This window comes from Campylobacter concisus, from assembly GCF_003048835.2.
GTDB classification, from domain to species: domain Bacteria; phylum Campylobacterota; class Campylobacteria; order Campylobacterales; family Campylobacteraceae; genus Campylobacter_A; species Campylobacter_A concisus_D.
Map to the genome: position 1 here is coordinate 55412 of NZ_CP060705.1, position 461373 is coordinate 516784.

Here is a 461373-nt window from a genome sequence, read left to right on the forward strand (position 1 = left end):
TTGTAAAGTGTATTAAACATCATGCCCACGCCAGCTGGCAGCGAGAGCGAGATGATTAGTTTATTTAGTGGGTCTTTTAGTAGGTCCAAGCTGTCTTCTTACTAAATTATATATGAGCTAAGTTCTATCAAATTTCTGCCGTAAATATATAAACTCTTCATTGCTCCAAGCGCTCCGTTTCGCCTAGCGACGCCAAGCTCTGGCTTCACACCTTTTGAAAGTAGCTCCAATCGCACCTCCTCTATGTCATTTTTAGCTAAAAACATATATCAGCGCTACCCTTTGTTGGATGCTTTGCCGCAGGTAAAAACTCGCCCTTAAACCTATGTAAATTTATCTTTTTTGAGCCAAAATTTAGGCTAATGTGACCGTCTTTCTGAGCTAGTCGCATGCCTAAAATGTCGCAGTAAAATTTAAGCGCCTCTTTAACGTCACTTACCACTATCACGATGTGATCTAAATTTTTTATCTGCATTTTGGCTCACACTTTTTATTTTTGCTCTCTTAAAGCCCTTTTTCTAGCGTAGATATTTAGGCATTCAACCGCTAGTGAGAAGCCCATAGCAAAGTAGATGTAGCCTTTTGGCACATGCACGCCAAAGCCATCAAGCACGAGCGCAAAGCCAACTAGCACCAAAAATGCTAGTGCGAGCATTTTTATCGTTGGGTTGTTATCGACAAATTCTGAGATCGCCTTTGAGGCAAACATCATCACACCAACTGCGATGATGACGGCAAGTATCATGATATCGATGTGCTGAGCCATACCAACTGCGGTGATAACGCTATCAAGCGAAAAGACTATGTCTAAAATGCCTATTTCTAGGATAGTCGCAAAAAATCCTGGATGAGACTTGCTCTCGTGAGCCTCTTCATGCTTGCCAGTGGCGTTTGCGTGGATCTCCATTGATGATTTTACTATCAAAAATAGACCGCCTATTATGAGCACTAGATCGCGCCCTGTGATGCTAAGCTCGCCTATGCTAAAGAGCGGCTTTGTAAGCTTCATGATCCAAAATAGTGAAAGTAGCAGGATGATCCTAGTGATCATCGCAAAGCCAAGCCCTAAAATGCGGCCTTTGCCCCTTTGCTCTGGTGGCAGTTTGCCTACTAAAATAGCGATAAATATGATGTTATCTATGCCTAAGACTATCTCCAAGCCAGTTAGCGTAAGTAGCGATATCCACGCCTCTGGCGAACTCAACCATTCAAACATTTACTTCCTTTGTTAAAATTTTTATTATGCTTTGGGGCAAAATTTCATGCTCTATGGCGTGAATTTTAGCCTCCCACTCATCTAAACTCATGCCATCCTCACGCTCAAACGCCCTTTGCGCGATCAGTTTGCCCCCATCAAGCTCCTCGCTCACATAATGCACGCTCACACCGCCTATCATCATATCGCTCTCAAAGCTCTCCTTTATCGCATGCGCGCCCTTAAAAAGCGGTAAGATAGAAGGATGTAAATTTATAGCTTTTACTTGCGTCGTAAAAACTGGCGTTAGTATCCGCATAAAGCCTGCAAGCACCGTTATATCAGCCCCGCTTTTTAAAATTTGCTCCACCAAAGCTGCGTCAAATTCCTCACGTTTGTCAAATTTAGCACTTTCTATTATCGTCGTCTCAAGACCAAATTTCTTAGCACGCTCTATGCCAAATGCACCTGGCTTGTTACAGATACAAAGGCAAACTTCGATCTTTACGCCGTTAAAAATTTGATTATGAACTTTTTTAAGTATCGCTTCTAAATTTGAGCCACTGCCGCTAAAAAGCACGGCTATCTTTTTCGTAAGCATTTTACTCCTTTGATGATGTCTGTTGGCTCTAGCGCGTAGCTGTTTTTGCCAAAATTTCTAAGGCTAAGTGCATGAGCTAAAGTGGCCGAGATAGCAGCACCAAGAGGCTCGTAGTTTTGAGCTAAAAGTGCTAGCACAAGACCGCTTAGCACGTCACCACTACCGCCTTTTGCAAGCGTGTTTTTGCCATAAGGCATGACGTAAATTTGCCCCTCTTTGGCGATTATAGTGTTTGCCCCTTTTAACACGAGCACGGCGCTAAATTTCTCACTCCAAGCCTTAGCGTAAGCGTATCTGTTTTCTTGCAAGGTTTGCACATCTATATCGGCTATTTTGCAAATTTTTAAAAGCGAGCAAAACTCCTTTGGATGAGGTGTCAAGACGCAGTTTTCATCTAGCAGCTCAAGCACTTTTGGGCTGTAAAAGATATCAGCGTCAAGCACAAGCTTTTTGCCTTTTAAATTTTGCACCTCAAGCTCTTCTACGCCCTTTTTGCCAAGCCCCATGCCAAGGGCTCCAGCGTTCATTTTCTCACTTATCTTGCTAGCTTGCATGATGTGCGTTGGTAAATTTAAACCTTGCTCGCCTATCACACTAACTAGCCCAGCCCCAAAGGCAAATGCCGCCTTTGCGCAAAGCTTGCTAGCTCCCACGTGCTCGCCAGATATAATAAATGCATGGCCAAAGTCGCCCTTATTTACGCACTGATTTTTTCTATTTGGAAGTATAAGGTCGCATTTTTCAAGCAAGTGATAGTCGCTTTCGCACTCGTAGTTTTGCGAGCTTATGCCAAGAGTGGCGAGCTTTATCTTACCAACGTAGTCTTTTGCTGCGTCGCTATAAAGAGCTAGCTTTCTAGCTCCCATCGTGATAGTAGCGTCTGCTTTTACGCAAGCGCCAAGCACCTTGCCCTCGCTACTTAGCCCACTTGGCACGTCACAAGCGATGATATAAGCAGGGCTAGTGTTTATTTTTGAGATGAGACCAGTTAAATTTTGATCCAAAACTCTATTTAGTCCTGAGCCAAAAAGCCCGTCTATGACGCATTTTACGCTATTTAAGCTATTTTCTACCTCTTTGCTCTCACGCACACCAGCAAATTTAGCTCGCTCGAGCTGTTTGGCGGCTAGTGGCTTTAAATTTTTACTAGCTAGGATAAATTCACACTCAAACTCGCCCTCTAGCATCCTTAAAGCGCAAAGCACGTCAGCGCCGTTGTTCCCGCCACCACAAACGCCAAACACCCTCTCGCCTTTTTTAAATTTCTTACGGATAAAATTTGCTATGGCTGCGGCTGCATTTTCCATTAAAAGCTCTTCGCTAAGGCCAAATTTCTCGCTCGCTCGCTCGTCCAAAACTCTCGTGTCTAAATATAAATTTTTCATTTTATGCCCTAAAACTAAGCGCCTCTAAGATGTGGGGCTTTAAAATTTGCTCACTCTCATCAAGATCGGCGATGCTTCTAGCCACTCTAAGCGTCCTTTTTATGGCCCTTTGTGAGAGGTTGTACTTTGTGGCGGCCTTTTGTAAAATCTCACTTGCCTCGGCGTTTAACGTGCAAAATTTAGCCACCTGCGCGTCACTAAGCTTGCCATTTAGCTCCGTTTGATCACGCTTTTTTTGAAATATAAAGGCTTTTAAAACCATTTCGCTCATCTGCTTTGAGCTTAAATTTGACCTGTCATCTGGCGAGCTCTCGTCCATGGCGACTTTTAAGTCTATGCGGTCAAGCACTGGGGCTGAAATTTTGGCTTTGTAGTTTTTTATCTCATTTTCACTGCATTTGCAGTTTAGGTTGCGGGAGAATAAATTTCCACAAGGGCATGGATTTTGCGCGGCTACGAAGATAAATTTAGTCTCATAAGTCACTTTTGAATTTACCCTTGCGATGTGGATTTGATTATCTTCAAGTGGCTCTCTGAGGCTTTCGATCACCTGTTTAGGAAAGTGTGGGAACTCATCAAAAAATAGCACTCCGCCATTTGCAAGTGCGATCTCGCCGATCTTTGCGACGTTTGAGCCTCCGCCAAAGATCGAGCTTTTTGTCGAGGTGTGATGTGGCGAGCGAAAGGCTCTGGTGCTTGTAAATTCGCTATCTTGCAGGTTTAGTGAGCGGTAGGCGGCGGACTTTAGCACCTCTTCTAGGCTTTGTGGCGCCATGATATAGACGAGGCGTTTTGCGCACATGCTCTTACCGCTGCCTGGGCTGCCTTCAAATAAGATATTGTGCATGCCAACGGCTGCGATGACACAGGCTCTTTTGGCTCTTTCTTGACCCAAAACGTCCTTAAAATCAAGCTCGTAATTTAAATTTGGAACATATCTTTTGCCGCCAACTTCTATCACATTTGAAAATAGCTCGTGCGTGGCGCTAAAGTGCGTGCTTTTAGCAAATTCTGCGTCGCTAAAAAACTTTATCGCCTCCTCTAATGTGCTAACGCCATAAACCTCTAAATTTGGGATCATCGAGGCTTTGGGCGCTATCTCTTTTGGCACTAAAATTTTTGCCTTTTGCACCTGCGTGCTTAAAAAAAGTAGGATAGAGAACAAATTTGCCGTGCTTTTTACGCTCCCGTCTAATCCAAGCTCGCCAAAAACAAAAATTTTCTCCAAGCTTTTTGCCTTTTGAAGAGCGATGAGAAGGGCGATACTTAGGTCAAAATGCGAGCCACTTTTTGGCAGGTCTGAGGGGGATAAATTTATGGTTATTTTCTGAGCTGGAAAGGCAAAGTCAAGCGCTAAAAGTGCCGCCTTTACACGCTCTGTGCTCTCTTTGATGCTGGTGCTTGCAAGACCCACGATACTAAAGCCAGGAAGCCCACGAGAAAAGATCGACTCAACATCAATGATCTTTAGTCCGTCGCCGTATGTAGCACATTTTAAGGACTTCATGATGTCTTTTCTTTTTTTTGCTTTTTGTATTCCTTGTCGAATTTTTTGCGTTTGTTAAAGCCTATTTTTTCTATAAAAAGATGTCCGTCTAAGTGGTCATTTTCATGCTGGATAGCTATCGCTAGTAGCCCGTCAGTTTTTAAGGTCTGCTCTTTGCCAAAGCGGTCTTGAAATTTGATGCTAACGACCTCACTTCGCTTAACGTCCTCGTAGTAGCCAGGCACGCTAAGGCAGCCCTCTTGATAGACGCACTCGCCCTCACGTAGCTCAAATTTTGGGTTTATGATCTCGATTAAATTTTCTTTATCTTGCACGCCCTCTTCGTTGGCTAAATTTATGATGAAAATTCTCTTTGCAACGCCTATTTGTATAGCTGCAAGACCGATGCCTTCTTTTGCGATCATCGTCTCATACATATCATCAAGAAGTTTATGAAGCTTCTCATCGAAGACCTCAACCTCTTTTGAAATTTCATAAAGTTTTTTATTTGGATAGGATAAAACTTCTAGGATCAAACTAATTCTCTGCTTTCTCGTCTAAAAATAGTGGCTCATTTAGGTCTTGGTTGGTCTCTAACTTGTCAAGTGCGTGAGATAGCAACTCTTCGGTGCTCTTTGTCTTTGAGATCATGCTTGAGACGATCTGCACATCTAGTTTGCACTCTTCGTTGTCGATCTTCCATGGCATAGATGAGAGCATGTTTAAAATTCTAGCGCACGCTTGCTTTGTGCCGTTTTCGTCAGTGTATTTCATCACCATAGCAAAGCAGCCATCGCCGTAGTGTGCGACTATATCGCTTCTACGTGACGTTCTTAAAAGAAGCTGTGACATACTTTTAAACATATTGTTTCGCTCTTTTAAATTCTTAACTCGGTTTGCAAATTTATCTTTTATCTTGACTAGCAAAAATGAGGCATTATAGCCATAGCGTCTAACAGACTCTATCTCGCTGCTTATGGTAGCTACTAGAAATTTCTTGTTATAGACCTCGTAGGTCGTATCGTAGATCGACTGCTCTTCGATCGCCTTAAACATCTTGCCAACCTCTTCATAGCTCATCTTGATGACGTCAAGGTGCTTATCCATGAGGTCGTTTAGCTTGATGAGGTCTTGGTTAAAGGCGCTTAAAACATTTTGGAGCGCAAGGACATTTGTGTTGTTTTTAAGTCCATCCATACGCTTTTGCACTAAGCCTCTCATAACGCCTAAATTTTTATAGATGAGCACGACTGCTTGAAGCATACTTTTTATCTGTATAAAGCCTTGTTTTACCTCTTTTTCGATAGAGATGTTGCCGTTTGTCGGCACTGAGCTTTCAGAATTTGCCACTATGATATCGCCGATCTCTTTTCTAAACTCATCTGACTGCCCATCAAGCATCTTTTCAAAGTAGATAGAGTAGTTTGTCGGCGTAGATGGGACGTTGTCGTCGCTTAGCTCGTGCAAAACGTCCTCTGAAAATTTATAGATATTTACCTTTTCTTTTTTGACAGCTGGCTTTGCTTCAGCTGCTTTTTTCTTTGGATCTGGTGCATTATCTATCTTTATCACTTTTGGCCTTATTTAAAACTTTTCTCCAAAATTTTATCGACAAGTCCGTATTCTTTTGCTTCGGCTGAGCTCATAAAAAAGTCGCGCTCAGTATCTTTTACTATCTTGCTTAGCTTTTGACCTGTATTTTTTGCCAAAATTCCATTTAAAATTTCTTTCAAACGTAAAATTTCACGTGCTTGTATCTCGATATCAGTCGCTTGTCCTCTAGCACCGCCAAGTGGTTGGTGTATCATGATACGAGAATTTGGCAGTGCATATCTCTTGCCAGGTGCGCCACAGCTTAGCAAAAACGCGCCCATGCTAGCAGCCTGACCGATGCAGATCGTGCAAACATCTGGCTTTATGTAGTTCATCGTGTCATAGATACTAAAGCCACTTGTTATCACGCCGCCTGGTGAGTTTATATAAAGGTAGATATCTTTATCTGGATCTTCAGCCTCTAAAAATAACAGCTGAGCGACGATAGAAGCGGCCATGCCGTCCTCTATCTCGCCACTTAGCATAACGATCCTATCTTTTAAAAGACGAGAATATATATCATAGCTTCGCTCACCTCTGCTAGTTCTTTCAACTACGACAGGAACGTAATAGCTCATTACTCAGCCTTCTCTTTTTTGCTTGCTTTTTTCTCGTCTTTTTCTTTGTTGAAAAGCTCGCTAAATAGCTTCTCTTCGATCATCGACATCTTTATAGCTGGAAGCATGCCTTGGTTGCGGTACATCTCAAGGTGCGCTTTTGGATCTTGTCCGCTTCTATACGCCTCAAAATAGATCGCTTGAACAACCTCTTGATCGCTCACTTTCACGCCTCTTACGCGAGCTAGCTCATCGATGATGAAAGTTAGGCGAACGCTATTTTCAGCGTCTTTTCTATACTCGTCACGTTTTTTAGCTAGAGCGTCTTTGTCTTCTCTAAATTTCTTCATATCGTCTGGAGTAAATGAGTTCCATGCGTTTCTAAACTGCATATCGATCTCTTGCTCGACGATATTTTTTGGCACATCAAATTTAAATTTCTCAACCGCAGCTTCAGCAAATTTTGGTTTTAGCTCTTCGTTTATAAGTTTATAAATTTTCTCTTGGCGAATTTGCTCTTTTATGCGCTCTTCAAGTAGCTCTTCAGTTGGTTTTTCTTCGTTTGGAAGGATAGTTTTTAGCATCTCTTCATCTAGCTTCTCAGGGATCTTTCTCTCTTGAATTTCGTGAAGTTTGACTTTAAAAACAGCGTCTTTACCAGCTAAATGTGCAGCGCCGTAGTTTTCTGGGAATTTAACCTCGATATCTTTTTCGCCGCCAGCTTTTATACCTACCATGCCATCTTCAAAGCCTGGGATGAATTGATTTGAGCCGATCTCAAGCACGTAGTTTTCAGCCTTACCACCTTCAAATGCAACGCCATCAACAAAGCCCTCAAAGTCAAATTTGGCAAAATCACCAACTTTTAGGCCTCTTTTGCCATCTACTTTTTCAAGCGGAGCTATCATTTTTAAAAGCTCAGTTTTCTTCTCATCGATATCTTTTTTCAAAACGCGTGGGTTTGAAAACTCTGGTATCAAGCTCTCATAACCGCTCACATCGACGCTTGGCTTAAATGAAACTGTTAGCTCAACATCGATCTTGTCATCTTTTTTGTCAAATTTTGAAACGATAGGCTCGCCGATAAGGTCGTCATTTTTCTTGCCTGCTTTTTTGATAGCCTCTTCGACTACATCTCTTAAGACATCTTGCTCAGCGTCGTTTGTTAGCTCTTTCTCGTAGCGTTTTAGCACGACAGCGACTGGCACATGGCCTTGTCTAAAACCATCTACTTTCATAGTTTTTGCTGCTTTTTTTGCTAGTTTTTCTACGCTAGACTTTATAGCATCTGCACTTATAGTTGTGCTAGCTAGGGTATTTACGCTATCTAGAGCTTTTGTTTTGATTTCCATCGAATTCCTTTATGAATACAAATTTTTAGCCCAAAATATAGCAGAATTTTCCTTATTTCATTGTAAATTTGTAAATTTTTATAGATATAAAAGGCGTTTTAACGTAGAATTTGGCGATAAAATTATGGAGAAAATTTATGCAAGAGAGTTTTGAAAATTCAGTTAAAAATATGCTAACTATCATCGGTGAAGATCCAAACAGAGAGGGGCTTATTAAAACCCCAGAGCGCGTTTATAAAGCTTTTAAATTTCTAACTAGCGGATACGATCAAGACCCAAAAGAAGTTCTTGGTGACGCTCTTTTTACTAGCTCAAATAACGAGATGGTTTTAATGCGAAACATCGAGTTTTACAGCCTTTGCGAGCACCATTTGCTGCCTATCATCGGCCGCGTGCATGTGGCGTACATCCCAAATGGCAAGGTCGTTGGCCTTAGTAAAATTCCACGCATGGTAAATATCTACGCCAGACGCTTGCAAATTCAAGAGCAGATGACCGAGCAGATCGCAAAGGCACTTGAGGACGTTATCGCTCCAAAAGGCGTTGGAGTAGTCGTCGAGGCAAGGCATATGTGCGTTGAGATGAGGGGCGTGGAGAAGATAAACTCGACTACCACGACCTCTGCGCTTAGGGGCTGCTTTATCAAAAATGCAGACACAAGGCGGGAGTTTTTCTCGCTTATAAATTCGCCTAGGGAAACGCATTTTTGAGTTTAGAGCGCATAAATTCAAGGCTTAAAGAGGGCGTGAAGCTCTCAAACACCTTCGGCGTCATCACAAAGATCACAGCTACTACTATCGAGATCACCGGACTTCGACCAAGTATCGGCGACATCGTGCGCATAGTGGCAAAAGACAAGAGTAAAAACGGCCTTGGCATGGTCACGCAGATAAAGACAGATGGCGCTTATATCAGCCCATTTGGCTTTGTCGAGGGTTTTAGGATAGGCGACTTTGTCTATGAGAGCGATCAGGGCATGAGCATACCGGTGGGGCCAAATTTACTAGGCCGCGTTGTCGATCCATTTATGAAGCCCATTGATGGCAAAGGGGCGATTGACACGACTGAATATATGCCGATCATGAGAGCGCCCATAGATGCGATGAAAAGAGGGCTTATAAACGAGCCTTTTAGTGTTGGCATAAAGACGATAGATGGGCTGCTTACTTGTGGCAAGGGGCAAAAGCTAGGAATTTTCGCAGGATCTGGCGTGGGCAAATCAACCCTCATGGGCATGATCGTAAAAAATACGCTAGCCCCCATAAAAGTAGTCGCGCTAATAGGCGAGCGTGGCCGTGAGGTGCCTGAATTTATCGAAAAAAACCTAGGCGGCGACCTAGAGGGCACGGTCATCATCGTAGCGACAAGTGATGATAGCTCGCTCATGCGAAAGTACGGCGCATTTTGTGCGATGAGCGTGGCTGAATACTTCAAACAGCAGGGCAACGACGTGCTTTTCATCATGGATAGCGTCACTCGTTTTGCGATGGCGCAGCGTGAGATCGGCCTTGCGCTTGGCGAGCCACCGACCTCAAAGGGCTATCCGCCAAGCTCGCTCACACTCTTGCCACAGCTAATGGAGCGTGCGGGCAAAGAGGAGGGCAAGGGCAGTATCACGGCGTTTTTCACCGTGCTAGTCGAGGGCGATGATATGAGCGATCCGATAGCCGACCAAAGCCGCTCTATCCTAGACGGCCATATCGTGCTAAGCCGCGAGCTAACGGACTTTGGCATCTACCCACCTATCAATATCCAAAACTCGGCCTCGCGTGTCATGGGCGACGTGATAGGCAAAGAGCACAAGCTAAATGCGATGAAATTTAAGCGCCTTTACTCGCTTTTAAAAGAAAATGAAGTTTTGCTTCGTATCGGCGCATATCAAAAGGGCAGCGACAAGGAGCTTGACCTTGCTATCTCGAAGAAAGAATTTATGGAGAGCTTCTTAAAACAAAGCTCTGAAGAAGCCTTTGCGCTTGAAGAGGTCGAAGAGCTGCTTGATAAGATCAATCAGTAAATTTCTCTATAAATTTCACTACTAAAATTTCATAGCCTTTTAAATTTATTATTAAAAAGATCGATAAATTTGCTTTTTTGGTGCGAAAAGTGATGTTGCAAAAGTCGCGGAAGCGTGTTTGAAATTTACTGGGTTTTTTGCGGCTAAATTTTATGAAGTGGGCGACTTTTGTGTTAGGAAAAATGATAAAACGTTATAAAAAAGCAGTCACGCCCACGCTTCAAACGGCGGATAAAATTTGAAATTTTTGGCTTTTTTGTTAAAAATGCTTGTTTGTAAAATATGGTATTAAATTTGAAATAGGCGAGTGAGCTAAATTTGCAATGGCATTTATCTTACTTGTAGCTTTTGCAAATTTGCATAGACAAAACAAAATTTAATGCAAAAGCATAGGTAGCTAGGGGCGACAAAACGTGTAACCAAAGCTCATTTGCTTTACTTGTCTGAAAAAGCCACGGAGCGGATAAATTTCAAAATTTTGCGGTTTTTGGATAAAAGCTACCATTTTGCAAAGGCTGAGGTCGTAAATTTGAGGCAAGCGAGCTAGTTAAATTTATGCAAAAAGCCTATGGGCGAGTGTCTATCCTATCGTAGCTTTTGCCAAAAATTAATTGTAAAAAATTCACGTTTAGTTTAGCAAGTACCGATACTTTAGGCTTTGCATCGTGACGCAAAGCATATATTTAAAAAAGCGTAAGAGAAAAATCTCTCTTTTTATATTTGCCAAAGATCGAATTTGCTTTACGTTTTCTGTAGCTTTTGGTGGCAGGCTTCTTGTAAATTTAATAGACAAAAGCAAATTTGATATCCGCACTTTGGTGTTTGCAAAAGCTTTCAACATATTTTAGGAAAAGCCCAAGAATAAGCCTATTTTTTCATCGCCAAAGCTTAAATTTAGCTCGCGTTTTGCGTGATTTTAGCGGTAAAACTCGTCTAAATTTTATTGGGTAAAGCAAATTTATTATCAAACCAGCGGTTTTGTGTAGCGCAAAGTCAAATTTAGACAAAACAATCAAATTAAGAGAAAAAGCTAATAGCCAAATCCCATCTTTTTATCTTCGCCAAAGCTTGAGTTTAGCTCGCGCTCTATCGTAGTTTTGAAGTCCTCAAAGGTAAAAATCCCATCATCTTTTATCGCAACTTTTAAGGCGGTATTTTTTAGAGCAAGGACGATCTGTGCGCCACTTAAGTTAAACTCAGCCAGCCTTTCTACGCTAAAGCCATCTTCAAAGCTCGCATTTTCAGGCAAAATTTTACGCCAAATGGCAAGTCTGCCGTTAAAATCAGGCTTTTTAAACTCGATTTTGTAGTCAAACCTTCTAGAAAACGCCACATCAAGGCTTTGTAAGAAATTTGTAGTAGCTATGAGCACGCCCTCAAAGCGCTCGATCTGCTCTAAAAAGATATTTTGCATTTGATTATGCATCTTTTCAGCGCCGCTTGAGCTCTCTACTCTTGTGCTTAAAAACTGATCGGCTTCGTTTAGTAAAAGCACCGGCTCGCTGCCACTTTTTTTGCAAATTTCTTTGTAAGTGTCAAAAATTTTCCTTACATTTTGCTCGCTCTCACCGACATATTTGCTTAAAATTTTTGAGCAGTCAAAGCTTAGAATTTGCTTCTTTAGGCTCTTTGCAAGCCCAACGGCGCTCATGGTTTTACCAGTGCCAGGCTCGCCGTAAAAGATGATCTTAGCGTCTATATTTTTTCTAGTTTTTATGCCCCAGCTGCTAAGTCTAGCTAGCACTTTTTTATCGACTTGCTTTAGTATCGTGCTTAAAAGCTGCTTCGTCTTTTCATTTAGCACGACATCTTCTAGGCTCGTTACCGGCTCTATTAGCTCAAAAATTTCTTGCTCTTTTACTAGACTTTCGATCTTGATTTTCTTGCTGTTTTTGTCATTTTTTGGGTGCATTATGCTTTGCAAAATTTCTTCGTTTATAAAAAAGCTCTTGCTTACGTTGCCATAAGCGTTTAAAACCTCGTCGTAGTCGATAAGCGCGCCCTCTATGAGCCTTGAGCCGTCCTCTAAGAGAGTGCGATTTTTGATACGTTCAAGCTCGTCCTTGCTTATTAGCCCAACTAGCGTGTTTAGATCGCGACCATTTTCAAAATCGCCCGCGTACTCCTCTTTTAAAAGAGCTAAAAAAATGATCTGCTCTTTTTCATCAAGCGAATTTTCTTTAAAAATTTGCTCTATTTTTAGGCTGATCTTGCTTAGTTTTACACGCTCGTTTATGCGCTTTGTGAGCTCAGAAATTTGCTCATTTATCCGCTTTTTAGCGTCATTTGAGCCACCTTCAAATATCGCAGCTTTTGAGTAAAGCTCTATCTTTAAAAACTGATCTTTTAAATACTCCAAATGATCTTCATACGGCGAAAGCTCTGGTAAATTTATATCAGCGTTGCCATCTTCTAGAATTTTTAAAAATGTGCTTGAGAGTGAAATTTCAGAGTGAAGTAGCGAGAGTAGCCCTTGGTTTGAGCTTTTTTGTGCGTTCTCTGGCATTTTAAAGAGGCTGTAGTTTTGCACTATCCAGCCACTATCTAGCAAATTTTTTATAAATTTAAGGTATAAAAGCTGTTTTTCATTTTGCGTGCCAAAAACAGCTCCAAGCAGCTCATAAACGCTCATGCTAGCCGTTCCTTGCACGTAGGCTTTGCTTAGATATTTTAAAATTTCTCCCTCTTCATCCTCACACTTTATAAGCTCGTAAATTTTACTTTTTTTGAGGTCTTGGTTTAGAAAATCAAGCAAATACTTCACTAAATTTTATCCTTTATCTGCTCTTTTAGCACACGCTTTAGCACCTTGCCAGTGGCATTTCTAGGCAGCTCCTCGGCAAAATAAATGCTTTTTGGAATTTTGAAATTTGCTAAATTTTTCTTTAGATGCTCTTTAACCGTCTTTTCATCAAGATCCATGCCATCTTTTACCTGTATGAAAGCCACGACCTCTTCGTCTGCATGCACATCTTTTACGCCAATTACTGCTGCAGCCTCGACGGCTTCAAGCTTATAGATCACCTCTTCGATCTCGCGTGGATAGATGTTTATGCCCTTTGATATGATGAGGTCTTTTTTGCGATCGACGATGTAGATAAAGCCCTCTTCATCAATCTTGCCAAGGTCCCCAGTCTTTAGCCAGCCATTTATGATGGTCTCATCTGTCACGCCTGGCATGCCGTAGTAGCCTTGCATGACGCAGTCGCCTTTTACGATGATCTCGCCTATCTGCCCAACTGGTAGCTCCATCATCTCATCATCTACGATCTTGATCTCATAGCCATTTAGCGCAGGTCCGACGCTTAAAAGCTTTTGCTTGTCAAATAAATTTGCCGCTACGACTGGCGAGCATTCGCTAAGGCCATATCCTTCAACTAGCGTTGCACGTGGGAATTTCACTCTAAAATCATCGATCGTTTGCTTAGCAAGCGGAGCAGCGCCACTTACAAATAGCCTTATGCGGTTAAACCATCTAAAATACCAAGGAATTTTTGCCTTGCCGATGGCTGTATATATGGCTGGGATACCCAAAAATACAGTAACTCTTTTAAGTAGCGTCTGCTTTAGCACATTTGAAAATGGAAAGACCGATCTTACAAGCACCATCGAAGCACCTGCATATATCGGTAAAAGCACCATAGCTGTGAGCGTGAAGCTATGAAACATCGGCAAAAATACGATAAATCTATCGCTTTTTTTAACCTTGAAACGCTCATGAGCGCCGATGACGTTTGAGAAGATATTTTTATAGCTTATCATAGCACCCTTTGGCTTGCCTGTGGTGCCTGAGGTGTAGATGATATGCATGAGATCGTCTATTTTAGGGTATTTCGTGATGCTTAGAGTGTATTTGTGATTTAGCGCTTCGCTGAAATTTACATTTTTTACAACGCCGCTATTTTCATAGCCCTTGCTCATATCCTCTTTTGAAATTTGTGGTGTAGAAGAGAGATAAGCGCTCTCGCCATACTCCTCATCAACGCTTATATAGTCGTCTTTTGAGGCGCTTTGAAGTTTTTTAGGCGTTTGACCGATCCAGATGATCTTTCTTAAAATTTCAAGCTCGCTAAGTGCGATTAGCTCCTTTGCAAGCGAGCTAGATGCAAAGAGCACCCTTGCGCCGCAGTCATTTAAGATATACTCAAACTCATTTGTTTTTAAAAAGGTATTCATCGGCACCGCAACCGCACCGATAGCCGTGATAGCAAGGTATGAGATGATAAATTCTTTCGAATTTGCCACCGCCATAGCCACTTTGTCGCCAAAATTTACTCCGCAAAGCTGCAAGTAAGCTGCCACTTTATCGACGTTTTGCTTTATTTCATGGTATCTTAGCTTCTCTTTTTCATCAAAGATCGCTATCTGGTTTGGACTCTGCTTTGCTACTTTGGTCAAAATTTCATAAAAATTATTATAAGAGTATTGCATTTTTAGCCCTAGAAAGAGTATTTAAATGTCATTGCAGCTATCTAAACGCTACTTGCGTCAAATTCGCCAGACATCGAGCCAGTGCCGTTGCCAGTACCATTTTTTATACCTGTCGCACGCTTTTTGTCTCGGTGCTGATAGAGATAGCCTAGCCCTAGCTCTAAATTCGGCGTAAATTTATAGTTTGCTCCAAACGAATATGCCTGAGAGGTGGTGTTTGGAAGCTCTAAGCCAGTATGCTCGCTGCTAGTGATATCCTCATCGTATGAAAAGCCAGCCATTAGCCTAAGTTTTTCATTTACGTCGTAAGCAAGTCCTATCCTATATGTGTTTGTATCCTTTGCGTTTTTAACGACCGGATCGTCCATAAATGCCTTAAAGTATCTACCTAGAATAGGGTGTGAATGAGCTGCCGTCTTATCATCATATTCAAAGTCATAATCTTTAAATTTAGACCAGTAAGTCCTCTCGAAAGCTAGCAAAAGGGTAAAATCACTAAATTTATATCCAGTTGCAAGCACTAGCTGTGCAGGTAGAGGGATCTTGACACTAGTTTTGCCATGATAGCTTATAGGTGCGAGCTGCCCGTTAAAATCAGCATCAGCGCTACCTTTAAGCTCTAAATTTACCTTCGAGCGGTAAGTAACCGCAAAGCTTAGATCCTCGATAGGTCTATATGTAAGAGCGACGTTGTAGCCGTAGTTTATGCCATCACCTTGTATCTCTCTGTAGCCAAAACGTCCAAAATCACTTGCTATCTTGCCCTTGCTATAAACGCCTCTAGCGCCCAAAGCAATGGCAAGTTTGTCATTTATGCGGTAAGCCACGGTTGGATTTAGCTCGACAACTTGTAGTTTGAACCTCTTGCCAGTAAAAGCAGTCTCTGGATCCTCCCACGAGATGCCAACAGCAGCGGGCACAGCAAGGGCTAGCCCAAATCTCCAGTTTTCATAAATTTCTGGCGTTACAAAGCTAAATGTGCCAGCAAGAGAGTCAAATTTCTCTGAGCTGTAGCTCTTGCCACCATCGCTTTTAAAGTCGATGGAATTTATATGAAACCAACCAAGCGTGCTTTCAAAATGGTGAAGCCCGTCTAAAAACATCATATTTGCAGGGTTAAAATAAGCCGCGTCAGCCCCAAAACTAAAGGCTACGTTACTAGCAGCAAGCCCTAAAGAGTCAGCACTTTGCTCAGGGACCTTGTAACCCCCAGCATTTAATAATGAACACGTCGCAACAATGCTTAAAAGCACTCTTTTCATAGCTTTTCCTTTTCTAGGTTTCTTAAAATTTTGATCTCATCTTCCCAAATACTCTCATCAATCGTCTCTAAAATCAAGGGAATTTCGCCTATTTTATCATCATTTATTATATTTTCAAAAGCGCCAAGCCCAAGCTCACCCTTGCCAAGGCTCTCGTGCCTATCTTTTTTTGAGCCAAGACCAAATTTAGCGTCATTTAGGTGCATGCCAGATAGAAATTTATAGCCGATGATCGCGTCAAATTCGCCCATCGTCTTAGCGTAAGCCTCTTTGCTTCTTAGATCGTACCCAGCGGCAAATGCGTGGCAAGTGTCGATGCAAACGCCAACTCTGCTCTCATCATCCACACGCTCGATCAGATACGCCAGCTGCGCAAAGTCAAAGCCTAAATTTGAGCCTTGTGCGGCTGTGTTTTCGATGACAAGCTTTACGCCGCTTGTTCGTTTTAGCGCTTCGTTTATGCATCTAGCGATGTTATCTAGGCACTCATTTTGGCTTATTTGCTTTAGGTGTGAGCCTGGGTGGAAATTTAAAAGCTTTAGTCCAAGCTTGCTAGCTCGCTCTATCTCATCGATAAAGGCTTCAAGGGATTTAGTCCTTGCCTCTTTTTCTGGATGGCCTAAATTTATGAGGTAGCTTGCGTGTGGCAAGACGTGATCGGCGCTTATGCCAGAGGCCTTTAAATTTGCTTTAAACTGCTCTATTTCGCTACTACTTAGCTCTTTTGCACTCCATTGGCGCTGATTTTTTGTAAAAAGCGCAAAGGCATTTGCTCCTATTTTTGCAGCGTTTATCGGTGCGTTAAAGACGCCTCCAGCCGCACTTACGTGAGCCCCAATGTATCTCATTTTAACTCTTTTATTATCACTTTTATTTTATTTTTGCTGTCGATAAATTTGACGTAGTTATCGCAAACTTCGTATTTTATAAAATAAGAACTTAGATCTTGTCTAAAGCCGCACTCTGTGGTGCTTAGATCCTTGCCGTCATAAATTTTTTGCCTTTGCAAAATCTCTTCAAAAAGGCTTTCATAATGCGGCGCTAGAAAAAATTTCTCGTTAAATTCAGTCTTTTTAAAACAAGCGCCATTTACGCAAATTTTGTCCTTTATATTGATATTTGCGGTATTTACGCCAGAGCTATAAATTTGCAAATTTAGATCATTTTTATAAGTGTGAAAAAATCCAACATCATTTATCTTTATCATCGGGGAAAATAAAGTGACCTGAAAGGCTTGTGAGCTTTGCGGTGTTTTAGTCGCAACACAGCCTGAAAAAATGAGAGCAGATAATAAAACAAGTGAAAATTTCTTCAACGATTTGTCCTTTTATGTAAATTTAAGTTAAAAAGTAATATAATCCCAACTTCATAACCGACCGTGGCCCATTCGTCTAGCGGTTAGGACATCGCCCTTTCACGGCGGTAACACGAGTTCGAGTCTCGTATGGGTCACCACTTCTAAAAGACAAAATCTTATCCACATAAGCTTTAAAATCTAGTTAATCCAAATTTTCAGCTTTTTTAAAGACAAATTCTTAAATTTAATTGTTGTAAAAAAGATCAAATTTCACGTCTAGCAAAATTTAAAAAAGAGGTTTTGTGCGAGTATAAAAGTAAAAAGCAGTTAAATTTAGCCTTTTAATAGGCTTTAAAGTAACTGCAAAATTTACATCTGATGTGGCTTGCCTAGCAAAAATCCCTGCGCATACGAAATTCCAAATTTCTTTATGTACTCTAAAATTTCTTCGTTGCTCACAAACTCAGCCACGATCTTATAGCCTTGTCTTCTAGCAAAGCTCACGATAGTCTCAACCAAAACTCTTGCGTTTTCATCAGTTGGTAGCTTTTTGATGATCGAGCCATCTATCTTGATGTTATCTATATCAAGCTCTAAAATTCGGTAGTAGTTAGAGTAGCCAGAGCCAAAGTCATCGATTGAGATTTTACATCCATATTTTTTAGCTCTTTTTATAAATTCATTTGCCATGGCGTAGTCGCTAAGCTCTTCGCTCTCTAGCATCTCAAAGCAAACTCTACTTGGATCTGGGCAACTCTCTAGCTTTTCATCTAAAATTTCTCTTACACTAGGGTCAGTTAGGTCAGAGCTTGAGAGGTTGATGGAAAATGTATAGTCTGGATATTTTTTCACTAGATCAAAGGCTAGAGCGATCACCTTTTTTGTTATCTGAAGATAGAGTTGCGTTTTCATCGCGATCTCTAAGAACTCGCCTGGGTAGCGGATCTTGCCGTTTTGATCGACTATACGCACCAAAACCTCGTAGTATTTTGCCTCTGTCTCATTTTCTTGCACGTTAAAAATTCCCTGACACTCAACTATCACCTTATCGTTTTCTAGGGCGTACTCGATGAGTTCGGTTATGAGTTGGTTTTTATAGTATCTCATCTCGATCGCGTCGTTTTCGAGATAGTAGTAGATCTCGTTGCCGCTATCACTTGCTTGTTGATTAGCTAGGATTGACTGCATTAGACGATTTGTTTGCGGTGTGTCATTTGATAAAGATACGCCAAGAGTTATCTTGATACCAGGTAGGTTTTCAAATTTACCATCTATCTCGATGTTCATCCTGCTAAAGTTAAAATACTCTTTTATAAAGCCGATATCTCTAACGATGTCATCGCCTTGATACCAGATGTAAAACGCATCATCTTGAAATCTAAACAGCTCAGCATTTATAGAGTAGGTATCAACACAGAGTTTTAGTGTATTTGCCACCGCTTTTAACATAGCGTCAATAACCTTTGTCTGGTAGAAAAATCTTAGCATCTTGTAGTTTTTGATGCTTATGCTGATCACAATTCCATCTTTTTTCGCCTCTATCATCTCAGTTAGGGCAAAGTAGTTGCCAAAACCAGTTAGCTTGTCGATTGAGGATTGAATTTTTATCTGCTCATTTTTTTGAGTTAGCTCTTTAAGCATGCTAAGCTCTTTTGTCCTATCAAGCTTTATAGCCATATAGCCCTCTAGCTTGTCCTCAAAGAAAAATGGCGCAAAACGCACCTTTTCATAGAGCAGTTTGCCACTTTTTGTTCTGCTTATCAGCTCGTCGCTTTCCCAAGAAGTATGCTTATTTATGGCATTTCTTATCTCAGCGTAAAAGCTCTCTGGGTGCATATTTGATTTTAAAATTTTAGGGCTTTTTCCGACAACATCTTTTAGTTTATATCCACTTTTTGCTTCAAAGGTTTTATTTACATATAAAATTTTATTGTTATTGTCGCAAAAGACTATCGAGCTGTGTCCCGCATCCACTGTCGTTTTTAGTAGTTTTATCTGTTTTAACTGCTTGGTTAGCACCCTTGCTTGATAAAAAGTTAAAGCGCAAAATAACACAAAGCTGATAAAACAAAGCACTTGCATTATTACTATATTTCGTATCATTATGCTGTAAGAGGCTAGGGTGTCATCTCTAAATTTTCTTAGTGTTTCCCCAAGTTTTAGATCAACAGAGTCTTGAGCTACGGCACTTAGGTTTTTTGCAAATTCAAGCGCGTAAGTTGCCTTATTTAGCACCAAGATCGCTTTTGTGTCGTTTTTGTAGGTATCTTTATACTTTTCTATCTGCTCTTTTGTTTGATTTAGCGTTTCAGGGCTGATTAGGGCTGAGCTTTTTATCGCGTGAAATATCACATTAAGCGCATCTAGCTTCTTCTCTGATGCTATTTCAAACTCGCCTGATAAGATATAAGCAGCCATTGATGAGCTAGCGTAGTTTGACCTATCTACAAGCCTTTGTTTTTTTAAAAAGTCGTCGTTTATGACCTTTAAAGTTTTGGCATTTTTCTCTTGGTAAAAGACATGTATGATCTCGTTTAGCTCATCAAGTCTGGTTAAATTTTGATCAAAACTTTTTAAATTTTTATTTACATCGTCGTAGTTTAGACGAAGTACGTTATTTTCTAAGCTAAAGCTTAGCTCGTTATCTAGCAAGATAAGGCTTAAGATCGTATCGTTAAATTTACTAACAGCAGTAACTGCTCTATTTGCCATATAGATGTAAGCCGAGCTAAAGAAAAAGACGATCGCTAGGACGATTAAGATGATATTTGCTTGTCTTTTATTCATTTAGTATCCTAGGTCTGCGTCCATTTAGTGTTAGCAAAAATTTATAAATTTGCTCCAGCTCTTCGCTACTTAGTGTGTGGATCAGCTGATGATAGCTCACAAAGCCTATGACCTCTTTTAGATCGCTCATTTCGCCACTGCTTAGATATGGAGCCGTTCTTGCTACATTTCTAAGCGAAGGCACACGCATAAGGCGCCTGCTCTCACTAGCATCCTTTAAGCCCACGTTTTGCATCAAATTTCCGCCTAAATTTCTACCATTGTGGCAAGCCACACAGCCTACTTTATTAAAGAGCTCAAAGCCTTTTTTTGCCTCAGCGTTTATGGAGTCGTCATTGCCAGCTAGATACTCATCAAATGGCGAATCTATGCTTAAAATAGCCTTTTCAAATTCTGCCAAAGCACCTACTATATTTTCATAGTTTATGCCATCACTATATGCATCATTAAATAAAATCCCATACTCGCCTATGCTTTTTACCTTTTTTACTATCTCATCTTTGTTTGAATTTAGCTCATTTCTAGAATTTATCGACTCTTTTACCTGATCTTTTAAGCTTCTTACCCTGCCATCAGTAAAAAATAGAAAATTTAAAGCCGAATTTAGCACGCTAGGTGGGTTTATAACGCCTTTTTGGCTGGTGTAAGATGAGTTTGTACCACTTAAATTCCAGTATAAGTTGTGGCAAGTTTCGCATGAGTAGTTTTCAGTGGTGCTTAGCCTTTTGTCAAAAAAGAGCTTCTTACCGATGTAGGCTTGTTTTTCGTTATATTTTGATGAAAGCACTGGCTCAAATGATGAATTTGCGCTCAAAATGCAAAAAGATACTACCATCCAAAATAAAACTTTTTTCATAAAATCTCCATATTCTTGAGCGTCATTATAGCGGAATTATTTTTCATAACTACCAAATCGGCTAAATTGTAAAAAATTTAGTTTTTATTTGCATTTTGAAAAAAATGTTGTATAATCCGCCAAATTTTTAATTTCAAGGAGGAAACCATGAAAAAAGGTTTTACAATGATCGAGTTGATCTTCGTGATCGTGATTTTAGGCATATTAGCCACAGTCGCTATACCAAAACTAGCTGCAACAAGGGATGATGCAGAGATAGCTAAAACTGCTACAAACATATCAACTTTACTAAGTGATATCGGTACATATTATACTTCGCAAGGTAAATTTGCTGATGATATCAGCACAATGACAAACGTACCATTAGAAGTTGATGGAACTAATAAAAAAATTGGTCAGATGACAGTTGCTAGTAAAAAATGTATAAAATTTACTTTAGCTGGGCCTGTAACAGACGCTGGTGATACCAAAGGAAAACCTGCTGTTATAAAAGTCGAGGATGGAGCGGATAGTGCCGCTGGTCTTTGCCCTAAGGTACTAAGCAGTAGTGCTGTTACAAAAATAAAAACTAGTAAATTTAAATTTGTAAATGCTTCTGGCGTTGAGAAAGAAAGTGCGGCAGGTGAGTATCCAGTTAGCGGTCTTAGCGTAGCTTTCTAATTTTTCAAACTCAAACTTCTTGGCAAGGAAATTCCTTGCCATCTCTCTTTAAATTTCACTTAAAAATTTATTTTTCATTTATAAAAAATCTAGCTATAATCTCAAAACTTCAAATTTCAAGGATGAAGTGATGAAAAAAGCTTTTACAATGATCGAACTAATCTTTGTAATAGTCATCATAGTTATATTAGCTGTAGTTGTCGTCACCAAAATAAGCGCTACAAGAGATGACGCAAAACTGACAAAAGTTATGTCAGAGATAAGAGTCGCCATACAAGATATAAATACCTACTACATATCAGAAGGCAAACTAGCTCTTGATACTACAAACAATAAAGTTAAATTTAAAGAGATGACAAATGCTGGGGTTGTGGATAGCTCTGGCGATCTTGGCTTTTTTGCCAAAAACGAAAGGTGCATTTCATTAAAATTCTTTGCTGCAGACCAAAGCTGCTTAGGAGTAGATATCAGCGAGCAAGGCCTATGCAAAAAGCTTTGGGAAGCTCCAGAATTTAAGCGCTTTAGCCAGACCATGATAAAGCCAGCACAAGGAGCATTGCCAGCTCATATCATCTTTAGCGCTGTTCGCATCGTTTTTTAGCTAAATTTTTTATCAAAAGCTTTAAAGTCTGAAATTTACACTTAATTCTTGAAATTTTATAAAAATAAAGTCCAAAACTAATTTTTTCTTGACAACAATAACATTTTTAGATAGAATGCGACTTTTTAATGAGGTAGTGGCATAAACTTACAAACACGACTCAGGCGGGGTGTAGCGCAGTCTGGTTAGCGCATCTGGTTTGGGACCAGAGGGCCGAAGGTTCGAATCCTTTCACCCCGACCATGTTAAATGGTGAGTGTAGCTCAGTCGGTTAGAGCATCAGATTGTGGTCCTGAGGGTCGTGGGTTCGATTCCCATCACTCACCCCATTTTGGGCGCTCGTAGCTCAATTGGATAGAGCGACAGACTTCGGATCTGTAGGTTATGGGTTCGACTCCTATCGGGCGCGCCACTTGAAAGACTTTATGCGCTCATAGCTCAGCTGGATAGAGCAACGGCCTTCTAAGCCGTAGGCCTCAGGTTCGAATCCTGATGGGCGTACCACTTATTATTGTTGTGCGGATGTGGTGAAATTGGCAGACACGCCAGACTTAGGATCTGGTGCCCCACGGCGTGGAGGTTCAAGTCCTCTCATCCGCACCATCTTTTTAAAATCCATTTTAAAACTTCAAAAACTCGATTTTTATTTGAATTTATCAAATTTGCTTATTTAAAATTTAGTAGAAATTTTCGTTTATCAAATCTTTTTCATTAAATTTATAAAATTTATAGATCAAATTCTTAAATTTACACTTTTGGTAATAAAAATTTAGAAGCGAGTGTAGTAGCGTTGCTGGCTGTCGCTTTTAGTAACACTTAAAGACGCGCGCTGTTTGGCTTGATGAGCTATTTTGAGCCATTTTTGATGAGTTTGATAACATACTTTTGGGTTAAACAAGATCGATCAGTGCGGGATAGAAAGATCGGTTGGTTGCAGAGGAAGCACTATTGCTAAATTTGGGTACAAATTTTAAAAATCTAGAGGTTAAATTTAGTCATTTTGGGCGTAAATTTAAAAACGTTAAGGCTGTGGCATTAGATAAGCATATTCTTGTGCGATTTGTAGTAATTAGTGGTAAAGTCTAAAAACATAAAAATTTAGGGCTAAATCTAGTTTTTTGGGTTTAAATTTAAAAATTTAGACGTTGTGATTTCAAATAATAAAATAAGCCAAATTTTAAATGTGGGCGGTAAATTATCGGGTAAAAACGGTTTTTTATAGGTTGCATGAAGGCAAGGTTTATCAATGCAGCATAAAGTTGGTTATATTTGATATGCCTCACTAAATTTAACTGCAAAACCAAATCAGATAGAAATTTATGCTAAATTTGTTTGCTGTGGTTTAAATTCTAGAAGCTGTGATGTTTAAAAAGAGAGTAAATTTACAATGAAGGCGGTAAATTTAAGCTATCTGTGAAATATTTTTCTTTTGTGGATTTGTTGGCAATGCCCTAATGGCACGGGTTAATGAAAAAATGGGTGGGGTGTAGGAGTTACGGTTGATAAGCGCTTGCTAAAATTTGACCATAAATAGAAATTTGCGCCTAAATTTAAACATTTTTGGAGCCAAATTCTACTAGTAAATTTGTATCTTGAGCTAAATTTAAAGAGTAAAAAACAGAGTTAATTATAAATTTGGGCTGTTAGAAAAATGGTTGCCTTGAGCTGGCGGCAGTGTTTTAAGAACTAGCGATAATGGAGTTGGTTGCAGCTGATATGCCCTCGTTAAATTTAACGAAAAAACTTAGCTGCATGAAAATTTACGATGAAATTTAGTCGTATCGGACTTAAATCTAAAATTTTACTAGCAAATTTTTAGACAAATTTACACTGACTTTGAAATTTACTCAGCAATCAGCTTGATCTAAAAGCGCCTTTAGATAGCAGTTTGCCTTTTTAAAGATATAGAAATTTGTTTGCTTCGTATCTTTTAACTAGGCGATAAAGCGCGCCTAAATTTACGAAAATGTAAATTTAGTAGTGATCATTTTGATTTCATAGATAAATTCTAGCGCCAGTTGTTATTTTTGGTAAGTGATATTTAGCGCCTTAGGGCAGGTTGATTAGACTAACTATGGGTCAAATTTAAGCCACAAGATGATTTTGATTAAAAACAGTAAATGATCAAATTTAGCCCCCAAGTGAGGGCTAAATTTATAAATTCTACAAAGATTGCAAAATTTTTGGTTTAGAAAACGCAGTGATCGGCTTGATCTCGCCTTTGTATTTTTCTAAATTTACAAGGATAGTGTGTCCGCAGTTGCTTTGAGCGATGCTAGATGTGCCTTTGTCGCGAGTTAGGACATTGACGCAGCCATGCTTGCAAAGGCTCTTCTCGCCCAGCACTTCAGGATCGTACCACGCACCCTCGCAGATGGCGATGACGTGCTCTGGGATGATGTCAGTGACTAGCGCGCCGACCAAAATTTCGCCCCTGTCGTTAAATACTCTCACCACGTCGCCAGTTGCGATGCCTTTTGCTTTGGCGTCATTTACGTTTATAAGCATTGGCTCGCGCGCGCATACTTCAGCGTAGTTTCTGATTATTGAGTTATTTAGCTGTGAGTGGAGGCGGTATCTTGAGTGTGGGGTTGTGACGCTAAATGGATACTTTTTGGCTTTTTCGCTGCCAAGCCACTCAAACGGCTCGATCCAAGCAGCGTACGGCGCAAAGTCTTTGTAACCAAATTTAGCGATAGTTGGAGAGTAGAGCTCTATCTTGCCAGATGGCGTGCCTAGGCGGTTTTTGTGAGGATTTTCTCTAAAAGCACTAAGTCTTGTGTAGTATCTGCTCGCTTCGTCATCTTGCTCAAATCTAACATATCCCTCTTTCCAAAACTCGTCAAAGCTTGGCATCTTGACATTTATGCCCTTAGCTTGCTCAGCTGCGTCTGCGTAAAATTCTTTCGCCCAGCCAAGCTCATCTTTGCCCTCTGTAAAGACCTCTTCTCTGCCCCAGCGTTTGCAGATTTGTGAGCAGATCCAGTAATCGCTCCTGCTCTCGCCCATAGGCTCTACGACAGGCTTGTAAGCCACGATGTACTCGTTTGTAGGCACGCTTTGGTTGATGTCATTTCTCTCGACTTCAAGAGCTACTGGCAAGACGATGTCGCTTAGTTTTGCTGTGCTTGTCCAAAATGGCTCAGCTGTTATTACGGTGTCAAATTTACGCCACGCTTTTACGGCGTTATTTACGTCTTGATGTCTTGTAAACATCGATCCAGACGCCATGTAAGCCACTCTCATGTGTGGTAGCTTGATCTTTGAGCCGTCATAGTCTATCTCTTTGCCAGGGTTTTGCAAAGCCTCGATCGATCTTGAAGATGGGATGGTGACGTTTTTAAATTTCTTCCAAGGAGCGCCATCTACGTTGTCGTATTTCTCGCTTATGCTAGTGCTGATGCCTTTTAGTGACGGAGCTATCTTGTCTGTAGCGCCATTTGAGTAGTAGAGGTTAAACTCGAAGCCAAGACCCTCTTTGCCTATCTGACCTAGCATCGCACTAAGTGTTACGATGCCCCAAAAGCCCATCTCGCCGTGATCTTGTCTTTGAAGTGACCTGCCTGCGATGATGACGCTTGGCTCTTTTGCAAGTGCTGTTGCAAATTTAGCGATATCCTCAGCTTTTACGCCACAAATTTTACTAGCCCAGTTGATATCTTTTACCACCTTGTCGGTTGTGCCAAGTAGATAGTCTTTAAATTTATTAAAGCCAACTGTGTATTTTTTGATAAATTCTTCGTCATAAAGCTTGTTTTCATATAGATAGTGGCACATGCCAAGCATCATTGCTACGTCGGTATTTGGACGAACGACGATAGCTTCAGAGTCAAGGTATCTTGTGGTGTCGTTTTTAAAGACACAAACGCTATAAGTTTTTATGCCTGCCTCTTTTATCTTTTTGATGCCAAGATAGCCATCATGTGTTGGTGGTTGCCATGAAATTTGACCAGTTACAAGCGGGTCAGTACCCCAAAATACAACGTTTTTAGCATTTTTAGCGATGGCCTCCCACTTTGTCGGAGCGTCATAAACGGCGCTGTTGCCTAGGACGTGCGGCATGATGACAAGGCCAGCTCCAGTTGAGTAGTCGCCACTCTCTTCGACGTATCCGCCAAGCACTTTTAGCATCCTGTGACCAACGGTTCTGCCCCAGCTGATCTTACCGGTGCCGCCCCACCAGTAGCACTCGCCGTAGATGCTCTCAGGGCCATATTTGTCGAAATTTTCTTTTAAGGCTTTTGCTGCTAGATCAAGCGCTGTCTCCCAGCTAACACGCACAAATTCCTCTTTGCCACGAAGCTCGCTCTTTGCTGCACCCTTTGCCTTTAGGTAGCTCTTTCTTACGTATGGATAGAGCACGCGGCTTTCATTTTGGATGAGGTCTGGTAAGCTGTTGTTCATAGTATTTGGGAATTTATCGCCCTCAAATGGATCGACGGAGACGATTTGGTTTGAGTTGGTATTTGCCCAAAATAGACCAAATCTATTTGCGCCAAAGGTTTTGTTTTGGTCAAAAATGGTCTTTGTCACGCCCTCTATCTTGTTTGCCTGCGCTGCTGTGGCAGCAAGTGCAGAAAATTTTATAAAATCTCGTCTTTTCATATTTTCTCCCTTATGAAAATTTATTTTACTTTTTTGGCATTGTGTTGTAGGTATTTAAGCACTAAATTTAGGTCAGTTTCATCAAGTGCAACAAATTTCGCATCGACCATACCAGATAAATTTGCTGGCCACTGAGCGGCTGTAAAACTGTTTGGTTCGTGCAGTCTGTGACATGCTGAGCAGGTCTCTTCGTAAATTTTCTTTGCCTTTGCGTAAAGCTCTTTTTGGTTGCCACCAAGCGCGTCATTTGGCACTTCATAAATGCCATTAGCTTGATACCAAACCTCGCCGTAGTCATCTTCAAGATCTTTTACTTTTTTGAAATTTGCCTCGCTCTCGTTATCAAAAGCTACAAAGACTTCAGGATCTTCTACGCTTCTTTGAAGCTGGGCTAAGTAGTTTGCCGACACTACACCACTAACCTTGATCTTGCTTGTTTTATCGCCTTTTTCGACGACTTCAACTGGCGTTAAAACCTCGATCTTACCGATCATCTTGCCATCAAGTGTAATGTTTGCGTCTTTTGCGATCACATCAGCACCAAAGGCAAGACTACATGCTAGCACTGGGGCTAAAAATAGCATTTTCATTTGACAATCCTTAAAAAAAGAAATTAAATGAATTTTATAACCAGCACGCTTAAAATTATATTGCTATATTTTGAGAAAAGTGAGTATTTTAGGGGATTTGAAAGGGCTAAAGTAAATTTAAAGTTATAAAAATAGGGCGATTGCTCGCCCAAATTTACTTTAAGGATTATTTCTTCATCTGGATAGCAGTTTGTATCATCTCATCACTTGTCGTGATGCTTTTTGCGCTCGCTTCGTAGGCCTTTTGCGTGACGATCACCTCGCTTAGTGCTTGACCAAGATCGACGTTACTCATCTCAAGTTTATTTGCCAAAATTTGCGCCCCATAAACGGTTTCGCCAGCCTTGTTTTTGTAAAAAAATGGCTCGCCAGAGTTGGCTGTTGCTTCATAGAGATTGTCACCAACCTTTGCCACGCCTTGGTCATTTATAAAGTGGTAAAGCGCCACTTTTGCCACGGGGAATGCTCGAGTGTTGTCGAAATTTGCCATGATGTTGCCACGATCATCGACGCTATATTTTGATAAAAGCCCCTCAGCGTATCCATCTCTTTTTATGTTGAAGTCTTTTCTGGCGTTTGCTGAGCTTGTCATGCCGTTATAAACGTCCGCATCGCCGTCGCCTTCGAAGTTTAAATTTACGCCGCCAACGCTTGTTAGTGTATTTGCGATAAGCCTGCCGCTGCCATTAAATGTAAGCGAGCCCATCGCTGTGTTTTGCACGGCTCCGCTAGCGTCAGTTATCGTTGCCACCGCGTCCCAGATAGTCTGGTCGCCAGCTTGAGGGATCTGCTTGGTTAAATTTATAGTGACCAAACTCTTTGTGCCATCTGCGTTGTAGATATCAGAGGTTAGCTTTTCTTTGTTTGGCACTTCAACGAGCGAGGTGACTTCAGCATTTACCTCTAAATTTGCAAAATCCATAAATTTAAGGCTCTTGTCGTTTATCTGCCAAGTGCCGTCACCCTCGAGAGTGGTAGAAAACTCACTAAATTTACCATCGCCATCTTTTACTTTTACGACCACGCTGTCGCCAGCTTTTGCGCCAAGAGATGTGGTGCTTAGCGGGATCTGTCCGTTTAGTGAGATCGTCTTGTTTGTATTATCAAGCGTGTAGGCGTATTCGCTAGCCTCAAGGGCTGTCGTTTTTTTATCTGTTATGCGGCTTGAGTTTAGGTTGCCTTTTAAGCTGATATTTGTAGTAGCCTCAGCTGGCATAAATAAAAAATGAGGCAGTGTTATGCCCTTTTGCGAGCCAGGATCGCCCAGATTTAGCTCTTCTTGCGAGACTGTGTAAGCTTGTGGGGCGCTTGATGTTTGACCATATTTTTTAAGAGCGCTCGCACTTGGCGTGGTTGGAGTGAAATTTGCAAGCGTGCCAAGGAGTAAATTTCCCCTAGTATCTACTAAATTTCCAGCCGCATCTATGTCAAAAGTGCCTGTTCTTGTGTAGTAGTTTTTGCCTGTTTTATCGACAACGCCAAAGAAGCCATCTCCGCCTATGGCAAGGTCAAAGTTGTTATCAGTGCTTTGAAAGCTACCATTTGACATATCAAGTGCAGTCGTTTGCTTGGTAGCTCCAAGTCCCACTTGATCGCTAGTTGGGCCACTTCCTGCTGAGACTAGGTTTTGGTTTATTAAATTTTTAAACTCAGGGATTGAAGCTTTGAAACCGACATTGTTTATGTTTGAGATGTTGTTTGACCAAACATCCATGCCAAAGCTTTGCGTCTTGATGCCGCTAACCCCGTTGTAAAAACCTCTCATCATGGCTTTTAGCCCTCGTAATATTCAGATACTTTATCCATAGAAACGTATTCGCCAGCTACTTTCATCATAGCCTTGCCATCTACAAATTTCACCGCCTCGACTGGGTAGTTGCCTACTTGTGTTTTATACTCTTTGCCATCTTTTCCAGTGTAAGTCGCTGAAATGGTATATGAGCCATTTGGCACTTGATTGCCAGACGCGTCTTTGCCGTCCCAAGCTAGGTTATGAACGCCTGCATTTGTCTCGTTTAGATCAGTTGTTCTTACGACTTGACCATTTGCGTTTTTGACCTCGATTTTGCCATTTGCAAGATCTGTCTTAAAGTAAAGCGCAAATTTTGCATCTTTTTTCTCATCTGTTAGTGTAACTGCATTTGAGCCAGTTGAGACCATCTTGCCAAGGGCTGAGATAGCGTAGGCATTTGCGTTTGACTTTAGCTGACTTACTAGCTCTTTCATCGCTTTGTTTGTGTTCTCTTGCATCTCGACTGATGCTAGTTGGCTAGTTTGCGTTAGCATCTTTTCAGTATCCATAGGGCTTGTTGGGTCTTGGTACTGAAGCTCTGTCAAAAGTAGCTTCATAAATGCATCTTTGTCTAGCTGTCCATTTGGATTAGTTCCTGTGCTAGCTGCAGCGTCTTGTCTTGCTTTTGCCTTTTTCTCGGCGTTTTTTTGCTGCGTTGTTTGTGTAGTTATATCTGAAACTGAAGCCATAATCTCTCCTAAATATATCTTGGTATTACTAGCTCAAGCAAGCTTTGTTCCGCTTGGCCGTTTTCGCTCTCGTCGCTTTGATTTGAGCTATATTTGTTTTTTGCTTGTTCTCTTTTTTCTTGTCTTTGGTTTTGGTCTGAGAAATTCATCTCAAGTTCGGTAAATCCCATATTTACAAGGCTGTTTTTAAACTCGGCCTGGTTTTGTAAAAAGAGGTTCATCGTAGCCGTTGTAGAGTTAAAATTTACATGCAAATTATTGCCGCGATTAACCATCGTGATCTCGACCTCGCCTAAATTTAGCGGGTTAAGCGTGATGTTAAAGCGAGTGATCGGCGCTTTGTAGTTTTGCACCTGCTCTTTTAACGTAGAAGAGAAGTTGCTAAGCGTCTCTTTTATCTCTGCCTTTGTTTGAAGCTGGTGTTTAGCGCTGTTTGCGATATCTTTTACCATTTGATTTAGCTCTGATTTGTTGTCGCTGCTAAAGGTCTCCTCGCTTGGCTCAGCCTCGCTCATCTGCTCTCTTTCTGGAAAGAGTAGTGACTCAAGAGTTGGGGCTTTTTGTGCCTTTTGCTCGTGTAAATTTACCTTTACTTTTGGCTCTTTTGGCTGCTCATCTGGCTCAACATCCACTATCTCATCATCAAGCTTTACTTCACTATTATCTAGCTTTTTAGGCTCTTCTTTGACTAAATTTTTAACTTCGCTGACTGGATTTGCCACAACCTCTTTTAGCAAAGTATCAAGCTTTACGACCTCTTTTGGCTCGTTTTTGATGATAGTTTGCTCGACCTCGTTTTTTAGCTCTTTTAGGTAAAAAGGCTTGTCCTCAATCTTTATCGGCGTGAAAAATTCCTGCTTGCCTAAATTTTTAAACATCTCGTTTAGTTTTGGCACATCTTCGTTTGAAATTTCTATATTTTCAAGGCCAAGGTCAAATTTCTTAGCAAGGTCGATAAGATCGCTAACGCTTTTAACGTTGCTAAGCTCTTCGACGTTTTGGGGCACACTTAAGAAATTTGCTATTTTGTCGCTGAAATTTGGAAATTTGCTTACCTTTTCATTGCCGTTTAGTATCTCTAAAACTTGCAAAAGCTGCATGAAATTTGCATTTTCATAGAGCTCATTTTTTGTATCTTCGTCCAAATTCTCTTCAAGTGCGGCCGAAATTTTTGCCACGCTTTCGTTTTGCGCCTTTTCTATCGTCTCTTTTTGGATATCAACAGTTTTTACTATCTCTTTGACATCATTTTCGGTGATCTTTTGACCGCTATTTGCTTTGCTCGCAGCCGCATCCAAAACCATCGACAAAAACTCGCCATTGTTTTGAGACTTCTTCGCAGCTGCAGGCTTTTTAGTAGCCGCAGGAGCTAGCAAATCTACGTTGTTTTTCGCTGTGTAAGCTTGCATTTAATCCCTTTAAATTTAAAAACTTAACGCTTACATGCAAAATCTATTCCAAAAATTAATTTCTTGATATCAGCTTAAAATTTATAAAATTTTGGATATAATCTGCCCCTATTTAAAAACTAATGAAGCGAAAAATATCAAACTAATAAACGGAGAAAAATTTGGAAAAGATACGAAATATAGCCGTCATCGCACACGTCGACCACGGTAAAACAACAATGGTTGATGAGCTTTTGAAGCAGTCAGGAACATTTAACGAGCATCAAAATCTTGGCGAGCGTGTAATGGATAGCAACGACATCGAAAGAGAGCGTGGCATCACGATCCTTTCTAAAAACACCGCCATTCGCTACAAAGATACAAAGATCAACATCATTGACACCCCGGGCCACGCCGACTTTGGTGGCGAGGTAGAGCGTGTTCTTAAGATGGTTGATGGCGTTTTACTACTTGTCGATGCACAGGAAGGTGTTATGCCACAAACTAAATTCGTCGTCAAAAAGGCGCTATCTCTTGGACTTCGCCCAATCGTCGTCGTAAATAAGATAGATAAACCAGCTGGCGATCCAGACCGCGTTATAAATGAAATTTTTGACCTTTTTGTCGCACTTGACGCAAACGACGAGCAGCTAGAATTTCCAGTCGTTTATGCAGCTGCAAAAAATGGCTACGCAAAGCTAAAACTAAGCGATGAAAACAAAGATATGCAGCCACTTTTTGAGACTATCCTAGCTCACGTACCAGCTCCAAGTGGTAGCGATGAGAACCCACTTCAGCTTCAAGTTTTCACGCTTGATTATGACAACTATGTCGGCAAGATCGGCATTGCGAGGATTTTTAACGGCAAGATAGCTAAAAACCAAAACGTTATGCTTGCAAAGGCTGATGGCACAAAGACAACTGGTAGAATTTCAAAACTCATCGGCTTTATGGGACTTGACAGGATCGATATAAACGAGGCTGGCACTGGCGACATCGTAGCGATCGCTGGCTTTGACGCGCTTGATGTTGGCGATAGCGTCGTTGATCCAAACAACCCTCATCCGCTTGATCCTCTTCATATCGAAGAGCCAACACTTAGCGTTGTATTTTCTGTAAATGATGGCCCACTTGCAGGCACTGAGGGCAAACACGTCACATCAAATAAGATCGATGAGCGCCTTGCAAACGAGATGAAGACAAATATCGCGATGAAGTATGAAAACATCGGCGAGGGCAAATTTAAAGTAAGCGGCCGCGGTGAGCTTCAGATCACCATTTTGGCTGAAAATATGCGCCGCGAGGGCTATGAGTTTTTACTTGGCAGACCTGAGGTCATCGTAAAAGAGATAAACGGCGTAAAGTGCGAGCCATACGAGCTTTTAGTGATCGACGCGCCTGATGATACGACAGGCACAGTCATCGAAAAACTTGGCAAAAGAAAGGCTGAAATGGTCTCTATGAACCCAACAGGCGACGGCCAAACAAGGATCGAATTTGAGATCCCAGCTCGCGGACTTATTGGTTTTAGAAGCCAGTTTTTGACTGATACAAAAGGCGAGGGCGTTATGAACCACAGCTTTTTGGAGTTTAGGCCACTTAGCGGCACCGTCGAGCACAGAACAAACGGCGCACTAGTTTCTATGGAAAACGGCGTAACGCTTGCTTATTCGCTATTTAACTTGCAAGATCGTGGCGTGCTATTTCTTGATCCGCAGGCAAAAGTCTATGTGGGCATGATCATCGGCGAGCACAGCCGTCCAAACGACCTTGATGTAAATCCTATCAAGGGCAAAAACCTAACGAACGTGCGTGCAAGCGGTAGTGACGATGCGATCAAGCTAGTACCGCCTAGAAAGCTAAGCCTTGAGCGCGCGCTTGAGTGGATAGAGGACGACGAGCTAGTCGAGGTTACACCTATAAATATCCGCGTTCGCAAGCGCTATTTAGACCCAACAGAACGCAAAAGAAAAGCAAAACTATAATCAAAATTTGCTAGCAAATTCCCTTTGGTGCCAGCCAAAGGGGCTAGCAAGTGAAATTTAAAATCTAAAATTTTTCTACTTTGAATATCAACTAAATTTCAAATTTTATCGCTTTAAATTTAGGCACTTGCTTAAGTGGTTTCTGCGGTTGTGCTTGGGTTAAATTTAGCTAGTTTTTGGCTTTTGCTGAAATTTATTTGCTCTGACGGAGTAAATTTAGTTGCTTTGAATTTTTACTTTTGCTTGTGAAAATTTGCGGTGGATTTTGCGATGGCACGTGGGTTAAATTTAGTTTTTCATCGCACTAAATTTTGCAGGCTAAATTTGGAATTATATGGCAGCCATATTTTAAAATTTTAAAAACGCTTGCTCGTGAAAATCGTAAATTTGCTCTGAAATTTCAGAAAGCGAGTTAAATTTGATCAAATTTGGCTTTTGATTTGCCCTAAATTTGTAAATTTATATATGTATGTGAAGTAAAATTTAGCCGTTTTAAATTTAAAAGAGTAGGGCGCAAATTTAACTAGCGGATCTTTTTTAGTTTGGATTTTGAAATTTTATAAATTTTTGATGGTATATCTTCAAAAAAGTGCTCATCAACAACTTCATCAGCCACGCTTCTAGCCCAAATTTCATCAAATTTCATGCCATTTTTGTTTGCGCTACTTGAATAAAGCCAGTCAAATTTGCTTAGGAATTTCTCGTGTTCGCACTCTTTTACGACTCTGATCGCCTTTAAATTTGGATATAAAAATGTCGTCTTTTTTGAGCGACGGATGAAATTTTTATATTTTTTTGGCACTCTTGCAAGCTCACGTAAAACGCTAAATTTAGCTGTCGTGATGAGGCATGGTTTGCCTTCATTTCGCATTTTGGCGTGGTTTATCTCCTTGTAGTCCTTGCTTAAAAAGCCAGCTGTCGTGTCAGTTTGTGCTAGGTATATCATCTCTCTTCTTTGAAAGTAAAAATATGCAAGATATGATGAGAGCAAAGCCCAAAAAATCCCAAAAGACGAACTTCGTCCCAAGCCAAAAGTAGCCAAAAAAGGCCGCACTTAATGGCTCTACGCAGGCTATCATGCTAGCTTTCGAGGCGCCTATGAGCTTAACTCCAGTCATATAAAAGCTAAATGCAAATATCGTGCCAAGCGTGATGACAGCGAAAAATGCTAGCCACTGCGCCGTGCCACTAAGCCCCGCGAACTCCCACACTCTCATATAAAGGCAAAGCACCACGCCACCTATGACCATGCCCCAGCCAAGCGTGAGTGCGACTGAGTATTTGGCATTTAGCCTTGTGGGGGCAAGGTTGTAAACGCAGACGCAAACAGCACTTACTAAGCACCAAAATAGCGCCTTTGGCGAGATGACAAGAGCTGAAATTTGAGCGTGCGTGGCTAGGGAAAAGACCCCAAGCATTGCGCAGAGTAGGGCTAAAATTTCAAGCGGCCTTGGCGCTCGTCTCTCTTTTAGGCAGATGATGGCTAGGATGAGAACTGGGGCGGTGTATTGAATGACGGTCGCAACTGCGGCATTTGAGAGCTCTATCGAGTAAAAATAAGCATACTGCGTCATCATGAGCCCAAGTATGGCATATATAAGAAGCTCTGCTAGCAGTTTTACGTCAGTAAGTGGTGCAAAAACGGCTTTTTTAGCCTTAAAAGCATAGTAGAGCACGATAAAAGCGCCAGCTAGCAAGAGCCTATAAGGTACTAAAAAATCAGCGCTTATGCCCTGCGAGAAGAGATACTGCCCGCAAACTCCGCTAAACCCCCAAAGTACGCCACCAACTAGCGTAAGAAGCACTCCAAGTTGATGGCTGGACATTAAATTTATCTATCTTTATGTAGCTGGGCGTCTTTGCCGTAGTGCGGCGAATATGGGCCATAAAGTATGCAATCACGGCAGTTTCTTGAAAACAAGTATGCGTCAGCTCTCACTGCTAGGTCGTACGATCTATCTGAGATGGTGTTTGCCACCTGCGTGATGACAGCTGAGACTAGCATGCCAAGCAGGCTGTTTTGCCCGCTCCCGCTATCCTCTGCGGCTTCTGCTTCACCCTGCCAGAGTGTAGCACCACTTTTTATATCAACTAGCTTTGCCTCAAGGACGACCTTTGTCGAGCTAGAGACGATGACATAACTTGTGCCGTAGTCTTTTATGTTTATGTAAAGCACGCTATCGGCGTGAAAAATTTTATCAAGCTTATTTAGTGGCACGGCTGCTATCTCGCCTGGCTCAGTGATGCCATTTTGCTTAAATGTATCATTTACAAGAGCCACTGGAAATACATAGTATCCAGCCTCGCTAAGTGGGGCTACTGAGTTAGCTAGAACGGCCGCTGAGCCAGCAACCTCGGTGCTATCGTTTGTTGGCATTAGCACTAAGATGGAGCGTGGTTTTTTTTGTAAAAAGGCTGAGTAGTCGTATGGCTCAGGCTCTTTGAAAGAACAACCCGCAAAAAATATCGCAAGAAGCGCGAAAACTATAAATTTCAGGCTATTTTTCATCTTTCGCTCCCTCTTTTTTGCTCTGCTTTTTAGGAGTTAAATTTTTAGAGCCTTTGATGAAATTTATAAATTCTCTTGACTCTGGGAAATTCTCTACTTCTTTGTCAAAATTTGCATTTGCAGCGCCTAAATTCCCATTATTTAAGTATAAAAGTCCAAGGTGCGCATAAAGCCCTGGCGCAACCTTGTAGCCCCTTTGGGTCGAGGTTTGCACCAAATTTTCTAAGCGTGAAATTTGCTCGGTTGCGTCGCCATCTTCGTTTAGATAGCCATATAGCGAGCTGCTATATGTGCCGTTCCAGTAGTAAAGCGACCTTGGGCCACCTGCGTTGCCACATCCAGCTAGCAATATCGCGAAAAGTGCAAGGCTGGCAAGCCCTATTTTACTTGCCATGCTCCGCTTTCTATGCCATTTACTAGGTTATTTACCGCTTCAACTATCGCTAGGCTTAACACCTTGCCATTTAGCGTAGAGTCATATCCTGCGGTGCCGCCAAAGCCGATGATCTCTCTGTTTGAGAGAGTGTATTCGCCAGCGCCGCTAACTGAATATACAACTTCAGCTGTTTTGGTATCGACAACGTTTAAATTTACCTTTGAGTAGGCGGTTTGCTTTTTACCTCTGCCAAGTATGCCAAATAGCTCGTGATCGCCTGTTGTTTTGCGGCCAAACTCAGTCACATCGCCAGTTATGACGTATCTTGAGCCTTTTAAATTTTGAGCCTCTTTGCTTAGCTCGCTCTCTTGTTTGAGGACTGACATATTTGATCTCTCAAGCACCGAAAATCTACCGCTTTGCTGTAAATTTGTGATTAGGATGCTTTGCGCTTGGTTGCCAAGTCTATCTTCGTTATCACTAAAAACGCCACTATTGTAGCTTGATTGGTTATTAAAGCGGCCAATAGAAACTGAGACTTTTTTGCCGTTATAAACTGAGCCGTAGCTTGCTACTTTTGGAGTTTCTACCACTCTTGAGCTTTCGCTTGCACATCCAGCAAAAAGTGCTGCGATCACTAGAGCTGCACTAAATTTTAAAACATTTTTCATCTTTATCCTTTGTGACAAAATCGTGTGTATATTACTACTTTTTTTTAAATGGCTCGAAATTTCATCCACGTGCCATTTGCGTATCTGCGCACAAAGAGCACCGCCTTTACCGCCCAGTCGGCAAACATCGCAAACCAAGTGCCTATCATACCAAGATCAAACGTGAGCGCAAATATATAAGCTAGCACGATCCTGCAGGTAAACATGCAGGCTAAATTTACTATCATCGGATATTTTGCGTCCCCAGCAGCTCGAAAAACGGTCGGATAGGTGTAGGCAAGCGGCCAGATGAGGCACATCGCGATGCCGTGATACCAGACGATCTGCCTTGTTAAATTTATGGCCTCGCTTGAGAGATTATAAACGCCAAGCAGCGGCTCAAGAAGCAGTAAAACTACAGCCGTGCTAAAAAGCTGCACGATGTAGATGCTTAGCATCGATTTTCTCACGTAAAATTTAGCCTGATTAAAGTCATTTGCACCGATGCATCTAGCCACGACGACGCTTAGACCTGTGCCTATCGCCATGCCAGGGAGCACCTGAAACATCACGATCGTCCCGCCCACGGCATTTGCAGCGATGCTTGCCGTGCCAAAGAGCGAAACAAGGCTCAAAACGATGATACGACCCACATAAAACATCGAATTTTCAAAGCCATAAGGCACGCCGATATTTAAAATTTTCTTGATGATCTCGTAGTCAAATTTATAGACAAGGCTCTTTCTTATGTGAAGTTTTAGCTTGATATCAAGTAGTAGATAGACGATGACAAAGCAAGCGATCGCTCTTGCTATGAGCGTGCTAATGGCGATGCCAAGCACCCCTGTGTGAAATGTGTAGATGCTAATGGCAGTTAGCAGCACATTTAGTAAATTTGCAGCCGCCATGATATACATAGGTAGCTTTGCGTTTGACATCGTGCGAAAGATCGCCGCAGCTGCTGCATAGACTGCTAGAAAGGGCGCTGAAATGGCGGAGAAAACGAGATAGTGGCTAGCATCACTCCTTACTTGCTCGCCGATATCGCCAAAGACTTTATCTAAGATGAGGTCTTTTAAAAGGATAATGGCAATGGCTATAAATATGGCGAAAATTAGGCTAAACCAAACTAGCTGATCGGCGGTATTTCTGGCATTGCCACTTTGTTTGCTACCTAGATACTGGCTAGCGACCACCGAGCCACCAGTGGCTATGGCGGTAAATATGCTAATAAATAGCGCCATGACAAACTCCACAAGGCTTACCGCACTTACCGCACTTTCGCTAACACTTGCTGCCATTAGCGAGTTTGCAAGCCCTAGGCTGTACTCTAAAAACTGCTCTACGGCGATAGGGAAAAATAGCCTTGCAAGGTCGGCATTTGAGAAAAATCTCTGCTCGTTTGTCAAATTTTTCAAATTTCATCCCCTTTGTAAAGTGTGGGTAAATTATAAATTTTAAAAGGTGAAAAGGCTATAAATTTTGGGTCTTATTTATTGACAAATTTGTCTTAAAGGGAGTAAAATCACGCCAGTTCTAAGTTTTAGAAAGACCTTTTTTGGATACAAAATGCACTCAATCGGAATCGATATAGGCTCAACATCTGCAAAAGTAGCAGTCATGGAAGCTAGCGGCGAGATAAAGGAGCTATTTTTACTCCCAACTGGCTGGAGCAGCGCAGATACGGCCATGCTTATAAAAGAGCGAGTTTTAGCTTTAGGCCTTGGCGAGCTTTATTTTGTAGCGACAGGCTACGGCAGAGTCTCAGTGCCATACGCTGATAAAACGCTTACAGAGATCACCTGTCACGCACTTGGGGCGCACTACTTTTGCAAAAGCGACTGCACCGTTATAGACGTGGGCGGCCAAGATACGAAGGCTATCAAGATTGAAAATGGCTCAGTGACGGACTTTACAATGAATGATAAATGCTCAGCCGGCACTGGTAAATTTCTTGAAGTGATGTCAAACCGCCTTGGAGTTAGATTTGATGAGCTTACACGCCTTGCTAAAAATAGCGACAAAGATATCGCCATAAGCTCGATGTGCACGGTCTTTGCGGAGTCTGAGATCATAAGTCTCATCGCTCAAAACGTCTCACGAGAAAATATCGCAAAAGCGGTGATCGTCTCAGCTATAAATAAAATTTCAAATTTGGTCAAAAAACAGGCAAATACGAGCTATTTTCTAAGCGGTGGCTTTAGTAAGAGCGAGTATGTGAGAGAAAATTTAGAAGCGTGCTTGCAAGCTAGCGTCACCACGCACAAAGACGCGATCTACTGCGGTGCGATCGGCGCTGGCCTTGCAGGGATAAGAAATTTAAGGAGAGAAGATGGCAATAAATGAGAGTATGAATTTGAGCGAAATTTTCGCTACTTATGACAGCGCTAAGAAAAATTTAGCCCAAAACGTCGAAGCGGTCAAAAATAGCGGTCAAAAGATCGCAGCGATATTTTGCACCTACACGCCAAGAGAGCTCATCCACGCGGCAAATGCCTATAGCGTGAGTGTCTGCGCTACTGGCGATAATGCGGTAGTTGAGGGCGAAAAGTACCTGCCTAAAAACCTCTGTCCGCTCATAAAGGCAAGCTATGGCTTTGCTAAGGCAAACAAGTGCCCATTTGTGCGAAACTCCGATATCGTTATCGGCGAAACGACGTGCGACGGCAAGAAAAAGATGTATGAGCTAATGGGTGAGTTTAAAGATGTCCACGTCATGCACTTGCCACATTTCAAGAGCCAAAAGAGCCTAGAGCTTTGGCAAGATGAGGTTAGGGAGCTAAAGGAGCGGCTGGAGGCTAAATTTGACGTGAAAGTGAGCGATGAGGAGCTAAAAAACTCTATCAGGCTATTTAACAAAGAGCGCGAACTGATGGGCGAAATTCAAAATTTCATGAAGCTAACGCCACCACCAATGAATGGCAAAGAGCTTCACGCACTGCTATATGGAAATGGCTTTATATTTGATAAAAAGGAGCAGATAAGCGACCTTGAGATCATCGTAAATAAGCTAAAAGAGTGCGTGAGAGACAAAATTTCACCCGTGCATAAGGACGCCAAACGCATCATCATCACAGGCTGTCCAAGTGGCGGGGTCTATGACAAGATCGTGCCAGCCATAGAAGAGGCAGGCGGCGTCGTGGTAGCTTACGAAAACTGCACTGGAACTAAAAACTTTAGCAACCTTGTCGATGAACAAGACGATCCAATCAGCGCCATAGCAAAGCGCTACATGGCTATACCTTGCTCGATCATGTCGCCAAATAAAGATAGAGAAAATGTGCTGCAAGAGATGATAAAAGAGTATAAGGCGGACGGCGTGATCGACGTTGTGTTGCAAGCCTGTCACACCTACAACGTAGAAACGACCAATATAAAAAGGGCATGTAGCGACGTAGATACGCCTTATATGGCGCTCGAGACGGACTTTTCTACAAGCGATGCTGGGCAGATCAAGACAAGGCTCGAGGCATTTATAGAGATGCTTTAGGATAAATTTGGCGTCTGGCTTTTTGAGGCGAGCGCTAAATTTAAAGAGCAGGGGGGGCTAAATTTAGCTTTAAATTTAAAGTGGCTGACTTGAAATGGTGAAATTCACAAGTCAGCTAAAGCGAATGAAATTTATTATTTGGCTTGCTTAATAGAGCAAAAGCCACCATGCAGAGTTATTCCTATTTATGTATCGTCTATGTTGATAATCGTAAAGAACAGAATTCCATTTTTCATTGCCATTTTTCATTTTATCGTTATATTCTTTTGTCTTTTCTCTATCGCCTAAATTTTTATACATGTCACGTAGATCTCTACATATATAGGCACTTTTTAGTTCATTACAACCATATTCAAGCATTTTTACATCTGCTTTTGACTCAGAAAGTGCTTTTGCATAGTCAGAATAAATAGATTTAGTATTTCCATCTTTCTTCGCAAAATAAACTATTTTCCATTTTATCAAATCAAGAGCTGGTATATTGCATGCTGGAGCAAATTTTTTATCATAACAATACTCTGGAATAGTTTTTTCATAATAATTTATAACCTTTTTAAGATCTTTACTCTTTAATGCTTCTAATTTTTCTAATGCTAAACAACCTAGATCGTTACCTTGATCTAAGCACCAATATTTTGCTTTTTCAGTGCCAATTTTTTGTGTATTGGTTTCTATAAGCTTTTTATCGGCGCTATAATCATAATTTGGCTTTTCTCTACTACTCCCAAAGCCCCAAGCATATACGCTACTTGTGGCTAACACGCTGGCTAAGACTGAAGCTAAAATTTGCTTTTTCATCTTTCTACTCTCCTTTTTGGTTTAAAAAGGCATTCTACCCCCCCCCTCGTGCTTAAAATAAATTTTAAAAGGGTGCAGGCCCATGAAAAAGTATAAATTTAGTGTCTGAGTGTCTGCTAAAATGTGCAGAGTATGTCAAGCAGTCTGCCAAGCTTTTGCATATCGTTTAAAAAAAGCTGGTTTGGTTTTTGTGTAAATTCTTTAGCTTCTTCTAGGATTTTGGGCTCAGAGATATTGTAAGTAAACTCCTTTTTCAGGATCTTTGCACCCTTTTTATAAACAAATTTTGCCTCGATAAAACTTGCAAAAAAGCTATCATCTCTTAAATAGTAGTTGGTGGTGGCATTTACAAAAACTGGCTTTTGAGCTAAAAACTCGCCACAAACGCCATTTGGTGATCTAAATTTAACACTCTCAACCACGTCAGGCCTTATCTCGTAAAACCTTATCTCGCTAGATTTTTTAAGAGCCAAAACGTCACTAGCTTTGTTTAAATTTATAGAGGCGCTATCAGCTTCTATGACGTTTATAACGCCATTTACGAGAGAATAAGCACTTGTAGTTTTATTTTGATCAAGAAAATTTACCATGCCAAAAAATGGCACACTAGCATTTTTATCAGCCAAATTTGGCACGCTTTTTATGAGTAGTTGCTGCTTTTCGCCGCTTAGCTCAAAGTAGCTCACCATGATGGAAATTTCATCCTTTTTGCTAGGCGTCTTTTGCGAGCAGCCAGCAAAAAAGAGTATTGCAAGCAGCAAAACTACTAAATTTCTCATTTTATAAAGTAATCACCATCAAAGCTTACAAGCGAGTATTTTCTCTCATTGCCGATACTCTCTTTAAGCTCCTCAATGCTTAAAAACTCCAAGCTGTCAGCTCCGATGTACTCTCTGACCTCTTCTACGCTTTTTTTGGCGCTTATTAGCTCCTCAAAGCTTGGTGTATCTATGCCATATCGCTCAGGATACTTGAGCTCAGGGCACGCAACTCTGAAGTGAATTTCTTTCGCCCCTGCGTGTCTTAAAAGATCGACCACCTTTTTAGAAGTGGTGCCACGAACGATGCTATCATCGATCACGACGATGCTTTTGCCCTCTAGCACGCTTGACATTGGGTTTAGTTTTAGTTTGACCTTTAAATTTCTCATCTCTTGACTTGGCTCGATAAAGGTTCTGCCCACATAGTGATTTCTAGTGATGGCTAGCTCAAATGGAATTTTGCTCTCGTTTGCGTATCCAAGCGCTGCTGGCACGCCGCTATCTGGCACAGGCACTACAAAGTCAGCCTTTACCTTGCTCTTTCTAGCAAGCACCTCGCCCATCTTTTTTCTCACTTCATAGACGCTTTTGCCCTCTATAACGCTATCTGGGCGCGCAAAGTAGATGTACTCAAAGGCGCAAACTCTAGGCTCTGGCTCGAAAATCTGCAAGCTTTGAAACTCGCTCTTGCCATGCTCAAAAACTATCATCTCGCCAGGTCTAACATCTCTTATAAATGTCGCTCCCACAAGGTCAAACGCGCAAGTCTCGCTAGCTACGATATATCCGCCGTCCTTTAGCCTGCCAAGGCTTAGCGGCCTAACACCCCAGCGGTCTCTGATGGCAAAAGTCTTGTGGCGTGACTGCACGAGCAAGCAGTAAGCGCCTTTTATCTTGTCAAGTGCTGCGATGATGCGATCTTGTAGGTGTTCGTCGTGGTTTCTTGCGATGAGGTGGATGATGTTTTCTGTGTCCATATTTGTCTGAAATATCGCGCCATCTTTGATGAGCTCGTCTCTAACCTCGTCTTTATTGACTAAATTTCCGTTGTGAACGATCGAGATTTGACCTAGGGCGTAGTTGGCGGCTATTGGCTGGGCGTCACGGCCTGAGTTTTTGCCAGCTGTCGCGTAGCGGTTGTGACCGATCGCCATGTCGCCTTTTAGTGAGCTCAATATCTCCTCGTTAAAGACATCAGTGACTAGGCCGTTGCCCTTGTGGGTAGAGATTTCGCCGTCGTTGCAGACGCTGATGCCACTTGCCTCTTGACCGCGGTGTTGCATAGAAAATAACGCATAATACGCCGTTTTCGCCGCATCTTTAGAATTTATGATACCAACTATCGCACACATCTTTTATCCTCTTTTCATCTTTTTAAATTTCATCTTTACAGTTAAATTTCATAGCCAACGCTAAGCACTTTTTGTAAGTGGCGTGTTATCAAAATTCTGACACATTCGCCGCTATTTGCACCATTTATAATAATCCACATGCGCTAAAACTAAATTTTATCATCTCAAATCAAACTCGCCAGCTCTTAAATTTTGGCGATTTTCGCGCTCTGGCAGGTAGAATTTATCGCCAAATTCTAGCTTGTAGATCTGCGCGTCATCAAGACTAAATTTAATCATCAAGCCCCAAACTATCGTCTATTGAGTAAAGGCCACTGCTTTGATCTTTTAGCCAGATGGCAGCCTTGATCGCACCTTTTGAAAAGGTCGCTCTGCTAGTTGCCGTGTGGTTTAGCTCGATAAATTCGCCGTCATTGTAAAAGCCAACCGTGTGACGACCAACCACGTCGCCTCCACGAAGTGCCATAACTGCGATCTCGTCTTTGCTTCTTGCGCCCACCATGCCAGCTCTGCCTGTTACTAAAACATCTTTTAAATTTAGATCTCTTGCCTCTGCCACGCAACCAGCCAAGGTCATCGCAGTGCCGCTTGGAGCGTCCTTTTTGTGTCTGTGGTGCTGCTCGACGATCTCTATATCAAATTCTCTTAAAACTTTCGAAGCTATCCTTGCTATGCGGTTTAATACTGCTACGCCTAGACTCATGTTTGTTGCGTAGAGTATTGGCATAGTGCCTGATGCTAGGTGAAGCAAGTTTTTCTCGTCGTCATTTAGTCCAGTCGTGCCGATGACTAATGGTTTTGGGTTGGTTCTAGCGTAGTTTAGTAGTGCTACGGTCGCCTCTTTTTGGCTAAAGTCGATGATGACGTCGCACGCTTCAAAAAATTTAGCAAAGTCATTTGTTAAAAGCTCATTGCTTAAATTTTCAACCTCATTTTTTTGGCTAAATGCAACACTTAAAAGCGCATTTTTCTCATCTTTTAAACAAGATATGATACTTTGAGCCATCTTGCCGCTAGCGCCGTAAAGTCCTATTTTTACCAAAATTTATCCTTTGATTTTTGGTTGAAATTTAACATAAAATTTATTATAGAGAGATTACGAAATGGCTTTTGAAAAGGGCTACTTGTAGCTAGAATTTAATTAAAAATTAATTATTAGACGCTCCCACTTTTGTCTATTTTGTGCAAAAAGGCGGCTAAGCTCTGTCTTAGAGTTATTTTCTTTTAAAAGAGGTGTTCTGATTAGCTTAAAAATCAATCATTTTTAAAAATAAATTTTGCTAAAAATGGTTTATTTTAAAAGAGAAATTTAGCCAAAAATTTGGCTAAATTTGAGTATTAATGTAAGCTTTCTATGTAGCTCATAGCGCTAAGTGCAGCCACAGCGCCATCACCTGCTGCTACGATGACTTGTTTTGGAGCGTCCTCTCTGATATCGCCTGCTACAAAGAGCCCTTTTAGGCTAGTTTGCATCTTAAGGTTAGTCTTTACCTGTCCGCCGTCAGCCATTTCGCAGATAAATTTGCCGTTTTCATCTTTTAAAATTTCATTATTTACATTTAGTCCGACAAAAGTGAAAATTCCCGGCACATCAAGCACGCGCTCGCCATTTTTAGTATCAAGCACGATCTTTGTTAGACCCATTTTATCGCCAAGCGCCTCTTTTACAGTCGCACTTGTTATAAACTCGATCTTCTCATTTTTTCTAGCTTTTTCAACGGTTGTTGGCGCTGCTCTAAACTCGTCGCGTCTATGCACAAGGTAAACTTTTGAGCAGATATTTGCTAGATAAAGTGCCTCTTCTACGGCTGTGTCGCCACCGCCAAGCACGGCTACCTCTTTGTTTTTGTAAAAGAAGCCATCGCATGTTGCGCATGTGCTAACGCCTTTGCCAAAGAACTCGTCCTCGCCCTTAAAGCCAGCGCGTCTTGGGGTTGAGCCAGTAGCTACGATGACAGCCTTTGCCTGCTCGCTCTTACCGCCTTCAAGCAAAATTTCAAAGCTGCCGTCGTTATTTTTTCTAACGCCAACGATATTTGCCCACTTATGAACTAGTCCAAATGCACTGCACTGCTTCCACCAAGTGCTCATAAAGTCAAAACCGCTCTCGCCAGGGGCTTTTTGACCTGGGTAGTTTTCTATCTCTGAGCTAGAGGTGATCTGACCGCCAGGCTCGCCTTTTTCAAACATTACAACATTTTTTAATCCGCCTCTAGTGGCGTAAAGTCCGGCGCTTAGTCCTGCTGGACCGCCTCCGATGATCGCTAAATCAAGCATAAATTTCCTTTATTCTAAAACATTTATGGACGAATTTTGTTTGTAAATTTCGCCCCTTTGATGAACTATCTCAACACTGCTAGGAAGCTTTGTGATGCTTAAATTTCGCATCAGCTCTAAGACTGTATTTACATCAGAGCTTATGTATTTTAGTGTTGAGTTTGACTCATATCTTTTTTGAAAGATATCGATTGCTACAACTGTTTCATTTTTGGTTGGTAAAATTTCGTCTAATTTTGATTGATTTGAACTGAAGATTAAAAGCGTGTATTTTGGCTCTTTTGGAGTGAAAATTTCGCTTTTTTCGTAAAAAACTAGCTTCGCAAAATCAACAAATTTATATTGTGAAAAACGATAGTTGCTATACGCAAATGCAGCCGCTATCATAGCTGCACCAAAAAATGAACCAAATATATAAGTAAGAGGAAGCAGACTTCCTCTTCTTTTTTCGCTCATTAAAGAAGCGAATTTAGTTTGTCGGTTAGGGCTTGTTTTGACTGCGCACCGACCATTTGCTCAACTAGCTCGCCATTTTTGAAAAATAGCAATGTTGGGATCGATCTGATGCCAAACTCAACTGCAAGATCTTGCACTTCATCAGTATTTACCTTGCAAATTTTCGCTCTGCCCTCGAAGTCTTCAGCAAGCTCTTCGATCACTGGAGCTAGCATACGGCAAGGTCCGCACCATGGAGCCCAGAAATCTACTAGAGCAACGCCTTCTTTTGTTACATCAAAATTTTCTTTTGTGAGTTCGATGTATTTTCCCATTTGTTCTCCTTATTTTCAAGATGTGGCAATTATACAAAATCAAATTTAAATTTTAGATAAATAATAAATTTTATTATAAACTAATATTTTCTATCAACTCAAAATTTTCATTTTTTACAACAAGCAGGTCGAGCTGAAAGTCCCTGTTTGGCTCATTTTTCATCATATAAAAATTTATCGTTTTCAAAATTTTCATATATTTCGCCTTGTTTAGACGGTACTGGGCCTCGTATTCTCCGCTGGTTGCTTTTACCTCTATAAAGTGCAAAATTTTATCACTTCCAAGCGCAATGATGTCGATCTCGCCAAATTTAGAGTGGAAATTTCTCTCTAAAATGACAAAATCAAGCTTACGCAAAAATTCGCACGCCCTATCTTCAGAGCTTTTGCCAAAGAGATACTCTTTTAGCCCCAAGCTACTCCTCGATCCTCATCATAAATGGCTCTTCTTTTATATACTCTTGCTCTTTTAAAAGCTCTATCGTTCGCTTCGCATCGGCTTCCAAGCTCGTGTGCGTCGTGAAAAATAGCACGGCATACTCGCTCTCATCTTTTGGCTTTTGTAGCAAGCTATCTATCGAGAGATTATTTTCGCTCATTAAATTTGTTATCTTTGCTAGCACGCCCATCTTATCTTCGACTTTTAGTCTAAAGTAGTATTTCGTCTTTATCCTGTCGCGATCAAGCAGCTCTAAGGTGTTTAGCTCAAATGGCGCTTTGTATCCAAGCATAGGCGACTTGCTATCTCTTGCGATATCGATAAGATCGCTAATTACTGCGCTTGCTGTTGCGTCGCCGCCAGCTCCTGGACCATAGTACATCGTCTCACCAACGACCTCTCCAACAACGCTGATCGCATTTGTCACGCCACTTGCCTTTGCTATCATTTTATTTTGTGGCACAAGCGCTGGATGTACGCGTAGCTCGACTTTACCTTCGCTTTTTTTGGCGATGGCTAAAAGTTTTATTGAGTATTCAAAGTCTTTTGCGAAAAATATATCTTCTGGCGTGATGCCTTGAATCCCTTCTATCAAGATATCTTCTGGATCGCCGTGCACGCCGTAAGCGATGCTAGCAAGGATGAGAAGCTTGTGAGCCGTGTCAAATCCACCCACGTCAAAAGTAGGATCAGCCTCGGCATATCCAAGCTCCTGCGCCTTTTTAAGCGCGTCTTTAAAATTTGAGCCTTCATTCATCATCGAGGTTAGGATGTAGTTGCTCGTACCATTTAGTATGCCATTTATGCTTAAGATGTGGTTGGCGCTAAGCCCTTCTCTTAAGGCTCTAATGATCGGTATGCCACCAGCCACGCTTGCTTCAAAGCCAAATGGCGTGTTTTTGGCTAAATTTTGTAAAGCGTATCTGTGGTATGCTAAAAGTGCTTTGTTTGCAGTGACGACTGCTTTTTTGCGCTTTAAAATTTCGCTCACCACTCTAAAAGGCTCTTCAATACCGCCCATAAGCTCGACAAAAACGTCGATATCATCGCGGTTTATGACGCTATTTATATCATCAGTCAAAGGGATGCCAGCATCTCTTTTTTTATTTAAATTTCTGACCACTCCAACGACTGGCACTATCTCTTCGCCACATCTTGCTGCGATTAGCTTTTTGTTTTTTAGTAAAATTTTTGCGACCGACTCACCAACGGTTCCAACGCCCAATATCGCTACATTCATTCAAATTCTTTCAAATATTTTTTTATATTTCTTGCTGCTTGCCTTATCCTATTTTCGTTTTCGATAAGAGCTAAGCGTACATAGTCGTTTCCGCCCTCGCCAAAACCAATGCCCGGGCTAACGGCGACTGATGCCTTTGTAAGAAGCTGCTTTGAAAACTCAAGACTGCCTAAGTGGCTAATCTTTGGTGGAAGTTTCGCCCAGATAAACATACTGGCATTTGGCTTTTTAAGCTCCCAACCAGCCTGAGCAAAGGCCTCTATCATCACATCTCTTCTTTTTTCATAAATTTGGCGTATCTCTTCAACGCAGCTTTGGTCGCCGTCAAGCGCTACTGTGGCTGATACTTGTATCGGCGTAAACATGCCGTAATCAACCCATGATTTTATCTTTTTAAGTGCGGCGCAAAGCCTCTTGTTTCCGCACATAAAGCCAACTCTCCAGCCAGCCATGTTGTAGCTCTTTGAAAGAGTGTAGCACTCGACTGCGACGTCTTTTGCCCCATCTACTTCAAAGATGCTTGGCGTTTTGTAGCCATCAAATGTAAGATCTGCGTAGGCGATATCTGAGATGATGTAAAATCTCTCTTGCTTTGCAACGCTTACAAGACGCTCGTAAAAGCTCTTTTGCACGGTCACGGTCGTTGGATTGTGAGGGAAATTTACAACCACATATTTTGGTTTTGGTGAGCTTGCATGTATCGTCTGGATCAAATTTTCAAAAAATTTATTCTCGTCAAGCTCAAATTTATCGTTGTAGTGAAGTGGCATCTTTGCGACACTTCCGCCAGCAAATAAAAACGCTTGCGTGTGTATCGGATATGCAGGATCAGGCACGATAGCCACATCTCCTGGGTTTATTATGGCTTGAGCAAGATGCACAAAGCCCTCTTTGCTACCCATGGTGGCAACTGCTTCAGTTTCTGGGTCTAAATTTACGCCATATTTTCTCTTATACCAGTTGCAAATGGCAAGGCGGAGCTTGTAAATTCCAGCGCTGGCTGAGTAGCCGTGAGTCTTGTCTTTTTGCGCGCTTTCGCATAGTTTATCGACGATATGTTGTGGCGTTCTGCCCTCTGGGTTGCCCATAGAGAAGTCTATGATGTCCTCGCCAGCTCTGCGTGCTGCCATTTTTATAGCATTTACTTCGGCAAAAACGTAGTTTGGCAAACGCTCAATTGTATTAAATCTTATCTCATCAAACACTGTTTGCTCCTATTTTATAAGCTTGATAATTATCTCGTTTTTAATATTAGTTATGTCGTTATTGTCGCTAATTAACGCATATTTTGCGTCGTTAGCTAAATTTATGGTGTAGTTAGTTTTTATCTCGTTTTCTCTTTTTAGATCGATTTGGTTTAAGTTTTTATCATAAATTCTAACAAGCGGCGCCCATTTGTTTGGCTCGTTTGAGATGATATTTAGGCTGCTTGCGCCTGCTACATCTACGATATAGACACCGCCACTTTTTACAAGCGGGGTCTCTTCGTTAAAATTTACTTTTGAGGCATTTAGGCTCATACTTTTAGCGTCCAAATAAAGCGCTAAATTTCCATCAACTCTATCAAATCCCATGATCTTAAAGCCGCTTTTACTAAGCGTGAAATTTAGCAAATTTGGATCTATGCCACCACTTTTTAGAGCTAAAATCCCATAAGAAATTTCATTGCCATTTTTTAGAGAATTTACTCTTGCCACGCTTATGTTTGCATCTTCAAGAGCTAAATTTATCGATTTTACAAATAGTGCTGAGGGGACTTTTTGCGTGCTTATAAATTTTAAATTTAAGCTATTTGAGCTAAAAGAGAGAGCATCATAGTTTGAGCTTTGCTTTAGCCTTGAGACTAGCTCGCCAACGTTTAGCGAGCTGTTAGTGTCTAAATTTTCTAAAGAAATTTGCAGATCTTTTCCGCTGCTTAGTGCGTTTGCGCTGCTATTTAGATCAAAAGCGTATGAAAAAACGCTAAAAAGAAGAAATATGGCTAGTTTTTTTACCAAGATTTGCCCTTATTCATCTCGACAAACTCGTCATAAGTTAAAAATTTCATATCACCATTTTCTACTAAAAATCTAGCTGGACGGCTTGGGTTATATTTTGTTACTTTATCGCCGATCTTAAGCTCGATGTTGCCATTTCCGCAAACGACTAGCTGTCTTTGGTCTAAATTTATATTGACACTTTTGCTTGTATCGCTTGATGTTTTTTGGCCATTTTCAAGGTTTATGATGCCTATCCAAACGCGTTGTTTTGGTGTGATGATCGCCTCATTTAGCGGCTTTGTCACGTTTTGCTCTACTTTTGGAGCTGGCTGGGCTGCCATGCTAGGTTTTAGGGTATTTTGATCAACGCTAGCGGGACTTACAGTCACGTTTTGCTCAGCTGGAGCTGAAATTTTCACGCTTGAAGCGTTTGCATCGATCTTTGGAGTGTTTTGAGAGATCGTTACGTTTGTGTCGATTATATTTTTCTTCACTTCATTGACGATGCTTGATTGCGAGTAGCTCACGCTTGTGTTGTCTTCATTTAAGCTTGCTATGAAATTTTGGACGTATTTGTAAGCGTCAAAGTAGTAAGCGCCGCCAGCGATGATAGCTAAAATGATGATCCAGAAGAAAAATCCAGCCCCACCGCCGCTACTTTGCCTTTGGATCGAGATATCTTCAGGTGTGTAAGAAGAAATTTTTGGGCTAACTTTTGTTTTTTTGCTCTCATCAGGCATATTTTCTTGCATGAAAGCGTCGTATTCAGCGAGAAGTTCGCTAAGATCTACGCCATACTCACGCTGTAAAATTTTAGCGTAGCCTCTGATGTTTAAGCGTGATAATTTTTCAAAATTTTTGTCAAAAATGTATTGTAAAAATGTCGGTTCAATGTGCGTCTTGCGCGAAATTTCCTTTATGCCTATCTCTTTTAAATTTTCTAATTCATTCATCTATCATCCTATCACAAATTATCGCAAAAGCTGCACTTACATTTAGGGAGTCCCAGCCGTCTTTTAGCTTGATACCGACGCACTCATCGCACTTTGCTAGAGCTTTTTGCGGTATGCCTTCGCCCTCTGAGCCCATCACCAAAGCCCTTTTGCCAGCAAATTTCATCTCTTTTATATTTTTGCCGTTGCTTGCCGTCGCGTAGAGCCTAAAACCACACTGTTTTAGCTCGTTTAGCAGGCTAAGTCCGTCTTCAAAGATCGCTATTGGTATCTCGTAAGCAGCACCGCTACTTGACCTTAAAACACCTTGCATATTTACACTTTTTGTAACGATGACAAGTCCTTCGCAGCCTAGAGCATAAGCACTTCTAGCGATGGCGCCGATATTTCCGACGTCACTTATGCCATAAAGCACGGCGATGAAATTTAGCTTTTTTAGCTCGCTAATGTCTGAAAACTCAAACTCACTAACGCTTGCTAAAAAGCCTTGGTGATTGCCGCCATGCGCCATCGACTGCGCTTTTTGATTATCCACGCGGATGATCTTCTTGCCAGTGCCACAAATTTTAGAGAAGAGTTTTTTATCACACTCTTTTGAGAGATAGATCTCTTCTAAGATCTGTGGGCGCTTGTTCAAAATATGTAAAAATAGCTGTTTTCCGTATATTATCATGGTTGCTTATGGTAGCTAAAGTCAAGTAAAATTTAACTTATTTTGCTTCTAAATTTGAGTGAATTTTTGAAACTTTTTGGAGAAATTTGAGCTTTTAAATTTATGCTTTTATTAGCTCGTCGTAGATCTTTTTGACGTCCTTGCCAGTTATTTTGCTAAGCAGTTTTGCCTTTGCTTTTGGGGCTATATCAAGCGAGATGATCTCATCTTTTGTGATATTTTGAGTGGCTATATTTGCGCTTTTTGAGATGACCACCGCCCACTCGCCGTTTAAATTTGCTTTTTCTAAAATTTGGGCTAAATTTTTGGCTCTATCCTTAAATTTGGTCTCAAATTTTTTGGTGGCCTCTTTTATGGCAAAAATTTCTCTTTCTGGCTCTAAATTTGCAATGCTTTGCACTAAGCTTAATATGCGTTTTGGGCTTTCATAGATCACAGCTGGATAGGCTAAATTTAAAGCATTTTGTATAGCTAAAGCCCTCTCTCTACCGGTATTTGGTAAAAAGCCTAAAAAAACAAACTCTTTATCACAAAGTCCGCTGGCTACCACGCTTAAAAGTGCAGCATTTGCTCCACTTAAAATTTCGTATTTGATATCATTTTTTTGAGCGTATCTTACTAGGCTAACGCCTGGATCGCTTATACCTGGCATGCCAGCATCGCTCATATAAGCTATATTTTTGCTCCAAATTTCATCATTTAAATTTGCGAAAAATTCATCTTCGTTGTGGGTGTGAAGCGGGATAAAATTTGAGATATTTATATTTGCGTCAAAGCGTTCGTTTAGCAGATTTACAAGGCTTTTGCAAACTCTTGTATCTTCGCAGATAGCTATCTCGCATTCACGCAAAATTTTGATCGCGCGAAGCGAGATATCTTCTAAATTTCCTATTGGAGTAGGAACAAAGTAGAGCAAGGCTTATTTTTGAGCGTATTTTTTCTTAAATTTCTCAACACGGCCAGCGCTATCAACTATTTTTTCGCTGCCAGTGAAAAATGGGTGGCACTTGTCGCAAATGTCAATTCTGATTTCGCTTTTGTTTGACTTTGTCTTAAAAGTGTTGCCACACGCGCAAGTTACGGTGCAATCTACATACTCTGGATGGATCTCTTTTTTCATCATCTTTCCTTTATTATTTTGGGCTATTTGTTACCTTAAAAGTTGCTGATTATATAAAAACTAATCTAAAAATCAAATAAATCAGGCAAGAAATTTTGCCGCCACAGATATGACTGCGGTCTGTGATCTTAAGATATTTTTTGTATTTAGTCCGTAGATATTTTTAAATTTAGCCGTCTCATCCTCGCTAAATCCGCCCTCTGGACCGATCATTAATATCTCATCATCTCTTTTTTCACTTAAATTTTTACCGCCAAAATTTATCGCTGAGACGTTTTTATAAACGCTCATTAGCTCGTCTAAATTTTTGTAAATTTCAAACTCCATTAGCGACGTTCTCCCGCACTGCTCGCATGAAAGTGCGTTTATGTAGTTTAGCTTTTCAAGGTCGATCTTGAAATTTGCCTGAGAAAATTTAGTATAGACAAAGGCGATCTTGCCAACGCCAAGCTCATTTAAAAATGGCAGCGCCTTTTCGATCGTCTTTGGATCAACAACCGCCCAAGCAATGGTAAAGTCAAATTTATGCTCGCAGTTTAGGCTGGCAAAAACAAGGCTTAAATTCGCACTTCTGCGCTCTATCTCATCGATCTCGTAGATGTACTCTTTGCCGTCGCGTAAATTTCTAACACTTATGCGCTCACCTGTCTCAACCCTTCTAGCTTTTAGGTGCAAAAACGCATCATTTACTATCTTTAAGCGCTCTTCGCCAGCGTTTTTATCATATAAAAATTTCATCTAAATTCCTGCAATGATGATCAAAATAATGTCACAAATGCCTTTAACAAGGGCAAATTTTTTAAATTTCTCTAGCTCGCCAGCAATGGCATATCTTTTTAGCCTTTTATATCCAACTGCGCTAAGTGCGATCAAAACTATCAAGATAAGAAGCATTTTTATGGCGTTAAATTTTGGCTCGTAGTTATAATATGCCCATAAAATAAGCCCAGTTAGCACCAAAAAGCTAAGTAGCATATGATAAATAGGCAAAAAATATCTTATGCGAAGCACGTAGTTTTTGCTTCTCACTCCAAACTGAGTAAGCGCTAGATAAAGTACCGCCAAGGCAAGAAGTGCGTAAAAAAATGTCACGTGAAATGGCAAAGTATAAGCGTAGAGCGAGGCTAAATGTTCGTTCATTTCTTATCTTTAGGAGGCTCGTTTTCTTCGACTACTGGCTCAGGTGGCAGCTGCTCGTCGATAGTTACATTCGCATCAGGCTGAGCTATCGTAACATCACTTGGTACTGGCTCACTAACGTCACTTTTGGCCTCTTCTTTATCTCCACATCCCAAAAATACGCCAGCTATAAGCAAAAAAGAGGTTATAAATTTTTTCATTAAACGTCCTTTGGATTTTCTATTTTTATCTTATTTATCATCTTTTCAAGCAAATTTTTATCTTCCCACTCGTCTATAATGGCCTCAGAAAATTTGATATCGCTAAGCCTTATCTCGCCCATTTGTGGGTTTGTCGCGTCCTCTTTGAAGCACTGCGCATAGCCAGTATCAGTCTCATGCACGATGACACTGTGAAGCTTCACTTCGCGCTCGCCGTTGTTCATCACGCTAAGCTCAAGTATCCGCTCGATCATCACAAAAAATATACGGCAAAACTGCTCTGCGCTGGGATTTAGTGGGATATCTATCCACCTTGCAGAGTGCCTTTTAAGGTCGTTTTTGTATTCGTCGCTATCGCCTGAAAATATGGTCGTGGCGTGATCAAAGCTATCGATGATCGTCTTTATGTTTTGCTTCATCAGCCCAAAGTCATAGACCATGCCAGCGTTGTCTAAGAAATTTGAGCTAAGTAAAATTTCTGCCACGTAACTATGGCCGTGGATGCTTGTTCTGCAGCGCTTTGAGCTACAAAATCTCACGATATGCGCATTTTCAAATCTAAAAAGTTTTCTAATAATCATCAAACACCCTCTTTATCGCTCCAAAGCCTGATGTGGATACGATCTGAATAGTTAAACCCATGCTTTATGGCAAATTGCGCTGTTTTTAGAGCATTTTTGCCTAGCTCGTTCTCATTTGCACCCATCGCCATGCACCAAACTGGCAAATTTGTTCTATTTTTTATATCTAAAATTTCCTCCAGCTCACTTTCGTCAAAGCGCGAGAGGACAAATTTTAAAAAGCTACTTTTTGCGTTATTTTTGATAGCTAAAATAGCATCTAAATTTATGCGTTTTTGCTCGCCAACTCCGCTATTTGCTAGCTTTACGCCAAGTGCAAAATGGCAGTTTTTATAAATTTCAAATTTATCAAAATCAACCAAGATCGTGCCATTTGTCTCAAAATGCACCTCGTAATTTATAAGCAAATTTCTTACCAAATTTATGAAATTTTCATTTTGATGCCAGATGAGTGGCTCGCCGCCTGTTAAAACGATGATCGGCTTTTGTTCTAAGCCTTTGCTAAAGCTATCAACTATGCTTAAAATTTGATCTGCGCTGTGTTTTTTGTGGTGAAAATGCCCTTTAAAAACGGCTCTTATGCTATCACAGCCCAAAAGCTCTTCGCCTGTTTTTAAAGATCTTGTCTTTACGCCAAAGCCAGAGCAGTTTAGGTTGCAGCCCAAAAAGCGTAAAAATATAGCGAGTCTTCCCTGATAAGCGCCCTCGCCTTGGATGCTTAAAAATGCTTCAACTAGTTCTAGCTCTTTGCTCATCAACCACCAGTTTGGTAAAAGGCCCTTGAAGAGGTTTCGTTTTCAGCTCCTAGCGCCCATTTGTTCTCTTTTGGCTTGTTGGCAAGCACTTGTCTTAAAATTTCGCTTGCTGCGACGATGTCGCCATTTGCAACTGCTTTTTTGATGCTTAGTGCATCTTCAAAGTAAAGGCAAGGTATCAAAAGGCCCTCAGCGCTTAGTCTGATGCGGTTGCAACTCTCGCAAAAGTCGTGTTTGTGAGGGTCAATAATGCCAAATTTATAGCCGTCATCAAGTCTGTAAATAGACGCAGGCGCGTTTGGCAGTTTTTCATCTTTTGTGACATTATATTTTTGCGAGATGATCTTTAAAATTTCATCGCTTTTTAGCCCTTTTAGATCCTCTTTGGCATGCGAATTTTCCATATATTCGATAAATCTGATCTGAGAGTTCCTAAATTTAGCAAACTCAAGCAAATTTACTAGCTCATCGTCGTTAAAGCCTTTTAGCGCGACGGTGTTTATCTTGACTTTTAACCCAGCGTCAAGTGCTGCCTCAAAGCCAGCTAAAACCTCGTGTAGGACGCTTTTTTGAGCGATAAATTTAGCCTTTTGCTCATTTAGCGTATCAAGCGACATATTTATGCGCTTTAGACCAGCATCTTTTAGCCTTTTGGCAAAGTGTGGCAGCATAAAGCCATTTGTCGTAAGCGCTAGATCGATGTCTGGCTTATAATCGCTTATCATCTTTATAAAGACGTCCAGATCCTTGCGCACGAGTGGCTCACCGCCTGTGATCCTGATCTTTTTCACACCCTCGTCGATAGCTACTTTTACAAATAAAAATAGCTCTTCAAATGTTAGTAAATTCTCTTTTGGCGTCCAACTAAATGGTGTCGTAGGCATGCAATATCTACATCTAAAATTACAACGCTGCGTCACGGAAATTCTTAAATAATCAACAACCCGACCATATTTATCTATTAGCATAAAGCACCTTTTTTAAGCTTGGTTAGAGCTTTTTTAATTTTCAATTATAGGTTAAAAGATTTAAATTTAAATAAAAATTTAAGCTAATTTTTGCAGTTTAAGAGTAGTTTTGTCTTTTAAAATTAGCCTATAAATTTAGGCTAATTTATGAAATTTAAGCACAAACTCAACTCGCCCCATACCCACGTGAAGGTCTTTAGCGATCATGGCTGCGCTCTTTCCGTCCTTAAACATCTTTAGAATTTGCTCTTCTTCGTTGATAACGCTTGGGGCGATTTTATTGATATCTCTTGTTCGCTCCTCAAGGTTAAACATCCTATCTTTTTGCTCGTTTGCAAAGTCATCGATCACTCGCTCGATGCTCTTTATAGCGCGGATTATCGGCACAATTTTTTCGTTTATCTGCTCGTTTATCTGCTCTTTTAGCTCATCTTTTACATCTTTTAGCTGCTCGTCATCATCAGGCTTAAAGCTCGCAAGTGCGACTAGCTGCTTTTTGAGATTGTAGTTTTCTTGCATGGCGCTCTCTATGGCACGCTCATACCTTGCAAATTTCTTATTTGTCTCGCTATCTTTTATAAATATCAAAGCTATTATTATCGCCAAAACGATACCAAAACCTAAAAAAATGTAAATTTCCATATTTTTCCTTTACGAATTCGCTCTAAGCTCTCTTATCATCACACGCTCTCTAGCCGTCACATAAGCGTTCCAGTCGGCCTCATCCTCTTCGTGCATGTTCTCTATCTTTGCTAGCCTCTCATCCTGCGCCCTTAGATAAAGGCTCAAATTTCTCTTTGGAAAGATAGGCATCGCGATCCTTGCGTAGTAAATTTCATCTTTTTGAAATTTATCTTCGCTTATTTTTATATGCGTAAAGCCGATCTCGTCGATATCTGCGCTCTCACTTAGTGGCAAATACTGCTTGTGCTCGTTTTTTATATAATCACTAAGCGCATCGATCTTTCTATGAAGCTCGATGACAAGCGTTAGCAAGACTTGGTCGCTCTCTTTGGTCTCGCCGCGTGATTTTGCTCGCTTTAGCCACGCTCCAAGTGCATCTTCATCGCCTGGCAAGATAGAGTTAAATTCTCTTAAAAATTTCTCGTCCCCCGAGCTATCACGCTCATAAACCATGCTAAGAGGCGCTTTAAAAAGCCTTACTTCGCTCATAATACACTTATCCAAACAAAGATGAAAAATAAAATTCCCAAGTAGCCATTTAGTGTGAAAAACGCCCGATCTATCTTGCTAAAGTCGCGCCTTACGATCCTATGCTCGAAAAATAATATCACGCCACTTACCACAATGCCAAAAAACGCCATCGCTCCAAGTCCAGCCGCCCAAGCAAAAAGCAGCCAAAGTATAAAGGCTAGAGCGTGGAAAATGGCTGATAAAAAGAGCGTAGCCTTGTCGCCATATATCGCTGGTATGCTAAAGAGCTTGTTTTCTTGGTCAAATTTCATATCTTGAAGTGAATAAAGCAGGTCAAATCCAGCCACCCAAAATGTCACACCAAGGCAAAGTAGCACGCTCCAAAGCGGTATGGCAGCGCTCACTGCGACCACGCCAGCGATAGGAGCAAGTCCAAGACTAAGGCCTAGCACCAAGTGCGCTAGCTCGCTAAATCGCTTAAACAGCGAATATCCGCCAAGAATAGCAAGGATAGGGAAGCTCAGCCAAAATGCGAGCGAATTTACAAAATAGGCGCAGATGATAAAGATAAGCGCGTTTGCTGCGATGAAAAGCTGCATATTGCCCTTGCCGATGCGCCCATCTACGCTTGGACGGCTTGCAGTACGTGGGTTTAGCTTGTCGATGTCCTCGTCTTGGTATCTGTTAAACGCCATGGCGAAATTTCTAGCGCTAACCGCGCAAATAGTGCCTAAAATAAGCAGTTTAAAGCCAAACCAAGCTGAGCCGTTTTCTATCTTGCTCGCAACTATCATCGCCACAAAGATAAATGGCAGGGCAAAAACCGAATGCTTAAAAACGATGAGTTCTGCGATATCTTTTAGCTTTTTGATCATATAAATTTCCATGTTTTTTAAAAAGTGTCTGATTTTACACCATTTTGCTTTAAATCTAAATTTATATTATCATTGCGAGAGTAATTTAAAATGAAGGGTTATGATGAGTAAAATAGCGATTATCGGAGATAGTTTTAGTGCGTTATTTACGGCACTTGAGCTAGCTAAAAAGAATGAGGGAATTTTAGTTATTAGTAGCCAAAAAGATGAGTTTGAGAGCGGAATTTTAACCCCATTTAACACCCCAGCTCTCGCAAGAGATGGAGCGGTATCTAGCTCGTTTTTGGGACTAGTTAGTAAAAAAAGCGAGCTTGATATAGCGCTTTGCCTAAATGAAAACTTTAGAGCTTGGATAGCGAATTTTACGCTTAAATCAACAAAGGCTCACGACAAAAAGATGAGAATTTTGTTTAAGAAATTTGGACAAAAGAGCTTTGAAATTTTAAAAGAGCTAAACGAAAAATATCCGCAGATAAAATTTGATGAGAGTGGTGTTTATCTCATATTTAGCGAGGATGAGAGCTTTAAAAAGAGGCTTGATGAGATGAAAGTCGCTGATAGCGAGCAAGAAATTTTAAGCGTGGATAGCGAGCTAGCAAATTTTGGATTTATAAATAAAAACATAAAAGGTGCGCTAAATTTAGCTAAAAACGCGAGTGCCGATGTTAAAGAGCTACGAAACGCACTTTTTAGCGAGCTAAACGAGCTTGGAGTGCAGTTTATAAATGATGAAATTTATGAGCTAAAAACGCAGGGGCAAGCCGTGCAAAAGGCAGTTGGCAGGGCTGGCGAGTACGAGGCTGATAGCTTTGTCGTGGCGAGTAGAAATTTGGAGCTTTCAAACAAGCTTGGGACAAATTTAAACGCCATTTTGGCTAAATTTTACACGATCGACCTTGTGCTAAGTGAAGATCAGACCCCTAAAAAACCGATCATTTTAAATGATATGTTTGCCAAAATTTATCCAACCAAAAATGGTGTCACGATCATCACAAATTTACAAGTGGGCGCGATCGATACGCTTGTAAAAACAGAAAAGATCAACACATTTTTAAACGAGCTAAAAAGACACCTTGGCATAAGCGAACTAAAAGAGCCTAGTTTTAGGGCAAATTTCGTGCTTCTTAGCTCAAACGACAAGCCAGCGATCGGACGAGATGAGACATATCAAAATTTACTTTATAATCAAGCATACGGACTAAACGAACTAAGCTTTGCACCGCACTTTGCAGGCGTTTTGGCTGATCTTATAAAAGAGGGCAAAAGTAACGAAGATAGCGATGAAATTTTACTTTTTAGCTCACTTTACGAGGGCTAAATTTGTTTAAAGAACTCGCCCTAATTGGCACCACGGCAAGCGGCAAGAGCGATCTAGCCTTTGAGCTAGCAAAGGAATTTAATGGCGTCATCTTAAGCCTTGACTCGCTAGCACTTTATAAAGAGATAGATATCGCTAGCGCAAAGCCAAAGCCTTGGCAACTAGAGGCTGTGAGGCACTTTGGGGTGGATGAAATTTACCCTGATGAGGAATTTAGCGTTGGGGTGTTTTTTGAAATTTATAAAAATGCAAAAGAATTTGCGCTCTCACAAGGCTGTCCGCTCATCATCACAGGAGGCAGTGGCTTTTATCTAAAGGCGATGCTTAGCGGCCTTGCGCCAGACGTGCCAAAATGCGAGATAAATTTAAGCAACGAGGAAATTTACGATCTGGCTTTACAAAACGACCCTGAGTTTGCAGGCAAATTTAGCCAAAACGACTCTTATCGCCTTGAAAAATGGTATCAAATTTATAAATTTAGCGGCCAAATTCCAAGCATTTGGCTAAAGCAAAACACCAAAGAGAGCGTCATAAAAGAGCTTGCGATATTTGAAATTTTGTGGGATAAAGAGGAACTTAGAGCCCGCATAGCAAAGCGAACGAAAAATATGCTAGATGAGGGATTGATAGATGAGGCGAAGTTTTTATTTGAGAAATATAAAAGCGAGCCAAAACCTTTAAAATCGATAGGTCTAAAGGAGTGCAAGCAGTTTTTAGAGGGTGAAATTTCAAAAAGTGAGCTAGAAACGCTCATCGCCACGCATACAGCCCAGCTTGCTAAGCGTCAGAGAACCTTTAACCGATCGCAGTTTGAGAAGAAATTTGTTGGCGACTTGGTGCAGACTAGAAGTGAAATTTTGAAATTTTTAAAAGGTTAAATTTAAATTGTCTAGGTGATAAATTTAATTTAGCAGGGGGGGCGAACAGCTCCAAAAGAAGCCGTTCGATCAATTTATATAGGCATGACCCTGATTTTTGGGCTTAGGCTCTCTTGTAAGACATTTTCTATCGCATAAAGCGTGCCAGTCGAGCCGCTTGAACAGCCTGAGCAAGCGCCAAGATAGCGGATATAAACGTCGATATTTTCGCCGTTATCGTTTCTGATGTCTATGATCTCTAAATTTCCGCCGTCCATCATAAGCATCGGGCGGATCTCTTTATCGATGATCGATTCGATCGCTTTTAGCTGGCCAACCATCGTCATGCTCTCAAAGCTAACGTCGCTAAGCGTGTTGTTTGCTTGAGCATTTGCCTGAGCTTCGAGCCTCTCTTGCTCCATCTCAGCCCTAGTATCGCGTAAGATATCAACCAAATAGTAGTCTTTTTTCTCGTGTCCGCCAGGTCTAACGCATGATTTACAAAATGCCCCTGCTTTGGTGTACTGCGTGATCTCCTCAACCGTGTGAAGGTCGTTTAGTCTTATCACCTCTTTGATCGTGCCAAGGCTCACTCTAGCGCACTCGCAAACGATGATCTCATCTTCAAAGTGCTCTGGGTCTATGCCCTTGTAGCTTGCAGCAGCTGCCTTGATAACGTCATATGCCATGACCGAGCAGTGCATCTTTTGAGGTGGCACAGCTGGAGTATCTGGGTTGTCACGCATAGCTCTTTCTACATCAAGGTTTGTGATCTTAACCGCTTCATCGACCGTTTTGCCGATGCAAAGCTCGGCCATCGTATCAGAGCTAGCTATAGCCGTGCCACAGCCAAAGCTTTTAAATTTAGCGTCAATTATCTTGTCAGTTTTCTCATCAACGAGCCAGTAAAGCCTGACCGCGTCGCCGCAGCTTTCCGCGCCAAAGTCAGCGATGATGAGCTTTGCATTTGCTTTTTTGGCGTCCTCTTCGGTTAGCTCGCCCATGAATTTAGGATTGTTCATCCTATCTTGCACTACCTTTGAGTATTCATCCCAGATAGAGCCGCCGATTAAGTTATTTTTTGCCATGTTTTTCCTTTAAATTTTATAATCCACTCTTATGCCACTCTGGGGCGTACGCGAAGGTGCTTGATATGCTTCTTAGTCTATTTACAGCCTTTGTTATCTGCTCTATCGCGTAGTCGATCTCCTCTTCGGTGTTAAACCTAGAAAGTGAGAGTCTAAGTGCGGTGTGGGCTAGCTCTTTGTCAGCGCCGATAGCCTCCATGATAGGGTTGCTCTCTAGCGTCTCGCTCGCACAGGCAGAGCCAGTAGATGCTGCTATGCCAGCTCTATTTAGGTCCCAAAGCATAGCCTCGCCCTCGACGCCTTTGATAGAGGCTAGGATAGTGTTTGGCACGCGCTGCTCTTTTTTACCAACGACGCTAACGTCAGGAATTTGCAGTAGTGCGTCTTCTAGCTTGTCACGCAAACGGCGAACGTGTGAGTGCTCGTAATCCATAAATTTATTTGCCAGCTCAAGCGCCTTGCCCATGCCAACGATGCCTGGTACGTCAAGCGTGCCGCTTCTGCGTCCGCCCATGTGCTCGCCGCCGTGAAGCAAGCTGCTTAGTGGCATGCTATTTTTTATAAATAACGCGCCAACGCCCTTTGGTCCGTGAAATTTATGAGCTGAAAAGCTTAGAAAATCAATATCTAGGTCTTGAACATCTATCTTTATCTTGCCGACTGCTTGCACGGCGTCAGTGTGAAATAAAGCGCCGTATTCGTGGGCGACTTTGGCAAGCTCTTTTATAGGAAAGATCATGCCAGTTTCGTTGTTTGCGCTCATTATGGCGACAAGTGCGACATTTTCGTCCATGACAGCCCTTAGCTGTTCTGGAGTGACGATACCGTCGCTATTTACGTCTAAAACCGTAAGCTCCACGCCATATTTTTCTAGAAATTTACAAGTTGCTAAAATGGCTGGGTGCTCGACTGCGGTGGTGACGATGCGTTTTTTTTCGCCAGTTGCTATTTTGTCAAAATAGATGCCTTTTACAACCCAGTTGTTGCTCTCGGTTGCGCATGAGGTAACGACGATGTCATCGCTATCTTTTGCGTTTAATCCGGCGTAGAGCTGATCTAGCGCCGTTCTTAGCGCTGGGTGGGTTTCTGAGCCAAATTTGTGAAGTGAGTTTGGGTTGCCGTATTTTTCGCAAAAAAACGGCTTCATAAGTTCAAAAGCTTCTGGATCAACCATCGTTGTAGCGTTATTGTCTAAATATACTCTCAAATTTAAAACCTTAATTCGGATAAAAAATATCCCTTTTATTTTTGATGGGATATTATAACAAAAAAGTTAAAAGCAAGTTTAAAAAATAGCTTTAGTTTTTTCAATATTTGGCTCATTTTGATAGTAAAGTATATTGAAATTCCTTATCAATATTTGGCAGATACGCCATTTGCGAAATTTCGCCTAAAAAAGTCTATTTTACTCTTAATATTAATTCTTTTTCTTAAGGATTGGAAATTTAAACGCGAGATAATTAATGGGATTGTAAATATTGCGACAATAAAATAAGAAAAATAAAATTTCTAAAAGGATATAGGATGAAATTTATAGGCATTATACTTCTACTACTAACAAGCATATTTTTAATAGCCTGCTCTGCAAACCAAGCAAGCAATAAGATAAGTAACTCTGAACTAGAGAATTTAGCTAGTAAATATGGTGGGGTTTATATATTTAATCAAAAATTTGTTGAGGAGATAGAGAAAAGAGAAGCAGAGAGAAAAGCTGTTAATCAACAAATTTTAAGTGAAATATCTCATATATCAAACAAAAGCGAAAGAAATAAAAAGATGAGAGAATTGCTTAAAGAAAGATACTACAATAACAAAAAAATTGAGCAAATTCTATCTAACGGCAAACGATACTACACTATTTGGACAACTTATGAAAACGAAACTGGCAAGAAAGTTAAAATTTCAAAAGAGTTTACGGATAAGATTAAAAATTTTATAGGACTAGAAAATTACAAAAATGCTGGTGCTAGCATTGATATGAGTTATTTTTATATAGACAAAGATAACATAGCAATACCCATTAGGCTAACTTTAAATTTTTATAACATTTCAAAAAGCTATGGATTATATGGAGATGAAGGAAGAGGTATTTCTTTTTCTAAAGAAAGACTTATAAATATAGCAGGAGATAATGTATTTTACTTTGATAGCTCTAAAAACACTTTCGTTAAGGAAAAATAGTGGAAAATAGCAATAACAATCCTAAAAATAAATCTGTAAAACAAATAATCTCTGATATAAAAGACCATGCTGATATGGCTGATGCCTCTTACTCATTTTATGAATTTATAAATAAAAATGAAACGTGGAGTAAGTCTGATGAATTTTATAACTATAAAATACTTAAAAAGCCTAAACCTAAGTGGGTCTATGCTGATGATATTAGGCTTGGTGATAAAGTAGATCAAGAAAATGAAACTGAGACTTCGAGAGCTAATGGTAAAAACATAGGTGACATTACAGCTTATGCCCTTTGTGTAGAAGCTAGATTTATGAAAGATAAAATAGTTCAAAATCCAGAGGCTGAACTAGGTAAAGACAATAGTCCAAAATATGTAGCCATAGATAATGATATAAAAAATTTTATAGCTGTGCCAAAAAACGACCCACAATATATTTTTTACAAACCAACCTCCCTATCTCACCGCACAAAAACATTTGTAAATAGATATGAGTTGATATCTCATCAGCAAAATACCGCAATATCTGGCTTTTCTTACACGATATTTAAGGATACGAAGCCTACTATGAGTAGTGATAAGCCAAGATATATCATAGCATTTAGGGGTACGGAGGTTGGCGGTGCTGAGCTCTTAAAAGACTTGGTGCTTACTGACGTGTTTATAGCTGCATTTGCTGGACTACCTCAGATCATATCGCTCTTTACGATGATAGGCGATATAAAAAAGGCTATCAGAGAGGATAGTGGTAGTGACGAGAAAACGCCCAACTTTAACGTAAGTATATGTGGCCACAGCCTTGGCGGGCATCTATCTCAGGTATGTTGCTTGTTTTATAAGAGTCTAAACGTAGATGAGCTTTATACATATAATGCCCCTGGTATAGGTGGTCTTGTTATCAGTGCTTTGCATTTTGTATTTAGGGTGGTTAGGCTGATAGTTAAGATGATCAAATTTTGCGTACATAAGCTGCTTGATCTTTTTGGATTTACCAGAAAGGTCATAGACAAATGCGTAGATAAGATATATAACGGCTCAAAAAGTACTGACACTCTAATAAGCGAGTGCAAAGAGCACAAAGACGAGCTAGATCCTAACTTGCTAGAGGAGAGTGCTGCTAGCTGCAAAACTATATACAAAGACCGCATACCATTTGAGATACACCACTGCGAGACTATAAAAAATACTGTGACTTGTGAGGAATTTAACATAGGCAATGACTTTAATAGAGCCATAGAGCCTACTGTGTCGGTGATAGCTGATCTAGGGTATAAACTAGGGCTTACTAAAGATGATAGGATAAACTACAAAAATACGCCTAGGCTTCATCTGCTTCATATAGGTCAACTCGATGGTATCTACTATAAAAACTCACACTATATGACTAGTATAATATATGCCATATATCTATATGACTACCTTTTAAAAGAAGATAAAAATTCCAAGAAAAAGGCGCTAAGCGAGGACATATCCTATGCGCTAACGTATCTTGATAAGCTATCTGCCATACTAGTAGACAACATAGAGGGCAATAAATATAAGCTCAGCGATAAAAACGAAAATATAAAAGATGGTAATCAAAACTATATAAGTATCATTTTAGGAGAGCTTTATCATATACTAGAGAGCCTTGGAGATGAGGAGTATCAAGAGATAATAGACAAATACTCTGCCGAAAGCGAAAATAAGCTAAGTAAAGTAACCTTGGTGGATATGCTGATGGATCTGGCAGATAAGCAAATTTATGCAAGGATAATAGACAAAAACGATATGGACGATAGCTCAAATATACCTTTAAATCAGGTAAGATCGCTGCAAAAGATGTATCCACTGGAATTTATACATAATGAAAATGAGCTAATAAAAGATAAAACTGATATCACGAAAGCCTACACCTACGGCTCAAATCTTACAAAGTGCTATTTGTCAAAAGAGAAAGAGAAAGATAGTTTGTTTATAAAGGCTAAGAAGGCTCAGTTTAAAAATGCTATGTTTAGTGATAACTTTACTAGCATTTATATAAGAGACAATGGGGCTAAAGAGAAATTTAGCCTAGATAGATCAAGCTCTACGGCGTTTGCTGACACTGAGAATAAGCAGCTTTATATATTTTTAAACGATAAGGATGTTGTAGACTGCGATGAAATTTATAATAAGATAGAAGATAGGCTAAATATAGAGGACATCAGTTCCTATAAGCCAAATGTCTTTTTAAACTCTATGCCACTAAGCACCGCCACAGAGCAATCAGACTATCCACTATACTTTAAAAATGAAGAGAGCGGGGAGGAGGAAAATTCTAGCTTAAGCTTCACTCATCAGCCAAGGGACGAGGAAAAAGATAAGGGAAGACTAAGTGTTACATATAAAAACTCACAGGCTAGCATACTAAACTACTCACTACTAAATAAAAGTCTAAATATAGACCTAAAGCCAACAAACAAAGAGACCAAAGAGTCGCTTGAAAAGGCAAATGAGAGGATAAATTTAGAAAAGAAAAGTAGTACGCTAAGTGCTGGCGGTACTGCATTTGCTAATCCAATAATAGAAGATGACGTGGTAGTTTGCCCACATGGCGGACATGTGATCTTAAAAAGTAGAGCGGGCAAAAGCATAAGGTCAGATGATCAAGGTGTGATACTTGACATTGACTTTATCAACTCACCGATAGTTGGCTGCTCAGCACATAATCCTTGCACCAAGGTGGCATACGTACCAAGAGCGGCTCTTAGTCTAAAAAGTATGAATAACCACTATGCGGTCATGCAAGACCTAGTGCCAGCGTGCCTAAGCAACACTAGCTCACCGCTAAGATGTATCAAAAAAGAAAATAGGATAAAGCTGGCTCATAGTATAGGTAGCCCAACCTCTGAAAACGATAATGCAGCGGTGGTAAATCCAAATTTAAATAGTGCTCACATAAGACTTCATGTAAAATCAGCCCTTAATCAAGCAGACAACCTTGCTGTTTGCATATATAAGCTAAATGATGTGGAGCATAAAAACCAAGAGGGATTTAAAGAGATGGAGCTAAATTTAGATGAGGGCAGTGACGTAAAAGATAAGAAGCTAAAAGAGTATCTAAACTCTCGCTTTAGAGAGGATAAATTTAGTATCTCGTCATTTAACTTCAAATACTCGCTCATGGATAAAAACTTCATCTTTATAACGCCTAAATATATAGAATCTATTTACAAAAATACAACACTCCCAAAAAGCGGTATAGGATTTTTCCAGTTTGTAGATGATATAAGCGATGAGAGTAATCTTATCTATGTCACACCTAGCAAGGCTAAGACGGTGGATATAAAATTTGCTTGTGGGCTTGATAGCAAATATAATGACGATATAAATACAGCAAAAACAGTAGTGGTGGCTTAATATGCAAAACAACGAAATAAAAATAACCTACTCTTGCGAAGAGACATTAAAAAAGATAAAAGAGTATATGACTGATGCAAAATGTGTAACTCTTTATACATCTAGTTTGAATTCCCTTGAGTCAAATCTCTTTGGTAGTATGGCAAGTTTGATAAACAACGAGATGACAACATTCTTAAATACACGAAGATCAATATTTTCTAAAAAAAATGATGGGGAAATATCTATTGTAACTGACTTTTATATAGATAAAGAGAGCTTTAAAGATAAAAATCTAAGTAGAACAAGAGAATTTAAATATAGAGGCATACCAGTAAAAGTAGTTCATAAAAAGAGTGCAGTTGATAAATTCTTTGTAAATTTAAAGGAAAAGATCGATCCTGTAAAAATTAGAACAGAAAAAATAAAGTATGGTCCAGGAAGAGAAAATCAAGCTAGACCAGCAGAAAATTTTGCTGAAATGTTTGATTTTATAATATCTTATTACAACAAAAGCAAAGATATTTTAAGAGAGTGCTTAAGTACTTTAAAAGACGATCTAATAAATGATGCTAAACCTTTAATGTCTAATGAGGAGTTAAATGAAGCTAAATTTGAAAGAAGTGTCAAAGAGTGTTTTGATGAGCTAGACAAAAATTTAAAAGATCTAAACAAGGATAACGGAGAATTTATCATAAAGCAGTTTGCGCTTTTTGTATTAAGTCTTTTTGATCTTTCAGGCACAAAAGCGGTAGGGAAAAAATTAATCGGATGGGGTACTGTTGCTTGGGAACTTGTTGATTTTTACACTGAAATATACAAGTATGAAGCCAATAAAGCACTTTATGGAGTATCTTTGCCTATACTAAGATTTTTTACATCTAGGTTTGCTTCTATTATAAATACCTTAAATATAAACTCAAATTGCAATGTCTTGGTATTTAAGAATGATAAAAATTCTAAGTCTGGGTTTTTTATAGACTTTACACATTTAAATTTAGACTATGTTCCTTTTCAGATTAACTCAGGTACAAAGGAGATAAACTGCAATGCAGATGAAGGATATAGCGTATATGGATATTTAGATGATGTATCAGTGTTTGAATATACTAAAGATGCCTGCTCTTACGATATCATAAATAAAAACTTAGGATTTGGCTCAAGTGAAGACACTCTTTTTAACAGACTAAAAGAAGAGATAAAAGGGCTAAATGCAAACCTAAATTTCATCTGCGCTTCAAATTTTAATTCCGTAAAACTAGCCAATCTAATATCAGATAAGTCTAACAAAAACAGCAAATCTACAAACGACGAGATGAATAGCAAGGACTTTTCAAATTTAAATAAAAACTATATCGTTCTTTCAAACTCACCTTTTAGATCAAGTGCAGGTCTTAGAGAAGAGGTTGTAAGCAAAAGCTTAGATCAAGAGATAAAAGACGGAATAAATAGATCAAACAATGATAGTGTAGTAAAACAAAAATTTGATGATATAAAGACCTTAGAACCTGTTAAAGACTATAGTCAATATAGTATAGATATAAATAAAGACAACAATAAATCAACTCTTGTCTTAAATTTATCTCCATTTGCAAGGATAGATAAGAGTTATATAGACAATATCGTAGAGAGAAAAAAGGCAAGTGATAAAAAAGCAAACGAAACTTTTTTTGCATATGTACCAGATCAACTAAAAAATGACGAGCTTTATAATGTAAATTTTGTACATGTAAATGCTTATGCCAAACAGCCAAATGATATGGAGAAGATCAAAGAAAATGAAAAAGCATATATGGATAAGGTCACTTTAACCTTTAAAGATATTTTTGAAAAGATAAATAAAAACGTTTTTGAAAGAAGTCTTGACCCAGACTATCCTAGTGTAGATGATATAGTTAATATGAAAAAATACGAAGATGAAATGAATATAGAAGATGCTAAAGAACTTGCAACTAAAATAATCGATCGTATGCCAAGCAATCACTACTCTTTAACAGAAGTGCTCTCTATTGCTGTTGCTTACTTTATAATAACTAAAAGCTACCCAGGAGACCTGGTAAAGAAATCCATTAGTAACGATGGTGAATATATAGAAATAGCAGAAAAAAAGATAAAGGTCATCCATAAAAACGCAACAATAAGACTTGGAGAAAAAGAGCAAGCTTTGTTTTTTTACAAAGATAGTATAAATGCAAATGTTGGTGAATATATTTGCATCGAAGAGCTAAGAGATTATATGGAACACTCAAAAAAAGGTAACGTAGCAAGTGTGGAAGAGCTCTTAAAAGCAAATAGTGACAATAACCATGAAGTCATAGACACTTCTATCTTAGGACTAAAAGAGCAAAAGCAGATAGAAGAGCTACTTGATAAACAAGCAAAAGAGATAGAGGATTGTTGGAAAAAGGACGATGCTATCTTGAAAAAAACTTTAAAAATGCAAGATATCCCCTATGAAACCATAGAAAAAGATATGAAAAAGGAAGCTCCAACACTTATAGTAAAAACTGCTATAGAGGGGTTATTTCCTTTTGCAGAGTACTTTAGCGAAGATGGTCAATCAAAAATTTATAAGTCCATTGGTTCATTTGTATTTGACCCAAATAAAAAAGAGGCAACAGATGAGCTTCTTGATGAGCTTGGTGTATTAAACATCGTAAGACAGCTATTTACTATGAATAATACTGAAAACGTTGATAAATTTATAAAGCATGTAACAAATTCTAAAACAAATGTTGAAATCCTAAGGAAATCAAAAGGAAATCTACTTAAACAGGCTATTAACTCTGTAAAACTTCGTCTTTTAATAGGTCGTTATAACATAAGTATCATCTGGAATAGCATGAGAAGCTTTGCTTTTATGAAACAAACTTATATGTTTGACCTAAAAGATGTCGAAGCTATTAGAAATATGCTAAAAGGATATGGCAAATCACTAGGCAAAGATGTAGGAGTAGCTTTTTTAAAAGGCATGGTAGAACTCTGGAAAACATCCTATGAAAAGCTAGAAGAGAACTATAACGAGATAATGCATACAAGATATACATATAAATTTAATGAAGCATATGCACTAAATAATATCTCATATAAACCTATGTCTATAAAAGAAGCCTATGATAAAAATAGTACAAATACCTATTGCTACTATCCAGTAATGATCTATCAAAACTATATAAGTCTAAATTTAAATAGACTATTTCTAGGAGCTAATATAAGTAGTGGAGGACTAGACTATAACTCATTTATGTACTATGACATAGACCATAAGAAAAACAAACTATCTTTTAACCTAGCTTCTAAACTAGCACTAAATAACCTAAGTGCTTATTTATGTTTAGATGAGCTAAGAGGAGCTGGCAATGAGATAGATGCAAACTACTTTAAATATGCTAGAAGTAGATACACTGAATCTGATGTAGAGATAAGGGAGCTAAATTTGGATGTGAAAGAGGAGAAAGAGATATACAATAATTACAAGGATGGCGCATTGCCAAATAAAGCAGCAGGCAAACCAAAATATCCGATAGATGCCTATCAAGAGGCTGCAAATATTATATATAAGCTTAAACTAGGAATTTTTAACACAAACTATGACAATACTCACCGCAACCTCTCAAGAGATCTAGTAGAAGCTCTTGATATTATTGGCAACAATAACATAAAGGGTATATATGTGGGGTGTAAGATAGATTTAAAAGATAGAGCCAAAGAGAATATCCCTCCTCGTCTAGTAGGTCGTCTAGCCACCACCATAATAATGGAAGATGGTCTATATATAGGATAAGATATGAAGAAGATCATATTTATAACTTTAGCTATCTTAGTAGTAATAGCTTCAGCGCTGTTTATCAATAAAGAAAAAACAATGAATAAAGGAAATTTAATGGATAACACTAATACATATACGGTTATAGCACCAAATGGAATGGAAATACCATTTGATAAAAAGACAAATTTATCAGTTTCTCCGCTCGATTACGGAAGTGAGACTATAGGTGTAAAAGAGCACTCTCAAATGCTCCTAGAAGCCCGCTCCATCCTAGACTCATCACCATATAAAAACTATGAGCCACTATACTATAACCCTAAACCAAATTCTCTAGGTCAAACAGACTATTTAGCATTTAAACCATGGCTAGATATTAGCTATAAACCAAGCTCTACTAAGATAGCTCCTTGGACTAAAACAGAAAAAGCCTACTATGAAAGTTTAAAAGATAAGAGAGATAGATATATCTATCTAGTAAAAAGAAGCAATCTAAAATGCACTATGATAGATATACCGGATGATGCCATAGGTAGAGTGGGTATCAATGGCAAACTAACAAAGCCAGAGTATGCTGAAATTTATGATGAAGTAAATTCTCACAAAGGTACATTAAAATCAGAACTATTTGCAGGTGAGTGGAATATATGTGCAGGAGTATTAGGAGATATAGGAGGATTTGTGGGAGGTGTTGGATTAGGTTATGCAGGATTTAAAGCAAGAGCATATCAATCAATGTTTCTATCAGCCCAGCTTGGTCAAGACGGAGCTTTAGAAGCATTAGCTGATTTATTTGAATACTCTACCTATTTAGTAGGTCTAAATAAAAATTTACAAATGGCTGAAGAGTTTAGAAAACTAGCTAAAAATCCCCCATTAGATGAATATGGAATGATGCCTTATTTAGATGAGATAGTAGGGAACTATTTCGTGATGGATTTTAATAGGGGTGGGGTAGCATTTGATCCAGAAGGAACAACACATAAATTTTTAAGAGAACTTGTAGAAGACGAAGGAAAACTACTAGACCCTAGAGACCTTGATGCAAACGAGACTACAAGGGAAGAATTTATCTCTTACTTAAAAGCTGAAATGCCTCATTTTACAACTAGATTTGATAAAAAAGGTTTTCCAAACAAAATGACAGAAAGGGACATTGCTCTCTATATAGACTCCACCCTACTAGAAGCTAAAATAATGTCCCTAACCCCACCAGAAGGCTATCCTAATGCACCATACTACAACACACCAGAAGAGCTAACAAGACTATATGAGGCTGGTAAATTAGATAAAAAGCTAAACCCTCTAACACCAGTGATGTATAGAGATAGCTTCCCTGAAGATCTTAGAGCTAAGATATTAAGCTATGCTAAAGAGCATAATATAAAGGATTGATTAATGCTCATTAAAGTTTTATTTAAGAACATTGATTTTAAAATAAGTTTCTTCTAAAATAACTTTAGATAGAATTACATAAAAATAATATTATTAACGTGAGGTAAAGGAAACCATGAAGAAAACGTTTAAATTTCTTTGTTCTTTAATTTTTATGCTATTTATCGCAGGATGTGCAAAAGATCTTATCATAAGCAACACTCCAAATTCAAACTTAAACTACCACGGTGACAACGTTCCAGTGACTATCATCGCTTATAAACTAAGAGATGTGGCAAAATTTCAGCAAGCTAGCATAGTTGATCTAGCTGAGAAAAATGGTGACATACTTGGTCAAGACAAGATAGACTCGATAAAAACGCAAATTCAGCCAAATACAAACAGATACGCTTTTACAAATGTCGATCCAGACGAAGTACCATACGTGGGCATTTTGGTGCTTTATGCTGATCAAAGCAAGACAAATATCAAAGCTTACAAATCAACAAAAGAAGCAAAAGAGAAAAATATAGTTTTTGAGATAACTAAAAATGGCGTAAATACCATAGACGCTAGCGGCTCTAAGATCCAAGCAAGCAAATAAAATGTCTGATAAATTAAAAGTTGTCTGGTACAACGGGATGAACGTTGATAAGGTTCATTTCGAGCAGCAAGAGAGGTATTTTGAGAGAAATTTAAACATAAAAACCGTCTCGTCTTTTTCAAATTTATATGGAGTTTTGGATCTTGAGATCTCAAGCGAGCTTTTGCTTCAAGGCAAGATAGGGCTAAATAAAATTTCTTGCATCTCGCAAGATGGTACGATATTTAACGCCCCAGATCAAGACGATCTACCAGAGCCACTTGAGATAAGTCCTAGCGAGCTAAATTCTGCCGTCATCGTACTAAAGCTACCAGTTAGCTCAGGGCTTGTTGATGTTAGCTTGCAAAACAATCTGCCAAATCTAAAATTTACGGCCAAACAAGCGCTCATTAGCTCAAGAGTGCATGATGAAGCTAGTAATGACATTTTAGATGAGCTTGATGACAAAGACGACTTTGAGCTTTCGTCTGCTTTTACGCAGGATAAAGAAAATTTGATCCTAGCAAGTCAAAGATCGACTCTAGGAGTGCTTGGCTCAAAGACGCCTTATGAGCTTAGCGTGCCTATTTGCAGGATAAAAAACATAGATCTAAACAAACAAATAATACTTGATGAGAAATTTATACCAACTTGCATCGATGTCAGTAAAAATTCTTTCATCACAAGCTTTATAGATGAGTTTAGCTTTGCTACAAAGCAGCATCAAGAGAGCTATACTGGGCTTTTAGGTGGCATAGATCAGGCTAAAAATAGGCTTGATATCTCAACATATTTGACACTAAATATGCTTAAAAAATGGCACTTGATATTCTCATATCTTTTCAAAAGAGACAAAATTCATCCAGAGTATCTATATGAAAAGCTAGTTGATTTTCAAGCTGATCTGCTAGCCCTAAGTCACGATGATAGTTTTAGCGAATTTATAGCTTATGATCACAACAACTTAAGTCAAACTTTTGTACCGCTAATAAACAATCTTAGGCTTTTGTTCTCGCATATCTTGTCGCCAAAATACGTCATGGCACAGATCGTTAAAAACAATCACGGCTTTTTTGACTGCGTCTTTGATAATCCAAGCATCATAGAAAACTCAGAAATTTACTTTGCTATCCATAGCGATACAAAAAATGAGTACCTGCTCAAAAATTTCAAAGAACAGTGCAAAATCCACACCCAATCAAACATCAAAAGTATCGTCTCATCGCAGCTTCGCGGCATAAATGTAGAGCAAATTTCAGCTATACCTAGTACATTGCCAAAGCTAAATGACTATATCTACTACAAGATCGATAAAAAAGATGAAATTTTTAAAAGCTTCGCAAATCAAAGCGTTATTAGCGTCTATATAACAGCAAATTTATCAAACGCTGACATTAAGATGTGGGCTTTATTATAAGGATAAAAAATGAGTGAGAATCAAAATGAAATTTCGGCTTTAAGCCAGACAAAGCTTCTAGGACTTGGTGCAAATCCTGCTCTAGATCACGTGCTACCACTGCTTCTTTTAGCAAACAGAGTATCAAAACTACAAAATTTTTCACAAAGTGAGATGCAAAATTTACGTGAAAAGCTGATAAATGATATATTAAGCACCACTTCAAAGATCTCAAATTTAGGCATTTATGAAGAGGATGACATCATTAGGCTTAGATATTGCCTTTGTGTTTTCATCGATGAGAGCTTGCTAAAAAACGAAATTTTTATGAACAGTTTTTGGGCGAACAACACCTTAACAACAAGATTTTTTAACGAAAATTTAGGTGGCAACAAATTCTTTGGCATCATGGATAAATGGTTTGAAAACGTTGGCAAGAACAAGGACTTTTTAGAGTTTATATACGCTTGTTTGGTGCTTGGCTACAAGGGTAAATATGAAGCGCAGGAAGATTGCAACGAGAAAATTTCATACCTTTGTGAAAATATAGCCTCAGCCGTTTCACCACTTATAAAGGCTGATGAAAATGTATTTGAAAAGAGCTATTTAAAAACTAAAAAGAGAAGCTTTTTTGAGATATTTTCACTAAGACATTTGAAATTTTACTTTATCCTTATAGCGCTTGCAGCTATCGCGGCTGCGTTTTTATATAGCACCTACTCGATGGATCAAAACAACGTTAAAAACGACAGCGTCCTAAACAATAAGATAGAAAATTTTATGGACAAAAAGTAAGTGCAAGATAAGTTTTTCAACAAATTTAACGAAAACTTTTCAGAAAACGAACTCTACATCAGCCTTATAGACGAGATGTCAAAGTATAAGACTTTGACGCATGATACGATAAAATGGGACTTTGTTTTTAGCTCGTCTTTAAAGGCATTAAGCGAATTTAGCCTCGATGTAAAGCTTTTAAATTTCCTAGCGATCTCTGCTATAAATTTAAACCAAAAAGATAGTTTTAAAACCCTGATCGAGGCCTTTTCATTTTTTCTAACTACTCTAAAACAAGAGCCAAATTTATTAGCAAAAAATGAAAAGCAAGTGCCTGCTAAAAAAAAGATATTTGCTCAAACGATAGAGCTTTTTACGCAAGCTCATAGGGATGGTATAAATTTAGACGAAGCGGGCGCAAGAGCTTTTAATGAGCTTGTGCCTGAGCTCTCACGCGAGCTTAGCACGCACTTTGATACGCTTTATATAGAAGAGAAAAGCGAGCAAGCTCAAAAAGTAGAGGAGCCAAAGCAGCCAGCAAAAGCCGAGCCGAGCTACTCACAAAGCATCTCTTTTGGCAGTAGCGACATTAGCACATTTAGCGATAGAGAGTTTAGGGAGTACTTTGTAAATTTATCCGTCTCTCTTTTAAAAAATGATATAAAAAATTTGACCGCTTACTCGCTTGTTTTTGAGGCGATGTGGGGCAGGATCAAGGCTTTGCCAGTTAGCAGCGAGCAAGTGACGCAGATACGCTATCCTGATGAAAATTTGATCTTACTTTTTAAAAATATGAAAGAAGCAAGCCAAGAAAATTTGGAGAAATTTATAAGAAATTTAGCCCTTAATCCGTTTTGGATAGATGGTGTTAGGATATTTTGTGAGTTTTTAAGATCATCTGGACTAAACGAGCAAAGCGAACTAGTTTCTAATATGACTTTAAATTTTATAGAAAAATTCCCAGATATGAAAAAGCTCAAATTTCAAAGTGAAGAGGCATTTTTCAGCGAAGAGAGTGCTAAATTTTTTAGTAAAAAAGAGAGTGCAAATTTTATCTCTAGTGACGAAATGAAAAAAGATATGAGCTTTGAGGAGCTGATAAAAGCCCTTGATAGAAGCAAATATACAACAAATTCGCAAAGCGAGCTTAGCTTTTTGTTAGAGCTTTCCAAAATTTTTACAAGCCAAGGCATGGATAACAATGCAAAAGTTGTATATTCGCAAATAGTTAAATTTATAGAAAACACTGAGCTTAAGGATTATTTGTCAGATATTTATATAAAGGCAAAAACATTTTTGTGATAAAATATGTTTTTTTAAAACTTCTTTAATTTTATTTAATTATAATTCTTAAATCATTTACTCAAAAAAAGGATGTTATTATGGCAGAGAATTCAATCCCACCAAAAGAACGTATAAACATTGTTTATAGAACCAAAACAAACAACCAAGAAGCAGATGTTGAGCTTCCGTTAAAGCTGATGGTAGTTTCAAATTTAACTGGTGAAAACCAAACTCCACTTGAAGATCGCGAAGTTGTCTCTATAAATAAGATAAATTTCGATCAGGTTATGAAAAGTTTAGACATTCATACTGAATTTTCAGTGAAAAATAGGCTAAATTCTGGTAGCGAAGATCTAAATATCGATCTTAACTTTGAAAGCATTCAGGATTTCAATCCAGACAATATCATCAACCAAGTACCTGAGCTAAAGAAGCTATTGCAGCTTAGAAAAGCTTTAGTTGCGTTAAAAGGACCTATGGGCAATATGCCTGATTTTAGAAAAGCAGTTTTAGAGGCTATTAAGGATGAAGATAGTAGAAAACAGCTTCTTTTAGAGCTTAAAGACGAAAAAGATAAGGAATAAAAATGTCTGAAACTAAAGTAAAAACTCCTATCATTGAAAGCATAATGCAAAGGAGCAAATATACAAAAGATGATGAAAGTTATAGCGTAGTAAAGCAAGGAGTTGCAGAGTTTATCTCAAATGTCATCACAACAAATAATGCTGAAGAGAAGATAAATAAGCTTGCACTTGATGAGATGATAGCCCACATAGATACGCTTTTATCGGCTCAAATGGATGAAATTTTACACAATAAATCTTTCCAAGAGCTAGAATCTACTTGGCGTGGCATTAGATTTTTAGTTGAGAGAACAAATTTCAACGAAAATGTAAAGATCGATCTTTTAGACGCAACAAAAGAAGAAATTTTAGATGACTTTGAAAACAATCTAGATATAACTCAAAGCACACTTTATAAGCAAATTTACTCAGCTGAGTATGGTCAATTTGGTGGTGAGCCAGTTGGCGCGATAGTTGCTGACTATGAGCTAGATAAGTCAAATCAAGATATGACTTTCTTAAACAAAATGTCGTCAATTGCAGCGATGAGCCACTCTCCGCTTCTAACTTCACTATCTTCTAAATTCTTCGGACTTGATAACTTTGGCGAGCTTGAAAACATAAAAGATCTAAAGAGCCTACTTGAAGGTCCTCAATACACAAGATGGAGAACTTTTAGAGAGAACGAAGATGCAAAATATACAGGTTGTATGGTAAATAGATTTCTTACTAGATCTCCGTATATCCCAGAAGATAACCCTATAAAAAGCTTTAATTACCGCGAAAGCGTTGATAAGCACGATGATATGCTTTGGGGCAACGGCGCTTATGCGTTTGCTACAAGACTTACAGAGAGTTTTGCGGACTATAGATGGTGCGGAAACATCATCGGACCAAAAGGTGGCGGCGCTGTAAAAGACCTACCAACTTATACTTATGAAAACTACGGAAGCGTTCAGACAAAAATTCCAACCGAAGTTTTGATAACAGATAGAAGAGAATTTGAGCTTGCAGAAAACGGCTTTATCACACTTACACTAAGACGTGATAGCAATAACGCAGCGTTTTTCTCTGCAAACTCAGTGCTAAAACCTAAAGTTTTCCCAAATACTCCAGAAGGCAAAGCTGCTGAGACAAATTTCAGACTTGGCACACAGCTTCCATATGTATTTTTGATCTCTCGTTTGGCTCACTATCTAAAAGTACTTCAAAGAGAAGAGATTGGTACTTGGAAAGAGCGCAGTGATGTTGAGCGTGGCTTAAATGAGTGGCTAAGACAGTACATCTCAGATCAGGAAAATCCACCAGCTGATGTAAGAAGCAGAAGACCATTTAGAAGCGCAAAAGTCATCGTTAGCGATATAGCTGGCGAGCCAGGCTGGTATAAGATAGAGCTTCTAGCTAGACCTCACTTTAAATTTATGGGGGCAAATTTCGAGCTTTCTTTGGTTGGTAAGCTGGATAAAGAGTAAATTTAAGTATGTCGCTGATAGATAAAATTTTATATGAATTTAGTGATGAGTCAAAATTTCGTCCATATTTTAAAGATCTAGACAGCGACATCAAAGATCATATCGATACTATCTTAAACTCAAGGCTGGGAAACTACGGTCGTTTAAATGATAGTATCATCGATCTTTGGTCGGTTGGGGTCGAGATAAACGAGCTTGGCCATAGACTTGGCATGGCGATATATGAACTAATCACCTCAAACGAAAATAGAATAGAGATAACCTCTATCGGCTATGATGACTCGCTAAAGCCTTGGCGTATCATCTTTAACATAAACTATAAGCATAAAAACGACAATTTCAAAGAGTATTTGCTAAAGGTTATTTTTAAGAACAATAGATATTGTGAGATTTTATAATGGATTATAATGAAAATAATTTAGCTTATTTTCAAAAAGAGATGGCGTATCTTGACGAAACAAGAGCTCTTTTTATAAAGAATTTCCCAAAAGTTGCACCATTTTTAGATACTAAAAGCAAAGATCCTGATGTTGAGAGTATCATAGAAAATATGGCTATTTTGACATCAAGGATTAGACAAGAGCTAGATGAAAATATCCCCTTAATAGCTGAGTCTTTGATAAATATCTTAATGCCAAGCTATACCAATCCTTTTCCGTCAGTTTGCATGCAAGAATTTGCTCTAAGAGATGATTTTTCAGAAAAAAAAGAATTTATACCAAAAGGCAGCATCATAGAGTCAAAGCCTATAAATGGTGTAGCTTGTAAATTTCAGACGATATATGACGTAAATTTGCTTCCATTAAAGATATCAAAAGCTTTCATGTCAAACAACAAAAGCGACTATCTTTTAAATTTAAACATATCTATCACCAAAGATGAGCTTAGCACCAAAGAGCTTGATATTGATTTTTTAAATTTATATCTTGGTGATAACATATACTTCTCTTCAACCCTTTTGATGTGGCTAAAAAACTACTTGAAATTTATAGTTATAAGCTTTGAAGATAGCGATGAGGAGATAAAACTTGGAGCTGATAAGCTTAGCTTGGATGAATTTGATGAAGCTTTGATAAAGAGCGATGAGTTTGGTTTTGAGGCATTTGAGCTTATAAAAGAGCTTTCATATTTTTCATCTAAACTAAATTTCATCCGCATAAACGGACTTGGTTTTTTAAAGAGATTTGACGCAAAAAGCTTTAACATCAAATTTGTCTTTTCAAAAGATATGCCAAATGGTTACGTGCCAAGGCTAGAGTATTTCTCTCTTTTTGCCACGCCAGCGATAAATTTGTTTGCAAAAGGTGCTGAGCCTATACAAAATAACAACAAACGAAGCGAGTATAGAATTTTCATAGACCGCTCAAACATAAATGCTTACGAGATAGTCTCTATCACAAAGGTCGTCGCTCACAGCAGCAATAATGAAAAAAGGATACTTAAAAACTACAAAAGCTTTGAGAGATTTGAGTTTTTAAATAGCCAAAGATCAAAGGATTATTACTTTGTAAGCAACAAAATAGATATGAAACTAAACTCTTACAAAGAAATTTCATTTTTTAAAAATGACGCTAAAGAGCAGACTGTGAGCATCGAGACGCTTTGCTGTAACGGCGATCTACCAACCAATCTAAAACTAGGCGAGATAAATAAAATCCAAAATCACCAAGGCGTAGTAACCAAAAATTTAACCATCCCAACTAGCGTAAAACGTGTAAATGTAGATGGAAATTTACTCTGGAGGCTAGTTAGTATCTTGTCATTTAGCTATCAAAGCATACTAAATAAGGGTTCTTTTTTGGCACTGCTTAATGCTTTTATGCTGCCTGATGATGAGTTTTTGAAGAAATTTTCTAGCTCACTTTATGAGATAAAAACAAAACAGATCCACAGGGTCGATGGAGGTTTTGCAAAAAGAGGAGTGCTTTGTATATTTTATATAGATGAGAGCGAATTTGAAAGCCTTGGAAATGTCTATATCCTAGGTATAAATTTGGCTAAGTTTTTATCAAAATTTGCTTCTATTAACTCATTTTGCGAGCTTAAGATAAAGTGTGTAAAGAGCAAAATTTTATTTGATTATGGGTTTTTAAGCGGCATGAAAGAGCTAGTATGAGCGAAGAGATAAGTCAAGCTTCTTTTTTTAAACTGATAAAAAATATCCTAAAAAATAGGGATAGAAGCGAGATATTTTTAAAAAATAGCTCAAGTTTTGCCTACCCGATCAAAGAGCTTGAGAGCTTAGATGAGCAAGAGCTTACAAAGATAATTGTAAATTTCATGGGTCTTTTAGGAAGTGGCTCGCATCTAACAAGCTACATTTTAGAGAAAATTTCAAAGACTAGTGACAATAGCTATGAGCTATTTTTTGATTTTTTTGACAACTACTTGCTTTGGCTATTTTTTGATAGTATTAGCCTGAAAAACTACGCAAGATCTTTTGAAGATGAGCTTGATGATAAAATTTCAAAGATCTTGCTTGATATGCTTAACATAAAAGATAAGCTGCTAGCAAAGAAATTTCTGCCATTTTCGCCACTTGCAGTTAGCCAAAGAAGGCCAAAAAAAGAGGTTGAATTTGCACTTCAGAGCCACTTTGGACTAAAAGATAAGCTTTTTATACTTGAAAATTTACCAAATCAAATTTTCATAGCACCATCAAATTTAAACTCCTTAGGCCATAAAAATAGGATGCTTGGTAAAAATTTCATCCTTGGTAAAAAGCTTTTTGAGAAACAAACTAAGATTGCAGTCTTTATAAATGGCATAGAGTACGAAGATGCTGTAAATTTCTTCCCAAAAAAAGATAAATTTAAAGAGCTACAAGAGACTCTTTCTTGTTTTACTAATGATGAATTTGTTTCTGATTTATATTTAAAGATAAATTACTCTCATAAGATGCAGTTTAAGCTCGGATCAAAATATACAAGTAGCCAAATCGGTTTTGGTTCAAGGCTTAAAAATGATAAAAAAATGTCAAATTTTATAAAATTTAGACTTTGTTCATAAAATTTAACTCCAAAATCAAAAAAATCTGATATAATTACATAAAAGAAATATATTTATTTGTAAAAGGATTTGCAGCTATGGCATTTATCGACTACTTACGCAGATTTTTCACATTTTTTAGGTTTAAACACAGTGTTGTTTTAGTAACTTCTATCGCTCTTAGTGTTTTGTTTTGGCTCTATGCCCCGCTTGTAGCATTTAACGATATATACAGCTTTGCTAGCGTTAGCTCACGAGTTAGCGTGCTAGTTGCTTTTTGGGCAGTTATATTGTTTTTTGTCTTGCTTAGACCGCTGATGAACTATTTTGCATCACGCAAAGATGAGAAAAACGACAAACTAAAAGAGATCAAAAAAGAGTCATTGGATAGTTTTGGCAAAGCAAAGAGAAATTTCTTACTTTCGCTAAAAGACGCCAAAACGACTTGGAAAAAAGATATAAATTTTAAAAAATTACCATTAATAATGATAATAGGCAACGAGGGCGCTGGAAAGAGTGCTTTTATAAACTATTCAAATATCGAATTTCCTCTATCTGATAGCCTGGATACTTATAAAAAGATACATCAAAGTACGACAAATTTTAACCTTTATGTATCAAAATTTGGCGCATTACTAGATACTGAGGGCATTCACTTTGCGCAAGAGAGTCTCTATCAGCCAACTGCGACAGAAGAGCTTCCTGAAGATGACGTAGAGAAAAACAGAGACTATCTACTTAAAAAAGGCGTTTGGAACGAGTTTTTACACTTTTTAAAGAGAAATGACTTTAACTCAAGACTAAGCGGCGCCGTGCTTATCATCGATACTAAAAAATTCCTAGAGGGTACTCAAGAGTATTTTGACGAGCTTATCAGATATATGGTAAAGAGGATAAACGACTGCGAGAAGCATCTGGGCATCAAATTTCCTATCTACGTGGTCTTTAGCAAGCTTGATCTTATAGATGGTATGGGCGATTATTTCAAATTATTTAATGAAGACGTGGCAAATAAAGCACTTGGTATAAATTTAGACTCAAATTTCACCGCTCAAACACTTGAGACAGAGCTTAAGGGCTTAAGCGACTCACTATTTAAACATCTAATGAGCAAAAACTCGATCTCGCACATGCTAGAAGATAAAAAACGCTCATATTTGTTCTTAAAACAGCTTGAAAATTTCTTTGTGCTGGTAAAAGACTTTGTTACAAAACTAAGCTCTCAAAATGCTCTTAAAAACACATCTGTTATAAACGGAGTTTATTTTGTAAGTGCATATCAAGAAAATATCCCTATAAACTATCTTACAAATACAATTTGTGATAAATACAGCATCAAAAAACCACTTCTTAGAGCGGTAAATAATTACAGCAAACAAAGCTATTTTGTAAAATCATTTTTAAAAGAGATCGCTTTTAAAGCAAATGTAACGAAATTTGGCGTACAAAATAGATTTATTAAATTTGTAAATTTCGCCCTAGTGGCTGCGCTTTGTGTGGGAGTTTATTTTGGCTCTAGTTATATTTTAAATATCAAAAATACAAAAGAGCAAACCGCGGCTAACAACGTAGATAAAATTTCTAACTATCTTGATAACAAAAAGTATAAAGACCTTACCGCTACACAAAAGATCGAGCTTTTAAATCTGCTAAAACAAAGTCTAAACGACTATCCAAGGATCTTTAGTGGTGATACTAAATTTGAGTACATCACTCTTGATACCTCTTATAAAGGTTTTACGCCTGTTAAAGCGCTTTATTACGACCTTAGTGCTGATTTTTTCAAAAATACAGTTTTAACTGAAATGGAAAATATCCTAAAAACAGAGAGCGATCCAGATAAGCTTATAAAAGCCTTTTATATGTATGATTCACTTTTTGATAAAAACTATACAAATGTTGATCTATTTAAAATTTGGATAGCTGCAAACTGGGATAAATTTGAAAAATATGGCGTTGCCAAGGATGAATTTTTAGCACACATTGAAGCTATTTTAAATGCTAAAAATTTAAGCATTTCAGCAGACCAGAGCGCTCAAAGTGCAGCAAATACCAAACTAACGCCTGTTCAAAGAGCAAAAAGGCTCTACTCGATACTTGAGTTTATATCATTTAAAGATGAAAAATCATTCTACGACATCAAAAAAGAGGTTGAAAATTTAAATCAGGTAGTTCAAGAAAAAGAGGCATTTAATCCATTTAATAAAATTTATACAAAAGAAAATTTAAGAGATTTCTTGGCAAAACTTAGCTCAAACATCGATGAAACCGCGGGCATCGAGTCATGGCTGATGGATACCAACTCATCTTTAAAAGATATTAGCTCAAATGAGAAAAAAGAGCTAAGCATCGCAGTTGTAGAGCTTTATTTGCAAAACTACGCTGATAAATGGAACCAAATTTTAAGAGCGATCGAACCAAATGAATTTGCTACTAAAAAAGAGGTTATCGATGAGCTTGAAATTTTGTCAAAAAGAGAAAACCCACTAAATTCTCTTATAAAATTAACCAATCAAAATACAAATTTAAATGATGAAAATTTACTAAAATACATCTACTCTCTAGGCTTTGCTTCAAGCGAGATAAAACGCGTATTTACAGACTTTAGTACTAAATTTACAAACTATCATGCACTAAATTCTGATGGATCGTTAGATCTTATCAGCAATGATGTCACAAATGTCTATAAAAAAGTTAGTGACTATAACTTTGAGATGCTTCAAAGTAGTGACGACAAGATAGTCTATGCGATAAATGGCATAAAAAATGAGAATGATCCATTTATCGTGCTAAACAATGACGCCAAAAAGCTTCCAGATGAGCTAAATGAGTACTATCAAAAGCTATCAAAGCTAGCTTGGAAACAGGTAGAAAACGGAGCTTCATCACTTTTAGCAACAGCTTATAAAGATGATGTTCTTGATGACTTTGAAAGTCTTATAAAACCTTATTATCCATTTAATGAAAACTCAGCAAAGGCTGTTAGCATCGAAGAATTTAAGAGATTTTTTGGCAAAGACGGAACTTGGAATAGCTTTTATGATAAATATCTAAAACAAATTTTAAGTAAAACTGGCAGTGGCTATAAGGTAAGACCAAAATATGCAAAAGAGCTAAGATTTAGTAAAAGCTTCCTTGAAAATATCGCTTATATCGATAGAATTTCAAATTTGATGCTTGATTCAAATGACGAGCTAAAACTAAACTATAACTTAAAAGCAGTTGATCTATCGGCAAATTTCAGCCACATAAATATAGGCTACGCAAATAACTCTTTGGCGTATGATCACACGATCCCATCAAATTTACTTGTCTCAAGTAAAAGCTTTGATATCTCAACTCAGTTTAAATTTAATGCAGTTTCAAATGCAGGCAGTGATAAAAAAGAGATCAGCTTTGATGGTGAGTGGGGCTGGTACAAGCTCTTAAAGGCTTCAAATTTCAGCAGCATTGGCGTTAGCACGCTTAACTTTGATGGTAAAAAAGAGTCATATTTTGGCTTTGAAGTTACTCCAAATGGCGGAGAGCTTTTAGAGCTTATGAATATCATACCAACGATTGATTTACCAAGAAAGATGCTTTATTAAGGAAAAAATATGCAAGAAATAGCAGCGGTTATACAAAATTTTGATAAAGCTTCGAGCTTTTTGGCGCAGTATGTCATTTTTGATGAAAACGGTGGGGACATAGGCTCGCTAGATACGGTTAAATTTCCGTGCAGTGATACAAGCGGCTCTATAGCTTCAAAGCACGCTCATATAGGCTTTGAAGAGGGAGTTTTCACCATTTGCGGATATGAAGGATGCGAGATATTTTATAGCGATTCTTATTCGAAGTTGCCTGATGATTACGAAAGCGTGATAAATCCAGGAGATATTTTTAGGATAGGCGAGCTTAAATTTATATTTATAGATCCTTCTAGGATAGATGAATATGTCGGCAAAGCTCACAAGATCATAGAAAATACTAAAAATTTTGATGAGCTTGATAATAAAGAATTTGAGCCAGTTGGGAAAATTTCAAATGTTGATTTTAAAGAAGAGCCAAAGATAAATTCTCTCATCGATGAAGAAAAAGATATCACTTTAAATGAAAATGTTCATGATGTGCCTCTGAATTTAAATGAGAGTGCTCAAAATGTTGATGAAGAAGATATAAATAGCCAAAGGATGCTAACAGCAAAGAGCATGGATGAGCTTTTGATGAATTTGGTTGAGAGCATAAAAGTACAGCCAAATATGAGCCCTATAAGTGAGCAAAGCAGGACATTAAACACAAAAGATATGGAAACAATTATAAAAACGCTGCCTCTAAGCGACAACACGACGCTTGTTAATGCTGTTTTGCTTAAGCTTATTTGCAAAGAGCTATATAGTCAAATGTACGATATAGTCGAGAATAATTCATTTTTCAAATATCTCTCTGGTGCTGTAACAAAAAGCACCAGAGAAGATAAAGAGGCGTTTAATTATTTATTACATAAAGCACTTGAAAGCTATATGCTAAAAAAGTAATGTTTTTAATAAAATAGAAAGTTAATAAAAGTTAAAATAACCAAATTTTTTAATAGGAGTAAATATGTCACAACCAGTGTATATTAAGGTGAAAGGTTCTACTCAAGGACTTATCTCAAGTGGTGCTTCAACAGAAGCTAGTATCGGTAATCGCTATCAGTCAGGTCACGAAGATGAGATCATGGCGCAAGAGGTTTCTCACATCGTAACTGTTCCAGTGGATCCACAAAGTGGCCAACCATCAGGACAAAGAGTGCATAAGCCATTTAGCTTTACAACATCTTTAAACAAAGCTGTTCCACTTCTTTACAACGCATTAACTCAAGGCGAGAGACTTCCAGAGGTTGAGATCCACTGGTACAGAACATCAACTAGCGGTGGCGCTGAGCACTTCTTCACTACAAAGCTAGAAGATGCAACTATAACAGATATCACTCTAGTAAGTCCAAATGCTCAAGACAAGCTAAATAGCGACAAAACTGAGCTTTTTAAAGTTTCAATGAACTATAGAAAGATAGTTTGGGAGCACGTAGCTGCAGGCACAAGCGGAAGCGATGACTGGAGAGAAGCTACTAAAAAAGCTTAAAAAATAACCTAGGGATCCTCCCTAGGGATATCAATATTCTCGTTGGAAGGACACAAATGAGCCCTTTTTATCATTATCTTTTAAAACACCATGATATGTGAAATGCGATATGAAACACTTGGTTATAATCATATTTCTCATAACATCTTTATATTCACACGAAGCAAATTGCACGGATATGTTTGGACTCATTTATAATAAAAATTTAAGCGATGTTGAAACAGCTAAGTATATAAAATACTACATAGATGATCTTGGATGCGATGCTAATATGACTATTAAAATACCAGATATTTCAATAAGACCAAATTTATTAGAGTATGCTTATGATACAAATAAAACAAAAACTTTTGATACTCTTTTGGCAAAAGGTACATTCGCTAATGCAAGCTTGGCTACATCTATAGGTATGAGCTTTGCATTTTTCTTTAGAGAAAATGGTGTCGGTATAGACAACAAAAAAGCAAGCCCTGAGCTACTAGAATTTATAAAAACTCAAAAATATAAAGAATTCAAAGAAGAGAAATTTAAGCTAATCAAAAAACTATTAGATCATGGGCAAGACCCAAAAGATTATAAAGTTTTAAAGATTATTCTGAAAATTATAAATGATGAGAAAGATTTAGAGAATTTATTAAAAGATGGAGCTAAAAAGGAATTAGCACAATGAAGCAATTAGCAATAATCATATTTTTCATAACATCTTTATATTCACATGAAGCAAATTGCACGGATATGTTTGCTATGATTTTTGATAAAAATACGACTGATGAAAATACTGCTAAATGTATAGAATATTACATAGATGAGCTTGGGTGTGATGCTAATATAGTCCCAAGTTTCGCTAATGATGGCTCCAATTTACTAGATGCTGCTTATGAAAATAATAAGACTAAAACGTTTGACTTACTTTTGAATAAAGATATTACGCCAGATAAATGGCTAACTGCAATTATAGCAACAGAATTCCTAGTCTTTTTTAGAGAAAATAGCGATGGCATAAAAGACAAAAAAGCAAGCCCTGAGCTATTAGAATTTATAAAAACACCGAAATATAAAGAATTTAAAGAAGAGAAATTTAAATTAATTAAAAAACTATTAGATCATGGGCAAGATCCTTATTATTATGGTTATTTGAGAGTTATATTAAAGATAGTAGGAGATGAAAAAGATTTAGATAGACTGCTAGGGCAATATAAAAAGGATAATAAATGAGTGTATTGATTTCATTTATTATTAATATAGCAATCATCAATTTACATTATCTTGGATGCGTAAATTCATTAAATATTGTAGCAAACAAAGATATAAGCGATGAAAAAACAGCAATGTATATGAAAACATATATAGAAGATTTTAAATGTAGCCCAGATATCGGTGTAAAATCAACAAAACTGACATCCGCTTGGATTGATTTATTGTATCTTTCTTATGTAGTTGATAAGCCAAAAACTTTTGATTATATTTTGTCTAAAAAACCTACTATAACAAGAGAATTAATCGGTGGAATAATTTCAGATTATATAATTTATTTGGCAAAAAATGGCGTTTCAATATCCAAGAAAACACCAAATACTTTAAAGTCTTTAGAATTTCTAGAAACAGAGCAATATAAAAGATATAAAGAAGAAAAAATGACTTTAATCAAAAAAATATTAGATAACGGAGCTAAATCGGATCTATTTAAATATTTGCTTGAGACATTAGAATATATAAATGATGAAAAAGATTTAGAGAATTTATTAAATAATGGGAATAAAAAGGAATTAGCACAATGAGGCAATTAGCAATAATCATATTTCTCATAACATCTTTGTATTCACACGAAGCAAATTGCACGGATATGTTTGGGATTATTTTTGATAAAAAAATAACTGATGAAAATACCGCTAAATACATAGAATATTATATAGACAAACTGGGTTGTGATGCTAATGCTAGCGTAAAATTAAATAATTTAATGGCTAGATCGAATTTATTAGAATTTGCTTACGATGCAAACAAAACTAGAACTATTGACATGCTTTTAGACAAGGGTGCTACTCCAAATGGCTGGCTATCTACGTCAATAGGGCTTGACTTTTCGTTTTTTTTTAATAGTAATGGAGTTCCAATAGAGAATAAAAGAGCCAGTAAAGAATTGCTTAAATTTATAAAAACACCAAAATATAAGGAATTTAAAGAAGAGAAATTTAAACTGATCAAAAAACTATTAGATCATGGGCAAGACCCAAAAGATTATGTCGTTTTAAAATCTATTTTAAAAATTGTAAATGACGAAAAAGAATTTGATGAGTTAGTAGAAGGCAGGAATAGGTAATGGATTTATTTAATATAAGCAAGAAGAAACTTGAAGTAAAAAATGATAACACTGATTTGAAAGACTTTAAAGAAAAAACTACCTCACAAAATGCAAAAGACAATGTAGATGCTTTTATAAGAGTTTATCCTAAACCTCCACTAATGGACAAAATTTTTGATGCTGCTGGAGAAGGAGTAAAAAGAGGCATAGACGATCAAACAGAAATTAAATTCAGAAAATATAAAGAGGCAAAAAGGCTTGGCATACTGGAAGAGTCAAAGCCTACGATTAAATTAAATGATGCTGATATTAAAGAATTTGAAGAAAGATTACAAGAAGAAGAAAACGAAAAAAGATTGAAAGAGCAACAAATGGACAAAAACATAACATCACCAACATCATCACTAACTAAGCCAGTCATGCTAGCATCTGGCAACTCGGTGGCGACAGACGGCTTTGTAGATTATGGCGTATCTAGCGATGCCTTCTCTACTCTTCAGATAGCAAACGAAGCAAATGACAAATTTATTGTCACAAGGGCTGATATAAATGAGAGCTTAGAGGATATATTTAGCATAGAGTGCTTTGCCTATATAAATTTAGTCAAAAATCCGCTTTATGAAAATTTAGAGAGCATATATAACGATAACGCTCAAACTGGCATATATAGGTACCTTGATAAAGGCATGAAGCTAAGTATAAAAAGACCATCTTCTACAAACAAGAGTATCATCCCAAGCAATAATGGCAGCGACTATATCTACTTTAGCGGCATAGTAAGCGATGTCGAGTATCTAGGCGTTGATGACGATAGTAGTACAAATATAGACAAAAAATACTTCTTCAAATTTAAACTCACATCTTCGCTATATAGACTAAGTATAAATAGAGCAAATAGAATTTACACAGATCAAAGCGTGCTTGAAGTGGTAAAAGAAATTTTGTCTTTTAACAAGCAAAGGCTAACTAAAGAGCTAGACTTCTCAAATATCAAAAATAGCTACAATAAAAAAGAATTTATAGCGCAGTACAACGAAAGCGACCTAGCCTTTATAACAAGACTTTGCCATGATAGCGGTATATATTTTTATGAAGATAATGAGAAAATTTACTTTCACGATACCTTTATCCTAGCTTATAGCAACCAAGCTGAAGGCCTAGCACAAAGCGAGCCGAGCAAAGGTAAAGAGGCTAGAAAAGTAAGCTTTAATGTAAATTTAAACAACAATCTCGCAAGCGAACACATAAATAAAATCACAAAGAGCGAAACTCTAAAAGCAAACAGCTTCACCCACTCATTTCAAAACACGGCCTATCCAAACGTGCTAGAGAGCAAAAATGAGAAGATATTTGACGAGCAGGTAAATATCTATGATAAGCATATAAATTTAGATGAGTATTCATTTAGTGATACGAGGTTGCTTGAGGTCAGCACCTATCTTAAAAAGCTAAGAAGCGATATGCTTTTGAAAGAATTTGTCGCTAGCTCAAACGTCTTTGCTCTAAATTTAAACGACAATATCTCAGTCGCCATAGATCAAAGTAGTGGCGAGTATGAGTTTAAAATAATAGCTATAAAACACACTTATATAGACGAAAGTGTTTTAGAAAATACTCTAAATTTAGGTGACAATGTCCCTTTAAAAGATAAGAAATTTATAAGCTCATATACAAATGAGCTAAGCATCATCCCAAGCAGCGTGAAATTTGTACCAAGCTACAAGCAAAAGCCAAAAGCGCCTGACATCACTCTAGGTCTTGTTGTAGGACAAGATGGGCTAAATAGCCAAATAAACACCATCCATACGGATAGTTACGGCAGAGTAAAGGTAAGACTAAACGCCTTTAGCACGCAAGAGCAGATAGATAAAGACGACACCATAAACGCAAGCTATCATAAAAGTGCCTATCTAAGAGTGATCACACCTATCGCAAGCAACAGCTCTGGCTTCTTTGCGATACCTAGGGTCGGCGATGAGGTGATCATCTCATTTTTGCAAAACGACATAGACAACCCAGTGGTAAGCGGTAGCCTCTATAATGCCTCAAATATGCCACTAGTAAATGTAGATAACAACTACCATCAAACATCGCTTAGCTCAAAAACGATCGGCGCAAACGAGACTGGTATAAACGAGATCACTCTATCAAACTTAAAAAACAAAGAGCAAATTTATGTAAAAGCCGAGAAAGACTACGATGAGCTAGTAAATAACGACTTTTCACAAACGATACTAAATGACAAGAGCTCGCAGGTACACGGCAGCTATACAGAGAGGGTCAAAAAAGCACATATCCAAACGATAGATCTTGCTAAAAACGTAAATGTCGGTGGAGAATATCTAACGACGGTTGGACTTTCAAAAGATACGGTAGTAGGCGTCTCAAATACACTAAATGTAGCTGTTGATGATACAACTAGAGTTGGTCAAGATAGACACGAGTTTGTCGGCAATGACAAATTTGTCGAGATAAAATCAAACCTCAACACAACCATACACAACGATGAGACTAAAGAGATAAAAGGTACCAAAGAGCAAAACATAGATGGTAGCTACAAGCTAAACTCTCAAAAGGGTATAAATGAGTTTAGTAACGAGCATATCGTGCTTCAGGCAAACAACTACATCGACATAAATGCTAAGTCAAATTTCACAACAAAAACAGCCGCGCAGCACACCGAGATGGCAGACTCTAAGTTTAGCGAGATCGAGACGACATACGAGGTCAATGCTAAAAATGAGATCATCCACCAAGTAGGCAGCACCAAAGTAACCATAAATGGCGCAAGTGTCGTGATAGAAGTTGGCGGCATAAAAGCGATATTTGACAGCATGGGACTAAGAGTCATCGGCGGAGATATCAAGGCGTTGTAAAATACATAAAAACCTGTCAGTAATTGGCGGGTTTTTACAAATTTATTAAAAACGATTTAGCTTTTACATAGAGCTTATATAAAAACTATCAAATTTTTACTAGCACTTATAGCTACTCTAAAGCACTCTAAATTTTGTTTAGTTATACAAGCAAAATTTATATAAAATTTTATCTTTACAATATTTTGTAATGTCACACGTTTTTGCTAAAATCGCCCCTTTTAATTTACCTAAAAGGGAGAAAATGAAGAGATATTTAGCCGAGTTTTTTGGCACATTTTGGTTAGTTTTTGGAGGTTGCGGTAGTGCGATATTTGCAGCAGCTTTTCCAGAGCTTGGCATTGGATTTGTAGGTGTTGCGCTTGCTTTTGGTCTTACGGTTCTTACGATGGCTTACGCAGTTGGTCACATTAGTGGCGGGCACTTCAACCCGGCTGTATCAGTTGGCTTGCTAGTTGGCGGAAGATTTGATAAAAAAGACTTCGTGCCTTACGTCATCGCACAGGTTATCGGAGCGATCGTAGCAGCAGCTGTGCTATATCTCATCGCTTCAGGCAAGGCTGGATTTGACGCTACTGCGAGCGGTTTTGCTAGCAACGGATACGGCGAGCACTCACCAAATGGCTATAATCTAGTCTCAGCGCTAGTTGCAGAGGTCGTTCTAACTGCGTTTTTCCTTATCATTATCCTAGGCGCGACTGATGAGCGTGCTCCAAAGGGCTTTGCACCGATCGCTATTGGCCTTGGCTTGACGCTGATACACCTTATCTCGATACCTATCACAAACACATCGGTTAATCCAGCTCGCTCAACTGGCGTTGCGATATTTCAAGGTACTTGGGCGTTAGAGCAGCTTTGGCTTTTCTGGGTTGCGCCTATCGTTGGAGCTATCATCGGAGCTATCATTTATAGAATTTTAGGCTGCACATGCGGCTGCAAAAGCGCAAAATAATCAAATTTTATGCTTCAAGGGGCGATCTTCGCCCTTTCTACTCTTTCAAATTTAAATAAGTAAAAAGAAATTTATAAGATATTTTGAGGGATCATCTAAGAAATTTAATTCTTAGATGAAAAGAGGATTTAGGCCTTTTTTGTCATCGCCCTAATAGGTATAACAAATATCGCTGCGATAAGGTAAAAAACGATACCAAAGACAGCTGCCATCATAAATATCTCGCCGATATCATAAAAGCTTGACTCAAGCCTAATGGTATCCACGTAATTTATCGCAAACCATAATGCTACGCCAAGAGCGATAGCAAAAACAAAAAATCCCCAAGAAAATAAAAAATTTAAAATCTTAGTCATCAACTTTTCTCCTTTTTGAGTTTATTTATCTACTTTAAATCCGCCGCCAAGTGCTCTGTAAACTTCAACCGCGCTATCTACCTCATCAAGCTTAGCTGAGATATCTTGAAGCTTTGCTTGAAGCAAATTTCTCTGTGCATCAAGAAGCTCTAGGTGTCCGATGTAGCCAGCGTTATACTGATCTTTAGCAAGCGAATAAATTTTTTGCTGCGATTGTAGCAAATTTTTTACCTGATCCAAAGAGAGCTTTGCGTTTTGCCTTGATATAAGAGCATCTCTAACCTCGCCAAGGGCTGATCTAACAGTCGCTTCGTAAGTGACGGCCGCGATTTGCTCGTTTGTCTCAGCAACTCGGACATTGTTTTTTGTCCTGCCATAGTCAAATATCTTTTGAGCTAAAGAGCCGCCTATGTTCCAAGTATTGGCATTTCCTACAAATATATTTTCAAAATCAATACTTGTAAAGCCCAAAAGTCCGGTAAGTGAGATCGTAGGAAAATAATCAGCCTTTGCCACTCCTACAAGGGCATTTGTAGCTTTTAGATCTGCTAGCGCCTTTGCCACGTCGCTTCTTCTAAGCAAAACATCTGAGCTGATGCCAGCCTTTATCTCAGGTGAGCTTGGTAAATTTTGCGCACTAGCAACGGCTCCTTTTAAAATTTCATCATTGCTCTTGCCAGTTAGGATGGCAAGTGAAGTAAGCGCTTGTGACTTTGAGTTTAGCACTGAAGTTAGGCTTGTTTTTGCCCTTTCAACTTCAGCCTTACTTTGCAGATAGGTCATCTCATTTATGCCACCAAGATCAAGCTGCGTTTTGCGAAGCGCTAACGTATCTTCGTAGGTCTTTAGTGTCTCTTTTAGCACTGCTTCTTGCATGTTTAGTGACACTAGAGCAAAGTAGCTTTTTGCCACACTTGAGCTAAGGCTTAGTCTAGCGCTATCGTAGTCAAATTTGCTCGCATTTAAATTTTCATTAGCTGCAAGCACGCTATTTCGCACTCTACCCCAAAGATCTATCTCATAGTTTAGTCCTAAATTTATGCTCGAGCTTCTATAACGTGTTTGAGGCTGCTTGGTGTAGGTTTCACCACTGGTTTTTGCCTTGGTATAACTTACATTTAAATTTACCCCCGGTAGCAAGTCAGCCTCAGCAATGCCAAGGCTTGCCTTTGCTTTTTGTAAATTTAAATATGCAATGCGTAAATTTGTATTTTTCTCAAGTGCACTTTCGACTAGAGAATTTAAATTTTCATCGTGAAATTCTTTCCACCAAAGATCTCTTATATCGCTTGTCTCGAAAGTGTATGTCGAGGTGAAATTTGTATCCACGTTTGGCATATCTGGGCGAAACGAGCAACCAGCCAAAAACGCCGCTGTTATAAGTATAAACGCCTTATTTCTCATCTTTTTTTGCTCCCTTTTTCCAGTATTTTTCATTTAAAGTTTCAAGCAAATAGTAAAACATAGGCACGAAAAATATCGCTATTGTGGTAGAAGCGATCATACCGCCAACTACGCCAGTTCCTAGTGAGTGACGAGATGCAGCGCCAGCACCCGTGCTTATAACCATTGGGAAAACGCCTAGAGTAAATGCGATCGAGGTCATTACGATAGGTCTAAAGCGAAGTTTGGCCGCATTTACAGCTGATTCAAATATACTCTTTCCACTCTCGCGCTCTTGCATAGCAAATTCTACGATCAAAATGGCGTTTTTGGCCGCTAGACCGATGAGTAGCAAGAGTCCGATCTCAAAGTAGATATCGTTTGTCAGTCCTCTTATCCAAACAGCTAGCAACGAGCCAAATACTGCAAACGGCACGGCAGTGATGACTGCAAGTGGGATGAGCCACCTCTCGTACTGAGCGGCAAGGATTAGGAAGACAAAGATCATACCAAAGATAAAGGCAGTTGTGCCTGTTCCTTGAGAATTTACCTCCTGATATGCCGTTCCAGCCCAGCTGATAGAGTATTCGTCGCTACTTAAAGTGTCATTTACGACCTCTTGGATCGCTTTGATCGCGTCACCTGATGTGTAGCCAGGCTTTGGCTCACCCATGATCTTAGCTGATGGGAAAAGGTTAAATCTATCGACGATATCAGGTCCGATCGATCTTGTGAGCGTCGCTACTGAATTTAGTGGCACCATGCCGCCATCTTTTGAGCGGACAAAAATTTTCCTTAGATCCTCAGGGTTGTTTCTAAAGTTATCGCTCGCCCTTGCATATACGCGGTAAGACTTGCCCGCAAGGTTGAAGTCGTTTATGTAGTAAGAGCCAAAAGTAGCCGCTATCGTGCTAAAAATTTCGCTCTCGCTTACGCCAAACAGCTTTGCTTTCTCTTTATCTACGGTTATTTTAAACTGGCGGTAGTTTGTCTCAAGCGTAGTTCTCACATTTGTTAGCTCAGGTCTTGCATTTGCCGCTGCAGCTACTTTTCTAGCGTCCGTTTCTATCTCATTATAGCTCTTGCCGCTCTTGTTTTGTAGATACATTTCAAAGCCACCAGTCATCGATAAGCCCATGATAGGAGGTAAATTTACAACAAAGGTCATTGAGTTTTTAGAGCCCCAAAGCATGCCGTTAAATTGCCCAGCCAAAGCATCTGCGCTATCTGCAGCGCCTTTTCTCTCGCTCCAGTCTTTTAGTTTAATAAAGCTAATGGCTGAGTTTTCTCTAAGTGAGCCAGCTAGCATATCGTATCCTGCAAAACCCATGCTAAATTCAACATTTGGATTGCTCAAAATCGCACCGCTGATAGAGGCTAGCTCATCTTTTGTCTTTAGCATATTTGTAGAAGGTGGAAGCGAGGTGATAACCATCAAAGCGCCCTTGTCCTCTGAAGGCACAAGTCCTTTTGGCACTTTCTGAAATAGCCCATACGTTGCAAATCCCATGATACCAATGACAATAAAGCTAATAAATACATGTTTTAAAATTTTTGCCACGCCTGCTGTGAAAATTTTAGTGCTAAAGTCAAAAAAGTCGTTAAATTTCTGAACTATCCAAAATGGCTTGCTCTCTTGCCTTTTAAGCATAACCGCGCAAAGTGCTGGCGTAAGAGTAAGAGCAACAAAGCCAGAGATACAAACAGAGACGACAAGTGTTAGCGCAAACTGCTTTTGTATAACGCCTACAAAGCCCTCCATAAAAGATACCGGCACGAAAACCGCACAAAGTACTAGCACGATAGAGATAACTGGAGTTTGAACCTCCTCCATCGCCTTAAATGTCGCGTCTTTTACGCTTATCCCTTTATCTTCATGTAAAATTCTCTCGACGTTTTCTATAACGATGATGGCGTCATCCACGACGATACCGATGGCAAGAACTAGGGCGAAAAGCGTGATCAAATTTATACTAAAGCCCATGATATAAAGTCCGCCAAATGTACCTATGATAGAGACTGGTACAGCGAGCATCGGTATGATGGTGGCTCTAAAGCTCTTTAAGAAAAAGTATATTACGATAAGAACAAGTAGCATCGCTTCGATGAAAGTTTTTATAACTTCGTCTATTGAGACAGTGATAAATTCAGTTGGGTTGTAGGCTATGGTGTGCTCTAGTCCAACTGGGTAGGTTTTCTTTAGCTCTTCAAGCTTTGCAGCTACTGCCTCTGCAGTTGCTAGTGCGTTTGCATCGTTTTGTAAAAATAGCAAAAGTGGCACTGCTGGCTTGCCATTTAGCATAGCATCTGATGCGTAGCTAGCAGCTCCAAGCTCGACTGTGGCGACCTCTTTTAGTTTTACGACGCTGCCGTCCTCACTCTTTATCAAAATTTCACCAAACTGCTTTGGATCTTTAAAACGACCTTCAGAAACGACCGAGTAAACATAGGGATTTTCACCTTTTGATGGTTGCTCGCCGATCTTACCAGCGGCGTATTGTGAGTTTTGAATTTTTACTTGAGAGATGACGTCGCTTGGAGTTAGTTTAAACTGAGCGAGCTTGTCTGGCTTTAGCCAAATTCTCATTGAGTACTCTTTGCTGCCAATGAGCGCTGTATCGCCGATGCCATTTACTCTTTTGATCTCGTCGGCGATGTTTAAATTTACATAGTTGTATAGCTCAACTAGGTTCATATTTGGGTTTGAAAAGCCAACTACTTGAAGGATCGAGCCACTTCTTTCGCGCACTGTTACACCCATGCTTTGCACCTCTTGTGGGAGTCTTGAAAGGGCAGCTTGCACGCGGTTATTTACGTCGATCGTAGCTTGTTTTGATGATGAGCCGATCTTAAAATATACACTTATATTCATAGTGCCTGCTGAGCTTGATGTGCTTTGCATATAGAGCATATTTTCAACACCATTTATCTGATCCTCAATGGCACTTGCGACTGAGTCAGCGATCGTCTGTGCATCAGCACCGCTATATGTCGCAGTTACAGAGACAGTAGGCGGGGTAAGACTTGGATACTCCTCTATAGGAAGCCCCTTGATACCCATAAAACCTGCTATAACTATGATGATAGATATAACAGTTGCAAATATCGGGCGGTTTATGAAAAATCTTGAAAACATCTATCTGCCTTTACTTGCTACTTGTAGCGTTTGCATCTTTGTTTAAGAAATTTGCGCTTAAGTCTTTGTCAGTTTCAACTGGTGCGCCAACTCCGATTTTAAGGAAGTTATTAACTATTATCTTATCGCCCTCTTCAAGGCCCTCAGTCACTACGACCATATCCTTTGTTTGGTAGCTAGTTTTAACATTTTTCTGGCTTACTTTGCCATCTTTTACGACTAAAACATAAGAGTTTGTGGCACTTTGTTGAAGGGCAACTTGAGGGATGTTGAAGGCATTTTTTTGCACAAATCCACTCATATTTATATGACCAAACGCACCTGGTAAAATTTTACCTTCGCTGTTATCAAAACTAGCCTTTGCCAAAACGCTGCCAGTTGCGGTATTTACGACGTTATCTATAAATGTCACTTTGCCAGTGAAATTTTCATTGTTTAAATTTAAGACAGCCTCGCTATTTAGTTGCTGCCAAGCGCCGTTATCTAAATTTGCTTTTCTACTTAGATTATCCACGTCTGCGATGTAAAAGTCAGCCTCGATCGGATTTATCTTTGTTAGTCTTACAAGCTGGGTTTGGCTTGCTGTTACAAGTGAGCCAACATCGACTTTATTATCGCCCACTACGCCGTCAAATGGAGCCGTGATAGTTGTATAGCCAAGATCGATCTTGGCATTTTTTAAAGTTGCTTTTGCGCTTACTAAAGTTGCATTTGCGATGTCATAAGCTGCAACGGCTGCGTCGTAGTCTTTTTGAGAGACTGCATTTTTCTTATAAAGGGCAGAAATTCTTTTAAACTCAGTTTCAGCATTTTTTAAATTTGCATTTGCCACGCCAACAGCTGCGTCAAGCGAGTCAAAGCTGGCTTGATATTTTTCCGGATCTATCAAAAATAGCTTATCTCCAGCCTTTACCTTATCGCCTGGCTTAAAAAACTGCTTTATGATCGTGCCGCTAACTTTTGGATAGATGATGACATCTTGGTTGCTTGTAACTGTGGCTGTGTAGTCAAAGCTAATAGGCACATCTGCTTTTTGTGCAACAAATATATCAACATGAGATGTTGGCATCTGGCGGCCTGCAGCAGCCTTTTTGTCGCCACTTTCAAAGCAGCCAGAAAAGAAAAAAACGGCAGCTGAAAGCACAAGAAAACTTTTAAATTTCAACATAAAAACCTCTCTTAATTTTAAAATTTAATCCCAAATTTAGTTTTGTAATAATCATTACAAAATTTTAAAAGTCCCTGACTATAACCAAAAATAAATTAAAAGTCAATTTTGCTTTTTAATGACGCCATTTAAAAATAGCTCAACGTACAAAGCAACGTGCTCTTCACGCTCTTTTTTGCTAAGTTTTGGCTCTTCGTTTAATATAAGTGCATCGTAGTAATAAACTCCGATCACGCTCTGCATAAAGCACTTTGCGACAAATTTGGCTTGAAATTTTGGATTAAGCTGGGCTTTTATCTCATCTCTTTTGAGGAAATTTATAAGCACAAGGTCGATCTTATTTAAAATTTGATCCAAAAATGCCCTGCCCAAAAGTCCGCCATCTTTAGGGCCCTCGCTCATCATTATCCTGCCAAGTGAGATTTTTTTCTTGGTGCAGATGATAGAGAAGATGATGGTTGCAAATTTGGTTAAAAACTCCTCTAAGCTATGAGAAATTTTAAGATCTATCTTCTCATCGATCTCGTTTATAAGCTCATCTATCTCATGCTCGATGATCGCTTTAAAAAGCCCCTCTTTGTTTTCAAAAAATGTATAAATGCTAGCTAGAGAGCCACCACTAATTGCGACGATATCGCTTAGGCTAGTTTTTTCATAGCCATTTTTCAAAAATAGCTCAAGCGCTGTTTTTACGATGAGTTCGTATCGTTTTTTGCCTTTTTCTGAGATCGCCATTTTACTTCCCACTGAATTTTTCGCTATTTTATCATCTTTTAGGATAGATAAAGGTGCTGGCTCTTTGCACGCTGATAGTTGGCTCGTCAGTCGCGTAAGCTTTTATATTTATATGTTTTAAAAGATCTTTTTCGCTTGTATTTTCATTTTTTGATTTTAGCGTGACGATGACCTTTTGTTTTGCGCCAGCTTTTAGCGTAAAAGGCCTATTTGGACGCGAAATTTCTATACTTTTATCATCTATCTCAAAGAAAAATGTATGCTCTTTATTTTGGGTATTTTGCACCAAAAAGACGTAAGAATTTTCAACTTCACCTTGATCTAAAACCTTGTAAAGCTCGCTAGTTCTATTTATATTTAAAAGCATGCTCTCTTTTTTGCCGCTCATCAGCGCCGCAGCTATCAAAACTACGCACAAAATGACAAGATAAGCAACCGTTCTAAATCTAAAAATTTTCACCTTTTTATTTTCATTTTGAGAATTTATACTTCTCCACTCTATAAGCGAACTTTCGTTAAAGTGCCCCATCACTTTAGCGCACGCGTCACTGCACTCAAGGCAGTTTATACACTCAAGCTGCATGCCCTTTCTTATATCTATGTGCGTTGGGCATATCCTCACGCAGGCCTCGCACCCAGTACAAAGCGCGCCTTCTTCTTTTGGCTTTTTAAATTTCTCCCGGCCATCATATATGACGCCGCCTCTTTTTTGATTGTAGATGACTTGTATCGTGTCGCTATCAAACATAACTGACTGCACTCTCGCATAAGGGCAGACATAGACGCAGAAATTCTCTTTTAAAATGACCACGTCATAGACTAGCCAAGCAGCGATGCTAAGCCAAAATGCAAGTAAAATTTTATGTTCGCTTGGCTCGCTTATATAGGCTAAAAACTCAAATGGTGGCACAAAAAACCACATGAAATTTGCCGCTATAATAAGAGCTAAAACGCACCAAATTCCAACTGCTAATGCACGCTTAACAATTTGACCTTGTGGCTCATTTTGTTTGTTTTGGATATTTTTTCTGATCTTTAAAATTTTAGTTTGCAAAAGGTCACGAAAGACCGCTCTAAAAATGGTCTGCGGACAGCTCCAGCCACACCAGACGCGCCCTGCAAGCGTCGTTAGGAAAAATATGCTTAAAAACAAAGTGATAAACAAAAACGGCAGCAAATATAGCTCTTGCATGTCAAATTTTGTAAAAAATAGATCAACTCTGCTCTTATCAAAGCTCAGCAAAAATAGCTGCGCGTCGTTTATCCTGATAAATGGCAAAATAAATACAAATAACGTGATACAGGCGAAAAAAATGTAACGCCTCTTGGCGTAGGTAAGATGAACATCCTTTGACATGGTGAGCCTTTTTTGAAATTTCAAGATTATAAATTTTGGGTTATTAAAAAAGTATTAAATATTTTAAATTTGCCTAAAAGCTTAAATTTATGAAAGTTAAACTATACTCACGGCTTATTTTAATCTGAAAGGTGGTGAGGACGTTGCCTGGTATTAAGGTACATCCTAACGAGTCATTTGACGAGGGTTACAGGAAGTTTAAAAAACAAACTGACCGTAACTTAGTCGTAACTGAAGCAAGAGCTAGACGTTTCTTTGAGCCTAAAACTGAGATCCGCAAGAAACAAAAAATTGCAGCTCGCAAGAAAATGCTTAAACGTCTTTATATGCTTAGACGCTACGAGTCAAGACTCTAAAACCAAGACAAAGAGGGCTTTGCTCTCTTTGTTTAACTCTTCTTTTAGCCTTATTTTTTTATAATCAAAGCAATTTTTTTATTTTATTTTAAACGGAAATCCGATGCAAAAGCTAGCTGTAAATGAAGCTGCAGAAATTTTAGGCATAACAAAAGAAGCAGTCTATAATAGAATTCGCCGAGGCTCGTTAAAAACGGTCATTGAAAATGGCACTAAATTTGTCATCCTTGACGAGGAGCCAAGTAGCGAAAAACCCACAAAAACCGCCCCAAAAAGCACAAAATCTAAATCCCAAAACGACGAGTTTGTAAGTTACTTGCTAAATGAGCTAAATGAGCTAAAGAGCTTAAATTTAAATTTGCAAGCCGACAAAGATAGGCTTTTTAAAGAAAAAGAGCAGATGCTCATCGAGCGAAAAAATGAAATTTTGCAAATTTATAAGGATAGAGACGAGAAGCTCATGCAGTTTCTAAACGCCATGCAAAGACCGCTTTTAGCACCTAAAAACGAAAGTGCCGCAAGCGAAGTGGCGATAGATGCGCAGATAGAGGACGAGTCAAAATGGATAAATTTAAGCGAATATCTAAAGGAGTTAAATTTAAAACCAAAAGCGACAAAAAAGATCAGTGAAAAGATAATAAAAGCGATACATCACTCCAAATTTATCAAATTTAAACGCGGCGTGATACTTGTTAGAAGACATAAAAATTTAAAAGAGTTGATAGGAGAGATATGAAACATATTAAAAAAATAGCTACTTATGCTGCGGTTGGAGGATTTGGTGCCATTATCATGGCTGGACTTGCTGGTTGCGGAAGCGACGATGGTGGTAATGAAAACGCACTAAACGAAGTTGCGCAAAAAAATGGCGCCTTTGTCATCATCGAAGAGAGCGCGCCTGGCGTTTATAAAATCTTAGAAGAGTACCCAAGTACCGAAACTAGGGTCGTGCTAAAAGATATGAACGGCACTGAGCGCGTGCTTAGCAAAGATGAGATCGATAAGCTTCTAGCGCAAGCAAACGCAAAGATCGACAACAACACTTCAAATTTGACAAGAACTAGCGACGCACAGCTAAGTAGCGGCGGGCTAAGTCTTGGCGAGACGATCCTTGCCTCAGCAGCTGGCGCGATACTTGGTAGCTGGATAGGCAGTAAGCTCTTTGGCAACCAAAATTTCCAAGCAAATCGCCAAAGCACATATAAAAATCCAAGTGCCTACACAAGAAGCGTCGATAGCTTTAATAAGCAAAAAGCGGCAAATTCTGCTGCAAGAAGCAGCGGTGGTAAGAGTGGATTTTTCGGTGGTGGCTCAAAGTCAGGCTCTAGCTCATCAAGTTTTGGAGGCTGAAAATGATAAATTTAAGAAAAATCACCCCGTTAAATAACGAATTTATGGAGAAAATCGGCTTTGCATGGCATACAGATAACGACAACAGCTCGTATATCGCAGATGAGATCGTGCAGGTAAGCGAAAAAGAGGCAAATGCCTACTACGAGGCGGCAAACGAGCTATATGATATGTATGTAAATGCCGCTCAGCACGTGATCGACAACAACCTTTTTCACGAGATAGGCATACCATTTAACCTTGTTGATATCATAAAAAATAGCTGGGAAAATGACGTTCACTGGCACCTTTACGGCAGGTTTGACCTAGCTGGCGGGCTTGATGGTAAGCCTATAAAGCTCATTGAGTTTAACGCCGACACGCCAACGGCAGTTTTTGAGACGGCGATCATCCAGTGGGCGATGCTAAAGCTAAATCACATGGACGAAGCAGCCCAGTTTAACGACCTTTACGAGTCGCTAAAGCAAAATTTCAAACGCCTTATCACGCTTGGCGACGAAGATGCGGACTTTGACGAGCTTTACGAGGGCTGGGGGATACTCTTTAGCAGCATCGCTGGCAGTATCGAGGACGAGCAGACCGTAAAACTTCTGCAATACATCGCAAAAGAGGCTGGCTTTAAAACAGACTTTGCCTACGTAGATGAGGTCGTTTTTGACGATAATGAGGGCATTTTTAAAGGTGAAGAAAATTTCGAGTATTGGTTCAAGCTTGTCCCTTGGGAGAGCATAGCGATCGATGAGGGCGAGCTAGCTCTAATACTCTCAAACATCGTCAAAAATCAAAAAGCTATTATCATAAATCCAGCCTACACGCTGCTTTTCCAAAGCAAAGGGATTTTAAAAATCCTTTGGGATCTTTATCCTAATCACCCGCTCTTGCTTGAGACCTCAAACGAGCCGCTAAAAGGTAAAAAATATGTGAAAAAGCCGGTATTTGGCAGAGAAGGTGCAAACGTCTCTATATACGATGAAAACGGCGCACAAATAGCAAGCAACGATGGCGAATACGACTCAAACAAAGCCATCTATCAAGAATTTTACGAGTTTAACCAAGATGAGGGGGGCGAGAGCTACCAAGCAGGCGTATTTTACGCTTATGAGGCATGCGCGCTTGGATATAGAAAGGGCGGTAAAATTTTAGATAACTACTCTAAATTTGTAGGACATTTCATTAAGGATTAAAGATGAAGATCGTTTGTTTAGACGCGGCCACGCTTGGCGAAAACGTTGATCTTAGTGTTTTTAAGAAATTTGGCGAGTTTATCAGCTACCAAAAAACTAAAAGCGATGAGGTCGTGCCACGTCTAAAGGGTGTTGATATCGTCATCACAAACAAGGTCGTCATCGACAAAGCCGTGATGGACGCGCTAAATTTAAAGCTTATCTGCATAAGCGCAACTGGTATGAACAATGTCGATCTAGAGCATGCAAAAGCTAAAAACATAGCCGTTAAAAACGTCGCTGGCTACTCAACCGCAAGCGTCGTGCAGCACACATTTGCCTTGCTTTTTGAGCTAACAAATCGCATAAAATTTTATGATGAGTACGTAAAAAACGGCGAGTGGGTGAAGAGTGAAATTTTCACCTATCTTGGCGCAGATATCAGCGAGATCGCTGGCAAAGAATTTGGCATCATCGGACTTGGTGAGATAGGACGCGGCGTGGCGGCAGTGGCACGTGCATTTGGCGCAAAGGTAAGCTACTACTCGACAAGCGGAGCAAATAAAAATAGCGAATTTAAGCAAAAAAGCCTAGACGAGCTACTAAGAAGCAGTGACATCATCAGCATCCACGCACCGCTAAATGAAAAGACTAGAAATTTACTAGGTATAAACAAGATAAATTTACTAAAAGATGATGTGATAGTGCTAAATTTAGGACGTGGAGGCATAGTGGATGAAGCGGCGATGGCAAGGGCGATATATGAGAGAAATCTGCGTTTTGGCACCGACGTTTTGGAGAGTGAGCCGATGAGCGAAAATAGCCCATTTTTAAATGTAAAAAAGAAGTCAAATTTACTCATCACACCGCATGTAGCATGGGGTAGCTTGGAGGCCAGAAAACGGCTGATCTCGCTCATAGTTAAAAATATAGAAGAATTTATAAAAGGATAGAAAATGGCAAGCGAACACAGCTTTGATATAAGTGCTGAGGTCGATATGATGGAGGTTAAAAACGCTCTTGAAACGGCTAAAAAAGAGATCACTGCGAGGTATGACTTTAAGGGACTTGCGGCCGAAGTAGAGCTAAATGAAAAAGAGAAATTTATAACGCTTCTTAGCTCAAGCGACAACAAGATAGATGCGCTAAAAGACATCGTGATCTCAAAGCTCATCAAGCGCAACATCCCACCAGTTGCGATCACAGAGACAAAAAGAGAGCCAGCAAGCGGAGGGAATTTAAAAGCGACGCTAAAGCTAAACGACACGCTTGATGGCGAAAACTCAAAAAAGATCACCAAAGCGATTAAAGACTCAAAGATCAAGGTGAGCGCGCAGATCAGGGGCGAAGAGATCAGGGTGACAAGCAAAAGCATAGATGATCTGCAGGAGTGTATAAAGCTGGTGAGGGGGTTGAACTTGGAGCTCCCAATTAGCTTTAAAAACCTAAAATAATGGCTTCTCGCGAGTGCCTTTAAATGAGCTAGAAAAATTCTCACTCCGCAGGCTAAGTGCCTAGTGCACGCTTGATTTTTCGTCGCAACATTTAAATCCATCTCACGATGTTTTTGTTTAAATTTGGTAAGTTGGCAGGCTAAATTTTTGAAATCGCCTAGCCTAGTTTTGCGAAACTGCCACTAAATTTTTCATTTAAAATTTAGATATTTAGCCTAAATTTCGCAGTTTTTTGCAAATTTACACTTAAATTTATTTCACTAAGGATAAAAAATGGGCTTTTTTAAGAAAATTTTTGGCAAGCAAATAGACCTTGGCGAGCAAATGCCGATCTATTTTGTAAGTAGCGACGAAGACTACATGCAGCGCGCATTTGAGCAGGCTCGTGAGAGCTTTAAGTATTTTTGGCGTGAGCTTTACTGGGAGCGCCGCAGGATCGTGCCCGGGCTTGACTATGCGATGGTAAAAATTTGCTTTCTTGACACCATAAACGGCGAAGAGGTGGGCGAGCACATGTGGATAAACGACGTGGAGTTTGACGGAGATACGATATATGGCACGCTTGTAAATGAGCCTGACACCGTGCAAAACGTGAAAGTCGGCGATCAAGTAAGTGCGAAGATAGATGAGATGAGCGACTGGCTTTTTGCCATTGGTGGGCGCGCATACGGCGGATTTAGCGTGCAGGCGATGCGATCACGCATGCAAAAAGATGAGCTAGCCGAGCATGACGCAGCTTGGGGGCTTGACTTTGGCGATTATAACGACATTTTGGTAGTTTTCGAGCAAAAAGAGCACCCAGAAAATTTGATCGAGCATCCGATGAGTAAAAATATGACCGAGCAGTTTGAAAACTACGCAAAAGAACACCCAAGCGTTGCCACAGACGCCGATGAGTTTGGATATACGCAGCTTCACCACGAGGCGATCGCTGGGAATTTAAACTTTGTAAATCTACTGCTGAAATACGGCGCTGATAAAAATGCCCGCACGAAAAGTGGCAAAACAGCGGCTGACTTTGCTGAAAATTTGGGTTGGGAGCACATCGCAAAGGTGCTTAGGTAGTTAAATTTGTAAATTTAAATAGGTAGTTAAAATTTGAATTGTCAAGAATTTTTTAATGAAAAAAATAACAGCATTGTTAGAATTGATGGTTTTATACAATTTTTACGAGACACGTTTCATGATCTTGATAGGCATGACAATGAATACGGTCAGCTAAGCGCTCTTTTACAGAAAGAACGAAGACTCTATTTGGAACTAAATAAAGGAGATTTTAATACAATATCACAAGAGCTTAAAAATGTAAGGCGTCAGATAAATTTTAATATTTTATCGATTAAAGACAAAATACGAAATGCTTTTAAGGATAAAAAATTTGAAGACAAAATTTTAAAAGCAAAAATCAGCAAACCATATATAGATAAATTACTAAATAGTAAATTAGATACTATAAAAAATGAACTGCTTGGTAGCGAGTTTTTTGCTTATTATTTATCTGATCTGCAATATAAAAAAGCATATGAGTTATCTAGAATTGAAGGGTTTAGATACTTTTTAGAAACAACTTTTTCTAATTGCAAAGATAAAGATTCAAGACAGGCAAAAATATTAAATTTGTTGATTGAAGAAAAGAAAAACCGCAACGATGTTAAAGATACAAAAAGTATAAAAGATAAAATAAAAAAAGAGATTGTAGAATTAAAAAAGGAAATTTCAGCTTTTTTATGTGAGAAAAGTAACATAGAAGAAAAATTTAAAAAATCAAGAATAAGCGACGAATATATTGCTAGAAAAAAAGAAGAATTACTAAACAAAGAAGCGTTTAAGATAAAAAATGAATTGCTATCTAATAAGAATTTTGAATATTATTTAATAAATTCTTTTGAACAAAAAAAATTAAAAGATCATTTAAACACTTTTTTAAAATTTCATCCAATAATACTATCTGGAATCAGCTTGGTTAGCATTATTTGTTATTTTGAGTATTTTGGTATTTTTATTGGTTACTTTCCAGTTTTAAGTGGTTCTGATATTTTTTATATTGGCGCATTATTGCTTTTTATTGTAGCTGTTTTTGCTAGTTTTGTTATATTGCCCGTGGCATTATATCCGTTGCATTATGAGAAATACTTATTGAACAATAAGACTAAAAAGTTGTATTTTTCTTGGCTTACTTTTATTCTTACTATTCCAGTAGCTTTTTTTGTTTTTTTGGTGTTACTTGTTCTATATTACATTCTTTTAAATTGTATTACATGGATTAATATTAATATCACTGATGTAAATACTGCTATTTGTACGGCTTTTATTCTTTATTTAATATTGTTATGTTTTCTGTATTATGTTATACACTACTTAGCTTATCCAGGAATGAGTGATAAAAAACTTTTTGTATTTTTTATATTATTTTTTGTAGCTGTTATAATGTTGGTATTTGCTACTTCTTTTTTTCAAAATAATTATGTACGTTATATATCTTTATCCCTTTTTCTTTTATTTTTTTATTTGATGCTGGTTATCGGTTTGTTATTGCTTACAAAAGACATATATAAAGAAAATAATGAAACATTGGTACAAATTTTAATTGTTATAGTTTCTTTATTTTCTCTTTTTTATTGCCCACAGTACGCAGCTCAATTATTTGATATAGGTAACGTAGAATATAAGTCTTTATCTATTGAAAAAAGTGCGTTAGGCGCTTTACCAGAAAAAATTTATGATATTGGCAAAATAATTCCTTTTGAAGGTAAAGAGGTTTTCTCGTATGTTGAAAATAATTTAAGTATCATAGGTAGTACTAAAAAAGATCAAAATCTTAGTATTAGTATTTCACCTAAATATTTAAGTTTTTCTTGTGTGAATAACAAGTGTAAAGATATAAATAAATCAAAAAACATAAAATTTGAAAATAATGTTTTGAGTTATCAATTAGGCAAAAATTACACAGAAGAAAACGTTACCGTCAAGATAGAGAAAAAAGAATATATAACTTATATAGAAAAACATGATGATACCGTTTGGCTTCACAATATAAAAGCTATTTCAACTCTTGGTAAGTTTTATTATTTAGAGACAAAAGATGGAATAAGATTCGAGCTTGACGCAAGTAAAATTATCTCAAGAGAGAAACAAGAAAGGTAAAATTTGAGCTACCAAGACATTTTAGATGAAAAAGATGAGAGCGTTAGAAACGCTAAAAAATTTGTAAATTTTTTAAAGGCAAATTTTTCAAACTGCGAGATAAGAAGCAGCAAACAAGCGCGTTTGATCGCTCTTTTAAACGAAGAAAACGACCTTTTTGATAGGCTAAATAGGACAAATTTTAATGAAGTTTCAAAAAGACTCGGCGAGATAAAAGAGCAGATCACTCTTGTTATTTTGGATATCAAAGATGATATCATAAAGGACTTTGGTGAGCAAAACTATGAAATTTACAAAAGGGCGCTCTCAAAAGAGCCAGAGGAGCTTGAAAAGGTCAAAAATGAGCTACTTTTAAACTCGTTTTTCGAGAGCCATTTGGGCGAGCACTCGGCAAATTTAAAGGCAAATTTCATAAAAGAGTGCGTTGCAAATTTCTTCAAACACTCAAATTTCATAGTGCCTATCATCAGCGTGCTTTGCTACTTTTTATATTTTGGTTTTGAGGTCGGATATTTTCCGAGTTTAGATAGCTCGGAGATGATATTTACAGGCATCTTGCTATTTTGCGCAACCGCATTTATCACTGTTTTTGAGATATTGGTCCTCGTTTTTGTCTCATTTTTGTACCAAAACGACGATAAAAAGCATAAATTTAAAAAGCCAAAATTTCTATTTTTTTATAACTCAAATTTCATCTACATTTTAACGCTCATCTCTTTTGCTATTTTGGCCTTTGCAGGCTACAAGCTAAACTACGGCTGGAGCACTATCTTGTCGATGTTTTTACTTTCCTACGTTGGAGTAAATTTGGCAGTTTTCTTTAAAGATAGATCAAAATTTATCATCTATCTTCTGTCATTTCTCATGATTTTACTCTTTATAATTTCAGTTATTATCTTAAAAAATGGCGGACTTTTGGCACTTTGGATACTCTTTTGCTCGTTCATGCTCTCTTTTATACTGGGCGCTTCTAGCATCAAAGAGACAAGGGATTTTTCATTTGTTTTCTACACTGCACTTTCGCTTATGATCGTTTCAAACTCGCTTTTGTTTATAAAATACACAGCAAAAACCTTTAACATAGGCGACGTGGATTATAAATTTTTACTTGTGGATAAAAGTGCGTTAAAGGCGCTACCAAGCTCACTTTGTGATGCAAAAGACAAAGAGCAAACGCCTTGTGAGATAGATGAAAAAGCGGTTAAAATTTATGATGTGAAGTCGCTTTGCAATATCGGTAAATTTTACTACCTTCAGACAAGAGACGGAGTGAAATTTGAGCTTGACTCAAGCAAGGTCATATCAAGGGTTAAAGAGAAGTAGGCTAAGCTTAAATTTATAGAGCAAAAGCGAGCCAGATATGTAAAAATCGCAGGTTTGTAAAAATGAAAAATTTAAAAATGATTGCATTTTTTTACTCAAAATTTACGTTAATACAAGGCTAAATTTATTAAAATTTGGCTATCCTAATGGACTAAATTAAAACTAACTTATTTAAGGCGATTAATTATGATTTTTAAAAATATTGTTGAGAGTTTTGCTGTAAATTACGCTCATAATTCTATACAAAAATCGCTATATAACGAATTTAACATAGACATTTTAAACACGACTTACACCAAAACTCCAAAAAAAGACAAAAAGTACATGCTCTACGCTCACGTGCCGTTTTGTCACACATTTTGCCCGTATTGCTCGTTTCACAAGTACCACTACGAGCAGGAGCTTGCGAAAATATACTTTGAAAATTTACGCGAGGAGATGAGGCAGATAAAGGAGGCTGGCTTTGACTTTACATCTCTTTATGTGGGTGGTGGCACGACGCTTATAAACGAGCCAGAGCTTGAAAAAACGCTAAAACTCGCAAAAGATCTCTTTAGCATAGAGGACGTCTCAGCTGAGAGCGACCCAAATCACATCTCGCCAGAGAGTTTAAGCCGTTTTGACGGCCTCATCGACCGCTTAAGCGTAGGCGTGCAAAGCTTTGATGATGAGACCTTAAAAAGAGTTGGCAGATATGATAAATTTGGCTCGGCTGAGGAGACAAAAAGAAAGATAGAGCAGGCTCTTGGCAAGATCCCAGTTATCAGCCTAGATCTCATCTTCAACCTACCAAATCAAACAAAAGAGCAGATAATAAACGACGTAAATGTCGCAAAATCAATATCTCCGCAGCAAATAACATTTTATCCACTGATGAAATCAGAGCTAACAAGAGAGAACATCGCTCGCGCACTTGGCGTCTCAAATGTCGATAACGAGCGCGAATTTTACGAGATCATCGTGAGCGAATTTTCTAAAGGCGGATATAGACAAAGCAACGCTTGGGCATTTTCAAATGAAAAAAGAGCAGACCTTCGCGACGAATATGTAGGCTCAAATTTAGAGTATGTGGGCGTTGGTAGCGGGGCATTTAGCTTCTTAAACGGCGAGCTAGTGATAAACGCCTTTAACCTACTTGACTACGGCAGAAAGGTCAAAGCAAGACAAAGCCCAGTCATCGCAAAATGCGCATTTAGCAAAAAAGAGAGACTAAAATATACATTTTTAACAAGGCTTTTTGACGGCGCCGTGGATATCAAAACCTACAACGAGCAAAACGAGGCAAACATCAACAAAGACCTGTTTATCGAGCTTAGCTTGCTAAAACTTGTAAATGCGATCTATGAAGAAAATGGCATTATCAAGCCGACATTTTTTGGCAAATACATCTGCGTCGTGCTCATGCGTGACTTCTACGCTGGCATGGATAAGGTGCGCGCGATATTTAAGGATGACGCGAAGATCAAACGCAGCAAAGTGCTTCACATCATGAGCGAAAATACCGAGCAAAAATTTGATCAAAACATCATTCAGCCACGCGCTGCGATGTAATGCTTGCGAATTTAATAAAAAGCAATCTTTTTTCAATAATCAAAATAGTGATCCTGACGCTTGCCTTTAGCGGGCTTGGCGTCTGGACGCTCTCTTTTATAAATAACGAACTTGTAAATTTAAAAGAATTTGACGCCTTTGTGGCGGTTAAATTTATAGCTATCTTGATCTTATTTTTCATAAGCGCCATCGCTGCAAATATCTCGCTTACAAATTTTGGACATAAATTTATCTACGAGCTTAGATATCAAAGCGTAAAGCAAATTTTAGACACGCCAAATAGCGTGATAAACGAGATCGGCAAGGCAAAGATCATAGCCAGTCTAAACAACGACATAAAGACGATCACATTTGCCTTTATGAGCGCTACTGGCTTCATACAAAGCCTAGTTTTCATCATTTGTGCTAGCTTTTATCTAGCCTACATCGCGCCAAAGGTTTTTATATTTAGTGCCATTTGGATCGGTGCGACGCTCGTTATAAACACGCTTTTGATGAAAAAGATCCACCTTTACTTTAGAGAGTCCAGAACCCAAGATGACGCACTGCAAAAGCACTATGACGACATCGTCGAGGGGCACAGAGAGCTAAGTCTAAATAGAGCAAGAGCGCAAGTCTGCTTTGATGAGCTAAATTTAACAGGCGACAAAAAGCGTCAAAGCATGGTAAAAGCGGACGTCTATCACGCGCTAAGTGATAATTTTACCAATGTAATGCTCCTTGGCGCAGTCGGACTTTGCGTATTTTTATGCGTGGCATTTGGCTGGGCGAGCCTGCAAACAGCGCTTAGCATAAGCCTTACGATACTATTTTTAAGAGGCTCATTTATGAGTATGGTTGGCTCCATACCAGCCGCACTTAGCGCAAAAGTGAGCCTAGAGAAGATAATGAACTTAAATTTAAATGAATTTAAGCAAGGCTTTAAATTTGATGATAGCCTAAGCGATGAGTGGCAAAGCATCAGGCTAAAGGATATAAATTTTAGCTACGAGCAGGGCAAATTTAGCCTAAAAGGGGTAAATTTAGAGATCAAGCGCGGCGAGATAACATTTATCATCGGTAAAAATGGCAGTGGCAAAAGCACGCTTATAAATATTCTCTGCGGCCTTCTTCACCCAAGTAGCGGCGAAATTTACCTTGATGGCACAAAGATAGATGAAGCAAATTTACAAAGCTATCAGGCAAAGATAAGCGCTATTTTTGCTGATTTTTATCTATTTTCGCAAACGCTCTGTCGTGATGGCTTTGCCAGCCAAAGCGATATAGAGGAGCTTTTAATGCTGCTTGAGATCGATAAAAAAGTAAGCGTTATAAATAACAAACTTAGCACCACGCAGCTCTCAACCGGCCAGCGAAAGCGCCTAAGCCTGCTAATAGCCATCTTAGAGCGCAGGTCTATCCTTATCCTTGATGAGTGGGCGGCCGATCAAGATCCGCTATTTAAGCGTAAATTTTACAAAGAAATTTTGCCATTTTTGCAAAGCAAGGGCATAAGCATCATCGCCGTGAGCCACGATGATAGCTACTTTGACATGGCGACTAGGATCATTTTAGTAAAAGATGGTTTTGTGCGCGAGCTTGATGAGAGTGAGCGTGCCAGCGCCGCAGAAGATGCCGTTGAGAAGATAAAATAAGAGTATTTTTTACACAAAAAGAGATTTGAGTGCGCTACTCTTGAGCTATTTCAAGATCAAATAAATTTAAATTTAGTAGAATTTTGAAAAATTAAAAAAGGCGAAGTATGTCACACTCAGAGCTTGACAGTACCTATCTTGGCGCTTTTATCATACTTTTGTTAGCTACTTGTTCATTTAGTCTGATAACATTTTTATCCTCAAAGATAAGCAAAAAGCTAGCCAACCGCAACACCGAGCGCCTAAAAGTAGGCTTTTACGAGTGCGGACCGACAACTGTAAAACAACCAAATAAGATAAATATCCACTACTTTTTTTATGGAATTTTATTTATTTTATTTGACGTTGAGGTCATTTTTATGTATCCGTGGGCGGTGGATTTTAGGCTGCTTGGGCTATTTGGGCTCATCGAGATGCTACTTTTTGTAGTGATCTTACTCATCGGCTTTGCTTACGCTTGGCAAAAAGGAGTCTTTAAATGGCAAAGCATCAGATAAACTATGCTGCAAATGGCGGCCTGCCAGTAGTTTTAACGACCGTTGATAAGCTCGTGCAGTGGGGCAGGAGCAACTCGCTATGGGCGCTTAGCTACGGGCTTGCTTGCTGTGCGATCGAGATGATGGCAAGTGGGGCGAGCAGATATGACTTTGATAGGTTTGGCACTATTTTTAGGGCTAGTCCAAGGCACTCGGAGGTGATGATCATAGCTGGCACGCTAACTAAAAAGCACGCTGAATTTACAAGGCGTCTTTACGACCAGATGCCTGAGCCAAAGTGGGTCATCTCGATGGGTAGCTGCGCAAACACTGGCGGTATGTTTAACACCTACTCAACCGTTCAAGGTGTAGATCGCATAATACCTGTTGATATCTACATCCCAGGCTGTGCCCCGCGCCCAGAAACGCTTCAGTACGCACTTATGATGCTTCAAAAAAAGATAAGAAAACAAAGTGCATTTAGGGCGCAAAAGCCAAGAAAGCTTGAGATATGAGAGAGTATAAGCCAAAAAATGACTTGCAAAAAAAGCAGTATTACAGCGAGAAATTTTATATCGCCAAGCAGACGCCAAAAGAGGCGGCAAGTGGCTCTAAATTTAACGAAGAACTTGCTGTTTTAGAACAAAGCGGAGTGCAAATTTTATCTAGCTACGTGGAGTTTGATCAGCTTGTTTTATATGTAAATTCTAGTGAAAATTTTAAGACCCTTGATACGCTAAAAGGCTTTGGCTACGAGCAGCTTTGCGAGCTTGCGGCGGTTGATCTTATAGCACAAAAAGGTGGATATGAGGTCTTTTATCAGCTTCTTAGCATCACTAAAAACAGGCGCACACGCGTAAAGTGCTTTGTTAAAAAGGACGAAATGCTAAAAAGCGTTTGCGAGCTTTATAAAAGCGCAAACTGGGCGGAGCGTGAGACGTATGATCTAAGCGGTGTTTTAATCAAAGATCATCCAAATTTAAAGCGTCTCATCATGCCTGATGACTGGCACTCACACCCGCTACTAAAGAGCTATCCGCTAGTTGGTGACGAGGCGGCGAAATGGTATGAGGTGGATAAAATTTTTGGAAGCGAGTTTAGAGAGCAGATCGGCGAAGAGAACCGCGATCCAGCCTTTATCGATGAGAAAGATACCTTTGGATTTTCACGTGTGTTTGATGAAAATGAAGACTACGAGTATCAAGAAGAAGGCGGCGTGAAATTTGTCAAAAAGGCTAAATTTAACCAAAGCCAGATAGTAAAGGAACGACCTTGAGCCAAGCACCAAACCGCTTAAAACCATTTTTTGAAAATTTAGAATTTGAGCAAAATGACGGCAAGATGATACTAAATTTTGGCCCGCAGCACCCAAGTGCACATGGTCAGCTAAAGCTTGTGCTTGAGCTTGACGGCGAAAAGGTCGTGCGCGCTATGCCAGAGGTTGGCTTTATGCACCGAGGTGTTGAAAAGATGGCTGAAAATATGACCTATCAGGAATTTATCCCAGTAACTGACAGGGTCGATTACATCGCATCGAGTGCGAATAACTACGCATTTTGCGCCGCTGTGGAGAAGCTTTGTGCTATCGAAGTGCCTCGCCGTGCGCAGATCATTAGAGTCATGCTTTTAGAGCTAAACCGCATCAGCTCGCACCTTTTATTTTTAGCTACGCACGCCCTTGACGTGGGGGCAATGAGCGTCTTTTTATACGCATTTAGAGAGCGCGAATACGTCCTTGATCTCATAGAAAAATACTGCGGCGCAAGGCTAACTCATAGCTCCATAAGGATCGGTGGTGTGCCGCTTGATCTGCCTGATGGCTGGTGCGAGGAGCTGCTTAAATTTTGCGAGAAATTTCCAAGCGACATCACGCTTTACGAAGATCTGCTAAGTGAAAATAGAATTTGGCAAGTAAGGCTAATAGACGTGGGCGTAGTTAGCAAAGAGCTAGCCCTTAGTAGCGGCTGCTCTGGCGTCATGCTAAGAGCAAGTGGTGTGGCGCGCGACATCAGAAAAGAAGAGCCATATCTCATCTACGACGAGCTAGAATTTGACGTGCCTTACGCCACCAAGGGCGACTGCTACGCAAGATACCTACTTTATATGAAAGAGATGCGCGAGTGCGTGAAAATTTTAAAGCAGTGCGTAAGCAAATATCAGACCAGCAGTCCTGCCATCATCGCCGACGCACCAGAGTATGTGAGCGCTTCAAAAGAGCAGATAATGAGCCAAAACTACTCGCTCATGCAGCATTTTGTGCTGATAACTCAGGGGCTAAAGCCACCAAAGGGCGAAATTTACTTTGCTAGTGAGTCGCCAAAGGGCGAGCTTGGAATTTATATAAACTCAGACGGCAGCGCAAGCCCATACCGCCTAAAAATTCGCACGCCAAGTTTTTGGCACTGCGCTATTTATGAAGATCTGCTTGTGGGTCAATACGTGGCCGATGTCGCTGCGATAATAGGCAGCACAAATATCATCTTAGGCGAGGTTGATAGATGAGAAAGGTTGATCTTAGGCATCTAAAGGGCGAGTTTTTGAGCGCTCTTGGACAGCAGATAAAGGCTAGCGAGCCAGACGAAGTGGTGATATTTTTGTTTGAGATAGGTGATTACAGCGGTGTTGAGAAAGCTGTAAATTTGGCTTATAACCTAAACTGCGAGGTGATGAACTCGCTTAAATTTAACCAAGTTGATTGGACATTAACGATAAAAAAGGGCAAGATATGAAATTTAATGATCTAGTAGCAGGCAAGAGCCTAAGTATCGCAAATTTACTAAGTTTGAGCGACAAAAATTTAGCAAAAAAGATAAAAGAGCACGAGTTTAAATACATCTCATGCTTTGAAGATAACGAGCTTGGCAGTAAAAATTTGATCCGCTGTGAGATAGGATCGATCAGCTATGTCTTAGCGCTTCTTTGTAAGTATGCAAATTTGGTGCAAAATGAGTTTTTTGACGAGCTTGATGATGGGCTCATAAGTGGCGAGTGTAACGTGGGAGAAGAGGAGTTTGAGGAGCTTGGCGAGTGGATAAAGGACGTTAAAAACGTGATCATCGATGACTCTTTTTTTACTCATCCAGATAAAGATGCGATCTTTTGGCTACTTGAAATTTTAGGCAAAAATGTCGTCTTAGCAGGCGGCGAAGTGAGAGAATTTGCAGCAGGCGGCGAAGTTGGCGAGCTAAGAGAGCTTGATAACTTTGACGGAGCGGTCGTCTATCTAAACAAAAACGCAAGCGACGAGATCGTGGGCGGCGTGCAGTTTGGCATAGTGGCAAAGGCAAAGGATGGCGAAACCTTAAATTTAAAGGCAAAAGACTTTAGCGTGAGTGCTAAATTTAGGCTTGATCCAGCGCTAAAAGGCACGGTTGCCGTGCTTGGCGCAAAAGAGTTTGATGGATATGCATTTAAACAAGTAGTAGTTAGCAAATGAAAATCACCATAAACGATCAAATTTTAGAGGCTAGCGAGGGCGAGAGCATCCTAAACATCGCAAGGGCAAATGGCATCTACATCCCTGCGCTTTGCTACCTTAGCGGCTGTTCGCCAACGCTTGCTTGCAGGCTTTGCATGGTCGAGGCAAACGGCAAAGTGGTCTATAGCTGCAACGCCAAAGCCAAAGAGGATATGCAAATTTATACAAATACGCCAGAAATCGCTGCCGAGCGAAATGCGATCATGCAGACCTACTGCGTCAATCACCCCCTTCAATGTGGCGTTTGCGATAAAAGCGGCGAGTGTGAGCTGCAAAATTTAACTACGATCTTAAATGTAAAAGGGCAAAATTTTGCCATTACAGACACGCACAAACCGCACAAAAAATGGGGACTCATAAACTACGACCCAGCTCTTTGCGTGGTCTGCGAGAGGTGCGTGACGGTTTGTAAAGATAAGATCGGAGAAAGTGCGCTAAAAACGGTGCCAAGAGGCGTTGAAGTGCCAAAAGAGCTAAAAGATAGCATGCCAAAAGATGCCTACGCCGTATTTAGCAAGATGCAAAAGAGCCTAATTGGCCCAAGCGTTGGCGAAAATTTGGACTGCTCGTTTTGTGGCGAATGTATAAGCGTTTGCCCTGTTGGAGCGCTTGTTAGTTCAAATTTTCAGTATAGCTCAAACGTCTGGGAGCTAAGCCGTGTCCCAGCGGCAAATCCGCACCAAAGCGACTGCGAGCTCATTTTTTATGACGTAAAAGAAAAGAGCACTAGCGATAGAAGGGCTCAAATTTATCGTGTGAGCAATGACTTTCACTTTGGCGAGATAAGTGGCGCTGCTAGGTTTGCCTACGACTTTCACAACGAAAATGCCCGCAAAAATGAGACGAAATTTAACGAGCTCATTTCAAATTTTAAAAACGGCAACATAAAAAATATAAAATTTAATAGCTTCATAACAAACGAAGAGGCGCTTATTTTGGAGCGCTTGAGGGAGAAATTTGATCTAAATTTACTAAACGATGAGGCTTTTAAATTTCAAAATTTCATAAATATTTTTAGCGAATTTAGCGGTCTTAGCTCATATAACGCAGACTACGAGAGCCTAAAAAATAGCGACTTTATCATCACTGCTGGCAGCTTCTTGCGCCATGAGAGCCCAGTGACAAGCTATAAGTTAAATAACGCCCTAAAAATGAATAAAGCTAGTGGAATTTACTTTCATCACATCGCCGATGAGGTGGTAAAGAAATTTTCAAAGAATTTCGCCTGTGTGAGCCATGAGGCTGGGGATTTGGAGCAAATTTTACTCTTTGTGCTTAAAAACTGGGGCGAAAATTTACCAGCAGCACTTCAGGCAAGAGTTGAAAAATTTGATGAAAACTTTGGCTTAGAAGTAGCTGCCCTCTGCGAGGGCAAGGCTAAATTTACGCTCATTTTGGGTAGTGACTTTTACGCTCATGAAAATGCAAATTTACTTGCCGCTCTTGCTGGAGTGATCGCAAGATCTACGCCCTTTGCTGTGATGCTAATACCGCCTCGCACAAACTCGCTTGGCGTGGCTAAAATTTGCACGCTTTCACGCGAGAAAAAGCCTGGCAAGACGCTAGGATACAATGAAATGGGCGAGTTTAAATTTAGCATTTTTGAGGGCGACCTTGACGCTGGTGCGCTAAATCAGCAAGAGGGCACATTTACAAGCATAAATAACGAAGTAGTGCCGACAAATGCGGCTTTGGCACATGGTGGCTACTTTTTAAACGACATCACAAACGCACTTGGACTGGCGGCTAAAAATACGATTGATTATACAGCGCAGCTACCAAAGAAGAAGGGCTATAAGGGCGTTAAATTTGATGATTTAGAAAATTTTTACGCAAATGATGGCACAAGTCATAGAGGCTACAAGCTTGAAATCTCAAATTTCACGCCAAAAGAGGATATAGAGCCACTTTTTAAAGAGAAAAATGAGCTAAATTTAAAAGAAGATGAAGCGCTAATAAGCCTTGCAAATCCTATAAATTTACCTTCATTTTTTGCAAACTATGCTATCGGGACCGCAAAACGCGCGAAACTTTACGCAAGTAGCGAGTTTATGGCTAAATTTGAAATTTCACAAAATAAAGCGATCATTTTAGAAAAAAATGGGCAAAAGCTTGCCATTTGTGTGGAGCTTGATAGCGAGCTAGGAGGCATTGGCGCCTATCTTGGCGACTACGACGAGAAGCTTGATGTAAGCGCCATTTTTGAGGGTAACTGCTACGCTAGCGTAAAAATAATAAAGGCAGAGAATGAGTGAAATGCTATTTTTCGTGATAACAACTATTGTTAAAGCAGTCGTCATCTTAGCCGTCATGGCGAGCCTTGCAGGACTTGCGACTTATGCTGAAAGAAAGGTGCTTGCCTACATGCAGCGCCGCGTGGGACCTGATATGGTAGGGCCTGCTGGCGTGCTTCAGATCGTGGCTGACATGATAAAACTCTTTACAAAAGAGGATATCCTCCCAGCAAATGCAAATAAATTTATCTTTTTAATAGCCCCTCTCATCTCTGCTATCGCGGCATTTGCAGCGCTTGCGCCGGTGCCATTTTTGCCTGAGTTTGAAATTTTTGGGCATACGATTAGACCGATACTTGCTGACATAAACGTAGGCGTTTTATATATCGCTGGCGTGGCAGCGGTTTGCGTCTTTTCGCCACTTGCAGCAGGCCTTGCAAGCTACAATAAATTTGCACTAATCAGCGCTGCTCGTGCAGTCGTATCGCTTCTTAGCTTCGAAGTGGTCGCTGGTATGGCGCTTTTAAGCGTTGTCATGGTGACTAGCTCACTCTCGTTAGTTGATATAAACAACTACCAAAAAGGCATATTTAACTGGCTCATCTTCAAGCAACCCCTAGCCTTCGTGCTTTTCGTGATGGCAAGCTTTGTGGAGTGCAACAGAACGCCATTTTGTCTAACAGAAAACGAGACCGAGATCGTAGCAGGTTATGGCACCGAGTATAGCGGCATGAGATGGGCGATGTTTTTCATCGGCGAATACACAAACATGATCGCAGCAAGCATCATCATAACGCTCCTATTTTTGGGTGGTTTTAACGAGTTTTTATTTATCCCGGGTGCTTTGATGATCATCTTAAAATCAAGCCTAGTCTTTTTCTTTTTTCTCTGGACGAGGGCGTCGTGGCCACATCTAAGGGTTGATCAGCTTAGTATGCTTTGCTGGAAAATTTTACTTCCGCTTGGCATCTTAAATGTCGTAATCACCGGCTTTGCACTACTTATCTAAGGCGTAAAATGAGCGAGAAAAGATATATTTTGATAGACGAAAAGATAGAGCCAAAAGGGGCATTTGATAAATTTAAGCACTTCATCGCCGCTACTTTTAAGCTTGATCTTTTAGTGGGGCTAAAGATCACGCTAAAGCAGATGCTCTTTAGCAAGTCGCACACTCTAAAATACCCTATGCAAAAGATGCAGCTAAACGCCAGATATAGGGGAATTCATAGGCTTTTAAAATTTGTTGAAAGCGAAAATGAGCGCTGCATAGGCTGTGGATTATGCGAGAAAATTTGCGTTAGCAACTGCATCTCGATGAAAACTTCGCTTGGCGAAGATGGTCGTAAAAAGGTCGCAAGCTATACGATAAATTTAAGCAGGTGCGTCTATTGCGGATTTTGCGCTGATGTCTGCCCTGAGCTTGCTATCGTCTGCGGGCAAGAATATGAGGTCGCAAGTGAAAATAAAATCCTCTTTGGCACAAAGGCTGAGTTTTTAACAGATGATAAATTTTTAAAAGATCAAACCGAGTTTGAGGGCTATGGTGCACTACCTAAAAATGCTGATAGCTTGGTGAAAAAGACGCCAAATGCGCTTACAAATGATGATAAGGCAGAAGTGATGGATATAAATTTAAAAGGGTCAAGCGATGTATGAGAGCTTTGCATTTTATCTTTTTAGCGCCCTTATATTAGTTAGTTTTTCTTTTAGCGTGTTTTGTAAAAACGCCCTAAATGCGGTCTCTGCGCTAGCTGCTGGCATGGTTTTTATCTCGGCTATATTTTTCTTGCTTGGGGCTGAGTTTTTAGGCGTGGTGCAAATCGTCGTCTATACAGGCGCAGTGGTCGTTTTATACGCATTTGCGATGATGTTTTTTGACACCAGCAAGGAGTGCGAGCCAAAAAGTGGCAAAAAAGCAAAGATCATCATCTATCTTTTAAGCAGCTTCATAGCGCTTCTTTTGATATTTATCTTTTTAGCGCCGATCTATAGCGCAAAGCAAGAGGTGGTAAATTCTACCCTTGCTAGCCTTGGCAATATCGAAGCGGTTGGAATTTTGCTCTTTAGCAAGTATCTGCTAGCCTTTGAGATGTGCGCTATCATGCTACTTGTGGCGATGGTGGCTGGCATCATTTTGATACATAAAGATATGAACGCACAAAGCAGCCTTGAGGAGATGCTATGATAGGACTTACTCACTACCTCATCCTAGCAAGCCTAGTCTTTGTCATAGGGCTTGTTGGCATAATGAGAAGAAGAAATTTGATAATGCTATTTTTCTCAAGCGAAATTTTACTAAACTCAGCAAACATCGCACTTGCAGCTATCTCGAAATACTACTTTGATCTAACTGGGCAGATCATCGCATTTTTTATAGTAGCCATCGCTGCTAGCGAGGTCGCTGTGGGGCTTGGGCTGCTCGTGCTTTGGTATAAAAAGACTGGCAGCATCAGTTTAGATTCGATGACAAATATGAAAGGCTAAGAGATGATTTTATTTTGTATTTCGCTATTTTTTCCGCTTCTTAGCTTCATTATAGCTGGCATCTTTTCGCATAGCAGTAAGAATTTATTTATCGGTCTTTTTTGCTCGCTTCTCATGATCGCTAGTGCCACAGCTTCGCTTATGCTAACGGCTAGCCTTAGCGTAGATGAGCCTTTAAATTTAACCATAAAAGAGTTTATAAACTTAGGCTCGCTTGATCTTAGCTTTAGCTTCTACCTTGACGCGATTAGCCTTGTGATGCTTAGCACCGTGGGCGTGGTCGCTAGCATCGTGCATATCTACTCCATTGGCTACATGAGAGATGACGCGAGTTTTAACCGCTTTTTTAGCTACCTTGGGCTCTTTGTCTTTTGCATGAACGTCCTTGTATCAAGCGATAACTTCATAGGGCTCTTTATCGGCTGGGAGGGCGTTGGTCTTTGCTCGTGGCTGCTCATTGGCTTTTGGTATAAAAGGCCTAGCGCAAACGTCGCTGCAAACGAAGCTTTCGTGATGAATAGAGTGGCTGACCTTGCCATGCTTGTTGGCATTTTTTATATATTTTATAGCTTTGGCTCACTTAAATTTAGCGAGGTTTTTAACGCTAGAAGCGACCTTTCTGGGCTAAATTTAGGCGTCATCGCCACGCTACTTTTTATAGGTGCCATGGGTAAAAGCGCGCAGTTTCCATTTCACACTTGGCTTGCAAACGCCATGGAGGGACCAACGCCGGTTTCTGCCCTCATCCACGCTGCGACCATGGTAACAGCTGGCGTCTATCTAGTCATACGTGCAAATTTCATCTTTGCAAATGTGCCTGAAGTATCGCACTTTATAGCCTGCCTTGGCGCATTTGTAGCGGTATTTGCCGCAAGCATCGCGCTAGTGCATAATGATCTTAAAAAGATAGTCGCCTACTCGACGCTTTCGCAGCTTGGATATATGTTTGTAGCCGCTGGTCTTGGCGCTTATAAGATCGCACTTTTTCACCTTGTCACGCATGCATTTTTCAAGTCGCTTCTATTTTTGTGCGCTGGCAACGTCATGCATGCGATGAATGACGAGCTAAATATCAAAAAAATGGGCGGACTTTATAAATTTATGAAGCCAACAGCACTTCTTTCTATCATCGCAAGCTGCGCGCTGGCTGGCTTTTATCCATTTGCTGGCTTTTTTTCTAAAGATAAAATTTTAGAGGTCGCCTTTAGTGAAGATAAAATTTTGTGGGTCGTCTTGCTATTTGGCGCGGTGCTTACGGCATTTTATAGCTTTAGGCTTGTCATGCTAGTCTTTTTTGCAAAGCCAAAGAGCGACACTCACACACATGAAGCCAAAAACTACATGCTTGTTGGCATGAGTGTGCTCGGCGTTCTCTCGGTCATTAGTGGCTTTTTTTGGAGCAACTTTAGCGAGTTTTTAAGTAATAGCCTTGGGGATTTTAAGCTAAATTTATCTCACAGCAGTGAAATTTTCTTACTCGTTTTAACGCTTGGCTTAGTTCTTGCAAGCGCTGGCTTTGCTGTCTTTGCTTATAAAAAAGAAATTTTTAAAGAGAGCATTTGCGAAAGCAAAATTTATAAAATTTTGCAAAATGCCTACTTTATACCAAAATTTTATGAGAAATTTTTTATAAATGGCTACGCTTTAATCTCTAAAATTTGTAAGAAATTTGATGAGATGATAGTTGATAAAAGTGTTGATTTTGTAGCACTTTTGGTTACTAAATTTGCATATCTTGCAAACAAAATGCAAAGTGGCGATCTTAGCGTCATGCTTAGATTTATGGTCGCTGGATTTGCCTTGCTTTTAAGCTTTATATTTTTATTAAACGGAGCCAAATAATGCTAAGTGTCATCATATTTTTTCCAGCCATAAGCGCAATACTTGGCTTTTTGATAGAAAATAAAAGCATCAAATTTTATGGAGCAAGCATCGCGCTAATCGAGCTTTTGCTTGCCATTTTTATCTGCGTCAATGTCGATTTTCAGGGTTATGACTTTGTTTTAACGCATCAAGTCTCGCTCATACCAAGCCTAAATATCAGCTACTTTGTCGGCATCGACACCATCTCACTTGTGCTTATAGTCCTTAGCGCATTTATGAGCTTCATCTCTATCGCCGCACTTAGTGATGATGGAAATTTAAAGCACCTGGTTATTAGCGTGCTATTTTTAGAGAGCACGATGATGGGCGTCTTTAGCGCGCTTGATATGATCTTGTTTTACAGCTTTTGGGAGCTTAGCCTCATACCGCTTCTTTACATCATCGGCGCATTTGGTAGTAAAAATAGAATTTACGCTGCGATTAAATTTTTTATCTACACATTTTTGGGCTCTGTCTTTATGCTAGTGGCGATCATCTTTATCGGCTATCTGTGCTACCAAAAAAGCGGCGTCTTTAGCTTTAACCTGCTTGATTGGTACAAGCTTGGCATCGGAGAAAATGCTCAAATTTGGCTATTTTTAGCATTTTTCTTCGCTTTTGGCGTGAAAACTCCACTATTTCCATTTCACACGTGGCTACCTTACGCACACGGACAGGCTCCGACTATCGGTTCGGTGCTGCTTGCTAGCGTGCTTTTAAAGATGGGTACTTACGGCTTTGTGAGATTTTCACTTCCACTTTTTCCAGATGCGAGCCTACTTTTAAGCGGCTTTGTCTGCGTCATAGCTATCATCATGATCATCTACGCAGCCCTTGTTGCCTACGCGCAAAGCGATATGAAGCAAGTGATCGCTTATAGCTCCATTTCACACATGGGCGTCATCATGCTTGGCATCTTTTCACTAAATTTAATAGGCCTTGGCGGCTCAATATTTTTAATGATAAGCCACGGTATCGTAAGTGGCGCGCTATTTTTATTAGTTGGCGTCATCTACGAGAGAGCTCACACAAAAGAAATTTGCGAATTTGGCGGTCTTGCCAAGGTGATGCCAAAGTATGCGCTTATATTTTTTATAGCAACGCTTGCAAGTATCGGTCTGCCACTAACGATCGGCTTTGTGGGCGAGTTTTTAAGCCTGCTTGGCGTATTTAAGCTAAACAAGCTCTTTGCGCTACTTGGTGGCTTTAGTATCATTGTGGGCGCTGTTTATATGCTGGTACTTTATAAAAGGGTCTTTTTTGGCGAGTGCAAGGAGAAAAATTTAAGCCTAAAAGATCTAAATTTTAAAGAGCTAGCCGCTCTTGTGCCACTTTGCTTGCTCATAATCGCTCTTGGTATAGCACCAAATTTGATATTAAAGCCACTTGAGCCAAGTGTGCAAAATATCATAAGCAAAATGCAAACTAGAGCTGTAAATAGCGGCACAAAGGATAAAATTTCATCTTTAAATGGCGGGAGCAAACTATGAACGAAATAGCCTTTTTAGACCTAAAAGAGATCTCGCTACAATCACTCTCGCCGATGCTTAGCATGATGGTTTTTGCACTTTTTATCCTCATAGTTGGAGCGATAAAAAAGGATCTTTCGAGGAATTTCTACTGCGTATTTTGCATCATCGCTATATTTGTAAATTTAGGCATTACGCTCGATTTTAACGGGCTTAGCCTAAGCTTTTGGGATATGCTTTTAGTCGATGGAATTTCTATCATCTCGCAGATCATTATCTTAATCGCCTCAGCCCTTTTCATCCCGCTGGCACTTAGCACAAAAGAGTATTTTGAGTATAAAATTTACGAGTATTACGCGCTATTTTTGTTTATGATCGCTGGATTTTTGTTTATGGTGAGCTCAAACAACCTACTTATCATCTTTTTAGGCCTTGAGATCAGCTCGCTTTGCCTCTACACCCTAATCGCCCTTCACAACAAAGCAAAAAGCGTCGAGGCTGCCATCAAATACTTTGCGATGGGCTCGCTCTCAGCTGGCTTTTTTGCGATGGCGATAGCGATGTTTTATCTAGCAACAAACTCAATAGACATCGCTCGCATAGGCGTTGTCATAAAAGATCTTAGCCTAAATCAAAACTTAATAATCTTGCTCGGTTGTGTTTTCATAGCTTCAGCCATTGGCTTTAAGCTCTCGCTCATACCATTTCACACATGGATACCAGACGTTTATGAGGGCTCAAATGCCCCGCTTGCTGGCTATATGTCGATCGTGCCAAAGGTGGCGGGCTTTATCGTTGCGTTAAGAATTTTTGCGATGCTTGAGGGCTCTGGAATCTCATGGATAAAAGATATGCTCTACATCATCGCCGTGCTTACGATGAGCCTTGCAAACATCATGGCGCTAGTGCAAAAAGACGTTAAAAGGATGCTCGCTTTTAGCTCGATAGCTCACGCTGGTGTTGTGCTTTGCGCACTTGTGGCAAATTCTCACGAGGCAAATGTCGCCTTGTTTTTTTACTGGATCATGTTTTTGTTTGCAAATTTGGGCGCATTTTCTATGCTCTGGGTCGCAAGGTGCGACGACGTCGTCTGCTGGGACAAGCGCTTTAAGCACCCGTATGAGAAATTTTCAGGCCTTATTAAAATTTTGCCAAGTTACGCCGTGATAATGGGAATTTTCATGATCGCCCTTGCTGGCATACCACCTTTTAGCGTATTTTGGGGCAAGATGGTGCTTATCTCATCGCTCATAAAGTCTGATTACGTCGTGCTTAGCCTCATCATCATGATAAACTCAGCGATTGCTATTTATTACTACCTAAAGCTCATCGTCTTTATGTTTTTAAAAGAGCCTATCGTAAAAGATAAAAATATCTACATCTCAAACGTCTCGATGGCGCTAAAAGTGATCGTTGGAGTTGCCGTTGCTGGCACGGTCTTTGCCTTTTTATTTTCTGGAGCGATTTTGGAATTTATCGAGCATTTTGTCTTTGCTTCAGGATTTTAGAAAATTTAACTATAATGGCGGCATGAAAAAGCTCTTAACCATCTTATTTTTACCGCTTTATCTATCCGCCTTTAGCCTTAGCCTAAACAGCGGCGCAAACGCAAATAAGCCTTATAGCGTCCTTCAGCTAAGCGACGAGAAAGAATTTGAATGTGTGGAGCAAATTTTAGCCTATGACACGAAGCGCTACGTTTGTATGCTCGATGATGGGATATTGCCAAAGATCGAAGATACGACGCTGCCTTTAATGGACATAAAATATAAAAAGCAAGATGGCAAACTCTTTATCGTCATCATGCCAAAGGCGCCTTCAAAACTTCTAAATGTTCAAACTGAGCTTTACAGCAGTCCAAGCGTACAAGATACGCCAAAGACGACCATCTCAAAGCACTTTAGCATCATCATCGATACTTCACTAAGCGAAAACAACAAAAGAGTATCTGGGCTAAATTTTTCGCCTGATTTTAGAGATATGCTAAGCCCAAGCATCGGAGCGCTCGATCTTAACAAAGCGCCTATTGCTGCGCTTGATAGCAATGACATAGACATCTATATAAATATAAAAAGAGCTTATGAAAAAGGCGCTTATGAAAGCGTGGTAAAAGATACACAAACAGCGATGAAAAGGCACCCAGCCAGTCTTTTCTCAAGTGAGTTTTTACTTTTTAGGCTAAGAGCGCTTGATAAAATTTTTGAGACAAAGAGCGAGTTTGAGGGGCTTGAGCCAAAAGATATCGTAAGCGAGGGCAGAGCTTGGATAAGAAAATTCCCTTCTGATGAGAACTACCCAGAGGTGCTGTATCTCATCGCCAGAGCTTACCTAAAAGATAGCATCGCAAGTGATGCAAAATATATGCTTGACATACTAAGCGAAGAGCACGCAGAGTCAAAATTTACAAAGCTTGCCACGCTTGACTATGCTGACTACCTATATAAAATAGGCAGGCAAAAAGAGGCGCTAAGTGACTATGAAAAGGTGCTCTACTCTACAAATGACATCGACCTTGCAAGTAGAGCTGCACTAAGCCTAGCGGATGCAAATATCGATAAAGAGAAATTTGACGAGGCGAAGAAATTTGTACTAAAGATCGCAAATGCAAATGAAAAATTTTTCATGAACGATCCGACAAAATCGATGAATTTAGCCTATACATTTGCCAGCAAAGATATGCCAGACGTGGCTGCTAAAATTTATGAAATTTTGGTAAATAATAGCGATAGGACAAAGGACTTTTACGAGGCAGCATTAAAAAATTTAGCGCTAAATTTAGCCAAAACCAAAGATGAAAAAAGGGCGTATGAGTATCTAAACAGATACGAAAAAGAGTTTAAATATGGCGATTATATCGATGAGGTCGCTAAGGCAAAGGATGGGCTATTTTTTGAAGAGGATGACAAAAACGCCACCGCACTTCACGCAAGATATAAAGAGCTCATAGAAAAATATGCCGGCACAAATATCAGCCAAAAGGCGCTCATTAGCGAGCTTGAGCTTGATCTAAAAGAGCGTAAATTTGCCGATGCGCTAGCTTATAACAACCTCGCAAAAGATGAAAATTTAAGCAAGGCGATGGAGCTAGTAAATGAGGCTGCGCTTGAGCTAACAAAAGAGTTTTTCATCAAAGATGACTGCACGGCAGTTGTAAATTTACTCGAAAACTACGATGTGAGCAAGGTCTCTTTGCCACAGTTTAAGCTCTTTAACTGCTACTTTAGAACGGCACGTTACAACGATGCGTTAGAGCTTGCCAAGGCGCACGTAAAGGATGAAAATTTAGAAGATAGGGTCGAGTGGCTGGTAAATTTGAGCAAAATTTTATATAAAAATAAAGACTACGAGCATGCGATCACTGCCGCAAATGACGCGCTCTCGCTTGGCTCAGCGGTCGAGTACTCGGATCCTACGCCATCGCTTTTTGATAGATTTTACTCGCTACTTGCGCTAAAGCGCTTTACCGAGGCGGTCTCTACGATTGGCGCGATCGAGCAGTTAAGAGGGCAGGACTTTAAGATCATCGAGGCATACGCAGCTATATGTGACTACGCGATGAAGAGCAACGACTATGCTATCGCTGCAACCTACGCTAAAAAGGCGCTTGAGCTGCAAACTAGGGCCAAGATAAATACCTTTTCACCAAAGCTAAATTTTGACTATTCGGAGGCTTCGTTAAAGACAGATAATCTTGACGAGGCGCTTGATGAAGCGAAATTTATACTAAATATGAAGCTTGAGCCAGAGGACCGCTTGCATGCTCTAAATTTGGCAAGTGAAATTTACATCAGACAAAAGCAGTATAAGCTAGCTAAGCCTTATCTAAACGAATGCGTTGGCTCAAATTTCACAAGCGCTTACAAAGATGCCTGCAAAGCCAAACTTGAGATGATAAAGTAAAATTTAGTGCTAAGTTTAAATGACCTTGAAAAAGAGTATCTAGAGCTTAAAAATATTTTATTTTTCTTTTAGCAAAAATTGTTATTCCTGCAATTTGTTATGATCGTAAGTACGATTTTAAGAATATTTTTTTAGGAGAAGATTATGGATAGCGGCGCAACGAAAAGTAGCGAGAATTTAGAAACGATAGCCTAAGTGGCGGTATGAAAAAAGGATATGTAGTATGAACGTTTTTTTAAATTTATGGTCATGAAAGGATAGGGATGATAACACTGACATGGTTAACAAAATTTTGGTTTCTTTTATTGATAGCAGGTGTTATACTTTTGAACTCAGTTTATCTAAAAGGAAACTATTTAAAACATTTTTTTGATTTTGGAGAATTAAAAAGAATTGCTCAAAAGATAAAAGATGAATCTAATTATTTGGGGAAATCTGTTTATTGCTTTTTTGGTGCAATCGCATTATTTGCCTATGTATGTATTTATTTGGGATTGGTGGGTTTAACCCTAATGATTATTATTAAATAATGAGATAGAAATGAGTGATCAAAACAGAGCCGAAAAGATAGAAAAAGCTAGAAAAACAGCTGTAAGATTTTTAGGCAGGGATTAAATTTGCCACTAAGCGGATTAGGTGCTTGATTGTGTTTTGCTTGTTGGATCATAAAGTAAAAATGGTTTAAATTTATAAGAAATTTTGGTTTTAAATTTAGAAGATTTAAAAATAAAATTTTATATTTTTCGCTTAGAAATAGCGGACAAAATAGCTTTAATTTGATTTAAAATTTAATTTTTTCTTGACATATAATAATGTTTTTTGTATAATCTCAATTCTTTTTTAAATAATCATGTCTTGCTAGCTCAGTCGGTAGAGCATCTCACTTTTAATGAGGGGGCCGTTGGTTCGAATCCAACGCAGGACACCATTTTTTGGGTTTATGACCCTTTCGTCTAGTGGCTCAGGACTCTACTTTCTCTGTGTAGAAACAGAGGTTCAAATCCTCTAAGGGTCGCCAGATATTTTAAATTTTTAGGTCGCTTAGCTCAGTTGGTAGAGCGCCACCCTTACAAGGTGGATGTCATAAGTTCGAGTCTTATAGCGACCACCATTACTTTTAGGTGCAGCGGTAGTTCAGTTGGTTAGAATGCCGCCCTGTCACGGCGGAGGTCGCGGGTTCGAGCCCCGTCCGCTGCGCCATCTACCAAACCTTAGGTTAAGGTTCTTGATTCTATTTTTTCTTGTTTTTTTTGAGTGATCAAATTAAATTTTAAGATTATAAGTTCTAAGATAACATTTTATGATTTGTTATTTCTACTTAATCTTGCCTCGTTAGCTCAGTTGGTAGAGCATATCACTCTTAATGATGGGGTCGTAGGTTCGAGACCTACACGGGGCACCATCTTTTGGCCCATTCGTCTAGCGGTTAGGACACCAGCCTCTCACGTTGGTAACACGAGTTCGAGTCTCGTATGGGTCACCATTTTTCTTCTAAATTTAACTCAAATTTTTAAAATTTACTGCTAGTGCAATAAATTTGACTAATAAATTTAACGCATTTTGCTACCGAAATTGCTTACTGGTATGCGAAGCAATTTTGGTATTTAGGTAGCAGAAATTATATTGAAATACTGTATCCCAAAATCTCATAATTCTTTGCTGAAGGTATAAATAAAACTCGTTTTAATAACAATATGCTTGAGCTTTGAAAAAGGCTTTTAGACTAAAACGGATCAGCAATTTATAAAAATTTAGAGATTATAAATAATGATGAAATCATGACTGCTAGAGTTTGACATTTTCATTAAATCTTTTAGAAATACACAAATTTAAAATTTAGCTGCAACATAAATTTGCTGATTTTGACTTATAAGATAAAAGGGGTAGGGCGCATTAAAATACGCCCTTTTACAAATTTAAGATGAAAACTTGCTTGATCTTAAATTTGATCTATTTTAGCTCAAACGCAAGTGTTGCTGCGATCGTCTCATCATCACAAATTTTTGAGTCGGCAAACGGCATTTTATGCACTGTTTGTAGTAGCCATTTTCCAGGTTTAAGCGCAAGCACTTCTATTGTACCATCTGGCTCAGTTTCTCCGTGAAATGCGCTTTTTTCTTTCAAAAAGCCATCAAATGTTCCATCAAGTGTGGCATTTTCTAAAGGTTTGCCTTCAAATAGAATTTTCACTTTAAATGGCACGCCAACTTTGAAATTTGCTGGATTGTCAAGCGGAACTATCTCTAGGCGTTGGTTGGATGGCTTTGTGACTGAGCCATCTTTTGCGTTTTTATTTATGACGCCTTTTGCGCTCATACTCGCTTTTTTGCAGTATTTGGCGTCCTTGATGTCCTCTTTGGTTTTGTCCATGTGCCATGTACCATCGCTTGCTTTTGTCCAAAACGTAGGCTTATACTCACCAGCTATAAGGTATGAGCCGTCCTCTAGCTTAGCTCTTTCATAATGGTAGTTTTCGCCGCTTTGCTTTAGGCTCAGTTTCTCGCCATTTTTGTTTATAATGTATGGGGCTTCAAATAGTCCGGTCTTGTTGTCTGGGATCTTTTCAACAGTCGGGAAGTCGTCTGCGTAGCCGATATCAACGCTAGTTACGTCCTTGCTGCTTCCAAAAAGCCAAAATTCGTGAGCTAAAGAGTGACTGCTAAATGCAGCCAAAGCCAAAAGTGCAAATAAATGCTTGTTCATTACATATCCTTTCAGATTAAATTGTCTATTTTTCTATTTCTAATATATGTCACAAAAATATTGTTAAATTTTTATAGATCTAAATTTTGCTAATTTTTAGAAAATTTATAAAAATAGCACGTCTATAAAAATAGTTTAATCACTGAAATTACGAAATATAAACCAGTGGCGCAATTATATCAAAATAATAATCATTGTCAATATTAAATTAAATTTTACATACAAGAGGATAAACCAAAATAAATTTGCCTTTGCCATTTATATAGCTAAAAAGTTTCATTTCTGAAATATTTTGTATAAAAATTCTTTTTTCTAATTATATTTTAATATTAGATTAAGATTACATCCTTTATAATGTCACTAAATTATTTTAAAAAATATAACTTTATAGTTATTTCCAAGGAAGGTTAAGATGAGAACTCTCTTATCTTTAAGCATGGTGTGTGCTGCGCTACTTGCTAATGAGACTAATCTAAAAAATGAGTTAAACAACGAAGAGATTAGAGCGAATATGGCAAGCTCTTTTAACGAAAGCTCCAACATAAATTTGCTTAACGAAAAAATAGCTTCAGAAGGTAAGCTAAATTTAAACGAAACCCCATGCTTTAAAATAGATAAAATTTCACTCTTAAATGAGAACGAAGTAGCTAGCTTTAACGCTAGTAGTGGTGCTGATGAGGCTATAATAAGAAAAGCTTATAATACAAACTACTCTAAATTTAACTCTATTTTAGAGGCTAGCTTAAACAAGCTTGACTTTAAACCAAGCAGCTGTCTTGGCAAAAACTCTATCAATCTAATCATAAACTCTTTTAACAACGAGATAATAAAAAGTGGCTACATCACTTCAAGTGCGAGCCTAGTTACAAAGAGTCTAAAAGACGCCAAGCTAGAGTTTGTCATAAATCTTGGTCTAATAGATGATATAAGTATCAATGAGCTTGACACTCAAAGAAATAGAGCGAGCCTATTTGGCGCATTTGGTGAGTACTCTCATAAAAATAAAGTGGCAAATATAAGAGATATCGAGCAGGCTCTTGAGTCACTTCAAAACGTCTCAAAAAATGACGTTAGCATTAAATTCTTACCTTCAAATAGAGCTGGCTTTTCAAACATAGTGATCACTAGAGTAGAGAGCTTTCCACTAAAAGCTGCCATTAGCCTTGACAACCTTGGCTCAAAACAAAGCGGCAAATATCAAGGCATGCTAAATTTAAGCACGCTAAATTTACTTGGATTTAACGAAATTTTTAGCTTCTCACGTGGCAAGGATGTGCTTAAAAAGTATGAGGTTACAAATAAATTTAATGGCGCAAGTGATCACGGAGCTTCAAATAACTACTATTACGGCTTTAGTATCCCATTTGGCTACTTTATGCTTGAGTATGAAAAGAGTAAATATGACTACGCCCAGATCATAAACGCAGCCTACAACCTCTACACATATAAAGGTAGAAGCGAGAGCGATTCACTAAGCCTTGCTTATACATTTTATAGGGACTCAAATTTTAAAAATAGCGCCTATGTAAAGCTATTTAAGAGAAAAAATAAAAACTACCTAGAGGATTACGAGCTAGATAACCAAGCTAGAAGAAATGCTGGATATGAGGTAGGTTTAAAATCAAGCTGGAATTCTTACAACCAAGCTTTTAGCGCTAAGCTAGCTTACAAAAAGGGCACTGGCATATTTAGATCACAGCCCGATCCTTTAGAGGATAGCGGCGAGGCTACATCTAGGTTCGCTCTAGTAAATTTAAACCTAAACTACAAATATAAATTTGAACTTCCACTAAGTTATGATCTAAATATCAACGCAAGATATGGTCTAAATAAACTAAGTTTGCAGGATAAATTTAGTATCGGTGGATACCACAGTGTTAGGGGATTTGACGGGGAGAGCTCGCTTGTTGGAAACCACGGAGTAAGCGTAAGAAATACCCTCTCATATAACTACTATAAGAGCAACTCTGTCTATGCTGGGCTTGACGCTGGCATGGTAAGAGCCCCAAGTAGTGGCATAAAGGATAAAAACACCATTGCAGGATACGCTATAGGCCTAAGAGGCAGCATAAAAGCCTACAACAACCTAAGCTACGACATATCTGTCTCAAAACCTCTTTATAAACCAAAGAGCTTTGAAACTAAATCAACAAATGTAAATTTCATCATAAGCTACGAATTTTAAGGATAAAATATGCTAAAGAACAACCAAATTTCAAATGCACAAAAGCCTAGCCTTTTAACCATAGGCTTAAATTTCTACGTAAGTCTCTCTTTGCTACTTGGCACTATGCCAGCATTAGCAAATGAGCCAAGTATCATAGCTGACCCAGGTGCTAGCAACCGCCCTGATATACTAAAAGCTCCTAATGAGACGCTAATAATAAACATCACAAACCCTGATAGCAAGGGCGTCTCTATAAATGAATATAGTAGATTTAATACGCCAACCACTGGCACTATCCTTAATAACTCTAATAAAAACATAGACACCAAGATAGCTGGCCAGATAGATGCAAACTATAGGCTAACTAAAGAGGCAAGCCTTATTATCAACAAGGTAAATTCGGCTGAGAAATCATCTCTAAAAGGAAATTTAGAGGTTGCTGGAAGCAGGGCTGATGTGGTCATAGCAAACCCAAATGGCATAAGCGTAGATGGTCTAAATATGATCAACTCTCGCTCACTCACACTAACAACAGGCAATATCAATAAACTAAGTCCTAAAGAGATAGAGCTAATATCTAATAACTCTATCGACATCGTAGGAGACGGCCTAAACGATAAGAGCAGCGACTATACTAATGTCATCTCAAATGCTGTAAATTTAAACTCAAATATCCACGCAAATGAGCTAAATATCATCGGTGAAAAGGCGGTTGCTTCAAGCAATGGTAGGCTTTATAATGACGTAAAAGCTAAAAACCAAGAAAACAGCTTTAGCCTAGATAGTAGCGCACTTGGCGGTATGTATGCTAATAAAATCAAACTAGTTGGCACAAGTAACGGCGTAGGCATAAATAATAACGGCCTAGTTATAGCAAATAACAACATAGAGATAAGCCTTGATGGCGATATAGTTAATGCTGGCGCTATCGCTTCTAACAAAGATGCTAAGATAGAGGCAAAGACTATAACAAACAAAGATGAAGCACTAATAGCAGCCAAAGAGAACCTTAATATAAAAGCAGACACTTTGGTAAATACTTCTAGTCAAATTTATGCTAAAGATATAAATGTAGAGGCTAAAAAGCTAGTAAATAACTCAAGCTCGCAGGCTAGGGTGGATACAGTGCACAAACAAGGCACTATGCACCTTAAGAAAGAGGGAGTAAATAGATATAAGCTTGGCGTAAATTTAAAAGAACTAAAAGAAAAAATAAGCATCAAACTAGCTAAAAAACTAAGTAAGGATATAAGTGAGCTAGATGAAAACGAGGTAAATGAGCTAGTGTTAAAAGAGGCTATAAATAAAGATAGCGCTCTATATGCTCTAAATTTACACAAAGACTCATATCTATACGGCACCAGCCAAAAGATATTTCACAACCTAAGACTAGACTATGATACAAATGAAGCACTAGTAGATACTAGTAGAGCAAAGAATAATGAACAAAAAAGAACTATCACATATAGCATAGTTAAAGATGTTCTAAACGAAGATGATAAAGCCAACTTCATCCCAGGCAGCATAATAGCTAACAATGATATAAATTTAAATGTAAACGATGTGTTAAACGATAAGAGTGTTATATATGCTGGAGGAGATCTAAAACTAAATAGCGATAATGTAGAAAACATAGCTCTAATGCTAAATAACCACGTAAATAGCTATAGCGTTTATAAATGGAAAGAGAAAAAGAAATGGTATAGGAGAGGATTTAAAAGCAAATGGGAGACTAAGGGTGGAAAAAGCACGAATTTTAACTTCTCATACACAGATGTTGGCCTTCCAGCAGTATTTGCAGCGGGCAATAACATAGTAGGAAGCACTCAGGACTTTTCAAGCTACGCACTAAACGATGATATAAAGCTAGCAAATGTTGATCTAGATAAATTCTCTGAGCCAATATTTAATAGCCCAATCATCAAAAACCTAAATAGAAGGGTTAAAAACCAAGGGTATTACTACAGCCTTGATAGTATAAACTCTGCTTATATAGCAAACATCCTTGATAGTCTATATGAAGCAAGAAATGAGAGCATAAGTAAATTTAAAAAAGAGGCCAAAGATAAAAACGTAAAAGCTTCAGCTTTAGTAATGGCTAATAACATAGACCTAGACGCCAAAGGCAACATAAGCCTAGCTGGAAGCGTAGTGGCTGATAATATCAATCTAAGCTCACAAAATTTAAACCTAAATCACCTAGAGCTAAACTCTAAAGATCTAAATTTAAAAGCAGACGCAGCAAATATCAACTCAAGTGAAATTTCAGCCAAAAATATAAATGTAAATGCAAACAATATAAGCTTAGACAAAGAGTCATCTCAGTTTAGCAAGGCTTCAAATTTAAAAGCAGACGAGAGCTTAAATTTAAGTGCTAAAGAAAATCTAAACATCGCTGGCTCAAGTCTAGAGGCTGACAAGCTAAATTTAAGTGCAGATAATATAAATATAAACGCCAAAGAGTTTGCTTACAGCCATAGCGCAAAAGAAAAGGGCATAAGCTTTAAACAAAGCATCCAAACACTAAATAGTGCAAACCTAGACGCAAAAGATATAAATTTAAACTCTAAGTCAAATACCAACATAAGCTCAAGCAACCTAAGAGCTACTAACAAGCTAAACGTAGAAGCTGGAAATGATATATATGTAGTAGGTGCTAATACAAACGAGAGCACGGAAACTAAAGAGAAGTCAAAGGGCTTTTTCTCTAAAAAAGAGTCTCAACTAATGGCAATAAATCAAAAGGTCATTAGCTCAAATTTAAATGCAGGTGATATCAGCTTAAAGGCTGGGGGTAATCTAGCTCTAGTCTCATCAAATCTAAATGCTAATAATATAAATTTAAACGCAGATGAGAATGTTATAGTTGATGCTAATCACAACGTAGAAGCAAGCCAAAGCTTTACTAAAAGCTCACGCTTTTCACTAAAACCAACATCTCTTTATGAAAGCAGCCTTCATCTACTTGAAAAAGGCGATAAAAAAGCAGTTGCTTCAAATTTAAATGCAAATGAAAACATAAATATAAAGGCAAACAACATCAGCCTAAAAGGTGCAAATCTAAATTCGCAAAAAGATATAAATTTAAACGCGGATCTCATAGATATATCAAATACTAATGATGAGAGCTATAGAAACGAAGTTAGTAAAAAGAGTAAGATAGGCTTAATCTCAATTGGTGAGCACATCAAGAATTTAAAAGCAGACCTAATACAAAAGCTAAATCCTATAAAAGATCTAAAAGCAAAAACAAAAGACACATCTATAAAAATCCCTATTGCAAAAGCTAGCTTAGATCAAAAAAGCTCAAAAGAGAACTGGCTAAATGCAAACTCGTCAAATTTAAATGCAAACGGCGACATAAACCTAAACGCAAAAGATGATATAAATATAGTAGGCTCAAATTTAAACGCCAATGAAGCCATAAATTTAACTAGCCAAAACTCAAATATCAAACACTCGACAAATCTCTATGCTAAAGATACATCAAGCAAAGAGGCAACTGGCACACTATCTATCACCGCCCAAAACGAATATGCGCAGATCGCCCCAGCAGCACTTGCTCTAAAAGAGGCGGTTGCTCAGCTAAAAAGAGTGAAAAAAGAGTATGACAACTATAAAAAAGAGAGATCAAAGCTAGAAGCTAGCCTAAGCGATATCAAACAAAGATATAAAAGTAAAGAGGTAGGCATCGACTACTCTGATATAGAAGAAGTAAGCGATATCTTAGAAGAGTATAGAGACGAGGAGAAATACTATAAAGAAAACATTCTTCTTGCAACCCAAAATGTAAACGCTAAAACTCTAGCTCTAGTATCTCAAATGGCAGCTGCAGCTGCAAGCTCAGGAACATATGGATTTAGTGTAGGAGTAAGGGCTGATCTTGCCACCACTAAGCAAGAGAGCTCTTTAAAGCAAACTAGCTCAAATAAATCTAGCCTAAATGCTAAACGTATAAATATAAACTCGACTAAAGATATATCTATCACAGGCTCAGACCTAGCATCGAAAGAGGATATGAGCCTAAACACAAACAACTTAAATATAAACTCTAGCGAAGATAGTTTAAAATATAAATCAAACACCAGATCTCTCACAACGGGATTTGGTTTTACATTTTATGGAGCAAACTCTAGCTCACTAGAGCTTGGAACAAATAGCTTAAAACAAAGCGAACAAAGCCTAACAAACAACAACTCTCATCTTTACTCGGCTAAAGATATGAATATAAACACAGCTAATGACGCAACCATCAAAGGAGCAAATTTAAGAGCTGATGAGAGATTAAATTTAAAAGTAGGAAACAACCTAAGTCTAGAAAGCACCAGAGATATAAAAGATGCTAGCTCAAAAAGCAAAGGTATAAATTTAAGCGCAAGCTATTCTGGAGCAACTAATGCTAAAAACTTTGCATCTGGAGATAGATCTCTAAGCTCTGTTGGAGCTAGCATTAGCAAATCAAACTCTAACACAAAGATAAAACAGACAATCCTATCATCTATAACAGCTAATGAGCTAAACGTAGAGGTAGGTAAAAACACTCATCTAAAAGGATCACTACTAGCAGCAGGAGAGTATGATAAAGATAATACCTTTATAGATAACCACAACCTAAATTTAAAGACAAACACCCTAAGCTATGAGAACCTATCAAATACAAGCTATAACAAAGGATCATCTCTTAGCATAGGAGCTAACTACCAAGTAGGTAAAAAAGATGAAGCCAATAAAAACAGTCAAGACAAGAGTGCTACAAGCGGCTACTCTGGTCTAAAGTCAATAAACTACTCAAATCAAAGAAATCTAAGCTACACACTATCTAAAAACATGGCAACTCTAGGTAGTGGCAACATAGAGATAGCTGATAAAGATAACTCTGATGATCTAACAAGGCTAAATAGAGATACCACTAAACTAACAAAAGATCTAGTAAATACTAGTATAAGCTCAAATGTAGATGGTAGTATGGATTTAAGGGTGTTTAGTAAAGAGGGTAGGAAGGAGATAAAGGATGAGTATAATACGGTTTCAACCATAGCTAAAGCCATAGAGCTTATATCTACTACAGATAGAGCAAATATATTCTCATTCTTTAAAGAAGTAAGCAAGCAATACAAAGTATTAAATGGTGTTAGAGAAGAGGTGGCAAATTCACCAGAACTACAAGCATTTTTATCTAGCAACACTACAACCGAAGCACAAAGAAAAGAGGCTATGGCACTAGTAACGCTTGCCGTTATGAAGAACTTGGGATACTTACCAAATGATATAAAGGCTATACATACAGATGAAAGAGGGTATAATGGCGAGAAAATACAAGGTTATACAAGCTTGCAAACTGGAGCTAGCTATATAAATTTCAAAAACATAACCAATATGAAAGATCTTGTAAAAACCATAACTCATGAAAACCAAAGGTCTATGGATATACAAGATCATAGAGATATAAATAAAAATAGAGATGATGATACTAAGTATGCATCAAATTTCTCAGACTTTGCAACTAGATATTTCTCTCATGCTCTATGGCTAAATGATAAAGGTTTCTCTAAAACACCTTTAACAACAGCTGTAACAACAAGCATGATAAATAACAATAGAGAATTTGCAAAGCTGGATAAGAATTTGGGAGCTAATAGGATGCTAACAAACAATGAATATGATCTTGCAATGGAGTTAGCATATAGATATAGTAAAGAAAATAATATACCTTATGCTCAATCAATAAATCTTTTTATGCTCGCGGCTAAAACAAATGTTGATAAATCTCAAAAAGAAGCTTTTGAACATGTTGTATCTACATTAGAAAGCGCCGATGAAAGCGAGGTGCCTGGATATAGTATAGTGTTTGATAGGGATAAAATAGATGAGGCATATAATATATTAGTAACTACTGCTAAAGAGAGAAATTTATACTTCCTTGACAATTATCAAGACGATATACAGCATTATCCTTTATACACTGCAACCAAAGAGCAGTATGAAGATAAACATTGGGATCCAGAGCGTATCATGGGAATAGGAGATACAAGTGATATACTTATACCATTTGCAAAGCCAGCCATTGGTGCTGCAAAACAGCTATCATCAGCTCTGTACTCTAGCTCAAAAAATGTAATAAAAGCTCCATTTGTGGAAATGCAAGCAAGGGTAAATGAAAAACTATTGGCCAACACCCCAAAAGGTGGAACATTAGGTAGTGATGGTATACTAAGACACAATGGCAAAGAGTATGTAGCTCGCAGTCTTGATCTATCAGGAAATAAAGTGATATATGAACAAGTAATAAACAAAAAAGGCACTGGAAATTTTAAAACTACCAACGATAAAGGTTACTTCATAACAGCCAGTAAGCCAAAACAAATAACTGAAGGTGTCAGTTATCAGTTTGGAAATTTTATTTATGATCCAAGAGTAATAACAATCGGGACAGGTGCTTTAACAATAGGTGTTGATATGTTTAATGATTCAACGGTGTCAGAAACAAAAACAGGTATAATATTTAATACAATAAGAAACTTAGATGATATCAATAAAAATATGGAAATGGTATGGAAAAAAGTCAGAGAATAGCTGCGGGTTGTATATCATTTGTAGAGCTTGTTTTGTGTATGATCTATGGGAAGTACTATATTAGGGGTTGGAGTGAGGCCGATCTTCTCTCGGTCTCCTTTTTTATTTGTATTTTTGTATATTGCGTTATGCCTTTTTTCATCAAAGGTAATATTGCAAATTCATTAATTAAATTTGATATTTTGTCAACAATTACACTTTTTTTAATATATTTGCTCGGTTTTAAATTTATCTATGATGGTTTTGAAGGATACATACGATATATTGCTATTTTTATACTTGTTATTATAGTTGTAAAGACATCGCTTAAAATATTTAATAAGAATGAGCAAAAATAGAGCTTTAATGAAAGATGTGCATAATTGGTGCTGGAAAGATAGGCGAGAAGATACCAAGAGGTAGGGACGGTAATTATAAGACCATACTGGAGAATACAGCAGGAGCAGCCATGGGTCTTATGCAGGCCGAAGTAGATAATAGGCAATAAAACAATGAAGAAATTCTTTAAAAAACTATTTTTTACACTTGTTGTCGCTATAATATTCGGTCTTGTTTTAAATGGTTTTTTACATGTATTAAAATACTTTTTTGGAGAAATTTATTATATAGATGCACTAGGTTTTATCTTGGTATGTTTTTATGGTTTTTTTGCAATAAAAAATGATATTAAAAAAAGCGACCTTACCAAGAAGAACCTAGAAAATATAGATATAAATTACGGCAGTGTAGCATTATTTTACACGATCGTAATTCTTTTAATTTGGTTAATGCTAATTTGTATAAGATTTTTTTAAAAACAAATGTGAGGATAATAGCAAAATAAGTTTTATGAAGACGCATTTAAAGTCATTTAGTCTTATATGCTAAAGAAAGCAGAGGTGCTTTTGCCAATTCATCTGCAGAACTATACTCTCAACTTAAAGATATATCAAAAGATGTGGACGTAGAGAGTGGCTGGAAAAGGTTTTGCGGGTGGATTTTATGGACTGTTTGGTAGCGTTGCGGGAGCAGGTGGTAAAACCATAAAAGTTGGCGATGGAGATTTACAGACTGCAGCTGAAGCTGGGGCAAGTATATTTACTGGAATAGCTCAGGCAGCAGCCGATAGTATGAATAGTAAAGATAGCAAAAATAATAAAGATGGTCAAAAATGAAAAAGGGTATTCTTCAATTTTTAGCAATAATTGCTGTTGTGGCATTTTTGCTTATTTGTTTAAGAATATTAGTTTATTTTTTTGGAGAACACTATATTGATGCCATGGCTGTATTGCTAATATTTGCCAATGTATGTTTTATAATAAAAAATGGTATAAAAAAGAGCGATTTTAAAAAAGAATATATACAAAAAATGGAAATAAAAAGAGGTGGTGTTGCTTTAATCCACTCTTTTTTAGTTTTTATATTTTGGCTTCTTTACAATGCAACAAGAGGATAAGCATAAAAGTTGGCGTTTAGATAAAACAACGTTTAAATCTGTTAAATTTAAGCAAGAGTTAAATGCAAAAATCCAAATGACATCAACAAAGCTAAACCCAAATTCTTTAGAATGTCTCGATCAAAAAGGCGTAAAGAAAATTTGAAAAATAATGCTAGAAAGTAGAAAATATGTTTAATCGCATAGGTGGCTTTTTTATAGGATTTATGTGCTTACTTTACTGTATCTCTATGCTAGCTAACAAAAACGTAAAAGTAGGTGAGAAGTTTTTTAAATTCGATGATGCTGGTTATTTATACTTGTTGCCAGCATTTGGATTTTTGGTGCTAAGCATCTATGGTTTTTGGATGGCTTTTAGGAAAGAACCACCGGTTGTGGAAAGACTAGTGGGCATGTGGTGTCCTGACTGCATGAAATTTTATCATATAGGTGAAACTACATGTGAAAAGTGTGGACAAGAGCTACTAAAGTGCTATAACACACACTATGAAACAAGACCAAAACCAAAGACCGAACCTCTGTTTAGATCAAAGCCTAGAAACAAAAAGCGAAAGTTAAAGAGATAGGAAAGCAATAGCGATCGAGAGGATGTTATAACAAAGTGAAAGAGAATAGATGAAATTTAGAAATTTTATATTATTTATAATCACTCCGTTTGATGTATTGGTTGCTACTTTAAAACCGCAACTTACGAAATTTTTATTTATTATCTTATTTTTGTCGGGATGCGGTATCGTTACGGGCGTAGATAATGATACTAAAGAATCTAAAATTTTAAGTGTAGATCAAAGAATATCTACTAAAGAAGGATTGCTCTCTTTGATGGCACCTATACATAAGGATATAGGCGTTTTTTATGGAGTATATAATGTAGAGGAAGGCATGGTATTGACTTGGGCTGTAAAAAATATGATGGCTTCAAAGCTTATTATTTCGACAGAGTCTTATCCTGGGCATACTTTTGAATCTGCAAAATATCTCAATCCAAAAAATCTTAAAATTTTTGAAGAAGAGACAAAAACTAAAGAGAGTTTTTACAATACTACTACTAGTGCTAAATATAAAAAAGCATATCTTGATTATATAGATGGGGTTAAATGCAGGACATTTGTCCATGCGGACTTGAGGCAGATTTATCAGAATGTAATTGATGGTGAAAAGACATATACACAATACTATGATACATATTGCTCATTTTATCAGCCAAAAAACATTAAAAAACCAACAAATATGGTTAGACTACAACATGAATATAGCTTTAATCGCAAATCAAAAGCATTTACGGATAGCAACAAAACAGAGCAGGAAGTCTTAAATGATATACACAATATATTTAGGCAAGACATACAAGCAATATTTTCTACCATAAAACTTGGCATGGATAGAGAAAAGATGAGGAAAGAAGGGCTTTTGTTTGATAAACCATATAAAGCTCAGTTTTAGATAAAATTGCAATTACAAACTATATACAAAGAATTTGATAAAAATAGCTCATACATATATAGATAGACAAAAGATGCGTCAGCATAGGTTATTATTTGATACAAAATCAAAGGAGATAAAATGGAAATAAAAAAATTAATCATGTTTGCTTTGTTGGCATTTGTTTTTACGGCTTGCGCTGAAAAAGAATATATATGTCAAGACCATGAAAAAGATGGTGCAGTATGTGGATATAGACCATAAGTGGCCATAAATATTTAGAAAGATAGAATTTAAATTTATAGGCCGGGCTCAACAAATCCTTGTTTGCATGGAAAGTTAGATAAAAGCTGTAGCTAAGCCATTTAAATGAATTATAAAAAATGTGGCGACAAATACGAAATAGTAGATGATTTGCGTTAAAATAAGCTTTTAAATTATGATTAATAAATCTCACAATAGATACAATAACAAGATTTTATTATCAGAATAAAAGGAACTCTAATGAAAAATTTAAAACTTATTGTTATAACCACACTACTAATCACATCACATCTTTACTCAAGTGAAAAAATTCAGCCTAGCTTTGATTGTTCTAAAGCTAAAACAAGAGTAGAAAAACTAGTATGTTCTGATGAAGATATATCAAGAGTAGATAGAGATATGCAAAAAGCATATGATCTAATGATGGGCAAATATGACCTTGCTTATATGAATGAAGAGGCTAAAGAGGAGATAAAACCATATTTAGAAAAGTTAAAACAAAGTCAGATTGACTGGGTTAAGTATAGAGATAAGTATTGCAATACAAAAAAAGATGAAAAAGAATTTAATAGCTGTGTCTTTAGTAGATATGTTAATAGAATAAAATCCATAGTGCCAAGATACGACTGGAGAACAGGTTTTTCAATAAACGATAAAAATAGCACAAATGATCTATGCTATAACTACTTTACTCAAAAATTCTGGATGGACTCTCCAAAACCTGTAAATAAAGATAACCCACCTTATGGGGAAGATAAAGAGTTTTATGAGAAATTTCTAATTAATGCTCTTGGTAAAGACATTGCGGAGAGGGAATTAAATGCCACTACAAACTATTACTATACGCAGCTTGACGGTGCTCCAGTTGGAAGTTATATCATGTGCGTAGGTATAGGCGGAGAAGAAAAAGATATATATAATCTAAGAAGCAAGACATATAAGCCATATTGTAGAGATACTAGCATGCAGTTCGAGGATTTTTTAAATGGGGATTATATAAGATATGGTCAGAAACCACAATTTGGACTTAAATTTAAAGAGGTAGAAGAGACCAAGGAAGAGTTTAAAAGAAGAGGCTTAGACTATAAAAAGGATGATAACTTTTCAACAGAGGTCTATAAAAAAGCAATAAAGAATGATGCAGATAGTTTTAGTAATGCAATATATAGTACCGATAAAAGCTATGATGCAAATATACTTTCAGATGGTATGGTAAGAATACTTTATGCTTCAAATTTAGAGTGGGAAAAATCAAAAGATAAATTTGGAGTGTATATAGATTCAAGTAATTTTCCTAATGTGCTAACTTTTATGGTAGCTGATAAATTTTTCTTTAGGGTTTATGCTGCAGAAGGTAGTGGAAATCGTTTAGTTTGTAGAATGCCTATTCAAAGCAGGTTTAAAGATAGAAATGATACTAAGCTTATAAGAGAGTATCTTGATCAGTTTAAGGAGTTTTAATGCCAATTAATGAGAGAAATACTAGTGATTTTAAAGATGAACTAAGAGATACATTAAAAGATGCTGAAAAATTTATATATGAACTATATTACGATACTAATAAAATAGCAACTATAGGTTGTGGTTTTAATGTGACTTTAAAAGAGATACTAAAAGAAGTTTGTGATAAAAAATATTCTGATCCTAAGATGAGCGAAGAAGAATTTACTGGACTACTTAATACTATTAACGGGATAGGGGCAAAAACTAATGAAAATTTAATATCTAAGGTATCAGAGTATCTTGACGGCATAAAAACAGAAGACGGAAAAAGTGCGAAATTTGGCGAATTTAAGTTAGACGATAAGCAAATCGGTGATATATTGCCAGAGGTGATTGAAAATTTTAGAGATGGTCTAAATAAAAAACTAGCTTATACCTCTATAAGTCCACAAGAGAAAAAGATAGATGAAAATAGTATAGGTAGCAGAGAATATATAGCTCTAATGAGCATGACATATAATAATCCAAGCCTTGTAGGAAATGGCCTAAAAGCTCACTTAAGAGCTAAAAACCGCTTTGGAGCTTGGTATGAGATAAGGTATAAGAGTAACGCAGATAATGAGATAGGCATAGCTAAACGTAGATTTGCAGAGTCAAATGAATTTGGGCTTTTTGAAAGTAATACTAACAATAATGCGGTTAAGCAAAACACTCTAACAAACATAAGCATAAACGCAATATCCTTTGAAGAGTGTTTGGATCTATTTTCTCTTTTAAATGTGGCAAAGATAAAAGATAAAGATGAGCCATCTATAACCTATCTACAAAACGCTATAGCTTATGAGACTACTAAGGAATTTAAAGGCAATAGAACTATCCCAGGGTACTTGGCAACGCCAAAGAATGCTATAAACTTTAATGAACACTACAGAAAATACAACACTATCTTGCAATTTTTTGCAGATAAGATAAATGTCCTTTTAAAAGATGTCACATCAAAGAGCTTTAAGCTAGAAGATATCTATGTGATCACCACAAAAGATGATAATAGCCATAATATCTCAAGGATAAATAAGCTTTTAAAGATAAGAGCAGAAAATGGTGAGTTTAGGCCTGAAGTTAAGAGAGATATCTTGCTTATATACCCAACAGCTTCAGCCCTTCCTGTAATGCCTATCCAACCAAAAAACACAACCTTTACTATCGTCTTAGCAGATAATACATCGCTTGATTGTTCAAATTTAAATCCAAATGGAAATAGCAATGAGAGTGAGATAGTGCTTATGAACTATAAGCAAGATGTAAGAGAGCCTAATAAAAACTCAAGAGATGATGAGATAAGCTTTATAAAGCCTTCTACAAATGGTGAAACTATCATCTATAAAAATGCTAACGACATTTTTATATCGCAAGATGATAGATATGCCTTTAATAGTGGCAATGTAATAACTCTTAACTTCTTTGAGAAAATGAGCTTTAATCTCTTAAATTTCGCCAAAGAAAACAGCTATAGTATAAGAAGCGACAAGGCTTCAAGTATGTTTGATATAAAGCTAAGGCTACCAGATGCTACTGATAGTATCTCAACTAAAAGCGAAGGAAATTTCCACTTAGTGGTCACTAATCTAATCATAGAAGATGAAGAGGGTAAAAGCTACGATATAAAAAAGGTGTATCTTCATAATAGTGAAGATAAAAGGGTCTATCCCTCTTACTACCTAAAGAAAAACGATGATAAAGATGTAGATAGTAATAGTAGCTCTGAAAACTCATACACGGCTAAATTTAGAATAAATATAAATTTAGACAAAAACTCTTCAGGCTTTAAAAAGACTTCAAAATTTATCATAGCTACATTTGATCTAAGCAAAAGGTATGACACTGGCGAGATACATGCTAAAGAAGACACCGCTGTTGTAACTTTGGCTAGTAAAGATAAAAAAGATGGGGGTGCTGAGTTTAACATCAAAGTATCTACGGTCGTTTATCAAAAAAATATAACTGAGATAAGGCTAAATACTTCAGAAAGTAGTGACGCTACAAATCTAAGCATAAAGGATACTTTAAATTTAGAGGCTGTTTATCTGCCAAACAAGGGAGATGATGACTACAAAGAGATAAGCTGGGCTTATAAGGTGATAAGAGAGGATAAATATAATAGTGAGGTTATGGTAGATAAGGTAGCAGGGGCGATAAATTTAAGCGAAGAGAAATTTAAAGGTAAAAAGATCACCTTTAGCCCAAAAGATGATATAAAAGATAAAGAGCTACTAAAAAGACTAAATCATGGCAACCATATCATAATGTTTTTTGCCTATCTGAGATTACCTGCGTTTAAGACTAAATTTGGAAAGACACATATTAGAGTAGATATAAAAGCACCTATCTATTTAAAATACTCTAATGGCAAGCTTTGTATATATGAGTTTGGGCATACTGATGCCACTATGTGCTTTGATACAAGCTTGTCTGGCGGTATCTTTGATAAAGAGAGCAAAGATGAGAAAGCAGAGCATATGCCTAAAGGAACGTACTATATAAACTCAAATTTAAGCGGTGGGGATATAGATATATTTGAAGATGATAAGCTAAGTGAGACATGCTACCAAAGCATAGATGGTAAAGATAGATCATATATAGAGCCATGTAAAATTTATGCAATAGATAGCAATATACAAAGAGCATCATCTATAAAAAGCGGAATAAATTTGATAAATAGTGAGAATAAAAACAGATTTATCCAAAAATTTAACGAAGTAAAACAAAGAGTTGGACTAGATAGCAAAGAGGTAAAGCTAGAGGTTGAGTAGGGAGCGATATTCTAGTTTTATATTTTGGCATTTGTAATAACAGACAAGCAAATTAGCTAAATTTAACTTTCTGTTACTGCTTTGGCTACTACTTTCCATTCGCATTTGAGCTTTTCAAGGCCAAATTTAGCATTTGCAGGGCTAGTTGATGGTAGTTTTATCACTTCATTTTTTGTTGCTTTTATGATCTCATCTTCTAAGTATTTTTTACAAATTTCATAAGCTTTGCCACCGTTTGCATAAACTTGCGTGATATTTGCCTCTTTAAATAAAGGCTTTAAATTTACAGGCACGATCTTGCTCATTTTTGCGTCGCTCGAGCCCTCTATCTCACACGAGATCGCAGCGTCGTATATTGCGATGCGGTGAGCGAGCAGAAAATTTATCTTTTCATCCGTGCTTTCTGGCACAGCAGTGTTTAAGATCCCAGCTAACACCCGCCAAAAGCGGTTTTGTGGATTTGTATAATAAAAGCCAAATTTACGAGAGATGACAGATGGAAATGAGCCTAGGATCAAAATTTTAGAGTTATTATCAAAAATGGGCTTAAAAGGGTGCGTTTGGCTCATATTTTGCCTTTTAAATTTAATGAAATTTTCTCTTGCCGTTTAAATTTGGCAAGAGAAATTTAAATTTACTCAGCGCTTTGAGTAGTCTCCGCACTAGTTTCGACCTCGTCGCTAAAGTCTGCTAGGCTAAGGCGTTTTAGCTGGCGGTAGCGTCTTTGTGCGTCGGCCTTGTTTTTAGCTAGTAGCTCGTCTGCATGCTCAGGGTTGGTTTTCTTAAGCGAGTTGTAGCGAACCTCGTTTAGCAAAAACTCTTCATAAAGCGACCAGTCAGGCTCTTTTGAGGTGATTTTAAGCGGATTTTGTCCCTCTTTTAAAAGGCGCGGATCGTATAGATATGTCGGCCAGTATCCGCATTTTGTGGCGAGCTCGCCTTGGCCGCCTGATTGCGATAAACCGCCTTTGATGCCGTGAGCGATGCACGGAGAGTAGGCGATTATAAGGCTTGGGCCGTCATACGCTTCAGCTGCTGCGATCGCTTTTATCACGTTTGCTTGGCTTGCGTTTGAGTTGATCTGCGCTACAAATATGTTTCCATAGGTCATCGCGATGTAGCCAAGGTCCTTTTTCTGAGCCGGTTTGCCGCTAGCCGTAAACTGCGCTATCGAGCCAGTGCGGCTTGATTTTGAGCTTTGACCGCCGGTGTTTGAGTAGACCTCGGTGTCAAGCACCAGCACGTTTATGTTCTCTCCGCTTGCTAGCACGTGGTCAAGTCCGCCAAAGCCGATGTCATACGCCCAGCCGTCGCCACCGATGATCCATTGCGACTTTTTGACGAGAAATTTCTTAAGCTCTAAAATTTCTTTTACGCCTGGTGCGCTTAAATTTTGCTCTAAAATAGGCAATAAATTTTTCGTGATCTCTTGCGTTTTAACGCCATCATTTTTAAAATTTATCCAGTCGTTGTAAAGCGCTGAAAGTGCGTTTGGCACGCTATCTATGTTGTTTCTCATTATGTCTTCGATGCGGTGGCGCATAGTCTCGATCGCTACGTTCATACCCATGCCAAACTCGGCGTTATCTTCAAATAGCGAATTTGCCCACGCAACGCCCTTGCCTTCGTCATTTGTGGTGTACGGAGTAGATGGGGCTGAGCCGCCATATATCGAGCTACAACCAGTTGCGTTTGCCACGATCATGCGCTCTCCAAAGAGCCTTGTAATAAGCGTGATATACGGAGTTTCGCCACATCCCGGGCAAGCGCCGTGGAATTCAAAGAGCGGCTTAGCAAAGCCAACGCCCTTAACGCTCTCTTTGTTCATGAGATCGTCTTTGTAAGCAACCTTTTTAAATAGATAATCAGCGTTTTCTTGCTCGTTTTTGCCTAGCTCTTCTTCAAGCGGCACCATGACGAGTGATTTTTCTTTGCTTGGGCAGTTTTGCGCGCATAGCTCGCAGCCAGTGCAGTCTAGCGGGCTTACTTGGATTTTGTATTTTAGCCCCTTGACCTCTTTGCCTTTGGCTTCTAAATTGTGCTCTTTTACGCCATCAGGGGCTGCGTTAAGCTCGTTCTCGTCTATCAAAAATGGCCTGATGACGGCGTGTGGGCAGACAAATGCGCACTGGTTGCACTGGATGCAGTTTTGCTCGATCCATTTTGGCACCATGACGCCAACGCCACGCTTCTCGTAAGCCGTCGTGCCAGCTTCAAAGTGACCGTCCTCGTAGCCTATGAAGGCTGAGACTGGCAGGCTGTCGCCACGAGCTGCATTTATCGGTTTTACGACGTTTTCGATGAAGCTGTTGCCGATGTATTTTTCCTCTTTTTGCTCATTATCTGCTAAATTTGCCCACGCAGGATCAACCGGCACTTTTATAAGGCCGTTTGCGCCAACGTCGATAGCATTGTAGTTCATCTGTACGATCGCTTCGCCTTTTTTAGCATAGGCTTTGTGAGCGTACTCTTTCATATATTTTTGCGCATCTTCAAATGGTATGATGTCAGCAAGCTTGAAAAATGCCGACTGCATAATGGTATTTGTGCGGTTTTTAAGGCCGATATCGTGCGCTAGTTTGGTTGCGTTTATGATGTAGAAATTTATATTTTTGCTAGCTAAAATTTTCTTAACTTTATTTGGCAGCTTCGCTATGGTCTGCTCTGCGTCCCAGATAGAGTTTAGCAAAAACGTGCCGTTTTCTCTGATGCCGTCAATCACATCGTAAATTTCAAGATATGCAGCGACCGAGCAAGCCACAAAGTGCGGGTTTGAGACGAGATAGGTCGAGCGGATCGGCTTTTTGCCAAAGCGAAGGTGCGAGCGTGTGTAACCGCCTGATTTTTTACTATCGTAGGCAAAATATGCCTGCGCGTAAAGGTCGGTTTTGTCGCCGATGATCTTTATCGAGTTTTTGTTCGCGCCCACGGTGCCGTCAGCTCCAAGGCCGTAAAATAAGCACTCTTTAACGCTCTCATCGCTTAGTGAAATTTTCTCTCCAGTTGGCAGCGACGTAAAGGTCACGTCATCAACGATACCCACCGTAAAGCCGTCTTTTGGCTCGTTTTGGTTTAAATTTTCAAATACAGCTAGCATTTGCGCAGGATCGACGTCTTTTGAGCTTAGGCCGTATCTGCCGCCAACGATCACTGGAGCGTCCTTTTGGCCGTAAAACGCTGCTTTTATATCAAGATATAGCGGCTCGCCAAGGCTGCCAGGCTCTTTTGTGCGGTCAAGAACGGCTATTTTTTTCACGCTCTTTGGCATCACGTCAAATAGATACTTCGTGCTAAATGGGCGGTATAAATGCACCTTGATAATGCCCACCTTTTCGCCTTTTGCGTTTAGATAATCCACGACCTCTTCAAGAGTTTGCGTCACTGAGCCCATAGCTACGATGACGCGAGTCGCTTCTGGGTTGCCGTAGTAGTTAAACGGCTTGTAGTCACGACCAGTGATCTTTGAAATTTCAGCTAGGTAGTTTGCCACGATATCTGGCACCGCGTCATAAAAGCGGTTGCTTAGCTCTCGTGTTTGAAAATATATATCGTCATTTTGCGCTGTGCCACGAGTTTTTGGGCTCTCTGGGCTTAGCGCTTCGTCTCTAAATTTTTGCAGAGCCTCGCGGTCAAGAAGTCTGTCAAAGTGTGCGTAGTCAAGCATCTCGACCTTTTGAATTTCATGGCTCGTTCTAAAGCCATCAAAGAAGTGTAAAAACGGCACTCTACCTTTTATCGCTGCTAAATGCGCCACGCCAGCGATATCCATCACCTCTTGCACTGAGCCGCTTGCTAGCATAGCAAAGCCGGTTTGGCGACAGGCATAGATGTCTTGGTGGTCGCCAAATATTGAAAGAGCCTGCGCTGCCAGAGAGCGAGCTGAGACGTGGATGACGCCAGGGAGGAGCTGGCCTGCTATTTTATACATATTTGGAATTTTTAAAAGTAGGCCTTGAGAAGCTGTGTAGGTCGTAGTTAGCGCGCCAACTTGTAGCGAGCCATGCACCGTGCCAGCTGCGCCGCCTTCGCTTTGCATTTCGACCACTTTTACTGGCATACCAAATAAATTTTTCTTGCCCTGCGCTGCCCAAAGGTCAGTGTAGTCAGCCATAGGCGAGCTAGGAGTGATAGGGTAAATTCCAGCTACTTCGGTAAATGCGTATGACGCGTAAGCTGCGGCCTCGTTTCCGTCCATAGTTTTCATTATTTTTGACATATTTCCGCCTTAAAATTATCTTAAAAATGGCTTTATTATAAGGAAATAATCCAAAATTTGTCATTAATCTCTATCATTAAAAAATTAAAATTTATAAATAACTAAGATGTAAGTCAAATTTTAATATTGTAGAGGCAAAGTAAAAAGGATGAAATTTTGATAAATATTCATAAAATAGCCTATCTAAGGGTTATCGCATTAGCTTTTGCAGCTTTTATATTTAATACAACTGAGTTCGTGCCAGTGCCGCTTTTAAGCGACATAGCAAAGGATTTTGGCATGAGTACGGCTGATACTGGGCTCATCATCACGATATATGCGTGGAGTGTGACGATACTTTCGCTACCATTTATGCTTTTAACTGCAAATTTAGAGAGAAGGTCACTACTTTTAAAGGTTTTTATCATTTTTGTCGCTTCTCACGCACTTTGCGCGGTTGCTTGGAATTTCACGGTTTTAGTTGTTGGCCGTGTGCTTGTCGCCATCTCACACGCCATATTTTGGTCGATCACCGCCTCGCTTGCTGTTAGGGTGGCACCTATCAATAAAAGCTCGCAAGCTCTTGGACTGCTGGCTCTTGGCACATCGATGGCTATGATACTTGGCTTGCCACTTGGCAGAATTTTGGGTGATAGCTTGGGCTGGCGTGTCACATTTGGGCTCATAGGGATATTTGCTGTGGGCGTTGGGGCTTGGCTATATAAAATTTTGCCACTTTTGCCTAGTAAGAACTCAGGTTCATTAAAGAGTTTGCCAGAGCTTGCAAGAAATGGCTTTTTGATGGTGATATTTTTGCTAACTGCTATCGTTATCAGTGCGCATTTTAGCACCTATAGCTACATCGAGCCATTTGCTAAAGACATAAGCGGCTTTGATGGTAAATTTATCACCATATTTTTGCTTTTGTTTGGCGTCGCTGGCATCGTAGCAAGCTGGCTTTTCTCTAAATTTTATAAGCTTATACCAACTGCTTTTACAGCTATCTCAATAGCTATCATTTTAGTCTGCTTGCTTGTGCTAAATTTGATCGCTACAAATGAGAGCTTGATGCTTGCGCTTGCCTTTATCTGGGGGCTTGGCATAGCTGGGATAAATATGAGCTTTCAGATAAAGGTGCTAAGCTTAGCCTCAAACGCCACGGACGCTGCGATGGCGATATATTCAGCCATTTATAACATCGGCATAGGAGCTGGCGCGCTAATAGGTCATCAAACGATAGTTCATCTTGGTGAGCAAAATATCGGCAATGTTGGCAGCCTTTTTGCAGCGGTTGGACTTGTCATATTTCTCGTTGCAGCAGTTAAATTTAAAAAGGCTGAGTAAATTTAGCCTTTTTAAACAACCAAAAACGTTACAAATTTCTACAAATAAGTGATAATAAATATCATAACTAAGAATAATTTTAGCTAAGCTTTTTTATAATCGTTATCAGCAAACGAATAAATTTTAGGAGCTTGTTATGTCAGTTTTAGTTATCGGAGCAGATGAGATCACGCCTATTAAGGCTGTTTTGCATGATTTGGGAGCTGAAAAGATAGAGCACTGGGACGCTAGAAATGAAAACCGTGTAAATCGCAAGCCTATCCCACAAGATACTGAGTGCGTGGTGATGCTAACTAGCTTTTTAAATCACAACACGATGAAGACCATTAAAACTCAAGCAAAAAAGAGAAATATCCCTATCGTTTGTGCTAAAAGAAGCGTTAGTTGCGTATTTTGCGAGTATTGTAAGGTCTTTGGCCTAGATAAGGAATTTGGATGCAAAGAATAATCGATGAAGTTCGGGTTTTTATCAGATATTGGCGAAATAACTCCAAGTATTTTTGCAAAGCTTGACAAGCTTTCACGTGCGAAAATTTTCATCGCACTTTATAATGTTGGCGTAGAGAGCGAGCTAAAGATCCCGCTTTCTTACGCTAAATTTCTAAATTTCAAAGATATTTTTGAGGCTAGGATAAATTTCTTACTGCGTGATAAATTTTTAAATTTTAAACCAGTTGATAGCTTTTGCATGCCTTCAAACATCATCATAAATGCTTATTTGAAAAATGACTTTAAAGCGTTGAAATTTGTAGCAAAAGAGCCAAAGATGGCAGCTGCAAAGATGATAAAGATGCTTTATAAAAGCGGGAAATTTGAGTTTTTCATTGACGCAGCGCAGATGTTTTGCCAGTTTGTTTATGATAAAATACGCCTCCGCCATCAGGACAAAGAGGTTGTGCTAAATGGCGGTGTCATCTCGGTCAAAAAAGATGGCAAAAATTTACTCAGCGTCATGCCAAGCTTTAAAAGGGTGAGCTTTGATGATATGAGAAATTTAAACGACGACATCGATGCAGCCGTTTGCGCGCTTGGTCGCGAGTGCGAGATGGTTTATATCGTTTGTCCTAGAAATGAGGAATTTAGGCGGCATGTTGAGGTTAGGCACTGCTTTGCAAGAGGGTGCATAAAGCTCGTGCCTTATACGATTATTAGTAAAATTTTTTAAAAAGGATAAAAATGATAGGTATAGTTTATGGAAGTAGCATGGGAAATACCGAAGATGCAGCAAAGCTTATAAGCGAGGGTTTGGGGCTTGAAAACGAGCTTTTAAACGTCTCTGACGTGGATGGGGCAAAGATAAATAGCTTTGATAAGCTCATCCTTGGCACATCGACCTGGGGTAGCGGCGACTTGCAAGACGACTGGGACGCATTTGACTTTAAAGCGTTAAATTTAAGCGGTAAAACGGTCGCTGTTTTTGGCATGGGCGATAGCGAGAGCTACTCAGATGAGTACTGTAACGGCATGGCAAAGCTTTACGATGAGGTCGTAAAAGCTGGTGCAAAGGTAGTGGGCGAGGTTAGCACTGATGGATATACATTTGATGGCTCTGATGCCGTAAGAAATGGTAAATTTGTAGGTCTAGCACTTGATGCTGATAACCAAAGTGACAAGACTGAGGGTAGAATTTCAGCTTGGATAGAGCAGATAAAACCACACTTTATTTAATCTAAATTTAGCTAGATCTTCTAGCTAAATTTATATATCCATAGCCGAGATAAAGCTTTTTATCCTCTCATTTTGGCTGTTAAAAAACTCATCTACTAAGCCATCAAAGGCGATCACACCTTTATCTAAAAACAAAATTCTATCAGCTATCTTTCTAGCAAAATTCATATTGTGAGTGACGATGATCATAGACTTTTTCTCTTTTGCAAGAGATAAGATGACCTTTAAAACTTCAGCCTCTAGCTCTGGATCTAGCGCACTTGTAGGCTCATCAAGTAGCAAAAAGTATGGATTTACAGCTAGCGCTCTAGCGATGGCTACACGTTGTGCTTGTCCGCCTGAGAGCCTGTTTGGAAAGGTGTCTTCTTTGTGGCTAAGACCAACTTTGGCTAAAAGCTCTTTTGCCTCTTTTATCGCCTCGTTTTTATCCTTTTTTTGAACGTAGATCGGAGCTTCGGTGACATTTTGAAGCGCTGTTAGGTGCGGGAAGAGATTGAAGCTTTGAAAGACCATGCCTGTTTTTTTGCGAATTTCTAAAAGCTCTTTTGAGCTAAGCTTCTCTTTAAAATTTACACTCCTATCATCTACCTCTAAAGTGCCACTTTGTGGGATCTCAAGTAAATTTATGCATCTAAGAAGCGTTGATTTGCCACAACCAGATGAGCCAACTATCACGGTCGTTTGCCCCTCTTTAAAGCTTGTGTTTATGTTATCTAGCACCAAATGATCGCCGTAAGATTTGCTTATATTTTTAAAATTTATAGCCATTAGACATACCTTGAGACAGCTTTTTCAAGCCTTGATTGAAGATAGGTTAAAAGTGTGCAAACCACTAGATAGATGAGTGCTGCTAGGATGTAGAGGATGAGTGGCTCAAAGGTTCTTGCTGCGATCCTTTGAGCGACCATAAACATATCTACCATCGTTATAGAAGCTGCCAGTGAAGTGTCTTTAACAAGGCCTATAAATGTGTTTGAAAGCGGAGGGAGTGAGATCCTCACTGCTTGAGGTGCAATGATGCGCTTTAAAATTTGATAGTGCGTCATGCCAAGCGATATGGCAGCCTCCCACTGACCTTTTGGCACAGAAAGTATGGCAGCCCTTACAGACTCAGACGCATAAGCGCCCACATTTAGGCTAAATGCGATAGTGGCCGCACTCCAAGTATCAAGCGTGATACCGATGCTAGGAAGTCCGTAAAATACAATGAAAAGCTGCACAAGAAGCGGCGTGCCACGAAATATCCAAACATAGGTGGCAAATATAAATTTTAAAATTTTTATATTTGAAAGCCTTGCTACTGCTGTGATAATGGCGATGACAAGCCCTAGCGAAAACGAGAGCAAAGTAAGTGGGATCGTCACTTTTAAAAGTGCGATGATCATCGGTAGCGTCGAGCTTGAAACAAGCTCGATCACTCTATCTAAATTTTCCATTTTTGCCTTGTTGGTTTATAAATTTATTTTGAGACGTCTTTGCCAAAGTAGCTTTTTGAGATGGCTTCTAGTTTTCCTTCTTTTGAAAGTTCGTTTAGTGCATTTGAAATTTGCTCTGCAAGTTCGGCGTTGTCTTTCTTAACAGCTGCTGCTGTGTAGTCTTTTTCATCAAGTGAGGCAGCTATCTTCACAGGTGCATTTGGACGCTCTTTTATAAAGTCGTAAAATACGATGTTATCTCTTACAACAGCATCTACACGCCTTGATATAAGAAGTTCCATGCTTTTAGCAAAACTGTCTGTTACGACGTGCTCAGCACCGTATTTTACAGCTACTTTTGCCCAGTTGCTAGTCGCTGAGTCGGCATCTTTTTTACCTTTTAGATCAGCAAAACTTTTTATATCGTTATTATCTTTTCTAGTGATGATAGCGCCAAATGTCACAGTATAAGGCACTGAAAAAGCATACTTTTTCTTTCTCTCATCAGTTATACTTACTTGATTAAAAACAACGTCTGCCTTGCCAGCGTCAAATGCTGCTAACATCGCATCCCATGGAGCTGTTAGAAACTCAACTTTTAAATTTAGCTTTTGCGCTACTGCTCTTGCGATATCTACGTCGTATCCCACTAACTCATTTTTGTCATTATAAAATGTAAAAGGAGCGTAAGTGCCTTCTGTTGCTACTGTTAGCACGCCATCTTTTATAGTTTTTGCTTGCAAATTTAGAGCCATTGCAAGCACTGCTACTACTTTTAATAAATTTGTAAATTTCATTTTTATCCTTTATTTTGAAATATCTTTTCCAAAATATTTCATTGAAATTTCGCTTATCTTGCCCTCGGCTTTTAGCTCATCAAGCGCTTTGTTTATCGCTTCTAGTAGCTCGGTGTTGCCTTTTTTAAGAAGTGCAGCTGTTGGCATCGGCTCGTTGCTGGTGTATGCGATCTTGAGCGGTGCATTTGGGCGTTGTTTGATGTAGTCAAAAAATGTGACATTGTCATTTATCGTATCATCGGCTCTTTTTGAGATGATAAGCTCCACGCCTTTGCTAAAGCCATCAGCCACAACCACTGTTGCGCCGTTTTTCTCAGCTATCGCTGCCCAGTTGCTAGTTGCAGAGTGCACGCTTTTTTTGCCCTTTAGATCAGCAAAACTTTTGATGTCGTTATTATCTTTATGCACGACTATTACAGGATATGGCATGGTGTAAGGCACGCTCATGTCATACTTTTTCTTTCTATCCTCGTTTATGCTGACTTGGTTAAACACCACGTCCGCTTTACCAGCGTCAAATGCTGCTAGCATCGCGTCCCATGGAGCTGTTAGAAACTCAACTTTTAAATTTAGTTTTTGCGCTACTGCTTTTGCGATATCTACGTCATATCCTACTAGCTCGCCCTTTTCGTCATAAAATGAGTAAGGTGAGTAAGTGCCTTCAGTTGCAACTATAAGCTCGCCTTTTTTGATAGTTGAAGCATTTAAATTTAAAGCTAAAAAAGCACCTGCGATAAAGCCAAAAATGGGCTTAAAATTCATTGATTCTCCTTATTTAGAAATGTCTTTGCCGAAGTATTTAAGCGAAATTTCGCTTAAAACTCCTTCTTTGCTAAGCTCATTTAGGGCATTATTTATCTTATTTAGTAGCTCTTTGTTACCTTTTTTAACAATCGCAGCCGTATACATCGGCTCGTCGCCAGCTTCGATGATCTTTATAGGGGCGTTTGGGTGTTGTTTGATGTAGTCGTAAAACATTACCGCATCATCTATCGTATCATCTGCTCTTTTTGTGATGATCAAATTTATCTGATCGCTCAAACTATCGGCCACAACTAGCTTGGCGCCATACTTTTCAACGGTTGGTATCCACATGCTATTTACTGAATGCACGCTTCTTTTACCTTTTAGATCAGCAAAGCTTTTGATGTCGCTATTGTCTTTATGCACGACGATGGCTGAATAAGAGAGCATATATGGCACGCTGTAGTCATACTTTTTCTTTCGCTCATCGGTTATGCTAACTTGGTTAAATACCACGTCAGCCTTGCCAGCATCAAATGCCGCAAGCATCGCATCCCATGAAGCTTCGATAAATTTTGGCTTTACGCCTAGTTTTTTAGCCACAGCTCTTGCTATCTCTACGTCATAGCCCATTAACTCATCTTTTTCATTGTGAAATGAAAATGGCGAATAAACACCCTCGGTCGCTATCCTTATGACACCATCTTTCTTGATCTGCTCGTAAGAATTTGCTAAGGCAGAATTTAAAGAGAGCAAGCAGGCAACTACGAAGGTTGCACCAAATTTAAAAGCACTAGAAAATTTCATACAAAACTCCTTATTAAGAAAAATAAAATCAATAATGGAATTTGCAAAAAAAGAAAATTTTTTAAGATTTATGCAAATGTTAGTCGCAACTGCGATCTATGTGATATTTTGGCGCTATTTTATCACAAAAATAAAATAGCGGCGCCTCACTCCGCTAAAAGTGAGACCGCTAGAGCTTTAACGCCCTTAAAATCAACCTTGCCACTTGCTAGCGTTGGTATATCATCAACGATGAATATATAGCTTGGCATCATTATAGGAGCTAGGCTACTCTCTTTTAAAATTTGCTCTATATTATCAGGCTCTGTGCCACTTTTTACTAAAAGTGCGATCGCTTCGCCTTTTTTGCTATCTGGCACGTTTGCGCTGCTAAAGACTACGTCGCCCCCAAGTACCTTTGCAAGCTCTTCTTCGACGCTTCCAAGGCTTATCATCTCGCCGCCAATTTTAGCAAATCTTGAGTATCTATCTACGATAAACAAAAAGCCGTTTTCGTCGATGTGGCCTTTATCGCCAGTTTTATAGTATCTTACGCCATCAATGTGCGTGATGACCTCGCTTGTTTTGGCTTCGTCGTTTAGATAGCCCTTCATCACCTGCGATCCGCCGATGACGATGAGTCCGTCTGTGCCAGTTTCTAGCTCTTCAAGCGTCTCTGGGTCGATTATTTTTATGATGGTGCCAGGTAGAGGCATGCCAACGCTGCCAGGTCTATTAAATGTAAGCTCTTTTAGGCTCTCTTTTTCTAGGATATTTGGCATATTTACAGCAGCTACCGGCGCCGTTTCGGTCGCGCCATATCCTTCATAAATTTCTATGCCAAATTTGAGCCTAAACTCGTCTTTTATCTCAGGTTTTAGCTTTTCAGCCCCAGCTACGACCATTCTGGCACTTTGAAACATCAGCGGATGAAGCTTTTTGTTTCTGGTGTAGAGCCTAAAAAACGTTGAGGTGCCAAAGATGATGCTAGCACTGTGTCTTGCGGCCATTTTGCCGATAGTCGCTCCATCTGTTGGGTCAGGCACGCTTACCATTTTTATGCCCTCGCAAAGCGGCATTAGCGTGGTCACTGTTAGTCCAAATGAGTGAAATACTGGGAGTGAATTTAAGATCACGTCATCTTTTTTGAAATTTAGAAGTTCGCTTATTTGCTTAATGTTTGCAAGTAAATTTTTATGGCTTAGCTCGATGCCCTTTGGCTCGCCCTCGCTGCCGCTACTAAATAAAATGGTTGCCGTATCCTCTAAGTTTACTGGCTTAAAATAGCAAAGCTTAATAAGCCAAGTTGGAGCAAAAAAGGCAGTTAAAAGCGCTAAAATTTTCTCCTTTTTTGAGACGCTAGCTGAGAGATCTTCTGCAAATTTAGCCTTGCCACTCATCGCATCTTTTAGATCAAAGCCCTTAAGTGCGAGCTTTTCAAGAAATTTGCTAGATGTGATCACCGTGTTTATATTTGCCTTTCTTAGGGCGTGATTTAGCGAGGTAGCATTAAGCGTATAGTTTAAATTTACGCTTACTTTGCCCATGGCAAGAAGCGCCATATTGACGATAGCTGCGATGCTTGAGCTAGGTAGCAAGATGCCTATATTTTTCTCATCTTTTAGCTCTCGTTTGAAAATTTTGATAAAGACTAAAACAGCTGTTATAAATTTCAAGTTGCTTAAATTTAGTCCAGTGCTGTCGCTCACGCACTCTTTAAATTTATCCTCTTTTGCGTTATTTAGCCATTCGCTTGTTAGTGGTTTTTGCCTTGAGATAAAGCTCTCCCACGATGAAAAGCTAAGCTCAAGCACCTTTTGCTTCATCTTTGCAGCGTTTATAAATGTAGTTATTGGCTTGCCAAAGGCGACGATGATGTCGCGTCTGCCGTTTTTAGAAGTGAGGTCTTTGTAAAATTTACTAGCTCTTGAAAAGCTAGATCCCCAAAGGCCACGAAGATAAAATGGCACAATGCAAATTTCTTCTAGATCTCTGATGATAAGCTCAAAGCCCTTTTGAAACTCATTTATCTGGCCGTTGTAGCTGATGTGCCCTTCTGGGAAAAGTGCGACTACTTCGCCATTTTTTAGGCACTCACGCACAAGCTCGATCGACTCCTTGCTGGCCCCTGCACCTATTGGGATCACCTTAAAAAATTTAAAAATTTGCTTTAGATACCATTTATTATAGATCGTTCTATACATGACAAATCTTATGCCCCTAGGGCTTGCAGCTTGAAGCACGAGCCAGTCGATCCAGCTGATGTGATTGCCAAGAAGCAGCGCGCCACCACTTTGCGGTAAATTTTGAAGACCTTCAACGAAAAAGCGGTACTTTGTCTTTAAAAATGGCAGTAAAAGTAGCCTTGTAAAAAGGTGTGGAAGTTGTAAAATGGCGTAAAAACTGCCGATTAGGCAAACAAGCGCTGTAAAGACAAAGAGGCCAGTGGTTGAAATTTCAAAATATACTAAGCCTATGCCAATAGCCAAAAATAGTAGCATTGAGACGTTTTGCAAGAAGTTGTTTGCTGCCATTATCTTGCCGGTCGTTTTTTGCGGGGCAAAGTACTGGATCATCGCATTTAGTGGCACTATGAAAATTCCGCCAAAAAAGCCAAATGCAAATGAGCTAAGGCTAACTACGCCGATATTTGAGCCAAATGCGAAAAATAAAAGCGAGAAAAATATACCCATAGCACCCATCGGTACGATACCAAGCTCGATGTGTAGCTTTGACATAGAGCCAGCCACGTATGAGCCAAATGCGATGCCTATGGCGCTTGCTGCTAGTATGGCCTGCACCGCTAGCGAGCTATCGTCATTAAAAACGGCCTTGTAGTGAGCTGGAAAAGCTGCGATGATGATCTGAGAAATTCCCCAAAATATGCTTAGCCCAGCGATACTTAGCCAGATGTTTTTATCTGACCTTACCTCTTTTAAATTCTCTCTTAAGTAGCTAAGGCTGATGTATTTTTTAAGCTCAAATTCTCCGCTTTGTTCGTTTGTTTCGCTGATATATGGTAGCTTGTAGGCAAAAAATGCTTCAAGCGCGCTAAATACAACCAAAAAGATGCCGATAGGATAGACGCTTTTTAAAATTTCTTCCGAGTTTTCGCCTTGGATGTATAAATTTTCAAATATAAATGAAAATAAAAATGAGCTAACAAGTATCGCAATGATGGTGAGTGCTTGGATGACGCCGTTTGCTGTGCCAAGTCGCTCAGTGCCGACGAGGGCTTTGATGATGCCATATTTTGCAGGCGAGTAGATCGCGCTTTGAGCAGCTAGTATGAGAGTGAGTGCAAATGCCACGCCAAAAGCGCCCAAAAGGTAGCTAATAAGCACCGCAACGCTGATAACAACGCCAAAGACGGCGCAAATTCTAATAACCTTTGTCTTTGCAAATTTGTCATTTATAAAGCTTGAAGGCGAAAATAAAAATATAAATGGAAGCAAGATCATCGCATTTATAACGGCTGTTAGAATGAAAAGCGTGTCGCCTGAGTAGGTCTTTAAAAGGACGTTTTGGATGGTTATTTTGTGCGCTAGATCGACACTTGCGTTTAAAAATGCGATCGCAAGGTAGGGCAAAAAGCCAGTGACTTTTAGTAAATTCCTCATGAATAAAGCCTTTTTGGATTTAAAATTTTGTAAATCTAACAGCAAAATATTTAAAATATCATTAATAAAAAACTCTAGCCATAAATTTTGTGGTAAAAATTTCTTTTAAAAAATTTAAATTTTATATGCTTTTTGATAAAATCTGCCCATCAAAAATAAGGAAAAAATTATCATGAATTATGAAATCATCGTCGTTGGCGGCGGACATGCTGGCATTGAGGCAAGTCTTGCGGCTGCTAGAATGGGCAAAAAAACTCTACTCATCACTATCTTAGCCGAGCAAATAGGTGCTGCAAGCTGTAATCCAGCCATTGGAGGCCTTGCAAAGGGGCATCTTGTAAAAGAGATCGATGCGCTTGGCGGCCAAATGGGACTTACAACTGACGCCGTTGGTATCCAGTTTCGCGTGCTAAATGAGAGCAAAGGCCCAGCAGTACGTGGTAGTCGCGCTCAGATCGATATGGATAGATACCGAGTTTATATGAGAAATTTGCTTTTAAACACTCCAAATTTAGAAATTTCTCAAGAGATCGCTACTGAAATTTTAAGCGAAAATGGCGAGATAACAGGCGTTAAAACCCACCTAAACAACACATATAACGCAAAAAAAGTGATAATTACGACTGGCACATTTTTAAACGGGCTAATCCACGTTGGATTTAACAAACTTGAAGCTGGCCGTGTAGGCGAGCTAAGCGCAAAGGATCTAAGCTCTAGCCTAAGGGAGCTTGGGCTAAATTTAGGCAGGCTAAAGACTGGAACATGCCCAAGGATCGATGCAAAAACGATAAATTTTGAAATTTTAGAGAAGCAAGATGGCGATGCAAAGCCAGTTGCGTTTAGCTTTAGAACTAAAAATTTCTCCCCAACGCAGCTGCCATGTTACATCGCATACACAAACGAAACCACTCATGAGATAATCCGCTCAAATTTTGACAAAGCACCACTTTTTACAGGCCAGATCGAGGGTATCGGACCAAGATATTGCCCTAGTATCGAGGATAAGATAAACCGCTTTGGCGACCGCGACAGACATCACCTTTTCATCGAGCCTCAGACCCTTGAAGCGACAGAGTACTACATAAACGGCTTTTCAACGAGCCTGCCTTATGAGGTGCAAGTGCAGATGCTCCGCTCTGTAAAGGGTTTTGAAAACGCCAAAATCGTAAGGCACGGATACGCCATTGAATACGACTACGTCGAGCCAACACAGCTAAAACATAGCTTGGAGACTAAAAAGGTAAAAGGGCTATACTTGGCTGGGCAGATAAACGGCACGACAGGATACGAGGAGGCCGGCGCTCAGGGGCTAATGGCTGGTATAAATGCAGCGCTTTCGCTGGATAACAAAGAGCCGCTTATCTTGCGCCGTGATGAGGCGTATATCGGCGTTTTGATCGATGACCTTGTGACAAAAGGGACAAAAGAGCCATATAGGATGTTTACGAGCAGGGCGGAGTATCGCTTGCTTTTGCGTGAGGAAAATGCCATTTTAAGGCTTGGCGGATATGGGCATGAGCTTGGGCTGCTTGATGATGAGACTTTTAACGAGATCGAAAATATAAGAAAAAATTTAAAAGAGGGGCTAGAGTTTTTAAATGATACTCAGATCACGCCAAATAAGGCAAATTTAGAGCTTTTAGCAAGTCTTGATGAAGAGCCGATCAGCCAAAATGTGAGCCTTCAAAAGATAGTTGCACGCAAGAGCTTTACGGCTGAAAAACTAAGAAAGCTTGATGAGAGATTTGTAAATTTAGACGATGCGAGCATGGATCAAATTTTAACCGAGTGCAAATATCAGCACTACATCGGCGAGCAAAAAAATCAGATCGAAAAAATGAAAGATATGATGGATGTGAAAATTCCTGAAAATTTCGACTTTAGAAGCATAAGCGGACTTAGCAACGAAGTGGTAGAAAAGCTTGAGAAATTTGCCCCGCCAACGCTCTTTGCGGCGAGTGAAATTTCAGGTATCACGCCAGCAGCGATTGACATTTTACATATCTACATAAAGATGAGCGAGAAAAAGGCTTAAATTTAAGCCTTTTATGGTTTTAAAGTTTAACTAGCATTTAAAATTTAAAACAAAGCTCCTCATTTTTAATAGTTGCTATTTATAATTTTTTAAGTTTAATAAATTTTATTATTAAAATTTTCTATTTTACAAATGTTAAAATAGAAAATTTTTTTATCTTAACGTTTGGGCATTAGATCAAATTTCTCTTTTATAAAAAGCTTAAAAGTCACAATATACAGGCATTTTTGGATAAATTTATTTCAAATTTTAGTGTAAAAAAAGCTTAAATTCACTTTATTTTTACAAACTATATTATGAGATTATAGTTTTTTAATTTTTTGGGAGTATAATCGTTTAAATTTTATTTATAGAAAGGAAATTAATGTCAGTAAAGCAAGAAAGACGAAGCTTTATCGGCCTTGCGTTTGGTGCAGTGGCAGCTGTGGGTGGCGCGATGTCACTAGTTGCCATGAAAAAGACCTGGGATCCGCTCCCTAGCGTAAAAGCTGCTGGTTTTACAACTGTCGATCTAAGTCCGATCAAAGATGGCGAGATGAGACAGGTTGAGTGGCGTAAAAAGCCTATCTTCATCCTCAAAAAAAGTCCAGATATGGCTAAAAACGACAAGAGAGATGTAGTCGTTGGAGATGCGAGATATGTAGTTCTTATCGGACTTTGCACACACCTAGGATGTATCCCTGAGTACAAGTCTAGCAAGCAAATTTTTGTCTGCGCCTGTCATGGCGGCGAATTTAACGTCGATGGCATACAGACATACGGACCTCCACCAAGACCGCTTGATATCCCACCATTTAAAATAGATGGAACCAAGCTAGTTCTAGGCGAAACGAGCCCAGAATATGAAAAATTAGTAGCTAAAGCTTAGGAGGTTAGCGATGTCTTTATCTCATAAATCAACTGGCGTTATTGACTGGCTTGACCAGCGCCTAGCTTTTACAAAACTTATGAAGGTTCTAGTTAGCGAATACTGGATCCCAAAAAATATAAATTTCCTTTGGGCTATGGGCGTTATACTAACGACACTTTTCTTACTTTTGATCATCACTGGCTTTTTGCTTATGATGTATTACAAACCAGACATACATTTAGCCTTTGATAGCGTAAATTACACTATCATGCAAGAGGTCGAGTACGGCTGGCTTTGGCGTCATATCCACGCGATTTCAGCATCGACGATCTTTCTTATCATGTATATCCACTTGCTTACTGGACTTTACTATGGTTCATACAAAAGAGGCAGAGAGGTCATTTGGGTAAGCGGCATGGTGCTATTTATCTGCTTTTCAGCAGAGGCATTTAGCGGCTATATGCTACCATGGGGTCAGATGAGCTACTGGGCGGCTACTGTTATCACTCAGCTCTTTGGTGGCGTGCCAGTTATCGGCGATGCTTTGGTTGAGTGGATCAGGGGCGATTACGCAGTTGGCGACTCGACACTTACAAGATTTTTCATGCTTCACGTATGCTTGCTACCACTTGTAACTATCGTTGTTTTGGTTATCCACTTCTACTCACTAAGAGTTCCACACGTAAATAACCTAACAAGCGAAGATATCGACTTTGACGTAGAGGCTGAGGTCTATCTACACGGTGACAGAGCAAAAGCTAAAGTTATACCATTTTGGCCAGGATTTTTGGCAAAAGACTTCATGTATGTATCATTTTTTATGATATTTGTTATGTATCTCGTTTGCTATCATTTTGGCTTTGCGATGGATCCTATCAACTTTGAGCCAGCAAATCCACTAAAAACTCCACCACACATCTATCCAGAGTGGTATTTCTTGTGGCAGTATGAAATTTTACGTGGCTTTTTCTTTGATATAGCAGGAATTTCAGCTTATAACATCGGTCTTATCGCGTTTGCCTTTGCGGGTGTGGCATTTATGCTTATACCACTCTTTGATAGAAGCGACCTTGTAGCACCAGCTCACAAAAGACCACTATTTTTCGTATGGTTTTGGGTTCTAGTTGCAGATCTTATCGTATTATCTATATATGGCAAGCTTCCAACAGGCGGCATCAACGACTGGATAGGATTTTATGCGTCACTGCTATTTTTAGTGCTATTTATAGTCGCACTTCCAGTTATCACAATACTTGAAAGAAAAAGGGGCTAATCATGAAAGAGCTTAAAATTTTTGCCATCGTTGTTATCCTTTCAGGTATTTTATACTGGGGCATCGAGCCTTACGCTCACACAAAGCTTCATCCGCACACTGCAAATGCTGAGTATAACTTCTCAAAAGAAGATACTGACTACGCAAAGCACTTTTTAGAGCAGAAAAAAGAGGCGCTTGAGGCTGCAAAAGCTAGCGGCAATAAGGCTAGCATAGAAGCGGCCACAAAAGATGTTGAGACAGCACAAAAAATTCTTGATGACTACACAGCTTTTTGGGCTGATATAAACTCTATCGACCTTGCAAAAGGTGACGCTGCAAAAGGCGCTGAGACATTTGGCGCAGCTGGATGCACAGGATGCCACGGCATCGAAGCAGCTGGCACTCCAGCTAGCATGGACGCTGAGACAGCTAGCCAAAGCTTTGGCGTAGTGCCACCAGATCTTAGCACAGCTGGTAAAATTTATGATGAGAGATTTTTGGCTGCACTCATCAAAAATCCAACTATGGCTGTAAAACTATCTCATAAATTTAACGACGAGCATCCTTATCCGATGACTGCATTTATGGGTGCTGGCGGCGATATAAACGCTGAGATCGCTGACATAGTTGCTTATCTTAAAAAAGTATCAGCTGACGCAGATGCAAAGAGCAAGATCACTGAAGAAAAGGTTTTCGCTGATGCATGTCAAAGATGCCACGATATGAAGTATGATAAAAAATATACTCTTGGCAACAAAGTAAGCCTCGCAGCTTATATGGGTTCAAACCCACCTGATCTATCTATGATGATCCGCTCAAAAGGTGCAGACTACTTGCATAAATTTATAAACGATACTCAAAAGATGCTTCCAGGCACTGCGATGCCTAGAGTTGGCTTAAATAAAGCCGCTGAAGACGACATAGTATCTTACATCCAAAAAGTAGGCGACAGTAAAAAGGCTGAGCGCGAGAGTACAGGCATTTACGTGATGATCTACTTCTTTATCTTAGGAATTTTTGCTTGGCTTTGGAAACGCAAAGTCTGGAGCGAACTCCACTAAAATTTAAGAGCCTTTTTGGCTCTTAAATTCTCTCTAGTAAATTTACATATATAAATAGGTATATCTTTAAACTTATTCTTTTGCAAATTTAATCAAGCTATTTTGCTGTTTTGCAAATTTTAAAACTTTATTCACTCGCCTTAGCAGACTACTAAATTTAGGTCTCGTAGCTACTCGCCACTAAATTTAGAGCCGTGATATGCTCGCTTATAAATTTTAAAATTTGGTAGAGTTTTTAACCGCATGCGGTGCTTTAGCACCATTGCATGCCCCTCTAACGTGCGAGGGGTTTAGGGTATTTAAAAAGGGGGATAAGGGGACGGCTTTGCTTCGCAAGCTCGCAACTGCAAGCAGAACGTAATTCAAGTCCCCTTGTCTTCCTTTTAAATAAAAAGAAATTTGCGAATTTAATTAAGCTATTATTGCAAATTTTAAAATTTACTCACTCGTCTTAGCAGACTACTAAATTTAGGTCTCGTAAAAGCTCGCCACTAAATTTAGAAGCGTGATATGCCAGTTCTAATTTAAAAATTTGCTAGACGCTAACCAATGCGGTGTGCCCGTGCGATAGGATATGTTTTAAAAGTGCAGGAATTTTGGCAAAAATGGCATAACATCGAAGTATAGTATTCATAAAGCAACTAAATTTGCACTATCTATCAAATTTATACGCTAAAAGCTACCAAATTTCAGACAAAACAGCCAAATTTAGTCTCACTATCAAGCTAAATTTAGACTAAATTTCCTTAGCGATCTTGCTCATTTTGTTTATCAGCTCTTCGCGCTCGCTTGATTTTAGGTTGCCGTATTGAAGCTTTGTCATCATCTGCATGAAGTCAAACTGCTTAAACATCTGCGCATCGCTCTTTAGCTCTTTTTCAAGCTTTTCGTAGATCTTCTCTGTCTCTTCGTTGGCTTTTTCTAAATTTTGCAAAAAGCTCCCAGTTGCGCTTGCATCAAGGTCGTTTTTTGCCGCCTTGTCGATGGCATTTTTTAAATTTGATAAATTTTCAGAAATTTTCATCTGCACTTCCTTTTGGATTTTAAAATTTAGAGCAAATTTTATTCCTAAATTTCCTCCCACCACTTTTTGCTAGGTGGATTTTGCGCGGTGAAAATCTCTCCGATCATCGGCGTGGCGAAATTTAGCTCAAGCTTCTCCACCGCATTTATAAATCGCCTAATCGGCTCGTCCCAAGCGTGATAAGAAAGATCAAATTTGCCCCAGTGCACCGGCACGCCAAGCTTTGCGTCAAGATCTTTTAGCGCTTGCGCCGACTCTTCTGGCTTCATATGCACGTAGGGCCAGCCGTCGCTGTAAGCGCCATTTTCTATGAAAACTAGATCAAATCCGCCAAATTTCTCACTTATCATCTTAAAATGCTCGCCGTATCCGCCGTCACCGCTAAAATAAAAGCTAAAGTCAGCCTCCTCTACCGCCCAGCCGCCCCAAAGCGTGCCATTTCTTTTAAATGTGCGCCCGCTAAAGTGTCTTGAAGGGCAAAAAGTGAAGTTTAAATTTCCTATTTTTTGATCATTAAACCAGTTAAACTCGTAAATTTTATCTGCGTTAACGCCCCATTTTACGAGGTGGGCTTTTACGCCAAGTGGCACTAGAAACTTGCAAATTCTATCTTTTAGCTCAAGGATCGTTTTATAGTCAAGATGGTCGTAGTGATCGTGCGAGATGAGGGCGATGTCGATCACCTCTGGGTAGTCGCTGGCGGTGATGGCGTGCTCGTAGGCAAAGGGCTTGCCGCCAACTGGCAGCGGAAATGCTCGGTGCAAAACTGGGTCCGTGACGATCGTTTTGTCATCAAGCTTGCAGATGAGGCTAACGTGCCCAAGCCAGATAAACTCGCCGTTTTTGAGGGCATTTGCGTTAAATTTTAAATTTGGCAAAGGGCGCTTTGGTAGCTTGCTCTTTGGTGGAAAGAGCGCTTGAAGGGTGAAATTTAGCATAGATGCTTGCGGACTTTTCTTTACTAGATCGATCGTTGGCTCTAAATTTATAAAAACTTTGCCATTAAAATTTGGCGAAGCATCTATGAGCTTTTGGCTCTTAACATCTGGCATGCCACCAAAAACTGGGGCAAATTTCATAAATGCAAAAACTGAAGCAATAAATAAAACTATGACTATAAAAATTTCCATCAATAACCTTTTTAAATTTAAAGGTTGGATTATATTTTAGATTTTTAAATTTCAATTTCATTTAATTAACCCAAGCTTAAAGAATTAATTTTTAAGTTTAAACTTAATTAAGATAATTTTACTCTTTTTAGTAATTATCTGTTATGAAATATTAATCTTTTTTGATTAATTACACGAAAATAACGCCTTTTAATAGTATATCTTAAACTAATATAAAATAAAAATTTAATTTCAAAAATACAAAATTTGTCAGATAGCTGACGGAATTTAATCGCCAGAAGTTATAGAATTGTTTCAAAAATTTCAGGAAGGAGCGTTTGAGATGTTAAATAAAAATTTAACTATCTCTATTCATGTGATTAACAATCACTCTATTAGTGAGCAGGGCGGTCTTGCCTTGTTTTTTAGGAGGAATTTATGAAAAAACATAAATTTGTGATTGCCGATTCTAAACGCTGCATAGGATGTGCGACCTGTATGGCTGCATGTTTTAAAAGTGCTTATGAACGCGGCAAACTATCACGTGCAAGGCTAAGCGTCTTAAGAGAAGCTAGCGGTGTTATGCCGACTCAGTGCAGACAATGCGACGATGGCCCTTGCGCAAATGTATGCCCAACTGGAGCGTTGCGATTTAACGATAATTGCATCGAGCTTCACGAGGAAATTTGTATAGGTTGCAAGATGTGCACGATCGCTTGCCCTTATGGTGCGATAAGCTCAAGTGCAGAGCTTATGCCTTCAGTAAATTACGCTGTCGAGCCAAAATACTATCTTGAAGTAGAGTCACAATCAGGCGCAAAAAACATCGCAGTTAAATGTGATATGTGCTTTGGCCGTGAAAATGGACCAGCTTGCGTTGATGTATGCCCAACAAGTGCTCTTATAATGGTAGATCCAGAAGAGGGCAAACATAAGCTTGGCAAGAGGATAGACTACGAAGCAGCGAATAAATTTGCTACTAAAATTTTAAACGGACAAGGAGCATAAGATGACTACGGTTTATATGCTATTTCTTGTAAGTGCCGTCGTTAGTATCTTGCTCTACTGCGCTCCAAAAGCCGCTGTTAAAGTTGGTTTTGGACTAAGTGCTATAAGCTGCTTTTATGCGATGTGTCACTTCGTTGCAAATATGGGAGTAAGTGATAGCTTTGCTCTTATGGATGGCTTTTTGTATTCGCCAAAATTTGCACTAAATCCACTTGGAAATTTCTTCAGCTTTGTCGTTGTTTTCATCGGATTTGCAAGTAGTGTTTATGGTATGAGCTATGCAGAAGAGTACATAAAAAAAGCAAATGTTGGTGTGTTTGCATGTTTGTTTAACACATTTATCCTTTCAATGCTTCTAGTAATTAGCGCTGATAATGTATTTTGCTTTGTTGTTTTATGGGAGCTTATGACTCTTGTATCATCATTTCTTATCATCGTCAATGACGGTAAAAATACACTTAAAGCGGTTATGGTATATCTTGGTATCGCACAAATCGGTGCATTTTGTATAACCTGTGGCTTGCTTATCACAGCTTACTATGCAGGAAGCTTTGAATTTAGCGCATTTATGGGTGTTAAGATGCCATTTGGCGCTTCTGCTGCTGTATTTGTACTATTCTTGGTCGGCTTTGGTAGTAAGGCTGGTATGTGGCCATTCCACGTTTGGCTTCCACAAGCTCACCCAGCAGCACCATCAAACGTTTCAGCCCTTATGTCAGGCGTTATGATTAAAGTTGCTCTATTTACACTAGTTAAATTTACACTTTACCTACCACTTAGTACATATTTTGGTCTTACAATACTCGCTCTTGGTGCAGCTAGCTCACTATTTGGTGTTTTATACGCTCTTTGCCAACACGACTTCAAAGCCTTGCTTGCTTACCACTCAGTTGAGAACATAGGCATCATCTTACTAGGTCTTGGCACTGGTATTTACGGTGTTGCAGCTGGAAATTTAACACTTGCAGCAGTAGGTTTTCTAGCAGGTTGCTACCACGTAGTCAATCACGCTATATTTAAAGGTCTGCTTTTCCTTTGCGCTGGTTCAGTTATCCACGCTACTCATACACAAAATATGGACATCCTTGGTGGTCTTGCCAAAAAAATGCCATGGACAAGCCTTGGTATGTTTATAGGTATCATGGGTATCGCAGCTTTGCCTCCAGTAAATGGCTTTGTTTCAGAGTGGTTTACATATCAAGGTATGCTTCAAGGCGCGATGGGAGAAGGAACGTTAGTTAGATATGCATTTACACTTGGTGTTGTAGCTCTTGCGCTAACAGGCGTTTTGGTTGGCATGCACCTTAAACTTTACGCTGTTATCTTTGCAGGTACTCCAAGAGATCAAAAAATTTGGGAAAATGCTAAAGAGAGTCCGATAGGTATGGTTCTTGGTATGATCATCCTAATGATAGGCTGCGTTGGCTTTGGTCTTGGCGCAAACTACATAGTTGATTACATTATGCAAGCTGTAAATTCTATCGCTATAAGTGACTATAAAGCTAGCCTTGGTGCTATAAATGTAACTTCACCTATGGGCAGTATGATCTCAACTCCACTTATCGCTTTAGTCCTATGTGCGACTATGATTTTGCCATTTATCATCCTTGCTGTCATGAAAGCAAACAGAGATAAACCACGCGAAACTGATCCTTGGGCTTGTGGCTTTAAATATAGCTCACGTATGCAAATGACAGGTGGTCCATTCACTGGCGACCTTAGAAAAATTATGCAATGGCTATTTAGAGCTGATAAAAAAGTAGTTACTAGAAATTATTTTGACGCGGTTGAGTATCACAACCATCCAAAAGATATTTGGTGGGGAATGTTTTATGAGCCAGTCATTAAATGGTGTGTGAAATTTGCTGATAAGTTAGGTATCGTTCAAAGTGGTTATACAAATGTATATGCACTTTATATCTTGCTATATCTTTGTGTCATACTTGCTGTGGGCTACTTTTTAGTTTAGGAGACGAAAATGCAAACTATACTTTTAATGATATTTCAAGTAGTCGTTATCGTTTTGGTAGCTCCTTTGTTTGATGGTATGGCAAGAAAACTTAGAGCTAAACTTCAATCAAAACAAGGTAGCGATTTCTTTCAAACATATCGCGACATTATAAAGCTTTTTAGAAGAGGAAGAACCGTCCCTGAGTGCTCTCACTGGGTATTTAGATGGGCTCCATTTTTCCTTTTTGCAACTTCAGCTGCAGTGCTAGCTGCTATACCTATCACTTATAGCAAAGACACTGTATTTGGAGCATATTCAGATATATTTGTTATCCTCTATCTTGGTGCGCTACTTAGATTTGTATTTGGTGCAGCTTCAATGGATAGTGGCAACCCATTTGCAGCAACAGGTGGCGGCAGGGAGCAAATGCTTGGTGTTTATGTTGAGCCAGTTATGATTATGTGCTTAATCGTAGTTATGCTTGCAGCTAAAACATCAAATTTAGTTGAGATCCAAGAGATGGTAAGAACTGGCGTTATCGGATATCAAATTCCAAGTTTTGCCGTTGCTTCTATCGCATTTTTGTGGTGTATGTATGTTGAGACTGGTAGAAAGCCATTTGACTTAGCTGAAGCAGAACAAGAGCTTCAAGAGGGTGTTCTTGGTGAGTACGCTGGTAGCGACCTTGGCTTAGTTCAAGCATCACTTATATTAAAACAGTTTGCTATGATCGGACTTTTCCTAAGCATATTTGAGCCATGGAATTTTAGCAATCCTTTCTTAGCTATTATCGTTTTTGTGATAAAAACTGGAGTATTTTACGTCGCAGCTGTATTTATAGACAACTTTGGACCACGCTTTAAAATGACTTCATCTTTACGCAAAAATGCTCTTGGTGCACTTGCTATTTCGTTTGTTGCACTAACACTTTATGTAGTAGGAGCGTGAGATGCAAACACTAGATATATTAGCCATTTGCATGATCGTAACTTCGCTTGCGGTTTTTGGTCTTAGAAGCTTGAAACTCTCAATCATCGCTTATGCGATAGAGACACTACTTTTAGTTAGTATATTTTTCTTGCTATCTGAGAAATTTAACGCTGAGCAGCTAAAAACTTGGGCGATCGTTGCGTTTTTTACCAAAGTTCTTTTCGTGCCAGGAATTTTGTTCTGGCTTATCAAAAAACTTGGCGTAGTTAGCGAAGATGAGCCAGTTGGTGGATTTTTTGTAAGCCCTGTTATTGCTATGGGATTTTCTCTAGCTCTTTCAATGAGTATCCACCCTATATTTTTAAAATTCTCTCTTATCAAAGAAGAGATCATGTTAATCGCTGCTGGAACAGTCTTTATGATGGGAATTTTTGGCTTTATGTTAAGAAACTCATTTGTAAAACAAATTCTAGCTTACTGCTTGTTTGAAAACGGTATCCACCTAAGCCTTGCTCTAATGGCTTATAACTCACATGAGCTAGTTGAGCTTGGAATTTTAACAGATGCGATATTTGCTGTTATTATCATGAGCGTTCTAGCGATTAGATTTTATAAAGCTTATGATAGCTTAGATACTTCTAAAGCTTCAAATTTAAGGGGTTAGAGATGGATAGTTTAGCTTTAATACTTATCATACCGCTCCTTGGTGCTTTGATCTTGTTTTTAAGTCCTAAAAACTATGCAGTACTTAGCGGACTTCATGTCTTGTTTTCTGCTGCGACATCAGTGGCTTTACTTAACAATGTTCTTAAAGTTTTAAGTGGCGGAACTTTTTATAGTTTTGATAAATTTTTATTCTTAGATAGCTTAGGCTGTGTTTTCTTGGTGCTTATCGCCGTAACTGGATTTATAGTAAATTTCTACTCTATCCACTATATGAGATGGGAGCTTGAAGATGGACACATTCACTTAAGTGATCTTAAAAAATACTACGCACTAAGCCATGTATTTATCTTTACAATGACTTTAAGCGTTATTTGCAACAACGTTGCGTTTATGTGGGCAGCTATCGAGGCTACTACACTAGCTTCTGTATTTTTGGTTGCTATTCATAAAGATCAAAAATCAACAGAGAGTGGTTATAAATACATCGTTCTTTGCTCAATCGGCCTAGCATTTGCTCTTTATGCAACTGTTCTTCTATACTCAGCTACATATAGCACATTAGGAGATGGTGAGGCTTCTATGCAGTTTTCAAGCATAATGGAAAATGCTAAAAATCTAAATCCAGATGCAGCAAAACTTATCTTTGTATTTGCGCTAATTGGTTTTGGTACAAAAGCTGGTCTTGCTCCAACTCACACTTGGTTGCCAGACGTTCACGCTGAAGGTCCAGCACCTATCTCAGCATTGCTATCAGGTGTGCTTTTAAAATGTGCGATGCTTGCACTTTTAAGATACTACGCTATCGCAGCTCAAGCAGTTGGATTTAGCTTTGTTGAAGGCATAATGATCGTATCAGGAACTATCACACTTTTTGTAGCGGGATTTTTCCTAATAAGACAACACAACGTAAAAAGAATGTTTGCATACCACTCAATCGTTCACATGGGTGTTATCGCATTTGCACTTGGTGTTGGCGGTAAATTTGGTCTATTTGCAGCGATATTCCACTGCTTAGCTCACAGCTTCACAAAAGCTTTGGCTTTCTGCACAACAGGCAACATAGCAAGAATTTACGGTCACAAAGATATGAGTAAGATGGGTGGCATGATTAAGATCGCACCTATTACAACTATTTTGTTTGGTGCAGCTGTATGCTCACTAGTTGGTGTTCCAGCATTTGCTATATTTGTTAGCGAATATAACGTCTTCGTTGGAGCTATCACAAGTGGTCAATATATCGCAGTTGCGCTATTTGCTATTGCACTTGCAGTTATTTTCATAGCTGACTTTGCGCACTTTAATATGGCAAGCTTTGGCGAGCCAAAAGGTGTGGTTGTTCATAATAAAGAGATGAGTTTGTTTGAAAATTTACCTCTTATAGCACTCTGTGCCCTTATCATAATCTTTGGCGTATGGCACGTAGATAGCTTTTATACGCTAGTAAATAACGGTGTTAATATAATGATGGGAGCTTTAAAATGAGAGGCGATAAATTTGTTGAAATCCTAAAAACAAAGGTAAAAATTTTAGAAGTAACTCGTCAAGCAGACGATCAGATCACAGTTTTGGTTGATAGAAACGATCTTCCACTAGCTGTTAAGACACTTTATTATGATATCGGTGGCTTTATAAGCACTATGATACCAAACGACGAGCGCCAGATAAATGGCTGCTATGCGCTTTACTATGCTATCTCAATGGAAGGTAGCAAGATGACTGAGGCGGACGACTTTGCAGCTGATGATAAGTGCTTTATCACAGTTAAAACCCTTATCCCAGGAAACGATCCGACATTTCCATCAGTTACTCCACTTGTACCAGCTTGTGTCTGGTATGAAAGAGAAGCTTATGATATGTTTGGTCTAGTAGCTGAAGGACTACCTGATAAAAGACGTCTAGTTTTAAGTGATGATTGGCCAGATGGACTTCACCCACTTAGAAAAGATGCTATGGACTACCGCTACCGCCCTGATCCAGTAGATCACAGAGATGAGCCTGATGCGGAGTTTTTATTCCCAACAGGTGACGCAGTAGTCGATGTACCACTTGGACCACTACACGTTACATCTGATGAGCCAGGTCACTTTAGACTTTTCTGCGACGGCGATGAGATTATTGACGCTGACTACCGCTTGTTCTATCAACACCGCGGTATGGAGAAGCTAGCTGAAAACAGAATGAACTATGATCAAATGGGCTATCTTGCAGAGCGTGTTTGCGGAATTTGCGGTTATGCTCACGCTATAGCTTGTATAGAAGCAGCAGAAAAAGCTATAAAGCTTGAAATTCCACTAAGAGCTCAAGCTATACGTGTCATCTGCCTTGAGATCGAGCGTCTTCACAGCCACCTTTTAAATATCGGTCTAGCATGTGAGGTTACTGGTAACTACAACGCTTTCATGCATATCTTTAGGGTTCGTGAGTACTCTATGGAGCTAGCTCAACTTGTAACTGGCGGACGTAAAACATACGGCAACGTTGTTATGGGTGGCTTAAGACGTGATATGACAAACCATGAGATCAAAAAAGGCTTAGAGATCATCAACAAACTTGACATTCAAATTTCAGAAATTTGGGATGCAGTTTTGGAAGATAAACGCCAAATCGGACGCTGGAAAGGTGTAGGTATCTTGGACCGCCAAATCGCACGCGACTTTAGCCCAGTTGGTCCAAACATGAGAGGCTCTGGCTTTAAACGTGATAACCGCTACGATCATCCATACGACTTCTTCAAACAAATCGAATTTGAAGTAGCAGTTGAGCATGGTTGCGACGTTTTTGCTCGTGAGATGGTTAGATATAAAGAGCTAAAAAGCTCTATCCACATCATCCGCCAATGCTTTGAGATGATGCCTCAAACTCCGATCATGATCGATCCTGTAACCATGATCAAGCCTGAGAATTTCGCACTTGGTCACGACGAAGCACCACGTGGCGAAAATGTTCACTGGATCATGCAAGGTAGCGCTCAAAAAGTATATCGCTGGAGATGTAGGGCTGCGACATATAACAACTGGCCAAGCCTAAGGTATCAATTTAGAGGAAACAACATAAGTGACGCTGCACTTATCGTTTGCTCACTTGACCCTTGCTACTCATGCACCGAGCGTGTTACTTTGGTTGATGTAAGGACTAAAAAAAGTAAAATTTTAACAGAAAAAGACCTTAAAAAATTCTGTCAAGATGGCGGGGTTAGTAAGAAGGATTTAAGATGATGAAGTTATTTGACATCACAGAAAAATATGGAAAGGCGACATACGCCTATCCATTTGAGCCATATATTGTGCCTGAGAATTTCCGCGGTCAGCCAGACTATACATACGATCTTTGTATAGGTTGTGCAGCCTGCGGTGTTGCTTGTCCTAGTAATGCTATCGAGCTAAAGATGAATGGTGATCAGTCAAGACTTGTTTGGCAATTTGACTGCGGTCGCTGCATATTCTGCGGTCGCTGCGATGAGGTTTGCCCAACAGGAGCTGTTCGCCTAAGCGATAGCTTCGAGCTTGCGGTTAAATTTGACAAGAGCGCTCTTATCCAAAGGGGCGAGCTTGAGATGCAAACATGCAAATGCTGCGGCAAGCCATTTACGCCAAAAAGGCTTATAAATTTCACCCTTGAAAAGCTTGGCACAGCAAATTTACTCCCAGGCAGACTTGAAGAGGCAAAAGAGTATCTTTTCATCTGCCCAGAGTGCAAGAAAAATCAATCTGCTGAGAGGCTAACAAAAGGCGTTGAGGAGGCTATAAAATGAGTCTATATCAAGTCCCAGAGGACATAAAAACAGCAAATGACCTAACTGCAAAGCTAGAGCATTTAAAAAATATCAAAAGAAGCTTTAGTGTTTATAGGATCGACTGCGGAAGCTGCAATGGTTGCGAGATCGAAATTTTCGCTGCTATTACGCCGATGTGGGACCCTGAGCGCTTTGGATTTAAACTTGTAGCAAACCCAAGACACGCTGATATCTTGATCTGCTCAGGTCCAGTCACAAGACAGATGTACTACCCACTACTTCGTGCTTATGAAGCAGCTCCAGATCCTAAGATCGTAGTTGCTTTTGGTGCTTGTGGAAGTACTGGTGGAATTTTCCATGACGCTTATAGTGTTTGGGGCGGTATAGATAAGATCATACCAGTTGATGTCTATATCCCAGGCTGCCCTCCACACCCAGCAAGTGTTATTTATGGTCTAGGTATGGCTCTTGGCATCATTGATCAAAAGCTACACAAAAAAAGCTATGAAAATGATAGCACTACGCCTCCTCCAGTTAAAAAGTCAGTAATGGGCGATATCTTGTTTGAACGTGACTTGCATGCTGAAAGTAAAAGACTGATGAGCTATATCTTTGGTAGAACACTATTTGAAAAATATATGGACGCTATCAAAGCCTCAAGCGATATCCACAACCCAGAGCTTGCACGTGAAGCGGTTATAGCAGCTATCAAAAAAGAAGATGATCCTAGATATGCTGAGTGCATGGCACTTTTACACAACGATGTCTATCTAAAATATGCAAAAGCTGGTAAAAATTTTGCGATTGATGTTGATAGTGAGGTTTGGAGTAAAAGATGATACAAGTTTATAAGCTTACAAAAAGGCATATGGACGACAACGAAAAGCTTCCACGCGAGCTAAAGGAGATAAAAATTTTCTCCACTTGCGTGGGACACGGCGTTGGTACGATTGACTTTAGCGAGAAGATCTTAGAGCTAAGCGATGAGGAATTTGATGAGATGATCAAAAACTCAGGCGAATATGTGAAATTTAAGATCGGAAATTTAAGCAAGTATTTTGAAGTTGAAATTTTTGCTGAGCATATCGCTAGACTCTTGCCACAGCTTTGTGAGTGTAAGCTTAAAGAAATTTTGGCAAATTTAAAAGAGGGATATATCGTGCTTAGGAAGGACTTTTGATGAAAAAGGCCATCCTTTGCATCGGTAATCCTATGCGTGGCGACGATGATGTTGGCAATGAAGTCGGCCGCATCGTAGAAACTGAGCTAAAAGAGTGGAAGGTCTTTTTTGGGCAAGATGTGCCTGAGAATGAATTTTCAGCTATTAGAGAATTTGCGCCTGACATTTTGATAGTAGTCGATGCGATGAGCGGCTTTGATGAGGACAAGATAGAGTTTTTTGATCTAAGTGATGATAGAGACTACATCTACTCAACCCACAACCTCCCAACGCCAGTGCTTTTAAGCTATTTGCGTAAAATTTGTCCAAAGACGCTTTTTCTTGGCATTAGTGTCTTGCTTGAAAATGTCCTTGATTTTGAGGAGGGGCTAAGCGAGCAGGCTAAAAAAAGTGCCAGAAAAGCTTTTTTAAGAATTGTAGAGATTGATAAAAATTTAGTTGGTTAAATTTGGTAAGAGCTAAATTTAATCTGGGGTTTGCTAAAGATAAATTTGATCATTTTGGATTTGAAATTTAGTGTAAAACTAATTTTTAAACATTAAATTTTGACGCTAAAATCTCTATCTTTGGCACTACTTCTTTGCTTTATATTTGTTATAGACCAAAGAAGGTCAAATAAAAAGGAGACGTGATGTTAAATCCGGCAGAAACCGCTCAAGCGGTGTCAAGTTCTATGGAGCATAAAGCTCATACGCCACTTGTAAGCATTATTTTCCTTGCTATCATGGCTGGAGCTGCTATTGCAATGGGTGATATTTTTTGGGCTCACTCAACAGTTGGTATGGCTGAAAAACAGTCTATCGGTCTTTCAAACTTCATCGGTGGTATCACATTTAGCTGCGGCCTCATGATGGTTGTATTTTATGGTGGTCACCTATTTACTAGCTCTGTTTTAAGCGGTGTTAGTGCATATGATGGCAAATTACCACTTGGCAAAACCATAAGCTATTGGGTGATTGTTTGGATATTTAACTTCGTTGGTGGCGCATTGATCGCTTATATGTACTACTACTCTGGTTTGCCACTAAAATACGACGGCTACATCTTGCAACACTTCGTACCAGCAGCTATTGGCAAGATCACAGCACCATTTCATGAGCTATTTCTTCGTGGTATCTTTTGTAACGTCTTTGTTTGTATGTCTATCTGGACTGCGACAAGCGAGAGCAACCTATCTGGTAAATTCTTTGCCATTATGTGGATGATCGGCGCATTCGTTGCTTGCTCAATGGAACACTGCGTTGCAAATATGTTCATCATCACTGAAGCTATCATCTCTAAAGCTCACTATATAGCAGCAAGCGGTGGCGATATCAACGCTGCAGCAGCTTTACTCCACACTACAGCTGATAAACTAGATGTCATCAATTGGACAAATTTCTTAAGCAAAAACTTGCTTCCAGTTACACTTGGCAACATTTGTGGTGGTCTTTTCTTTGTTGGTCTTGTTGGCTTCATGGCTAATAAATTTGATATGAAGAAAAAAGCTTAAAACTAACTTTTAGTCTTTGCTTTTATGGCAAAGGCTAAATTTTAAATTTCTCTCTTTCTTACCTTAAAAGTTTCAAAAAAATCTCTTATTTTTTATCTAAAAAATGTCACACTTATCTTAAATTTATTGTTTTAACTCCCCCTTATTTGAAAATTTGTGACATTTTGGAGTTTAAAACATCTTGGCTAATAAATTTAGAGCAATAATAAAGCTAAAATTTAATATAATCCCACGAAAAAAGGAGAGTCTATGAAATTTTTCAATGCATTTTTTACTGGCATTATATTTGTTCTTGCTCCTATTTTTACGCTATTTGTTGGAATTTACAACAACTACTTTTCATTTTATGGCATAAATGAGTATTTCAATGTGATTTTTGTGGATAATGTGCCTTTTTTGTGGCTTTTACCTGTGTTTTTTATATTTGGATATTGTTTCTTTTATGCGCCATTTAGAAAAATTTTTAGAGCCTTTTATCTGCTCTTGCTCGTGCTTTGCGCACTTAGTTGGTATCCTGATTTTGGACGAAGCTTGGGCGAGGCTTATTTTATGAGTAAGCCACTTGAGATGGATCTATCTTCAAATTTACAAAACGAGCAGAAAACAAGCGGCAAAGTCCTTTATGACGGACGAAGAGAAATTTATTTTCTAAGAAGTGACAATGATAAAGTCGTTAAAATTTCAAAGTAAAGTTTTACCTTTATTTAGTTACAATGGCATAAAAATTTAAAGGTTTAAAATGCGTATAAAACTTCCACACGTACCTTATGTCTCACATAAAATAGCAATAGATCTTTTAAACTGTGGTTTTGTAAAGTTAAACAAAGGTATTGAGCCAATCGTAGCAAAAGCAAGTGAAATTTTAACTACTGACGTTCAAAAAGAAAGAGCGCTAGACGAGCGAGTAAATGAGCTTTTAGAGAAAAACGAGGACGAGATGCAAACGATGCAAATCGACCGCAAAAATATGTTTTGGCTCGTTAAAAAGAAACTTGCTGGCGAATTTGACGTCATTTTAACTCATGAAGATAGATTTAGCAATGTCGCTCACAAGATACTTGAGACTATTTGGAAGAGCGGGTTGGTTGATTATAGCGTATCTGAAAACCGCGTAAAAAACGTAATATATGGCTCGATAGATGAGTATCTAAAGAGCTATGAGAAGATAGAAGATAGCGTCTATGAGATGATGCAAAACTACAAACGCAAACTTATCCCAGGAACTGATGAATACGACCTAATTTTTGAGCGTTTATATCAAGATGAGCTTAAAAAAAGAGGAATGCTTTAATGAAAGCTTATATCTACATTGAAAACGGCGTTTTTTTAGAGGCAAAGGCCTTTGGTGCTCACGGCGAGTGTGCAGGCGAGCTCGTTTTTAATACCTCTATGACTGGCTATGAAGAGATCATGAGCGATCCAAGCTATGCTGGTCAGTTTATCGTCTTTACTATGCCAGAGATCGGCATCGTTGGCATAAACGAAGATGATATGGAGAGTCTTAGAATTCACGCAAGCGGCGTAATAATGAGAAGCTACAACGAGACTCCGTCAAACTACCGCTCGCAAAAGTCTTTAGGCAAATTTTTCGAAGAGCAGGGCAAATTTGGCGTTTACGACGTTGATACTAGATATCTAACAAAGATGCTACGAGATGAGGGTGCTTTGATGGCATACATCTCAACGCAGATAAGCGACAAAGATGAGCTAAAGCGCAGGCTCGAAAGTAGCGGACGTATAGAAAATATAAACTATGTAAAAACAGTTAGCGCAATGGATGAGTACGAGCATAAAAAAGGCGCTTGGGATAGAAATTTAAAATCATATAAACCGCTAAAAAGTATCGGTAAAAAGATAGCTGTTTTTGACTTTGGCGTAAAGAGAAACATCCTAAACGAGCTATGTGAAACTGGTCTTGAGGTCATCGTCGTGCCACACGATACTAAGGCTGAAGTTTTGATAGATAAATTTAAAAATGGCGAGATAAATGGGGTATTTTTATCAAATGGTCCAGGCGAGCCAAAAAATTTAAAGGCTGAAATCGCTGAGATCAAAAAAATGATAGAGGCAAAAATCCCGATATTTGGCATCTGCCTTGGACATCAGCTGCTTTCAAATGCCTTTGGATACGAGACATATAAACTTAAATTTGGTCAGCATGGAGCAAACCATCCAGTCTTAAATTTAGAGACAAAAGCGATCGAGATAACAACACAAAATCACAACTACAACGTGCCAGAGAGCATCGCTGAAGTAGCGGTTGTGACACATAGAAATTTGTTTGACAACACGATCGAGGGCGTAAGATACAAGGACTATCCGATCTTCTCGGTGCAACATCACCCAGAAGCAAGCAGTGGCCCTAACGAGAGCAAATATATATTTAAGCAGTTTTTAGAAATTTTATAATATGCAAAACATAAGCCTTTACATGATTATCTCAGTTGCGCTTTTGAGCAGCTTTAGTCATTGTGTTGGCATGTGTAGCGGGTTTTTGGGCTTGCAAGCTCTATTTTTTAAAGGCAAAAGTAAGAGTAAAATTTTAATGCTAAGCACGCTTTATAACCTAGCTAGAATTTTTGCTTATGTGACTTTGGGAGCTTTATTTGGCGCCTTTGGAGCAGCCATTAGTTTTGGTATGCAAGCAAGAGGTATTATATTTTTCATAGTTGGCCTAGTGATCGCATTTATTGGCATTGCATTGCTTTTTAGGGGCGAGCTTTTAAAATTTATAGAGAGCGAAAAAGCACTTAAATTTATAGTAAAAATGGCAAAAACAAGTGTGCAAAAGAGAAATTTAGCAAATTTCTTGCTACTTGGCTTTTTAAATGGGCTTTTGCCTTGTGGAGTGGTCTATTATTTCTTAGCGCTTGGGGTTTTAAGCGCAAATGCAGCCGATGCGTCGCTAATAATGCTTATTTTTGGGCTTTGTACCTTGCCAGCGATGCTTTTAGCTAGCTTTGTTTTTGGTTTGCTAAGAGAGAAATTTAAAGAGATCATGTTTAAGCTCTCAGCTTGCATAATGATCTTAAACGGACTTTATCTATCATTTTTAGGATATAGAGCAAATGCCTAGTTTAAATTTAGATGAAAATTTTCTATCAAGTAGCGAGGGTATGAGGATTGCTAAACTTGCGATGATGGGCGAGATGATGGCAAATATAACTCACCAGTGGAAGCAGCCGCTAAATGAGCTAAGCTTAGTTTTATATAAGATGAAAAAGCTTGCAGGCAGCGAAGACGGCGAATTTATTGGCTCTTATGAGAGGGCTATGCAGATCATAAAGTATATGTCAGAAACTACTGATGAGTTTAGCTCGTTTTTAAACCCAAACACACTTTCGCAAGAATTTAGCCTAGCAGATGCAGCTAGAGCATCGATACAGATCGTAAAAGGCGTGATGAAAAAAGATGGCATTCGTATAGAGCTTGAAGTGCTAGGCGATTCTAAAATTTATGGCCACAAAAACAGACTTATGCAAGTCATTATAAATTTACTAAATAACGCAAAAGACGCACTAAATTTAAAAAAGATAGAAGATAAAAATATAAAAATAAAGATTGATAATGACGAAAAATTTGCTTACCTAAGCATAGAAGATAATGGCGGTGGCATAGATAAAAATGTGATAGATGAGATATTTAAGCCATATTTTACCACCAAAGAAAATGCCAAAGGCACTGGCTTAGGACTTTATATGTCAAAGCAAATAATCGATCAATTTAACGCAGAAATAACAGCGGGCAACAGCGACAATGGGGCCTGTTTTTTAATAAAGTTACCACACAAAGGAGAGATAGATGAATAAAATTTTAAAGAACCTAACGGTTTTGCTTGTCGAAGATGATAGCGACAGCAAAAAGATCATGCACGATGTACTAAGTGACAATTTTGAGAAAGTTTTTACTGCTCAAAATGGCGATGAAGGTTTGAAAAAATTTAAAAAATACAACCCAAATATGGTAATTACAGATGTATTTATGCCAATTAGTGATGGACTTGATATGACAAGATATATCAAAGAAATTTCTAAAGACACACCTGTCATCGTCCTAAGTGCGCATAGCGAAAAAGAGACTTTGTTAAAGGCGATCGATGTTGGTGTTGATAAGTATCTTATAAAACCTATCATGGCAGACGATCTTTTAAAAACGATAGAAAATGTCGCAAAAAGCAAGATAGAAACTGCAAATATCATCCAAGTTGCAAACGGATATAGCTTTAATAAGATAAAGCGCGTACTTATTAGAGATGGCGTTGAAATTTCGCTTACTAAAAAAGAGCTTGCATTTATCTCACTTTTGATAAAAAGACTTGGTACGCTTGTGCTTCACGATGAGATCAAAAGCGTCGTTTGGGTTGGTGAGAGCGTTACTGAGGCAGCTATTAGAACCTTTGTTAAACGTGTTAGAGATAAGGTTGGTAACAACTTTATAAAAAATGTCCCAGGACTTGGTTACAAAATAGACAGAAGACTTTCCTAGTTAATGAGAATTTATATTAATTAAGTTTTTTTATAGTCTTTATACCCTAAAATAACAAATCATTAATATAAATTTAACTAGGAGGATATTTTATGCGACCATCTCAGCTACTACACTATGATTATAGTGTAGCAAAGCTATTTATGTTTGCCACGATACTCTTTGGTATCATAGGCATGGTTGTTGGCGTAGTTATAGCTTTTCAAATGGCCTGTCCAGAGCTTAACTACATAGCCGGCGAATATTCGGCGTTTGGGAGGTTGCGTCCTCTTCATACTAATGGCATCATCTTTGGCTTCATGCTATCTGGCATATTTGCCACTTGGTACTACATCGGACAGCGTGTTTTAAAGGTCTCGATGAGTGAGTCGCCATTTTTGATGCTTATCGGCAAGCTTCATTTTTGGCTATATATGCTTGTTATGGTTTTGGCTGTTGTTACGCTTTTTATGGGCGAGAGCACAGCGAAAGAGTATGCCGAGCTTGAGTGGCCACTAGATATCGCAGTGGTCTTGGTTTGGGTGCTTTGGGGCGTTAGTATATTTGGCCTCATCGGTATCCGCCGCGAAAAGACGCTTTATATCTCAGTTTGGTACTACATCGCTACATTTTTAGGCGTTGCGATGCTATATCTTTTTAATAATATGGAAGTTCCAACAAGACTTGTTAGCGGATATGGCTCATGGCTACACTCTGTCTCTATGTATGCTGGCTCAAACGACGCTTTGGTTCAGTGGTGGTACGGCCACAATGCAGTTGCATTCGTCTTTACAGTGGCTATCATCGCTCAAATTTATTATTTCTTGCCAAAAGAGAGCGGTCAGCCGATATTTTCATATAAACTATCGCTATTTTCATTCTGGGGTCTTATGTTTATCTACCTTTGGGCTGGCGGACACCACCTAATATACTCTGCTACGCCTGATTGGATGCAGACTATGGGCTCAGTCTTTTCTATCGTTTTGATCCTGCCTTCATGGGGTTCAGCCATAAACATACTTCTTACGATGAAGGGCGAGTGGGCGCAGCTTAGAGAGAGTCCGCTTATTAAATTTATGGTTCTAGCTTCGACATTTTATATGTTCTCGACACTTGAAGGTCCGATACTTTCTATCAAGTCTGTAAATGCCCTAGCACACTTTACCGACTGGGTACCAGGACACGTTCATGACGGCGCGCTTGGCTGGGTTGGCTTTATGATCATGGCAGCACTTTATCACATGACGCCGCGCGTATTTAAGCGTGAAATTTACTCAAAGTCACTAATGGAAGCTCAGTTTTGGATACAAACAACAGGTATCGTTTTATACTTTGCATCTATGTGGATCGCTGGTATCACACAAGGTATGATGTGGAGAGCGACTGATAGCTACGGAAATTTACTCTACTCGTTCATAGACACGGTAGTTGTGCTTATCCCATACTACTATATAAGGGCTATTGGCGGACTTCTTTATCTAGTTGGCTTCTTGATGTTTGCTTATAACATCTACAAATCAACTTCTGCTAAAGCTATCTTAGCAGAGCCAAAAAACGCTTCGCCAATGGGCGGCGGGGCAAAAGCTAGCGCGGAGGTGATGTGATGTTTGCTTGGTTAGAAAAAAATCCATTCTTTTTTGCAGTTTGTGTCTTTATAGTCATCGCTTACGCTGGTATAGTTGAGATTTTGCCAGACTTTGCAAACAGAGCTAGACCGCTTGAAGGCACAAAGCCTTACACCGTTTTAGAGCTAGCTGGTAAAAACATCTATATGCAAAATGGTTGCAACACTTGCCACTCTCAAATGATCCGTCCGTTTAAAGCTGAGACTGATAGATACGGCATGTACTCGCTAAGTGGCGAGTTTGCATACGATCGTCCGCACCTTTGGGGCTCAAAAAGAACGGGACCTGATCTTATGCGTGTGGGCAACTATAGAACGACTGACTGGCATGAAAATCACATGCTAAATCCAGCCTCAGTAGTGCCAGGCTCGATCATGCCAGCATATCCATTTTTGTTTAAGAAAAATGCTGATATAGAGACTGCTTACGCTGAAGCGCTAACGGTTAAAAAGGTCTTTAACACGCCTTATGACGAAAAAGATATGCCAGCACTTGGCACGCTAGAGCAGACAAATGCTAACGTCAAGGCTGAGGCTGCAGCTATCGTTGAAAATATGAAAGATGAGCAGGTAAAAAGTGCATTTGAAAAAGGTGAAATTCGCCAGATCGTAGCACTCATCGCTTATCTAAATAGCCTAAAGTAGGAGCGAGAGATGGAGAACATTAGAGAGTTTCAAGCTTATGGCTATTTTTTCTTGACAGCATTTTTGGCGATCACTTTGTATGCCTACTTTTTTCATCTTTATAAGAGCGAAAAAACTGGCAGAAGAAACTACGAAAAGTACTCAAAACTAGCGCTTAACGATGAGATCGGTGGCGAAATTTTAGAGCGTAAGACTACAAAGGAGAGCGTATGCAATGGCTAAATTTAGAAGATAATGTAAATTTACTAGCTCTTATAGGAGCGGCTCTAATCATCGTGCTTACCATCGTTGTGGCTGGTAGGTACGTGGGGCAGATGAAGGTTAAAAAAGATGAGAGCGTTGAGCTTAGCGAGCACAACTGGGACGGCATAGGTGAGTACAAAAATCCTGTCCCACTTGGCTGGGCGGTCGTCTTTTTGCTAGCGCTAGTTTGGGCGGTTTGGTACTATTTGCTAGGCTATCCTTTAAATTCTTACTCACAAATCGGCGAGTATAACAAAGAGGTCAAAGAAGCAAATGCCAAATTTGAAAAAGAGTATGCAAATCCAAGCAAAGAGACGCTTCACGCTATGGGTGAGAGCATATATCTCGTGCAGTGCTCAGCATGTCACGGCATCACAGGCGATGGCATAGGTGGCAAGGCTGCAAATTTACAAATTTGGGGCAGCGAAAAAGGCATAGTTGAGACTATACTTAATGGCTCAAAAGGGCTTGATTATCCTATGGGTGAGATGCCAGCAGGTTTAGCTGACGCTGATGGCGCAAAGGCGATCGCAGCATACGTAGCTAAAGAGATAAGCGCGATAAAAAGCACTAAAAATGAAAATTTAGTAGCAACTGGCAAAGAGCTTTATGCTGCATGTGCCTCATGCCACGGCGAAGATGGTAAGGGCATGGATGGTATGTCGGTTGATCTTAGCAAATATGGCTCGGCCGGTTTTGTGGCTGAGGTGCTAAATCGTGGCAAAAAAGGAGCGATCGGCACTATGCCTAAATTTAATGATGGCAGGCTAAACGAGATCCAGCAAAGCGCAGTTGGCGAGTACGTCATATCGCTATCAAAGGGCGAATAATGGAAAATAAAAATAGAAACATCTTTGCCTTAAACGGCATTAGCGGGTTTTTAATAGCGGTGGTGCTTTTGCTCTCTATCCTAGCGGTGCTTACATACGTTGGCATCGGCCTGCAAAAAGAGGTCGCAACCAAGCCTTACTCACTAAAAGATGCAGCTAGCATCGAGATGAAGAGCGTAGATAACGCTAAACATGTCATTGTAAAGGAGAAGTGATGCTAGGCATAATAGAAAAAGCCATTATCCTGCTAATAATCGTCGTAGGCGCCATTTGTGCGTGGTCAGTGCTTACACCAAATCACCTCTTTGTAGGCTAAATTTGAAGAAATTTGCACTCATTTTTATCATTTTGCTCTGGCAAAATTTGGCTTGGGGTGCAAATTTCGTTATCAATGATGATGGAATTTTAAGCCAAAAAGTAAGCCAAAAACTAAATGAGATAGGAGACGAGCTTTATCAAAAAAGCGGCATAAATTTAGTAGCTGGCGTATATAAAGATGGCGAGCTTGGCATGCTTTTTAAAGAGCAAAATTTAAGCTCGCCTTTTGTCTTCTTAGCTCTCATAAAAGATAAGCAAAAGGTTGAAATTTTTAGCGATACAAACACTTCAAAGCTCTTTAACAAGGAGCAAATTTTAAGCGTAAGTCCAGAATCAGGCACCATCATCCCCATTTTAGTCTCAAAAAATGGCAAAGATGTCTATAATGCCGCCATCTTAAACGGCTACGCTGATATCGCCGAGCAGATCGCTGGGAGCTTAAATTTAAAGCTAGAAAGTGGCATCGGCAGCTCAAACAAAACGACCTTAAATTTCTTGCGAATTTTTATCTACGGCTTGATCGCATTTTTCGTTCTCATCATCTTTTATAAAAAGGTAAAAAATGGCTAAAAAGAGCTTTTGGCCTTACGGCATCGTACTTAGTATAGTGGCTATCATCTTAGCTTGCGTAGCAACCATCGTTGTTGCGATCAACAACCCAGTCGAGATGGATAGTGCTTATATGCAAAGTCACCAAAGCGTCGATGAAAACATCACTTTTATAAAAGAGAGTGAGGCTAGGTTTGATGAAAAATTTGAGCTTAAATTCGAGCCAGAATTTAAAGGCTTGCAGGGTAAGTTTAAATTTCTTTTAACGCCAAAAAGCAGCGAAATTTCAAGCCTTAGCTATGAAATCTTACTCACTCGCCCACAAACAAACAAAGATAACAAAACATTAAGCGCCTCATGGCAAGAAAACGAGCTTGTAAGCGAGAGTGTTGGCCTAAAAGAGGGCAGGTGGCAGCTACTTTTAAGGCTTAGCGACAAGCAAGATACGAGATATTATAAATTTGATTTTAATGCTACAAAGTAAGTTAAATTTGCATCCAAAATCTCTTTTGCCAAAGTTAAAAACAAATAAATTTTACTAAACGCTAGATCAAACCTCTTTAAAACCAAAATTTAATCCCAAACGCTTGCCAGTTTTAACATACTCTTTAAATTTATAGATTAGAGGCGAGTATTTTTTAGTATCTAGCTTTTCGTCTTTTAACAAATTTTCATCCACAAATATGCCAACTATCTTGCAAGTGACGATGCAAAACCACTCCTTTATCTCGCACTTTTCTACGATCGTTTTTATCTGTATCTTGCACTCTTTTATGCGCGCGCTTTAGTTTTTGGCGCTAAATTTAAGCAATATAAACCCCGCGGCACCCGAAACTACCGAACCTAGCAAGATAGCGAGCTTGTCGGTGTAGGCAAAGGCGTCCGTGTCGTTGTAGGCTAGGCCGTTAACGAAAAGGCTCATCGTAAATCCTACGCCGCAAAGCACGGCGATGCCGTAAAGCTGGATGAAATTTGACCCCTCGGGCAGCTTGGCTAGCTTAAATTTGATCGCTAAAAAGCTAAATCCAAATACTCCGATTTGCTTGCCGACGAAAAGCCCCAGCGCCGTGCCTAGCGCGACCGGAGACAAAATCTCGTCCAGTCCGACGCCTCGCAGTGAGATGCCTGCGTTTACGAAGGCAAATATCGGCAGCACGCCAAACGCTACCCAGCCGTGCAGGTCGTGCTCGATGCTTTTTAGCATAGATTTGCCCGGCTCGTCTTTAAAGCTAAGCGGTATGAAAAAGGCCGCCACGACGCCGGCAAGCGTGGCGTGAACGCCTGATTTTAGCACCGCTACCCACATCACCGCGCCTACGATCAGATACGCCGCCTTGCTCTTTATGCCGAGTCTGTTTAGCACGAAAAGCGCGGCTAGACAAACGCTCGCGACCGCAAGCATTTGGGCGCTAAGCTCGCTCGTGTAAAATAGCGCGATAATCACGATCGCGCAAAGGTCGTCGACGATCGCTAGCGTCATGAGGAAAATTTTTAAACTAGTCGGTACGCGAGGCCCGAGTAGGCTCAAAATCCCCAGAGCAAACGCGATATCCGTCGCCGTCGGTATCGCCCAGCCGCCAAGCATGAAGGAGTCGTGCTTCGTAAAAAGATAGAAGATAACCGCGGGCACTATCAGGCCGCCTGCCGCGCCGATCGCTGGCAGCGCGATTTGCGACGGATTTTTTAGCTCGCCCTCCAGCACCTCGCGCTTTAGCTCAAGTCCGATGAGAAAGAAAAATACCGCCATCAACCCGTCGTTCACCCACAAGATCAGGGGTTTGCTTAGTCCGTATTCGCCGAAGCTCATGGTAAATTTGGTATTTAAAAATTCGTTGTAAAAATCGCTCAAAAACGTATTTTGACACAGTAGCGCCGCGACCGTAGCGATCATCAGCAAAATCCCGCCGCTGGCTTCGTGTTTTAAAAACTCTTTTATTCCGTCCATTTTGCTTCCTTTTTATAAATTTTGGCGATTATAGCTTATTTTTACGCTCGCATAAAATTCGGGCGAATTTGGCTATAATCAAGTCAAATTTAAAGGTAAATTTAGTAGACGCGTCGCTAAAATTTGCCATGCCGCATTCGCGTGCCGCTGGGGGTGCTCGGTATCATCTCGCCCTTTTTGATCTTTTGTGGTGGCAAGCAGGATAGGAAAGCCGTAGTAAAAGCCAGATCTATTTAACTCTTTATGCATTTTTGCTCCTTTTTTAAATTGTATCCCCTAGCACTTTAAGGCTTAAAATTTTAATGAATTTAGAAAAATTTTCAAAGCTTGCCTTAAGTGAGAAAAAGCGCTCTTTTATCAGCTTTTGGCTATCATTTTTTAAAAATTTAAGAGAGAAAAATGCGCAATTTAAATCAACTTTTCGTCTTTACAAACTCGCGTAAGATCAGGGAATTTAACGCTGGTTTTAATGACGAGCTAATACCAAAAAGCCTAAGTATCGCAGAGTTTTATAAAAAGGTCGTTTTTGTAAATGGCCGCTTTGAGTGCGATAGCACCTACGCTTTGGTGCTTATGAACAGAGCCTGTGCCAGCGTCAAAGAGGCAAACTCGGTGCTAAAAATACCAACTGAGTTTTTTGAGTTTTTGAAAAATAACAACTATCTTTTTTCGTTTTTTAAAGAGCTTGCTATCAGCAAAAAGAGCATTGCTGATATTAAATTTAACGATATTTATGCTGATTTTGAGGAGCATCTAAGCATACTTGAAGCGGTTTTAAAAGAGTATGAGAGCTTGCTTGATAAAGAAGATCTTTATGATGATATAACCTTGCCAAAAATTTACTCCATCAATGAAGCTTACATAAGAAGTTTTAGTGAAATTTCACTGCACATTGATGGCATTTTAAGCGAGTTTGAGTGGGAAATTTTAGAAAAAATATCAAAACTAACAACGCTAAAGATCATCTTTCAAACTAGCGTTTTTAATAAAAAACTAATCGAAAAGATAAGGCAAATTTCAGCCATTAGCGAGTTTGAAAACTATAAAAAATATGAGCTAAATTTAAATACAAACGAGCTAACTTGCCTAGAAAATATCACAAAATTTGAGCCAGTTTTAGTAAGAGAATTTGCCACAAGAAGCTTGCAGTGCGCTTACGCTATGGCAAAGGCGAGTGAGTTTGTGCGTGAGGGCATAAAGCCTGAAAATATCGCTGTCATATTGCCAGATGAGGGCTTTAGCGAGATTTTAAGGCTTCATGATAGCGCTAAAATTTTCAACTACGCCATGGGCGAGAGCTTTAAAAATACAAAATTTTATGAAGCACTTTACTACATCACAAGAGCGATCAACGAAGAGGCAAGCCCAGTTTTTGATCAAAGCAAGTGTGAGAGCTACGAGGAGCTTGGCTTTATTTTAAGCGAATTTGGCGTGAGTGAGCAGTTTTTTGAGAAATTTAAGGCTGGCTATTTTGAGCTGTGCGAATTTACTAAATTTAAAGAGCTAATAGACGAGCTTTTGGCGCTTGAAAATGAGCCAAAATGCGAAGAGAAGCTCGCGCTTGAGCTTTTTAGGATGGAGAATTTATGCAGGTATTTTAGCTTTAGCTTAAAGCAGCTAAGTGAAATTTTCTTGCTAAATATCTCGCGCCTAAGCATCGACGACGTGGGCGGCGGAAAGATCAGCGTCATGGGCATGCTAGAGAGCCGTGGGATGAAATTTGATGGCGTCATCATAGTTGATTTTAATGACAACTTCATCCCCGCAAGAAGCGCAAACGAGATGTTTTTAAACTCAAAAGTGAGGCAAAAAGCGGGGCTTATAAGCTATGTGGAGCGTGAAAATTTGCAGAGATTTTACTACGAAAGCCTCATAAATAACGCCAAAAAAGTGGCGATAAGCTGCTGTGTAAATGAAGAGAGCATACCTTCAAGATTTTTAAAAAATTTCAAAACGATAAAAGATGAGAAATTTAGCGACGAGGCCTATTTGAAGCTATTTTTAAAGGGAGAGGCGAGCTTAAATTTAAAGGATGATGAGGTTATTTTAGAACATGATTTTTTCACAAACCCACTCTCGTTTTCGACGCTAAATTTATTTCTAACCTGCCCAAGAAAATACTACTACACAAAGATAGCTGGCATAAAGCCTGCAAAAGGCGTAGCAAAAGAGCTTGGTACAAAACAAGGAAATAGCGTTCATAGCGCACTTTTTGAGTATTACACGAGTGAATTTTATAAGCAAAATAACACCTTTGATCTAGCCGTTTTTAAAGAGATGCTAACAAAGCAAAATCTTACGCCACTTGAGTTTGAAATTTGGACGCATAAATTTAAAGAGTATGAAATTTATGAAAACGAGCGTTTAAGGGCTGGTTTTAGGGTGCTTGAGTGCGAAAAAGAGGTGCAAAGCGAGTTTTGCGGCGTGCAGATAAAGGGATTTATCGATAGGATCGATGCGGACGCAAGCGGCGACGTGCTTATACTTGATTATAAAACGGGCGAAGCAAATGTAAATTCGCTCCAGCTTGCCTTTTACGAGGCGCTTTACGGCAGAGAGGTGCGAAGTGCTTACTATGCCCTAAAAAACGAGCCTAGCTTAGTTAGCTCGAAAAAAAGCGTAGAGGATCTAAACGGCGAGATAGAAAAGCTAAAAGGCATAAACAAAACCAAGATAAATTTTGAAAGAAAGAGCGGTGCTTGCGCATTTTGCGAATACGCTACACTTTGCAGGAGAGAGTTATGAAAAATTTTTTAGCCCTAAAAGCAAGTGCTGGAAGCGGTAAAACCTTTGCACTAAGCGTTCGCTACATCGCTTTGGTGCTTCGAGGTGAAAATATAAACGAGATCGTCGCTCTAACTTTTACAAAAAAAGCAGCAAACGAGATGAAAGAGCGCATAATCGCTACTTTTTTGGACTTGCAAAACAAAAAAGGCGAGCTTGAAGCGGTGTGCGCGGAGCTTGATATAAGCCAAGATGAGGCGATAAAAAGGCGAGATGAGAGGCTTGGCGTCTTTTTGCAAAGCGAGCTAAAAATTTATACATTTGATGCGTTTTTCTCTGGGATACTAAAGAAATTTAGCCAAAATTTAGGGCTTAGCCCTGATTACAGCGTGCAAGATAGCTTGCAAGATCTGGCGTGGAAAAAATTTGTAAAAGAGGCGAGCAAGGATAAAAAGCTTCTTAGCGAGCTGGCCTTAATGATGATCATCTCAAGCCAAAAGGAGGCTAGCTTTTCGCAGACTCTGGCGAAATTTTATGAGAGTTTTGGTGGAGAGCTAAAAGATAGTGGCGCAAGCTATCCAGATGATAGCAAGGTAAGGGCGGCGCAAAGGGCGTTAAATGAGCATATAGCCTTGCAAAATGGCGCTAGCGATACGGCTAAAAAGACATTTGGCGAGCAGAATTTATTTGAGCTATTTAAGAATAAGGTTTTTGCTAGGCAAAGCCTAGACTACCGCACTTTTAGCAAAATTTACACCCCTGAGCTTGATAGGCTTTTTTGTGAGCTAAAAGAGGCAGCGAAAAACTACATCTTAGAGGTTGAAAAGTATAGGCTAAGTGGTTTTAGTAAGCTATTAAAGCTTTATAAGGCTTCAAATTTAGAGCTAAACAAGGAGATAAATGCGCTAAGTTTTGCTGATATAAACAAGCTGGTTTTTAAGCTTTTGGTGCAAAGCTTAGACAAAGAGGCACTTTATTTTAGGCTTGATGGCAGGATAAATCACCTCTTGGTTGATGAGTTTCAAGATACAAACGTAATCCAGTATGAGATCATCTTACCGCTCATCGCTGAAATCGTCTCTGGATACGGACAAAACGGGCTTGGGAGCTTCTTTTACGTCGGCGATACGAAGCAGAGCATCTATAAATTTAGAGGCGGCAAAAAGGAGCTTTTTGATAAGCTTGGAGATGATTTTAGCCAGATAGATATAGAAAATTTACCAAGCAACTACCGCAGTTTAAAGGCTTTGGTGAAATTTAATAACGCTGTTTTTGAAGAAATTTATCATAGATATGGGCTTAGTTTTGAGCCGCAAGAGCCAGCCAAAAAAGATGAGACGCTAAGCTACGAGGTAAGCGACGAGTGTGCATACTTTGAAGTAGAAAAAGACGACTACGGCTACTTGCGTGTGCTAAGTGGTGAAGATATCGCAGGTGCGGTCGTTTCGCAGGCAAAAGAGCTTTTAAAAGCTGGCGTAAATGCAAGCGATATAACCGTGCTTTGCTGGAAAAATAGCGACATCAGTCTCATCTCAGAAGTGCTTAGCAGTGAAGGGATAAAAAGCGTCAATGAAGGCACTTTGGAGCTAAAAAGAACGCCACTTGTCGCAGCGATCATCGAGTATGCGAAATTTTGCCTATTTAAAGAAGAAATTTATGAAAAAAATGTAAAAGTGCTAGTAAATGCAAATGTCAAAAAACTAAATATAAAGCCTGAAGAGAGCGCTACAAATAGCCTATTTTACTTAGCTAAAAATTTAGGCATAAGCATGGCAGACGTTGATATCTTGAGGCTGTTTGAGCTAAGCGTGGGGTATAAAAATTTAAGTGATTTTATATTTAACCTTGAAAACTTTAGCTCAAAGATCAGTCCAAAAAGTAGCGACGGCGTGAGAGTGATGACCGTGCATAAGTCAAAGGGGCTAGAATTCGCTCACGTCATAGTTTGCGATATGATGGGCAAGGGCAGGGGTGATGACTCAAATTTCATAACCGAATACAGCGAAAAGGGCGAATGGATCGTAAAGAGTAAAATTTCAGGTAGAGAGAATTTTGATAGCGACTATGCAAGCGTTTTAGAGCAGATGAAAGAGCTTGAAAAGCAAGAAAATATCAATAAAATTTACGTCGCATTCACAAGAGCCACAAAGTCGCTCATAATCATCAAACAAGCCGTCCCAAGCGGAAGTAGCCCAAGCTTTTTTTCATTTTACACAAAAAGCGACAAGAGCGAAGCAAACGACTATCTTGATCTAAAAGAGTTTAGCTTCGGCAAAATTTTGCCTAGCAAGAGCGAGCAAAAAGAGCTAAAAAAAGATGAAAAAATGCCTGAAATTTTAAAGATAGAGAGGCAAGAGATTGAGGCAAAAGAGCAAAAGACGAGTGGTAAAAATTTAAGCGCGATATATTTTGGCCTTGCGTTTCACTATCTGCTTGAGATGAGCGAAAAATTTGATGAAATTTCACTAGAAAAAGCTAAAAATTTGATGCTAAATAAATTTCATAAATTTTTGACACTTGAAGTCCTTGAAGATGCCCTTACTAGGGCAAAAATGCTTATAGGAGAGCAAAAATTTATAGAGTGCATAAAGGGCAAAGAAATTTACAAAGAGCAGCCATTCAAAGTAAAAAATGAGCTAAAACAGATGGATCTTTTTTGCTTTAATGATCGTGAAATTTGCGTGATTGATTATAAAACGACAGATAAAAATATAGAAGAGAACAAAAAACAGGTAGAAGAGTATAAAGATGCGCTCGCTAAATTTTATGAAAAACATAGTATAATCGCCGTCATCTTCTATGCACTTGAAGGCAAAATTTCATATATTGAAGTTTAAACGCTACTTAATTTAAGCTTTATTAAAGCATTGTTTAAATACAATCACAACTCAAAAATTAACTTGGCAAAGGTAAGAAAATGACAAAAATAACAAAGCCAAACGAAGTTAAGCGAGACTGGATCGTAGTCGATGCAGCTGGTAAGCGCTTTGGTAGATTGCTAACTGAGGTAGCAACTATACTTCGTGGCAAAAACAAACCATGCTTCACGCCAAACGTAGATTGTGGCGACTATGTTATCATCATAAATGCTTCTAAAGTAGAATTTACTGGTAATAACAAAGCTGAAGATAAACTTTATCACAGACACTCAGGATATTTTGGCAGCGTAAAGAGCGAGAAATTCGGCGATTTGATAGCAAATAAGCCAGAAAAACTTTTCAAGCTAGCTGTTCGTGGCATGCTTCCAAAGACAAAACTTGGAAGAGAGATGATAAAAAAACTAAAAGTTTATGCTGGCAGTGAGCATCCTCATACGGCACAAATAGCTAAAAAAGAAGGAAAATAATTATGGCAAAAGTTTATGCAACTGGTAAAAGAAAAACTGCCGTAGCAAAGGTTTGGATAAAAGCTGGAAGCGGTAAAATCGTAGTAAATGGTATGGATCTTAACACTTGGCTTGGCGGTCACGAGGCTATCAAGCTTAAAGTTATTCAACCACTTTTAGTAACAAAACAAGAGAGTTTAATAGACGTAGTGGCTACAACTTTAGGTGGCGGTTATTCAGCACAAGCTGAGGCTTTAAGACATGGCATTTCACGTGCTTTAGCTGACATGGATGCTGATTTTAGAGCAGCTCTTAAACCAAAAGGCTTGCTAACTAGAGATTCTCGTGTTGTTGAACGTAAGAAATTTGGTAGAAGAAAGGCTAGAAGAAGCCCGCAATTCTCTAAACGTTAATGGTTTTTGCAAGTGCTTTTGCATTTGCAAAATTTAGGTTATGTAAATTTCAGATTTACATTAAGAATTTGGTTATAATTTAAAGTTGATTTATTTTTATTTAGGTAAAATGAAACCACTTTAAAATAAACCCTATTTGAAAGGAATTCTATTATGAAAAAGATTGCTTTAGCTATGGTTGCCGCAACAGCGGTTTTCGCGTCTAACGCAGCATACAACTATGAGATCACTCCAACTATCGGTGGTGTTCATCCAGAAGGAAATCTACGTGTAAAAGACCACAATTTTGTTGGTATTAGAGCGGCTAGAAACCTTGAAGATTTCTTCTTTGATCAAGTTGAGCTTGGTGTTGATTACTCTCAAAAATTAAAAGAGAGAACAGGTAACGTTGTAAGAGATGGTAGAGCTCTTAGATACCACGCAAACCTTGTAAAAAATATCGTTGACTTTGGACCAGTTAGCCTATATGGTTTAATAGGTGCTGGTTATGAAGATGTTCCAGCTATCTTTGTTAAAAATGAAGATGGTGGCTTTGGTCAATATGGTCTTGGTTTAAGATACCAAGTAACTGATAGATTTGCTCTTAAAGCAGAGGCAAGAGACGCTATCAAATTTGAGCACGCTGACCACAATGTATTCTATTCACTAGGCTTTGGCATCGGTCTTGACTCAAAAGCAGCTCCAGTTGTAGCAGCAGCTCCAGTAGCAGCAGCTCCAGCAGCTCCAGCTCCAGTTCTTGACGATGACAACGATGGCGTGCCAAATGATATCGATCAATGCCCTAATACTCCAGCTGGTGTAGTCGTTGACGAAAGAGGATGCGAGAAAGTTATCGTTCTTAGAGATCTAGATGTTAACTTCGCATTTGATAGCTACAAAGTCGGACCAAGCTATGCAGCTGAGATCAAAAAAGTAGCTGACTTTATGGGCGAACACCCAGATTATAAAGTTATACTTGCTGGTCACACTGATAGCGTAGGTGCAGAAGCTTACAACCAAAAACTATCTGAGAAAAGAGCAAAAGCAGTGGCTGAGGTTCTTGCTGGTTACGGCGTAGAAAAAGCTAAAATTTCTACAGTTGGTTACGGCGAACTTAAACCAATCGCTACAAACAAAACTAAAGAAGGTCGCGCTCAAAACAGACGTGTTGAAGCTACTTTCAACAAATAATTTTACTATTTAAAATTACTTCTTTAGGGCTTGGCTTCGGCTAAGCCCTTTTTTATTTCTGCGGAGAATATCATGAAAAAAACTATACTTTTTGACTTAGACGGCACACTTATAGACTCTACTTCTGCTATTTTAAAAGGTTTTGATGCGGCGTTTTTAGCTCACGACAAGAAAGAGCCTGATCATGATGCACTAAAATCTCTAGTAGGATATCCGCTTGAAATAATGTTTGAAAAACTTGGTGCCAAGAAGAATTTAATAGGTGAATATGTAAAAGAGTATAAAGCTTGCTACGAGAAGATCTATTTAGATGAGACCGTGCTTTTACCGCATGCTATGGATGCTTTAAAAGAAGCTAGCACATTTGCTGATGTTGGTGTTGTTACGACAAAGACATCAAAATTTTCTATCATTTTGTTAGAGCATTTATGTGTTATGAAATTTATAAAAACGGTTGTCGGACGAGATGATGTTGTTAATCCAAAACCAGATCCAGAACCTATAAATTTGGCTTTAAAGAGACTAGACAAAGAAAAAGATAATACCTTTATGATTGGCGATACCATCATGGATTTAAAGGCCGCCAAAGCTGCTCTTATAACGGGCGTTGGCCTTACGTGCGGATATGGTAAAGAGTCTGATTTAAGGCAGTTTAGCGAGCATATATTTGCAAATCCACATGAGGCTGTTAGCTTTATCAAAGAAGCTTAATAGTGAAAGTTTATTAAAGCACTTGGGTCTGACACTATTTAAACATAAATTTATTCATAAATTTTTTTGTTTTTACTTATTACAAAATGCTTTAGATGGATCAAAAAGAATTTTCTAATTTCATATCAAAAATGTCTGCTACTATTTTATTAATCTAAATAATTCTTGCTTTTAGTAATATTTGTTGTTTTTGGTAAATTTTCTAACAAAATATGCAATTAAAATGCTTGTGTTAGAATTTGTTAGATAGAGATTTTGTTGGTATCAAAAAAGAGCAAGAATTTATAGATATCGCACTTAAGCGAAAGGCTGAGCTTGAAGCAAATTTTATAAAATTTAGAGATAAATTTAGTGATATAAAAATGCTTGAGAGCTTAAAATTTGGCTAGATTTAAAATTCCATACTTCACAACTATCCGCGCAGCACTCGCAGCTGCTAAGTCTCTAAGCACAGTTCAAACTGGCAAAGCACTTGAAGTAAAAAGCCTACAAGAGTATCTAGGCGAGAAATAATAAATCTAGTGGCAGTTTTGGCTGCCACTAGCTAAATTCCTCTGAATTTGATTAGCTATTTTTTAAAGCGCTAGCTACCTTTAAAGCACTTGCAAAGGCTAGATGCAGGTTGTATCCACCAAGCATACCAGTGATATCTAAGACTTCTCCTATAAAATAAAGCCCCTTTACGCTTTTGCACTCTAAATTTTTATCTAAAAACTCTGTTTTTATACCGCCTTTTGTAACTTCTGCCCTTTCAAAGCCAAATGTCCCAGCTGGGGCAAATTCATAAGCAAAAAGCCTTTTTATGATGCTCTTTTCATCGTCGCTAAATTCGTAAAACGCTCTATCTTTTAAGCCAAAATTTCTTAAAAACTCCAGCACAAATCTCTTTGGCAAAGGCAAAACCGAGCTAAGTTGCTTTTTGCCATTTACTAAATTTTTCTCACTAAATTTAGGCAAAAAATTTATGCAAATTCGACCCTTCTGCCAAAAGAGTGAGGCATTTAGTATCACTGGACCACTTATACCTCTGTGCGTAAAAAGCACATCGCCACTAAATTTATACAACAAGAGCAGGAGTAAAAATTTGAGAAAGGGTGAGCAAATAGGTTGAATTTGTCAGTTAAATTTGGCTTTTATAGAGCAGCAGTAAGTTAAATTTACTGCATATTTATGCTTCCAGCTGGAGCGGGCATATCGCCTTTTTCATCTACAAATGGAGGGCCTTTTTGAAGTAGGGCTGTGATCTCAGAGGCAACCTTTGGATCCATCTTAGCCATTATGGTTGAGATCTTTTTGGCATCAAGGGCATAAAGTATGGTGGCTGCATTTGATCTTGGCATTTGCGAGAGCACTTCGGCTGCTGCACCATCTTTCATTTTGGCATAGGATTCATTGACTTTATCGGTAGTCATCGTACGAAGCTCTTTTAAAATTTTTTCATTTTTAGCGACAACTTCGTCAATCTCTTTGCGTTTTTGCTCGATCACTTTCATCGTCGCATTTAGATCAGCCTCTTTTTTGGCGAGCTTTTTGTTGTTTTCTTCATAAGCTGCAGCCGAGCTTGCTCGAAAGACCTCTAGGGCTTGGCGCTGCTCGTCGATGACCTCAAGCTCCTTTGAAATTTCCTCTTTTCTAGCTTCAAAGATCTGAGTGCAATCAACCGGCACTTCAAAGCAAAATGCAAAATTTATAACTATAAAAAAGAGTAAAACAGCTCTCATCACGCCTCGCTTTTGGCTGCAAATTTCATAACTGCAAACTCATCAAGAGCCAGCGCTTCAGCCTTTTGTATGCGTTTTATCTCTTTTTTAAATTCTTCTTTTTCTAGATATTTCATCTTTTCATACTCTAAATTCGCATTTTTATATTTGTGCTCGTAGTGCAAGACCTCTTTTTTTGCTATCTCTAAGCTCTCTTTGCAGGCACTTAGCTCGGCTCTTGCTATATTTATGAGCTCTAAATTTTCTCTTAGCTCGCCTATGTTGCCACTTTTTGGCAGGCTAAACTCGTTGAGTTTGGCTCTTAAGAGTGCTATTTTTTCTTCGGCACTTCTTACATTTAGCCTAGCAACGACGAGCTTAGCCTCTACCTTATCCATCTCCTGCTTTTTGACGCGGACGACGGAGGTAAATTTACTTTTCATCTAATGATCGTATCGCTTCTTTCAGGGCTTGTTGAGATATAGCCGACCTTCACGCCAGTTAGCTCCTCGATACGCTCGATATATGCTCTTGCGTTTGCTGGCAGGTCGTCATATCGGCTGATGCCTTTTACGCTATCCCAGCCTGCAAGCTCCTCATAAATAGGCGTTGCATTTTCAAGATCTGTTGGCACGTAGTCGATAGTTTCGCCGTTATATTGATATGCTTTACAAATTTTTACCACTTCAAAGCCATCAAGCACGTCAAGCTTCATAAGTGCATAAGTATCGACGCCGTCAAGCCTTGAAGCGTATTTTACGCTTACTGCGTCAAACCAGCCACAACGTCTGCGGCGGCCTGTTGTTGTGCCAAATTCTTTACCTATCTCGCACATCTTATCGCCATTTGTGCCCTTGTCTTCAGTTGGGAAAGGTCCGTGGCCTACGCGAGTTGTATATGCTTTGATGACGCCTATTACTTTGCCTATCTCTTTTGGATTTAGTCCAAGGCCTGTGCAAGCACCAGCACTTATGGTATTTGAGCTAGTTACATAAGGGTATGTGCCGTGATCGATGTCTAAAAGTGTGCCCTGAGCGCCTTCAAGTAGGACTTTTTTATCTTCATCAAGCGCTTTCCAAACTAAATTTGTAGTGTTTGCGATAAATGGAGCAAGCACCTCTTTATATCTTTTTAGCTCTTCAAGTAGCTCATTTTCTTCGGGTATCTTTACGCCAAGAGCGTCAAATACGCATTTATTTGTTTCAAAGTCATGCATCAAAGCATCACACAAGCGCTCTGGCTCAAGTAGCTCGCCAACTCTGTGGCCGCTTCTGCTTATCTTGTCTGCGTATGTTGGTCCGATGCCTTTGCCAGTCGTTCCGATCGCTTTTTCGCCTTTTAAGCGCTCTTTTGCTTGATCGACTTGGCTGTGGTAGCTTAAATTTAAGTGTGCTTTGTCGCTTATATAAAGTCTGCCCTCTAAGTTGTCAAATTGCGCCATCTCAGTGATGAGCACCTCTGGAGAGACAACGACGCCGTTGCCGATGATATTTATGATATTTTTGTGCAAAATTCCGCTTGGGACAAGGTGGAGCGCGTATCTTACGCCATCGACCCAGATCGTATGACCAGCGTTGTGGCCACCTTGAGAGCGACAAATCATGTCATAGTTTAGTCCTAGCATATCAACTATCTTGCCTTTGCCCTCATCACCCCATTGAACACCAACTACTAAATCAGCCTTTCTCATTCTTACTTCCTTAAATTAATTTTTTCTTCTATTAATGCATCAGTATAAACAGCGAACCCGCTGCTTGAAATCCCGTCTATTTCATAGTTTCCACCACTTGCTAAGATGGTGTTATCTTTTAAAAATCTAAAAAATAAACTATCATAATATCTCATTTTTGAGTAATATAGCGGAACTATTCTTAAATTTTTATATTCTAGTGATTTGGCTACACTTTGTAAATTTCTTAGCGCCTCTTTTAGCTTATCAGGGACTAAACTTACTATCTCATCAAGCTCTCTAGCGTCCTTTAAAAGGGCTAGTTTGCTAAGCCACGGCACGTTTTGGGCTAAGATCTTTTCTAGCCATGAATTTTCAAAAATTTCTATCTCTAAGTTTAAAATTTCGCAAATTATCCTTGGGATTTGCATATTGCTAAGCTGCAAACAAGCGCCGATCTCAAGCTCGCTAAAAAGCTTTGCGACAATATTTATACTCTTTAAAATGTCGTTTTCGCCGATAAGCTCAGCGCCTATTTGATAAATTTCTTGGCTTGGGTAGCGAAAGACTGGTTGGATGTAAAACCATCTCCTTGGCTCATTTGCTTTAAGCCTTCTAAGCACGATCCTAACGGTATCAACCGTGCTATCAGCCCTTAGGCTTATTTCGTGGTTTAGACTGTCGCTAAAGCGAAGAAGGTTTGTCGCATCCACGCTTAGATGTTGATGATACGAAAAAAACGGCGTTACGATCTCGCTAAAACCTTCATCTTCTAAAATTTCACTCGCTTTTTGCTCGATTTTTCTCTTTAGTTTTGCACTTTTTGCAAAGTAAAGTTTGCTTCCGTTTGGGATCTCGTGCTCATAAACATTTACATCACTCAACTCTTATCTCCTTACTAAAACCTAAATTTATATCGCACTCTTTGATGATGGACACGGCTAGATTATAGAGTTCGCCGCTGTCACCACTGCTTGCTAGTTTGCTTAAATTTATGAAAATTTCTTGATTATATTTACCTATATTTTTTATCTCATCTTCTATTTTTTGCTTTAGGCTTTGTGCTAGTTTGTCGTCTTGATTTAAATTTGCTATCACTTCATTTGCAAGCTCTTTTAGCACGACTAAGCCTTTAAAAAGCTCGAAATTTTCACTATTTTTATAGTCTTTTATGTGTAGATTAGGTCTTTCAAATTTAAATGAAGCAGCATCTTTTGCCAAAAGTGCCAATGAGAAAATGTTGCCTTGAAATTTATCAAATCCAAGACCAAGCAAAAACTCAAGCGTTCTTTTATCATCGATATTTTTTATAGTCGCATTTAGTCCAAATTTATCAGCCACAAACCTTATCATATTTATGCTCTCAAGCGCCTCTTTTGAGCTGAAGATATGTTTGCAAAATTTATTATCTATGTTGAAGCGATTTGTTTTTAGCATGCCAAGAGCTTCGATCGAGCTTGAGTATGATGCAAAGTCATCAAGCGAGAAGTATATGCCAAGCTCTTTATACTTTCTAACATAAATTTCTAAAACTTCTAAATTTGTAGCCGTTGCAGCGTCGATAACGTCGATGATAAGCCCAGTTGGATCAAGGCTTTTATCCTCATCAAATATCGCTTTAAATTTATGCCAAAACTCCTGCGTAAAGAGCTTTTTAACGCTTAAATTTACGCGAACCTTTGCGCTTATGCCATTTTCTAGCCACATCTTTCTAGCTAAAAGCGCCTCTTTTATCGTAAATAAAGCGATATTGCTAGATGCGCTACTTGTCCTTATAAGTGGTAAAAAGTCGCTTGGGTAGATGATCTCGCCATCTTTTCTCCATCTAATCAGCGCTTCAAAACTTAAAGTCTCGCCCGTGCTAAAGCTGATCTCTGGCTGAAATTCTAAAAACATCTCGCCAGCGTCAAGCGCTTTTAAAATTTTTGAGCCATCTTCGTATTGGCTCTTAAAATAGACATCTTTTTTCGCATCAAATGTATAGCTTCTGTTTTTGCCACTTATCTTGGCTTGATACATCGCCCAGTCGGCTCTTTGTAGCACATCATCGGCCCCAAGCTCACTATCAGCCAAGGCTATGCCTATGCTAGCGCTTGCTTTTAGTTTTAGCTCATCTATCTTTACTTCATCTGAAGCTAGCCTTAGCATATTTTGCGCTATCTCATAGACTTCACCTAAATTTTCGTAGTTTATAACGCCTACAAACTCATCTCCGCCTATTCTTGCAAAGATATTTTTGCCATTAAACATAGCGCCTATCTTTTCAGAGATAGCTACTAAAAATTTATCGCCTATTTGGTGACCAAAGTTGTCATTTATACCCTTAAAATCATCTATATCAAGGTAGATAACGGCTATTTTTTGTTCATTTTTTTGTATGAGAGAATTTAGCTTGTTGTAGAGTAAAAATCTATTTGGTAGCTTTGTGAGCGGATCGTGATATGCGATAAATTCTAGATATTTCTCATTTTGAGCTTCGTTATTTGCAAGCATTGCGAGCATGATGTAGCCAGTTCTTTTCTCGCTCGCATCGATAAGTGGTAAAATTTCTATGACTTCAAGCTTGCTCTTATTTTTATTATTTTCACTCCAAACCTTACCACTCCATGAGCCACCGCTGTTTATAGTATCTATGATCTGGTGCTTTATATCGCTTAAGCCTTGCTTTATAAAGGTGATATCTTTTAGATATACACTATCTTTTGAGCCAGCACTTTCAAAAAATGTATCATTTGCATCAATGACCTTTAGCTCCTCATCAAGCAAGATGACTTCTTCTTTGCTAAATGAGAAAATTTTTGCAAGCAGGTCTTGACAGACAAAGAAGCTATCTTCTAGGCTAAGGTCTTTTAGTGTGCCTTTTATCAAGCTTACTTCGCCAAATTCATCGTATTCAAGTGCTTTTGCTCTTAGTCTAAAGTGTAGAATTTCTTTATCTATGCTATAAAGTTTGATATCTTTAATGTATGTTTGAGTGTCTCTTATACTCTCAAAAAAGCTATAAAAACTATCAAATTCATCGACAAAGACCGACTTTGCCTGCTCGAAATTTAGAGTGCTTTGCGTGCCAAGAACCTTGCTTAGCTCGTCTGAGATATTAAGCATGTCGCTTCTTTTATCCCAAGTAAAGACATTTGCTTCACTCGCCCAAAGCAGCGCCTTGTTCTCTTTGCTTTGTTTTTCAAATCTCTCTTGAAGCTTTAGCATATCGCTAAGATCGGTAAATGAGTAGATGACCTTTTGCTCGTCTGCATCGATAAATTTAGCCTTTATCTTAAATGGAATTTTCTTGCCATAAGCGTTTGTCATATTTGCTATGAAATTTAGCTCTTCATTTTTAAAGCTTGCTTGCAAAAAGGCTTTTTTGCTTGCTAGCACGGCAGCTTTAAAGCTATCAAAGTCTTCGCTTGCGATGATATCTTCTAAATTTATGAGACTTTGGCTTTGGATATTAAAAATTCTCTCGACATTGTTTGTGCTTTGGATGATCAAAAATGGCTCTTTTGCTGAAGCGATAGCGATAACATTTGGCGATAAAAAGATGTAGCTTTTGATGATATCGTCATTTCTTTGCGTCATCTTTTCTTGAGTGATATCCTTTATAAGTATGAAATTTAGCCTTGTGTTTTCTAGCTCAAAGCTACTTTGGGTTACTAAAACATCGATTATTTCACCGTTTTTACGCCTTAGCTTAGCCTCGTATGATAGATTATTATTGATAGCGTTTTTTCTATCTTCTGTTAAATTCTTAGACTCATCTTCAAGAAGTTCTTTTATATTTAGATCCGCTACGTCATTTTTTTTGTAGCCTAGTTTTTCTAAAAGAGCGTTGCTAATGTCTGTGATGACGCCAGTATAAGCGTCAAAGACCACGATCTTTAAAAAGCTCTTTTCAAAGACATAGCCAAATCTACTCTCGTAGCTTTGTGCTGTCTCGTAAGCTTTATCTCTATCTTCGTAGAGTTTTTTGATGCTGTTATTTAGCATGATAAATTCTTTTACGTCAAAGTCCTCATCAGTTGGCTTGCTTTTATCTGTCGCAAAAAGAGCGATCCTGGTAAATGGAGAGAGAATTTTGTCTTTTATATATGAGTTGTCGCGTAGCCAAAGTATGCTAAATGCTACAAAGCAGAAGAACGAAAGCACGACTAGAACTAGCTGGATAAAGATCTGAAGCTGCCTGCTAGAGCCTGTTATGACAAATAGCTTTTGCTCTTCTAGGTAGCTGATTTTGTAAAAATTCATATCCTTTAGCATAAAAATGATCTTGTCACTTTTAAACTCGCCACCTTGTGAGATGTATTTATTAAAGTCCTCTTTTATAAATTTTTTATAAAACTCATCTCTTGAGAGGTTGCCGTCTTTATCAACCAAAAAGACGTATGCGCCAAAATTTTTGTTATAACTTGTATCGACTCTGTTTTTTAAAAGATTGTGACTTAGTTGAACAAGAATTTTATTGCCATTTTTTAGCCCATAAGCTATGTAGATATCTTTAAAGCGTCTATTTTTATAAAATCTATCAGAGAGCCTAAACTCGCCCTCTTTGATATCTGAAAACCATGCGATATCGTAGTCGTGTAGTTCTAAAGCACTGTCAAATTTACGCTCGTAAAGCAAAGAGTTATCTTTTGCTATCACGTAAAAAGCGGCGTAGAATTTACTTATAATAGTATTTTCATAAAACGGCTCTATGCCGTTTGCAATGAGTCTTGCCTTTGTGGAGATGTTATCTTTTACATCTGAAAATGCGTTGGTGATATTGTTTTTAGTGATTAAATTTAGCGTTGAAATTTCATATTTTATGTCGTTTATGCCAGCAAATATGACAAAGAGTGCAAGAAAGATGAAGGCAAAAAGAAGTAGTGCTATCTTTACATAGAACCTCTTAAAAATCTGCAAAATTGGTTTAGCGCTATTTTTTTGCATTAAATTTAAGCCTCGCTTTTTAAAACTAGCCATGATTTTAACGCAAATTTACTTTTTTTAGCTTATAAAATGCCTTTTTGTTTAAATTTAAATAGACACAGGGCGTTTTGCCCCGTGAGTTAGTAGATCCAAGTAACTACTTCAGATCTTTGTCTGCGGTATTTTTCAGGCTGTGGGTTTAAGCGGTAGCCAAATGGCACTACGATAGCCACTCTTTGCTCGCTCTCATCAAGACCTAAAATTTCATTTAAAGCGTGTCTGTCAAAGCCTTCCATCGGGCAGCTATCTATGCCAAGGCTAGCGGCTGCGTTCATCATATTTGTCGCAGCTATCATGCACTGCTCGTGCGACCACTGAAAGGTTAGCTCGTCGTCATTTTTGAAATTTGATAGTAGAAAAAATTTCTGCCTCGCAGCGATAGCTTCAATATTTTTGTCGGCTCTTCTAGCGATCATTTTATCGATATAGCTACTACCAACTTTTACCTCTTTGATCTTTGCTAAAATGACAACCAAATGCGAGCAAGAGGTGATTTGCACTTGGTTCCACGAAACAGCTTTTATCTTCTCTCTAAGCTCTTTATTTTGCACGACCAAAAAGTCCCACTGCTCAAGGCCAGTCGAGCTTGGGCTTAGTCTGCCAGCCTCTAGTATAAAGTCAAACTCGCCAGCGCTGATCTTTTTGCTCTCATCAAAAATTTTGCAAGCGTGACGAAATTTTAAAATTTCAAGATAGTTCATCATATCTCCTTTGTTAAATTTCTTGACATTATAAAGCGACTAGGTAAATTAAAAGAAATTTAGCCAGGCTTTAGCTGGCCTTAAAATAGGCTAAATTTAGCCTAGAGTTAGTTTAAAAATATATCAAACTCGCCTTTTTGGACCGTTTGTGCGATGATGGCTGAGCGCTCATAACCAACCTCTTTTAGGCGCTTTAGAGCTAGGCTCGCATCGTTCTCGCTAACAGCTAGCAAAAGTCCGCCAGAAGTTTGCGCGTCAAAGAGCACGATATCAGCCTCTTTGCTCACAAAATGCTTTGCAAATTCGCGGTTTTTGTAGCTTCCCTCTGGGATGATGCCCATATCGGCAAACTCTTTCGCGCTTGCGATCACTGGCACATCTTTTTCAAAGACATTAAAGCTGATCTTATCGTTTAACATCTCGCTTAAATGCCCTAAAAATCCAAATCCAGTCACATCGGTTGCCGCATAAACTTTGATGCCACTTAGTGCTTTTAGAGCGTAGAAATTTAGCTGAGCCATGATGCCTGCGACCTCATTTATCTGCTCCATGCTCAGTAGATCAGCCTTGATCGCTGTGCTTAAGATGCCACTGCCAAGAGGCTTTGTAAGGATCAAAACGTTACCAACTTCTGCTGTGTTGTTTGCCCAGAAATTTTTAGGATCTACCTTGCCAGTCGCGCTTAGTCCATAATACATCTGCTGCGTCTCTATCGTGTGTCCGCCAACGATGACGCCGCCACACTCTCTTACTTTATCGGCTCCACCTTGCAAAATTTCACCTAAAATTTCAGGTGCAAGGTTGCAGCTATCAAAGCCCACGATATTTAGAGCGTTTATCACCTCGCCACCCATTGCAAAGACGTCGCTTAGGCTATTTGCAGCAGCGATCTGACCGTAGATAAATGGGTCATTGACTACTGGCGTGATAAAGTCAAGCGTCTGAACTAGTGCAAGATCGTCCGAGAGCTTGAAAACGCTCGCATCTTCGTTTGAGCCGATGCTTGAGAGCAGGTTTGGATGAGATAAATTTAAACTACTAATCGTTTTGTGAAGACCCGACGGGTCAAGCTTAGCAGCTCAACCAGCGGCTTTAACGAACTGCGTAAGCTTTTTGTCGTGATAGATCATAGTTTGATTTGCTCGTGAGTTGAGAGTATGTCGATGATCTCATAAGCGTTTGAAATTTCGCCAACTGCAAGATCGCTCACTAGTTTATAAGCCTCCAAGCAGCTTCCGCAGCTTAAAATTTGAACGCCAGTAGCTTCAAGATCTTTAAGTGGCTTAAAGCTTGGATGTGCGCGGTTTGTGGTCATCTTAACGGCGTTATTTACGCAGATGATTATCTTTGGTTTTTTCTCTACTTGAAGAAGTGCGCCTAGAAATTTTGATAGCAAATTTATGCCAACTTCGCCGCTACCTGCGCGCTCTTCGTTTAGATAGAGCACTTTTTCGTTTTTTGGTGTTATATCGCAGACAAATTCGTCAAAATTTGTAAGCTCAAGTGCGCTTTTGCCCTTGATGGCTAAAATTTTAGTCTCATTGCTGCTGCTTTCTAGGCTAAATTCTATATTTTGATTTTTTAAAAATCTTGAGATATTTTCTTTTGGAGCTAGGGCATTTACGATGATCTCTAGGCTCTCTCCCTCATTTAAACCCTCAAGCGCGTTTTTAGTCATGATGACTGGTTTTGGGCACTCTAAATTTCTGCAATCAATTGTTCTTGTCATTGTTTTTCCTTTGTGATTAGTATTTCAAACCTTGAAACTGATTTTGGATTATAGCTAAAAAATATTAATTTTTTAAAAGGATTTGTGCTGTGAAATTTGCTATAAAAGAGAGTTTGACCCTGCGTAAGTCGCAAGGTCAAGGCTAGTTATTTTAAATTTGTGTAAGATTTTTCGTAGTCAGATACTGGGATTTTGTTTTCCTTAACAAGCTCTTGATACCAGTAGTGGTGAAGTACATAAACCTCTTCTTCTTCTTTGTATCCAGTGACCATTGACCAGATAGCGCCATGTATAGCGATCGCAGCCATATAGATATGAACTAAGAAAAATACCGCACAGACGATGCCAAGGCAGTTGTGGATAACTACGCTATATCTTAAAAGATCGATTTGAGAGATACCAAACCAACTAGCAACTGCTGGCTCTTTAATATCCATGAAATACATGATCGCACCAGTGATGATCATCACGATACCACCAGGGATAGCGATCCAGTACCATGCCTTTTGACCAGCGTTAAATTTGCCAGCTGGGACTGGTTTTTTCTTCTTTGATAGATAACCACCAACTATCATCATCCATCTGATGTCATAAACAGCTGGAAGCATTCTGATAGTCCAAGCAAATAACATAGGAAGCACAGAAATAGCAAATATAATAGTCGCTATATCGTGCAAGTATCTACAGAAACGCACAAATGTGCCACCACCAAGCTCTGCACCCCACATGATGATGATGCCAGTTGGCACTAAGATGATCCAAGAGATCGCAGCTAAGCCGTGAGCTATACGTTCGATCAGTGAAAACGCAAATACTTTTTTGCCATCGTGACTAAAGTGTTTTGGTCCGATGATCAAGAAGTGTAGCACGAACGCGCCGATAACAGCTAAAATGATAGAAAGTGCAGCTATCGCGAAGTAGTCGTTTCCTTGTATAAAAGTAAATATCGGGCCCCAGCCATGCTCATAAGGCTTGATATTTTCTATCCTCTGTGCTGCCCAAATGGTGCTGTCAAATTGATTGACGCCAGTTGGTCCTTCAATGGCCATTGCCGCAACGGACAATGTAAAAAGTAGAGTAAGAATTCTCGTCATTTTATTCCTTTATTTGCTAAAGCTTAAATGATTTAAGCTTTGGTTAAATATGCTAAAATCACACAGCTATGCCGTTTTGTGGCTATTATATCAGAGCTAATCACAAGCAAACCTTAGCAAAAAAGATTACTAAAATTTTTATAAAAAATATTTAAGTTTTGTTAATTTTGATAAACGCTGATATAAATTTTGAGCAGTAAAAATCTCAATTTTTTACCTAAAAACGTGGTTAAATTCAAAGTTTAGAAATGGTGCTAGATAAATTTGAATATTTTTATCAAAAGCTAATGCTTTATAAATTTAGCTTTTTAGCTCAAAATACCTTATTAAATTTATATTTTCTAAAAATTGAATTAAAATATCAAAAGCATTTTAGATCTCTATTAAAAGGCGAAGCAATGGACATTTACGCTATTATCTTTGATGACTACGAGGCGCTTGATCTTATGGGGCCGGTGGAGTTTTTAACTAGAGTTGGTGAGCTAAATTTAAATTTTGTTTCATTTGAAGGCGGAGCAAAAAGAAGCAAGCAAGGCTTTGAAATAAAGACAAAAAAGCTTGCCAAAATGCCAAAAGATGGCGTCTTCCTGCTTCCTGGAGGTCAGGGCACAAGGGCGCTTGTAAATGATAGTGGGTTTATTTTGAGACTTAAAGAGTGTGTTTTGGCATCTAAATTTTGCCTAAGTGTATGCACTGGCTCGGCGCTCATCGCTCGCACTGGAGAGCTTGACGGACTAAAAGCCACATCAAATAAAAGATCGCTTGAGTGGGTAAAAAGTTGCGGCAAGGCGGTAAAATGGCAAGAGCGCGCTAGGTGGGTGAGGGCAGGTAAGTTTTACACAGCTTCAGGCGTGGCTGCTGGCATGGATATGGCGCTTGGTTTTATCAGCGATCATTTTGGCAAGGAGCTAGCCCAAAATATCGCAAACGAGACTGAATACAACTGGCAAAAAAGCTCAAAGATAGATAAATTTGCCAAAATTTATGGGTATTAAATTTAAAGCGGTTTGCGGTTTTTAGTAAATTAAATTTAGTGATGTAGCTTTAAATTTAAAGTAGTTTATAGCTCACAGAACTAGCTAGAAATTCGCCAAATTCGGCGAGTTTAAATTTTAAAATAAAAATATCTTTGCCAAAAATGCCACTAAGATAAATTTGTATAAATTAAATTTAGCCCATCTTTTCATATTAAATACAAATCCAAAAAGTTTTAGAGCTTAAATTTAGGTGGCAGTTCAAATGCATTTTGGCAAAATTTGCAAGGCAGATAAATTTGACCTAAATTTAAAAAGCCAAATTTACCTTCAAAAAGCAAAATTCTAGTTTCTACGCCTATACTCTTCGTAGTCTAGCTCGCGGATCATTTTAACCTTGCCATTTTCTTTTAGAAGCAGAAGATCAGGTAGTTTTATGCCGTTAAATGTCGTATTTTTCACGATCGTGTAGTGAATTTGATCTTCAAAGATGACTCGGTCGCCGATTTTTAGCTCGCTATCAAATTTATACTCCGCATCGCCCGCTTCAAGCCCCACTATATCGCCAGCTAGGCAGGTATTGCCGCCAAATCTATAAGCGAATTTGCCATTTTCGCTCTCGCCCCTAACGGCTGGTCGGTAGGGCATTAGCACAGTATCTGGCATGTGTGCCTCGGCTGAAGTGTCAAGTATGGCGATATCTTTCTCGTTATGCACGATGTCAAGCACGCTACTTATCAAAAAGCCAGTCTGCCAGCCCACAGCCTCGCCAGGCTCCAGATAGACCTCCACGCCGTACTTCTCGCGGAAACGCTTAATTATCTTTATAAGCAGCTCCACGTCGTAATCAGCCCTCGTGATGTGGTGGCCGCCGCCCATATTTATCCACTTCATCTTTGGTATAAACTCGCCAAATTTCTCCTCAAACGCCTCCAGCACGACCTGCAAGCTGCTAGCACTCTCCTCGCAAAGCGCGTGAAAATGAAGCCCTGTGATGCCTTCAAGAAGCTCAGGCTTAAAATTTGCCCTTGTAATGCCAAGTCTGCTAAATTTACCGCATGGGTTGTAGCTATCAGTTGGTGCAAGTGAGACCTCTGGATTGACCCGCAGACCGCAGATGACGCCATTTTGCAAGGCTTTGTCTTTAAACTTTTGCCACTGCGCAAAAGAGTTAAATGTGATGTGTTTTGAAATTTTTAAAATTTCATCAAAATCCTCATCTTTAAAGGCTGGACTATACGTGTGGATCTCGCCTTTTACGTATTCGCTGGCAAATTTAGCCTCGTGAAGCCCACTGCAAGTCGCTCCATCAAGATATGAGCCCACCATATCCATCACTCCGCTAAATGCAAAACCCTTAAGAGCTACTAAAATTTTAGCTCCACTTTGCTCTTTTACATACTTTAAAAGCTCCAAATTTTTACGTACTTTGGCCTCTTCGCAGACGTAGGCTGGGGTTTTTATGCTTTTTAAAATTTCGTTCATTTTCTTTCTCTTTTGTAAATTTTCAAATAAGTATATCTAAATTTATTTTTAAGTAAAATCAGCAAAAATTTCAAAGGATAAAATGTGGTAGAGATCGAATTTCTTGGGCCTATCGGGCTTGAGAGTATAAAAGTAGAAGCAAAAAATTTAGGCGAGGTAAAAGCGGCTTTAAGCGAGAAAGAGGAGCTTAAAAAGTGGCTAAATATCTGCGCTGTGGCTGTAAATGACGAGATCGTGAGCGATATAAATTTCGCTCTTAAATCAGGCGATAAAATTTCTATCTTGCCACCAGTTTGTGGAGGCTAAAATGCAAATTTATAATGGAAGCTTGGACGTTCAAAGCATCACAAACGAGTGGTATGATAGGTTTAAGGATAAAAACTGCGGTGCGCTCATCACTTTTGTGGGCATAGTGCGCGAAGAGGGCGGGATTTCGGCGCTTAGCTTTGATATCTATGAGCCGATCCTTAAAAAATGGCTAGATGCTTGGCAGGAGCGAGCCAAAAAAGAAAATGCCTACGTGCTCTTTGCTCACTCAAAAGGCGATGTGCCGGTTCATACGAGCTCTTATGTAGCAGGTGTAGTTAGTCCTCAAAGAAAGGTCGCGCTAAGGCTTATAAACGAGTTTGTTGAGGACTTTAAGGCAAATGCGCCGATCTGGAAATACGATGTGATAAGTGGCGAGAGAATTTACGCCAAAGAACGCAGCCAAGCGATAAATGGCGCCGGACTTTTGGCATAAAAAGGGCAAAAATGATAACCAAAGAGAGTAAAAAAGATGTTTACTGGGCGCTAGCCTTTGGGCTTGGGCTCTTTGTCTTTAGCGTCGCTAGCTACTTTTATCTTGATCTTGGCACGCCGTCTCTTTTTGGCATCATCGTTGGCGCTATTTCGGCCTTTTTTTGCGTGAGAAAAATTTTGCAAAATAACTTTTTTGAGATAGATGATGATGGATTTGTCATCACAAAAGGCTCAAAAAATATCAAATTTTTCTTCAAAGATATCGATGAGATCGCCATTAAAAGCTTTGGCGATAAGAAAAAAGTCGATGCGCTAAGTGTTAAATTTAGAAAAAATCGCCTAGATAGAGATGCATGTTTTGGACTAGTTCAGGCACTTGGCGATGACATGATCGTTATTTTTGATAGATACGAGCTCTCGCAATTTACACTCTCAAAAGAGCTTCGAGATAGGCTCGCTAAATTTAAAGATAGGGCTTAGTTAGGCAAAAAATTAATTATTTTTTTACCCTTTGCCTAATTATTTATAATTTAAATTTTTATATAATAATTATCAAAATATATAGCAAAATTTTACATTATTTTTGCCTACTGATTAATTCTGTATTCAATAAATTTTTATAAAAATATATGATGACTTATATCAATATCTTATAAGAGATTTTTATTTATAATTTCGATAAGAAAAATCATAATTGTATTTTAAAAGGAGTTTTTTATGAGGCAAGTTTTAAGCTTAATAGTTTTTTCGTCACTGCTTTTAGCAAATGAAGTAAATTTAGACACTATAAAGCCTGTTAAAGAATTTGCGCCACCGCCGATCATCACACCAAATGTTGCACAAAGTGCCTTTGTGGAAAATCAATTTGACCGCACTCAAAGAAGCGAATATCCATTTGTGACAAATTTACTTGATAGCTCAGCTGATATGTTTCATATCTCAGCTGGAATGTATGGCAAAAGCTTTTACAACTCATCGCTTTTTAAATATCGTGGTACAAATTTTTATACCATTTTAAACGCAAATTTCACCAAGGCAAATAGCTATAAAGACGGAAGTGGCAAAAAATGGGACTATGGCTACAACAGGCAGGGCCAAAGCGCTATTTTAGGTTTCGTGCCAAATGAGCTTAGCGAGCTTAGACTTACGTTTTTAAGGGATAATATCGATAAAGATAAGCAGCCAGAACACGCAATGGACGCCTTTAAAACAACTAGAAAAGTCGGCAAGCTAAATATCAGGCTGGGCGAAGAAGATCTTTCAAATACGCTAAATTTTGAATTTATCCTAAAAAAGGTTGAGCGAAAAGCTGATAACTTTCATCTAAGAAATTCTACTCCAAATGTAAAAGTTGAGATAAAAAGAGATGTGCTTGAGACAAATTTAAAATATGATGTTGATTTCACAAGCTTTCATAATCAAATAGGCGCTGGCTTTGAAAAAGATAAACATGGTGGCAAAAGATACATAAAGCAAGGCAGTAACTGGGTATTTAACGGATACAGATTTGCTGATGTTAGAAGTGATAAATTTATGCTTTTTGACACACTTGCTTATAAATTTAATGAAGCAAACGAAGCTTCTCTTGCCTTAAAATATGAAGAGCAAAGAAGTAAGCTTAATGGGCTTGATACTAAATATTTCGCACCAAATCCAGCCATTAGCACCACTCGCGGGCTACTTCGTCAAATTTACGGTGAAGACGTAAGTGATAAGATCAAAAAAGACGCTTTTAGTGCAAGCTTAAAATATAAATTTACACCAAACGATAAGGATAGCTACTTTGCAAAACTTGAGAGTTTATCTCGCTTTCCAAGTAATATGGAGCGTTTTAACGCACTTTATGGACAAAATGACTCTGGCTGGATATCAAATCCAAATTTAGAGCCAGAAAGGCACAATAGAGCAGTTGTTGGCTTTAAATTTGGCAGCCAGTTTTATAAAGAATACCTAAACTCTTTGCAAAACAAAGATGCTTTTAGCTTTAGCGGGCATTTCATCGCTGATAGCGTAAAAAATTTGATCATTTTTGATAGACGCCACTCAAAAGCCGCCATGCCACTAAACAAAAATGCTGTCATCTCAAGAAACGTTGATGCAACGCTTTATAGTGTAAATTTCAATACAGAATATAGCTTTGCAAGGCACTTTGGATTAAAAAGCTCACTTTACTACAACTACGGACAAAACAAAACCGATGGCAGGCCACTTTATCAAATAAGGCCTTTTGAGGCAAATTTTGCATTTGACTACAAAGACTATGCAAGCTTTGGTAGCTACAACCTTGGCACTGCACTAAGACTTGTTTCAAAGCAAACTAGGGGCGATTTTAGCAAGCAAACTGGTCTAGGTATCGACAAAAAAGAGGCCGCAAAGGGGTTTGGCTTGCTCGATCTTTATGGTGGCGTAGAGTTTAAAAACAAAGTTGGCATAAGATTTGGCGTAGCAAATTTATTTGACAAAGATTATGCGGAATTTATTAGCGGTGATCACGTAGCAGCACTTGATCCAGTAGTCGTTCATGCCCCTGGCAGAACATTTTTTATTAGCTTTCACAGCAGTTTTTAAAGGAGAAAAAGATGTTAGATAGAAGAAAATTTTTAGGACTTAGCACAGCTTTAGGCGTTAGCGCGTTTGCACCAAATTTATTTGCAAAAGAGAGCTTTAATATGTGGGGCGCACCAGCGATCCCAAGTGTCATAATGGCAGTTGCTGCACTGCAAGGGGAGTTAAATAAAACTTATGATGTAAGCTTAAATATCTGGAAAACACCAGATCAGCTTCGTGCAGGCGTAGCTAGTGGGGATATTAAAGTCACGATGTCACCATCAAATGTCGCTGCAAATTTAAGAAACCAAGGGCTTGATTTTGCTATGTTAAATTTACTGACCCTTGGCGTAATGAACGCTATGGTCAAGGACGAAAAGATCAAAAATTTAGAAGATTTTGTGGGAAAAAAACTAATCATGCCATTTCGTGGCGACATGCCTGATCTTGTCCTAAGGGCACTTTGCAAGAAGCGAGGCATAGACGCTAGCAAAATAGATATCACCTATACAGCAACACCTCCTGAAGCTCTACTTTTATTTTTACAAAAAGATTTTGACATTTTATTAGTCCCACAACCTCTTGGCGAAGCGACTATTTTGCGTGGTAAAAAAGCAGGCGTTAGCGTACATTACTCAGTTGATTTTCCAAAAATTTGGGGCGAGAGCTTTAATACAAAACCGATAGTCCCAATGGCTGGCATTATCGTAGAAAGAGGCTTTTATGAGAAGAGCTTAAATCTATTTGATACGCTCCATAGCGACCTTAAAAATGCTCTTTCTTGGATACTTGAGAACAAGCAAAGTGCGGCAAAGATTGGCTCGAGCTACTTACCAGCTCCAGAAGTGGCACTTGCAAATGCCTTTGATAAGGCAAATTTAACAGTGACAAAAGCAAATGAACTACAAAATGAAATCATGGCATTTTTTGAAGAAATTTATCAGTTCAATCCAAAATTTCTAGGCGGCAAGATGCCAGATAAAGGTCTATTTTTATGATACTAATCGACGGTGTCAAAAAAGATCGCTCAGCCTTTTTAAAAATGATTGACTATTTTTGGGGCGGATTTAGCGGATTTGCCGTAGTTTTTTTGATCTTAGCTATTTGGCAAGTGGGAAGCGAGTTTAGCTCCCCACTCCTGCTCCCTTCGCCAAAAGATGTATTTTTTAAAGTCTGTGAAATTTTAAAAGATTACAAAAATAGCGAGATAAATATAACGCTTTGTAGATCACTAGTTGGGGTTAGCACGGCAACATTTTTTGGTATATTTTTAGGGCTAATAGCAGGTAGCTTTAAAAGCTTTGCGGCCTTTTTAAAGCCTGTTATTACCTTGCTTTTATCGATGCCACCAATTATTTGGATAGTGCTTGCTATTTTTTGGTTTGGATTTGGAAATTTTAGCACCATTTTTACTATCTTTATAACCGTTTTACCGCTTACTTTTGCAAGCTCGGCAGTTGCTATGAGTAGTGTAGATGAGGAGCTAAAAGAGATGTTTGATGCCTATCATTTAGGCTTTTTAAAAAAGATAAAACACCTCTATATCCCACATCTTACGAGCTATATCATAAGCTCTGTTAGCGTAGCTGTTGCAATGGGTGTAAAAATAGTCATAATGGCCGAACTACTAGGTGCAAATAACGGCATGGGAGCAAAGATAGCAAATGCAAGGGCAATGCTTGAAACAACTGAAGTGATGGCGTATGTTCTTTTAAGCATCACTCTTATCATGCTTTTTGAGTACCTCATCATCGAGCCTTTAAAAATAGCTCTGATGCCTTGGAGAAGATGATGCTTGAGCTTAAAAATGTAGAGTATGAAATTTTAAGAGATAAGGTTGTAAGAAATTTTAATTTAAAGGTAGAAAAAGGCGAAGTGGTGACGCTTTTTGGACCATCAGGTTGTGGGAAAACTACCATTTTGCACCTTATTAGCGGACTAAATGAGCCTAGAAAAGGGGAAATTTTTAATAAATTTAAAAAAATGACATATTTTTTTCAAGAAAATCGTCTGCTTACGTGGAAAAATGCTCTTGAAAATGTGCTTTTGGTTATGGATAAAGCTGATCAAAACAGCGTTTTAAAGCTTTTTTCTAAAGTCGGTCTTAGTCAAAAAGACGCGCTGAAATACCCAAATGAACTAAGTGGTGGCATGAGGCAAAGGGTTGCTTTTGTAAGAGCAGTTGTGACAAAACCTGATCTGCTTTTAATGGATGAGCCATTTTCGGGGCTTGATTATGATATGAAAGAAATTTTGATCGATATCGTTAGCCAAAGGGTGAGCGAGGGCATGAGCATAATATTAGTCACACACGACAGAATGGAGGCCGTAAAGATGTCAAATAGAATTTATTTTCTCGCAAATAAAGGTGCGATCATACAAAAAGAGCTTGTTTTAGACGAGGCTTTTAAAGACCGTGATTTTACATTTATCAGCAAAACAATAGATGAAAATTTTAAAGGGCAAATTTATTATGATTAACAACTTTTTTACCTATCCTATGAGAATATTTTTTCTTACCAGTGCCGCCTGTGCTGTGCTGGGGGCTGCTATATTTTTTACACCAACTGATTTTGTGAGTTTGCATAAATTTATATTTTTACACCTTTTTTTGGCACTTGCTTATGCTGGTTTTTTACTCACTGGACTAACCGACTGGACAAATTTCAGCTCCTCACTAAAAGCCCACGCTTACATTTTATTTTCACTCTTTGCAACTAGCTTTATAGCAGCACTTTTTAGCTTATTTTTAGCACATTTTTTTATTACGCTTTTTTGGGCATATCTAGTGATGCTTTGTCTTTATATGATCTGGCGAGATAAAAACCTTGATCAATTTGGCGTACTTGGCTTTTTGTTTGGTATTTTAGGCTTTGAAATTTATTATCTAATAAGTGGCAACGAAAAATTTTTAAATTTGCAAATTTATCTTCATATCATCGCTATCTTGCTTATTTCATATCGCGTTAGCGTTGTACTTGGCAAAGAAGCGCTAAAGCGAGAAAAAGATATGGATGAGGCTATTTTTGTGCCAAATTTTATCTATAAAAATATTGCTATTTGCATGACTTGTGCGTTTTTACTTTTTAATATATTTTTTGAAAAGAGTATCGGCACCTACTATGTAGCCATTGCTTGCGGATGTGCGGTGCTTGCAAAGCTTAAAGAGTGGCACTATAAGCAACTTTTGAGGCATAATTTTGTGATTTACTATTACTTTATGCAGATATTTTTAGCGGTTGGATTTTTAGGCATCGGAGCAAGTGGGCTTTTAAGTCTAGGGCTTGAAGTAAATTTTATGCACTTAATAGCCGTAAATGCCGTTATTTTTAGTGTTATGCTTATTTTTAATATCGCGGGACTTCGTCACAGCGGACAAGAGCTTGAGTTTTTACGCCTTAGCAAAATTGCATTTATTTTAGTCATTTTAGCTGGCGTTAGTAGAGGCATTTTGGCTTATTTTTGGAGTGGATTTTATATTCATTTACCAGCCACTTTGATAGCACTTGCTTTTATCTTTTGGCTCATAAATTTTTATGCAATTTTTAGAGATAATGAATTCTCTGAGGACCCTGAATGATATTAATTCGTATAACTTTCAAGTTTTTCGTGGTCGATGATGAGAAATTCGTGCGGTGTGATCTTTCTGATGATGTCGTCTTTGATAAGCTCATTAAAGGCTGTTGAGGCGCTTTGGCGTTTAAGGCCAACAAAGCTTGATAGCACCTTTAGAGAAAATGGTAAAAATACGTATCGGTAGCCGTTTTGTTTTAGGTCTTGTTCATTTGCAAGCTCGATTAAGAAATTTGCAATCCTGCCCTTTGCGTCCTCAAAAAGTATCGACTTTGTGATCTGGCGCTGCACGATGATGGTGTTTAGCGTGGTTGTTAGGATCTCGCTTGCGGCTTTTGGATTATGTAAAATTTCACCTATCTCGTCTAGTCTAATGACGTAAATTTGGGCATCTTCAAGTACTTCAAAGGCGCAGTTGTCATCGAGTATGGCGATGTTGTTTTTTTCTAAATGATAAAGTATAAATTCCTCGCCATCTTCAAAAAATGAGAGCTTTGCTGAGCCGGTTTTTAAGATGATGATCTCGATATCTTCGGTGTAGATCGTGCTTGTTTTTGGCAGCTCTTTAAACTCAAATTTCTCCAGCTCATCTTGTGTTAAGATATCTAAAATATGTGTTTGTAAAAGCCCTAAGCGTGATTTTTTCATCTTTCTCCCAAAAAAGTGTAAGGGCAGATTTTACTTTATAAAGCATTTAAATAAGTTGAAATTTCTCTTTTTTGGTGTTACTTTTTTTCAAATTTTTTTAAAAATAGTGATAAATTCGGGGGTTTTGGCTGCATAAATTGCAACCAAATTTAAAAGCCATGAAGCTCTTTTAGCTTCTCATCTATCGGTTTTTTGTGTCCGTCTTTTGTCACACTAACATAGGTTGCGATGGCGCTTGTGACGTGTATAGTCTCTCTAAAACCGCCATCATTTAGTCTAAGTGCAGTCACTTCTATCTGCGTTGTTATCGATGTTTTGCCAACTGCGATAATCTTTGCGTAGCAGCTTAGCACGTCGCCAACAAAGACTGGTTGCTTAAATATGATCTCTTTCATTGAAATTGTCACAACTCGCTCAGGCGAAATTTCTCTTGCCGCCTGAGCACCTGCAAGGTCTATCTGACTCATTATCCAGCCGCCAAAGATATTGCCAGCTGAGTTTGTATCTTTTGGTAGCATCACTTGCTTGATGCGCGGCTCGCCAAAGTCCTTTAAAATGTCCATTTTTTGCCTTTTAGATTTTAAATTTTTGGTAAATTGTAGCAAATTTTAATGGCTTTATGCTAAAATCCTGCAACTTTAAGGGATGAAAAGATGAATGATTTTAAAAGACTAAACGAACTTACAAAAGAGCAAAAATCCAAGCTAAACGCGATTTATAAAAATTTAGATGACAAGATCATAACTGATGCTCTGAAGATTTGTGCCCTTGATGGCACGCCGAGCCAAAAACTAGCTCTTGCTAGAAGGATAGTTGATCTTAAAGTTGATCCACTTCAAAATGAGCTAAAAAAGCTAAATTTAGGCGAGGACGAGCAAAAACGTGTGCTAAATTTGATCTATGGCTATGTTAGAAATTTATATGAAGATCTCCACTTAAAGCTTATAAAAAAGGCACGTGATGAGCAAATTTTAGACCAGTTTTATCAAGCTTTTGTTGAGGCTATGCACGAGCTTGGGCTTAGTCTAAATGCGTGGCAAATTTCATGGCAAGATAAGATAATAGACACCACAAATAAAGAGTTTGAAGCTAAATTTAAAGATTTAAGCCAGGCAAATGAGTTTATCACTAAAAACGCTTTGTTTCAGTGTGATAGTAATGGCGTAAGAGCCGATAGAACTTACGGCGCAGTTTGCAAAGAGGGCGAGAAATTTAGCTTTTTGCCTTACGCGCTTGCTTTTAAAGATGAGGTTGGAGAACTTAAAAAAGTCTTTACTAAAAACCTTGAAAATTTAAGAAATTTAGCTCAAAATGACGAGCAAAAATCCTACGTAAAATACCTTGAAAAGCTGCAAAACGCCTTTTGCGAAGAGGACAATGCAAAGGTGATAAACGCCTGGCAAGAGGCTGAGATAGCGTGGATGGAGGTAAAAGGAGCGCTTCAGCCAGGTCATCCGCTGGAGTACTACGAGGATGCCTACACGCACGCAGTTGCGCTTGAGTGGGACATAAGGCTGGTGGATAGCGAGGGCATTGATGAGCTTAAATTTAAAGAAAAAGTGACAAAAACTTACGAAAGTGTTTGTGAAAAGATCAAATTTGATAACGCCGTGACAAACAAGGCAGTTAGTGAAAATATCGCTAGAACGCAGCTTTATATAAGCGTGCCGATGATCTATTACGGCGCGGAGCTAAACGGACTTTTTAGCGCTCAGGTCGTGCCAAATGACGAGAGTGTGAGCGCAAAATGTGGCAAGAAAATTTTTGCCTTTGTAAATTACGTCTATGAGGGCGCAAAGGCAAAGCCTTTTATGAAGCTTGGGGCTGAAATTTTTAGCAAGGAATTTTTGGATTTTGGTAGGGAAATTTTATTTTTAAAACCAAAAATTTGGAAAAAAGTATATGTAATTTCAACGATCGGTCATGAGTTTGGGCACATCCTCTTTATCGGACTTGATACTGAGATGAGCATGAATAAAAGTGGCGTCTTTAAATTTATAGAAGAGTACAAGGCGACGACTGGCGGGCTAGTAAATTTCTTCTTGCACGAAGAGGCGGAGTATAAAATGGCCGTCTTTCATGAGTTAATAGCTCGCGCAGTTGGGCTTATCGCGTGGCGAAAGGTCGATGAGGTGAGGGCTTATTACTGCGAGGGGCTCATACATCTTAGCCTGCTTTTTAGGGCTGGAGTGCTTAAATTTGACGGCAAACTAAGCGTGGATATGAGCGAGCAAGCCTACGCTAAATTTAAAGAAATTTGCTTGCAAAACTACTTCGAGCTAGCGCAAACATACGCTAAAAAGGATGATGCGAGCACGTTTTTGGAGAAATTTTGCCAAAAAGATGAGCTAAGCTATCTGCCAAAAGATGAAGAGTGCAAGAAATTTGTTGAGCATTTTTACGCTAGGTACGAGGCTATCGGCAACGACGTCGATGATAGCGGCGAGTGGCAAAGGTGGCAAAAACTAGCCCAGGAAGCGGAGAAGAGCCGTGCTTGATAGAGTGACAAATTTTCACAACGGCTCTTTTTTATTTATATTTGCCCTGATTATTGCTTATTTTTCTGCTATTTATCTGGGAGATCAGCTTTATCTGACAGCCATATCAGTCGGTACCGATGTAGTGATCGCCATATTTTTGTTCTTTTTATTAAAAAGTAGTAGAAATTTAAACTCATACTGGACCTATATATTTTTAGCTATCGCAAGCTGGGCGTTAGCAGATATCCTTTTATTGCTTTATGATAGATCGCTTCTCATGCACGGAAATATCTCTCGTACGGAGCTTATGCAAATTTTATATTTGATCCCATTTTTTATGTTTATCGTCTCTTTTGTCGCCTTTTTTACAAGGATTTTAAAAAGAGTGATATGGCAACAAGTCGCGGTAGATGCGCTTGCTTTGATGCTTATAACGGTTAGTTTTTTTTGGTTTGTAGTTTTTGATAAAAGTTTAGCGGTAGCACTTAATCAAGAATTTGTGACTAGCCTTTCATATATCATAATGGATATTTTTATCTTTTGCTTTGTCTTTGTTGTCGCATTTTCACTAAATTTCGTATCAAAAAAACCAATTTTTAGCTATAAAAGAGTGAGCCTACTTTTATATCTGTTAGCCTTGCTTATCATTTGCATTTGCGATGCATACTACTCGTCAAAGGCCTTTTTGGCATACGGTGGTACAAATGTTCATTATGAGTTTTTCTTTAAAGTTGCATTTTTTATTATATTTGTAGCTTGCTTGCATTTAAAGGAAAACGAGGCAAATATCAAGATAAGAAGCTACAGAAAAGACTATATAAGGGCGCTTATATATAAATTTATCACCCTGCTTATCGTATCTTTACTCTTTTTAGGAGCTGCTAATACAGATAAAATTTACTCAGTTTGGATAGTTTTTCTGCTTATGGTTTTGCTAGCCTATGCAGCGCTAATTTATAGTATCTCAAGTACAGTTGCTATGAGGGATTTAGCTAGATCTGAAAGGCATATCATCGCTCAACTTGACGAAGAGATCCAAGATAGCTTAAAAGAGCTTGAAGAGAAAAACGAGCGCTTAAGGCAGCTTAGCGAATTTGACTCACTCACTGGGCTTTTAAATAGACAGTCATTTTTAAGCAAACTATCAGAGATGATAAAGACCAAAGCGCTTGGCGAAAAGATAGATATTTATTGTATCGACATCAACCACTTTAAGGCTATAAATGACTCATACGGCCACTACGTGGGTGATGAGGTGCTTTTGAAATTTTCTAAAAATATAAAAGCGATCTTGCCAGAGGGCGCTATCGTCTCAAGGTTTGGCGGCGATGACTTTATGATAGTTTTAAAGCAAAAAAATGAGGGGCATTATAGAGAATTTTTATACTATCTGCTAAACATCATAGCCGAGCAAATCTCAGTTGGCGATTATAAGATAGCTCTTGGAGCAAAGGTTGGCGTTAGCTCAACGCAAACAAGTGAAATTTTAGCTGATGATCTTATCATGCAAGCTGGAGCGGCACTTGATGCGGCAAAAAGAGATGTTAATACAAAATATGTCTTTTACGATGATATAAAAGAGATCATTCAGGAGAAAAACTACATAGAAATTTTGCTAAATTCTATGAATTTTGATGAGGAATTTAGCCTAAATTTCCAGCCGCAGTATCTGCTAAATGGTAAAAAGATAATAGGTGCTGAGGCTCTTATAAGGTGGAACTCTCCGGTAAAAGGCTTTGTAAGTCCGGCCAAATTTATCCCAGTAGCCGAGCAAAGCTCAATTATAAATACAATAGGAATATGGGTGGCAAAAGAGGCCATAAGGCAGATGAGCTACTGGAACAAAAAGTATGGTATCAGCCTAAAAGTTGGCATCAATATCTCGCCAAAACAGGTTGATAATGTAAATTTTGCATCGGACATCTTTGGCTATGTTGAAGAATTTGGCATGGATCCAAAGTGCGTTGATATCGAGCTTACAGAGGCAAGTCTCGTCAATGCCGAAGAGATAATGCAAACAGTCTTAAAGAAATTTTCAGATAAGGGCATGAGCATCTCCATTGATGACTTTGGCACTGGCTTTTCATCGATGAACTACATCAAAAAGTATCCGCTAGATAGGCTAAAGATCGCAAAAGAACTAGTTGATAACATCGCTATAAACGAGATCGATAGAGACGTTGTAAAAAGCGTTATAACTCTAGCTAAAAATATCGAGCTAAAGACGATCGCTGAGGGCGTCGAGGACGAGACTCAGCTTGAAATTTTAAGAGAGCTAGGCTGCGATGAGATACAAGGTTATTTCTGGGGTAAGCCGATGAACGCTAAAGACTTTGAAGAGCTCATAAGAAGCACGCTTGATCACATCTAAGCTTGTAAATTTACAAGCTTAGCCAATAACGCTTTTGTAGTCTAAATTTTCAAAAAGCAGTAGCTCTTTTTTGCTCTCTTTTATAAGTGCTTTTACTAGCTCTGAGGTTTCTTTATTTTTTGGCAAGACAAGATGAATTTTTTCATTTATAAAGATGATAAAGATATTTTTAAGCTCGTAAATTTCACTTACATCTTTTATGTTAAAAATTTCATTTTCTTTTGGCTCATTTTCATAAAATGCCAAATTTTTCTCATTTACTTCAAAGATCATCTCTTTTTTAAAGTCTGAAATTTCTAAGCTTTTCAGCGCCGCTCTTCGTCTATTTTTTAAAAAAATTGGATAAAAAATGATCCAAAAGATAGCAAAAATGGTGCCAATAATAGTAAAAATTTTGGTTTTTAAGAGCATATCAGCGATAAATCCAGCTATAATGGCCTCCGTAAAAATCATAAAAACATTTATAAAATACTGTTTTCTAGCCTTTTTTGAAAAAAATAGATTAAATGCTTGGTAGTCTATTAAATTTTCTCCAGATAAGACGATATTACATTTCATGATTAACCTTAAAGAAAAATTTGCAAAATTATAACTAAAAATAAGGTTTGAAACAGAATAAACAATGGAGAGAAACATTTTTTTTACGTCAAATTCGTCACTTATCCTAAGACAAAAACAAATTTTCTATGCCGTTATAGCTCTTTTTATATTTTCTCAGTTTGCCGGCATTTTAAACTATAAAAATTTTGAAAATTTGTTGATATTTTTGGGTTTTGGTCTTGTAGTTTTTGGTATCTACATCTCTATGAATAGATCAAAGCTTAAAGCTATGCACTGGCTTGCTGCATGCTTTGGGGTCTTTCTTTGGACTATTATTGATGCCATTAGAAGTGTCAATGAAGACTTTCTTTTAAGAAGCAAAGAGCAAATTTCTTATCTTGATTTTTTCGATCTGCTCCCTATGTTTTTACTATTGGCCGCTGTTGGTATATTTTTTGTGGTCAAATTTATAGCTAGCGATAAAAAGATCCTAGTTCTAGCCGATAGCTTTAACGTTCTTTTGCTAGTTTTCACGCTTGCTTATTGTATTGTTGGAGATATGGGTGATTTTGATATATTGATCCATCCCAAAAGCCCTAGTGAGCTTGCTGCTAGCATTGCTATTTTTGTAAATTTATCTATTTTATTCATCGCTCTTAGTGAAATTTTTAATAGCAACCATCTTTATATTAGACATAGTGGCTTTTTCTTGATAATCGCAAGTGCGATTTTTACGCTATTAAATTTATATGTTTTTTATAATGAGCTTATAAACAAAGGGCATGATTTTACTCTGCACTCTATCTACCTTGTGCCATTTTTCCTCTTGATGCTCGGAGCATTTTACTTAAGGGGTGATAACAAGCGTATAAGCGCAGCAGATGTTGGCATAAAAACAACATCTAAGCTCGTGCCTATTATCTCAGCTGCACTAATACTAATAAAAACTGACCTATCATCTTATGTTGATCTGCTTATAATTTTTGTTGTTGTAGCTGGAGCGGTTATTAGCTATTTTATGAAAGTGCTTGATCAAAGCGAAGAGATATATAACGCAGAGCAAAATTTACATGATGCTAAAAACAAAGAGAAGCACCTAAAGACAAACGAACTTGAGATGATAAATTTAAGTTTAGAGGGTGTATCTGAAAAAGACTATCTAACCTCTCTTGGCAACAGAGACTCTTTGCTAAATGAGCTAAAAGGTATGTGTAGTGTTTTGGGTGAGAAGCAAGAGATCGCAGTTTATTATATAAATATAAGTCGCTTTAAAAATATAAATACATCTTATGGACATGAGGTTGGCGATAAAATTTTAAAAGCGATAGCAAAGCGCATACGTGAAGCGTGCAACAGGCAAGAGGTCACCGCAAGGATCGGCGCTGATGAGTTCATCGTGCTTTCAAAAATGGAAGAAAATAGCCACACTAAACGCATGAAACTTGGTATGGAGCTAAGAGATACGATAGAAAAACCTTTGCAAATAGATAAGTATCACTTTGCTATCAAGAGTGTCGTTGGTATCCACGTTGTCACAAGAGATAACATCAGCGATCCTAGAAATATCATCAAAAAAGCTGATATGGCGATGTACTACGCTAAGCAAAATCCAGCCAAAAACCCGATGGTTTATAATAATGAGATAGATAGCGAAATACAACAAAGCTCAAACATAGAGATAGCTCTTAAAAAAGCAAATTTACAAGAGGATTTTGAGGTATATTTTCAGCCGATTTATGACATTAAAAATTTAAAGATCATCTGCGTAGAAGCGCTACTTAGATGGCAGTCAAAAGAGTATGGACAAAAAGAAGCTGGCGAGTTTATGGATATAGCTAGCTTAAATAGCGACATCTTAAACGACATCTGCACGCTTTCTGTCTCAAAAACAGTAGAACAAGCCGTAAGATGGCAAAACAAAAAGCTAAAAGTGCCAAAAATAAGCATAAACGTAGCGCAAATTCAAAGCACATCTGAAAAATTTGTAAATGAATTTATGCTAACTTTAAACTCGCACCACCTAAATCCAAAGCAGTTTGAGCTTGAATTTAGCGAAGATATATGGAAAAACGACCAAGAGACGCTTGATAAAATTTTCTCACTTTTAGAGAAAAATAGCATAGATGTTTGTATAGATGACTTTGGATCTGGATATACGTCATTTGTCTATATCAGAAAGTATAAGATCGACCGTATAAAGATAGCAAATGACTTTGTCGCTCAGTCAGTGATCAACAAAAAAGATATGCAAGTAGTCGCTGCTATCATAAATATAGCAAAATCAATGAAGCTAAAAGTGACAGCAAAAGGCGTGGAAAGCCACGAGATAAAAGAGCTTTTAAAAGAGCTTAATTGTAATGAAATGCAAGGATATTTCTTATCTCGTCCGATGAGTGCGGAGGAGTTTGAGAATTCTTTAAGGCAGAATTCTCATATGGTGGCTGATATTTAAATTTCAGCCTTTATCTCTTCGTTTGATTTTACGACCATGCCTGAGCCATGTATCACGCTTGGGATACAGCTTGTGCAGATATCGACCTCTTCACCGTTTTTGTGAGCGTGGATGAAAACTGCATTTTTATCATCGCTGCTTTTTAGTCCGCAAACGTTGCAAACTACTAGATCTTTCTCTCTCATCTTTTCTCCTTTGAAATTTTGGGTGATTTTACATCTTGTAAGCTTGCATTAAGATGATTTGGGTCAAGCTTGTCGCTTGAGCATTAATTGTTTTTTGTTATAATCATTTAAAATTTAAAAGGTTTAAAAATGGATGAAAGAACTATTGTTTTAGAGATGTTAAAGATGCAACAAAGCCTAAATGACGAGACAAATGGGCTTGGTTGGGAAAATGGCTATACAAATAAAAATAAACTCATAAGCTGGAGGCGTTGCATATATATGGAGTGCGCCGAGCTTATCGACAGCTTTGCGTGGAAGCACTGGAAGAGTATAGATGCTAAGACTGATGAGCAAAATTTACGCATCGAGGTTGTCGATATCTGGCACTTTATAATGAGCCTAGCACTACAAATTTATAAGGCAAAACAGCTTGGCGATGTTGAGACTTTGGCTGATGATATCTGCCAGTCAAGCGGCTTTAGCGACTATTGCAAAGAGCCATTAAAGGTCGAAGATGAGAGCATTTATGAGATCATGAACGACGTTGAGATGCTTATACATGAGTGCAGCGGCTTTGACTATGACATCTTTGATATCTTTAAAATTTATTTCTCAATGTCTTTAAAATGTGGCGTAAATTTATACTCGCTTTATGAGTGCTACATCGCTAAAAACGTGTTAAATCGCTTCCGCCAAAATAACGGCTACAAAGAGGGAAGCTATAAGAAAATTTGGAACGGACGTGAAGATAACGAAGTGATGAGCGAAATTTTATCAAATGGCGTTAGTAAGATAGATGAAATTTACGCCGCACTTGAGCGTGAGTACAAAAAGGTAAAATGATAAATCTTCTGCGTCTTGGCTTTAAAGACTTTTTTACAGCCAAATTTATAACACTATCGATCTTGCCGCTTTGTCTTAGCATACTTTGCCTAGCTTGGCTAAGCATCTGGGGAGGTGGCGAGATATTTGACTTTTTAAGCGATGGCGCTAAAAACGAAAATTTCGCCTTTTTGGAGACAAACTCGACGCTATCTTTTATAGCTATTAAAATTTTAAGCTTTAGCGCTACAAAGTGGATAGTTAGCATACTTTTTTACGTTCTAAGCACCTTTTTAACGATCATCATTAGCATCGTGATCGCCCTAGTCGTAGCTGGCTTTTTAACGCCAGTCGTGGCCAAAGAGATAAACAAAAGGCACTACAACTACGTGCTTAAAAGTGAGGCTAGCACGGTTAGAGTGCTAAAGGTGATGATGGTTGAGATCATGAAATTTCTTGGGATCTTGCTCGTTTGCTTGCCACTTTTGTTTGTGCCATTTGTAAATTTTTTCATCATCAACGTGCCGTTTTTTTACATCTACTATAAGCTTTTACTAATAGACGTTGGCTCAAACACACTTGATAGCGATAAATTTGAGTTAGCGCTGCTTGAAGGTGGCGGGGTTAAATTTATAGTTTTTACACTTTTGTTTTATCTCATCTCGCTTGTGCCGCTTGTTGGGCTATTTTTTCAGCTTTATTTTGTGATAGTCTTGTCGCACCTCTTTTATCAAAGAGAGGCGCTAGTTAAAATTTAGAGCCAAAAAGCTCTAAATTTATGCGTAGTAAGATACTTTTTTGCTCTCATCAAGCAAGGTATCAAATAGCCTTTTTGTCGCACTTAGTAGATTTTTATTTGCATCATTTTTAGCTAAAAGTTCGTCAAACATCTTTAGCATATTGTCATTTATGAAATTTTTATGATCCAGATCTTTTGCGTCAGGTAACATCTGCTTGATCTTGTTTGAAAGCTCGCTTATGCTTTGGCTGCTACCTGCGATCTTGTCGCCCTCTTTGACATTTTTCATAAACTCATCAACCTGTGGGCGAATTTGCTTCATCGCCTCTTCGATCTCTTTCATATCTTGCTCGTCTATGCCGTTGCCTTTATAGGCAAACTCATAGCCGTATTCGTGCGTGAGAGTTAGACTTCTTTGGCTTGAAGTGCCATTTTTTTGGCTTGAAAACTCCAAACTTTTATTATCATACATAGAAAAGCTTATCTCATCACCTGAGCTAGTCTTCATCGAAAAGCTCATGTTGTTGTAGCTTCCTTGAGAGTAAAAATTTGTTTGCATTTTTAAATCCTTTTGAGGCTAAATCGGCAAATTTTTAATTTCATAAAGCAAAATTTTGTAAAATGTGTCAAAAAAGGACGGGCGATGTGTTGTTTTGGGACTAGGATCTTTTTGCTGATGCTTATCACTGTTTTAAGCTTCGTTTTTGCTAGGCTTTGCCCTGTTTTGCCAGTCGTTGGCTACTACTTGATACTTGCAAATTTACTTGCCATTTTGATGTTTTCACTATTTTTTAAAGGGCTTTTGCCAAGCTTTGTAAAGGTAAATGCGATCCACTATTTTTCGCTAATTGGTGGCTTTTTTGGAGCATTTTTAACGATGCTTGCTTTTAAAAAGGTTGCAAAAGATAAATTTACTCTAATAGAGCTCATTATTTTTACGCTTTGGGTGCTTATAATCGCCGTAGTCATCTTTAAATTTCAAACCATTCTTGACATTTTTAGGGGAATTTAGATGGATGAGAGGATAGTTAAATTTTTAAAAAAGATGCATCTTGCAAGCGTTTGCACCATTGATGATGGAGGTCAGCCTTACGCTTTTAGCGCGTTTTACGCCTTTGATGAGCTAAATTTTTGCCTTTTGCTAGCTAGCTGCGATGAGAGCTCGCATGTTAAATTTTTAAAAAACTCAAAGCTTGTTGCTGGCACGGTCGCTCTTGATACAAAGATCGTTGGCAAGATAGAGGGCGTACAGTTTCAAGGAGCGATGAGAGAGGCTAGCGAAAGTGAGCGAGAAATTTACTTTAAAAGATTTTTTTACGCAAAAGCGATGGATCCAAAAATTTGGTCTATAAGCCTTGAAAAGGTTAAATTTACGAGCAACACTCTAGGTTTTGGCAAGAAAATTTTTTGGCAAAAGTAGCTAAAAATGCATAATATTTTCGTGTTAGCTTAAAAGATGCTCTTTCTTAAGGCGTTCAGAATAACGCTTTTATGAAACGAAAGGTACATGTACCATATAAAAATTTTTTTTAAAATTTTTTACACAAAAGTTACACAAAATGCCTTTTTTAGGGGGAATTTTAAAAATATTAAAGTGTGATAAAAGAGTATTAAATAACTAAAAATAAACTTAAATTTACCCAAATTTTACTTAATATCCCCAGCCTTACTCTTATTATATAATCGCCGAAAAAATTATATAAGGAGAGTTTTATGGCTAAAGAAGCGGGTGTAGTAAAATCGCTAAGTGGCAAGGCGGTCGCAGTTGATCAAAACGGAAACGAGAGAGAGCTAAAAGTTGGCGACATCGTTTATATGGGTGAGAGTGTCAAAACTAGCGATGCAGCCGACAAAGTAACTATTGTTGCAAATAACGGCAAAGAGCTAACTGTACTAGGTAGTGACACGCTTTCTTTAAATCCAAATACGATAGGTGCTGAGGGCTTAGCTGATATAAGCGCTTTGCAAAATGCTATTTTAAATGGCGGTGATCTAACAAAGCTTGAAGAGACTGCTGCTGGCGGTAACGCTGCTGCTGGTGGTGGAGATGGCGTTAGCCTTGGCGAAGCTAGATTTGCTGAGGGTGGTCACTACTCTAACATCAATGAAACTTATAGAAATTTAACTGATACGAACAGAGCTTTTGCTTCATACGATAGCCCAATAGGTGGCTACAATGATGGCAACGATGGTGATAATGGTGCAAACACTAATATAATCCCAGGCACACCAACTGTTAAATTTCTCTATGACTTTGATGGAAACCACACTTTAAGCAGAGTAGAGCATGGAAATGATACAAATATAAATACATCTAAAGTTCTTATCACAGTACCAAATGACGGCACAGTAAGAGCTGGTGATATACTAAAAGTCACTGTAACTGATCCAAATGGTAATGAAACTACAACAAACATAACCATCACTCCAGCTATCATAACTAATGGCTATCCTATAGACGCACCTGTAGAGCCAGGTAAAAACTCAAAAGTAGAAGCAAGTGTTACAAATTTCCAAGGTAACACTGGTGGTAGTAGTGAAGATCACGTAACTCCTACAAAATCAAGCGTAAGCGTTGAATTTACAGAAGATAGAAATAACGATAAATTTTTAACTTATACAGAAAACAACAATGACAGCAAACAAAATGAGTCGCCAGTACTTATAAAAGTAAGTGATGTTATCATTGGAGATAAACTTCACATTAAACTAACAAAACCAGATGGTAAAACTGAAAATAAAGAAGTTGCTATCGATCAAGATATAATCAATAATGGCTATAAGATAGATAATATGCCAGTTGCTGAGGGTAAAGTTTCAAAAGTAGATGCTTATGTTACTGATAGTACAAACTCTAACACTTGGAAGAGCGAAGTAGCAACTGATGATGTTACTCCAGATGTAAGACTAACTTTAACATTTACTGAAGACCACGATAATGATGGCGGTATAGATGACTGGGAAAATAGCAAAGATGGAAACTTTAGAAGCACAACTGTCGAAGTAACACTTCCAAAGGATGTTGTAGCAGGCGATAAAGTTGTTATAACTTACACTGATCCACTAACAAAACATGATACAACAAAAATAGTGCCTCTTACACAAGCAGACGTTGATAACCATAAGGTAAATACATCTTTACCAGTATTCCCTGACGTATGGAACTATGCAAGTGCTCATGTCGTAGCTGCAGATGACACACAAAAGAGTGCAGAGTCTAATAAAGACAATGTAATACCTATCGGTAGAAACATGGAGATAAAATTTATAGAGCAAGATACTCTTCATGAAATTTCAAGACAAGAGAGTATGGACGAGCATGAGGTAAATGAGACAACAGCTCTTATAAGACTTCCAAACAAAATAGATAATGGTGATATAGTTACACTTACTATAAACGAGCCTACAAATGGCGTTTATACAAGAAATTTCACTATAAATATGAATGATAAAGGTGAGGTAACAAGTATAACTGAGATTGGCAATGGCGGACAAAATTTCCCATTGACGAAAGAGAGCTTTAATCAATACTCATTTGAAGTACCAGGATTTGATTTAAGGCACGGACAAGATACCACTATCAAAGCTAGTATCACAAACATGACACCAGGCAGACACAATACATATATAAATGAGCCAGAAGTTTCAGCTAGCTTAGAGCATGTAAAAGCACCTGAGGTTATCTTTGATGAGGCACATAACTCAAAAACTATGAGCAGAAAAGATTCAGCTGCTGATGGTGATGAATTTAATACAACTGCAACTATCAAGATCCCTAAAAATGCAGTAGATGGCGATAGGATCGAAGTTAAGATCACTGAGCCACAACTTGATGGTACAACTAAAGATAGAACGCTTAAATTTAATGTTCATAAAGATGCTTCAGGCGTTAAGATAACAGATGAGCATGGCAATGACGTAGCAGTAAGCGACAACGGCTTTAAAATTTCTCATGTTGGTACATTAACAGGAGCTGAGACTAAAATTTCAGCTACTATCATCGATAAAGATGATGTTCAAAGTGCTACTGGAACAAATAGCGTAAGCGTAACAGAGCTTGATGACTCTGGAATTTTCTTTGGTGAAGACGTTGATGCTAATACATCTATCACAAGAGATGAGAGCATGAAAGATCATGATCTTCATAAGACTGATCTAAAAGTAAAAGTGCCAAATAACGTGATAACTGGCGACAAGATGATACTTGAGGTTAAAGCTGATGGCAGCAAAACTTTAGAAAAAGAATTTACTATCACAAGAAATGGCAATAGCATTACTCTAACAGATGGCACTGATACTATAACAGCTGATAGTGATAATAAAATCACAGTACCAGGCATAGTAATAGGTGAAGGTAAAAATACTGAGGCTCAAGCAACATTTACAGATGCTAAAAACCATGCTAAAACTATAGTAACAAACCATGCTACCCTTGAAAAGCTTCACGATGATATGACTGTTATATTTAAAGAGGATGCAGACTTTAACGGAATTTTAAATAAAGATGAAGCTACAAAAGACAGCAATGGCGATGTGGTAAATACAACAATAGCTACCATAAAACTACCAAGCAACGTTGTAGATGGCGACGTGTTAAAGATAACTACAAGCATAGAAAATGGCGCACCAACTACTACAAGCCATACTATCCACAAAGACGCTCAGGGTAACATCACAGTAGATGGTCTAAATGTAGTTGGCAATAAAGCTGTTGAGTATACAGTACCGTTACAAGAAGATAAAACAAGCAAGGTAAGTGCAACAGTTAGCGATGCAACAGGCGTTGATAAGGTAAAAGCTGGTAGCGATATCTTACTTGATGCTGATGGTAATGGTGGTACAAATTTCTATGTACTTATCGATGAGGACAAAGATAGAAATGGCAAACTAAGCAGAGATGAGGCAAACTCAGATGGTAAGGTTAAAGAGACATCTGCAACCGTATCTCTACCAAGTGGTAACCTACATGCAGGTGATACATTTACTGTAAAAGTAAATGGTGTGCCAACTACATATGAAGTAACTAGCAACAATAGCCACGTACTAACGATAAAAGATGCAGCTGGAAACAATGTGTCTTTAGCACCAGGCAACCTACTAAAGATACCTCATATCGCTGTAAGCGTTACAAATCCTGCTAAGGTTGAAGTAGAGATACCTAATGTCACACCTAAATCAGCAGAGGCGAAACTAGAGCCTATAGACAATAACGAGCTAAGCGTAATTTTCAACGAAGATAATGCTAATAGAAACAATGAGCTAAGCAGAGATGAGGCTATATCAGACAATAACCTAAAAACTACAACAGTAAGCGTAAAAGTGCCTTACAATGTTGTAACAGGCGATCACGTAAAAGTTGAGTATGTTGATCCAAATACTGGCACCCCAGGAAGTAGAGAATTTAAAATAACTAAAACAGCAGATGGTAAAATCACTGCTACTGATATAAATAGTGGAGCAGAACAAAATATCACAAAAACTAACACCATAGAAGTAGATAGTGTCCCTATGAAGCCAGGCGAGAAAACAAAAGTAGATGCGACTATAACTACTCAAGATGATCAAACAGCACATGCTGACGCAGAGGCAAAACTAGCACAGCTAAGCAGCAAAGGTCTAAGTGTAAGCATAGCTGCTGATGCAAACGACAATGGCACTATCACAAGAGATGAGGCAAGTAGCAATACTTCAAAAGTAAGTGTATCTCTCCCTGGTAGCGTAATAGCTGGCGATAGCATAAAAGTTGAGATCACAAATGCTGGTAGCACAACGCCTGTGACTAAAGAATTTAAAGTTCTTAGCAAAGATCCACTTGGCAATATCGTACTAGAAAATCAAGCTAATCACAGCCAGTTCACTCTTGAAAATGGCAAACCACTTGAGCTTGATGCAGCTATCGCGGTAGGACAAGAGACAAAAGCAAAAGTCACTCTATCTGATGGAACAACTACTGTAAGCGCAGAAGATCATGCAAAAGTCGAGATGGACGCTATAAGAGGTATGCAGTTTGTTGAAGACGGCGATAGAAACGGACATCTATATGGCTATGAAAACTTTGGCGATAACAACAAAACTCAAGATACAACGCCAGTTAAAATTTATGTTAGCGATGATGCAAGAGCGGGCGATACAGTTGAGATCAAATATACTGATCCAGACAATCACGCTCAAACAAAGACAGTAAATCACGTGCTAACAGCAGATGATATGAGTAAAGGTGTATTTGATCAGCTACTAGACATCAACGCAAGATCAGCTTATGATCTAAAAGTAGATGCTACGCTTAAAACTCCAGGCGGTCTTGTAAATAAAACTCACAGCGATACGCTTCGCATAGAGCTTGAAGACTTTAGAATGGATTATGATCCAAGCAAAGTGATGAAAGGTGGAGAGGGCACATCTGATACGATCGTCTTTAGAGATACTTCTCACGTAGATCTTAGCGGCGTTACTGACCTTAACACAAAAGTTGAGAGCATCGAAAGGATCGAGCTAAAAGGCAACTCTGAGATCAAATTTGACGCAAAAGATATCTTTGCTATGACTGATAACATCAACACTATCCTTAAGATAAGAGGCGATAGCACTAGCAAGGTAGATATAAAAGGTAAGTGGCATGAAGATTCAACAGTAAATGCTGACTTTGGCTCAAAAGGCTACACAAGCAACGATACTGTAAATGGTCAAACAGTACATATTATCATTGAAGATAAGATCCAAACAGACCTATAATCCCAGAAAGTGAGTGCGCTTTAAGCACTCACTTCACTTACCTAACTTCAAATTTACATCATTTTTTAAGCCTTATTTTACTAATATCACCCCTTTTAAAGGAGAAGACATGAAAAATTTAATAGCCATAGTTGTGGTCATCGCCGCACTTGTTTTTGGCGCTTTCAAATACGCAAATTCATTTGTAGTGCTTGATGAAAACACCAACGAGAAGTGGTCTCAGGTGCTAAATCAATACAAAAGAAGAGCCGATCTCGTGCCAAATTTAGTTGAAACTGTAAAAGGCTACGCAGCCCACGAGCAAAAGGTCTTTGAAGACGTGGCAAATGCAAGAAGCAAGAGCATGCAAGTAAGCATCGATGCAAGCAGTCTTAGCGACGAGGCAAAGGTTAAAGAATTTATGGCAGCTCAAGGTCAGCTAGGCTCTGCGCTTGGTAGGCTAATGGCAGTTAGCGAGAGCTATCCAGAGCTAAAAGCAAATCAAAATTTCCTCTCACTCCAAAGCCAGCTTGAAGGCACAGAAAACCGCATAAGCGTAGCAAGACGCGACTACATCGAGGCTGTAAAAGAGTATAACGTAGCCCTTAGAAGCTTTCCAGGTAAATTTATAGTAGGCATTTTCTACCCAGAGATGAAGCCAAAACAAGGCATCGAGGTTAGCAGCGAAGATATGAAAAACCCAAAAGTTTCGTTTGAGAAATAATGAAAAAAATCATTAGTCTTTTGCTCTTTGCATTTAGCTTTTGTTTTGCTCTAAATTTCAATGAGCAGATCAACGATGAGGCCCATATCTTTTCACAAAGCCAAAGAGATGAGCTTTTAAATTTAGTGCAAAATTTCGAGCAAAACAGCACCACACAAATCGCCATAGTGACTTTAAATTCGCTTGAAAATAAGAGCATCGAAGATCTATCGCTTGAAATAGCTAGAGGCTACAAACTAGGTCAAAAAAAAGATAGCAACGGCGTGCTTTTGGTGGTCGCTCCAAATGAGAAAAAGGTCCGCATCGAGGTTGGATACGGACTTGAAGGGATGCTAACTGATGCCATCTCGAGCCAGATCATAAATAGCGTGATGATACCTCAGTTTAAAAATGGCAAGATGAGCGAAGGCGTGAAAGAGGGCGTTTTAGCGATCATAAAAGTGGCTAGCGGCGAGGAATTTAGTAGCAAAACTAGCCTTAGCGACTTGCCTTTTGGCGTGTTTGCCTTTTTTGCTGGCATGCTCTCTTGTTTTGCCTCTGTGATCTTTGGCAAATTTTTTATGCGAACTGGCTTTAGTACGTGCTTTGCTGGGCTTGTATCAACCGCACTTGAGCAGGGATTTGGCGTGCAAAACTACCTTATCATTTTTGGCGTTTTTGCCTTTATATTCGCTGTATTTTTCTTTATTTTAAAAGACGTTTTTAAGAGAAATAGCCAAGGTGGCTCTTTGCCAATGGGTTTTAGGCGCGATAATTCAGGCTCAAATGGTGGCGGTCGCTCAAGTAGTGGCAGAGGAGGTGGCTTTAGTGGCGGCGGCGGTGGTTTTGGCGGAGGCGGAGCCAGCGGCAGCTGGTGAAATTTGGCTTCGCTTACCGCTTAGCTCAAATTTTAGAGCCGAAATTACTCGCTCACGAAATTTTAAAATTTGCCATTTTTCTTTGTAGAACAAAGGATCGTTTTATGGATTTTAGACCCAGCATTTGCATATAAAAGATAAATTTCTTAAAATATGCCAAAAAATTAGGAGCAAAAATGCTATCAGGCGAGCTACTTAAAAGCCATTTTGCTAAATTTGATCTAGCGGAAATGCTTAGTGGGTTTTTAGAGCAAAGTCATTTTGACAAAGAAAAATTTAAAGCACTTAGGCGAGATGGTTTTAAAAGCTTAGATAAGAGCCAAAGAGTGGAGCTTCTTAAAATAGCAGGTTTTAAGGCGTATCTTGACGCGAAATTTCAGGGCTTTTTGCGTGAGCTGATGCAAAGCAAGATCCTCGTTGTAAGCGGCGTGGAGTATAAATTTAGCGAGCTTGAAATTTACACCTGCTTTGATGCAAACACCTACAAAAGATCGTGCGAGGCTGGCGAAATTTACTTTCACAACTTTGGTTTTGACATCTCTTTTAAGAGCGAGCCAGTGCTTTATGGTGGCATTTTGGTAAGGAGTTTAAAGGCATTAAAAGAGCGAAATTTCATCTTTGGACCAAGAAAATGCGCCTTGCATATCTTAAATAGCAAAATAAGTAATTTAAATTTTGATCTAAAAGAGGCTGATTATAGAGAGGATGAGGTCGCTTTTACGCCAAGGATTAGATCGTTTAAAGATGAGATCGAGCTTAAAAATGACGCTTTAAGAGCGGTTAGTGGCGAGTTTAAAGAGGCACTTAAAAGCGCAAAAGAGTATAAAAAAAGAGTTGAAAATGCCTATAAAAAGGGGTGAAATTTATCTTTTTATCGGCTTTGATGGTGCAAATTTTAGCCCTAAAATGCTAGATAGAAAAGAGCATAGAAAGCTAAAAAAATATCCAAATTTAGCAAATCAAAACTCATTTAAACTCTCTCGCTATTTAAAATTTAAAGCAAAAAAACGGGGCAAAATTTGCCTCTCTCACAAAGAAAATATCGCCGTTTTGGCTATCTCAAAAGAAAAAGTTGGCGTTGATGTAGAGGAGCTAAAAGAGCGAAATTTTGACGGAGTGATCAAATTTTGCTTTAACAAAAAAGAGAGCGAAATTTACGCAAATGCCAAAGACAAAATACAAAAATTTTATGAAATTTACACCGCAAAAGAGGCTGTTATAAAAGCCAAAAATTTAGCCTTTATCGACCTTGCTAGGGCTAAATTTGATGAGATGAATAGAAGATACTTGATTATTAATAATCTATTTATCATTTGCCTTGCATTTAAGCATAGCAAAGATATAATTGTTAAATTTTTATGATTTTAGAACACTAAAAAGGTAAAAAGTGCTTGTAAAAAAGATAGCCCTGATCCTTGCTGTATCGCTTCTAGCTCTTGGCTGTGCGAAGAAATTTGATGCGCCAAAGCTGGCGGATTTTAGCTTAAAGGCATTTAAGGTCAGTTCATCAAAAGGGCCGCTAATGCTCTATGTGCAAAATAGCGAAAACGAGTATAAATTTAGCCTTGTAAATGCACTTGGAGCACCAGAAGCTAGGCGAGTTTTAAAGGACGGCACGTTTGCAAATTTGGGCTTCCTGCCGCCAAATAGCGCCTACAACGAGCTTTTTATCAAGGTGCTTGGGATGATAAAAGATGAAAAAAATGAGCAAAAATTTATGATAGATGATCAAATTTATGAGGTAAAAAGCGTTGATATACGTTAGCAAGCCAGCCATTATCAGCGCCGCAGGTAGCAGTAGTGATGAAAATTTAAGCTCGCTTTTAAGTGGCAAGAGATTTTTAAGTAAAAGCTGCGAATTTCACCCACAAAATGAGTTTTTGGTGGGTAAATTTAACGGCACTTTGCCTAGCTTTTCAAGCAAAACTAAAGAGCACTTCAAAACTCGCACCAACGCCTTGCTTTTAAACACGATGCTTGAGATTGATGAGGAGATAAAAAGAGCGATCAAAAAATATGGCAAAAGCCGTGTGGGCGTCGTTCTTGGCACTACTACAAGTGGCGTTGAGGAGAATTTCGAGCCATTTAAAGACTATATCGCAACTGGATTTTTTGATAAAAGCAGGTTTGGCATAAATAGAAACTGCCTTGCAAACGTGGCCGAGTTTGTGAGCGACTTTTACGAGCTTAGTGGCCCAAGCTACTGCGTATCGACTGCGTGTACTTCAGGCGTCAAGGCGGTCATAGAAGCAAAAAGGCTCATTGAAAGCGAGCTTTGTGACGCGGTCATCTGTGGCGGCGTCGATAGCCTAAATACGCTTACGATAAATGGCTTTAACTCTCTTAGTATCCTAAGTAGCGCGCCAAGTCAGGCCTTTTCTAAAAACAGAGAGGGGATAAATATCGGCGAGGGAGCTGGGCTATTTTTGCTGAGCCGTGATGAAATTTCAAACGTCGTAGTCGCCGGTTCAGCCTCAAACTGCGACGCTTTTCACATGACGCAGCCAGATTTTAGCGCAAAAATGGCGGTAAATTGCATAGAGGACGCTCTAAAAAGAGCCAGCATGAGCGGCGTAGACTATGTAAATTTACATGGTACCGGCACGCAGGCAAATGACAAAATGGAGGCAAAAGCTGTAAATTTAACGCTTGGTGCCACCTTTGCAAGCACGCTAAAGCCACAGATTGGTCATACACTTGGGGCTGCTGGGGCGATAGAGAGTGCCATTTGCGCTATGCTTTGCATGGAGGAAAATAGCACTTTGCCACCACACGTTTATGACGGCGAGTATGATGAGAGCTTGGAGGCTGTAAATTTAGTAAAAAGCGGCACGAAATTTGACGTAAAAACAGCGATGTCGTTATCTTTTGCCTTTGGCGGAGATAATGCCGCTATAATATTTAAAAGAGTGAGATGATGATAAGTGACTATTTACCGCACAGCAGCGCCATAACCCTGATCGATGAAATTTTGGAATTTATCCCTTGCGAGAGCATAAAAGTAAGAAGCGTGATAAATGAGCAAAATCCTTTTTTGGAAGATGGGAAATTTATGACGCAAAAGGCGATAGAGATGATGGCTCAAAGCCTTGGCATCTACGACTCAAAGATGCGTGAGTTGCGCGGCGAGAAGGCGATATTTGGCTTTTTGCTAGGAAGTAGGAAATTTGAAATTTTTAGGCCATATTTTAAAGTGGGCGATGAGATAGTGATCATTTCAAAGTGCTCGATCCAAGATGAGAGCGGATTTGGCGTTTATGACAGCGAGCTTTTTGTAAATGGTGAGCTTGGCGCAAGGGCGGTTTTAAACGTGATGAGCCCTGATGAAGAATTTGTAAAAAAGGCACTTAGTGAGTAAGAGAGTATTGATAACTGGATCAAGTAGAGGCATAGGAGCTAGCATCGCTAGGCGCCTTGCTGGCGAGTACGAATTGGTGCTTCATGCAAGAAGCAAGAGCGATGAGCTTTTAAAGATAGCTAGTGAGCTTGGGGCTAAATTTATGACATTTGACGTGGCTGACACGGCTGCGGCAAAAGAGGCCATAGAGGCTGACATGGAGGCAAATGGCGTCTATTACGGCGTTATTTTAAACGCTGGCATAACAAGGGATAATACCTTTGTGGGGCTAAGTGACGAAGAGTGGTTTGACGTGATAGATGTAAATTTAAATGGCTTTTACAACGTCCTAAGACCAGCGCTAATGCCCATGATAAGGGCTAGAAAGCCAGCTAGGATAGTGACACTAAGCTCTGTTTCAGGGGTCATTGGCAACAGAGGTCAGGTGAATTACTCAGCTAGCAAGGCAGGCATCATAGGAGCTAGCAAAGCCCTTGCAGTAGAGCTTGCCAGCAGGGGCATAACAGTAAACTGCGTAGCACCAGGGCTTATAAAGACAGATATGAGCGAAGAAATTTTAAATAGCGACTTCTTAGACGAAGTGCTAAAGGCCATACCTGCAAAAAGAGCTGGCAAGGCAGATGAGGTGGCAGGACTTGTTAAATTTCTGCTAAGCGATGAGGCTAGCTACATCACAAGGCAGGTCATCGGCGTAAATGGAGGGCTTTGCTAATGCGTGTATTTGTCACAGGTATCGGCGCAGTCAGTGCTTTTGGCAATAGCTGGGAGGAGATGAGGGCTAAATTTCTTGAGGGCAAAAACGCCGTGAGATATATGAGCGAGTGGGAGGGCTATAAGGAGCTAAACACACGCCTTGCAGCACCTATCATAGAGTACAAACACCCGCAGGAGTGGGACAGAAAACAGCTAAGAAGCCTTGGCAAGGTATCATGTTATAGCGTGCATGCGGCTGGACTTGCTTTAAAAGACGCTGGTTTGCTAAATGGCGAAGGCTTGCAGGCTGCAAATTTAGACCCAAGCGTGCAAGATGGCAGGATGGGCGTGGCGAGTGGCTCAAGCACTGGTAGCACGGACTCTATCCTTGACATGGCAAAACTAGTTTTGGACATGGATAGTGGCTTTAACGCAAATACCTACATAAAAATGATGCCTCACACCACAGCGGCAAATATCGCGCTATTTTACTCGCTAAAAGGGCGCATCATCCCTACATCTTCGGCATGTACGAGCGGCTCACACGCCATTGGCTACGCTTACGAGAGCATAAAAAACGGCAGCATAGATATGATGCTAGCTGGTGGTGCTGAGGAGCTTTGCGTGAGCGAGGCGTACGTCTTTGACAAACTTTACGCTACAAGTGTGAAAAACAGCACGCCAAATTTGACACCAACGCCGTTTGAAAAAGATAGAGATGGTTTGGTGCTTGGCGAGGGGGCTGGATTTTTAGTGCTTGAAAGCGAAGAGAGCGCTTTAAAAAGAGGAGCTAAAATTTACGCTGAGGTCGTTGGCTTTGGCTCTACGTGTGATGGCACGCACATCACTAGACCACAAAGTGCTACTATGAAAGCGGCGATGAACCTAGCACTTCGCGCGGCAAAACTAGAGTCAAAAAGCATAGGCTACGTAAATGCCCACGCCACCGCGACAAAACATGGCGATATAGCTGAAAGTATCGCTACAAACGAGCTTTTTGGGGAGGATATCGCCATTAGCTCACTTAAAAGCTATCTAGGTCACACGCTTGGCGCTTGTGGCGGGCTGGAGGCGATAGCAAGCATAATGATGATGAGAGAAGAGCTATTTTTCCCAACTATAAATTTAAAAGTAACTGACCCTGAGTGTGCAAAGCTAAACTACTTAAAGGAGCCAACGCCGATAAAGACGGACTTTGTGATGAGTAATAACTTTGCATTTGGCGGTGTAAATACATCTTTGATATTTAAAAGAGTAGATAACAAATTTTAAAAAGGATAGAAAATGAAAAGATTAGTTTCATTAGTTGCCGTTTTGGCATTTGCTTCAAGCCTTAGCGCAAGAGATGACGTGAAGTATCACTCGCTGGACTTCCTAAAAGGCCCAAAGGCTAAAGAATTTTTGCTACCAAACGTTAGCGTTAGCTTTGGCACAGGCTACACAGGCAACATAATAGTTAAAGACCTAACAGCTAATAAAAAGACAAATGGCTTTAACAAAGGCGATGAGGAGGCTTGCCAGATCGCGCTTCTCTCTGCTATCAAGACATTTCAAGAAAGAGCTATAAAAGAGGGCGGCACGAAGGTTGTAAATTTGACTGGATACTACAAAAAACAGCCATTTAACTCTAAAACTCAGTTTCAGTGCGGCAGCGGTTCTTTGATGTCTGGTGTCACGCTAAGAGGCGACATCGCGAAATAATGAAATTTCAAGTAGATTTTTATGACGCTATAGCTTATGGTGAGATCAGCGAGGATCTAGCTAGATACAAAAAAGAATTTGATCTAGCAAAGATCCCGCCTATGCAAAGAAGGAGGCTAAGTAGTGCCGCAAAGTGCGCTTTTAGCCTGCTTAGTAGTTTTGAGAGCATCGACATGCCAGTCATTTTTAGCTCCTATGAAGGCGAGATAAATCGCTGTTTTGAGCTAGAAACTGCGCTTGCAAAGGCTGAGCCGGTATCGCCAACGTCGTTTTCACTCTCTGTGCATAACGCTATATCGTCGCTTCTTGGCATCGAAGCAAAAAATCATAATGAAATTCTAGCCATCTCATCATTTAGCCCAGTAGAAGATGCGCTGCAAGCGGCGTTTTTAAGGCTAAATGACGGATATGAAAGAGTGCTCATTCTTGCCTATCATGAGTCGATATCGCAGAGCTATTTTGATGAGAAAAAGCCATCATTTATGCTAGCGCTCGTCGTCTCAAAGGCAAAAGATAAGAGTGTTTTAGCTCTAAAAAGAGTGGAAAAAGAAGAAGAAATTTCAGAAAATTTACTGCAAAGCTTTATCGTAAATTTTGACCCAAATTTGGCAAAAACGTGGCAAAGTAGTAGCCATTTTTCATCTTGGAATTTTAGCTATGAGCCTTAAAATTTTAAGAACTGGATTTTTATTTTTCTTTTTTGCGCTCATTTGTATAAGTGGCGACCTTTTGCTAGTGCCAGTCGTGCTTTTAGGGCTAAATAAATTTAAATTTGTGCAAAATTTATGTCGAGATCTTGTTAGAGTTTCTTGGGGATTTTTTATAAAAGTTACTAAAATTTGTGGGTATTTAGACTATAAATTTGAGCTTACTAAGCTAAATAGCGGCTCAAATTTAGTCATCGCAAACCACCCTTCGCTGCTTGATGTGGTCTTTTTGGTCTCAAGATTTAAAAGGATAAACTGCATCGTAAAGGGAGAGCTTGGCAAAAATATATTTTTATTTGCGGCTATTAGGGCGTGCAACTACATACCAAACACAAATAACGAGGAATTTTTACAAAAAAGCGTAGATATTTTAAAAAGCGGCGAAAATTTGCTCATTTTCCCAGAGGGCACACGCACAAAAGAGGAGATCATCTTTCATAAAGCGGCCGCGTATATGGGTATAAAAGGCGCGTCTAACGTGGTTTGCGTGGGTATAAATATGGCTCCAAGAAGCCTTAGAAAAAATGAGCCATGGTACAAAACGCCAGATGAAAAGATAAAGTACGTCTTCAAAGAGCTAAAGAAATTTGAAGTTGGTGAGTTTTTAAAAGATAGGCCAAGCCCCGTAAGAGCGAGAGCCTTGCATGATGAGATAAGTAAAATTTATAAGGAGGAATTTAGTGAAAGAACTAGTTAATGAGATAAAAGAGCTGATCATTACAAGCTTAAATTTAGAGGATATGAAGCCAAGCGATATCGACGAGAACGCACCACTTTTTAGCGAGGGGCTAGGCCTTGACAGCGTCGATGCACTAGAGCTTGGGCTTGCTGTGCAGAAAAGATATGGCCTCGTGCTTGACTCAAAGACAGCAAATTTAAAAGATATATTCTTTAGTGTATCTTCTCTTGCAAAATACATTTACGAAAATAGGAAATAACGATGAGCGAAGTAGAAATTTTTGAAATTTTAAAGAAGGCTTTGATCGAGCTTTTTGAGATAGACGAGAGCAAGATAAAGCCTGAAACTAGGATATATGAGGACTTGCAGATAGATAGTATAGATGCTATTGATATGATTGACTACATCAAGCGCCAAACTGGTTATAGACTGATGCCAGAGGACTTTAAAAACGTAAAAACGCTTGATGATATCGTAAAAGCCGTAGCAAAGAAATTTGAAGCATAAGATAGTAAAAGTAGCGCTAGTTTTAGCAAGCATCGCCTATCCTTTGGTGCTATTTTTTTGGCAGGAAAATGCCGCTTTTATCTTTTGCGTGCTATGCGCTCTTTGGTGGGCGAGGGCGTATTTTGAAAGCGCTAAAACAAGGCAGGTTTGCTTAGCAGCTGGGCTATTTTTTGCCGTATGCGCTATTTTTAGAAGTGTAAATTTAGCGCTTTTATATCCAAGTATTGTAAGTCTTGGCTTTTTGGCGGTATTTTTTTACAGCTTAAAGGGCGAGGCGGTGATAACTAGGCTTGCTAGGCTAAAAGAGAAAAAGATAGATGAAAAGGTCGTTAGCTACACAAGAGGACTAACTAAAATTTGGTGCTGTTTTTTCGTTTTTAACGCAGCTTTTGCCTTTGTTTTGGCGCAGTTTGAGGATAAAATTTACTGGAGCATTTACTGCTCATTTGTATCTTATATCTTGATGGGAGTTTTGTTTTTTGGCGAAATTTTATATCGTAAAATTTTTATTTTAAAGAGGGAAAATGGATTTTAAAAAGAGCCTGAAGGCATTTAAATTTGTGGACATTAACAAGGATCTTTACGAGTACGCGGCTACCTTTGGGGCAAATTTAAAAGAGAAAAATTTAAGCGAGATAGAAATTTATTTAAACGAGAGCTTTGACTTTTGCGCCGCTTTTTTTGGAGCGCTTGGGGTTGGCGTAAAACCTATCTTGCTTGCAAAGCCGATATATAGCGGGGATAAATTTGTCATTAATGATGAAAATTTTGGTGATTTTTTAGACTTTAGCAAGAGCATGGAGCTAAAATTTGATCAAAATTCTACATTTTTCCTTCAGACCTCAGGCTCGACAGGAAATAGCAAAAATATCCCAAAAAAACTTGGCGCGATGATAGATGAGGGGCTATTTTTAAAAGATGAGCTTGGATTTAATAAGGGAGATAAATTTTTTGCTAGCGTCTCGCACCAGCATATGTTTGGCCTTACATTTAAAGTCTTTTTGCCACTCATCTCTGGCGCAAATGCCGTTAGCAAGGAGCTAAACTACCCAGAAGCGATCTTTGAGCTTGACCTTACAAATTTAAGCTTTGTAACAAGCCCAGTCCTGCTTCAAACGCTAGTTTCTAGCCCAAGAGCAGCTGAAATTTCAGGGCTAAAAAATATCATCTGCGCAGGCTCGGCACTAAAGAGCGAGCTAAGAGCAAAGATAGAAAGCTTAAGCAGCGCTAGGATAATTGAAATTTATGGCAGCACCGAAACTGGCATAGTTGCTAGAAATTTAGGCGATGAGCTTTTGCTTTTTAGCAAGGTAAAAGCTGCTTTAAACGAGGACGAGGCGTTAAATGTGAGCTCGCCGTGGTGCGAGTTTTTTCAAACTAGCGACTGGGCGGAGATAGACGGCAGCAGGCTGACGCTAAAAGGCAGGATCGATAGGATCGTTAAGCTAAATGACAAAAGGGTCAATCTAATAAGTATCGAAAATAAGATGTTTGAAAGCGGCCTTTTAAAAGACTGCTACTGCGACACGCATCCGAAATTTAAGCGTCTAGCTGCGCTTTTGGAGCTTAGCCAAGAGGGGGTGAAACTCTTTAGAGATAGCGGTAAAAAGGGCGTTGTAGCAAGGCTAAATGAGCTTTTAAGGCCTGAGTTTAAAAATAGCGTGAGATATTTTAAGATCGTTAGCTCGCTTTGCAAAAACGCTCAGGGCAAGTTTTTAAAGGCAAATTTTAAGCTGCTTTTAGAAAAAAACGAGGAGCTTTCTTGGGATAAAAGTAGCGAAGAGGGCGTTTATAAATTTAAGACAAAGCTTAGCCCAGCCCTTGGCATTTTTATGGAGCATTTTCCAAATTTACCGCTTTTGCCTGGCTTTGTGCAACTTGATTTTGTATTTAAATTTGCAAGAGAGATTGGCGCAGAAATAGGCGATCAATGCGTGGTGGAGAATTTGAAATTTTTAAAATTTGTAAGGCCAAATGACGAGCTTTGCATAGAAATTTCGCAAAAAGATGAGAAGATTTACTTTGAGATATTTTGCAACGGCACCAAGAGTGCTGGCGGTAGGATAAAGCTGGGCTTATGAAGACGCTCTTTCTCATACCATTTTACAACCATCCAGAGAAGATAAAAGCCCTTTGTGAAGCGCTTGCAAGCTATAATCTACACATTTTGATAGTTGATGATGGCTCAAACGAGGCTTCAAAAAAAGCGTTGGAAAATTTGAGCGAATTTGACGTAGAAATTTTAACAAGAGCCCAAAATGGCGGCAAGGGAGCTGCGCTAAAAGATGGTTTTAGGCACGCCTTGCAAAATGGCTACACGCACGCGTTTCAGATCGACGCTGACTTTCAGCACGACATAAGCTTGGTAGCGGAGTTTTTAGAGCTTAGCAAAAGATATCCAAGTGACCTAATCATGGCTGATCCAATTTACGGCGAAGACGCGCCAAAGTCGAGGTTTTATGGCAGAAAGATCACAAATTTTTGGGTCAAGATCAACACTTTAAATTTTGACATCAAAGACGCGATGTGTGGCTTTAGAATTTATCCTCTAAAAGAGCTTGAGAGTGCAACCCTCCAAAGTAGCTCAAATAGGATGGAATTTGACATGGAGATCTTGGTAAATGCGGTGAGATATGGCGTAGAGATCAAGTGGATAGCGCTAAAAGTACGCTACGAAGCTGGCGGCGTTTCGCACTTTAAAATGCTAAAAGATAACGCACTAATAAGCCTCATGCACGCAAGATATTTTTTTACTTTAGTGCCATTTTTGCTTGGCAAAGCCTTTAGGGGGCAAAAATACGCATGGTGGCAAAAGGGCGAGAGATCGAATGAATTTTTTCTTAGAGTTAGTCTATTTTTAACTAGAAATTTGCCTATATTTCTCATAAAACCTATCGTTATCATCGTCGTTTGCTTTTACTATCTCTTTTCAAAAGTTGAGAGAGAAAATATAAGAGAATTTCTTTTAAATTTAGAGAAATTTAGCGGTAAAAAGCCTGCAACTGGCGTTTTTAGCAACTTTTATGACTTTGGCATAGCAATATGCGATAAATTTCGCATCTGGCAAAATGGCGTGCTTGAAAGCGAGCTAGAGCTTAGTAAATTTAACAGTATCAAAGATGAATTTGAAGCTTCAAAGCGTGGCAGGATCGTGCTTACAAGCCATCTTGGAAATGTAGAAATTTGCAAGGCGCTCTCACTTAGATCGCCAAATTTTCGCATGATCATCTTGGTTTATAGCAAGGGTAGTGAGAATTTTTATAAAATTTTAGAGCAGATCAGTAAGGGGCAGATCAAATTAATAAGCGTTGAAAAGCTTGATGCGGCTGCGATGATGCAGCTAAAAGAGGCGGTTGAGGATGGCGTGAATATCGGCATAATGGGAGATAGGACGCCGCTTAATGGAGATAAATTTATAAGGCTTAGCTTTCTTGGCAAGGAGGCTAAATTTAACTACGGCCCATACTTGTTAGCTGGCATTTTGGGAGTAAAAGTGAGCGCACTTTGGTGCATAAAAAAGGGCGATAAATTTGATATAGAGCTAAGTGATATCGCTGATGAGATAAAGCTTAGCAGAGACCGCAAGGCAAGCGTCTTGCCATACGTGCAAAGCTATGTAAGGCAGCTTGAAACAAGAGCGTGCAAGAACCCGTCGCAGTGGTTTAACTTTTTTGATTTTTGGAGATGAGAGTGAAAATTTCACACGTTAGTACGTTTAAAGTGGCGTTTTTTGACGTTGATAGTATGGAGGTGATGTGGCATGGCAACTACGTCAAGTACCTAGAAATGGCGCGTTGCGAGCTACTTGACAAGCTAGGATACAACTACATCGCCATGAAAAAAGATGGTTACGCCTTTCCTATCGTAAAACTTGACGTAAAGTACGTGCGCCCAGCCTTTTTTAACGACGTCATAAAGGTCACGACGACACTTAGCGAGTGCGAAACGTTTTTGAAATTTCACTACCTTATAGAAAATGAAAAGGGCGAAAAACTAAGCGAGGCAAATACCGCCCAAGCTGTCATCGAGATGAATAGCTTGCAAACTTGCTTTGAGATGCCAGAAGCCCTAAAAAAGGCGCTTAAAGCCTATAATGAAAAGGAGAAAAGATGAGAAAAATAGCTCTTTTTTTAGCCATTTTTATATCTTGCTTTGGCTATGAGCTAGGTGAGCTTAAAAATATAGTAAAAACAGATGGAGTAAGCGGGAATTTCACGCAGACAAAGAGCCTGGCTGGCTTTAACAAAAGCATAAAAAGCACGGGCGAGTTTAAGCTCGAAAATGGCGGTCTTTACTGGGACACGCTAGAGCCAGTCGTCTCAAAGGTTTTTATAAATAAAGATGGCATCTTTAAAAACGAAAATGGCAAGCTTGAAAAGACGAGCGCAAATTTTGATGAAAAGCTCTTTCTTGCTATCATTAGCCTCGATGAGAGCGAGCTTAGGAAAGAATTTGATATAAAAACAAGCGGCAGCCTAAAAGAGTGGAGCATAGAGCTAAGTCCTAAAAATTTACTCTTTAAGCAAATTTTTAAATCCATAAAGATAAGTGGTGATAAAGCGGTAAAAAAGATCGAGCTTGATGAGGTAAGCGGCGATAAAACGCTAAATGAGTTTAGTATAAAATGAAAAAACTAGCCACGATCTTGGCTTTTATCTTTGTTTTTTTAGCCTCGCTTGGGTATTCGCTTGCAAGCCTAAAAAACGTCCAAACCGACATCTTTTCACTGATAAATTTCAAAGACGCCAAAGAGGCAAAGGTGCTAAAAGAAGTGCAAGATAAGATGGCATCAAATTTTTTGGTACTTGTAAATTCCAAAGAGCTAGCCAATGACGTGCAAAGCTTGGCATTAAAAAGCTCGCTTTTTAAGAGCTTTGAGGCGAACATCGATGTAAATTTAAATGATATAAAAAAGGATATCAACCGCTCAAAGATCGCGCTTTTGAGTAGGGGTGATTTAGAGCTTTTAAAAAGCGATAAAAACGCATTTTTCAAAAAACGCGCAGAGGAAATTTTTAATAGCTTTAGCTTTAGGCTTTTAAATGTAAATGATGATTTTTTCTCGCTAAGTAGTCGCTTTAGCGCAAAAAATGGCAATGTAAGCTTAAATTTAGCAGATCTCATGCTTGAGGTAAAGGACGGAAAAAAGAGCTTTTTCTTGCTAAAAGGCGAGCTAAAAAAGGGAGCTTCGAGTGAGGGGCTAATAAAATTTTATAACGAGCTAGAAGCGCTAAAAGTTGGGCAAAACGAGCTTTTTGTGCATTCAAGTGCGCTTTATCAGGCATTTTCAAAGCAAAAAAACGAGAGTGAGAGCCTTTATATGAGCGTGGTCTCACTTAGTTTGACCGCTATATTTTTGATGCTTGCTTTTAGAAATTTACGTATTTTTTATGTGATATTTATCGCTGTATTTGGCTTTAGCGTGGCATTTGCAGGCACTTTGCTCTGCCTTGGTGAGCTAAATATCCTTACTATTTTAATAAGCACAAGCCTAATTGGCCTTATGTTTGACTACATCTTGCACTGGCTTAGCAAAAACGAGGGCGAAGCGATCAGGGCTAGTAGCATAAAAAATATGCTAAAAATTTTCTTGCTAGGCCTACTTATCACGCTTAGTGGCTATCTTGCTTTTACTTTTTCTGATCTTAGGCTACTAAAAGAAGTGGCGCTATTTTCAGCATTTGCGCTAGTTGCTGCGTTTTTAGCTAGCTACTTTTTCATGCCTTTGGTCTTTGAAGGGGTGAAATTTTATAGATCAAAGGTTTTTAATGCGTTTTTAACTAAATTTTGCAAGCTCTCAGACATGGCTGCTAGGCATTTGGGGGTTAAATTTCTAGCTATCTCACTTATTTTGCTAGCTATTTTTCTTGTTTTTGATCTTAAAAATTTATCAAAAAGCGAAAACGTAAAAGACTACTCAAATATGCCAAAGAGCCTGCTAGCGGACTCTTCTTATATCTTAAGTCTAACTGGCAACAACCAAAATACGATGATAGTGACAAGATCTAATGGCGACATTTTGGCTGATGAAAAGAGCCTTTTAGATGAGCTAAAAAAGAGAAATTTGATAAAAGATAAGAGCTCGCTAAGCGATATGTTTTTAAGTAAAAGCGAGCAGAGCGAGCTAAAAGAGGCCTTTAAAAAGGCGCTTGATGATGAGCAAATTTATGTGATTTATGAGAAATTTGGCTTTAGCAAAGATGAAGTGCGAAGTGAAATTTTAAAGGTTTTGGGCGAAAAAGAGCTTAGTGTTGGTGAAATTTTAGCTCTAAAATCGATGAAAGATTTTAAGAAATTTATGCTTGATGAAAATGCAAGTGTGGCTTACGCGAGTGACTTTGTAAAAGGGACGGCAAGTGATGAGCTGCTAGAGCGCCACAACGCTTTTAGTCTAAATTTCGCTAGCTCACTAAATGAGAGTCTGACGCAGGCAAAAGAGCTTGCACTAAAGCTAAAAATAGCAGCGCTTGTGATCGCGTTTTTGCTACTTTGGTTTTATTTTAGTGCGCTTATCTCGGCACTTGTGATGGGCGTCATCATCTTTGGCGTGCTTCTTACTCTCTTTATCTTTGCCATTTTTGGCGTAAATTTAAGCATCTTTGGAGTCTTTGGGCTCATACTTGCAAGTGCTGTGGGGATTGATTACATGATATTTGCGCTAAATGCGAGCCTTAGCGAAAAAGAGCGAATTTATGGGATATTTTGCGCATTTATCACGAGTTTTATCTCCTTTTTCACACTCTCTTTTAGCCAGACCGCCGCTCTTAGCGTCTTTGGGCTAAGCGTTAGCCTTTGCGTGCTGATATATGGGCTATGTGCTAGCGTTTTGGCTTGTAAAAATATAAAAATTTAGCTTTGTTTTTATGCCCCAAGCGTTTTGGCTAGCTTGGGGCTTTGGTGATATTATTTTATGACGGCTAGTTTGCCTGTGCCAGCGTTTTGATTTACCTCTTTTTGGACGTTTGAAGCTTCGAGGAGCTCAAATTTATATGGAGGCTCAAATGGCGGTTTGTCTAGCTTTTCGCAAACGCTGCCTTTTTTAGAAAGGTCTATGTTGCCGCTTTCAAAAATGGTGCCTTTGTTACATTTATAGCTTATCTTGACGCCATTTGTAAAGTAGTTGTTTTGAGCGTATACTAGCGAGCCAAAGCGCACTCCAATGGCGTATTTTTGGTCATAAAAGCCATCTTTTGAGTCATAAAAGTTGTTATAGACGTGCACCTTTGCATTGCGTGCCATAGGTAGGCGTTGCGCGCAGTTGTCAAAAATGTTATGAGCGACCGTTATAGTTCTCGTTTCGCTGCTGCCGTCAGAGTCTCTTGAGCCTATTAGCATCGTTTTGTCGTGATTTTCAAAGATGTTATGCGAGATCGTGATAGCCGCACTATCCCCCTTGATGTCGCATAGTCCGTCATAAGTTTGCCATTTAGTAAGCTCTCCGCCTGCTAAATTTACATGGCTAAGCTCCACTGTGTCCTTAAAATGGCAGTGATCTACCCAGATGTTTTTGCTTGACTCTATGCTAACGCCGTCATATTGCGCGTTAAAGCCATCATTTTTTTGTATATCTGGAAATGGATCAAAAGCATCTTCGATCTTCATATTACGGATCGCGATATTTTGGACATTTTTTAACAAAAGTGAGCCGCCTTTTATGCCTGAGTTTTCGCCTAAGCCGATTATTGTGGTGTTGCTAGCTACCGGCACTACGATGAGCTTTTTGTATTCGTTGGCTAAATTTTTGCGAAGCGCTGCTAGCTTTGGATCTTGCGAACCATCTAAAAATGCACGGCATGAGGCGCCGTAAGCTCGCATAAATTTGACATAAGAGCTAAACTCGCCACTGCTAATCTTGCTTATAAATTTATCCAACCCCAAGCTCTTGCCATTTTGCGGGATATTGCCTTCGCTAAGGTCTATGAGCCCCTCCACATAGATGACGTAACCACCCATTTTGGCGTATTTTACGAGCTCTTGCCTATCTTGGATGGCGACTTCTTTGCTCTCTTTGCCGTCGTATCCGCCAAAATTTTGCTCTGCACCAATGCTAGCGTAACCAAAAGGCGAGTCACTTGCTTTTATCTCGCCCACCTGTGCCTCAGCGCCAAATGCAAATGACGAAAAAACAGCTAGAAACAATATCTTTTTAAACATCTTTAGCCTCCTAAATTTGGCTTTTTATTCTTGATATTTTATTGCGAATGTCGCCGTTAAATTTAGTGCTATTTTTAAAAAGATAAATTTTACGCGAAAAATATCTCGCTTTTTAGGCGAAGCAAACATAGATAGGCGCTTAGTACGCTTTGCTCTCTAACGTAGTTGCGCTCCCCTTTTAAAAGTAGCCTCTCAACCTCGATGTTGCCGTTTCTATCGCCAGCTGCGACATATACCGTGCCAACTGGCTTGCTAGCTGTGCCCCCACCTGGTCCTGCTATGCCACTTATAGCAAGCGCAAAATCCGCATTTGTCGTGCTTAGCGTGCCTTTTACCATCGCTTTTACGCAAGGCTCGCTCACAGCTCCGTAACTATCTAAAATCTCATCCTCAACGCCCAGCCACTCGTGCTTTATGTGATTTGCATAAGTTACTAACGAGCCATCAAAGCTAGCTGATATGCCGCCATATCTTGTAAATTTAGCCGCCGCAAGCCCAGCCGTGCAAGACTCAGCAAATGAAATTTTAAGTCCCTTTTGCATGAGCTTTTTTGCTACAAATTTGATCACATCTTTTTGCGGGATAAATTTTTGCGAAAATAGCGTTTTTACCCCTTGTAAAAAGCTCTCGATCTGGCCAAATTTATTGCTTTTTGCCCTTACTAGTATCAAATTTGGCAGGATCTGTGCAAGAGTGATATCGACCTCGTAAGTTTTAGCAAGTGGTAGCATAAGGATCTTAGCACTATCTGCGTCGATGTCTATTAGATGAAAGTAGCTAAAATCAGGCTCGTACTCGGTGAGAAACTCGCCTAGCTCTTTATTTGGATTAGCTTTTATGAGATTTATCTGAGCGTTATTTAGGCTGGCTAAAAAGCTATTTTTTGAGTAGTCTAAGCTATCTTTAAGTGCAAGTGTAGTGCTATCTTTTAGCTCGAGCGAGCCCCCAGTTAGCGTCGCCATGATCTTTGCGGCGATGGCAAAATTTTCATCTGAGCCAAAAATGCTTACAAAGTCGTAATCTTTTGATAAATTTTCGATTATAAAAGGTAGCTCTTTGCTATTTTTGGGAGCAAAACTAACCACTCCAAGCTCGCCAAAATGATCCTCGTAGCTTTGAAAAATGTAGTTTAGAAATTCTCTATTTATCTCAAGATCTTCGCCTATTATCAAGATACTTTGTCTCATTTTTAAGCTCCTTTTTTTGCCTCATTATACTATTTTTCAGTGTGATTTAACCAGCACAGGTGTAAAATTAACAAATTTTAAAATCAAGGTAAAAAATGGACTACAAAGAGACACTTTTACTCCCAGAGACAAATTTCCCGATGCGCGGAAATCTCCCACAAAATGAACCACAAAGACTAAAATCATGGTACGAAGAGCGCAAGGTTTACGAAAAAATGAAGAAAAACCGCCAAAATGCGGCTAAAAGCTTCAACATCCACGACGGCCCTCCGTATGCAAACGGACACCTACACATCGGCCACGCGTTAAATAAAATTTTAAAAGATATCATTACAAAAACGCACTATTTTTATGGCGAAAACGTCCGCTACGTGCCAGGCTGGGACTGCCACGGCTTGCCGATCGAGCAGCAAGTCGAAGTAAAGCTTGGCGATAAGAAAAAAGAGCTTAGCAAGGTCGAGATCAGGGAGCTTTGCAGGCAGCACGCGAGAGAATTTATAGACATTCAAAGAAATGAATTTAAAAGCCTTGGCATCATCGGCGACTTTGAAAATCCATACATGACGATGAAATTTGAGTTTGAGGCTGACATCTACAAAGCGCTTTGCGAGATCGCTAAAAAGGGGCTTTTAGTAGAGAGAAGCAAGCCAGTTTATTGGAGCTGGGCAGCTAGATCGGCGTTAGCTGAAGCTGAGGTCGAGTACGAGGAGAAAGAGGATTACTCTATTTACGTAGCCTTTGAGCTTGACAGCGACGCACTTGAGAAGCTTGGCGTAAAAGAGGCGAGTGCTGTCATCTGGACGACCACGCCTTGGACACTTCCAGCAAATCAAGCCATAAGCCTAAATCCAGATGAAATTTACGTCCTAACAGCTGAAAATTTAATCTTTGCAAAGCCGCTACTTGAAAGCGTTGTGCAGAGTGGTCTAAGCAAGGGCGAGGTCAAAAAAGAGTTTAAATCAAGTCTGCTTGAAAACACTCACGCGATAAATCCACTAAATGGTAGACAATCTAAATTTTTACTAGGCGACCACGTCATGATGGATGGGGGCACTGGACTTGTTCACACAGCTCCAGGTCACGGCGAGGACGACTACTACGTATGTTTGAAATATGGTTTTAGTGAAATTTTGATGCCAGTTGATGATGGTGGCTGCTACGATGAAAGCATAAAACATCACGGGCTGTTTAGAAGCGACGTGGTAGATGAGTTTGTCGGTATGCACATCTTTAAAGCAAATGAGAAAATTTTAGAGCTACTTGGCAAAAATTTACTTAGCGTCTCTAAATTTAGACACTCTTATCCATTTTGCTGGAGAACGCACAAGCCTGTCATTTATAGAGCCACAAAGCAGTGGTTTATAGCTATGGACGAGGCTAAACTAGGTGGCAAAACGCTTAGGCAAACAGCGCTAAAAGAGCTTGAAAAGGTTAAATTCTACCCAAGCGTGGGCATAAAAAGAATAGGCTCGATGATAGAAAATCGCCCAGACTGGTGCATCTCTCGTCAGCGTGACTGGGGCGTGCCGATCGCGTTTTTCAGAGACAAAGCGACAAAAGAAGTTATATTTGATAGTGAAATTTTAGACCACATCGCAGGCATCTTTAAAGAAAAAGGCGCTGATGCGTGGTGGGCGCTAAGCATAGACGAGCTTTTACTAAAAGGCTCAAAATACAAAGCTGAAAATTTAGAAAAAGTGATGGATATCCTTGACGTATGGTTTGATAGCGGCTCGACATGGCATGCGGTCTTGCAAAGCGATGAGTACGACGCTGGCAAATACCCTTCAAGTATGTATTTAGAGGGTTCAGATCAGCACAGAGGCTGGTTTCAAAGCTCGCTTTTAGTAAGCACAGCTGTAAATTCTCACGCACCTTATGAGAGCATACTAACTCACGGCTTTACCGTCGATGCCAAAGGCGAGAAGATGAGTAAAAGTAAGGGCAACGTTATCGCTCCACAAGATGTGGCTAAAACTCACGGCGTCGAAATTTTACGCCTTTGGGTTGGTATGAGTGATTATTCAAGTGATCTAAAAATAAGCGAAGATATATTAAAACAAATAAGCGAGCAATACCGCAAAATCCGCAACACGATCCGCTTTTTACTAGCAAACGTAAATGACCTTGAGAGCCTGAATACAGAGTTTAATATCCTTGATAAATGGATACTAGCACGCGCCAAAAAGGTCTTTGACGAGGCGAGCGCTTGCTTTAAAAACTACGACTTTTCAAAGGGCTTTAATATCCTTTTAAATTTCCTTTCAGCCGATCTTAGCGGCGTATATCTTGATGTTTGCAAAGATAGACTTTACTGCGACGCAAAAGACGCCCCAAGAAGAAGATCAGCTCAAAGCGCAATGGCGATCATCACAAAGACATTGCTCCCACTCATCGCTCCAACGCTTACTTACACCGTTGATGAGGTGATGGACTACGCTCCAAAGATCATCAAAGGCGAGGCGAAAGACGCGTTTGACTTAGTCTATGAGCCAATTAAATTTGACCTTAGCTTTGAAGATGAGATACTTTTTGCCAGCAGGGAGAAATTTAACGAGATCGTGGATGTTCTTAAAAAGGACAAAAAGATAAAATCAACTCTAGAGCTAAGCTTAGAGACCACAAACCACAGCATCACAGGCTACGACGAGCGCGAAGTGGCTGATCTTTATATGGTAAGCTCAGTTAGGCCTTATGATGATAGCGAGCCATTAGCTGAGTTTGAGCTAGAGGGCGATAAATTTAAGATCATAGCAAGCAACCTTCACAAATGCCCAAGATGCTGGAAATTTAACGCTAGCAAAGAAGACGCGCTATGCCCAAGATGTGAAGAAGTCATAAGTGCTAAGTGAGCCAGTAAGCGCAACTATCATAATAGCAACGATCGCTGCGGTGGTCGTTGTTAGTTTGTTTGGCATATTTTTGGTTAATAAATTTAAAGGATAAAAATAGTGGTAACTTTAAAAGAAGCTTTGAAATTTTCAGCTGAAGAGATAAAAAATTTAAGAGCCGAGCTTGAGGCGAAGATCATAAAAGAAAAAGAGCTTGGTGCTTATGTCGAGCAGCTAGCAAATTTAGAGATAGCAAAACTAGGCGAGGGCGTGCCTATCGCTATAAAAGACAACATCCAAGTAAAAGGCTGGAACGTAACAAGTGCCTCAAAAATTTTACAAGGCTACGTAGCACCTTATAACGCAACTGTCATCGAAAAGCTACTTGGTAAAAATTTAGCTCCATTTGGCCGCACAAATATGGACGAATTTGCGATGGGAAGCACGACTGAGAGCTCATTTTACGGCAAAACACTAAATCCACTAAATCACGCTCACGTCCCAGGTGGCAGTAGCGGTGGCTCAGCAGCAGCAGTCGCAGCTGGCCTTGCAGTCGCAGCACTTGGTAGCGATACCGGTGGCTCGATCCGCCAGCCAGCAGCATTTTGCGGATGTGTAGGACTTAAGCCAACTTACGGCAGAGTGAGCAGATACGGCCTTGGCGCCTACTCAAGCAGCCTTGATCAGATAGGACCTATCGCTCAAAACGTAGAAGACGCAGCCATTTTATATGACGCGATCGCTGGACACGATCCAAAAGATAGCACGAGCTCAGATGTGCCATTTGTTAGCGTAAGCGACAAGATAGATGGCAACAAAAAGCTAAAAATTTGTGTCATCAAAAACTACGTAGAAAACGCAAGCGAGCAGACAAAAGCTGCTTTAAATTTAGCTATCGAAAAGCTAAAATCACACGGACACAGCGTAACTTACACAAATTTTGAAGACTCAAAATATGACGTCGCAGCCTACTACATCATCGCAACCGCAGAGGCAAGCGCAAATTTAAGCCGCTACGATGGCGTGAGATATGGCAGACGCGCGGATGCTAAAAATTTAAAAGAGCTATATGTAAATTCACGCTCAGAAGGCTTTGGCGAAGAGGTAAAAAGAAGAATTTTGCTTGGTACATTTGTGCTAAGTAGCGGATACTACGATGCTTACTACATCAAAGCGCAAAAAGCAAGAGCGCATATAAAAGCTCAGTATGAGAAAATTTTAGAAGAAAATGATCTCATCTTCATGCCAGTTGCTCCAAGCACAGCTTATAAATTTGGAGCACACAGCGATCCGCTTCAAGCCTACCTAAGCGACATTTACACGATCAGCGTAAATTTAGCAGGCCTGCCAGCTATCTCTGTGCCAGTTGGCAAAGATGATCAAAATTTAAACGTGAGCGCCCAGCTCATCGCAAAAGCGTGGGACGAACAGACCTTGATAAATGGTGCTAAGAGCCTAGAAAATTTAATAAAAGGATAAAAATATGAAGATAGTAAAGAGAGCTTTAACATTTGAGGATGTGCTTCTTGTGCCGCAATACTCTGAAATTTTGCCAAAGCAAGTTGATGTAAAAACAAGGATCAGCAAAAATGTCACGCTAAATATCCCGATAGTCTCTGCTGCGATGGATACGGTGACTGAGCATAGAACTGCTATCATGATGGCAAGGCTCGGCGGTATCGGTGTCATTCACAAAAATATGGACGTCGAAAGCCAAGCAAAAGAGGTCAAACGCGTTAAAAAAAGCGAAAGTGGCGTCATCATCGATCCTATCTTTATAAATCCAGAAGCAACCGTGGCTGAAGCTCTAAGCCTTATGTCAGATCTTCATATTTCAGGCGTTCCAGTCATCGATAAAGACCGCAAGCTAATAGGAATTTTAACAAACCGCGATTTGAGATTTGAGACAAATATGAGCACTTTGGTAAAAGACCGCATGACAAAAGCACCGCTTATCACTGCACCAAAGGGCTGCACGCTTGATGATGCGGAGAAAATTTTCTCTCAAAATAGAGTTGAGAAGTTACCTATCGTCGATAAAGACGGCAGACTTGACGGACTTATCACTATAAAAGATCTAAAAAAACGCAAAGAGTATCCAAACGCAAACAAAGATAGCTACGGCAGACTTCGCGTGGCTGCGGCTATTGGCGTGGGTCAGATAGACCGCGCTAAAGCGCTAGTTGATGCTGGCGTAGATGTCATCGTCATCGACTCAGCTCACGGCCACTCAAAGGGCATCATCGACACTTTAAAAGAGGTAAAAGTAAATTTTAATGTCGATGTCGTAGCTGGCAATATCGCAAACCCAGCAGCCGTAAAAGACCTAGCAGAAGCAGGCGCAGACGGCATAAAAGTGGGCATCGGACCAGGATCTATTTGTACCACAAGGATCGTTGCTGGTGTTGGCGTGCCTCAAATTTCAGCGATTGACGACTGCGCAAGAGAAGCAGCAAAATACGGCATCCCAGTTATCGCTGATGGTGGTTTAAAATACTCAGGCGACGTGGCAAAAGCCCTTGCAGCAGGTGCAGCTTGCGTTATGGCAGGTAGCTTGCTTGCAGGTTGCGAAGAGAGCCCAGGCGAGCTTATAACATTCCAAGGTCGCCAGTATAAAGTATATCGCGGTATGGGATCGATCGGCGCTATGACAAAGGGCAGCTCGGACCGCTACTTCCAAGAGGGCACCGCTCAAGATAAGCTTGTGCCTGAAGGTATTGAGGGCCGTGTGCCATTTGCTGGCAGCATAAAAGATGTGATACATCAGCTAATAGGCGGCCTAAGAAGTGCTATGGGTTATGTCGGCGCAAAAGATATCCCAACTCTTCAAGAAAGAGCCGAATTTGTCGAGATAACAAGCGCAGGACTAAAAGAGAGCCACGTCCACGACGTAGTTATCACTCACGAGGCACCAAACTATAAAGTTAATTAGTGTTAAATCTGCAAACTAGAACTATTAAATTTAACGAGCCACTCTATCTTGAGAGTGGCCGTATGCTATCAAATTTCAAGCTTATTTATGAGACTTACGGCACGCTAAATGCTGATAAAAGCAACGTTATCGTGATCTGTCACGCCCTAACTGGCTCACACCACGCAGCTGGCACATACGCAGGCGATGAGAAAGCTGGCTGGTGGGACGGGCTAATAGGCAGCAAAAAGGCGGTCGATACCGATAAATTTTACGTTATTTGCGTAAATATCCTAGGCTCGTGTTTTGGCTCGACCTCGCCGCTAAGTGTTGATAGAAGTAGCGGCAAAGAGTATAGGCTAAATTTCCCAGTCCTTGCCATAAGTGACGTGGTAAAGGCGCAGATGAGGCTATTTAGCGAGCTTGGCATCACAAGGGCAAGAGCCGTGATAGGCGGCAGTCTTGGCGGTATGCAAGCCCTTTGCTACGCTATCGAGTTTCCAGAATTTGCGCAAGATATCATAATGCTTGCAAGCACCTATCAGACTAAGCCTTGGGCGATAGCGTTTAATAAAATCGCCATTGAAGCTATTTTAAACGATGAAAATTTCAAAAACGGCGAATACGACGTGGAATTTATAAGAAAAAATGGGCTAAAAGGCATGGCTTACGGCAGGATGGCAGGGCACATCAGCTTCTTAAGCCCTGATAGCATGGATAAAAAATTTGGACGCAACTACGTCGAAACTGACGGCCTTTACGATCTTTTTGGACATTTTCAGGTAGATCGCTACATGGAGTATAACGGCTACAACTTCCCAAAGAGGTTTGACCCGCTAAGCTACCTATATATCGTAAAGATGATGAATATCTTTGACTGCACAAGGCACTACGATAGCCTAAAAGACGCACTTGCGCCGATCAAAGCAAATCTGCATCTAATCGCTTTCAAAGGTGATCTACTCTTTCCGCCAAGCTGCATGAGAGAAATTTATGACGCACTTTGCGAGATGGGCAGAGGCGCAAAGACAAATTTTATAGAGATAGATAGCAACTACGGCCATGACGCCTTTTTGGTCGAGATAGAAAAATTTGATGGATATATAAAAAATATATTAAAAGGATAGAAAATGGAGCAAAAAGAGCAAAGTTTTGAAGAGAAATTAGCCCTTGCTGATAAAATTTTAAACGATCTAAATAAAGATGATGTTAGCTTAGAAAACAGCATAAAGCTGCACGAGCAGGGCAAAAAGCTCTTAAATGAAGCAAGAGAAATTTTAGAAAACGCAAAACTTAGCATAAAGCAGGTGGATGATGAGTAAAATTTGCGCCCTTCAGCTACCAACGCAGCCTTTAAGCGAGGCGAGGCTTGATTATTACCTTAAAATTTGCGCTGATGAAAACGCAAGGCTGGTTGTCCTTGGCGAATACGTGCTAAATAGCTTCTTTAAAGAGCTTGCCACCATGCCAAAAAGCCTCATAAAAGAGCAGAGTGAGCGCAAAAAAGAGGCACTCTTTGCGATGGCAAAAAAGTATGATCTAAACATCATCGCACCTATCATAAATTTAAAAGGCAAGGAGATTTTTAAGAGCCTAGCTAAATTTAGTCCAACTCAAGTAAAGCTATATGATCAGCAGATCCTCATGCCTTATGCGCACTGGAACGAGGCGAAGTTTTTTAGCAATACAAGCGAGGAGCTAAATTTACCTATCTTTACATACGATAAATTTAAGGTTGGTGTCATGTTTGGCTTCGAGGCGCATTTTGATGTGTGCTGGGCGTATATGAGCGCTAAAAAGGTCGATATCGTGCTTGTGCCAACGGCTTGCACGTTTTTCTCGCAGGCGCGCTGGGAGGAGCTTTTAAAGGTTAGAGCCTTTACAAACAACCTCTATGTGCTTCGCGTAAATCGCGTGGGAAGCCACAAGAGCGAGGATGAGCAGTGGAGTTTTTACGGCGACTCGATGCTTATTAGCCCATTTGGTGAGGTTAAGAACAGGCTTGGCAAAAATGAAGAGATGATGATCGATGAGCTTAGTAAAAAGGAGCTTAGCGAGGCTAGAAGCACCTGGGGCTTTATGCAGATAGAGGCTAAATTTAAAAGATGAAACGCTGCGTCTGGGCGGATAAGAGCGAGTTTAGCAAGAGCTATCACGACTGTGAGTGGGGCAGGACGGTCAAAGATGATAAGAAATTCTTTGAAATGCTCATTTTAGAGGGCTTTCAAGCAGGCCTTAGCTGGGACTATGTGCTACGAAAAAGAGCTGGGCTTGCTCAAATTTTAGACGGCTTTGATGCAAAAAAGATCGCTAGCTATGACGAGGCAAAGCTTCAAAGCCTTTTAAGCGATGATAGAGCGATCAAAAACCGCCTCAAAATTTACTCTTTGCCAAAAAATGCCAAGGCTTTTTTAGGGCTTTGCGCCGAGTTTGGCTCGTTTTATAACTACATCTATAAATTTACAAATGGCAAGCGCGTGATAAATGACATAAAAAGCGCTAAGGACATGCCAACAAGTAGCGAGCTCTCGCTGCGCATCTCAAAAGATATGAAAAAGCGTGGCTTTAAATTTGTAGGCGCTGTGATCATCTACTCATTTTTACAAGGCGTTGGCGTCATCGATGATCACGAAAATGAGTGCTTTTGCAAAGGAATTTCGGAGTGAAATTTGAAACGAAGTGACGTTGAAAAATATATAAAAGAGAAATTTGACATTTTAGGTGAGCAAATTTTCCCAAAGTATCCAAAATTTAGTGTATTTCGTCACAAGGAAAACAAGAAGTGGTTTGCGTTACTTATGCAGATAAGCGCTAGCAAGCTAGGTCTTAGAAGTGATGAGATGATTGAAGTTTTAAATCTAAAATGCAGTCCAGATCTAGCGATGGTGCTAGTTGATGAGCGGCAAATTTTTAAAGCATATCACATGAATAAAAAACACTGGATAAGCGTAAATTTAAATTCCAAAATCTCACAAAAAACCGTTTTTGACCTGATAGAAGAGAGCTTTAGCTTAAGCAAATAAAAGCCATTTTTCAGCCTTAAATTTAGTAGTTTTTGTTAAAATCACGAAAAACTTAAGGATAAAATTTGCAAGAGCTAAACAACGAGATCAAAAAAGTCCATTTCATAGGCATCGGCGGTATCGGCATCTCAGCCATCGCTAGATTTTTACACGAAAAAGGCCATAAGATAAGCGGTAGCGACATCAAAGAGAGCAAGACGACGCTAGAGCTAAAAGATGAAGGCATCGAGGTCATCACGCCGCACTGCAAAGAGGCGATAAAAGACCAAGACTTCGTGGTTTATTCAGCCGCGATAAAAGAAGACAACATCGAGCTAGTGGAGGCCAGAAACAAGGGCATAAAGTGCTTTTCAAGAAAAGAAATTTTGCCTTATGTGCTTGAAGATAAGTGCGTTTTCGCAGTGGCTGGCGCACACGGCAAAAGTACGACTTCAGCGATGCTAGCAAGCCTTATTGAAGGCTCAGTCATCATCGGCGCCATTTCAAAGCAGTTTGGCTCAAATATGCGCTACGCCAAAAGCGATAACGTCGTATTTGAGGCTGATGAGAGCGATTCTAGCTTTCTAAACTCAAACCCATATCTAGCCATCGTGACAAACGCAGAGCCAGAGCATATGGAGCACTACGATTATGATCTAGCTAAATTTTACGCAGCATACAAGGGCTTTTTGGAGCGCGCAAAGGTTAGAGTGATAAACGCTGAGGACGAGTTTTTAAGCACGCTTAAGCTTGATGCGATCAGACTTTACCCAAGCAGTGATATCACCGAGCTTACGATGGTTGTAAGAGACTATCAGCCATACACCAGCTTTAACCTTAAAAATTTAGGCAAATTTGAAGCCTTTGGCATGGGCGAGCACATCGCCATAGATGCATCTTTGGCTATTCTAGCTGCGATGCACGAGACGCCGCTTAAAGACATAAGAGAAAATTTACTAAATTTTAAAGGCATCAAAAAGCGTTTTGACATACTTAGTGCAAACAAAAATTTTGTCCTTATTGACGACTACGCACACCATCCAACCGAGATAAAAGCGACGTTAAAATCAGTCTTTGAATACGCAAAAATTTTAGGCATAAATAGCGTCACAGCGATATTTCAGCCACACCGCTACACAAGGCTTAGCACAAATTTACCTGGCTTTAAAGAGTGCTTTAAGGGCGTTGATGAGCTTGTTATCTTGCCAGTTTATGCAGCCGGAGAAAATCCGATCGAAGTTGATATGAAGAGCGAATTTAGCGAGTATAACCCGATCTTTACCGATAAGGTCGAGAGGGTTGAAGAGGGGATAGAATTTACAGATGAATTTGGTGTGAAAAACCGCCTAAGTGACGGCATCGTAGTTGGCTTTGGAGCGGGCGATATCAGCGTGCAACTAAGAGGCGGATATTAATGGATCTAAGTAGTTTCAAGCCTCAAGATGAAAATGAAATTTTAAAAGAGATAAAAGAAAAAGAGCTAAGCGAGAATGAAATTTCTAGCCTTATAAATTTAGGTAAAAAAGATATCTTGATAGCCCTTGCAAGGTCGCAAAAGCTAAATAGCGCTCAGATAAAAGATATGCTGCCAAATGCCCCGTATCTGGCCGTTTGCTTGCTGGTTGAAAAGCAAGATATCAGCGAGGTTAGAGCTGAAATTTTAGAAAAGATCAAGCCTCATGCAGAGCTTTACAAAGAGCTCATCGCAAAGTATAAAGGCGTAAAATGGTAAGAAATTTGATAATAATCGCCGGCGTGATGCTGCTTTTTGGAGCGATCTGGGCGATAAAAGATGAAAAGATCAGCAAAAGCATAAAAGTGCTCGTTAGCGCAGTGCTTGTAGTGATCCTTGTTTGCGTCTATTTTTACGAGGAGAATTTATCCAAAAACGAGGACGCCATATCAAAGCTAGTGACTGACTTTAAGCAGGGTAAAGTGCTAAAATGCGGCGATCACAACGTCAGTAATAAGAAATTTAACTACGAATTTGGCACGGCGTCATTTTTACCAAAGCGAGAATTTAGTGATCTTTCAGGCGTCATCGTGCCTATAACGAGCTGCGAGCAATGAACGATATCTTTGCAAAGCTCGATCTAGGCGAGTATCTGGATAAATTTAACTCCTTTTTAGCAAGGCAAAAACCGCTATTTTTACAAGGCGACAGCAAAATTCACTTTGAAAACATTAGCGAGCTTTCAAAGTATGATTTTAAGGCGCCTGACGAGATAAAAGAGCTTGATGACGCGCTTATGAGACTTAGCAAGCAAGCAGTGCTTCACATCAGTGAAATTTACGAGTTTGCAAAGATTATTAAGTATTTTTCATATCTAAAAAAGCAAAAATTTGAAGGTAGGCTTGGCGAGTGGATCGCTAAAGTTGAAATTCCTGAAGCGATGAGTCAGATGGCAAACAGCTTTGATGAAAACGGCGAGTTTAGCGACAGCGTGGACGAGAGATTTTACGCGATAAAGCAGGCTTTTAGCGAGAAAAAGCGCCAGATCGACGCCGAGCTTAAAAAGCTCATCTACTCAAAGCACATCACGCCCTATCTAGTCGATACCCAGACGCACTATATCAACTCGCAAGAGGCACTTTTGGTGCGCGGCGGCTTTAATCACGCCCTAAAAGGCACCGTGATCGCTAGAAGCTCAGGTGGCTACTTCTACGTCGCACCTGCAAGCACCGAGCGCCTAAAAAAGGAGCAAAGCGAGCTGCTTGATAGAAAAGAGGAGATCATTTTTGAGCACTGTAAGAAATTTAGCCTGCAGATGAGCAAGAGCCTGCTCTTTTTGAAATTTATAAATAACGCTTTTGATCAGTTTGACGCATATCAGGCTCGTGTAAATTTGGCTAGGTCACGTGACTATGAGTTTGTTTTACCAAATAGCTCACACGTTATCAAGCTTGAGAAATTTGCCCATCCAGCGCTAAAAAACCCAAAGAGCGTGAGTGTGGATTTTAGTAAAAAAGTGCTTTTAATAACTGGCGTAAATGCTGGCGGTAAGTCGATGCTTTTAAAATCAATCATCTCAGCCACGCTGCTTGCAAAGTATCTGCTGCCTATGCGTATTGACGCAAACCGCTCAAGCATCGGCTCTTTTAAAGAATTTGACGCGATCATAGAAGATCCGCAAAGCGTGAAAAACGACATCTCGACCTTTGCTGGCAGGATGGTGCATTTTGCAAAGCTTTTTACTAAAAAATCGATCATCATCGGCATCGACGAGATCGAGCTTGGCACCGATTTTGAGGAGGCTGCGAGCTTATATGGCGTCATGATAGAGCGCCTCATCACTCAAGATATCAAAATGATCATCACGACCCACCACAAGCGCCTTGCGATGTTGCTAGCTAAAAATCCAGAGGTTGAGCTAGTGGCGGCACTTTACGACGAGGCGGCTCAAAGGCCTAAATTTGAGTTTTTAAAAGGCACGATCGGCAAGTCTTATGCCTTTGAAACGGCGGCAAGATACGGTATATCTCAAAATTTAGTGGCGCAGGCAAAGAAAATTTACGGCGAAGATAAAGAGAATTTAAACGAGATCATCACTAAGACGCTAAATTTACAAACCAAGCTTGATGAGGGGATAAAAGAGGTCACGGCAAAAGAGGAGCGGCTGGAGCGCTTGCTTGAGGAGCAAAAAGAGCTAAAAGAGAGAAATGAGATCAAGCTAAATGCGACTATTTCGCGCCTTGAAAAAGAGTATTATGAAGCGATAAATGCGGCAAAAGCTGTTATAAATTTCAAGGACATTAAAGACAAGCAAAGAGCGCTAAACGTGGCAAATGAAAAAAAAGCTGCCATCGTTAAGCCTAAAAAAACTGAGCGCGAGAGCCTAAAAGTAGGCGATAGAGTGAAATATGAAAATATAAAAGGCACGGTTTTAAGCATCTCTAAAAATGACGCAATGATCGAGTCAAATGGCATAAATTTGCGTGTACCACTTGAGCTTTTAAGAAAAAATGGCAACGAGGTAGTCTTGCCTAAAAAAGGCGGCGTAAGTTTAAGTGTCGATAAGCCAAAAACGGCCTCGCTCTCGCTTGATCTGCACGGCATGAGAGCTGACGAGGCGATAGCTAAGCTTGATAAATTTATCTCAGATAGTCTTGTTATGGGATTTGACGAGGTTAGCGTATTTCACGGTATCGGCACTGGTAAGCTCGCCTTTGCTGTTAAAAATTTCTTAAAAGAGCATCCAAGCGTGAAAGAATTTCACGATGCACCGGCAAATCAAGGCGGATACGGTGCAAAGATCGTTAAGCTTTGAGCTAAATTTTTAATTAAAAAATGAAAGAAAATTTTTATTTAGCTTGGATATAATCCAGTAGAAAAATTTAAATTTAAGAAAGGAAGTTTAAACTTTATGCCAGGCGACGAATCGCAAAAAAAGCACTTTAGTATGGTTAAAACCGTCACTTTGGTCGTGGTTTTGCTTTTTGCATTTTTCTTAACTGAAAATTTAACGATCTACTCGTATAAATACAACAACGCACTTTCTACAAACAACTTTGATCTCAAAAAAAAGACCGAGTACCTAACACATCAATATGTAAATTATCTTAAAAATATAAGTAAATTTAATATTATAGATTTTCAAAATTATATAACCGATAACGCTGTTGGCGATGTCTTTTTGCTAAAAGAAAATGGCAAAAACGGCTTTAAGATAGAGGCCTCTTCAGACAAAAGCCTCGTAAATAAAGACTACGAAGACAAGAGCTGTGGCGACATCTATTCGCATGATTTTCAAAAGGATTATTTCTGGGCTGAAATTTTGCCAGAAAACAGCGCCAAAGTATGTATGTTTGTCGCCGTGAACGACTATATTTTAGGCTTTAAAGCGCATATAGATCAAAGGATAACTGGCACTAGCGATCCATTTTATTTTCAGTGGCTGATGAAAAACATGACTCTTACTTTGATCTTAAGCTCGATCGGTCTATTTTTAGGGCTTGCGGTCTGTCTTTGGTTTGTATTTAAGTATCTAAACATCAAATTTGACTATCTAAAAGTAAAAGAAGAGAGCACTATTAAGATCGCTGAACTAAAAGAGAGGCTATACATCGATCCGATGACTGGACTTTTTAACAAGGCAGCACTCATAAAAGATGTGAGCGAGTATAAATATCCAAAAGTGATACTTATGGATATCGATGATTTTGGCAAGATGAACGACTACTACGGCAAATACGTGTGTGACCAGATACTAAAACAGATGGCAAATCTCATCAAAGAATTTGCAAAAAATGAGAATATGAAGGCTTATTGTATCGAGGCAGACAGGTTTGCTTTGGTTGAAGACAATAACGACTTTATCGACAGATACGAAGAGCTTGCTGAAAATTTACTAGATATCTTTAAAGGCAGGATGCTTAGCATAAAAGATGAAAATGGCGTAGAGGTTGATGATATAGAAATTCACAACACTATAGGCTTTGCGCTTGATAGCGACCAGACCTTAAGAAAGGCAACTATCGCGCTAAAATCAGCCAAAACTCTTGATAAAGACTATGTTTGCTACTTTAAAGGACTAAGTCAAAAAGATGAATACGCAAATCAGATCGAGCGCTCAAAGCTGATCCAAAACGCTACGATAAATGATAACATTGTGCCGTATTTTCAGCCGATATTTGACGAGAAAAAGATCCCTATAAAGTATGAATGCTTGATAAGAATTTTAGACCGCGACGACGTCATCTCGCCAAGCGTATTTTTGGATATCTCAAAGCGTATTAAGCGTTATGCAGACCTTGAAAAACAGCTCATTAAAAAGTGCTTTGAGCACCTCACTGAAGATCCAAATTTGGTTCTTTCTATAAATTTAAGCAGCCGAGATATGATAGATGGCGACGTTAGCGCACTTGTTTTAAATTTACTAAATAAGCACAATGTCGCTGGCAGGATAGTCTTTGAGATAGTTGAAGACGAGGAGCTAAAGAGTGCTGAGCGCGTCTCAGTCTTTATCGAGCGAGCAAAGAGCATGGGCGCTATGATAGCGATCGATGACTTTGGCTCTGGCTACTCAAATTTCTCTTACATCATAAAGATCAAGCCAGACTACGTGAAGATCGATGGCTCTATCATCAAAGATATCGATATCAATAAAGACTCATACGCCATCGCAAGCGCGATCGTGGCATTTGCAAAGGATCTTGGCATAAAAACGATCGCAGAGTATGTTCATTCTAAAGAAATCTTTAACGTCTGTAAGGAGATAGGCATCGACGAATTCCAGGGATTTTACTTGGGAATTCCTTCTAAAAAGGCGTTTTAGTGGTAGTTGGCTTTTTAAAAGAGCTTTTAAGCTTTCGCTCTATCACGCCAGATGATGCAGGCAGTTTGGAGTTCATCGCCAAATTTTTGCCTGATTTTGAAGCTAAATTTATAGAAAAAAACGGCACTAAAAATCTCATACTTTCTAAAATTTATGGAGACGGCGAGCATCTAGCTTTTGCAGGACACGTCGATGTCGTGCCACCAGGCGATGGCTGGGATAGCGAGCCATTTAGCCCACTTGAAAAAGATGGCTACATCCATGCAAGGGGTGCTCAGGATATGAAAAGCGGCGTGGCTGCCTTTGTTTGTGCTGCTAAAGATGCAAAATTTAATGGCAAACTAAGCCTCATCTTAACAAGCGATGAAGAGGGCGATGGCACTTATGGCACGCCTTTGGCACTTGAATATCTGCGTGAGATAGGGGATCTGCCCAAATTTTGCGTCGTGGCTGAGCCAACTTGCGATAAGAAATTTGGCGATAGCATAAAGGTCGGCAGACGTGGCTCGATAAATGGCAAGATCGTGATAAAGGGCGTTCAAGGCCACGTGGCATACCCAGAAAAGTGCCTAAATCCAGTAAATTTGATAGCTCCACTTTTAACTAAGATAGCTGACCATGATATGGACGGAGGGAGCGAGTTTTTTAGCCCAAGCAAGATCGTGGTTACGGACATTCGTGGTGGCATGCAGGTTTGCAACGTCACGCCAAGCGAGCTTAACATAATGTTTAACGTTAGAAACTCAAATTTAACTGACGCAAATAACGTTGAGAGCTATCTTAGAGGTGTTTTAAAGGGCCTAGACTACGAGCTTAGCATAAAGCAAAGCTCAAAGAGATTTTTAACAAATAAAGATAGCAAGATCGTAAGAAATTTAATGGCCTCTGTCACAAAGATCACCGGCGTAGTGCCACTTTTAAACACAAAAGGCGGCACGAGCGACGCTAGGCACTTTTCTGAGTTTGGCGTAGATGCGATAGAATTTGGCGTCATAAACGACCGCATACACGCTAAAAACGAACGAGTGAGCCTTGATGAAGTAAATAAACTTTATGAAGTTTTTAAAGACCTTATAGAAAATTTCAAAAAATAATATTTGCAAATTTTCACTACACTAAAAATAAAAACATAAACATTTTTCTAAGATAGTTTTTTAGCCGGTTATGTTAAATTTCTATTGGAATTTTTAAAAATAAAATCTACAAAGGTTTACTATGAATAGCTCAAAAGTAGATATTGAAAAAAGACTAGAAGAAATACTAAAACGCAAAGTTGGCACATGTATTGTTTTGGATGGTGAATGGGGCGTAGGAAAAACAACTTTTTGGAAAAATTTTTCTAATGAAAAATTTAAGGAAAATTCTGTTTATGTCTCTTTATTTGGCAAGGAAAGTATCCAAGAAATAAAGCAAGAGATAGGAATACAAATTTATCAAAGAAATAAATATATTAAAGAAATAGAAAAATCTAAAGCAGATCAAATATTTAATTTGGCAATGCCTAATTTAGGTTCAGCATTAATAGGGTGTATATCATTTTTTAAAAAAGAGGATTTTAAGGATACTGTAATTTGCTTTGACGACTTCGAAAGAATCTCTGATAAATTAAATTTAAAAGATATTTTTGGATTGATTTCAGAATATAAAGAGCAACAAAACTGTCATATAGTTATGATCTTAAATAGATCAAAAATGACCACTTTTGCCAAAAATAATCAAAATGAGTGCGGTGAAGATCTTGAAGATCAAGAGTCTGAAAGTAATATTCAAGAAGATAAGAATAAAATAGAACTAGAAAAAATTTTATCAGAATATAAAGATAAAATCATGGATTATGAATTTTATTATAATCCAACTCCCGAAGAATCTTTTAGTATCGTATCAAGCGAGCTAAAGGAAGTTTATCGAGATGTAGCATCGCAGTATTTCGCAAAACACGACATAAATAATATTAGAGTTATGAGGCGAGCTATAAATGCATTAAATGATTATTATAAATATTTGGAGGATGTAGAAGAAAATCATAAAAAAACAAGGGAATGTATTTTGATGTTTATATTAGGGATATCTGTTATAAACTCCATGAATTCTCTAGGTAAACTTGAACAATTTTTTGGTATAAGAAATTTTTACGGTGAGTTGGAAGATATATACGGTTTATTTAAAAATAAAGGATGTCTCAGTAATATAGACGCACTAATATTTTCTAAAGATGTAGATTACCATCAATTAAGTTTAAATATATTTTCTTATGTAAGAAGATCGATTATAGATGTTAATGAATTTAAGAAGATAGTTGGAAGGCTAATAGAGAGGGAGCAATTTGAAGAAGTAAAAAATAGCATTATAAATGAATACTTTAATGGTATATATGATTTGCAATATAAAAATTCTGACTTTACAAATAACCTTTTTGGTTATCTAGAAAAAAATAAGAAAAGAATATTAGATATAGTAGAATTTGATTCTTTTTTATTGTATATAGAGAAACTAGGAGAATTTGACAAAAAGCATAAAGAAAAATATCGTAAATTTGCTATCGAAGTATTATTAAAACATTTAAAATCTATATTTGATAATAAACAATATGAATATTTTGATACAGAGATTATCAATAAAATGAATGGCTTTGATGACCAAATTAAAGATTTATACAATGAGCTTATGTATGAAAAAGAGTTTTTTAAAATATATACTGCAGAAGGCATAATAGAAAATATTCTCATGAGTAAGAGCCCAATACCAGAAGTATTGTCATCTAAAATAAAGAGTGAAGACTTAGAAAAATATTGCTATGCGAATAAAGATTTTGTATATAGTGCAGTGAAATTTTTACACCCTGATAGGCATCCAGAAGCCAAAAAGCTTAAAAATAAAATTCTAGGTGTATTTGAGAACATATCTAAAAATGGCAATGAAAGCCAAAGGCGTAAAATGGGGTTAATTTTGGAGTATTTAAATAATAAGGATTGCTAAAAATAGTTTTGTTTAAAAACTAAACTCATGATTATTATAGGATGAAATTTAGCCACCAAAGATGGCTAAATTTGAAGTTATCTTAGAATTTGAATTTTTGCTTTTGCGCGGAGTTTTTCGAAGTAATCACTCATTAATTTTTCTTGCTCACCTTGGTAAAGCTCGTTTATAACGTTATCTTTTACATCAGCAAAGCTTGGTGTGTATGAGCCGATCTTCTCTTTTACCAAAAACATATCAAAGCTATCAGGTCCTTGCAAAGGCTGTGTATAGTCGCCGTTATTCGTGCTTGAGATGATCGCAGCAAGTCTTGGATCTATGCTTTGATAGTCCAAACTGACCTCTTGTGTTTGCACACCGTCTAGTAGCTTTGGACTTGTCTTTTGAGCTTCAAGCAGATCAGGGTCTTTTGCTCTATAAACTACGACTCTAGCGGTGCTAAAGACCTTAAATTTGTCTGGATTAGCGTCAAAATACGCCTTTGCTTTTTGCTCGTTTATGTTTTTGCCAGCCTCAGCAGCTATGCTTTTATAGAGCTTTTCTTGAAGCATCTTGTGCTCTAGGTTGTTTTTAAAGTCCAAAAAGTCCATGCCTTGAGCTTGGATAGAGCTTCTAAACTGCGAATTTGTCATGCCATTTTGCTTTGCGATCGCCTCGATCCTGTCGTTTAGCTCAAAAGGTGTCACGCTTAAATTTAAGTTTTTTATCTGCGCATCTTCAAGCCTATCTCTGATAAGCAAATTTAAAGCGTCCTGCTCTGTTGTCTTTAGCTGTTCTTTCAAGCTATAAACCTCGTAAAGCGTGATAGGCTCGTTCTCCACGATAGCTGCGATGCCGTTTATCATCTGAGCTGAATATAAATTTAAGGCACTTAACACGCCAGCAGCCAAAAAGAGCAATTTTTTCATAATGAAACCTTTATTTAAGTATTTAGTAAATATAATTTTGGGCAATTATAACATAAAAATAAGGCACAAAATGATAGTTACTAGATTTGCTCCGTCGCCTACTGGATACCTACACATAGGCGGACTTAGGACAGCTCTTTATAATTATTTATACGCAAGAGCTAACAATGGAAAATTTTTGCTCCGCATCGAAGATACTGACTTAAAACGAAACTCAGAAGAAGCCACACAAGCCATAAAAGAGGCATTTGCCTGGTGCAAGCTAGATCACGACGGCGAAGTGACATATCAGTCAAAGAGGTTTGATCTTTACAAAGAGTATGTTAAAAAGCTGCTTGATGAGGGCAAAGCCTACAAATGCTACATGAGCAAAGAGGAGCTTGAGGAGCTTAGAGCCAGCCAAGAGGCTAGAAAAGAGCGCCCAAAATATGATAATAGATATAGAGACTTTACTGGCACACCTCCAGCTGGCATCGAGCCAGTTATCCGTATAAAAGCCCCACTTAGCGGCGAGATCGTCATACATGATGGTATAAAAGGCGAGGTTAAATTTAAGGTTGAAGATATCTTAGACGATTTCATCATCGCAAGAAGCGACGGCACGCCAACATATAACTTCACAGTCGTGATAGATGACGCGCTAATGGGCGTAACAGACGTTATTCGCGGCGATGATCACCTCTCAAATACCCCAAAACAGATCGTTCTTTACGAGGCGCTTGGCTTTAAAACGCCTAAATTTTACCACGTCGCTATGATAAACGGCGAGGACGGCAAAAAGCTTAGCAAAAGGCACGGCGCGACTGACGTTATGGAGTATAAAAAGATGGGCTACTTGCCTGAAGCGCTCTTAAATTTTCTCGTTCGTCTTGGCTGGAGTCACGGCGATGATGAGATTTTTACTATTGAGGATATGCTCAAATACTTTAATCCAAACGATATCAACAAAAGCTCAAGCACCTACAACGCCCAAAAGCTTGACTGGCTAAATTCTCATTACATCAAGACCTTGCCTTACGAGAGACTAGCGCACGATATGCTCGAGTTTGGCGTGGATTTTAAGGCTTTGGTAAAGGGCGAGCTACTGCTAAATTCACTCCGTGAGAGATCAAAGACACTAATTGAAATGGCAAACAGCGCAAATGCGATCATCAACGCTCCAAAAAGCTATGACGAGAAAGCTTGGGCTAAATTTATAAATGAAGATAGCAAAGAAATTTTGGCGAAATTTGCTCAAATTTTAGACCGCGACCTTGACGCAAAGGGATACGAGGAGCTAACTAATAAATTTTTAGAACAAAACGGCTTAAAACTAAAAGACCTGGCTCAAGCCTTGAGGATAGCGCTAACTGGCTCAAGCGTGAGCCCAAGTATCTTTGAAGTGCTTGAAGTAGTAGGCAGTAACGAGATCAAAAACAGAATACAAAATTTATTAAAGGAAGAGAAATGACACATGTAACTAAAGAAGAGGCACTAAACTACCACATCGGCGGTAAGATCGAGATCAAGGTAAAGACACCTTGCGAGACTTCAAGAGATCTTTCAATGGCCTATACACCAGGCGTTGCTGAGCCATGCCGTGAGATAAATGCAGACACTGAGCTAGCTTATAAATATACAAATAAAGCAAATTTAGTAGCTGTCATCACTGATGGCACGGCTGTTCTTGGACTTGGTGACATCGGCGCTATCGCTGGTAAGCCAGTTATGGAGGGCAAGGCGGTGCTATTTAAGAAATTTGCAAACGTTGATGCCTTTGACATCGAGCTAGACGAGCATGATCCTGATAAGATCGTTGAAATTTGCAAGGCTCTAGCTCCTACATTTGGCGGTATAAATTTAGAAGATATCCGCGCTCCAAAGTGCTTTGAGATCGAGCGCAAACTACAAGAAGCAGTCGATATCCCTGTAATGCACGACGATCAACACGGCACAGCGATGATAACAAGTGCTGGCATTATAAATGCGATGGAAATTTCTGGCAAAGATATATCTAAGATAAAGATCGTAGTTAGTGGCGCAGGTGCAGCTGGCATAGCATGCGCGAAGATGTATAAAGCACTTGGTGCAAAACACATCGTGATGATAGATAGCAAAGGCGTCATCCACTCAAAAAGAACAGACCTAACTCCAGAGAAGGTTGAATTTGCGCTTGAGACTGAGGATAGGACACTAGCTGATGCGATGAAAGGTGCTGATATGTTTTTAGGTCTTTCAAAGCCTGGCGTTGTGACAAAAGAGATGGTAGCGTCAATGAACAAAGAGCCTATCATCTTTGCTTTGGCAAACCCAGTGCCTGAAATTTTCCCAGAGGACGTCGTAGCTGTAAGAGATGATGTTATGATGGGCACAGGCAGAAGCGACTATCCTAACCAAGTAAATAACGTTTTGGGCTTCCCTTTTATCTTTAGAGGTGCGCTTGATGTTAGAGCTAAAAAGATCACTGAAAATATGAAAATGGCTGCAGCTAAAGCGCTTGCACAGCTTGCAAAAGAGCCAGTGCCAGCTGAAGTTTTAAAAGCAAGTGGCGTTAGCGAGCTAAAATTTGGTAAAGAGTACATCATTCCAAAACCATTTGATAAGCGTGTGCTAACAGCGGTCGCTCCAGCAGTTGCAAAAGCTGCAGTTGAAGATGGCGTAGCGAGAGTAAAAGATTTTGATGTTGAGGCTTACAAAGCAAAACTTGCAAAAGGTTTTTAATTAAATTTAGCCCAAATTTGGGCTAAATTCTTCTCTTGGCATTTTGTAAAATATAAACCTTGTAAAAACAGTAAATTTAAGGACAAAAAATGCAAAACGTGAAGCTCATCTCACACCCATTGATCGAGCATAAATTAACAATCTTACGTGATAAAAACACCCAACCTTTTCAGTTTCGCATGCTAGTTGATGAGATCAGCTATCTTATGATCTTTGAGGCGACTAGAAATTTAAAGGTAAAAGATGTCAAAGTCCAAACACCAGTTGCGGTGGCAGACGCAAAAAGGCTCACTACAAAGGTGATGATATGCCCTATTTTAAGGGCTGCTCTTGGCATGCTTGATAGCGTCTTTACCATCATACCAGATGCGAGCGTTGGCTTTTTGGGCTTTCAGCGAAACGAGGAGACAGCGCAGGCTGAGTTTTTCTACGCAAAGCTTCCAAAAGACGCAAAAGAGCGCATGGCTATCATCATCGACCCTATGTTTGCGACTGGTGGCACGGCGATAGACGCAGTTAAGTTCTTGCGTGAAAAGGGCGTTAAAGAGATCAAATTTATCTCTATCATCGCTGCACCTGAAGGGTTAAAGAGATTTAGCGAAATTTACCCAGACGTCGAGGTCTATACGGCATCGATCGATGAGAAATTAAACGAGAAAAACTACATCGTTCCAGGCCTTGGTGACGCTGGCGATAGAGTTTTTAATACACTTTAAGGGCAAAATTTGAACAAAAGACTTTTTCCAGCCTTAGTCGCCTTTGTCATTGCCATCATCGTGGGCACCTTCTTTTTTTCAAAAGAGGGCGGCGAGGCAAACAAAAACGCTCAAATTTTACTTGAGCAGCTAAACAAAGAGGGGCAAAAGAGCCAGAGCCTTGCAGAAAATGGCTCATACACCTCAAAAGATGAGGTCGCACTTTATATCTATAAATTTAACAAGCTGCCAAAGAATTTCATAACTAAAAAAGAGGCACTTGAACTTGGCTGGGACGCAAAAAGCGGAAATTTATGGCAGGTAAGTGGCGGCAAAAGCATCGGTGGAGATAGATTTTCAAACCGAGAAAAGAGGCTGCCTGAGGCTGATGGTAGAAAGTGGTTTGAGTGCGATGTGAATTATAATGGCGGCAGGCGTGGCGCTGAGAGAATTTTATATTCAAACGACGGACTTATCTACTATACGCCTGATCACTACGAGCATTTTTACCTGCTTTATGAGAAGAGGATGCAATGAAAATCGTGATCTTGGATGCTAAAAAAATGCTCGAAAAAGAGAAGATGCATGAGTATTTTGCAAAGAAATTTGACCTGCCAGAGTACTACGGCAGAAATTTAGACGCGCTCTTTGACTGTCTTTGCGAGATAAATGAGACAACGCTTATAAAGCTAAAAAACGAAGATGCCCTAGAAGCGGGGCTAAAAGAGAGCTTGGTAGCGCTATTTTTGGACGTTTGTTCGGAAAATGAAATGGTTAAATTTGAGCTTGTAAAAGATAAAAAATGATATTTGGAAAGATTGATTATCTAAATTTACTCCCATTTCACGTTTTTTTAAAATCAGCCCCACTAAGCTCTCAGATAAAAAAGGCGATCGAGTTTAAAAAGGGTGTGCCAAGCAAGCTAAATAGAGCCCTAGATGCCAGAAAGATCGACGCTGCGGTGATCTCAAGCATAGCTAGTAAAAAGGCAAATTTAAAGAAACTAAATTTTGGAATAGTCGCCAAAAAAGATGTAAAAAGCGTGCTTGTTCGCAAAAACTCAGATATGAAATTTGACCCAGCCTCAGCCAGCTCAAATGCCTTAGCCAAGGTGCTTAATCTAAATGGCGAGGTGATCATAGGTGACCGCGCGCTAAAAGCCTATCTAAGCGAGGGCAAAGAGTGCTTTTACGACCTTGGTCAAATTTGGCACGAAAAGACAAATTTGCCATTTGTTTTTGGTAGATTTTCTTACGTAAAAAACGGCTCGTTTTACAAAAGGCTGGTTGCAAACTTTTTGCAAAAAAATGTCAAAATCCCAAACTATATCTTGGCCAAGTATTCTAAAAGTCGCAGCATAAGCGAGCAAGATATCAAGTGGTATCTTAAATTTATAAGCTACAAAATAGGCCCAAAAGAGCAAAAATCACTCCGCAAATTTTTTAAAGAGCATAGGTTTTTAAGAGAGGCAAAGTAAGTTAAATTTACTAGCATTATTTCTTTGCTATATTTTACCTCATAAATGGCGAAGATAACGAGGCCCGATACGCCATTTAATAAATTTTAAATATATTTTTAAATTTTAAGCTATTATTAATCTTAGCGTTAAATTTATGTTATAAAGATTTACTACAATTACACACAAAGCAAATCATTTTTGTTATTCCTTTTACTGATTGAGGCCTTGGCTAAACCAAGGCTTTTTCTAAATTTTATAAGCTTTATGAGTAGAGTTTATAAAATTTATTTAAAGGAGATGTTATGAGAAAGACTTTGAGTTGTGTTGCACTAGCCTCTGTGCTTTGCTCGAGCGCTTTTGCGATAGGCGGTCCAAGCGGGGCTAAACTTGACTACGCTATCACTGGGCAGATCGGCGAAGTAGTGGTAAATCCTTACGATACTGCCCCACTTACAGCAGTCATCAAAAATGGCGGCTACACACTAAGCAACGCTAAGGTCACTATCGTGCCAAAACAAGGCGGTCAAACTATAAGCTACAAAGTGGCTGACAAGCATCTTCGCACACATGGTGGCATTCCAGTTTTTGGCATGTATCCTGACTATCAAAACACCGTTGAGGTCGAGTATGACAAGAGCTACAAGGGCAAGACTGAGCATATAAAAGAGAGCTATAAAATTTACGCCCCAGCTATCTACCTAGAGAGCGCTGGCACGCCAAATCAAAAGGGCGCACTATTTGACAAGATCGAGGTTACTAAGCCTGCTAGCGCTAAATTTGCAAACCGCCTCTACTACGTAAATAACTTTGTCAATAAAACAGGCAAGGGCACAAAAGTCGTTTGGAACAACCCGGCTGGCGGTGCGATCGAGTGGAACTACAGCCCAAATAACTTCATCCTTGATACAAAAGGCGAGGTTAGATGGTATCTTGAGCCAAGTAAAATTTACGACCTAAAACAGCCATTTCACGCTGGCGTTATGATGGGCTTTAAGCAAAATGACGACGGCGCTATGACTTGGGGATATGGCCAAAGATACGCAAAATACGACATCATGGGTAGAGAAATTTTCAACCGCGAGCTACCAGCTAGCTACAACGACTTCTCACACTCAATGGACGTAGCACAAAACGGACACTACTTCTTGCGCGTGGCAAATGCCGACTACAAAAGGGCTGATGGCAAAAACGTAAGAACAGTGCGCGACGTCATCGTTGAGCTTGACCGCGACGGCAACGTAGTTGATGACTTTAGACTATATGAAATTCTCGATCCTTACCGCGACATCGTGCTAAAAACGCTTGATCAAGGTGCAGTTTGCTTAAACATAGACGCTAAAAAAGCAGGCCACACAGCAAGCTCTGATGAGCTTCAGTCTATGGATACACACGATAAATGGGGCGACATAGTTGGCGCTGGTCCTGGACGCAACTGGGCACACGTAAATAGCGTGGATTACGATCCAAGCGATGATAGCATCATCATCTCAAGCCGTCACCAAGACGCAGTTATCAAGATCGGCCGTGACAAACAAGTAAAATGGATCATGGGCGCTCACAAGGGCTGGAGCGATAAATTTAAAGATAAGCTGCTTCAGCCAGTCGATAGCAAAGGCAACAAGATCGTCTGCGAAGATGAGTACTCAAAATGCCCAGGATACGAGAGCGACAAAGGTGGCTTTGACTGGCAATGGACGCAACACACAGCATTTAGGATAGATAGCAAGTCTAAAAAAGGCGAAATTTACCTAAGTGTCTTTGACAACGGCGATACAAGAGGCATGGAGCAACCAGCCATCGCTGGCATGAAGTACTCTCGTGCGGTTATTTATAAGATCGATGAGAACAAAAAGACTATCGAGCAAGTTTGGGAGTACGGCAAAGAGCGTGGCAAAGAGTGGTATAGCTCAGTTACCAGCCTTACAGAGTATCAAACTGACCTTGACAGCGTTATGGTCTACTCAGCCGTCGCTGGCATGCAGTTTGACATAGCAAAAGGTCGTCCAGTAGGACTTCCTAGCCCACATATCAACGAATTTGAGTGGGGCGCAAAAGAGCCTAGCATCGAGATAAAGATGACAAATGCTATGGGCTATCAAGCGTTTCCATTTAGCTTGCAAAAAGCGTTTGAAAAGTAAATTTTTTCCTCCTTTGCTTCGGCAAGGGAGGCTTTTAGTTTTGTTTGATTTTAAAATTTATTTGCTATTTTGCTCTTTTAAAACAACCTTTGCATTTTTCTCTCTTTTACAAAACTCTAAAAAATTTAATCCATTTTTTGTATCGTCATTTAGCCCGATGCATCCAAAACCTCTCTCATCATGCGGATAAAGCGCTAAATTTAGGCTTGGAAAGATAAAAAAGCACCACTCGTTTAAGGAGTATGTATAGAGCATGAGTAGTTTGGCTAGATCTTTGATCTCATCAAATTTTAAAGCATCTATCCTAAGGCAGATGGCAGGTAGCAAAATTTCATTATTTATACCAAGATCAAAGTGCTCATTTGGCTCTTGCAAGATGCCTAGCTTTTTAAATTTATCGTGCAAATGTTTTATTTCAAGCGTTTCATCGCTCAAGTTAGTATCGTCGTAGTTTAAGGCGCTTTGGAGTGGCTAAAGGAGTTAAATTTATATCGCTAAGCTTTAGAGCATTATTTATTAAGCTTGAGAGTTTTTACGCAATGTATGATGTAATCTTGCAAGCCTTATAAACTAAGAGCCTCTCGCATAGAAATTTCTATCTTTTTCTCATCAAGGCTGCCATTGTAAAATAAATTTAACGCCAAGACCGCTTGATACAAGAGCATATCAGCTCCGTCTTTGCATGCTAAATTTTGCCTTTTTGCCTCTTTTAAAAATGGCGTTTGCTTGCCGTAAATAACATCAAATGCAAATTTGGCATTTTTAAAAATGCTATCTAAAATCTCTTTTGGTGCTGGCAAAAGATCATCTTTTAGCCCTGCTGAGGTCGAATTTACCACTAGATCAAATTTATGCTCTTTATAATCATCCCAGCTAAAGCACTCGTAGCGATCTTTAAATTTATCAAGTCTTACCTTGCTTCTATTTAGTATGCAAACATCTATGTTTTGTGATCTAAGTGCGTAGGCTAGGGCGTTTGCAGTGCCTCCAGCTCCAAGGATGATGGCACTTTTTGCCTCTTTAAAATTTGATATCGCTTTTAAAAAGCCAGGTGCGTCAGTGTTGTAGGCATAAATTTTCTCATTTTTTAGCACTAAAGTGTTTGCAGAGCCTATTTTACGTGCTGCTTCTGAGGCGTCGTCGGCTAAATTTAGAGCAAATTCTTTATGCGGGAGTGTGACATTTGCGCCGTTTAGTTTTAGGGATCTAAATTTATTGATTAGCTCATTGCCATCTTTTAGCAAAACCCTAGTATATAGGGCATCAAGAGCTAGATCGGCAATGGCTTTGTTGTGTAGTCTTGGAGATACCGAGTGAGCTATCGGATCTCCAAAAACTGCGAAGGTTTTCATTTTGCTCTAAAGACAAAAGCGTCTTTATTAACATCTTTTCTTATGTCATTTACAGCTTTTTGTAGCCCTTTTTCATCAAATGGACCAACTAAAATTTTAGTTAGCTCGCCAGCTTTTATAGTCTTATAGCTATATCCTTTGGCTGCTATTTTTTTCATATAGTCGGCATTTGGGTTAAATTTGCTAGTTGCAAATACTTGTACATAAGAGCCTTTTGCGACGCTCTCGGCTTTTGCTGGAGCTTCAGCTTTTTTTTCTACCTTAGTTTCAGGTTTTTTCTCAGCTTTAGTTTCAGCTTTCTTCTCGGTTTTTGCCTCAGTTTTGGCTGGCTTTGCTTCAGTTTTTTTCTCTGCTTTAGCTTCGTTTTTTGTTTCAGCTTTTTTAGCTGGAGCTTCTACTTTTGTTTCAGCTTTTTTAGGTGCTTCAGCTGGATGCTCGACAGCTTTTACTACCTCTTTTGGCTCTTCAGTTTTAGGAGCTGATTTTGCACCTTCTTTATCTTTTAGCTTTTTGATCATATCTTCAAAATCATCTTGCTGCTTATTTTCAGGCACGATAGGCACTTGCTCGAAAAGCTGAGTATCGCCTTTTTTAACATCTGAATTTGTATCTTGTGCAGGCACCTGTGTATCGACTGGCTGCTCTGCTGGCACTGGAGGCAGAACTAGTCTTGAGTCAGCTTCGTTTTGTGCTTGTGTTGAGTCGCCTGAGTTTATAAGCTTCATGGCTACGATGATGATTAAAAATAGTATAACAAGAGCTGCTATAAACATAAGAAGTTTCTTTAGTTTTGCGCCCTTTGCCTCATCATCTTTTTCTAAAAGTATATCTTTTAACTCTTCGTTTTCCATTATCTCTCCTTACATATATTTTGACCAACTTGCTCCGCGCTCTTTTTGATAGAGGTTATATGGCAAAGTTAGGATGTTAAATTCTTTTGGCATATCTTGATTTGGGAACATTCTCCACTCTTTGGCTAACTTTTGTGAAAGCTTTGCGCTTAGCATATTTGCAAGCGTGCAAGCTTCATTTAGCGTAGTGTGACCTTTATGCACATAAAGGTGCAAATGTCCTGGGGTCTTAGTCTCATAGGCTGTGAAATTTATAAAGCCTTCTTCTCTTAAAAGAAGCTGCGCTCTATGCCAAAACCTATCTGGAGTTCTGCCGTTGTAGTCAAAGACTATGTTTTCGACCTTGTCACTTGCATTGATTAGCGAGTGGGCGATTATAGCTTTGCCATCCTCATGCTCTTTCATGACACTATAAGTTAGTGGTTCATTGATCTTTTCAAATTTATCAAAGAAAATTTTGCCCTTATACTCTATCTTATTGACGATCGTGTCACGTTTGATGTAGTAGTGGGTCGTTATTATCTTTATAAGAGATGTATCAATACTTTGCATCAAAATGTCGCTTTATCATAGATTATAAATTTATGAGCTAGTTCTTTTAACTCGCCCTTGATCTTCTCTTGTAAAGATGCGTTGTTGATGTCGCTTAGCACGTCAGCTATCTTGTTTGCTATTAGCTCAAACTCAGCCTCTTTCATGCCACGAGCTGTTAGAGCTGGGCTACCTACACGTATGCCGCTTGTGATAAACGGACTTCTTGTCTCGCCTGGAACTGTATTTTTATTTACAGTTATGCCAGCATTTCCTAGAGCGATATCTGCGTCTTTTCCGCTAAAATCGCGGTTTAAGAAGCTCATTAGGATTAGGTGGTTATCAGTGCCGCCACTTACTAGATCAAAGCCTCTACTTATTAGCACTTCGCCAAGTTTTTTAGCGTTTGCTTTTACTTGTTTAGCGTAAATTTTCCACTCAGGGCTAAGGTTGTGCTTAAAGCCAACTGCCTTTGCAGCGATGACGTGAACTAGTGGTCCGCCCTGGATGCCTGGGAAGATAGAAGAGTTTATCTTTTTAGCGTACTCTTCGTTGTTTGTCATTATTATACCGCCTCTTGGGCCTCTTAGAGTTTTATGTGTAGTTGAGCTTACGACGTCGCAGTGTGGGAAAGGATTTTGATGCTCACCAGCTACTACAAGACCAGCGATGTGAGCAACGTCTGCAAATAGTATCGCACCAACAGCGTCAGCTATCTCTCTAAATTTCTTAAACTCGATCTCTCTTGTGTATGCGCTCGCGCCACAAACGATCATCTTTGGTTTTACTATCTTTGCGATATCCATAACTCTATCGTAGTTTATGCGACCATCAAGCTCGACGCCGTAAAAGAAGCTCTCATACATCTTGCCAGAGCTGCTTACCTTTGCGCCGTGTGTTAGGTGTCCGCCGTGGCTTAGATCCATGCCTAAAATTTTATCGCCTGGGTTAAGCAAAGCACCATAAACGCCTTGGTTTGCCTGAGAGCCTGAGTTTGGCTGAACGTTTGCAAATTCGCATCCAAAGAGCTCTTTGCATCTATCGATCGCGATTTGCTCGATCTCATCGACAAATTCGCAGCCACCATAATATCTCTTTCCAGGGTAGCCTTCGGCGTATTTGTTTGTTAGGATTGAACCCATCACTTCCATGACTTCTGGATATGTGAAATTTTCGCTAGCGATCATCTCAAGGTGGTCACACTGGCGTTTTAACTCTAAATTTACTAGGTCGTAAATATCTTTATCATAGCTTTGCAAACTCATTTTTCGTTCTCCTTTGTCTCAGTTTTTAGTGGCCTCATCGCTGGGAAGAGGACAACGTCGCGTATTGATTTTTTATCTGTTAAAAGCATGACAAGCCTATCGATGCCTATGCCTTCGCCTGCAACTGGTGGCATGCCGTATCCTAGGGCTTTTACATAGTCCTCGTCCATCTCGTGAGCCTCGTCATCGCCTGCATTTTTAGCGTCGATCTGCGCTTTAAAGCGGTTGTATTGATCGATCGGATCATTTAGCTCGTTAAAACCATTTGCCAGCTCTCTACCAGCGATAAATAGCTCAAATCTCTCTGCCACGTCAGGATTTGTGTCGCTTCTTCTTGAAAGTGGGCTTATAGAGATCGGATAGTCGATGACAAAAGTTGGGTGGATGAGCTTACTCTCTACGTAGTTATCAAAGAGTTCAGCCTGTAAGTGGCCAAGATCAAGCTTCTCGTTTGCTTCAAAGCCATCAGCTCTTAGTTTTGCTAAAATTTTAGCCTTGTCGCTTACGACATCTTCGGCAAGTCCGCCTATCTCAACTAAGGCTTTTTTATAGCTTATGCGTTTAAATGGCTTGCTAAAATCAATCTCCATGCCATCAAAATTTATTACTTTCTCCATGCCAAGTTTTTCTAAAATGACATTAAATAGATCCTCTGTGATACCCATTAGATCGTGGTAGTTGTGATATGCCCAGTAAAACTCGATACTTGTAAATTCAGGGTTGTGGGTTAGGTCCATACCCTCATTTCTGAAGTTTCTATTCATCTCATAAACAGCCTCAAAGCCACCAACTACAAGACGTTTTAGATATAGCTCAGGTGCGATCCTTAGGTATCTCTCAACTCCAAGAGCGTTGTGAAATGTCACAAATGGTTTTGCATTTGCACCGCCAGCTATTGGGTGAAGCATCGGAGTTTCAACCTCTAAAAAGCCCTTTTCTTCAAAAAATCTTCTAATCGTGCTTATAATCACCGAGCGCTTTTTAAAGTCAGCCCTAACTTCAGGGTTCATTATCATATCAAGGTATCTTTGGCGGTATCTTGTCTCTACATCAACTAGCCCGTGGTACTTCTCTGGAAGCGGACTTATTGATTTTGTAGCTAAGTTAAGCTCATTTACATGCATTGAAAATTCGCCAGTTTTTGTTATAAAAGCGTAGCCTCTAACATAGACGATATCGCCTATTTCTACATATTTTTTAACGATTTTAAACCACTCTGGATCAAGCGTTTTGTTACTAAAATAAATTTGTAAATTTCCATTTTCATCTTCGATGTTTGCAAAGACCGCTTTACCAGCGTCACGGATCAGCTTTATCCTTCCAGCAAGGCCTACTAGCTGCCCCTCTGCTTTTTTCTCTTCTGTATCTTTTATATAGTTAAATTTAAGTCTAAATTTAGAGATATTCATATCTCTTCTAAGAAAATGTGGATATGGATTTATGCCTAAATTTCTAAGCTCATCTATGCTTTCTAATCTTTGAATTTCATGTTGGTTGTCAAATATCACCTTACTTTCCCTTTATATTATTTTTTGAACATTTTTCGCAAATTCCATAAAGCTGCATCATGTGACCAGTTAGTTTAAAGCCATGCTCTTTTGCAATGCTTATTTGCCTTTTTTCTATCATAGGATCTTCAAACTCTATGATAAGGCCGCATTTTCTGCATATCATGTGGTCGTGGTGTGGCTTTGTGGCAAGCTCAAATTTCTTGCCTTGCGAACCAAAGCTGATAGATGTTACCATCTCTGATTCTTCAAGTAAATTTAGCGTTCTATAAACGGTTGCGATGCCGATATTTAGCTCAGGGTAGGTCTCTTTTATAAAAAGATATAGCCTTTCTGGCGTAAAGTGTTCGTCGTTGTTATAAAGCGTTTTTAGCAAAATTTCACGTTGTTTTGTATATTTTAAACCATTATCGCGAAGAACTCTTTTAAATTTCTCAAGTAACGCATCGTATTCTAAATTTTCTATCATCTCACTCCCCTTTGGTGACGTTTGTGTCGGTATTTGTGCTCGCATTTGCATCCATTGATATAAACGCGTCAGTTTTGTTTGTATCCTTTGGTCTTGCTACCATTTCGTCTATTTCGTTTTTGATATTTTTCACATCGATATTTGTTATCCATCTGCCAGTCTCAAGTAAAAGCGGATAGACTTTGCTGTTTGTGAAATATGGCTCGGTCATTTTGTTTAGCGAAGTGCCTGACATCACGGCAACGACTGCTGAAAATGTGAGAAAAATTTTGCCACTTCCCATGACAAATCCACCAAGCCTATCTAAAAAGCCAAGCCCGCTTACTGAAACTATCTTTGATAAAAATTTACCAACCAGCAGACAAACCAGCCAAAAAACTAGCCAAAGTCCGATAAATGCGACAAATTGTAAAAATGAAGGATTTTCAAATTTATATATATTTTTACTTATAAAACCCTCAGCCACATCTGAAAACCTGCTAGCAACAACTAAACCGCCGATAAGTCCGATGAGCCCAAAAGTCTCTTTTATGAGGCCATTTATTATGCCCTTTATGCCCAGCATCAAGACAAGGGCGATAATGATAATGTCAAACCAAGTTACTAAATCCATCATACAGTTCCTATTAAATTTTGAAGTTCTTGCTGGCTAGTCGAGTAGGCTAGCGCATTTTCTTTTGTGATCAAGCCCTCTTTTAGCGCTTTCATCAGCGCTTGAGTCTGCGTGCTCATGCCAGTTTGTTGCTGATTTAGCTGCATTTGAGAGTAAATTTGATGCACTTTGTTTTCGCGTATCAAGTTTGATATCGCCATGTTATTTATCAAAATTTCATGCACAGCGCACCTTCCGCCGCCTATTTTTGGTATCAGACTTTGTGAGATGACGGCAGTTAGTGAAACGCTAAGCATATTTCTTACTTGAAGCTGCTCACTTCCATCGAAGCTATCAACGATCCTATTTATAGTTTGTATGGCTGAGTTTGTGTGAAGCGTACCAAAGACTAGGTGTCCAGTCTCAGCCGCTGTAATGGCCGTAGAGATCGTCTCTCTATCCCTCATCTCGCCCACAAGTATGATATCTGGGTCCTCACGAAGTGCAAATTTTAGTGCTTTTGAGTAAGAGTGCGTGTCAGTGCCTATATTTCTATGTGAAAATAGGGCTTTTTTGTTGTTATGTACAAACTCAACTGGGTCCTCAACGGTGATGATGTGCTTTCTATAATTTAAATTTATCTCATTAAGCATCGCCGCAAGCGTTGTTGATTTACCACTGCCCGTTGGTCCAGTAACTAGGATAAGGCCCTTTTCGCGTTTGATGATATATTTAAAAATTTGTGGCGCATTTAGATCATCAAGCGAAGGTATATCGATAGGTATGATACGAAAAGCTGCAGCTAGATCGCCATTCATCGTGTAGTAGTAGTTGCCACGAAAGCGGCCGATATTTGGAAGCTCTATGGCAAAGTCAAGCTCTTTGTTGTTCTCAAGCTCGCTTTTTTGGGCGTCTGTGATAAGCGCGTAGCATAAATTTTCTATATCTTTGCCGCTTAGCACGCCAAATTCAAGCGGCCTTAAAGTGCCATCTATCCTTATCTGAGGCTCAGACCTTGAGACTAGGTGGAGGTCACTAGCTTTGTTAAAAACAACGGTTTTTAGAAGCGTTTGGATGTCACCAGAGAGATTGCTCTCTGATGCTTTGGCTTGAGCGTCCGAGCTTTGCGCTCTTAGTTGTTCGATTAGATCCATATTTTACTCTATGATCTTTGGCACGGCAAAAAAGTGTCCCTCGCGTGAAGGGGCGTGCTTTAAAATTTCATCGACAACGTCACTTAAATGTGGCTCATCTTCTCTTAATGGAGTGCCACCTTTTATAGAGCTAACTACGGCCTCATCGCCGCTTAGATCAAGCTCGTTTAAAACATCGACAAAAGATACGATTTCACTTAATTGCTTCTTGATCTCTTCTCTTTTTTCATCATTAATTTGTAATGCTGAGAGTTTTTCTAATTTATTTAAAAGAGTGTCGTCTATTTGCATTATCAAGCAACCTTTTAATTGATTTTGAGGCATTATATCACATTCAAGCTTTAATTTTGGGCTACTTTTAATTTAATTATGCTAAAATCTGCGAATTAAAATTTTTCAAAAGCAAGGAAAAACGTTGGCTATAAAAGAAGACTTAACCGAGATAAAAAAAGAGATCGACGCCCAAGAGCAGTTTCTTGAGAGTATGATCAAGGGAGAGCGTTTTTTTAGGAAATACAAAACTTTGCTGATCGTGCTATGCGTGGCAGCTATCGTCGCACTCATTGGATTTTACGCTAGTAAGGTTTTAAACGACAACAGAGTCGAAGAGGCAAATTTAGCCTATTCAAAGCTTATTTTAAATCCAAATGACGCAAACGCTTTAAATGTTTTAAAGGAGAAAGAGCCAAGCATGTATGCGCTTTTCTCACTTGGTCAAATGCTCGATAAAAACGACACAAAAGGCATTAGTGAGCTTGCAAATTTAAAAGTAAATCCGATCGTAAAAGATATCATTCTTTCACAAACTGGCGATGCAAATACTCAAATTTTAAGTGAATACAACGCACTTTTAAAAGGTTTTGAGCTTTTAAAACAAAATAAAATCAAAGAGGCAAATGTGGAATTTGACAAGATCGCACTTGACTCACAACTACAAACTTTAGTTAAAAATCTAAAACACTATCAGGGAATAAAATAATGAAAAAACTTACACTATTCTTGGCATTTGCCTTGGCTTTAGTTCTAAGCGGATGCGGCACAAAAAGACAATATTTTGAGCCTGCGCAAACTTCTGGTGAGATATCTTTGTCAAAAGATCTTCCTTCTTACATCAAATCAGCAAATGCAAACGGCGCAACGCTAGATAATGGCAACATCATCACTAAAAATGGGCTAAATAAAAGCGTTATCTTGCCTGAAAATTTCAACTTCTTAAATGAAAACAACGGCTTTGTCATCTCAGCTAGCATAAATGGCGATCTAAACGTTACTGATCCTAGCGGTCACAGCGTTTATAGTGGTAAATTTCCAACTGCGATCGTAGCAGCCTCACTTGATCAAAACCAACTTGCAGCTATCAGTGCATCAAACCACATCTATCTAATCGACATAAACACAGCTACGACACTAATGGAGTATAGCTCTTCTGACATCGCAGCGGTTGATTCAAGAGTTGTGGCACCTTACTTCATGAGCTCACTCATCGTCTATCCAGCACTAGATGGCAAAATTTACATCGTGCAAAAAGATACTGGTAGAATTTTACGCGACGTGGTCGTAAGCTCTGAAAATTTCTTTAATAACATCATATTCTTAGGCGTTGAAGGCGATAATCTAATCGCAGCAACAGCCAAAAAACTAATCGTCATCAACCCAAGTCAAACAGTTTATTATGACGGTGAGATCAAAGATGTGCTAGTTCATAACGATGAAATTTATATCTTTAAAAAAGATGGCACGATAGTAAGAACAGACCTTATGCTAAAAGAGCAAAATAAGGTAAATTTCAAATTTGCTATCTTCTCAGCGGCAACTATCATCAACAATAAGCTCTATGTCATCGAAAAAACAGGCTATGTTATAAAGACAAATTTAGACCTTAGCGGAGCTGAAATTTATGAGTTTAGCGACGAGATAAAAGATAAAAGCTTCATGGGAAATGGCGCATTTTACTACGATAATGAGTATGTTAATCTAGGGCAATGAACCAAAAAATTTGGGAGCTTTTTGAAGCTAAAAAGATCTTGCTAAGGGATCTAAAAAGACTTGATCTTAGCGAATTTACCAAGAAACGCTCGCTTGAGGCGTTTTTTGGTATCGATACAAAAAATTTCTACGAGATCGTTTTTTTAAGAAACGCAAAGAGCAGGCTTTTGGTCAAAGAAGCCAGCGAGATAGATGAAATTTGCACTAAATTTGAGGAGAAATTTCAAACCAAGATCAAAAAACGTGTGATTTTTTACAACTCTCAAATTTGCTCAAAATCCCTAAACTACTTCAAAGAGCAAGGCTGGATCTGTTATGATTTTGTGTGATATCGGCAACACCAACGCCTCTTTTTTGCAAAATGGCAAGATCACACACATAAAAGTTAGCGAATTTAAAAACTACAAGCCAGATGAAAAGGTCTATTTTATCTGTGTAAATGAAGAAATTTTACGCATGGTAGATAAGGATGAAATGTTTGTAAATTTAGAGTCTTACTTTGAGATAGACACGATATATCAAGGTCTCGGAGTAGATAGAAAAGCGGTTTGTTATATGATAAATGATGGCGTTATAGTAGATGCTGGAAGTGCTATCACCGTTGATATAATGGCAAACTCACTTCATCTTGGCGGTTACATCTTGCCTGGTATCGCAACTATGTTAAATGCCTATAAAAGCATCTCTCCACGCCTTGATGTGACGCTAAATTCGCAAATCGACATCGACGCACTGCCGCAAAAAACGAGCGATGCTGTGAGTTACGGCATAATAAAGCCCATTATCACGCTCATTTCAAAGCTTGCAGGCAGCAAAAAAGTATATTTTACTGGTGGAGATGGCGACTTTTTATCTAAATTTTTTAAAAATGCCATTTGCGACAAGATGCTGATCTTTCGTGCCATGCAAAAAATAATCGATGAGAAAAAGGAAATTTTAAAATGATAACAGTAGCCTTGCCAAAGGGCAGGATAGCGGAAGATACACTAGAAATTTTTAGAAAGATTTTTGGCTCGAGTTTTTTGTTTGAGGATAGAAAACTCATCCTTGAAGAGGGAAATTTTAGATTTTTAATGGTTCGCAACCAAGATATACCAACATACGTCACCGAAGGCGCTGCAGATATCGGCGTGGTCGGCCTTGACGTCCTTGAAGAGCATAAGCCAAATGTGGTGAGGCTGCTTGATCTGCAAATAGGCAAGTGCAAGGTCTGCATCGGCATAAAAAACGAAGATGAGCTTGATTTTTCAAGGTCTGAGCTAAAGATCGCTACAAAAATGCCAAATATCACTAGAAATTACTTTGCCAAGCTTGCCGTTGGCGTCAAGATCATAAAGCTTTATGGCTCGATCGAGCTAGCACCGCTTGTTGGGCTAAGCGACGCGATCGTCGATGTGGTCGAAACTGGCTCAACTATGAAGCAAAATGGGCTAAAAGTAGCTGGTGATATCATGCAAAGCTCAGCTTACTTGATCGCAAATAAAAATAGTTTTATCATCAAAAAAGATGAAATTTTGGAGCTTTATCAAAAGATAAAAGATGAAATTTCAAAGTAAAAATTTGAAAAAAAGCAAATAGCACAAATAAAGGAAAAATGGTTAAGGTAAAACATTGTTGTTCTCAAATGAAAGAGGCAACGAAATTAAATTGCAAGATTCATAACAATATTTATGATTGTCCAGATGTACTTATCTCGTATTATTCTAAATTTGATGAATATGGAATTATAATTCACGATGGTGGCACAAGTAGCATTTCAATTAAATTTTGCCCTTTTTGTGGTACAAAATTACCAAAATCAAAACGAGATAAATGGTTTGACAAAATGGAAAAATTAGGAATAGATATTGATAATGATGAAATTCCTAAAGTATATTTAAATTATGGTTGGTGGTTGAAGAAGTGATTGAAAATTATTTTTAACTCTTTTTTAATCAACATAAAAACTAGTTGTTGCCAATTTTAAACGGCTGCCGCATAAAAGATCTTGAGAAATTTCTATTTAACTAGATGTAAAAGCAAGATAAAATGCTTAATATTTTTTTGTCCACTCACAATGGCGGCGTGTTTTGTTAGAGTTTCTTAAGACCGAGCAGATATAACTTTGTATAAAAACAGCAAATTTGCTTTAAATTATGCTGGTAAAATTTGATCCAAAATGGTAAATTTTATTTGATACAGTTAAAATTTAAATGGAAATAACGAGCAAATTCAGATCAAAAAATAATAATTGTTTTTGCATTTTAAATTTTTAACTTTTCTTGATAGTTAAATTCAACCCAAAACAACAAATTTAACCTAAATTTTCCCGCCAAACATCTCATACATCGCTTTTTCCTCGCCCCAAAGCTCGCGGTGCTTTTTGATAGATGATTTGATAGCGTTTATGAGATAGAGCACATCCTCTTTTGTATGCGTGTAGTGCATGCTCACCCTTACAAAACCTGGCTTTTTCTCTAAGATCTTATTCTCTTTAAGTCCAAGCAGATCAAAAGCATAAGGCCCAGCACACATCACGCCAGCGCGGCTTTGTATGCCGTGGTTGTTACTAAGTGTTGCCGCAAAGTCATAAGGCGAAATGTCGCGCGCATTAAATGAAAAAATAGGCAGTTTTTCTGCATTTTTAGGGCCATAAATGGTGATATCTTCGATGCTGCTAAGCTCTTTTACAAAGAAATTTGCTAGCTCATCTTCGCGAGCTTTGACGTTTTCTACTCCTACACTTGCTTGCAAGTTGTAGGCTAGGCTTGCTCGCACCAGCCCCAAGATAGATGGCGTGCCAGCCTCCTCAAGCTGCTCGGCATTTTTTATAAAAAGGTGTTTTGAGGGCGTCGCAAGTGCGATGGTACCGCCACCTGCAAAGCTTGGTATGTCGCTTGTGTAAAGCTCTTTTTTGATCGCTAAAAGCCCACAACTCCCAACTCCGCCAAGTAGCTTGTGAGGAGAGAAAAAGGCTGCGTCAAAGTATGCGGCGTCTAAAATTTCATGCGAGCTGGTTGCTGCGCAGTCAAATGCCACCACCCCGCCAAATTTTTTAACGAGCGAGTAAATTCTCTTGTAGTCGGTTTTTACGCCCGTGACGTTTGAGGCGGCGCTAAAGCAGGCGATGATCTTTCTTTTTGCGTTTAGTTTTAGCGTCCTCTCAAGCATCACATAGTCTATCTCGCCGTTTTCATCAAGTGTTATGCGCTCGCAGTCGCAAAGCCCCTCGCGAAAGCTGATCTCGTTTGAGTGGTGCTCATATGGGCCAACAAGCACTAGTGGTAAATTTACGCTTCTTAAATTTGCTTCGCCTATCAAGGCTCTTGTCGTTGGCGGCAGATAAATTCCTATTATCTCCTGAAATTTCTTTATCGCAGCCGTTGCGCCTTGACCAGTTGCAATGAGATAAAAGCTATCATCAAGCCCCAAAAGCTCCTTTAACTCAGTCCTTGCGTTTTCGTAGCGTTTTTGCGTTAGCACGGCGCTTGAACTGCTGTCTGAGTGAGTGTTTGCGTAGGTTTTTAAAAATTTTGAAATTTCATCTTCGATAGGTGCATAGGCAAGGCCTGAGGCCGTGTAGTCAAAATAGTAAATTCCATCTTTTAAAATGATATTTTTTCTTACTTCATCTATGGTTGGCACGATTTTCCTTTTGGTTAAAAGCGTGATTATAATGAAATTTTGTATAAAGTGAGGTTACAAGCGGGCAGGGCGCCCACTCGCGTGATTATTTGTTTAAGAAGTTTTTTTCTAACCACTCGTTAGCTTTTGCTTCACTCTCAAATCTTTGGCTCTTAGCAACTTGGTTTGCACCCTCATAAAAACGGATACGAATGCCGTCTTGAACGCTATCGATCTTGATTCTAGTGATCTTATCTTTGTTTAGATAAGTCCTGTCGTTTAGTTTTACATACATGTTTTCTCCTTTTAAAAATTTGGTTTATTTTTTATCGTTTTTCTTTTCGTCTTGTTTTAAAAATAGCTCTTTAAAGCGCTTATTTGCATAGTCTTCGATGTCGTTTTGAAGCTGTTTATAGGCGTTTATGAGCTCATGAGCTCTATCATTTAGCGTAGTGCCAGCACTATCTCCGCCACCTTGCTTGGTCGTAAAGAGATCTTCTTTTAAATTTTTTTGCAAAATTTGTAGATGCGACCAGCATTTTTTATAGTTCATACCTAAAATTTCAGCTGCCTTTGATATCGAGCCAACCTCGGCTATAACGTCTAAAACTTCGGTTTTACCCTTGCCAAATATAAGCTCGCCCTCGTCGTTTTCTATCCAAGTCTTTGTCTTTACTCTCATCTTTTTGCCTTTCTTTTCCTTAAAACAGCCTAGCTGACAGTACTTCACGTCAAAGCCGTAGTCTCTAAGCGTCGAGCGCATGGTCTTTAGGCCACCGCTAGCTGCCGCCATATCCCTTGCATCTTTGCAAAAAACTCTGCCCTTTTCGTCGCTTACTTCTTTTAGTTTTAGTGACAATGTAAATTTACCGCGGTCTTTATCAAGAGCGCCAAACTGGCCAAGCTCGCAGTTGTCTATCTTGATGCCAAGTCTGGTCGCCTCATCGCTCACTTCGCCAACTTCTATGCCAAGCTTATTTGCGATCTTAAAAGCCGTGCCGCAGTCAAGTTTGCCGCTTTTATTTAGCGTTTGTTTTATTAACTCTTCTAAATTTTTACTCATAAATTCTCTCTTCGCCGCTATAAACGTTGATATTTTCGCCCCTTGCAAAGCCGCAAAGCGTGAGCTCAAATTTACGAGCGATCACCACGCCAAGGCTAGTCGGTGCTGTCCTTGAGATAAGCGCTGGGATGCCGTGCATAACGGCCTTTGCAACCATCTCTGAACTAAGCCTGCCACTCACCATCAAAAATGAATTTGCTAAGTTAGCTCCGTCTAAAACAGCCTTACCAACGGCTTTATCGATCGTATTGTGCTGAGCGATATCCTCGCCTATATAAAATTTATCTTCGCTCACAAAAAGCTTTGCCGTATGCACGCAGCCAGTCATCTCATAAAGCTCGCACTGCGTGTAAAACTCCTTCATTTGTGCAAGGATCATATCTTTGTTAAATTTAGCCCCGCTTTTTACGGCTCTTGCTGCCATCGCCTGTGGGTCGATATTTGCCGTTGAGCTTCTGCCACAGCCACTTATTATGACCTTCTCTTCGTCAAACTGCTCTAGGCGTTTTTCATTCACTTTGGCGCTTACATAGACGCTTAGCTCGTCGGTTGAGAGCCTAACTTCAGCTATGTCTTCTGGCTTTGTGATGACATTTTCGCTGATCAAATAGCCCACAGCAAGCGCCTTTTGATCGGTAGGCGTTGCCATAACGGCACCAAATTTTTTGTCATTTATGTAAATTTCAAGCTTGATCTCACGCACCAAAATATCATCAACCTGCGCTTTTTGCTCGCCTTTATATTTGATGATCTGCGTTTTATAAATCGGTTCCATCTTGCTCCTTGAAGTTTTCACAAATGATAGCCCAAAAAGCTAAATTTAATTTTGGATTGTAGTAAAAACTTGCTTAAACAAAGCAAAAAGCTTAAACGCATTTTGATACGAAATAAACGTTATTGTGATTAAAATTTGATATGCAAGATAGGCATATTTCTTAAAGTATAAAATTAGAGAAAATAACAAATTTTATAGGTGCAAAAAGCACCTATAAATTTACGCTTTTAGTTTTAGTCTGTCGCCAGCGTAGTAAGCGATCTTCCAAACAGTAGTTTGTTTTAGGTCTTTTTCGCCATAACCTCTTGCAGCAACTCTGTCATTGTAGATTTTTTCGATCATATCTGACTCGCCAACTAATAAAGCCTTTGTAGAGCACATCGCAGCACAAACTGGCACTTTGCCTTCAGAAATTCTATCTTGTCCATATACTTCGCGCTCTTCTTCGCTATTAGTTGGTAGCGGACCGCCTGCGCACATGGTGCATTTATCCATTACGCCTCTTGCGCCAAAAGCACCATCCTTAGGGAATTGCGGTGCGCCAAATGGGCAAGCATACAAGCAGTATCCACAGCCTATGCAGATATCTTTATCGTGAAGCACGATGCCATCAGCTCTGATGTAGAAACAATCAACTGGGCAAACAAGCGAACAAGGTGCATCTTCGCAGTGCATACATGCGATTGATGTTGAAATTTCTTTACCAGGCATACCTTCATTTAGTGTGACGACGCGGCGTCTTCTAACACCGATAGGCAACTCATGAGCTTCATCGCACGCTACCGCGCAACCGTTGCAATCAATGCATCTATCTGTGTCGCAGTAAAATTTAAGTCTATTGTTATCGTTAAATGCGCTCATATTATGCCCTTTCTATGCGGCAAAGACCGCCTTTTGTTTCTGGAATTTGAGTGACTATGTCATATCCGTAGTTTGTTACGGTATTTGCGCTCTCACCAACTGCAAAAGGTCTTGTTCCCTCAGGGAAATTTCCAGTCATATCAACACCTTGCATATATCCAGCCCAGTGGAATGGCAAGAATATCATATTAGGCTTAACTGATGGCACGATCCTTGCGCGAACCTTGATCTTAGTGCCCTCAGGTGAATGAACCCAAACAAAATCCCAATTTTTAATGCCATGTTTGGCAGCTAGCTCTGGGTGGATGTCGGCAAACATCTCAGGTGTAATGCGCGATAGATACTTGCTAGCACGCGTCTCCATACCAGCACCACTGAAATTTACGAGACGAGCTGTAATGAGGTTGATAGGGAATTCTTTTGAGAAGTCCTTACTTTGCTGCAAGCTCTTATACTTCGTATAAACGCGGTAGTGATTTGGTTTATCCTCAAAACTTGGATATTTTTGCGCAAGATCCTGACGCTGTGAGTGGATCGGCTCTCTGTGTTGAGGGATCTGATCAACAAATGTCCAAACTATCGCTCTAGCACGTGCATTGCCATATGGAGCGATGTTTTTCTCCAAGCATTTTGTTGCTATGATATTACTATCATCAGTTGACCAGCTAGCTCCGATCCTTGCTTTTTCATCATCAGTTAGTGTGATGCCTAAAATTTTCTCGATATTGTCTTTTTTGATCTCAGGATATCCGCCATTTATAGATGAACCAACTGGCGCTGAGCCTTCAGCTGCTAGCTGGCTAACACCGTTGTGCTCTAAACCAAAGCGGTTTCTAAAGCCCATTCCGCCTTCGCGAACTGATTTATGTGTATCATAAAGTATTGGGCTACCTGGGTGATTTTCTGTCCAGCATGGCCATGGAAGTCCGTAGTATTCGCCTTCAACAGGAGTGCCAGGCTTGCCAAGAGATGTTACTTCATCGAATTTATCCCAGTTCTCTTGGTGGCGTTTTAAGCGCTCAGGTGTCCAGCCAGTCATACCGATAGTTTTTATAATATTTGCTATCTCGTGAGTAGCAGCTTCTGGCCACTCTATCTTGCCGTCAGCATCCCTTATAGTGCGAGTTAGCTCGTCATAGAAGCCTATACGTTTAGCTAGTTCAAATAACAATTCATGATCAGGTATGCTCTCATAAAGTGGTTTGCATACTTGGCTTCTCCATTGACCACTTCTGTTTGTAGCTACGACTGTGCCGCTAGTTTCATACTGAGTTGAAGCAGGGATGATATATACATTATCTTTTTTATTTGTTATAACGGCAGCGTCATTTACAAACGGATCTACACAAACAAGTAACTCAAGTGCATCAAGACCTTCTTGAACCTTTACTTGTTGTGCAGTAGATGTTATGCCGTTACCTATAACTACAAGAGCTTTTAGGCTATCTCCTGCATTATCGATCGCATCATTACCATCTTTACCATTTAGCGTACCAGCCCACCAGCGTGCAAGTGAAAATCCTGGCTTAAACATCCACTCAGGCTTGATAAAATTCTTTTGCAACCACTCGAAATCAACCTTCCACATTTTTGCAAAATATTTCCAGCTTCCTTCGTTTTTAGCGTAGTATCCAGGCAAGCTATCAGGTGCGTTTGCCATATCAGTTGCACCTTGAACGTTATCGTGGCCTCTTAGGATGTTACATCCGCCGCCACTTACGCCCATGTTGCCAAGCACTAGTTGCAAGATCGGAGCTATACGAGTGTTTGAGCTACCTATTGTGTGCTGAGTTAGACCCATCGCCCAAACGACTGAGCCAGGGCGGTTTTTGGCATAGACTTCTGTGATCTCTTTAAGAGTTGCAGCTGGGACTCCAGTCACATCTTCAACGACTTCAGGTGTCCATTTTGCAGCCTCTTTACGGATCTCATCGATGCCGTATGTGCGCTCATCTATAAATTTCTTATCTTCCCAGCCATTTTCAAAGATGAGATTCATCATGCCATACATGAATGGTATGTCTGTGCCTGGGCGAATTTGTGCGAAATAATCAGCCTTTGCAGCCGTTCTTGTATATCTTGGATCGACAACGATCAGCTTTGCGCCATTATTTTCTTTTGCTTTTAAAAAGTGTCTAAAACCAACTGGGTGATTTACCGCTGGGTTTGCGCCGATTATAAAAATAGACTTCGCGTTTTGGATATCTCCAAGGTGATTTGTCATAGCTCCATAACCCCAAGTATTCGCCACACCGGCGACTGTAGAGCTGTGTCAAAGACGCGCTTGGTGATCTAGGTTGTTCGTCCCAAACATCGCAACGAATTTGCTTATATAATAGCATTGCTCGTTGCTATCTTTTGCTGAACCCAAAAACATAACCTGCTCTGGATTTTTCTCGCGGTAAGCTTTTAGTTTTGCACCGATCTCGTCAAGTGCTTGCGTCATAGAGATGCGTTGCCACTTACCACCAACTTTTTTCATTGGATATTTTACACGGCAGTGTGAGCGCACCATATCGATAACGTCTGCTCCTTTACAGCAGTGACCACCAGCACTTACTGGGTGATCTTGTGCTACTTCTTGACGCACCCAAACACCGTTTTCTACTTCTGCTAGCACTCCGCATCCTACAGAGCAAACTGTGCAGACAGTTTTTACTATTTTTGAGTCTGGAAATGGGTTTGCCATCTCTTGAGCTGTTGCTTCTCTTGTGACATTGCTTGCTGCAAAGCCGGCCGCTCCACTAGCGCCCGCTAATGCAGCCATTTTTAAAAACGATCTACGGCCGATGTTGTTTGGCGTAGCGTTTAATATAGCTTCAGACATTTTCATCCTTTCTTAAATTTCTATCAAATTTTATTTTGCTTGTTTATAGTAAAGTTCCCAGTTTTTGCTTCTTTTGTAAAGCACTTCGGTTTTTTTACTCTTTCCTGATTTTAAATTTTCATCAGCATTTGCTGCTACAGCACCGCTTGCTGCTACAGCACCAACTAGACCGACTTTTTTTAGAAATTCGCGTCTATTTTGCATATGTACCCTCCGTTCTTAGTTTTCTTATCCTGTTTTTTTCTCTTCTTATGCTTTCAGATCTTGAAAGACCATCGCTCTTTTTGTGGTCTATCTTGACTGGTTTTGGTGAGTTTAGTGCCACGCGCTCAAACGCGATAAATTCGTTTAGCAAAACGGCTACATCCTTGTAAATTTCACTATTTTTATGCTCATATAAATTCTCTATAAACTCATCAATGTTTGGATTTATAATATTTTTAAAAAGCTCCTCTTCGCACTCGTCAAATTTACCGATAAACTCGTTCATAAGCGTAAAGACAAAGCCCACGTTATCTTCATTCTCTTTAAATTTACTCTCATCTCTTCTGATGTTTGTCTTAGCTAAAATTTTACGCACATTAGCGCAAGCATGACCCACTTCATATCCCTCATCGTAAAAAGAGAGCGAGTTTCGAAGCGGACTTGGCGGAGTGTGAAAAATGTCATCAAATTCTGTGATCAAATTCTCTGGATTTTTTTCATTAAATTTACTTTTTATATTAGTAGCAGCTCGCGATACTTCATCGTTTAGGCTATATTCTTTGATAAGATCAAGCATTTTACTAAGGCCATCAAATCTCTTTTCATCTTCACTAAATACGAAGAATTTAGAGAAAGTAGCGTAGTAAAGTTTTCTGCCAGCTGCAAATTCCTCTTTTGTGCTCACCTTTTTCCTTAAATAGTTTTTTAACGACACTGAAACTATACAATTAATTGCCTTATTAATGTGGCTTAAAATAAAATAAATTAGAAAAGTTAAAAAAAGCTTAAATATGCCTTGATTGCATATTTAAAAAGACCATTTTTTGGGAGTTATATAAGATATGATTTTTTAGCATGATTATTAAAATTTAGCTCTTTTTTGATATCCATTTTTATTTTTGGGCTAAATTTAAAAAGTGGGAGTAAATTTTACTCTAAAGCTAGCATCGAGCCATCTTCAAATTTTAAAAATACTCGCTCGCCGATCTTTGTAATTTCATCATCGTGGCTAAAAATTTTGATCAAAAAGTCACCAACTTTGACCTTCAAAAGCTTTTCATTGCCCATGTAGAGCGAGGCCGAGTGCAAAATCCCTGAAATTTGACCCTCACCACCTGTTTTAGAAATTTTTATCTTACTTGGGTTGATCGTGATCTTGCTTTTACCTTTAAAATTTGAAGGTAAATTTAGCTTCGAATCATCGCCAAAGCTTAGCACGCCACCTTCTATCTCAAAGATATTTTTGTATTCAAATTCGCAGACTCTGCCCTTGTGTAAGAAAACGCACTCGTTTGCTAGCATACTAAGCCACTTCTCGTCGTGACTTGCGATGACAAAGCCGCAGCCATATTTCTCGTGCATCAAATTTATAGCCTTGCTAAAGAGCTTTGAAGTGCCAATATCAACGCTATTTGTCGGCTCATCAAGCAGATAAAATGGCGCTCTTAAAGAAAGTGCAAGTGCAAATGCGATGCGCTGCGTCTGCCCTGAGCTTAGCTCAAAGTGGCGCTTGTTTAAAAACTTCTCATCAAGTCCTACAAGTGCCAGAGCTTCGCTAGTTCGCTCCTCAAATTCGCTTAGTAAATTTCTACTTTTTAAGATGGCTTTGAAATTTTCTCTCACACTTCTTTTTAAAAGGGCAGGCTCAGGCAATAAAACTGAAATTTTACGCAGCATTTCAAGGCTTGGCTTGCTCTCTCCCCAGAGTGAAATTTCGCCGCTATTTGGGCTTTGCAGGCATGAGAGCACTCTTATTAGCGTGCTTTTGCCGCTGCCGTTGCTGCCCATTAGGGCGGTTATCTTTTTAGTATTTATATCAAGGCTTGGGATATTTAGGATCTCGCTTTTGCCGTAGTTTAGGTGTAAATTTCTTATCTTTATCAAAATTTGCTCCTATTTGTCGAGTTTTCTTAGCGCAAAGATCGCTAAATTTACTAAAAATGCGATAAATATCAAAACCATCGCGAGCGCTATACCCATGGCAAATTCGCCCTTGTTTGTTTCTAGCGAAACGGCTGTGGTGATCGTTCTGGTAAAGTACTTGATGTTGCCGCCTATCATCATCGCAACGCCCACTTCAGCCACGATCCTGCCGTAGGCTGTGGCGATGACTACCATGAGAGCGTAGCGTAGCTCATAAAGCACGCAAAAAACTAGCTTTGCTGGCGCGAGGCGTAAATTTAGGATAGTTAGATAGTGCTTTTTCTCCATATTTTCAACCACACTTGCAGTAAGCGAGATGATGATAGGAAGGGCTAGCACAAACTGGCCTAACATGACCGCTTTTAGCGTAAATAGTAAATTTAGGCTGCCAAGCGGGCCGTTTCTCGTGATAAAAGCGTATAAAATAAGACCAATGGCAACCGTTGGCATGGCTAGAGCTGTGTCACTTAGAAGGCGTAAAATTTTGCGACCTTTAAAGTCATAAAAGCCAAGCGAAAAACCAAGCGGAAAGCCCATAATAACAGCAAAAAGTATCGACACGCTTGATGTGTAAAGGGTAGCCTTGATGGCTGAATATGTTTCAAGATTGCCGTTTAAAAGTAGATTAAAGGCTTCTGTAAAGCCATTAAGTAAAAAATCCAAATATTATTCCTAATTTTTTTATTCATATTATTTTAATATGCTATAATACCACATTTTCTAAAAAGGAGAAAAATGAAAAAGATTATTTTAGGCTCACTAGCAGCCGCAGTTTTGGCGTTTGGTGCTGACAATGAACTAATCATGGCGACTACAACAAGTACAGATAACACTGGCTTGCTTGACGCGATCTACCCAGTTTATAAGGCAAAAACAGGTGTTGATATAAAATGGACAGCTGTTGGTACAGGTGCAGCTTTAAAGCTTGGCGAAGACTGCAACGCTGACGTACTTTTCGTTCACTCACCAAAAGTTGAGAAAGAATTTGTAGAAAAAGGCTTTGGCTTAAAAAGAAATGCCGTAATGTACAATGATTTCGTTGTTATCGCTGATAAATCAATCGCTGATAAATTTAAAGGTAAAGATATCAAACAAAGCTTTGAGCTTATCAAAAAAGATGGTATCAAATTCTTCTCACGTGGCGACAAATCAGGCACAGACAATAAAGAAAAAGGCATCTGGAAAAAGATCGCTGGCGAAGTCCCTGAAAAAGATAGCTGGTATATGCAAACAGGTCAAGGCATGCTAGCTACGATAAATGCTGCTGCTGAGCAAAAAGGCGTTACATTTACTGACCGCGGTACTTACATTAAATATGAAGCAAACCAAAAAGGTCATCCTGAGATGGTCATCATCAATGAGGGCGACAACGACCTTAAAAACTTCTACTCTCTAATCGCAGTAAATCCAAAACACTGCCCTAAAACTGACATCGAAAATGCAGAGAAATTTATAAAATGGGCGACAAGCGAAGAGGGTCAGAAATTTATAGGCGACTTCAAACTTCTTGACAAGCCACTTTTCACTCCAGACGCAAACACACGCAAGAACTAATTCAAAGGGCGAGCAATCGCCCATTTTTTATAAATTTTCATAATCTTTAAATTTATTTTTAATCACTTAAGCTAAAAACCAAATTTAAAATAAGACAAAAAATGGTAAAAAGCTCCGTAAATTCAGCGTCAAAGTAATATGCAAATTTTGCATATTACTTAAATTTTTTTTAAATAAAATAATTAATTTTAAAACTACTTTTATTTTATAAGGTATATAATAACCGAACTATTAGAAATATTACTTGAAAGGAAATCTATGCAAAAGATTGTTCAAACAACCTGTCCGTATTGCGGAACTGGTTGCGGCATAGACCTTATCGTAGAAAACGGTAGGATAGTCGATGCAAAGCCGACTGATAACCACCATGTAAATGATGGCGAGTTGTGCTTAAAAGGTATGTTTGGTTGGGAATTTGTAAATTCTCCAAAACGTTTAACAAAACCAATGATGAGAAAACTAAACGGAGAGTTTAACAAAGAGGGCAAACTCGAAGAGGTTAGCTTTGAAGAGGTTTATGAATTTTTAGGAAAGACTTTTAAAAATAGCGTAGAAAAATATGGTCCAAGTTCTATCATGGGCTTTAGTTCAGCTCGTTCAAACAACGAAGACAACTATGTATTTCAAAAATTCTTTCGTGCTTTAGGAAGTAACAACGTAGATCACTGCGCTCGTCTTTGACACGCTCCAACAGTGGCAGGTCTTGCCAGCACCCTTGGAAACGGAACAATGACAAACGATCTTGTTGAGTTTGCGACTGATACAGATGTATTTTTACTAATAGGCACAAATACAAGCGAATGCCACCCAATCATCGCTATGCAGATGCAAAGAGGCTTAGAGCGTGGTGCAAAAATGATCGTCGTGGATCCAAAACGCACAGATATGGCTAAAAAAGCCGATATATTCTTGCAAATTCCAGTTGGCTCAAACATCAAAACACTAAACACAATGATGAACGTCATCATCTCTGAAAATTTACAAGATAGTGAATTTATCGAAAAATATGCAGAGGGTTTTGAGTACCTAAAAGAAGCGGTAAAAGACTTCACTCCTGAGAGATTTGAGCGTGAGACTGGCATCAAAAAAGAGCTTATCACTGAGGCTGCTAGGATGTATGCAAAAGCTGGCAGTGCTGCTATTTGCTACACTATGGGTATCACTCAGTTTAGCGACGGCACATCAAATGTCTTCTCACTTTCAAATTTAGCGATCCTAACAGGAAATTTAGGTAAAAAAGGCGCTGGAGTAAATCCACTTCGTGGACAAAACAACGTTCAAGGCTCATGCGATATGGGCGCACTACCTAACGTCATCCCAGCAGGTGCAGTAAATAGCGCTTATGCACAAGAGCAAGCTCGCAAAGTTTGGCACTTTGAGCTAAACCCAGTGCCTGGCTTTAAACTAACATACGCACCTGATAAGATGGATAGCGGCGAGCTAAAAGTGCTTTACGTTTATGGCGAAAACCCTGTTATGAGTGACCCTTGGACAGAGCACTTTGTGCATGCTACACACCACCTAGACTGCTTTATCGTACAAGATCTATTCTTTACTGAAAGTGCTCAAAAAGCCGATGTCGTCTTACCTGCAGCTGGTTGGGGTGAGAAAGATGGAACATTTATCAACACATCTCGCCGCGTTCAAAGAACTAGAAAAGCAAGCGAGCCAGTAGGCGGTGTAGAGCCTGACTGGAAAGTAGTTTGTAACATCGCAAAAGCTATGGGTCTTGAGGGATTTGACTTCTTAAGTGCAGAAGAGGTTTGGGATGAGCTTAGAAAACTAATGCCTAAATTCTTTGGCGGTATCAGCTACTATAGACTTGAAAAACTAGGTGGCATCAGCTGGCCATGCCCTGATGAAGATCATCCAGGCACACCTGATCTTTATACTGATCACAAATCAATGCTACCTGATGGTAAATTCCGCCTAGCTCCAGTACTTTACGCTGACGATAAAGATAAGCGTGCAAGCATGGAGGCTGAATTTAAAGCCAAAATGCATATACCTGATGGCTATCCAGTAGGTTCAGGCGCAATGAGCGAAGTGCCTGATGAGGTCTATCCTTGCCTATTTACAACAGGTAGAAAAGTTTATCACTACCACACAGGAACGATGACTAGAGAGTGCCCACCGCTAGAGTATGGTGCTGGCATCGAAGGTCCGCTAATCGAAGTAAGCCCTGATATCGCAAGAGAAAGAGAGCTAGAAGATGGCTGCTACGCAATGGTAGAGAACAAACGCGGCAGGATCGCAGCTAAACTTCGCGTAAATCCTGACCTTAGGGAGAGTACGATATTTACGACTTTCCACTATAGTGAGGCTGATGGCAATGAGCTCGCAAATGCACAAGACCACGATCCGCTCTCAGGTATCACACCTCTTAAGATCACTATAGCTAACATAAAAAGGTTAAGCGAAGACGAGTATATAGCATTTAGACAACAAAACGAGATGTCTATGCACTCTGAAAAACCTTATCTTTCACCTGTTAGATCATAATTTCAAGGGCGCAATGCCCTTGATTTTTTAATTCAAATTTTAATAGTAAATCAACTTTTATTAACTAAAATTTCCTATTGTTTTAGATGAAATTTCATAGTAAGAAAGGGCTATTTTTTAAAATTACTATGAAGTGCTATCTCTATTTTTTACATCTATCAAGGCTCTTAGACTTTTAAAGCTTGTATGCGTAAAAGCTTTGTTGGCTTTAACTTTTAAATTCTGTGATCACTAATTGGCGTGAGAGTATAGGTATTGTTTTTCTTTTAGCTGACTAAGGCAAATGTTTTGGCTATTTTTTGAGCTAGTCAGCCAAACAGCCAGCTAAAAAGTTATGATAATAATAGTTTGCTATTGTTTGTAACTTTTTAAATAAAGGTTTTAAAATAACGTTAAAATTGTGGCTTAATGTTTGCAAAAGTTGATAAAAGTTTGTGATTGTTTGTAATTGGTGGCGGACAGAGAGGGACACTCCGCCAAGTTTATGACTTTTATCACTTTTTAACCTTTCAAAAGCCCGATATATGCGGCTTTTTATTGATATGGAGATTATATATTTTAAAGCTTTATTTTTGCTGATTTTCTGTAACAAAGTCTCAAATTTTCTGTAACAAGTATTCTATGATTTTAAGGAAGCTTTAGAGCATTTTTAATAAAAAACTTGTCCGATTATCAGGACAACTTTTTCTAAAATTTTTAGCTATAGAAATTTTTGTTTTAATAAAATCAAAGACTCTAAAGTGCTATAATCTACCCAAATTTAAAAGGACTTTTATGACTACCATGATAAACATTCAAACAACTGCAGATAATACCACTCTTGAAGCGATAAAGGCTCTACTTTTTAAAATAGATCCAGCTGCTATTTTTGAAACCTATAGTGAGCAGCAAAACTATCTTAGTAAAGAGGACGAAGAGCATCTAAAGAGGATTTCTGATATGGATGATAAAGGAGAGCTAGAGTATGTCTCAATGGACGAAATGAATGCTCATGTAAATTCTCTTTTTAAAAAATACGGTGCCTAAATGCAGCAAATTCCTTATTTAAGCAAGGAATTTCTAAGCCAACTTGATGCCATTTTAGATTTTTACTCTAAGGATAGCGTTGAAGCTGCTTGGACTTTTTATTGCGAGCTATTAGAAAGGCTAAAAAGCATCTCTTATATGCCTTATAGATTTAGAAAAAATAAAACAATCAATAGAGAAGACACGAGAGATCTTATCTTTAAAGGATATGTGGTAGTCTTTCGTATAGAACAAGATCAGATAAAAATACTTGCAATATATAAGCACAATCTTACTCCTTACTCATAGAAATACGCTATTAGCTTAAATTTATAAAGACTGTAGCTCTAAATTACTATTTAGCTCTTGCATCTTAATCTCCACAGGAAAGGCTATACCAAAGTGTTCAAGCTCTCTTTTTAGCTTGATATTTGTATTTGCATGAGTTATGACTAGATTATAAATTTCTTCTTTTACTTGCCTTATCTCTTCTCTTGCAAACTCTATTTCACTATTCTTTTCAATAATCTCTTCATTGGCTTTACAAAGCTCATTTTTAGTAGTTTGTAGCTCAATCTCTTGAGCTCTATATAAGCTTTCTTGATCGCTAAGCCTTGTTCTTAGTGTTTGATTTTCATGCTCTAGCTCTTCTACCTTTACTTTTTGCTCTTCACTATATCCAGTAATGATCCCTATATATGTCTCATCTTTTTCGATGATAGCCTCTAGCTCTTCTAGTTTTTTCATAAGCTTATCATTTTCACTAGCTACTCTAAAAGCTTTTAGTTTCTTATGCTTACTGCCACCATCTCCTTTTATCATTCCCAGAATTTCAGCGTTTGTGTTATATACAGTTTTAAAAACGGTTTTATAGTCCAAATTCGGATCAGTTGTATTCTTCTTAAATCTTTGCATTTGGTTTCTGCCATTTACTAGGCTATTCCATTCTACATGAGCATGCTTTTGAAATATTGGTTCAAATTTTTCATATTCGAGTTCAGCCCCTTTTTCATAGTACTGCTTACCATTTATGCTCTCTTTTATATGTATGTAATAAGCCCTGCCATCCTTATCTGTAATGTATGTGCCACCTAGTTTGCCATTTTCATCATGAAATAGTGGAAATATCTCCTTGTTATCGCTCTTTCTCAAAAGGTGCCCCTCATCACTATGAATGTATAAATTTATGGGTTCAATATTTAAAATTTTGCTTACAGCTTTTATGGATTTTAGTAAGCTTGATAGTTGCGTATGCTCGTTTAGCCCTATGACGCATTCATAGTGACAGTTTTGTTTTAGTGGTTTTTTGCCCTTATGCTTATCTATCAGCTTTATCTTGCCAAGATGTGATACTTCATACTTCATCTCATCTCTTCTTTTTTGCCATAAGTCATCAAAGCTAAGCTTATTTAATCTTACGTGCCTCACAGGCTTTTTCAAGATGCCATATTTTTCGTTTAGATAGTATCCTGGCATTAGGTAGCCAGGTTTTTCTTCTCTGCTATTGTGAGCATTTGTGCGGTCACTAGCTAGCTCAAATGTTATGTTTGCTTGTTGGTTTTTAAACATATTGCCTCTTTAAATTTAATATCTATTTATAGTAATTATATGTGTTTGGGCAAAGATCATTCGTCTAAACCATTTTATTGCCCAAATTGGTTTAGAGAGCTCTAAACCTTTGGGCTCTGCGAGGCTTTTTAATGTAAAAGAGAGATTTGACCTACATTCTTTTAAAATATAAGTCATATTCTAGAGCTAGACTAAATAAGTCCTTTATGCCTACCCCTGCTAACTTGTTTGTGCATCATCTGCTACATAGGCATTTTTCTAATCGCATATTTTACGTATTTTATTTTTTATCTTTAAAGCATATCTTTACAGTATGTTTCTCAGCTTAGCACTTCGACTACTAGCGGATCACTTGATGATATAGTGCCTTTTATCTTATATCCACATAGACAGCGATACTATCTTTTTTCTTTTAAAAGAACATCTTTACCATATATCCTTCTATGGATAAAACAGCTTTTGTATCCAACAATCTTATGGCCATAAACGCTGCAACCTTTATAATGTTTTCACATTATCTTTTTTCTTTTATAGTTTCTAAAATCTTCTTAAGATACTTTTTAAATTTGTCAGCAGATGTTTTATTATCATTTTTTAATACACTGAGTATAAAAATTTTGTTTTCAGAACTATGTCTTATGTTTTTTGGCTCATTAAAGACGTTACTTTTGGCATAGATTAGAATTCCAGTGTTTGAACCGGCTTTCTCCACGTATTGTTTTATTTGTAGCAAATTCTTGCAATCAGTTTCACCTATATAGGCATTATAAAAATGCCTATATTTAGCATCCAAAACAGCTAAAATTTTCCCTTCTTCATCTTTTATCGCAAAATCAGGTCTCAAATCCAAGCCTGGAATTTTATACTGAGTCTCTAGGCTAAATTTACCGCCAAATTCGCCTAATACACTTCTTATGAGCCTCTCGACATAAAGTTCAAAAAGGTTGGGCGCATACAGTAAATAACCAAAATTTAGATTTTTGACGGCGCTTTCGTTCGTATATCTAGAATCTTGCAAAATGATAATCCTAGCGATTTGAAGGGCAATTTTGTAGTCTTTGTAAAGCTCGTTCATCACGGATTTTGAGTTCAAAGCCGCATCTATATCTCTGATGCTTTTCATCTCGCCGTTAGCATTGGCTAGCAAAAAATTCTTTATTTCTTTGTCATAAAGTGCGAATTTAGTGTTTTTTCTAACCAAGATATCGTAAGCTTTTAAAAGCACCCTTGCGACTACTTCGTCAGGCACTCGCGAGCTTTTTCGACTTGAAATTTTACCCATAAAGGGCTGATCTTTTTTGATAAAATTTTTAACGTCAAGGCTTCCGTGCAGGGCGTAGTCTCTAAAAGGAATTTTCTTATAAACGCTTGGAAAGCCGCTTAACTTGGCTAGCTTTAAGCGGCTGATAAACGAGGCGTAAAGGATGTGGTCCATAGGGATCTCGCCATTTATCTCGGCGACGCTACTGCCAGAGCTAAAAAACGACGAGTCGATAGTTTTAAAAAGCTCGGCTTCTAGTTCTTTGCCAAAACGCGAGTTTATGATATATTCTTGTCCTTCAAAGGTAAAACGGCCTATGTAATTGTCAAATACATAGTTATCGTCTTTGCATCTTTTAAGGATATAGTGCGCATCTTTGCCGTCTTTTTTCTTTGGATCAAATTTATCGTGCCGTCCATTTAAAAAAATTACATCCGTCTTACCTTTTATCAGCTCATCAAAGGTTATTTCTTTTTGATGCTCGGCACACTTGTAGCAGCTGTTATCTTCAAACATCGCATTAGCCTATGAAAATTTCCCTAGCTATATTTAGCTTATCTTCCGCGTCACGGTCACCAAACTGAGTTCTTATATACTCTCTCAAGATAGGCTCTATATGTCTGTTCCATATCTCTTCTTCGTTTAATACCTCTTTTCTTAAAAAATACGAATGCCCTATCTCATAAGCTCTACCTAAATTTAAGCCGTCTTGTTCTTGTTTGCCATTTAACTCATACGTTTTGCCAGTAATATATTGGTTTAAATTTTTGCATTTTGCCGTATAGTCTTCATCTGTCACATTTTCTACAACCTCATAATTACATTCCATCAAGACCCACGCAAAGCGCCTTCTAAGAGCCAAATCAAAGCAGTCTATGCTCTTATCCACATCGTTCATCATACCGATGAAATAGATATTTGCAGGTATAAAAAATTCTTGATTGCTTAACGGAAAGTTTTTGTTCTTTATGCTTTCTCCGCGGTAATTCTCTTCTAAAAGCGATAACGTCTCGCCAAATACCGCTGCTATGTCGGCTCTATTTATCTCATCGACTATAAAAAAGAAATTTTCTTTTTCGTTTTGCGCCGCTTTTAAGCAAAATTCTTTAAATATGCCGTTTGTCAAAGCTAAATTTAAATTTCCGTTTTGTATGCCGTTTGGTTTTATGCCGTCTATAAAATCCTCGTATTCAAAACCACTATGAAACTGTACCCACTCGGTTCTAGCGCGGTTTGTGTCTAAAATATCAAGGCAGTCTTTTACGAATTTCGTCTTGCCGGTTCCAGGCGCACCATAGTAGATGATGTTTTTAGAACCCTTAGTAAGCTCTCTTAGAACTTTATTTTTAATAATTATGCCTATAGCTTCCCAAATAGCTTTTCTAAAATCCGCAAAAATTCCAAAGAGATCGCCTAAAATTTCTCTTAGCTCATCATCTGTTAGTTGCTCTCCGCTTCCATCGTTACTCCAATTAATCTTGGACAGCAACAAGCAAAGTATTTGATGAATTTTAAAGCACATATTTAAAGCCCAGTTTTCTCCTCGCATTTCTTCAGTGCCACCCTTTTGTGTATAAACATAAAAGCTATTTTTACCATCTTTAAAATATTCTATTAGCTTTTGAAAAATATTTATATACAAGACCTTTTTATCGCTATCGAATTTAAAATCGCAAACTTGTAAAAGCTCATAAAACGCTGTATATAAAATTACAAGGTCGTCTTTTTTGATCTCGTTTGGAAATTTATTTAGCAGAATCGAAAAGTATTGATCTATATTTTGGTTATTTTTTATATCGCCTATCTTAAAATTCGATGCGGTTATACCAAGAGTTTTTATGTCGGCGTCACCTATTTTAAGCATAGTTTTTGGATTTAAATAAAAAGTATTTAAACCGTTTTCATGAATTTTATTAAATTTTTGTTCATCGCTTTGTTTTTGGTTGGCTTCATTTCTATCAAACGTGTCTTTGTATTTAGTATTGTTTGCGCTATCCACGTATTCTCTTGTATATACAATAGGAAAAATTTGATTGTTAAATTTACCGCCTGTTTCAGTTAAACTCCAATCAAACCCCCTAAACACTTTCAAATTTCCCTTGCAGTCGACAACTCTGCTAAAAATTTCGTTTATTTTTATTATCTGTTCTGCCGTAAAATTTGTCATTTTATTCTCCAAAATTTAAAAAGCTCCCGTAATGGGAGCAAAAGGCTTTTCAAAGCGCCTCCATTAAGTCCGAATTTCTCAAAAAAAGAAATTTCAAAAATCAATCCTGTCGGACGCACCGCACGAAGTAGCGATGAGAAATGTCGTCCCAGCCAGCGCGGCCGCTATTGAAACGCATGATCATCGCATTAGACGAGTAGATGTTATGTTTGGTAGAGCTCCAGTACCATGGTAATTCGGAGTCTGCTATGTATTTAAAAGCGGTATTTAGAGCGAGGTTGGATCTTACTTCATCCGTTATACTTAGCAGCTCTGTTCCGGTCGGTAGCCTCCAGTCTTTGTATCCGGCTAGGTTTACTATCTTGCAGTATTCTTGCGCCTGCTCCCACGTTCCTTCAAAAATTTGTTTTTCATCCTGCCACATTAGTCTTCCTAGATTCTTTTCACTACATATCACTACGTTTTTATCATTATCTCGGTAGCACGCAGTGCTTAGCGCCTCTGCGTGAAGCAGTCCGCAAAGCAACAAAGATATAGTTATGCATTTTTTCATCCATCTTCCTTTACTTTTTAAAGTTATATATCGCTTGGATATTTTCCAGGCTTTCATTTATCAAAGCCACCTTTTACTTAGCCCATTTTATATGAGTTAGAAACGAAGCTTTTTTAAATTTATAAGTTTTTCACCACACTGTTTTCTAAATAGACGCAAAATCTCATAGAAGCTCTAAATATAGACAAATTTTTATATCGCAACTCTTTCAAATCCTTTCAAAAATTAATACTGTCGGACGCACCGCACGAAGAGAGGACCGCTGTTCCAGGAACCGCCGCCGTTCCGGAAATCCACGTACCACGCATTAGGCGAGCCGTTGGCGTCTTTAGTTTGGCTCCAGTACCATATATGGCCGGAGTCTGCTATGTATCTAAAAGCGGTATTTAGAGCGGGGTTATATCTACTCTTATCCTCTATGCTTAGTAGCTCCGTTCTGGTTGGTAGCCTCCAGTCTTTGTATCCGGCTAGACTTAATGTTTTGCAGTACTCCTGCGCCTGCTCCAACGTTCCTTCAAAAATTTGCTTTTCATCCTGCCACATTAGTCTTCCCAGCTTTTTTTCGCTACATATCACTACGTTTTTATCGTTATCTCGGTAGCACGTAGGTCTTAGAGCTTCTGCGTGAAGCAAACCGCAAAGCAGCAAAAAAACGGCTATATGTCTTTTCATCTTTTATCCTTTCTTAAATTTTAAAATCAATACTGCCGGACGCACCGCACTAAGCCTTTATGAGATGAAACGCTGTAGCGGAAATCTTCGCCGTTATCGAAATCCACGACCCACACATCAGACGAGTCGTCGGCGCTCTTTGTAGAGCTCCAGTACTTGCCGCTAGGTATGTCGGCATACTTAAAAGCTAAATTCATAGCAGAACTATACTTGCTGTAGTCAATGATGCTTAAAAGCTCGTTTACTGTAGGTAGCCGCCAGTCATCAAAGCCAGCAAAATTTAAATTTTCGCAGTATTGGACTGCTTTGTCATAATACATACGAAATGGTGGCAAATCACCATCTTGCCACATCAGCTTATATATATTGTCTCTAACGACTTCCAATCGGTTATCTCTGCTAAATCCGGTAGTTATATCGCCCACAATTTGATCAAACGCAAACGCAGAGCCGCAACACAGCAAAAGCGCAAACATAAAAGCTATCTTTTTCATCTTTATCCTTTCTTGTTTTGCTTGAAATTAGACCTATTAACCTGATGACGTATGTTGGTTTATAAAAACTATCACTATTAAGAAAAAATTTACTATACGGATAATCTTATTAGAATTATTCTTATTGAATACTTAATTCATATAGTATTTTTTTATCAATTATACTTCTTAAATTTAGAGCAATTTCAAAGAGTGTAAAATGCAAATTTATGAAAGAATAAATGCGATCCTAAGAAGTAAAAAGTTAAAGAAAAAAGACTTTGTCCAAAAATTTATAGATCTTGAACCTAGGCTAAAAAGCACAGGTGAAGTGCCGTCTTTGCCATCTATATATAACTACCTCAATGGAAATAGAGAGATCAAGGCTGAGCTCATACCTTATATAGCAAAAGCCCTTGGAGTAAGCGAACAAGAACTTTTTATAGACGACCTTAATATCTCAAGCTTTTTAAAAGATATGGTCAATAAATGTAATTACAATGACAAAGAATATGAAAATTTACAAAACATAAGTCGCATCATAGATCTTTGTCAATATGCTTCAGAGCCACTCTTATCAAGGCTAATAGAAATTCTAGAGAAAAACAAAGAGCAAACGCTAAGACATATGAGAGATATTTCTCTTTTATAACCACCTTCTACTCACTATAAAGATGCCCTACCTAGAAAATATGTAGTTAGAATAAATTTTATATTAAATAAAGTTCGTAATGAATAATATACTTGCAAATTTTTACTTATAGAAAAAGTAGTTCTCGATGAAAAAGGCATTATTTGTTGTATGCTTTTTGGCTAGTATGGTGTATGGATTAGAAAGAGGTGCTACTAGCAATTTCAAATACATTATAGATACAGGTGTTCAATCAATCTATGTGCTTCAAAATAGAACAGACGGCTATGACTTATCATTTCAGCAATATTTTTGCTTTGTTTTTTGGAAAACTAATAAAAATATAGATAGAATTTTGGTGGATGCAGTCTGTCAAAACACTACAGGCAATATCAAAAAAACTACAAGGAGAAAACATGCCATTTGAGCTTGAATATAAAATTTTTAATGGCAGAAACAAAAAGCAACCAGATAAAAACCTTAAAATAAATCAAACACCTATTTTAAACTCTATTGTAAATACATATGCGCTCTCTCTTTTTGTTGGTAAATTTTATGATTTTAGTAAAGAAAATGATCTACCTATACTTAAAAAGTTGGTTGATAAAGAAAGAGATAAGCAGACTGAAAAATTTATGGATAAAGTTTGCAAAGTTTGTGGTAAAGACGAAGATCTAATAGTAAATGTGCCAAGACTTCGTGGCTACATCAAAAATTTTGATGAACAAATAAAGAGTAAAAGAAAGCAAATAAATATAAAACTAGAGAAGATATGTGAAGAGTTTTTTGCGCTTATAAAGCTAGATCGAAATTTAGCACCGAGCCAAAAACAGCATATAAACGATAAAAATAGTTATATCCTAGCTCCAAATGATGACCTAGAAAAGCATGTAAAATCTCTAAAAAGTAGATCAATAGGCGATGATAAAAAATTTGCATATATGCAAGACGCTGCTTTTATAATGATGTGTTTAAACCTAGGGGAGTACTTTTGGAAGGGCGAATACAAAGACTTTTCAATTAGTCAGCCAGATGATATGACGCGTTATCTTTTAAGCTATGTTTATGACGAGGCAAAAGTTCAGAGATTTTTAAAATCCATGAATGTTTTGATCATAAAAAGAGGCTTTGTGATGGGGCTAGATAGAGATAACCAAGCGCTAGTTTTTAGCAATATGGGATCAGAAATTTTTGAGCTTGAAATTTTTAAAGATAGATATATAAGCTTTAGAGAAGATGATGCTTTGGTTATATTTTCACCCGCATTTTTTGGTAACTTTGATCAAATTTATGATGAAATTTGGAAGATAAAGCAAAATGTGATAAAAATAAAAACTACTCCTACTAAAAAGTGCTTAAGATCTTTAGATGATAGCTTACTTTTAGATCCTGAGCTTATATATAAATCCCTTAAAGATGAAAATATCTTTGTATTAAGCAAATTTAAAAAGGAGCTAGAAAATCTAAAAAATGATCTTTCTTACAAAAATTTTGAATTAAACAAAGATAGATACGCAAGGCAGTGGCTTATAGATGATATCTACGGACTATATCTTGCCGTGCATACTCCTTTTAGATACAAAAACTCTAAAGAGCTAGCTAAAATTTACTTCGAGGATCTTCTAGGTAAGAGCTTAAATTTATTCATCGATGAAAAAAGAACTCCTGCTTTAGGACATCACATAAACGATCTAGAGCTTTTATAAACTACCAAGCCACCGGCTCTAGAAGCAATAGGTGGAATTTAAAGGCTCATCTACTATCTTAAACTTCTCTCACAAAAATCAAAACAAGGAGAGAAGATGGCAGAGTTTGACAAGTTAAATTTCGCCGACATTCACATGAGCTTACTAGCTGATAGAAACATCTTTTTATATGGGCAGATCGATCAAGAAATTTGCCTAACTACACAAAAAACGCTTTTGTATCTTGACAGCGTAGATCAAAGCGACATAAACATATATATAAGTGGCCCTGGAGGCTCGATATATGATGGCTTTGGACTAATCGACTTTATGAAGACCATAAAATCACCAATCAATACATTTTGCGTGGGGCTAGCTGCCTCTATGTCCGCACTTATATTTTTAAACGGAGATAAGCGCTATATGCTGCCAAACTCAAGCCTCATGCTTCATCAGCCTCTTGGTGGTGCATCAGGTCAGGCAAGCGACATCGAACTAATCGCAAATCAAATTTTAAAAATCAAATCAAAAGTCAATGAGATGATAAAGGCTAACAGCAACCTAAAAATAGCAAAGATAGAACAGCTCACCGATAGAGACTGCTATATAGACGCATCATCAGCCATCGCTTATGGCCTAGCCAATGAAATAATATCAACTAATAAAGGAGAATAATATGTCAGTTTTTTCACTAATTAATAATACAAAAGGTGCAGCCCTCTCTGCTGCTTCAAACGCTCTTAGCATACCTATTAGCTTTACGCATGCGATGATAACAGGGCAAACAGGTTGCGGTAAGACCACTTCAGCGATCCTGCCAGCGATGGATGAGCGTATAAAAGTAGGGCATGGGATGCTTGTCTTTGACTACAAAGGAGTTGAGCATAAAAAGGTTAAATTTCTAGCCAATAAGCATGGCAGACTAAAAGATGTCGTAATGATAAATGTGCCATGGGGAAACAAAATAAATATAATGGATGACGCAAGTGAGAGTTTATTGATGAATTTCTTTCAAAAGACATTTGGCACAAAACGTGATCCTTTTTGGGGAAATTTAGCGGCAAATATCGCTACAAAGTCCCTTTCAACGATGAAGGCGATATGTGACCTTACAGAGCAAGGTTTTTGCACCCCATATATAGAAAATAGAGCAAAAGATATAAAGCCAAGCTTTGCAAATTTATGCAAATCAACCCAGCAGCTAGGTGACTTTAAAAAATTTTATGCCTTAGTTAAGCTGGTAGATGACCATGTAAAAAGCGACACAGCATTTGCAAAAGGTATAAGCAAAAGAAGACACTTGGCTAACTCTTTAAATGAGAAAATTTGGGCATTAGGCGAGTTTAATGAAAAATCTGAAAATTTCATACAAGCTTTTAAGGAGTATGAAGGTGTAAGAAATGATGAAGAGTCACAAAAAGCAAGGCTTTTCTCAAACTACACATTTATGCTTTTTGCCTTGCAAAGCATAGCTGACGATGAGATGCTAAACTATCATGGCAATAGCATAAGCAAGCTACTAAATGAAGGAAAGATAGTCGTTGTAAATTCTCAGGGGCTAAAAGATAGTGCGGTTGAGCTTATGCTAAATTCCACCCTTTCAAATATGGCGCAACGCATAGCAAACGAAGAGAAGGTGCCAGTTAGTATCTTTATAGACGAGGCGCAGCGTGTGCTAAATCCATCAACCGACCTACACGCTGACGTGCTAAGAGAGGCTAGAGTTGAGCTAATACTTGCTTTTCAAAACGAAGATGTGCTAAAAAGTAGCCTTGGTAGCGACTCAAGATATAAAGAGCTGGTAGGAAATTTAACCAATCAATACTTCTTTAAAAACTCGGTCAGACAATACGCCAGCGGAGAGGATAAGGACTTTAGCAAGTTAAAAAAATTTGAGTATTACCACGATGGTAAAATTTATAAAGCCTCGCCTATATTTATAGATGAAAATGACCTATTAAAGGCTGAGCTAAGCTATCAAAAAGAGCTTGGCATCGGTAGTAGTTTTACTAATGTAGCTCTTGGAGATAATGAAATTTTGGTATATAACGAGCAGCTATTTAAAAGGCGCTCTTTGCTCATCAAACAAGACATAGTGACAAAAAAGAAGTCTGAAGTGCCAGTGCTAAATCAAAAACTTGATGCGCTGCTTAAAAAGCTAAATGCTTTAGTTCAAGAAGCAAATGAAGCAAATGAAGCAAATGACGAAGATAAAGAGCTCTGGCAGTTTTTATAAGATGTAAATTTACTCATGGGAGAGCTTCCCATGAGTGTTTAGTTGCTAAAATATTGATTAAGTATATCTAGTGCTTTCTTGTCGCCTAGTTTATAGTATGCTTTATTTAGCGCGTCTTTTGCCTCTTGTTTTGCATTGGTATAATTGCCATATATGCATAATATTTCGCCTAAATTTGTGCATCCCCTAGCATAGTTGTAGTCATAACAAGATTTTTTGAAGTAAGAGTATGCGTTTTGTATATTTTTTTCAAAGCCAGCGCCATCTCTATAATTTACACCAAGGTAGTTACAACCTTTACCACTTCCTGCGTCACAAGCTTTTTTATTATATTTATTAGCCAAAGTTAGATCTTTAGTTATTCCATAGCCATATTTATAGTTATAGCCAAGACTTGCACATCCATCAGCATCGTTATTTAGATCGCAAGCTTTTTGATAGTATTTATTAGCTTCTTTAATATCCTTTTTTATACCATCACCTTCCCCGTATCCAGCACTAAGGATAAAGCAGCTCTTGTCATCTTTTAGATCGCACCCTTTTTTAGCAAATTCGATAGCTTTTTTTAGATCCTTAAAGATATTTGCGTCATCCTTAAAAAGTTCGCTTGCATACCCACAAGATTTAGCCATACCAAGATTACAAGCTTTTTCATAATTTATGGCAGCACTATCTATCTTTTTTTCAAGCCAATATAGATTGGCTAGATTTTGGCAAGCAATACCAATATTAAGATCACAAGCTCTTTGAAAAAACTCTTTTGCTTTGTTTGTATCCGCTAAGACCCCATCTCCATTTTTGTAATTAATGCCCAAATTATTACAAGATCCGCCATCTCCTAAATTACACCCCATCGCATAATATTCATTTGCTTTCTTGTAATCACCCTTGTTGCTATATTCTAATCCCAATTCAAAGCAAGCAAGACTATTGTTTAGAAGGCATCCATGTTCGCCGTTAAAAACTGTATTTGCTTTAGAGACATCAACTTTTTTATATATCTCATAAGCTACTTTTATATTTTTTTCAGAGGGATTACCTTTTAGTAGATTACCAGCTAAAGCCTTGCAAGCTTCTTTGTCGTTATTGTTACAAAGCTTTGTATAGATCTCGTTTGCATGCTCTAGGTCGTTTTTTTGTTCATAATCTTTAGCCAGTTTTATGCAGCCATCGCTTATCCCTATCTCGCAAGCGATTTTTGCATCGTCTTCAAGTGCTTTTTGCCTATCGCAAGCTTGCGTATTATCTGATTTGCAAGATGTTTTGTAGTATTCATAAGCCTCTTTATAATCTACATTTTTTATCTTCTCTAAAGTAAAACTACTAGTTTGATAGTTGCCATGTTCATAAAGCATACCTAGTTGATAGCAGGCTTTAGAGTCAGATTTGCACTTCTCTTTGAGAAGACTTATTGCTTTGTCTGCATACAGCTTTGCTGCAGTGTCATGCTTCTTTTCATAAAAGTATGCCAACTTCATACAACTATCGCCATTTTGATTTTCGCATTCATTTCCTAGACTATAAATTTCATATCTGCTTGGATTTCCCAAGAATATAAACGCAGAGGCTGCAGCTACAGCAAGTATAAAAATAGATATAGCATATATAAATTTATATTTTTTTATGTGCTTTTTTAGTTGCTCTTTGTTTTCTCTTTTTTTGGCTTCTTCGGCAAGTCTAGCTTCTTCTAGCTCACGTTGTCTTTGCTCTCTCAAGCGAATTGCCTCTTCTTCTTTTTCTTTTCTTAGCTGCTCATCTCTTGCTTCTTCTTCTAACTTTTGCAGCCTTTTTCTTTCACTCTCTTCTTGCTCTTTAATGATCTCTTTTTTGGTTTTTGGCATAAAGTGCAAGGTTTCACCACAAAATCTGCACTTGGTGGCATTTGTCTTTACTTCTTCTTTACAAAAAGGGCACTGCGTTTTTAGTTGTGTATCGCAGATTGGACAAAATTCCAAGTCCTTTTCTATTTCTTCAGCACAAAAAGGACATTTGACTAGATTGTTATTCATGCCCAAATCCTACTAAAAAAATAGTCTTAGAGATATCAATTGTGCAATAAGCAATACTAAAAATGCACCAATTGCCCAGCCATAATTAAATTTAACTGTTTTTACTGGAAGAACCTTATTTGCTATTGCACCCGCTATGATTTGTGCCACGGTCAAACCGATTGAATAAACCACATAAACAATATTAATCATTTCCATACTATCATTTTTTATGCCTATACTAATCAAGAAGTATAATAAAACTGTTGATATAGTTGCTAGAGATATATATAGCAGGTTATCATATCCAGTATAGTATAGAGGCCCAAATATAAATGCCCAAAAGTTGAAGCCTTGTGGCTTTAGGATTACTTCTCCATCCCATGTTCTTATAAAACCAAGCGGGATTTCATTACTATTTGCTTGGTTTTGATATGGGAAATTATTCGCCATATTTTTTTGGCTATTCATTTGTTCTCTTGCTTGATTTTTGGCTTCCTCATTTAAGAAGCTACCACAAAATCTGCATTTAATAGCATCTTTGTTAATTGTCTCACCACAAAATGGACAAAATTTAGTCTCCATACTACATTCCTTTTTTATTTTTAAAGAATAGAACTATTCAAAGTGAATAATTCTATTTAACTTTTACTAAGCTCATTCTTAAAAATAAGCATAGCTTTAATAAATATAAGAAGGCATGGACTGCTTGAAGCCATATTGCATATCTAAGCCTTGTGGTATTTTAAACTTGTCTAGAATTTTTTTAAACTCATTAAGTTTTTTATTGAATTTTTGATAAATTTCGTCAAATTCCTCTTTGTCTGTGCAGCCTATGGACTGACAAAAGAGCCCAACTAGCTTGCTCCTGATCTTAAAGACTTCATCGTATAGCTCTTTACAAAAATCTAATACATTTTGGTAAGTCAATGCCTCGCCTTGTTCGCCACCTATTGTGAAATCACTCGTTTCTGTAGTAAATTCGCCAAGAGATGAACCGCTTAAAACAAAAGGGCATTCTTGTTTTAAGCCCATGATCGTCGCATCAAGCCAATCATTAATAGTCTCAAACGGATCATCAAATATATAAAGTTCGTCTGAGTAAGCAGGTCTGAACAAAAGTTCATTGTTATGAATTATTATCATTTTTTGTCCTTTTTATTATTTTTATTATTTTTATTTGATTTAATGTGTGGTATTTTATTACTTGGTATATCTAAGTATTTGAAAATACCTGAATATTCATCAAATGCTTTTATGTCTCTTAATTTAGGTTTCAAAAGTTGAGATTGGGCGTATATGTCAAGAGCGTCGGAGAGATTATAACCCATCATTCCCCTAACTAGGTCATTATATTCTTCAAGATTCTTTCTATTGTTTTTATTTGTATTGTGGCCTAATTCATCTGCAACATTTACAATGGAGTCACTTATGTTGTTTATATGATCGTATTCTACTAATTTCTTAGCAAAGTTGCCTCTCAAGCGATGATCACTAACTTTTTTATCACTTATAACTTTTCTTATGCAGCCATTGGCTTTTTTATTAAAAGACTTTATTGTAGGGTATTGTTCTTTTATGGCTTTAACCCATTTATAATTATGTAAGTCTTTGATATTTTCATGTAGGACAATTACTCTTTTGGATTCGCTACTGCATTTGCCTTTTGCTGTATCTATAATGACACAATTATATGTTTGCCCATCTATTGTCTCTGTTATGAAACTATTTTCATTTAATCTAAAGAATTCTTCCATACGAAGTCCAACATGTAGTTTAAAGCGAAAATAGTCTAGTATCTCTTTTTCTATATTATGTTCTCCAGAAAATAACAGCATTAACTCGCTCATAGAGAAATTTCTCTTTGTCGTTTTCTCTTTAATACCAAATCGATCTATCGCTTCTTTTTTAAAAAAGTTATTACCAACTACTCCTAAATGCGCAAGTCTATTAAATACATTTGATAAAAAGCCTACTATATTATTTGCTCTCTTTTTGTTTCTTGCTCTCACACCTTCTTCTTTAATAAGACCTTCATGAAAGTCCTCAGCTACTTTTACATTTATATCGCTTATGCTGATGTCTCTATCATTAAGAAATTCCTTAAGCAGCTTAAGTGCATGATGGTACTCTTTTTTTGTACTATCACTAAAATTTCGCTTCCTTGCAACATGCTCCATAAAATCTTTTTCTATATCTTCAAAGTTTTCTAGTTTAACACCATATTGATGCTTTACAGGTACTATTTTTGTCTTTTCTTGTTTTATAATACACTCTCTAATTTCTAAAAAAATATAACTCGGTATAAATTGACCCCTTACGAGAAAGCCATCTCTTACTTTATACACTCCATCAGATATTTTTTTACTCACTGGAGTGTTGTAATAATTATTAAAGTCTATCTGTCCATAATACAGTTGAAGAAAATTATCCCACTTTTTTTGATCTATATGAAGTTCTGGCGGTAGTTTATTTTGACTTACGACTTGATCTTGATTAATGATTCTTTTTTTTCGAGACTCTTTTTCGGCTAAGTTGTTAAAAAAATTAGTAATCGTACTACTAACTATGCCTTTTTTATCTAGTGATAAAATACACGGATACAAACTTGCTAGGTTTAAAAATATCTTAAGCCAATATTGTCTTTTTTTCTCGCCACTACACCTAGAATATCCCTTATTGAGGCAATATATTGCATCTTGCATCAATAACTTTATATCAGTATCATAATACGCCCTTACCCGCCCATGATGAACATCCTCATATTTTTCTACACAAAGCAGCTTTTGCATTGTCACATCCATAGATTTTTTATTGTTTTCCATCGAAAATCCTTTTTATGTTTATTATTAATTATACCGATTGCTTTCAAAAATCACTGGTTATGTAAAAATTTAAAAATTTTTAGTCCAATCATAGAATTTTGCTTAGCTTTTAAAGATATTTCCTTTGCGTACGTATCAGTTGCAAGATCGGCACTATGTCCTAGCAAAACAGATGTTAGATCGGTCAAGGAATTCTCCAAACAGTAATCCTTTATAGCCTTAGCAAAATTTCCCCTAAGCCTATGAAATGTAACGTTTGCTAGTGGGATACATTTATGGATGTGTCTATTTAATCGCTTACTAAAGTAATCGCTATTAACCTTACTGCTCTTAATATTTTCTAGCCACTTTAGATCGCTTAAATACTCAATATTTTCATGCAAAGGTATCTGTCTATACTTTTTCACTCCCCCTCTTTGTTTTGCAGTTCTAACATTTATAAATTTTATGCCATCTTCTTCGCCTACGCTTTTGCTATCAAGTTGCCAAATTTCATTTAGTCTTAATCCCGTATGAAGTGCAAACATCATATAATCTCTCAAATCTTTTCTTTGAGTGTCAAAAACTATCTTTAATTCATCTAGACTAAAGTTATCTTTCGGAGACTTCTCATCAGCTGAAATTTTAAAAGATGTAAGCATTTTAAAAGGATTGGTTGTGAGCTTGCCCATCTTTATGGCATAGTCAAAGAGCCTTTTTGAGTAAGATGTGTAGTTGTTGATGGTCTTTTTGTTAAGCTTTTTGCTTGCTAGAGTTGTTTGAAAATTTTCAGCATCACTGTAGCTAAACTCTTTACCTTGACGATCTTTAAAAAACTCATCCAAGAGCTTGCCAGTTTTAATGTAATAGCCCTTGGTCTTATCACTGGACTTTAGCTTTAAGCACTCTGTTTGTACATATCTTTTAGCTACTGCTTCAAAAGATAGCGGCGAGGTTTCTTTTGGGCTTAAAGATGCGTCCAATAATGTTTTGAACTCTTTTTCAAGCTTTTCTTCTGGAGCTACTAGATTATAAAATTTAGCTATCACCTCTTGTGAGAGCTCTTTATATTCGCTAACATCTAAAAATATGCCATTTTGTTTAATACACCGCTCATTTTGTCTTTTAATGTTTATTAAGGTCCTTAGGCTTTTAGAATTTGCATGCGTCGTGGTTATCTTTTTAGCAAGAGCTTCGTTGGCTGCGGCTTTTATAGAATTTGCCAGTCTTACCGCCTCATCTATATCTTTTGTGAAAAGGCAAAATTTAACAGTTAGCTTTTTACCATCTTTAAGAGCAGTATCAAAAAAATAGAAATTTGGTCTATTAGGAACCTTGGTAATCAATCTAGAGCTCATAGAATGATCCTAGTTTCTGTAACAAAAGTGCAAATTTTCTGTAACAAAGCTGATTTGTCTGAAATTTAAGACAAAAATATCTGCTAATAAATGCAGTTAAAACACCGAAATTTAGGGAAGTTGGAAAGAAAAATACTGTGTTTGTGGCGGACAGAGAGGGATTTGAATACTATACATTTTATTTCATATCTATTTTTATTAATTCTTTTACGTTATTTACTATTGTTCCTTTTGTTTTACACATTTTTATTTGGTGGTTTTTGTTTAGTTCTGCTTTAAAGCATTTATTTCCTATGTATTCTTTTAAAATTATTTCATCTCCGCCGTATATGGTTATTTCTTTTTTGTTGTATATGCTTATTTCCCCTTTTTCGTTGTCGTATTTCCAAAACATTTCTCTTGGTTGATTATCAAGTAAAATTTCGTGATTTTTTTTAAAACTTATATCCCAGCTACTGCCTGCTGTTAGTATAAAATCTATAAAGTATCTCTCCGTTTGTATGTTCCAGTCGCCTACTAAATTTAAATCTTTTATGTATTTGTTTTGGTTTTTGTTTTTCTCTACGTGTATTTCTATTGGATCAGCAATTAAAAAAATGCAAAGCAATAATAAAGTTTTTAGTATTCTCACTCTATTAACCTATTTCTTTTTTTAGTATTCTTGCTCTTATGTCTGATAAATAAAATTGTTGTTCCATTTCACTTAACTTATCAAATAGCTCTATTAGCTCTTTATGCGTTGGATTTATTTCACTTTCTTTTTGAAAATAAAATTCTAGTATTTTGTATAAGTTTGGGTTATTTTTCCCAGTTATAGATAGTTTTTTTATATCTTTTCCGATGAATTTGGCTACTTCTCTTTTATTCATTTATCTATCTCTACCTATTTTTTTCTTTTTATATTTAGTTTTCCATTGTTTGCTTTTTTTCTTTTTATTTTTTTCTAATTTTTTTCTAAGAATTTTTGAGTTTCCGAAATTTGATCGTCTAGTGCTAGACCTTGGTTTATTAATCTGATTAATTCTGGTTTTTTTCTTTTTTTCCCAGTTTGTTAGTGTATTTCTTGTAATATTTAATTTTTTTCTGCTAATTCTTGTCTAGTCATTTTTTTATACTTTTTTTGACAAATTATTTTTGTATTTTATTAGATTTTTCATTTATCTATCTCTTTTTAAGTATTCTTGCTTTTATGTCTGATAAATAAAAATTGTTGTTCCATTTCACTTAACTTATCAAATAGCTCTATTAGCTCTTTATGCGTTGGATTTATTTCACTTTCTTTTTGAAAATAAAAATTCTTAGTATTTTTGTATAAGTTTGGGTTATTTTTCCAGTTATAGATAGTGCTTATATCTTTTCCGATAAATTTGGCTACTTCTCTTTTTGTTCATTTATCTATTTCTTTTTAAAAATTTCTTTGTTTTTTTATATCTAGGATATAGTATTGAATTTTCTTGTTCTGATAGTTTTTTTCAAAGAGCTGTATTAATTTTTATATGCATCATTTACATATAGGCTTTCTTTTGTTTTCTTTTAAATTTAGTCCATTTTCTATAACTTCAAAAAGCTCTTTTCTATTTTTACGCCAGTTATATATTGTTTTTTCAGCTATTTTTAGCTTTTTTGCGATTTCTGCATTTGTCATTTGTATGTTTCTGTTTGTTTTATTTCTTTTTCTAATACTTTTACTTTTAAGCTAGATAAAAAATATTCTTGTTCTATCTCTGATAATTTTTCAAAATATTTTTTTAATTCATCCGTTTTTGAATTATTTTCTTGTTTATCTTTAATATTTTCTATAATGAAATTATATAGTTTTGGTCTTGATTTTTCCCAGTTATAGAGTGTTCTTAGTTCTATGTCTAGTAAATTTGCTATCTCTTTTTTTTCCATATTCTTTGAAATTCTTTCATTTTTAATTTTTATTTAAGTTACATTATGAAATAATTTCATTGTTCGTATGAAATGATTTCATATTTCCGATTTTATCGAAGGTATGTAAATTTTGCCCTTAATATGGCTTTAAACTATTTTGAACCTAATGAACTGCCCGCAACAGAGTAGAGATGTTTAGGGGCTTGTTTGTTACAACCTTAATACGTTGTAAAACTGTTGGGGGTGGTGTAGCTCTGCCCCTAAAATACTTAGCTACAAAACAAATATTTTTTAAGGAGCTACACATGTACACTTATCTTTTAGGCCTTTGTGACGAAGTTCGTCCGATTTCTCGCATCGACAAGAAAACTGGCGAAGTTTCATCGTCTATCGACGTAACTATCACTTTTGAAAGTCGCGATCAACACGGCTATCTTGTTAAATCAACTGAAACTATCAATTATGACTTTTCTCTTAAGCCAAAATTTGATTCTGTAAAAGGCAAATATATCGCTGTTCCATATCGCTTTTTAAATACTCGCAATGGTGCATATATGTTCCCTGATGAAACTTTAAGTTTCCAAGTTTTCAATGAAAATCCTTTTTTGAAAGAAACTAAATCATCTAAATAGTTAAAAGCGGGGGCTATGCCTTAATGTGAGTAGCAAACCACTCTCCCGCTCATATCAATTTCTACAAAGTTTATTTTTTAAATTTTGTAGAGATTGATCTCTAAAATTTTAAAAAGGAGTTAGATATGGAAAAAACTAAAAATTTTCTAAAATCTACTAAGGGTAAAGTTGCTGTTGCTAGCTCTATGTTGCTAACTGCTCCAGCTCTTTTTGCGGCAGATGCTCCAACTGTTCCGGCTACGCCATTAAAAGCTGATTATGCTTTGTTCGATTACGTGTTTGCTGGCGTTATTGCTGTCGCTTTTATCTTTATGATTGCTGGCAGAGTCAAGTCTTTCATAAAGTAGTTTTTTATAGGGGGCTTTTTGCTCCCTTGTAAGGTTAAAATAATGAAAGAAAATGCTATATACGTTCCTAATCTAAATATCTGTGTTAAAGATTTCTACATAAAAGATAAAAAAGTATTTTTTGTAAATTTTGATGATAGCGTTTCTACTTCTGATTATTCATTTTCTAATTTTCAAACAAACTATCTTTTTAACACTGAAACTAATATTTGCTACATTCAAAAAAATGATTTACTTCCAAATTTAGGTATATATGAATATCAATTTAATTTTTTAATGGGTCTTTCTGCGATACTTATAGCATTTTCTTTTCTTATTGGGTTAATTATAGTCGGAGCTACACGATGATTGAAGTATTTGATAATTATGTATTTAATTATTTTTTAAATGTTTTCTCTCTCTTTTTTGTGCCTATTTTTATATACGTTATAGCTCTCTCTTTTGTGAAATAGTTTTTTAGATATAAATTTTTCCTTGCGAAGCTTTAAACTTATTTTTTTCCTCAGGATAAAAAATAAGCGACAACCGCAGGGCGTCAGGTATTAAATTTTAAAAAGGGTTAAATTCATGAAGAAAATAAAATCATTTTTTCTTTTGTTCTTTATATTTTTTTCTTTTTCATCTGCTTACGCCGATTGCCATTCTTTATCGAATTTTACTAGGGCAATTTCTTTTATTTATGAGGAAAATGGTTATAAAGTTTTTAAAATTAATAACTCTCTTTATTATATTGTTGATTCAGAGATTGTTCAAAGTTCTACTCTTACTTGTGGCTTAGTTTCAGGCGGTGATCATTTTATTGTTTCTAATTTTATATTTAATATAACTGGTGTTGATAATTATTACCCTGGTTATCCTAAAGATTATTTTGTTAATGCTAATACTGTTTCTTACTCTAGGTATTATTCTTATAATTGTTCTGCTGATCAAGTTTTAAATTTAAAAACTAAAGAGTGCCAAACTTGCCCTAAAGATCATTTTCTAAATCAAGAAACTGGACAGTGTGAGCTTGATAAACGCCCTGCTTGGTGTCCTAAGCCTATGATCTACAATGAAAGAAAGGTAGAGCTTCTTCTTCGAACAAAAACTGTCGAAGAGTGTCTTCCTGATCCTAACATATCTGAAAGTGATTGCAAAAAAAGAAATATGAAATTTCATGGTTGCGATGATAGTGTTAGTGGTTATGAACTCTCAACTTGTATGAGTATTCCTAGCGGTTGTTATGCCCCTGAAACTATCGAGCATTTTAAGGCTGAAATAAAGCTTGATAATGATCTTTTTATTATGGGTGGTTTTATGATCCCACTTCCTATAAATGCTTTTAAAAATGGTCTTAGTTCTTTAACTAATTTTTTTAAAGGTTTGTTTGCTAGTGGCTCGAAAGTGCCTAAGGTAAATTTATTAGAATATCGCCCCCAAATAGTTGATATAAAAGCTACTAAGGCTGGTCCTGAGCCAGTTTTTAACCTTAATCCAGTTGATGATAATGCAATTGTTTTTAACAGCGTTTTTAAAGAAACTGGCAAGCTTGATTCCACTGCTTCAGCTTCATCAAATATAGTTAAGTCACCCCAAGCAACTGCCGATGTTTCTCCAAATTTAAGAAAATTTGATTTGCCAAAAGATGCTTCAGTTTCTAAAATTGAAAACAATACAATTGTTACTGCAAAGCTTAAGGATATGTCTAAACCTATCCCCACAAAAGATATAACTGTTCCTAATGAAGTTAAAAACATAAACCTTGATTATGATTTAAATACTATGTTTAAAGCTTCTGATAAACCTACTCCAAATTTGCCCATGACAATTAAGCAAACTAGCAATGCAGGCAATAAAGCAACTTACAAAGGTAATATTGTTACCCCTGATAAAAGTGTTATTGATGTTGAAGTTGTTGAAACTACTACATCTACTGGCTCTAAGGTTCAAGATGTAACTTATTCTTATATTTATAAGACCCCAAGCGGTAGTAATAAGTTTTCTACTGGTTACGTTAATACTATTACTTCTGATAATAAAGTTACTAATTCTATTCCAAAAGATAGCACATCAACAAATTCATCTGGTAGCTCATCTAATTCAGGTAGTGGCGGTTCATCATCAACAACTACTCCTAGCCAGCCTACCCAGTCTATTGATTTAAGCTCTTTAGAGCAGGCTTTAAATAGAAATAGTGCCAAGCTTGATACTATAAACGATACTTTAACTTCTATCAAAAATCAACAGTTAGAACAATGGAATTATGAGCCTAATGTTAATACTGCTACTTCTTTTTCTGCACTGCAAAGCGAGCTTGCTAAATTTGATGTGTCCGTTAATGATGCTTTTAATTTTTTGAACAACTTTAAGAGCGATATTGACAACTTAATGAATAACTTTAACGAGTCGCTTGACGTTTTTAATAAAGGTATTGATGCTCCTGATATTCCAAAAGGAACTTGTCCTTTTACTATTAGTGGTCCAACTCCTGGTAGCGGTAAAAATAATTTATTTAATATCGATCCTTGTCGTTTTGTTACTCCTTATAGGTCTATTCTTACTTTGTTTTTCACGATTTGGTTTAGCTTCGAGATCATTATGTTTTCTTTGAAATATCTCTTTAGGGTGGGTGGTGAATCATGAAATGGTTAATCGGTGCGGTTGGTGGTTTTATAGTTAATTTTATTGAATTTCTAGTAAAGAAAATTGGCATAAGAAATACTATTTTAGCCTTTGTTGTGCCTATTTATGCTTCTTTTGTGGCTTTTCTTATTGCTTTTGCTGGCTATGCCATTTTATTTATTATGAAAATTTGGAATTTACTTAGGGAGTATATCCCTAAAATGTTTGATTATGGCTCTAGCGTTAGTGGTTCTTTTGGCGGTTTGCCTAATCAGACTGTTTTAAATTCTGCTATGGAGTTTTTACATCAAAGCGGTTTAGCTTCTGCTTTTTCAACTGCAATGACCTTGTTTATATCTATTCTTAGCTTGTTCTTTGCTCTCCAGCTTTATAGGGTTATCTTGTATGTTAGGGCTAATATGACAAAGATCATAACTGATCTATTAACTTTAATGAGTAGATAGCATGCTTAGTTTAATTATTGGTCCGCCACGTTCTGGAAAAACTTATAAAGCGGTTCATTTAATAAATGATGAGTATGAATTGCACTTAAAAGGCGAATCAAAGTATAGGTTTATTTATACTAATATCAATGGCTTAAAATTTGATCATTTTAACGGCTTTGTAAAGCAATATGATAAAAATGATTTTCTTACTGCCGTTAGTCAAGAATATACCCTTAGTTCTCAATATGAAAATGGCTTTTTAGAGAATGTAGATAATTATGATGAATATGCCTTGAAAAATGGAATTTACGAAAATTATCATCATTGCTTGATAGTTCTTGATGAAGCTTACAACACCTTTACTAAAAACTTTAATGAGAGCTTGGGTAGATTTCTAAGCTATCATGGACACTTTGGGATAGATATTATCTTTCTTTTCCAGTCTAAACGTCAGACAAATAGAGAATATTTAGTTCATACCGAGCTCATGTATATGGCTCAGCCTAGCGGAAAAAGGCTCTTTAGTAGTCTTTTTAAATATAAAGTCTATAGCACTTCATCTAATTTTAATTACAATCTTATTCGTTCTGAAAATCTAAAATTTAATCAAAAAGTTTCAGATTTATATAGTAGTGGTTCAAAAGAAATTTATAAAAGCTATGCAACTAAAAAGATTTTATTTTTAATAATTTTTATTGTAGCTTCTTACGCTATATATAAATTCTTAGAGCCTAAACATGAGCCAGCTCAATCAACTATTCAAGATACTAGGTTTGTTGATTTAAATACTTCTGATTCTAAAGAGCCTAAAACAATTTCAAATAGTGTAGATAATTCAGATATAAACACCACTATTTTTAATAATAATAGAATCTATCTAAGGGTAACTTGCTTTCCAAGCGGTTGTAAATTTAGAAATTACGCCATTGATTTATCTTTAGATAGCTTCTTAGAACTCCTTTCTTTCTCAAACTGCCATATATTCTTACAAGATAAGAAGTCAGGCAACTACATTGATTACTTTGTTTCTTGCCATGCAGATTTTGAAAGGGTTTTAAAAAGCTTAGAAAATTCATCACAAGGGTTTGCAAATGAAAAATCTCCAAAAACTGATTCTAGTCCTATGCTTCCTACTCTCAAGTAGTTTATCTGCCTTAGAATATCGTAATATTGCCTTTAACGATTTCTTAGGCGAGATTAGTTCTATAACTGGTAAAAATATTGTCATTAGTGGCAATGTTGATACTAACTTTGACGTGTTTTTACCTACGCTTGATTTAAGCAATACTGATACTTTTTCTAAGTTGCTTAAAGATATTTTAAACGTGAATGGTCTTGATTATTTGATTCAAGATAGCGTTTTGTTGATATATAATCCAAAAGTTGAAGATAAGCCAGTTTTGAAAGACTATATAATAAAATTTAAGCACATATCAAAAGAAGATGTTGTATCTGCCTTATCTTTGTTTAGTGAAAATATAAAATACACTGTTTATAGTGATAGGATATTGCTTATTACCACTGAAAGCCAGTATAAGATTATTGATAATCTTATTAATGGGCTTGATACTAGCTATCAATTACGACAGCTTAGCTTTACTATTATTAGCACAGATAACACAAAGCTTAAAGAGATTGGACCACGTATAGAATCTATCTTAAGTCCTTTAGATCATTTCTACTTTAAAATTATTACCAACGTTCTTACAGTCGATAGCACCAAAGTTAATAAAGATTCTGTCACCAGTCTTATAAATTTACTTAAAGAAAAGGGCGTTTCTGATCTGATCTATAATCCTAGAGTTACTGTTATTGATAATAAAGATAGCGTAATTGAGAGCGTTATAAAAACCCCTATTCAAAAATCATCAATCGATATTCAAAATAGTCAAAGCATTACTACCAACCAAGTTGAATATCAAGATGTTGGTTTAAAGCTTTATATTTCAAGTGTCTTGATTACTAATGATAGTGTTAGTTTTACTTTGGATCTATATATTGAAAATTTGCTTGATGATACATTAACTCCTAGAATTTCAAGTAGGCATCTAAAAACAAATGTTTATCTTACTGATACAAATTCATTTCTTATTGGCGGTATTAATAGCAAAGAAACAATTAAATCAACAAAGACTATTCCATTTATTGAAAATATTCCTATTCTTGGCGATATAACGACGTATAAAAGCGAAAAAACAAACGATTATAGCTTTAGTATATTTATCACTATGCTACCATCTGAGAAAGATATTTTTTCAGAGTTTTATTATGATCCAGCAGATAAACACCTTGCTTTAGAACGTTACTTAACGAGCGCATCGCGCAACGCAAAAGGGGCCCCACGAAGTGGGGAATGAGCGTGCGCTCTTGGCTATATATAATATAAGTGTGTAACCTAAAGGAATAAGATGTATGGAATTACCGAAACCGATAAAATCTTTTTAAAAACTAAGCTAGAAAATCAAAAGAAATTTCTTGATAGCAATTTCTTTATGATAAATGGCGAGTATGTTCCTTACTCAAATTTTTATTTTTCTAGCTGGCATAACTCAAATAGATACATTGCTGAACTTAATAACCGAGTAGCTAGTCTTAATGATTATGCTCTAAGTCAAGGTCTTTGCCCTATTTTTGCAGTTTTTACCTTGCCAAGCGAGTATCATAGACAAAAGCTTATAACTCTTAAGAGTGGCAAGAAAAAGCTTGTTTATAATAAAAAGTATATCGATGATGATAAGCATAGCGTTAGCGCAGGTGCTAGTAAGCTTCAAGCTTTAGTTAGAAGCATTATGAATTCATTGCATTTTAGAAGCTTATCACAAAATCAAAGGTGCTATATAACTACTAAAGAACCGCACTTAGATGGAACTTGTCATTTAAATTTACTTGTTTTTGTCCCTAAAGAAAATTTGGATAAGTGCGTTTCTGCTATTAAAAGTCGTTTTTTAGATACTCATAGCAGGGTTGAAACTGATATTAAAAATGCTACTTCGTATGTTATGAAATATATTTTTAAAACTCTTGATGATTTACGCCAAAATCCTGATTTGGATAACTTAACCGATATTAGCTATTGGTATTTAAAGCATAAAATTAGACGTTTTACAATGTCAAAAACATTTGTAAGTCTTGAAATTTATAGAAAACTAAACGGCAGTATTGATCTAATATCTCTTACTAAAAACTATAATAAAGGCTTGGTTACTGTTGTCGTTGATCCTGACACTAGGAAGCCTTTAAAAATATTTGATGAATTTGGCGATCTTTGGCAAAAAACTAGGATTATTAAAGATAGCAATACTATTAAACGATATGAAGATGCAAGCGATGAAATAAAGAATTTTGGTAGCACTTTAAAACAAAGGCAAATTTTAAAAATTTGCGATGAATTGTTTAATACCGAAAAAAGAGTTAAGCCAGTAAGTAAAATGCGAGATTACGAGCTAGTAAATTACTATCAAAGCTTGGGCGGTGATGTCAATACTCAACATTTGGCTTATGTTGAAAATTTAATGCTTGATAGAAATTTAGATAATTTTACACATTATCACGAAAAGCACGATTTAAATGCCCCTGATATTGATAGTTTTGTAGATAGATGTTTGATTTGTAATGAGTTTTAAGGAGTATATTATGAAAAATTTATTAGTTGATCTTTCTCGTTATCCGTTTTGTTTTTTTCCACAATTAGACTTAGGCATTAATGTTGAAGAATTTGATTTATATAATTATGAAGAATTTGATACTACCTTTTTTAAAACTTATTATTCTTTTTCTAAATATGGTTTATGTGATTTTTCTAGTTTTGATGATCTTCTTGATGCTTTTGCTAAAAAATTTGATTATGATTGTTTTAAGCTAATTTAATGGTTTGCAATGAGTTTTAACTATGCAAAATGTTAAATTTAAATATTATGCTGATTTATATCTCAAGCTCGGTAAGTCTGAATGGAAATTATCGACGTATTGCAAGAATAAGGGCATTGTAAAAAATAGGCTAAATGTTTTTTTTGGCATGGATATTGATGAAATAAAGCCTAGCGTTATTCGTTTGTGGTTAAATTCAATTCAAGACGTTTCTAATAAAAGCAAGAAGCATTATTTGAATTCTCTATCTATGATCTTAAAGCTTGCCCTAGAAGATGAGATAATTGATAAAAATCCCATTATTCATATTAAAAGTATAGTCCATAAAACACCAAGAATAGAGCCTTTTACTAGCCAGCAGGTAAATGATATTCTTAGATTATCTACTAGATATAATGATAGATTTCAAATTTTTTTATATATTGGCTTTTTTACAGGCATGCGGACTGGCGAGATATTATCTTTAAAGATGAAAGATGTTGATTTAGAAAATAGGGTTATAAATATAAATTCAACTCGCTCTAGGTTTGGCGAGAATACACCAAAGACTATTTATTCGATTAGATCAATACCTATTTTAGATAATTTATATATAAGATTAAAAACTTATATTGAAAAATATTCAGGTAATATTTATCTTTTGCAAACTCAATATAATGAACCTTACCGAGATACTGGCGTTTTTACTTCTGACTTTTGGAAGCCTATTTTAGACGAGTTAAATTTACCATATAGGCGACTTTATAATATGCGACATACTTATGCTACTTCTATGCTTTATCAAAACTTTGTTACCCCAGTAGAATTATCAAAATTATTAGGTCACTCCACGCCTAAGATGATTTATGATGTCTATGTTAATTATCTTAATTCAAACTTAAAAGATTTTAAACGAGATATTTCAATTTATTGATTTGGGTCGGCATAGGGATTTTTTTATTTTATAAATTTGTTATTAAATGCCGTATTTTTGGGGTTTGTGGCGGACAGAGAGGGATTTGAACCCTCGAGCCCCGATTAAGAGCTGCACCCTTAGCAGGGGTGTGGTTTCAGCCGCTCACCCATCTGTCCATGTTTATGAAAAATTTTATTAAAAATAAATGGTGGTTAGAGGCAGAATCGAACTGCCGACACGCAGATTTTCAGTCTGCTGCTCTACCGACTGAGCTATCCAACCACCTTGATAAAAGAAATTGGATTATACATTTTAAATATTTAAACTAAGTTTAAAAATATACAAGAAGCTTTTGTTTTTAAGAAATTTAAATCTAAAACTATAAATTTTGCCTGACAGAGTTAAATTTAATGCACCAAATTTACTACACTTACATCTTTGTCTATTTCGATAAAAAATGTTTGCATACTTGCTCCGCTGCCGTATGTGCCTTTATAGACTTGATTTATTGCATGTCCACTAGCATCAATCGCCACTTGGTTGTACGTATCGTCTAAAGTGCTATGCTTTAAATTTAGTGCTGCCACTTCGCTGTCTGTAGCTTGCGTGAAGATAGTGCCTTTGCCCTCCAGCGCCACTTTGTCGTTATTGTCGCCTTTGATCTTTAGCACGGTATTTACGCTTTTTAGACCACCATCTGTTACTTGTGAGTCTATGATATCAAGCACGCTTTTAGCATCCAGTCCTATCGAGACCGCCTGAGTGCTCTTGCTACCAAGCTGTAAAGCTTCAAAGCTCTTTAATTTATCGTTTTTTAGGTCAGCCACTCTGCTAAGATCGATATTTTCAGTAAAGATGAGCGTATCAGCGCCATCTTTTGCGTCTATCTTGTTGCCTTCATAGGTAAAGGTATTGTTTTGATCATCTCCCTCGTGAGTGATCTTGATATTTTTATCTATCTCAACGAAAAATGTTTTTGTGCTAGTTCCATCGGTGTATGTGCCTTTGTAGACGTGATTTACTGGAGTGTCGTAGGAGTCGATAATTGGCTTACCGTTTGCATCTTTATATGTTTTCCATACATCTGGGTTATGCGTTGGATCTGGCTGGAATTCTCTTACATGTCCGTTACCATCAGTTTCTACTTTATTATAGCTACCACCTATGGCTTTGCTGTGCTTCCAGTTTAGCAAAGTGACCTCTTCGTTTGTTGCTAATTCAAATTTATTTGTGCCATCGTTTATTAGTTTTACGATATCGTTGCTATCTCCTAGTATCTTTAAAACAGTATTTATGCTTTCAGTGCCAGATACGGTTGTTAGGGTTGAGTATTCGCCCTCTGTTATTCTTGTTGTTCTAGAGTCTATTATGTCAAGAACATTTTTTGTGTTAAATGATATTGAAACAGCTTGATTTTCTGTGCCTAATTGCAGGCGTTCGAAGCTTTTTAGATTATCATTTAAATTACTCACCTTTTCTAGTTTTGTATCTTCAACAAATATCAGCTTATCAACGCCACCTTTTGCGTCTATATTCTTGCCATTGTAGATAAATACATCGTTTAGGTTGCTACCTTCAAGGCTATCATTATTGTGTTTGAGATGTATTACTTTGTTAAAGTCATCCGTGTCATCGCCAAAATATTTTGTCGGCTTACTACTATCTTTTTCTTGATTTATTAAGTTTCTATACCCTTTTTTGCCAGCTATAAGACCATCTTTTTCATCGCTAACATATCCTTTATCATGCAGAGCTTTTACATAGCTATCACTAAAAAGGTGCGTGCCGCTACCCTCTGAGCCTATGATTTTATAGTCGCTAGGGTTTTGTGAGCTTTTCTTTATCATTATGTCTAAGAGTGTGTCTTTTGTTCTATCGACATAATCAACCTCTATCCTATAAAATCCTTTTTTTTAGATTATAAGGATGAGTTTGTCCATGGGGACCATTATCTCCTGAACCAAACCAATATGCCCACTTTCCAAAACTTTCATCTGCTATTTTTACATCTACCATATCTTGAAAGTGTTTTGCAGCTATGTTGTATTGACCATCTTCTTTTATATATATCCAACCTTTCATTTTCATGATCAGATCAGTTCCTACAGGCTCTGCCTCTTCAAGGACGTAGTTTCCTGTTTTGTTTAGGTTGTAATGCGCCCCAGTGTGATCGGTATCCTTTGCATATGGAGAGTGACCTACTTTTGCCATATCGTCCATATTTAGCTCTTCTTTGTGAGGTCTTGTTGAGCTTAATTCCCAGTCTTTACCTCCTTGAAAAGAAAGCTCATTATAAGTAGTAGTTGCACTAACGCCAGCCCACTCCATCCACTGTGTATAGTGGTTAGCTACGTGGTATCCATATCCTGCTTTGTTGTCGTTAAGATCCTTTCTATCATAGATTGGTCCATAAGGATGTTGTATATGGGTTGTTACTTCTGGATATAGATCCATAAATTCTCTATTTGTGCAGTCAAAAAACCACATATCAACATCAAGGCCTTTGTTTGCCACCATAGTCACGGTTTGAACAGCTAAATTTCCCGCATCATCTAGCCTTTCTACTATGTAGTTTTTGCTGCCGGTGTTTTGTGCTACGTTAAAGCTTCCAGAGTAGCTTAAATTTCTATCAAGTGTCAGTGTCGTCTTATCAGATGTCTCAGCGTCTATGACCTCTACATCTTTTGATTTTTCATCGTGTGGATTGTTTGCAGCTTCGCCTTTGCCGCTAAAATTTATAGCGTAGTTACTTGAGCCATTTTTTATATTGTTAAAATCAGCCTCTATTAGTTTATCGGGCTTTGAGTCAAGATCGACTGTGATAGTTAGGTTATCATCTCTTTGAGGCACGCCGTCAGTTCCCACGTAGGTGGCGTCTATGATATGGTGCGTTCTATCTAGCTTTTTGCCAGCTTTTTCAAAGTCTGCTATGACGGTGTTATTCTCGATCTTGGCTATAAAGCTATCACTTATATTTCCATTTTCATCTTTTATCTCTATTAGCACGTAGCCCTTGCCGTCACTTGTGGTATCTGGCTTATTTATACCAAATTTAATGTATGGCTGTTCGTCATTCGTAAGAGCGATGTTGTAGTTTATCTTTTGGGTCGAATTTGACTCATACTGGCTTGTCGAGATGATATGCTCGTAGTCCTCTTCGTTTAGGTATTTTGCGGAGTGGATATCGGCATTATCTATCTTTGTAACAAGCTTTACATCGTCTATATAGTCAAGCACTCCAAAGGCAAATAGCCTGCCACTTGAAGTGCCAGAGATCGCACTTCCATCATCTTTTATAAGGGTCGCATCGACTAAGGTCGGACGCTTGCTGCTTACCGTCACGTCTGGTATGGTGATAGCGCCGTCAGTTATCACTTTTATATCGCTTGGATCTTTTTTGTTTATCATATGCACGCCATCATCGTCTAGGATGTAGCTCACGGTTGATTGTTTGTTTGTAAGTGGGTTTAGGATGCTTATCTTTAGCTCATCTTTTGGCACTGCGCTACTTGGGAGATAGACCTTTACATCAGAGGTCGTTATGGCTCCAGTGGTGTCATCTATGAGCCCATCTCCATCAGCGTCTTTTACAAATTTTGCCACTGGGCTGTCGCTAAATTTTATCTCATTTGTGTCGCTCTCGCCTTTGTTGCCAGCCTTGTCCATCATTGTCGTCGTTATGCTTGTGGTTTTGCCATGTTCTATTGGCACTGTGATCTTAAATTTGCCGTCATTTAGTGGCACTTCATTGTGATCAGGGGCGATTATCTTGCCATTAGTGTATGTGTAGACCTTGTGCGTTTTACTGCCGTCTGGGTTGGTGACATCGATGGCTATCTTATCGCCTTCTTTTATCATGCTTGGGATTTTTATGGAGGCCTCAGTTTTTGTTGGGTCGCCGTCATTGTATCTATTTTCTGAGGTATCTATCCTGCCATCTGGTGTTCTATTACTAGAGCCCAAGTCACTATCGAAGCTTATCTTAGCTGATTTTACAGGTGGAGCTACCACGACGCTTGGAGTGGTTTGGCTACTTGTGCCATTTGGTTTTGGCGTGCCATGCTCGTCATTAACCGTTGCATTTATAGATACGCTTGAGCCAGGTGCTACTGGTACGCTTACGCCTGGCACTTCAAATTTACCATTAACTATTGGCACTACTACGCTTGGGTTATTTTTATCATAAACGCTTGTACCATCATCGCTTACTACAAATTCTTTTGGCGAGCCACCTATGTTGATAGTGACGCTCTCTTTTGGCTTTATAGTGCGAGGTAAATTTATCTCAACCTTTGAAGTGCCGTCACCTATCTCGTCGCTACTTATCAGTCCATCACCATTTTTATCGGCTGTTAGCGTCACTTTGACTGTGTCGCTTACGCTGCTGCTTGGCGTAGTGCTTGTGGCTGAGACGTTGCCAAATTTATCAACTACGCCAGTTTCTATACTGCTTCCTGCCGTGATGTTTGCGATGTTTGGCACGCTAAAGCTAACCGCGCCATTTTCATCGGTCGTAAATGTATAGGTGTTGCCGTCCTCGTCAGTAGCCGTGCCATTTTCTTTATCTAGCGTAAATTTCTTCTCTACTGGTGGTTTGCCTGGTTCATTTAGCTTAAACGTGATCTTATCTCCAGTGCTAAGCTCGTCAGGCACTACAAATTTCATACCGCTAGTTTGCGTGCCACTGCCATATCCTAGCTCGGTCGCATCTATCACGCCGTCGCCATTTTTATCAAGATCAAGCGTGGCTGTCACTTTTGAGGTGGCTGGCGTGTCGTTTAGCTCATAAGCAGTTGGTGGCGCGGTAAATGTCTTGCCACCAGTGGTGTATGAGCTTGTCACAGTTGTTTTGCCATGGTTTAAAATTTCAACCCCAGTGATCTCTGCTTTGCCATTTACGATAGGTATAGGAGGCGCTCCAGTAGGCGTGCCAGTGCTATCAACTGGGATTAGCTCGTTTGTTATCGTATTTACTTTGTAGTTGCTAGTTTTGCCGCCACCTTTCATGTTTGTCTTTATCGTGATGATGTCGCCATTTTTGGCAACATCTGGGATATGGGCGTCTATGCTTGTGATGATTTTCTTGCCATCAGGAGTCTTTGGTAGTGAGTTTAGCTGCGCTCCTCCTAAAAAGCCCTTTTTCTCGCCAGTATCGCTTGTGAGGTTGAAATTTAGCACGATGTTTGGCTCTGGTTGTGGTGTAAAATTTAGGTTTTCAGCACCAAACCCAGCGTAAGAGACCCCGCCGATTTTAGCTTCGCCAACTGACCATTTGATCTCGTCATGCCTAGCTTCAAGAGTACGCAAACCTGTGTAGAAGTCGTAGATGTTTGAGTAGTGGCCGCCTAGTTCAAATTTAATGCCGCCACTACTGCCAGCAGAGGCGAAGTTATGTGATGATGAGCCGTGAGAAGATGGCTCTTGATGGGAGATTTGATCATCGTCATTTGCGTGTTCTTTGTGGTTTTCAAGGATGTTTGCGTTTTTTGGGATGACTAGCTCGCCCTTATGCTCAGCAAAGACATTTATAGTGTGAAATACCGAGCTAAAGCCGACATAAGCCTTTTCACCGTCATCAAAAACAATGGTAAGGTTCGAGTTTTCGCTCGTTTTTATATCATCACCAAGGTAAATTTCATCGCCTTTGTGTAGCACCCTCATAGTGCCGTCCCTGCTTATGGCGATGGCTTCACCCTTGATCTTTTTGATAACGCCGATCCTTATGGCGTCAAAATTTGGCATTTTTTCATCCCTGCAAAATGTGTGTATTGTAATATCGGAAAATCTCTTAAAAATTTATATAGTTTGTACTACATCACCTCGACATGTACGTTTTTATCTATCTCGACAAAAAATGTCTGCCCAGCGTTGTTTTCGCCTCTATAGACTTGATTGACCGCTTCGCCACTTGGCTCTACTGCAAGCTTGTTATAGTCAGCTCCGATGACGCTATGCTTTACATTTAGAGCGGTTACTTCTGTGGTTGTAGCTTTTATGAAATTCCCAACTAGCTGCACCACGTCGTCACTATCGCCTGAAATTTTAAGGATAGTATTTAGACTTACTTTACCATCAGGACCCTCGGTAGGGTTGGAGTCTATCATGTCGCTTATGTTTTGCCCGTTTAGCTTTAGCTTCACAGCCTTTGTGCCGTCAAGCTCGATGCGCTCAAAGCTCTCAAGGCGCTTATCTAGCTCTTCTATCTTTGTTAGATCCACGTTTTGGGTAAAAAGTAGCGTGTCTTTACCGCCTTTTGCGTCGATATCGTGTGAGTTAAAGATAAATTTATCATCATCGTTGCTGCCAACGTCTTTAGTGCCTTCAAATTTTAGGTCAAATGGCTTATCAAAATCGCTTGCATTATCGCCAAATCTCACGCCATTTGTTTCTTTTGCCTTATAAAACGTATCGCTCTCTTTTGTCACAAGATGATTGTGTTCAAGAGCCTCCATATAGGCGTTGCTGACTAGTTTTATGTTAGGGTCATCTGAAATAATTTTATTAGTAGGGCTGATGCCAGAGAATGCTGTAAAATTATAACTATATCTATCATCAGATACTTCTATATGTACTTTATAAAAGCCGTAGTCTTCTGTTAAATTTAGGCTACTTGTGCTTACGCCTTGTGGGGCATTGCCTTCATCTCTGCCGCCATTTTTACTTGCCGATCCAAATGGCTGCCATGAAATTTCTCTACCATCAAATTCAAACTTAATACTTTGCCTTTCAGGCTTTGCATCATAATAAAAATTGTTAATATCACTACGATTTTTTATAAATATCCAGCCATCCATGCTGACCATTACTCCATCTGCTGTTATCTTGGACTCATATAGCTTATAGTGTCCGTTTAAATTGTGTGGCTTGAAGGGGCTGGTCATATTTTCGCTTAGTCTATCATTGGCATAGTCTGCATTTGAAGCTCTGCCTATCTTAGCGAGCTCCATAGCTGTCGGAGTACGGTCGCGTAGTCTGCTAGCTTTAGCTGGATCTGATGTGTCGAAATATCCAGGATCAGCCTGTTGCCCACTATAGTAATATAGGTCATTAAAAGTACTTGTCGCACTTACGTGATGGCTTGCACTCCACTCTTTTAGTATGCTTTTGCTATTATGCTCTATATCATAATAATCAAGCCCTCGACCATGGTTTCTAGCTGAGTCATAAAGCCAAATATCTGCATCCAGCCCTCTGTTTGTGACATTTAACACATTTATGGTATCTATAAATGGCTCTTCTTTCGGCTCTGCAGCGCCGCCGCTTTTTTCTACCTGCGTGCTAGAAGCGCCTGAGACGCTTTTTAGCTCACTTGGCTGGGCGCTACTTATGTTTGGCTCTAAAGATCTGTGTTGGTTGTAAATTTGATGGATATTTGCGCTATGTCCGCTTGTGACAAAGCTCGCCGCACTTAAAGATATGCCCTCGCTCGCGCCAAAGCCGTTAGAGTGATCGCTCTCGCCCTTTTCTTCTGCTGGTTTTGTTGAAATTTTTAAAATTTCATCTAAATTTACGCTTTGATGAGCGCTTAAATTTACCTGCTCGCCATCTTCTAAAGTGATCTTGGCGTCTAAATTTTTAGTAAAAATTTTCTCATCAGCGTAAATCTCATCGCCATCTTTTAGCATTTTTATGCTTCCATCTTGGCTTATGACGTAAATTTCACCCTGAACATCTTTTATTATCAATTTTTTATTTTTCATAATTTTTCCTTGTTTTAGTCTAAGCCATATCGGATAAATTTATAAAATATGTATAGCTAAGGTCTTATTTTGTGGAGATTGTAGTGAAAGAAGCTAGGTATTATTATTGTTTTATATCAAAATAATACCTATAAATTTATCATTGTTTGGTGAGTATTTAGACTATTTGTAGGTTATTTTGGTTTTTATAAAACTATATCAAAATCGCGGATATTCAAAACCAAATTCATATTCTTTTAAGCACCGTCTATAGGTATATTAAATGTAGCCCTATATGAGTTTTTCATATCTGAGTCTTTATTTTTAACTAAAGAGCTGCTCTCATATATACTCTTATCACCGCAGTGGTGAAGATATACCTTATCTATATCACTAGCTTCACCTTTTTCGTTTTCAATGATGAGATTATCTAGTGTTAGAGCTAGGCTTGAGCCTGATGTTGATGTAGGTACTACATTATTACCAAGAGCTAGACGAAGCTTCATATCAAACATAGCTGAGTCTTTATCATCTCTAAGGGTAAAGTTATTCTCCTTAGCGAAATTTAGAAGGTTAAAATTTAGATATTCGTCTTTAGATGAGGGGAGTTTAAAGTGGCTCATCTTTACAACACCATCTTCTAGCTTGTACTCTATCTCATCGCTACTTTGTCTTATGCTAGTAAAGCAAGCACCCTTTGTCTTGTTTTTATCATCTTTGCCATCATCGTTTTCTTTATAAAGTATCACACTATCTGACTTGGTCTTTGCGTTTTTAAATTTGATATCTCTATCAGATGAAGCACCATTGTTCTCTTTCTCGTAAGTGTCAAATTTAAAGTCAGTCAGTATTAGTTCGCACAAATTTAGCTTGCCATAGTTTGGTCTGCTAGGATTTAGCTCTTTTGGATTTAGCTCACTACAGTCAAATTCGCTTTGGCTAGCTAGCACGATAGTGAAGTTACTCTTTTTAGGCTGAAATATCCTAATAGGAGTAGCAGTCTTGATAGGGCAGAGTATTAGCATATCCTCTTGTTTATAAAGCTCTTCTTCTCTTCTTTTTAAAAGCTTATTTATCCTTGAAGCGTTAGATGTAGAAGAGGAGGTTAAATTTACGCAGTAGATATTTTCGGTCTCAAATTTCTTTGATGTCTCAGAGCTTAAAAGAGAATTTAGCTTACCAGCAAATGGCTTAAATAGCCCCTCGCACTTTGAAGCGGTGTTGTTTGATCTCTCTTCGTCTTTTTGCATAAATTCTAAATGTGTGATGTCCTCTTTGTGCTCTTTGCCGTTTTTGTCTTTTGTTACATACATAGCTTTTGAGATATTTAGGTGGGTAAAGACATCTATGCACTCGCCAAAGCTGACGTGCTCCATGCTAGCGGTGCTAGATGAGTCGCTAAGTGCTCTGTTATTTTCATCTGACTCGTAAAGGCCAAACTGAGCTGATATCTTTTGTCTTAAAAGTTTAAGGTTGTGTGGATTATCACCGCTAAAGCTCTCGTGTGCGAGCCAAAACCACGCTTTAAAGCGACTTTTGCTCTTGATGTATCTTGCTAAAGCTGGGTCGATATTTTTCTTGCTACTTATGTGAAGCAGGGCTAAAAGCGCCACATTCTCTTTTGATATCTGTGACGTCCCAGATGAAGTGAGCTTGACCTCTTCTAAATTTGCAAGTGATGAGCCTCTTAGCTTATCTTGTATATCAGCTGCTAGTGGCTTTAGCTTTGACTCTAAAATGGCATTTAACTGCTCATCTTGGCTAAATTTAAACTCAGGCAATGACTCTGAGCCAGCGCCGCCAGATGCCTTTGCATAAGCAGCCCTTGCGGCGTCATTTATATCGTTAAAAAGCTTTTCTGCATCTATCTTTGAAACCACGATTTTGCTTGTAGTGTCGGTTATAGTTTTTCTAACAGCCTCGATAACTTTTGCTTTGCTAGTACCATAAATCTGAGTGCATATCGCGTCTAGATCGTCTTTGAGGCTAAAGCTATATCCCATAAGTAACTTGTCGTCAGAGATGAAAGGCTTATTGATGTCGGCACTATATGATAGTTTGATGATATCTATTAAGTTTTCTTTAAAATTTGCATCATTTCTAGGGGTAATTGGCATAAAATTCTTCCTTAATTTTTTCGCCAAATATTAGCATAAACTTAAAAAGTATTCAATAAAAAACTCTTATAGAGAAAATTTTTTGCTTTTTTCTTTAAATATAGTGGCAAAATTTAGACAAAACGCCAAGATCTAAAAATAGCTTAAACTCAAAGAGCCCTTATAAACTCTTTAAATTTATCTCCTCGCTCAGCGTAGCTCTTAAACTGATCAAGGCTTGCAGCTGCTGGGCTTAAAAGCGCTATCTCGCCACTTTTAAGCTCTTTACTTATCTCATTTACAGCGTTTTGTAAAAAGTCGCATTTTAGGGCAGGCACGCTAAATTTAGCAGCTAAATTCATAAGTTTGTCGCTGTTTGAGCCGATGGCATAAATTTTAACCTTAAGACCCTTTAAATTTTCAAAGAGCTCATCCATGCTAACGCCCTTATCGTCGCCGCCCAGGATCAGGTGCATGAAGTGATCTTTGTAGCGTTTTACGGCTTGGATGCTGGCGTCTATGTTGGTCGCTTTTGTGTCATTTACCCAGGTTCGCCCCATCTTGTCGGTGAGCTCTTCAAGCTTGTTTGCTTCAATAACAAATGTGTTCAAAAGTGCCACGTCGCAGCGGTCAAATAAAATTTTCTCCACCGCAAGTGCTAGAAGTGCATCAAGCAAAAATGGCGTTTTAAAGGCTATATCGTCTAAATTTACACCGCAAAAACGAGCCAGATCGCTCTCATCTTTATAGGCGATCACTTTTGCTTTGGTTGGCGTGCTAGCGTAAATTTCAGGCACGATCGCCACGCTCGTTTCGCTCATGCTAACAAGCGGCTTTAGCTTTGCCTTTTCGTACTCGCTCATGTCGCCATGCCAGCTTAGATGGTCTGGCGTGATCGGCAAAAGCACGTAAATTCCTGGCGTGGCGCGGTTTGTGTAGTGAAGCGTAAATGAGCTAGTCTCAAGTATCCAAATTTTAGCGTTTGGCTCTAAATTTGCCAGCGCGATGCCCACGTTTCCGCCCATCACTGAGCCCTTGCTCTCTAGCAGGTGCTGCATCATCTTTGTGGTCGTCGTCTTGCCATTTGTGCCACTTATCCAGACGTTAAATGGCAAATGCGCCTTGTAAATTTCATAAAAATAGTCATATTCGCTAACTAAATTTCTAGCCTTTTTGATAAGCTCGTGGTGAGGCGGGATGCCTGGGCTTGGTATCTCTAGGTCGCTTTTTGCTGGGTCAAATTCGCTAACTGGCAAAAGTGCATTGCCAAACTCATCTTTTAAAATTTCGCTAAATTTATCATCATAGATGTCCCAAAAGCCATCATTTACGAAGTTTTTAGCGATAGCTTTCGTCGTGCCACCATAGCCAAATAGTGATTTTCTCATGCTTTTATCCTCTTTTGCCCCATAAAATTTCTACTATCTCATTAGCACTTAGCTCACGCATCACGCCCTCTATCTCGCGGCGCTCAAAGAGCTCAAATCTAAACGTATCAGCAAAATTTAGCTTCAAAAACTCCGCAAAATAAGCACCCTCGCAAGCAAATTTTACTCTTATATAAAATGCCTCTAAAAAATCATCATCAAATTTAGGCACAGGCGCTAACATGCGCTCCACGATCTCGCTAAGCTCGTCTTTTTTTATGTCAGGCACCAGTTTTGGCTCTGGCAAAGCGATGTCAAAGGCGAGATTTTCAGAGCCCTCAGCCTCCCACCACTCGTGCAGGCTAAATTTACTCATATCTTTGCCGCTTATCTTGGCTAGACGCTGCTCTACCTTGTGGTACTCTTCGCCGTCCTCATCGCCAAATTCGTCGCAATAGTCGGTGTAGGCTAAAATTTGCTCCAAAATTTCATCATATTTTTTTCTAGCACTCTCAAAGTCAGGCTCTATCTGCGCTCGCATGATCTACCTGATCTTTAGCGCCGTTAGTGCGATCAAATTTGCCAAAAGCGCGATGATCCAAAAGCGCACGATGATCTTATTTTCCGCCCAGCCTTTTATCTCAAAATGGTGATGTATAGGCGCCATTAGGAAAATTCTGCGTTTAAAAATTTTAAAACTACCCACCTGCAAGATGACACTTAGCGTCTCAACGACAAAGATGAGGCCGATGATGATGAGCAAAATTTCATTTTTGGTCGCAACGCCCATAAAACCGATATATGCACCAACGCTTAGGCTGCCACTATCGCCCATAAAGACCTCGGCCGGATGGCAGTTAAACCACAAAAAGCCCATGAGCGAGCCAATGAGCGCAGAGGCTACGACTACGCTCTCGCCAACGCCTGCGATCTTTGGTAAAAGCAGGTACGAGCTAAAGACGGCGTGGCCGCAGATGTAGGCAAAAACGCCAAGAGTTAGAAGCGAAAATATCGATGGCACGGCGGCAAGTCCGTCAAGTCCGTCTGTTAAATTTACCGCATTTGAGGCTGCGACGATGACTAGCGTCCAAAAGAAAATGGCAAAAATTTTCATATCAAAGATCGGCTGCTTGTAAAATGGCAGGTAAAACTCGGTGTTTAGCTCTTTGCTGATGTATAAAAACGCTGCGAGCAAAAAGGCGATTAGAAACTGAAAAAAGAGCTTTGCCTTTGGGCTTAGGCCGGCGTGGTTTTTCGCACCTAAAATTTTGCTGTAATCATCCTTATAGCCAAGCAAAGTAAAACAAACTAGGCAAAAGAGCGAGGCTAGCACGAAAGCGTTATCAAGCCTAGCACAGATGATCGTGGCGATCACGGCTGTAAAGACAAAGACAAGTCCGCCCATTGTTGGCGTTTTGGCCTTTTTTTGGTGAGTTTGTGGCGCGAGCTCGTAGATAGGCTGGGCGGCGTTTTTTGCCTTTGCCCAGGCGATAAATTTAGGCATCAGATAAGCTGTCAAGATAAATGCTATGAAAAACGCGATGCCAGCGCGAACGGTGATATACTGAAAGATATTAAAATTTAAAATTTCGTAGATATAGTAAAACATAGGGGCCTTTATTTTAAAAAAAAGCAATTTTAGTATAATGGCCTTAAAAATTATCTAAATTTAAGGATAAAATTTAAAAATGGCTCAAAAAACTATACTTATAATAACTGATGGCATAGGATCAAACAAAAATGGCAAATTTAATGCATTTGAGGCGGCTAAAAAGCCAAACTACGATAAATTTTTTAAAGAAATTCCAAACTCACTCATAAAAACTTCTGGAAACGCTGTGGGGCTACCTGAGGGGCAGATGGGAAATAGTGAAGTAGGGCACATGTGCATAGGAAGCGGTCGAGTTTTGTATCAAAATTTGGTCAAAATTTCACGCAGCTTTGATGACGGCTCTATAGCAGAAAATGAAGCACTAAAAGCTCTTTTTAAAAAGTGCAAAAAAATTCACGTCATAGGGCTTTATAGCGACGGCGGCGTGCACTCTCATATGGAGCATTTTGACGGCATGTGCGAGCTTGCTAGTAAAAATGGCTGCGAAGTTTTTGCCCACGCTATCACCGACGGACGCGACGTTAGCCCAAACAGCGGCCTAAATTTCATAAAAAGCTTGGAGGCTAAATTTAAGGTAGCGACCGTTTGTGGGAGATTTTACGCAATGGATAGAGATAAACGCTGGGAGCGCGTAAAAGAGGCCTATGATAGCTTGGTAGGGGGAGCAAATTTAAGCGATCTAGCACCAAGCGAGTATCTGCAAAAAAGCTACGACGAGGGCGTGACTGACGAGTTTGTAAAGCCAACAAGCTTTAATGGCTTTAGTGGTATGGGCGAAGATGACGGCGTGATCTTTATAAATTTTAGAAATGATAGAGCAAGAGAGATTTGCGAGGCTCTAGGCGAGGAGAAATTTAGCGAGTTTGAGCGACCTTTTGCTATCAAAAATCTTATCACCATGACCGAATATGACGCAAATTTTAAATTTGAAGTGCTATTTAAAAATGAAAAGATAAAAAACACTCTAAGCGAGGTCATAGCGGCCGCTGGTTTAAGGCAGCTTCACACGGCTGAGACTGAAAAATACGCCCACGTAACATTTTTCTTTAATGGTGGCGTCGAGGAGCTAGCCAGCAACGAAACAAGGGTGCTCATCCCTAGTCCAAAGGTCAAAACCTACGACGAAAAGCCAGAGATGAGCGCTGCTGAGGTTTGCAAGGCTGTGCTAAAGGGCATGGAGGATGAGCAAGACTTTATCGTAGTAAATTTCGCAAATGGCGATATGGTAGGACACACTGGCAACTACGAGGCTGCTATAAAGGCGGTTGAAGCAGTGGATAGGGCTCTTGGAGAAATTTACGCCAAGGCAAAAGAGAAAAACTACGCCATGATCATCACGAGCGATCACGGAAACTGCGAAGAGATGCGTGATAGCAGCGGCGAGCTACTGACAAATCACACAACTTATGACGTCTTTTGCTTTGTTATGGCTGATGGGGTTAAAGAGCTAAAAAATGGCGGCCTAAACAACATCGCGCCTAGTGTTTTAAAGATCATGGGGCTTGAAATTCCAGCTGAAATGGACGAGGCGTTATTTTAAATTTGATAATATAAGCAAAATTTATAAGGAGAATCTATGAAATTTAGCGGAAAAAACGTGCTAATAACAGGTGCAAGCAGAGGTATCGGCGCACAGATCGCAAAGACGCTTGCAAATATGGGCTTAAAAGTGTGGATAAACTACCGCTCAAAGCCTGAGATAGCAGACGCTTTGCAGGCTGAGATCGAGCAAAATGGCGGCAAGGCTGCAGTGATAAAATTTGACGCGACAGACGATGATGAATTTATAAAAGGTATAAATTTGATAGTCGATAGCGACGGCGAGCTAAGCTACCTCGTAAATAACGCTGGCATCACAAATGACAAGCTAGCGCTTCGCATGAAAACTAGCGAATTTACAGATGTGATAAATGCAAATTTAACTTCAGCTTTCATAGGATGTAGGGAGGCTTTAAAAGTGATGAGCAAAAAGCGCTTTGGAGCAGTCGTAAACGTCGCATCTATCGTTGGTGAGATGGGAAATGCTGGACAGGTGAATTATTCAGCCAGCAAGGGCGGACTAATCGCCATGAATAAGAGCTTTGCAAAAGAGGGCGCAAGCAGAAATATCCGCTTTAATAGCGTAACTCCGGGCTTTATCGAGACCGATATGACGCATGGGCTAAGCGATGAGGTGAAAAAAACTTATAGCGATAATATCCCGCTTAAACGCTTTGGCAGTGCTAGCGAGGTGGCCGAGGCCGTGGCATTTTTACTAAGTGATCATGCTAGCTACGTGACTGGCGAGACGCTAAAAATAAACGGCGGACTTTATATGTAATGAAATTTCAACAAGTTTTGAAATTTAAAATAAATAAAAGCGTAAATATTATAAGATAACAGACATTTTTTATAAGGAGACCTTAAATGGCAGTATTTGAAGACGTAAGAGACGTAGTTGTAGAGCAACTAAGCGTAGATCCACAAGCGGTAAAACTAGAGTCTAAAATCATCGAAGATTTGGGCGCTGATTCACTTGACGTTGTAGAGCTAGTTATGGCTTTAGAAGAGAAATTTGAAGTAGAAATTCCTGATAGCGAAGCAGAGAAATTAGTAAGCATTCAAGACGTTGTAAATTATATAGAAAAACTAGGCAAATAATTTAAATTTGCATAGTTTGATTTAAGGAGATGTATTGAAACGAGTCGTTGTAACTGGTATTGGCATGATAAACGCACTTGGTCTTGATAAAGAGAGCTCTTTTAAGGCTATTTGCGATGGTAAAACAGGTGTGAAAGAGATCACGAGCTTTGATGTAAGCGAATTCCCTGTTAAAATTGCTGCCGAGATAACTGATTTTGATCCAAATAGCATTTTAGACGGCAAAGAGGTGAAAAAAGTAGATCGTTTCATACAGCTTGGCATAAAAGCATCTAACGAAGCTATGGCTGATGCAAATTTTAAGGAGTTTGACGCTCATAAATTTGGCGTTAGTTCAGCGGCTGGTATAGGTGGTTTGCCAAATATTGAGAAAAACTCAATCACATATTTTGAAAAAGGCGTAAAGAGAATTTCGCCATTTTTCATCCCATCTGCACTTGTAAATATGCTAGGTGGCATAGTTTCAATAAATCACGGACTAAAAGGTCCAAATTTATCAAGCGTAACAGCTTGTGCAGCAAGCACTCATGCGATATCACAAGCTGCAAAATGCATAATGATCGGTCAAGCAACAAATATGCTAGTTATCGGTGCTGAATCAACTATTTGCGGCGTCGGAATAGGTGGCTTTGCAGCGATGAAGGCACTATCAACGAGAAATGATGAGCCAAGTAAGGCATCAAGGCCATTTGATGCAAACCGCGATGGCTTTGTAATGGGCGAGGGCGCTGGCGCACTTGTGCTTGAAGAGTATGAGTCAGCTGTTGCAAGAGGTGCTAAAATTTACGCTGAAGTAGTTGGCTTTGGTGAGAGCGGAGACGCACACCACATCACATCACCAACACTTGAAGGTCCATTAAGCGCGATGAAGCAAGCACTTGATATGGCAAAAGGCGTAAAAATAGACTATGTCAATGCGCATGGTACTTCAACGCCTGTAAATGATAAAAATGAGACAGCTGCACTAAAGGCTGTTTTCGGTGATAAGTGCCCACCAGTTAGTTCAACTAAAGGTCAGACTGGACACTGCTTAGGTGGTGCTGGTGCGATCGAAGCTGTCATATCTATAATGGCAATGAGAGATGGCATCATCCCTCCAACGATAAACTACGAAACACCAGATCCAGACTGTGATCTAGACTACGTTCCAAATAAAGCTAGAAAAGCTGATATAAAAGCTGTTATGAGCAACTCATTTGGCTTTGGTGGAACAAATGGCGTCGTGATATTTAAAAAGTTGGATTAAGATGTCAAATTATTTAGATTTTGAAAAGAGCATAAAGCAAATTGATGAAGATATAGCAAATGCTAAGATCAGAGGCGATGAACATGCTGTTGAAATTTTAAATAAGAACCTATCTAAAGAGATATCAAAAGTATATAAAAATTTAAACGAATATCAGCGTTTACAACTTGCTCGTCACCCAGACAGACCATACGCTATTGATTATATAAATTCATTTTTAGTTGATAGCTATGAGATCCATGGCGACAGGGCATTTCGCGACGACCCAGCAATAGTTTGCTACATCGGCTATATCGGAGGCAAAAAGGCTGTCGTTATAGGTGAGCAAAAAGGTCGTGGCACTAAAAATAAACTAAAAAGAAATTTTGGTATGCCTCATCCGGAGGGCTACCGAAAGGCTTTACGCGTAGCAAAATTGGCTGAGAAATTTAACCTACCTATCTTATTTTTGATAGACACTCCGGGCGCATATCCTGGTGTTGGCGCTGAAGAGCGAGGTCAAAGCGAGGCCATAGCTAGAAATTTATTTGAATTTGCAAATTTAAAAACTCCAATAATAGCTGTCGTTATCGGCGAAGGTGGAAGTGGCGGCGCCTTAGCTATTGGTGTGGCTGATAGACTTGCCATGATGAAAAACTCTGTCTTTTCAGTCATCTCGCCAGAAGGTTGTGCAGCGATACTTTGGAACGACCCAGCTAAACAAGAGCAAGCTACAAAATCTATGAAGATAACGGCCGATGACTTAAAAAATTTATCGCTTATAGATGACGTGATAAACGAGCCGATAAATGGAGCTCATAGAGATAAAGACGGTGCTGCAAAAGCACTTGCAAACTACTTCATATCAGAGCTAGCCGAGCTTGAGAAGCTTGATATAAACGAGCTTGTCGCAAAAAGAATAGACAAAATCCTCTCTATCGGGGCTTATGAAGAGTAAAATTTATAGTCACAAGTGAGTTGAAAGTTTAATTAAATTCGCTTGTGGCCCTCCTTGACGCTAAATTTAATGTACCTTTTTTAAATTTTAAAAATTAAACAATTTTATATTTTTATCCCACTCTTTTAAATTTTAATAACTCATCTATGCGACTTTTAAGTGTTTAAAGCTAAAATTCTTAGCAAATTTCATAAAGGCTATTTGTGGATAAATTTCAAGAAAAATATATAAAACTTTCAAAAGATTACTACAAAAATAACGGCAATGCAGCAAGCGTGGAGGCTTTGTATCAGTTTAAAGAAGAGCTTGAGGCAAGCGAGGATATGCAGGCAAAGAGCGTTTTAGTCGATATTTATCAGCTTTTGTCTATGCAAAAGAGTGCTTACGAGTTACTTTTAAAGATACACGATAAAAACGATAAAAAGCAGCTAAAAACGCTTGGTTATCTTGCGCAGTTTATGGATGAGGGCGACAAATGGGCGGTGCCAAGGCCAAAGAGCAAAGAGCAAATTTTAGCTCAAAAGGCAAAGGCTGCCACCTTGCCAAAATTTCGCTATCACCCAGAGCCTTTAAAAACTGGTGCATTTAGAGACGATATGAGTGTCATCTGCGAGTGTTGCGGCGAAAACACTGAAATTTACTATGAAAATGGCATATACAGCGAGCAAGATGTTACCTATCTTTGCCCAGCTTGCATCGCAAATGGCGCAGCTGCTAAGAAATTTGACGCTACTTTTGTGCAAGACGCCGACCAACTCGCCACGGATGACGCCAAAAAAGATGATGAGCTTTTTAGAAGAACACCTGGCTATGAGAGCTGGCAGGGCGAGCACTGGGTGGCATGCTGTGATGATTATTGCGCATTTTTGGGCGATGTGGGCACGAAGGAGCTTTTAGAGCTTGGCATCGCAGACGAGGTCTTTGATGACTACGCAAAAAGGGACGATTACGACGTGAAAATGGCTCGCGAGCTGCTTGTAGCTGGCGGCGACTTTGCTGGATATTTGTTTCGTTGCTTGCACTGTAAAAAGTATCACATCTATATCGATGCTTGCTAGAAAGGGAAAAATATGGATCTAAATGAAATTTATAAAGGCTGCAAAGAGCGCGGTCTGGAGAGGCTTTTTGTATTTTTAAAGCCAATGGCTAAAAATGCTATAAAGATAGATGCGCAGGCTAAAAGTGACGATGATATCGCCATTGGAGCGTCTAAATTTGGCGGACAGCCAGATCTGCCAGCTAGTGTGCCTTGGCCGTCAAATGAAAACGGCGCGCTTAGCTTTGTGGCGCAGATAAATTTTGCTGAAGTCAGCAAATTTGACACCGATGGGTTACTACCAAAAAGTGGCATGCTCTATCTTTTTTATGATATAAATTTACGCATTTGGGGCTACGACCCTGCTGATAAAAAGGGCTTTGCCGTGATCTTTGTCGAGGCAGCTCAAGACCAGCTTGCTCGCCAAAACATGGATGGCGGAAATTTCACATTTGGCGCACGCTCTCTTAGCTTTAAAAACGAGCTAAATTTGCCAAGTTTGCAAAGCTCGCTCGTGCCATTTGGTAAATTTAGCGAGGAGGAGTGGGAGGCATATCACGATGTCATCGAGCCAAGCTGGCAGGCCAAAGAAAACAAGCTACTTGGTCACTCTGACAACATCCAAGACGGCATGGAGCTAGAGTGTGAGCTCGTGGCAAATGGCCTTGACTGCGGCGATGGTAGCGCTTATCACCACCAAAATATCGCGGAGTTTGAGAAAAATGCCGCCCAGTGGCAGCTGCTTTTGCAGATAGATAGCGACTGGGAGAGTGACATGGACTGGGACGGAGAGGGTAGAGTTTATCTATGGATAAAAAAGGACGACCTAGCGGCGCGTGACTTTAGCAAGACGTGGCTAGTTTTGCAAACGAGTTAGGGGCGAAATTTAGCCAAGAGCTTTTGATATGCGTCTGGTAGTAAAATTATTATTGCTGTTTTTTGGTGAGCCATATAAATTTCGCGCTTAGAATATGTAAATTTAAAGGCAAATGGTAGATTAAATTTACGCTACTTAGATCAAATTTAATTTTTTTATAATTTACCGCCAGCTAAATTTACCTTGCAAGTGACTTTTACTCCCAAACTAGCGGCTTAACACCAAATTTGCCAGCTTTTTTATATTCTTTTTCTAGGTTGCACTCGCGTTTTTTTGTTTTTTTGCGTGACCGCTCAAAAGCGTATCTTTATGCCAGTTGTGATATTTGGCATTTATATCTTTTAAATTTCACGTAACCAGCAAATCTATCCATACGCCAAATTTAGGCAAATTTTAGTAAAATCTTCAAAAATTTAAAGGCAAAATATGTTTAATGGCTTAATCAGAGAGCTTGCCGAGGTCATTAGCTACTCGCAAAATGTTTTACGGCTAAAGGCTAAATTTCGCCCAAATTTAGGCGACAGCATCGCAGTAAATGGCGCTTGCTTAAGCGTGACCAAACTATATGATGATGGCTTTAGCGTGGAGCTAAGCGCAGAGAGTAGGGCAAATGTCGCGGTTGAAAATTTAAGTGGCTTGGTGCATATAGAGCCAGCGATGAAGCTTGGAGAGCGTGTGGATGGGCATTTGATGCAAGGACACATCGACTTTATCGGCGTGATCTCGGCTATAAAAAAGCATGAAAACGGCGTTGATTTCTACATCGACCTGCCAAAGGAGGCGATGGCTCTGATGGCAAACAAGGGCTCAGTGGGCGTTGAGGGCGTGAGCCTAACGATAAATGAAATTTTGCCAAAGGGCATAAGGCTAACTATCATTCCCATCACATTTAGAGATAGCCTTTTTGGCACTTTCAAGGTCGGCAGACGCGTAAATATCGAGAGTGACCTGCTGGCTCGCTACGTGGCTAGGATGCTTGATGCTAAGCAAAATGGCGGCCTTAGCTGGGACGAGGTCGAGAGAATTTCAAGCCTCTACTAAGCGAGCGAAGATGCGTGAAAATTTAGAGATCGTTTTTGATAAAAATGGCATCACTGCTGGCTTTACAAACAGGTTTGGCGGTGTGAGTGAGGGTAAATTTAGCTCGCTAAATCTTGGCGATCACGTGGGTGACAACCTAGCAGACGTCATCAAAAATAGAGAAATTTTGGCTAGAAATTTAGGTGTTAGGCAGCTTAAATTTATGAAGCAGATCCACTCGGACAAGGTTTTTGTCCTTGAAAACGAGGACGACGAGCTGCCAGAGTGCGACGCTGTGATCACAAATTTAAGTGATGTTGGCATATGCGTCTTGGTGGCGGACTGCTCGCCTGTCGTGATGATAGATGAAAAGCGTGGCGTGATCTGCGTGGCTCATGCAGGAAGAGCTGGCGTGACGCTAAAAATTTGCACAAAAGCAGTTACGCTTATGAGCGAGAAATTTGGCTCAAAAGCAGATGAAATGAGCGTCTTTGTCGGAGCAAATATAAAGGGCAGCTGCTACGAGATAGGCGAGCTTGACCTTGGGGAATTTAACGCATATAAGATAGGTAGAAATTTTGATATGAACGCGGCCTTAAGAGATGAATTTAGCGCACTTGGGGTTAAAAATCTAAACTTTAGCGAGGTCTGCACGCACTGCGATGAGAGATATTTTTCGTACCGAAGAGACGGCGTGTGCGGTAGATTTTGCGGATTTGCGGTCAAATTTAAGGATAAAAATGGGATATGAGAGTTTTAAAAATCCACTAGCGGCAAAAATAGCTCAAAACGCTAGAAATTTGGGCTTTGAGCAGCTTATGAACGAAGAGTTTGTACAGATGCTTCTTAGCTCAAAAAAGATGGAACTAAGTGCCGTGGATAGGGAAAATGTCGAGCAAATTTTTATAAAACTGATGGAGATAGAAGAGAAAGTACAACTTAGCAAATAAAGGAGAAAATATGCTTTTGCTTAAAAATGCTAATCTATACACGCCAAAATTTCTTGGCAAATGCGATGTTTTGGTAGGTGGCGGTAAAATTTTAGCCATCGGCGAGGGGCTAAGCTTTAGCGTAGAAGGGCTAGAAATTTACGACCTAAAGGGCAAAATTTTGGTTCCAGGCCTCATTGATCAGCACGTGCATATCACGGGTGGCGGCGGCGAGGCTGGATATCACTCAAGAACTCCTGAGATCACGCTTAGCCAGATCGTAAAGTACGGCACGACGACGCTTGTTGGCGTTTTGGGGACTGATGGGGTTACTAGAAGCTTGGAAAATCTCTACTCAAAGGCAAAAGCGCTCGAGTTTGAGGGCATCTCGACCTTCATCCACACCGGCTCATACGCAAGCCCCTGTGTGACATTTACCGGCGACATCGCAAAAGATCTCATACTAATCGACAAAGTGATCGGCGTGAAGATCGCACTGACCGACAACCGCGGTAGCTACGTCTCAAAAGAGGAGCTCATCAAGATCCTAAGCAAGATACGTATAGGCGGCATGGTCTCTAAAAAAGGCGGCGTGCTTCACATGCATATGGGAGGGCTGAGTGAGAAATTTGACAACGTCTTTAAGGTGATAAAAGACTATGAATTCCCAGTTCATTACTTCTCGCCGACACACTGCGCTAGGACGAAAGACCTGTTTAACGAGGCTTTGAAATTTCAAAAAATAGGCGGAAACGTCGATATCACAAGCGGTGGAAGTAAATTTGCCCCACTTCATGAGGTGGTAGCTTACGGCCTTGAAAATGGGCTAAATTTAGAGCGCTTAACAATGAGCTCAGACGGAAACGGCAGCGTGCCTAAATTTAACGAAAATGGCGAGCTTATCGGATATGGCTGTGCGTCATGTGCGTCAAATTTAGAGGTATTGCAAGCTTTAGTGAGAAATAAAATTTTAAATATAGAAGATACTTTGGCATTGATGAGTAAAAACGTGGCGAGGTATCTAAATTTAAGCCAAAAAGGCGAGATCAAAGTTGGCAATGACGCTGATCTTTGCGTCTTTGATGAAGAGCTAAATTTATACGACGTGATCGCAAAAGGTGAGTTTTGTGTCAAGGACGAAAAGGTCGTTAAAAAAGGCTTTTTTGAGTAAATTTAAAGAAATTTGAGCTTTATTTGTAGCTAAAAATATCTTTAAATTTAGCTTCAATAAAGCCAAGTTTCAATATAATCCAAGCTTTATTTCACACACGGCAATCCTAAATTTGGTTGTGCGAAAGCATTAATGGTCGTGGAGGATAAAACTAAATTCAAGGCAAAATGCCTAAAACAAGGAGAAACTCATGGTAACTATGAGAGATTTATTAGAGTGTGGCGTACATTTTGGTCACCAAACACGCCGCTGGAACCCAAAGATGAAAAAATTTATCTTTGGTGAGAGAAAAGGTATCTATATTATAGATCTACAAAAGACTATCCGCTACTTCCGCTACACTTACAACATCGTTCGTGACGCAGCTGCTGAAGGCAAGTCAGTGCTATTTGTCGGTACTAAAAAACAAGCTATCGACGCTATCAAAGAGTACGCTGAGAAATGCGGAATGCCTTATGTAAATCACCGCTGGTTAGGTGGTATGATGACAAACTTCGGTACTATCCGCCAGTCTATCCGCAAACTAGAAGTTATCGAAGCTATGGAAGAAGATGGTTCGATAAATTTACTAACTAAAAAAGAGGCTTTGATGCTTCGCCGCAAAAAAGAGAAGCTTATCGCAACTCTTGGCGGTATCCGCAATATGAAAAGCCTACCTGATATGATATTTGTTGTTGATACAGTTAAAGAAAAGATCGCTGTTCAAGAGGCAAATCGCTTAAAAATCCCAGTTGTAGCACCTATCGATACAAACTGCGATCCTGACGTTGTTGATTATCCTATCCCTGGAAACGACGATGCGATCCGCTCTGTTCAGCTTTTCTGCCAAGAGATGGCTGAGGCGATCAACGAAGGCAAATCACTTCTTGAGCAAGATGGTGGCGAGCAAGCTGCTGGTGAAGAAGTAAGCCAAGATGAGAAAGACGCAGTTGTAGCTGAGGCTATGAGCGAAGAAGACTTTGGCGAGGACGAAGAGTAATGGAAATAACTGCACAAATGGTAAAAGAGCTCCGCGAATCAACCGGAGCTGGCATGATGGACTGCAAAAAGGCACTTGGCGAAGCAAATGGCGACATGGAAAAAGCTGTTGATATACTTCGTGAAAAAGGCCTAGGTCAAGCTGCTAAAAAGGCTGACCGCCTTGCAAGCGAGGGCTTAGTAAGCGTTGAAGTTTGCTCAAAATGCAAAAAAGCAACTATCAGCGAGATCAACTCTGAGACCGACTTCGTTGCTAGAAACCCACAGTTTCAAGCGCTTGCAAAAGACGCAACGGCTCACATCCAATCAAGTGGTATAAAAACAGTTGAAGAGCTAAATGCAAGCACATTAAATGGTGTTAAATTTGAAGAATATTTCAAAACTCAGATCGCAACTATCGGTGAAAACCTTGTAGTTCGTCGCTTTGAGACAATCAGCGCTGATGATAAGGGCGTGGTAAATGGCTACGTTCACTCAAATGGCCGTGTTGGCGTACTTATCGGTGCAGCTTGCGAAAGTGCTGAAGTTGCAAACAAAGCAGCTGAATTTATAAGAAATTTATGTATGCACGCAGCTGCTATGAAGCCAAGCGTTATAAGCTACAAAGACCTTGATAAAGAGTTTGTTGAGAAAGAATTTATCGCACTTCGTGCTGAACTTGAAAAAGAAAATGAAGAGCTAAAACGCCTAGGTAAGCCACTTCACCACATCCCTGAATATGCTAGCCGCTGCCAGATAGGTGAGGCAGAGCTTGCAAAAGCTACAAAAGCGATCGAAGAAGAGCTAAAAGCTGAGGGCAAACCTGAGAAAATTTGGGACAAGATCATCCCTGGCAAGATCGAGAGATTTTACGCTGATAACACAGTGCTTGACCAACGCCTTACACTTTTAGGTCAGTTTTATGTAATGGACGATAAAAAGACTATCGAACAAGTTATCGAAGAGAAGAGCAAAGAGCTTGGCGGCAAGATCGAAATCGTAAAATACGTTCGTTTCGAGCTTGGCGAAGGCTTAGAGAAAAAAGTAGATGACTTTGCTGCAGAAGTTGCTGCTCAAATAGGCTAATGGAAATTTTAAGAGCGTCTAATCTAGGCTTTGCGTATGATTATACGCTCTTTAACAATATAAATTTAACTCTCAATCAAAAACAAAGTATCGCGATAACTGGCGTTAGCGGTTGTGGCAAATCAACGCTTTTACACATACTTTCAACACTTTTAAAACCAAATTTTGGCGAGGTCATCTATCAAGATAGATCGATCTATGAGCTTTCTCAAAATGAGCTTTTGGCCATTAGAAGGCTTCATTTTGGCATTATTTTTCAGTCGCACTATCTTTTTAAAGGTTTTAGCGCTTATGAAAATATCGAGCTTGCAAGCATCTTATCTGGTGAAAATATAGAAAAAAATGATCTTGAAGCGCTTAAAATTTCAAGTGTAATAAATCAAAAAGTTGGCGAGCTAAGTGGCGGTCAGCAGCAGCGTGTCAGCATCGCTAGAGTGCTTACTAAAAAGCCAAAGATCATCTTTGCAGACGAGCCAACGGGCAACCTTGATAAGCAAACGGCAAATGAAGTGATGCAAGTTTTATTTGACTATATAAATGAAAATAACGCTGCCCTTGTTCTAGTCACTCACGACAACGACCTAGCCGCGAAATGCGATAACTCATACAAGCTTGAAAATAAAGAGCTTGTGCAAATTTCTTAAAATTTAGCTTCAAATTTCTAAAAACGACCACATAAATTTAAAAACAAAGTAAAATTTTGTAAAATTAGTAAAAAATTTAAAAGAGCAAAATGGAACTAGTAGAATTTTTTGGAGCTGATAAGACCATAGTTTTTATGCTTTTATTTGCACGCCTAAGCGGTCTCATCGTTTTTTTCCCATTTTATTCGCACAATCAAATTCCTCTTAGCGTAAAAACGCTTTTAGTTTTTGTTCTTTGTGTCGTGCTTTTTCCTCTCTCAAAAGCTCATGAAAACTCTATAAATTTCCTTGTTGGCGAGATACTTGGCGAGGTGATGCTGGGGCTAAGTGCTGGACTTATGCTAACCATCATCTTTGCCACACTTCAAATGGCAGGCGAGCAAATCTCGATGGTCATGGGCTTTTCGATGGCGTCGGTACTTGACCCACAAACTGGCACAAACTCCCCAGTCATAGCAAACCTTATAAATTTCATCGCACTGCTAACATTTCTAGCTTTTGACGGTCACCATTTACTCCTTCAGTTTTACGCTAGCTCACTTGCTGTGGTACCACTTGGCGACTTTTATCCACGCCCTGGCATCATGAGCTATGCGATAAATTTATTTACAAATTTGTTTATGTTTGGCTTTATCATGTCATTTCCTATCATCGCGCTTTCTTTGCTCTCAGACTCCATTTTTGGCATGCTCATGAAGACGATGCCGCAGTTTAACCTACTAGTCATCGGCTACCCTATCAAAGTGACGATCGGATTTTCTGTTTTGATAGCCATTTTAGCAGGCATTATGAAGATCATGAGCGACCTACTTTTAAAAGTGATAAATGATCTGCCGGCTCTATTTTTTTAAGAAAATAGCAATGAAATTTATCATAGAATAGGCTTTTACTATTACAAGGAGGGATGATGAAAGTTGCTCTTATAAATAAAAATCCAGCAGTTTCACGTCTGATAACTTTAAGTCTGAATAAAATCGGTACCGAATATAGCGAATTTGAGGATCTAAATGGATTTGACGATGCTCAGTTTGACTTTATCATAATCGACAGTGACGTGGATAGTAGCGAGCTAGCTACAGATAAAAAGGTAATGTATCTAGCAAGTCGTGGCGAGAGCAAGCCAGAATTTGCTACTTTGATGCTTGAAAAACCATTTTTACCGACTGAATTTATAAGTGTTTTTGAGCAAAATATTCCAAAAGATGAGCCAGTTGCCGAGCATGGCGAGAGTGAGCAGGGTGAAAGCGACTTTGGCGACTTTAGCGATGAGGCTATAAATTTTGACGAGATGTCAGGGTTTAAACTGCCTGATATAGATACAAATTTAGAAAATTTTGCAGATCTTGACAAAGAGCTTTTAGAAAGTGGCATAGATAGCCCAAGCGAGGAGATTAGCCAGAGCGACTTACAAGAGGAAAATGAAGTTAGCGATATGGAGTCTTTAGAAGAGCTTGAAGACCTACAAGAGCTTGCCAGCGAAGATCTTGCTGATGAGAGCGTGGATGAAGAGACTAGCGAAGCGATAAGTGATGCGCATGAGAGCGAAGAGAGTAAAGATGGCGATCTAGCAGAGCTTAGTGCGCTTGTCGATGAGATAGAAAATATGCCAGAAGAGTCTGAAGCAGATGAAGAGCTAAATAAAAATTTAGATGATATTATTAGTCAAAATGACGTTGCAGGCTTGATTGATGGAGAGAAGGCAGATGGCGAGCTTGACGAGATAGATCAGAGTAAATTTGAGCTTAGTGAGATTGATTCGCTTGATGAAGAGCTAAATAGTGAAGAGACTGACGAAGAAAATAAAAATTTAGATGACGCTGAGCTAGATACTACAAATTTAGAGCAAGAAGAGCTAAATATAGACGAGCTAGCTAAATTTGATGATGAAGATAGCCTTGAAAATGAGATAAATTTAGAAGATGAGCCTAAAGATGAGGAGAATTTAGATGAGATCTCTGAGGCTGATGAAGAGCAAATTCAAGTAGATGATGAAAAAGTAGAAGAAGATATAGAAGAAGAGGCTTTGGATGAAATTTCAAGTGAGGAGCTAGAAAATTTAGAGCCTAGCGAGAGTAAAAACGCTTCTAGTGAGATGCCAGAAGAAGAGCTAGAAGATATGAGTGAGCCAGAAGCCAAAGAGGATCTAGGTCTAGTAGATGAAACCTTTGAAGAAGAAAATGCTCAAGAAGAAGAAGACGCACAAGAAGAGAGCAAAGACGCAGCACCAAGCGAGTTAAACTTTGACGCAGCATCGATAGATGATATAGATGAAAGCACGATGTTAGCGGCATTCGGGCTAAAAGATATGCCTAAAACAAGCTCAAAAAATGATGCAAAAGAAGACTACAAAGAAGAGCTAACTAAAAAGATCACAAAACACGTCCACGAGTCGCTAAATGAGAGCTCGCTAAGAGATGTGCTAAAAGATATGAATATTAAGATAAATATAAGTTTTGAGGAAAAGTGAGTTGCAAGGACAAATTTTAGTAGTTTCAGGGCCTAGCGGAAGCGGTAAAAGCACGCTTTTGAGCCGTCTTTTAAAGGAGGAGAAAGACCTATATTTTTCTATCTCAAGCACAACAAGAGCCAAAAGAGAAGGCGAAGTTGATGGGGTGGATTATTATTTTATAAAAGAAGATGAATTTAAAAGCGGCATAGAAAAGGGTGAGTTTTTAGAGTGGGCGCAGGTGCATAAAAACTACTATGGTACGAGCTTAAAGCCAGTTTTAGAGGCACTTGAAGCTGGAAAGATAGTGATATTTGACATCGATGTGCAGGGCTTTCACATCGCACTTGAGAAATTTAAAAGCTACATCACTTCAGTCTTTATAACAACTGCGAATAAAAAAGAGCTCAAAAGACGATTGAAAAACCGCGGAACAGATTGTGACGAGACGATAGAAAATCGCCTGATGAACGCAGTTGGAGAGATGGAGCATATTTTAGAGTATGATTATTTTTTAGTAAATGATGATATAGAAAAGAGCTATAAAGGACTAAAATCAATCCTTCGAGCGATGAGGTTAAAAAGTGCTAAGATAAACTTAAGAAACGTCATCGACGAGTGGATAGATTGTTAGAAATTCAGGAATTTATGATAATATTTTGAGAAAATTTAATAAGGAGAAAAGATGGGTTCTTTTAGTATTGGCCACTGGTTGATCGTTTTAGCGATCATTGTATTACTTTTTGGAGCAAAGAAGATCCCAGAGCTTGCAAAAGGACTAGGTAAGGGCATAAAGACTTTTAAGGCTGAGATGGAGGATACAACCCCTGAAAAGAGCGAAAAAGTCGAGCATAAAGAAGAGAGCGCTGCTAGTCAAAAGATAGAAGAAACAACTAAAAACGCGTAGGTTTGAAAGTTGAAAGACAAAGTAAAAGCTGAAATTTCAAAGGTTTTAGAGCGAGAATTTGTGCTTGAGAAGCCAAAGGATAAAAATTTAGCCCACTATGCGACGCCACTTTTTAGCCTTGCAAAGGAGCTAAGAAAGTCGCCGGCTATGATAGCTAGCGAGTTTGCTGATAAATTTAGTGATAGCAAGATAGTTGAAGCCAGCGCAGTAAATGGCTACTTAAATTTCAAGCTTAAGAGCAAATTTTTAGATGAAATTTCAAAGCAAATTTTGCTAGATAGCGAAAATTTTGCAAAAGAAGATGCGAAAAAAGATAGCTATTTAATAGAATACATCAGCGCAAATCCAACTGGACCGCTTCACATCGGACACGTTAGAGGTGCAGTTTATGGCGATACTTTAGCTAGACTTGGCAAAAGACTTGGCTACGCCATCTCAACAGAATACTACATAAACGATGCGGGTAATCAAATAGATCTGCTTGGCACTTCAATATCTCTCGCGGCTAAAGAGCAACTTTTTAACGAAAGCGTCGTCTATCCAGAGAAGTACTACCGCGGGGATTATATTTTAGATATTGCTAAGCTTGCAAATGAGAAATTTGGTAAAGAAATTTTTTATGACGAGAGAAGAAACCTTGAGCTTGCTGAGTTTGGCAAGGATATCGTGCTTGAGATCATCAAAAAAGACTTGGCTGACGTTGGCATTTTTATAGAGAGCTGGGCTAGCGAAAAGGCCCTTTATGACCATCTTGTGCCAACTATAGAAAAGCTAAAACGTTCAAATCAAATGTATGAAAAAGAGGGCGCTACTTATATCGCTTCTACCACGCTTGGCGACGATAACGATAGGGTTGTCGTTAGAAATGACGGTAGGCCGACATATCTAGCTGGTGACATCATCTACCATAATGCTAAATTTGAAAGAAATTTTGACCACTATATAAACATTTGGGGTGCGGATCATCACGGATATATTGCAAGGCTAAAGGCTGCGATAAATTTCCTTGGATACGACGAAAACAAGCTTGAAGTGATACTTATGCAGATGGTTAGCCTGCTAAAAGATGGCAAGCCATACAAGATGAGTAAGCGCGCTGGCAATGCCGTGCTGATGAGTGATATCGCAAGCGAGATCGGTGCTGAGGCGCTTAGATTTATCTTTATAAGTAAAGCAAACACGAGTAGCTTGGAATTTGATGTAGATGAGCTTAAAAAAGAGGATAGCTCAAACCCTATTTTTTACATAAACTATGCTCACGCTAGGATAAATCAGGTCTTTGCAAAGGCTGGAAAAAGTGTTTGCGACGTGGTGAATGCGGACTTTGAGTGTCTAGATGAAAATGCTAAAAATTTGCTTTTTGAGGCACTTATTTTGCCTGAGATTTTAGAGGATGCTTTTATCTCAAGGCAGCTTCAAAAGATACCAGACTATCTAAAGTCAATGTCTGCTAGTTTTCATAAATTTTATAACGAAAACCGCGTGGTTGGAAATGAAAATGAAGATAGCTTACTAAAAGTCTTTGCAATCGTTGCAGTTTCTATAAAAACAGCATTTAATATAATGGGAATCACAGCTAAAGATAGGATGTAAGGCTTTGCTTCTTGCGTAATTTAGCAGTAAAAAGCCTAATTTTTTAATTTAAATAAAAATATAAATTTTTAGATGAAGCTTGTGATGCTTTATTTATTTTTAAATATATTTATAAAAAATAATTTTAATGGTGAAATAAAAATGGATATCTTAAGCTTAATAGGGCGCACGAAAAACCTCTTTGAAGATGATATAAATGCCCTTGATAAAGACCTAAAAGAGATAGTTTCAAGCTCAAGCTTCCTAGTTATCGGCGGTGCTGGCTCGATAGGGTCTGCCGTGACAAAAGAGATCTTTATAAGAGACCCCAAAAAACTCTACGTCGTTGATATCTCTGAAAACAACCTTGTCGAGCTAGTGCGTGACATAAGAAGTGAGTTTGGATATATAAATGGTGACTTTAAAACTTTTGCCATAGATGTTGCAAGCGCCGAGTTTGACGCACTTTTAGCGCAAAGCGGTGGATTTGACTACGTGTTAAATTTATCAGCGCTAAAGCACGTTAGAAGCGAAAAAGACCCATTTACACTCATGAGAATGCTTGAAACAAATATCTTCAACACCGATAAAACGCTGGCTCAAGCTTTGGGTATGAAGTCAAAAAAATATTTCTGTGTCAGCACCGACAAGGCCGCAAATCCTGTAAATTTAATGGGAGCTAGCAAGCGCATCATGGAGATGTTTGCGTTTAGGCACTCTTTAGAGATCGACGTCTCGATGGCTAGATTTGCAAACGTGGCATTTAGCGACGGCTCGCTTCTTTTTGGCTTTCAAAAACGCATAGAAAAGTCTCAGCCAATAGTCGCTCCAAACGACGTCAGGCGCTACTTTCTAACGCCAAAAGAGAGCGGTGAGCTCTGCCTTTTAAGCACCATTTTTGGCGAAAATAGAGATATATTTTTCCCAAAACTAGATGAAAATTTAGACCTCATAACATTTAGCGAGATAGCCAAGCGATACTTAGCAAATTTAGGCTACGAGCCATTTTTATGTGAAAATGAGGAGGAGGCTAGAAAGCTTGCAAAAGTGCTTCCAAAAGATGGCTTTTACCCTTGTCTTTTTGCGCCTAGTGACACGACTGGAGAGAAGGACTACGAGGAGTTTTTCGTTGACGGCGAGAGGCTTGATATGCAAAGACTTCAAAACATCGGCATAGTCAAAAATGATACAAATTTTGACAGTAAAAAGCTAGAAATTTTCAAAAACAATATCTTAAATTTAAAATCAAGCTTGACATGGAGCAAAGAGGACGTTTTACGCGAAGTTTTTGAGCTCATACCAAATTTTATGCATAAAGAAACAGGAAAATATCTCGATGAAAAGATGTGATTTTGACGAGGTTTTAAAATTTATAAAAAGCACTTTTGGCAAGGACAAAGTTCCGCTTCACGAGCCTAAATTTATAGGCAATGAGAAAAAATATCTACTTGAGTGCATCGACTCTAGCTTTGTCTCAAGTGTCGGCAAATTTGTCGATGAGTTTGAGAGTAAGCTAGCTCAAATGGTCGGTGCTAAATTTGCAGTTGCCACGACAAATGGCACCTCTGCGCTTCACATCTGCCTAAAACTAGCTGGCGTAGAGCAAAATGACGAAGTGATCACGCAGCCAGTTACCTTTATAGCCACTTGCAACGCCATTAGCTACCTTTTTGCAAAGCCGGTTTTTGTGGATGTTGATCTTGATACACTTGGTATGTCGCCAGCGTCACTTAGTGCATTTTTGGAGAAAAACTGCGAGCTAAAGGACGGCAAATGTGTCAATAAAACTAGTGGCAGGATAGTGCGTGCCTGCGTGCCTATGCACACTTTTGGACTACCTTGCAAGATAGATGAGATAGCTGAAATTTGCAAGCGTTGGAACATCGCTTTGGTAGAAGACTGTGCCGAGAGCCTTGGTAGCTACTATAAAGGCACTCATACAGGGAATTTTGGCAAGCTTGCAGCGATGAGCTTTAATGGTAATAAGATAGTCACAAGCGGAGGAGGCGGAGCTATCATCACAAACGATGAGAAGATAGCAGAGCACGCTAAATTTATCACCACAACGGCCAAGGTGCCACACCCCTTTGAGTATCGTCACAGCGAGATCGGCTACAACTACCGCTTGCCAAATTTAAATGCGGCCCTGCTTGTGGCACAGCTTGAAAATTTAGAGCTATTTTTAAAGAGCAAACGCGAACTTGCGATGATCTATAAAGAGTATTTTTCTAAATTTGATGATGTGAAATTTATAGATGAGCCAGCGGACGCTAGGTCAAATTTTTGGCTAAATGAGGTGCTTTTTGAAAGCCGTGAAAAACGAGATGAGTTTTTGAAATTTAGTAATGAAAATGGCGTTTTCACGCGTCCTATCTGGCAGCTCATGAATGAGCTTGATATGTTTAAAGACTGCCAAAGAGATGAGCTAAAAAATGCTAAATTTCTAAGCGACAGGATAGTAAATATCCCAAGCAGTGCAAGAGTTTAGCCATATATGCAAAGTAATAAGGAAAGTGGTATGAAGCTTAAAATAGGGTATTTTGCAGATGGAGTTTGGAGCCACAATGCATTTGATAAGCTTATTAAAGACAAAGATATAGAGATAAAATTTATCTGTGCTAGGTATGATTCAAATGATGAAAAGCTTTTAAATTATTCAAAAGAATTTAATATCGACTATTTAAAACATAACGATATAAATTCTGACGAGTTTATTGAAAAAATAAAACATTATAATTGTGATTTGTTTGTGTCAATGTCTTTTAATCAAATTTTTAAATCCAGGATCATAAATTTGCCAAGATATAAAACTATAAACTGCCATGCAGGAAAATTGCCATTTTATCGAGGTAGAAATATCCTAAACTGGGCTTTGATAAATGACGAAAAAGAATTTGGAATAACTGTACATTATATGGATACTGGTATAGACACTGGTGATATAATCTTGCAAAAATGTTTTACTATAACAGATAATGATGACTACAAAAGCATACTAACAAAAGCACATAGTGAGTGTGCAAATATTCTATACGAAGCGATATGTTTGTTTAAAAATGGCAAAGCAGAGTCTAAAAAACAAGAAGGTATTGGATTTTACTGCTCAAGACGTATTGAAGGTGATGAAAATTTAAATTTTAATCAAACAAGTAGAGAGGTGTTTAATTTTGTACGTGCTATTTGTTATCCAGCTATAGTAGCAAGGGCATTTTTAAATGATAAAGAGATGAAGATAAATAAAGTAGAGCTTGTAAAAGATGCACCACAATATAAATGTGTTCCTGGTGCAATTTTGTGTAAAGACGGTGATACTTTTTTGGTAAAAACACAAGATAGTTTTGTAAAAGTTGTGGAATATGAATATGATGGAAAGATTAAGGTGGGAGATAGATTTGATGTCAAATAGGGTTTTTATCATAGCTGAGGCTGGGGTTAATCACAATGGCGATATAAATTTGGCTAAAAAACTGATCGATGTGGCAGCCAAAGTCGGCGCTGATGCGGTGAAATTTCAGACTTTTAAGGCTCAAAATCTTGTTTCAAAAAACGCGCAAAAGGCTAGCTACCAAAAAGAAACTACCGATAAAAATGAAAGCCAGTTTGAGATGATAAAAAAGCTTGAACTAGACGAGAACACGCATAAAGAGCTTATAGCCTACTGCAAGCAAAAAAATATCACTTTTCTCTCAACTCCTTTTGATAGCGATAGCATAAAGCTTCTTGATGAGCTGGGGCTTGGCACATTTAAGATCCCAAGTGGTGAGATAACAAATTTACCTTATCTTAGGCAGATAGGTGGACTTAATAAAAAGATCATTCTCTCAACTGGCATGGCAAATTTAGGCGAGGTGGAAGCCGCGATAGAAACACTTGTAAAAAGTGGCACGAAACGTGAAAACATAAGCCTTCTTCATGCAAATACGCAGTATCCAACGCCAATGGAGGATGTAAATTTAAAGGCGATGATAACTCTTAAAAATGCCTTTGGTCTTGAGGTCGGATATAGCGATCATACACTTGGGATAGAGGTCGATATCGCAGCAGTTGCCATGGGTGCAAAGATCATAGAAAAGCACTTTACGCTTGATAAGAACATGCCTGGACCTGATCATAAAGCTAGCCTTGAACCAGATGAGTTAGTAGCGATGGTCAGAGCAATTAGAAATATAGAGCTAGCACTTGGTGATGGGTTAAAGCACTTTAGTAAAAGTGAAAGCGAAAATATCAAAATAGCTAGAAAATCAATCGTGGCAAAATGCGATATAAAAAAGGGTGAAATTTTTAGCGAGCAAAATATCTGCGTAAAACGCCCAGGGGATGGCATAAATCCTATGAGGTGGGATGAGGTGATCGGGCAAATTTCACAAAAAGACTATAAACGAGATGAACTGATATGAGAAAAATTTGTGTAGTGACAAGCACTAGGGCTGAATATGGCCTGCTTTACTGGCTCTTAAAAGAGATCGAGGCAGATAGTGAGCTTAAGCTTCAGCTTATTGTTACTGGCATGCACCTAAGTCCCGAGTTTGGACTCACATACAAAGAGATAGAAAAAGAATTTAAGATAGATAAAAAGATAGAAATTTTAAGTAGTTCGCATACAAGTCTTGATATTTGCGCTGAGATGGCAAGAATTTATGAGAAATTTGTTCCGGCATTAGCTGAGCTTAAGCCTGATATATTGGTGCTTCTTGGCGATAGATATGAGATATTTGGTGTAGCAGGTGTTGCTAGTATCATGCAGATACCAATGGCACATATCCATGGCGGTGAGACCACACAAGGAGCATTTGACGAAGCTTTTAGACACAGCATAACAAAGATGAGCCATATACATTTTGCAGCTACAAATAAGTATGCAAACCGCATAATTCAGCTTGGAGAAGAGCCTGGTAGAGTTTTTAATGTCGGCGGTCCTGGCATAGAAAACATAAAAAAGCTAAATTTGCTAAACAAAGATGAGTTTGAAAAGTCTATAAATTTTAAGCTTGCTAAAAAAAATATCCTCATCACTTTTCACCCAGCTACACTTGAAAATAGTAGTGCAAGAGAGCAGTTTGGTGAGATCTTAAAAGCACTTGATGAACTGGAGGAAACAAATCTTATCTTTACAAAAGCAAATAGCGATACAGATGGCGATATCATAAACAAAATGATAGATGAGTATGTGAACCAAAACTCACAAAAAGCTGCGGCTTTTGCCTCGCTTGGACAGCTAAGATATCTAAGCGCGATAAAATTTGTTGATATCGTCCTGGGAAATAGCTCAAGTGGCCTTTTGGAAGTTCCAAGCTTTAAAAAGGCCACCATAAATATAGGCGACCGCCAAAAAGGACGTATTAAAGCAACAAGCGTAATAGATATTTTGCCAGTAAAAGAAGAAATTTTAGCTGCTATCAAAAGAGCTTATTCAAAAGAATTCGAACAAACTTTAAAAGATACGATCAACCCTTATGATGGTGGCAATCCAAGCAAAAAAATGGTTAAAATTTTAAAAGAGATCAAGCTTGATGGTATTTTGAAAAAGAAATTTTATGATATAAAGATATAAATAATGAAAAACATAGAAAACATAAAGCTAAAACAAAATGCTACTATAAAGGAAGCTTTGGGAATTATAGATAGCGGAGCTATGCAGATAGCTTTAGTTGTTGATGATAATGATAAACTTATAGGAACACTGACAGATGGCGATATAAGAAGGGGTATATTAAGAGGACTGGACCTTGATAGCTCTATAGAGACGATCGTTTTTAAAGAGCCGGCTATTGCAAAAATTTCTAGTACAAAAGAGGAAATTTTAAAACTAGCACTTTCTAGGAAGCTTCACAAAATACCTGTTGTGGACGATAATGGAAGGGTTTTGGGCATAAAAGAGATAGAGGAGCTTGTTGAGCCAAAGATCAAGACAAATAGAGTTATCCTAATGGTAGGAGGTCTTGGCACTAGACTTAGGCCGCTCACACAAGATACGCCAAAGCCGATGCTAAAGGTTGGAAACAAGCCGATCCTTCAGACGATAGTAGAGAAATTTGCAGAGTATGGCTTTGTAAATATCACAATGTGCGTAAATTTTAACGCAAGCATCATTAGAGACTATTTTAGCGACGGAAAAGAATTTGGCGTAAATATAGACTACGTTTTAGAACAAAAAAGGATGGGCACAGCAGGGGCGTTAAGCTTACTAAAAGAGCGCCCAATTGAGCCATTTTTCGTAATGAACGGCGATCTTCTTACAAATGTAAATTTCGAGCATATTTTTAACTACCATGTGCTAAATAAAGCCACAGCCACAATGTGCGTCAGAGAGTATGACTATGAAGTTCCTTACGGCGTGGTAAAGATGAATGACAATAAAATAATAGAGATCGCAGAGAAGCCAGTGCAGAAATTTTTCGTAAGTGCTGGGATATATATGCTCTCACCTGAAATTTTAGATCTTATCCCACAAGATGAGTTTTATGATATGCCTACGCTCTTTGAAAAGCTAATAAGATTAAGTAAAGATGTTATATCATTTCCGATTAGAGAATATTGGCTTGATATCGGACGTATGGAAGAATATCAAAGAGCAAATGAAGAGTATAAAGAAGTTTTTTAATGTATAAAAATAATAGTTTTTTAGCGATTGTACCGGCAAGAGGAGGCAGCAAGGGTTTGCCTGAAAAAAATATTAAAGAATTATGTGGAAAGCCACTTGTTGCGTGGAGCATAGAGGCTGGACTAAAAAGTAAATATGTAGATGAGGTCATGGTTAGCACTGACGATGAGAAAATCGCAGAAATTTCAAAAAAGCATGGTGCAAATGTCCCTTTTTTAAGACCAAGCGACTTGGCAAGTGACACCGCCACAACCTTTGATGCTGTAAAACACACTATAGATTATTATAAAAATGAATTAAAAAAAGAGTTTGACTATATCGTTTTATTAGAGCCTACATCGCCTTTGAGAGAAGTTTGTGATATAGATAGGGCTATTGAAATTTTACTAGAATCAAAGGCTGATTCAATTATTGGAATTTGTAAAACAGAGAGTCAAAATCCAGCTTTTTTAGTCTCAAAAGATGAAAAAGGCTTAATTTCTGGATATGAAAATAAAGACATGAGAGTTCTAAGAAGACAAGAGATAAAAGATGTTTATTTCTTTGAAGGAACTATCTACATTTCTAAGACAGATGTTTTGCTTGATAAAAAAACATTTTATCATAGCAATACCATAGGCTATGAAGTTCCAAAATACAAATCGCTAGAGATAGATGATATTGATGATTTTGTAATGGTTGAAGCAATAATGAATTATAAAGGTTATAAAAAATGACTTATCAAGATAGATTATTAAAAGCAATACCAGGTGGCGCGCATACTTATAGCAGAGGGTTTGATCAGTATCCAGCCAATGCTCCACAAATTTTAAAAAGAGGGAAAGGCGCATATGTATATGACGAAAATGGTAGAGAATTTTTGGACTATGGAATGGCGCTTAGGGCTGTAAATTTAGGCTATGCAAATGAAGAAATAAACAAAGCTGCGATCGAGCAAATAGAATTTGGAAACAATCTAACTAAGCCTAGTATGATTGAGCTAGAGGCTGCTGAATTATTAATAGATATGATAGATAGTGTTGATATGGTTAAATTTACCAAAAATGGCTCAACCGCAACAACAGCAGCCATTAAGCTTAGTAGAGCATATACTGGAAGGGAGTTGGTTGCAAGATGCGCAGAGCACCCATTTTTTAGCTATGATGACTGGTTTATTGGCTCTACAGAGCTTACTAAAGGTATATCGCAAAAGGATACTGAAGGTACAAAAACGTTTGGCTACAACAACATTGAAAGCTTAGAGAGGCTATTTGATGAATTTCCTAATCAAATAGCTTGTGTGATTTTAGAGCCAGCGGCAACAGAGCACCCAAAAGATAACTTTTTGCATAAAGTAAGAGATCTGTGTCATAAAAATGGAGCAGTATTTATACTTGACGAGATGATAACTGGCTTTAGATGGCATTTAAAAGGGGCTCAATATTATTACGACATTAAGCCCGACTTGTGCACTTTTGGAAAAGCAATGGCAAATGGATTTTCAGTTGCAGCTATAGCCGGAAAAAGAGAGATAATGCAGCTTGGCAGTATAGAATTTGAAGGCAGGGAGAGAGTCTTTTTGCTGTCGACAACACATGGTGCAGAGATGGGTGGCCTAGGTGCTTTTGTTGCGGCTATAAAATTTATGAAAGAGCATAATGTGGTTGAGTATATTTGGGACTATGGCACAAAACTAATCTCGATGATCAATGAGCTTGCAAAAAAATATGAAATCGAAAGAAATTTCGTAGCAGGTGGTATAGAGTGTAGTCCGTACTATTTGACCTTTGATAAAAATGGTCAAAATTCTTTAGGGCTAAGAACTCTTTTTTCTCAAGAAATGATCAAAAATGGTGTGCTTATTCCTTGGGTGGCACTTTCTTATGCTCACGGAGAAAATGAACTTGCAAAGACAAAAAACGCACTAGAAAAAACTTTTGAAGTTTATAGAAAGGCAGTTGATGAGGGATATGAAAGATATTTAGTAGGTAGCCCTATCAAGCCAGTGTTTAGAAAATTTAACTAAAAGTAAAATTTATATAAGGAACAGCAGTGTTAAAAGATAAAGTAGTTGTAGTTACTGGTGGAGCTGGACTTATTGGTAAAGAATTTATAAAAGCCATTGTTGAAAACAACGGCATAGCTATTATCGCTGATATAAATGAAAAAATAGGGCAAGAGGCAAAAGAGGCGCTATCTAAAGAGCTAAATTCAAAAAATATAGACTTTGTAAAACTCGACATCACCTCTAAAGACTCTTTGGAGGCTTGTATAAAATATTTGCATGATAAGTATAAAAGGATAGATGCACTAGTAAATAATGCATACCCTCGAAATAAGCACTATGGAAGGCACTTTTTTGATGTTGAGTATAGTGACTTTATAGAAAATTTGGGACTAAATTTGGGCGGTTATTTTGTCGCATCTCAGCAGTTTGCAAGATATTTTAAAGAGCAAGGATATGGAAATATAATAAATATATGCTCGATATATGGCGTGGTTGCTCCAAAATTTGAAATATATAACAACACAACAATGACTATGCCGGTTGAATATGCTGCCATAAAATCAGGACTTATACACCTTACTAAATATATGGCAAAGTACTTTAAAGGGATGAATATAAAGGTAAATGCGCTAAGTCCCGGCGGTATATTTGATAACCAGCCAGAGTCTTTTTTGGAAAAATATAAAGATCAGTGCCTAAACAAGGGTATGTTAAACAATAGTGACTTAAAAGGCACCTTGGTATATCTACTTAGCGATATGAGTAGGTATGTGAATGGTCAAAATATCGTAGTTGATGATGGATTTAGCATATGATAGTGCGCTATAAAGAGGATCGTGAGAATTTTGAAGCTAGATGGCAGGAATATATCTCAGAAAATATTCACAGCCCAAGATATCTAAGCTCATATCTGGACTATATGAAATTTTATTCTAAAGATATACTTAGCGATGAAAGCTTTGTGGTTGTTGAGAGCAACAAGTGTGTTGGAATTTGTTTTTTGCCAGTAGAGCAAGCAAATGGCGTCGTCTCTATATCTTTGTCTGGATATTTTACGGTTGCTCCGCTTGCTATAAGCGATAGAGTTTATGACATAGTTTTTAAAGAAATTTTTGAGATAAGTAAGAGCTATAATGTTGGTAAGATAATGTTTTATTTGGACTCTTTGGTTATGGAGTTTTTTAACAAATATAACTATCTTATCAAATATGGCTTTATAGATGCTACTGGCAGCAACTGCGTGCTTGATCTTTGTGGCGAAAAAAGCGCTTTGTGGACAAGATTAAGAAAGTGCTATAAGCCGTTAATAAATGGAATTTTTAAAAATAGTGAATATGACTTTGTTGTAGTATCTAAAGAAAATCCAAGCTATGAAATCCATGAGGCATATAGAGAGCTTCACAAAAAGGCTGCTGGTAGAGAAACAAGACCTAAAACAACCTTTGATAAGCAGTATGAAATGCTACAAAATGGCAATGCTACTATTATAGGATTAAGATATAAAGGCCAATTTATAGGTCTTTGCTATTTTTTACATGCAAGCGAAGTTGTTGTATATATGAGCGGTACGGATGATCCAGAATTTACAAATATGAAAATTCCTATATATCACGCCATTTTGCAAAAAGCGACCGAGTATTTTCATGATATGTGTTTTAAGCATATGGAGTACTCTCAGCCTGCAGGGTATAACTTAGTGGATGGATTTTTAGACTATTTGGACGAAAAACAGATAAATATAGCACATTTTAAAAGAGGCATGGGTACAAAAATGGTGCCACTATTTCGAGGTGTAAAATACTTTGATAAAAATTTACTCTTAAAAGATATAGATAGCTTTAGAGAGGCATGTGTTTCTTCTTTTGAAAGTATGACATGAAGTTTTATTTAGATATTTACTGCTCTCCAGATATATCATATCAATCTTCTATTAATCAAGGGGACCCTGTTGATTGTGATGATGTTGATGGGTTTGTTGAAAAAGTATTTGATTTTCTTTATTTTGACTATATAAAAAATCAAAATGATGAGATTTCTGATGTTTTAAAAATAACATGTCCTTTTATTATCTCAAATTTGATCGCATTATATTCTAATATCCTTGCAGATGCTCGTTTAAAAAAAAGTGGTTTTGATGTAATCTATACTGATAAAAATATAATTGATAGCAAGATTGGCAAAAGATGTCTCTCCCCATATTATTTGCCAGATCTGTATTCTGGTGGAAAAGAAGTGCCATTTGTTAATTTTTATTTATCTGAAATATATAATAAAAAAGACTATAAATATTTTTTGAAAAAAATATTTATATTTTTTTCAAAAAAAGAACAGGTTGTTGTTTTAAATAGAAATAAATGGTTGATAGAGTTTTTAAATAATTCAAATATAAAATATTCAATTATAGACTTTGAATATTTTTTTGACGAGATAAAAGTAAACGATATTGTGAAATTTGATGATCCTAAGTTGAATAGTTTCATTGAGAACATATCAAAAAATATAACCCAAATAACCTCAGAAGAGATAGATAAAGATAAATTTTACAATCTTTTGGTGGCAATTTTAAAGAAAATAGTTTATAAGGGATATATTGATTATAAAAACTGCAAAAATGCAATGAAAAATAAGAAAATATATTTTAATAAAATATTTACTGGAACGATGGGCAATTACAAAAGCAGGGTCATTTTTTCTGTTCTTAAGAATTTTGGCGTAGAAACAAATTCTTGTATGCATTCTGGCTCTATCTCTCATATTGATTATAAATTTGATCCTAGGCTGTATATAGAATATTTAATACCTAATAGTTTTTATATATTTAATAAATTTGATATCGATACAATACATAAAAGGGTAGATAAATACGGGCTAAACATACAATTTAAGTGTCTTAAAACAAAAAAAAGTGTTGGTTGTAGCAGCAATAAAGAGCATGTGGTTGTTGAAGGTAAAAATATTAAAAAAATAGGGATACTTTCTTCAAATTTATGGGTCAACAGAAGGGCTATTTTTAACCCTAGTGATTTGCAATATTTCGAATTTAAATATAAGTTATTAAAGTTAATAGGCGAAGATTACGAAGTATGTATAAAATCACATCCAAAAGGGGCCTTAAGGCCTAAGGATAAGGTATTATCATTATTTAATAATGTTAGTTATGTGGATGAATGCCCTATGGATAAATTTTTAGAAAGTGTAGATTGTGTTATTACTCCGTTTGCTGATTCTACATCTTTTAATGAAGTTGTTTCTTCTAATACTCCGTTGATCTTAATAGATTTATGTAAAGCAGGGCTTACATCCGAGGCAAAGGAAACACTAAAAAATAGAGTAGCTTTTGTTGATTGTGCTTTTGAAAATGGTTTGGCTACAATCAATAAGGATCAATTTGCCGAAGCTTTTAATAGAAAGTATATTATGGATTTTGAATTTGCTGATAGGTTTCAATAGGACATGAGCATAAAGATATTAAATTACTTTAGAGAAAATATTCCAATTCCAATTTTTATTTTATTCTTTATAATGACCATAAGTGCACTTTTCGAAATAGTTGGAATCGGTTTTTTTATTCCTCTCTTGGATACTCAGAGTAGTTCTGATCTTGTTAATATAATCAATTTTATATTTTCTAGCATTGGCTTACAATATTCAACAATTAATATTGCTATTTTAATTGTTGTAGTATTTGTTGTTAAATTTATATTTTTAAATATTCAAAATTTCTACATTTATAAGTCTAGTTATCAGTTTATGTTTAATGTAAAAAAGAACATTATGACAAATTTGTATAGTATGGATTTTATAGAATATAACAAAATGGGCATTGATGTATTAAATAATATTTTTGTAAAAGAGATAGAAAAGAGTGCCTTGTCTATACGTTACTTTCTCCAAATTTGGGTTAATGCTATTTATTCTTTGGCATATTTACTCTTTGCCATGTATATTAGTTTTACGCTTGTTTTAGTGTCTTTGGGGGTCGGATTAGTCGTGGTTGTGCTTCAAAGAAAAATTACAAAAGCTATTATTAGGTATTCTAAAACGGTTGTTGATTATAGTGCCAAGACAAATCTTGTAGTACTGCAAATATTAAATAGCATGAAATATATTAAAGCTACCAATAGGTGTGAATATAACAATATAAATTTTAATAAAATTTCACAAGACTATAGTAATAATATGGAAAAAATGTCTTTTTTAAATTCCATACCAAAGAATATGTCCGAATTTATTGGTGTAATGGCTATTTCGGCAACAATTATTATCAACGAAATAATGTTTCATGAAAGTACTGTGACGGTTGTGTTTTTAGGATTGCTACTATATAGAACCTTGGTTAAGATACTTAGTATACAGCACTCGTATCAAGACTTTTTAATAAATATAGGCTCAGTGGAAGTTGTTATGAATGTATATAATCATATTTTAAAAAATGCAGAAAAACAAAGCCAAAACGATACTTTACAACATATTTCAACCATAGGCTCTGCCAAAATGGAGAATGTCTATGTTTCTGTAGATAGCAAGGTTATACTAAAGGATATAAATGTTGAATTTAAAAAGGGTAACAACTACGCTTTAGTTGGACAATCTGGATCTGGTAAAAGTACTCTTTTAAACACACTTACTTTTTTATATAGGCCATTATCGGGACAACTAACTATTAATAAAAATAGTATCGATAATTTAAGTTTTAGAAATAAGATCGGATATGTATCACAAGAAGTCATTATTTTTGATGGAAGTATTATGGATAATATTGTTTTTGGTGAATTGTTTGAAAAAGAAAAGTATGATAGCATAGTAAATTTACTCGGAATAGATAAGATAAGGGTTGAAAAACTAAATATGAATGGATCAAATATATCTGGTGGACAAAGACAACTTATTGCTTTAGCTAGAGAGTTATATAGGGAGCCAGATCTTTTAATATTGGATGAATTTACTAGTGCTCTGGACTCGATCACAGAAAAACGTATAATAAGTGTTATAAATGACATAAAAAAAGATAAGATAATTATAACCGTAGCACATAGGCTATCTTCTGTAATGGGCAGCGATTTAATATTGTTAATGGAAAATGGGGAAATTTTAAGCCGTGGCACTTTTAAAAATTTATATGATCAAAGTTCTAAATTTAGATCTATGTGCAATGAGCAGAGTATTTTTATGGATTAGATAGGAATGGTATGGTAGTTATAGATATAAAACAAGATCAGTTTTGGAACAAATTTGAAAAAGACGAGATGAGTATATATTTAAAAGGGCATATATATTCTCACTCTATAGATGAATTAACAGAACTACTTTATAGTGTAGAGGATGAAAGTAGCATAGCAGAACTATCACATAGTATCGATGGGCACTTTGCCATTGCTGTACAAAAAAATGATCTATCTTTTATACTGGTAGATAAAATAAGAAGTACACCGTTGTTTTTTTATAAATTTGATAAAAATTTTTACATTAGTAATAACCCACAGAATATAATTAATCAAAATGACTCAAAAGCAAGTGTTGATACAACATTGCTTTTAGAAGCTTCTATGTCTGGCTATACGATAGGCAATAAAACTTTTTACAAAGGGTTATATGCTTTAAAAGCTGGAGAGTTAGTAGTTTTTAAAAATGATGATTTTAAGTATATGCAGTACTATAAATATTTTGGAGAAATAGAAAAAAAAGATTATAAAAGTTATCAAGAAGAGTTATTTGATGTAACATTAAAAATTTTTAGAAAAATGTTAAAAAACATAGGTAATAGACAGATAGTAGTGCCTTTGAGTGCTGGGAATGACTCTAGGCTGGTGGTGTCTGCGCTAAAATATCTGTCTGCTAAAAATGTTAAATGCTTCTCTTACGGTACACAAGATAATTCCGAAGCAAAAGTTGCTAAGATTGTGGCTGAGAAGTTAGGTTATGAGTGGATTTTTATTCCTTTAACTCATTGTACTGAGAAACATTATTATAGCTCAAGTGATTATGCTGAATACTTAAAATATAGTGAAAGTTTTGCATCAGTGCCGTATATACAAGGATTATCTGCACTTAAATATCTAAAAGATATTGGTTATGTAGATAGTGATGCTATATTTATAAATGGAAATAGTGGCGATTTTATTTCAGGTGCACATATTAGCAAGATGATGGAGAGTGGAAAAAATTTAACCTCATATGAAGATAGAAAAGAAAATATTTTAAATAACCTTATTAATAAGCATTTTTCTCTTTGGGGGTATCTAAAAACAGAGAAAAATATATCATTGATCAAGAAAAAGTTGTGGGATGAAATCGTCTTAGCCTGTGGTGATTTAAGGAGTGATAGTTCTCAGGATCATTTGTTTTACGAGTATTCTGAGTTTATAGATAGGCAAACTAAGTATGTAATATCTGGCCAAAGAATTTACGAGTATTATGGACATGAGTGGAGAATGCCATTATGGGATGATGAATATTTATTTTTTTGGCAAAAGGTTCCAGCAGAATTTAAAGATGAGCAAAATCTATATGTTAGTATGTTAAAAGATAAAAATATGTGTAATGTATGGGGTGATGATATCCCTGTTAATAAAAAAAGTATTGTCCCAAGCTGGATCATCCCGTTAAGGTTTATTTTTAAAATTCCTTTTGTTTTTTTTGGTAAAAACGCAAAGAAATATTGGAGAAATTTTGAGATAAGTTTTTTTTATTATTGGATGGATGTTACCCATATGATGGATACTGTAAAGTATACAAGAGCTATGAAAGATATATTTAAGAAGCCAAGAAGTCATGTTTCATGGCAGACTGAAGATTATTTGTCAAGGTTTAGAAAATGAAAAAGACATACATTAAGTTACTTGAATTATATTTATGTAAATGCAGTTTGAACAAACTAAATAACATGAATATAGATATTGAAAAAATAGTAGCTATTGATTCTATTAAAAATCATATAATCGATTTAAATGAAAGAAATATTGATTTAGTAGATAAGGAAAAGTGGTTTAATAATACAAAGAATAAGTATAGATTATATTCTTCTGTTTATAGGTATATAAAAACAAAAGAAATTATAGAAAAATACATTGATATAAAAAATAATAAGATTGTTGATTTTGGAGCTGGAAATGGTGTTTTTCTGGAATTTTTGGGATTGGGTGGCGTTGGTGTTGATATAAATAAAAAATGCGTTGAACATATGAAATCAAAGGGAATAGAAGCATATACAGTAGATGAGTTGTCTTCTCTTGAAAATAAATTTGATAGTGCTTTTGCTTTTGAGGTTATTGAGCATGTAGAAAATCAGTTGATGGTATTAAAAAATATTTGCGAATATATAAAAAATGGTGGCTACTTATTTTTATCTATACCTTATGTAAAAAACAGTCATGTACTAAAAAAACAACAAGAGGATACGGCAACTAAAAGATTGGAAAACTATCATATATTTGAGCTAGATACTATAGATTTCAAAAATTTAACAACATACACAGATCTTGAGATTGTGGAAGTTGCACATTTAAACCCACATAAAGGTTTTTTGGGCGTCTTTAATATATTTTTTGACCTATTTTTTAGATCAAAAAGGCCAAAATGGACAATTTTTATATTGAAAAAGAATAAGAATGTCAAATAGTGCTAAAGAGATAAAAGTATTAGTAGTTTCAAGTAAATTTATAGAGGAGTATTCTGGGTCTGGACTGCGGGCTTATAATACATACAAAAGACTTTCTGGTAAATATGGTATTAAATTTGATGTTGTATCAAATTCTGTATCACTTAATAATAATCTAAAATATAAATATAATGATGTGGATGTGTATAGAATTTCATCTCCATTTAATGTTCCTAAAAAAAGATCACTAAAAAGAAGCGTTATAGTTTTAGCTGATATGCTTTGGGAGTTTTTTTATAGCTGGCTATATATACGAAAAAACATAAAAGAATATGACTTGTTACATACTTTTGGAAATACATTTACCATAGGGTTTTTGACATGGTATTTTTCTAAAAAAAATAAACCCATCATAAGAGAGCTCTGCAATGATATGCCAAATCCATTTTACCCCATACAGTTTTCAAGAATTATGCAAAAGATTTTTTCAAAAGAAAATACTGTGGTTGTTGCTATATCTAAGCGGCTTGAAATCCTAGCAAGAAAATTTGCTATTAAAAATATATGGTCAAGACCCAATCCTGTAAATGAAGATAAATTTAATTTGTGTAGCGAAGAGATAAAAAAAATATTTAGAAAAAAATATACTAATTTTTCTGATCATGATATAGTATTGTGTTATATCGGTAGTTTGCGCAGTAGCAAAAATCATATTTTTTTACTTGATGTCTTAAAGCTATTGCCAGATCACTTTAAGTTAGTAATAGGTGGTCCTGAAAATAAACGAGAGCCTTATATGTTTGATAATATAATCAATAAAATAAAAGAATTTAGATTAGAAGATAGAGTGCAGTTTAAAATAGGCTTTGTTGATAATATGGATGAATACATAAAACTAAGTGACATTTTTGTGTTTCCATCAAAAGATGAAGGATTTGGAACGCCTATCATAGAAGCCCAAGCCTGTGGGGTGCCTATAGTGGCAAATATTATAGAAAATATAACTGATGTTGAGATAGTTGATGGAGAGGGTGGGTATTGCTCTAGTTTGGATCCGAAAGAATTTGCTGATAAAATAATAATGTCATTAAAAATTCCAAAAGAAAAGCTTACTAAAAATGCAGAAAACATTATAAATAGGGCATCTACAAAAGTTATAGACGAGGCGTATTATAAAATAATATGTGGACTAGTAAATGCATAAAAAAACAGTTATTCATCAATTATCACTTGTTGGCATAGGAGGAGTTCAGCAGTCTTTTGTTCCATATTTTAAGATGGCGCTGCAAAAAAGTGAGTTTGATCATCAGATCTATGGCACTTATTCATTAGATGACTATTTTAAGGAAATAGGGTGTTATTATAAAAATATAAGCAGTTCTATATTTAACAAACTAAAATTTATCTATTTTTTATACTCCAAAGGCTACATAGTTCACTTTTATAATAATATTGGAAGCCACTCTTTGCATAGAATTTTAAATTCACTGCCCTTGTCAAATATCATATTGCACGAAAGGGGAGTTGCTTGGAATTTAAAAGATGAAGATATTCACGTGTATAGAGATAATGCCAATAAAGCAAATTTACTGCTTGCAAATTCTAATGCATCAAAAACTATGATGATTGAGAGATTTGGCGTAGATGCAAATAAAATTCATGTTTTGTATAATGGTTTTTTAAGTGGTGATATGATTTTAAACAATAGCGCATTTGCTACTAATGATATTAATAAATTTAAAGTCGGATATATAGGCAGGCTTGATACCCCAAAAGGAGTTCATACTTTTATAGAGGTTGCAAAAAAGTTGCCACAATATGAGTTTTTTATAGCTGGAAATGGCCCATGGGAGCTACTACTAAAAGATATGGCGGACAAAAGAGACAATATATTTTTCGTTGGTAGAGTGAAGAATCCGCTTGATTTTATAAATAGCATGGATCTAATCATTGTGCCATCCATTAGAGAACCACTTGGCAATACCATAATTGAGGCTGGGTTTTGTAAAAAACCTGTAATTGCTTCATGTGTAGATGGAATTTCAGAAATTATAGACGATGGGATTAGCGGTGTGCTTATAGAGCCCAAAAAGGAAATTAGTATTCGTCAGATACCTATCAATTCTGTTCCTATGCCAGAATATGTGGTAAATCCAAAAACAAAAAAGCTACAACAGCCAAAAGAGATAGAACCTGATGAATTGGCAAATCATATAAATAACTTGGAGCAGGACTACGCGCTAAGGCAAAAATACGGAAATGCTTTATATGATAGTGTAGTCGATAAATTTAATATCGAAAAATATTTTTCAGAATTAGAAAAAATATATAAAAATATAAATTCTTAAATCATGCAAAAAATAGCTATATTGATCAACTCTCTTGGCGGTGGTGGTGCAGAGAGGGTCGTTAGTACCTTATTGAACGAGTTGTGCTTTGAATATGAATGTTATCTGATTTTATTAGAGAACAACATAGACTATCTGCTTGATAACAGAATAAATGTTATTTGTTTAAAAGAAGATGTAAATTTAAGTGGTATAAAAAAATTAATCAGGCTCCCATTTTTGGCCTTTAAGCTAGCTAAAATCATTAAAAAATTTGGCTTTAATCAGGTAACAAGCTTTTTGTATAGGTCAAATTATATAAATATATTATCTAGTTTTTTTGCAAAACATAGAGTTGTTATTAGCGAGAGAATAGCTCCTAGTGCGATGTATCGTAATAATTCTCTCGAAGATGTAATTAGTAAAATTTTATTAAAAACTCTATATAAAAAGGCAGACTTGATAATATCGGTTTCAAAAGCAATAGAATTTGACTTGATTGAAAATTTTAATATTGGTGTTAAACAGGTGGTAATTTACAACCCATATGATATAGAGAGTATAAACAATAAGGCCAACGAAAAAGTTGGCGTTGATATTGACAAGAAAAGTATAATCGCAGTTGGTACATTGTGCGATAGGAAAAATCAGCAGTTGATATTAAGATCATTTGCAAGAATAGCTGATAACGACTATGTATTATATCTACTGGGAAAAGGCGAAAATGAGAGTAAACTAAAAGTTCTTGCAAGAGAGCTCGGTATCACCACGAGGGTGGTTTTTTTGGGTTTTGATAATAATCCATATAAATATCTTTCAAAATGCAGTATATTTATACTTGGGTCAAATGCTGAAGGCTTTCCAAATGTGCTGGCAGAGGCAATGGCTTGTGGATGTGCAGTTATAAGCACGGATTGTCTTAGTGGTCCAAGGGAGATTTTAGCGCCAAAAAGTGATATTAAATTTGAATTAAGAGATGATATTGAACTTGCAGAATTTGGAGTGTTGGTGCCGGTGCAAGATGAGGTAAATTTGACAAAAGCGATAGAAGTTGTAATAGGTGATAATGAGTTAAGGGGGAAGTACCGACAAGTTGCCAAAGAAAGGGCTAATGACTTTAACATTGATGGTATTATAAAACGATACAAGGAAGTGATATGTGTGGGTTAGTTGGCTTTTTAGATAAAAATAAAAATGAGCAAATTTTAGTAGATATGCTAGAGATGCAGGCATATCGCGGTCCAGATGATAGAGGTGTTTTTTTTGATGAAAAAAGTGGCGTTCACCTTGGCCATAACCGCCTATCTATAATGGATCTAAGCTCAAATGGACACCAGCCTTTTGTGAGCGATTGCGGTGGATATGTGATAGTTTTTAATGGAGAGGTTTATAACTTTAAAGCTATAAAGGGAGAGCTATTAGCCCTTGGCTATAAATTTGTATCAAATTCTGATACCGAAGTTATTTTATACTCTTATAAAGAGTGGGGTGATGAGTGTCTTGCTAAATTTATAGGAATGTTTGCATTTGCTATTTTGGATAAAAATAAAAATGAGCTATTCTTATGCCGTGATAGAGCTGGCGTAAAACCACTTTATTACTATTTTGATGGTATAAATTTTATTTTTTCTTCTGAGATCAAATCTTTTCACAAGCATCCAAAATTTAAGAAAGAGCAAAATTTAGATGCGCTAGCTTATTTTTTTCAGTTTGGCTATATTCCTGCGCCTTATAGTATTTTTAAGGATTGTTTTAAACTTCCTGCTGGTTGTTATTTAAAATTTGATATTGTCAAAACAACATTTAAAATAACAAAATATTGGGATGTAGGATATTTTTATGCACAGCCAAAATTTAATAAAAATGAGAGTGAAATTTTAAACGAACTTGAAGGTCTTTTAGACAGTGCAATAAATTTACGTACTATTGCTGATGTGCCAGTTGGCGTCTTTTTAAGTGGCGGATATGATAGCTCACTGGTGGCTGCTTTGCTAAGCAAAACGCAAAAGATTGATACATTTACCATAGGTTTTGATGACGCTAGATTTAACGAGGCTGCCCACGCAAAGCAAGTGGCCACGCACTTTGGTACAAATCATCATGAGTATTATATAAATGAAGTCGACATGCTTTCATATATCGACACTCTTTCTTTCTTTTATGATGAGCCTTTTGGGGATAGCTCTGCGGTAGCGACCATGGCAGTTTCAAAAATGGCAAAACAAGATGTAACAGTTGCACTTAGCGCAGATGGTGGAGATGAACATTTTTGTGGATATAGCAAGTATTTCTTCTTACATAAATTTCAGGGTACTTTTTTTACTTCGCTCAAGAGAAATTTGATAAAAATTGGATTAAATTTAATAAATGAAAAAATAGCTGACATTGCAAATCAAGCCCTGCCAAATAATATCCGCCAGACAAATTTTAGAGATAAATTTCTAAAGTTAAAAAGAGCTATAAATAGTAAAAATTTAGACGAAATGTTTATAAATGCAAGTAGTTATGTAGATAGGTCGGACGTAACTAAATTTCTAAAAATAGGGCTAAAACAAGAGTATATGAATGTGTGGAAAAATGAGCTCAATCTTGATTTTTTAGATCATATGATGATGTGTGATTATAAACTTTTTATGTGCGATGATGTGCTTACAAAAGTTGATCGCGCTACAATGAGTGTTAGCTTAGAGGGACGTGAGCCACTACTAGATCATCGTTTGATAGAGTATTTGGCACGCGTTCCAGTAAATATAAAATATAAGAATAATCAGCCAAAATATTTGCTAAGACAAATTCTGTACAAATATATCCCAAAAGATATAATAGACAAGCCAAAATCAGGCTTTCAGATCCCACTTGCAAAGTGGTTAAGAGGTGATCTAAGATGGCTTGTTGAAGAGAATCTGGACTCTAGGGCTTTAAATGATGAGATATTTGATGTAAAACAAATACAAAATTTAAAAGATAGATTTTATGCTGGAGAAGAGCTTCAGAGTCTTATTTGGTTTATTGTGGTTTATCAAATGTGGAAAAGGAGATGGCTTGAGTAAAAGCATCTTTATAGTGACAAATAGTGCTTGGAGTGGGTATAACTTTAGACTGAGCCTTGCAAATCACCTAAAAAAAAATGGTTTTAAAGTGTCGTTTGTTGTTCCGTTTGATGAAAAATACTCAGCTTTGTTGGAAAAAAATTTTGAAGTTTTTCATATAAATTTTGATGCAAAAGGGATAAATCCGTTAGTTGATCTAAAAACTTTTTTTAGTTTGCTAGCCCTTTATAAAAAGGAGAAGCCAGCTTGTGTCTTAAATTTTACTATTAAGCCAAATATTTATAGCTCACTTGCCTGTAAAATTTTAGGCATTTGTTGTATTAGTAATATCACGGGACTTGGGACAGTTTTCATAAAACAAAGTTTTGTCACAAGCATAGTTAAATTTCTTTATAAGATATCGCTAAATGCAAACAAGGTTGTATTCTTTCAAAATTTAGATGATCAAGATCTATTTGTAAATTTGGACATTATTTCAAAAGAAAAATGCGACCTCCTACCAGGAAGTGGTGTAGATATAAATAAATTTGCCCCAAGACAAGAGAGCAAAAGAGACGAAAAATTTAAATTTTTGTGTGTAGCAAGACTTATAAAAGATAAAGGTATTGTTGAGTTAGTTGAGGCTGGTAAAATTTTAAGAAAAAAAAGAGATGATTTTAAGATTTTGCTGCTAGGAGAACAAAATGTCAAAAATAATACTGCCATTAGCGACGAAGAGTTAAATTCGTGGCTTAAAAACGACTTTTTGGACTATCTTGGTATGAGCGATGATGTAAGTAAAGTTGTAGCTAGTGCTGAGTGTGTTGTGCTGGCATCGTACAAAGAGGGAATGTCAAAAAGTTTATTAGAGGCCGCGTCCATGGCAAAGCCATTAATAGCTACAAATGTTAGTGGTTGTAAAGAAATAGTAGACGATGGAGTAAATGGCTTTTTGTGTGAGCCAAAAAACTCTATAGATCTCGCTGAAAAAATGGAAAAAATTTTAAATCTTGATAAAAGCATTCTTGAACAAATGGGTAAAAACGGCAGAGAAAAGATGATTTTATCTTTTGATGAGAATATTGTCCTAGAAAAATATACGAAAGCTATTATGGACTAAACAGCTAAATACCTTTTTTGCTTAGTATTATCTCAAATGTTTTAAATATAGTTTTTATCTCCAGCCAAAATGACCAGTGCTTTATGTAGTAAAGATCATACATTAGCTTTTGTTTGGCATCAAGTGCATTTGCGCCGTAAGTGTAGTTTACCTGTGCCCAGCCGGTAATCCCTGGGCGGACGATGTGGCGTTCATTATAGTAAGGGATCTCTTTTTCAAAGAAATTTATCCAGTATCTTCGCTCTGGTCTTGGGCCTATCAGGTGCATCTGACCGCGAAGCACATTTATGCATTGTGGCACCTCGTCAATGCGAGTTTTACGCATAAATTCGCCAAATTCAAAGACTCTCTCATCGTTTTTGCTAGCAAATTTAGCCCCGTCTTTTTCAGCATCAACCACCATCGAGCGAAATTTGATACATTCAAATTCTCTATTGCCCAGCCCAACCCTATTTTGCAAGAAGTAAAGGCTGCCAGGGGATTGCTCGTCTATCTTTTTCTTTACGTAAAATTTAAGCACAAAAAGCATCACAAAAAGCATCGAGCAGCTTACGTAGTCAATCACGCGTTTTAAGGCGTATTCAAGGGCATTGTAAGGCTTGATATCATTTAAAAAGTTTAAATTTTCGCCATTTTCTGGGATGTAGCACTTTTGCAGATAAATTTCTAAAAAGCTCTCCACATTTAGAAATTTGATCTTCTTATACTTCGTTTTAAACTGCAAAAGCGTGAGAAATCTCACCAGCTTGCCATCAACTGGCTTTTCGGTATTTAGCACTATGAGCCTTTGATCACCTGATTTTATGAGATTTTCCAGTGCGCTTCGCAAAGTTTTAGCATCGCTATTTTCATGGGATAAAAAATTTACCTGACCAAATTTCTTCCTAAGCTTCTCTAGCTCGAGTTTGGTGAAAGTATATTTTTCGCCAAGGATGATCATAGGCCTATCCCTTTATCTTTATTTTAAATTTGCATTATATAATTCGCCTAATTATACCCAAACGTGCTAATTGCATTTTTAAAAAAATAGTTAAGGTTAAAATATGTCTCATAAATTTCTTGCTGTGCTTGTTTTGGCGCTAATCTGCGCCATTTCTTTTGTGCTCTCAAACACGGTTTTGGCTAAATTTCACACTAGCCCGCTCATCATCTCGATCATTTTAGGCGCCATTTTTGCAAATCTTTTTACCAAACAGACTCAAATTTTAAAAAATAGCGGCGTCGTAGCGATCGCTGGGAAGCAAATTTTAAGGCTTGGCATCATACTTTTTGGCTTTAATATAAGCCTTAGTGAGATCGCAAGCGTTGGCGCTCTTGGCGTGATATACTCAGCTTTTATGGTATTTGTGACCTTTGCTTTTGCTCTTTTTGTCGCTAAAGCTTTGGGACTTAGCAAAGATAGTGCCGTGCTCATTGGCTCAGGGGCAAGCATCTGCGGCGCAGCTGCTGTCATGGCTACTCAAAATGAGATAAAAGCAGACGCAAACAAGCTTGCTATCGCTATTTGCACAGTGATACTATTTGGGAGTATTGGCATGTTTATCTACCCATTTATCGCTAAATTTCTAGCTCTCACGCCTCAGCAAACTGGCTTTTTTATCGGCGGCTCACTTCACGAAGTAGCCCACGTAGTGGCAGCTTCAGCGGCATTTGATAGCGCAACAAGCAGCTCTGCCCTCATCATAAAAATGCTTCGCGTCATCATGCTAGTGCCATTTTTGTTTTTGCTAAATTTTTTAAATTTAAGCCAAAATAGCAGCGGCTCAAAGCTAAAGAGCATACCATGGTTTGCGCTATTTTTCCTAGTGGCGATCTGCGTCAGGTCTTTGCCATTTTTCCCTGAAAATTTGGTGCAAATTTTAAAGCTCTCAGCTAGCATCTGTCTTTGTGTTGCGATGTGTGCTTTGGGGTTTGGGATAGATAGGAGTATATTTAAAGCGACGGGCAAAAAGCCATTTTTACTAGCATTTTTTATATTTTTATGGCTTATTTGCTCATCGCTTGTCTTTGTTAAGACTCTTTGCTAGTTTTTAGCTTTTGCAAAAACTCTTCGATGTTGTATTTTGCTCTGTAGGCTGGGCTCAAAAGATGTATCAAAATGTCGCCAAGGTCCATCACGATCCAATCAGGTGAGCTCTCAGTACCTATAAATCTCTCTCCAAGAGGCTTAAGCTCCTCTTTTAGATCCTCAGCCAGCGAGTAAGCGTGCCTCTCACCAAGCGTAGTGGCGATAACTACGGCCTTTACGAAATAATCATCCCCGCTCATATCAAACACTTGTATCTCTTCAGCCTTTTTTGCGTCTAAAACCTTAACTATACTTTCGGTGCGCTCTTGCATCGATCTTTCCTGCATCTTTAATCCTTGGTAAAAATTTATAATCTCATCTTTTATCTCGCTAGGCAGCTCATCAAGCCCCTTTTGGTGCCTGATCTGCGATGAGCTAACATCCACATGCACGTCCATTTTTTGTAAATTTTGTGGAATTTCTATGTGATTGCGCTTGGCGATCACAAACTGCACTAAATTTCTAAGCTCCTCGTAGCCGTGCCACTTATCAAGCGTAGCTAGGTGGTCCGCGCCTATTATGAGATAAAATTTCTCTATCTTGAATTTCTCATACAAATACTTAACTGTCTCTATGGTAGGCACTGGGCGAGCTAAATTTATCTCATAGTCTGAGATCTCGACCTTCTCTAAGCCGCCCCAAATTTCTCTTATCCACTTTAGGCGAAGCTCTGGTGGAGCTGAAAATTCGCTCTTAAATGGACTTATAAAAGTTGGCATGATGATGAGCTTGTCGATATCAAGGCCGCTTAGTGCCATTTTCACAATACTATCGTGTCCTAAATGAACCGGATCAAAGCTCCCGCCAAAAAGTGCTAACTTCATCTATTAAAGTGCCTTGTTTATATTTGTTTTAAAATTCTTTTTTGTAGAATTAGGCGTAATTATATCAAAAGGAGCTAAGATGTCAGTTAAAGTAGCAATAAACGGCTTTGGGCGTATCGGTAGGTGTGCCGCTCGTATTATTTTAGAGCGAGACGATGTTGAGCTTGTCGCTATTAACGACACCGCAACAAGGGATATGACGAGGTACTTGCTCAAATACGACAGCGTGCACGGCGAATTTAAGCAAGACGTTAAGGTGATAAGCGACGAATTTATAGAAGTAAATGGCAAAAAGATAAGAGTTTTTTCTACAAGAGATCTAAACGAGCTTAGCTACGCAGACTACGGCACAGACGTGGTTTTAGAGTGCACTGGCAAGTTTTTAACCACTGAAAAATGTGAGCCATATCTTGCTCGCGGCGTCAAAAAAGTCGTCATGAGCGCTCCCGCAAAAGACGACACGGCGACATTTGTAGTTGGCGTAAATGACGATAAATACGCAGGCGAGGCGATCGTCTCAAACGCAAGCTGCACTACAAACGGCCTAGCTCCAGTTGCAAAGGTGCTAAACGATAAATTTGGCATCGTAAAAGGGCTAATGACCACGATCCACGCCTATACAAACGGACAGAGCCTAGTAGATGTAAAGGCTAAAGACTTCCGCCGCTCACGCGCTGCAGCGCTAAATATCGGACCTACTACCACCGGAGCTGCAAAAGCGATCGCTAAAGTGCTCCCCGAGCTAAATGGCAAACTACACGGCCAAGCAGTGCGCGTGCCAGTGGCAAACGTCTCAATGGTCGATCTAACGGCGGTTTTAAAAAGACCAGCTAGCAAAGAGGAGATAAACGAGGCGTTTAGAACGGCTGCGGAGTCAAATTTAAAGGGAATTTTATTTGTTGATGACGACTACAGAGTTAGCAGCGACTTTTGCACAAGCACCTTTAGCAGCATCGTAGCGAGCGACACTACGCAGGTTATCGCTGATGATATGGTGAAGGTCTTTGCGTGGTACGACAACGAGTGGGGCTACTCAACAAGGCTTGTCGATCTTGCTAAGATCGTGGCTACAAAGTAAATTTAAAGGGTGAAAAATGAGTGATATTTTATCGATCAACGACCTTGAGCTTAATGGTGCAAAAGTCTTTATAAGGTGCGATTTTAACGTGCCTATGGATGAGTTTTTAAACATCACTGATGACCGTAGGATCCGCTCAGCGATACCAACTATCCGCTACTGCCTAGATAACGGCTGCAGCGTGGTTTTGGCTAGTCACTTGGGTCGTCCAAAAAATGGCTTTGAAGAGAAATTTTCACTTCGCGGCGTAGCAAAAAGGCTATCAAGACTGCTTGATAGAGAGGTGATATTTGCTGAAGATGTGATCGGAAATGATGCTAAGACAAAGGCTGAGGCGCTAAAAGCTGGTGAAATTTTGATGATAGAAAATTTACGCTTCGAAAAAGGCGAAACCAAAAACGATGAAGCTTTGGCAAAAGAGCTTTCAGAATTTGGCGAATTTTACATAAATGACGCATTTGGCGTTTGTCACAGAGCTCACGCATCGGTTGAAGCGATCACTAAATTTTACGATGAAAAGCATAAGGCAGCGGGATTTTTACTACAAAAAGAGATAAATTTCGCTCAAAATTTGATAAAACATCCATCTCGTCCATTTGTCGCAGTTGTGGGTGGCTCAAAGGTGAGCGGTAAGCTTCAAGCATTGCATAACCTTCTGCCACGTGTAGATAAGCTCATAATTGGCGGTGGCATGGCATTTACATTTTTAAAATCAATGGGTGAAAATATCGGAAATTCGCTCCTTGAAGAAGAGCTCATCGAAGATGCAAGGCAAATTTTACAAAAAGGCAAAGAACTAGGAGTGAAAATTTACCTGCCAGTGGATGTCGTCGCTGCTCAGACATTTTCAGCTGAAAGTGCCGTAAAATACGTCCCAGCACAGGAAATCCCAAATGGCTGGATGGGGCTTGATATCGGACCAGCGTCTATTAGGCTATTTAAAGAGGTCATCGCCGATGCACAAACCATCTGGTGGAACGGACCTATGGGTGTTTTTGAGATGGATAAATTTAGCAAAGGTAGTATCAAAATGAGCCACGCTATCATCGATACTCACGCGACAACCGTCGTTGGCGGTGGCGATACGGCTGACGTGGTCGAGCGCGCGGGAGATGCTGATGAAATGACATTTATCTCAACTGGTGGCGGTGCGAGCTTGGAGCTCATAGAAGGCAAAGAGCTGCCTGGCATAAAGCCGCTTAGAAAAGAGGAGTAGGTCTTGAAATTTCTAGCGAATTTAAAGTGCAACCACACAAGAGAGAGCTTTAGAGAGTACGCGAAAATTTTAGACGCAAATTTAAGCGCAAATGACGACGTGAGCGTATTTGTACCAGCTAGTGCCTTTGATGAAAAAAGGCATCTTTTTAGGCTTGGGGCGCAGAATTTCTACCCTTGCGAGAGTGGGGCATTTACTGGCGAGATCGGCAAGGTAATGCTTGATGAATTTGATATCAAAGACGTGCTAATCGGCCACTCTGAGAGGCGTGAAATTTTAAAAGAGAGCGAGGAGTTTTTGCGAGCGAAATTTGACTTTGCTGCAAAAAATGGCTGGAATGTCATCTACTGCATCGGTGAAAATTTAAGCACAAACGAGAGCGGAGCGACCAAAGAATTTCTAAGCCGCCAGCTTGAAAATATAGACCTTGGCTATAAAAATTTAGTCATCGCCTATGAGCCGATATGGGCGATAGGAACTGGCAAGAGTGCGAGCATAGAGCAGATAGATGAGGTGCTAAGTTTTTTAAAGACAAAGGCAAACGTGCCGCTACTTTACGGCGGAAGCGTCAATGCAGCAAATATCGCTGATATCGCAGGTATAAAGAGCTGCGATGGGGTGCTGGTAGGCACAGCCAGCTGGGATGCGAATAATTTTCTAGGGCTTATTAGCGCGGCATCTCGCTGATAAATTTAAACGATCTTGCAAATTTCATCCTTCGACAGGCTATCTGCCTAGTCTTGGGATGAAATTTACTTCGAAACATTTAAATTTACCTAGCGATATATCCGCTTGTTGGTTTGTTTAAATTTCGAAACGCAAATTTAAACATCTGGAATTGCGTGATACTGCCGCTATTAAATTTGGTTTAAAATTTGAATTGCAAAATTTTAAAGGAGAAATAATGATTTTAAAAGGTAAAAAAGGTCTGATCGTAGGCGTCGCTAATGCTAAATCAATAGCTTACGGCATCGCAAAAGCTTGTCACGATCAAGGTGCGCAGATGGCATTTACATACCTAAATGACTCTCTTAAAAAGCGCGTTGAGCCGATCGCTGAGGAGTTTGGTAGCAAATTTGTCTACGAGCTTGACGTAAATAACCAAGCACATTTAGATGGGCTTGCTAGCCAAATCAAAAAAGACCTTGGCGAGATCGATTTTGTCGTGCATGCTGTGGCCTATGCGCCCAAAGAGGCGCTTGAGGGCGAGTTTGTAAACACCACAAAAGAGGCATTTGACATAGCGATGGGCACTAGTGTTTATTCGCTGTTAAGCCTTACTCGCGCGGTCCTACCGGTGCTAAAAGAGGGCGGCTCGGTGCTAACTCTTACATATCTTGGCGGACCAAAATTTGTGCCACACTACAACGTTATGGGCGTTGCAAAAGCGGCACTTGAGAGCTCAGTTCGCTACTTAGCACACGACCTTGGCGCGAGAAATATCCGCGTAAACGCCATTAGTGCAGGTCCTATTAAAACGCTTGCCGCAAGCGGAATAGGCGACTTTAGAATGATTTTGCGCTACAACGAAGTAAATAGCCCGCTAAAACGCAACGTCACCACTGAAGACGTCGGCAACAGCGCTATGTACCTACTTAGCGACCTAGCTAGCGGCGTAACAGGCGAAGTCCACTACGTAGATTGCGGCTACAACATCATGGGCATGGGCGACGTGGCTACCGACGCCGAGGGCAACACGATCTTAGCTTGGGACGCAAAATAATATACTAATATAAATTTGGCGGGGCGACTCGCCAAATTCTTCTTTTAAATTTCACCAAATTTGATCAAAAGGACAGAAAATGAGGACTTTAGACGAGCTTATAGACACAAATGAGCCAGGCTGGGCGCTGATCGAAGAGTGGCTAAAAGAGGCCAAAAACGACTATGAAATTTTGCCTCGCGATGAGAGCAGGGCGCAAAGTGAGCTTTTAGGGCTTCAGGTCACCACTCGCTCGCCGATGGGAGCGCTTGTTTATGGGTGCGGCGGCATAGTGATAGATGGCGGTTGGCTGCGCCTGCTTGGCTCAGGATGCGAGCAGATGAAGCGCGGAATTTACAGCTTTAACCTTGGTAAAAGCTTTAGCGAAGCAGGGCAGATGCCTAGCTATTTGCTCGTGGCGGATGATGTTTTGGGCGGATTTTTCGCGGTAAATGGCGGCGCCTTTGGTGGTAAAGCTGGCAACGTCTTTTACTACGCACCAGACAGCGGCAAATGGGAAGATACGCAGCTTGGCTACTCGCAGTTTTTATACTGGGCGCTAAGTGGCGATATATCTAAATTTTACGAGCTTTACCGCTGGGATGGCTGGCGCGATGATGTAAGAAATTTTAGCCTTGATAAGGTGATGTTTGCGCTACCACCACTTCTTTGGCAAGACGCCGACGTAAGGCTAAGGCTAAAAGATATGAAAAAAGATGGCGTTAATATCGATGAGTATTTTGCCTCTTTGTTTAAGGGGGAGAAATAGGATTGATTTTGTAAATTTCGGCTTTTGCAAATTTTAAAATCTTACTCACTCACCTTAGCAACTTACTAAATTTTGAAGCGTGATATGCTCGCTCATTAATTTTTAAAATTTGCCTGACACTCGCATGATGATAAAACGCATGCAGTGCGCAAGCACTATTGCATGTCACCTCTAACGTTGTTGGGGTTAGGGGATTGTTAAGGGGGAAGGGAGCGACTTCGTAATTCAAGCCTCTTCCCCCTTAACAAAGAAATAAAACTTTAAATTTTAAAAATCTATTTTGCAAATTTTAAAATTCCATTCACTCGCAAGAATTGACTACTAAAATTTGGCTTCGCTTTCAGCTTAGCTCAAATTTTAGAGCCGAAATTACTCGTTCATGAAATTTTAAAATTTGTCGTAGTTTCTTTAACTGCATGCGGCACGATAGTGCCATTGCATGCCCTTTGAACGTGCGAGGGGATAGGTGGATTTTAAAAGGGGGATAAGGGGACGGCTTCGTGTCTGCCACTCAGTTGCGAGCCCGCGAAGCAAAATTTAAATCCCCTTGTCACCCTTTTTTAATAAAAAGAATTTACAAATTTAATGAAGCTATTTTATAAATTTTAAAACTTTCATTCACCCCTAAGAATTGACTACTAAAATTTGGCTTCGCTTTCAGCTTAGCTCAAATTTTAGAGCCGAAATTACTCGTTCATGAAATTTTAAAATTTGCCTGACGCTTATCTGATTTGACAAAACAAATTTGCAAATTTTAAAATTTAAATTTCACCGAGCGGTAGGTCTGATCAAACCTAAATGTTAGCAGATTTTGCAGTATCCCAAAAAGTACCATGAAGGTGACGAAGCTGCTTCCGCCGTAGCTAAAAAACGGCAGCGGCACGCCCACAACCGGCGCAAAACCGATTGTCATCGAGACATTTACCCCCACGTAGACGAAGATGAGCGCGGCTATGCCAGTGGCAGTCACCTGCGTGAAATAATCATTCTTAAGCCCGTAGTTTAGGCTAAGTAAGTGCGTTATAAGCGCTCCATAAAGCCCAAGCAAAAGCAGCGCCCCGTAAAAACCAAAACGCTCGATATTGTAGGCGAAGATGAAGTCACTTGTGGCGATTGGCAAAAATTTAAAATGCGTCTGCGTCGCCTCGTCCTTTGGCTTGCCCTTTAGCCCGCCACTACCTATGGCGATGATGCTTTGTTTGACGTGGTAGCTTGGCTCTTCAGCGATGAAGTCGTGGATCCTCTTTTTTTGATAATCATGCAAATTTTCATACAAAACTGGCGCCGAAAATCCTATGGCAAGGATGATGCAGATCCAAATTTTCTTATTTACACCGATGACAAAAAGGATGGTGTAGCCAACTATCAAAAGTATGAGCGCGGTGCCAAGATCAGGCTCTTTCATGATGAGTGCAAAAGGCAAAAGTATGTAAAAACTAAGCCTTAAAAAGTCTTTTAGCCCGTATCCCTGGGCCTCTGGAGGGCGCTGCTTAACTAGATAGGCTAGCATCAGCAAAAAAGCTGGTTTCATGAGCTCTGAGGGCTGAAGCGTGAAGTGAACGAAGGGGATCTCCAGCCAGCGCCTAGCTCCAAGCTTGCTAACGCCAAAGATATCAACGCTTAAAAGTAGCACGATGCAGACCCAGTAAAACATCGGGATAATCCAGTCTATGCGCCTAATAGGCAGCAAAAATGCTATGAAAAATGAGACAAATCCTATGCCAAAATATACAAGCTGTTTGTTCGCCAAAATGTCGTTTGCTTCGGAAACTAGGATGTATGAGATGGCTATGATTGGGATGATTAAAAACGGCTGAATAAAATCAAAATGTGTTAAAATACGCCGATCTAGTTTTATCAAGAAGCAAACCTTGTTTTTTGGGCTAGATTATATCACAAACAAGGCTTTGATTTTGGTTAAATTTAATGTTTTAAATAGCTCAAGACTCGACGTTGCAGTGGCGCAGGAGCTTCAAATTTCACGTAATCAAGCTTTAAATTTGATAAAAGACTCTCTTGTAAGCGTAAATTTAAAACCAGTCTCAAAACCAAGTTTTATTTTAAACGAAAACGATGAAATTTGCGTAAATTTTGCCCCAAAAAAAGAGGTGCAAAACGAGTACGAAGTAAATTTTGAGATCCCTATCATCTATGAAGATGACGATCTCATAGTGCTAAATAAGCCCCCGCAAATCGTAGTTCACCAAGCCCCAAGCGTCAAAGAGGCGACGTTAGTTGAGTGGTTAAACAAAAAGGACTTTATGCTCTCAAATTTAAACGGCGACGTAAGAGCCGGCATCGTCCACCGCCTAGATAAGGGCACGAGCGGCGCTATCGTCGTTGCTAAAAACAACTTCGCCCACGCAAAACTTAGCGAGCAGCTAAGCGATAAGAGCATGGGGAGAATTTATCTAGCGCTCACTGACTTGCCCCTAAAAGAGGACGTGATCATCGACAAGCCAATCGGCAGAAATCCAAACAACCGCCTAAAAAAAGCGATCGTCGCGGACGCTAAATTTGCCAAAAGTGCCTTTGTAAATTTACTAAGCGAAAGCGGAGTAAATTTGATAGCAGCAAAGCTTTTTACAGGCAGGACACACCAGATAAGAGTGCATCTTGCTAGCATAAACCGCCATATTTTAGGCGATGATTTATACGGATTTAAGAGCCAAGGCGATAAAATAAGCAGAGTTATGCTTCACGCTTATATGCTCTATTTTATCCATCCACGAACTGGCAAAAGGGTAGAATTTACCGCAAAAACGTATGATGACTTTAACCAAATAATTTACAAAAAAATTCCCAAGGAGATTTTTGATGAAAAAATTTGCCCTACGCATATTGACACCATTTTTAGTAGCTTTCTTAGCGGGATGCGGCTCTAGCGTACCGACCCAGCAAAGCACGTCACTACCAACTATCACAAGCTTAAAAACTATTTCAGATATGACAGAAGTTGGCTTTGAGTGGAACCCAGTGAGCGACGAGAGCGTCGTTGGCTACTACCTTTACCGTTCAAATCCAAACGATGCAAACTCAAAAATGCAACTAGTTGCAAACATAAAAGACCGCTTTGCTACGCACTATGTGGATCGCGACCTAGCTCCAGAGACAACTTACTCATACCAGATGAGAACCTACTCAAGCAACGCCATCTCTCAACCAGGTGCGATCGCAACTGCGACAACTAAGCCACTACTTGACTCTGTGCCATTTGCACAAGCTATCACAGGGCTTCCAGGCCGTGTAAAAGTGATCTGGAGACCACATCCTGATAGCACAGTAGCAAGCTATCTCATCCAAAGAAGCGATGCAGGAGCTAATAAATTTAGCCAGATCGCAGAGGTAAATGGCAGACTAAACGCCGAGTATATCGATACTGAGGTAAAACCTGGCAGGTCTTATGAGTATAGGATATTAGTTAAAACTTCTTCTGGCGTCATCTCAAAACCAAGCCAAAACATAAGCGCCACAACAAAGGAGTTACCCTAAATCAGTAACAAACGTCCAAGCGACTAAAAATGCACCAAAAAAGATCATTTTAACGTGGGATTATGCGCCAGCTGAGGATTTTTCGTACTTTAAGGTTTATAGAACGACTAGTAAAATTTTGCCTTACACATATCTAGCAAAAACGACTAGCAACACCTATGAGGACCTCATAAACACAAACGCTGCGACAAGGTACTATAGAGTGACAGCGGTCGATAAAGACGGTCTTGAGAGCTTGAAGCAAGAAGAGCCGATCGTTGGTAGCACACTTGGCGCGCCAAAAACTCCAAGCATAAGCGCTAGCTACGATGGTAGCGGTGTAAATGTAAGCTGGAACGCAGTTGATAGAGCTAGCTCATATACAGTTTATCGAAGTGGTGCTAGCGAGAAAGTCTTTAGCGGTATAAGTGATACTGGGCTTAGAGATGACAGCGTTCAAAAAGGAGCTAGTTACTCTTACAGCGTCGTAGCAGTTGATGAGTACGGCATCGCATCTGATAAGTCATCAAAAGCAGAAGTTAGCATAAAATAATGCCAAATTTCATCGCTTCATCCTTAAAAGAGCTCTCGTTTCCATTTGGTAACGACAAGATCAAATTTCTTTGGCAAGCAAGTGGCCGAAACGAGAGGCTCATCTACACAAAAAATGAAGATGAAGGCTTTTTTCTAGTCGTAAAGCCTGGTAAAACTGGCACCGTCGTAAAGGGAGAAAAACTTACAAAGCCTGCTAAAGTTGGCCTTTTGCAAGAAGCACTTGAGCTTTTTAAAGAACAAAGTTGTAACGACATCATCAGCCAAGCATTTGCTGTAAAAAAGACAAATTTGACCAAAAAAGTTAGTGAAATTTTAAGTCTTGAAGAGTTTGCGCCAGCATTTTGCGAGCTAAAGGATAAATTTAAAGAGATTTTTATAGAGATCGGCTTTGGCTCTGGCAGGCACTTGCTCTATCAGGCTAAAAACAACCCAAATGCCCTAGTTATAGGCATAGAGGTCTATAAGCCAAGCATCGAGCAAGTAGCAAAGCTAGCTAGAGCAAATGCCCTAGAAAACGTGCGTCTGATAAACACCGACGCCAGGCTCTTACTCTCGCTTGTTGGATCAAATTTAGTTGATAGAGTATTTTTGCACTTTCCAGTGCCTTGGGACAAGGCTGAGCATAGACGCGTGGTCTCATCGGCGTTTGCGCTTGAGTGCGAGAGGATACTAAAAGTTGGCGGTAAATTTGAGCTACGGACTGATAGCAAAGAGTATTGCGACTTTAGTTTGAGTAAATTTTTAGAGCCCGCAAACTCAAAAATCGAAGCTTTTAAAAATAGAAATTTAGAAGTAACAAGCAAATATGAAGACCGCTGGAGACGCCAAGATAAGAATATCTACGACGTTATTTATACTTGTGAGGTTGAAAGTAGCGAGAGCGTTTTGGCTGGGGATTTTAGCTTTAAAGAAAAGACAAACGTAAAAAATATCATTAAAAATTTTAAAAATTTCATCGTCAAAAAAGAGGATCACTTTTTACATTTTGAGGAAATTTACACCATAAATGAGGGTGAAATTTTGCTAAAAGTCGCCTTTGGAGCGTTTAACAAACCAGAGCAGTGTTTCATCAAAATAAGCGATGAGAAAAGCGAATATTTTATAAAAAAACCGATCTTAATACGTGAAAATTTAGCAGCACACGAGCTTTTGAAGGAGTATTTGGCTGATGCAAGAGATAATTAGCGCAAGAAATTTAAGCCTAGCTTATGAGCGCAACGAGGTTGTGATCAATAGCGTAAATTTAGACATCTACGCAAATGACTTTGTCTTTATTACAGGCAAGAGTGGAAGCGGAAAAAGCACGCTTTTAAAGTCATTTTACGGAGAAATTTCGCCCCTTGCTGGCGAGCTAAATGTTTGCATGACGCAAATGGATGACATCGATGACAAGAGACTTTGCGAGCTTAGGCAGCGAGTTGGCATTATATTTCAAAACTATCGCTTGATAAATGAGTGGAATGTCGAAAAAAACGTCATGCTGCCACTCATCATCAAAGGCGTCAATCAAAATGTGAGCAAAAAGCAAGTAGCTAAACTTTTAAAGCACGTAAATATGCTTCACAAGGCCGATAAATACCCTCGCGAGCTAAGTGGCGGCGAGCAGCAAAGAGTCGCCATGGCAAGAGCTCTCGCGCACAATCCAAATTTACTCTTATGTGACGAGCCAACAGGAAATTTAGACGAATACTCAAGCGACGTCATCTGGTCGCTTTTAAAATCAGCTAGAGAATTTCTAGGCACAAGCGTGGTTGTGGTGACGCATCACATCCCATCAACGCTTCGCATCCCATACCGCCACTTCGTCATAGAAAATGGAGGCGTGCATGAGATCGCTTAAAAACCACATGGGATTTATATTGCCGTTAATCGCGCTTTTATTTTCAGTGCAGTTTAGCCTTACAGCGGACAAGGTCGTAAGAGAGTATGAGAGGCTTATGGGAAATGACTACAACATCGTGGTGGTTTCAAACAAAGAGCTAAGCGAGCCAGTGCTAAAGCCAGTGGTTAGCACGCTAGCTAGCGTCGAGCCACTAAGCCCACAAAAGATCATAGACCGCCTATCAAACGATATCTCGGCTAAAAATTTATCCATCCTACAAAATGCCTTGCCTAAATTTTACTCGCTAAGACTAAGTGAATTTCCATCGCCAGAGTATATGGAGGAGATAAAGCAAAAGCTTTTGAAATTTGATGGTATAAGCAAGGTTGAGACATTTTCAAAGACCCATGATAAGGTCTTTAAGATGCTAAATTTAGCCAAAAGTATATCGTATGCATTTATGGCGATACTTTGTGTTGTAGGGCTTATGCTTATGCTTAAGCAGACTAAAATTTGGCTATTTGAGCATAGAGAACGCATTGAAATAATGACGCTTTTTGGCGCGCCATTTTGGCTAAAGTCAGCCATGCTTTATAAATCAGCCATGGTTGATAGCATAGTTGCGACCATTGTTGTTGGTGCTTTTTTCTTTTTCTTACCAAATTTTGAAATTTTTAGAGAAAATGCCGCAAGTATCGATGTAGTTTTGCCTAGCCTTGATCTTTCAAGAGATATCTTTATCTTATTTGGCGTGGCTGTTGTTTTAAGCATTTTTGCTGTTAGTTTAGTGATGAGTAAGGCTAGAAAAAGCACGATATGAAAAAAGGAATTTTTACACTTTTGCTAGCATTTGGCCTAGCTTTTGCATCAAATACTAAAGAGAAGATAAAAGACTCCAAAAATTCGCTAAGATCGAGCCAGGTGATGAGTGAGCAGCTTAGTAAAAAGCTTGATGACTTGGCTGGCGATATCGTAACTGGCGAGAAAAAACTTCGTGGTATAAGTGGTGATATCACAAATTTAAAGGGTCAAATTTCAGTTCTTGAGACAAATGCTTCAAAAGCGCTTCTTGAGCTTGATGATCTAACAAAGCAAAACAAAGAGCTAGAGCGCACCCAAAAAGAGCTAGAGCAAAATATGATAAGGATCATCGCAGAAGATTTATCATTTGATCTTATGATGTCAGCAAGCGAGGGCAAACAAAGCAAAGAGAGCATCATCTCGTCGCAAATTTTAACCAAACTAAACGCCATAGCAAAAGAGGACTTTAAAAGGCTTAGCCAGAACTACGAAGATACGATAGAAAAGATAAAAAACAAATCAAGCAAGATAAATGAGATAAACTCAAGCATAAAAAACTATAGACGCAAGCAAAATGATCTACAAAGTCTAGAGAGCACGCAGAAAAATACAATAAGCGGACTAAAGCGTGATAAAGAAATTTACAGTAAAAAGTTAGCCAAGCTTCAAGCCCAACAAGATGAGCTAAGAAAGACACTAGAGCAGCTTGCTATCATGCAAAAGCAAGAGGATGAAGCCGCACGTGCTGCCAGAGAAAAGCAAGAAAGAGCAGCTAGTAAAGGTGACAAAAAAGGGTCAAAGAGCCAGCCAATGGGTGGGGGCTATCAAACAAGCTCAGTTAAGAGATACTCAGGCGCAAGGACGATCGCTCCGCTTGATAGCTACTCTGTAAAGCAAAAATTTGGCAATTACGTAGATCCGATATATAACATCAAAATTTTTAACGAGTCAGTCGTGCTTCGCTCAAGTACCCCAGATGCGAAGGTAAAAAGCGTGCTAAATGGCAAGGTGGTCTTTGCAAAAGCAACTCCTATGCTTGAAAATGTCGTCATTATAGAAAATGAAAACGGCATCCACACGATCTACGCTCACCTAAGCCAGATCGCGCCAACGGTTAAGGTAGGCTCGCTCGTGCAAAAAGGCTACGTCATAGGCCGAGTTAGAAACGATCTCACCTTTGAAGTAACGCAAAGGAACTACCATATCGACCCGCTTGAAATGATCTCAAAATAGTCACTTTGTAAGCGTTATTAGCTAAATTTAAAGCCTTTTTGGCTAAAATGCGTGAATTTCAAGGAGCATGACAATGAGTAAAAGAAAACGCGTATTGGTCAAATTTTCAGGCGAAGCCTTGGCTGGAGAAAATGGTTTTGGTATAGACACAGCTGTGCTTAAATTTATAGCAAGCGAGATAAAAGAACTCATCGATGGTGGGATCGAAGTTGGCATCGTAATAGGCGGTGGTAACATAGTGCGTGGTGTGAGCGCTGCAAAAGACGGTATCATCAAACGAACAAGTGGCGATCACATGGGCATGCTAGCAACTGTCATCAACTCGATCGCGATGCGTGAAGCTTTGGAGAGAAGCGGGCTTGAGGTAAGAGTGCAAAGCGCGATCAAGATGGAGGCGATCTGCGAGACTTTCATCGTGGGACGTGCGCAGCGCCATTTAGAAAAGGGCAGAGTTGTTATCTTTGCTGCAGGCACGGGCAATCCATTTTTCACAACAGATACAGCAGCCACGCTAAGAGCTATCGAGATCGGCTCAGATATGATCATAAAAGCGACAAAAGTTGATGGCGTTTATGACAAAGATCCTAAAAAATTCAAAGATGCAAAACTTTTAAAATCACTAAACTACGAAAAGGCGATGAGCGATGACATCAAGGTTATGGACGACACTGCCATAGCTTTGGCAAAAGACAACGCACTGCCGATCTTAGTTTGTAATATGTTTAAGGCTGGAAATTTATTAAAAATAATAAATGAAGAAGAAGCAGCCCTATACTCAGTTGTAAAATAAATTTCAAAAAGGATAAAAATGAGAACAGAACAAATCACAGCAAGAGCGCTAAAACAAGTAGGAGATGACAGATATAAGCTTTCACTTATCGTTGCAAAGCGTGCAGAAGCGCTAGCAAATGGCGCCATAGCTTTAGTTGATGCTGATACTTCAAAGATGAAATTTGCTGACATCGCACTACTTGAAGTGGCTGAGGGTAAAATAGGCTTAGAGGCAATAGTTGAAGGAAAATAGTCTTTTTTTAGAGCAGTTGATAGAGCAAATTTTAGCTTGTAAAAACGTTTCAGAAGCGATAAAACTGCTCTTTTCTCTTTGTGAAAGAAGTGAAATTTTAGACAAAGCTATCGACAGCTGCGTCACATCTCACGCTGGACAATACCGCAAAAGCGGCGAACCATACGCCATCCACCCCATCTTAGTAGCCTCTATCGTAGCAAATATGGGCGGCGATGAGAGCATGGTCATAGCTGCACTCCTTCATGACGTGGTCGAAGATACCGACGTAACGCTAGGTGAGCTTCAGGCTGAATTTGGCGATGAGGTGGCAAAGCTAGTTGAAGGGCTTACAAAGATAGTTGCTATTAGAGAAAATAAGCTTGCAAGCTCAGATAGCAACGAAAAACTGGCAAGCTCGGCGCTAACTTTTAGAAAGATGCTCTTAATCTCCATAGAAGACGTGAGAGTCCTTGTCGTAAAGCTTTGCGACAGACTTCACAACATGCTAACGCTTGAAGCGCTCAGGCCTGAAAAGCAAAAACGCATAGCTGAAGAGACGCTTATGGTCTATGCTCCGATCGCTCATAGACTAGGAATTTCATCGATCAAAAACATGCTTGAAGATCTAAGCTTTAAGTATGCGATGCCAGAAGAATACGCAAAGATCGATAGCTACCTCAACAAAAACAAGCAGCAACTTAGCCTAAAACTAAATGCTTTTCACGAAAAGGTAAGTCAAATTTTACTTGAAAATGGCTTTATCGAGGGCACTTTTGAGATACAAAAACGCATAAAACACTACTACTCGATCTATCTAAAGATGCAAAGAAAGGGCATTTCTATCGAAGAGGTGCTTGACTTGCTTGCTATTAGAATTCTCGTGGAAAAGCCGCTTGATTGCTACCTGGCACTTGGAAATTTACATATAAATTTTAATCCTTTAATTTCTAGATTTAAAGACTATATCGCGCTTCCAAAGCAAAATGGCTATCAAACGATACATACGACCATTTTTGATAACAAAAGCATCTTTGAGGCGCAAGTTCGCACTTATGATATGCATAAAACCGCTGAATATGGTGTTGCTGCGCACTGGAAATATAAAAACGGCGAGGGCAGCCTCTTAAATCCAAAGCTTGACTGGCTAAATGACATCAGCATGCAAAATAGCGAGAACGAGGGCAACGTCGAAGAGCTTTATGAATACGCAAAAGATAGCCTTTATATCGAAGATATCGCAGTTTATTCTCCAAAGGGCGAGGTCTTTACATTGCCACGTGGTGCTACGGCGCTTGATTATGCTTATGAGATTCACTCAGAGATCGGACTTTACGCAAAAGAGGCTTACATAAACCGCGTTAGGATGCCACTTTTAACAGAGCTAAAAAATGGCGATATCGTTAGGATAGTAACTGGCGAAGAGGCTAAATTTCGCTGCTCGTGGATAAATAGTGTGCGAACAGGCAAGGCAAAGGCGACGATAAGGTCATTTTGTAAGCAAAAGATAAGAGATATAAACTACAAAATGGCGATAGATATCTTAAAATCAGTATTTAACGTCTCAAAAGATAGAATTTTAGAGTGGATAGAGAGCGAAAATTTAGGTAAAAAGGTCTTTCGCGCGGCAACTGATAGCGAGTATCTGCAAGAAGTGGCAAATATGCTTAAAAAATACATAAGAAAAGAGCGTCCATTTATGATCTCTTTGGGCGACAAATACCAGATCAAAAAGCAAAAATTTGAAAACATAGTGATCTACTCAAATCACAAAATTTCAAATGTCGAGTTTGATTATTGCTGCAATCCAAAAAGGGGCGATAGCATAGTTGGCTTTAAAAATGGTCACACCGTGACAGTGCATCACAAGCTTTGCGAGCGCGCTGGCAAGCTCATGGATAAAGGCGATGAGATTATCTTTGTCAAATGGACGAGAAATGCCCCACATAGGTATAAAATTTTATTAAATTTAGAAAACAGAAAAGGTGCGTTGGCTGAATTTTTAACATATCTTGCTAGACTTGATATAAATTTAGCTACAATCTCGCTAAACGAAGCAAATGATCTTAGCGGAGATACGTTTGAAATAAGCGTCGAAATAGCAGAAAACATCGATGCAAACGAGATCAAAGAGAAGATCAAAGATAGATATAAGATTATTGATTTTGTTTCGCAAAGCGACCCATATCATAATTAGGAGAGAAAAATGGTTCAAGATATAGATGATATTTTACAAGAGATAAACCGCGGCGTTGCTGAGATGATCGATGCTGAGAGAGTTGAAAGCTTAATTAAAAATTATTATGAAAAAGGCGAAAATTTCTACGTAAAAGCAGGCTTTGACCCAACAGCTCCAGACCTTCACCTAGGTCACACAGTCGTTTTAAACAAGATGGCTTTGCTTCAAAAACATGGCGCTATAGTGCAGTTTTTAATAGGTGATTTTACCGCTCAAATAGGCGATCCAACAGGCAAGTCAGCCACTAGAAAAAAGCTAGATCAAGAGACCGTTTTAAAAAATGCCAAAACCTACGAAGAGCAAGTTTTTAAAATTTTAGATCCTAAAAAAACTGTGATAATGTTTAACTCAAAATGGTCAAATGAGCTAGGAGCCGCTGGGATAATAGAGCTAACTAGCACATTTTCAGTAGCTAGAATGCTAGAGCGAGATGACTTTGAAAAGAGGATAAAAGCAGGCAATCCTATATCAATCTCTGAGTTTATGTATCCGCTTCTTCAAGGATATGATAGCGTTGCTATGAAGTGTGACATTGAGATGGGAGGCACAGATCAGAAATTTAACCTTCTAATGGGTAGAACCTTGCAGCGAACATATAATATCGGCAAAGAGCAAGCTGTCATCATGATGCCACTTCTTGAGGGGCTTGATGGCGTAAATAAGATGAGCAAGAGCCTTGGCAACTACATCGGCGTAACTGAAAATGCAAATGATATGTTTGCAAAAACGCTTAGTATAAGTGATGAGCTTATGTGGCGCTGGTACGAGCTACTAAGCACAAAAACACTTGGCGAGATAGAAGAGCTGATGAATGACGTAAATAGTGGTAAATATCATCCAAAAAAGGCAAAAGAGGATCTTGCATACGAGATAACAGCGAGGTATCACGGCGAGGAGGCGGCAAAGGCTGCTATGGCTGAGTTTAACAGCGTGCACTCTCAAAATCAGCTCCCAACAGATATGAAAGAATTTAGCTTAAAAGCTCCAATTTGGATAGTTGAAGCCTTATCTCAGTGTGGGCTAAGTGAGTCAAACTCTCAAGCAAGGCGAGATATAAAAGCAAACGCAGTTAGCATCAATCAAGAAAAAATTAGTGATGAGCAGTTAAAATTAGGAGCAGGCGAGTATATCTTGCAGGTTGGAAAGCGTAAATTTGCGAAGATAAAGGTTGAATAAATGGAGTTAAAGCCGTTAAAAATAGGTAAATACGAGATAAAATACCCGATATTTCAAGGCGGTATGGGGCTTGGCATCAGCTGGGATAAACTAGCTGGCAATGTGAGCTTAGAAGGCGGTCTTGGCATAATTAGCTCAGTTGGCACAGGCTACTATGAAAACCGCAAATTTATAGATAAAGAGCTAAATGCAAAGCCTTTTGGAAGTGAAAATTTTTACTCTACAAGAGGCCTTCGAGCTGTCATCGAAAATGCACGTAAAATTTGTGGCGACTTGCCACTTGGCGTAAATATAATGTATGCTGCAAACGACTACGCAAGAGTGGTTAAGGATGCTTGCGAGGCTGGTATAAACATCATTGTCTCAGGTGCAGGTTTGCCTACAAATTTACCCGAATTTACACAAAATTTTAAAGAGATAGCACTTGTGCCGATCGTCTCAAGCGCAAAAGCACTAAAGATCATCTGTAAGCGCTGGCTTCAAAGATATGAGCGCTTGCCTGATGCTGTCGTGCTTGAAGGACCGCTAAGTGGCGGACATCAGGGCTTTACATACGAGCAGTGCCTTGATCCCGAGTTTTCACTATTTAACCTCATCCCGCAAGTAAAAGCCGAGATCAAAGAGTGGGGCGACTTTCCGCTCATCGCAGCTGGTGGAATTTGGGATAAAAACGACATCGAAAAGGCGATATCACTAGGCGCAGACGGCGTTCAGATGGGCACACGCTTTATTGGCACTCACGAGTGTGACGCAGATATCGGCTTTAAAGAGGTTTTGCTAGCGGCTGAAGAGAAAGACATCGAGCTTATAAAGAGCCCAGTTGGCTATCCAGCTCGCGGGATAAGAACAAATTTGATAAATTTAGTCGATAAAAGAATGGGTCCAAAGATCCAGTGCATAAGCAACTGCGTGAGCCCTTGCCAAAGAGGCAAAGAGGCAAAGCAGGTGGGGTATTGCATCGCAGATAGGCTATTTGACGCATATAGCGGCAAAAAAGAGAGCGGGCTATTTTTCACAGGGGCAAATGGCTACAAACTAAAAGAGCTAATAAGCGTAAAAGAGCTAATGCATAAGCTGGTACATGGTGAATGAAACGGGTTTTAATATCTCTTTTTCTAGCATTTAGTTTTCTTTTTGCGTCGACAAATTCGGAGACTTTTGCCAAATTTGATAGAAATTTTATGGCTCTAAACAGAAGCGCAAAGATCAAACTTCACAACGATATAAAAAATATCTACGTTGATGCGATCATCAAAAATGATAAAAACACGAAAAAGCAGGCACTTACTAGACTTATAACAAGCTCAAAAGCGCTTGGCTTTGACTCAAACGCATATATAAGAGATCTAAATTTGATAAATGGCGTAAAAGGTGCTAGCATGCCAGCAGCTTCGCCAGCTTTAACGCTACTAAGTGCGACAAAGGTAAATGACACCTTGGTGCTTAAATTTAACACAAAGCTAGATACCGCAAGGCTAAAAACATCATTTGCCAAACAGCAAAACGCCTACAAAAACATCATGGATATTGATGGCAGGCTAAATGGCAATCCACTAACTTATAAAAATTTCATCTCAGACTACATCCACATCTCGCAGTATGACAAAAACACCGTTAGGATCATTTTTTCTGACAAGGTGCAAAAGACGATAAAGGCAAATGCAACTGGGGACTTGCTAATAATAAGCGCTCAAAATTTCATCTCAAATGAAAACGTAAGAGCGCCGCTTAATAAAAATAAAAAAGAAGAGGCCAAGCCAAAAGAGCCAGAGCCAAATTTAAAGTCTGAGCCAGCACAAAGCGAGCCAGTAGAAGAGCCTTTGCCTCCAGTTACAGCGGGTAAATTTTCACGCAACAAAACGATCGTCATCGACCCAGGGCATGGCGGCACGGATCCTGGTGCGGTAAATGGCAGTTTAAAAGAAAAAACAGCCGTTTTAGGTGTAGCCAAAAAGCTTGGCGAGATACTAAAATCTCGTGGCTACAAGGTCTATTTCACCAGATCAACTGATGTTTTTATAAATTTAAGATCAAGAACAAAATTTGCAAACGACAAGATGGCTGACCTCTTTGTCTCCATCCACGCAAACGCCGCTCCAAACGCTGCTAAAGCAAAGAGCATGCACGGTATCGAGACATTTTTCTTATCGCCTGCAAGGAGCGAGCGCAGTAAAAACGCAGCTGCACTTGAAAATAAATCAGACATCGAAGAGATGAACTACTTTTCGCAGCAGACGTTTTTAAACGTGCTAAACCGCGAGAAGATCATCGCCTCAAACAAGCTTGGTATCGACATCCAAAAGGACATTTTAGCAAGCGCTAGAAAGGTCTATGCAGCCAGCGACGGCAGCGTGCGCGAGGCGCCATTTTGGGTGCTTGTGGGCGCTCTTATGCCAGCGGTTCTTGTCGAGATCGGCTACATCACACATCCAGTAGAGGGCGAAAAACTATTTAACGAAGCCTATCAAAAAGCCCTTGCAAACGGCATCGCAAACGGCATAGATGGATATTTCGCAAAAAATAGATGAAAAATGCAAATTTAAGCTTTAAAGGGCAAATTCCATTTAACGAAGAGTTTGGCGATATCTACTTTAATACCGAAAAACCCTGGCTTGAGAGCGAATTTGTCTTTGCGAGCGCACTTGATGAAATTTGGCAGAGCAAAGATAGCTTTATAGTCGCCGAGACTGGCTTTGGCGCTGGGCTAAATTTCTTCACGCTTTGTAAAAAATTTAAAAATAGCTCTAAAAAGCTTCACTTTGTTAGTATCGAAAAAAGTCCTATCAAAAAAGAAGATCTTTTAAAAATTTATGAAAATTTAGGTATTTTTAAAGCTTATGCTAAAAAGCTAGTTTCACTCTATCCACCGCTAATCTCAGGCATACACCGCATAAATTTCGCACCAAATATCACCCTTGATCTTTGCTGCGGCGAGGCAGAGCAAATTTTGCCTGAGCTTGAATTTAGCGCTGATATCTGGTTTTTAGACGGCTTTGCCCCAAGCAAAAATGGCTCGATCTGGAGCGAGGATGTCTTCAAAGAGATCGCAAGGCTAAGCAAGGTTGGCACCATAGTTAGAACTTACTCGTGCGCAAAAATGGTAAAAGAGGGGCTAAAAAATGCTGGCTTTTTGTTGAGCCTAAAAGAGGGCTACGCTAGAAAACGCCAGATGAGTAGCGCCGTGCTAGAAAAAAAGGATGAAAATTTAAAGGACGCTTGGTTTGCTAGGTGCGAGCCAGTTGCCAGCGTAAAAGGCAAAACAGCGCTTGTTATAGGAGCAGGAGTGGCTGGACTTGCAACAGCCAGCGAGCTAGCCAAGAATGGCTTTAAAGTGGTGATCGCCGAAGCAAAGAGTGAAGTCGCGACAAATGGCTCAGGTAACCACTGCGGCGCCTTGATGCCGCTAGTTACGAAGCCTGGGGTAAATTTAGGCCGCATGCACATAAATGCATTTTTGCAAGCAGTGAGATTTTACAAGGCAAATTTGTCAAAAAGCCTTATCAAATTTAATGGCTGCATCGACTATGCGTTTGATGATGAGCTTGTCAAGCGATACGCATCGTGGCAAGGTCAAAACGCGGAGGATATTTTTAAATTTGACGAGAATTTAAAACCATATCCTGGGATATTTATAAAAGAGGCGGCTTATGCTAGACCAAGAGAAATTTGCAAATTTCTCTCAACCAAATTTGAAATTTTATTTAACCACGAGTACGAGAGCAGGGCGCACCTGAAAAATGGCAAGATAAGCGTTAAATTTAAAAATAAAAAAAGCTTGGAGGCTGATATCTTGATCTTTTGCACAGGCAGCAAGAGCAGTGAAATTTTTAAAGGCTACGACATGCAAATAAGTAGCGTCAGAGGTCAAGTCACGCACCTAAAGCCAGTTTTAAAAAATACAATGCCGCTAAGTGCAAAAGGCTACATTTGCCCAGCCGTCAAAGGGGTGCAAGTCATCGGCGCAACCTACGCTAGAAATGAAATTTGCGACACACCTAAAGATGAAGATAACGCTAAAAATTTAAGCGACGTGAGCGAGTTTTTTGACACCAGAGAAGCCACTATCATCGGCTCACGTGTGGGATATAGAAGTTATAGCGGAGATAGGTTTCCGATAATCGGCGCCTTGCACGATGAGGAGTTTTACAAGCAAAACTACAAAGGGCTATTTTGGAGTAAAAATAAAGATAATAATCCAAAAGCAAGCCACGAAAAAAATGTCTTTGTAAATTTCGCTCACGGATCACGTGGCCTTGGCACGGCGATACTTGGAGCAAATTTGATAATAGATCTTGTGCTTGCTCGCCCACTTTGCATAGAAAGATCGCTATTTCATGAGCTTCATCCTGCTAGATTTTTGATAAGAAAGTTAAAAAAAGGACTAAAATAGTCAAATTTCTTAACTTATGTTAAGAACTGTTATCAAAACTTACATTATAATCCTTCGCAAAAAAGGATAAAAAATGAGTCAAATTTATAATCTTGACAAAGACACAAAGATAGTTGAAAAAAGCGTCGTTAGCAAAAGGCTCTTTCAAAACAAAAACGCAAGTGTCGATATATACGCATTTGACGAGGGTGAGGAGCTCGATCACGAGATGCTTTTTATAGACAGCCTTGCCTTTGTCATTGACGGCGAAGCGCAGCTTGAATACGGCAAAAAGCAAATGAAGCTTGGACGCGACGAAGCCTGCCTTATCGAGGCAAAAACCTGGCGAAAGCTCAAATTTACAAAAAAAACAAAATATTTACTAATAGATTTTAAGGAGAATGTTATGATAGATCATTTAGACAAAGCGAGCGTTTTTAGCCTCGCAGGTGCCGTTAGCTACGAGAGTGGCAAGATAGTTAGCAAGACGCTTGTCAAAAACGAAAATGGCTCGATGTCGCTGCTTAGTTTTGACAAAGACCAAGAGCTCTCGACCCACGCAGCACCAGGCGACGCGCTACTTATCGCACTTGATGGCGAGCTTGATTTGAAAATAGCTGATGAGAGCTTTCATCTAGTAAAGGGCGATAGCATCGTGCTTCCAGGCAAGATCCCACACGGACTAAAAGTGAAAGATAAATTCAAAATGCTACTTATCGTCACAAAAGACAAAATGTAAAATAAGCCCTATTTTAGGGCTTTTCTCTTTTATAAATCACATTAAATTTACCCTTAATAACCCAAAAAGCAAAGTGATAATATAATCGTTTTTAAAAAAGAAGAGCGATGAGAAAAGAAAATTCCAAACTATTTTTACTGATATTTTTAGGCGTGCTTTCAGCCTTTGGGCCGTTTGTGACCGACCTTTACTTGCCAGCACTTCCAGCCATAACCGAGTGGTTTAGTACAAGTATCTCTGCCACGCAGCTAACTATAACTACTTCGATGGCAGGCCTTGCGATCGGTCAGCTAATAATTGGCCCAATCAGCGATAAATTTGGCCGAAAAACGCCACTTACCATCTCGCTCATCGTCTATACGGTAAGCACGATTTTTATATTTTTTGCGCAAAATATCCAGTTTTTTATCTTTATGCGTATCATCCAAGGCCTTGCAAGTGCGGGCAGTCTCGTCATCTCAAGAGCCGTTGTGAGCGACCTTTATAAGGGTCACGAGATGACAAAATTCTTTAGCCTTATGATGGTTGTAAATGGCCTTGCTCCGATACTTTCGCCAATAGGTGGCAGCTTTCTACTTAAATTTACCGACTGGCGCGGCATCTTTATGGCACTAACTATCATTGGCATTGTGCTATTTATCGCAAATTTTTACTTCAAAGAGAGCCTAAGCCAGAGAGATCGCCTAAAAGTACCACTGCTTCAGACTTACGGCGTCTTTGGCAAAATTTTAAGAAAAAAGAAATTTATGCTCTTTATCGCGATCCAGACATTTACTATGGGTGCGATGTTTGCCTATATCGCGGCATCTTCTTTTATATTTCAGGATTTTTACTCGCTAAGTCCATTAAGCTACGGTTTTTGCTTTGGGGCAAATGGTCTAGCCATCGTCATAGGTGCTAGGCTTGCAAGCCTAATAAATGAACGCAAAGCGCTAAAAACTGGGCTTTTTGGCACCTTGTTTGCTAGCATTTTTGTTGCACTCATGCTTTGCTCTAAATTTGAAGTGATCGGCGTTATCATCGCATTTTTCTTGCTTTTGCTCTTTACTGGCTTTATCTTACCAACGGCCTCATCACTTGCGATGAACGAGGGCAGGGAGTATGCTGGCTCAGCCTCGGCGGTACTTGGATTTTGCCCATTTTTCTTAGGCGGCGTCATCTCTCCACTAGTTGGTCTTGGTGACATTTTTTACTCGACGTCAATAGCTATTTTAGTTTGCAGCGTGCTTGCTTTTATCTCATTTTTAGGACTAAAAAGAGTTGCGTAAAATTTATCTTGTCTCAAACACAAAAACAACTGATGAGAGCGTTATAAATTTAAGCGTTAGTAAGATCGAGTTTTTGAAATTTGAGATAAATTTAAGCGAATATGACGCGCTTGTAGCAACCTCAAAAAATACATTTAAAGCTTTAAAATTTAATGGCATTTCGCCTATAAATTTGCCAGTTTTTGCTATCGCAAATAGTTGTGCAGTGGCTGCAAGAGAGTTTGGCTTTAGTGAAATTTACACTGGACAAAATGCTCATGGAGATGACTTTGCAAGAGAAATTTTGCCACTTTTAAAAGGCAAAAAGGTGCTTTATCTAAAAGGCAAAGATAGCGCTTCAAATTTCTTAGAAATTTTACAAGATGGCGGCGTAAATATAAAGGCGATCATCGCTTATGAAAATGTCTTAAACCCTTGCAAAATGGAGCTAAAGCCACCAAAAAATAGCATTTTGATATTTGCATCTCCGATAAATGTGAGAAATTTCCTTACTAATTTTGGCTGGGACGAGAGCTATCAGACGATAAGCATCGGAAAGGTCACTGCAAAAGAGCTAAAATTTAGCACGCCACTTGTTAGTCAAAGTCAAGATATAAACGCTTGTATCGCACTTGCCAAAACGTTACTTTAAGCAAAGAATTTATATAATTTTATTGCCTGAGTGAAGCGAGTCAGCATTTTACGGGGTCCAACACTTTTTTGTTAGCGAAAAGGTATGGGTGCCTTGCGATGTGGCTTCGTTTGAGCCTTAAACAGCGAGAAGTTGCAACCTTTTGGTATCCATCTATTTGCAAGATTGGCTTTGTTTATGGGCCACTCTTTTATGCGACGCCCACTTGGGTTTTTAAATTTACGGAGATAATATGAACATTCTCATAATAGGAAGTGGCGGCCGCGAATACGCCATCGCTCTTAAGCTAAAAAGTGAAAAAAACGATATAAATTTATACTTTGCGCCTGGAAATGGTGCGACCTCACGCCTTGGCGAGAATTTAAACATAAAAGACTTTCATGAACTAGCTGAATTCGCTAAAAAAAATAATATCGAGCTAACTATCGTGGGACCTGAAGCGCCACTTAGCGAAGGCGTAGTGGATATATTTAAAAAAGAGGGTTTGCTCATCTTTGGACCAAGCAAAGCAGCAGCCAGACTTGAAGCTAGCAAGGCCTATATGAAGGACTTTTTAGCTAGAAATAATATAAAAACTGCAAAATATTTAAACACAGATGATAAAGAAAAAGCATTTAAATTTATTGATACCCTAAGCGCTCCGATGGTCGTAAAGGCTGATGGGCTTTGCGCTGGAAAAGGCGTGATCATCGCAAATTCTAAAGAAGAAGCCAAAGAGGCAGTTAGCGACATGCTAAGCGGGGCTAGCTTTGGTGATGCTGGCAAATTTGTGGTGGTTGAAGAGTTCTTAGACGGCTTTGAGTTAAGCTTTTTTGCCATTTGTGACGGCGAAAATTTTGTAAGCTTGCCAGTGGCGCAAGACCACAAGCGCTTGCTTGATAACGACGAGGGTCCAAATACCGGCGGTATGGGTGCTTACGCTCCAAGTCCGCTTGCTTCAAAAGAGCTAGTAAAAAGGGTCGAAGAAGAGGTGGTAAAACCTACGCTAAAAGGGATGAAAAACGAAGGCAATCCGTTTTGCGGAGTGCTTTTTGTGGGGCTGATGATCGTAAAAAATGAGCCTTATGTGCTTGAGTTTAACGTGAGATTTGGCGATCCTGAGTGCGAGGTATTGATGCCTTTGATAGATGGAAATTTGAGTGAAATTTTACTAAACGCTGCAAAAGGCGAGCTAAAGCCTATCAGCTTAAAAGATGAATTTGCTGTTGGTGTCGTAATGTCTAGCAAAAATTATCCTTATAAAAGCAGCCCAAAGGCTAAAATTTCAGTTTTAAATGATGTAAAAGATGCCCATATAGCTTACGCGGGTGTGAGCAAAGAGGGCGATGAAATTTACGCAGATGGCGGTAGAGTGCTAGTCTGCGTGGCGACTGCAAAGAGCATAAAAGAGGCACGTGATAAGGCCTATGAGCTTTGCGAAAATGTCAAATTTGATGGAGCGCATTATAGAAAAGATATCGCGTGGCAGGCTCTAAAATGAGTATGCAGATAGAAGAGAAGCTTCAAAACGAAGAAATTTCACTTGCCCCTTTTACAAAAAGAGTGCTAGCCTACTCAGTCGATGAGCTCATCGTTACATTTTTGTTTTTGATCATCTACTGGGACGCATTTGCAGCGATCACGACCTATGACGACGCTAGAAATTTGAGTATAAATTTCTTTTGGCAGATATTTGCTCTAAAGGTCATCTATCACACATTTTTCGTTTGGTATTATGGTGCAAGCCCTGGGCAGATGATAACAAAGACGATGTGTATAAATGTAGAAATTTTAGATAAGCCAAATTTAACTCAAAGTCTTGTTAGGGCGATCTTTAGGATAGTTAGTGAAGCTTGTTTTTATCTTGGCTTTGCGTGGGCACTTTCAAACCCTGCAAGGCAGACGTGGCAAGACAAAATAGCAAAAACAGTGGTGATAAATGCGTAAAATTTTATTTTTAATTCCGATTTGTGTTTTTAGTTTAAGTGCAGCAGTGCAAGATGTGCAGCTATTAGCTGATGATGTGAAGCAAGATAAGGGCATCGTAACGGCAAACAAAAACGTCGTTGTATATTCGCAAGAGTATCTTGTGACAGTTGATTGTGCTGTTTATGATCAAAATAGCTCCGTCATCGAGCTATTTGGCAATGTCAATATGATGAAGGGCAAAGACGAGGTCTCTCGCTCAAACTACGCCAAGCTAAATTTAAAAAACAACAACGCTGCCTTTGAGTCACTCTTTATGATGAACAAAGACATGGAAGTGTGGATGAGAAGTGACGAGAGCAGTTCTGATAGCGAGTATTACAGAGTAAGAAAGGCTATGGTTTCAAGCTGTAATGTCCAAGATCCTGACTGGAGCATCACTTCAAGCTCAGCCATGCTAAACAAACAGAGTAAATTTTTGCACCTTTTTAACCCAGTCTTTCGCATAGCAAACGTGCCAGTCTTTTACTTGCCATACTTTGGCTTCTCAACTGATACCACAAGAAGAACAGGTCTTTTGCCACCAGAGCTAGGATATGGCAAGTCAGAGGGTTTTTACTATAAGCAGCCAGTATATTTTGCGCCTTATAATGAGTGGGATCTAGAGTTTGATCCGCAGATTAGAACAAACAGAGGCGCTGGAATTTACGGTGCTTTTAGATTTACTGATTCGCCTGATTCAAGAGGCGAGATCAGCTTTGGTTCATTTACTGATAAAAATAGCTACCGAGCCAAGCAAAAAAGCGAGACTTCAAACAGAGCTGAGCTAAAAAACAAAACTCACAAAGGTGTCGGGCTAAAATATGAAAGAGATAAGCTCATAAAATACCTTAGTGAGGCTGATCTGCAAGAGGGTATGTGGATAGATGCAACCAAGCTAAATGACATAGACTATCTAAATTTAAAGGGTAGAGACGATGACTATGACTCGCTTGTGACCTCTAAATTTAACTACTTTATCGCAAATGACGATCACTACTTTGGTGCCTATGCGAAATACTACATAGACACCGAAAAGATCGGCTCAAAGAACGAAAACAAAGATACGCTTCAAGAGCTTCCATCGCTTCAGTATCATAAATTTACAGATGATATAGTCTTGCCAAATATCTTATATTCAATCGATCTTCAATCACACAGATATGATAGAAAGATAGGCGTTAGGGCAACTCAGTATGAATTTACACTCCCAGCTTCAGTGCATGTGCCACTGTTTGATGATAGCTTAACATTTTCATTTTACGAGTATCTTTACGCTTCAAGGATAAACTACGAAAACAAGATAAATTCATTTGATGACAAAAGAGAAGATAAACACACAAATTTTGTAAATAACTACCATAAATTTGCCCTTCACACAGACCTTGCAAAGGCGTATGAGAGCTTTTATCACACTTTAAATTTTGGTGCTGAGTACTTGCTGCCAGGATATAGAAAAGGAAATTTAGACGACGAGTTTATCTACGATAAAGATCTAAATGAGTATGAAAATTTCTTAGCTCAAGATCAGAGCAAAGAGGAAGTTTCTGGCTATTTGACACAGTATTTCTTTAACGGCAGTGGTAGAAAAGTCGTAAAACATAGCATATCACAAGGTTACTACACAAAAGATGATGAATATTCAAATTTAAAAAATGCCATCTATCTATATCCGTTTGAGAATTTTAGCCTTTATAACAAGCTTGAGTACTCACACAAAGATAGAGAGCTTAAAAAGGTTCAAAACGGACTTTACTATACGCACGATCTATTTTGGATAAATATGCTCCATACGATGAAAAAGAGCGATAGCAAGGCTAAAAACAGCGCAACAAAAGATAGCTACTTTACAAGCAGTGCAGGCGTGAAGCTCCCTCATCAATATAGCCTAATTGGCGACTGGCAATACGACGTTGAGAGAAGTTACACAAAGAGCTGGAGAGTTGGCGTGCTTCATCAAAGAAAGTGCTGGAACTACGGGCTAATTTATCAACACGATGTCGAGCCGACAACAACGACAAATGGCTCAGCCTCAACTAAGAAAAGTGGCATCTACTTTACTATAAATTTCTATCCGATGGGCGGCTTGCACTATGACTTTTCACAAAGCAGCACCGCTTCATCAAGTAGCAAATAAGATGGCTAGATAATGGCAAGCGTTAAATTTAAAGATCAACTAGATGCAGCCAATAAGCTCATCGAGATCTTGCCAAAAAAAGAGCTAAATGACGCTAAGACGATAGTTCTTTGCATGTCGCTTGAGTCAGTTATCCTGACTGATGTGGTTTGTAGAGGGCTAAATTTAAGCTATGAGATGCTCTTTAGCGAGCCAATCCCTGCGCCAAACAACAGCGAATGCGACGTAGCGATAGTTAGCGAAACTGAGGATATCGTGCTAAACGATCCTCTCATAAAAGCTTTTAACATAAGCTATGACTACATCTACGGCGAGGCGCATAGAAAATATGAAGAGAAAATTTTAAAAAATGTATATAAATATAGAAAAGGAAATTTGATAGGAGAGCTAAAGGGCAAGAATATTTTACTGATTGATGAGGGGTGTGAGACTGGCATGACGGCACTCATTTGCATAAAGACGCTGCTTGATGTGAAGGTAAAATCCATCTCATACGCAACGCCGATGATAGCCACCGATGTCTTTGCAAATTTAAATGATATGGTCGATGAAATTTACACGATAAACAAGATCGTTGATTTTATCGATGTGGATTCGTATTACGAGAAAAAGATCGAGGCTACGAGCGAGCGCATCATGTCGATATTAGAAGAGAGCCCTCACTATTTACCGTTACAAAAACAACAAGGAGATAAAAATAATGCAATATAGTATAGAAGTCAATAATCAGGTCGAAATTTTTGACCTTAATAAAGTAGCTAAACAAGCTAGCGGGGCAGTGCTTTTAAGAGTGAAAAACACCGTAGTTTTAGCAACTGTGGCAAGAGAAGATGTGCAAGTTGAAGAGGATTTTTTGCCTCTAACGGTGCAATACATCGAAAAAGCTTACGCTGCTGGTAAAATCCCAGGCGGTTACGTCAAGCGTGAGACCAAGCCAGGCGACTTTGAGACGCTAACAGCTCGCATCATAGATAGATCACTTCGCCCGCTTTTCCCAAAAGGCTACGCATACCCAACACAGATCGTTGTCATGGTGCTTTCGGCTGATCCTGAGGTTGATCTGCAAGTTGTTGGACTAAATGCGGCTTCAGTGGCACTTTATCTTAGCGACATCCCAGTAAATCGCCCAGTTTGTGGCGTAAGAGTTGGATATATAGATGATAAATTTGTCATAAACCCAAGCAACTCTGAGCTAAAACAAAGTGCGATCGATCTTTATGTAGCTGGCACAAAAGATGAGCTTTTGATGATCGAGATGAGAAGCTTACCTCAGCAAACTACGCAGCTCATACCGATGGTAGCGATAGAGCCGATGATAGATCCAAGCCTAAGCGATAGTATGGCGCAAAAGCAAGTGATGAATGAATTTAGCGAAGATAAGATGGTTGAGGCGATAGACTTTGCTGGCAAGGCCATACTAAGAGCTAGCAGTGCTTACGAAGAGGCGTTTAAAGAGCATAAAAAAGAGGACGCAGCACTTGAGCTAAAACCTGAGATAGAAAATGAAAATATCGCTATTTACATCGATAAATTTTATAAAGCAGAGGTTAAAAACGCGATCAATCAAATGGCAAAGAGCGAGCGTGCAAGCGAGCTTGGCAAGATCGCTAAGCAAATTTCAAGCGATGAGGTAGCTCAAAAAGAGGGTTGGGATGAGGCCGTCATCTCAAATGTCCTTGGTAAATATAAAAAGAAAATAGTAAGAGAGCAGATCATAAACGAGGGCGTTAGAGCCGACGGACGCGGACTTGAAGAGGTTAGACCTATTAGCATCGAGACAAATGTCCTTCCAAACGCTCACGGCTCATGCCTCTTTACAAGAGGGCAAACTCAGGCGCTAGTTATCGCCACTCTTGGCACAGATAGCGACGCTCAGATGTATGACATCCTAACTGAAAAAGCTCCTTTGGTTGAGAAATTTATGTTTAACTACAATTTCCCAGGCTTTAGCGTAGGCGAAGCAAGCCCGCTTAAAGCTCCAGGTAGGCGCGAGCTTGGACATGGAAATTTAGCCAAACGCGCCCTTGCACCAAGCATCGATCTAGCTTCTCCATATACGATAAGGGTCGTTTCAGAAATTTTAGAGAGCAACGGTTCAAGCTCTATGGCTAGTGTTTGCGGTGGTTCGCTAGCACTTAGAGCTGCTGGGGTCAATACCCAAAAACTAGTTGCAGGTGTTGCGATGGGTCTTATATTTGAAGGCGAGAAACATGCTGTTTTAACCGATATCATGGGACTTGAAGACCACGACGGCGATATGGACTTTAAAGTTGCTGGCACAAGTGATGGCATCACAGCGCTTCAGATGGATATAAAGCTTGGAGGCATCAGCCTGGAGGTGCTAAAAGAGGCACTTTATCAAGCAAAACGCGGCAGAGAGCACATCCTTGATCTAATGACACAAGCTGATAAAAATATAGAGATAAACGAAGATGTATTACCAAAACTTGAGCTATTTAGCGTTGATCCAAGCAAGATCGTAGATATCATCGGTCAAGCTGGCAAGACTATAAAAGAGATCATTGAGAAATTTGAAGTTTCAATCGACCTTGATAGAGAAAAAGGCGAGGTTAAAATCGCAGGTGGCGCTAAGAAAAACGTCGATGCGGCAAAAGACTACATCATCTCGATCACTTCAAAAGAGAACTCTCGCTCATTTGGCAAAAAGCCGTTTAAACACGACAAAGACCGCGTAAAACCGACATTTAATATCGGAGATGAGTTTGTTGGAAGCGTAAAAAGCGTGGTTGATTTTGGAGTATTTATCGAGCTAAAAGACGGTGTTGATGGTCTGCTTCACATCTCAAAGATAAAGAGCCCATTAAACGTAGGCGATCAGGTAAAAGTGTGTGTGAGCGAGCAAAAAGGAAACAAAATTTCGCTCTCTTTGGTTGAATAAATTTTTAAAGGATAGATGATGAAATACAAAAAGTTGCTTTTTCCAATAGGAGCAGGGGACGATATCGAGCCAAGAATTTACGGTGCTTTAAAAGTTGCACAATGGTTTAAAGCTCACATGGAGATCCTCACTTGCCAACTAGATCCAAGCGTGGTTTATAATATGAAAATGACGCTTCGTGGTGGAGTGCTTTTTGAGGAATTCTTAAAATCAGCCAAGTCAGAGCTTGCGGTTGAACACGAAGAGAATGAAAAGCTTTTTAATAAAATTTGCGCAGAGCTAGGCATAAAGGTGAGCGACGAGGTCATCGAAGATGTCTGCACTGCAAATTTCACGATCCATAATGGAAAAAGAAGCGCTATAGTTGAGCAAGAGAGTAAATTTTGCGATCTAGTCGTAGCTGCAGTGCCACTTGATGGCAAGATCACTGGCACATTTGAGTCAGCTGTTTTAAAAAGTGGCAAAAATGCGATCGTTATCCCTAGAAAGATGCGTGATTTTAAAGCTGATAACATCCTTGTAAGCTGGACGGGAACAACTCAAAGCTCAAGAGCCCTAACTGGCGCGATCGATCTTTTAAAGAGCGCTAAAAAAGTTCAGTGCATCACTTCAAAAGCAAGCCTTGGTGATAATGCCGAGCTAAATCTTAAAAAACTTGAAGAATACTTTAAGGTTCATAATATCAGTGCTAGTTTTGAAGTTATAGCAACTACAACGATACCTGGCGAAGCACTTTTAAAAGCTGCAAATGATAGAAACGCAGACCTTATCGTAGCTAGCAGATACGGCGAAAACGGACTAATGGAGATGGTCCTTGGCGGAACATCAAGATTTTTCTTAGAACATACAAATATCCCAGTTTATCTATAATGGATTGCGGCTTAGCCCGCGATCTAATTTATTATTTTGCAAATTTTAAAACTTTACTCACTCGCCTTAGCAACTTACTAAATTTAGGTCTCGTAAAACTCGCCACTAAATTTAGAAGCGTGATATGCTCGTTTTTAAATTTTTAAAATTTGCCTACACTTGCCTGACGATAAAACGCATGCAGTGCGAAGCACTGACGCATGCACCTCTAACGTCGTCGGGGTTAGGGGATTGTTAAGGGGGAAGGGAGCGACTTCGTAATTCAAGCCTCTTCCCCCTTAACAAAGAAGCAAAACTTTAAATTTATAAAAACTATTTTGCGAATTTTAAAATTCCATTCACTCGCAAGAGTTGACTACTAAAATTTGGCTTCGCTCATAGCTTAGCTCAAATTTTAGAGCCGAAATTACTCGTCCATGAAATTTTAAAATTTGTAAAAAATAGTTTTTTTAGAAATTTAAAGTTTTTATCAAAAGGGAGACAAGGGGACTTAAATTTTGCTTCGCAGGCTCGCAACTGCGTGGCAGACACGAAGTCCGTCCCCTTATCCCCCTTTTTAAATCCCCTAAACCCCTCGCACGTTAGAAGGGCATGCAAAGGTGCTGGCGCACTGCATGCGATTAGAAACTCGATCAAATTTTAAAATTTGCCAAACGTTAAATAGCGCAGCGCGGTAGCATAATCGCGCGCTTTGCTCTTACTACATACCGAAAAATTTCTAAATTTTTAAAGCTCCCATTAAGCTTTTATCAAGCGCCTTATTAGCCAAAATTTTGTAAAATCCGCTCATTAAAAAGGATAAAAAATGAGTGAAAATTCTGGCTTTACACACCTACATTTACACACCGAATACTCCCTACTAGACGGAGCAAACAAGATAGAAGAGCTAGCTCATATGCTCCATGACAGAGACGACACAGCAGCAGCGATCACGGATCACGGCAACATGTTTGGTGCGATTGATTTCTACAAAAAGATGAAAAAAAATGGGATAAAACCGCTAATTGGCATCGAGGCTTACGTGCATAACGGCGAGCAGCTTGACGACAAGAGCACTAAACAGCGCTTTCACCTCATCTTAATCGCCAAAAATGAGACTGGATATAAAAATCTGATGTATCTAAGCTCTATGAGCTACATAGAGGGCTTTTACTACTATCCTCGTATCAATAAAAAAATCTTAAAAGAGCACAGCGAGGGGCTAGTTTGCAGCTCTGCTTGTTTGCAGGGCGAGGTGAGCTGGCATCTAAATTTAAGCGACCGCAACGTTAAATTTGGCGCTAAAGGCTATGAGAGGGCAAAAGAGGTCGCGCTTGAGTATAAAGAAATTTTTGGCGATGACTTTTACCTTGAGATCATGCGCCACGGCATCGGCGATCAAAGGCGCATAGACGATGACATCTTGCGTATTGCAAAAGAGACTGGCATCAAGGTCATCGCCACAAACGACACCCACTACACTTTTAAAGAAAGAGCCGCTGCGCACGAGGTTTTCATGTGCATTGCGATGAACAAAACATTAGACGATCCAAACCGACTTCGTCACAGCGTCCATGAGTTTTTTGTTAAAAGCAAAGAGCAGATGAACGAGCTATTTTTAGACATACCTGAAGCGATAGAAAATACCCAAGAGATCGTGGATAAGTGCAATCTCGAGATCAAGCTTGGCAACCCAACTCCGCCAAATTTTAAATTTACTCTTGAGTGTGCTAAGGAGAGAAATTTGACCCTCCCAGAGCCAGAAAACAGATATAGCTTCAAAAATGACGCTGTATTTTTCGAGCACGAGTGCAGAAAAGGTCTTGAAGAGAGGCTGAAATTTGTCCCAGAAAATTTACACGAGGAGTATAGAAAACGCCTTGAGATAGAGATCGGCATCATTAATAAGATGAATTTCCCAGGATATATGATGATCGTTTGGGACTTCATCAACGAAGCCAAGCGCAGAGGTGTGCCAGTTGGCCCAGGACGTGGCTCTGCGGCTGGTAGCTTGGTCGCTTACTCGCTAAAGATCACCGACCTTGATCCTATCCCATACAACCTGCTTTTTGAGAGATTTCTAAACCCAGAGCGCGTTAGTATGCCGGATATCGACGTGGATTTTTGCCAAAGCAGACGTGGCGAGATCATCGACTACGTCACGCAAAAATACGGCAAATTTAACGTTGCTGGCGTTATTACATTTGGTAAATTGCTCGCAAAAGGTGTCATCAGAGACGTCGCTAGAGTTTGCGACATGCCTTATGCTGAGGCTGATGCGATGGCAAAACTTATCCCTGATGAGCTTAACATCACGCTAAAAGATGCCTACGATAAAGAGCCAAAGATAGCTGAGCTAATAAGCCAAAATCCAAAGGCGGCTAAAATTTGGAAATTTGCCCTTGATCTTGAGGGGCTAAATAGAAACGCCGGCCAGCACGCAGCGGGTGTCGTCATCTCAAACGAAGAGCTTTGGAACAAAACCCCGCTATTTCGCCAACCAAATAGCCCAGAAGATCGCTTTGTCACTCAGTATAGCCTCAAATACCTTGAAGACGTTGATTTAATAAAATTTGACTTTCTTGGCCTTAAGACGCTAACGGTTATCGACAATGCGATAAAGCTCGTTAAACAGCGCACCGGCAAGGACATCATCTGGGAGCAGGTCGATAAAAACGACTCTGGCGTTTATAAAATGATACAAAGTGGCCAAGCCATCGGCATCTTTCAGATAGAGGGCGAGGGCATGAGAAAGCTAGGAACTAGCCTGCGCCCAGACTGCTTTGAGGATATCGTCGCGATGCTAGCACTCTACCGCCCAGGACCGATGGAGAGTGGCATGCTTGATGACTTCGTCAAAAGAAAACATGGCGAGGCGGCGATCACATACGCATTTAAGGAGCTTGAGCCGATCCTTGCGCCAACATACGGCGTCATAGTCTATCAAGAACAGGTCATGCAGATCGTGCAAGCCATAGGCGGCTTTAGCTTAGGCGGTGCGGACCTTGTGCGCCGTGCGATGGGTAAAAAGATCAAAGAGGAGATGGACAGGCTAAAGGGCGAGTTTGTAAAAGGTGCTGAGGCAAAGGGGCTAAACGGACAAAAGGCGGATGATCTTTTCGAGCTGATCGTTAAATTTGCAGGATATGGCTTTAACAAGTCTCACTCTGCAGCCTACGCTTATGTCACATTTCAGACGGCTTATCTGAAGGCTTACTATCCAGCTGAATTTATGGCGGCACTTTTAACAAGCGAGGAGAGTAACGTCGATAAGATCGTTCGCTACATCGATGAGATAAAACGCATAAACATCGATACCTTGCCACCATCTATCAACAAATCAACCAAAGAATTTAGCGTCGTTAAAAATGGAGATCACGACGGCATTATCTTTGGGCTTGGAGCGATTAAAGGCGTTGGTGGAGCGGCAATTGAGAACATCATCGCTGAGCGTGACGCAAAGGGCGAATTTAAGAGCATGGACGACTTTGTATCGAGGATCGATCCATTTAAGGTCAATAAAAAGGTCTTTGAAAGCCTCATAAAAGCTGGCTGCTTCGATGAATTTGGCTTTAGCCGTAAGATGCTTTTGCAAAATGTGGAAAATATCGTAGAAGCTTGCAAAAATGCAGCCCAGATACGTAAAAATGCAGCCGAGAGCCTTTTTGGCGAAGATGATAGCATGAATGATGTGAAGATAAATTTTGTCACTATAGATGATGAATTTGACATCAAACAGATCTTGAAATTTGAGCAAGAGAGCGTTGGTATCTACCTCTCAGGTCACCCGCTTGATGACTATAAAGATGAGATAAATAAGATCAAATACACGCTAAGCTCGGAGTTTGAAACCTTGCCACAAAGCGCTGAAATTTTAGTGGTTGGCAAGATCGAGGACTTTGCTACGAGGATCACAAAAAGTGGCAAAAAAATGGGCACTATAAATGTGCTTGACTTTCACGGCAACATCGAGATCGCCGTCTTTGAAAGAGAGCTTGGCAACATCGAAGATATCGTAAAAGACGAGGCAAAACGTGATTTGCCTTACGCATTTAGGATAAATATCACTAGAGATGACCAGTTTGTTAGGACAAATTTAAATGAGGTTTATAGCCTAGAAGACGCGCAAAATTTAGACTTTAAGACAAGAAAGCTAAAGCAAAACTCTAAATTTAGCAAAAACGAAGAGGCGAGCGCCCCTCAAAAAGTAAGAGAGTATGCCGAGCTAGAGGTGCTTTTAAGCCTTAGCGAGCTTAGCAGGCAAAAGCTGGAGCAAATTTACTCGCTAGTTTTTAGCAAAAATGCTCCAAATAATCAAAAACGGCTAATTTTGAAGATAAAAAATGAAGCAACTGGCGAAATTTTCATATATAAAACCGAATTTATCGTAACCGATGAGGTCGCAACAGAGATAGAAAAAGTGGCAGCTTCGGCGTAAATTTAAGGACAAGAGATGTTTGATATTTTTAGAAAAAAGGGTCATTTTTTAGATGATCTTGGTGTGGATAAGTCTAGCTGGAGTGAGCTTTTTAGCGCTTGCCTTGGTAGAGCGATGCTGCTTCAAAAGAGGGCGCTAAGGCTTTTGGTGCAAGATAGCAAGTGGCAGGCTGACTTTGAAAGCGGCAAAATTTACTTTGATGAAAAAGAGTTTGATATGCAGTTTATCGGCTCTGAGAGCTTTTCGTCAAACACTTGGCTTTGGGGATATGAAAATATAAATGGCTTTGACGAGCGCTTGCTTGCTCTTGCAAACAGGGCGCGTGAGTTTGGCGAGAAATTTGGCATTGAGGCATTTATTGCGCCGCAGTTTGAGCTGGATGAAGAGACAAATGGTCATACAATTAGCTTGGTCGCTTGCGTGGCGCTTGGCGAGGAGCTAAGCTACTATAAGATCGATTACGAAGGAGGTGCTGCGTACATTGCATTTAGGGCGGAGGCTATCTTTAAAGAGCCAGTTTTAGCAAATGAAGTAATAAGCGTAGTAAATGAGTGCATAAGTGCCTATGAGCTTGATCACAAGCTTTTTATAAAAGGACTTTTGCTGGGTAGCGAGATAAAATTTAGTGAAAACAAAGATGAGATATTAACTAAGCTTAAAGATGAACTTAGCTTCAAATTTGATGATCTTAATAGACTCGTAAATATTTCAGGTTTGATTTAGTAATAATTCAGCTATATTTTTAAGCCTAAATTCATAAAGAAGGTTTGAAATTTTATCTGCTGAGCATAAATTTAGCCCAAGATCATTTGCTAGCATTTTGTAGTAAATTTGAGGATTTTGGCTTAGATCTATCGGTGGTGATTTCGAGCTTTTAGAAAGCTTTTTTGCTCCGTCTAAAAGTAGCTTGTGGTGGATAAATTTGGCATTTAAAAAGCTAAAATTTAGCCTTTTTGCAAGGTATCTTTGAGCTAGCGTGCAAGGCAGCAAGTCCTCGCCTCTAACGACTAAATTTACCCCCATGTCCTCATCGTCTATGACGCTTGCGAAGTTGTAAGCTGGGGTAAAATCCTTTTTATAAATGACAAAATCGCCCATCTGCGCTGCCACGATCCTGCCAAGTTCGTCGTTTTCATCCACGCTTAGTCTAATAGCGGTTTTATCTTTTATAAAATTTAGCTTTTTATCTTTGCAAATTTTAGTGTAAATGCCGTTTTCATAGGCATCTTTCGTGGCTCTTGTGCATTCACAAATGTAAATTTCGCCCAGCTTTTCAAGTGTGTTTTCATATCTTTTGGCTCTTGTTTTGAAACTAAAATTACGCTCAAAGTCACTAACGCTTGTAGCGCCTTTGTCGTAACAAAGTCCCAGAAATTCTAACACATCAAAGATATTTTGAACAAATTCGCGCCGGTATCTGCCAAGGTCATAATCATCGATCCTTAAGTGCAAAACGCCACCCAGCGAGCGCGTCAAAAGATAAGTCAAGATGAAGTTGTAGGCGTTGCCAGCGTGTAGATAGCCGCTTGGCGTCGGAGCTATGCGAGAGACTATGCCACCAGATGGTGGCAAATAGTCGTTAGTCTCTTGGTCTAGCCTCATTTACTCTTAAAGTGCGTCCGCCGAGTTCTTTTTCATTTAGTGCGTCGATCGCCTTTTGGCCCTCGCTCGCATCGTCCATCTCAACAAAGCCAAAGCCCTTTGAGCGGTCTGTCTCTCTATCTTTTACGATCTTTGCGCGCTTTACTTCACCAAATTGTGCAAAAGCTTCCTTCAACTCTGCCTCTGTCGTTCTATACGACAAATTTCCTACATAAATATTCACAGGATTATTCCTTAAAAAAATTATCGATCTGATCGATTAGAGAAATAATAGCTTATTTCCGTCAAAAAGATGTAAAAATCAAGAAAAATATTACAATTTTTTAAAAAATATCCTTAAATGCAACAAATCGCAACAGCAAGGTGTTATAATATCTATCACTAAACAAAATTTATCCTTAAGTTTAAGTAGAATAATTAAATAAAAAATTACAATTTTTTTATAAACTATTTATAAAGTAAATCATTTTTTACTTTATGGTAAGCCTCTTCGCCAAGCAAATTTTTCACTACAAAAAGTGCAAATTCCATAGAAAAAGCAGGTCCCTTGCCAGTGATGATATTTTGATCTTTTAGCACGTTTTTATCGCTTACGTAGCCTTTTTTATCGCTTCTTACATTTTCTTCAAAGCCAGGATAGCAGACAAAATGCTCTTTTAGCACACGAGCTCGCTCAAGCACCATAGGAGCGGCACAAATGGCACAAATTAGCTTACTTTTTTTGTCAAATTCTTGCAAAATTTCTCTTAGTTTGGCATCATTTGCGAGATTTTCTGCGCCAGGCAGACCTCCTGGAAGCACGATCGCATCATAGCCTAGCTCCTCCACCTCACGAAGTGTGACATCAGCTTTTACGACTATATTGTGAGCACCTCTGATCTGCGCATCCTTTAAGCTAGCGATAGATACTGTCGCACCTGCTCTGCGTAAAACATCGACAGAGGTTATCGCCTCGATCTCCTCAAAACCATCAGCTAGGATTACGGCTACTTTTTTCATAAAATCATCCTTTCTCGTGTTATCTGTTTGTTAGGATAAATTTTATATAATCAAAGCTTATTTCACAAGAAAGGACAGAGCATGCAAGTAAAAATTATTTACTGCAACTCTTGAAACTATCGTCCGGTAGCTTCTCGTGTAGAAGATGAAATAAAAACGAACTTTAGTGATGCAAGAGTCGAGTTGGTTGTAGGAGATGGTGGAAATTTCATCGTCGAGGTTGATGGAAACGTTATCTTTTCTAAAAAGGATCGCATCGGAAACGATGAGTCAAGGTTCCCGCACGGCGAAGAGATCACAACTCTTATAAACAAATATCTCAAAGAAAAGTCGGCTTAATGCTAACTAGCGGGGCAGGCAACTGCCTCGTTTTATTTTTTACCTAAATCCCACTCTCTTTTCTTAATAAATTTATCTCATCTATCACCATTTGGGGTTTTAGCTCTCTCATGCAAGCATGCGTTTTTAGTGGGCAAACTCGCTTCATACAGGGCATGCAAGCTAAATTTAGATGCACTATCTTTGCAAATTCATTGCCCCATGGCGAGGTTTCGCTAAATTTTGTCGGTCCAAAAAGAGCGATTGTTGGCACATGAAATGCGGCAGCTATGTGCATAGGGCCGCTATCGTTTGTGACGAAAATGCCATTTTTGCTAAGCCCAGCTATGCGCTCACAAAGCTCTTTAACGCTTGTTTTGCCAGCTAAATTCTGGCAAGTTGCGCCGTTTTCTTTTAAAATTTGCTCAATTTTTTCGCAAATTTCTTGCTCGCCTTTGCCACCAAAGATGACTATCTCAAACTCATTTTTGAAATTTAGCGCCACCTGCGCAAAATACTCTGGATACCATCTTTTCGCACTTCCGTAGCTCGCACCTGGATTTAGAGCTAGTGTTTTTTTGGCTGAAATTTGAGGTGTAAAATGTAACTTTAGCTGAGTGGAAATTTCGCCCAAGCCAAGGGCATTTTTTACAAAATTTGCATATTTTAGCACCTGATGAAGGACGGTTTTACTCTTTTTAAATATGGCTTTTTTCTTAGCATTTATAAAAAATAGCAAAAATTTACTAGCAAATGAGCTCCTAAAGCTAAGCGCTAGATCAAATTTACCAAGATTTTTTGCACTTTTTGTAAGAGATAAAAACCTAAATTTAGCTTTTTTACTCTCATCAACAACCACTTTTTCGCAGTTTGGTTGGTTTTTGTAAAGCTCGCAGGCTACGAATGAGCCAAAAAAAACGATTTGTAAATTTTTCTCATTTTGCACTAAATTTTCTATCGCAGCGCTTGCCATTACGCTATCGCCAAGCCAGGTTGGAAGCTCGATAAAAACTCTCATTTTAAGGCGTCTTTTATCACTTCAAGCGTAAGAGTGGCGTTTTTTTCGATACTAAAATTTAGCGAAAGCTCGTAAGCCTTCTCTTGCAGGCTCGCCATAAGCTCGTGCTTTGTGAGAATTTCATCTATAAACTCCAGCGCGCTCTCATCATTTGGACTTTGAAGTACAAATTTATCTTCTAATATCTCGCCAGCGCCATTTTGAGCCGTCGTAAAGACCACGTTTTTAAAGCTAAGTGCCTCTAGCACGACATTTGAAAATGGTTCATAGTGCGTTGGAAAGATGAAAATATCGCTCGCTTCATAAAATTTCGCCGTGCTCTTTTGCTCGCCGACAAAGTAGGCGTTTAGCCCAAGTTTTTTAGCTAGGCGTTTGTAGCTTGAGATGTTTTTGTCTTTGCCGACAATGAGCGTATTTACGGGCGTTTTTAGCTTTGAAGCAAGGAGTAAAAACTCTTTTAACCCCTTTCTTTTAAAGCCATTTCCCACAAAAAGCAGGGTCGCTAGCTCAAATTTAAGTCCGAATTCCTCGCAAAGTGTTAGCTTTGCCTCAGCTTTTTGCACCCTTTGGGGTAAATTTACGCCGTTATAAATGGTCGTGATCTTCTCTGGTTCTATGCCGTAAGTCGCGATGATCTGCTCTTTGATGAAATTTGAGTTTGTTATGATCTTTTGGGAGTTTTTGAAGCATTTTTTCTCTAAGTATGGATAGACGAAATTTAGGGGGTTTAGCCACCAAAAGCTCTTTGTCGCCCTATAAACCTTATGCACACCGTCTCCAGCCCTGTAGATGTCAGCGCAGCTTACGCGCTCCAAGCTAAAGTAAAACTCGTCCTCTCTTTTTTGGCGTTTTACTTGGCGGTTAAAATTTAGAGCTTTTTTCCAAGAAGAGATGCTAGCATCTCCAAGATATGAGCGAATTTCTGTTTGGATACCAAGCTCATTTAGGGCCTTAACAAGCCTTCTTAAGTATCTTTCAGCACCTCCAACTGCGTTTGGATTAGTTCTTAAAAATACTATTTTTTTCATCTATAACTCCGCCAAAGACATTTTTAAATAATATTAAATTGTTTAATAATACAAAAAAATGCCTTAACCTAAAAATTGGCTTGTTTTAAAATAATCTTAGATATAATTTACTATTTAAAAGAAGGAATGTTTTGAAAATTTTACTTATAAGAAATGACAACATAGGTGATCTAATTTGCACTACACCAGCTATTGAGGCATTACGCAAAGAATATACTAGCGCCCAGATAGATATCGTCGTCAATAGCCTAAATGCCTGCGTTGTTAAAAATAACCCTTTTTTAAATAAAATATACACATATACAAAACCAAAACATGTAAAATCAGTTACCGCAAAGATCAAAGCTTTTTTTGGAAAGTGTAAAATTTTGTTTCAAATTTGGCGTGAAAATTATGACGTTGTGGTTCTTTTTAGAAGTTCTTATTCGCCATCGGCTGCTATTTTTGCAAGAGTGGCTCATGCCAAAAAGGTAATAGGAGCAGTCAAACAAAACGAGGATAGGGGTCTTATAACAGATAGATTAAATTTTGATGAGACGCCACATGAAGTTATACTTTGTCTTCAGTGTTTGATACCACTTGGGGTAAATTTTAAAGATGAAAAAACACTTTACGTACCAAGTGAAAAAAATGAAAAATTTAGGGACTTTATCTTTTTTCATATCTCATCACGAGTAGAGCAAAATCGCTTAAGTGAAGGTAAAATCTTAGAAATTTTAGAATTTCTAAAGCAACGATTTAAAAATATTGTCATTAGTGCAGAAGAAGCTAACTTTGGCAATGACATAGCACATAAGGCAGATGTTGTTTTTGCTAGAACAAAGAGTTTAGATGAGCTAGCGAGTTATATCTGGGCAGCCAAATTTGTTCTTACTCTTGATGGAGGTGTAGCGCATTTAGCCCCAGCTCTTGGTGTAAAGACGATCGTTTTATTTGGAAAAACAAATCCTTTAAGATGGGCGCCAACTTACGGCAGTGGTGAGTGCATAGTCTTACAAAGCCCAAACAAAATAGTAGAGGAAATCAAAAATGATGAAATTTATGAAAAAATATTACACTTTGCTTGAAAATTTAAAATATATATTTTTTACTATTTATATATTTTCTTTGCCAGTGGCAAAAGTAGCTTCTATACAGTCTATATCTATGTCATTATTTACTCTTTTAGTCGTTGCAACAGAGTATAAAAAATGGAGCTTGAAAGATTTACTAAAAATAAAAGCCCCACTAGCTCTACTTTTTATAATAGCTTTATTAGCGTATATATCACTTTTTTTTACCATAGATATAAATGAAACGTTAAAAGAGGTTAATAAGGGTGTTATAAAAAATGTCGCATTTATGATCGTTTTGTTCTATTATTTTATGAATTTAGGATATGACAAAATTAAAATTTATATTTATATATTTTTCTCTTCACTTTTACTACATTCTGTCATAAATATAATAACGTGGGCTAATGTTGGTTTTGACTTTAGTTATAGAACTGGTGGGTTATTAGATGGATATATTTATAATGGTGGTGGTGAGAGGTTTGGAATTTGGGCGATGTATGCCCTTGGATGTGCGATCTCTCTTTTTATTTTTAGTAAAAATAAAATTCTAGCAGCTGCATTTTTAGCGATTTCATTACTTAGTATAATTTCAAACAACACACGAGCTACATATATTGGCGTTGCATTTGTGCTAGTATCTATCTTTTTTATTTTTATACGTTCTAACAAATTCAGGCTGTTTTCTTGTGTAGCAGCCGTCATCTTTGTTTTTGGTTTTTATCAAATTTCTCATCACATATCACCAGACAGGTATAATTTAACCCTTATACCAAAATATATTGAGCTTATGAAAAAAACTCCAAAAGAGATGGGAGCATACTCTGAAATGGGGCTAACTGAATCAGTTCCATCTAGGATATCTTCGTGGAAATCAGTCATTATTTATAGACTACATGAACCCTTTGTGCCAACTGGATATGGTAGATTTTTATACGGAAAAACTATTAGAAAATTAAATAGCGAGCAAGATATACCTTTTTCTAATTATTCTCAACTACATAATGAATTTTTAGGAATATTTTTTTCTCTAGGTATATTTGGCTTTCTTGCATTTATTGGAATTTGGATAAGTTACTTAAAAACTAGTGTTCAAGTTGGTAAAAATAACGATGCACTAATTCAGGCATTTGGATATACGATTTTCTTTGGTGCACTTGGTTTTATTGCCAGCTTAATATTTGGTAGTTTTTTTGGAAGCAGTGAAGCAAAGCTTTTTTACCTGACATTAGGTATGGCGCTTGGCATATACTGTAAAAGAGGTCCCGAAAATAATGATAAACATACTTGAGCTTGAAAGCTCGCTAGTTTATTGCATACACAGCATTTTAGGTAGACTTTTCAAAGCAATAAAAGAAAATAAAATAGAGCTTTTATTTAAAAGAAATGATAAGAATTTGCTAAAAAATACCTTCAAAAATATGATAGAAGATGCTAATCTTCGTGCAAAATTTAGTGCAAATGCTAGAACTTTTATAGTAGAAAATTTCTCAATCAAAACAATGGTTGAACAAACGGAAAAAATGTATGAAACTCTTTGAAAACATTATGCGTCTAATTTTAAAATTTAAAAAAATACAAAAGACACAGTTAGTGACTGAGCCATTTCAAACCGTTTGTTTTTTTAGCAATACAGCACTGGGCGATACTATTTTTAACACGCCAGTATTTCGAGTGTTTAAGCAAAATTTTCCGCATGTAAAAGTAGTTGCACTGCTAAATCCATCTACTGCGTTACTTTTTAAAACTGATCCAAATATTGATGAAATTTTATTATATAATGGTAAGAAAAGTGGTTTTTTGGATGTTTTAAAAAAATTAAAAAAAATATCCCCAGATATAGTTTTTATTTTGCACTCAAACGAACCGCAAGCCACCCCTCTAGCAGTCCTCTGCGGAGCAAAATATATATTTAAACTACCAAATTTAAATAATAATTTTAGCACCTTTCACTCAAATATGCCAGAGCCCTATGGAGATGAAAGATATGTGGTTTTAAACCGCTTAGAGCAGCTTAAATTTATAGGTATTCAAAGTTATGATACGCGTCTAAATTTATACCTTGAGGCAAGTGATTTTACTAATGTTGATGAAGTACTAAAAGGCTATGAGAGCCGTAAAATTGTGGGTTTTCAAATGGGTGCTAGCACTATTTCTAGGCAGTGGTTTATAGATAAGTGGGAAAAACTTGCAAGGCTTGTTTTTCAAGATAGAGATGCTATCATAGTCTTAACAGGAAGTCCTACTGAGCGTGCAATGACTAAGCAGCTAGAAGAAAGGATAAACAATTCTCGCGTTTTAAACCTTGCTGGTAAATTTAACATTAGAGAAGCAGCCGCACTGATCTCTAGACTAAATATACTCATCACGCCAGACACTGGTCCTTTGCATGTCGCAGCAGCCCTAAAAACTCCAACTATTGGTCTTTTTGCGGTGGCATCACCTATAAATTCAAATCCAGATTTTGATATAGATATTCATAAATTTATTAAAAAACCACGCACTTGCTCTCCATGCGTAGGCAAAAAGTGTAAATTTCAAAAATGTATGTTGCAAATAGATGAAAAAGAGGTTTATGATATGCTCAAGGAAATGATTTGAAAAAAATTTTGTTTGTAGATACTGGATATGAATATGGTGGCGGAACAAAGAGCTTTATATATCTCTTAGAAGGTCTAGAAAAATACAAAAAATATCAATTTAGTGCTTTTTTTGAAAATGACTATAAAGTTGGCGAACAAAATATATCTGAAATAATCAATAATCTTGGCGTGAACTTTATAAAATTTATGCCAAAGAGGCAGCCAGCAAAAATAATAAAAGAGCTGTTGCGTATATTTAGCAAAGAAATTTTAGCTAAATACCTTTATCAAAAAGATTACAAATATGCCATCGCTATGCTTTCAAATGAAAAACCAGACATAATTCATCTAAATAATCACTTTTCAACAAATCTTGCCTACATCGAAGCTGCAAATGTTTTAGGCATTAAAGTTATACAGCATTTACGAAAAAATTCTCTCATAGAGCCGTTTAAGCTTAAAATTTTAAAGAAACAAAAATTTATACCTATTTGTGTTTCAAATTCGACCTATAATTTTTATGCCAAGCAGATAGAAATGCAAAAAAATATAATCTACAATCCAATAATAGTTAGCAATGAGCTATCGAGTATTAAAGGTATAGCGTTTAACCAAAATAAGATCAACATAATAATGCCTGCAAATTTTCTAACACTCAAAGGACATGAGCTGGTCTTTGATGCGCTAACTCTTTTAAAAAGAGATGATATTAAGGTTTACTTTGCAGGCAGTGGCGAGCTGACACCTGGTGCAAAAGAGAAATTTAATAAGCTAATAAAATCTAGTAAAGCACAATATTTGGGATTTGTGCAACAAATGGGAGAAATTTATAAAAATTGTGACTACGTAATAGGCTTTTCAAGCGATGAAGGATTGCCAAGGGTTGTCATAGAAGGACTTAGTTGTGGCCTTGGCGTTATTTACTCAAATATACCAGTTATAAGAGAAATTTATAATATATCATCAAAAAAAGAAGATTTTTTTATAGTCCAAAGAGACCCAAGATCGCTTTTAAAATGTCTTGAAAATTTAGCTAAACCAAGCTCAAAAGCACCAGATAGTGCAGTCATTGATACTTTTAGTTTGGATAATTATATTCGCAGCGTTGATGCGATATATAGTGATCTTTGACAAATCGCTCAATCTTTTCTAAATCATCTTTGCTAAGCTCAAAAAAAGAGCTTGCATCTATATTTCTAACCGTCTTAAATACAGAGCTAATCGGAGCTAAAGCAGAATTTATAATAAGCGAATCAAACACTCCCCTTTGCTCACTTGCAAAACAAGGACCCATTAAACATATCGTTGGAGTGTGCACACTGTCAGCTACATAGTAGTTTCCGGTATCAGAGCTTATGTATAACTGCATTTGCGATAGATAAAATGGAAGTTCTTCAAGTTTGATCTTATCTATCATCGATATAAATTTTAATCCCTCAAAACTATTTCTTTTTTCACATTCTAAAATCAATTTTTCTAGTAGTCTATTCTCATCTCCAACGCCAAAAATATAAATTTCACAGTCAAATTTAGAGAAAATTTGCAAAATCTTATTCCATGTTTGATTTGGTGGTGTTTTCATTTTATTACCAGCGCTAAGGCTTATGCCTATCTTAAATTTATCGCTTTTGATAATATTTTCTGATGGCACTTGTAGTGGTTTTTGCAGTTGTTTTTCAAATTTTAACTCATTAATATCTATCATCTTTAGGTATGTTAAGAGCGTTAAGTCGTTTAATGTGTGTGAAATTTTTTTCATACCAAAAGATAGCAGTGCAAAGCTGCTAGAAGTAGCGTAATGTTTGATAGTTACTATGTTTTTGGATAGAGTGCAGCGTGCTAAGAAAAGATTTAGGCTATTTGGCATAAGTATATAAACATCTTTATAGTTTTGTTTAAAAAGTGCAAAAGCCAGTCTTAGCTTGGAAGTTTTTTTCTTTTTTATATCGTTTATTATAAAAATTTTATCTATTCTATTGTCGTGCTTAGCAAAAGCCAAATTTATCTCATCGAGCAATATATCAAATTTAGATAAAGGCTCAAAGATAATAGTAGAATTTGCGTAGTCGCCGATCTTTGCAGTTTGTATGATCAAAATTTTATCAGATGGCTTTCTAAAAAAACTTATAAATTTAAGTATTGGATAAAAAAATAGATATTGCAAAAGGTAAAACAAAACGAATTCCTTTAGTTTGATTTAAAACATATTTTACATAGTTTTTAATAAATAGCATGTGAAGTCATAAAAATAGCTCAAACAAAACCATCAGGACTGGTGTTTAAAAAATTTATTTTGGTGTTGTGGTGAGAAACACTATACACAAAAACTTTTCAAAGCCAAACAATACATTTTAATCCAATAGAGTAGATTACTATTTTTTAAAAACCAATCCACAGTGGGCCAAATTTAGACACAAAAACATTAAATTTAAAAAACAGCTATATTTAAATAGCCAAAAAATATCAAATAATACAAAAATGTATAAAAATTTTAAAAGTTTTTAATATAATAAAAAGCTTTTTATCAAATAAAAAAACAAAAGAATTTAAAGAGTAGAAAAATGATAAATATACTTGAGCTTGAAAGCTCTTCGGGATTTGGTGGGCAAGAGCACCGCACGCAGCGTGTGATAAATGGACTGGATAAGAGTAAATTTAAGGTTTTTTATGGGCTAAACCCTGGCTCAAAAAGCTTTGAAAAGCAAATAGAGTGCGAATTTGTTGAGTTCAACCTAAAAAAGTCTTATAACATCTTTGAAATTTTAAAAATTTGCAAATTTGTAAAGCAAAATAATATAAAAATCATCTCAACTCACTCTGGCAAAGACGGCACAATAGGCGCGATCGTGGGCAAAATTTGTGGCGTTAGCGTGGTTCGCACTAGGCATTTACAGCTGCCTATCACTTCACCTATCCCTTACAATCTCAGCACAAAAGTGGTCGGCGTTTGCAACTCAGTCTGCGCCGATCTTATCAAAAGAGGTGTTAAAAAAGAGAAGGTACTAAAAATTTACACTGGCATCGACACGCAAAAATACACGCCAGAATTTAAGATAAATATGAAAAAAGAATTTGGGCTAAGTGACGACGTGGTGGGCGTTTGTATCGTGGCAGTGTTAAGAGCTGCTAAAAATCACAAACTCTTAATTGACGCATTTAGCGAGCTAAATTTAGAAAAATCGGCCCTTTTTATCGTGGGTGATGGTCCGCAAAATGAGAATTTAAAAGAATATATAAAAGATAAGAAAAATATCTTCATGCTTGGCAACAGAACCGATGTGAGCGACTTTTTAGGCTCGCTTGATATCTGTGTGCTACCTTCTGATATGGAGGCGATCGGCGGGGCGCTGCTTGAGGCGTCTTCGTGTAAGCTAGCTACCATCGGAAGCGACGTGGGCGGACTTGGCGAGGCTGTGAGTGACGGCAAGAGTGGATTTTTATTTCCAAATGGCGACAAAGAGGGGTTAAAAAAGGTACTTGAAAGGCTCATTTTGGATGAAAATTTAAGAAAGCAGATGGGTGAGTTTGGCCGAGAGTACGTAAAAGAGACATTTAGTATCGAAAAAATGATAGAAAACACACAAAATTTATATATGGAACTTGTAAAATGAGCGTAACGGTTTTGATGTATCACCATGTGCTTGAAAAGAGCGGATTTATCGCTAGTAGCGTGGATGAATTTAGATCGCACATGAAATTTCTAGCTGAAAATGGCTATAAAACGCTAAGTATAAATGAATTTATCGCATACAAAAAAGGCGAGCTGGAAGTACCAAAAAAGAGCGTTTGTATAACATTTGATGATGGTTGGATGGATAACTATATCTACGCCTATCCTATCGTGAAAGAATTTGGCCTAAAAGCAAATCTTTTTATAGTCACTGGCTGGATAGAAGCGGCGCAAAAGGCCCATGAGATAAGTCGTGGTAGCTTTTTAAATGGTAGTCACAGTGAATGTAAAAATACTGCACCAAGTAGGCCGCAAGATGTGATATTAAATTTAGAGCAGATCGATAAAATGAGTGACTGCTTTTATTTTCACTCACATACGCACGGTCATTTTGATAACTATTTTGGGCAGCTAAGTCTGGACGAGGAATTTGGCCTTTGCCGTGAGTTTATGAAGAAAAATTTTGGCTTTGAGGACGACGCACTTTGCTGGCCGCGTGGCAAATATAATGACGAATACCTAAGTACTGCTAAAAAACATGGCTACAATGCGTTTTTCACGACAAAACGCGGGATAAACAGGGCTGATGGTAATTTAGAGGAAATAAAACGCATAGTGACAAAGCGCGATGAAAAATGGCTTAAAAAGACTATGTTTATCTATCAAAATAACTTTTTGGGATCTATTTATGCTTTTCTTAGGAGTTAGGGCTAAAGTTTATGCTTAAAAACATTATTAATTTTTATGGCTAATTAGTGAGACCAAAAATGTAAAAACCTTTCTTTGGTCTCAAAACATAGTTGCTCCCATTTTTATTATTTGAAATAATTCAAGAGCCAAAATTTTCTTTTTATAGTGTTTTCTGGGATGTTTTTTATAAACTGTTCGCTTAAAACTTGCCAATTAAAATTTAGAAAAATCCTTGAATGTGCTACCATTGCACCATACTTCTTCATTTTTTCTTTTTTCTTTTCATAAATTATTTTATTTTGTGAATCATCCCTGTTTAATGAGTGATATGAACTTTTACGATTAACATCGTTATCGTCTCTTTCCCTATAAAAATATTTTCTCTTTGTAATATATTTTCTCTTAAAACCAAGCGCATCAAAATATTCAGCACAAAAGTTATCTTCATAGTCGTAGTTTCCAGCAAATTCTTCATCATAGCCAAAATATTTTAAAAAAACACCTCGGCTCATTGTAAAAACGTTTCCATGAGATGGATAGTTACCTGATATAAAGTTATTTCTATGGATATGTGTTCGTCTAAATTTATAAATTTCATGCTTCTTAAAGGCGTAGTTCGCTATAAATTTTAATGTGTCTTCATAAAAGATATGGTCTAAGTCTGTGATTATTAATTTATCACTTTTTGCACTTAAAGCTCCTAAATTTCTTGCTCCACTTTGGTTCCATTTTATGTTTTCGTTGATTTTTATCCAGCATAAATTTAGATTAAAATCTGGTATTTCATATTTTAATGGCGAACCGTCATCTATTATGACAAATTCCATAATATCCAGCATTTCTGGATCATATTTTGCATAAGCATTTAATAAATTTAGAATAGAGTTTATGTCGTTTTGATCGCAATAAAAATGTGTAACATAGCTAAGTTTTTATGTGAGAGTAGTCTTTAGTGATAAAATGGGGGGGGGTAATTAGTGATTTCATATTTCTCCTTTTAAAATTTGCTTTATCTTCTCTTTTATTTTTGGCATTTCGTCGCTAAAGTCCATCAGCGTTTTTTCTACGCCGTGCTCTTTTATGCCCTCTTTGTCGCAAGGCACAAAGTCCCAGTCCTTTTGATAGACGATGTGCTTACCCATGCTTTGGATGCCATTTTGCGATGTGTAGCCATTTTGCATCAAGCTATTATCCCAAGGCCCCCATTCAAAAGCTCCGCTTGGGCCAAAAAAGGCGATCACTGGCACGTCGTTAGCAGCAGCTATATGCATGATAGCGGTATCGACGCCGATAAAGAGACTTGAGCGCTTTGAGAGGACGATCGTTTGTTTTAGGCTTAGCTTGCCGCCTAAATTTATAGGCTCACTTTTGCAAATTTTTAGCACGCCTGCAAGCTTATTTAGCTCATTTTCTTTGTTGTCGCTTGTTAGCACGACCTTTACACTAAGCTCATTTTCGCAGTAGTCGATGAGCTCTGCCATGCTCTCGTCGTTTGCGCATTTAAACATCCAGCGGCTTGTTAGATGCACATGCACAAAGCGTTTTGGTAAATTTAGATGCTCCACGCTCTCATCTGAAAAGACGCTCACTTTTTTGCTCACTGGCTCAAAGCCCAAAGCCCTTAGTGCGTTTAAATTTAGATCAACCGTGTGAGAGAAATTTTCGTAGTATTTTGCCTTTACGCTTAAAAGCTTATTTATTGCCTTGTGCTTGCCTAAAAAGCCAACTATCTTTTTTATCTTAGCGTACTTTGCGATGATGACACCGCGGTCTCCAGTGGTCGTTTGCACCGCCATATCGTACTTCTCTTTTTTGATCGCTCTTATAAATTTTAGCTCGGTCATTAGCTTTTTAAAAAAGCCAGAATTTGCACTTTGCCTATCATAAATGTGGATTTTGTTTATGTAAGGATTGCCTTCTATCATCGCTTCTGTCCCTTTATTTAGGGCAAAGTCGATGGTTGCCTCTGGGTAGTAGTGGTGCAAATTTTCAATGAGCGGCGTTGTCAAAAGCACGTCGCCGATATTTCTAAATTTAATTACAAGTATTTTCATTTTATATATTTCCAAAATGTGTACTGGGCGTAAAGTCTAGCGATAACATAGCCAGCAAAGCCCTCTTTAAAGCCACTTTTTAGCACAAAAAGCTTAAAAAATGTCCAAGCAGGACTTGTAAGCGCCTTAAATAAATTTCTCTTTGCACCCATACTTGAGTAGCGATTTTGCTTAGCGATAAACTGCTCGATGCTCTCATACGCGTAGTGTAAGAAGTGGTTTTTAAGCGCGCCAAGCCTTTGTGAGTCATCATTTAAAACAACCTTTTCATGCACAGCTCTGCCATCAAATTTGGCAAAATTTTTGTTAAAAAGCCTTACCGTATAGTCTGGATATAGCCCCATATTTTTTATCGCTTTGCCAAAGAAAAAATTTAGCCTAGCAACGTTGTAAGCCATAAATTTAGGCTCTTTTAGCGTGCTAATGATCTCATTTTTAAGCTCGTCTGTTATCACCTCGTCGCTATCAAGCACAAAGACCCACTCGTTTTTGGCTAGATCCACGCCCTTTTGCTTTTGCGCGCCAAATCCAAGCCAAGCTTGTTCGTGAAATTTCACGTTGCTAAAGCCATCACAAATTTGCCTTGTGCTATCTTTTGAGCCGCTATCAACCACGATGATCTCATCAGCAAAATTAGCGCTCTCTAGTACCTCTTTTAGGTATTTTTCGCTATTGTAAGTTAGGATTACGACGCTTAGCATTTGTACTCATTTTCGTAAAATCTCTTAAACCTTTGGTGAAACCAAAAGTACTCTTCTGGCCTTGCTCTAACCATCTCTTCGCACGCACTACACTGCATTTGCGTCGCTTTTTGCACAGCATCTTCTTTGTCAAAGGTGCTTATGTCTATTGGCTGCTCAAAGCAAATTTCGTTTAAATTTTCATCTTTTTGGTAGATAAAAGCACTTACGATGAGAGCATCTGTCTTTTGAGCTAGCACGCTTGCTGCTGGCGTGTGAAGCACATCTTTACCAAAAAACCGCACCTTTATGCCATCTTGTGGCGCGGTGTTTTGATCGACTAAAATTCCAACCAAGCGCCTAGCTTTTAGCGCTTTTAAGATATCTTTTGCGCCGCCATCTTTGTCGATTAGTTCCACGTCAAACTGCGATCTGTTGGCTCTTAAAATTTTATCCATTACGCTACTATCAAGCCTTCTGCCAAGCACTGAAACTGCGCTAAATCGTGCTGCCATTGCTAGACTAAATATCTCCCACTGCCCAAAATGCGCAGTCGTGACAATGATAGGTCGGCCAGACTTCATCGCATCAACTAAAAAGTGCTCATTTTTAAAGACGACCTTTTCAAGTATCTTTTGTTTTGTTGTATTTTGGTTTAGGATGAAATTTATGCCAAGGTATTTTGCAAAGTTGTAGTAGCATTTTTTAGCGATTTCTAGCTTCTCTTCTTTAGTTTTTGTCTCGCCAAATGCAAGGTCTAAATTTGTCATAACGATATGAAAACGCTTTTTGCCAAGCTTTCTATAAGCAAATGCTAAAAATTTAGCAAGCAGGTTTTGAAGTGAGCTAGGCATTATAAGTATAAGAAATTTTAAAGTGTAAAAGCCAGCTAGATATATCCTATCCATTTAGCAGCCTTTTTGCGAAATTTGCAACCGTTTCAGGGTAAATTTCTCTTATGCAAAAGTCGTTTTTATCGATACTTCTAGCATCTATCTCCTTACCCATATCAATGACAAGATTTTTGTCTGTGACGTAGGCGTTTCTGTGGCTTGGTCGGTTACCAAAAAGCGTGATAGAAGGCCTATTTACAGCCCATGCAAGGTGCGTTAGACCGCTATCATTGCCAATTACCAGATCGCAGCTTGCGATGTAATCTATCATATCTTTTATGCTTAGTTTTTCAAGCAGTTTTGCAGATGTGCCCGAAATGATCGCCTCAGCCCTTGCTTTTTCGCTCTCACTCCCGTAGCAAAGGTAAATTTCACAATCATCAAGAAGTCTAATCACATCTTTAAATTTGTCATAAATTTTACTCTCTTCGCTTGCAAAAGCAGCGATCAATACGCGTTTTTTTCCGCTTTCATTTTTAAATTTTTTGCAAATTTCAAAGCAGGGTGATTTTTCTAAAATCTCATCTCTGCCAAAGCCAAAATTTAGAGCATATCCTGCAAGGCTTAGGTTTCTAACTATGATATTTTCGTTGTAGTCGATCTTAAATTTATGCCCATAAAGCCTGGCTGCAATCTTTTCTTTGACGCTTTCTCTGCTAAAGCCGTAAATTTCTTTGCCAAGTAGTTTTGCAACGACAGCTGATTTAAAAAGTCCTTGCAGATCAATGATTTTGTCAAATTTGCCAAGCGTTTTTATGATCTTGTAGCTCTTTTTAAAGCTCTCTTTAAGTGGCAAAACGACTAGCTCGTCGATTAGGGGATGATCTTTTAAAAGGCTTGCAAAACGGGCATCAACGAGCCATGTGATGTGAGCATTTGGGCAGTGCTTTTTGATAAACTGAAGCACAATGGCTGCGTGCACGATGTCCCCAAGAGCGGAGAGCTTGACTATGGCTATTTTTAGCTGATTTTTATCTTGCATTGGCTACTTTAAATATAAATTTTTGGTATGATTTTAAAAAAAAATGCTTAAAAAAGGGCTAAAATGGCAAAAAGTTACATCTGCGTCTTTGACTGCGAGACGATACCTGATGCAAATTTGATAAGAAAAATTTACGGCATTGACGGAAGCGACGAAGATGTGAGCATCCAGGCGATGGCCTTGCAAAAAGAGGCCAGTGGTAGCGATTTTTTGCCTGTGATGTTTCATAGAGTGATCGCGATCTCTGCAGTGATGGCCGATGAGTACGGCAAATTTTTAAAAGTTAGCACGATGGAGGGCAAGGATGAGTGCGAGATCATCGCTAAATTTTTAAAATTTATAAATGATTATAATCCAAGGCTTGTTAGCTTTAATGGCCGCGGCTTTGACCTGCCTATGCTAATGGTGCGTGCGATGCGCTACAACCTAAATGCGGCGGCATATTATGAGAGCGAGAATAAAGAGCTAAACAAAAATAAATGGGAAAATTATAGAGCCAGATATTCGCCTAAATTTCACCTTGATCTGCTTGATTTTATAAGCGATTTTGGAAGTGTGAGAGGGCTAAAGCTTGATACGCTTTGCGCTAGCTTAAATTTACCAGGTAAATACGACGTGCACGGCGATCAGGTGCTTGAGCTATACTACGCAGGCGAGCTTGATAAGATAAATGAATACTGCGAAAGCGACGTGCTTAATACCTACTGGCTCTTTTTGAAATTTGAGCTTTTGCAGGCAAATATCTTGCAAGATGACTACATAAATCACCTAAACGTGATGAGCGAATTTTTAGCCAAAAACTGCGCTCACAGGGGATACACTGAGGTCTTTTGCTCTGCGATAAGTGACGAGCTGGCAAGGCTTAGCGGGCAGCTAGACTACGAGATAAAGGTAGATAAAGAGGCTTTGGAATTTAGTGAATTTGATGAGGTAAGGCCCATTAGCAAAGAGGAGCTAAACCGCGATATGCTGGGCGGTCTGCTTAAAAAAGCAAGCGATCTAAAGCCAAAAGAGCCAAAGAGCAAGACACTTTTTGAAGAGAAAGTGCCTGAGATAAATTTAGACGACGAATAAGCCAAAATGAAAGGAAAAATATGAAAATTTTAGTAACTGGAACAGCTGGATTTATAGGATTTCACCTTGCAAATGCCCTTGTGGCACGCGGAGATGAGGTCGTTGGATACGACGTGATAAATGACTATTACGACGTAAATTTAAAGCTTGCACGCCTAAAAACGGCTGGTTTTGACGTGAGCGAGATAGACTACGGCAAGCTTATCACCTCAAAAACGCATCCAAATTTAAAATTTATAAAAGCAGACCTTGCTGATGAAAAGACTATGAAAGAGCTTTTTGCTAAAGAGAAATTTGATGTAGTGGTAAATTTAGCTGCACAAGCTGGCGTTCGCTACTCGCTCATAAACCCAAAAGCCTACATCGACAGCAACATCACAGGCTTTATGAACATCCTCGAGTGCTGCCGCCACAATGAGATCAAAAACCTAGTCTATGCAAGCTCTAGCTCGGTTTATGGCTTAAATGAAAACATGCCATTTTCTACGCACGAGGGGGTCAATCACCCTATAAGTCTCTATGCAGCGACTAAAAAGAGCAACGAGATGATGGCGCACACTTATAGCCACCTATTTAACGTGCCAACGACTGGACTTCGCTTTTTTACGGTTTATGGACCGTGGGGACGCCCTGATATGGCGCTATTTTTGTTTGTTGATGCCGCACTTAAAGATAAGACCATCGACGTCTTTAACTACGGCAAGATGAAGCGCGACTTTACCTACGTGGACGACATCGTAAAGGGTATCATCAAGTGTATCGATAATCCTGCTAAGCCAAACCCAGCTTGGGACGCAAAGCACCCAGATCCTGCCACTTCAAAAGCGCCGTTTAAGGTCTATAATATCGGTAACAACAGCCCAGTTGAGCTCATGGACTATATCAAGGCAGTTGAGATAAAGATCGGCCGTGAGATCAAGAAAAATTTCCTCCCACTTCAAGCAGGCGACGTGCCAGCGACATTTGCAGACGTGAGCGATTTGGTGGCGGACTTTGACTACAAGCCAAATACAAAAGTAAACGACGGCGTGGCTAAATTTGTCGAGTGGTATAGCGAGTTTTACGGGATCAAAATTTAAATGAGACGTTGCGAGTGGGCCAAGGGCGAGCTTGATATAGCCTACCACGATAATGAGTGGGGCAAGGTCATAAAAGATGATAGAAAATTTTTTGAAATGATAGTTTTAGAGGGCTTTCAAGCGGGTCTTTCGTGGCATGGGGTACTTCAAAAAAGAGAGGCTATGAGAACGGCGTTTGACGGCTTTGATCCTGAAAAGATCAAGCTTTATGGCGAGGCTGAGATAGCTAAATTTATGCAAAACGATGGGCTGATACGCAATAGACTAAAACTAAAATCGCTTGCCACAAACGCACTTGCTTTTTTATCAGTAACGCAAGAATTTGGCAGCTTTTATGACTATTTGTGGGGGCATCTGCTAAGAAAATTTGACCCCAAATTTGACGGCAAACAGATCATCAATCACTATCAAAATATCAAGCAAGTGCCAGCAACTACGCCGATGTCTGACTTTGTGGCAAAGGAGCTAAAAAAACGAGGGTTTAAGTTTCTAGGCTCTGTTAGCACCTATGCCTTTTTGCAAAGCGTGGGCGTGGTGGACGATCATATGGACTATTGTTTTTGTAAGGCAAAAGGCTGATTAGGATAGTTTTTGCGCTTTTAGCCCTTTTAAATTTTGCATTTTCTCTTGAACTGCTGCGCCTTAGCGAATTTAAAGATCAAAACGTCAGTGGCTGGCTAGCTAGCGAGAAGCTTGATGGCGTGCGTGCCTACTGGGACGGAGAGAATTTACTCTCAAGGCAGGACAAAAAGCTAAATGCACCGCTAAGTTTTACTAAAAATTTCCCTAAATTTGCACTTGATGGTGAGCTTTATGCAAAGGAGCTTAAATTTGAAGAAATTCAAGCAAGCGTGATGGATAAGCTGCCAGATGAAAAGGCGTGGAGCAGGCTAAAATTTCACGTTTTTGACGTGCCAGAGGCGAGCGGCGGACTACTTACCAGACTGGAAATTTTGGCTAAATTTCTAAAAAATAAACCAAATCAAAATTTAATCATCATAAAACAGATAAAAGTGCGTGATAACGCTCAGTTTTTAAAATTTGCTGAAAATATCATCGCAAAAGGCGGCGAAGGAGCTGTGGTGCGTGAGCCAAATGCGCCATACGAGCGAAAACGAAGTAAAAATGCGCTCAAATTTAAGAAATTTAAAGACGCCGAGTGTGAAGTGACCGCTATAAACAAAGGCAGCGGCAAATACGCAAATTTTGCTGGCTCGCTCACCTGCAAGGCACTTGGCGGCAAAGATGATAAAGAAAGAGCTGGTGAGCCAAAAGAGGGCACTATCTTTAAAATAGGCTCAGGACTAAGCGATAAAAATCGTCAAGATCCCCCTAAGATAGGCTCTATCATCACATATAAATTTCAAAATTTAACCTCTAATGGCAAGCCAAGATTTCCCATATTTTTAAGGATTAGAGAGGATTAAATTTCGTCTATGATCTCTTTTAACGCCCTAAAAGAGTCAAGCTGCGCCCTTTCATCAAAAATAAAGCTTTGAGCCATGATCTCATCGACTTCAAGTCTGTTTTGAAACTCTAAAATTTGCTCTTTAACGCTTTGCTTTGAGCCTATAAAAGAGCACGCCATCATCTCTTCCGTGACGCTTCTTTCTCTATTTTTTAGCTCTATTTGCCTAAAGTCGATCGGCCCAAAATGCGGAGCCTTGGCACCTGCTTTGCCGCTCATAGCAAAGACCTCGTCGTTGTCCCTTTTTGGTGGCTGCAAATACTCTTTTTCGCCAGTTACTACGTTTAAGAAAAACTGCGTTTGCGTAGTGGCTAAACTCCTTGCTAGCTCGTCAGTCTGGGCTATTATTACATTTGCTCCTGCGATGACATAGGGTGCTTTTAAAAAGGGCGATGGTTTGAAATTTTGACGATAAATTTCTACCGCTTTTTCTAGCGCACGTGGTGTAAAGTGCGACGCAAAGGCGTAAGGCAGACCAAACTCAGCCGCCACATATGCACTATATATGCTTGAGCCAAGTATGTAAATAGGCGGAATTTTGTCTACTTTTGGATAGGCTTTTACGGCTCTTTTGGCGTTAAAATAGTCCATTAATTCGTTTATTTGCATATCAAATTCCATCTCTCTTGTGCCTCGTCTAAGCACCGCAGCCGTCTCTTGGTCGGTCCCTGGAGCTCTGCCTAGCCCAAGATCGACGCGGTTTGGATATAGCGTCTCAAGAGTGGAGTACTGCTCGGCGATGGAGTATGGGCTGTGGTTTGGTAGCATCACGCCGCCAGAGCCCACACGCAAGCTTTTTGTATGCTCTAAGATGTGCGCGATGATGAGCTGCGTGGCTGAGCTAGCTAAATTTTGCATGTTGTGATGCTCTGCGACCCAGTAGCGATTTATGCCGATATCTTCGGCAAATTTAGCCAGTCTGATGGCCGCATCTATGGCAGCTTTTGCGTCACTGCCTTGTTTTATTGGTAGTAAATTTAAGATTGAGAGATTCATTTTTTATCCTTTTTTTGTAGATGAGAGATTATAAAGATTAAATTTAAAATAGATTGTAAGTCTATTTTAAATTTATAGTCAAAGACCTATCCACGCAGTCTTCAAGCAAAATTTAAAAACTAATCTTGCTTTACTTTTGCTTTACTCTATTTTTGATAAAATTACACACTTTTAATGAAAGGCTTAAACTTGAAGATTTTAGTAACAGGTGGAGCTGGATACATCGGCAGCCACGTAGTAAAAGCACTTTTAAAGCAAGGCAAAGATGAGATAACCATCATCGACAATCTCTGCAAGGGCTCACAAAAAGCACTTGAAGCACTCCAAAAAATAGGAAATTTTAAATTTATAAATGCAAATTTAGAGGATGATCTAAGTGAAATTTTCGCAAATGGCAAATTTGATGCGATCATCCATTTTGCAGCGTTTATCGAGGTCTTTGAAAGTATGAGCGAGCCGCTAAAATACTACCTAAACAACACTGCAAACGTCGCAAGGGTGCTAAGATATGCAAAAACTTACAATGTAAATAAATTTATATTTAGCTCAACTGCCGCAGTTTATGGCGAGCCAGACGTGGCGGAGGTGAGCGAGACAACGCCTACAAACCCGATAAATCCATACGGCAGAAGCAAGCTAATGAGCGAGCAGATCATCAAAGATTACGCCGCTTCAAATGAAAATTTCAAATTTGCGATTTTGCGCTATTTTAACGTAGCAGGTGCAGACGAAGAGGGGCTTATCGGTCAAAACTATCCAAACGCCACGCACCTTATCAAAGTAGCTGTTCAAACAGCACTTGGCAAGCGCGATAGCATGGGTATCTTTGGCGATGACTACGCGACAAAAGATGGCACATGCGTAAGAGACTATATCCATGTTAGCGACCTAGCAGACGCTCACATAAGCGCGCTTGATTACATCAGTCAAAATGGTAGCGAAACTTTTAACGTGGGATATGGTAGAGGATTTAGCGTAAAAGAGGTCATCGAAACCGCAAAAAAAGTAAGCGGAGTAAATTTCAAGGTGCTAAATGCGCCAAGAAGGGACGGCGACCCAGCTATCCTCATCTCAAACGCAAGCAAACTGCGCTCGCTAACAAGCTGGAAGCCAAAAAGAGATGATCTAGCGCTCATCATAAAAACCGCCCTTGAGTGGGAAAAGAGAATTTAAGGATAAGCATGAAAATAGCAGTAATTGGAACTGGATATGTTGGGCTAGTAAGTGGTGCATGCTTTGCTAAGATGGGCAACAGCGTGATCTGCGTCGATGTCGATAGCAAAAAGATCGAAGCGCTAAAAAACGGCATCGTGCCTATATATGAGCCTGGGCTTGCTGATATCGTGAGTGAGTGCTACAAAAATGGCTCGCTTAAATTTAGCACGCAGATAACCGAGGCGCTGGAGCATGCAGATGTGCTATTTATCGCAGTTGGCACGCCTATGGGCGCTGATGGGCAGGCGGATTTGAAATATGTCCTCTCAGTTGCAAAATCTATCGGAGAAAATTTAAGCAAACCACTAATCGTAGTCGATAAATCAACCGTTCCAGTAGGCACTGGAGCTAAGGTGCACGAGGTGATCGAAGCTGAGCTTAAAAAGAGAAATGCAAAGGTTAAATTTGAAGTAGTCTCAAACCCAGAGTTTTTAAAAGAGGGCGCGGCGGTTGAGGACTTTTTAAAGCCTGATCGCGTAGTTATCGGGGCTAGCAGCGAGTGGGGCTTTAGCGTTATGAGAGAGCTTTATGAACCATTTATGAAAAATCACGACAGGCTCATTTGCATGGACGTAAAGTCAGCCGAGATGACAAAATATGCTGCAAATTCGATGCTGGCGACTAAAATCAGCTTTATAAACGAGATAGCAAATATCTGCGAACGTGTGGGAGCTGATGTAAATTTAGTAAGAAAAGGTATTGGTAGTGACTCAAGGATCGGATATAGCTTCATCTACCCAGGCTGCGGATATGGCGGCAGCTGCTTTCCAAAAGACGTTGAGGCACTCATCTACACAGCTAGGCAAAATGGCTTTGAGCCAGAACTTTTAAACGCGGTCGAGTCAAGAAATAAGGCTCAAAAAAGGGTGCTATTTGAGAAAATTTATAACTTCTTTGGCGGCGATCTAAAGGGCAAGACGATCGCACTTTGGGGACTTGCGTTTAAGCCAAATACTGATGATATGAGAGAGGCTAGCTCGCTAACTTTGATAAAGCTTTTAGATGAAGCTGGCGCAAAAGTGGTCGCTTATGATCCAAAATCAAGCGAAGAAGCTAAAAAATATATGCCAAATTTAGATGTGAAATACGCTAAAAATAAGTATGACGCTCTTGATAATGCCGATGCTATGGTGCTTGTGACTGAGTGGAGTGAGTTTAGATCGCCTGATTTTATGGAGATCAAAGAGAGGCTAAAAAACGCTGTCATATTTGACGGACGCAATCAGTATAACGCTAAAACTTTAGCCGAGCATGGCTTTAAGTATTTCCAAATAGGCGTCAAAGCGTGAAGCAAATTTTATCTCTCGTAGTTTTTTTGCTGCCTTTTGCGCTTTTAGCTAGCGAAGCAGCAGGCAAAAGCGAGGCAAAGGCGCAAGAGCAGGTTTTTGAGCTACCTGTCTCAAAGATGCCGGTTGATTATTTTAAATATGAAGTTGCATTTTTTAAAGAGATGCAAACAGACTGTGAATTTGCTATGCTAGAGGGCGGACATTTAGATAAAAAAGAGGATAAAAGCGGGGTTTATTATGAATTTAGCGCAGAAGATAAGCCGCTTAAGCCTTGCAACGGCAAAAAGAAAAAGAGGCAAATTTATTATGAATTTACTCAAATTTTGCCTGGCATTAGCCCCATAAGGATCGTAACTCCGCAAGGTGTTGGCGCAGAGATAAGAATTTATGAACGTATAAAAACAATAAAACCAAAAATTTTAAAAAGGAAAGAGAAATGAAAATAGCAGTAGTAGGACTTGGATATGTGGGACTTCCACTAGCAGCAGCTTTTAGTGAGAAGTACGAAGTAGTAGGCTTTGACGTAAATGCAAAACGTATAGAAGAGCTTAAAAGTGGCTATGATAGAACGCTTGAGCTTAGTAACGAGCAGATGAAAAAAGCGATCGATAATGGCATGAAATTTAGCCTAAATTTAGATGACATCAGAAGTTGCAACTTCTTCATCGTAACCGTCCCAACTCCTATAGATAAGAACAAACGCCCTGATCTAACCCCAGTGGTAAAAGCGACCCAGAGCGTGGCAAAAGTGCTTAAAAAAGGCGACATCGTTGTCTATGAAAGCACCGTTTATCCAGGCGTTACAGAAGAAATTTGCGTACCGCTTCTTGAAGAGAGCGGGCTTAAATTTAATAAAGACTTCTTCTGTGGCTATTCTCCAGAGCGCATAAACCCAGGGGACAAAGAACACACTGTGACAAAGATCAAAAAGATAACAAGTGGCTCAACTCCAGAGATCGCTGACAAGGTCGATGAAATTTATCGCTCTATTATCACAGCTGGCACTCACAAAGCTTCAAGCATCAAAGTGGCAGAGGCCGCAAAGGTCATCGAAAACACTCAGCGCGACATCAACATCGCCTTTATAAACGAGCTTGCGATGCTATTTGAAAAGCTTCACATCAACACTATCGACGTGCTTGAGGCTGCAGGTACTAAGTGGAATTTCTTAAATTTCCGCCCAGGACTAGTTGGCGGTCACTGCATCGGCGTAGATCCATACTATCTAACTCACAAAGCTCAAGAGGTAGGCTACAACCCTGAAATGATCCTAGCAGGTCGCCGCATCAACGATGATATGGGCAGATACGCAGCCGATCAAGTGATAAAACTAATGATAAGAAAGGGTGTGCTTATCAACAAAGCGCGCGTGCTTGTTCTTGGTATGACATTTAAAGAAAATTGCCCAGATATAAGAAATTCTCGCGTTATAGACGTGGTTGATGAGCTAAAAGACTTTGGCTGCAAGGTCGATGTGACTGATCCTTGGGCTGATAGCGCTGAGGTAAAACACGAGTACGGCTTTGATCTAGTAAAAGAGTATAACCTAGACGACTACGACTGCATCGTGATCGCCGTAGCTCACAATGAATTTAAAAAGCTCAACCTAAAAGGCCGCTTGGTTTATGATATAAAAAATATCTACCCAGAGGCTGACGCTAGGCTGTAAGTGAGCGTTAAATTTAAAATTTACATAGCTGCCTTGCCATTTGGCTTGGCGGCTAATTTTTTTGGTTTTTTCTTTTTAAATTTAGCTTTTGGGCTAAATTTCAAAGGTTAAAAGTCTAATGCTGATCAATCTAATAAGCTCAATCGTCGTTTTTGTCGTATCAATGGGCATAAATTTCTTTCTTACACCATTTATCTTAAAAAGCCTTGGCAACGAGGCTTTTGGCTTTGTGGGTCTTAGTAACGCCATAGTTAGCTACGCAGCAGTCGTAAGTGTAGCCATAAACTCGGTCAGTGGGCGCTTTGTTGCTCATGCGTGGCACAAAAAAGACCTAAGCCTTGCAAACACCTACTACTCATCAGTGCTTGTTGTAAATATCTTCTTTTGCGCCGTTGTCGTGGTGCTTAGCTCTGTTTTCATACTAAATTTGCAAAGCTTTTTAAATGTCCCTGAAAATTTACTCTTTGACGTGAGAATGACCCTTGTTTTTTACTTTATAAATTTCTGCGTTGGGCTATTTAACGGCGTTTTGACGGTTTGTGCTTTTGTGACAAATAAGCTCTATCTACTCTCCATCAGAAACGCCATCTCAAGCGCGATCCTAGCAGCCCTCATCGTGGCGCTCTTTTTCTTTTTTAAGCCGTTCATTTCATACATCGCCATTTCAGCGCTAGTTGCTAGCCTTTTTGTCTTTTTTAGCACCATTTTTATGTCAGCTCGCATCACGCCAGAGCTAAAATTTAGCCTTAGTAAATTTGACTTTTCTAAGATCAAAGAGCTTTTAAGCTCTGGCATTTGGAACAGCTTTAATGCGCTAAACCGCATACTTTTAACAGGCATGGACCTTTTTATCTGCAACATTTTTGTCAATGCAAACGCCACTGGTCTTCTTTCAGTCGCCAAGGCCGCTCCTATCATACTTGAGAGCTTTGTAGCGCAGCTTAGTGGTATCTTTGCGCCAAAATTTGTCGAGCTTTACTCTAAAAATTTGATCACTGATCTCATAAAAGAGGCTAAATTTTCAATGAAGGTGATCGCCTTTGTGATGAGCGCTCCAGCTGCATTTTTCGTCGTTTTTGGGCTTGATTTTTACACGCTTTGGCTACCTTTTAAAAGCGCAGATGAGATTAAATTTATCTACAACGTCTCGATGATCACGCTAGTGCCGATCGTATTTATAAGCTTTGTTTTTTCACTTTTTAACCTTGATAGCGCGACAAACAAGCTTCGCCGCCCAGCCATTGCCAACACTATCCTTGGCGTTAGCACGATCATAGCGCAGATCGCGCTACTTAAATTTAGTGACTACGGCGTTTATGGCATCGTCATCGTCGCAGCCGTTTTTTATAGCATAAGAATTCTCGGCTTTGACCTCATAAATGCCGCTTTAAATTTAGAGGTGAAACTCACCACATTTTACGGGGTTTATTTTAAAAATTTAGCCGTTTTTGCGCTATGCGTGCTTGCGATGTTTGCCTGCAAGGACTTTGTGAGCCTAGATAACTGGCTAAAATTTGCTATCTTTGCTGCGATATATGCCAGCGCAGCTTATGTTTTGGGATATTTTTTGTTTTTTAATGCCTTCGAGCGAGGCATAGTTTGGCGTAAAATTTTAAAAAAATTTAAAAGGTCTTAAATGAATGAAATTTATTTGATCTCTTTGGCTAAAGATACCAAAAGGCGCGAGCTTTTGCAGCAGAAATTTGGCTCTTATGATAGTTTTAAGCTAATAGACGCAGTTGATGGCGGGGAGCTAAACGCGAGGGAGTACTATAAGATCATCTCTCCGTCATTTAAAGCTTACGGCAAGGTTTTAAGCCCAGCAGAGGTAGGCTGTTCGCTCTCGCACGTAAAAGCCTACGAGGCATTTTTGGCAAGTGAGGCGAAATTTGCCCTCATCTTTGAAGATGACGTGATAGGAGATGATAATGCCATAAAAGAGGCATTTTTAGCAGCTAGCAAGATGCCTGAAAATAGCGTGCTGATATGTGGCATGCAAGATGGGCTAGAGGGCAGGTTTAGCGCCTTTGGCAAAAAGGTGGATGCTAGCCTAAGTAAGCCACTTTGGCAGGTCTCAAAACACTCATTTTCAAGCATTTATAGAGCAGGGGCTTATGTGCTAACTAAAAAAAGTGCTAAAAATTTGCTTGAAATTCATAAGCGGGCGCTTTGCACGACCGATGTTTGGGACTATTTGCTTGGCGTTAATGATATGCAGATGTATTTTTGCGACCTTTTTGCGCACCCAACTGATCTTAGTGGCTCAAATATCGAGGGCGAGCGCCTTGAGAGAGGATACAGTGCAAATTTAAAGGCCTATATAAAAACATTTAAATTTATACTTTTCTCAAGGCTTGAAAAGCTTCAAGGCTATGAGAGAATTTTTAAAAGGGGCTAAATGAGCGAGCCATTAATCAGCATCGTAACCGCGACTTACAAGCGTCCAGAGCTTTTAAAAAAGGCCATAAAAAGTGCTCTAGCTCAAAGCTATAAAAATTTAGAAATAGTTGTAACTGATGACGGCGATGACGAGAGTGCGAGTGAAATTTGCAAGAGTTTTAACGACGCAAGGATCAAATTTGTAAAAAACAGCGCTCACAAAAAGAGCCCAAATGGCAATAAAAATAACGGCTTTGACAACGCAACAGGCGAGTTTGTCTGCTTGCTTGACGATGACGACGAGCTTTTACCAGAGGCGATTGCCCAGTGCTATGAAATTTTAAAAAGTGGCGAGTATTCGTGCGTCTTTGCTGACGCGATCTGCGAGAAAGATGGCGTGATGACCGAGGTCGTGGCTGGTAGAAGCCCATATAAGCAAAGCGGAGCGATGAGTAAGGTTGATTATCACTGCGGGCGGATAAATGGCGAGTATTTTAAGCTTTTTTCACGTGAATTTATAGATGGTTTTAGGTTTGATGAGAGCAGTTTTGGCGGCGAAAATGAGCTTTATATCCGCTTTTTTGAAAAAAATGTCTTCTATCTTAAAAAGCCACTTTACATCTACCGCATCGCAAGAAGCGATAGTGCGACGCTAAATGCCAGCAAGCACGCGCTAAATGTGGCAAATGCTTACATCAAAACAGCGAATTTACACTACGACATCGCTATAAAAAATGAGCCAAAATTTATAGCTATGCAGTATAAAAACGCCGCTTACTACGCCAAAATAGCAGGCGAATATGGCCTTATGCTAAGGTGTATCTTTAAAAGTCTTAGTATTAAATTTAGCAAAGAGGCGTTTGTTTTCTTGCTACTTAGTCTGCTTCCAAGTGGCATTTTACCGGCACTTTCAAAGCTTAGAGTGAAAATCAAGCAAAGGTTTGGCGTATGAAGATATTATTTGTCACATCAACGCTTAGAAGTGGCGGTGCGGAGCGAGTTTGCGCGGTGATCGCATCAAGATTTAGCATGGATCACGATGTAAGCCTTGTTAAATTTGATAAGGACGAGCCATTTTACGAGCTGGCAAGTGGCGTGAAGCTCATAAATTTAGGCGTTGGGGCTGATGAGCTTGGCTTGGTTGGAAATTTAAAAAAGAGAGTTTTAAAGGTGCTTGCTTTAAGAGCGCTCATAAGAGAGGGCAAATTTGACGCTGTGATATCATTTTTAGACGCCGTAAATACCTTGGTACTCTTTAGCTCAGCAGGGCTAAAAACGCCTATTATCATAAGCGAGCACACAAACTACCTTGCGCCAAAAAGAGCCATTTTTAAGGTGCTAAGACGCCTTAGTTATCCATTTGCAAACGCACTTAGCGTTTTAAGCGACGAGGATCTTGGCTACTACTCGAAATTTTGCAAAAATGTGATGAAAATTTACAACCCGCTCTTTGAAGAGATACGCAGTGAGAGCTTTGATAAAGAAAATTTAGTCATCTTTGTTGGCAGGCTAAATAAGATAAAAAACTGCGAAATGTTTGTAAGAGTGGCTGCAAACTTAAAGCAAAGCGGCTATAAATTCGCTGTCGCTGGAGATGGCGGCGAGAGGGCAAATTTAGAAAAATTAGCTAAAAATTTGGGTGCAGAGGTGGAGTTTTTAGGCAATGTAAGTGACATCGCTTCGCTTTATAAAAGGGCAAAGGTGCTGCTCTCTTGCTCAAATTTCGAGGGTCTTGGAAACACCTTGATAGAGGCTATAAACTATGACTGCGTGCGGGTTGCGACAAGAACTAGTGGGGCAAAAGAGCTTATAAAAGATGGTTTTGATGGCTTGCTTTGTGAGATAAATGACGTTGATGATATGAGTAAAAAGCTTGCAAATTTGCTGCAAGATGAGGCAAAGATGAGTGAATTTGCTAAAAATGCAAGAGCTAGACTTGATGAGTTTACCGTGGAGCAAATTTATAAAAAATGGCTGGAGCTTTTAAGACTTGGAGGTGTAAAGTGAAAATTCTTTTTGTCATAGCCGCACTTAGAAACGGCGGAGCTGAGCGCGTGCTAAACGTGCTTGCAAATGAGCTTTGCAAAGACAATGAGATCACTATCGCCCTGCTTGAAGAGGATCTTGGACTTTATAAATTTAGTGAAAAGATAAAGATCATAAATCTTAACGTCACTGGCTCAGGTGTTGCTTTAAAATTTAAGAAAATTTTAGCCCTTAGAGCACTTTTTAAAGAGCAAAAAGCTGATCTTATAATTAGCTTTATCGACTGGACAAATGTCGCTTGTGTGCTGGCAAATGCTGGGCTAAAGAGCAAACTAATAGCAACTGAGCATCACGAGCATAGCTACTTAAAAAGTAAAGTCGCAAGCGCTATGCGTGACTTTTCGTATAAATTTGTAGATGGTTTAAGCGTGCTAAGCAAAAGCGACTATGACTACTATAAATTTGCCAAAAATCGCGAGGTCATCCACAACCCACTTTTTATCGACATACCTGAAATTTGCGAGAAGCAAAATGTTATCTTAAGCGTGGCAAGGCTGGAGGCGGTAAAGGGCTATGATATCTATTTTGAGGCACTTAGCAAGGTGGATAAGAGCTTGCTTGATGGCTGGGAGATAAAGATCGCAGGCAGTGGCAGGCAGGAGGCGCAGCTAAAAGAGATGGCCTCAAATTTAGGGCTTAATGTCAATTTTTTAGGTCATATGAGTGATGTTACGAGCCTTTACAGCGAGGCAAAAATTTTTTCTCTTAGCTCAAGAAGCGAAGGGCTTTCAAACGTGTTAATCGAATCAGGCGCCTTTGGTTGCGCTAGGTTAAGTAGCGACACTGTGGGCGCAAGAGAGCTTATAAATGACGGCACGGACGGGCTTATCTTTAAAAATGGCGACAGCGATGATCTAAAAGAGAAGCTTGAGATGCTTTTAAAAGATGAAAATTTAAGGCAAAAACTAGCAAAAAACGCCAGCGAAAGTGCAAATTTATTTAGCAAAGAAAATATCATCAAGCAGTGGCGAGAATTTATAAAAAAGGTTGTTAGCAAGTGAAAAAATTAGCCGTTTTTTTATATTCGATGGGGCCTGGCGGGGCTGAGCGAAATGTGGCAAATTTACTGCCATTTTTGATCAAACGTTATGAAGTTCATCTCATCTTAATGAGCAAGGTCATCGCCTACGAGATCCCAAGCGAGGTGCAAATCCACTTTATAGAAAATAGCGACCCTTATGAGAGCGGAGTAAAGAAGCTTGCAAGGCTCTTTTTAGCGATGCCAATGCTTGCCTTTAAATATAAAAATCTTTGTCAAAATTTAGGCATCAACACGCAGTTTGTGCTGATGAACCGCCCATGTTACATAGCCGCAATAGCTAGGATTTTAGGGCTAAAGGCTAGGCTGGTTATCAGCGAGCGAAGTTGTCCATCGATCCTATATAAAGACGATCTAAGCGGCAGGGTTAATAAATTTTTACTCACTCATCTTTATAAAAAGGCTGATCTAATCCTCGCAAATGCAGCTGGCAACAAAGAGGATCTGGTGCGAAATTTTGGCATGAGCGAAGCAAAAACAAAGGTGCTTTATAACGCCCTTGATCTAAAAACTATAAATTTGCTAAAAGATGAGCCACTTGAGGATGGTTTTAAGCCATTTTTCATAAACATAGGCCGCCTTGATAGTGGTAAAAATCAAGCCATGTTAATAAAAATAATAGCTTCGATTAGCGACCCTCGCGCCACGCTTGGCATCCTTGGCAAAGGGCCTTTAAAAGATGAGCTGCAAAATTTGATAGACAAATTTGGCGTTGGCGAGCGAGTAAAGCTTCTTGGCACTGATAAAAACCCTTTTAGGCACATAAAAAAAGCCTCTTGCTTGCTTTGTGCTTCGCGTTTTGAGGGCTTTTCAAACGTCTTGCTTGAAGCGTTAGCATGCGAAAAAACTATCATTTCAACCGAGCACAAGAGCGGCGCAAAGGAGCTTTTGGGCGATAGTGAGTTTGGCATCTTAGTGCCTGTTGATGACGAAAATGCGATGAAAGAGGCGATGATAAAAGTGCTTAACGAGCCAAAGATAAGGCAAAATTTTGAAAATGTTGCGTATAATCGGGCTAAATTTTTTGATAGTGAAAATATAGCGAGCGAGCTTATAAATTTTTTGGAAAATCCTAATGAATAGAAATTTGTTTTTTAAAAATTACTCTTTATACCTTATGATATTTGTCGCAGTCATCTTTGGCATGGTTTGCAGGCTTTACTGGGTCTTTTGGGCGAGCGAGTATCCGGTATTTTTCTGGAACAACGAGCTGATGATCAGCACAAACGACGGCTACGCATTTGCCGAGGGCGCAAGGGACATGCTAGCAGGCTTTCACCAAGAAAACGACCTTAGCTACTACGGCTATCCGCTTTCCACACTTACTTACTGGATCGTGAAATTTCTGGGTGTCAAGCTCGAGACAGCGATGATTTATATGAGCGTCTTTTTCTCGTCGCTTGTGGCTGTGCCTGTTATCTTGATCGCAAACGAATACAAAGCAAAAATGGCTGGCTTCATCGCTGCACTTCTTGCAGTGATCGCAAATAGCTACTACAACCGCACTATGGCAGGATATTACGACACCGACATGCTCATCATCCCACTTAGCGTTTTTGTCGTTTGGGGGCTTGTTAGAGTGCTTGAGAAAAAGGACGCAAAGAGCCTGATAATAGCACCTTTAAGCGTGCTTATCTATATGTGGTGGTATATGAGCGCCTTTTCGCTTATTAGCATTTTAACTGGGCTATTTTTACTTTACAC

The 461373-nt window shown here is 38.8% G+C and carries 433 protein-coding genes, 14 tRNA genes and 1 pseudogene (2 of these 448 only partly in view); 295 read left to right on the top strand and 153 right to left on the bottom strand.

Translation table 11 applies throughout. The features are described 5' to 3' along the window. The 11 genes in view from CVT08_RS00315 to tig are tightly spaced (at most 15 nt apart) and all read right to left on the bottom strand, a layout consistent with a single transcriptional unit that may run on beyond the window. Positions 1–89, bottom strand: partial view of an MATE family efflux transporter gene (locus CVT08_RS00315; RefSeq protein WP_107855969.1) — the beginning only. Its footprint begins 1243 nt before the window's first position; the window shows 89 of its 1332 coding nt (coding positions 1–89); it begins with the start codon at positions 87–89; its stop codon lies beyond the left edge, outside the window. A 12-nt stretch (positions 90–101) separates the two neighbouring features. Continuing rightward, a complete protein-coding gene (locus CVT08_RS10085; protein ID WP_199906311.1) occupies positions 102–266 on the bottom strand; it encodes a hypothetical protein in 165 nt (54 codons plus the stop codon). Beyond that, positions 257–475, bottom strand: a complete 219-nt coding sequence (locus CVT08_RS10090; RefSeq protein WP_199906312.1) for a VOC family protein — start codon at positions 473–475, stop codon at positions 257–259. The genes CVT08_RS10085 and CVT08_RS10090 overlap by 10 nt, the downstream gene beginning before the upstream one ends. Before the next feature lie 15 nt (positions 476–490). After that, the gene (locus tag CVT08_RS00325; protein ID WP_103570547.1) at positions 491–1216 is read right to left on the bottom strand and encodes a TerC family protein; all 726 of its coding nucleotides are present in this window, start codon (positions 1214–1216) and stop codon (positions 491–493) included. Then, positions 1209–1796 carry a phosphoribosylglycinamide formyltransferase gene (gene purN, locus CVT08_RS00330; RefSeq protein WP_107855968.1) on the bottom strand — a complete coding sequence of 196 codons (588 nt, stop codon included), beginning with the start codon at positions 1794–1796 and terminating at the stop codon, positions 1209–1211. The genes CVT08_RS00325 and purN overlap by 8 nt, the downstream gene beginning before the upstream one ends. Next, a complete protein-coding gene (locus tag CVT08_RS00335) occupies positions 1778–3181 on the bottom strand; it encodes an NAD(P)H-hydrate dehydratase (protein WP_107855967.1) in 1404 nt (467 codons plus the stop codon). Before CVT08_RS00335 ends, purN begins: the two co-directional genes overlap by 19 nt. Position 3182: 1 nt before the next feature. Beyond that, the gene (locus CVT08_RS00340; RefSeq protein WP_107855966.1) at positions 3183–4688 is read right to left on the bottom strand and encodes a YifB family Mg chelatase-like AAA ATPase; all 1506 of its coding nucleotides are present in this window, start codon (positions 4686–4688) and stop codon (positions 3183–3185) included. Then, on the bottom strand, positions 4685–5203 hold the full coding sequence (gene def / locus CVT08_RS00345) for a peptide deformylase (protein ID WP_103568718.1): 519 nt from the start codon (positions 5201–5203) through the stop codon (positions 4685–4687). The genes CVT08_RS00340 and def overlap by 4 nt, the downstream gene beginning before the upstream one ends. 1 nt (position 5204) lies before the next feature. Continuing rightward, entirely contained in the window at positions 5205–6239 is a 1035-nt protein-coding gene (locus CVT08_RS00350; protein WP_103558308.1) for a GGDEF domain-containing protein, read from the bottom strand. 8 nt (positions 6240–6247) lie between these two features. After that, positions 6248–6838, bottom strand: coding sequence for an ATP-dependent Clp endopeptidase proteolytic subunit ClpP (clpP, locus tag CVT08_RS00355; RefSeq protein ID WP_004317374.1), 591 nt, complete (start codon positions 6836–6838; stop codon positions 6248–6250). Next, entirely contained in the window at positions 6838–8169 is a 1332-nt protein-coding gene (tig, locus tag CVT08_RS00360; RefSeq protein WP_107855965.1) for a trigger factor, read from the bottom strand. The genes clpP and tig overlap by 1 nt, the downstream gene beginning before the upstream one ends. A 137-nt stretch (positions 8170–8306) precedes the next feature. Between tig and folE the strand changes: the two genes are divergently transcribed. Further along, the gene (gene folE, locus CVT08_RS00365) at positions 8307–8879 is read left to right on the top strand and encodes a GTP cyclohydrolase I FolE (protein ID WP_004317386.1); all 573 of its coding nucleotides are present in this window, start codon (positions 8307–8309) and stop codon (positions 8877–8879) included. Beyond that, positions 8876–10183 carry a flagellar protein export ATPase FliI gene (gene fliI, locus CVT08_RS00370; RefSeq protein ID WP_004317323.1) on the top strand — a complete coding sequence of 436 codons (1308 nt, stop codon included), beginning with the start codon at positions 8876–8878 and terminating at the stop codon, positions 10181–10183. The genes folE and fliI overlap by 4 nt, the downstream gene beginning before the upstream one ends. A gap of 1030 nt (positions 10184–11213) precedes the next feature. Here the strand turns inward: fliI and CVT08_RS00375 are convergent. The 5 genes from CVT08_RS00375 to CVT08_RS00395 are packed head-to-tail and all read right to left on the bottom strand — an operon-like array spanning position 11214 to position 17191. Further along, entirely contained in the window at positions 11214–12947 is a 1734-nt protein-coding gene (locus CVT08_RS00375) for an AAA family ATPase (protein ID WP_107855963.1), read from the bottom strand. After that, on the bottom strand, positions 12947–14614 hold the full coding sequence (locus CVT08_RS00380; protein WP_107855962.1) for a fatty acid--CoA ligase: 1668 nt from the start codon (positions 14612–14614) through the stop codon (positions 12947–12949). The genes CVT08_RS00375 and CVT08_RS00380 overlap by 1 nt, the downstream gene beginning before the upstream one ends. A gap of 41 nt (positions 14615–14655) precedes the next feature. Next, positions 14656–15876 (bottom strand): OmpP1/FadL family transporter, encoded by a 1221-nt coding sequence (locus CVT08_RS00385; protein ID WP_107855961.1) that lies wholly within the window; start codon positions 15874–15876, stop codon positions 14656–14658. Continuing rightward, complete coding sequence (gene nfo, locus CVT08_RS00390; protein ID WP_107855960.1) at positions 15873–16724, bottom strand: deoxyribonuclease IV; 852 nt, start codon at positions 16722–16724, stop codon at positions 15873–15875. Before nfo ends, CVT08_RS00385 begins: the two co-directional genes overlap by 4 nt. Next, positions 16721–17191: a hypothetical protein gene (locus CVT08_RS00395; RefSeq protein WP_107855959.1), complete on the bottom strand. Its 471-nt coding sequence runs from the start codon at positions 17189–17191 to the stop codon at positions 16721–16723. The genes nfo and CVT08_RS00395 overlap by 4 nt, the downstream gene beginning before the upstream one ends. A gap of 65 nt (positions 17192–17256) precedes the next feature. Here CVT08_RS00395 and CVT08_RS00400 point away from each other — a divergent pair. Next, positions 17257–17331 (top strand) — tRNA-Glu (locus CVT08_RS00400). A gap of 211 nt (positions 17332–17542) precedes the next feature. On the opposite strand, the gene CVT08_RS00405 is transcribed toward CVT08_RS00400, so the two are convergent. Together CVT08_RS00405 and CVT08_RS00410 are read right to left on the bottom strand one after the other, a co-directional pair. Next, positions 17543–19960, bottom strand: coding sequence for a bifunctional diguanylate cyclase/phosphodiesterase (locus CVT08_RS00405; RefSeq protein WP_107855958.1), 2418 nt, complete (start codon positions 19958–19960; stop codon positions 17543–17545). Then, positions 19953–20816, bottom strand: coding sequence for a cytochrome-c peroxidase (locus CVT08_RS00410; protein WP_103620828.1), 864 nt, complete (start codon positions 20814–20816; stop codon positions 19953–19955). The genes CVT08_RS00405 and CVT08_RS00410 overlap by 8 nt, the downstream gene beginning before the upstream one ends. Positions 20817–20963: 147 nt before the next feature. On the opposite strand from CVT08_RS00410, the gene CVT08_RS00415 reads away from it, so the two are divergent. From CVT08_RS00415 to CVT08_RS00445, 7 genes are all read left to right on the top strand, one after another. Beyond that, positions 20964–21476, top strand: coding sequence for a type II secretion system protein (locus CVT08_RS00415; RefSeq protein ID WP_107855957.1), 513 nt, complete (start codon positions 20964–20966; stop codon positions 21474–21476). A gap of 130 nt (positions 21477–21606) precedes the next feature. Continuing rightward, the gene (locus CVT08_RS00420; protein WP_107855956.1) at positions 21607–22077 is read left to right on the top strand and encodes a prepilin-type N-terminal cleavage/methylation domain-containing protein; all 471 of its coding nucleotides are present in this window, start codon (positions 21607–21609) and stop codon (positions 22075–22077) included. 165 nt (positions 22078–22242) lie between these two features. After that, positions 22243–22320: transfer RNA gene (locus CVT08_RS00425), tRNA-Pro, on the top strand. Between the two features lie 9 nt (positions 22321–22329). Further along, positions 22330–22406 (top strand) — tRNA-His (locus CVT08_RS00430). A gap of 6 nt (positions 22407–22412) precedes the next feature. Continuing rightward, a tRNA-Arg gene (locus CVT08_RS00435) sits at positions 22413–22489 on the top strand. 15 nt (positions 22490–22504) lie between these two features. Continuing rightward, positions 22505–22581: transfer RNA gene (locus CVT08_RS00440), tRNA-Arg, on the top strand. Between the two features lie 14 nt (positions 22582–22595). Beyond that, positions 22596–22680: transfer RNA gene (locus tag CVT08_RS00445), tRNA-Leu, on the top strand. Positions 22681–24240: 1560 nt separating this feature from the next. On the opposite strand, the gene CVT08_RS00450 is transcribed toward CVT08_RS00445, so the two are convergent. From CVT08_RS00450 to CVT08_RS10380, 5 genes and pseudogenes are all read right to left on the bottom strand, one after another. Then, positions 24241–26682, bottom strand: coding sequence for a molybdopterin-dependent oxidoreductase (locus CVT08_RS00450; RefSeq protein WP_107855955.1), 2442 nt, complete (start codon positions 26680–26682; stop codon positions 24241–24243). Between the two features lie 20 nt (positions 26683–26702). Next, complete coding sequence (locus tag CVT08_RS00455; protein WP_103581629.1) at positions 26703–27272, bottom strand: hypothetical protein; 570 nt, start codon at positions 27270–27272, stop codon at positions 26703–26705. A gap of 166 nt (positions 27273–27438) precedes the next feature. After that, entirely contained in the window at positions 27439–29040 is a 1602-nt protein-coding gene (locus tag CVT08_RS00460; RefSeq protein ID WP_107855954.1) for a flagellar hook-basal body complex protein, read from the bottom strand. A gap of 5 nt (positions 29041–29045) precedes the next feature. Then, positions 29046–29753, bottom strand: a complete 708-nt coding sequence (locus CVT08_RS00465) for a flagellar basal body rod modification protein (protein WP_004317379.1) — start codon at positions 29751–29753, stop codon at positions 29046–29048. A gap of 121 nt (positions 29754–29874) precedes the next feature. Further along, positions 29875–30148: pseudogene (locus CVT08_RS10380) on the bottom strand (flagellar hook-length control protein FliK); the annotation flags it as partial. A gap of 1175 nt (positions 30149–31323) precedes the next feature. On the opposite strand from CVT08_RS10380, the gene typA reads away from it, so the two are divergent. After that, a complete protein-coding gene (gene typA / locus CVT08_RS00475) occupies positions 31324–33126 on the top strand; it encodes a translational GTPase TypA (protein WP_004317297.1) in 1803 nt (600 codons plus the stop codon). A gap of 523 nt (positions 33127–33649) precedes the next feature. On the opposite strand, the gene CVT08_RS00480 is transcribed toward typA, so the two are convergent. From CVT08_RS00480 to CVT08_RS00505, 6 genes are read right to left on the bottom strand one after another with little or no spacing between them, the layout of a single operon-like run. Continuing rightward, positions 33650–34072 (bottom strand): Sua5 YciO YrdC YwlC family protein, encoded by a 423-nt coding sequence (locus tag CVT08_RS00480; RefSeq protein WP_107855952.1) that lies wholly within the window; start codon positions 34070–34072, stop codon positions 33650–33652. Beyond that, entirely contained in the window at positions 34050–34952 is a 903-nt protein-coding gene (locus tag CVT08_RS00485) for a DMT family transporter (RefSeq protein ID WP_107855951.1), read from the bottom strand. Before CVT08_RS00485 ends, CVT08_RS00480 begins: the two co-directional genes overlap by 23 nt. A 5-nt stretch (positions 34953–34957) precedes the next feature. Further along, positions 34958–35635, bottom strand: a complete 678-nt coding sequence (locus CVT08_RS00490) for a DUF799 domain-containing protein (RefSeq protein ID WP_107714489.1) — start codon at positions 35633–35635, stop codon at positions 34958–34960. Beyond that, the gene (locus CVT08_RS00495; protein ID WP_107855950.1) at positions 35625–36029 is read right to left on the bottom strand and encodes a DUF4810 domain-containing protein; all 405 of its coding nucleotides are present in this window, start codon (positions 36027–36029) and stop codon (positions 35625–35627) included. The genes CVT08_RS00490 and CVT08_RS00495 overlap by 11 nt, the downstream gene beginning before the upstream one ends. Beyond that, positions 36014–36682 (bottom strand): CsgG/HfaB family protein, encoded by a 669-nt coding sequence (locus CVT08_RS00500; RefSeq protein WP_107855949.1) that lies wholly within the window; start codon positions 36680–36682, stop codon positions 36014–36016. Before CVT08_RS00500 ends, CVT08_RS00495 begins: the two co-directional genes overlap by 16 nt. 44 nt (positions 36683–36726) lie before the next feature. After that, positions 36727–38079: an MATE family efflux transporter gene (locus CVT08_RS00505; protein WP_107855948.1), complete on the bottom strand. Its 1353-nt coding sequence runs from the start codon at positions 38077–38079 to the stop codon at positions 36727–36729. 151 nt (positions 38080–38230) lie between these two features. On the opposite strand from CVT08_RS00505, the gene CVT08_RS00510 reads away from it, so the two are divergent. Beyond that, complete coding sequence (locus CVT08_RS00510) at positions 38231–39007, top strand: acyl-CoA dehydratase activase (protein ID WP_107855947.1); 777 nt, start codon at positions 38231–38233, stop codon at positions 39005–39007. Next, positions 38994–40151, top strand: coding sequence for a double-cubane-cluster-containing anaerobic reductase (locus CVT08_RS00515; protein WP_107855946.1), 1158 nt, complete (start codon positions 38994–38996; stop codon positions 40149–40151). The genes CVT08_RS00510 and CVT08_RS00515 overlap by 14 nt, the downstream gene beginning before the upstream one ends. 147 nt (positions 40152–40298) lie before the next feature. Here the strand turns inward: CVT08_RS00515 and CVT08_RS00520 are convergent, their stop codons facing one another. From CVT08_RS00520 to mqnP, 24 genes are all read right to left on the bottom strand, one after another. Further along, positions 40299–40949: a hypothetical protein gene (locus CVT08_RS00520; protein WP_107855945.1), complete on the bottom strand. Its 651-nt coding sequence runs from the start codon at positions 40947–40949 to the stop codon at positions 40299–40301. Positions 40950–41065: 116 nt separating this feature from the next. After that, positions 41066–41728, bottom strand: coding sequence for a hypothetical protein (locus tag CVT08_RS00525; protein WP_107855944.1), 663 nt, complete (start codon positions 41726–41728; stop codon positions 41066–41068). After that, positions 41725–43062: an amidophosphoribosyltransferase gene (purF, locus tag CVT08_RS00530; protein WP_107855943.1), complete on the bottom strand. Its 1338-nt coding sequence runs from the start codon at positions 43060–43062 to the stop codon at positions 41725–41727. The genes CVT08_RS00525 and purF overlap by 4 nt, the downstream gene beginning before the upstream one ends. 271 nt (positions 43063–43333) lie before the next feature. Further along, positions 43334–44104, bottom strand: coding sequence for a 4-hydroxy-tetrahydrodipicolinate reductase (gene dapB, locus CVT08_RS00535; RefSeq protein WP_107855942.1), 771 nt, complete (start codon positions 44102–44104; stop codon positions 43334–43336). Positions 44105–44400: 296 nt separating this feature from the next. Next, positions 44401–45339, bottom strand: a complete 939-nt coding sequence (locus CVT08_RS00540; RefSeq protein WP_107855941.1) for an NAD(P)/FAD-dependent oxidoreductase — start codon at positions 45337–45339, stop codon at positions 44401–44403. Positions 45340–45348: 9 nt separating this feature from the next. Beyond that, on the bottom strand, positions 45349–45795 hold the full coding sequence (locus CVT08_RS00545) for a hypothetical protein (protein ID WP_103590356.1): 447 nt from the start codon (positions 45793–45795) through the stop codon (positions 45349–45351). After that, a complete protein-coding gene (trxA, locus tag CVT08_RS00550) occupies positions 45795–46109 on the bottom strand; it encodes a thioredoxin (protein ID WP_087586842.1) in 315 nt (104 codons plus the stop codon). The genes CVT08_RS00545 and trxA overlap by 1 nt, the downstream gene beginning before the upstream one ends. A 73-nt stretch (positions 46110–46182) precedes the next feature. Next, a complete protein-coding gene (locus CVT08_RS00555) occupies positions 46183–46524 on the bottom strand; it encodes a YraN family protein (RefSeq protein WP_107855940.1) in 342 nt (113 codons plus the stop codon). A gap of 1 nt (position 46525) precedes the next feature. Then, positions 46526–47788, bottom strand: a complete 1263-nt coding sequence (locus CVT08_RS00560) for a homoserine dehydrogenase (protein ID WP_107855939.1) — start codon at positions 47786–47788, stop codon at positions 46526–46528. After that, on the bottom strand, positions 47785–48993 hold the full coding sequence (locus CVT08_RS00565; RefSeq protein ID WP_107855938.1) for an LL-diaminopimelate aminotransferase: 1209 nt from the start codon (positions 48991–48993) through the stop codon (positions 47785–47787). Before CVT08_RS00565 ends, CVT08_RS00560 begins: the two co-directional genes overlap by 4 nt. Positions 48994–49002: 9 nt before the next feature. Beyond that, complete coding sequence (locus CVT08_RS00570) at positions 49003–49785, bottom strand: hypothetical protein (protein WP_107855937.1); 783 nt, start codon at positions 49783–49785, stop codon at positions 49003–49005. Then, positions 49779–50720: a helix-turn-helix domain-containing protein gene (locus tag CVT08_RS00575; RefSeq protein WP_107855936.1), complete on the bottom strand. Its 942-nt coding sequence runs from the start codon at positions 50718–50720 to the stop codon at positions 49779–49781. The genes CVT08_RS00570 and CVT08_RS00575 overlap by 7 nt, the downstream gene beginning before the upstream one ends. Beyond that, positions 50713–51393, bottom strand: a complete 681-nt coding sequence (gene rlmB, locus CVT08_RS00580; RefSeq protein WP_035142763.1) for a 23S rRNA (guanosine(2251)-2'-O)-methyltransferase RlmB — start codon at positions 51391–51393, stop codon at positions 50713–50715. The genes CVT08_RS00575 and rlmB overlap by 8 nt, the downstream gene beginning before the upstream one ends. A gap of 100 nt (positions 51394–51493) precedes the next feature. Beyond that, the gene (gene rsmI / locus CVT08_RS00585) at positions 51494–52309 is read right to left on the bottom strand and encodes a 16S rRNA (cytidine(1402)-2'-O)-methyltransferase (RefSeq protein ID WP_107855935.1); all 816 of its coding nucleotides are present in this window, start codon (positions 52307–52309) and stop codon (positions 51494–51496) included. A 3-nt stretch (positions 52310–52312) separates the two neighbouring features. Then, positions 52313–52513 (bottom strand): 50S ribosomal protein L31, encoded by a 201-nt coding sequence (gene rpmE, locus CVT08_RS00590; RefSeq protein WP_009295018.1) that lies wholly within the window; start codon positions 52511–52513, stop codon positions 52313–52315. Positions 52514–52594: 81 nt separating this feature from the next. Then, positions 52595–53251, bottom strand: a complete 657-nt coding sequence (locus tag CVT08_RS00595; RefSeq protein WP_107855934.1) for a 16S rRNA (uracil(1498)-N(3))-methyltransferase — start codon at positions 53249–53251, stop codon at positions 52595–52597. Further along, on the bottom strand, positions 53252–53653 hold the full coding sequence (locus tag CVT08_RS00600) for a hypothetical protein (protein ID WP_107855933.1): 402 nt from the start codon (positions 53651–53653) through the stop codon (positions 53252–53254). After that, complete coding sequence (locus tag CVT08_RS00605; RefSeq protein WP_004318036.1) at positions 53650–53853, bottom strand: hypothetical protein; 204 nt, start codon at positions 53851–53853, stop codon at positions 53650–53652. Before CVT08_RS00605 ends, CVT08_RS00600 begins: the two co-directional genes overlap by 4 nt. Next, positions 53853–54434, bottom strand: a complete 582-nt coding sequence (locus tag CVT08_RS00610) for a 6-pyruvoyl trahydropterin synthase family protein (RefSeq protein WP_107855983.1) — start codon at positions 54432–54434, stop codon at positions 53853–53855. The genes CVT08_RS00605 and CVT08_RS00610 overlap by 1 nt, the downstream gene beginning before the upstream one ends. Further along, positions 54434–55189, bottom strand: a complete 756-nt coding sequence (locus tag CVT08_RS00615; RefSeq protein WP_107855932.1) for a 7-carboxy-7-deazaguanine synthase QueE — start codon at positions 55187–55189, stop codon at positions 54434–54436. The genes CVT08_RS00610 and CVT08_RS00615 overlap by 1 nt, the downstream gene beginning before the upstream one ends. After that, entirely contained in the window at positions 55189–56157 is a 969-nt protein-coding gene (moaA, locus tag CVT08_RS00620; protein WP_012001065.1) for a GTP 3',8-cyclase MoaA, read from the bottom strand. Before moaA ends, CVT08_RS00615 begins: the two co-directional genes overlap by 1 nt. Before the next feature lie 135 nt (positions 56158–56292). Continuing rightward, complete coding sequence (locus CVT08_RS00625; RefSeq protein ID WP_103607326.1) at positions 56293–56799, bottom strand: DUF6115 domain-containing protein; 507 nt, start codon at positions 56797–56799, stop codon at positions 56293–56295. A 9-nt stretch (positions 56800–56808) separates the two neighbouring features. Then, positions 56809–57330 carry a hypothetical protein gene (locus CVT08_RS00630; RefSeq protein WP_107855931.1) on the bottom strand — a complete coding sequence of 174 codons (522 nt, stop codon included), beginning with the start codon at positions 57328–57330 and terminating at the stop codon, positions 56809–56811. Continuing rightward, a complete protein-coding gene (gene mqnP, locus CVT08_RS00635) occupies positions 57327–58187 on the bottom strand; it encodes a menaquinone biosynthesis prenyltransferase MqnP (RefSeq protein WP_410369089.1) in 861 nt (286 codons plus the stop codon). The genes CVT08_RS00630 and mqnP overlap by 4 nt, the downstream gene beginning before the upstream one ends. 103 nt (positions 58188–58290) lie before the next feature. Here mqnP and CVT08_RS00640 point away from each other — a divergent pair, with 103 nt between their 5' ends. Both CVT08_RS00640 and miaA read left to right on the top strand, forming a co-directional pair. After that, positions 58291–59505 (top strand): FAD-dependent oxidoreductase, encoded by a 1215-nt coding sequence (locus CVT08_RS00640; protein ID WP_107855929.1) that lies wholly within the window; start codon positions 58291–58293, stop codon positions 59503–59505. A 2-nt stretch (positions 59506–59507) separates the two neighbouring features. Next, positions 59508–60383, top strand: coding sequence for a tRNA (adenosine(37)-N6)-dimethylallyltransferase MiaA (gene miaA / locus CVT08_RS00645; protein WP_107855928.1), 876 nt, complete (start codon positions 59508–59510; stop codon positions 60381–60383). Between the two features lie 74 nt (positions 60384–60457). On the opposite strand, the gene CVT08_RS00650 is transcribed toward miaA, so the two are convergent. Together CVT08_RS00650 and CVT08_RS00655 are read right to left on the bottom strand one after the other, a co-directional pair. After that, positions 60458–61450 (bottom strand): iron-sulfur cluster assembly scaffold protein NifU, encoded by a 993-nt coding sequence (locus tag CVT08_RS00650; RefSeq protein WP_004318029.1) that lies wholly within the window; start codon positions 61448–61450, stop codon positions 60458–60460. Positions 61451–61466: 16 nt separating this feature from the next. Further along, complete coding sequence (locus CVT08_RS00655) at positions 61467–62657, bottom strand: NifS family cysteine desulfurase (RefSeq protein ID WP_107855927.1); 1191 nt, start codon at positions 62655–62657, stop codon at positions 61467–61469. 317 nt (positions 62658–62974) lie between these two features. Between CVT08_RS00655 and CVT08_RS00660 the strand changes: the two genes are divergently transcribed. The 22 genes from CVT08_RS00660 (at position 62975) to aqpZ (ending at position 92420) form a co-directional block, all read left to right on the top strand. After that, on the top strand, positions 62975–63631 hold the full coding sequence (locus CVT08_RS00660; protein ID WP_107855926.1) for a tRNA 2-selenouridine synthase: 657 nt from the start codon (positions 62975–62977) through the stop codon (positions 63629–63631). Then, positions 63631–67011, top strand: coding sequence for a hypothetical protein (locus CVT08_RS00665; protein WP_107855925.1), 3381 nt, complete (start codon positions 63631–63633; stop codon positions 67009–67011). Before CVT08_RS00660 ends, CVT08_RS00665 begins: the two co-directional genes overlap by 1 nt. Before the next feature lies 1 nt (position 67012). Further along, a complete protein-coding gene (locus CVT08_RS00670; protein WP_107855924.1) occupies positions 67013–70774 on the top strand; it encodes a hypothetical protein in 3762 nt (1253 codons plus the stop codon). A gap of 3 nt (positions 70775–70777) precedes the next feature. Continuing rightward, a complete protein-coding gene (locus tag CVT08_RS00675; RefSeq protein ID WP_107855923.1) occupies positions 70778–72151 on the top strand; it encodes a thioredoxin reductase in 1374 nt (457 codons plus the stop codon). A gap of 115 nt (positions 72152–72266) precedes the next feature. Continuing rightward, the gene (gene tssJ, locus CVT08_RS00680; protein WP_103565622.1) at positions 72267–72734 is read left to right on the top strand and encodes a type VI secretion system lipoprotein TssJ; all 468 of its coding nucleotides are present in this window, start codon (positions 72267–72269) and stop codon (positions 72732–72734) included. 1 nt (position 72735) lies between these two features. Continuing rightward, a complete protein-coding gene (gene tssK, locus CVT08_RS00685) occupies positions 72736–74130 on the top strand; it encodes a type VI secretion system baseplate subunit TssK (protein WP_107855922.1) in 1395 nt (464 codons plus the stop codon). 9 nt (positions 74131–74139) lie between these two features. Further along, complete coding sequence (gene icmH, locus CVT08_RS00690) at positions 74140–74904, top strand: type IVB secretion system protein IcmH/DotU (protein WP_012001087.1); 765 nt, start codon at positions 74140–74142, stop codon at positions 74902–74904. Next, positions 74905–76185, top strand: a complete 1281-nt coding sequence (locus CVT08_RS00695; protein ID WP_107855921.1) for a type VI secretion system domain-containing protein — start codon at positions 74905–74907, stop codon at positions 76183–76185. Positions 76186–76265: 80 nt separating this feature from the next. Continuing rightward, entirely contained in the window at positions 76266–76751 is a 486-nt protein-coding gene (gene tssB / locus CVT08_RS00700) for a type VI secretion system contractile sheath small subunit (RefSeq protein WP_012001089.1), read from the top strand. A 2-nt stretch (positions 76752–76753) separates the two neighbouring features. Next, positions 76754–78202 carry a type VI secretion system contractile sheath large subunit gene (tssC, locus tag CVT08_RS00705; protein WP_103565630.1) on the top strand — a complete coding sequence of 483 codons (1449 nt, stop codon included), beginning with the start codon at positions 76754–76756 and terminating at the stop codon, positions 78200–78202. 8 nt (positions 78203–78210) lie between these two features. Beyond that, positions 78211–78600 carry a hypothetical protein gene (locus CVT08_RS00710; RefSeq protein WP_012001091.1) on the top strand — a complete coding sequence of 130 codons (390 nt, stop codon included), beginning with the start codon at positions 78211–78213 and terminating at the stop codon, positions 78598–78600. Next, complete coding sequence (gene tssF / locus CVT08_RS00715) at positions 78600–80318, top strand: type VI secretion system baseplate subunit TssF (protein ID WP_107855920.1); 1719 nt, start codon at positions 78600–78602, stop codon at positions 80316–80318. Before CVT08_RS00710 ends, tssF begins: the two co-directional genes overlap by 1 nt. Continuing rightward, positions 80315–81211: a type VI secretion system baseplate subunit TssG gene (locus tag CVT08_RS00720; RefSeq protein ID WP_107855919.1), complete on the top strand. Its 897-nt coding sequence runs from the start codon at positions 80315–80317 to the stop codon at positions 81209–81211. Before tssF ends, CVT08_RS00720 begins: the two co-directional genes overlap by 4 nt. 77 nt (positions 81212–81288) lie before the next feature. Then, positions 81289–84777: a type VI secretion system membrane subunit TssM gene (gene tssM / locus CVT08_RS00725; RefSeq protein ID WP_107855918.1), complete on the top strand. Its 3489-nt coding sequence runs from the start codon at positions 81289–81291 to the stop codon at positions 84775–84777. A 9-nt stretch (positions 84778–84786) separates the two neighbouring features. Further along, the gene (locus tag CVT08_RS00730) at positions 84787–85704 is read left to right on the top strand and encodes a hypothetical protein (RefSeq protein WP_107855917.1); all 918 of its coding nucleotides are present in this window, start codon (positions 84787–84789) and stop codon (positions 85702–85704) included. Between the two features lie 64 nt (positions 85705–85768). Then, positions 85769–86290, top strand: a complete 522-nt coding sequence (locus CVT08_RS00735) for an Hcp family type VI secretion system effector (protein ID WP_012001093.1) — start codon at positions 85769–85771, stop codon at positions 86288–86290. 178 nt (positions 86291–86468) lie between these two features. Further along, complete coding sequence (locus tag CVT08_RS00740; RefSeq protein WP_223227420.1) at positions 86469–86960, top strand: hypothetical protein; 492 nt, start codon at positions 86469–86471, stop codon at positions 86958–86960. Next, a complete protein-coding gene (locus CVT08_RS00745; protein WP_223227421.1) occupies positions 86957–87505 on the top strand; it encodes a hypothetical protein in 549 nt (182 codons plus the stop codon). The genes CVT08_RS00740 and CVT08_RS00745 overlap by 4 nt, the downstream gene beginning before the upstream one ends. After that, entirely contained in the window at positions 87502–88068 is a 567-nt protein-coding gene (locus CVT08_RS00750) for a hypothetical protein (RefSeq protein ID WP_103645823.1), read from the top strand. The genes CVT08_RS00745 and CVT08_RS00750 overlap by 4 nt, the downstream gene beginning before the upstream one ends. Beyond that, positions 88065–88610: a hypothetical protein gene (locus tag CVT08_RS00755; RefSeq protein WP_223227422.1), complete on the top strand. Its 546-nt coding sequence runs from the start codon at positions 88065–88067 to the stop codon at positions 88608–88610. The genes CVT08_RS00750 and CVT08_RS00755 overlap by 4 nt, the downstream gene beginning before the upstream one ends. Further along, positions 88610–91468 (top strand): type VI secretion system Vgr family protein, encoded by a 2859-nt coding sequence (locus CVT08_RS00760; protein ID WP_196381010.1) that lies wholly within the window; start codon positions 88610–88612, stop codon positions 91466–91468. The genes CVT08_RS00755 and CVT08_RS00760 overlap by 1 nt, the downstream gene beginning before the upstream one ends. Before the next feature lie 244 nt (positions 91469–91712). Beyond that, on the top strand, positions 91713–92420 hold the full coding sequence (gene aqpZ / locus CVT08_RS00765) for an aquaporin Z (RefSeq protein WP_107855916.1): 708 nt from the start codon (positions 91713–91715) through the stop codon (positions 92418–92420). Between the two features lie 128 nt (positions 92421–92548). Here the strand turns inward: aqpZ and CVT08_RS00770 are convergent, their stop codons facing one another. From CVT08_RS00770 to ccoG, 6 genes are all read right to left on the bottom strand, one after another. Then, positions 92549–92776, bottom strand: coding sequence for a hypothetical protein (locus CVT08_RS00770; protein ID WP_004318043.1), 228 nt, complete (start codon positions 92774–92776; stop codon positions 92549–92551). Positions 92777–92797: 21 nt separating this feature from the next. After that, positions 92798–94180, bottom strand: coding sequence for an efflux transporter outer membrane subunit (locus CVT08_RS00775; RefSeq protein ID WP_107855915.1), 1383 nt, complete (start codon positions 94178–94180; stop codon positions 92798–92800). Beyond that, positions 94170–97295 (bottom strand): efflux RND transporter permease subunit, encoded by a 3126-nt coding sequence (locus CVT08_RS00780; protein ID WP_107855914.1) that lies wholly within the window; start codon positions 97293–97295, stop codon positions 94170–94172. Before CVT08_RS00780 ends, CVT08_RS00775 begins: the two co-directional genes overlap by 11 nt. Positions 97296–97305: 10 nt before the next feature. Continuing rightward, positions 97306–98463 (bottom strand): efflux RND transporter periplasmic adaptor subunit, encoded by a 1158-nt coding sequence (locus CVT08_RS00785; protein WP_107855913.1) that lies wholly within the window; start codon positions 98461–98463, stop codon positions 97306–97308. 102 nt (positions 98464–98565) lie between these two features. Further along, a complete protein-coding gene (locus CVT08_RS00790) occupies positions 98566–99198 on the bottom strand; it encodes a TetR/AcrR family transcriptional regulator (protein WP_107855912.1) in 633 nt (210 codons plus the stop codon). 31 nt (positions 99199–99229) lie between these two features. Continuing rightward, positions 99230–100555 (bottom strand): cytochrome c oxidase accessory protein CcoG, encoded by a 1326-nt coding sequence (gene ccoG, locus CVT08_RS00795; protein WP_107855911.1) that lies wholly within the window; start codon positions 100553–100555, stop codon positions 99230–99232. A gap of 143 nt (positions 100556–100698) precedes the next feature. On the opposite strand from ccoG, the gene rpsU reads away from it, so the two are divergent. The 33 genes from rpsU (at position 100699) to CVT08_RS00960 (ending at position 129917) form a co-directional block, all read left to right on the top strand. After that, positions 100699–100911, top strand: a complete 213-nt coding sequence (rpsU, locus tag CVT08_RS00800) for a 30S ribosomal protein S21 (protein ID WP_009294994.1) — start codon at positions 100699–100701, stop codon at positions 100909–100911. Between the two features lie 103 nt (positions 100912–101014). Continuing rightward, complete coding sequence (locus tag CVT08_RS00805; RefSeq protein WP_107855910.1) at positions 101015–101647, top strand: DNA-binding protein; 633 nt, start codon at positions 101015–101017, stop codon at positions 101645–101647. After that, on the top strand, positions 101644–102261 hold the full coding sequence (locus tag CVT08_RS00810; RefSeq protein WP_004318051.1) for a UPF0323 family lipoprotein: 618 nt from the start codon (positions 101644–101646) through the stop codon (positions 102259–102261). The genes CVT08_RS00805 and CVT08_RS00810 overlap by 4 nt, the downstream gene beginning before the upstream one ends. 2 nt (positions 102262–102263) lie before the next feature. Next, positions 102264–103445: a glutathionylspermidine synthase family protein gene (locus CVT08_RS00815; protein ID WP_107855909.1), complete on the top strand. Its 1182-nt coding sequence runs from the start codon at positions 102264–102266 to the stop codon at positions 103443–103445. 2 nt (positions 103446–103447) lie between these two features. Then, the gene (locus CVT08_RS00820; protein ID WP_107855908.1) at positions 103448–104377 is read left to right on the top strand and encodes a D-2-hydroxyacid dehydrogenase; all 930 of its coding nucleotides are present in this window, start codon (positions 103448–103450) and stop codon (positions 104375–104377) included. A 3-nt stretch (positions 104378–104380) separates the two neighbouring features. After that, positions 104381–104878 (top strand): YajQ family cyclic di-GMP-binding protein, encoded by a 498-nt coding sequence (locus CVT08_RS00825; RefSeq protein ID WP_107855907.1) that lies wholly within the window; start codon positions 104381–104383, stop codon positions 104876–104878. A gap of 273 nt (positions 104879–105151) precedes the next feature. Further along, the gene (locus CVT08_RS00830; RefSeq protein ID WP_107855906.1) at positions 105152–105943 is read left to right on the top strand and encodes a DUF2314 domain-containing protein; all 792 of its coding nucleotides are present in this window, start codon (positions 105152–105154) and stop codon (positions 105941–105943) included. Positions 105944–105976: 33 nt separating this feature from the next. Further along, entirely contained in the window at positions 105977–108022 is a 2046-nt protein-coding gene (locus CVT08_RS00835) for a hypothetical protein (protein WP_107855905.1), read from the top strand. A gap of 3 nt (positions 108023–108025) precedes the next feature. Then, the gene (locus tag CVT08_RS00840; protein ID WP_107855904.1) at positions 108026–109345 is read left to right on the top strand and encodes a YrzE family protein; all 1320 of its coding nucleotides are present in this window, start codon (positions 108026–108028) and stop codon (positions 109343–109345) included. 186 nt (positions 109346–109531) lie between these two features. After that, on the top strand, positions 109532–110896 hold the full coding sequence (locus CVT08_RS00845; protein ID WP_107855903.1) for a coproporphyrinogen III oxidase family protein: 1365 nt from the start codon (positions 109532–109534) through the stop codon (positions 110894–110896). Then, positions 110896–112530: a multidrug ABC transporter permease/ATP-binding protein gene (locus CVT08_RS00850; RefSeq protein ID WP_107855902.1), complete on the top strand. Its 1635-nt coding sequence runs from the start codon at positions 110896–110898 to the stop codon at positions 112528–112530. Before CVT08_RS00845 ends, CVT08_RS00850 begins: the two co-directional genes overlap by 1 nt. A 107-nt stretch (positions 112531–112637) precedes the next feature. Then, positions 112638–113027, top strand: coding sequence for an NAD(P)H-quinone oxidoreductase subunit 3 (locus CVT08_RS00855; RefSeq protein ID WP_004318039.1), 390 nt, complete (start codon positions 112638–112640; stop codon positions 113025–113027). Further along, positions 113009–113521: a NuoB/complex I 20 kDa subunit family protein gene (locus CVT08_RS00860; RefSeq protein WP_012001120.1), complete on the top strand. Its 513-nt coding sequence runs from the start codon at positions 113009–113011 to the stop codon at positions 113519–113521. Before CVT08_RS00855 ends, CVT08_RS00860 begins: the two co-directional genes overlap by 19 nt. After that, positions 113518–114282: an NADH-quinone oxidoreductase subunit C gene (locus CVT08_RS00865; RefSeq protein WP_107855901.1), complete on the top strand. Its 765-nt coding sequence runs from the start codon at positions 113518–113520 to the stop codon at positions 114280–114282. The genes CVT08_RS00860 and CVT08_RS00865 overlap by 4 nt, the downstream gene beginning before the upstream one ends. Next, positions 114279–115508: an NADH dehydrogenase (quinone) subunit D gene (gene nuoD / locus CVT08_RS00870; protein WP_107855900.1), complete on the top strand. Its 1230-nt coding sequence runs from the start codon at positions 114279–114281 to the stop codon at positions 115506–115508. The genes CVT08_RS00865 and nuoD overlap by 4 nt, the downstream gene beginning before the upstream one ends. Then, the gene (locus CVT08_RS00875) at positions 115505–115735 is read left to right on the top strand and encodes an NADH-ubiquinone oxidoreductase subunit E family protein (protein WP_107855899.1); all 231 of its coding nucleotides are present in this window, start codon (positions 115505–115507) and stop codon (positions 115733–115735) included. Before nuoD ends, CVT08_RS00875 begins: the two co-directional genes overlap by 4 nt. Beyond that, positions 115732–116442 carry a hypothetical protein gene (locus CVT08_RS00880; protein ID WP_107855898.1) on the top strand — a complete coding sequence of 237 codons (711 nt, stop codon included), beginning with the start codon at positions 115732–115734 and terminating at the stop codon, positions 116440–116442. Before CVT08_RS00875 ends, CVT08_RS00880 begins: the two co-directional genes overlap by 4 nt. Further along, positions 116439–118739 (top strand): NADH-quinone oxidoreductase subunit G, encoded by a 2301-nt coding sequence (locus CVT08_RS00885; RefSeq protein WP_107855897.1) that lies wholly within the window; start codon positions 116439–116441, stop codon positions 118737–118739. Before CVT08_RS00880 ends, CVT08_RS00885 begins: the two co-directional genes overlap by 4 nt. Beyond that, on the top strand, positions 118732–119727 hold the full coding sequence (gene nuoH / locus CVT08_RS00890) for an NADH-quinone oxidoreductase subunit NuoH (protein WP_107855896.1): 996 nt from the start codon (positions 118732–118734) through the stop codon (positions 119725–119727). The genes CVT08_RS00885 and nuoH overlap by 8 nt, the downstream gene beginning before the upstream one ends. An 8-nt stretch (positions 119728–119735) precedes the next feature. Next, positions 119736–120374, top strand: coding sequence for an NADH-quinone oxidoreductase subunit NuoI (gene nuoI / locus CVT08_RS00895; protein WP_107855895.1), 639 nt, complete (start codon positions 119736–119738; stop codon positions 120372–120374). Next, complete coding sequence (locus CVT08_RS00900) at positions 120367–120903, top strand: NADH-quinone oxidoreductase subunit J (protein WP_107855894.1); 537 nt, start codon at positions 120367–120369, stop codon at positions 120901–120903. The genes nuoI and CVT08_RS00900 overlap by 8 nt, the downstream gene beginning before the upstream one ends. Then, a complete protein-coding gene (nuoK, locus tag CVT08_RS00905) occupies positions 120900–121202 on the top strand; it encodes an NADH-quinone oxidoreductase subunit NuoK (RefSeq protein WP_004317991.1) in 303 nt (100 codons plus the stop codon). Before CVT08_RS00900 ends, nuoK begins: the two co-directional genes overlap by 4 nt. A gap of 3 nt (positions 121203–121205) precedes the next feature. Continuing rightward, a complete protein-coding gene (gene nuoL, locus CVT08_RS00910) occupies positions 121206–123044 on the top strand; it encodes an NADH-quinone oxidoreductase subunit L (RefSeq protein ID WP_107855893.1) in 1839 nt (612 codons plus the stop codon). Then, positions 123044–124555, top strand: coding sequence for an NADH-quinone oxidoreductase subunit M (locus CVT08_RS00915; protein WP_107855892.1), 1512 nt, complete (start codon positions 123044–123046; stop codon positions 124553–124555). The genes nuoL and CVT08_RS00915 overlap by 1 nt, the downstream gene beginning before the upstream one ends. After that, entirely contained in the window at positions 124552–126042 is a 1491-nt protein-coding gene (gene nuoN / locus CVT08_RS00920) for an NADH-quinone oxidoreductase subunit NuoN (RefSeq protein WP_107855891.1), read from the top strand. Before CVT08_RS00915 ends, nuoN begins: the two co-directional genes overlap by 4 nt. 22 nt (positions 126043–126064) lie before the next feature. Further along, positions 126065–128434: a tetratricopeptide repeat protein gene (locus CVT08_RS00925; protein ID WP_107855981.1), complete on the top strand. Its 2370-nt coding sequence runs from the start codon at positions 126065–126067 to the stop codon at positions 128432–128434. A gap of 263 nt (positions 128435–128697) precedes the next feature. Then, a complete protein-coding gene (locus CVT08_RS00930; protein WP_048809724.1) occupies positions 128698–128964 on the top strand; it encodes a hypothetical protein in 267 nt (88 codons plus the stop codon). A gap of 322 nt (positions 128965–129286) precedes the next feature. After that, positions 129287–129362, top strand: a tRNA-Lys gene (locus CVT08_RS00935). 14 nt (positions 129363–129376) lie between these two features. After that, positions 129377–129452 (top strand) — tRNA-Glu (locus CVT08_RS00940). A gap of 17 nt (positions 129453–129469) precedes the next feature. Beyond that, positions 129470–129545 (top strand) — tRNA-Val (locus tag CVT08_RS00945). Positions 129546–129557: 12 nt separating this feature from the next. After that, a tRNA-Asp gene (locus CVT08_RS00950) sits at positions 129558–129634 on the top strand. Positions 129635–129760: 126 nt separating this feature from the next. Continuing rightward, positions 129761–129836 (top strand) — tRNA-Lys (locus CVT08_RS00955). A 6-nt stretch (positions 129837–129842) separates the two neighbouring features. Continuing rightward, positions 129843–129917: transfer RNA gene (locus tag CVT08_RS00960), tRNA-Glu, on the top strand. A gap of 467 nt (positions 129918–130384) precedes the next feature. Here CVT08_RS00960 and CVT08_RS00965 read toward each other — a convergent pair. After that, a complete protein-coding gene (locus tag CVT08_RS00965) occupies positions 130385–131137 on the bottom strand; it encodes a DUF4198 domain-containing protein (RefSeq protein WP_107855890.1) in 753 nt (250 codons plus the stop codon). Between the two features lie 412 nt (positions 131138–131549). Here CVT08_RS00965 and CVT08_RS00970 point away from each other — a divergent pair, with 412 nt between their 5' ends. The 9 genes from CVT08_RS00970 to CVT08_RS01010 all read left to right on the top strand — a co-directional run bounded on the left by CVT08_RS00970 (position 131550) and on the right by CVT08_RS01010 (position 147251). Beyond that, positions 131550–133322, top strand: a complete 1773-nt coding sequence (locus tag CVT08_RS00970) for a ShlB/FhaC/HecB family hemolysin secretion/activation protein (RefSeq protein WP_107857020.1) — start codon at positions 131550–131552, stop codon at positions 133320–133322. A 9-nt stretch (positions 133323–133331) separates the two neighbouring features. Beyond that, entirely contained in the window at positions 133332–139877 is a 6546-nt protein-coding gene (locus tag CVT08_RS00975) for a hemagglutinin repeat-containing protein (RefSeq protein WP_196381011.1), read from the top strand. Between the two features lie 950 nt (positions 139878–140827). After that, a complete protein-coding gene (locus tag CVT08_RS00985) occupies positions 140828–141031 on the top strand; it encodes a hypothetical protein (RefSeq protein ID WP_107856512.1) in 204 nt (67 codons plus the stop codon). After that, on the top strand, positions 141028–141312 hold the full coding sequence (locus CVT08_RS00990) for a hypothetical protein (RefSeq protein WP_107856513.1): 285 nt from the start codon (positions 141028–141030) through the stop codon (positions 141310–141312). The genes CVT08_RS00985 and CVT08_RS00990 overlap by 4 nt, the downstream gene beginning before the upstream one ends. A gap of 170 nt (positions 141313–141482) precedes the next feature. Further along, complete coding sequence (locus CVT08_RS00995; protein ID WP_107856514.1) at positions 141483–141878, top strand: hypothetical protein; 396 nt, start codon at positions 141483–141485, stop codon at positions 141876–141878. Positions 141879–141927: 49 nt separating this feature from the next. After that, positions 141928–142755, top strand: coding sequence for a hypothetical protein (locus CVT08_RS01000; protein WP_107856515.1), 828 nt, complete (start codon positions 141928–141930; stop codon positions 142753–142755). Between the two features lie 120 nt (positions 142756–142875). Next, complete coding sequence (locus tag CVT08_RS10295; RefSeq protein ID WP_257784944.1) at positions 142876–142998, top strand: hypothetical protein; 123 nt, start codon at positions 142876–142878, stop codon at positions 142996–142998. Positions 142999–143238: 240 nt separating this feature from the next. Beyond that, complete coding sequence (locus CVT08_RS01005; RefSeq protein ID WP_107856516.1) at positions 143239–144459, top strand: lysozyme inhibitor LprI family protein; 1221 nt, start codon at positions 143239–143241, stop codon at positions 144457–144459. Further along, entirely contained in the window at positions 144459–147251 is a 2793-nt protein-coding gene (locus CVT08_RS01010) for a hypothetical protein (RefSeq protein WP_107856517.1), read from the top strand. The genes CVT08_RS01005 and CVT08_RS01010 overlap by 1 nt, the downstream gene beginning before the upstream one ends. A gap of 62 nt (positions 147252–147313) precedes the next feature. On the opposite strand, the gene CVT08_RS01015 is transcribed toward CVT08_RS01010, so the two are convergent. Together CVT08_RS01015 and nifJ are read right to left on the bottom strand one after the other, a co-directional pair. Beyond that, entirely contained in the window at positions 147314–147820 is a 507-nt protein-coding gene (locus tag CVT08_RS01015) for a DNA-deoxyinosine glycosylase (RefSeq protein WP_196381012.1), read from the bottom strand. Between the two features lie 65 nt (positions 147821–147885). Beyond that, positions 147886–151467 (bottom strand): pyruvate:ferredoxin (flavodoxin) oxidoreductase, encoded by a 3582-nt coding sequence (gene nifJ / locus CVT08_RS01020; protein ID WP_107856519.1) that lies wholly within the window; start codon positions 151465–151467, stop codon positions 147886–147888. A 156-nt stretch (positions 151468–151623) separates the two neighbouring features. On the opposite strand from nifJ, the gene CVT08_RS01025 reads away from it, so the two are divergent. From CVT08_RS01025 to fldA, 4 genes are all read left to right on the top strand, one after another. Further along, the gene (locus CVT08_RS01025; RefSeq protein ID WP_107856520.1) at positions 151624–152790 is read left to right on the top strand and encodes a sugar transporter; all 1167 of its coding nucleotides are present in this window, start codon (positions 151624–151626) and stop codon (positions 152788–152790) included. Between the two features lie 136 nt (positions 152791–152926). Next, complete coding sequence (locus CVT08_RS01030) at positions 152927–153238, top strand: DUF2325 domain-containing protein (protein WP_002939277.1); 312 nt, start codon at positions 152927–152929, stop codon at positions 153236–153238. Positions 153239–153241: 3 nt separating this feature from the next. Next, positions 153242–153955, top strand: a complete 714-nt coding sequence (locus CVT08_RS01035; protein WP_107856521.1) for a UDP-N-acetylmuramate--alanine ligase — start codon at positions 153242–153244, stop codon at positions 153953–153955. Between the two features lie 11 nt (positions 153956–153966). Further along, a complete protein-coding gene (gene fldA / locus CVT08_RS01040) occupies positions 153967–154458 on the top strand; it encodes a flavodoxin FldA (protein WP_107856522.1) in 492 nt (163 codons plus the stop codon). A gap of 30 nt (positions 154459–154488) precedes the next feature. Here the strand turns inward: fldA and CVT08_RS01045 are convergent, their stop codons facing one another. From CVT08_RS01045 to CVT08_RS01070, 6 genes are all read right to left on the bottom strand, one after another. After that, a complete protein-coding gene (locus CVT08_RS01045) occupies positions 154489–155226 on the bottom strand; it encodes an amino acid ABC transporter ATP-binding protein (RefSeq protein WP_103569570.1) in 738 nt (245 codons plus the stop codon). Beyond that, complete coding sequence (locus CVT08_RS01050; protein ID WP_107770608.1) at positions 155226–155894, bottom strand: amino acid ABC transporter permease; 669 nt, start codon at positions 155892–155894, stop codon at positions 155226–155228. Before CVT08_RS01050 ends, CVT08_RS01045 begins: the two co-directional genes overlap by 1 nt. Positions 155895–155917: 23 nt before the next feature. Continuing rightward, positions 155918–156670 carry an amino acid ABC transporter substrate-binding protein gene (locus CVT08_RS01055; protein WP_103576605.1) on the bottom strand — a complete coding sequence of 251 codons (753 nt, stop codon included), beginning with the start codon at positions 156668–156670 and terminating at the stop codon, positions 155918–155920. Between the two features lie 9 nt (positions 156671–156679). Next, positions 156680–157432 carry an amino acid ABC transporter substrate-binding protein gene (locus CVT08_RS01060; protein WP_087581721.1) on the bottom strand — a complete coding sequence of 251 codons (753 nt, stop codon included), beginning with the start codon at positions 157430–157432 and terminating at the stop codon, positions 156680–156682. A gap of 9 nt (positions 157433–157441) precedes the next feature. Next, positions 157442–158221, bottom strand: coding sequence for an amino acid ABC transporter substrate-binding protein (locus tag CVT08_RS01065; RefSeq protein WP_107856523.1), 780 nt, complete (start codon positions 158219–158221; stop codon positions 157442–157444). 146 nt (positions 158222–158367) lie between these two features. Continuing rightward, the gene (locus CVT08_RS01070) at positions 158368–161820 is read right to left on the bottom strand and encodes an acyl-[ACP]--phospholipid O-acyltransferase (RefSeq protein ID WP_107856524.1); all 3453 of its coding nucleotides are present in this window, start codon (positions 161818–161820) and stop codon (positions 158368–158370) included. 172 nt (positions 161821–161992) lie between these two features. Between CVT08_RS01070 and mnmG the strand changes: the two genes are divergently transcribed. The 4 genes from mnmG to CVT08_RS01090 all read left to right on the top strand — a co-directional run bounded on the left by mnmG (position 161993) and on the right by CVT08_RS01090 (position 167021). Next, positions 161993–163855 (top strand): tRNA uridine-5-carboxymethylaminomethyl(34) synthesis enzyme MnmG, encoded by a 1863-nt coding sequence (gene mnmG / locus CVT08_RS01075; RefSeq protein WP_107856525.1) that lies wholly within the window; start codon positions 161993–161995, stop codon positions 163853–163855. Positions 163856–164219: 364 nt separating this feature from the next. Beyond that, positions 164220–164723: a ubiquinol-cytochrome c reductase iron-sulfur subunit gene (gene petA / locus CVT08_RS01080; protein ID WP_103567972.1), complete on the top strand. Its 504-nt coding sequence runs from the start codon at positions 164220–164222 to the stop codon at positions 164721–164723. A 10-nt stretch (positions 164724–164733) separates the two neighbouring features. Beyond that, the gene (locus tag CVT08_RS01085) at positions 164734–165978 is read left to right on the top strand and encodes a cytochrome b (protein WP_107856526.1); all 1245 of its coding nucleotides are present in this window, start codon (positions 164734–164736) and stop codon (positions 165976–165978) included. Between the two features lie 2 nt (positions 165979–165980). Next, entirely contained in the window at positions 165981–167021 is a 1041-nt protein-coding gene (locus CVT08_RS01090; protein ID WP_107856527.1) for a c-type cytochrome, read from the top strand. Positions 167022–167757: 736 nt separating this feature from the next. Here the strand turns inward: CVT08_RS01090 and CVT08_RS01095 are convergent. Further along, positions 167758–168045, bottom strand: a complete 288-nt coding sequence (locus tag CVT08_RS01095; RefSeq protein ID WP_107856528.1) for a hypothetical protein — start codon at positions 168043–168045, stop codon at positions 167758–167760. A 44-nt stretch (positions 168046–168089) separates the two neighbouring features. After that, the gene (locus CVT08_RS01100) at positions 168090–169175 is read right to left on the bottom strand and encodes an MBL fold metallo-hydrolase (protein WP_107856529.1); all 1086 of its coding nucleotides are present in this window, start codon (positions 169173–169175) and stop codon (positions 168090–168092) included. 417 nt (positions 169176–169592) lie between these two features. Here CVT08_RS01100 and CVT08_RS01105 point away from each other — a divergent pair, with 417 nt between their 5' ends. From CVT08_RS01105 to CVT08_RS01220, 24 genes are all read left to right on the top strand, one after another. Continuing rightward, positions 169593–170162, top strand: a complete 570-nt coding sequence (locus CVT08_RS01105) for a 4Fe-4S dicluster domain-containing protein (protein ID WP_002939266.1) — start codon at positions 169593–169595, stop codon at positions 170160–170162. Position 170163: 1 nt separating this feature from the next. After that, a complete protein-coding gene (locus CVT08_RS01110; protein WP_002939304.1) occupies positions 170164–172131 on the top strand; it encodes a proton-conducting transporter membrane subunit in 1968 nt (655 codons plus the stop codon). Positions 172132–172140: 9 nt separating this feature from the next. Beyond that, the gene (locus CVT08_RS01115; protein ID WP_002939300.1) at positions 172141–173061 is read left to right on the top strand and encodes a respiratory chain complex I subunit 1 family protein; all 921 of its coding nucleotides are present in this window, start codon (positions 172141–172143) and stop codon (positions 173059–173061) included. Position 173062: 1 nt separating this feature from the next. After that, positions 173063–173707, top strand: a complete 645-nt coding sequence (gene hyfE / locus CVT08_RS01120) for a hydrogenase 4 membrane subunit (protein WP_002939315.1) — start codon at positions 173063–173065, stop codon at positions 173705–173707. A gap of 2 nt (positions 173708–173709) precedes the next feature. Continuing rightward, on the top strand, positions 173710–175191 hold the full coding sequence (locus CVT08_RS01125; RefSeq protein WP_107856530.1) for a hydrogenase 4 subunit F: 1482 nt from the start codon (positions 173710–173712) through the stop codon (positions 175189–175191). Continuing rightward, positions 175188–176924 (top strand): NADH-quinone oxidoreductase subunit C, encoded by a 1737-nt coding sequence (locus CVT08_RS01130; RefSeq protein WP_107856531.1) that lies wholly within the window; start codon positions 175188–175190, stop codon positions 176922–176924. Before CVT08_RS01125 ends, CVT08_RS01130 begins: the two co-directional genes overlap by 4 nt. Continuing rightward, complete coding sequence (locus CVT08_RS01135) at positions 176921–177460, top strand: formate hydrogenlyase complex iron-sulfur subunit (RefSeq protein WP_107856532.1); 540 nt, start codon at positions 176921–176923, stop codon at positions 177458–177460. The genes CVT08_RS01130 and CVT08_RS01135 overlap by 4 nt, the downstream gene beginning before the upstream one ends. After that, on the top strand, positions 177457–178281 hold the full coding sequence (locus tag CVT08_RS01140) for an NADH-quinone oxidoreductase subunit B family protein (RefSeq protein WP_107856533.1): 825 nt from the start codon (positions 177457–177459) through the stop codon (positions 178279–178281). Before CVT08_RS01135 ends, CVT08_RS01140 begins: the two co-directional genes overlap by 4 nt. After that, positions 178278–178622 (top strand): formate hydrogenlyase maturation HycH family protein, encoded by a 345-nt coding sequence (locus CVT08_RS01145; RefSeq protein WP_002939326.1) that lies wholly within the window; start codon positions 178278–178280, stop codon positions 178620–178622. Before CVT08_RS01140 ends, CVT08_RS01145 begins: the two co-directional genes overlap by 4 nt. Beyond that, the gene (locus tag CVT08_RS01150; RefSeq protein WP_021087517.1) at positions 178622–179068 is read left to right on the top strand and encodes a hydrogenase 3 maturation endopeptidase HyCI; all 447 of its coding nucleotides are present in this window, start codon (positions 178622–178624) and stop codon (positions 179066–179068) included. Before CVT08_RS01145 ends, CVT08_RS01150 begins: the two co-directional genes overlap by 1 nt. A gap of 185 nt (positions 179069–179253) precedes the next feature. Beyond that, complete coding sequence (locus tag CVT08_RS01155; RefSeq protein ID WP_103567768.1) at positions 179254–180114, top strand: formate/nitrite transporter family protein; 861 nt, start codon at positions 179254–179256, stop codon at positions 180112–180114. 249 nt (positions 180115–180363) lie between these two features. Beyond that, positions 180364–180804 carry a hypothetical protein gene (locus CVT08_RS01160; RefSeq protein WP_012001187.1) on the top strand — a complete coding sequence of 147 codons (441 nt, stop codon included), beginning with the start codon at positions 180364–180366 and terminating at the stop codon, positions 180802–180804. A 49-nt stretch (positions 180805–180853) separates the two neighbouring features. Then, positions 180854–181405 carry a DUF507 family protein gene (locus tag CVT08_RS01165; RefSeq protein WP_012001188.1) on the top strand — a complete coding sequence of 184 codons (552 nt, stop codon included), beginning with the start codon at positions 180854–180856 and terminating at the stop codon, positions 181403–181405. Continuing rightward, positions 181405–182523, top strand: coding sequence for a glutamine-hydrolyzing carbamoyl-phosphate synthase small subunit (gene carA / locus CVT08_RS01170; protein WP_021086469.1), 1119 nt, complete (start codon positions 181405–181407; stop codon positions 182521–182523). The genes CVT08_RS01165 and carA overlap by 1 nt, the downstream gene beginning before the upstream one ends. A 22-nt stretch (positions 182524–182545) precedes the next feature. After that, positions 182546–183190: a sulfite exporter TauE/SafE family protein gene (locus tag CVT08_RS01175; RefSeq protein ID WP_103599445.1), complete on the top strand. Its 645-nt coding sequence runs from the start codon at positions 182546–182548 to the stop codon at positions 183188–183190. Further along, positions 183183–183923, top strand: a complete 741-nt coding sequence (locus CVT08_RS01180; protein ID WP_103635264.1) for a sensor histidine kinase — start codon at positions 183183–183185, stop codon at positions 183921–183923. Before CVT08_RS01175 ends, CVT08_RS01180 begins: the two co-directional genes overlap by 8 nt. After that, the gene (locus CVT08_RS01185) at positions 183916–184599 is read left to right on the top strand and encodes a response regulator transcription factor (RefSeq protein WP_012001191.1); all 684 of its coding nucleotides are present in this window, start codon (positions 183916–183918) and stop codon (positions 184597–184599) included. Before CVT08_RS01180 ends, CVT08_RS01185 begins: the two co-directional genes overlap by 8 nt. 92 nt (positions 184600–184691) lie before the next feature. Continuing rightward, a complete protein-coding gene (ccoN, locus tag CVT08_RS01190; protein ID WP_107856534.1) occupies positions 184692–186182 on the top strand; it encodes a cytochrome-c oxidase, cbb3-type subunit I in 1491 nt (496 codons plus the stop codon). Further along, positions 186182–186847, top strand: coding sequence for a cytochrome-c oxidase, cbb3-type subunit II (gene ccoO, locus CVT08_RS01195; protein ID WP_002939297.1), 666 nt, complete (start codon positions 186182–186184; stop codon positions 186845–186847). The genes ccoN and ccoO overlap by 1 nt, the downstream gene beginning before the upstream one ends. Positions 186848–186856: 9 nt before the next feature. Continuing rightward, entirely contained in the window at positions 186857–187069 is a 213-nt protein-coding gene (locus tag CVT08_RS01200) for a cytochrome c oxidase, cbb3-type, CcoQ subunit (protein WP_103558641.1), read from the top strand. After that, entirely contained in the window at positions 187057–187920 is an 864-nt protein-coding gene (locus tag CVT08_RS01205; protein ID WP_103599438.1) for a cbb3-type cytochrome c oxidase N-terminal domain-containing protein, read from the top strand. Before CVT08_RS01200 ends, CVT08_RS01205 begins: the two co-directional genes overlap by 13 nt. Next, positions 187920–188135: a DUF4006 family protein gene (locus tag CVT08_RS01210; protein WP_103634443.1), complete on the top strand. Its 216-nt coding sequence runs from the start codon at positions 187920–187922 to the stop codon at positions 188133–188135. The genes CVT08_RS01205 and CVT08_RS01210 overlap by 1 nt, the downstream gene beginning before the upstream one ends. Positions 188136–188238: 103 nt before the next feature. Further along, positions 188239–188808, top strand: a complete 570-nt coding sequence (locus CVT08_RS01215; RefSeq protein ID WP_107856535.1) for a hypothetical protein — start codon at positions 188239–188241, stop codon at positions 188806–188808. Further along, positions 188801–189271: a FixH family protein gene (locus CVT08_RS01220; RefSeq protein ID WP_107856536.1), complete on the top strand. Its 471-nt coding sequence runs from the start codon at positions 188801–188803 to the stop codon at positions 189269–189271. Before CVT08_RS01215 ends, CVT08_RS01220 begins: the two co-directional genes overlap by 8 nt. A 66-nt stretch (positions 189272–189337) precedes the next feature. Here the strand turns inward: CVT08_RS01220 and CVT08_RS10300 are convergent, their stop codons facing one another. The 3 genes from CVT08_RS10300 to CVT08_RS01230 form a co-directional block, all read right to left on the bottom strand. Then, on the bottom strand, positions 189338–189466 hold the full coding sequence (locus tag CVT08_RS10300; protein ID WP_258031521.1) for a hypothetical protein: 129 nt from the start codon (positions 189464–189466) through the stop codon (positions 189338–189340). A gap of 105 nt (positions 189467–189571) precedes the next feature. After that, positions 189572–190732 carry a Na+/H+ antiporter NhaA gene (gene nhaA, locus CVT08_RS01225; RefSeq protein WP_103598721.1) on the bottom strand — a complete coding sequence of 387 codons (1161 nt, stop codon included), beginning with the start codon at positions 190730–190732 and terminating at the stop codon, positions 189572–189574. Positions 190733–190810: 78 nt separating this feature from the next. Next, entirely contained in the window at positions 190811–190981 is a 171-nt protein-coding gene (locus CVT08_RS01230; RefSeq protein WP_159070992.1) for a hypothetical protein, read from the bottom strand. Positions 190982–191131: 150 nt separating this feature from the next. On the opposite strand from CVT08_RS01230, the gene CVT08_RS01235 reads away from it, so the two are divergent. The 8 genes from CVT08_RS01235 to CVT08_RS10305 all read left to right on the top strand — a co-directional run bounded on the left by CVT08_RS01235 (position 191132) and on the right by CVT08_RS10305 (position 199588). Next, positions 191132–193477 (top strand): PD-(D/E)XK nuclease family protein, encoded by a 2346-nt coding sequence (locus CVT08_RS01235; protein WP_107856537.1) that lies wholly within the window; start codon positions 191132–191134, stop codon positions 193475–193477. Beyond that, positions 193474–196293, top strand: coding sequence for a RecB-like helicase (locus tag CVT08_RS01240; protein ID WP_107856538.1), 2820 nt, complete (start codon positions 193474–193476; stop codon positions 196291–196293). The genes CVT08_RS01235 and CVT08_RS01240 overlap by 4 nt, the downstream gene beginning before the upstream one ends. Positions 196294–196373: 80 nt before the next feature. Continuing rightward, positions 196374–196802, top strand: coding sequence for a 50S ribosomal protein L13 (gene rplM, locus CVT08_RS01245; RefSeq protein WP_002939292.1), 429 nt, complete (start codon positions 196374–196376; stop codon positions 196800–196802). A gap of 2 nt (positions 196803–196804) precedes the next feature. Beyond that, on the top strand, positions 196805–197194 hold the full coding sequence (gene rpsI, locus CVT08_RS01250; protein ID WP_021084780.1) for a 30S ribosomal protein S9: 390 nt from the start codon (positions 196805–196807) through the stop codon (positions 197192–197194). A gap of 153 nt (positions 197195–197347) precedes the next feature. Next, complete coding sequence (locus CVT08_RS01255) at positions 197348–198364, top strand: OmpA family protein (RefSeq protein WP_107856539.1); 1017 nt, start codon at positions 197348–197350, stop codon at positions 198362–198364. A 72-nt stretch (positions 198365–198436) separates the two neighbouring features. Further along, a complete protein-coding gene (locus CVT08_RS01260; protein WP_107856540.1) occupies positions 198437–199075 on the top strand; it encodes an HAD family hydrolase in 639 nt (212 codons plus the stop codon). A 239-nt stretch (positions 199076–199314) separates the two neighbouring features. Then, the gene (locus tag CVT08_RS01265; RefSeq protein WP_159070993.1) at positions 199315–199464 is read left to right on the top strand and encodes a hypothetical protein; all 150 of its coding nucleotides are present in this window, start codon (positions 199315–199317) and stop codon (positions 199462–199464) included. Then, entirely contained in the window at positions 199457–199588 is a 132-nt protein-coding gene (locus CVT08_RS10305) for a hypothetical protein (RefSeq protein WP_265094282.1), read from the top strand. Before CVT08_RS01265 ends, CVT08_RS10305 begins: the two co-directional genes overlap by 8 nt. A gap of 51 nt (positions 199589–199639) precedes the next feature. On the opposite strand, the gene CVT08_RS01270 is transcribed toward CVT08_RS10305, so the two are convergent. From CVT08_RS01270 to CVT08_RS01315, 10 genes are all read right to left on the bottom strand, one after another. Beyond that, complete coding sequence (locus CVT08_RS01270; protein ID WP_107856996.1) at positions 199640–200140, bottom strand: NAD(P)/FAD-dependent oxidoreductase; 501 nt, start codon at positions 200138–200140, stop codon at positions 199640–199642. 92 nt (positions 200141–200232) lie between these two features. Then, positions 200233–200796, bottom strand: a complete 564-nt coding sequence (locus CVT08_RS01275; RefSeq protein WP_107856995.1) for a MotE family protein — start codon at positions 200794–200796, stop codon at positions 200233–200235. Next, positions 200796–201218 (bottom strand): flagellar export protein FliJ, encoded by a 423-nt coding sequence (locus tag CVT08_RS01280; RefSeq protein WP_103567010.1) that lies wholly within the window; start codon positions 201216–201218, stop codon positions 200796–200798. The genes CVT08_RS01275 and CVT08_RS01280 overlap by 1 nt, the downstream gene beginning before the upstream one ends. Continuing rightward, positions 201215–202465 carry an adenylosuccinate synthase gene (locus CVT08_RS01285; RefSeq protein ID WP_107856994.1) on the bottom strand — a complete coding sequence of 417 codons (1251 nt, stop codon included), beginning with the start codon at positions 202463–202465 and terminating at the stop codon, positions 201215–201217. Before CVT08_RS01285 ends, CVT08_RS01280 begins: the two co-directional genes overlap by 4 nt. Before the next feature lie 2 nt (positions 202466–202467). Then, entirely contained in the window at positions 202468–203328 is an 861-nt protein-coding gene (locus CVT08_RS01290) for an ATP phosphoribosyltransferase regulatory subunit (protein ID WP_107856993.1), read from the bottom strand. Continuing rightward, entirely contained in the window at positions 203321–207373 is a 4053-nt protein-coding gene (locus CVT08_RS01295) for a diguanylate cyclase domain-containing protein (protein WP_230855943.1), read from the bottom strand. The genes CVT08_RS01290 and CVT08_RS01295 overlap by 8 nt, the downstream gene beginning before the upstream one ends. A gap of 119 nt (positions 207374–207492) precedes the next feature. Next, entirely contained in the window at positions 207493–208113 is a 621-nt protein-coding gene (locus CVT08_RS01300; protein WP_107856991.1) for an NAD(P)H-dependent oxidoreductase, read from the bottom strand. 107 nt (positions 208114–208220) lie between these two features. Continuing rightward, entirely contained in the window at positions 208221–209243 is a 1023-nt protein-coding gene (selD, locus tag CVT08_RS01305; RefSeq protein WP_107856990.1) for a selenide, water dikinase SelD, read from the bottom strand. Further along, positions 209240–209842, bottom strand: coding sequence for a sulfurtransferase-like selenium metabolism protein YedF (yedF, locus tag CVT08_RS01310; protein WP_107856989.1), 603 nt, complete (start codon positions 209840–209842; stop codon positions 209240–209242). The genes selD and yedF overlap by 4 nt, the downstream gene beginning before the upstream one ends. Positions 209843–209988: 146 nt before the next feature. After that, entirely contained in the window at positions 209989–210936 is a 948-nt protein-coding gene (locus CVT08_RS01315) for a formate dehydrogenase subunit gamma (protein ID WP_021092159.1), read from the bottom strand. Positions 210937–211334: 398 nt separating this feature from the next. Between CVT08_RS01315 and CVT08_RS01320 the strand changes: the two genes are divergently transcribed. Next, a complete protein-coding gene (locus tag CVT08_RS01320; protein WP_107860955.1) occupies positions 211335–211931 on the top strand; it encodes a DJ-1/PfpI family protein in 597 nt (198 codons plus the stop codon). A gap of 324 nt (positions 211932–212255) precedes the next feature. Here CVT08_RS01320 and nspC read toward each other — a convergent pair whose 3' ends face one another. Further along, positions 212256–213395 carry a carboxynorspermidine decarboxylase gene (nspC, locus tag CVT08_RS01325; RefSeq protein WP_107856505.1) on the bottom strand — a complete coding sequence of 380 codons (1140 nt, stop codon included), beginning with the start codon at positions 213393–213395 and terminating at the stop codon, positions 212256–212258. A gap of 84 nt (positions 213396–213479) precedes the next feature. On the opposite strand from nspC, the gene CVT08_RS01330 reads away from it, so the two are divergent. From CVT08_RS01330 to CVT08_RS01365, 8 genes are all read left to right on the top strand, one after another. After that, a complete protein-coding gene (locus CVT08_RS01330) occupies positions 213480–213701 on the top strand; it encodes a MoaD/ThiS family protein (RefSeq protein ID WP_002941462.1) in 222 nt (73 codons plus the stop codon). Position 213702: 1 nt separating this feature from the next. Then, positions 213703–214137, top strand: a complete 435-nt coding sequence (locus CVT08_RS01335; RefSeq protein ID WP_107856504.1) for a molybdopterin synthase catalytic subunit — start codon at positions 213703–213705, stop codon at positions 214135–214137. An 11-nt stretch (positions 214138–214148) separates the two neighbouring features. Next, positions 214149–214616 (top strand): molybdate transport repressor, encoded by a 468-nt coding sequence (locus CVT08_RS01340; RefSeq protein WP_107856503.1) that lies wholly within the window; start codon positions 214149–214151, stop codon positions 214614–214616. A gap of 237 nt (positions 214617–214853) precedes the next feature. Next, the gene (locus CVT08_RS01345; RefSeq protein WP_107856502.1) at positions 214854–216704 is read left to right on the top strand and encodes a TonB-dependent receptor domain-containing protein; all 1851 of its coding nucleotides are present in this window, start codon (positions 214854–214856) and stop codon (positions 216702–216704) included. Positions 216705–216715: 11 nt separating this feature from the next. Beyond that, positions 216716–217681, top strand: a complete 966-nt coding sequence (locus tag CVT08_RS01350) for an ABC transporter substrate-binding protein (protein WP_107856501.1) — start codon at positions 216716–216718, stop codon at positions 217679–217681. Further along, positions 217678–218475 (top strand): ABC transporter permease, encoded by a 798-nt coding sequence (locus tag CVT08_RS01355; RefSeq protein WP_107856500.1) that lies wholly within the window; start codon positions 217678–217680, stop codon positions 218473–218475. Before CVT08_RS01350 ends, CVT08_RS01355 begins: the two co-directional genes overlap by 4 nt. Further along, complete coding sequence (locus CVT08_RS01360) at positions 218475–219164, top strand: ABC transporter ATP-binding protein (protein WP_107856499.1); 690 nt, start codon at positions 218475–218477, stop codon at positions 219162–219164. The genes CVT08_RS01355 and CVT08_RS01360 overlap by 1 nt, the downstream gene beginning before the upstream one ends. After that, a complete protein-coding gene (locus tag CVT08_RS01365; protein WP_107856509.1) occupies positions 219157–220263 on the top strand; it encodes an NnrS family protein in 1107 nt (368 codons plus the stop codon). The genes CVT08_RS01360 and CVT08_RS01365 overlap by 8 nt, the downstream gene beginning before the upstream one ends. 2 nt (positions 220264–220265) lie before the next feature. Here the strand turns inward: CVT08_RS01365 and CVT08_RS01370 are convergent, their stop codons facing one another. Beyond that, positions 220266–220904 carry a Crp/Fnr family transcriptional regulator gene (locus CVT08_RS01370; RefSeq protein WP_107856498.1) on the bottom strand — a complete coding sequence of 213 codons (639 nt, stop codon included), beginning with the start codon at positions 220902–220904 and terminating at the stop codon, positions 220266–220268. Between the two features lie 149 nt (positions 220905–221053). Continuing rightward, entirely contained in the window at positions 221054–221467 is a 414-nt protein-coding gene (locus CVT08_RS01375; protein ID WP_107856497.1) for an acyl-CoA thioesterase, read from the bottom strand. A 90-nt stretch (positions 221468–221557) separates the two neighbouring features. Here CVT08_RS01375 and ciaB point away from each other — a divergent pair, with 90 nt between their 5' ends. Together ciaB and CVT08_RS01385 are read left to right on the top strand one after the other, a co-directional pair. Then, positions 221558–223402 (top strand): invasion protein CiaB, encoded by a 1845-nt coding sequence (ciaB, locus tag CVT08_RS01380; protein ID WP_107856496.1) that lies wholly within the window; start codon positions 221558–221560, stop codon positions 223400–223402. Further along, on the top strand, positions 223395–225755 hold the full coding sequence (locus CVT08_RS01385; RefSeq protein WP_107856495.1) for a putative bifunctional diguanylate cyclase/phosphodiesterase: 2361 nt from the start codon (positions 223395–223397) through the stop codon (positions 225753–225755). Before ciaB ends, CVT08_RS01385 begins: the two co-directional genes overlap by 8 nt. A gap of 18 nt (positions 225756–225773) precedes the next feature. Here the strand turns inward: CVT08_RS01385 and CVT08_RS01390 are convergent, their stop codons facing one another. Next, positions 225774–226313, bottom strand: coding sequence for a hypothetical protein (locus CVT08_RS01390; protein ID WP_107856494.1), 540 nt, complete (start codon positions 226311–226313; stop codon positions 225774–225776). Positions 226314–226377: 64 nt separating this feature from the next. On the opposite strand from CVT08_RS01390, the gene CVT08_RS01395 reads away from it, so the two are divergent. Next, entirely contained in the window at positions 226378–228747 is a 2370-nt protein-coding gene (locus CVT08_RS01395; protein WP_107856493.1) for an EAL domain-containing protein, read from the top strand. Here CVT08_RS01395 and CVT08_RS01400 read toward each other — a convergent pair. Continuing rightward, the gene (locus tag CVT08_RS01400; protein WP_002940779.1) at positions 228744–228932 is read right to left on the bottom strand and encodes a hypothetical protein; all 189 of its coding nucleotides are present in this window, start codon (positions 228930–228932) and stop codon (positions 228744–228746) included. The two genes, CVT08_RS01395 and CVT08_RS01400, sit on opposite strands and share 4 nt — an antisense overlap. Positions 228933–229061: 129 nt before the next feature. Between CVT08_RS01400 and dut the strand changes: the two genes are divergently transcribed. Further along, the gene (dut, locus tag CVT08_RS01405) at positions 229062–229757 is read left to right on the top strand and encodes a dUTPase (protein ID WP_009294967.1); all 696 of its coding nucleotides are present in this window, start codon (positions 229062–229064) and stop codon (positions 229755–229757) included. Continuing rightward, complete coding sequence (locus tag CVT08_RS01410) at positions 229754–230494, top strand: EI24 domain-containing protein (protein WP_107856492.1); 741 nt, start codon at positions 229754–229756, stop codon at positions 230492–230494. Before dut ends, CVT08_RS01410 begins: the two co-directional genes overlap by 4 nt. A gap of 18 nt (positions 230495–230512) precedes the next feature. Here CVT08_RS01410 and CVT08_RS01415 read toward each other — a convergent pair whose 3' ends face one another. Further along, positions 230513–231034 carry a hypothetical protein gene (locus tag CVT08_RS01415; RefSeq protein ID WP_021087487.1) on the bottom strand — a complete coding sequence of 174 codons (522 nt, stop codon included), beginning with the start codon at positions 231032–231034 and terminating at the stop codon, positions 230513–230515. A gap of 84 nt (positions 231035–231118) precedes the next feature. Here CVT08_RS01415 and CVT08_RS01420 point away from each other — a divergent pair, with 84 nt between their 5' ends. The 23 genes from CVT08_RS01420 to CVT08_RS01530 all read left to right on the top strand — a co-directional run bounded on the left by CVT08_RS01420 (position 231119) and on the right by CVT08_RS01530 (position 253265). Further along, on the top strand, positions 231119–231487 hold the full coding sequence (locus CVT08_RS01420; RefSeq protein ID WP_223154214.1) for an L-arabinose ABC transporter: 369 nt from the start codon (positions 231119–231121) through the stop codon (positions 231485–231487). Then, the gene (locus CVT08_RS01425; RefSeq protein WP_107856491.1) at positions 231488–231895 is read left to right on the top strand and encodes a pyridoxamine 5'-phosphate oxidase family protein; all 408 of its coding nucleotides are present in this window, start codon (positions 231488–231490) and stop codon (positions 231893–231895) included. A 293-nt stretch (positions 231896–232188) separates the two neighbouring features. Further along, positions 232189–237207 (top strand): retention module-containing protein, encoded by a 5019-nt coding sequence (locus CVT08_RS01430; RefSeq protein ID WP_107856490.1) that lies wholly within the window; start codon positions 232189–232191, stop codon positions 237205–237207. A 109-nt stretch (positions 237208–237316) separates the two neighbouring features. After that, positions 237317–237910 (top strand): LemA family protein, encoded by a 594-nt coding sequence (locus tag CVT08_RS01435; RefSeq protein ID WP_103598401.1) that lies wholly within the window; start codon positions 237317–237319, stop codon positions 237908–237910. Then, a complete protein-coding gene (locus tag CVT08_RS01440; protein WP_107856489.1) occupies positions 237910–238767 on the top strand; it encodes a TPM domain-containing protein in 858 nt (285 codons plus the stop codon). Before CVT08_RS01435 ends, CVT08_RS01440 begins: the two co-directional genes overlap by 1 nt. A gap of 176 nt (positions 238768–238943) precedes the next feature. Further along, complete coding sequence (locus CVT08_RS01445) at positions 238944–239627, top strand: ABC transporter substrate-binding protein (RefSeq protein ID WP_107856488.1); 684 nt, start codon at positions 238944–238946, stop codon at positions 239625–239627. Beyond that, positions 239608–240129 (top strand): 4'-phosphopantetheinyl transferase family protein, encoded by a 522-nt coding sequence (locus CVT08_RS01450; protein WP_107856487.1) that lies wholly within the window; start codon positions 239608–239610, stop codon positions 240127–240129. Before CVT08_RS01445 ends, CVT08_RS01450 begins: the two co-directional genes overlap by 20 nt. 25 nt (positions 240130–240154) lie before the next feature. Then, complete coding sequence (locus CVT08_RS01455; protein WP_107856486.1) at positions 240155–240532, top strand: hypothetical protein; 378 nt, start codon at positions 240155–240157, stop codon at positions 240530–240532. Next, positions 240519–241685: a beta-ketoacyl synthase N-terminal-like domain-containing protein gene (locus CVT08_RS01460; RefSeq protein ID WP_107856485.1), complete on the top strand. Its 1167-nt coding sequence runs from the start codon at positions 240519–240521 to the stop codon at positions 241683–241685. Before CVT08_RS01455 ends, CVT08_RS01460 begins: the two co-directional genes overlap by 14 nt. Next, on the top strand, positions 241682–242125 hold the full coding sequence (locus CVT08_RS01465) for a thioester dehydrase (protein WP_107804694.1): 444 nt from the start codon (positions 241682–241684) through the stop codon (positions 242123–242125). Before CVT08_RS01460 ends, CVT08_RS01465 begins: the two co-directional genes overlap by 4 nt. Further along, positions 242118–242837 (top strand): 3-oxoacyl-ACP reductase FabG, encoded by a 720-nt coding sequence (gene fabG, locus CVT08_RS01470; RefSeq protein WP_107856484.1) that lies wholly within the window; start codon positions 242118–242120, stop codon positions 242835–242837. The genes CVT08_RS01465 and fabG (CVT08_RS01470) overlap by 8 nt, the downstream gene beginning before the upstream one ends. Further along, positions 242837–244090 carry a beta-ketoacyl-ACP synthase gene (locus CVT08_RS01475; protein WP_107856508.1) on the top strand — a complete coding sequence of 418 codons (1254 nt, stop codon included), beginning with the start codon at positions 242837–242839 and terminating at the stop codon, positions 244088–244090. The genes fabG (CVT08_RS01470) and CVT08_RS01475 overlap by 1 nt, the downstream gene beginning before the upstream one ends. A gap of 12 nt (positions 244091–244102) precedes the next feature. Continuing rightward, a complete protein-coding gene (locus CVT08_RS01480; RefSeq protein WP_107856483.1) occupies positions 244103–244519 on the top strand; it encodes an excinuclease ABC subunit A in 417 nt (138 codons plus the stop codon). After that, positions 244519–245187: a beta-ketoacyl synthase chain length factor gene (locus CVT08_RS01485; protein ID WP_107856482.1), complete on the top strand. Its 669-nt coding sequence runs from the start codon at positions 244519–244521 to the stop codon at positions 245185–245187. Before CVT08_RS01480 ends, CVT08_RS01485 begins: the two co-directional genes overlap by 1 nt. Next, positions 245114–245923, top strand: a complete 810-nt coding sequence (locus CVT08_RS01490; RefSeq protein ID WP_230855944.1) for a lysophospholipid acyltransferase family protein — start codon at positions 245114–245116, stop codon at positions 245921–245923. The genes CVT08_RS01485 and CVT08_RS01490 overlap by 74 nt, the downstream gene beginning before the upstream one ends. Continuing rightward, positions 245907–246164, top strand: a complete 258-nt coding sequence (locus tag CVT08_RS01495) for a phosphopantetheine-binding protein (RefSeq protein ID WP_103573562.1) — start codon at positions 245907–245909, stop codon at positions 246162–246164. The genes CVT08_RS01490 and CVT08_RS01495 overlap by 17 nt, the downstream gene beginning before the upstream one ends. A 2-nt stretch (positions 246165–246166) precedes the next feature. Next, positions 246167–246412: an acyl carrier protein gene (locus CVT08_RS01500; protein ID WP_012140380.1), complete on the top strand. Its 246-nt coding sequence runs from the start codon at positions 246167–246169 to the stop codon at positions 246410–246412. Next, positions 246402–246947, top strand: a complete 546-nt coding sequence (locus CVT08_RS01505) for a hypothetical protein (RefSeq protein WP_107856480.1) — start codon at positions 246402–246404, stop codon at positions 246945–246947. Before CVT08_RS01500 ends, CVT08_RS01505 begins: the two co-directional genes overlap by 11 nt. After that, positions 246937–248493, top strand: coding sequence for an AMP-binding protein (locus CVT08_RS01510; RefSeq protein WP_107856479.1), 1557 nt, complete (start codon positions 246937–246939; stop codon positions 248491–248493). Before CVT08_RS01505 ends, CVT08_RS01510 begins: the two co-directional genes overlap by 11 nt. Beyond that, a complete protein-coding gene (locus CVT08_RS01515) occupies positions 248490–250100 on the top strand; it encodes a glycosyltransferase family 2 protein (protein ID WP_107856478.1) in 1611 nt (536 codons plus the stop codon). The genes CVT08_RS01510 and CVT08_RS01515 overlap by 4 nt, the downstream gene beginning before the upstream one ends. Further along, on the top strand, positions 250097–250525 hold the full coding sequence (locus CVT08_RS01520; RefSeq protein ID WP_103603351.1) for an acyl-CoA thioesterase: 429 nt from the start codon (positions 250097–250099) through the stop codon (positions 250523–250525). Before CVT08_RS01515 ends, CVT08_RS01520 begins: the two co-directional genes overlap by 4 nt. After that, positions 250522–251040 carry a LolA family protein gene (locus CVT08_RS01525; protein WP_107856477.1) on the top strand — a complete coding sequence of 173 codons (519 nt, stop codon included), beginning with the start codon at positions 250522–250524 and terminating at the stop codon, positions 251038–251040. Before CVT08_RS01520 ends, CVT08_RS01525 begins: the two co-directional genes overlap by 4 nt. Then, positions 251037–253265: a hypothetical protein gene (locus CVT08_RS01530; RefSeq protein ID WP_107856476.1), complete on the top strand. Its 2229-nt coding sequence runs from the start codon at positions 251037–251039 to the stop codon at positions 253263–253265. Before CVT08_RS01525 ends, CVT08_RS01530 begins: the two co-directional genes overlap by 4 nt. Positions 253266–253315: 50 nt before the next feature. Here CVT08_RS01530 and CVT08_RS01535 read toward each other — a convergent pair whose 3' ends face one another. Both CVT08_RS01535 and CVT08_RS01540 read right to left on the bottom strand, forming a co-directional pair. Next, positions 253316–254566 (bottom strand): pectate lyase family protein, encoded by a 1251-nt coding sequence (locus CVT08_RS01535; protein WP_107856475.1) that lies wholly within the window; start codon positions 254564–254566, stop codon positions 253316–253318. A gap of 89 nt (positions 254567–254655) precedes the next feature. Next, a complete protein-coding gene (locus CVT08_RS01540; RefSeq protein ID WP_103599453.1) occupies positions 254656–255753 on the bottom strand; it encodes a CinA family protein in 1098 nt (365 codons plus the stop codon). 95 nt (positions 255754–255848) lie between these two features. Here CVT08_RS01540 and ileS point away from each other — a divergent pair, with 95 nt between their 5' ends. The 15 genes from ileS to CVT08_RS01615 all read left to right on the top strand — a co-directional run bounded on the left by ileS (position 255849) and on the right by CVT08_RS01615 (position 273748). After that, a complete protein-coding gene (ileS, locus tag CVT08_RS01545) occupies positions 255849–258605 on the top strand; it encodes an isoleucine--tRNA ligase (protein WP_107856474.1) in 2757 nt (918 codons plus the stop codon). 99 nt (positions 258606–258704) lie between these two features. After that, on the top strand, positions 258705–260063 hold the full coding sequence (gene gatA / locus CVT08_RS01550) for an Asp-tRNA(Asn)/Glu-tRNA(Gln) amidotransferase subunit GatA (RefSeq protein ID WP_107856473.1): 1359 nt from the start codon (positions 258705–258707) through the stop codon (positions 260061–260063). 4 nt (positions 260064–260067) lie between these two features. After that, the gene (guaB, locus tag CVT08_RS01555) at positions 260068–261516 is read left to right on the top strand and encodes an IMP dehydrogenase (protein ID WP_107856472.1); all 1449 of its coding nucleotides are present in this window, start codon (positions 260068–260070) and stop codon (positions 261514–261516) included. Next, on the top strand, positions 261516–262622 hold the full coding sequence (gene metX, locus CVT08_RS01560) for a homoserine O-acetyltransferase MetX (protein WP_107856471.1): 1107 nt from the start codon (positions 261516–261518) through the stop codon (positions 262620–262622). Before guaB ends, metX begins: the two co-directional genes overlap by 1 nt. Positions 262623–262625: 3 nt before the next feature. Next, complete coding sequence (xseB, locus tag CVT08_RS01565; protein ID WP_004317712.1) at positions 262626–262817, top strand: exodeoxyribonuclease VII small subunit; 192 nt, start codon at positions 262626–262628, stop codon at positions 262815–262817. Beyond that, the gene (locus CVT08_RS01570; protein WP_107856507.1) at positions 262810–263604 is read left to right on the top strand and encodes a carbon-nitrogen hydrolase family protein; all 795 of its coding nucleotides are present in this window, start codon (positions 262810–262812) and stop codon (positions 263602–263604) included. Before xseB ends, CVT08_RS01570 begins: the two co-directional genes overlap by 8 nt. Continuing rightward, entirely contained in the window at positions 263601–264161 is a 561-nt protein-coding gene (locus CVT08_RS01575; protein WP_107856470.1) for a DNA-3-methyladenine glycosylase I, read from the top strand. The genes CVT08_RS01570 and CVT08_RS01575 overlap by 4 nt, the downstream gene beginning before the upstream one ends. Positions 264162–264164: 3 nt before the next feature. Further along, complete coding sequence (locus tag CVT08_RS01580) at positions 264165–264518, top strand: MmcQ/YjbR family DNA-binding protein (protein WP_107856469.1); 354 nt, start codon at positions 264165–264167, stop codon at positions 264516–264518. A gap of 86 nt (positions 264519–264604) precedes the next feature. Further along, complete coding sequence (gene murC, locus CVT08_RS01585) at positions 264605–265912, top strand: UDP-N-acetylmuramate--L-alanine ligase (RefSeq protein WP_103610676.1); 1308 nt, start codon at positions 264605–264607, stop codon at positions 265910–265912. Beyond that, positions 265912–266229 (top strand): hypothetical protein, encoded by a 318-nt coding sequence (locus CVT08_RS01590; protein ID WP_107856468.1) that lies wholly within the window; start codon positions 265912–265914, stop codon positions 266227–266229. Before murC ends, CVT08_RS01590 begins: the two co-directional genes overlap by 1 nt. After that, positions 266223–266567 carry a hypothetical protein gene (locus CVT08_RS01595; RefSeq protein ID WP_107856467.1) on the top strand — a complete coding sequence of 115 codons (345 nt, stop codon included), beginning with the start codon at positions 266223–266225 and terminating at the stop codon, positions 266565–266567. The genes CVT08_RS01590 and CVT08_RS01595 overlap by 7 nt, the downstream gene beginning before the upstream one ends. Next, a complete protein-coding gene (locus CVT08_RS01600) occupies positions 266564–268765 on the top strand; it encodes an endonuclease MutS2 (RefSeq protein ID WP_196381013.1) in 2202 nt (733 codons plus the stop codon). The genes CVT08_RS01595 and CVT08_RS01600 overlap by 4 nt, the downstream gene beginning before the upstream one ends. A gap of 96 nt (positions 268766–268861) precedes the next feature. After that, positions 268862–270772, top strand: a complete 1911-nt coding sequence (locus CVT08_RS01605) for an EAL domain-containing protein (RefSeq protein ID WP_107856465.1) — start codon at positions 268862–268864, stop codon at positions 270770–270772. Next, positions 270772–271866, top strand: coding sequence for a succinyl-diaminopimelate desuccinylase (gene dapE, locus CVT08_RS01610; RefSeq protein WP_107856464.1), 1095 nt, complete (start codon positions 270772–270774; stop codon positions 271864–271866). Before CVT08_RS01605 ends, dapE begins: the two co-directional genes overlap by 1 nt. Before the next feature lie 121 nt (positions 271867–271987). Next, on the top strand, positions 271988–273748 hold the full coding sequence (locus CVT08_RS01615) for a P-loop NTPase fold protein (protein ID WP_107860953.1): 1761 nt from the start codon (positions 271988–271990) through the stop codon (positions 273746–273748). Between the two features lie 77 nt (positions 273749–273825). Here the strand turns inward: CVT08_RS01615 and CVT08_RS01620 are convergent, their stop codons facing one another. Further along, entirely contained in the window at positions 273826–274656 is an 831-nt protein-coding gene (locus CVT08_RS01620; protein ID WP_021084537.1) for a peptidylprolyl isomerase, read from the bottom strand. A 70-nt stretch (positions 274657–274726) separates the two neighbouring features. Here CVT08_RS01620 and gltX point away from each other — a divergent pair, with 70 nt between their 5' ends. From gltX to CVT08_RS01655, 7 genes are all read left to right on the top strand, one after another. Next, positions 274727–276106 carry a glutamate--tRNA ligase gene (gltX, locus tag CVT08_RS01625; RefSeq protein WP_107856610.1) on the top strand — a complete coding sequence of 460 codons (1380 nt, stop codon included), beginning with the start codon at positions 274727–274729 and terminating at the stop codon, positions 276104–276106. Next, entirely contained in the window at positions 276103–277356 is a 1254-nt protein-coding gene (locus CVT08_RS01630) for a malic enzyme-like NAD(P)-binding protein (RefSeq protein ID WP_107850015.1), read from the top strand. Before gltX ends, CVT08_RS01630 begins: the two co-directional genes overlap by 4 nt. Positions 277357–277445: 89 nt before the next feature. Next, positions 277446–278072 (top strand): uracil phosphoribosyltransferase, encoded by a 627-nt coding sequence (gene upp / locus CVT08_RS01635; protein WP_004317747.1) that lies wholly within the window; start codon positions 277446–277448, stop codon positions 278070–278072. 9 nt (positions 278073–278081) lie between these two features. Next, the gene (locus CVT08_RS01640) at positions 278082–278588 is read left to right on the top strand and encodes a ribonuclease domain-containing protein (RefSeq protein WP_103616425.1); all 507 of its coding nucleotides are present in this window, start codon (positions 278082–278084) and stop codon (positions 278586–278588) included. Continuing rightward, a complete protein-coding gene (locus tag CVT08_RS01645; RefSeq protein ID WP_103611673.1) occupies positions 278585–278857 on the top strand; it encodes a barstar family protein in 273 nt (90 codons plus the stop codon). Before CVT08_RS01640 ends, CVT08_RS01645 begins: the two co-directional genes overlap by 4 nt. Then, entirely contained in the window at positions 278854–279528 is a 675-nt protein-coding gene (locus tag CVT08_RS01650) for an MqnA/MqnD/SBP family protein (protein ID WP_107856611.1), read from the top strand. Before CVT08_RS01645 ends, CVT08_RS01650 begins: the two co-directional genes overlap by 4 nt. A 284-nt stretch (positions 279529–279812) precedes the next feature. After that, entirely contained in the window at positions 279813–281648 is a 1836-nt protein-coding gene (locus CVT08_RS01655) for an aryl-sulfate sulfotransferase (RefSeq protein ID WP_107856612.1), read from the top strand. A 57-nt stretch (positions 281649–281705) separates the two neighbouring features. On the opposite strand, the gene CVT08_RS01660 is transcribed toward CVT08_RS01655, so the two are convergent. The 10 genes from CVT08_RS01660 to gatC form a co-directional block, all read right to left on the bottom strand. After that, positions 281706–282083, bottom strand: coding sequence for a hypothetical protein (locus CVT08_RS01660; protein WP_103599534.1), 378 nt, complete (start codon positions 282081–282083; stop codon positions 281706–281708). A gap of 128 nt (positions 282084–282211) precedes the next feature. Beyond that, entirely contained in the window at positions 282212–283000 is a 789-nt protein-coding gene (locus CVT08_RS01665; RefSeq protein WP_107856613.1) for a shikimate dehydrogenase, read from the bottom strand. Beyond that, positions 282997–283851 carry an SPOR domain-containing protein gene (locus CVT08_RS01670; protein ID WP_107856614.1) on the bottom strand — a complete coding sequence of 285 codons (855 nt, stop codon included), beginning with the start codon at positions 283849–283851 and terminating at the stop codon, positions 282997–282999. The genes CVT08_RS01665 and CVT08_RS01670 overlap by 4 nt, the downstream gene beginning before the upstream one ends. A 9-nt stretch (positions 283852–283860) precedes the next feature. Continuing rightward, on the bottom strand, positions 283861–284403 hold the full coding sequence (locus tag CVT08_RS01675) for a DUF1882 domain-containing protein (protein WP_103566701.1): 543 nt from the start codon (positions 284401–284403) through the stop codon (positions 283861–283863). Further along, positions 284403–285647, bottom strand: a complete 1245-nt coding sequence (locus CVT08_RS01680; RefSeq protein WP_107856615.1) for a serine hydroxymethyltransferase — start codon at positions 285645–285647, stop codon at positions 284403–284405. The genes CVT08_RS01675 and CVT08_RS01680 overlap by 1 nt, the downstream gene beginning before the upstream one ends. Next, complete coding sequence (gene lysS, locus CVT08_RS01685; RefSeq protein WP_230855963.1) at positions 285644–287152, bottom strand: lysine--tRNA ligase; 1509 nt, start codon at positions 287150–287152, stop codon at positions 285644–285646. The genes CVT08_RS01680 and lysS overlap by 4 nt, the downstream gene beginning before the upstream one ends. Before the next feature lie 4 nt (positions 287153–287156). Beyond that, complete coding sequence (locus CVT08_RS01690; protein WP_002941362.1) at positions 287157–287624, bottom strand: Fur family transcriptional regulator; 468 nt, start codon at positions 287622–287624, stop codon at positions 287157–287159. A 1-nt stretch (position 287625) separates the two neighbouring features. Then, positions 287626–288237 (bottom strand): CvpA family protein, encoded by a 612-nt coding sequence (locus CVT08_RS01695; RefSeq protein ID WP_107856641.1) that lies wholly within the window; start codon positions 288235–288237, stop codon positions 287626–287628. Further along, positions 288237–289370: a type IV pilus twitching motility protein PilT gene (locus CVT08_RS01700; RefSeq protein ID WP_009294808.1), complete on the bottom strand. Its 1134-nt coding sequence runs from the start codon at positions 289368–289370 to the stop codon at positions 288237–288239. The genes CVT08_RS01695 and CVT08_RS01700 overlap by 1 nt, the downstream gene beginning before the upstream one ends. 3 nt (positions 289371–289373) lie before the next feature. Next, a complete protein-coding gene (gene gatC / locus CVT08_RS01705) occupies positions 289374–289661 on the bottom strand; it encodes an Asp-tRNA(Asn)/Glu-tRNA(Gln) amidotransferase subunit GatC (RefSeq protein WP_103599529.1) in 288 nt (95 codons plus the stop codon). Between the two features lie 124 nt (positions 289662–289785). Between gatC and CVT08_RS01710 the strand changes: the two genes are divergently transcribed. The 6 genes from CVT08_RS01710 to CVT08_RS01735 are packed head-to-tail and all read left to right on the top strand — an operon-like array spanning position 289786 to position 293262. Next, positions 289786–290349: a hypothetical protein gene (locus tag CVT08_RS01710; protein WP_103618072.1), complete on the top strand. Its 564-nt coding sequence runs from the start codon at positions 289786–289788 to the stop codon at positions 290347–290349. Further along, positions 290349–291356, top strand: a complete 1008-nt coding sequence (locus CVT08_RS01715; RefSeq protein WP_107856617.1) for an L-seryl-tRNA selenium transferase — start codon at positions 290349–290351, stop codon at positions 291354–291356. Before CVT08_RS01710 ends, CVT08_RS01715 begins: the two co-directional genes overlap by 1 nt. After that, a complete protein-coding gene (locus CVT08_RS01720; RefSeq protein WP_107856618.1) occupies positions 291353–291685 on the top strand; it encodes a hypothetical protein in 333 nt (110 codons plus the stop codon). Before CVT08_RS01715 ends, CVT08_RS01720 begins: the two co-directional genes overlap by 4 nt. Next, a complete protein-coding gene (locus CVT08_RS01725) occupies positions 291672–292301 on the top strand; it encodes a type III pantothenate kinase (protein ID WP_107856619.1) in 630 nt (209 codons plus the stop codon). The genes CVT08_RS01720 and CVT08_RS01725 overlap by 14 nt, the downstream gene beginning before the upstream one ends. Beyond that, positions 292298–292912 carry an ATP phosphoribosyltransferase gene (gene hisG / locus CVT08_RS01730; protein ID WP_087581311.1) on the top strand — a complete coding sequence of 205 codons (615 nt, stop codon included), beginning with the start codon at positions 292298–292300 and terminating at the stop codon, positions 292910–292912. The genes CVT08_RS01725 and hisG overlap by 4 nt, the downstream gene beginning before the upstream one ends. Positions 292913–292950: 38 nt before the next feature. Continuing rightward, entirely contained in the window at positions 292951–293262 is a 312-nt protein-coding gene (locus CVT08_RS01735; RefSeq protein ID WP_199906314.1) for a DUF6980 family protein, read from the top strand. A 392-nt stretch (positions 293263–293654) separates the two neighbouring features. Here the strand turns inward: CVT08_RS01735 and CVT08_RS01740 are convergent, their stop codons facing one another. The 10 genes from CVT08_RS01740 to tupB form a co-directional block, all read right to left on the bottom strand. Beyond that, positions 293655–294980 (bottom strand): aminotransferase class V-fold PLP-dependent enzyme, encoded by a 1326-nt coding sequence (locus tag CVT08_RS01740; protein ID WP_107856620.1) that lies wholly within the window; start codon positions 294978–294980, stop codon positions 293655–293657. 85 nt (positions 294981–295065) lie between these two features. Then, entirely contained in the window at positions 295066–295254 is a 189-nt protein-coding gene (locus tag CVT08_RS01745; RefSeq protein ID WP_002941192.1) for a hypothetical protein, read from the bottom strand. A gap of 24 nt (positions 295255–295278) precedes the next feature. Further along, positions 295279–296022 carry a winged helix-turn-helix domain-containing protein gene (locus CVT08_RS01750; protein WP_107856621.1) on the bottom strand — a complete coding sequence of 248 codons (744 nt, stop codon included), beginning with the start codon at positions 296020–296022 and terminating at the stop codon, positions 295279–295281. Next, entirely contained in the window at positions 296015–296797 is a 783-nt protein-coding gene (gene fdhD / locus CVT08_RS01755; RefSeq protein ID WP_107856622.1) for a formate dehydrogenase accessory sulfurtransferase FdhD, read from the bottom strand. The genes CVT08_RS01750 and fdhD overlap by 8 nt, the downstream gene beginning before the upstream one ends. Before the next feature lie 219 nt (positions 296798–297016). Beyond that, a complete protein-coding gene (gene fdh3B / locus CVT08_RS01760) occupies positions 297017–297658 on the bottom strand; it encodes a formate dehydrogenase FDH3 subunit beta (protein WP_103599522.1) in 642 nt (213 codons plus the stop codon). A gap of 1 nt (position 297659) precedes the next feature. Further along, on the bottom strand, positions 297660–300485 hold the full coding sequence (locus CVT08_RS01765) for a formate dehydrogenase subunit alpha (protein WP_107856623.1): 2826 nt from the start codon (positions 300483–300485) through the stop codon (positions 297660–297662). Between the two features lie 30 nt (positions 300486–300515). Further along, a complete protein-coding gene (locus tag CVT08_RS01770; protein ID WP_103571853.1) occupies positions 300516–300689 on the bottom strand; it encodes a twin-arginine translocation signal domain-containing protein in 174 nt (57 codons plus the stop codon). Beyond that, on the bottom strand, positions 300679–301374 hold the full coding sequence (locus tag CVT08_RS01775; RefSeq protein ID WP_103573740.1) for a TorD/DmsD family molecular chaperone: 696 nt from the start codon (positions 301372–301374) through the stop codon (positions 300679–300681). The genes CVT08_RS01770 and CVT08_RS01775 overlap by 11 nt, the downstream gene beginning before the upstream one ends. 245 nt (positions 301375–301619) lie before the next feature. After that, a complete protein-coding gene (tupC, locus tag CVT08_RS01780; protein WP_107856624.1) occupies positions 301620–302573 on the bottom strand; it encodes a tungstate ABC transporter ATP-binding protein TupC in 954 nt (317 codons plus the stop codon). Positions 302574–302582: 9 nt separating this feature from the next. After that, positions 302583–303275, bottom strand: coding sequence for a tungstate ABC transporter permease TupB (gene tupB / locus CVT08_RS01785; protein WP_107856625.1), 693 nt, complete (start codon positions 303273–303275; stop codon positions 302583–302585). A 72-nt stretch (positions 303276–303347) separates the two neighbouring features. Between tupB and tupA the strand changes: the two genes are divergently transcribed. The 4 genes from tupA to CVT08_RS01810 all read left to right on the top strand — a co-directional run bounded on the left by tupA (position 303348) and on the right by CVT08_RS01810 (position 307982). Beyond that, positions 303348–304166 carry a tungstate ABC transporter substrate-binding protein TupA gene (gene tupA / locus CVT08_RS01790; RefSeq protein ID WP_103558927.1) on the top strand — a complete coding sequence of 273 codons (819 nt, stop codon included), beginning with the start codon at positions 303348–303350 and terminating at the stop codon, positions 304164–304166. A gap of 258 nt (positions 304167–304424) precedes the next feature. Then, positions 304425–306668: a molybdopterin oxidoreductase family protein gene (locus tag CVT08_RS10355; RefSeq protein ID WP_345942923.1), complete on the top strand. Its 2244-nt coding sequence runs from the start codon at positions 304425–304427 to the stop codon at positions 306666–306668. Positions 306669–307442: 774 nt separating this feature from the next. Next, on the top strand, positions 307443–307694 hold the full coding sequence (locus tag CVT08_RS01805; protein ID WP_107856627.1) for a hypothetical protein: 252 nt from the start codon (positions 307443–307445) through the stop codon (positions 307692–307694). Continuing rightward, positions 307695–307982 carry a type II toxin-antitoxin system RelE/ParE family toxin gene (locus CVT08_RS01810; protein ID WP_107856628.1) on the top strand — a complete coding sequence of 96 codons (288 nt, stop codon included), beginning with the start codon at positions 307695–307697 and terminating at the stop codon, positions 307980–307982. A 21-nt stretch (positions 307983–308003) separates the two neighbouring features. On the opposite strand, the gene CVT08_RS01815 is transcribed toward CVT08_RS01810, so the two are convergent. The 6 genes from CVT08_RS01815 to CVT08_RS01840 all read right to left on the bottom strand — a co-directional run bounded on the left by CVT08_RS01815 (position 308004) and on the right by CVT08_RS01840 (position 314281). Next, entirely contained in the window at positions 308004–309242 is a 1239-nt protein-coding gene (locus CVT08_RS01815; protein ID WP_107856629.1) for a hypothetical protein, read from the bottom strand. Between the two features lie 514 nt (positions 309243–309756). Beyond that, positions 309757–311019 carry a 5-methylcytosine restriction system specificity protein McrC gene (locus CVT08_RS01820; protein WP_107856630.1) on the bottom strand — a complete coding sequence of 421 codons (1263 nt, stop codon included), beginning with the start codon at positions 311017–311019 and terminating at the stop codon, positions 309757–309759. 4 nt (positions 311020–311023) lie between these two features. Beyond that, positions 311024–312670 carry an AAA family ATPase gene (locus CVT08_RS01825; RefSeq protein WP_107856631.1) on the bottom strand — a complete coding sequence of 549 codons (1647 nt, stop codon included), beginning with the start codon at positions 312668–312670 and terminating at the stop codon, positions 311024–311026. A gap of 100 nt (positions 312671–312770) precedes the next feature. After that, positions 312771–313223 (bottom strand): DUF1566 domain-containing protein, encoded by a 453-nt coding sequence (locus tag CVT08_RS01830; RefSeq protein WP_035142343.1) that lies wholly within the window; start codon positions 313221–313223, stop codon positions 312771–312773. A 225-nt stretch (positions 313224–313448) separates the two neighbouring features. After that, complete coding sequence (locus CVT08_RS01835) at positions 313449–313895, bottom strand: DUF1566 domain-containing protein (RefSeq protein ID WP_107856632.1); 447 nt, start codon at positions 313893–313895, stop codon at positions 313449–313451. A gap of 26 nt (positions 313896–313921) precedes the next feature. Continuing rightward, positions 313922–314281, bottom strand: a complete 360-nt coding sequence (locus CVT08_RS01840; protein WP_159070995.1) for a DUF1566 domain-containing protein — start codon at positions 314279–314281, stop codon at positions 313922–313924. Positions 314282–314588: 307 nt separating this feature from the next. Between CVT08_RS01840 and CVT08_RS01845 the strand changes: the two genes are divergently transcribed. The 5 genes from CVT08_RS01845 to CVT08_RS01865 all read left to right on the top strand — a co-directional run bounded on the left by CVT08_RS01845 (position 314589) and on the right by CVT08_RS01865 (position 318920). Beyond that, the gene (locus CVT08_RS01845; RefSeq protein WP_021087448.1) at positions 314589–315020 is read left to right on the top strand and encodes a transcriptional regulator; all 432 of its coding nucleotides are present in this window, start codon (positions 314589–314591) and stop codon (positions 315018–315020) included. 127 nt (positions 315021–315147) lie between these two features. Next, complete coding sequence (locus tag CVT08_RS01850; RefSeq protein ID WP_107856634.1) at positions 315148–315426, top strand: hypothetical protein; 279 nt, start codon at positions 315148–315150, stop codon at positions 315424–315426. Next, positions 315416–316705: a hypothetical protein gene (locus CVT08_RS01855; protein WP_107856635.1), complete on the top strand. Its 1290-nt coding sequence runs from the start codon at positions 315416–315418 to the stop codon at positions 316703–316705. The genes CVT08_RS01850 and CVT08_RS01855 overlap by 11 nt, the downstream gene beginning before the upstream one ends. 96 nt (positions 316706–316801) lie before the next feature. After that, the gene (locus tag CVT08_RS01860) at positions 316802–317359 is read left to right on the top strand and encodes a ClpP family protease (RefSeq protein WP_103606779.1); all 558 of its coding nucleotides are present in this window, start codon (positions 316802–316804) and stop codon (positions 317357–317359) included. A 1-nt stretch (position 317360) separates the two neighbouring features. After that, positions 317361–318920, top strand: coding sequence for a TraM recognition domain-containing protein (locus CVT08_RS01865; protein ID WP_107856636.1), 1560 nt, complete (start codon positions 317361–317363; stop codon positions 318918–318920). A gap of 38 nt (positions 318921–318958) precedes the next feature. Here the strand turns inward: CVT08_RS01865 and CVT08_RS01870 are convergent, their stop codons facing one another. From CVT08_RS01870 to CVT08_RS01910, 9 genes are all read right to left on the bottom strand, one after another. Next, positions 318959–320929 (bottom strand): double zinc ribbon domain-containing protein, encoded by a 1971-nt coding sequence (locus tag CVT08_RS01870; RefSeq protein WP_107856637.1) that lies wholly within the window; start codon positions 320927–320929, stop codon positions 318959–318961. Positions 320930–320941: 12 nt separating this feature from the next. Continuing rightward, positions 320942–321493: a zinc ribbon domain-containing protein gene (locus tag CVT08_RS01875; protein ID WP_103652011.1), complete on the bottom strand. Its 552-nt coding sequence runs from the start codon at positions 321491–321493 to the stop codon at positions 320942–320944. A 96-nt stretch (positions 321494–321589) separates the two neighbouring features. Further along, positions 321590–322054, bottom strand: coding sequence for a hypothetical protein (locus CVT08_RS01880; protein WP_107856638.1), 465 nt, complete (start codon positions 322052–322054; stop codon positions 321590–321592). Next, on the bottom strand, positions 322051–323733 hold the full coding sequence (locus CVT08_RS01885) for a phage integrase SAM-like domain-containing protein (protein WP_107856639.1): 1683 nt from the start codon (positions 323731–323733) through the stop codon (positions 322051–322053). The genes CVT08_RS01880 and CVT08_RS01885 overlap by 4 nt, the downstream gene beginning before the upstream one ends. 50 nt (positions 323734–323783) lie before the next feature. Further along, a complete protein-coding gene (locus tag CVT08_RS01890) occupies positions 323784–325070 on the bottom strand; it encodes a tyrosine-type recombinase/integrase (RefSeq protein WP_196381014.1) in 1287 nt (428 codons plus the stop codon). 178 nt (positions 325071–325248) lie between these two features. After that, the gene (locus CVT08_RS01895; RefSeq protein WP_103578955.1) at positions 325249–325701 is read right to left on the bottom strand and encodes a hypothetical protein; all 453 of its coding nucleotides are present in this window, start codon (positions 325699–325701) and stop codon (positions 325249–325251) included. Positions 325702–325705: 4 nt separating this feature from the next. Beyond that, positions 325706–325939, bottom strand: a complete 234-nt coding sequence (locus CVT08_RS01900; RefSeq protein ID WP_196381015.1) for a hypothetical protein — start codon at positions 325937–325939, stop codon at positions 325706–325708. Positions 325940–326571: 632 nt separating this feature from the next. Beyond that, positions 326572–326715, bottom strand: coding sequence for a hypothetical protein (locus CVT08_RS10105; protein WP_230855946.1), 144 nt, complete (start codon positions 326713–326715; stop codon positions 326572–326574). After that, positions 326712–326963 (bottom strand): cobalt chelatase, encoded by a 252-nt coding sequence (locus CVT08_RS01910; protein WP_103578958.1) that lies wholly within the window; start codon positions 326961–326963, stop codon positions 326712–326714. The genes CVT08_RS10105 and CVT08_RS01910 overlap by 4 nt, the downstream gene beginning before the upstream one ends. Before the next feature lie 173 nt (positions 326964–327136). Here CVT08_RS01910 and CVT08_RS01915 point away from each other — a divergent pair, with 173 nt between their 5' ends. The 10 genes from CVT08_RS01915 to CVT08_RS01960 all read left to right on the top strand — a co-directional run bounded on the left by CVT08_RS01915 (position 327137) and on the right by CVT08_RS01960 (position 335751). Then, entirely contained in the window at positions 327137–327577 is a 441-nt protein-coding gene (locus CVT08_RS01915; RefSeq protein ID WP_196381016.1) for a hypothetical protein, read from the top strand. 125 nt (positions 327578–327702) lie between these two features. Continuing rightward, on the top strand, positions 327703–327924 hold the full coding sequence (locus CVT08_RS01920; protein ID WP_107856962.1) for a phosphonate transporter: 222 nt from the start codon (positions 327703–327705) through the stop codon (positions 327922–327924). Positions 327925–327966: 42 nt separating this feature from the next. Continuing rightward, complete coding sequence (locus CVT08_RS01925; RefSeq protein ID WP_107856963.1) at positions 327967–328272, top strand: hypothetical protein; 306 nt, start codon at positions 327967–327969, stop codon at positions 328270–328272. A 219-nt stretch (positions 328273–328491) separates the two neighbouring features. Next, positions 328492–330546: a hypothetical protein gene (locus tag CVT08_RS01930; RefSeq protein ID WP_196381017.1), complete on the top strand. Its 2055-nt coding sequence runs from the start codon at positions 328492–328494 to the stop codon at positions 330544–330546. Continuing rightward, complete coding sequence (locus CVT08_RS01935) at positions 330543–330989, top strand: hypothetical protein (protein ID WP_103610599.1); 447 nt, start codon at positions 330543–330545, stop codon at positions 330987–330989. The genes CVT08_RS01930 and CVT08_RS01935 overlap by 4 nt, the downstream gene beginning before the upstream one ends. A gap of 1 nt (position 330990) precedes the next feature. Beyond that, positions 330991–332115, top strand: coding sequence for a zonular occludens toxin domain-containing protein (locus tag CVT08_RS01940; RefSeq protein WP_107856964.1), 1125 nt, complete (start codon positions 330991–330993; stop codon positions 332113–332115). After that, the gene (locus CVT08_RS01945; protein ID WP_196381018.1) at positions 332063–333328 is read left to right on the top strand and encodes a type II secretion system protein GspD; all 1266 of its coding nucleotides are present in this window, start codon (positions 332063–332065) and stop codon (positions 333326–333328) included. Before CVT08_RS01940 ends, CVT08_RS01945 begins: the two co-directional genes overlap by 53 nt. 51 nt (positions 333329–333379) lie before the next feature. After that, a complete protein-coding gene (locus tag CVT08_RS01950; RefSeq protein ID WP_107856965.1) occupies positions 333380–334594 on the top strand; it encodes a radical SAM protein in 1215 nt (404 codons plus the stop codon). 10 nt (positions 334595–334604) lie between these two features. Next, positions 334605–334838, top strand: a complete 234-nt coding sequence (locus CVT08_RS01955) for a hypothetical protein (protein ID WP_107856966.1) — start codon at positions 334605–334607, stop codon at positions 334836–334838. Between the two features lie 22 nt (positions 334839–334860). Then, positions 334861–335751 carry a tyrosine-type recombinase/integrase gene (locus CVT08_RS01960; protein ID WP_107856967.1) on the top strand — a complete coding sequence of 297 codons (891 nt, stop codon included), beginning with the start codon at positions 334861–334863 and terminating at the stop codon, positions 335749–335751. Between the two features lie 67 nt (positions 335752–335818). Here the strand turns inward: CVT08_RS01960 and CVT08_RS01965 are convergent. From CVT08_RS01965 to mraY, 9 genes are all read right to left on the bottom strand, one after another. Next, positions 335819–335909, bottom strand: a tRNA-Ser gene (locus CVT08_RS01965). A 30-nt stretch (positions 335910–335939) separates the two neighbouring features. Continuing rightward, positions 335940–336015: transfer RNA gene (locus CVT08_RS01970), tRNA-Phe, on the bottom strand. A gap of 125 nt (positions 336016–336140) precedes the next feature. Beyond that, the gene (locus CVT08_RS10110; RefSeq protein WP_230855947.1) at positions 336141–337580 is read right to left on the bottom strand and encodes a hypothetical protein; all 1440 of its coding nucleotides are present in this window, start codon (positions 337578–337580) and stop codon (positions 336141–336143) included. A 49-nt stretch (positions 337581–337629) separates the two neighbouring features. Then, a complete protein-coding gene (locus CVT08_RS01975) occupies positions 337630–341475 on the bottom strand; it encodes a hypothetical protein (protein ID WP_230855948.1) in 3846 nt (1281 codons plus the stop codon). A 68-nt stretch (positions 341476–341543) separates the two neighbouring features. Further along, a complete protein-coding gene (locus tag CVT08_RS01980; protein WP_107856968.1) occupies positions 341544–343433 on the bottom strand; it encodes a hypothetical protein in 1890 nt (629 codons plus the stop codon). Between the two features lie 236 nt (positions 343434–343669). Next, positions 343670–345529: a hypothetical protein gene (locus tag CVT08_RS01985; RefSeq protein WP_196381019.1), complete on the bottom strand. Its 1860-nt coding sequence runs from the start codon at positions 345527–345529 to the stop codon at positions 343670–343672. A 149-nt stretch (positions 345530–345678) separates the two neighbouring features. Beyond that, positions 345679–346896 carry a UDP-N-acetylmuramoyl-L-alanine--D-glutamate ligase gene (gene murD / locus CVT08_RS01990; RefSeq protein WP_107856814.1) on the bottom strand — a complete coding sequence of 406 codons (1218 nt, stop codon included), beginning with the start codon at positions 346894–346896 and terminating at the stop codon, positions 345679–345681. Positions 346897–346900: 4 nt separating this feature from the next. Beyond that, positions 346901–347416: a hypothetical protein gene (locus CVT08_RS01995; RefSeq protein WP_107856813.1), complete on the bottom strand. Its 516-nt coding sequence runs from the start codon at positions 347414–347416 to the stop codon at positions 346901–346903. A 3-nt stretch (positions 347417–347419) separates the two neighbouring features. Beyond that, positions 347420–348484: a phospho-N-acetylmuramoyl-pentapeptide-transferase gene (mraY, locus tag CVT08_RS02000; RefSeq protein WP_021086091.1), complete on the bottom strand. Its 1065-nt coding sequence runs from the start codon at positions 348482–348484 to the stop codon at positions 347420–347422. Positions 348485–348563: 79 nt separating this feature from the next. On the opposite strand from mraY, the gene gpmI reads away from it, so the two are divergent. The 38 genes from gpmI to CVT08_RS02190 all read left to right on the top strand — a co-directional run bounded on the left by gpmI (position 348564) and on the right by CVT08_RS02190 (position 388616). Next, positions 348564–350027 (top strand): 2,3-bisphosphoglycerate-independent phosphoglycerate mutase, encoded by a 1464-nt coding sequence (gpmI, locus tag CVT08_RS02005; RefSeq protein WP_107856812.1) that lies wholly within the window; start codon positions 348564–348566, stop codon positions 350025–350027. Positions 350028–350063: 36 nt separating this feature from the next. Then, positions 350064–350807 (top strand): 3-oxoacyl-ACP reductase FabG, encoded by a 744-nt coding sequence (gene fabG, locus CVT08_RS02010; protein ID WP_107856811.1) that lies wholly within the window; start codon positions 350064–350066, stop codon positions 350805–350807. A gap of 86 nt (positions 350808–350893) precedes the next feature. Beyond that, positions 350894–351127: an acyl carrier protein gene (gene acpP / locus CVT08_RS02015; protein WP_002941395.1), complete on the top strand. Its 234-nt coding sequence runs from the start codon at positions 350894–350896 to the stop codon at positions 351125–351127. A gap of 34 nt (positions 351128–351161) precedes the next feature. Next, complete coding sequence (locus tag CVT08_RS02020; RefSeq protein ID WP_107856810.1) at positions 351162–352373, top strand: beta-ketoacyl-ACP synthase II; 1212 nt, start codon at positions 351162–351164, stop codon at positions 352371–352373. A 1-nt stretch (position 352374) separates the two neighbouring features. Beyond that, positions 352375–353310 (top strand): acetyl-CoA carboxylase carboxyl transferase subunit alpha, encoded by a 936-nt coding sequence (gene accA, locus CVT08_RS02025; protein ID WP_103635049.1) that lies wholly within the window; start codon positions 352375–352377, stop codon positions 353308–353310. A 203-nt stretch (positions 353311–353513) separates the two neighbouring features. Next, positions 353514–354368 carry a CbrC family protein gene (locus CVT08_RS02030; protein ID WP_107856809.1) on the top strand — a complete coding sequence of 285 codons (855 nt, stop codon included), beginning with the start codon at positions 353514–353516 and terminating at the stop codon, positions 354366–354368. A 12-nt stretch (positions 354369–354380) separates the two neighbouring features. After that, positions 354381–355223 (top strand): YwqG family protein, encoded by an 843-nt coding sequence (locus tag CVT08_RS02035; RefSeq protein WP_107856808.1) that lies wholly within the window; start codon positions 354381–354383, stop codon positions 355221–355223. A gap of 426 nt (positions 355224–355649) precedes the next feature. Continuing rightward, entirely contained in the window at positions 355650–356264 is a 615-nt protein-coding gene (locus CVT08_RS02040; RefSeq protein ID WP_107856807.1) for a riboflavin synthase, read from the top strand. Between the two features lie 10 nt (positions 356265–356274). Continuing rightward, positions 356275–356994, top strand: coding sequence for a polyphenol oxidase family protein (locus CVT08_RS02045; protein WP_107856806.1), 720 nt, complete (start codon positions 356275–356277; stop codon positions 356992–356994). After that, positions 356984–357193 carry a hypothetical protein gene (locus tag CVT08_RS02050; protein ID WP_021092152.1) on the top strand — a complete coding sequence of 70 codons (210 nt, stop codon included), beginning with the start codon at positions 356984–356986 and terminating at the stop codon, positions 357191–357193. Before CVT08_RS02045 ends, CVT08_RS02050 begins: the two co-directional genes overlap by 11 nt. A 10-nt stretch (positions 357194–357203) precedes the next feature. Then, positions 357204–358343 (top strand): beta-aspartyl-peptidase, encoded by a 1140-nt coding sequence (gene iadA, locus CVT08_RS02055; protein WP_107856805.1) that lies wholly within the window; start codon positions 357204–357206, stop codon positions 358341–358343. A 190-nt stretch (positions 358344–358533) separates the two neighbouring features. Next, complete coding sequence (gene rpsB, locus CVT08_RS02060; RefSeq protein ID WP_085658056.1) at positions 358534–359322, top strand: 30S ribosomal protein S2; 789 nt, start codon at positions 358534–358536, stop codon at positions 359320–359322. Beyond that, positions 359322–360386 (top strand): translation elongation factor Ts, encoded by a 1065-nt coding sequence (gene tsf / locus CVT08_RS02065; RefSeq protein ID WP_107856804.1) that lies wholly within the window; start codon positions 359322–359324, stop codon positions 360384–360386. The genes rpsB and tsf overlap by 1 nt, the downstream gene beginning before the upstream one ends. Next, positions 360386–361030: an ABC transporter ATP-binding protein gene (locus CVT08_RS02070; RefSeq protein ID WP_002941236.1), complete on the top strand. Its 645-nt coding sequence runs from the start codon at positions 360386–360388 to the stop codon at positions 361028–361030. Before tsf ends, CVT08_RS02070 begins: the two co-directional genes overlap by 1 nt. Before the next feature lie 89 nt (positions 361031–361119). Continuing rightward, on the top strand, positions 361120–361881 hold the full coding sequence (gene fliR, locus CVT08_RS02075) for a flagellar biosynthetic protein FliR (protein WP_012140268.1): 762 nt from the start codon (positions 361120–361122) through the stop codon (positions 361879–361881). Between the two features lie 56 nt (positions 361882–361937). After that, positions 361938–363497 (top strand): Highly acidic protein, encoded by a 1560-nt coding sequence (locus tag CVT08_RS02080; RefSeq protein WP_107856803.1) that lies wholly within the window; start codon positions 361938–361940, stop codon positions 363495–363497. Position 363498: 1 nt separating this feature from the next. Then, positions 363499–364110, top strand: a complete 612-nt coding sequence (gene gmk / locus CVT08_RS02085; protein WP_107856802.1) for a guanylate kinase — start codon at positions 363499–363501, stop codon at positions 364108–364110. A gap of 51 nt (positions 364111–364161) precedes the next feature. Then, positions 364162–364383 (top strand): twin-arginine translocase TatA/TatE family subunit, encoded by a 222-nt coding sequence (gene tatA, locus CVT08_RS02090; RefSeq protein ID WP_021087958.1) that lies wholly within the window; start codon positions 364162–364164, stop codon positions 364381–364383. Positions 364384–364392: 9 nt separating this feature from the next. Then, the gene (gene argS / locus CVT08_RS02095) at positions 364393–365976 is read left to right on the top strand and encodes an arginine--tRNA ligase (protein ID WP_107856801.1); all 1584 of its coding nucleotides are present in this window, start codon (positions 364393–364395) and stop codon (positions 365974–365976) included. A 141-nt stretch (positions 365977–366117) separates the two neighbouring features. Further along, positions 366118–367305 (top strand): UDP-N-acetylglucosamine 4,6-dehydratase, encoded by a 1188-nt coding sequence (locus tag CVT08_RS02100; protein ID WP_107856815.1) that lies wholly within the window; start codon positions 366118–366120, stop codon positions 367303–367305. Then, the gene (locus CVT08_RS02105; protein ID WP_107856800.1) at positions 367292–368443 is read left to right on the top strand and encodes a LegC family aminotransferase; all 1152 of its coding nucleotides are present in this window, start codon (positions 367292–367294) and stop codon (positions 368441–368443) included. The genes CVT08_RS02100 and CVT08_RS02105 overlap by 14 nt, the downstream gene beginning before the upstream one ends. Before the next feature lie 30 nt (positions 368444–368473). Further along, on the top strand, positions 368474–369361 hold the full coding sequence (locus tag CVT08_RS02110) for a methionyl-tRNA formyltransferase (RefSeq protein ID WP_103601780.1): 888 nt from the start codon (positions 368474–368476) through the stop codon (positions 369359–369361). Beyond that, complete coding sequence (gene neuB / locus CVT08_RS02115) at positions 369351–370352, top strand: N-acetylneuraminate synthase (RefSeq protein WP_107856799.1); 1002 nt, start codon at positions 369351–369353, stop codon at positions 370350–370352. The genes CVT08_RS02110 and neuB overlap by 11 nt, the downstream gene beginning before the upstream one ends. Beyond that, positions 370349–371506 carry a UDP-N-acetylglucosamine 2-epimerase gene (gene neuC / locus CVT08_RS02120; RefSeq protein WP_107856798.1) on the top strand — a complete coding sequence of 386 codons (1158 nt, stop codon included), beginning with the start codon at positions 370349–370351 and terminating at the stop codon, positions 371504–371506. Before neuB ends, neuC begins: the two co-directional genes overlap by 4 nt. A gap of 3 nt (positions 371507–371509) precedes the next feature. Next, complete coding sequence (locus CVT08_RS02125; RefSeq protein WP_107856797.1) at positions 371510–372556, top strand: nucleotidyltransferase family protein; 1047 nt, start codon at positions 371510–371512, stop codon at positions 372554–372556. After that, a complete protein-coding gene (locus CVT08_RS02130) occupies positions 372556–373272 on the top strand; it encodes a cytidylyltransferase domain-containing protein (RefSeq protein WP_107856796.1) in 717 nt (238 codons plus the stop codon). The genes CVT08_RS02125 and CVT08_RS02130 overlap by 1 nt, the downstream gene beginning before the upstream one ends. Further along, positions 373269–374561: a glutamate-1-semialdehyde 2,1-aminomutase gene (locus CVT08_RS02135; protein ID WP_107856795.1), complete on the top strand. Its 1293-nt coding sequence runs from the start codon at positions 373269–373271 to the stop codon at positions 374559–374561. Before CVT08_RS02130 ends, CVT08_RS02135 begins: the two co-directional genes overlap by 4 nt. A gap of 26 nt (positions 374562–374587) precedes the next feature. After that, positions 374588–375358, top strand: a complete 771-nt coding sequence (locus CVT08_RS02140; RefSeq protein WP_107856794.1) for an oxidoreductase — start codon at positions 374588–374590, stop codon at positions 375356–375358. Further along, positions 375355–376422 carry a hypothetical protein gene (locus CVT08_RS02145; RefSeq protein ID WP_107856793.1) on the top strand — a complete coding sequence of 356 codons (1068 nt, stop codon included), beginning with the start codon at positions 375355–375357 and terminating at the stop codon, positions 376420–376422. The genes CVT08_RS02140 and CVT08_RS02145 overlap by 4 nt, the downstream gene beginning before the upstream one ends. Beyond that, positions 376419–377993, top strand: a complete 1575-nt coding sequence (locus tag CVT08_RS02150; protein WP_107860963.1) for a hypothetical protein — start codon at positions 376419–376421, stop codon at positions 377991–377993. Before CVT08_RS02145 ends, CVT08_RS02150 begins: the two co-directional genes overlap by 4 nt. A gap of 3 nt (positions 377994–377996) precedes the next feature. Further along, a complete protein-coding gene (locus CVT08_RS02155) occupies positions 377997–379721 on the top strand; it encodes an ATP-binding cassette domain-containing protein (protein WP_107857021.1) in 1725 nt (574 codons plus the stop codon). Between the two features lie 11 nt (positions 379722–379732). Further along, positions 379733–381361, top strand: a complete 1629-nt coding sequence (locus CVT08_RS02160) for an asparagine synthase-related protein (RefSeq protein WP_107857022.1) — start codon at positions 379733–379735, stop codon at positions 381359–381361. Next, the gene (locus tag CVT08_RS02165) at positions 381358–382161 is read left to right on the top strand and encodes a class I SAM-dependent methyltransferase (RefSeq protein ID WP_107860962.1); all 804 of its coding nucleotides are present in this window, start codon (positions 381358–381360) and stop codon (positions 382159–382161) included. Before CVT08_RS02160 ends, CVT08_RS02165 begins: the two co-directional genes overlap by 4 nt. Further along, entirely contained in the window at positions 382151–383344 is a 1194-nt protein-coding gene (locus CVT08_RS02170) for a glycosyltransferase family 4 protein (RefSeq protein ID WP_107856568.1), read from the top strand. The genes CVT08_RS02165 and CVT08_RS02170 overlap by 11 nt, the downstream gene beginning before the upstream one ends. Then, positions 383337–384488, top strand: coding sequence for a glycosyltransferase family 4 protein (locus CVT08_RS02175; protein ID WP_107856569.1), 1152 nt, complete (start codon positions 383337–383339; stop codon positions 384486–384488). The genes CVT08_RS02170 and CVT08_RS02175 overlap by 8 nt, the downstream gene beginning before the upstream one ends. Positions 384489–384491: 3 nt before the next feature. Continuing rightward, the gene (locus CVT08_RS02180; RefSeq protein WP_107856570.1) at positions 384492–385637 is read left to right on the top strand and encodes a glycosyltransferase; all 1146 of its coding nucleotides are present in this window, start codon (positions 384492–384494) and stop codon (positions 385635–385637) included. Continuing rightward, positions 385625–387517: an asparagine synthase (glutamine-hydrolyzing) gene (asnB, locus tag CVT08_RS02185; RefSeq protein ID WP_107856571.1), complete on the top strand. Its 1893-nt coding sequence runs from the start codon at positions 385625–385627 to the stop codon at positions 387515–387517. The genes CVT08_RS02180 and asnB overlap by 13 nt, the downstream gene beginning before the upstream one ends. Continuing rightward, on the top strand, positions 387510–388616 hold the full coding sequence (locus CVT08_RS02190) for a glycosyltransferase family 4 protein (protein WP_107856572.1): 1107 nt from the start codon (positions 387510–387512) through the stop codon (positions 388614–388616). Before asnB ends, CVT08_RS02190 begins: the two co-directional genes overlap by 8 nt. A gap of 4 nt (positions 388617–388620) precedes the next feature. On the opposite strand, the gene CVT08_RS02195 is transcribed toward CVT08_RS02190, so the two are convergent. Further along, positions 388621–389556, bottom strand: coding sequence for a sugar transferase (locus CVT08_RS02195; RefSeq protein WP_107856573.1), 936 nt, complete (start codon positions 389554–389556; stop codon positions 388621–388623). A gap of 103 nt (positions 389557–389659) precedes the next feature. Here CVT08_RS02195 and CVT08_RS02200 point away from each other — a divergent pair, with 103 nt between their 5' ends. Further along, positions 389660–390643 carry a YeiH family protein gene (locus tag CVT08_RS02200; RefSeq protein ID WP_107856574.1) on the top strand — a complete coding sequence of 328 codons (984 nt, stop codon included), beginning with the start codon at positions 389660–389662 and terminating at the stop codon, positions 390641–390643. Here the strand turns inward: CVT08_RS02200 and nadD are convergent. Next, positions 390627–391508 (bottom strand): nicotinate (nicotinamide) nucleotide adenylyltransferase, encoded by an 882-nt coding sequence (gene nadD / locus CVT08_RS02205; RefSeq protein ID WP_107856575.1) that lies wholly within the window; start codon positions 391506–391508, stop codon positions 390627–390629. The two genes, CVT08_RS02200 and nadD, sit on opposite strands and share 17 nt — an antisense overlap. Before the next feature lie 79 nt (positions 391509–391587). On the opposite strand from nadD, the gene gap reads away from it, so the two are divergent. The 5 genes from gap (at position 391588) to CVT08_RS02230 (ending at position 396273) form a co-directional block, all read left to right on the top strand. Then, a complete protein-coding gene (gene gap / locus CVT08_RS02210) occupies positions 391588–392586 on the top strand; it encodes a type I glyceraldehyde-3-phosphate dehydrogenase (RefSeq protein WP_107856576.1) in 999 nt (332 codons plus the stop codon). Positions 392587–392602: 16 nt separating this feature from the next. Continuing rightward, positions 392603–393802, top strand: coding sequence for a phosphoglycerate kinase (locus tag CVT08_RS02215; protein ID WP_107856577.1), 1200 nt, complete (start codon positions 392603–392605; stop codon positions 393800–393802). Between the two features lie 3 nt (positions 393803–393805). Next, positions 393806–394489: a triose-phosphate isomerase gene (locus tag CVT08_RS02220; RefSeq protein ID WP_107856578.1), complete on the top strand. Its 684-nt coding sequence runs from the start codon at positions 393806–393808 to the stop codon at positions 394487–394489. Between the two features lie 217 nt (positions 394490–394706). After that, positions 394707–395525: an enoyl-ACP reductase FabI gene (fabI, locus tag CVT08_RS02225; protein WP_107856579.1), complete on the top strand. Its 819-nt coding sequence runs from the start codon at positions 394707–394709 to the stop codon at positions 395523–395525. Between the two features lie 79 nt (positions 395526–395604). Further along, on the top strand, positions 395605–396273 hold the full coding sequence (locus tag CVT08_RS02230; protein ID WP_107856580.1) for a DUF2625 family protein: 669 nt from the start codon (positions 395605–395607) through the stop codon (positions 396271–396273). Positions 396274–397027: 754 nt separating this feature from the next. On the opposite strand, the gene CVT08_RS02235 is transcribed toward CVT08_RS02230, so the two are convergent. Further along, positions 397028–398134, bottom strand: a complete 1107-nt coding sequence (locus CVT08_RS02235) for an FtsW/RodA/SpoVE family cell cycle protein (RefSeq protein WP_107856581.1) — start codon at positions 398132–398134, stop codon at positions 397028–397030. Between the two features lie 52 nt (positions 398135–398186). Here CVT08_RS02235 and CVT08_RS02240 point away from each other — a divergent pair, with 52 nt between their 5' ends. The 25 genes from CVT08_RS02240 (at position 398187) to CVT08_RS02360 (ending at position 428570) form a co-directional block, all read left to right on the top strand. Further along, positions 398187–399158, top strand: a complete 972-nt coding sequence (locus CVT08_RS02240) for an RluA family pseudouridine synthase (RefSeq protein WP_107856607.1) — start codon at positions 398187–398189, stop codon at positions 399156–399158. Further along, the gene (locus tag CVT08_RS02245; protein ID WP_196381020.1) at positions 399091–399765 is read left to right on the top strand and encodes a fibronectin type III domain-containing protein; all 675 of its coding nucleotides are present in this window, start codon (positions 399091–399093) and stop codon (positions 399763–399765) included. Before CVT08_RS02240 ends, CVT08_RS02245 begins: the two co-directional genes overlap by 68 nt. Positions 399766–399883: 118 nt before the next feature. Beyond that, positions 399884–400297 carry a hypothetical protein gene (locus CVT08_RS02250; RefSeq protein ID WP_087581575.1) on the top strand — a complete coding sequence of 138 codons (414 nt, stop codon included), beginning with the start codon at positions 399884–399886 and terminating at the stop codon, positions 400295–400297. Continuing rightward, positions 400297–401484 (top strand): tRNA (guanosine(46)-N7)-methyltransferase TrmB, encoded by a 1188-nt coding sequence (gene trmB / locus CVT08_RS02255; RefSeq protein ID WP_107856582.1) that lies wholly within the window; start codon positions 400297–400299, stop codon positions 401482–401484. Before CVT08_RS02250 ends, trmB begins: the two co-directional genes overlap by 1 nt. After that, positions 401468–402139 (top strand): cell division ATP-binding protein FtsE, encoded by a 672-nt coding sequence (locus CVT08_RS02260; RefSeq protein WP_004317228.1) that lies wholly within the window; start codon positions 401468–401470, stop codon positions 402137–402139. The genes trmB and CVT08_RS02260 overlap by 17 nt, the downstream gene beginning before the upstream one ends. Beyond that, positions 402126–402941, top strand: coding sequence for a cell division protein FtsX (locus CVT08_RS02265; RefSeq protein WP_107856583.1), 816 nt, complete (start codon positions 402126–402128; stop codon positions 402939–402941). Before CVT08_RS02260 ends, CVT08_RS02265 begins: the two co-directional genes overlap by 14 nt. Further along, entirely contained in the window at positions 402938–404155 is a 1218-nt protein-coding gene (locus CVT08_RS02270; RefSeq protein ID WP_107856584.1) for a murein hydrolase activator EnvC family protein, read from the top strand. Before CVT08_RS02265 ends, CVT08_RS02270 begins: the two co-directional genes overlap by 4 nt. A 73-nt stretch (positions 404156–404228) precedes the next feature. Next, the gene (gene pyrH / locus CVT08_RS02275; protein WP_103567680.1) at positions 404229–404945 is read left to right on the top strand and encodes a UMP kinase; all 717 of its coding nucleotides are present in this window, start codon (positions 404229–404231) and stop codon (positions 404943–404945) included. Positions 404946–404963: 18 nt separating this feature from the next. Further along, on the top strand, positions 404964–405179 hold the full coding sequence (locus CVT08_RS02280; protein WP_004317259.1) for a DNA-directed RNA polymerase subunit omega: 216 nt from the start codon (positions 404964–404966) through the stop codon (positions 405177–405179). Next, positions 405166–407355: a RelA/SpoT family protein gene (locus CVT08_RS02285; protein WP_004317242.1), complete on the top strand. Its 2190-nt coding sequence runs from the start codon at positions 405166–405168 to the stop codon at positions 407353–407355. The genes CVT08_RS02280 and CVT08_RS02285 overlap by 14 nt, the downstream gene beginning before the upstream one ends. Positions 407356–407364: 9 nt before the next feature. Continuing rightward, positions 407365–408573 carry a tyrosine--tRNA ligase gene (gene tyrS / locus CVT08_RS02290; protein WP_107856585.1) on the top strand — a complete coding sequence of 403 codons (1209 nt, stop codon included), beginning with the start codon at positions 407365–407367 and terminating at the stop codon, positions 408571–408573. Beyond that, positions 408574–409665: a nitronate monooxygenase gene (locus tag CVT08_RS02295; RefSeq protein WP_021092139.1), complete on the top strand. Its 1092-nt coding sequence runs from the start codon at positions 408574–408576 to the stop codon at positions 409663–409665. After that, positions 409662–411101: an N-acetylmuramoyl-L-alanine amidase family protein gene (locus CVT08_RS02300; protein ID WP_107856586.1), complete on the top strand. Its 1440-nt coding sequence runs from the start codon at positions 409662–409664 to the stop codon at positions 411099–411101. The genes CVT08_RS02295 and CVT08_RS02300 overlap by 4 nt, the downstream gene beginning before the upstream one ends. Then, entirely contained in the window at positions 411098–412963 is a 1866-nt protein-coding gene (gene mnmC, locus CVT08_RS02305) for a bifunctional tRNA (5-methylaminomethyl-2-thiouridine)(34)-methyltransferase MnmD/FAD-dependent 5-carboxymethylaminomethyl-2-thiouridine(34) oxidoreductase MnmC (protein ID WP_107856587.1), read from the top strand. The genes CVT08_RS02300 and mnmC overlap by 4 nt, the downstream gene beginning before the upstream one ends. A gap of 73 nt (positions 412964–413036) precedes the next feature. Next, positions 413037–413681: a cupin domain-containing protein gene (locus CVT08_RS02310; protein WP_107856588.1), complete on the top strand. Its 645-nt coding sequence runs from the start codon at positions 413037–413039 to the stop codon at positions 413679–413681. 107 nt (positions 413682–413788) lie between these two features. Further along, complete coding sequence (locus CVT08_RS02315; RefSeq protein WP_107856589.1) at positions 413789–414949, top strand: multidrug effflux MFS transporter; 1161 nt, start codon at positions 413789–413791, stop codon at positions 414947–414949. Continuing rightward, positions 414942–415580, top strand: coding sequence for a uroporphyrinogen-III synthase (locus tag CVT08_RS02320; RefSeq protein ID WP_107856590.1), 639 nt, complete (start codon positions 414942–414944; stop codon positions 415578–415580). Before CVT08_RS02315 ends, CVT08_RS02320 begins: the two co-directional genes overlap by 8 nt. Before the next feature lie 232 nt (positions 415581–415812). After that, a complete protein-coding gene (gene purD / locus CVT08_RS02325) occupies positions 415813–417060 on the top strand; it encodes a phosphoribosylamine--glycine ligase (protein ID WP_107856591.1) in 1248 nt (415 codons plus the stop codon). Continuing rightward, positions 417057–417506: an RDD family protein gene (locus CVT08_RS02330; protein ID WP_107856592.1), complete on the top strand. Its 450-nt coding sequence runs from the start codon at positions 417057–417059 to the stop codon at positions 417504–417506. Before purD ends, CVT08_RS02330 begins: the two co-directional genes overlap by 4 nt. Then, the gene (locus tag CVT08_RS02335) at positions 417499–419661 is read left to right on the top strand and encodes an LPS-assembly protein LptD (RefSeq protein ID WP_107856593.1); all 2163 of its coding nucleotides are present in this window, start codon (positions 417499–417501) and stop codon (positions 419659–419661) included. The genes CVT08_RS02330 and CVT08_RS02335 overlap by 8 nt, the downstream gene beginning before the upstream one ends. Before the next feature lie 12 nt (positions 419662–419673). Beyond that, positions 419674–420372 carry a sodium:proton antiporter gene (locus CVT08_RS02340; protein WP_002941705.1) on the top strand — a complete coding sequence of 233 codons (699 nt, stop codon included), beginning with the start codon at positions 419674–419676 and terminating at the stop codon, positions 420370–420372. After that, the gene (locus CVT08_RS02345; RefSeq protein WP_107856594.1) at positions 420362–422560 is read left to right on the top strand and encodes a polyribonucleotide nucleotidyltransferase; all 2199 of its coding nucleotides are present in this window, start codon (positions 420362–420364) and stop codon (positions 422558–422560) included. The genes CVT08_RS02340 and CVT08_RS02345 overlap by 11 nt, the downstream gene beginning before the upstream one ends. Positions 422561–422578: 18 nt before the next feature. Beyond that, positions 422579–423430 (top strand): universal stress protein, encoded by an 852-nt coding sequence (locus CVT08_RS02350; protein WP_087582804.1) that lies wholly within the window; start codon positions 422579–422581, stop codon positions 423428–423430. Positions 423431–424235: 805 nt separating this feature from the next. Further along, the gene (gene dnaE / locus CVT08_RS02355; RefSeq protein ID WP_107856596.1) at positions 424236–427847 is read left to right on the top strand and encodes a DNA polymerase III subunit alpha; all 3612 of its coding nucleotides are present in this window, start codon (positions 424236–424238) and stop codon (positions 427845–427847) included. A 15-nt stretch (positions 427848–427862) separates the two neighbouring features. Then, the gene (locus CVT08_RS02360; protein ID WP_107856597.1) at positions 427863–428570 is read left to right on the top strand and encodes a DUF6882 domain-containing protein; all 708 of its coding nucleotides are present in this window, start codon (positions 427863–427865) and stop codon (positions 428568–428570) included. Here CVT08_RS02360 and CVT08_RS02365 read toward each other — a convergent pair. The 3 genes from CVT08_RS02365 to CVT08_RS02375 form a co-directional block, all read right to left on the bottom strand. Beyond that, positions 428556–429449, bottom strand: coding sequence for a glutamate--tRNA ligase family protein (locus CVT08_RS02365; protein ID WP_107856598.1), 894 nt, complete (start codon positions 429447–429449; stop codon positions 428556–428558). The genes CVT08_RS02360 and CVT08_RS02365 overlap by 15 nt on opposite strands. Continuing rightward, on the bottom strand, positions 429427–429672 hold the full coding sequence (locus tag CVT08_RS02370) for an RNA recognition motif domain-containing protein (protein ID WP_103652043.1): 246 nt from the start codon (positions 429670–429672) through the stop codon (positions 429427–429429). Before CVT08_RS02370 ends, CVT08_RS02365 begins: the two co-directional genes overlap by 23 nt. A 224-nt stretch (positions 429673–429896) precedes the next feature. Beyond that, the gene (locus CVT08_RS02375) at positions 429897–430448 is read right to left on the bottom strand and encodes a DJ-1 family glyoxalase III (protein WP_107856599.1); all 552 of its coding nucleotides are present in this window, start codon (positions 430446–430448) and stop codon (positions 429897–429899) included. Positions 430449–430529: 81 nt separating this feature from the next. Between CVT08_RS02375 and CVT08_RS02380 the strand changes: the two genes are divergently transcribed. Next, positions 430530–430787, top strand: a complete 258-nt coding sequence (locus CVT08_RS02380) for a SelT/SelW/SelH family (seleno)protein (protein ID WP_258031597.1) — start codon at positions 430530–430532, stop codon at positions 430785–430787. Positions 430788–430830: 43 nt separating this feature from the next. Here CVT08_RS02380 and waaF read toward each other — a convergent pair whose 3' ends face one another. Then, a complete protein-coding gene (gene waaF / locus CVT08_RS02385; protein WP_107856600.1) occupies positions 430831–431784 on the bottom strand; it encodes a lipopolysaccharide heptosyltransferase II in 954 nt (317 codons plus the stop codon). Further along, positions 431781–432812, bottom strand: coding sequence for a glycosyltransferase family 4 protein (locus CVT08_RS02390; protein WP_107856601.1), 1032 nt, complete (start codon positions 432810–432812; stop codon positions 431781–431783). Before CVT08_RS02390 ends, waaF begins: the two co-directional genes overlap by 4 nt. 131 nt (positions 432813–432943) lie before the next feature. On the opposite strand from CVT08_RS02390, the gene CVT08_RS02395 reads away from it, so the two are divergent. Genes CVT08_RS02395 through CVT08_RS02415 form a run of 5 tightly spaced genes read left to right on the top strand, consistent with a single transcriptional unit; the run spans position 432944 to position 437577 of the window. Continuing rightward, on the top strand, positions 432944–433879 hold the full coding sequence (locus CVT08_RS02395; protein WP_107856602.1) for a glycosyltransferase family 9 protein: 936 nt from the start codon (positions 432944–432946) through the stop codon (positions 433877–433879). Then, positions 433842–435155: an O-antigen ligase family protein gene (locus CVT08_RS02400; RefSeq protein ID WP_107856603.1), complete on the top strand. Its 1314-nt coding sequence runs from the start codon at positions 433842–433844 to the stop codon at positions 435153–435155. The genes CVT08_RS02395 and CVT08_RS02400 overlap by 38 nt, the downstream gene beginning before the upstream one ends. Then, on the top strand, positions 435139–435405 hold the full coding sequence (locus tag CVT08_RS02405; RefSeq protein WP_103598746.1) for a glycosyltransferase: 267 nt from the start codon (positions 435139–435141) through the stop codon (positions 435403–435405). Before CVT08_RS02400 ends, CVT08_RS02405 begins: the two co-directional genes overlap by 17 nt. Next, positions 435392–436465, top strand: coding sequence for a glycosyltransferase family 9 protein (locus tag CVT08_RS02410; RefSeq protein ID WP_107856604.1), 1074 nt, complete (start codon positions 435392–435394; stop codon positions 436463–436465). The genes CVT08_RS02405 and CVT08_RS02410 overlap by 14 nt, the downstream gene beginning before the upstream one ends. Continuing rightward, entirely contained in the window at positions 436462–437577 is a 1116-nt protein-coding gene (locus CVT08_RS02415; protein ID WP_107856605.1) for a glycosyltransferase family 4 protein, read from the top strand. Before CVT08_RS02410 ends, CVT08_RS02415 begins: the two co-directional genes overlap by 4 nt. On the opposite strand, the gene CVT08_RS02420 is transcribed toward CVT08_RS02415, so the two are convergent. Then, positions 437525–438622: a glycosyltransferase family 9 protein gene (locus CVT08_RS02420; protein WP_107856606.1), complete on the bottom strand. Its 1098-nt coding sequence runs from the start codon at positions 438620–438622 to the stop codon at positions 437525–437527. The genes CVT08_RS02415 and CVT08_RS02420 overlap by 53 nt on opposite strands. A gap of 385 nt (positions 438623–439007) precedes the next feature. Between CVT08_RS02420 and CVT08_RS02425 the strand changes: the two genes are divergently transcribed. Both CVT08_RS02425 and CVT08_RS02430 read left to right on the top strand, forming a co-directional pair. Further along, positions 439008–440057: a glycosyltransferase family 4 protein gene (locus CVT08_RS02425; RefSeq protein ID WP_107856419.1), complete on the top strand. Its 1050-nt coding sequence runs from the start codon at positions 439008–439010 to the stop codon at positions 440055–440057. Beyond that, a complete protein-coding gene (locus tag CVT08_RS02430; RefSeq protein WP_107856418.1) occupies positions 440054–440824 on the top strand; it encodes a polysaccharide deacetylase family protein in 771 nt (256 codons plus the stop codon). Before CVT08_RS02425 ends, CVT08_RS02430 begins: the two co-directional genes overlap by 4 nt. Positions 440825–440931: 107 nt before the next feature. On the opposite strand, the gene CVT08_RS02435 is transcribed toward CVT08_RS02430, so the two are convergent. The 5 genes from CVT08_RS02435 to waaC form a co-directional block, all read right to left on the bottom strand. Beyond that, positions 440932–441633, bottom strand: coding sequence for a glycosyltransferase family A protein (locus tag CVT08_RS02435; RefSeq protein WP_230855951.1), 702 nt, complete (start codon positions 441631–441633; stop codon positions 440932–440934). Positions 441634–441789: 156 nt separating this feature from the next. After that, positions 441790–442860, bottom strand: coding sequence for a putative lipopolysaccharide heptosyltransferase III (gene rfaQ / locus CVT08_RS02440; protein WP_107856416.1), 1071 nt, complete (start codon positions 442858–442860; stop codon positions 441790–441792). Continuing rightward, positions 442857–443561, bottom strand: a complete 705-nt coding sequence (locus CVT08_RS02445; protein WP_107856415.1) for a glycosyltransferase family 2 protein — start codon at positions 443559–443561, stop codon at positions 442857–442859. The genes rfaQ and CVT08_RS02445 overlap by 4 nt, the downstream gene beginning before the upstream one ends. After that, entirely contained in the window at positions 443555–444448 is an 894-nt protein-coding gene (locus CVT08_RS02450) for a lipid A biosynthesis lauroyl acyltransferase (RefSeq protein WP_107856414.1), read from the bottom strand. Before CVT08_RS02450 ends, CVT08_RS02445 begins: the two co-directional genes overlap by 7 nt. After that, complete coding sequence (gene waaC, locus CVT08_RS02455; RefSeq protein WP_107856413.1) at positions 444441–445415, bottom strand: lipopolysaccharide heptosyltransferase I; 975 nt, start codon at positions 445413–445415, stop codon at positions 444441–444443. Before waaC ends, CVT08_RS02450 begins: the two co-directional genes overlap by 8 nt. A gap of 63 nt (positions 445416–445478) precedes the next feature. On the opposite strand from waaC, the gene CVT08_RS02460 reads away from it, so the two are divergent. From CVT08_RS02460 to CVT08_RS02475, 4 genes are read left to right on the top strand one after another with little or no spacing between them, the layout of a single operon-like run. Further along, positions 445479–446489: a 3'-5' exonuclease gene (locus CVT08_RS02460; RefSeq protein WP_107856412.1), complete on the top strand. Its 1011-nt coding sequence runs from the start codon at positions 445479–445481 to the stop codon at positions 446487–446489. 20 nt (positions 446490–446509) lie between these two features. Beyond that, positions 446510–447568 carry an NAD-dependent epimerase gene (locus tag CVT08_RS02465; RefSeq protein WP_107856411.1) on the top strand — a complete coding sequence of 353 codons (1059 nt, stop codon included), beginning with the start codon at positions 446510–446512 and terminating at the stop codon, positions 447566–447568. After that, positions 447569–448147, top strand: coding sequence for a DNA-3-methyladenine glycosylase I (locus CVT08_RS02470; RefSeq protein WP_107856410.1), 579 nt, complete (start codon positions 447569–447571; stop codon positions 448145–448147). It abuts the gene before it with no gap. Continuing rightward, the gene (locus CVT08_RS02475) at positions 448147–448995 is read left to right on the top strand and encodes a DNA ligase (RefSeq protein WP_107856409.1); all 849 of its coding nucleotides are present in this window, start codon (positions 448147–448149) and stop codon (positions 448993–448995) included. Before CVT08_RS02470 ends, CVT08_RS02475 begins: the two co-directional genes overlap by 1 nt. On the opposite strand, the gene CVT08_RS02480 is transcribed toward CVT08_RS02475, so the two are convergent. Further along, positions 448992–450032, bottom strand: coding sequence for an LLM class flavin-dependent oxidoreductase (locus CVT08_RS02480; protein ID WP_107856408.1), 1041 nt, complete (start codon positions 450030–450032; stop codon positions 448992–448994). The two genes, CVT08_RS02475 and CVT08_RS02480, sit on opposite strands and share 4 nt — an antisense overlap. A gap of 189 nt (positions 450033–450221) precedes the next feature. Here CVT08_RS02480 and galE point away from each other — a divergent pair, with 189 nt between their 5' ends. The 11 genes from galE to CVT08_RS02535 all read left to right on the top strand — a co-directional run. Further along, the gene (gene galE, locus CVT08_RS02485) at positions 450222–451205 is read left to right on the top strand and encodes a UDP-glucose 4-epimerase GalE (protein ID WP_107856407.1); all 984 of its coding nucleotides are present in this window, start codon (positions 450222–450224) and stop codon (positions 451203–451205) included. 8 nt (positions 451206–451213) lie between these two features. Beyond that, entirely contained in the window at positions 451214–452536 is a 1323-nt protein-coding gene (locus tag CVT08_RS02490; RefSeq protein WP_107856406.1) for a UDP-glucose dehydrogenase family protein, read from the top strand. Then, the gene (locus tag CVT08_RS02495; RefSeq protein ID WP_107856405.1) at positions 452533–452976 is read left to right on the top strand and encodes an ecotin; all 444 of its coding nucleotides are present in this window, start codon (positions 452533–452535) and stop codon (positions 452974–452976) included. The genes CVT08_RS02490 and CVT08_RS02495 overlap by 4 nt, the downstream gene beginning before the upstream one ends. Next, positions 452973–454205, top strand: a complete 1233-nt coding sequence (locus CVT08_RS02500; protein WP_107856404.1) for a nucleotide sugar dehydrogenase — start codon at positions 452973–452975, stop codon at positions 454203–454205. Before CVT08_RS02495 ends, CVT08_RS02500 begins: the two co-directional genes overlap by 4 nt. A 118-nt stretch (positions 454206–454323) precedes the next feature. Further along, positions 454324–455841 carry an MATE family efflux transporter gene (locus CVT08_RS02505; protein ID WP_107856403.1) on the top strand — a complete coding sequence of 506 codons (1518 nt, stop codon included), beginning with the start codon at positions 454324–454326 and terminating at the stop codon, positions 455839–455841. After that, on the top strand, positions 455842–456603 hold the full coding sequence (locus CVT08_RS02510; RefSeq protein ID WP_107856402.1) for a glycosyltransferase family 25 protein: 762 nt from the start codon (positions 455842–455844) through the stop codon (positions 456601–456603). After that, positions 456604–457536, top strand: a complete 933-nt coding sequence (locus tag CVT08_RS02515) for a glycosyltransferase family 2 protein (RefSeq protein ID WP_107856401.1) — start codon at positions 456604–456606, stop codon at positions 457534–457536. It abuts the gene before it with no gap. Then, positions 457533–458591 carry a glycosyltransferase gene (locus CVT08_RS02520; RefSeq protein ID WP_107856400.1) on the top strand — a complete coding sequence of 353 codons (1059 nt, stop codon included), beginning with the start codon at positions 457533–457535 and terminating at the stop codon, positions 458589–458591. Before CVT08_RS02515 ends, CVT08_RS02520 begins: the two co-directional genes overlap by 4 nt. Further along, a complete protein-coding gene (locus tag CVT08_RS02525) occupies positions 458588–459631 on the top strand; it encodes a glycosyltransferase (protein WP_107856399.1) in 1044 nt (347 codons plus the stop codon). The genes CVT08_RS02520 and CVT08_RS02525 overlap by 4 nt, the downstream gene beginning before the upstream one ends. After that, a complete protein-coding gene (pglJ, locus tag CVT08_RS02530; RefSeq protein WP_107856398.1) occupies positions 459628–460752 on the top strand; it encodes an N-acetylgalactosamine-N,N'-diacetylbacillosaminyl-diphospho-undecaprenol 4-alpha-N-acetylgalactosaminyltransferase in 1125 nt (374 codons plus the stop codon). Before CVT08_RS02525 ends, pglJ begins: the two co-directional genes overlap by 4 nt. Continuing rightward, positions 460745–461373: the beginning of an STT3 domain-containing protein gene (locus CVT08_RS02535; protein ID WP_107856397.1), read on the top strand. It continues 1471 nt past the right edge of the window; 629 of the gene's 2100 nt are visible here — the first part of the coding sequence; its start codon is at positions 460745–460747; its stop codon lies beyond the right edge, outside the window. Before pglJ ends, CVT08_RS02535 begins: the two co-directional genes overlap by 8 nt.

What these genes read in the sequence shown, in the direction of transcription:
- CVT08_RS10085 (WP_199906311.1), bottom strand. Translation starts at nt 266, where the DNA reads ATGTTTTTAGCTAAAAATGACATAGAGGAGGTGCGATTGGAGCTACTT.
- CVT08_RS10090 (WP_199906312.1), bottom strand. Translation starts at nt 475, where the DNA reads ATGCAGATAAAAAATTTAGATCACATCGTGATAGTGGTAAGTGACGTT.
- CVT08_RS00325 (WP_103570547.1), bottom strand. Translation starts at nt 1,216, where the DNA reads ATGTTTGAATGGTTGAGTTCGCCAGAGGCGTGGATATCGCTACTTACG.
- purN (WP_107855968.1), bottom strand. Translation starts at nt 1,796, where the DNA reads ATGCTTACGAAAAAGATAGCCGTGCTTTTTAGCGGCAGTGGCTCAAAT.
- CVT08_RS00335 (WP_107855967.1), bottom strand. Translation starts at nt 3,181, where the DNA reads ATGAAAAATTTATATTTAGACACGAGAGTTTTGGACGAGCGAGCGAGC.
- CVT08_RS00340 (WP_107855966.1), bottom strand. Translation starts at nt 4,688, where the DNA reads ATGAAGTCCTTAAAATGTGCTACATACGGCGACGGACTAAAGATCATT.
- clpP (WP_004317374.1), bottom strand. Translation starts at nt 6,838, where the DNA reads ATGAGCTATTACGTTCCTGTCGTAGTTGAAAGAACTAGCAGAGGTGAG.
- tig (WP_107855965.1), bottom strand. Translation starts at nt 8,169, where the DNA reads ATGGAAATCAAAACAAAAGCTCTAGATAGCGTAAATACCCTAGCTAGC.
- folE (WP_004317386.1), top strand. Translation starts at nt 8,307, where the DNA reads ATGCAAGAGAGTTTTGAAAATTCAGTTAAAAATATGCTAACTATCATC.
- CVT08_RS00380 (WP_107855962.1), bottom strand. Translation starts at nt 14,614, where the DNA reads ATGCAATACTCTTATAATAATTTTTATGAAATTTTGACCAAAGTAGCA.
- CVT08_RS00385 (WP_107855961.1), bottom strand. Translation starts at nt 15,876, where the DNA reads ATGAAAAGAGTGCTTTTAAGCATTGTTGCGACGTGTTCATTATTAAAT.
- nfo (WP_107855960.1), bottom strand. Translation starts at nt 16,724, where the DNA reads ATGAGATACATTGGGGCTCACGTAAGTGCGGCTGGAGGCGTCTTTAAC.
- CVT08_RS00405 (WP_107855958.1), bottom strand. Translation starts at nt 19,960, where the DNA reads ATGAATAAAAGACAAGCAAATATCATCTTAATCGTCCTAGCGATCGTC.
- CVT08_RS00410 (WP_103620828.1), bottom strand. Translation starts at nt 20,816, where the DNA reads ATGAAAAAAGTTTTATTTTGGATGGTAGTATCTTTTTGCATTTTGAGC.
- CVT08_RS00415 (WP_107855957.1), top strand. Translation starts at nt 20,964, where the DNA reads ATGAAAAAAGGTTTTACAATGATCGAGTTGATCTTCGTGATCGTGATT.
- CVT08_RS00420 (WP_107855956.1), top strand. Translation starts at nt 21,607, where the DNA reads ATGAAAAAAGCTTTTACAATGATCGAACTAATCTTTGTAATAGTCATC.
- CVT08_RS00450 (WP_107855955.1), bottom strand. Translation starts at nt 26,682, where the DNA reads ATGAAAAGACGAGATTTTATAAAATTTTCTGCACTTGCTGCCACAGCA.
- CVT08_RS00455 (WP_103581629.1), bottom strand. Translation starts at nt 27,272, where the DNA reads ATGAAAATGCTATTTTTAGCCCCAGTGCTAGCATGTAGTCTTGCCTTT.
- CVT08_RS00460 (WP_107855954.1), bottom strand. Translation starts at nt 29,040, where the DNA reads ATGATGAGAGGTTTTTACAACGGGGTTAGCGGCATCAAGACGCAAAGC.
- CVT08_RS00465 (WP_004317379.1), bottom strand. Translation starts at nt 29,753, where the DNA reads ATGGCTTCAGTTTCAGATATAACTACACAAACAACGCAGCAAAAAAAC.
- CVT08_RS00480 (WP_107855952.1), bottom strand. Translation starts at nt 34,072, where the DNA reads ATGATATACCTAGCACAAACTGACACGACAGCTGGCTTTTTAAGCAAG.
- CVT08_RS00485 (WP_107855951.1), bottom strand. Translation starts at nt 34,952, where the DNA reads ATGTCCAGCCATCAACTTGGAGTGCTTCTTACGCTAGTTGGTGGCGTA.
- CVT08_RS00490 (WP_107714489.1), bottom strand. Translation starts at nt 35,635, where the DNA reads ATGAAAAATAGCCTGAAATTTATAGTTTTCGCGCTTCTTGCGATATTT.
- CVT08_RS00495 (WP_107855950.1), bottom strand. Translation starts at nt 36,029, where the DNA reads ATGGCAAGTAAAATAGGGCTTGCCAGCCTTGCACTTTTCGCGATATTG.
- CVT08_RS00500 (WP_107855949.1), bottom strand. Translation starts at nt 36,682, where the DNA reads ATGAAAAATGTTTTAAAATTTAGTGCAGCTCTAGTGATCGCAGCACTT.
- CVT08_RS00510 (WP_107855947.1), top strand. Translation starts at nt 38,231, where the DNA reads ATGCACTCAATCGGAATCGATATAGGCTCAACATCTGCAAAAGTAGCA.
- CVT08_RS00515 (WP_107855946.1), top strand. Translation starts at nt 38,994, where the DNA reads ATGGCAATAAATGAGAGTATGAATTTGAGCGAAATTTTCGCTACTTAT.
- CVT08_RS00520 (WP_107855945.1), bottom strand. Translation starts at nt 40,949, where the DNA reads ATGAAAAAGCAAATTTTAGCTTCAGTCTTAGCCAGCGTGTTAGCCACA.
- CVT08_RS00525 (WP_107855944.1), bottom strand. Translation starts at nt 41,728, where the DNA reads ATGAGAAATTTAGTAGTTTTGCTGCTTGCAATACTCTTTTTTGCTGGC.
- purF (WP_107855943.1), bottom strand. Translation starts at nt 43,062, where the DNA reads ATGTGTGCGATAGTTGGTATCATAAATTCTAAAGATGCGGCGAAAACG.
- CVT08_RS00540 (WP_107855941.1), bottom strand. Translation starts at nt 45,339, where the DNA reads ATGCTTGATTTAGCGATCATCGGAGGCGGTCCAGCAGGACTAAGCGCC.
- CVT08_RS00545 (WP_103590356.1), bottom strand. Translation starts at nt 45,795, where the DNA reads ATGAGCGAAAAAAGAAGAGGAAGTCTGCTTCCTCTTACTTATATATTT.
- trxA (WP_087586842.1), bottom strand. Translation starts at nt 46,109, where the DNA reads ATGGGAAAATACATCGAACTCACAAAAGAAAATTTTGATGTAACAAAA.
- CVT08_RS00560 (WP_107855939.1), bottom strand. Translation starts at nt 47,788, where the DNA reads ATGAATGTAGCGATATTGGGCGTTGGAACCGTTGGTGAGTCGGTCGCA.
- CVT08_RS00575 (WP_107855936.1), bottom strand. Translation starts at nt 50,720, where the DNA reads ATGAATGAATTAGAAAATTTAAAAGAGATAGGCATAAAGGAAATTTCG.
- rlmB (WP_035142763.1), bottom strand. Translation starts at nt 51,393, where the DNA reads ATGATAATATACGGAAAACAGCTATTTTTACATATTTTGAACAAGCGC.
- rpmE (WP_009295018.1), bottom strand. Translation starts at nt 52,513, where the DNA reads ATGAAAAAAGAGATCCATCCAGAGTATGTAGATTGCACCGTAACTTGC.
- CVT08_RS00595 (WP_107855934.1), bottom strand. Translation starts at nt 53,251, where the DNA reads ATGAAATTTTTATATGATAAAAACGCTGGCGAAGAGCGCTTAAAGATA.
- CVT08_RS00600 (WP_107855933.1), bottom strand. Translation starts at nt 53,653, where the DNA reads ATGAACGAACATTTAGCCTCGCTCTACGCTTATACTTTGCCATTTCAC.
- CVT08_RS00605 (WP_004318036.1), bottom strand. Translation starts at nt 53,853, where the DNA reads ATGAAAAAATTTATAACCTCTTTTTTGCTTATAGCTGGCGTATTTTTG.
- CVT08_RS00610 (WP_107855983.1), bottom strand. Translation starts at nt 54,434, where the DNA reads ATGATTATTAGAAAACTTTTTAGATTTGAAAATGCGCATATCGTGAGA.
- CVT08_RS00615 (WP_107855932.1), bottom strand. Translation starts at nt 55,189, where the DNA reads ATGAGCAAAGAGCTAGAACTAGTTGAAGCATTTTTAAGCATCCAAGGC.
- moaA (WP_012001065.1), bottom strand. Translation starts at nt 56,157, where the DNA reads ATGCTAATAGATAAATATGGTCGGGTTGTTGATTATTTAAGAATTTCC.
- CVT08_RS00625 (WP_103607326.1), bottom strand. Translation starts at nt 56,799, where the DNA reads ATGGAAATTTACATTTTTTTAGGTTTTGGTATCGTTTTGGCGATAATA.
- CVT08_RS00630 (WP_107855931.1), bottom strand. Translation starts at nt 57,330, where the DNA reads ATGAGCGAAGTAAGGCTTTTTAAAGCGCCTCTTAGCATGGTTTATGAG.
- mqnP (WP_410369089.1), bottom strand. Translation starts at nt 58,187, where the DNA reads ATGATCAAAAAGCTAAAAGATATCGCAGAACTCATCGTTTTTAAGCAT.
- CVT08_RS00640 (WP_107855929.1), top strand. Translation starts at nt 58,291, where the DNA reads ATGAGTAAAATAGCGATTATCGGAGATAGTTTTAGTGCGTTATTTACG.
- CVT08_RS00650 (WP_004318029.1), bottom strand. Translation starts at nt 61,450, where the DNA reads ATGGCAAAAAATAACTTAATCGGCGGCTCTATCTGGGATGAATACTCA.
- CVT08_RS00660 (WP_107855926.1), top strand. Translation starts at nt 62,975, where the DNA reads ATGAAATTTATAGGCATTATACTTCTACTACTAACAAGCATATTTTTA.
- CVT08_RS00670 (WP_107855924.1), top strand. Translation starts at nt 67,013, where the DNA reads ATGCAAAACAACGAAATAAAAATAACCTACTCTTGCGAAGAGACATTA.
- CVT08_RS00675 (WP_107855923.1), top strand. Translation starts at nt 70,778, where the DNA reads ATGAAGAAGATCATATTTATAACTTTAGCTATCTTAGTAGTAATAGCT.
- tssJ (WP_103565622.1), top strand. Translation starts at nt 72,267, where the DNA reads ATGAAGAAAACGTTTAAATTTCTTTGTTCTTTAATTTTTATGCTATTT.
- tssK (WP_107855922.1), top strand. Translation starts at nt 72,736, where the DNA reads ATGTCTGATAAATTAAAAGTTGTCTGGTACAACGGGATGAACGTTGAT.
- icmH (WP_012001087.1), top strand. Translation starts at nt 74,140, where the DNA reads ATGAGTGAGAATCAAAATGAAATTTCGGCTTTAAGCCAGACAAAGCTT.
- tssB (WP_012001089.1), top strand. Translation starts at nt 76,266, where the DNA reads ATGGCAGAGAATTCAATCCCACCAAAAGAACGTATAAACATTGTTTAT.
- tssC (WP_103565630.1), top strand. Translation starts at nt 76,754, where the DNA reads ATGTCTGAAACTAAAGTAAAAACTCCTATCATTGAAAGCATAATGCAA.
- CVT08_RS00710 (WP_012001091.1), top strand. Translation starts at nt 78,211, where the DNA reads ATGTCGCTGATAGATAAAATTTTATATGAATTTAGTGATGAGTCAAAA.
- tssF (WP_107855920.1), top strand. Translation starts at nt 78,600, where the DNA reads ATGGATTATAATGAAAATAATTTAGCTTATTTTCAAAAAGAGATGGCG.
- CVT08_RS00720 (WP_107855919.1), top strand. Translation starts at nt 80,315, where the DNA reads ATGAGCGAAGAGATAAGTCAAGCTTCTTTTTTTAAACTGATAAAAAAT.
- tssM (WP_107855918.1), top strand. Translation starts at nt 81,289, where the DNA reads ATGGCATTTATCGACTACTTACGCAGATTTTTCACATTTTTTAGGTTT.
- CVT08_RS00730 (WP_107855917.1), top strand. Translation starts at nt 84,787, where the DNA reads ATGCAAGAAATAGCAGCGGTTATACAAAATTTTGATAAAGCTTCGAGC.
- CVT08_RS00735 (WP_012001093.1), top strand. Translation starts at nt 85,769, where the DNA reads ATGTCACAACCAGTGTATATTAAGGTGAAAGGTTCTACTCAAGGACTT.
- CVT08_RS00740 (WP_223227420.1), top strand. Translation starts at nt 86,469, where the DNA reads ATGTTTGGACTCATTTATAATAAAAATTTAAGCGATGTTGAAACAGCT.
- CVT08_RS00745 (WP_223227421.1), top strand. Translation starts at nt 86,957, where the DNA reads ATGAAGCAATTAGCAATAATCATATTTTTCATAACATCTTTATATTCA.
- CVT08_RS00750 (WP_103645823.1), top strand. Translation starts at nt 87,502, where the DNA reads ATGAGTGTATTGATTTCATTTATTATTAATATAGCAATCATCAATTTA.
- CVT08_RS00755 (WP_223227422.1), top strand. Translation starts at nt 88,065, where the DNA reads ATGAGGCAATTAGCAATAATCATATTTCTCATAACATCTTTGTATTCA.
- CVT08_RS00760 (WP_196381010.1), top strand. Translation starts at nt 88,610, where the DNA reads ATGGATTTATTTAATATAAGCAAGAAGAAACTTGAAGTAAAAAATGAT.
- aqpZ (WP_107855916.1), top strand. Translation starts at nt 91,713, where the DNA reads ATGAAGAGATATTTAGCCGAGTTTTTTGGCACATTTTGGTTAGTTTTT.
- CVT08_RS00770 (WP_004318043.1), bottom strand. Translation starts at nt 92,776, where the DNA reads ATGACTAAGATTTTAAATTTTTTATTTTCTTGGGGATTTTTTGTTTTT.
- CVT08_RS00775 (WP_107855915.1), bottom strand. Translation starts at nt 94,180, where the DNA reads ATGAGAAATAAGGCGTTTATACTTATAACAGCGGCGTTTTTGGCTGGT.
- CVT08_RS00780 (WP_107855914.1), bottom strand. Translation starts at nt 97,295, where the DNA reads ATGTTTTCAAGATTTTTCATAAACCGCCCGATATTTGCAACTGTTATA.
- CVT08_RS00785 (WP_107855913.1), bottom strand. Translation starts at nt 98,463, where the DNA reads ATGTTGAAATTTAAAAGTTTTCTTGTGCTTTCAGCTGCCGTTTTTTTC.
- CVT08_RS00790 (WP_107855912.1), bottom strand. Translation starts at nt 99,198, where the DNA reads ATGGCGATCTCAGAAAAAGGCAAAAAACGATACGAACTCATCGTAAAA.
- ccoG (WP_107855911.1), bottom strand. Translation starts at nt 100,555, where the DNA reads ATGTCAAAGGATGTTCATCTTACCTACGCCAAGAGGCGTTACATTTTT.
- CVT08_RS00805 (WP_107855910.1), top strand. Translation starts at nt 101,015, where the DNA reads ATGCAAAAGCTAGCTGTAAATGAAGCTGCAGAAATTTTAGGCATAACA.
- CVT08_RS00810 (WP_004318051.1), top strand. Translation starts at nt 101,644, where the DNA reads ATGAAACATATTAAAAAAATAGCTACTTATGCTGCGGTTGGAGGATTT.
- CVT08_RS00815 (WP_107855909.1), top strand. Translation starts at nt 102,264, where the DNA reads ATGATAAATTTAAGAAAAATCACCCCGTTAAATAACGAATTTATGGAG.
- CVT08_RS00820 (WP_107855908.1), top strand. Translation starts at nt 103,448, where the DNA reads ATGAAGATCGTTTGTTTAGACGCGGCCACGCTTGGCGAAAACGTTGAT.
- CVT08_RS00825 (WP_107855907.1), top strand. Translation starts at nt 104,381, where the DNA reads ATGGCAAGCGAACACAGCTTTGATATAAGTGCTGAGGTCGATATGATG.
- CVT08_RS00830 (WP_107855906.1), top strand. Translation starts at nt 105,152, where the DNA reads ATGGGCTTTTTTAAGAAAATTTTTGGCAAGCAAATAGACCTTGGCGAG.
- CVT08_RS00845 (WP_107855903.1), top strand. Translation starts at nt 109,532, where the DNA reads ATGATTTTTAAAAATATTGTTGAGAGTTTTGCTGTAAATTACGCTCAT.
- CVT08_RS00850 (WP_107855902.1), top strand. Translation starts at nt 110,896, where the DNA reads ATGCTTGCGAATTTAATAAAAAGCAATCTTTTTTCAATAATCAAAATA.
- CVT08_RS00855 (WP_004318039.1), top strand. Translation starts at nt 112,638, where the DNA reads ATGTCACACTCAGAGCTTGACAGTACCTATCTTGGCGCTTTTATCATA.
- CVT08_RS00860 (WP_012001120.1), top strand. Translation starts at nt 113,009, where the DNA reads ATGGCAAAGCATCAGATAAACTATGCTGCAAATGGCGGCCTGCCAGTA.
- CVT08_RS00865 (WP_107855901.1), top strand. Translation starts at nt 113,518, where the DNA reads ATGAGAGAGTATAAGCCAAAAAATGACTTGCAAAAAAAGCAGTATTAC.
- CVT08_RS00875 (WP_107855899.1), top strand. Translation starts at nt 115,505, where the DNA reads ATGAGAAAGGTTGATCTTAGGCATCTAAAGGGCGAGTTTTTGAGCGCT.
- CVT08_RS00880 (WP_107855898.1), top strand. Translation starts at nt 115,732, where the DNA reads ATGAAATTTAATGATCTAGTAGCAGGCAAGAGCCTAAGTATCGCAAAT.
- CVT08_RS00885 (WP_107855897.1), top strand. Translation starts at nt 116,439, where the DNA reads ATGAAAATCACCATAAACGATCAAATTTTAGAGGCTAGCGAGGGCGAG.
- nuoH (WP_107855896.1), top strand. Translation starts at nt 118,732, where the DNA reads ATGAGTGAAATGCTATTTTTCGTGATAACAACTATTGTTAAAGCAGTC.
- nuoI (WP_107855895.1), top strand. Translation starts at nt 119,736, where the DNA reads ATGAGCGAGAAAAGATATATTTTGATAGACGAAAAGATAGAGCCAAAA.
- CVT08_RS00900 (WP_107855894.1), top strand. Translation starts at nt 120,367, where the DNA reads ATGTATGAGAGCTTTGCATTTTATCTTTTTAGCGCCCTTATATTAGTT.
- nuoK (WP_004317991.1), top strand. Translation starts at nt 120,900, where the DNA reads ATGATAGGACTTACTCACTACCTCATCCTAGCAAGCCTAGTCTTTGTC.
- nuoL (WP_107855893.1), top strand. Translation starts at nt 121,206, where the DNA reads ATGATTTTATTTTGTATTTCGCTATTTTTTCCGCTTCTTAGCTTCATT.
- CVT08_RS00915 (WP_107855892.1), top strand. Translation starts at nt 123,044, where the DNA reads ATGCTAAGTGTCATCATATTTTTTCCAGCCATAAGCGCAATACTTGGC.
- nuoN (WP_107855891.1), top strand. Translation starts at nt 124,552, where the DNA reads ATGAACGAAATAGCCTTTTTAGACCTAAAAGAGATCTCGCTACAATCA.
- CVT08_RS00925 (WP_107855981.1), top strand. Translation starts at nt 126,065, where the DNA reads ATGAAAAAGCTCTTAACCATCTTATTTTTACCGCTTTATCTATCCGCC.
- CVT08_RS00930 (WP_048809724.1), top strand. Translation starts at nt 128,698, where the DNA reads ATGATAACACTGACATGGTTAACAAAATTTTGGTTTCTTTTATTGATA.
- CVT08_RS00965 (WP_107855890.1), bottom strand. Translation starts at nt 131,137, where the DNA reads ATGAACAAGCATTTATTTGCACTTTTGGCTTTGGCTGCATTTAGCAGT.
- CVT08_RS00970 (WP_107857020.1), top strand. Translation starts at nt 131,550, where the DNA reads ATGAGAACTCTCTTATCTTTAAGCATGGTGTGTGCTGCGCTACTTGCT.
- CVT08_RS00975 (WP_196381011.1), top strand. Translation starts at nt 133,332, where the DNA reads ATGCTAAAGAACAACCAAATTTCAAATGCACAAAAGCCTAGCCTTTTA.
- CVT08_RS00990 (WP_107856513.1), top strand. Translation starts at nt 141,028, where the DNA reads ATGAAAAAGGGTATTCTTCAATTTTTAGCAATAATTGCTGTTGTGGCA.
- CVT08_RS00995 (WP_107856514.1), top strand. Translation starts at nt 141,483, where the DNA reads ATGTTTAATCGCATAGGTGGCTTTTTTATAGGATTTATGTGCTTACTT.
- CVT08_RS01000 (WP_107856515.1), top strand. Translation starts at nt 141,928, where the DNA reads ATGAAATTTAGAAATTTTATATTATTTATAATCACTCCGTTTGATGTA.
- CVT08_RS10295 (WP_257784944.1), top strand. Translation starts at nt 142,876, where the DNA reads ATGGAAATAAAAAAATTAATCATGTTTGCTTTGTTGGCATTTGTTTTT.
- CVT08_RS01005 (WP_107856516.1), top strand. Translation starts at nt 143,239, where the DNA reads ATGAAAAATTTAAAACTTATTGTTATAACCACACTACTAATCACATCA.
- CVT08_RS01010 (WP_107856517.1), top strand. Translation starts at nt 144,459, where the DNA reads ATGCCAATTAATGAGAGAAATACTAGTGATTTTAAAGATGAACTAAGA.
- CVT08_RS01015 (WP_196381012.1), bottom strand. Translation starts at nt 147,820, where the DNA reads ATGAGCCAAACGCACCCTTTTAAGCCCATTTTTGATAATAACTCTAAA.
- nifJ (WP_107856519.1), bottom strand. Translation starts at nt 151,467, where the DNA reads ATGTCAAAAATAATGAAAACTATGGACGGAAACGAGGCCGCAGCTTAC.
- CVT08_RS01030 (WP_002939277.1), top strand. Translation starts at nt 152,927, where the DNA reads ATGTCAGTTTTAGTTATCGGAGCAGATGAGATCACGCCTATTAAGGCT.
- CVT08_RS01035 (WP_107856521.1), top strand. Translation starts at nt 153,242, where the DNA reads ATGAAGTTCGGGTTTTTATCAGATATTGGCGAAATAACTCCAAGTATT.
- fldA (WP_107856522.1), top strand. Translation starts at nt 153,967, where the DNA reads ATGATAGGTATAGTTTATGGAAGTAGCATGGGAAATACCGAAGATGCA.
- CVT08_RS01045 (WP_103569570.1), bottom strand. Translation starts at nt 155,226, where the DNA reads ATGGCTATAAATTTTAAAAATATAAGCAAATCTTACGGCGATCATTTG.
- CVT08_RS01050 (WP_107770608.1), bottom strand. Translation starts at nt 155,894, where the DNA reads ATGGAAAATTTAGATAGAGTGATCGAGCTTGTTTCAAGCTCGACGCTA.
- CVT08_RS01055 (WP_103576605.1), bottom strand. Translation starts at nt 156,670, where the DNA reads ATGAAATTTACAAATTTATTAAAAGTAGTAGCAGTGCTTGCAATGGCT.
- CVT08_RS01060 (WP_087581721.1), bottom strand. Translation starts at nt 157,432, where the DNA reads ATGAATTTTAAGCCCATTTTTGGCTTTATCGCAGGTGCTTTTTTAGCT.
- CVT08_RS01065 (WP_107856523.1), bottom strand. Translation starts at nt 158,221, where the DNA reads ATGAAATTTTCTAGTGCTTTTAAATTTGGTGCAACCTTCGTAGTTGCC.
- CVT08_RS01070 (WP_107856524.1), bottom strand. Translation starts at nt 161,820, where the DNA reads ATGAGGAATTTACTAAAAGTCACTGGCTTTTTGCCCTACCTTGCGATC.
- mnmG (WP_107856525.1), top strand. Translation starts at nt 161,993, where the DNA reads ATGAATTATGAAATCATCGTCGTTGGCGGCGGACATGCTGGCATTGAG.
- petA (WP_103567972.1), top strand. Translation starts at nt 164,220, where the DNA reads ATGTCAGTAAAGCAAGAAAGACGAAGCTTTATCGGCCTTGCGTTTGGT.
- CVT08_RS01085 (WP_107856526.1), top strand. Translation starts at nt 164,734, where the DNA reads ATGTCTTTATCTCATAAATCAACTGGCGTTATTGACTGGCTTGACCAG.
- CVT08_RS01090 (WP_107856527.1), top strand. Translation starts at nt 165,981, where the DNA reads ATGAAAGAGCTTAAAATTTTTGCCATCGTTGTTATCCTTTCAGGTATT.
- CVT08_RS01095 (WP_107856528.1), bottom strand. Translation starts at nt 168,045, where the DNA reads ATGAAAATTTCTGAAAATTTATCAAATTTAAAAAATGCCATCGACAAG.
- CVT08_RS01100 (WP_107856529.1), bottom strand. Translation starts at nt 169,175, where the DNA reads ATGGAAATTTTTATAGTCATAGTTTTATTTATTGCTTCAGTTTTTGCA.
- CVT08_RS01105 (WP_002939266.1), top strand. Translation starts at nt 169,593, where the DNA reads ATGAAAAAACATAAATTTGTGATTGCCGATTCTAAACGCTGCATAGGA.
- CVT08_RS01110 (WP_002939304.1), top strand. Translation starts at nt 170,164, where the DNA reads ATGACTACGGTTTATATGCTATTTCTTGTAAGTGCCGTCGTTAGTATC.
- CVT08_RS01115 (WP_002939300.1), top strand. Translation starts at nt 172,141, where the DNA reads ATGCAAACTATACTTTTAATGATATTTCAAGTAGTCGTTATCGTTTTG.
- hyfE (WP_002939315.1), top strand. Translation starts at nt 173,063, where the DNA reads ATGCAAACACTAGATATATTAGCCATTTGCATGATCGTAACTTCGCTT.
- CVT08_RS01125 (WP_107856530.1), top strand. Translation starts at nt 173,710, where the DNA reads ATGGATAGTTTAGCTTTAATACTTATCATACCGCTCCTTGGTGCTTTG.
- CVT08_RS01130 (WP_107856531.1), top strand. Translation starts at nt 175,188, where the DNA reads ATGAGAGGCGATAAATTTGTTGAAATCCTAAAAACAAAGGTAAAAATT.
- CVT08_RS01135 (WP_107856532.1), top strand. Translation starts at nt 176,921, where the DNA reads ATGATGAAGTTATTTGACATCACAGAAAAATATGGAAAGGCGACATAC.
- CVT08_RS01140 (WP_107856533.1), top strand. Translation starts at nt 177,457, where the DNA reads ATGAGTCTATATCAAGTCCCAGAGGACATAAAAACAGCAAATGACCTA.
- CVT08_RS01145 (WP_002939326.1), top strand. Translation starts at nt 178,278, where the DNA reads ATGATACAAGTTTATAAGCTTACAAAAAGGCATATGGACGACAACGAA.
- CVT08_RS01150 (WP_021087517.1), top strand. Translation starts at nt 178,622, where the DNA reads ATGAAAAAGGCCATCCTTTGCATCGGTAATCCTATGCGTGGCGACGAT.
- CVT08_RS01155 (WP_103567768.1), top strand. Translation starts at nt 179,254, where the DNA reads ATGTTAAATCCGGCAGAAACCGCTCAAGCGGTGTCAAGTTCTATGGAG.
- CVT08_RS01160 (WP_012001187.1), top strand. Translation starts at nt 180,364, where the DNA reads ATGAAATTTTTCAATGCATTTTTTACTGGCATTATATTTGTTCTTGCT.
- CVT08_RS01165 (WP_012001188.1), top strand. Translation starts at nt 180,854, where the DNA reads ATGCGTATAAAACTTCCACACGTACCTTATGTCTCACATAAAATAGCA.
- carA (WP_021086469.1), top strand. Translation starts at nt 181,405, where the DNA reads ATGAAAGCTTATATCTACATTGAAAACGGCGTTTTTTTAGAGGCAAAG.
- CVT08_RS01175 (WP_103599445.1), top strand. Translation starts at nt 182,546, where the DNA reads ATGATTATCTCAGTTGCGCTTTTGAGCAGCTTTAGTCATTGTGTTGGC.
- CVT08_RS01180 (WP_103635264.1), top strand. Translation starts at nt 183,183, where the DNA reads ATGCCTAGTTTAAATTTAGATGAAAATTTTCTATCAAGTAGCGAGGGT.
- CVT08_RS01185 (WP_012001191.1), top strand. Translation starts at nt 183,916, where the DNA reads ATGAATAAAATTTTAAAGAACCTAACGGTTTTGCTTGTCGAAGATGAT.
- ccoN (WP_107856534.1), top strand. Translation starts at nt 184,692, where the DNA reads ATGCGACCATCTCAGCTACTACACTATGATTATAGTGTAGCAAAGCTA.
- ccoO (WP_002939297.1), top strand. Translation starts at nt 186,182, where the DNA reads ATGTTTGCTTGGTTAGAAAAAAATCCATTCTTTTTTGCAGTTTGTGTC.
- CVT08_RS01200 (WP_103558641.1), top strand. Translation starts at nt 186,857, where the DNA reads ATGGAGAACATTAGAGAGTTTCAAGCTTATGGCTATTTTTTCTTGACA.
- CVT08_RS01205 (WP_103599438.1), top strand. Translation starts at nt 187,057, where the DNA reads ATGCAATGGCTAAATTTAGAAGATAATGTAAATTTACTAGCTCTTATA.
- CVT08_RS01210 (WP_103634443.1), top strand. Translation starts at nt 187,920, where the DNA reads ATGGAAAATAAAAATAGAAACATCTTTGCCTTAAACGGCATTAGCGGG.
- CVT08_RS01220 (WP_107856536.1), top strand. Translation starts at nt 188,801, where the DNA reads ATGGCTAAAAAGAGCTTTTGGCCTTACGGCATCGTACTTAGTATAGTG.
- nhaA (WP_103598721.1), bottom strand. Translation starts at nt 190,732, where the DNA reads ATGGACGGAATAAAAGAGTTTTTAAAACACGAAGCCAGCGGCGGGATT.
- CVT08_RS01230 (WP_159070992.1), bottom strand. Translation starts at nt 190,981, where the DNA reads ATGCATAAAGAGTTAAATAGATCTGGCTTTTACTACGGCTTTCCTATC.
- CVT08_RS01235 (WP_107856537.1), top strand. Translation starts at nt 191,132, where the DNA reads ATGCGCAATTTAAATCAACTTTTCGTCTTTACAAACTCGCGTAAGATC.
- CVT08_RS01240 (WP_107856538.1), top strand. Translation starts at nt 193,474, where the DNA reads ATGAAAAATTTTTTAGCCCTAAAAGCAAGTGCTGGAAGCGGTAAAACC.
- rplM (WP_002939292.1), top strand. Translation starts at nt 196,374, where the DNA reads ATGACAAAAATAACAAAGCCAAACGAAGTTAAGCGAGACTGGATCGTA.
- rpsI (WP_021084780.1), top strand. Translation starts at nt 196,805, where the DNA reads ATGGCAAAAGTTTATGCAACTGGTAAAAGAAAAACTGCCGTAGCAAAG.
- CVT08_RS01255 (WP_107856539.1), top strand. Translation starts at nt 197,348, where the DNA reads ATGAAAAAGATTGCTTTAGCTATGGTTGCCGCAACAGCGGTTTTCGCG.
- CVT08_RS01260 (WP_107856540.1), top strand. Translation starts at nt 198,437, where the DNA reads ATGAAAAAAACTATACTTTTTGACTTAGACGGCACACTTATAGACTCT.
- CVT08_RS01275 (WP_107856995.1), bottom strand. Translation starts at nt 200,796, where the DNA reads ATGAGAGCTGTTTTACTCTTTTTTATAGTTATAAATTTTGCATTTTGC.
- CVT08_RS01280 (WP_103567010.1), bottom strand. Translation starts at nt 201,218, where the DNA reads ATGAAAAGTAAATTTACCTCCGTCGTCCGCGTCAAAAAGCAGGAGATG.
- CVT08_RS01285 (WP_107856994.1), bottom strand. Translation starts at nt 202,465, where the DNA reads ATGAGAAAGGCTGATTTAGTAGTTGGTGTTCAATGGGGTGATGAGGGC.
- CVT08_RS01295 (WP_230855943.1), bottom strand. Translation starts at nt 207,373, where the DNA reads ATGCAAAAAAATAGCGCTAAACCAATTTTGCAGATTTTTAAGAGGTTC.
- CVT08_RS01300 (WP_107856991.1), bottom strand. Translation starts at nt 208,113, where the DNA reads ATGAACTATCTTGAAATTTTAAAATTTCGTCACGCTTGCAAAATTTTT.
- yedF (WP_107856989.1), bottom strand. Translation starts at nt 209,842, where the DNA reads ATGACAAGAACAATTGATTGCAGAAATTTAGAGTGCCCAAAACCAGTC.
- CVT08_RS01315 (WP_021092159.1), bottom strand. Translation starts at nt 210,936, where the DNA reads ATGACGAGAATTCTTACTCTACTTTTTACATTGTCCGTTGCGGCAATG.
- CVT08_RS01320 (WP_107860955.1), top strand. Translation starts at nt 211,335, where the DNA reads ATGGACATTTACGCTATTATCTTTGATGACTACGAGGCGCTTGATCTT.
- nspC (WP_107856505.1), bottom strand. Translation starts at nt 213,395, where the DNA reads ATGAACGAAATTTTAAAAAGCATAAAAACCCCAGCCTACGTCTGCGAA.
- CVT08_RS01335 (WP_107856504.1), top strand. Translation starts at nt 213,703, where the DNA reads ATGCAAATTTATAATGGAAGCTTGGACGTTCAAAGCATCACAAACGAG.
- CVT08_RS01340 (WP_107856503.1), top strand. Translation starts at nt 214,149, where the DNA reads ATGATAACCAAAGAGAGTAAAAAAGATGTTTACTGGGCGCTAGCCTTT.
- CVT08_RS01345 (WP_107856502.1), top strand. Translation starts at nt 214,854, where the DNA reads ATGAGGCAAGTTTTAAGCTTAATAGTTTTTTCGTCACTGCTTTTAGCA.
- CVT08_RS01350 (WP_107856501.1), top strand. Translation starts at nt 216,716, where the DNA reads ATGTTAGATAGAAGAAAATTTTTAGGACTTAGCACAGCTTTAGGCGTT.
- CVT08_RS01355 (WP_107856500.1), top strand. Translation starts at nt 217,678, where the DNA reads ATGATACTAATCGACGGTGTCAAAAAAGATCGCTCAGCCTTTTTAAAA.
- CVT08_RS01360 (WP_107856499.1), top strand. Translation starts at nt 218,475, where the DNA reads ATGCTTGAGCTTAAAAATGTAGAGTATGAAATTTTAAGAGATAAGGTT.
- CVT08_RS01365 (WP_107856509.1), top strand. Translation starts at nt 219,157, where the DNA reads ATGATTAACAACTTTTTTACCTATCCTATGAGAATATTTTTTCTTACC.
- CVT08_RS01370 (WP_107856498.1), bottom strand. Translation starts at nt 220,904, where the DNA reads ATGAAAAAATCACGCTTAGGGCTTTTACAAACACATATTTTAGATATC.
- CVT08_RS01375 (WP_107856497.1), bottom strand. Translation starts at nt 221,467, where the DNA reads ATGGACATTTTAAAGGACTTTGGCGAGCCGCGCATCAAGCAAGTGATG.
- ciaB (WP_107856496.1), top strand. Translation starts at nt 221,558, where the DNA reads ATGAATGATTTTAAAAGACTAAACGAACTTACAAAAGAGCAAAAATCC.
- CVT08_RS01390 (WP_107856494.1), bottom strand. Translation starts at nt 226,313, where the DNA reads ATGAAATGTAATATCGTCTTATCTGGAGAAAATTTAATAGACTACCAA.
- CVT08_RS01395 (WP_107856493.1), top strand. Translation starts at nt 226,378, where the DNA reads ATGGAGAGAAACATTTTTTTTACGTCAAATTCGTCACTTATCCTAAGA.
- CVT08_RS01400 (WP_002940779.1), bottom strand. Translation starts at nt 228,932, where the DNA reads ATGAGAGAGAAAGATCTAGTAGTTTGCAACGTTTGCGGACTAAAAAGC.
- dut (WP_009294967.1), top strand. Translation starts at nt 229,062, where the DNA reads ATGGATGAAAGAACTATTGTTTTAGAGATGTTAAAGATGCAACAAAGC.
- CVT08_RS01410 (WP_107856492.1), top strand. Translation starts at nt 229,754, where the DNA reads ATGATAAATCTTCTGCGTCTTGGCTTTAAAGACTTTTTTACAGCCAAA.
- CVT08_RS01415 (WP_021087487.1), bottom strand. Translation starts at nt 231,034, where the DNA reads ATGCAAACAAATTTTTACTCTCAAGGAAGCTACAACAACATGAGCTTT.
- CVT08_RS01420 (WP_223154214.1), top strand. Translation starts at nt 231,119, where the DNA reads ATGTGTTGTTTTGGGACTAGGATCTTTTTGCTGATGCTTATCACTGTT.
- CVT08_RS01425 (WP_107856491.1), top strand. Translation starts at nt 231,488, where the DNA reads ATGGATGAGAGGATAGTTAAATTTTTAAAAAAGATGCATCTTGCAAGC.
- CVT08_RS01430 (WP_107856490.1), top strand. Translation starts at nt 232,189, where the DNA reads ATGGCTAAAGAAGCGGGTGTAGTAAAATCGCTAAGTGGCAAGGCGGTC.
- CVT08_RS01435 (WP_103598401.1), top strand. Translation starts at nt 237,317, where the DNA reads ATGAAAAATTTAATAGCCATAGTTGTGGTCATCGCCGCACTTGTTTTT.
- CVT08_RS01440 (WP_107856489.1), top strand. Translation starts at nt 237,910, where the DNA reads ATGAAAAAAATCATTAGTCTTTTGCTCTTTGCATTTAGCTTTTGTTTT.
- CVT08_RS01445 (WP_107856488.1), top strand. Translation starts at nt 238,944, where the DNA reads ATGCTATCAGGCGAGCTACTTAAAAGCCATTTTGCTAAATTTGATCTA.
- CVT08_RS01450 (WP_107856487.1), top strand. Translation starts at nt 239,608, where the DNA reads ATGCCTATAAAAAGGGGTGAAATTTATCTTTTTATCGGCTTTGATGGT.
- CVT08_RS01465 (WP_107804694.1), top strand. Translation starts at nt 241,682, where the DNA reads ATGATGATAAGTGACTATTTACCGCACAGCAGCGCCATAACCCTGATC.
- CVT08_RS01475 (WP_107856508.1), top strand. Translation starts at nt 242,837, where the DNA reads ATGCGTGTATTTGTCACAGGTATCGGCGCAGTCAGTGCTTTTGGCAAT.
- CVT08_RS01480 (WP_107856483.1), top strand. Translation starts at nt 244,103, where the DNA reads ATGAAAAGATTAGTTTCATTAGTTGCCGTTTTGGCATTTGCTTCAAGC.
- CVT08_RS01485 (WP_107856482.1), top strand. Translation starts at nt 244,519, where the DNA reads ATGAAATTTCAAGTAGATTTTTATGACGCTATAGCTTATGGTGAGATC.
- CVT08_RS01500 (WP_012140380.1), top strand. Translation starts at nt 246,167, where the DNA reads ATGAGCGAAGTAGAAATTTTTGAAATTTTAAAGAAGGCTTTGATCGAG.
- CVT08_RS01510 (WP_107856479.1), top strand. Translation starts at nt 246,937, where the DNA reads ATGGATTTTAAAAAGAGCCTGAAGGCATTTAAATTTGTGGACATTAAC.
- CVT08_RS01515 (WP_107856478.1), top strand. Translation starts at nt 248,490, where the DNA reads ATGAAGACGCTCTTTCTCATACCATTTTACAACCATCCAGAGAAGATA.
- CVT08_RS01520 (WP_103603351.1), top strand. Translation starts at nt 250,097, where the DNA reads ATGAGAGTGAAAATTTCACACGTTAGTACGTTTAAAGTGGCGTTTTTT.
- CVT08_RS01525 (WP_107856477.1), top strand. Translation starts at nt 250,522, where the DNA reads ATGAGAAAAATAGCTCTTTTTTTAGCCATTTTTATATCTTGCTTTGGC.
- CVT08_RS01530 (WP_107856476.1), top strand. Translation starts at nt 251,037, where the DNA reads ATGAAAAAACTAGCCACGATCTTGGCTTTTATCTTTGTTTTTTTAGCC.
- CVT08_RS01535 (WP_107856475.1), bottom strand. Translation starts at nt 254,566, where the DNA reads ATGTTTAAAAAGATATTGTTTCTAGCTGTTTTTTCGTCATTTGCATTT.
- CVT08_RS01540 (WP_103599453.1), bottom strand. Translation starts at nt 255,753, where the DNA reads ATGAGACAAAGTATCTTGATAATAGGCGAAGATCTTGAGATAAATAGA.
- ileS (WP_107856474.1), top strand. Translation starts at nt 255,849, where the DNA reads ATGGACTACAAAGAGACACTTTTACTCCCAGAGACAAATTTCCCGATG.
- guaB (WP_107856472.1), top strand. Translation starts at nt 260,068, where the DNA reads ATGAAGATAGTAAAGAGAGCTTTAACATTTGAGGATGTGCTTCTTGTG.
- xseB (WP_004317712.1), top strand. Translation starts at nt 262,626, where the DNA reads ATGGAGCAAAAAGAGCAAAGTTTTGAAGAGAAATTAGCCCTTGCTGAT.
- CVT08_RS01570 (WP_107856507.1), top strand. Translation starts at nt 262,810, where the DNA reads ATGAGTAAAATTTGCGCCCTTCAGCTACCAACGCAGCCTTTAAGCGAG.
- CVT08_RS01575 (WP_107856470.1), top strand. Translation starts at nt 263,601, where the DNA reads ATGAAACGCTGCGTCTGGGCGGATAAGAGCGAGTTTAGCAAGAGCTAT.
- CVT08_RS01590 (WP_107856468.1), top strand. Translation starts at nt 265,912, where the DNA reads ATGGATCTAAGTAGTTTCAAGCCTCAAGATGAAAATGAAATTTTAAAA.
- CVT08_RS01595 (WP_107856467.1), top strand. Translation starts at nt 266,223, where the DNA reads ATGGTAAGAAATTTGATAATAATCGCCGGCGTGATGCTGCTTTTTGGA.
- CVT08_RS01600 (WP_196381013.1), top strand. Translation starts at nt 266,564, where the DNA reads ATGAACGATATCTTTGCAAAGCTCGATCTAGGCGAGTATCTGGATAAA.
- CVT08_RS01605 (WP_107856465.1), top strand. Translation starts at nt 268,862, where the DNA reads ATGCCAGGCGACGAATCGCAAAAAAAGCACTTTAGTATGGTTAAAACC.
- CVT08_RS01615 (WP_107860953.1), top strand. Translation starts at nt 271,988, where the DNA reads ATGAATAGCTCAAAAGTAGATATTGAAAAAAGACTAGAAGAAATACTA.
- CVT08_RS01620 (WP_021084537.1), bottom strand. Translation starts at nt 274,656, where the DNA reads ATGAAAAAATTGCTCTTTTTGGCTGCTGGCGTGTTAAGTGCCTTAAAT.
- gltX (WP_107856610.1), top strand. Translation starts at nt 274,727, where the DNA reads ATGATAGTTACTAGATTTGCTCCGTCGCCTACTGGATACCTACACATA.
- CVT08_RS01630 (WP_107850015.1), top strand. Translation starts at nt 276,103, where the DNA reads ATGACACATGTAACTAAAGAAGAGGCACTAAACTACCACATCGGCGGT.
- upp (WP_004317747.1), top strand. Translation starts at nt 277,446, where the DNA reads ATGCAAAACGTGAAGCTCATCTCACACCCATTGATCGAGCATAAATTA.
- CVT08_RS01645 (WP_103611673.1), top strand. Translation starts at nt 278,585, where the DNA reads ATGAAAATCGTGATCTTGGATGCTAAAAAAATGCTCGAAAAAGAGAAG.
- CVT08_RS01650 (WP_107856611.1), top strand. Translation starts at nt 278,854, where the DNA reads ATGATATTTGGAAAGATTGATTATCTAAATTTACTCCCATTTCACGTT.
- CVT08_RS01655 (WP_107856612.1), top strand. Translation starts at nt 279,813, where the DNA reads ATGAGAAAGACTTTGAGTTGTGTTGCACTAGCCTCTGTGCTTTGCTCG.
- CVT08_RS01665 (WP_107856613.1), bottom strand. Translation starts at nt 283,000, where the DNA reads ATGAAAACCTTCGCAGTTTTTGGAGATCCGATAGCTCACTCGGTATCT.
- CVT08_RS01670 (WP_107856614.1), bottom strand. Translation starts at nt 283,851, where the DNA reads ATGGAAAACGAAGAGTTAAAAGATATACTTTTAGAAAAAGATGATGAG.
- CVT08_RS01675 (WP_103566701.1), bottom strand. Translation starts at nt 284,403, where the DNA reads ATGCAAAGTATTGATACATCTCTTATAAAGATAATAACGACCCACTAC.
- CVT08_RS01680 (WP_107856615.1), bottom strand. Translation starts at nt 285,647, where the DNA reads ATGAGTTTGCAAAGCTATGATAAAGATATTTACGACCTAGTAAATTTA.
- CVT08_RS01690 (WP_002941362.1), bottom strand. Translation starts at nt 287,624, where the DNA reads ATGATAGAAAATTTAGAATACGATGCGTTACTTGAGAAATTTAAAAGA.
- CVT08_RS01695 (WP_107856641.1), bottom strand. Translation starts at nt 288,237, where the DNA reads ATGGATTTAGTAACTTGGTTTGACATTATCATTATCGCCCTTGTCTTG.
- CVT08_RS01700 (WP_009294808.1), bottom strand. Translation starts at nt 289,370, where the DNA reads ATGGATCTAATCGAACAACTAAGAGCGCAAAGCTCGGACGCTCAAGCC.
- gatC (WP_103599529.1), bottom strand. Translation starts at nt 289,661, where the DNA reads ATGCAAATAGACGACACTCTTTTAAATAAATTAGAAAAACTCTCAGCA.
- CVT08_RS01715 (WP_107856617.1), top strand. Translation starts at nt 290,349, where the DNA reads ATGAAAAAACTTACACTATTCTTGGCATTTGCCTTGGCTTTAGTTCTA.
- CVT08_RS01720 (WP_107856618.1), top strand. Translation starts at nt 291,353, where the DNA reads ATGAACCAAAAAATTTGGGAGCTTTTTGAAGCTAAAAAGATCTTGCTA.
- CVT08_RS01725 (WP_107856619.1), top strand. Translation starts at nt 291,672, where the DNA reads ATGATTTTGTGTGATATCGGCAACACCAACGCCTCTTTTTTGCAAAAT.
- hisG (WP_087581311.1), top strand. Translation starts at nt 292,298, where the DNA reads ATGATAACAGTAGCCTTGCCAAAGGGCAGGATAGCGGAAGATACACTA.
- CVT08_RS01735 (WP_199906314.1), top strand. Translation starts at nt 292,951, where the DNA reads ATGGTTAAGGTAAAACATTGTTGTTCTCAAATGAAAGAGGCAACGAAA.
- CVT08_RS01745 (WP_002941192.1), bottom strand. Translation starts at nt 295,254, where the DNA reads ATGTATGTAAAACTAAACGACAGGACTTATCTAAACAAAGATAAGATC.
- CVT08_RS01750 (WP_107856621.1), bottom strand. Translation starts at nt 296,022, where the DNA reads ATGAGTAAAAATTTAGAAGAGTTAATAAAACAAACGCTAAATAAAAGC.
- fdhD (WP_107856622.1), bottom strand. Translation starts at nt 296,797, where the DNA reads ATGGAACCGATTTATAAAACGCAGATCATCAAATATAAAGGCGAGCAA.
- fdh3B (WP_103599522.1), bottom strand. Translation starts at nt 297,658, where the DNA reads ATGAGCGCATTTAACGATAACAATAGACTTAAATTTTACTGCGACACA.
- CVT08_RS01770 (WP_103571853.1), bottom strand. Translation starts at nt 300,689, where the DNA reads ATGCAAAATAGACGCGAATTTCTAAAAAAAGTCGGTCTAGTTGGTGCT.
- tupA (WP_103558927.1), top strand. Translation starts at nt 303,348, where the DNA reads ATGAAAAAGATTATTTTAGGCTCACTAGCAGCCGCAGTTTTGGCGTTT.
- CVT08_RS01805 (WP_107856627.1), top strand. Translation starts at nt 307,443, where the DNA reads ATGACTACCATGATAAACATTCAAACAACTGCAGATAATACCACTCTT.
- CVT08_RS01810 (WP_107856628.1), top strand. Translation starts at nt 307,695, where the DNA reads ATGCAGCAAATTCCTTATTTAAGCAAGGAATTTCTAAGCCAACTTGAT.
- CVT08_RS01815 (WP_107856629.1), bottom strand. Translation starts at nt 309,242, where the DNA reads ATGTTTAAAAACCAACAAGCAAACATAACATTTGAGCTAGCTAGTGAC.
- CVT08_RS01820 (WP_107856630.1), bottom strand. Translation starts at nt 311,019, where the DNA reads ATGTTTGAAGATAACAGCTGCTACAAGTGTGCCGAGCATCAAAAAGAA.
- CVT08_RS01825 (WP_107856631.1), bottom strand. Translation starts at nt 312,670, where the DNA reads ATGACAAATTTTACGGCAGAACAGATAATAAAAATAAACGAAATTTTT.
- CVT08_RS01830 (WP_035142343.1), bottom strand. Translation starts at nt 313,223, where the DNA reads ATGAAAAAATGCATAACTATATCTTTGTTGCTTTGCGGACTGCTTCAC.
- CVT08_RS01835 (WP_107856632.1), bottom strand. Translation starts at nt 313,895, where the DNA reads ATGAAAAGACATATAGCCGTTTTTTTGCTGCTTTGCGGTTTGCTTCAC.
- CVT08_RS01845 (WP_021087448.1), top strand. Translation starts at nt 314,589, where the DNA reads ATGCAAATTTATGAAAGAATAAATGCGATCCTAAGAAGTAAAAAGTTA.
- CVT08_RS01850 (WP_107856634.1), top strand. Translation starts at nt 315,148, where the DNA reads ATGAAAAAGGCATTATTTGTTGTATGCTTTTTGGCTAGTATGGTGTAT.
- CVT08_RS01855 (WP_107856635.1), top strand. Translation starts at nt 315,416, where the DNA reads ATGCCATTTGAGCTTGAATATAAAATTTTTAATGGCAGAAACAAAAAG.
- CVT08_RS01860 (WP_103606779.1), top strand. Translation starts at nt 316,802, where the DNA reads ATGGCAGAGTTTGACAAGTTAAATTTCGCCGACATTCACATGAGCTTA.
- CVT08_RS01865 (WP_107856636.1), top strand. Translation starts at nt 317,361, where the DNA reads ATGTCAGTTTTTTCACTAATTAATAATACAAAAGGTGCAGCCCTCTCT.
- CVT08_RS01870 (WP_107856637.1), bottom strand. Translation starts at nt 320,929, where the DNA reads ATGAATAACAATCTAGTCAAATGTCCTTTTTGTGCTGAAGAAATAGAA.
- CVT08_RS01875 (WP_103652011.1), bottom strand. Translation starts at nt 321,493, where the DNA reads ATGGAGACTAAATTTTGTCCATTTTGTGGTGAGACAATTAACAAAGAT.
- CVT08_RS01880 (WP_107856638.1), bottom strand. Translation starts at nt 322,054, where the DNA reads ATGATAATAATTCATAACAATGAACTTTTGTTCAGACCTGCTTACTCA.
- CVT08_RS01885 (WP_107856639.1), bottom strand. Translation starts at nt 323,733, where the DNA reads ATGGAAAACAATAAAAAATCTATGGATGTGACAATGCAAAAGCTGCTT.
- CVT08_RS01890 (WP_196381014.1), bottom strand. Translation starts at nt 325,070, where the DNA reads ATGAGCTCTAGATTGATTACCAAGGTTCCTAATAGACCAAATTTCTAT.
- CVT08_RS01900 (WP_196381015.1), bottom strand. Translation starts at nt 325,939, where the DNA reads ATGAATAAAAGAGAAGTAGCCAAATTCATCGGAAAAGATATAAAAAAA.
- CVT08_RS10105 (WP_230855946.1), bottom strand. Translation starts at nt 326,715, where the DNA reads ATGACAAATGCAGAAATCGCAAAAAAGCTAAAAATAGCTGAAAAAACA.
- CVT08_RS01910 (WP_103578958.1), bottom strand. Translation starts at nt 326,963, where the DNA reads ATGGAAAAAAAAGAGATAGCAAATTTACTAGACATAGAACTAAGAACA.
- CVT08_RS01915 (WP_196381016.1), top strand. Translation starts at nt 327,137, where the DNA reads ATGTTTAGGGGCTTGTTTGTTACAACCTTAATACGTTGTAAAACTGTT.
- CVT08_RS01920 (WP_107856962.1), top strand. Translation starts at nt 327,703, where the DNA reads ATGGAAAAAACTAAAAATTTTCTAAAATCTACTAAGGGTAAAGTTGCT.
- CVT08_RS01925 (WP_107856963.1), top strand. Translation starts at nt 327,967, where the DNA reads ATGAAAGAAAATGCTATATACGTTCCTAATCTAAATATCTGTGTTAAA.
- CVT08_RS01930 (WP_196381017.1), top strand. Translation starts at nt 328,492, where the DNA reads ATGAAGAAAATAAAATCATTTTTTCTTTTGTTCTTTATATTTTTTTCT.
- CVT08_RS01935 (WP_103610599.1), top strand. Translation starts at nt 330,543, where the DNA reads ATGAAATGGTTAATCGGTGCGGTTGGTGGTTTTATAGTTAATTTTATT.
- CVT08_RS01940 (WP_107856964.1), top strand. Translation starts at nt 330,991, where the DNA reads ATGCTTAGTTTAATTATTGGTCCGCCACGTTCTGGAAAAACTTATAAA.
- CVT08_RS01945 (WP_196381018.1), top strand. Translation starts at nt 332,063, where the DNA reads ATGAAAAATCTCCAAAAACTGATTCTAGTCCTATGCTTCCTACTCTCA.
- CVT08_RS01950 (WP_107856965.1), top strand. Translation starts at nt 333,380, where the DNA reads ATGTATGGAATTACCGAAACCGATAAAATCTTTTTAAAAACTAAGCTA.
- CVT08_RS01955 (WP_107856966.1), top strand. Translation starts at nt 334,605, where the DNA reads ATGAAAAATTTATTAGTTGATCTTTCTCGTTATCCGTTTTGTTTTTTT.
- CVT08_RS01960 (WP_107856967.1), top strand. Translation starts at nt 334,861, where the DNA reads ATGCAAAATGTTAAATTTAAATATTATGCTGATTTATATCTCAAGCTC.
- CVT08_RS10110 (WP_230855947.1), bottom strand. Translation starts at nt 337,580, where the DNA reads ATGATAAAGAAAAGCTCACAAAACCCTAGCGACTATAAAATCATAGGC.
- CVT08_RS01975 (WP_230855948.1), bottom strand. Translation starts at nt 341,475, where the DNA reads ATGCCAAATTTTGACGCCATAAGGATCGGCGTTATCAAAAAGATCAAG.
- CVT08_RS01980 (WP_107856968.1), bottom strand. Translation starts at nt 343,433, where the DNA reads ATGAAAAATAAAAAATTGATAATAAAAGATGTTCAGGGTGAAATTTAC.
- CVT08_RS01985 (WP_196381019.1), bottom strand. Translation starts at nt 345,529, where the DNA reads ATGCCAATTACCCCTAGAAATGATGCAAATTTTAAAGAAAACTTAATA.
- murD (WP_107856814.1), bottom strand. Translation starts at nt 346,896, where the DNA reads ATGAGAAAATCACTATTTGGCTATGGTGGCACGACGAAAGCTATCGCT.
- CVT08_RS01995 (WP_107856813.1), bottom strand. Translation starts at nt 347,416, where the DNA reads ATGCGAGCGCAGATAGAGCCTGACTTTGAGAGTGCTAGAAAAAAATAT.
- mraY (WP_021086091.1), bottom strand. Translation starts at nt 348,484, where the DNA reads ATGTTTTACTATATCTACGAAATTTTAAATTTTAATATCTTTCAGTAT.
- gpmI (WP_107856812.1), top strand. Translation starts at nt 348,564, where the DNA reads ATGGCTCAAAAAACTATACTTATAATAACTGATGGCATAGGATCAAAC.
- fabG (WP_107856811.1), top strand. Translation starts at nt 350,064, where the DNA reads ATGAAATTTAGCGGAAAAAACGTGCTAATAACAGGTGCAAGCAGAGGT.
- acpP (WP_002941395.1), top strand. Translation starts at nt 350,894, where the DNA reads ATGGCAGTATTTGAAGACGTAAGAGACGTAGTTGTAGAGCAACTAAGC.
- accA (WP_103635049.1), top strand. Translation starts at nt 352,375, where the DNA reads ATGTCAAATTATTTAGATTTTGAAAAGAGCATAAAGCAAATTGATGAA.
- CVT08_RS02035 (WP_107856808.1), top strand. Translation starts at nt 354,381, where the DNA reads ATGGATCTAAATGAAATTTATAAAGGCTGCAAAGAGCGCGGTCTGGAG.
- CVT08_RS02040 (WP_107856807.1), top strand. Translation starts at nt 355,650, where the DNA reads ATGTTTAATGGCTTAATCAGAGAGCTTGCCGAGGTCATTAGCTACTCG.
- CVT08_RS02045 (WP_107856806.1), top strand. Translation starts at nt 356,275, where the DNA reads ATGCGTGAAAATTTAGAGATCGTTTTTGATAAAAATGGCATCACTGCT.
- CVT08_RS02050 (WP_021092152.1), top strand. Translation starts at nt 356,984, where the DNA reads ATGGGATATGAGAGTTTTAAAAATCCACTAGCGGCAAAAATAGCTCAA.
- iadA (WP_107856805.1), top strand. Translation starts at nt 357,204, where the DNA reads ATGCTTTTGCTTAAAAATGCTAATCTATACACGCCAAAATTTCTTGGC.
- rpsB (WP_085658056.1), top strand. Translation starts at nt 358,534, where the DNA reads ATGGTAACTATGAGAGATTTATTAGAGTGTGGCGTACATTTTGGTCAC.
- tsf (WP_107856804.1), top strand. Translation starts at nt 359,322, where the DNA reads ATGGAAATAACTGCACAAATGGTAAAAGAGCTCCGCGAATCAACCGGA.
- CVT08_RS02070 (WP_002941236.1), top strand. Translation starts at nt 360,386, where the DNA reads ATGGAAATTTTAAGAGCGTCTAATCTAGGCTTTGCGTATGATTATACG.
- fliR (WP_012140268.1), top strand. Translation starts at nt 361,120, where the DNA reads ATGGAACTAGTAGAATTTTTTGGAGCTGATAAGACCATAGTTTTTATG.
- CVT08_RS02080 (WP_107856803.1), top strand. Translation starts at nt 361,938, where the DNA reads ATGAAAGTTGCTCTTATAAATAAAAATCCAGCAGTTTCACGTCTGATA.
- tatA (WP_021087958.1), top strand. Translation starts at nt 364,162, where the DNA reads ATGGGTTCTTTTAGTATTGGCCACTGGTTGATCGTTTTAGCGATCATT.
- CVT08_RS02100 (WP_107856815.1), top strand. Translation starts at nt 366,118, where the DNA reads ATGGATATCTTAAGCTTAATAGGGCGCACGAAAAACCTCTTTGAAGAT.
- CVT08_RS02105 (WP_107856800.1), top strand. Translation starts at nt 367,292, where the DNA reads ATGAAAAGATGTGATTTTGACGAGGTTTTAAAATTTATAAAAAGCACT.
- CVT08_RS02110 (WP_103601780.1), top strand. Translation starts at nt 368,474, where the DNA reads ATGAAGCTTAAAATAGGGTATTTTGCAGATGGAGTTTGGAGCCACAAT.
- neuB (WP_107856799.1), top strand. Translation starts at nt 369,351, where the DNA reads ATGTCAAATAGGGTTTTTATCATAGCTGAGGCTGGGGTTAATCACAAT.
- neuC (WP_107856798.1), top strand. Translation starts at nt 370,349, where the DNA reads ATGAGAAAAATTTGTGTAGTGACAAGCACTAGGGCTGAATATGGCCTG.
- CVT08_RS02125 (WP_107856797.1), top strand. Translation starts at nt 371,510, where the DNA reads ATGAAAAACATAGAAAACATAAAGCTAAAACAAAATGCTACTATAAAG.
- CVT08_RS02130 (WP_107856796.1), top strand. Translation starts at nt 372,556, where the DNA reads ATGTATAAAAATAATAGTTTTTTAGCGATTGTACCGGCAAGAGGAGGC.
- CVT08_RS02135 (WP_107856795.1), top strand. Translation starts at nt 373,269, where the DNA reads ATGACTTATCAAGATAGATTATTAAAAGCAATACCAGGTGGCGCGCAT.
- CVT08_RS02145 (WP_107856793.1), top strand. Translation starts at nt 375,355, where the DNA reads ATGATAGTGCGCTATAAAGAGGATCGTGAGAATTTTGAAGCTAGATGG.
- CVT08_RS02150 (WP_107860963.1), top strand. Translation starts at nt 376,419, where the DNA reads ATGAAGTTTTATTTAGATATTTACTGCTCTCCAGATATATCATATCAA.
- CVT08_RS02155 (WP_107857021.1), top strand. Translation starts at nt 377,997, where the DNA reads ATGAGCATAAAGATATTAAATTACTTTAGAGAAAATATTCCAATTCCA.
- CVT08_RS02160 (WP_107857022.1), top strand. Translation starts at nt 379,733, where the DNA reads ATGGTAGTTATAGATATAAAACAAGATCAGTTTTGGAACAAATTTGAA.
- CVT08_RS02165 (WP_107860962.1), top strand. Translation starts at nt 381,358, where the DNA reads ATGAAAAAGACATACATTAAGTTACTTGAATTATATTTATGTAAATGC.
- CVT08_RS02170 (WP_107856568.1), top strand. Translation starts at nt 382,151, where the DNA reads ATGTCAAATAGTGCTAAAGAGATAAAAGTATTAGTAGTTTCAAGTAAA.
- CVT08_RS02175 (WP_107856569.1), top strand. Translation starts at nt 383,337, where the DNA reads ATGCATAAAAAAACAGTTATTCATCAATTATCACTTGTTGGCATAGGA.
- CVT08_RS02180 (WP_107856570.1), top strand. Translation starts at nt 384,492, where the DNA reads ATGCAAAAAATAGCTATATTGATCAACTCTCTTGGCGGTGGTGGTGCA.
- asnB (WP_107856571.1), top strand. Translation starts at nt 385,625, where the DNA reads ATGTGTGGGTTAGTTGGCTTTTTAGATAAAAATAAAAATGAGCAAATT.
- CVT08_RS02195 (WP_107856573.1), bottom strand. Translation starts at nt 389,556, where the DNA reads ATGATCATCCTTGGCGAAAAATATACTTTCACCAAACTCGAGCTAGAG.
- CVT08_RS02200 (WP_107856574.1), top strand. Translation starts at nt 389,660, where the DNA reads ATGTCTCATAAATTTCTTGCTGTGCTTGTTTTGGCGCTAATCTGCGCC.
- nadD (WP_107856575.1), bottom strand. Translation starts at nt 391,508, where the DNA reads ATGAAGTTAGCACTTTTTGGCGGGAGCTTTGATCCGGTTCATTTAGGA.
- gap (WP_107856576.1), top strand. Translation starts at nt 391,588, where the DNA reads ATGTCAGTTAAAGTAGCAATAAACGGCTTTGGGCGTATCGGTAGGTGT.
- CVT08_RS02215 (WP_107856577.1), top strand. Translation starts at nt 392,603, where the DNA reads ATGAGTGATATTTTATCGATCAACGACCTTGAGCTTAATGGTGCAAAA.
- fabI (WP_107856579.1), top strand. Translation starts at nt 394,707, where the DNA reads ATGATTTTAAAAGGTAAAAAAGGTCTGATCGTAGGCGTCGCTAATGCT.
- CVT08_RS02230 (WP_107856580.1), top strand. Translation starts at nt 395,605, where the DNA reads ATGAGGACTTTAGACGAGCTTATAGACACAAATGAGCCAGGCTGGGCG.
- CVT08_RS02245 (WP_196381020.1), top strand. Translation starts at nt 399,091, where the DNA reads ATGAAAAAATTTGCCCTACGCATATTGACACCATTTTTAGTAGCTTTC.
- trmB (WP_107856582.1), top strand. Translation starts at nt 400,297, where the DNA reads ATGCCAAATTTCATCGCTTCATCCTTAAAAGAGCTCTCGTTTCCATTT.
- CVT08_RS02260 (WP_004317228.1), top strand. Translation starts at nt 401,468, where the DNA reads ATGCAAGAGATAATTAGCGCAAGAAATTTAAGCCTAGCTTATGAGCGC.
- CVT08_RS02265 (WP_107856583.1), top strand. Translation starts at nt 402,126, where the DNA reads ATGAGATCGCTTAAAAACCACATGGGATTTATATTGCCGTTAATCGCG.
- CVT08_RS02270 (WP_107856584.1), top strand. Translation starts at nt 402,938, where the DNA reads ATGAAAAAAGGAATTTTTACACTTTTGCTAGCATTTGGCCTAGCTTTT.
- pyrH (WP_103567680.1), top strand. Translation starts at nt 404,229, where the DNA reads ATGAGTAAAAGAAAACGCGTATTGGTCAAATTTTCAGGCGAAGCCTTG.
- CVT08_RS02280 (WP_004317259.1), top strand. Translation starts at nt 404,964, where the DNA reads ATGAGAACAGAACAAATCACAGCAAGAGCGCTAAAACAAGTAGGAGAT.
- tyrS (WP_107856585.1), top strand. Translation starts at nt 407,365, where the DNA reads ATGGTTCAAGATATAGATGATATTTTACAAGAGATAAACCGCGGCGTT.
- CVT08_RS02295 (WP_021092139.1), top strand. Translation starts at nt 408,574, where the DNA reads ATGGAGTTAAAGCCGTTAAAAATAGGTAAATACGAGATAAAATACCCG.
- CVT08_RS02300 (WP_107856586.1), top strand. Translation starts at nt 409,662, where the DNA reads ATGAAACGGGTTTTAATATCTCTTTTTCTAGCATTTAGTTTTCTTTTT.
- mnmC (WP_107856587.1), top strand. Translation starts at nt 411,098, where the DNA reads ATGAAAAATGCAAATTTAAGCTTTAAAGGGCAAATTCCATTTAACGAA.
- CVT08_RS02310 (WP_107856588.1), top strand. Translation starts at nt 413,037, where the DNA reads ATGAGTCAAATTTATAATCTTGACAAAGACACAAAGATAGTTGAAAAA.
- CVT08_RS02315 (WP_107856589.1), top strand. Translation starts at nt 413,789, where the DNA reads ATGAGAAAAGAAAATTCCAAACTATTTTTACTGATATTTTTAGGCGTG.
- purD (WP_107856591.1), top strand. Translation starts at nt 415,813, where the DNA reads ATGAACATTCTCATAATAGGAAGTGGCGGCCGCGAATACGCCATCGCT.
- CVT08_RS02330 (WP_107856592.1), top strand. Translation starts at nt 417,057, where the DNA reads ATGAGTATGCAGATAGAAGAGAAGCTTCAAAACGAAGAAATTTCACTT.
- CVT08_RS02335 (WP_107856593.1), top strand. Translation starts at nt 417,499, where the DNA reads ATGCGTAAAATTTTATTTTTAATTCCGATTTGTGTTTTTAGTTTAAGT.
- CVT08_RS02340 (WP_002941705.1), top strand. Translation starts at nt 419,674, where the DNA reads ATGGCAAGCGTTAAATTTAAAGATCAACTAGATGCAGCCAATAAGCTC.
- CVT08_RS02345 (WP_107856594.1), top strand. Translation starts at nt 420,362, where the DNA reads ATGCAATATAGTATAGAAGTCAATAATCAGGTCGAAATTTTTGACCTT.
- CVT08_RS02350 (WP_087582804.1), top strand. Translation starts at nt 422,579, where the DNA reads ATGAAATACAAAAAGTTGCTTTTTCCAATAGGAGCAGGGGACGATATC.
- dnaE (WP_107856596.1), top strand. Translation starts at nt 424,236, where the DNA reads ATGAGTGAAAATTCTGGCTTTACACACCTACATTTACACACCGAATAC.
- CVT08_RS02360 (WP_107856597.1), top strand. Translation starts at nt 427,863, where the DNA reads ATGTTTGATATTTTTAGAAAAAAGGGTCATTTTTTAGATGATCTTGGT.
- CVT08_RS02365 (WP_107856598.1), bottom strand. Translation starts at nt 429,449, where the DNA reads ATGAGGCTAGACCAAGAGACTAACGACTATTTGCCACCATCTGGTGGC.
- CVT08_RS02375 (WP_107856599.1), bottom strand. Translation starts at nt 430,448, where the DNA reads ATGAAAAAAGTAGCCGTAATCCTAGCTGATGGTTTTGAGGAGATCGAG.
- waaF (WP_107856600.1), bottom strand. Translation starts at nt 431,784, where the DNA reads ATGAGAGTTTTTATCGAGCTTCCAACCTGGCTTGGCGATAGCGTAATG.
- CVT08_RS02390 (WP_107856601.1), bottom strand. Translation starts at nt 432,812, where the DNA reads ATGAAAAAAATAGTATTTTTAAGAACTAATCCAAACGCAGTTGGAGGT.
- CVT08_RS02400 (WP_107856603.1), top strand. Translation starts at nt 433,842, where the DNA reads ATGATGAAATTTATGAAAAAATATTACACTTTGCTTGAAAATTTAAAA.
- CVT08_RS02405 (WP_103598746.1), top strand. Translation starts at nt 435,139, where the DNA reads ATGATAAACATACTTGAGCTTGAAAGCTCGCTAGTTTATTGCATACAC.
- CVT08_RS02410 (WP_107856604.1), top strand. Translation starts at nt 435,392, where the DNA reads ATGAAACTCTTTGAAAACATTATGCGTCTAATTTTAAAATTTAAAAAA.
- CVT08_RS02425 (WP_107856419.1), top strand. Translation starts at nt 439,008, where the DNA reads ATGATAAATATACTTGAGCTTGAAAGCTCTTCGGGATTTGGTGGGCAA.
- CVT08_RS02430 (WP_107856418.1), top strand. Translation starts at nt 440,054, where the DNA reads ATGAGCGTAACGGTTTTGATGTATCACCATGTGCTTGAAAAGAGCGGA.
- CVT08_RS02435 (WP_230855951.1), bottom strand. Translation starts at nt 441,633, where the DNA reads ATGGAATTTGTCATAATAGATGACGGTTCGCCATTAAAATATGAAATA.
- rfaQ (WP_107856416.1), bottom strand. Translation starts at nt 442,860, where the DNA reads ATGAAAATACTTGTAATTAAATTTAGAAATATCGGCGACGTGCTTTTG.
- CVT08_RS02445 (WP_107856415.1), bottom strand. Translation starts at nt 443,561, where the DNA reads ATGCTAAGCGTCGTAATCCTAACTTACAATAGCGAAAAATACCTAAAA.
- CVT08_RS02450 (WP_107856414.1), bottom strand. Translation starts at nt 444,448, where the DNA reads ATGGATAGGATATATCTAGCTGGCTTTTACACTTTAAAATTTCTTATA.
- waaC (WP_107856413.1), bottom strand. Translation starts at nt 445,415, where the DNA reads ATGCAAGATAAAAATCAGCTAAAAATAGCCATAGTCAAGCTCTCCGCT.
- CVT08_RS02460 (WP_107856412.1), top strand. Translation starts at nt 445,479, where the DNA reads ATGGCAAAAAGTTACATCTGCGTCTTTGACTGCGAGACGATACCTGAT.
- CVT08_RS02465 (WP_107856411.1), top strand. Translation starts at nt 446,510, where the DNA reads ATGAAAATTTTAGTAACTGGAACAGCTGGATTTATAGGATTTCACCTT.
- CVT08_RS02470 (WP_107856410.1), top strand. Translation starts at nt 447,569, where the DNA reads ATGAGACGTTGCGAGTGGGCCAAGGGCGAGCTTGATATAGCCTACCAC.
- CVT08_RS02480 (WP_107856408.1), bottom strand. Translation starts at nt 450,032, where the DNA reads ATGAATCTCTCAATCTTAAATTTACTACCAATAAAACAAGGCAGTGAC.
- CVT08_RS02490 (WP_107856406.1), top strand. Translation starts at nt 451,214, where the DNA reads ATGAAAATAGCAGTAATTGGAACTGGATATGTTGGGCTAGTAAGTGGT.
- CVT08_RS02500 (WP_107856404.1), top strand. Translation starts at nt 452,973, where the DNA reads ATGAAAATAGCAGTAGTAGGACTTGGATATGTGGGACTTCCACTAGCA.
- CVT08_RS02505 (WP_107856403.1), top strand. Translation starts at nt 454,324, where the DNA reads ATGCTGATCAATCTAATAAGCTCAATCGTCGTTTTTGTCGTATCAATG.
- CVT08_RS02510 (WP_107856402.1), top strand. Translation starts at nt 455,842, where the DNA reads ATGAATGAAATTTATTTGATCTCTTTGGCTAAAGATACCAAAAGGCGC.
- CVT08_RS02515 (WP_107856401.1), top strand. Translation starts at nt 456,604, where the DNA reads ATGAGCGAGCCATTAATCAGCATCGTAACCGCGACTTACAAGCGTCCA.
- CVT08_RS02520 (WP_107856400.1), top strand. Translation starts at nt 457,533, where the DNA reads ATGAAGATATTATTTGTCACATCAACGCTTAGAAGTGGCGGTGCGGAG.